241 protein-coding genes, 1 tRNA gene and 1 pseudogene are annotated in these 331,325 nt (G+C 33.5%); 83 read left to right on the plus strand and 160 right to left on the minus strand.

Annotation, left to right across the window (positions count from 1 at the left end; translation table 11 throughout):
• Nucleotides 1–268 precede the first annotated feature (268 nt).
• From CHRY9293_RS00010 to CHRY9293_RS00035, 6 genes are all read right to left on the minus strand, one after another.
• Nucleotides 269–655 (minus strand): hypothetical protein, encoded by a 387-nt coding sequence (locus CHRY9293_RS00010; protein WP_162031031.1) that lies wholly within the window; start codon nt 653–655, stop codon nt 269–271.
• Between the two features lie 213 nt (nt 656–868).
• The gene (gene bglX / locus CHRY9293_RS00015) at nt 869–3,196 is read right to left on the minus strand and encodes a beta-glucosidase BglX (protein ID WP_162031032.1); all 2,328 of its coding nucleotides are present in this window, start codon (nt 3,194–3,196) and stop codon (nt 869–871) included.
• A gap of 48 nt (nt 3,197–3,244) precedes the next feature.
• Nucleotides 3,245–3,952 (minus strand): carboxylesterase family protein, encoded by a 708-nt coding sequence (locus CHRY9293_RS00020; protein ID WP_162031033.1) that lies wholly within the window; start codon nt 3,950–3,952, stop codon nt 3,245–3,247.
• A 62-nt stretch (nt 3,953–4,014) separates the two neighbouring features.
• Entirely contained in the window at nt 4,015–5,403 is a 1,389-nt protein-coding gene (locus tag CHRY9293_RS00025) for a glucoamylase family protein (protein WP_162031034.1), read from the minus strand.
• A gap of 69 nt (nt 5,404–5,472) precedes the next feature.
• Nucleotides 5,473–6,888, minus strand: a complete 1,416-nt coding sequence (locus CHRY9293_RS00030; protein ID WP_162031035.1) for a RagB/SusD family nutrient uptake outer membrane protein — start codon at nt 6,886–6,888, stop codon at nt 5,473–5,475.
• Between the two features lie 9 nt (nt 6,889–6,897).
• Nucleotides 6,898–9,723 (minus strand): SusC/RagA family TonB-linked outer membrane protein, encoded by a 2,826-nt coding sequence (locus CHRY9293_RS00035; RefSeq protein ID WP_162031036.1) that lies wholly within the window; start codon nt 9,721–9,723, stop codon nt 6,898–6,900.
• A gap of 378 nt (nt 9,724–10,101) precedes the next feature.
• Between CHRY9293_RS00035 and CHRY9293_RS00040 the strand changes: the two genes are divergently transcribed.
• Both CHRY9293_RS00040 and CHRY9293_RS00045 read left to right on the plus strand, forming a co-directional pair.
• Entirely contained in the window at nt 10,102–10,779 is a 678-nt protein-coding gene (locus CHRY9293_RS00040) for a DUF4197 family protein (RefSeq protein WP_162031037.1), read from the plus strand.
• A 41-nt stretch (nt 10,780–10,820) separates the two neighbouring features.
• The gene (locus tag CHRY9293_RS00045) at nt 10,821–11,126 is read left to right on the plus strand and encodes a DUF493 family protein (protein ID WP_122547677.1); all 306 of its coding nucleotides are present in this window, start codon (nt 10,821–10,823) and stop codon (nt 11,124–11,126) included.
• Nucleotides 11,127–11,168: 42 nt separating this feature from the next.
• On the opposite strand, the gene CHRY9293_RS00050 is transcribed toward CHRY9293_RS00045, so the two are convergent.
• The 7 genes from CHRY9293_RS00050 to CHRY9293_RS00080 all read right to left on the minus strand — a co-directional run bounded on the left by CHRY9293_RS00050 (nt 11,169) and on the right by CHRY9293_RS00080 (nt 16,872).
• Nucleotides 11,169–11,519 (minus strand): ArsC/Spx/MgsR family protein, encoded by a 351-nt coding sequence (locus tag CHRY9293_RS00050; protein ID WP_122547678.1) that lies wholly within the window; start codon nt 11,517–11,519, stop codon nt 11,169–11,171.
• Nucleotides 11,520–11,601: 82 nt separating this feature from the next.
• Nucleotides 11,602–12,216: a deoxynucleoside kinase gene (locus CHRY9293_RS00055; protein WP_122547679.1), complete on the minus strand. Its 615-nt coding sequence runs from the start codon at nt 12,214–12,216 to the stop codon at nt 11,602–11,604.
• A 66-nt stretch (nt 12,217–12,282) separates the two neighbouring features.
• Nucleotides 12,283–13,185 (minus strand): hypothetical protein, encoded by a 903-nt coding sequence (locus CHRY9293_RS00060; protein ID WP_228455427.1) that lies wholly within the window; start codon nt 13,183–13,185, stop codon nt 12,283–12,285.
• A complete protein-coding gene (locus CHRY9293_RS00065; RefSeq protein WP_162031038.1) occupies nt 13,166–14,191 on the minus strand; it encodes a glutaminyl-peptide cyclotransferase in 1,026 nt (341 codons plus the stop codon). The genes CHRY9293_RS00060 and CHRY9293_RS00065 overlap by 20 nt, the downstream gene beginning before the upstream one ends.
• Nucleotides 14,192–14,329: 138 nt before the next feature.
• Nucleotides 14,330–16,030, minus strand: coding sequence for a lysine--tRNA ligase (gene lysS / locus CHRY9293_RS00070; protein ID WP_162031039.1), 1,701 nt, complete (start codon nt 16,028–16,030; stop codon nt 14,330–14,332).
• A gap of 258 nt (nt 16,031–16,288) precedes the next feature.
• Nucleotides 16,289–16,666: a c-type cytochrome gene (locus CHRY9293_RS00075; protein WP_162031040.1), complete on the minus strand. Its 378-nt coding sequence runs from the start codon at nt 16,664–16,666 to the stop codon at nt 16,289–16,291.
• Entirely contained in the window at nt 16,666–16,872 is a 207-nt protein-coding gene (locus tag CHRY9293_RS00080; protein ID WP_122547683.1) for a hypothetical protein, read from the minus strand. The genes CHRY9293_RS00075 and CHRY9293_RS00080 overlap by 1 nt, the downstream gene beginning before the upstream one ends.
• 626 nt (nt 16,873–17,498) lie before the next feature.
• Here CHRY9293_RS00080 and CHRY9293_RS00085 point away from each other — a divergent pair.
• Genes CHRY9293_RS00085 through lipB form a run of 8 tightly spaced genes read left to right on the plus strand, consistent with a single transcriptional unit; the run spans nt 17,499 to nt 24,859 of the window.
• On the plus strand, nt 17,499–18,923 hold the full coding sequence (locus CHRY9293_RS00085) for an anthranilate synthase component I family protein (RefSeq protein WP_162031041.1): 1,425 nt from the start codon (nt 17,499–17,501) through the stop codon (nt 18,921–18,923).
• A gap of 47 nt (nt 18,924–18,970) precedes the next feature.
• The gene (locus CHRY9293_RS00090; RefSeq protein WP_162031042.1) at nt 18,971–19,585 is read left to right on the plus strand and encodes an anthranilate synthase component II; all 615 of its coding nucleotides are present in this window, start codon (nt 18,971–18,973) and stop codon (nt 19,583–19,585) included.
• A 37-nt stretch (nt 19,586–19,622) separates the two neighbouring features.
• Nucleotides 19,623–20,609, plus strand: a complete 987-nt coding sequence (gene trpD / locus CHRY9293_RS00095) for an anthranilate phosphoribosyltransferase (protein WP_122547685.1) — start codon at nt 19,623–19,625, stop codon at nt 20,607–20,609.
• Between the two features lie 50 nt (nt 20,610–20,659).
• Entirely contained in the window at nt 20,660–21,439 is a 780-nt protein-coding gene (trpC, locus tag CHRY9293_RS00100) for an indole-3-glycerol phosphate synthase TrpC (protein WP_162031043.1), read from the plus strand.
• A 9-nt stretch (nt 21,440–21,448) separates the two neighbouring features.
• Nucleotides 21,449–22,156: a phosphoribosylanthranilate isomerase gene (locus CHRY9293_RS00105; protein ID WP_162031044.1), complete on the plus strand. Its 708-nt coding sequence runs from the start codon at nt 21,449–21,451 to the stop codon at nt 22,154–22,156.
• A 12-nt stretch (nt 22,157–22,168) separates the two neighbouring features.
• Entirely contained in the window at nt 22,169–23,347 is a 1,179-nt protein-coding gene (trpB, locus tag CHRY9293_RS00110; protein WP_162031045.1) for a tryptophan synthase subunit beta, read from the plus strand.
• A 16-nt stretch (nt 23,348–23,363) separates the two neighbouring features.
• The gene (gene trpA / locus CHRY9293_RS00115) at nt 23,364–24,098 is read left to right on the plus strand and encodes a tryptophan synthase subunit alpha (protein WP_162031046.1); all 735 of its coding nucleotides are present in this window, start codon (nt 23,364–23,366) and stop codon (nt 24,096–24,098) included.
• A gap of 32 nt (nt 24,099–24,130) precedes the next feature.
• A complete protein-coding gene (gene lipB / locus CHRY9293_RS00120) occupies nt 24,131–24,859 on the plus strand; it encodes a lipoyl(octanoyl) transferase LipB (RefSeq protein ID WP_162031047.1) in 729 nt (242 codons plus the stop codon).
• Nucleotides 24,860–24,968: 109 nt separating this feature from the next.
• Here lipB and def read toward each other — a convergent pair whose 3' ends face one another.
• The 9 genes from def to CHRY9293_RS00165 all read right to left on the minus strand — a co-directional run bounded on the left by def (nt 24,969) and on the right by CHRY9293_RS00165 (nt 34,318).
• Complete coding sequence (gene def / locus CHRY9293_RS00125; RefSeq protein WP_162031048.1) at nt 24,969–25,598, minus strand: peptide deformylase; 630 nt, start codon at nt 25,596–25,598, stop codon at nt 24,969–24,971.
• Between the two features lie 129 nt (nt 25,599–25,727).
• Nucleotides 25,728–26,600, minus strand: coding sequence for a ChaN family lipoprotein (locus CHRY9293_RS00130; protein WP_162031049.1), 873 nt, complete (start codon nt 26,598–26,600; stop codon nt 25,728–25,730).
• 95 nt (nt 26,601–26,695) lie between these two features.
• Entirely contained in the window at nt 26,696–27,724 is a 1,029-nt protein-coding gene (locus CHRY9293_RS00135; RefSeq protein WP_162031050.1) for a hemin-degrading factor, read from the minus strand.
• A gap of 13 nt (nt 27,725–27,737) precedes the next feature.
• On the minus strand, nt 27,738–28,394 hold the full coding sequence (locus CHRY9293_RS00140; protein ID WP_162031051.1) for a class I SAM-dependent methyltransferase: 657 nt from the start codon (nt 28,392–28,394) through the stop codon (nt 27,738–27,740).
• Between the two features lies 1 nt (nt 28,395).
• Entirely contained in the window at nt 28,396–29,166 is a 771-nt protein-coding gene (locus CHRY9293_RS00145) for a heme ABC transporter ATP-binding protein (RefSeq protein WP_162031052.1), read from the minus strand.
• Complete coding sequence (locus CHRY9293_RS00150; RefSeq protein WP_162031053.1) at nt 29,166–30,206, minus strand: FecCD family ABC transporter permease; 1,041 nt, start codon at nt 30,204–30,206, stop codon at nt 29,166–29,168. The genes CHRY9293_RS00145 and CHRY9293_RS00150 overlap by 1 nt, the downstream gene beginning before the upstream one ends.
• Nucleotides 30,190–31,068 carry a heme/hemin ABC transporter substrate-binding protein gene (locus CHRY9293_RS00155; RefSeq protein ID WP_162031054.1) on the minus strand — a complete coding sequence of 293 codons (879 nt, stop codon included), beginning with the start codon at nt 31,066–31,068 and terminating at the stop codon, nt 30,190–30,192. Before CHRY9293_RS00155 ends, CHRY9293_RS00150 begins: the two co-directional genes overlap by 17 nt.
• A gap of 23 nt (nt 31,069–31,091) precedes the next feature.
• Nucleotides 31,092–32,204 carry an HmuY family protein gene (locus CHRY9293_RS00160; RefSeq protein ID WP_162031055.1) on the minus strand — a complete coding sequence of 371 codons (1,113 nt, stop codon included), beginning with the start codon at nt 32,202–32,204 and terminating at the stop codon, nt 31,092–31,094.
• Nucleotides 32,205–32,215: 11 nt separating this feature from the next.
• Nucleotides 32,216–34,318: a TonB-dependent receptor plug domain-containing protein gene (locus CHRY9293_RS00165; protein ID WP_162031056.1), complete on the minus strand. Its 2,103-nt coding sequence runs from the start codon at nt 34,316–34,318 to the stop codon at nt 32,216–32,218.
• A 95-nt stretch (nt 34,319–34,413) separates the two neighbouring features.
• Here CHRY9293_RS00165 and CHRY9293_RS00170 point away from each other — a divergent pair, with 95 nt between their 5' ends.
• Nucleotides 34,414–35,178 (plus strand): T9SS type A sorting domain-containing protein, encoded by a 765-nt coding sequence (locus CHRY9293_RS00170; protein WP_162031057.1) that lies wholly within the window; start codon nt 34,414–34,416, stop codon nt 35,176–35,178.
• Between the two features lie 339 nt (nt 35,179–35,517).
• Here CHRY9293_RS00170 and CHRY9293_RS00175 read toward each other — a convergent pair whose 3' ends face one another.
• The 6 genes from CHRY9293_RS00175 to CHRY9293_RS00200 form a co-directional block, all read right to left on the minus strand.
• Nucleotides 35,518–35,808, minus strand: coding sequence for a putative quinol monooxygenase (locus tag CHRY9293_RS00175; protein ID WP_162031058.1), 291 nt, complete (start codon nt 35,806–35,808; stop codon nt 35,518–35,520).
• Nucleotides 35,809–35,859: 51 nt separating this feature from the next.
• Complete coding sequence (locus CHRY9293_RS00180) at nt 35,860–36,783, minus strand: sulfite exporter TauE/SafE family protein (protein WP_162031059.1); 924 nt, start codon at nt 36,781–36,783, stop codon at nt 35,860–35,862.
• 1 nt (nt 36,784) lies between these two features.
• On the minus strand, nt 36,785–38,026 hold the full coding sequence (locus CHRY9293_RS00185; RefSeq protein WP_162031060.1) for a sulfate adenylyltransferase subunit 1: 1,242 nt from the start codon (nt 38,024–38,026) through the stop codon (nt 36,785–36,787).
• Nucleotides 38,027–38,037: 11 nt separating this feature from the next.
• Nucleotides 38,038–38,946, minus strand: a complete 909-nt coding sequence (gene cysD / locus CHRY9293_RS00190; protein WP_162031061.1) for a sulfate adenylyltransferase subunit CysD — start codon at nt 38,944–38,946, stop codon at nt 38,038–38,040.
• Nucleotides 38,947–38,969: 23 nt separating this feature from the next.
• Nucleotides 38,970–39,659, minus strand: coding sequence for a phosphoadenylyl-sulfate reductase (locus tag CHRY9293_RS00195; protein ID WP_162031062.1), 690 nt, complete (start codon nt 39,657–39,659; stop codon nt 38,970–38,972).
• Between the two features lie 90 nt (nt 39,660–39,749).
• Nucleotides 39,750–40,157, minus strand: a complete 408-nt coding sequence (locus CHRY9293_RS00200) for an RrF2 family transcriptional regulator (protein WP_122547706.1) — start codon at nt 40,155–40,157, stop codon at nt 39,750–39,752.
• 124 nt (nt 40,158–40,281) lie between these two features.
• Between CHRY9293_RS00200 and CHRY9293_RS00205 the strand changes: the two genes are divergently transcribed.
• Entirely contained in the window at nt 40,282–40,710 is a 429-nt protein-coding gene (locus tag CHRY9293_RS00205) for a DUF4268 domain-containing protein (RefSeq protein WP_162031063.1), read from the plus strand.
• Between the two features lie 189 nt (nt 40,711–40,899).
• Here CHRY9293_RS00205 and CHRY9293_RS00210 read toward each other — a convergent pair whose 3' ends face one another.
• From CHRY9293_RS00210 to CHRY9293_RS00295, 18 genes are all read right to left on the minus strand, one after another.
• Nucleotides 40,900–41,925, minus strand: coding sequence for a hypothetical protein (locus CHRY9293_RS00210; RefSeq protein WP_162031064.1), 1,026 nt, complete (start codon nt 41,923–41,925; stop codon nt 40,900–40,902).
• 204 nt (nt 41,926–42,129) lie between these two features.
• Nucleotides 42,130–43,158: a hypothetical protein gene (locus CHRY9293_RS00215; protein WP_162031065.1), complete on the minus strand. Its 1,029-nt coding sequence runs from the start codon at nt 43,156–43,158 to the stop codon at nt 42,130–42,132.
• Nucleotides 43,159–43,229: 71 nt separating this feature from the next.
• A complete protein-coding gene (locus tag CHRY9293_RS00220) occupies nt 43,230–44,261 on the minus strand; it encodes a hypothetical protein (protein ID WP_162031066.1) in 1,032 nt (343 codons plus the stop codon).
• Between the two features lie 414 nt (nt 44,262–44,675).
• A complete protein-coding gene (gldG, locus tag CHRY9293_RS00225; protein ID WP_162031067.1) occupies nt 44,676–46,343 on the minus strand; it encodes a gliding motility-associated ABC transporter substrate-binding protein GldG in 1,668 nt (555 codons plus the stop codon).
• Nucleotides 46,344–46,347: 4 nt separating this feature from the next.
• A complete protein-coding gene (locus CHRY9293_RS00230; protein WP_162031068.1) occupies nt 46,348–47,076 on the minus strand; it encodes an ABC transporter permease in 729 nt (242 codons plus the stop codon).
• Between the two features lie 84 nt (nt 47,077–47,160).
• Nucleotides 47,161–47,715 (minus strand): CopD family protein, encoded by a 555-nt coding sequence (locus CHRY9293_RS00235; protein ID WP_162031069.1) that lies wholly within the window; start codon nt 47,713–47,715, stop codon nt 47,161–47,163.
• A gap of 85 nt (nt 47,716–47,800) precedes the next feature.
• Entirely contained in the window at nt 47,801–48,997 is a 1,197-nt protein-coding gene (kbl, locus tag CHRY9293_RS00240) for a glycine C-acetyltransferase (protein ID WP_162031070.1), read from the minus strand.
• 146 nt (nt 48,998–49,143) lie between these two features.
• On the minus strand, nt 49,144–51,069 hold the full coding sequence (locus CHRY9293_RS00245; protein ID WP_162031071.1) for a M1 family aminopeptidase: 1,926 nt from the start codon (nt 51,067–51,069) through the stop codon (nt 49,144–49,146).
• A gap of 81 nt (nt 51,070–51,150) precedes the next feature.
• Entirely contained in the window at nt 51,151–52,623 is a 1,473-nt protein-coding gene (gene dacB / locus CHRY9293_RS00250) for a D-alanyl-D-alanine carboxypeptidase/D-alanyl-D-alanine endopeptidase (RefSeq protein ID WP_162031235.1), read from the minus strand.
• A gap of 162 nt (nt 52,624–52,785) precedes the next feature.
• Nucleotides 52,786–55,233, minus strand: a complete 2,448-nt coding sequence (priA, locus tag CHRY9293_RS00255) for a replication restart helicase PriA (protein WP_162031072.1) — start codon at nt 55,231–55,233, stop codon at nt 52,786–52,788.
• Between the two features lie 282 nt (nt 55,234–55,515).
• Nucleotides 55,516–59,709: a GEVED domain-containing protein gene (locus CHRY9293_RS00260; RefSeq protein WP_162031073.1), complete on the minus strand. Its 4,194-nt coding sequence runs from the start codon at nt 59,707–59,709 to the stop codon at nt 55,516–55,518.
• Between the two features lie 766 nt (nt 59,710–60,475).
• The gene (locus tag CHRY9293_RS00265; protein WP_162031074.1) at nt 60,476–87,844 is read right to left on the minus strand and encodes a non-ribosomal peptide synthase/polyketide synthase; all 27,369 of its coding nucleotides are present in this window, start codon (nt 87,842–87,844) and stop codon (nt 60,476–60,478) included.
• Between the two features lie 18 nt (nt 87,845–87,862).
• Nucleotides 87,863–88,570: a 4'-phosphopantetheinyl transferase family protein gene (locus tag CHRY9293_RS00270; protein WP_162031075.1), complete on the minus strand. Its 708-nt coding sequence runs from the start codon at nt 88,568–88,570 to the stop codon at nt 87,863–87,865.
• Nucleotides 88,571–89,001: 431 nt separating this feature from the next.
• Nucleotides 89,002–89,910, minus strand: coding sequence for an AEC family transporter (locus CHRY9293_RS00275; protein WP_162031076.1), 909 nt, complete (start codon nt 89,908–89,910; stop codon nt 89,002–89,004).
• Nucleotides 89,911–90,019: 109 nt separating this feature from the next.
• Nucleotides 90,020–92,509, minus strand: a complete 2,490-nt coding sequence (locus CHRY9293_RS00280; RefSeq protein WP_162031077.1) for a beta-mannosidase — start codon at nt 92,507–92,509, stop codon at nt 90,020–90,022.
• A 15-nt stretch (nt 92,510–92,524) separates the two neighbouring features.
• Nucleotides 92,525–93,187 carry a copper homeostasis protein CutC gene (locus CHRY9293_RS00285; RefSeq protein ID WP_162031078.1) on the minus strand — a complete coding sequence of 221 codons (663 nt, stop codon included), beginning with the start codon at nt 93,185–93,187 and terminating at the stop codon, nt 92,525–92,527.
• Between the two features lie 37 nt (nt 93,188–93,224).
• On the minus strand, nt 93,225–94,217 hold the full coding sequence (locus tag CHRY9293_RS00290) for an isoaspartyl peptidase/L-asparaginase family protein (protein ID WP_162031079.1): 993 nt from the start codon (nt 94,215–94,217) through the stop codon (nt 93,225–93,227).
• Nucleotides 94,218–94,236: 19 nt separating this feature from the next.
• Nucleotides 94,237–96,423 carry a beta-N-acetylhexosaminidase gene (locus CHRY9293_RS00295; RefSeq protein WP_228455428.1) on the minus strand — a complete coding sequence of 729 codons (2,187 nt, stop codon included), beginning with the start codon at nt 96,421–96,423 and terminating at the stop codon, nt 94,237–94,239.
• 174 nt (nt 96,424–96,597) lie between these two features.
• Here CHRY9293_RS00295 and CHRY9293_RS00300 point away from each other — a divergent pair, with 174 nt between their 5' ends.
• Nucleotides 96,598–97,398: a DUF4197 domain-containing protein gene (locus tag CHRY9293_RS00300; protein ID WP_162031081.1), complete on the plus strand. Its 801-nt coding sequence runs from the start codon at nt 96,598–96,600 to the stop codon at nt 97,396–97,398.
• 102 nt (nt 97,399–97,500) lie between these two features.
• Here the strand turns inward: CHRY9293_RS00300 and CHRY9293_RS00305 are convergent, their stop codons facing one another.
• A complete protein-coding gene (locus CHRY9293_RS00305; RefSeq protein ID WP_122547724.1) occupies nt 97,501–98,154 on the minus strand; it encodes a CoA transferase subunit B in 654 nt (217 codons plus the stop codon).
• 5 nt (nt 98,155–98,159) lie between these two features.
• Nucleotides 98,160–98,858: a CoA transferase subunit A gene (locus CHRY9293_RS00310; protein ID WP_162031082.1), complete on the minus strand. Its 699-nt coding sequence runs from the start codon at nt 98,856–98,858 to the stop codon at nt 98,160–98,162.
• Nucleotides 98,859–99,158: 300 nt separating this feature from the next.
• On the opposite strand from CHRY9293_RS00310, the gene rplS reads away from it, so the two are divergent.
• Nucleotides 99,159–99,512, plus strand: a complete 354-nt coding sequence (rplS, locus tag CHRY9293_RS00315; RefSeq protein ID WP_122636817.1) for a 50S ribosomal protein L19 — start codon at nt 99,159–99,161, stop codon at nt 99,510–99,512.
• Between the two features lie 72 nt (nt 99,513–99,584).
• Here the strand turns inward: rplS and CHRY9293_RS00320 are convergent, their stop codons facing one another.
• The 8 genes from CHRY9293_RS00320 to rpsA form a co-directional block, all read right to left on the minus strand.
• Entirely contained in the window at nt 99,585–100,580 is a 996-nt protein-coding gene (locus CHRY9293_RS00320) for an alpha/beta fold hydrolase (RefSeq protein ID WP_162031083.1), read from the minus strand.
• Nucleotides 100,581–100,665: 85 nt separating this feature from the next.
• Nucleotides 100,666–101,646, minus strand: a complete 981-nt coding sequence (locus CHRY9293_RS00325) for an EamA family transporter (protein ID WP_162031236.1) — start codon at nt 101,644–101,646, stop codon at nt 100,666–100,668.
• Nucleotides 101,647–101,774: 128 nt separating this feature from the next.
• Entirely contained in the window at nt 101,775–104,375 is a 2,601-nt protein-coding gene (locus CHRY9293_RS00330) for a T9SS-dependent M36 family metallopeptidase (protein ID WP_162031084.1), read from the minus strand.
• A 414-nt stretch (nt 104,376–104,789) separates the two neighbouring features.
• Nucleotides 104,790–106,025 carry an ATP-grasp domain-containing protein gene (locus CHRY9293_RS00335; RefSeq protein ID WP_162031085.1) on the minus strand — a complete coding sequence of 412 codons (1,236 nt, stop codon included), beginning with the start codon at nt 106,023–106,025 and terminating at the stop codon, nt 104,790–104,792.
• An 83-nt stretch (nt 106,026–106,108) separates the two neighbouring features.
• A complete protein-coding gene (locus CHRY9293_RS00340) occupies nt 106,109–107,566 on the minus strand; it encodes an FAD-binding protein (protein WP_162031086.1) in 1,458 nt (485 codons plus the stop codon).
• A complete protein-coding gene (locus CHRY9293_RS00345) occupies nt 107,563–108,399 on the minus strand; it encodes a TauD/TfdA dioxygenase family protein (protein WP_162031087.1) in 837 nt (278 codons plus the stop codon). Before CHRY9293_RS00345 ends, CHRY9293_RS00340 begins: the two co-directional genes overlap by 4 nt.
• A 33-nt stretch (nt 108,400–108,432) precedes the next feature.
• Nucleotides 108,433–109,377: an L-tyrosine/L-tryptophan isonitrile synthase family protein gene (locus CHRY9293_RS00350; protein WP_162031088.1), complete on the minus strand. Its 945-nt coding sequence runs from the start codon at nt 109,375–109,377 to the stop codon at nt 108,433–108,435.
• 397 nt (nt 109,378–109,774) lie between these two features.
• Complete coding sequence (gene rpsA, locus CHRY9293_RS00355; protein ID WP_122547734.1) at nt 109,775–111,562, minus strand: 30S ribosomal protein S1; 1,788 nt, start codon at nt 111,560–111,562, stop codon at nt 109,775–109,777.
• Nucleotides 111,563–111,835: 273 nt separating this feature from the next.
• On the opposite strand from rpsA, the gene CHRY9293_RS00360 reads away from it, so the two are divergent.
• Nucleotides 111,836–113,143 (plus strand): DEAD/DEAH box helicase, encoded by a 1,308-nt coding sequence (locus CHRY9293_RS00360; RefSeq protein ID WP_162031089.1) that lies wholly within the window; start codon nt 111,836–111,838, stop codon nt 113,141–113,143.
• A 55-nt stretch (nt 113,144–113,198) separates the two neighbouring features.
• Here CHRY9293_RS00360 and CHRY9293_RS00365 read toward each other — a convergent pair whose 3' ends face one another.
• On the minus strand, nt 113,199–114,092 hold the full coding sequence (locus tag CHRY9293_RS00365; protein WP_162031090.1) for an SMP-30/gluconolactonase/LRE family protein: 894 nt from the start codon (nt 114,090–114,092) through the stop codon (nt 113,199–113,201).
• 254 nt (nt 114,093–114,346) lie between these two features.
• Here CHRY9293_RS00365 and CHRY9293_RS00370 point away from each other — a divergent pair, with 254 nt between their 5' ends.
• Entirely contained in the window at nt 114,347–114,691 is a 345-nt protein-coding gene (locus CHRY9293_RS00370) for a MerR family transcriptional regulator (protein ID WP_162031091.1), read from the plus strand.
• Between the two features lie 140 nt (nt 114,692–114,831).
• A complete protein-coding gene (locus CHRY9293_RS00375; RefSeq protein ID WP_228455429.1) occupies nt 114,832–115,866 on the plus strand; it encodes a helix-hairpin-helix domain-containing protein in 1,035 nt (344 codons plus the stop codon).
• A 138-nt stretch (nt 115,867–116,004) separates the two neighbouring features.
• On the opposite strand, the gene rluF is transcribed toward CHRY9293_RS00375, so the two are convergent.
• The 5 genes from rluF to CHRY9293_RS00400 form a co-directional block, all read right to left on the minus strand.
• Nucleotides 116,005–116,730: a 23S rRNA pseudouridine(2604) synthase RluF gene (rluF, locus tag CHRY9293_RS00380; protein ID WP_162031093.1), complete on the minus strand. Its 726-nt coding sequence runs from the start codon at nt 116,728–116,730 to the stop codon at nt 116,005–116,007.
• Nucleotides 116,708–117,439: a tRNA pseudouridine(55) synthase TruB gene (truB, locus tag CHRY9293_RS00385; protein WP_162031094.1), complete on the minus strand. Its 732-nt coding sequence runs from the start codon at nt 117,437–117,439 to the stop codon at nt 116,708–116,710. The genes rluF and truB overlap by 23 nt, the downstream gene beginning before the upstream one ends.
• 17 nt (nt 117,440–117,456) lie before the next feature.
• On the minus strand, nt 117,457–118,275 hold the full coding sequence (locus CHRY9293_RS00390) for an undecaprenyl-diphosphate phosphatase (RefSeq protein ID WP_162031095.1): 819 nt from the start codon (nt 118,273–118,275) through the stop codon (nt 117,457–117,459).
• 86 nt (nt 118,276–118,361) lie between these two features.
• A complete protein-coding gene (locus CHRY9293_RS00395; protein WP_122547741.1) occupies nt 118,362–118,658 on the minus strand; it encodes a DUF3098 domain-containing protein in 297 nt (98 codons plus the stop codon).
• Between the two features lie 2 nt (nt 118,659–118,660).
• Entirely contained in the window at nt 118,661–119,560 is a 900-nt protein-coding gene (locus CHRY9293_RS00400) for a cell division protein FtsX (RefSeq protein WP_122636833.1), read from the minus strand.
• Between the two features lie 91 nt (nt 119,561–119,651).
• Here CHRY9293_RS00400 and rsmA point away from each other — a divergent pair, with 91 nt between their 5' ends.
• The gene (gene rsmA, locus CHRY9293_RS00405; protein ID WP_162031096.1) at nt 119,652–120,422 is read left to right on the plus strand and encodes a 16S rRNA (adenine(1518)-N(6)/adenine(1519)-N(6))-dimethyltransferase RsmA; all 771 of its coding nucleotides are present in this window, start codon (nt 119,652–119,654) and stop codon (nt 120,420–120,422) included.
• Between the two features lie 53 nt (nt 120,423–120,475).
• Here the strand turns inward: rsmA and CHRY9293_RS00410 are convergent, their stop codons facing one another.
• The 8 genes from CHRY9293_RS00410 to CHRY9293_RS00445 all read right to left on the minus strand — a co-directional run bounded on the left by CHRY9293_RS00410 (nt 120,476) and on the right by CHRY9293_RS00445 (nt 133,109).
• The gene (locus CHRY9293_RS00410; protein ID WP_162031097.1) at nt 120,476–122,845 is read right to left on the minus strand and encodes a choice-of-anchor L domain-containing protein; all 2,370 of its coding nucleotides are present in this window, start codon (nt 122,843–122,845) and stop codon (nt 120,476–120,478) included.
• Nucleotides 122,846–122,970: 125 nt separating this feature from the next.
• Nucleotides 122,971–126,570 carry a choice-of-anchor L domain-containing protein gene (locus tag CHRY9293_RS00415; RefSeq protein ID WP_162031098.1) on the minus strand — a complete coding sequence of 1,200 codons (3,600 nt, stop codon included), beginning with the start codon at nt 126,568–126,570 and terminating at the stop codon, nt 122,971–122,973.
• A gap of 144 nt (nt 126,571–126,714) precedes the next feature.
• On the minus strand, nt 126,715–129,102 hold the full coding sequence (locus CHRY9293_RS00420; protein ID WP_162031099.1) for a choice-of-anchor L domain-containing protein: 2,388 nt from the start codon (nt 129,100–129,102) through the stop codon (nt 126,715–126,717).
• A 250-nt stretch (nt 129,103–129,352) separates the two neighbouring features.
• Nucleotides 129,353–129,883: a DUF1003 domain-containing protein gene (locus CHRY9293_RS00425; protein ID WP_162031100.1), complete on the minus strand. Its 531-nt coding sequence runs from the start codon at nt 129,881–129,883 to the stop codon at nt 129,353–129,355.
• 14 nt (nt 129,884–129,897) lie between these two features.
• Nucleotides 129,898–130,668, minus strand: a complete 771-nt coding sequence (locus CHRY9293_RS00430) for a TIGR02757 family protein (RefSeq protein WP_394351010.1) — start codon at nt 130,666–130,668, stop codon at nt 129,898–129,900.
• Nucleotides 130,669–130,672: 4 nt separating this feature from the next.
• Complete coding sequence (locus tag CHRY9293_RS00435; RefSeq protein WP_162031101.1) at nt 130,673–131,587, minus strand: ribonuclease Z; 915 nt, start codon at nt 131,585–131,587, stop codon at nt 130,673–130,675.
• 43 nt (nt 131,588–131,630) lie between these two features.
• Nucleotides 131,631–132,218, minus strand: coding sequence for an RdgB/HAM1 family non-canonical purine NTP pyrophosphatase (gene rdgB / locus CHRY9293_RS00440; RefSeq protein ID WP_162031238.1), 588 nt, complete (start codon nt 132,216–132,218; stop codon nt 131,631–131,633).
• Nucleotides 132,219–132,278: 60 nt separating this feature from the next.
• Nucleotides 132,279–133,109 carry a CPBP family intramembrane glutamic endopeptidase gene (locus tag CHRY9293_RS00445; protein ID WP_162031102.1) on the minus strand — a complete coding sequence of 277 codons (831 nt, stop codon included), beginning with the start codon at nt 133,107–133,109 and terminating at the stop codon, nt 132,279–132,281.
• A 266-nt stretch (nt 133,110–133,375) separates the two neighbouring features.
• On the opposite strand from CHRY9293_RS00445, the gene CHRY9293_RS00450 reads away from it, so the two are divergent.
• Nucleotides 133,376–134,968 (plus strand): peptide chain release factor 3, encoded by a 1,593-nt coding sequence (locus tag CHRY9293_RS00450; RefSeq protein ID WP_162031103.1) that lies wholly within the window; start codon nt 133,376–133,378, stop codon nt 134,966–134,968.
• 138 nt (nt 134,969–135,106) lie between these two features.
• Here CHRY9293_RS00450 and CHRY9293_RS00455 read toward each other — a convergent pair whose 3' ends face one another.
• The 3 genes from CHRY9293_RS00455 to CHRY9293_RS00465 form a co-directional block, all read right to left on the minus strand.
• Entirely contained in the window at nt 135,107–137,614 is a 2,508-nt protein-coding gene (locus tag CHRY9293_RS00455; RefSeq protein ID WP_162031104.1) for a reprolysin-like metallopeptidase, read from the minus strand.
• A 737-nt stretch (nt 137,615–138,351) separates the two neighbouring features.
• A complete protein-coding gene (locus tag CHRY9293_RS00460) occupies nt 138,352–138,714 on the minus strand; it encodes a hypothetical protein (protein ID WP_162031105.1) in 363 nt (120 codons plus the stop codon).
• Nucleotides 138,715–138,742: 28 nt separating this feature from the next.
• A complete protein-coding gene (locus tag CHRY9293_RS00465; protein ID WP_162031106.1) occupies nt 138,743–139,882 on the minus strand; it encodes an acyl-CoA dehydrogenase in 1,140 nt (379 codons plus the stop codon).
• A gap of 149 nt (nt 139,883–140,031) precedes the next feature.
• Here CHRY9293_RS00465 and CHRY9293_RS00470 point away from each other — a divergent pair, with 149 nt between their 5' ends.
• Entirely contained in the window at nt 140,032–141,813 is a 1,782-nt protein-coding gene (locus CHRY9293_RS00470) for an AMP-dependent synthetase/ligase (RefSeq protein WP_162031107.1), read from the plus strand.
• 148 nt (nt 141,814–141,961) lie between these two features.
• Here the strand turns inward: CHRY9293_RS00470 and CHRY9293_RS00475 are convergent, their stop codons facing one another.
• The gene (locus tag CHRY9293_RS00475) at nt 141,962–142,738 is read right to left on the minus strand and encodes a zinc ribbon domain-containing protein (RefSeq protein ID WP_162031108.1); all 777 of its coding nucleotides are present in this window, start codon (nt 142,736–142,738) and stop codon (nt 141,962–141,964) included.
• Between the two features lie 2 nt (nt 142,739–142,740).
• A complete protein-coding gene (locus CHRY9293_RS00480; RefSeq protein WP_162031109.1) occupies nt 142,741–143,838 on the minus strand; it encodes a Nif3-like dinuclear metal center hexameric protein in 1,098 nt (365 codons plus the stop codon).
• Between the two features lie 62 nt (nt 143,839–143,900).
• Here CHRY9293_RS00480 and CHRY9293_RS00485 point away from each other — a divergent pair, with 62 nt between their 5' ends.
• Nucleotides 143,901–144,728, plus strand: coding sequence for an ion transporter (locus CHRY9293_RS00485; RefSeq protein ID WP_162031110.1), 828 nt, complete (start codon nt 143,901–143,903; stop codon nt 144,726–144,728).
• A 43-nt stretch (nt 144,729–144,771) separates the two neighbouring features.
• Nucleotides 144,772–144,930 carry a hypothetical protein gene (locus tag CHRY9293_RS00490; protein WP_162031111.1) on the plus strand — a complete coding sequence of 53 codons (159 nt, stop codon included), beginning with the start codon at nt 144,772–144,774 and terminating at the stop codon, nt 144,928–144,930.
• 143 nt (nt 144,931–145,073) lie between these two features.
• On the opposite strand, the gene CHRY9293_RS00495 is transcribed toward CHRY9293_RS00490, so the two are convergent.
• The 3 genes from CHRY9293_RS00495 to dnaE form a co-directional block, all read right to left on the minus strand.
• A complete protein-coding gene (locus CHRY9293_RS00495) occupies nt 145,074–147,815 on the minus strand; it encodes an Ig-like domain-containing protein (protein WP_162031112.1) in 2,742 nt (913 codons plus the stop codon).
• A gap of 167 nt (nt 147,816–147,982) precedes the next feature.
• The gene (locus tag CHRY9293_RS00500) at nt 147,983–150,616 is read right to left on the minus strand and encodes a fibronectin type III domain-containing protein (RefSeq protein WP_162031113.1); all 2,634 of its coding nucleotides are present in this window, start codon (nt 150,614–150,616) and stop codon (nt 147,983–147,985) included.
• Nucleotides 150,617–150,973: 357 nt separating this feature from the next.
• Nucleotides 150,974–155,638 (minus strand): DNA polymerase III subunit alpha, encoded by a 4,665-nt coding sequence (gene dnaE / locus CHRY9293_RS00505; RefSeq protein WP_162031114.1) that lies wholly within the window; start codon nt 155,636–155,638, stop codon nt 150,974–150,976.
• Nucleotides 155,639–155,926: 288 nt separating this feature from the next.
• On the opposite strand from dnaE, the gene CHRY9293_RS00510 reads away from it, so the two are divergent.
• From CHRY9293_RS00510 to CHRY9293_RS00520, 3 genes are all read left to right on the plus strand, one after another.
• Entirely contained in the window at nt 155,927–158,056 is a 2,130-nt protein-coding gene (locus tag CHRY9293_RS00510) for a S8 family peptidase (protein ID WP_162031115.1), read from the plus strand.
• 76 nt (nt 158,057–158,132) lie between these two features.
• Complete coding sequence (locus CHRY9293_RS00515) at nt 158,133–160,205, plus strand: alpha-ketoacid dehydrogenase subunit alpha/beta (RefSeq protein ID WP_162031116.1); 2,073 nt, start codon at nt 158,133–158,135, stop codon at nt 160,203–160,205.
• Nucleotides 160,206–160,357: 152 nt separating this feature from the next.
• Nucleotides 160,358–161,380 (plus strand): bestrophin family protein, encoded by a 1,023-nt coding sequence (locus CHRY9293_RS00520; protein WP_162031117.1) that lies wholly within the window; start codon nt 160,358–160,360, stop codon nt 161,378–161,380.
• Here CHRY9293_RS00520 and CHRY9293_RS00525 read toward each other — a convergent pair.
• Nucleotides 161,377–161,835 carry an Lrp/AsnC family transcriptional regulator gene (locus CHRY9293_RS00525; RefSeq protein WP_162031118.1) on the minus strand — a complete coding sequence of 153 codons (459 nt, stop codon included), beginning with the start codon at nt 161,833–161,835 and terminating at the stop codon, nt 161,377–161,379. The two genes, CHRY9293_RS00520 and CHRY9293_RS00525, sit on opposite strands and share 4 nt — an antisense overlap.
• A 145-nt stretch (nt 161,836–161,980) precedes the next feature.
• Here CHRY9293_RS00525 and CHRY9293_RS00530 point away from each other — a divergent pair, with 145 nt between their 5' ends.
• On the plus strand, nt 161,981–163,207 hold the full coding sequence (locus tag CHRY9293_RS00530; RefSeq protein ID WP_162031119.1) for an aminotransferase class I/II-fold pyridoxal phosphate-dependent enzyme: 1,227 nt from the start codon (nt 161,981–161,983) through the stop codon (nt 163,205–163,207).
• A gap of 42 nt (nt 163,208–163,249) precedes the next feature.
• On the opposite strand, the gene CHRY9293_RS00535 is transcribed toward CHRY9293_RS00530, so the two are convergent.
• Complete coding sequence (locus CHRY9293_RS00535; RefSeq protein WP_162031120.1) at nt 163,250–164,257, minus strand: glycosyltransferase; 1,008 nt, start codon at nt 164,255–164,257, stop codon at nt 163,250–163,252.
• A 185-nt stretch (nt 164,258–164,442) separates the two neighbouring features.
• On the opposite strand from CHRY9293_RS00535, the gene CHRY9293_RS00540 reads away from it, so the two are divergent.
• Nucleotides 164,443–165,450: an SDR family NAD(P)-dependent oxidoreductase gene (locus CHRY9293_RS00540; RefSeq protein ID WP_162031121.1), complete on the plus strand. Its 1,008-nt coding sequence runs from the start codon at nt 164,443–164,445 to the stop codon at nt 165,448–165,450.
• 39 nt (nt 165,451–165,489) lie between these two features.
• Nucleotides 165,490–166,296 carry a helix-turn-helix domain-containing protein gene (locus CHRY9293_RS00545; RefSeq protein WP_162031122.1) on the plus strand — a complete coding sequence of 269 codons (807 nt, stop codon included), beginning with the start codon at nt 165,490–165,492 and terminating at the stop codon, nt 166,294–166,296.
• A gap of 27 nt (nt 166,297–166,323) precedes the next feature.
• On the opposite strand, the gene CHRY9293_RS00550 is transcribed toward CHRY9293_RS00545, so the two are convergent.
• Together CHRY9293_RS00550 and CHRY9293_RS00555 are read right to left on the minus strand one after the other, a co-directional pair.
• Nucleotides 166,324–166,725, minus strand: coding sequence for a branched-chain amino acid ABC transporter substrate-binding protein (locus tag CHRY9293_RS00550; protein ID WP_162031123.1), 402 nt, complete (start codon nt 166,723–166,725; stop codon nt 166,324–166,326).
• Between the two features lie 88 nt (nt 166,726–166,813).
• Nucleotides 166,814–167,974: a THUMP domain-containing class I SAM-dependent RNA methyltransferase gene (locus CHRY9293_RS00555; protein ID WP_162031124.1), complete on the minus strand. Its 1,161-nt coding sequence runs from the start codon at nt 167,972–167,974 to the stop codon at nt 166,814–166,816.
• A 202-nt stretch (nt 167,975–168,176) separates the two neighbouring features.
• Between CHRY9293_RS00555 and CHRY9293_RS00560 the strand changes: the two genes are divergently transcribed.
• The 3 genes from CHRY9293_RS00560 (at nt 168,177) to CHRY9293_RS00570 (ending at nt 171,123) form a co-directional block, all read left to right on the plus strand.
• Entirely contained in the window at nt 168,177–168,899 is a 723-nt protein-coding gene (locus tag CHRY9293_RS00560; RefSeq protein WP_162031125.1) for a class I SAM-dependent DNA methyltransferase, read from the plus strand.
• Nucleotides 168,900–168,901: 2 nt separating this feature from the next.
• The gene (locus tag CHRY9293_RS00565; RefSeq protein ID WP_162031239.1) at nt 168,902–169,627 is read left to right on the plus strand and encodes a ZIP family metal transporter; all 726 of its coding nucleotides are present in this window, start codon (nt 168,902–168,904) and stop codon (nt 169,625–169,627) included.
• A gap of 380 nt (nt 169,628–170,007) precedes the next feature.
• A complete protein-coding gene (locus tag CHRY9293_RS00570; RefSeq protein WP_162031126.1) occupies nt 170,008–171,123 on the plus strand; it encodes a Fic family protein in 1,116 nt (371 codons plus the stop codon).
• A 214-nt stretch (nt 171,124–171,337) separates the two neighbouring features.
• On the opposite strand, the gene CHRY9293_RS00575 is transcribed toward CHRY9293_RS00570, so the two are convergent.
• Together CHRY9293_RS00575 and CHRY9293_RS00580 are read right to left on the minus strand one after the other, a co-directional pair.
• Nucleotides 171,338–172,792, minus strand: a complete 1,455-nt coding sequence (locus CHRY9293_RS00575; protein ID WP_185153182.1) for an OmpP1/FadL family transporter — start codon at nt 172,790–172,792, stop codon at nt 171,338–171,340.
• A 29-nt stretch (nt 172,793–172,821) separates the two neighbouring features.
• Nucleotides 172,822–173,862, minus strand: coding sequence for a prolyl-tRNA synthetase (locus tag CHRY9293_RS00580; RefSeq protein ID WP_162031127.1), 1,041 nt, complete (start codon nt 173,860–173,862; stop codon nt 172,822–172,824).
• Between the two features lie 144 nt (nt 173,863–174,006).
• Here CHRY9293_RS00580 and proS point away from each other — a divergent pair, with 144 nt between their 5' ends.
• The 5 genes from proS to dnaJ all read left to right on the plus strand — a co-directional run bounded on the left by proS (nt 174,007) and on the right by dnaJ (nt 180,161).
• Nucleotides 174,007–175,482, plus strand: coding sequence for a proline--tRNA ligase (gene proS, locus CHRY9293_RS00585; protein ID WP_162031128.1), 1,476 nt, complete (start codon nt 174,007–174,009; stop codon nt 175,480–175,482).
• A 115-nt stretch (nt 175,483–175,597) separates the two neighbouring features.
• Nucleotides 175,598–176,890, plus strand: a complete 1,293-nt coding sequence (locus tag CHRY9293_RS00590) for an OmpA family protein (protein WP_162031129.1) — start codon at nt 175,598–175,600, stop codon at nt 176,888–176,890.
• A 115-nt stretch (nt 176,891–177,005) separates the two neighbouring features.
• The gene (locus CHRY9293_RS00595) at nt 177,006–178,340 is read left to right on the plus strand and encodes an Nramp family divalent metal transporter (protein WP_162031130.1); all 1,335 of its coding nucleotides are present in this window, start codon (nt 177,006–177,008) and stop codon (nt 178,338–178,340) included.
• 75 nt (nt 178,341–178,415) lie between these two features.
• The gene (locus CHRY9293_RS00600) at nt 178,416–178,952 is read left to right on the plus strand and encodes a nucleotide exchange factor GrpE (RefSeq protein ID WP_122636859.1); all 537 of its coding nucleotides are present in this window, start codon (nt 178,416–178,418) and stop codon (nt 178,950–178,952) included.
• An 81-nt stretch (nt 178,953–179,033) separates the two neighbouring features.
• Nucleotides 179,034–180,161: a molecular chaperone DnaJ gene (gene dnaJ, locus CHRY9293_RS00605; RefSeq protein WP_122547775.1), complete on the plus strand. Its 1,128-nt coding sequence runs from the start codon at nt 179,034–179,036 to the stop codon at nt 180,159–180,161.
• Between the two features lie 71 nt (nt 180,162–180,232).
• On the opposite strand, the gene CHRY9293_RS00610 is transcribed toward dnaJ, so the two are convergent.
• A complete protein-coding gene (locus tag CHRY9293_RS00610; protein WP_162031131.1) occupies nt 180,233–181,162 on the minus strand; it encodes an acyltransferase family protein in 930 nt (309 codons plus the stop codon).
• Nucleotides 181,163–181,227: 65 nt separating this feature from the next.
• A complete protein-coding gene (locus CHRY9293_RS00615) occupies nt 181,228–182,109 on the minus strand; it encodes a DUF808 domain-containing protein (RefSeq protein WP_162031132.1) in 882 nt (293 codons plus the stop codon).
• Between the two features lie 362 nt (nt 182,110–182,471).
• Here CHRY9293_RS00615 and CHRY9293_RS00620 point away from each other — a divergent pair, with 362 nt between their 5' ends.
• The gene (locus CHRY9293_RS00620) at nt 182,472–183,188 is read left to right on the plus strand and encodes an alpha/beta hydrolase (protein ID WP_228455430.1); all 717 of its coding nucleotides are present in this window, start codon (nt 182,472–182,474) and stop codon (nt 183,186–183,188) included.
• A gap of 13 nt (nt 183,189–183,201) precedes the next feature.
• On the opposite strand, the gene CHRY9293_RS18925 is transcribed toward CHRY9293_RS00620, so the two are convergent.
• From CHRY9293_RS18925 to prfB, 3 genes are all read right to left on the minus strand, one after another.
• Entirely contained in the window at nt 183,202–183,333 is a 132-nt protein-coding gene (locus CHRY9293_RS18925; protein WP_394351015.1) for a T9SS type A sorting domain-containing protein, read from the minus strand.
• Nucleotides 183,334–183,511: 178 nt separating this feature from the next.
• Nucleotides 183,512–184,207, minus strand: a complete 696-nt coding sequence (locus CHRY9293_RS00630; protein ID WP_122547780.1) for a DedA family protein — start codon at nt 184,205–184,207, stop codon at nt 183,512–183,514.
• Nucleotides 184,208–184,282: 75 nt separating this feature from the next.
• Complete coding sequence (gene prfB, locus CHRY9293_RS00635; RefSeq protein ID WP_162031135.1) at nt 184,283–185,395, minus strand: peptide chain release factor 2; 1,113 nt, start codon at nt 185,393–185,395, stop codon at nt 184,283–184,285.
• An 88-nt stretch (nt 185,396–185,483) separates the two neighbouring features.
• Here prfB and CHRY9293_RS00640 point away from each other — a divergent pair, with 88 nt between their 5' ends.
• Complete coding sequence (locus tag CHRY9293_RS00640; RefSeq protein ID WP_122547782.1) at nt 185,484–185,768, plus strand: hypothetical protein; 285 nt, start codon at nt 185,484–185,486, stop codon at nt 185,766–185,768.
• Nucleotides 185,769–185,797: 29 nt separating this feature from the next.
• On the opposite strand, the gene CHRY9293_RS00645 is transcribed toward CHRY9293_RS00640, so the two are convergent.
• Nucleotides 185,798–186,916, minus strand: coding sequence for an NAD(P)/FAD-dependent oxidoreductase (locus tag CHRY9293_RS00645; RefSeq protein WP_162031136.1), 1,119 nt, complete (start codon nt 186,914–186,916; stop codon nt 185,798–185,800).
• Between the two features lie 62 nt (nt 186,917–186,978).
• Entirely contained in the window at nt 186,979–188,340 is a 1,362-nt protein-coding gene (locus CHRY9293_RS00650; RefSeq protein WP_162031137.1) for an ATP-binding protein, read from the minus strand.
• Between the two features lie 156 nt (nt 188,341–188,496).
• Here CHRY9293_RS00650 and CHRY9293_RS00655 point away from each other — a divergent pair, with 156 nt between their 5' ends.
• Together CHRY9293_RS00655 and CHRY9293_RS00660 are read left to right on the plus strand one after the other, a co-directional pair.
• Complete coding sequence (locus tag CHRY9293_RS00655) at nt 188,497–189,030, plus strand: Crp/Fnr family transcriptional regulator (RefSeq protein WP_162031138.1); 534 nt, start codon at nt 188,497–188,499, stop codon at nt 189,028–189,030.
• A gap of 68 nt (nt 189,031–189,098) precedes the next feature.
• A complete protein-coding gene (locus CHRY9293_RS00660) occupies nt 189,099–189,482 on the plus strand; it encodes a hypothetical protein (protein ID WP_162031139.1) in 384 nt (127 codons plus the stop codon).
• A 289-nt stretch (nt 189,483–189,771) separates the two neighbouring features.
• On the opposite strand, the gene CHRY9293_RS00665 is transcribed toward CHRY9293_RS00660, so the two are convergent.
• From CHRY9293_RS00665 to CHRY9293_RS00800, 28 genes and pseudogenes are all read right to left on the minus strand, one after another.
• Nucleotides 189,772–191,118 carry a TolC family protein gene (locus CHRY9293_RS00665; protein ID WP_162031140.1) on the minus strand — a complete coding sequence of 449 codons (1,347 nt, stop codon included), beginning with the start codon at nt 191,116–191,118 and terminating at the stop codon, nt 189,772–189,774.
• A 66-nt stretch (nt 191,119–191,184) separates the two neighbouring features.
• The gene (locus CHRY9293_RS00670; RefSeq protein WP_162031141.1) at nt 191,185–193,344 is read right to left on the minus strand and encodes a peptidase domain-containing ABC transporter; all 2,160 of its coding nucleotides are present in this window, start codon (nt 193,342–193,344) and stop codon (nt 191,185–191,187) included.
• Nucleotides 193,345–193,346: 2 nt separating this feature from the next.
• Nucleotides 193,347–194,423 (minus strand): HlyD family secretion protein, encoded by a 1,077-nt coding sequence (locus CHRY9293_RS00675; protein WP_162031142.1) that lies wholly within the window; start codon nt 194,421–194,423, stop codon nt 193,347–193,349.
• A gap of 109 nt (nt 194,424–194,532) precedes the next feature.
• A complete protein-coding gene (locus tag CHRY9293_RS00680) occupies nt 194,533–194,700 on the minus strand; it encodes a class IIb bacteriocin, lactobin A/cerein 7B family (protein ID WP_162031143.1) in 168 nt (55 codons plus the stop codon).
• 78 nt (nt 194,701–194,778) lie between these two features.
• The gene (locus CHRY9293_RS00685) at nt 194,779–194,970 is read right to left on the minus strand and encodes a class IIb bacteriocin, lactobin A/cerein 7B family (protein WP_162031144.1); all 192 of its coding nucleotides are present in this window, start codon (nt 194,968–194,970) and stop codon (nt 194,779–194,781) included.
• 125 nt (nt 194,971–195,095) lie between these two features.
• Entirely contained in the window at nt 195,096–195,269 is a 174-nt protein-coding gene (locus CHRY9293_RS00690; protein WP_162031145.1) for a hypothetical protein, read from the minus strand.
• Nucleotides 195,270–195,304: 35 nt separating this feature from the next.
• Entirely contained in the window at nt 195,305–195,502 is a 198-nt protein-coding gene (locus CHRY9293_RS00695) for a class IIb bacteriocin, lactobin A/cerein 7B family (RefSeq protein WP_162031146.1), read from the minus strand.
• A gap of 565 nt (nt 195,503–196,067) precedes the next feature.
• On the minus strand, nt 196,068–196,916 hold the full coding sequence (locus CHRY9293_RS00700) for an AraC family transcriptional regulator (RefSeq protein WP_162031147.1): 849 nt from the start codon (nt 196,914–196,916) through the stop codon (nt 196,068–196,070).
• An 11-nt stretch (nt 196,917–196,927) separates the two neighbouring features.
• Complete coding sequence (locus CHRY9293_RS00705; protein WP_317173868.1) at nt 196,928–197,740, minus strand: transposase; 813 nt, start codon at nt 197,738–197,740, stop codon at nt 196,928–196,930.
• A gap of 164 nt (nt 197,741–197,904) precedes the next feature.
• Nucleotides 197,905–198,723, minus strand: coding sequence for a T9SS type A sorting domain-containing protein (locus CHRY9293_RS00710; RefSeq protein ID WP_162031148.1), 819 nt, complete (start codon nt 198,721–198,723; stop codon nt 197,905–197,907).
• A gap of 86 nt (nt 198,724–198,809) precedes the next feature.
• A complete protein-coding gene (locus tag CHRY9293_RS00715) occupies nt 198,810–201,713 on the minus strand; it encodes a reprolysin-like metallopeptidase (RefSeq protein ID WP_162031149.1) in 2,904 nt (967 codons plus the stop codon).
• A gap of 83 nt (nt 201,714–201,796) precedes the next feature.
• A complete protein-coding gene (locus CHRY9293_RS00720) occupies nt 201,797–202,501 on the minus strand; it encodes a hypothetical protein (protein ID WP_162031150.1) in 705 nt (234 codons plus the stop codon).
• A gap of 287 nt (nt 202,502–202,788) precedes the next feature.
• Nucleotides 202,789–202,956, minus strand: a pseudogene (locus CHRY9293_RS00725) (aquaporin); the annotation flags it as partial.
• 68 nt (nt 202,957–203,024) lie between these two features.
• Nucleotides 203,025–204,491 carry a hypothetical protein gene (locus tag CHRY9293_RS00730; protein WP_162031151.1) on the minus strand — a complete coding sequence of 489 codons (1,467 nt, stop codon included), beginning with the start codon at nt 204,489–204,491 and terminating at the stop codon, nt 203,025–203,027.
• 113 nt (nt 204,492–204,604) lie between these two features.
• On the minus strand, nt 204,605–204,799 hold the full coding sequence (locus tag CHRY9293_RS00735) for a hypothetical protein (RefSeq protein ID WP_162031152.1): 195 nt from the start codon (nt 204,797–204,799) through the stop codon (nt 204,605–204,607).
• Between the two features lie 67 nt (nt 204,800–204,866).
• On the minus strand, nt 204,867–205,169 hold the full coding sequence (locus CHRY9293_RS00740) for a hypothetical protein (RefSeq protein WP_162031153.1): 303 nt from the start codon (nt 205,167–205,169) through the stop codon (nt 204,867–204,869).
• A gap of 77 nt (nt 205,170–205,246) precedes the next feature.
• Nucleotides 205,247–205,816: a hypothetical protein gene (locus CHRY9293_RS00745; RefSeq protein ID WP_162031154.1), complete on the minus strand. Its 570-nt coding sequence runs from the start codon at nt 205,814–205,816 to the stop codon at nt 205,247–205,249.
• A 474-nt stretch (nt 205,817–206,290) separates the two neighbouring features.
• Nucleotides 206,291–206,809, minus strand: coding sequence for a hypothetical protein (locus tag CHRY9293_RS00750; protein WP_122636883.1), 519 nt, complete (start codon nt 206,807–206,809; stop codon nt 206,291–206,293).
• Between the two features lie 77 nt (nt 206,810–206,886).
• Nucleotides 206,887–211,965, minus strand: a complete 5,079-nt coding sequence (locus CHRY9293_RS00755; RefSeq protein WP_162031155.1) for a GEVED domain-containing protein — start codon at nt 211,963–211,965, stop codon at nt 206,887–206,889.
• A 301-nt stretch (nt 211,966–212,266) separates the two neighbouring features.
• Entirely contained in the window at nt 212,267–212,494 is a 228-nt protein-coding gene (locus CHRY9293_RS00760; RefSeq protein WP_162031156.1) for a hypothetical protein, read from the minus strand.
• A 31-nt stretch (nt 212,495–212,525) separates the two neighbouring features.
• The gene (locus tag CHRY9293_RS00765) at nt 212,526–214,895 is read right to left on the minus strand and encodes a T9SS type A sorting domain-containing protein (protein WP_162031157.1); all 2,370 of its coding nucleotides are present in this window, start codon (nt 214,893–214,895) and stop codon (nt 212,526–212,528) included.
• Between the two features lie 96 nt (nt 214,896–214,991).
• Nucleotides 214,992–215,318 carry a helix-turn-helix domain-containing protein gene (locus tag CHRY9293_RS00770; RefSeq protein ID WP_162031158.1) on the minus strand — a complete coding sequence of 109 codons (327 nt, stop codon included), beginning with the start codon at nt 215,316–215,318 and terminating at the stop codon, nt 214,992–214,994.
• Between the two features lie 102 nt (nt 215,319–215,420).
• On the minus strand, nt 215,421–215,876 hold the full coding sequence (locus CHRY9293_RS00775; protein WP_228455431.1) for a transposase: 456 nt from the start codon (nt 215,874–215,876) through the stop codon (nt 215,421–215,423).
• Nucleotides 215,877–216,173: 297 nt separating this feature from the next.
• A complete protein-coding gene (locus CHRY9293_RS00780; protein WP_162031159.1) occupies nt 216,174–218,045 on the minus strand; it encodes a fibrobacter succinogenes major paralogous domain-containing protein in 1,872 nt (623 codons plus the stop codon).
• Between the two features lie 176 nt (nt 218,046–218,221).
• Nucleotides 218,222–218,872 (minus strand): response regulator transcription factor, encoded by a 651-nt coding sequence (locus CHRY9293_RS00785; protein WP_162031160.1) that lies wholly within the window; start codon nt 218,870–218,872, stop codon nt 218,222–218,224.
• 486 nt (nt 218,873–219,358) lie between these two features.
• Nucleotides 219,359–219,598: a hypothetical protein gene (locus CHRY9293_RS00790; RefSeq protein WP_162031161.1), complete on the minus strand. Its 240-nt coding sequence runs from the start codon at nt 219,596–219,598 to the stop codon at nt 219,359–219,361.
• A 452-nt stretch (nt 219,599–220,050) separates the two neighbouring features.
• Nucleotides 220,051–222,057, minus strand: coding sequence for a hypothetical protein (locus tag CHRY9293_RS00795; RefSeq protein ID WP_162031162.1), 2,007 nt, complete (start codon nt 222,055–222,057; stop codon nt 220,051–220,053).
• Nucleotides 222,058–222,095: 38 nt separating this feature from the next.
• Entirely contained in the window at nt 222,096–222,716 is a 621-nt protein-coding gene (locus CHRY9293_RS00800; protein WP_162031163.1) for a hypothetical protein, read from the minus strand.
• 844 nt (nt 222,717–223,560) lie between these two features.
• Between CHRY9293_RS00800 and CHRY9293_RS00805 the strand changes: the two genes are divergently transcribed.
• The 3 genes from CHRY9293_RS00805 to CHRY9293_RS00815 all read left to right on the plus strand — a co-directional run bounded on the left by CHRY9293_RS00805 (nt 223,561) and on the right by CHRY9293_RS00815 (nt 226,694).
• Nucleotides 223,561–224,799: a site-specific integrase gene (locus CHRY9293_RS00805; RefSeq protein WP_162031164.1), complete on the plus strand. Its 1,239-nt coding sequence runs from the start codon at nt 223,561–223,563 to the stop codon at nt 224,797–224,799.
• A 145-nt stretch (nt 224,800–224,944) separates the two neighbouring features.
• Entirely contained in the window at nt 224,945–225,856 is a 912-nt protein-coding gene (locus tag CHRY9293_RS00810; RefSeq protein ID WP_162031165.1) for an ABC transporter ATP-binding protein, read from the plus strand.
• Nucleotides 225,849–226,694, plus strand: coding sequence for an ABC transporter permease (locus CHRY9293_RS00815; RefSeq protein WP_162031166.1), 846 nt, complete (start codon nt 225,849–225,851; stop codon nt 226,692–226,694). The genes CHRY9293_RS00810 and CHRY9293_RS00815 overlap by 8 nt, the downstream gene beginning before the upstream one ends.
• 96 nt (nt 226,695–226,790) lie before the next feature.
• Here the strand turns inward: CHRY9293_RS00815 and CHRY9293_RS00820 are convergent, their stop codons facing one another.
• Both CHRY9293_RS00820 and msrB read right to left on the minus strand, forming a co-directional pair.
• A complete protein-coding gene (locus CHRY9293_RS00820) occupies nt 226,791–228,008 on the minus strand; it encodes an IS4 family transposase (protein WP_162031167.1) in 1,218 nt (405 codons plus the stop codon).
• Nucleotides 228,009–228,173: 165 nt separating this feature from the next.
• Nucleotides 228,174–229,271, minus strand: coding sequence for a peptide-methionine (R)-S-oxide reductase MsrB (gene msrB / locus CHRY9293_RS00825; RefSeq protein ID WP_162031168.1), 1,098 nt, complete (start codon nt 229,269–229,271; stop codon nt 228,174–228,176).
• A gap of 562 nt (nt 229,272–229,833) precedes the next feature.
• Between msrB and alaS the strand changes: the two genes are divergently transcribed.
• Entirely contained in the window at nt 229,834–232,437 is a 2,604-nt protein-coding gene (gene alaS, locus CHRY9293_RS00830) for an alanine--tRNA ligase (protein ID WP_162031169.1), read from the plus strand.
• A gap of 252 nt (nt 232,438–232,689) precedes the next feature.
• Here the strand turns inward: alaS and CHRY9293_RS00835 are convergent, their stop codons facing one another.
• Complete coding sequence (locus tag CHRY9293_RS00835) at nt 232,690–233,985, minus strand: T9SS type A sorting domain-containing protein (protein WP_162031170.1); 1,296 nt, start codon at nt 233,983–233,985, stop codon at nt 232,690–232,692.
• 393 nt (nt 233,986–234,378) lie between these two features.
• On the opposite strand from CHRY9293_RS00835, the gene CHRY9293_RS00840 reads away from it, so the two are divergent.
• Both CHRY9293_RS00840 and CHRY9293_RS00845 read left to right on the plus strand, forming a co-directional pair.
• Nucleotides 234,379–236,772 (plus strand): hypothetical protein, encoded by a 2,394-nt coding sequence (locus tag CHRY9293_RS00840; RefSeq protein WP_228455432.1) that lies wholly within the window; start codon nt 234,379–234,381, stop codon nt 236,770–236,772.
• 10 nt (nt 236,773–236,782) lie between these two features.
• The gene (locus CHRY9293_RS00845; protein WP_162031172.1) at nt 236,783–237,019 is read left to right on the plus strand and encodes a hypothetical protein; all 237 of its coding nucleotides are present in this window, start codon (nt 236,783–236,785) and stop codon (nt 237,017–237,019) included.
• An 80-nt stretch (nt 237,020–237,099) separates the two neighbouring features.
• On the opposite strand, the gene ilvA is transcribed toward CHRY9293_RS00845, so the two are convergent.
• From ilvA to folP, 7 genes are all read right to left on the minus strand, one after another.
• On the minus strand, nt 237,100–238,359 hold the full coding sequence (gene ilvA / locus CHRY9293_RS00850) for a threonine ammonia-lyase IlvA (RefSeq protein WP_162031173.1): 1,260 nt from the start codon (nt 238,357–238,359) through the stop codon (nt 237,100–237,102).
• A 4-nt stretch (nt 238,360–238,363) separates the two neighbouring features.
• The gene (ilvC, locus tag CHRY9293_RS00855; RefSeq protein WP_122547815.1) at nt 238,364–239,410 is read right to left on the minus strand and encodes a ketol-acid reductoisomerase; all 1,047 of its coding nucleotides are present in this window, start codon (nt 239,408–239,410) and stop codon (nt 238,364–238,366) included.
• 41 nt (nt 239,411–239,451) lie between these two features.
• Nucleotides 239,452–239,730 (minus strand): acetolactate synthase small subunit, encoded by a 279-nt coding sequence (gene ilvN / locus CHRY9293_RS00860; RefSeq protein WP_122547816.1) that lies wholly within the window; start codon nt 239,728–239,730, stop codon nt 239,452–239,454.
• An 11-nt stretch (nt 239,731–239,741) separates the two neighbouring features.
• Entirely contained in the window at nt 239,742–241,466 is a 1,725-nt protein-coding gene (gene ilvB / locus CHRY9293_RS00865) for a biosynthetic-type acetolactate synthase large subunit (RefSeq protein ID WP_228455433.1), read from the minus strand.
• Nucleotides 241,467–241,476: 10 nt separating this feature from the next.
• Nucleotides 241,477–243,159: a dihydroxy-acid dehydratase gene (gene ilvD / locus CHRY9293_RS00870; protein ID WP_162031175.1), complete on the minus strand. Its 1,683-nt coding sequence runs from the start codon at nt 243,157–243,159 to the stop codon at nt 241,477–241,479.
• Complete coding sequence (locus tag CHRY9293_RS00875) at nt 243,152–244,057, minus strand: branched-chain amino acid transaminase (RefSeq protein WP_162031176.1); 906 nt, start codon at nt 244,055–244,057, stop codon at nt 243,152–243,154. The genes ilvD and CHRY9293_RS00875 overlap by 8 nt, the downstream gene beginning before the upstream one ends.
• Nucleotides 244,058–244,494: 437 nt before the next feature.
• The gene (gene folP / locus CHRY9293_RS00880; protein ID WP_162031177.1) at nt 244,495–245,346 is read right to left on the minus strand and encodes a dihydropteroate synthase; all 852 of its coding nucleotides are present in this window, start codon (nt 245,344–245,346) and stop codon (nt 244,495–244,497) included.
• 99 nt (nt 245,347–245,445) lie between these two features.
• On the opposite strand from folP, the gene CHRY9293_RS00885 reads away from it, so the two are divergent.
• From CHRY9293_RS00885 to tpiA, 5 genes are read left to right on the plus strand one after another with little or no spacing between them, the layout of a single operon-like run.
• Entirely contained in the window at nt 245,446–246,012 is a 567-nt protein-coding gene (locus CHRY9293_RS00885) for a DUF1599 domain-containing protein (protein WP_122547821.1), read from the plus strand.
• Nucleotides 246,013–246,014: 2 nt separating this feature from the next.
• On the plus strand, nt 246,015–247,130 hold the full coding sequence (locus CHRY9293_RS00890; RefSeq protein ID WP_162031178.1) for a BT_3928 family protein: 1,116 nt from the start codon (nt 246,015–246,017) through the stop codon (nt 247,128–247,130).
• Between the two features lie 30 nt (nt 247,131–247,160).
• Entirely contained in the window at nt 247,161–247,511 is a 351-nt protein-coding gene (locus tag CHRY9293_RS00895; protein ID WP_162031179.1) for a TerB family tellurite resistance protein, read from the plus strand.
• Between the two features lie 23 nt (nt 247,512–247,534).
• Nucleotides 247,535–249,661 carry a S9 family peptidase gene (locus tag CHRY9293_RS00900; protein ID WP_162031180.1) on the plus strand — a complete coding sequence of 709 codons (2,127 nt, stop codon included), beginning with the start codon at nt 247,535–247,537 and terminating at the stop codon, nt 249,659–249,661.
• 15 nt (nt 249,662–249,676) lie between these two features.
• Nucleotides 249,677–250,435 carry a triose-phosphate isomerase gene (gene tpiA, locus CHRY9293_RS00905; RefSeq protein WP_162031181.1) on the plus strand — a complete coding sequence of 253 codons (759 nt, stop codon included), beginning with the start codon at nt 249,677–249,679 and terminating at the stop codon, nt 250,433–250,435.
• A gap of 285 nt (nt 250,436–250,720) precedes the next feature.
• Here the strand turns inward: tpiA and clpP are convergent, their stop codons facing one another.
• The 6 genes from clpP to dnaG form a co-directional block, all read right to left on the minus strand.
• Nucleotides 250,721–251,407 (minus strand): ATP-dependent Clp endopeptidase proteolytic subunit ClpP, encoded by a 687-nt coding sequence (gene clpP / locus CHRY9293_RS00910; protein WP_122636919.1) that lies wholly within the window; start codon nt 251,405–251,407, stop codon nt 250,721–250,723.
• A gap of 243 nt (nt 251,408–251,650) precedes the next feature.
• Nucleotides 251,651–252,100: a hypothetical protein gene (locus CHRY9293_RS00915; RefSeq protein ID WP_162031182.1), complete on the minus strand. Its 450-nt coding sequence runs from the start codon at nt 252,098–252,100 to the stop codon at nt 251,651–251,653.
• 27 nt (nt 252,101–252,127) lie between these two features.
• On the minus strand, nt 252,128–252,571 hold the full coding sequence (locus CHRY9293_RS00920; protein WP_162031183.1) for a hypothetical protein: 444 nt from the start codon (nt 252,569–252,571) through the stop codon (nt 252,128–252,130).
• A 54-nt stretch (nt 252,572–252,625) separates the two neighbouring features.
• Complete coding sequence (locus CHRY9293_RS00925) at nt 252,626–253,189, minus strand: hypothetical protein (protein ID WP_162031184.1); 564 nt, start codon at nt 253,187–253,189, stop codon at nt 252,626–252,628.
• A gap of 56 nt (nt 253,190–253,245) precedes the next feature.
• On the minus strand, nt 253,246–254,130 hold the full coding sequence (locus CHRY9293_RS00930) for a hypothetical protein (RefSeq protein WP_162031185.1): 885 nt from the start codon (nt 254,128–254,130) through the stop codon (nt 253,246–253,248).
• A gap of 385 nt (nt 254,131–254,515) precedes the next feature.
• On the minus strand, nt 254,516–256,477 hold the full coding sequence (gene dnaG / locus CHRY9293_RS00935; RefSeq protein ID WP_162031243.1) for a DNA primase: 1,962 nt from the start codon (nt 256,475–256,477) through the stop codon (nt 254,516–254,518).
• Between the two features lie 102 nt (nt 256,478–256,579).
• Between dnaG and tsaE the strand changes: the two genes are divergently transcribed.
• From tsaE to CHRY9293_RS00970, 7 genes are all read left to right on the plus strand, one after another.
• Nucleotides 256,580–256,987 (plus strand): tRNA (adenosine(37)-N6)-threonylcarbamoyltransferase complex ATPase subunit type 1 TsaE, encoded by a 408-nt coding sequence (gene tsaE, locus CHRY9293_RS00940; protein ID WP_162031186.1) that lies wholly within the window; start codon nt 256,580–256,582, stop codon nt 256,985–256,987.
• A gap of 61 nt (nt 256,988–257,048) precedes the next feature.
• Nucleotides 257,049–258,242, plus strand: a complete 1,194-nt coding sequence (locus tag CHRY9293_RS00945; RefSeq protein WP_122547833.1) for an alanine dehydrogenase — start codon at nt 257,049–257,051, stop codon at nt 258,240–258,242.
• Nucleotides 258,243–258,614 (plus strand): hypothetical protein, encoded by a 372-nt coding sequence (locus CHRY9293_RS00950; protein ID WP_162031187.1) that lies wholly within the window; start codon nt 258,243–258,245, stop codon nt 258,612–258,614.
• 6 nt (nt 258,615–258,620) lie between these two features.
• A complete protein-coding gene (locus CHRY9293_RS00955) occupies nt 258,621–259,394 on the plus strand; it encodes a histidine kinase (RefSeq protein WP_162031188.1) in 774 nt (257 codons plus the stop codon).
• A complete protein-coding gene (locus tag CHRY9293_RS00960) occupies nt 259,369–260,079 on the plus strand; it encodes a LytR/AlgR family response regulator transcription factor (protein ID WP_185153184.1) in 711 nt (236 codons plus the stop codon). The genes CHRY9293_RS00955 and CHRY9293_RS00960 overlap by 26 nt, the downstream gene beginning before the upstream one ends.
• A 197-nt stretch (nt 260,080–260,276) precedes the next feature.
• Nucleotides 260,277–262,553: a cation:proton antiporter gene (locus tag CHRY9293_RS00965; RefSeq protein ID WP_162031244.1), complete on the plus strand. Its 2,277-nt coding sequence runs from the start codon at nt 260,277–260,279 to the stop codon at nt 262,551–262,553.
• A 206-nt stretch (nt 262,554–262,759) separates the two neighbouring features.
• Nucleotides 262,760–263,605: a prephenate dehydrogenase gene (locus CHRY9293_RS00970; RefSeq protein WP_162031190.1), complete on the plus strand. Its 846-nt coding sequence runs from the start codon at nt 262,760–262,762 to the stop codon at nt 263,603–263,605.
• Nucleotides 263,606–263,685: 80 nt separating this feature from the next.
• Here the strand turns inward: CHRY9293_RS00970 and CHRY9293_RS00975 are convergent, their stop codons facing one another.
• From CHRY9293_RS00975 to CHRY9293_RS01015, 10 genes are all read right to left on the minus strand, one after another.
• Entirely contained in the window at nt 263,686–265,104 is a 1,419-nt protein-coding gene (locus CHRY9293_RS00975; protein WP_162031191.1) for an L-serine ammonia-lyase, read from the minus strand.
• Between the two features lie 238 nt (nt 265,105–265,342).
• Nucleotides 265,343–266,686 carry an ammonium transporter gene (locus tag CHRY9293_RS00980; protein ID WP_122547837.1) on the minus strand — a complete coding sequence of 448 codons (1,344 nt, stop codon included), beginning with the start codon at nt 266,684–266,686 and terminating at the stop codon, nt 265,343–265,345.
• A gap of 102 nt (nt 266,687–266,788) precedes the next feature.
• Complete coding sequence (locus CHRY9293_RS00985) at nt 266,789–267,430, minus strand: alpha/beta hydrolase (protein WP_162031193.1); 642 nt, start codon at nt 267,428–267,430, stop codon at nt 266,789–266,791.
• 70 nt (nt 267,431–267,500) lie between these two features.
• Nucleotides 267,501–268,127, minus strand: a complete 627-nt coding sequence (locus CHRY9293_RS00990) for a YceI family protein (protein ID WP_162031194.1) — start codon at nt 268,125–268,127, stop codon at nt 267,501–267,503.
• A gap of 77 nt (nt 268,128–268,204) precedes the next feature.
• On the minus strand, nt 268,205–268,771 hold the full coding sequence (locus CHRY9293_RS00995) for a YceI family protein (RefSeq protein WP_162031195.1): 567 nt from the start codon (nt 268,769–268,771) through the stop codon (nt 268,205–268,207).
• A 146-nt stretch (nt 268,772–268,917) separates the two neighbouring features.
• The gene (locus CHRY9293_RS01000; protein ID WP_162031196.1) at nt 268,918–269,973 is read right to left on the minus strand and encodes a glucokinase; all 1,056 of its coding nucleotides are present in this window, start codon (nt 269,971–269,973) and stop codon (nt 268,918–268,920) included.
• Nucleotides 269,974–270,086: 113 nt separating this feature from the next.
• A complete protein-coding gene (locus tag CHRY9293_RS01005; RefSeq protein WP_162031197.1) occupies nt 270,087–270,650 on the minus strand; it encodes a hypothetical protein in 564 nt (187 codons plus the stop codon).
• Nucleotides 270,651–270,851: 201 nt separating this feature from the next.
• Complete coding sequence (locus CHRY9293_RS18850) at nt 270,852–270,983, minus strand: hypothetical protein (RefSeq protein ID WP_262686896.1); 132 nt, start codon at nt 270,981–270,983, stop codon at nt 270,852–270,854.
• Nucleotides 270,984–271,088: 105 nt separating this feature from the next.
• Complete coding sequence (locus CHRY9293_RS01010) at nt 271,089–272,108, minus strand: helix-turn-helix transcriptional regulator (protein WP_162031198.1); 1,020 nt, start codon at nt 272,106–272,108, stop codon at nt 271,089–271,091.
• 84 nt (nt 272,109–272,192) lie between these two features.
• Nucleotides 272,193–272,525, minus strand: coding sequence for a HopJ type III effector protein (locus tag CHRY9293_RS01015; protein WP_162031199.1), 333 nt, complete (start codon nt 272,523–272,525; stop codon nt 272,193–272,195).
• Nucleotides 272,526–272,623: 98 nt separating this feature from the next.
• Here CHRY9293_RS01015 and CHRY9293_RS01020 point away from each other — a divergent pair, with 98 nt between their 5' ends.
• From CHRY9293_RS01020 to CHRY9293_RS01035, 4 genes are all read left to right on the plus strand, one after another.
• Nucleotides 272,624–274,006, plus strand: a complete 1,383-nt coding sequence (locus CHRY9293_RS01020; RefSeq protein ID WP_162031200.1) for an RtcB family protein — start codon at nt 272,624–272,626, stop codon at nt 274,004–274,006.
• Nucleotides 274,007–274,238: 232 nt separating this feature from the next.
• Nucleotides 274,239–275,996: a hypothetical protein gene (locus CHRY9293_RS01025; RefSeq protein ID WP_162031201.1), complete on the plus strand. Its 1,758-nt coding sequence runs from the start codon at nt 274,239–274,241 to the stop codon at nt 275,994–275,996.
• Nucleotides 275,997–276,096: 100 nt separating this feature from the next.
• On the plus strand, nt 276,097–276,846 hold the full coding sequence (locus CHRY9293_RS01030) for a nucleotidyltransferase domain-containing protein (RefSeq protein WP_162031202.1): 750 nt from the start codon (nt 276,097–276,099) through the stop codon (nt 276,844–276,846).
• A 75-nt stretch (nt 276,847–276,921) separates the two neighbouring features.
• Entirely contained in the window at nt 276,922–277,986 is a 1,065-nt protein-coding gene (locus CHRY9293_RS01035) for a nucleotidyltransferase domain-containing protein (RefSeq protein ID WP_162031203.1), read from the plus strand.
• A gap of 96 nt (nt 277,987–278,082) precedes the next feature.
• Here the strand turns inward: CHRY9293_RS01035 and CHRY9293_RS01040 are convergent, their stop codons facing one another.
• From CHRY9293_RS01040 to rpsO, 10 genes are all read right to left on the minus strand, one after another.
• Nucleotides 278,083–278,601: a hypothetical protein gene (locus CHRY9293_RS01040; protein ID WP_162031204.1), complete on the minus strand. Its 519-nt coding sequence runs from the start codon at nt 278,599–278,601 to the stop codon at nt 278,083–278,085.
• Between the two features lie 64 nt (nt 278,602–278,665).
• A complete protein-coding gene (locus CHRY9293_RS01045; RefSeq protein WP_162031205.1) occupies nt 278,666–284,551 on the minus strand; it encodes an immunoglobulin domain-containing protein in 5,886 nt (1,961 codons plus the stop codon).
• A gap of 628 nt (nt 284,552–285,179) precedes the next feature.
• A complete protein-coding gene (locus CHRY9293_RS01050) occupies nt 285,180–286,058 on the minus strand; it encodes an IS982 family transposase (protein ID WP_162031206.1) in 879 nt (292 codons plus the stop codon).
• A 330-nt stretch (nt 286,059–286,388) separates the two neighbouring features.
• Nucleotides 286,389–288,275, minus strand: a complete 1,887-nt coding sequence (locus tag CHRY9293_RS01055) for an FISUMP domain-containing protein (protein WP_162031207.1) — start codon at nt 288,273–288,275, stop codon at nt 286,389–286,391.
• Between the two features lie 833 nt (nt 288,276–289,108).
• Nucleotides 289,109–289,627, minus strand: a complete 519-nt coding sequence (locus CHRY9293_RS01060; protein ID WP_162031204.1) for a hypothetical protein — start codon at nt 289,625–289,627, stop codon at nt 289,109–289,111.
• A gap of 64 nt (nt 289,628–289,691) precedes the next feature.
• Nucleotides 289,692–295,577, minus strand: a complete 5,886-nt coding sequence (locus CHRY9293_RS01065) for an immunoglobulin domain-containing protein (RefSeq protein ID WP_162031208.1) — start codon at nt 295,575–295,577, stop codon at nt 289,692–289,694.
• Nucleotides 295,578–296,302: 725 nt separating this feature from the next.
• Entirely contained in the window at nt 296,303–296,737 is a 435-nt protein-coding gene (locus tag CHRY9293_RS01070) for a cold shock domain-containing protein (protein ID WP_122547852.1), read from the minus strand.
• 615 nt (nt 296,738–297,352) lie between these two features.
• Complete coding sequence (locus tag CHRY9293_RS01075) at nt 297,353–299,560, minus strand: polyribonucleotide nucleotidyltransferase (RefSeq protein WP_162031209.1); 2,208 nt, start codon at nt 299,558–299,560, stop codon at nt 297,353–297,355.
• Between the two features lie 222 nt (nt 299,561–299,782).
• Entirely contained in the window at nt 299,783–300,952 is a 1,170-nt protein-coding gene (locus tag CHRY9293_RS01080) for an acyloxyacyl hydrolase (protein WP_162031210.1), read from the minus strand.
• Nucleotides 300,953–301,180: 228 nt separating this feature from the next.
• On the minus strand, nt 301,181–301,450 hold the full coding sequence (rpsO, locus tag CHRY9293_RS01085; RefSeq protein ID WP_122547855.1) for a 30S ribosomal protein S15: 270 nt from the start codon (nt 301,448–301,450) through the stop codon (nt 301,181–301,183).
• 170 nt (nt 301,451–301,620) lie between these two features.
• Between rpsO and CHRY9293_RS01090 the strand changes: the two genes are divergently transcribed.
• The 3 genes from CHRY9293_RS01090 to CHRY9293_RS01100 all read left to right on the plus strand — a co-directional run bounded on the left by CHRY9293_RS01090 (nt 301,621) and on the right by CHRY9293_RS01100 (nt 304,763).
• Nucleotides 301,621–302,169 (plus strand): pyruvate decarboxylase, encoded by a 549-nt coding sequence (locus CHRY9293_RS01090; RefSeq protein WP_228442123.1) that lies wholly within the window; start codon nt 301,621–301,623, stop codon nt 302,167–302,169.
• Nucleotides 302,170–302,676: 507 nt separating this feature from the next.
• The gene (mgtE, locus tag CHRY9293_RS01095; protein ID WP_162031211.1) at nt 302,677–303,999 is read left to right on the plus strand and encodes a magnesium transporter; all 1,323 of its coding nucleotides are present in this window, start codon (nt 302,677–302,679) and stop codon (nt 303,997–303,999) included.
• 26 nt (nt 304,000–304,025) lie between these two features.
• Nucleotides 304,026–304,763 (plus strand): ABC transporter substrate-binding protein, encoded by a 738-nt coding sequence (locus CHRY9293_RS01100; RefSeq protein ID WP_162031212.1) that lies wholly within the window; start codon nt 304,026–304,028, stop codon nt 304,761–304,763.
• Between the two features lie 129 nt (nt 304,764–304,892).
• Here CHRY9293_RS01100 and CHRY9293_RS01105 read toward each other — a convergent pair whose 3' ends face one another.
• Both CHRY9293_RS01105 and CHRY9293_RS01110 read right to left on the minus strand, forming a co-directional pair.
• Nucleotides 304,893–305,342, minus strand: coding sequence for a GAF domain-containing protein (locus tag CHRY9293_RS01105; RefSeq protein ID WP_162031213.1), 450 nt, complete (start codon nt 305,340–305,342; stop codon nt 304,893–304,895).
• A 13-nt stretch (nt 305,343–305,355) separates the two neighbouring features.
• Nucleotides 305,356–306,783 (minus strand): TonB-dependent receptor, encoded by a 1,428-nt coding sequence (locus tag CHRY9293_RS01110; RefSeq protein WP_122636955.1) that lies wholly within the window; start codon nt 306,781–306,783, stop codon nt 305,356–305,358.
• Nucleotides 306,784–306,837: 54 nt separating this feature from the next.
• Between CHRY9293_RS01110 and CHRY9293_RS01115 the strand changes: the two genes are divergently transcribed.
• Together CHRY9293_RS01115 and CHRY9293_RS01120 are read left to right on the plus strand one after the other, a co-directional pair.
• Nucleotides 306,838–307,605: an MBL fold metallo-hydrolase gene (locus tag CHRY9293_RS01115; protein WP_162031214.1), complete on the plus strand. Its 768-nt coding sequence runs from the start codon at nt 306,838–306,840 to the stop codon at nt 307,603–307,605.
• Between the two features lie 66 nt (nt 307,606–307,671).
• Nucleotides 307,672–307,751 (plus strand) — tRNA-Leu (locus CHRY9293_RS01120).
• 78 nt (nt 307,752–307,829) lie between these two features.
• Here CHRY9293_RS01120 and CHRY9293_RS18975 read toward each other — a convergent pair.
• Both CHRY9293_RS18975 and CHRY9293_RS01130 read right to left on the minus strand, forming a co-directional pair.
• Nucleotides 307,830–308,369 (minus strand): transposase, encoded by a 540-nt coding sequence (locus tag CHRY9293_RS18975; protein ID WP_162031215.1) that lies wholly within the window; start codon nt 308,367–308,369, stop codon nt 307,830–307,832.
• Nucleotides 308,353–308,514 carry a hypothetical protein gene (locus CHRY9293_RS01130; RefSeq protein WP_162031216.1) on the minus strand — a complete coding sequence of 54 codons (162 nt, stop codon included), beginning with the start codon at nt 308,512–308,514 and terminating at the stop codon, nt 308,353–308,355. The genes CHRY9293_RS18975 and CHRY9293_RS01130 overlap by 17 nt, the downstream gene beginning before the upstream one ends.
• A 416-nt stretch (nt 308,515–308,930) precedes the next feature.
• Between CHRY9293_RS01130 and CHRY9293_RS01135 the strand changes: the two genes are divergently transcribed.
• The 12 genes from CHRY9293_RS01135 (at nt 308,931) to CHRY9293_RS01190 (ending at nt 321,485) form a co-directional block, all read left to right on the plus strand.
• A complete protein-coding gene (locus CHRY9293_RS01135) occupies nt 308,931–309,398 on the plus strand; it encodes a T9SS type A sorting domain-containing protein (RefSeq protein WP_162031217.1) in 468 nt (155 codons plus the stop codon).
• 47 nt (nt 309,399–309,445) lie between these two features.
• Nucleotides 309,446–316,027: an RHS repeat-associated core domain-containing protein gene (locus CHRY9293_RS01140; protein ID WP_162031218.1), complete on the plus strand. Its 6,582-nt coding sequence runs from the start codon at nt 309,446–309,448 to the stop codon at nt 316,025–316,027.
• Nucleotides 316,028–316,098: 71 nt separating this feature from the next.
• Nucleotides 316,099–316,590 (plus strand): hypothetical protein, encoded by a 492-nt coding sequence (locus tag CHRY9293_RS01145; RefSeq protein ID WP_162031219.1) that lies wholly within the window; start codon nt 316,099–316,101, stop codon nt 316,588–316,590.
• A 70-nt stretch (nt 316,591–316,660) separates the two neighbouring features.
• The gene (locus tag CHRY9293_RS01150) at nt 316,661–316,810 is read left to right on the plus strand and encodes a hypothetical protein (protein ID WP_162031220.1); all 150 of its coding nucleotides are present in this window, start codon (nt 316,661–316,663) and stop codon (nt 316,808–316,810) included.
• Nucleotides 316,811–316,961: 151 nt separating this feature from the next.
• Nucleotides 316,962–317,453 carry a sel1 repeat family protein gene (locus tag CHRY9293_RS01155; protein ID WP_162031221.1) on the plus strand — a complete coding sequence of 164 codons (492 nt, stop codon included), beginning with the start codon at nt 316,962–316,964 and terminating at the stop codon, nt 317,451–317,453.
• A 201-nt stretch (nt 317,454–317,654) separates the two neighbouring features.
• A complete protein-coding gene (locus tag CHRY9293_RS01160) occupies nt 317,655–318,026 on the plus strand; it encodes a hypothetical protein (RefSeq protein WP_162031222.1) in 372 nt (123 codons plus the stop codon).
• A complete protein-coding gene (locus CHRY9293_RS01165) occupies nt 318,013–318,228 on the plus strand; it encodes an EndoU domain-containing protein (RefSeq protein ID WP_228455434.1) in 216 nt (71 codons plus the stop codon). Before CHRY9293_RS01160 ends, CHRY9293_RS01165 begins: the two co-directional genes overlap by 14 nt.
• Before the next feature lie 10 nt (nt 318,229–318,238).
• Entirely contained in the window at nt 318,239–318,559 is a 321-nt protein-coding gene (locus CHRY9293_RS01170; RefSeq protein WP_162031224.1) for a MafI family immunity protein, read from the plus strand.
• A 641-nt stretch (nt 318,560–319,200) separates the two neighbouring features.
• Nucleotides 319,201–319,689, plus strand: coding sequence for a hypothetical protein (locus CHRY9293_RS01175; protein WP_162031225.1), 489 nt, complete (start codon nt 319,201–319,203; stop codon nt 319,687–319,689).
• Between the two features lie 200 nt (nt 319,690–319,889).
• Entirely contained in the window at nt 319,890–320,288 is a 399-nt protein-coding gene (locus CHRY9293_RS01180) for a DUF6896 domain-containing protein (protein WP_162031226.1), read from the plus strand.
• A 170-nt stretch (nt 320,289–320,458) separates the two neighbouring features.
• Nucleotides 320,459–321,121, plus strand: a complete 663-nt coding sequence (locus tag CHRY9293_RS01185) for a hypothetical protein (protein WP_162031227.1) — start codon at nt 320,459–320,461, stop codon at nt 321,119–321,121.
• A gap of 10 nt (nt 321,122–321,131) precedes the next feature.
• Nucleotides 321,132–321,485 (plus strand): hypothetical protein, encoded by a 354-nt coding sequence (locus CHRY9293_RS01190; protein ID WP_162031228.1) that lies wholly within the window; start codon nt 321,132–321,134, stop codon nt 321,483–321,485.
• 158 nt (nt 321,486–321,643) lie between these two features.
• Here CHRY9293_RS01190 and CHRY9293_RS01195 read toward each other — a convergent pair whose 3' ends face one another.
• Nucleotides 321,644–323,518 (minus strand): endonuclease, encoded by a 1,875-nt coding sequence (locus CHRY9293_RS01195; protein ID WP_162031229.1) that lies wholly within the window; start codon nt 323,516–323,518, stop codon nt 321,644–321,646.
• Between the two features lie 301 nt (nt 323,519–323,819).
• Here CHRY9293_RS01195 and CHRY9293_RS01200 point away from each other — a divergent pair, with 301 nt between their 5' ends.
• From CHRY9293_RS01200 to CHRY9293_RS01215, 4 genes are all read left to right on the plus strand, one after another.
• Nucleotides 323,820–324,119, plus strand: coding sequence for a hypothetical protein (locus tag CHRY9293_RS01200; RefSeq protein ID WP_162031230.1), 300 nt, complete (start codon nt 323,820–323,822; stop codon nt 324,117–324,119).
• A gap of 242 nt (nt 324,120–324,361) precedes the next feature.
• Nucleotides 324,362–327,412, plus strand: a complete 3,051-nt coding sequence (locus CHRY9293_RS01205; protein WP_162031231.1) for a hypothetical protein — start codon at nt 324,362–324,364, stop codon at nt 327,410–327,412.
• A 2-nt stretch (nt 327,413–327,414) separates the two neighbouring features.
• Nucleotides 327,415–330,747, plus strand: coding sequence for a DUF6443 domain-containing protein (locus CHRY9293_RS01210; RefSeq protein ID WP_162031232.1), 3,333 nt, complete (start codon nt 327,415–327,417; stop codon nt 330,745–330,747).
• Nucleotides 330,748–330,750: 3 nt separating this feature from the next.
• Nucleotides 330,751–331,035, plus strand: a complete 285-nt coding sequence (locus CHRY9293_RS01215) for a hypothetical protein (protein WP_162031233.1) — start codon at nt 330,751–330,753, stop codon at nt 331,033–331,035.
• Nucleotides 331,036–331,325 lie beyond the last annotated feature (290 nt).

Below are 331,325 nucleotides of genomic sequence, written 5' to 3' on the forward strand. Positions count from 1 at the left end.
TACGCATGGCAGCTCGATTGCCGATCGAACCACTCTCCACTTCTTGTACTACAGAGAGTTTAAAGGATAGGCTATAGTCTTTTTGACTACGTTTTACATACTGATTATTAAGATCTTTCATAACATTGCTGTTTTTGTGTAACGCTATGTTAGGATCAGACATGTGAAAAAGTTAAAAGGGCTATCTCCAATGAGATAGCCTAATTTTTTAATTTTTATTTTATAAAAAAACGGTGTTCTATACTATAGGATTTTATTTCGCTCCTAATTATTGATAAATCACTACATTATCTTTTTTAAGTTGATAACCCATCTTTTTATTAGAAACTAAAGCATAGTTTCCATTTTTCCAAGTTTTTCCTTTTTTTACTCTCGTAAGAATTAAACTTCCAGACTCTTGCTCAGGCAGAAAAACTTCTGCTTTTTTCATATCATCACTGAAAACAACGGCAGTCATCGAAGTATAACTAGCTTTAGGATTTACCTCAGTCAATTTTACTTTTTGCTCAAAAGTCCTTATACAATCTTTTTTAACTTGTGAATAAGTATAACCAGCTGAACCAATGCATCCATGAGCATCTCTATCGCCACCTACTTTTTGTGCAAACATAAAAGAGCCAAGAAACAGCGTATTAATTAGAATTATTTTTTTCATAGTTGTTTGAATTATTTCACAACAATTACTAGTAAAAATCATACCAAAGATGAAAAAACTATTGAAAATAACACTTTTTGTTAAATTTATTTTCCACATTCACCTATAACATCAGTTTGTGACGCTATTATTCCATGTTATTTTAATACCACTTCTTCATCTTTACTACCTAATACAAGAAAAAAGCCATTCTTTTGAATGACTCTTTTTTGCTTATTTGCTCCAATTAATTTTTACATGTTTGACTTCTTCAGAATTTGTCCCTATCATAATATCAAATTCTCCAGGTTCCCAATCATATTTCAAGTCTCCATTATAAAACTTTAAATTTTCCGGAGTAATATCGAAAGTAACTTTCTTAGATTCTCCTTTTTTCAAAAATATTTTCTGAAAACCTTTTAGTTCTTTTACTGGTCTAGTAATACTTCCCACCATATCTCTAATATATAATTGAACAACCTCTGCTCCATCATAACTTCCAGCGTTTGTTATCGTAACAGATGCCTGAACGGTCTGATTCGCTTTTGGGTTTACATTAGAAATCGTGATATCAGAATAATTGAATTTCGTATAGCTAATACCATATCCGAAAGGATAAAGCGGTGTATTACATTCATCCATATAATTTGAGCGAAACCTCTGATATTCACATTTATCAACCAATGCTTGATCTAAAGGGCGACCTGTATTTTTAGCATTATAATAAATCGGAACTTGTCCTAAACTTCTAGGGAAAGTCATAGGAAGCTTCCCTGAAGGATTTACTTTTCCGAAAAGAACATCAGCAATTGCATTTCCAGCTTCTGATCCTGAAAACCAAGCATTCAAAATAGCATCCGGAGCATCTTTAACATTCGTTAAGGCTAATGGACGCCCTGTAAAAAGAACCATTACAATTGGTTTTCCTGTCTTTTTTAATTCATTAAGTAAATCTATCTGAGACTGAGGAATTGTAATTTCAGTTCTTGAAGAAGATTCGCCACTCATTTCCGCAGATTCTCCAATCGCCAGAACAACAACATCTGCTTTATTGGCTATGTCAACTGCTTCTTTTAATAATTCTTCTTTTGAACGCTTGTCTCTATCGGTTTTCTTTCCATGAGCTGCATAAATATCCTCTAATTTTTCATTATAATCAATATTAGCTCCTTTGGCGGAAAGGAATTTAATGTCTTTCCCATAATTTGTTTGCAGCCCTTGCATTAGATTAACCGCTTTATCATGTTGAGCCCCAACACTCCAAGTTCCTGCCATATTCAATGAATTATTCACTAATGGACCTATTACGGCAATCGTTCCTGACTTTTTTAAAGGGAGAACTTGGTTATTATTCTTCATCAAAACCATGGATTGAGCCGCTGCATTTCTTGCAATATTTCGGTTTTCCATACTGAAAACTTCTTTTGCCGCTAATTTGGAGTCTCCATATTTATAAGGATCATCAAATAGCCCTAGATCATATTTTGCTTCAAGAATTCTTTTAGTCGCCATATCAATTTCAGACTGAGTCACTCTCCCTTCCGATAAAGATTTTTTAAGTGTCGTTAAAAAACCTTCACCCACCATATCCATATCAATTCCCGCTTTCAAAGCTAACGCTGAAACTTGTTGAAGATCTCCCATTCCGTGGTCAACCATCTCGTTAATTCCTGTATAATCTGTTACAACAAAACCTTTGAAGTTCCATTTATTTCTTAAAACTTCTGTTTGAAGCCACCTGTTTCCTGTGGCAGGAACCCCATCAACTTCATTAAAAGAAGCCATTACAGATGCTACCCCCGCATCAACAGCTGCTTTATAAGGTGGGAAGTATTCATTAAACATCCTCACATGACTCATATCAACTGTATTATAATCTCTCCCCGATTCACCCGCTCCATACAAGGCAAAGTGTTTCACGCAAGCCAGAATAGTATTACCTACAGATAAATCTTTTCCTTGGTAACCATACACCATATTTTTAGCAATCTCACTTCCTAGATACGGATCTTCTCCAGAACCTTCAGAAACCCTTCCCCATCTTGGCTCACGAGAGATATCAACCATAGGAGAATAGGTCCAATTAATTCCATCCGAAGATGCCTCTTTGGCCGCTACTCTTGCTGATTGTTGCACTAAATTCATATCCCAAGAAGCGGCTAATCCTAATGGAATAGGAAAAGTTGTTTCGTAACCGTGGATCACATCCATTCCAAAAATTAAAGGAATTTTTAAACGACTTTTTTCAACAGCAACTTTTTGAACAGCCCTTATTTTATCAGCTCCTTTTATATTGAATAAACCACCTACAAAACCTTGTTCAATTTTTTTTCCTATATCAGAACTTTGAGCAAGCCCTGTAGTAAAATCGCCTGAACTGGGTAAATTCAACTGTCCAATCTTTTCATCTAACGTCATTTTCGACAAAAGATTTTCAACAAAAGCTTTCTTTTTAGCCTGGTATTGAGCTGTTTGATATGATTGAACCGGCTTTGATACCATTTCCTGTGCTACTACTACTGGCGCAAGCGCTAAAGTGGCTATTACAATTAACTTTTTCATAAGTCTATCTTCTTTTATAATTATAGTTCTATTTTTTTGTCTTAATTTTTATTTACTTTTCTTTTTTGACAACATCCAGGTATATAATTCAGGGTTAGAATAAGTAGAATCCCATGAATTATGATTATCATTTGGAAAAACAGTTAATTCTGCCGTTGGATTTACCGGATGTAAAGCCTGATAAAAATTATAAGCATTTTCAGGTAGAACTACATCATCCATACCTCCATGAAAAATTTTCATATTTAAATCTTTATATTGGTCAATATTTGCATACATCACTCTATCCGTAGGCGCACAAACTGATACTACTGCAGCAAACATCTCAGGATGTTCCATCGCCAGCTTCAACGTTCCCCAACCTCCCATAGAAAGTCCTGTAAGATAAATTCTTGACGCATCAATCTTATATTTTGATTGAATTTCTTTAATGAGATGATAAATAGTTACCGTATCCCACCACATATTTGCAGGACATTGAGGTGCTAAAATCGCTATGGGTTCTTTAATAAGATTTTTATACGTGAACGGGCTATGAGCTTTAACAATATCTAAATTAGTTCCTCTTTCTCCTGAACCATGAAGAAATACAATTAAAGGAACCTCACTTTTTATATTTTGAGGATAGTCTAAAATATAGGATATTTTTTCCTGTCTTTTACATTCTTTATTTAATTCCGCTTTGATTTCCTGAGCCTGTATACCAAAAGAAAACGGTAAAAGCATAAATGGTAAATATTTTAGTGTAATTTTCATTTAATATTTCAATTTTTAGCTAAAATCAATTTCGATTATAGCTTTATTAAACAATATTCTATTTATTTTATTCCATATTTTGGGGATTGAAAACTTAATTTTTCCAATCCTTTTTTAATTTCCGGAGCATTCATAAATAGTTTCCATAAAAATCCTGTTCTGTAGTTTTCAATCATAGGAGCAATAGTCCCTTGATCAATCGCTAAGTATCTTGGAGTGTACCAATTATTATAGTGAATAGATGTTGCATCATAAGGTCCTGCAGAACCTATAAATTCAGGCTTCTGAGTATAAATAAACCTCAAAAAATCCATAGATTCTTTTGGTGAATATGGAAAACTACTCAATGCTGCAGTCGGAGTGATTATCCCATGGTCATTTTGTGGAAAATGAGCATTATATCCTACGCTCCCATCTTTATTTCTAGAATAACTGGCTGTTAAACCCCAATAGTTAGGTCCGTAGCCTTTCCATTGTTTTGGGTTTTCAATACAGTATTGATAATCGATAAGAATATGATTTTTATTTAAATTAAAATAATTTTCAATTAACTTATCTGATAAGTTGGTAGGATCTAAACCAATATATGAATATTGTGCCCAGAATAAAGGTCCTCCATATTCTTCAGCATAATTATGCTTCACATACATAGAAAGCCCATATTGTTTTTTATTTGTAAGATAAGTTCCGTTTCTCGTCCAGCCCTTATAGTAGGTTTCCGCATCGATTGGATAAGTAGGTGATGATGCTGCTAAAATGTAAGTAATTAAGCATTCGTTATATCCTTCTAAAGGAAAATTCATCTCCCATTGATACTCTGGTGACCAATGCCAATACAATACCTTTTGACCCTCTTTGGTGTACCAATTCCATTGAATACCTTTCCATAACTGATCGCATTTTTGCGCAAGAGCTTTTTCTTCTACATTTCCATTTTTAAAATATTCTCGAACCATCAATATCCCTGAAGTCAAAAATGCCGTTTCCACTAAATCTCCCCCATTATCTTTTTTACCAAAAGGAACTGTCTTTCCTGTTTCACCATTAATCCAGTGTGACCAAGCTCCTTTATAACGATCCGATTTTTCTAAAAAATCCATCATATGAGTAAGTCTTTTAACAGCTTCTTTCCGCGAAATAAATCCCCTTTCAACCCCCACTAATATGGTGGCTAATCCGAAACCCGATCCACCTGTCGTTATCACATGTTTATCATCATCCGGATAAATATCATCTTCATGGTATCTTTCCCTTCCCAACATAGAATGAGGTTCTGCATATTCCCAAAAATATTTTAATGCATCTTTCTGAACTCTATCCAAAAGTTCGTCATCCGTAATATTACTTTTTACAACTCCCTGCTGAGCGTTTTCTGCTTTTTTTAATTCATTATTTTTACAAGAAATCGTAAAGAGCGACGCTACAGCAACTGACCATATTATCCTTCTCATTTTTTTATTTTTTCATAGAATACTAAAAGAAGAGGAGAACTTTCATTCTCCTCTGTAATTTATAATAGATTAATATCCTGGATTTTGAACAAATGCTCCATTACTTTGATTCATGGCATCCAAAGGAATAGGAAATACCTCATTTTTACCTGCTTTAAATCCATAAGAAGCTAAAACTGTTGCTGCTTGACCAGTTCTTACTAAATCTACGAATCTATCTCCTTCTAAAGCTAATTCGACTCTTCGTTCATGCCAAATTGCCGTTCTTAAAGCTAATTGAGTAGACGCAGTTGTATCTCCTAACTGAGCTCTATGTCTTACCTTATTAAGGTTAGCAGCTGCCGTAGTAGAGTTTCCTAATTCATTAGCAGCTTCTGCATTAATTAATAAAATTTCTGCAAATCTTATAATTCTAATATTCTGAATAGAACCATACCCACAAGCATTGTTATTTAGGGAGGTAGGAACATATACTTTTTGATTATATGTAGTAACAGAATTTGGGTCTCCCATGGCAATAAGATCTCCCTCTAATGTAGTCTCTCCATTTCTAAGAATAGTTAATTCTTTTCTGATATCTCCAACTTCAAAAGCATTCTCTAATGCTGCTGAAGGAGTAAAGAAGCCCCAGCCAAATTGATTTCTTACCCCTTGTACTTCTGCATACTGGCTACCTCCATATTGGGAAACACACTGGCAATTCACTTCAAAAACTGACTCTGGACCAAACTCTCCAGCAGGCCTAAATAAATGATTAAAATCCGGATCTAATCCATAACCCAATGCTATTACCTGATTAGAAGTATCGTAAGCTTTTTGCCAATCTTTTTTATACAAATACACCTTTGAAAGCAACCCCAATGCTGCTCCTTTAGTTACTCTTCCTAAATCGGCCGCCCCATATGTTTGTGGAAGAACGCTTGCTGCAGAAGTAAGATCTGAAATTATAAAATTATAAACTTCATCCACTGAGTTTCTTGGAATTGTATAATTACTTTGAACCCCATCAAATATAGGTACTCCTCCATAGATCCTTACCAAATTAAAATAGAAATAAGCTCTGAGCATTTTCGCCTCCGCCACAAGTCTATTTTTTAGATCTGAATTCATATCAATATTAGGAACATTAGTAATAACTTGGTTTGCTCGATTCACAGCCTGCCATTGTCCAATCCAATATCCTCTGACTCCTTCATCACTTACAGTATAGGTAAAATTATCATATACATTAATAAAAGATGCATCTCCTGGATTGGAACCTTTTATCACATCATCTGCAGGAACACCAAAAACAAATTGATACGGAAAAGCAGAATTCTCCCAACTTCTAAGAAAACTATATATTGCATTAGTAGCCTGCATTGCATCATTTTCAGTTTGAAAAAAAGATGAAGCTTCCGTTACACCTTCCTGTTTTATATCTAAGTAATCATTACAGCTTATTGTTAAAGAAACTAAAGCTATTGATAAAAATATTTTTTTCATAGTTTTTAATTAAAAGGTTAAGTTCATACCAAAAGTATAAATAGCTGAAATAGGATAAATATTTTGATCAACTCCCATTTGCACCCTATCTGTATTCATAATCTCCGGAGAAAAGCCATGATACTTAAAGCTTGTCCAAGGGTTCTGTGCGCTTACATACAGCCTTAATTTAGTAATAGACATAGCATTAGTAAATGTTTTTGGTAAATTATAGCCAATTTGAATATTTCTAATTCTAATATAGCTTCCATCTTCTACATAAAAACTACTTGGCAAAATAATTGCTTGATCATTGGTAACCATTGAATATGAGTTGGAAGTTCCCGCTCCCGTCCATCTATTATTGTAGAAATCAAGATCCCAATTTTCATTTCCAAAACGCTGCTCTCTATTGAAATTATAAATCTTATTACCAAATACTCCTTGGAAATCAATAGCAAAATCAAAATCGTAAATATTCATATTAACTCCGAAGCCATAAGTTCCTTTTGGTATTGGACTTCCTAAAAATGTTTTATCTCTAGAATCGATAATTCCATTTCCATCCAAATCTGCAAATTTAAAAGCACCTGGTCTCGCTTGGTTTTGGGTAGGTGAAGAACTTACATCAGCCTGATTTTGAAATACTCCAATTACCTGATAACCATAATAAGAACCAACAGCCTGACCTTCTTGTAATCTTACAATTGAATTACCAAATAAACTTGCTCCGGTTTCCAAATAAGATCCACCGTACACTGAAGTAATTTTATTTTTCAAGGCAGTATAATTACCATAAAAAACTATATTTATATTCTCATTAATTTTAGTATTATAGTTTACAGAAGCCTCAAAACCTTTATTATTGAAAGAATATGCGTTAGTAATAAAGTTATTCCAATTGCTTGCACCCGAAACCGTTCCCTGAACAACACCATATACTATATCTTTAGAATCTTTATCAAAATAAGTCGCTTCAATTTTAAGTTTATTATTTAATAATGCCATCTCTAATCCTAAATCTTTTCCAGTAGTTGTCTCCCAACCAATATTTGGATCAATGATTTGATCTATTGTTTGTGCAGGATATCCACTGTTTCCAAAATATGTTCCACTATTAATAATAGTTGTAATAAGTGTAAATCTCCTCTTAACACTTGGATTCCCTAGCTTTCCCCAGCTTGCTCTCAACTTTAAAAAATTAAATACATTTTGTTCACTCATAAAGTTTTCTTTTGAGATCACCCAACCTGCACTTACAGCCGGAAACACTCGAGATCTATCATCCGAAGAATACTGTGAAGCACCATCTCTACGAACAGAAGCATTCACTAAATATTTCCCTTCATAATCATAGTTTACCCTTCCGAAGAAAGATTGAATCCTGTAATGGTCAGGGACTACATTACGAGCCCCTTCATCAAATGTTGTCCCGTAAATATCAGTTCCATTGAAAATATCAAGAGAAGCATTGCTGCCATTATAATATACATTCAAAGCCTCAAGATATGATTCAGAATATGTGTTTCGTGTTCTAGAAAAACCTGCTAATAATTCTAAATTATGCTTACCAAGAGCTTTCTTCCAGCTCAATGTATTATCCCATACATAATTTCTATTTTTAGAGTTTCTTGTTACTAACTTATTAGGTTTTTGATCTCCAGACGGAGTATATGTAGCTGTTGGTGTGTATTCATATTTACTCGTATTAATATTATCAGTAGAGTAACTAATTCTTAATGTAAAGTCTTTTAGGAATGTATATTCTCCCCAAACATTATTTAATAATCTTTCCTGCCTAGTCTGAGAACGATATAAATCCAACTTTGCTCTCGGATTAGGAATGGAATATCCATTAAAAAACTGATAATCTCCTGTAGTCGAATTCATTATTGGAAATATCGGAGGGGCTGTGTATGCATCCAATAAAGGATTCAATGCCGCATCAGTACGCATTTTTGAGAAAGAAAAACTGTTACCAATTGTCAAATTATCTGTAATTTTATAATTAAGATTTAATTTTGTTGCTAACCTATTAAATCCACTTCCAGAATTAATTCCTCCTCCAGCAGCAAGATTTCCCTCATCTTGCAAATATCCAATACTTCCATAATAATTAAGTTTACCTAAATTTCCTGAAGCTGAGATATCATTTGAGTTAATAATACTGGTTCTGAAAATTTCCCTTAACCAGTCTGTATCAGCAGGAAAATTGGATCTGCTTAACAATTTTGTTGGATCTGTATTTCCCTCATTAGCAAGCTTTTCATTATACAACTCTATATATTGATCAGCATTAGCCATTTTAGGAATATTAGTTACTTTCTTAAATCCTAAATATGAATTAAAATTAAATACAGGCTTTTTACTTCTGCCGATCTTTGTTTTAATAATCACCGCTCCATTCGAGGCTCTTGCACCAAAAATTGCTAAACTGGAAGGGTCTTTAAGAACACTCATTGATTCAATATCTTGAGGATTCAAAAACGAAATATCATCGGTAAGCATACCATCTACAATAAATACAGGACTTCCAGTCAATGAACTGATTCCTCTAATATCCACTCTTGGAGATCCTCCAGGTGATCCCGAATTTAAAATTTGTACCCCCGCTAGTTTTCCTTGTATAGAACTAATAGGGTTTGCATTCGGTTTATCAGCAAGGTCTTTTGCAGATACAAGGCCTATACTTCCTGTAATATTCTCTTTTTTTTGGGATCCATATCCAATCATCACAACCTCTTCAATTTTCTGTTCTTTTGTTACAGAATCTTTAGGAGTAGTCTGTGCATTGACGTTCATACTAAAATAGAGAACAGCAATGAGACATGAATACTTTACATTAGTTTTTTTCATATAGTTTAATTTATTTCGTTCAATCTATTTTAAAAGAGGGAATATATTCACCTCATATAAAGTTTTTAAATAAAATTTAATAGTTAGTCTCAAAAAAGGACATTATCCAAAATTATAAAAATATCCTTAATATTATTAACTTTTAATAAAAATTACATAATTAAATACTTAATATTAATTTAATAAATTAAAAATATCAATTTATTGAATTAAAAACAATGTTTATTATTTTTTTTAATAGAAATAGCAATAACATCACAACTGTTTAATACTCAAATACTCACAAATAATACATAATAACTATAATATTCTGTTAAAATAAATAATTGTGTTTAACTTTGGTGCATTATTTGAAAGAGAAAAATTAGAAGAAAATAAATGAAAAAATACATCATTATTGCTTCCTTATTATTAGGTACAGGAGCATTTATTACAACTACAATTCACTCATGCTCATCTTTAGCAACCACTGACTTAGGTATTTCTGTAATCAAAAAGTTTTTATTAGGAGGAATAGATAAAGGAATGGGTATCTATAGTAATAAAGATGCTTTTTTGCAAAACAACCTGATTGATAAAGCACTTCCGAAAGAATTAAAGAATATCAATTCCATATTGGAAAAGATTGCCCCATCCTTAGTAACACAAGAAAAAGAGTATATTGCACAGGCAGCTTCTTATACGGTAAATATATCAAAACCCATTCTCGTGGAGGCAGTTAATAGCCTCAATGCACAAGATGTTTCACGCATTATCCAAGGAGAAAAAGGTACTGCTACATTGATCCTCAAAGAAAAAACGCACCAAAAATTAATTGCTGCAATTGCCCCAAAGATCGATGAAAAATTAAATGAATATGGGATTGCCAAAACCATAAACACTGCTTTATCCGGAAATAATTTATTAGGTAACTTACTGGGAGGCAATACCAATTCCGTAAATGCAGGAGGACTCAGTCAACTAGCCTCCGAACAATTGGTAAATGGGCTATTTAATATTGTAGAAGATTACGAAATACAGAATTCAAAAGCGTTGCTTGGTCCTCTTGGAAAATAGCCAAAAATATAGTATATTTATATATAATTTAAAATTTGTAGATGGATATATTACAAGGAAATCAACACGCAAGTCCGGAAGACTTTTATAATTCCTTAAAGTCTAAGTTAGAAGATCATCATGATTTTCCCGAAGATTATTTATTTAAATTTATTATACCTACTGACCAATCAAAACTGACAGAAATTTACAGGGTTTTTGACGGGATCAAATTTACATTAGGAAACCGTGAAAGCAAAAATGGAAAATATACAGCTTGTAACATCAATGCATTTGTTTTGGATGCAGATCAGGTGATTAATATTTATAAAAAAGTAGCCAAAATAGAAGGCGTAATTCTATTGTAAATTAAAAAGTCAGCAAATAAAAGCTGACTTTTTGATTTATAACTATTTTTCAATAAAATACTTTACATTTTCGATCGGCCTTCCTAGCATGGCTACAGAACCCTTAATTAAAATAGGTCTTTGAATCAAGGACGGGTTCTCTGACAAAATCCTAATCCACTCATCTTCAGAATAATTATTTTTAGCAAATTTTTCTTCATAGAGTTTTTCTGTTTTTCTAATGATATGAAAAACACTTTGGTTAAGCTTCTTAAGAACCGTTTTAATTTCTAAAATACTGAGAGGGTCTTCAATAATATTGATAATCTCAAATGGTACACCATTTTCATCCAAATACTCCAAAACTGCATTAGACTTCGAGCATTTTCCATTATGTAAAACTTTAACTAACATTTTGATGGTATTGAGTTAAACTTATACCACAAATGTAGTCATAAATCAAGTCAATGTGATTTTAATTTATACTAAATAATTGTTAAAACAATCCATAAAGCTCTACTTCAATTTTTTCTAAGATTAAGCCGAAATCTTCAGGTTTCTCAACAAAATCCAAATCATCTACTTCAATAATTAAGAGTTTGCCCTCCGTATAATTTGAAATCCACTTCTCATATTTTTGGTTCAGCTTAGAAAGATACTCTATACTAATTGAAGCTTCATATTCCCTTCCTCTTTTATAAATCTTTTTAACTAAGTTGGGTACATCAGATTTCAGGTAGATTAGTAAATCAGGAGCCGAAATAAATGATTTCATCAAGTTAAATACGGATACATAGTTATTAAAATCTCTACTCGAAAGTAATCCCATATCATTCAGATTTTCTGCAAAAATATGTGCATCTTCATAAATGGTTCTATCTTGAATAATATTTTTTCCACTTTCTCGAATTTCTTTAACTTGTCGGAATCGACTTCCTAAAAAATAAATCTGTAAGGCAAAACTCCATTTACTCATATCTGCATAAAAATCTTCTAGGTAAGGATTATCTTCCACATCTTCAAACTGAGCATCCCATCCATAATGTTTTGACAACATAGTCGTTAATGTCGTTTTCCCTGCTCCTATATTTCCTGTTACTGCAATATGCATATCTTTACTCTTACTATTTTATAAATTAAATATTTAACTTTATATTAGAAAACCTATACAAAATCTCTAATTTGTATTTATTGGTTTATTGTAAGACTCTTCTATAGATTTCACCTCTAATTTCGGTTCTATCTGTTGGTCAAGCTCTCTATTTTTTTCAAGGCTGTAAAGATAAAGCTTGTTAGCTTTGATTTCAAAATATGCTAGGGTATTTTTATCCACAATTTGGGCATCTTGATCGTAAAAAATTTTCTCAAATTTATCATTTAATCTATATCTTATTATAGAATTATTTGTTATAACTAAAATAAATTCATTCTCTCGTCTAAAACGCTTTCCATTATCTATAGATTCTTCAAAAATTTTCTCAAACTTCAGGGTATATACTCTAATATGTTTCCTCGTCAAAATATATACTTTATTTTCATATACTAAAAGATCCATTAAATCATCAAAGCTTGCATCAAAAGGATATGAATTGATGATTGTTTCATTTCTAAAATTATATTGAATCAGTCTTTTCATACTATCATCCAACAACCAGAGCTGTTGAAGATCTTCAGTATATGCCATTCTGATAAATCCGAATTTTTGCTTAAAATCAATTTTTTGAATTTCATTCAAATTTTGATCCACAAATTTCATTTCCTGGGCATTCTCTGAAAACAATGGCACACTTAAAGGATTCTGTACGGATTGAACTTTATAAGGAACCGTAAGCATCATTTTACCAATCTGCTTACCCAAAGAGTCGTATTTTGTAAAGCTAAAATCTTTATTTTTGTATATATATACGTTACCATAATCATCGGCAAACATATCTTGCGCATCTTTTACTTTAATGCTGTCCAAAGGAAGTACTTTCTGAGCAGACAATGACCAGAAAAAGAATAAAAAAATTATACTCTGTAATTTCACTATACTATTTGAGCACCATTTTTTATCAAAATTATTTAATAATAACTTCATAAATTTTAGACCAATTTTTGCCTGTAATAAGCATATTATTTCCTTTAAATGCAATCCCATTTAAGATTTTCTCTCCGTTTTCCTTTGTATTTTCATTGGTAATCTTCGTAAAATCAAATTTACCAATAACTTCTCCATTTAAAGGATTAATTTTTAATACAATAGGTTTATGCCATATATTGGCATATAAATAACCCTCATGATACTCCAATTCATTAATTTTATCATAAACTTCTGAGGCTCCAGCTACGGAAATAGATCTTATTATTTTTGTCGGATTTTTTACTTCTAAAAAATAGATATTTTTTGAACCATCCGAGGCAATAAGATTCTGGCCATCATAAGTAAGTCCCCAACCTTCTTCCATTGTTTCTGGATAATCAAACTCAGAAAGTAGTACCAATGAATTTTTATTGTATATAAAACCTTTTTTATTTTTCCATGTGAGCTGGTATATATGATTCCCCACAACGGTACATCCTTCAGAAAATATTCCATGAGCTTGCTTTGTAACCATCATGGGAGCTGACTCTCCTAAGGTATATTTTATAAGCTGAGAAAAACCTTCAAGGCCATCACTTTCATATATCATATTTCCTTCCATTTGTAGCCCTTGTGTAAAGTTTTTAGGATTGTGAGGATATTCAGCAATGATCTCATATGGTATATTTCGCTCAGAATTCTTAGCAAAAACATTAATTTTTGCATCTTGATTTAGCGTTTCTCCACTTTTGGTTTTGATGATAAAAGTCACCATATTATCTCCTAATGTAAAAAAACGGGGATCAATCAACAAATTTGAAGTTTCTCTATCTCCAAAACTAACGCTGATAGTTTTTACACTATTCATAACTTCTACGGGAAAACTAATTTTTTCACCAAAATGATATCCTGTTTGTTCCATAGAAGCATTATACCTCTCTAAATTATGAATTAATTTTGTGTTCTCATTACAAGAAACCAAAAACATAGTGACTATACAAATTATGAATATTTTTTTCTTCACGAAATTTCTAAATATTCTCAAAAATAGCAAAATTATTTCGCTTTACTCATGTATTCTGAGCGTGAATCCCTATACAAAATAGGCTGTCTCAAAAAGAAACAGCCTAAATTTATTATCTAAGGTGAAGTAGACTTTTGATTATACCAGTTTTACTAAAAGAGTATCCTCGATTTTTTCTACTTTCATTATGTTATTTTTAGTTAAATTCTTAGATGCTTTATCCCATTTTTTACCGGATAGCTGACTTCTTTCCTTTAGTTCTGCTAATGCAAATGGTTCTTCTTGAGAGTTAAGAATTTCAATAATTACTTTCTCATCCTCTCCTAATTCTACCTGCGAAATTGCTTTTTCCGGTCTCATCTGAGGGAAGAACAACACCTCTTGAATGGAAGCATTATTCGTTAAAAACATAATTAATCGATCCATCCCAATTCCTAAACCAGATGTTGGAGGCATTCCATATTCTAATGCTCTAAGGAAATCCTCATCTATAAATTGTCCCGCTTCATCATCTCCTTTTTCCGAAAGTTTTAATTGCTCTTCAAAGCGCTCTCTTTGATCAATTGGATCATTAAGTTCAGAATAAGCATTGGCAATTTCTTTTCCACAAACCATTAATTCAAAACGCTCTGTAAGACCTTCTTTGCTTCTATGTTTTTTAGTTAAAGGAGACATTTCAATGGGATAATCCGTAATAAATGTAGGCTGTATAAAATTACCTTCACATTTTTCACCGAATATTTCATCAATTAATTTTCCTTTCCCCATTGTTTCATTCACCTCAATTCCAATAGATTTAGCAAAATCAAATAGTTCCTGTTCTGTTTTTCCTGTGATATCAAAACCTGTAAACTTTTGAATAGCTTCCGTCATAGACACTCTTGCATAGGGAGCTTTAAAGTCAATTTCGTGTTCTCCAAATTGAGCTTTTGTTGTTCCATTTACTTGAGTAGCACAAAACTCTAACAACTTTTCAGTGAAGTCCATCATCCAATTGTAGTCTTTGTATGCTACATAGATTTCCATGGCGGTAAATTCCGGATTATGTGTTCTATCCATTCCTTCATTTCTGAAGTTTTTAGAAAATTCATATACTCCGTCAAAGCCTCCCACTATTAATCTTTTTAGATATAACTCGTTTGCAATTCTTAAGTAAAGTGGAATATCTAAAGCATTATGATGTGTTATAAATGGTCTTGCCGCTGCCCCTCCAGGAATTGACTGTAGTATAGGTGTTTCCACTTCAAAATAACCTGCATCATTAAAGAATGTTCTCATCGCATTGAACAATTTTGTTCTTTTCACGAAGATTTCTTTAACATGAGGATTGACAGTCAAATCCACATACCGTTGTCTATATCTTAACTCAGGATCATTAAATGCATCATGTACTACTCCATTATCATCTGTTTTAGCCTGAGGAAGAGGACGAAGAGATTTCGTAAGAATGGTGAAATTTTTAACCAATACAGTCATCTCTCCTACTTGAGTTGTAAATAACTCACCTTCTATACCTATAATATCACCAATGTCTAAAAGATATTTATAGACCTCATTATATAAATCTTTATCTTCTCCCGGACAAATTTCATCTCTATTGAAATATACCTGAATTCTACCGGTAGAATCTTGCAATTCAGCAAAAGAAGCCTTCCCTTGAATTCTACGGGACATTAATCGTCCAGCGATCTTCACCTGTTTACTTTCTGCGAACTCTTTTTTTATAGATTCTGTAGTATCTGTAATTTTATATTCATCCGCCGGGAACGCATTAATCCCCATTTCAACAAGCTTATTCAGCTTTTCTCTTCTAATGATTTCTTGTTCTGATAATTGCATTTCTTATATTTCTAAAAGCCCACAAATTTAGTGATAATTTATAAAATTATATCGCAAAATCTATTTTTAAAAATATTAATTTAAAATTTAATGTTTTTTTAACTAAGTATTTTACAAACAAATTACTTATTGACAAGGAATAGATAATCTCTATCTAAAAGCTGAATACAATTAATTTTTATTTTTTTAGATAAAGATTATAAAAAAACCTTGCAAATATTGAATTGCAAGGCTTTCTATTATTTATTTTAAATAGAATTATTTCTTTTTTAATGTCAGAATATATTCTATCATTTTCTTCGCATCTTCTTTTGATACTTGTGGATGAGCAGCCATTGGTACTCCACCCCACACACCACTTCCACCTTCTACAATCTTTGAAGCAAGCATTTCAGTATCTTTTTCAGAATATTTATCCGCAATTTCTTGATATGAAGGTCCTATCATTCTTTCATGGATAGTATGACACCCTGAACAATCCAATGTTTGTATCATCTGATCGCCTGAAATATTTGTATTGACAGGCTCGGAGACGAGACTCGTTTCAGAGGATACTGATTCAAGGGTAGGATTTTCTTTTTTAGAACAGGAGTATAGAAAAAATATAAGTCCCCCCGTTAAAAATAGTTTACTCATTATTTCTTGGCCACTGAATCTTTTTTAGCAGGTGCTGGTGTTGCTACAGCTGGCTTTGGAGTTGATTTTGTAGTCGAATCCACTACTGTTGGTGCATCAGGTTCCGGTAACATCGTGTTACTATCTTGTAATGAATGATCTATCTTTTTAGAACAGTTAACCACTAATAAACCTCCAATAAATGCAATTGCTAATACTTTTTTCATTTTTTCTATAAAATTTAAGCAAAAATATAAAAATAAATTTTTAAACCTATGATAAATTCAAAACTTGATTATATTTTCAGGAAGAATAGTATAAATTTTAATAATAGGAGAGTAAATGGAAAATACAACTGATTTAAAAGTTTGTCAAAAATTTTCCTTCTATCACCATACTTTACCATTAATTTGAGGCAAGATAAAATGTATTTTTAAAGGAGAAAAGCTATTAAGATAATAAAAATAAAGCATAATCTAAATAAACACAATAAAACACTATTAAGGGAATAATTTTTACAAATAAAAGCTATACTAATAACATCTAATAACAAAAATCATATAAAAACAGACTAAATAATCAAAAAAAAACTACACCTATTAAAATAATTAAGTTCGATTTAAGTTTTTTTATTTTTTATTTTTTCATTTTTTGTATTGAAAATTTATTTACTTTTGCAATATGTTTATTATAAGCAACAATATATGGTGGTGGCATTCAAACTCTTCGTCGGGTCTGGAGCTATTATCCTGTTGCAGAATAGTATAATGGCAAAAATAATATAGAAACTATATATTTAAAGACTTTGACGAAATCGTTAAAGTCTTTTTTTTTTAACTTAATAAAAATACAAATGTTTAACAAAAAAATAAAAATAAAAACTGTTTCCAAAAAAACATTAGGAGATCTTCAAACTCCCATGAATATTTATCTGCAAATTCGGGACAAGTTTCGAGATACTATTTTATTGGAAAGCTGTGATGCAAAAAATATTGATAATAATTTCTCTTTCATCGCAATTAATGCAGTTGCGGGTATTGAAATTAAAAATCTAAATGAGTTCGAAATAAAACTTCCAGGAGAAGAGCCCTTCAAACAATTCATTATAGATCACAATATTGCAGATATACTCCAAGATTTCACTCAGATTTTTGAATGTGAAAAAGCAAATGATTCTATAGAAGAAACCGCCCAAAGCCTAATAGGGTACACAAGCTATGAGGCTGTTCAGTTTTTTGAAAATATTACTTTTAAAGCCCAAAGCCCGGAGACCAAAATTCCTATTTTGAGATACCGTCTTTATCAATATATCATTGCCATCAATCATTACAATGATGAAATGTATATTATTGAAAATCAAATTAACAATATAAAATCTGAGCTTCATTTGCTGGAAAGTTTAATTAAGAATCAAGATTCTATTATATATCCATTTGAGAAAACGGGCCCGGAAACCTCCAATATTTCTGATGAAGAATTTATAAAACTTGTCGAAACAGCTCAAGCACATTGCATGAGAGGAGATGTGTTTCAAATGGTTTTAAGCAGAAGGTTTCAACAAGACTTTAGAGGTGATGAATTCAATGTTTATAGGGCTTTAAGAAATATCAATCCTTCTCCTTATTTATTCTTTTTTGATTATGGTAATTACAAATTATTTGGATCCAGCCCCGAAAGTCAATTAATTATAAAAAACAATAAAGCGATTATCCATCCTATAGCTGGAACTTTTAAAAGAACAGGCCATTTTGATACCGATTTAGCATCCATTGAAGAATTGAAAAAGGATCCTAAAGAAAATGCAGAACATACTATGCTTGTTGATTTAGCTCGAAATGATTTAGGAAAATTGGGAAAAAATGTGATTGTTACCAAATTAAAAGAAATTCAGCTTTTTTCCCATGTTATCCATATGGTGAGTGAAGTTACTGCAGATCTACAGGAAAAAGCCAATCCATTTGCTATGATTGCCGCGACTTTTCCACAAGGCACATTAAGTGGGGCTCCTAAACACAAAGCTCTTCAACTCATCAATAAATACGAAAAAGATTCAAGAGGTTATTATGGTGGTTGTATCGGAATTATTGGTTTAAATGGCAATTGTAATCAAGCTATTATGATCAGGACATTTTTAAGTAAAAACAATACTTTATATTATCAAGCAGGCGCAGGTTTAGTAGCCCATTCTATTCCTGAAAATGAGTTACAAGAAGTTAACAATAAACTAAATGCATTAAAACAAGCAGTAGAAAAAGCAGAAAAATTAGTTGATAATTAAGCTTTTCAATGAATCTCACCCTTGATATAAAACCTAAAAAGATAAAAATGAATAACAATATACAAAAAATAGATAACAAAGAACAATCAGAAGCTAAAGTTCTGGTATTTGATAATTATGATAGCTTTACTTACAATCTCGTTCAGATTATCGAGAGAATTTTAGATAGAAAAGTAGATGTCATAAGAAATGATCAAATTACCCTGGAAGAAGTGGAAAAATATGATAAAATTATACTTTCTCCAGGGCCAGGAATTCCGGAAGAAGCAGGAATTTTGTTGAACATTATTAAAAAATATGCTCCGACGAAAAGTATTTTTGGAGTATGCCTTGGTCAACAAGCTATTTGTGAAGCATTTGGGGGGAATTTAATTAACCTTTCTGAAATCTTTCATGGCGTGGCAACTTCAGCTGAAATAGTAAAAACAGATGCAAAGCTCTTCAGAAACCTTTCTCCAACACTAGACGTGGGAAGGTATCATAGCTGGGTAGTAAATCCTAACAATTTTCCTCAAGAATTAGAAGTTACGGCAGTCGATAATAATGGGATGATCATGGCTTTACAGCATAAAAAATATGATGTACATGGAGTACAGTTTCATCCTGAAAGTATCTTGACTCCTGATGGAGAAATCATTATTCGAAATTTCCTAATGTCCTAAAATCACACAATCCCTCACTCATTAAAAATTCACACAAATGAAGGAAATCTTACAATACTTATTCAATCATCATACTTTGTCAAAATCTGAGGCAAAGGCTATTATGATTGAAATTGCCCAAAATAAATTCAACACGATGGAAGTTACGGCTTTTATTAGTGTTTTCTTGATGCGAAATATTACATTAAAAGAACTAGAAGGATTCAGAGAAGCATTACTACTTATGGCTCTTCCCGTGAACCTTGCTTTTGATGACACTATGGATATTACCGGAACAGGAGGTGACGGAAAAGAGACTATTAATATATCCACTTTAGCAAGTTTTGTTGTAGCCGGAGCTGGTCAAAAAATCACCAAACATGGTAACTACGGGGTATCTACTACTACAGGCTCATCTAATGTGTTGGAAGAGCTGGGTTATGAATTCAAAAACAATTCAGAAAGATTGAATGAGGATTTAGAAAAAGCCAATATTTGTTTTTTACACGCGCCCTACTTTCACCCCGCTCTTCAATCTGTTGGATCCCTAAGAAAATCCCTGGGATTAAGAACGTTTTTCAATCTCCTAGGTCCTTTAGTAAACCCTTGTAAACCCAAATTTTCTATGATAGGAGTTTATAATATGGAAATAGCTAGGGTTTATCAATATTTATTACAGAAAGATGACCAAGACTTTATATTAATTCATGGATTAGATGGATATGATGAAATTAGTTTAACCCATGATTCTAAGATCATTACTAAAAATATTGAAGAAATTTATTCTACCGAAGATTTAGGATTTGAATCTATTACCGCTGAAAGTATTAAAGCAGGTAAAACAACTCAGGAATCCGCAAAAATTTTCATGGATATATTAGAGGGAAATGGATCCGAAGAACAAAATTCGGTAGTATTAGCCAATGCTTCAGTTGCCCTTTATTATACTTATAAATTTGGAAGTTATAATGATTGCCTTCTTATGGCTCAGGAAAGTTTAGAAAGTGGAAAAGCATTGAAATCTCTAGAATTATTGTTAGAATAAATATACAATTTACTATATCATACTGATAAATTCATCAAATAAAAATGCAAATGACAATTTTAGATACCATCATACAGAGAAAAAAAGAAGAAGTTATAGCTTCTCAATCCAAAATTTCTATAAAAGAATTAAAAGATTCACCATTTTTTAAGAGAAAAGGAATTTCATTAAAAGATTCTCTAAAAAATAAAAGTGGCATTATTGCAGAATTTAAAAGACAATCTCCATCAAAGGGTATTATTAATAACACTGTTTCACCCCTAGAAGTAGTTTCTTGTTATGAAAACTATGGTGCAAGTGGAATTTCTATTCTTACAGATACTTATTTTTTTGGAGGAAGTACTGAAGATATACTCAGCGTAAGAGATCAGATAAACATTCCCATTCTAAGAAAAGACTTTATGATCGATACGTATCAATTTTATGAAGCAAAAAGTTTAGGTGCTGACGCTGTTTTACTTATCGCTTCTTGTCTTTCTGCAAATCAGGTTTTAGAATTTACAGAGCTTTCCCATGAGTTAGGGCTAGAAGTTTTACTAGAAATCCATACAGAAGATGAGCTTACCCATTATAATTCACAAATCGATTTAGTAGGAATTAATAATAGAAATCTAAAAGATTTTAAAGTAGATCTGCAACATTCTGTACAATTAAAAAACAGCCTTCCCAAAGGAGTTTTGTCTATCGCAGAAAGTGGTATTTATAGTATTGAAGACTTTCATTATTTGAAAGAAAGAGGATTTGACGGATTTCTCATGGGAGAATATTTTATGAAAAATGAAAATCCTGGAAAAGCCTTTGAGGAATTTATTGTAAACATAACCGTCTAAAACTACCCAATGGATCATCTCCCATTATCAATTCCTCAGTCTCCACCACAACTCAAAGTTTGTGGGCTCACAAAACTCGATCAAATTACCGAGTTAGCCTCATTACCAATTGATTTTCTAGGGTTTATATTCTATGAAAAGTCACCAAGATATGTATTGAATCATTTAAGATTGGAAGATATTGCGAAGATCGAGCAAAATAAAAAAGTTGGAGTTTTTGTCAATGAAAGCTTAGATAAAATAATAGAAATTGCAACATGTGCAAAGCTGAATTTCATCCAACTTCATGGAGACGAGAGTACAATATTTATAAAAGAATTAAGGAAAAAACTACATCCAGAAATTGAAATTATTAACGTAATCAGAATCGGAAATTATAAACAAGAAATCAATAGAAATCTTCAAGAAATAGTTAACGCTCAACTATCAGATAGTAACTATTTTCTATTTGACACCGATAGTAAGGCTTTTGGGGGAACGGGATTACAGTTCGACTGGGATATTTTAAATACAATAAAAATACCTCTACCCTATTTTTTAAGTGGCGGAGTTTCAGAAAAAAATATTAAAAACATCAAAAATTTGAATCAAAAACCTATTGCTTTAGATATCAATTCCAAATTTGAAATGAGCCCTGGAAATAAGGATATACTAAAAATAGCATCGTTTAAAAACGAATTAAACCTAGCAATAAATGATTCTTTTTCTCAATTATAAAATAATAACAAAATGAATTATAAAAATCCAGATGAAAATGGATACTATGGAGAATTTGGGGGTGCTTTTATTCCTGAAATGTTGTATCCTAATATAGAAGAATTACAGAAAAACTATCTTAATATCATCGAATCGGAAGACTTTCAAAAAGAGTATCAAGATTTGTTGAAAAACTATGTAGGGCGCTCTACTCCTCTCTATTTAGCCAAAAATTTAAGTGAAAAATATAATACTACAATTTATTTAAAACGGGAAGATCTCAATCATACCGGAGCTCATAAAATTAATAATGCTTTAGGCCAGGTTTTATTAGCAAAACGTCTTGGAAAAACCAGAATTATCGCGGAAACCGGCGCCGGTCAACATGGTGTTGCTACTGCCACCGCTTGTGCGTTACTTGGTTTGGAATGTATTGTATATATGGGTGAAATCGATATTCAGCGACAAGCTCCGAATGTAGCAAGGATGAAAATGTTAGGTGCTAGTGTTGTGGCAGCTACTTCGGGTTCCAAAACATTAAAAGATGCTGTTAATGAAGCATTAAGAGATTGGATTAATAACCCGATTACCACACATTATGTAATTGGAAGTGTGGTTGGACCTCATCCGTTTCCTGATTTGGTAACGAGATTTCAAAGTGTCATTTCAAAAGAAATAAAAGAACAACTTAGCGAGCAGATAGGAAGAGAAAATCCAGATTATGTGATTGCCTGTGTAGGAGGAGGAAGCAATGCAGCGGGTACTTTTTATCATTTTGTCAATGAAAAGGATGTAAACATTATAGCAGCTGAGGCGGGAGGCCTTGGAATTGAATCGGGTCAATCAGCCGCTACTACTTTCTTGGGAACTCTAGGAGTGCTACATGGAAGTAAGAGTTTGGTAATGCAGACAAAAGACGGACAAGTCATAGAGCCTCATTCTATTTCAGCCGGATTGGATTATCCTGGAATAGGACCTTTTCATGCTCATTTATTTAAAGAAAAACGTGCTGAATTTTTCAGTATCAATGATGACGAAGCCTTACAATCTGCATTTGAGTTAACTCGCTTGGAAGGAATTATCCCTGCTTTAGAAAGTTCTCATGCATTGGCTGTGCTAGATAAAAAGAAATTTAATCCTGATCAGATTATTGTCATCTGCCTTAGTGGGCGAGGTGATAAGGATATGGAAACCTATTTAAAGAATTTGTAAATAGCTTATACAAGAAATGAAAAAACTCAACATATACTTCACAGCAGGGATACCCCAATTAGAAGATACTGCAGAAATTATACAACTGATACAGAATTCAGGAGCTGATATGATAGAAATCGGGATGCCTTATTCTGATCCGGTAGCAGATGGTCCGGTTATTCAAAAAGCACATGAATTGGCCCTGAAAAACGGCATGACCATTGAGCATCTTTTTTTACAGCTAAAACAAATTAAAAATGAAATTAAAATTCCTTTGATCTTAATGGGTTATATCAATCCTGTTTTAAGTTTTGGATTTGAAAATTTTTGTAAAGAATGCTCTGAAAGTAGTATTTCAGGATTAATTATTCCAGATTTACCATCCATTGAATTTGAAAAGAATTATCAGCATATTTTAAAAAAATATAATTTGAATTTCACATTTTTGGTAACTCCGGAAACTTCAGAAGAGCGAATTTTATATCTAGATTCTTTAAGTTCAGGATTTTTATATGCTGTAAGTTCTTCATCTACCACTGGAAATGATACTACTATTTTAAGAAATGAAGAGTATCTTTCAAGATTAGCCTCTCTCCCACTGAAAAATCCGGTAATGATCGGTTTCGGAATTAAATCAAAAGAAGATTTTGAAAATGTTACTGAAAAAGCGGATGGTGGAATCATTGGAACTGCTTTTGTCAATATTCTATTGCAAAATAGAGATTGGAAGAAAAATGTAATAGATTTTGTCCATTCCATAAAAGAGTAAAAATCACTAAATTTGTATATCTAAAAAAAGGTATGAACACACATCAAAATAAAGTAGTAGAGTTTGAAGATTTAGGGATCAAAGAATATCAGCCTTCTTGGGATTATCAGGAAAAACTGATGAAAGATATTATTGATACTAAAATTAAGAATCGTGATTTACCCACAGAGCAACATATCTCGACTCTGAATCACTTTCTCTTAGTAGAACATCCTCATGTGTATACCTTAGGCAAAAGTGGTCATGAAGAAAATATGTTGGCTGGAATTGATAAATTAAAAGAAATCGATGCTACTTTTGTAAAAGTGAATCGGGGCGGAGATATTACGTATCATGGATATGGGCAAATTGTTGGCTACCCTATTTTAGATCTTGAAAATTTTTTCACAGATATTCATTTGTATATGCGAAATCTTGAGGAAGTGATTATTCGAACAATTGCAGAGTTTGGATTGAAAGGAGAACGTTCACCAGGTGAAACTGGTGTTTGGTTGGATGTGGGAAAACCTTATGCTCGAAAAATTTGCGCAATGGGAGTAAAGGCCTCTCGCTGGGTTACCTTACATGGTTTTGCATTGAATGTGAACACAGATATGCGATATTTTGAATATATAATCCCTTGTGGAATTAAAGACAAACAAGTAACTTCTTTAAAAAGAGAACTCGAAAGAGAATTAACCGCAGAAGAATTTGAAGAAGTAAAAGCTAAGATCAGAAAACATTTTGTGGATGTTTTTGAGGCGGAGTTCGCTTATAAATAATCAAAATGTAAGCATATCTTTATTAACAACATTCATAATCTCCATAGTTTTATGAGATTATAGAGATTGGATTGTAGATAAAAAGACTTAATATTCTTAAGGAATTGTTTTATCTTGTCGTCGAATCCGATTTTTTATAAGCTTCTACTTGCTTATAAGAGTCATTCTTTTCTTTTTCTTTTTTGTCAGAAATCAAAATTCCGAAAAGATGATCAATTTCGTGCTGGAATATTACGGCTGTAAAACCTTCTACCATTTCTGAATGTTTCTCTCCCTTCAGATCAGTATATTCCAATTGAATAACTTTACTTCTATAAAATTGATCTCTAAAATCAGGAATTGATAAGTCTCCTTCAGGACCTAAATTTTGTAATTCGGATCTCCAGATAATGACCGGATTGATAAAATATTCTAGCGGATTTCCTTCTTTATCAAAACGTTGAACCCAAATTACCTTTCTGTTAATTCCCACTTGCGGAGCAGCAATCCCAACTCCCCCCTTTGTGGAAAGAAGAGCTTCTTTCATTCTTTTCACTAAAGTTGCTGTATTTGGATCAAAGGGATTAATTTCTGTTGACAGGTTTAATAACGTTTGATGTTGATGATCATCAGTAGTTTGATAGATTGGTAATGCAGAATTGATATCTCCCTCATTAATAATAGCCGTTTCCTGGGAATTTAATTCTTGAGCATTCATAAAGCCCATAAAAAGGATACATAAAAAGTATATATTTCTCATATTCATGAAATGTCGTGCAAATATACGTAAAGAGAACATTATTTTAACTCTTATTTTGTTCATTTAAAAAAAACGGACATTAGTCCGTTTATATCAGCCCATTTCCTTTATATCGTTATGTATTGAAAATTAAAAGGTTTTTGTCATATCACTTGGAATAATCAGATTATAATCTGTAGGAATATAATCTTTATCAGGCGTTTTTAAATCAGGATCATTTGATTCGAAAACAGAAATTACGGCCATTTTTAATTTTTGATTTTTCTGTTTGATATACCAATAAATACCTCCAAATTCTTTACTATGATAGTTTCCATTATAATGAATGAAAGTCTTTCCTGCTTGTATATTGCGTAGAATAGATTCCGCCATTGTTGCATCTTTCGTTGCTTGAGCAGCAATAAAATTCATTACTTTTGTTCCTTCTGCATGATCTCCCATCATCGCTTTCATTTCAAGATAGCCAGGTGTATCCAAAGTTACCTTAATAGGTAATTGTGCAATATAAGTCTTTTCTTTATCTGTTAGAGTATCTAAAGATCCTAGCCCTTGTTTAGACGTTTGGGATGCATACCTTCTGGGAATATTAGTCGCAATAAAACTTAATTTCTTATCTTTAGCAAAATCCACTAATGGTTTATAATCGGTGATATAATTATTCCATAAACGTGTAGAATCTTTAAAGGTTTTCGCATCAATTGCCCCATTCAAATATTGATTTAATTGAACTTGATTATCTCTTTCAAACATTTCTGCCCCTAAAATAATGTGACCCTTTTTTTGTTTATACAAAGTCTCTGTAACTTTTAACTGTAACCAATGATTGATAGAATTATTATGATTTTCTCCAAAGAAAACGACATCATAATCAGCTAACTCTTTAACCAATTGATCCGTATCTACTTTTTTTCCTTTTTTATCATAAAATTGATAAGCTTTGAAACTTTGTGCACTTAACGAATAAAAACCAATCAACAATATCGCAATAAAAAAATTTTTCATTTTACTTTTTAATTAAACTTTGGCGATTCAATTTATTATTAAAAAAGCTGCCTTGAAATATCACAAAACAGCCCTTTTACAATCATCTAACTATATTATTTTTCCAAATCTGCAACAAGATCTTTCCATTCTTGTAGCTCAGGAATTCCAGGCTTTCTTTTTCCGAAGAACTGAACGATAAAATCTCCTTCCTTATTAAATATCTCAATCGCAGTTACTTCTCCATCTTCAGTTGGTTTTTTAACAATCCAAGCTTCTTCAATTTTAGTTACATCTAAATGTAGATTGAAATCCGGATCCATAATATTAAACCATTGTTGATGCCAAAGTGTTTTCTTTACGTTTCCTGTATGAATTTGGATAATCCCTCTATTTCCCACAAAAACCATAATAGGAATTTGTTTTTCAGAAGCATCTTCAATAACATTTACAACTTTAGCATTATCAATTTTTTTAGCAAATCCTTCCGGAGCTAATCTTAAAGCCTGAGTTCTACTCACTCCAAATTTTCTTGTCATCATAAAGAAATCGTGAGTATCTTTTAATTCCGTCCAAGCTTTTTTGAATCCTTCTACATCAATTTCAGCATCATCTTTTTCTGGTGCTTTTGGTGCAATTGATTCAAATTCAAAAACTTGATCCTGATTTTCTGCTTTATATTTTTCAACAATAGTTTCAAAAGCGGATTCGTTACTCTCTTTCGTTAAATAAATTTTATGAAGCGCTAATCCATCTTTTCCAAAGAACTGAAAACTTTTCTTATCACCTTCTACTACGGCAAAAGCAAATTTCCAAGAGTTAAGAAAAATTCTTAAGTCAATATCTTCACCCACAAAAAGTTGCGCATGTGGACTACTGAAATCTCCATTTAGGTATGTTCCTTTTCTTTCATGTACACATTCGTCATTACGAGTAAGTGCCATTACTTTTCCCAATGATTCAACCTCTGTTAAAATATTTTGAAATTCAGGTTTTAAAATTATAACCCCTTCCCCTACGCTAGTTAGTAATAATTCCGCTTCACTGACCCCAAGTTGTGTTGCTGCATTTCTTATTCTCATGTGTGGGTTCTCCACTTTTAGAGCTTCCCATTTTTCCTTTAAATTGTTAACTAATGTACTCATTACTCTAATTATTTTATTTTTTTATGGTTAAAATTGAATACCTTCTTTTTATCATTTCTTCTCCTGTTTTGCTTTTTATTTCTTCTTCTTTTTCGGAAACTTTCATTCTTTTAAAATGACTTTTGGAAACCATTTCTTCCATTTCATCCGTATTATATAATATAAAATTATATTTTGTGAATGGAAGTGTTTCCATGAAGTTTCTTTGTCCAAAGGTTAAAACAAAAGTTCCATTATCTTTTAAAACTCTATATATCTCATTTAAAAAAGCCACGGGTTCTTTCCAAAAATACACTGTATTTACCGTAAATATTTTGTTGAATTTTTGATTCTCAAATGGAAATTTTTCCCCTTCATATAAAACAAAATCAGCTTTATTTTCAAATTCTTGGTTTAATCTTTTGGCTTCATTGTGCATGGTGGTGGAAATATCAATTCCTGTATATTTTATACCTTGGCCTTTATTCAAAATATTTTCCACATGTCCTGCGTTGCCATGTCCTATCTCTAGAATATGTTCTTCATCTTCTATCAATAAGGCTTGAATGCTTTCTAATGTCATTCCGATATTAGTCGCATTCATAATCTCACCTATTTCTTTACCTTTTTCTCCTTGCGGATTGGCTAAATTTTGAGCTAATAATTTTAATTCTTCTGTTGTTGTTTCCATATTATCCGAATATGATCATTGGGTTATTGTGTATCGGGTGTTGGCATATCGTACACGGAAAGTTATATGCCTTGCTAATATTTTCAGCGGTAAAAACCTCATCAGGTTTCCCATATGCGGAAACTTTTCCTGATTTCATTAATAAAACTTTATCTGCAAATTGGGCTGCCAGATTTAAGTCGTGTAAAACAACAATTGCACTATTCGCCTTTTTTGTAAAGTTTTTAATAATTTCTAAAGCTTTATATTGGTGTTTAATATCTAAATTGTTAAGAGGTTCGTCTAAAAAGACAAGTTTATGAGCAATTTCATTTTGTAATTGTGCCATTACTCTCGAAAGATGCACACGCTGCTTTTCTCCGCCTGATAAGGTATTGTATTCTCGATCTTTCAAGTGAAAAACATCTGTTTCATCCATCATACTATTCATTGCATCATGGTCTTCCTGTTTTGGTTGAGTATCAAAATAGGGATAACGTCCCATCATGACCACATCTTTTACTTCAAGAGGAATATCATTACTATTATGTTGTGAAAATTTTGCTTTATGCTTGGACAGCTCTTTTACTTCCCAGTCTTTTATATTTTTATTTTTAAATATAATGTGCTGTTTTGATTTGATTTCATTCGCCAACACACTTAAAAGACTAGATTTCCCGGCTCCATTTGGTCCTACAATAGCTAAAAACTCCCCATACTCCAAGGCCACATCGATTCCATTAAGAATATGAAACTCTTTATGCTTATAATTGATTTGATGTGCCTTTATCATTAGAGTGATTTTTTAAATTTAATTAATATGGCAATAAATATCGGACCTCCCATCAATGCTGTTAAAATACCTATTGGTAATTCGGAAGGTTCTACTATACTTCTACTAAAGGTATCGGCAGTTAATAATAAAATACTTCCACAAACAGCCGATAAAGGTAGTATAAAAGTATAATTTGATTTAAATAAAAGTCTTAAAATATAAGGTACTATAAGACCTACAAAACCAATTGTTCCAGAAAACGCGACACAACTTCCTACCATCAATGCCGTAATAATAATAATTTTTTTCTTTAACCTTTCCACATTAATCCCTAAATGCTGTGCATCTTTTTCACCCAACATCATCGCATTCAGTGCTTTTCCTTGAGGAAGTAAGATGATATACGAAATTACTAAAACTATTCCTAAAATACTATTTTTAGTCCACGTTGCGGCTGCTAAACTCCCTAAATTCCAAAACGTTAAATCTCTTAGCTGATCATCTTTTGAAATATAAATTAAAAAACCCGTGATTGAAAATCCTATAGCGGTAATTGCCACACCTGTCAATAGCATCATGACTACGTTGGTTTTCCCTCCATTTGTAGAAATCCTATATACCAACATCATAGACAAAAAGGAACCAATAAATGCGGAAATACCTACCAATGAAAACTGCACTGCTTCAGGGAGATATTCTTTAAAGTATCCTCCTAAAACAATTGCAATGGCTGCCAATAAGGTGGCTCCGGATGTCAATCCGATTAAATCTCCTGTTGCCAAAGGATTTTTAAATAATCCTTGTAAGCTTGTTCCGGAAACCGCCAACATACTTCCAATCAAAATAGCCATCACAATTCTAGCTGCACGCACATCCCAAATTACATAGGTATCACTTAAGGATAAGTTAGGATCCTTATTGATTGTTTTTTGAAAAACTACAAATGCGGATTGACCACCAAAATCATAAACCCCCGTATTAAGTGACCATACTGCTAATATAATGAGCAGTATGGTACTTATTATCAAATAAAAGTATAGCTTACTTTGTGTTTTCAATTAAAAGTTTATTTAATTCCACAGTAGCCTCTCCTAATCTTGGTCCGAAACTTGAAACTAAGCCTCCATCCATGGTAATAATCTTTTTATTTTTGCCTGCATTTGTTTGAGCAACACCAGGCATCTTAAATGCTCCTTCATTTCCTCCCGCACCTTGTAATCCACTTGTAAAAAAGAATAATATATCAGGATTAGCTTTTACTACAGCTTCAGGAGTTAATGGTTTAAAATCTTCAAAATCTTTAACTGCATTTTCACCTCCGGCCAGACCTATCAATACATCCATTGGAGTATTTTTACCCGCAACCATCAACATATTTCCTCTAGCATATATAAATAATACTTTTGGCTTCTTAGAAAGAGGCTGAACTTGTTTTAAATCAGCATCAATTTTATCGTTTAACTTTTGATAATCTGTATTCCCAATCGCTTTTGCTACATCAGCGACTAATTTTTTAGTCCCCTCAACAGAATATTCTTGTTTAAAAATATCCGCTTGGATTCCCGAGGATTTAATTTTTCCCATTAATTCTGGGTTGATATCCTTTTCTGAAGCTAAAATCAAAGTAGGACTTACTGCCATAATAGGCTCAATGGTCATTGATCTTACGTGTCCCAAATCTTTCGCTGTTGTTTTTAACGTTTCAGGGTAAGTACTGGTTACATCTGTTCCTACAATGTCCTTTTCATGTCCTAATGCACTCACAATCTCTGTGATGCCTCCATTAAGTGTAACTATTTTATTACTACTTTTCTGTGTTTCAGAAGTTGATTCTGTTGTATTTTCTTGTTTAGCATCCTGTTCTTTTTTACAAGAATATACTGCTATAAGTACACAAGCTGTAAGAATGAATTTTTTCATGATATCTATTATAGATTATTGTTTTACAAAGGTTCAAATTCAAAACTAGCATGACCTCTATTTCCCTGAGCATCTTTCATTTTATTAAATCTCAGCTTAAAATAAAACCCTTCAGCATCTTTCAATATAAAAAATCGATCGGGATACACAAATGCTCCTGGTGTAGTTGCTGTTCCCGTAGTCGTTCTCCACTTATCACCTATAGCTCGTTGATCATCAAAAACAAATTTACTTTCATCCACATTATTGAGCTTAAAAGACGCATATGCCTGATCCAAATTGGCTCCAGCATCTACCTGGTAAGCTCCCACTCCACTTGTTGTATTTGTTATAATAAAATCAGCAAAGAAATAACTTCCAGCACTATTTCCAGGTCCCATAAACACTTCACTGGTAAAAGCAGTAAATGCAAGATCCCAATTTTTCTTTTTTGGTTGAATCATCACAGGAAGTCCTGTTTTAAGATTAAAAAAATTAAAATTATATTCTGAATCTTTTAGAATAGTATATTCTTGATAAGTTGTAGCATTTAAGTCGGCATATCTAATTTTATATCCATTTGTAGCCCGTAAAATTTGAATTTTCTTCCACCCCCTTGCTTCTACCCCTAAAGAAGTACTCCCAGGTGCTACATTCATATTGGGATCGGACATTTCTCTTCCTAAATTCACCAAATAAATAGGATTTTCTGAATCATTTTCTTTTATAGCCTCAATACCTGAAGTTTGAGATAAAAAGTTCCCTTTAGGACTATCAATATATTGTAAATTTGCAATATTAAATGTTCCCACTTGCACCATACTTTGAAGACTAGCAACATCTGCTTCTTTTACCTCATTAATATTCGTTGCATTTGGAATTTTAGCGACTGCCATTGCAATAGAACTATTAATAATTACTCTGTAATCTTCTCCAGCATAAAAGCCTAAATCCCAATCTGTTCTTTTATTAATTGTAGGTTTTTCAAAATCACTAAGATCAATCCAAACCTGATTAGGTTCTGTAGGTCCTCCTACTTTAGCTTCCACCTCAGAGCCAGTCATGGGTGGTACTGATACTGGATCTTCATCTGCTGAAAAACACGATTGTATTGTAGCAGTCATGAAAATAAATGATAATATTTTTACATACTTCATAATGATTGTATTTAGAATTGGTACATTAATCTTGCAAAATAGCTTCTACCATAATATAAGTTTAGGCGATCTGATCCCGCTGTATGGGCAGTCCCTACATTAGCTGTAGTGTTTATTGAAGTCACATCAAAAATATTTTTAACTCCCACAGAAACTTCAAAACGATTAGCCCAAAATGGTTGACTCACAATGAAGTCCATCATATGGAAACCATCTGCTTTTCCTAGTCGGAAATTTCCTGTTTCAATTACATACATTCTCGCCGGTCCTGTATATTTATAGTAGAGATTGAAAGCTGTATTGCTATTTTTTAGCTTGTATGCTACATTGGCCCCAGCCTGAAAATTATATTGAAAATCTGTTGGAGTAGCAATATCCAAATCCTGTTTTCCTACTGAAATTCCATTTAATGCAGTCCTAATTCCTAATATAAATTGATTCTTCACTATATTGGCATTAGCCGAAAACAAAAGACTTTTGTATTGATCTATATTCATATATTGGTATGTTGACGGTCTTTTAACCATCACCATTTCGATCCTATTATCTAAATCCAAGTATAATGCTTCGAGATTATAATTTAATTTCCATCCGTTACCTAGCATAAATCCTTGATCCCAAAAAGCGCCTATAGAATATCCTTTTTCAGGATCCAAGTTCGGATTTCCTTGTATATCATGGTTGACATTCACAAAATAAGTAAAGAGTTCATCATAAGTAGGATATCGATTAGCTGTTCCGAAAATACCTCTTAGATTAGAATTTTCAGAGGTTTTCCATCTTGCAGAAACTGAATAATTAAATTGGTTTTCAAACTTATCACTTAGTGATAATCTAGCCCCTGGTCTTACCGATATTTTATCCGAGATATTCCATTCTGCTGAAATGAAATTACCATAGGTGAAAATCTTTCTTTTGATATTTTCACTATTAAAATCACCAGCAATCAAAGCAGCATATCCATTAGTATGATCTAATTCATACCCCAATTGGAAATCAAATTTTTTATTATTTAAAAAATTACTAAACATACCTCTTGAATAGATCAAGTCTGTTTTATAATATGACCTTTGGTCATAATTGGAATTCACGCTTCTGTTAGGAATATCATAGGCATAATCAAAATATTTTCTATCCTGATTTTGATATGAAAAATCTCCAATATACCGTACTTGTCCTAAGTTAGTCTGAATATTTAACTGGTGAATCCAACGTTCTGTATTATACTGTCTATCTGTACTTCTATAAGTAACTCCACCTTGTCCATCATTAAGAGGCACTCTGTCTACTAAAGGATTATAAAAATTAAATTTTTCATTTAAATAAGAAACTTTGTAGAAAGCAGAAGTTTTATTTTTTGAATATCCTACCAATCCTGTAGCTTCATACTGATCTTTTGGATTCCATTCATAACCTCTTTTATTATTTTGTCCAAAATACTTATATCCTTGCTGCCCTCCTTCATAACCCATAAACTGGTTATGATTAAAGCTAATATTAGTAAACCAATGGTCATCAAAATTGTACCCAACATTCAAATTTTGAATATGCCTTCCTTTTCCTTTCTTTTTCAAATCATATCCATTTCTTACTGTTTCTTCCTGAATAGAAGCTCTTATGTCGAGTTTTTTACTACTGCTTTTTTTAGTAATAATATTAATAACTCCTGCTAGAGCACCATTTCCATATTGAACTCCCATGCTTCCCTTCACCACTTCAATTCTTTCAATATTACTCAAACTTATTTTAGTAAGATCAATATTACTTCCTAATCCCGTATCCCCTACTACAGGAATATTATCAATTAAGATCTTCACGTAACTTCCACCTAATCCCATGATATTTGCGGTAGAGTTTCCGGAGTTTGTGTTGGGAGTAATTTGTATATTCAGACTTTGATTTAAAACATCGGCAACATTGGTAGCTGCCATATTTTTAATCTGCTCAGCATCAATAACTTCAACTTTGTATATCGACTTATTAATAGATTGCTGGGTATATTGTCCTGTGATGACAACCTCTTCAATTCTTTTCTGACTGAGAGTATCATTTTCCTGTGCATACATCCACAGAGTGGTGGATAATGAAAGAATAGAAAGCACTTTCTTCTTCATAGGTACAAAAAATTTTGACAAATATATACTTTTATTTAGAATAATTAAAAATTAATTATTATTTTTGTTAAATAATTCTAAATAAAAATAACGCTATGAAACTAAAACTACTATCTGCAGCTTTGTTGTTTTCGATCACTGCTCAATCTCAGGTAGCTACAATTAATGAGAATTTTTCTACTTTTTCTGGTCAAACTTTTCCTCAACAAGGATGGACCTCAAGTAAGCCCTATCCGTATGCACTTTTTTCTGTTAATAATTTCCCCCAAGTATATAGTGGAACGGATGTTATTAATCCTACTTATATCATCACTCCTGAGCTTATAGCCATTGATGGTACACAGACATTAAAGTTTGATGCCCAAATTTCTACAGGATCATTTCAGGGTGCAGCAGGAACCATAGAAGTGGGTACTATCGCTAGCCCGAGTGACACATCATCTTTTGTTTCTATTAGCTCCCCAGTAGCTTTACAATCAACATCTTCGGCATTTTCTTATACAATTCCAGCAACCACGGCTAAATTTATTGCATTCAAGATTAAGCCTTCAACAGTACATTCAGCATTTCAAATTGATAATGTAGTATTTTCCGCAGCTTCTAATCTAGGAGTTGGCGATCAAACAAAATCTAAAGAGAATATCCAATTTACTGTAAATCCTGAAAACACAACCCTACAGTTTACCACGAAAAAAGAGCTAAAAAATATCCAAATCTACTCTAGCAATGCTCAAAAAGTAAAAGAGGGAAAAGTAATGGATAAAGCCTTTGATATCAGCAATCTTCAAACTGGTATTTATTACTTTACTATAGAATCAGCAGAAGGCTCCATAATGAAATCAACATTTATTAAAAAATAATATAATAGATTATCTTACATTTCTTAAACAGATTTATGAATTCATAGATCTGTTTTTTATTTTATACAAAAAATTGATTATCAAAGTCTAAAAATCAAATAAATGATAATAAGATAAATATCATTGTTTTATTTAGAATAATTAAAAATTAATTTATAATTTTGTGAAAAGATTTTGGTGAGAATGAGAAAACCAAAAAATACAATAAAATAATTCAAAATTTTAATACTTTCTATTTTTTCTAATAAAAAGGCTGTCAAAAAATATTTTGACAGCCTTTTACATTTTCATTGAACTCGAAATATAAACAATAAAGTTTTATTCTAATTGTCCATGGAATCAATAAATTTTAAATCCTTTATAGACCTGAGTTGAGCTTTCTAACATTTTGGAAGCTTCTCTACGAAAGTATAATAAATGATCCTGCCCTATATGATGATTATGATGCTCTACGCTTTCCCATAATTCGATCAGAAAAAAAACACCTTTATTCTCATTATCCTCAATAAGATCATATTGTAAGCACCCTTCTTCTTTTCGTGTTTCTTTTACAAGATTCCTAAAGAGCTCTACTGCATCCATCAAATAATTTTCATTAAATTTAAAAAGGGCCACTATATGTAAATTCATATTTTATAATTATACTGTAAAAGTAAAATATTTTCAAAATTGAAAACGCCTTTATTTACTGTATTTTTCCACAGTGCACAGAAAAATTAGTTGAAAAACTGATTTATAAATAGTTATAGAACTCATGATAATGACAAGAGTTCCAATAATAAGGAACATACCTTTCACAGGAAGCCTTGCTGTTAACATAGCGGAAAAAGGTGCTGTGACAATCCCTCCAATTAAAAGTCCTAAAATAATATTCCAATGTTGAATACCTAATGTCAATATAAAAGTTATTGCCGCTGTAACTGTTAAAATAAATTTAGCTACAGTAGAACTGCCTATGGCAAATCTGGGAGTAAATGAATTTTTAATCAATGTTCCTGTTACTAGCGGGCCCCATCCTCCTCCTGCAAAAGAATCTATGAAACCTCCCAGAATTCCCAAACGGGTAAGGTTTGTTTTGCGTTTAAGGGCTTTACTTTGTTTTTTCTTCCATGCATTAGTTAAGATTTTGAATCCCAAATATAAAGTATAAAAAGCCATGATAACTTTGGTGATTTTAGCATAATATTCTCCCACATAGGAAAGGCAAACAGCTCCAATAATAGCTCCAATAACTGCAGGAATGACTAGTTTCTTAACCAAACCTTTACTTACATTTTTTAGTTTGATATGACTAATACTTCCCGCTGCCGTTGTAAAACTTTCCGCAGAATGAATACTGGCACTTACAATATGGGGAGGAATATTTAAAAATAAAAGTGTTGTGGTACAGATTACCCCATATCCCATTCCCATTGACCCGGCAACAATTTCAGCTAAAACCCCCACAAGAAGCATCCAATAAAAAATATAATTATCTTTTGCCAACACCGTTAGAAGCTCATCCCAATACCCTAATTCATACATGGAAAAGATGAGAAAACTGCACCCTAAAATAGTAGCAAAAAAAACATGCAGTCTTATCTGAATTTTTCTTGAAATTACCATATCATAAAATCATTACGGCTCCTACTGTAGAATTACTTGTTTCATCAATCAAGATAGCATTTCCTGTATCTTTATTATCCTCAAAACTATCAAAAACCAATGGAGAAGCTGCTTTTAAACGGATTTTAGCTACTTCATTCAGATTGATTCCATTAGTAACTGGTATTTTTTCCAAAGAATTAACATCAATTTTATAGTCAATTTCTTTTATGATGACTTTCGACACTTTACTTTTGTGTTGAATACAATATTTATTTCCTTCTTTTAGCTCTTTTCTATCAAGCCAACAAACAATGACATCAAACTCATTTTCAACTTTTGGCAATTGTTCTTCTTTGACTAAAAAATCTCCTCTACTAATATCAATATCATCTTCCGTATGCAATACTACTGGCTGATTTGCAAAAACATAGTCAATTTCTTTTCCTCCTGTTTCAATTTTTGATATTTTGGTTGGAATATTTTGTGGGAGTATGATCACCCTATCTCCTTTTTTATAACTTCCAGAAATAACTTCTCCTGCATATCCCCTATAATCATGTAACTCATCTGTTTGTGGGCGTATTACATATTGTACTTGAAACCTTGAATTTTTATGATCTTCTTTCTGATCAATTTCAACACTTTCCAAAAAATCAAGTAAGGTAGGGCCTTTATACCATGATGTTTTCTCAGATTTTTCTACGATATTGTCTCCATAGAAAGCTGAAATCGGAAAATAGTACACATCTGTTAATCCAAGTTTGTGAGCAACAAGTTCATATTCAGACTTTATTCTATTAAAAACATCTTCAGAATAATCCATTAAATCTACCTTATTAATAGCTACTACAACTTTTTTCATTTTTAGTAATGCTGCAATAATGGAATGTCTTCTTGTCTGTTCAGTAACACCTTGTCTTGCATCAATTAGAATAACAATTAGTTCTGAGTTAGAAGCACCGGTTATCATATTTCTCGTATATTGAATATGTCCTGGAGCATCTGCTATAATAAATTTTCTTTTCGGCGTTGAGAAATATCGATACGCAACATCTATAGTGATTCCTTGCTCTCTTTCTGCCCTCAAACCATCTGTTAAAATCGCTAAATCTATTCCGTTTATATTTTTGTTCTTGGATTGTTTTTCTAATGCATCAAGCTGATCTATCAATATGTTTTTGCTATCGTATAAAAGTCTTCCAATAAGAGTACTTTTACCATCATCAACACTACCTGCGGTTATAAATCTTATTATATTCATCTTTTATTGTATTAAAAATATCCTCCTTTTTTGCGGTCTTCCATAGCTGCTTCTGTCACTTTATCATCAATCCGGGTTTCTCCACGTTCTGAAATTCTAGATAACGTAATTTCATTGACAACCTCATCCAATGTTGCGGCAGAGCTTTCAATAGCAGCAGTACATGTCATATCTCCAACAGTTCTATAACGTACTTTTTTATGAATAATGTGATCATTTTCATCTAGACGAATAAAATCAGAAACGGCAATTAGCTGCCCATCAAATTCGATTACCTGTCTATCATGAGCAAAATAAATAGAAGGCAATTGAATATTTTCTTTTTTTATATAATTCCAGACATCTAATTCTGTCCAATTTGAGATAGGAAATACCCGTACATTTTCACCTTTATTAATTTTTCCATTATAAATATTCCATAACTCCGGACGTTGCAGCTTGGGATCCCATTGCCCAAACTCATCACGAACAGAGAAAAATCTTTCTTTTGCCCTTGCTTTTTCTTCATCTCTCCTTGCTCCACCAATACATGCATCAAACTGATATTCCTCAATAGTATCTAATAATGTATGAGTTTGCAACCAATTTCTTGAAGCAAATTTCCCTTTTGGTTCAGACAGCTTTTTTGATTTAATGGTATCTTCAACCTTTCGTATAATAAGCTCAGCTCCTATATCTTCTGCTAAATGATCTCTAAAACGTAATGCTTCAGGAAAATTATGTCCCGTATCAATATGGACTAATGGAAAAGGAATTTTCATGGGTGCAAAAGCTTTTTTTGCTAGATGTACCAACGTAATAGAATCCTTTCCGCCACTGAAAAGTAAAGCAGGTTTTTCAAATTGAGCCGCAACTTCACGCATAATATAAATGCTTTCTGCTTCCAGTTGTTCCAGGTAATTTAATTTATATGTACTCATTATTATTTAATAAGAATTTATCATTATCTATGTAAGCCACATTCTTTATGGGAACTTTCCCACCACCAACGACCATTACGTGGGTTCTCTCCTTCTTCCACTGCTCTTGTACAGGGCTGACACCCCACACTAATGAATCCCTTTTTATGTAAGGGTAATTCCTGTACTTTATTTTCTTCTAAATAATGCAATACCTCTTGATAATTCCACTGAATTAATGGATTGTATTTGTAAAGCATTCTCTCTTCATCCCATTCTATAATAGACATATTTTCACGATTCTCAGATTGTTCTGCACGAAGCCCCGTAATCCAAATATTAGCATTTTTCAATGCTTGATTCAACGGTTTAACTTTGCGAATAAAACAGCATTCTTTCCTGGCTTCCACAGAATAATAGAAAGCATTCACCCCTTTCTCATTAACGTATCTTTCTACATCAGCGGTATTAGGAAAATGAACTTCTATCTTTGTTTTATATTTTGAATTGTTGTTGGCAAGCAGCTCATAATGTTCATAAAATAACCTTCCCGTATCTAACGTAAAAATTTTTACCGGCAAATCATTTTTGGAAATTATATCTAAAATAACCTGATCTTCCTGACCAAGTGATGTGGAAAAGACAAGTCCTTCTGAAAATTTTGAGGAAATAAACTTCAATCCCTCCTCTGCTGAAAGCTGCTTGATGATATTCACATCTTCTATTGAAATCATAATGTATTCATTTGAAGTAATGCAAATATCTAATAAAATAATTACCCTACCAAATAAGTAGACTAATTATTCAAAAAAAAAGGATTTATATCAATCGACTAAATCCAATAAAGTTTTTTTCTCCAAAATATGTAATGAGGCATCTCTCACTTCAATTAATACATCATGCAAACTACAATGATCTTCATTACAATCTTCACATTTTTCATAAAAATTTAGGCTTACACAAGGCAAAAGCGCTATGGGTCCATTTACCAAGCGAATAATCTTGGCTAGTTTTACATTTTCAGGATTTTCTTTAAAAAAATATCCTCCTCCTTTTCCTTTTTTACTATCCAAAATTTCTGCCTTTTTCAGTTCGAGCAAAATATTCTCTAAAAACTTTAAAGGAATTTTTTTATGTTCCGCAATTTCGGAAATAAGTATAGGGCCTTCATTCCGTTTTTCAACAAGGTATGAAAGTGCCTTAAAAGCATATTGAGATTTCTTTGACAGCATTACAGCAAAAATAAGAAAATTGTTTTATTATGTAGCAAAATTAGAAGTGAGTTGAAATAGAATTCTTAGTTTTCTATGAGCATCCATAGGGTAATTTTATTTCAAAATTATTAAGTTTGTTTTTATGTTTAGTAAACAAGAAGCGCAACAGATAAAAAAAGAGTTTTGGACCGCATTTGGAAAATCTTTTCCTAGAAAATGGATTTTATATGATACTAAAATCAAGGATATGGCTTTCAAATTTAATGCTGACACTAAAAAAGCAGAGGTGTCTCTAGATATTGAAATGAAAGATGAAATTTTCCGGAATGCTTATTATGAAAAAATTTGGTCTTTAGAAGACATTTTAAAAGATTTCGTGGGTGATTTTCATAAAGATGAATATTTTATGTTAGAAAATGGTAAAATAATTAGCAAAATATGGATTGAAAAGCATGGAGTTTCTATTTTCAACAAAAATACATGGCAAGAAACATTCGAATTTTTTCTCGAAAAAATGGATGGTTTTGAAAGGTTTTATTATGAGTATGAAGACTTTATAAAAGATGTTTAATCTCTGAAAAAAATTCTATTCAGACATTTCAAATGATTTAGATATGAACCTCATTTAATTATGATTTTCAATGCTCTTAACCCTATAATTAAAAAAAATTCCGACTTATTATGAGTCGGAATTTTTACAGTTATTTAGATGTATGATCGTTATAAAACAGGAATACAATTATTTATTCTTGATAATTTTCTAATTTAGATTGAATACTTCTTTTATACTAGGGGCTCTTTCATTCATTTGAAGTTCTTTTACAAAAACCTTTACATCTGTATATAATTCTTGTGAAATTGTTCCTACTTGCTGTTTTTTCTTACCTTGAAGAAGAATATCAGCAGGAACCCCTAGAAAATAGCTCCCTTCAATGGGCTGAGAGTAATTTAAAGCAATATTCCCCGTAATGGATAGAGGAATTTCATATCGTATTTCTCTCTTTTTCATTGTTTGAATCATATAAATGGCTATTTTCTTATTGGCCGGAATACTGTATGAAATTTTCTCCGTCAATTTTTGGGCTTCTCTTGTTTCAACAGAACTTCCATTTTTATTTTCTAATCCAATTTCTGTATTGATATCCTGTCCCCATATTCCTAACTTAGCTCCTACCTTAAGTCCCACATTTACTTCTATTGTATTTTTAACCACAGATTCCTGGGTGTATTCGATAGATTTTTCATAGTTAGGATTTCCTGATGTCCCAGCTGTTACTTCAGTTCCACTCATGAGTACTTTTACATCATTTTTTTTCAGATTTTTTATAGGTGTAATAATAGGATCACCTGTTTCAATATATGCCCACCATCCGTATTGATCTGCAAGATTTGATTTCGAATATGCCCTAGAAGTTTTGTAATCATTAATAGTAACTCCGTCTATAGCACCTCCATTTCTCATCTTTTCACGAACCATAGTTATTATTTTCTGTTCACTGAGGCCTAGCTCTACCAAATGCGATGAAGTAATTTTTTCCTTAACATGCCCAAAATTATAGCTACTTCTTGCAGCATTATCTTTTCCAGGAAATGTGGCAATTAATTTCAGGTCATTATCTTTTATGAATTCCTCAAAATCCTTTTCATTAACTATCAAATTGGAATCAGAAGATTTTGTATTGAGTGAAGTAGCTATATTATTTTCATCTTCCATATTATCCGTCTTACACGCAACAAATAGTAAGATAACTGATATATAACCAGTGATATATTTTATTTTTATCATAAAGAATGTTTTTTTGTGCTGCAAATATAATTGGAAATCAACAAATTAGAATCCTTCTAAATAATGATAGATATCATAACCGTTTTAATAAAATTTAACATTTAATTCATATAAATGTTAAATAATAAATATCAACAATACAAAATATAAAATCTTCATTAAAATAAATGAAGATTTTAAAAAATTTATATCTAAAACCAAATATTATTGCTTTAAATTAAATACACTCTTAATATCCGGTGCCTTTTCATTAAGATCTAACTCTTTAACAAATACCTTCACATCACTATACAATTGTGCGGATATAGTTCCTGTCTGCTTTTTTCTCATTTTTTCAAAAATAGTATCGGCACTATATTCATTAAAATATCCCAAACCTTCTATTGGTTTAGAATAGTTGATTCCAATTCTACCTGTTATGGAAACAGGAACTTCATATTTAATGCTATTCTTTTTAATGGTTTGAACCATGTAGATGGCAATTTTCTTATTAGCCGGAATGCTATATGAAATCTTCTCAATAAACTTATGAGTATCTTTGGTTTCCGAACTTACCCCATTTTTATTTTTGAGTTCCACTTCGGCATTAAAACCCATACCGTAAATTCCAAATGCAGTACTTGTTGTCACTCCAACATTCCTATATATTGATTTTGTAAGAACTGATTCCTGAGTATATTCAATAGATTTTTCATAATTCGGATTTCCTGAAGTCCCAGCCGTCACTTCTGTTCCACTCATAATCACCTTTACTTCATCCGGATCACTACTATTAACAGGAGTAATGATAGGAGCTCCCGTTTCTATATAGGTCCACCACCCATATTTTTCAGCTAAATTAAATTCTGAATATGCTCTAGCTGTTGTATAATCATTAATAGTTACGCCATCGATATTCTCGTTATGAAATGCATTTTGACGTACTAAGCCTAATATTCTTTCATCATTTAGCCCCATCTCTTTTACCTGAACAGCGGTCATTTTCTCTTTAATATGAGTAAATGTAAAAGCCCCGTCATTTTTTTCTGCACTCTTTTTCATAGGAAAAGTAGCAATCAGTTTCAGTCCTTTATCTTTTGTAAATTGATCAAAAGCTTTTGCGTTGACTCTCCCATTTGATTGAGCTTCTGATGGATAGTGAGCTTGATCTTCAAAATTAGTATCTTCTGTTCTACATGATGTCAATAATAAAGCTAAAGATAAATAAGTTAAGAAATAATTTGTTTTTATCATAGATGTAATTTTCAATAAAACCTTACTTTCGGCAAGTAAGGTTAAAAATGATATAGGATATATTTGTTATATTATTTCTTTATACCAAACACTTCTTTAATATCAGGAGCTTTTTCATTCAAATTTAATTCTTTAACAAATACCTTTACATCAGCAAACAGCTCTTGAGAAATAGTCCCAACCTGCTTCATATCCAAATCACGGAAAAATGCTTCTGCCATAAATGACTTAAAATAAGATCCATCAATAAGGGTGTTATAATTTATCCCTATTGCACCACTAAAAAATACAGGAACTTTATATTCTATTTCCCTCTTTTTAATAGTTTGAATCATGTAGATTGCTATTTTCTTATTAGCAGGAATACTATAGGAAATTTTTTCTGTTAATTTGTGTGTATCCTTTGTTTCTGTTGTCCTTGAATTCTTATTATCTAATGAAATTTCTGCCTTAAATCCTTGACCATATATTCCAAATTCGGTTCCGGTTTTTAATCCCGCATTAACATCTATCGTCTTTCTTAGAATCGACTCTTGAACATATTCAATAGATTTTTCATAATTAGGATTTCCCGACGTTCCCGCCACTACCTCAGTTCCGCTCATGATTACTTTCACATCATCCATAGCGCTGCTATTAACCGACGAGATTATAGGATTTCCTGTCTCAATATAGGTCCACCATCCATATTTCTCTGCCAAATTATAGGGTTCATAACCTCTAGATGTTCTATAATTATTAATATTTACTCCGTCGATATATAAAGCATGATCTGCATCTTCTCTAGCAATATCCATTATCCTCTCCTCTGTAAGCCCTAATTCCGTCAAGTGCTCAGGAGTCACTTTTTCTTTAATGGTACTGAAAGTAAAATTACCATCCGTAGCCTTTGCACTTTCTGTGTTCTTCATAGGAAAAGATGCTATTAATTTAAGCCCCTTGTTTTTTGCAAATTGTTCAAAACTCTTTGCTCCTACTATTAAATCGGATTTTACGTCTGCAGAATTTTCAATTCTATTTTCATGGTCAGAATCATCAGTTCTACATGATGTTAGTAATAAAGCTACAGATAGACACCCCACCAAGTAATTTGTTTTTATCATAAAATGTAAATTTTTTGTGATGCAAATGTAGTATTATAATTACAATTTAGAATAAAATCAAATAATGACAGATATCATAATAAAATCACAATGATATTTATCATAAACCAATAAAATAATCAAAATAAAGCAGTAAAATAAAGAAAAACAACAATAATACAAAAGACAAGTTATTTATTAAAATTTAAAAAATAGTTTTTCTTATTAACCAATATATGCAATGCATAATTAATTATCCTTTAATTATTAGTACTAAAAGTATTATATACATGCATTAATAAAAGTAATTTCAGCTTAATTTGAGAAGATACAGAGCTTTTAAATATCTTAACATCCCTAATCTGATTCCGATTTAAAAAAATATCATCTAAATAAAAAAGAGAAACCTCTATGATTTCTCTTTTTTAAACTTTTTTATCCAAATTTTCTTTTCCGCAACCAGAAGAAGCATCCTCCAAAAGCTCCTATAATGAGCAAAGGAAATAATAAATTAAACCATTGCCAGTTATTTTTTTCTTCAGTAATTCTTTGCCGGTCAAGAAGTCGTTCTTCAATATTTCTATTTCTCAGTTCCATTAGATTACTATCATCTAATAGATAATCCAATGCATTTCTTAAAAATTGCTCATTACCAAATTGTTCATTGGTCAATAAATCAGTACCTAAAGGTAACGGCTCTCCCTTTATTACTTTATTTCTTCCTACATCCCCATCAGCAATCACAATCATTTTATTCTCCGAACTCTGCCCTTTAAAACCAGGATACGATTTCCTTTCAATTCTCGATGCATAAGCAGAACTAAATTTTCCCTCCAAAGCAACTGCATAAATTTTCGGAGTACTTGGTTTTTCCATTTTCCCCAAACTATCTACACTTGCAATTTCTTTTAGATCAACATAATTAGGAACTTGTTTTAATAAAGTTCTCTCACTTGATTCAAAAAGAATTCTAGTTTTTATATTTTTTCTTCCTAAAGTATCTATTGATGTAGGAAATTCAAACTTTACAGGATTGATATTTTTTGTAATAGGATTATGATCTTCTGCAATTCCTAGCGGAAAATAAGGCCAAGGAAGACTGGTATATTGAGGATTCCCCCCTACTTCGCCAGTAACAAGCCTTAATAATGCAAATTTTTTCACATCTTTTACCAATGCTGGATTAATTCTAATTCCATAATTGAAAAAGAAATCTGTCATATTAATATCAATAGGAAAAGGCATTAATTTTTTCGCCCTAGTTAATGTATCCATTTCAGCATTCACAGCATCAATCATCCAAAGTGTTTTCCCACCATTCATAATATACTGGTCTAAAATAACTTTCTCCCCATCAGTAAAAGCTTTTCTAGGCTTAGCAATAACTAAAGCATTCATTTGTTTTAAAGCAGGAACATCAGCCAACGTCAATTCAATCTGATTTTTAGGAATAATAGGCCCTGCATCGTAACTTTCTAAAGCTAGATGCATAAACCCTTGGAATTCGTCAGGGCTTAATTCATCTTGATTGACCAAAACTCCAATTTTCTTTCTCTTATCCGCAGTAATATTTTTAATATTGGATACTAGATTATATTCTAAATTTTCGATAGACTTGATAAGTTGTTGATCCGCATCAATCCCTGTTTGCTGAACTACCAATGGAATAGAAACACCTCTTTCTTTATATTTTACGACGGCATACGGGAATAAATAAATTTGTGAAACTTTCCCATCTTTTATATCTGGTAACACAGAAGGTTGCATTCCCATTGCCATTAATGTATCTTGAGACATTTTGGATTTTATGGGATCAATAAATTTAAAATCTATTTTTGGATTGATTTTTCTGAAATTATCCAGCATAAACCTTGTTTCCGATTGAAGTTGCTTAAAACTTGCCGGAAAATCCCCTTCTAGATACACTTCAACTGTCAAAGGTTTTTTAATTGATTCCAATATTTTGATTGTATTATCGGAAAGCGTATATCTTTTTTCTTTTGTCAAATCCCATCTAATTCCCGATAGCAATAAGATGATAACTAGGGGAATGATAACAAAAAGCAAAATTCCTAACGGTGATTTAAATGAAATCTTCTTCATAATTTTACTTTTTTTTATTGATAAAATGATTGGATAATAGTAAGGTAGTACCAATGATAAAAACAAAGTAAGCAAGATCCTTAGCATCTATAAGCCCTCTTGTAAATCCTAGGAAATGTTGATAAAAACCTAAATTCTGTAAAATAAAGTCAGCTCCCCCTAACAGTTTGTAACTAGCCAACTGTTCTACTCCAAAATACATAATAAAACACATAAAGACACCTACCAGATACGCCATAATTTGATTTTGAGAAATAGAAGACGCTAAAATCCCTATTCCTGAAAATGCAGCGATTAAAATAATGAGACCTATATAACTTCCAAAAGTCATCCCAAAATCAATATTTCCTTCAGGAACCCCCAACACATACACTGTATAGAAATAAATTAATGAAGGGATCAAACATAATATTCCCACCAACCATACGGAAAAAAACTTTCCCAGCACTAAACTATGTATATGTAATGGTTGAGAAAAAAGCCAATGTAAAGTACCTGTTTGCTGCTCTTCGGCAAAAGTTTTCATGGAAAGTGCCGGAACAATAAACATAAGAAGCCATGGAACCAATACAAAATAGCTTTGCAGGGAAGCCAAGCCAATCTCAAAAATATTAGAATCGTTTTCGAAAAAAAATAGAAATAAGGTAGTAATGAGACTAAAAGCAGCAATAATTAGCCATGCACTCCAGTTCCCAAAATAGCTCCAAAGCTCTTTTTTTAAAATTGCAAACATGTATTTTTAGTTATGATATAAATTATAAGTTACTGAAAAGCTATTTAAAACATTATACTAGCCTCTATATAATTCATCATTTATTTATAGGTTATTTTTTCTTTTTTTATTAACCAATTTTACGGTTACCATAATCAGGAATACTAATACGAAAAAGCCACTAATTAATTGCCACCAATATTCAATCACTGCTGATTTTAAAATGACAGTAAAAACGACAAGGAATAAAATAAAAGTAGCAATTTCATTACTTTGTCTTAATTTCACATTGGCAATCTCAAGAGATTTTCCATCTAACCCTTTAATTTGAAGTACTTTCTTCCAACACCAATAATGATAGATAGCCAGTCCTATAAGAAAAGTCAGCTTCAGATGAAACCAAGGAGTTTTCATAAGACCTGTATTTAAGAATATCATCGTTAGACCGCATATTGTCATAATAATTCCTGCAGGAACCGTAATAATATTCCACAATCTTCCTGCCATGAAAACATATTGCTCTCTTAAGATCTTTTTCTTTTCTTCTGAAAATTCATCTGTATCCTTATAATAAACGAAAATCCTTACCAGATAAAAAATCCCCGCAAAATAGCTTACCATAAAAATGATATGTAGAGCCTTTATTATTGTATATAGCATTTTAAAATTTATTTATTATAATATCTTCAAAAATATTTTTTGGTATTGTAAATTAGCGAGTCACGAAAATACAATATACTTCTCATTAAACAATTACTCCAAGCTCTTTACCCACTTTTTCAAATGCAGCAATTGCTTTATCAACATGTTCTCTCGTATGTCCCGCAGAAAGCTGAACTCTAATTCTTGCTTTTCCTTTAGGCACTACAGGATAGAAAAAACCGATTACATAAATCCCTTCATCCATTAATTTTTCCGCCATTTTTTGAGAAAGAGGAGCATCATAAAGCATAACAGGCACAATTGCAGCATCTCCATCAGGAATATCAAAACCTTTTGTTTTCATCTGGGTTCTAAAATATTCAGCATTTTCCATTACTTTATCACGAAGTGAAGTATCTTCTGAAATCATATCTATAACCTTCAAGGCAGCTCCTACGATTCCCGGAGCCAAAGAATTAGAAAATAAATAAGGTCTTGAACGTTGTCTCAACATATCAATGATTTCTTTTTTACCTGAAGTGAATCCACCTAAAGCACCACCTAAAGCTTTTCCTAAAGTAGAGGTAATAATATCTACTCTTCCCATTACCTCATTAGCTTCATGGGTTCCACGACCTGTTTTTCCTATAAAACCAGTGGCATGAGAGTCATCCACCATTACTAATGCATCATATTTATCTGCTAAATCACAAACACCTTTAAGGTTTGCCACTATTCCATCCATTGAAAAAACACCGTCAGTAACAATAATCTTGAAGCGATGGTTCTTTTCTGAAGCAGCAATGAGCTGTGCTTCAAGATCTGCCATATCATTATTTTTATAACGATATCTGGCCGACTTACAAAGACGCACACCATCAATAATGGAAGCGTGATTTAATTCATCAGAAATAATCGCATCTTCTTCCGTAAACAAAGGTTCAAAGACACCTCCGTTTGCATCAAAGCAAGCTGCATATAGGATTGTATCTTCCAGGCCTAAAAAATCAGCAATCTTCTTTTCTAGTTCTTTATGAATATCCTGAGTTCCACAAATAAAACGCACCGAAGACATTCCGTATCCATGAGATTCTATCATATCTTGAGAGGCTTTCATCACTTCAGGATTATTTGACAATCCTAAATAATTATTAGCACAAAAATTTAAAAGCTTTTTCCCATTAGCTTCAATTTCCGCACTTTGTTGAGAAGTAATAATTCTTTCTTTTTTATAAAGTCCATCATTCTCAATATTTTGAAGTTCATTTTGTAAGTTTTCAAGATACTTTTTAGAAATCATTTTTCTTAATTTTTTGATGCGCTAATTTAGTAAAAAGGTAGTAAAATATTGTATTTAATGATTTTTATTCTAAAAATTAGTTCAAAATAATAATACAAAAGCGGACTATAATAGCCCGCTTTTGTATTATTTGATTTTCAATATTTTTAATGTTTTAAAAACTTAATATTTTTATCCTTGATCGTTAAAATATAAGTCCCAGGAGTCAATTCAGAAATATCAATTGGTTTATTAGGTTGATATATACTTTTTCTAATTAATTTACCATCCATAAAATAAATCATAAACTCAATCGGTTTTTTTATTCCTTTTACATATAATTCGTTTTTAGCCGGATTTGGATATAAAGAAAAATCATCAACACTAAACTCTTTTGTACTCAATGTATTATCTTGGTTCACTTGAGAATCTTTTTCCAGGATCTGAAGTTCATAATTAAATTCTACACTTGATACTGGAAAAGATACCGATTCTGTAAAAAATTGATCGTTAATGGTATTATTCAGTGCAAAATAAGCGACTTCACCATTCGTTCCATTCACTTTTATAGGAAGAGGCATTTCAAAAAAGCTTACAGAAGAGTGACTTTGTGTTTGAGAAACTTTAAATGTAATTTGATTTCCAGCCTGTTTCCATTTTATATCATACGTAGGATATCCTTGTCCATAGATCCAGTCATTGAAAAATTCTGTAAAATCCTTCCCCGTTGATTGCAATAAAGAATTATTTAAATCGGTTGTTTTTGCATAATTATACGCTAAATTAGGTCTTGCATGATAATCTTTAATTGCCTGATAAAATGTGGTATCCCCTAAAATCCATTTAATCATTCGAACAACATATCCCCCTTTGGAATAAGTTAACCTTCCGCTAAAGATAGTTCCAATATTTCCTAAGTCTGCATCTGATACATAGGTACTCCCTCCCGGAGCGCTCGTAATATAATTCTTTTCAGAAGCAAGATAATTCATGAATTCTGAATTGGTCATCAATAATTTTTCATTAGACAAATGTTCTCCAAACGTGGCAAATCCTTCATTAAGCCAGATATCATTCCATGCACCACAAGTAACTTTATCTCCAAACCATTGATGAGCAAGCTCATGTGCAATGACTCTTTTTCCCCAAGAACTCATAGAAGACATTGTTTGATGCTCCATACAAGTCCCATTATAATGAAACTCCATGTGCCCATATTTTTCATCCCTAAAAGGATAAAGTCCAAAATAGCTTTCGAAAGTTTCCATTACCTGTTTTGTCCAGTTAATATTAGCCATCAATCCTGGATCATTGGCAGTCGAGGGATACAAATAGTTTACAAAAGGAAATGGTGGATTACCTATTGTATCATTTAATTTAACAAAATTAGTAATCGACAGAGCAATTAAATAGGCAGGTGTGGGATACATCGTTCTCCAGAAAGTTAATTTTTGGCCACTTGGAAGTATCGTTTCCGACATAAATTTTCCGTTAGCAGCGACACTATATTGAGATGGAGTCGTAATTTTAAAATCAAATCGATCGATTTTATCATTCATACTTTGTTTTGTAGGAAACCAATCCTGTGCTCCATAGGGTTCATTCAAGGTGGCTAATGTAAGAACTCCACTTTGAGAACCTGTAGAGAATGCACCATTATTTGTAGGAGGCTGCCCTGAGTAATGAATCGTTAAAGAATCTGTAACATTGGCGGGTAGGCTTGAGGGAAAATCTATTTTTAGCTCTTTGGTAGGCAATTGTTCAAAAACAAGGTCAACTCCATGATACTGAACCTGAGAAACCGTTAATGGATTAGCAAGATCAAAATAAATACTCCCCATACTTTGGTTGGGCTTAAAATGTGATGTTACTTTACCGGAAATATTATAATCAGCAGGATCTAGACTTACATCCATTCTTTGATATTGTAAATCATAATTTAATGTATTCGGATTAATATTATAGGCTACCATTCTTGCCGCATATGATTTCTGCTCTTTTAAAATTAAATCCTTCTTTTCTACATTTTCACTTTGGCCGTACAATTGGTAAAAACCACAAATACTCAGTACTACGAAATAGATCTTTTTCATATTGAAACAATTTTTCCAAATATAAAAAAAACCTCTTAATAAGCATTAAAAGGTTTTCTTATATTATTGAAATAAAATATTTTATAGATCTAGCGCTGGTTCTAGAATTTTTTCCATCCTTTTCTTTACCATATCTACAGATCCTGAATAATCATTAACCATCAGAGAAAAAACCAATGTTTTTCCAGAATTAGTTTTCATATACCCCGCAAGAGTTTTCACCTTGTTTAGTGTTCCTGTTTTAGCAAAAACCTGTCCATTACCTGTGTAATTAAACATTCTTTTTAATGTTCCGGATTGTCCTCCCACTGGTAATGATGAAAAATAAGTTTTATAATATTTTTCTCCCATTAAAGACGTTAAAAACTTGACTTGAGAAATTGGCGTCACATTATTACCCCTTGAAAGTCCACTTCCATCCATATAGTTAAGTCCCATCATATCAAATCCTTGGTCCTTTAAATGGTTTGTTACCACTATTCTACCTGATTCGGAAGTTTGATCTCCTAATCTCTGAAAACCTACTGTTTTAAGTAATGCCTCTGCAAGAGAATTGTCACTATGCTGATTTGTATAATAAATAATATCTGCTAATGTGGGAGATTTATAGATAGAAATCATTTTTCTAGCATCAACAGCAGTCTCTATCATTTTTGGAGTTACTTTTCCACTAACAGATATCCCATTCTTTACTAACGATGTTCTGAATGCATTTGCTAAATAAGCAGGTGCATCAGGTAATTTTGTCGTTACTATACCATCCCCTTCATATTTATCTGCATATACTACTTGATTTATATAAGGTGAAACATAAAAATATTTATTCTCTTCAGAAAAATTGTTTTTATGTTTTACAATCAATTTTTCATTTTCAGGATTAATATCACGAGTAGTTCCTACAGGTAAATAGTAATTATTCTTTTCTAACCAAACAATATTTTCTGGAAGTTTTGAAATATTACCTTTAAAAAGTGCGGTTTGAATAATAATATCACCATTTACTTTTTTGATTCCTTCTCTAGAAAGCCCGTTTATATAGTCTGTAATAATCTCTCTATATGACCATGCTCCCGCTTTATTAGTTCCTAAAGATGGGTCTCCACTTCCTACAATATAAAGATTTCCATTTAAAGTTCCATTTTCATCAATACTACCAGAATATTCCAATTGCGTCATCCAACGATAATTCTCACCTAAAAGGTTTAAAGCCGTCTCTGTAGTGAGTAGTTTGGTTGTAGAAGCTGGGATTAGGGCCGTATTTTCATTATATGACGAAATCACCTTTTGTGTTTTCGGATCATAAACAACAAATCCCCAATTTGCATTTTTCAAAACTGGATCAGCCATCATAGTGTTTACATTGATATCTACAAGTTCTTTTGCCGATAAAACAGTTTTCTCCACTGTAGAACTAATGGGAGAAGGTAAGTTTAAATTACTTTTTTGATTATCATAAGATTGGGAAAATAAAACTGTAGAGACGGTAGATTGGGCAAGTATAAAACCTGTAGCCAAAACCGTAATGCCTGAAATATATTTTCTGAATTTTATCATGTATTTTTTCATTTTCTTACAGTTTGGATAATATAAAGGAGAACTGGTTAAAGATCATATATTAAATATCCAACCCTGTAAATAACGTCCAAAAGTAAAAATTATTGTTATAAGGCACTTTACCAAGGGTTTATAAAAGACTATAAAGTTTGTTAAAAATTGTTAAAAGTCGACAAAAACGCTCTTTTTAATGCTTTGATAGGCTGTAATTTCTTTAAACTCTTTTAGACTTATGATTACTTTATCCTTGAATATTTCATAATTTTTTCCTCTCGGCAGCTTTATAAGTATCTGAAACTGATATAAATTATTAAGCTTTGCAATTTGTGCTCTTTCCGGGCCTAAAACACATTCTTCCGGAAGGTATTTACGTAAAACCGAACCTAAAAATTGAGAAGCTCGATTTACTTTATCCTCTCTTCTATGCTTAAGTTCTATCATAATCAGCTTAGTAAAAGGTGGATAGTGAAACTTTTGTCTTTCTGTAAGAATATATTTGTAGATTTTGGTAGGATTATTTATTTTGATTAACTGAAATACAGAATGTTCAGGATTATATGTCTGGATGAGCACTTTTCCATTTCCGGAAACTCTTCCTGCTCTTCCTGAGACCTGGGTAATGAGTTGATAAGCTCTTTCTTCCGCCCTAAAATCTTGAATATATAATAAAGAATCTGCTTTAGGAATGGCTACCAATTCAATATGATCAAAATCTAATCCTTTTGAAATCATTTGGGTTCCTACTACAATATCCGTTTCTTGATTTTCAATTTTTTCGTAAAGTTTTTCATAAGCAAACTTCTTTCGCATCGAATCAATATCCATTCTATCGACCTCATTATCTGGAAATATTTTAGAAACTTCTTCATGTATTTGCTCTACTCCGACCCCTCTTTCATTTAAGTTTTCCGAATAGCACTTTGGACAAGTCTTGGGTTTGGAAGCCCGTTGTCCACAATAATGACATTTCATTTCATTTGCCATTTTATGATAGGTCATTACTACATCACAATTAGAACAATAGTTTACATATCCACAGGTTTCACATTCTACTACATTGGCATAACCACGGCGGTTATGGAGTATAAGAGTCTGCTCTTTATTATCAATCTTTTTTTTGATTTCTTCAATTAATTTAAAAGAAAAATTTCCGGATACATTTTTAGAATCCTGAGCTTCTTTGAAATTGATAATTTCATATTCAGGGACATTCACATTTCTAAATCTTTCATTCAGAAAAACATATTTCATTTTATCTTTCCTGGCTCTGTAATAGCTTTCAACCGATGGCGTTGCAGAGCCAAGTATAATTCTTGCGTCATAAAAATCGCCCAATATTAAGGCTGAATCCTTAGCATTAAAATAAGGGGATACTTCTCTTGGTTTATAAGCAGAATCATGCTCTTCATCTACAATTATCAATCCTAAATTTTGAAAGGGTAAAAACAAAGAATTTCTAGTTCCTATAAGGATTTTAATATGATTTTGTTTAATTCTCCTCCATACTTCTACTCTTTCAAAATCAGTGAGTTTTTGGTGATAAAAGCCCAGCTGACGACCATATTTTTTTTCTAACCGTTGGGTAATCTGCTTAGTAAGAGAAATTTCAGGAAGTAAAAACAATACATTTTTGCCATTATTGATACATTCTTCAATTTTTTCCAAATAAATATGCGTCTTCCCTGAGGAAGTTATTCCATGGAGAAGAACATTTTTTCGTTCTTCAAAGGCTTCATCAATTTCTTTTTTTGCTATCTTCTGCGATTCCGACAATTCTTCAATCTCTTCAATCTCTCCATCATAGCTTTCCAATCTATCTTTTTGAATATAATACTCTTCAACAAAGTTTTTCTCGGCTAACGCTTTAAAGTGTGAACTTGAAAAATATCCATCCTCAAAGAGTTCAGATTTTTTAATTATTCCTTGCGGATTTTCTGTTTGTTTTTCTAAAATATGAAGAAATAATTCTTTTTGTTTACGAGCCTTATTTAATTTTAAAAGAATTTCTGTCAGATTCTGATTGCTTATGACTTCTTCATTTATTTTAACATAGGCCACTTCTTTTACCTTATATTTTTCGGAAACTTTTTCATCAATCTCAATATATTGAAGATCAATCAAAGAATTAATGGTTTTAACGATCTCTCTTTTTGGAATAAACGCTTCAATATCGGTAAGATTAATAAGCTGTCGAACTTCCAATGCCTGAATCAAATACATCTCGTGTACATCTAGATTCTCGAAATCAATTTTTATATTAGGCCTCAGCTTCAAGTAAGTTTCACTTTCAAGTTTGAGTGAAGAAGGAAATGCGAAACGATAAATTTCCCCCAAGCTGCATAAATAATAATTTGAGAGCCAATTCCAGAAATCAATTTGCTCTTTTGGAACAATCGGATTGTCATCCAAAATATTAATAACCTCTTTTGCAATGAAATTTTCCGGTGCCTGATTATGCAAATCAAAAACAATTCCCGTATAAATTTTTTTGCCTCCGAAAGGAACCAAAACACGCATTCCAATCTGAATTTCACGTATCATCTCATCTGGAACTTTATACGTAAAAGATCCTTCTAAATTTAATGGTAAAACAATTTGAGCGTACTGCAAGGCAATTTTTTAAAACGTAAAATTAAAATTTTCTAAACAGAACTGCAATTATTTCTATGAGCTTGTTTGAACTTATCTAAAATGGTCTTATTGATATAAATTTAGCTAAGGAAAATTCCATGCAAATATGCCTCATCATAATACAATATAAAAAATGGTCGGAATTTATTCCGACCATTGCTTGTATCAAAAATCCACCTTTTGGACATTATTAACCATTTTTTGCTATCTAAAAGCCTCTCAAAAGTCACCATATGATTTTTTGAAGCCGTTTTTCACTATTTAATCTGGACAAGTTTGCTTTTCAATACAATACCATCCCAATGTAGTTCCTCCATCATTGGATGTATACATTTTTAAACATTGATTAGTCGTATCATATACCATCATACCTTCCACAAAGTTAGATGGAGAAATACCAATTGGATTACCAGAAATATCAAAAGCCACTCTATTCGGTACAAAACCTTTGGTTTTAGATTCTAAAGCAGTCCATGCCCCTTTTCGAACCATTGGCCAATTATCTCCATTGGCTCCTGCTCTTCCCAAAGCTGTAATCCCTAATTTAGTATCTAAGGTTAATCCAGTGGTAGCAGCAGGCTTATAACAAAAATCATCAGGAGAAATACTACTACAAATATTGTTATACATGTCCAAGATATCCTGATCAGACTGCAAAGTATTTGTCACCCTAATATATGCCACATTTGTAGGAGATTGTTCAAGAGGAGCCTGAATATCATCTTTAATAAAAATAAAGTTTCCTGATGAAGTCAATTGATAGGTTCCTGAAGCATCATTATAGCCCGATGCCAATACTCCGTTGATATACACTTTCACATATCCAGTCGCTCCATTTCTTGTAAGAGTTAACAATACATACTCCGTTCCTGAATTGATCAAAAGGTTATTTCCTACATTTCCATTAGGATAGAAATTTAAATTATCTCCCGTTCTATAAATTCCAGCATCTAATATATTATCCTTTACATCAATAATCCTAACATAATTACGCACGATAGGTTCGTATGGGTTAAATTTAAAATAAATACTAACACTATAATCATTATATAAATTACCTGGACCAAAATTAAATCTTAGTCCCGCATTTCTAGCAACATAGTACACATTTCTATTAACATTACATGGCGTAACATTATCGTGAATGAAGGCATTCGAATTGTATTCCGTATTGTAAGCAACAGGAACTAATGCTGTGGTATTGTCTTTATCTACCAAATCATCCGTTAATAGAAACTCTTTATCAATAATATCCCCTACATTATGAACATCTACTAAAATCTGATAATCTTCAACTTCACCAAAAGGAGTCGTAGAAGCATTTGTGCTATTAGCGCTAGAGGTAGCCCCATTACCAATACTTCTCTCATCAAGAGTAGCTCCTCCAGAAGCAACCGTTGTAAAATCCTGAAGGTTTTGATCCGAGAGTCTTAATCTTAAATAAATATTTGGCGTTCCAGAGGCAATCTGAGATATTTGAGCAGCTGTCCAATTTAGGCTTAATAAATAATGCCCTCCGCTTAACGTAGTAGTAGTTTCCGCTGCTTCTCCTACTTGAAATCGCCCATCGCCATTGAGATCGAGCCATCCATACAAGTGTTTTGTCCCGTTTAAAGAAGTCGGAATATTTACCGGTACAGTAAGACTAAAGGCAAATCCTGTATTGATTGAAATAAATGATGGTTGTAATGCATCTTCATCAACTAATCCTATTGCGTTATCACCCGTCGTATTATTTTGATTAGAAGAAATTACTGAAGCAGGTGTAGTTTCAAAATCTATAAGAGATCCTAAGGTAAATCCTGTAAGTGGGGCATGTACTGCAGGTAATGGATTATTATCTTTATCGTTTTCGAAAGACGCAGGAGCATCTCCATATTCATAGGTATTCACCACCTCAATTTGATAATCTTCTACCTCACCATCTGAAGGAGCCGAGTGATTCGTAGCATTTCCCGTTGAAGTTGCTCCATTACCAATACTCCTTTCATCTAAAATAGCTCCTCCTGTAGCTACCGTAGTAAAGTCATTCAAAGATCTATCAGAGAGTCGTAATCTCATATACAACTTATTTGCACTGGCGACTATTGTGGCTGTTTGAGCAGCCGTCCACGTAAGGGCTTGCATACTGTTTCCTGAGGTTGAAAATGTATTAGTAGCTACTTCTTCTACCTGAAATTTCCCATCATCATTGAAATCAATCCAACCATATAGATACTTGGTACCTGAAGGGTTAGCAACAGGAAAATTTAAAACATAAGAAACTCCCTTTCTGATTTGGTTCAAGGAAACATCTATGGCATCCTCTTCCAAACCATCTCCATTCGCACCATTGTTGTCTGCGCCAGCCGCTACACTATGAGGAGTCGGTTCAACACCAGGAACTATATTTCCTAAGGATAGTCCCGCAAGTGAAATATGACCTGCAGGTACAAAGTTTCCCTCTTTATCATTATCATAAGAAACCGGTACATCGCCATAATCATAAAAATCTACAGGAAGCTGATAGTCTTCCACTTCACCAAAAGGAGGAATAGCAGCATTCGCGCTATTAGAACTGGATGTTGCCCCATTACCAATACTTCTCTCATCCAGCGTTGCTCCTCCTGTTGCCACCGTAGTAAAATCTTGTAAATCCAAATTGGATAATCGTAATCTTAAATAGATGCTAGGAGTACCAAAAGCAATCTGATTGGTTTGAGCAGCAGTCCATGTGAGCTGAACATTACCTGAAGTAGTAGCAATAGTCGTAGCTACCTCTCCAGCCTGAAAACGACCGTCTCCATTGAGATCTAGCCAGCCATATAAATATTTGGTACCTGTTAAAGAACTTGGTATGCTTACCGGCACCGAAAGATGAAATGGTACTCCATGACTCACACTTTCTAAAGAAGTTAAAGCATCTTCATCCGCTAATCCCACTGCATTATCACCAGCAATATTATTTTCATTGGGAGAAGTGACTGATGCCGGATTTGATTCAAAATCTATAAGAGACCCTAAGGTAAATCCTGTCAAAGGAGCATGCATTCCAGGTAATGGATTACTGTCCTTATCATTCTCAAAAGAAACAGGAAGATCCCCATATTCGTAAGTATTCACGACTTCAATTTGATAATCTTCTACTTCACCATTCGCAGGGGTCACATAATCGGTAGGATCATTGGTCGAGGTTGCTCCACTACCAATACTTCTTTCATCAAGAGTTGCTCCTCCTGTTGCCACTGTAGTAAAATCATTCAAAGATCTATCAGAGAGTCTTAATCTCATATACAGCTTATTCGCACCTGAAGCTATTGTCGCAGTTTGAACAGCTGTCCAAGTAAGAGTTTGGGTACTGCTTCCTGAGGTTGAAAATGAAATACTCGCAAATTCTTCGGCCTGAAACTTTCCATCATTATTAAAATCTATCCAACCATATAGGTATTTAGTACCAGAAGGATTAGTAACAGGAACACTTAAAACATAAGATACTCCTTTCCTGATTTGGTTCAAGGAAACATCTATAGCGTCCTCTTCCAAACCATCTCCATTTGTCCCATTATTATCCGCACCATCAGCTACACTGTGAGGAGTGAGCTCGGTACTGGGAAGTAGGCTTCCAAGAGACAATCCGGTAAGCACTGTATGGGCAGCAGGAACATACACACCATCCTTCGTAAAATCATAAAGGGTCGGGGTATCTCCGTAATCAAATATAGCTGAGGTTACACTAGCCCAGCTTCTTCCTACATTGATCCCATCAACCTCAAGAGTAGGAGCATTTGATGCATTTCCCTGGTAAAGAAAAGCATACGTTAACGAACCTACATCACCTATAGCTGGAGCTGTTACAATATCAGCGGTAACAGGCTCTGAAGCAAGGGAAGGATTGACATATAATTTTATCTCATCATTCTGAGCTCCCGTAACAAACTCATATTTAAGAACCAACATAATATTGGTATTAAAAGGTCGTACGGTGGTTTCGTATTCCGCAGAAGCCGCTGTTTTTCCAACTCCGAAGCTGAAACCAATACCATTTGAGCGGATATACACACTGGCATTAGGACCAGAAGCTCCTAATGCAAAAAAGAAATCACCTATAGCCTGAGCTTGGGATACATTAACGATCAGGGAAGAATAGACTCCCGGATTAGAGACATCTAAAGAAGCAGAGGTAAAAGAATGGTATACATCCTGTCCACTACTACTTAAACTTACCTTACTTCCGATATTATTTGAGATCGTATTCGGATAAGTAAGATTGCCATTCGCAACAATCACGGAAGGGCTTCCTCCTGCTTGTTGGGACCAATGGGCATTAGTCAACAAAGTTCCCGAAGGGTAATTGAAGCTTTCTGTGAGAAGAGTCTGAGCCTCAGCTCTTCCCATCAAAACTGTTATCACAAAAGAAACAGTCAGACAGAAGCTCCGGATACCGGGATCTAAAAAATTGTATTGTAATATTTTCATGGAAAATTAGTATTAGTATATATGTTTAGTTATTCTACTCTATACCATTCATAGCCTATAAATCAGAGCATTAACATGAAAGGGTAATATGGGACTGATATTAGGATAATACCTCGAACATATTAATAAACTAGAAGGTAGTATGAATATCTTACTATATGGATGATCAAAAACGGAATACCAGCTTTGTTGGGCTTCTATCAGAAGAAGCTTTCTCAAAAAGGAAAAAACAATTATTTTTTCTTTCATTATATACAAGGTTAGTTTTGGAAGAAATAAAAACGTTTTCAATAAAGTCACGAAAAATCCTGTCGCTTCTTTATTAGAAACAATAATTAATACAGACTATATTTTCTGTATCTATGTAAAATGATTATTTTATCAACAAATACCTACCTATCCTGAAAGTCGATTGTAATATATTTTCATCATTTTATTTCTTTATGTATTTAGAATATTATCATACTCCTTATTTACCATAAGCTCAAAAGAGATATCAATAAAATTGGAATCTTAATATATGTAAATATACGTCATGTATGATATTTTGCCTTCTAAGAGATATAGATTTATAATTAATAAAATTCGAAATACTATTTACTTATACATAATGAAAATATTACATACTAAACATAATTAATAATATAAAATTAAGTTTTTATCATTCTTTTGTTTTTCTAATATATAATTTATTAATATCAAGCCTGCTTATACTCTTATCAAATCATAAACTTGTTAAAGAGTTTAAGCAGGCTTAATATATTAACTAGAATACATCATCATTTTTAATAATATCTATAACCTTTAGATCTTCTTTTAATATATCTTGATGAGATGCATTAATAGGGTATACTTTTAATAGATTTTGATCCTCAAGTATCTTATCCACATTATTATAAGTTAGTTTATGTAAATACTCTGCTAGCAATTGATTTTCTAAATCCTCTTTCAACATCGCTTTTAAGAGTATAGTTTTTGTACATTTTAATTGAGTAGAAATATTCTGCTTATCAATCAGAAGCTCTGTCATCAGTAAATTTTTAGCCTGTATAAAATAATCACTATCCATAGGAACATGGAATCTTTGACTGATCGCTTCATCTGAAAAGGATATCATATTCAATTTCATCAACTCGGAATCTGAATGCTTGAGAATCGTATCCAATAAATAAACTCTAATGTTTTTACAACCTCTATTTTCTAATTCTGAAGCGATTTCCAATGCAATCTGACCTCCCAAAGACCATCCTAATAAAATATACTCTTTCTGTTGGCTCTCCTTTTGTATTTTATCTATATGATCAAGATAATACATAGCCAAATGGTTGAGGTTATCTATCTTTTCTTCATGATACAAATTGTAAGAATCTACGCCATAACAATGATAATCCCCATCTAATTGATCTGCAAGTGATTGATACACTTCACAACCCCCTCCTCCTGGGTGAATCATAAACATATTAGGTTTAGTATTTGCATTATTAAGAGAGACTACCGGTTTGTATTCCGGCTTAGAGATAATAATAATTGAGGATAATACTCCAATGGTTTTTCCTTGAAAAACATCAGACACTTTTATCCGGACTCCTAACTGGTGATTAATCTTACTAATCAATTTGACTGCCATAATACTATTACCTCCCAATCGGAAAAAGTCATCATGTAAACCGATACTTTCAATAGGTAAGCCCAACAATTCGCTATAGATTGCTACCAGATCTCGCTGAAGAGAAGTCTCTGGTGCAATATATTCTTTATCTCCCGTGAAGTTAGGATCCGGTAAAGCCCTGCGGTCTAACTTTCCATTTATCGTAAGAGGAAGTTCTTCTAAATGAACATATACAGAAGGAACCATATACTCCGGAAGTAATCCTGATAAATGTACTGACAACTCTTCATGATTTAATGCTGCATCTGACACATAATAGCCAACCAAATATTTCAAGCCTGAACTATTCTCCTTTGCCAGTACAACACTTTGACGAATCCCTTCATAACTCAATAACCCATTCTCTATCTCTCCCAATTCTATCCTATACCCTCGTATTTTTACCTGGAAGTCATTTCTTCCTATATATTCCAAATCTCCATTAGCAAGATAACGGACTAAATCTCCTGTTTTATACATACGATCATTATAACCAATCTCTTTCTCTTCTTCGCTTTGAAAGGGATTCAATAGAAAACGCTCTTTAGTAAGCTCAGGAAGATTCAAATAACCTCTTGATAAACCGGCTCCTCCTATATACAATTCTCCTACGGCTCCTATAGGAACTGGACGTAAGTATTCATCCAGTACATAAGTTGCAGTATTGGTAATAGGTTGACCTATATTAAGAGCATTACCATCCTCATGATAATGATGATAAGTAGCACATACCGTGGACTCGGTAGGACCATACGCATTGATTACATCAACACCTTCTCTTCTATAATATTCCATTACTTCCGGATGAGTAGTATCTCCTGCTACAATAAGGGTATCCAACGGGAGAATTAATTCTGTAGTAAGTAATATAGGAGGAATCGTAGCTATCTGGATCCTATTTTCAACTATATATCTATGTAATAAACTTAAATCTGTTTGGATTTCTTTACTTATTAGATGTAAGATATGACCAAACGAAAGAACGGAATAAACATCCCATACATGAGCATCAAAAACATAGTTGGCATACCATAATGCTCTTTTTTGTGGATCCGAAGAAGAATGAACTGTATTCAAGCTAAATAGAATAGACTGCTGCTCAATTAAATTAACCACATTTCTATGCGCTATCATCACTCCTTTTGGCTTTCCTGTTGTTCCACTGGTATAAATGACATACGATAAAGCTTCCGGACTTACTTCAGTATTTGGATTATCCGTAGAACAAGTACTCAGTTCAGCTTTCATTTCTGAACCATTCAGACTTATAATACTCAGGTTTGAAGATGCTGTTTCTGTAGCTGTTAGTTCCTTGTACTCATATAATCTGTCTTTTGTATTCTCTTCAACGATTACCAATCTAGCCTTGGTATCTCCCAGAATATGTTCTATTCTATCCATAGGATAACTAGAATCCATAGGAACATACGCTCCGCCTGACTTCAAGACTCCTAAGATTCCAATCAGCATCTGCTCGGATCTTTCTAAACATAATGGAATAAGTTCATCAGGCTGGATTTTGTATGTTTCTAAAAGATAATGAGCTAACTGGTTTGATTTCTCATTAAGCTCTCTATAGCTTAACTTTACATCTTCATACACCAAAGCAAGATGATCCGGAGTCTTCTCTACCTGTCTTTCAAATAATTCATGAAGGGTAGCACTTGTGTCGTATTCTACTCTAGTTGCATTCCAACTATGGATCAGGTCTTGATATTGAAAAGCTGAAACATATGACAATCTATCTGTAGTAATAGTAGGATCTTCCAAAAGCTGATCTAACATCAACTCCATACCTTCTAGTACCTGAGACATCATAGCTTCTTCAAATAACAATCCTTCATAGTTTAACGTGAGACTCACTTCCTCTCCTCTCTCATACGCAATTAAACTTAAGGGATAATCTACCTTCTCTATAGAATCCCGGAATCGAATATCTAAATCCTCAGAAACATCTCCATCGGATATAGGATAATTCTCATACACAAATAAACTGCTGAATAAACGCTCTCCATTATCTTGAAGACTTGATAAACTCTTATCACTGTATGTGTTAAGATCACTTACAGAAGATTGAAGATTTACTATTACATCCATCACCTTACCTTCCTTATGCTCTACAATCAAGGGAAGGGTATTGATATAAAGTCCTACAGAACTCTCAATCCCCTCAACAGGTAAACTTCTTCCAGAAACGGTCGTTCCTACTACTGTCGTTCTTTGATTGCTGTAGATACTTAACTGTTTATGCCATACATACTGTAACACCGCATTAACTGTTAAGCCCTCCTTAGAGATTAAATTCTTTAAAGAAAGATATCTTTCTCTATCAATACTCCAAGTTAAGGATTGAGGATCCTGAATATGACGATAGCTTGAAAGATTTCTATGCTTCTCTGAGACTGTAAGTAAACTACTCAAATCCTCCCTATCTTCTAATAGCAACATATACTCCTTCCAGAATGAATCACTCTCTCCCTTATGACTCTGAAGATACTTCTGGGATTCTCCATACGATATATCCACCATAGAAGCTACTACTTCTCCTTTCAATAATCCAAGGTAGGTGGTATGAATATCATTAAACAGTACAGGCATACTCCACCCATCCAAGATCGCATGATGATTACTGAAGATACATGTATAATGAATCTCGGAATGTTGACACACATAGACTCTAAAGAGTCCTGATTTAGAAAGATCATACTCCTCTTCTCTGTCTTTCTGAACAATGGATTTGATCTTATCTTCTCTTTCCTTTTCATCATACCCACTCAGATCTATACAACGCCACTCCACAGAACCTATCTTATCTATCACCTGAACTATAGACTCTGACCAATCAAATCTCGTTCTTAATACAGGATGCTTCTTCTGAACATATTCCCACGACTCCTTTAACTTATCCAAATCAACCCCTCCATGATAATCCCATAAAAGCTGTACCCGATAAGAATCATCTACATCCCCCTGACTTAAAGCATGGTAGATAAAGCCTTCCTGAAGACTACTGGCCAAATATACAGAGTCAATCTCTATCTCTTCCTGAATAGAAGCTAGTTGACTGGAACTTATAATATGATCCACATCTGACACCGTAAGGTAGTTTCTATCTATTCCTGATAACTCATTCACCAGCTTCTCTAAGTATCCTTTAAACAATACTGATAAACGAATCATCTCTTCTTCACTGAAGTAGCCTCCTAATCCAAAATACAATTCTCCTCCTACCACAGCACCATTGATAGTAAGAAGATGAGAATCCAAATTATCTATTCCTATAGGTTCTCCACTATTCTCCCCTACGATATACCAACTCTCTGATACAGATTCCTGTTGATCCAACTGTCCCAAGTAATTAAAACTAATTCTAGGAAGATTTCCATCTGTATAGCCCATAAGACTTCCATAACCTATCCCATTATTAGGAATACCTCTCAAAGACTCCTTCGTATGAACTAGTGTAGAGAATACATCTTTACCTCTCTTTAACACTATGGGATACATCGTGGTAAACCAGCCTACTGTTTCAGTAATATCCATTCCCCGAAAGATATCCTCTCTTCCATGACCTTCTAATACAATACCATGAGTAGACAACCCAGTGAAATCACAAAGAGCCAAAGAGAAAGCTGATAAAAGAACATCATTGATCTGGGTATGATACACACCATGAATATCTCGAAGTAAACGACTCGTGGAGACTTTATCCAATACCAAATCGGAATGATGATAGAGAGAACTACTAAGACTCTGGATATGAAGACTGCTATTCTTTGTATTCTCTATAATACTATTCCAATACCTTAGCTCTTCTTCTCGGGAGGTAGCACTATCCTCTTTATAAGTCTTAACCACATCAACCCACTGACGGTAACTGCTTCCTTTTACATACAATGGGTTGGTATTTCCTTCCTTAAGAGATCTATACATCAACTCAAGATCTTCTGTTAAGATTCGCCAGCTTACCGCATCGATAATAAGGTGATGGAAACAGAAATGAACACGACAACTTCCATCTTCATAACCATGGATATATCCTACATGAAGTAAAGGACCTTCAATGATATCAAATCCACTCTGCCAAGAAGTAAAGACTTCTACTAATTCTTCTTCACTTACATCTCTACGATCAAGTATACTCAAATCAGGAGATATAGCTTCTTTTCTATACTCTTGAAGATAGCCATGCTCTGTCTTAGGATAATATAGCCGTAAGGCATCATGCTTCTCTACTAATTGTAGGAGACTTTGTTTTAATATATCTATATCCAATTCAGGAACATGAATCATAAAGGACTGATTCCAATGATGGAAAGAGGTAAAATGTTCTCCCAACTCTACTTCATGGAAGAACCATTCCTGAATCGGTAATAATGAAACTTCACCTTCTAATATTCCCTGTTCTGTAATAAGAGACAATCCTTCTTCATGCTTTCTACTTTCTAAGAGCTCAGAAAGATGATACACTGTTCTATAGGTAAAGACTTCTTTGACACTTAAGGATAAGGATAATCTTTTTCGTAAACGACTCACGAGTTGGATACTGATGATACTGTCTCCTCCCAAACGGAAAAAATCATCATGTAAACCGATACTTTCTACAGGTAAACCTAAAACTTCTCCATAGATCTCTGCTAATTGTTTTTCAAGAACTGTTGTTGGTGCTATATATTCTCTATCTCCTGTGAAGTTAGGGTCTGGTAACGCTCTACGATCCAACTTTCCATTAATCGTAAGAGGAAGTGATTCCAAATGAACATACACAGAAGGGATCATATAATCCGGAAGAAGCCCAGATAAATGCATAGATAAGTCTTCATTATTAACTGAAGCATCCGATACATAATATCCTACCAAATATTTCAAGCCTAAACTATTCTCCTTGGCTAAAACTATAGCCTGACGAACTCCTTCATAGCCCAATAATCCATTCTCTATCTCTCCCAATTCTATCCTATACCCTCTTATTTTAACCTGGAAGTCATTTCTGCCTATATACTCTATATCCCCACCAGCAAGATAACGTACTAAATCCCCGGTCTTATACATACGATCATTATAACCTATTGCTTTCTCTTCTTCACTCTGGAAAGGATTCAATAGAAAACGCTCAGCGGTAAGCTCAGGAAGATTTAAATACCCTCTTGATAAACCAGCCCCTCCTATATACAATTCTCCTATAGCCCCTACAGGAACAGGTCGCAGAGATTCATCCAAGACATAGGTTGCCGTATTGGCTATAGGTTGACCTATATTAAGAGCATTACCATCCTCATGATAATGATGATAAGTTGCACATACCGTAGATTCTGATGGACCATACTCATTAAGTAAAATAATATCTGAATATTCCTTTCTATCGATTTCAGGGAAAGATTCGCCTCCTGCAAATATTAGCTTAAGACTTGTATCCGGTAACATTTCTTTTAATAAGACAGGAGGAATAAACGATACCTCTATACCATGATCTGTAATATACTCATTAAGTTCTTTTACCGATTTTCTATGTTCATCACTATACAACCACAACGTATTTCCATTACACAGAACAGGAAAGGTTTCACATGCAAAAGCATCAAAAACATAATTCGAATAACAACCTACATTCATATATTCGTTAAGTTTGTGAGAGGATATCATAAACTCTACAAGATTTACAACTCCTTTATGCTCTATCATGACTCCCTTTGGTTTACCTGTTGTTCCACTCGTGTAAATTACATAAGATAAATCACCTGAACTTACTTCTGTATTGGGATTTGCTGGAGAACAAGTACTCAGTTCAGCTTTCATCTCTGAAGAATCCAGACTTATGACACTCAGGTTTGAGGATTCTGTTTCTATAGCTGTTAGTTCCTTGTACTCATATAATCTGTCTTTTGTATTCTCTTCAACGAGTACAACTCTAGCCTTGGTATCTCCCAGAATATGTTCTATTCGATCCATAGGATAATTAGGATCCATAGGAACATATGCTCCTCCTGATTTTAGGACTCCTAAGATTGCTATGAGCATCTGCTCGGATCTTTCCAAACATAGAGGGATCAATTCATCAGCCTTAATCTCATAATTTTGTAATAAATAATGAGCCAATTGGTTTGATCTCTCATTAAGCTCTTTATAACTTAACTTTACATCCTCATACACCAAAGCAATATGATCCGGAGTCTTCTCTACCTGTCTTTCAAATAATTCATGAAGGGTAACACTTGTGTCGTATTCCACTCCCGCTATATTCCAATTATGGATCAAGTCTTGATATTGAAGCGCTGATACATACGACAGTCTATCTGTAGTAATGGTAGGATCTTGTAACAGCTGATCCAACATTAATTCCATACCTTCTAGTACCTGAGACATCATAGCTCTTTCAAATAATAGTCCCTCATAAGTTAAGGTCATACTTATTTCTTCTCCTCTCTCATACGCAATTAAACTTAAGGGATAATCCACTTTCTCTATCGATTCACGAGGCTTAATATCTAAACCATTTAAAACAACACCATCAGATATAGGATAATTCTCATACACAAATAAACTACTGAATAATCGTTCTCCACTTTGTTGAAGACTCGATAAACTCTTATCACTGTATGTGTTAAGATCACTAACTCCATCTTGAAGTTTTGCGATCCAATCTAGTACCTTACCTTCCTTATGCTCTACAATCAAGGGAAGGGTATTGATATACAAGCCTACTGAACTCTCAATCCCCTCAACAGGTAGACTTCTTCCAGAAACGGTCGTTCCTACTACTGTCGTTCTTTGATTACTGTAGATACTTAACTGTTTATGCCATAAATATTGTAACACCGCATTAACTGTTAAGCCCTCCTTAGAGATTAAATTCTTTAACAAAGTATACCTCTGCTCTTTGAGATGTAAGGTTAAGGAGTGAGGATCCTGAATATGACGATAGCCTGAAAGATTCGTATGCTTCTCTGAGACTGTAAGTAAACTACTCAAATCCTCCCTATCTTCCAATAGCAACATATACTCCTTCCAGAATGAATCACTCTCTCCCTTATGACTCTGAAGATACTTCTGGGATTCTCCATACGATATATCCACCATAGAAGCTACTACTTCTCCTTTCAATAATCTAAGGTAGGTGGTATGAATATCATTAAACAGTACAGGCATACTCCAACCATCCAAGATCGCATGATGATTACTGAAGATACATGTATAATGAATCTCGGAATGTTGACACACATAGACTCTGAAGAGTCCTGATTTGGAAAGATCATACTCCTCTTCTCTGTCTTTCTGAACAATGGATTTAATCTTATCTTCTCTTTCCTTTTCATCATACCCACTCAGATCTATACAACGCCAGTCCACAGAGCCTATTTTATCTATCACCTGAACAATAGACTCTGACCAATCAAATCTCGTTCTTAATACAGGATGCTTCTTCTGAACATATTCCCACGACTCCTTTAACTTATCCAAATCAACCCCTCCATGATAATCCCATAAAAGCTGTACCCGATAAGAGTCATCTACATCTCCCTGACTTAAAGCATGGTAGATAAAACCTTCCTGAAGACTACTGGCTAAATATACAGAATCAATCTCTATCTCTTTCTGAATAGAAGCTAGTTGGCTGGAACTCAGAATATGATCCACATCTGATAACGTAAGGTAGCTTCTATCTATTCCTGATAACTCATTCACAAGCTGCTCTAAGTATCCTTTAAACAATACTGATAAACGAATCATCTCTTCTTCACTGAAGTAGCCCCTTAATCCAAAATACAATTCTCCTCCTACCACAGCGCCATTGATAGTAAGAAGATGAGAATCCAAATTATCTCTTCCCACAGATTCTCCACTATTCTCCCCTACGATATGCCAACTCTCTGATACAGATTCCTGTTGATCCAACTGGCCCAAGTAATTAAAACTAATTCTAGGAAGATTACCATCTGTATAGCCGATAAGACTTCCATAACCTATCCCATTATCAGGAACACCTCTCAAAGACTCTTTCGTATGAACTAGTGTAGAGAATAGATCTTTACCCCTCTCTAACACTATAGGATACATCGTGGTAAACCAGCCTACTGTTTCAGTAATATCTATTCCCGGAAAGATATCCTCTCTTCCATGACCCTCTAATACAATACCATGAGCTGATAGACCCGTGAAATCACAAAGAGCCAAAGAGAAAGCTGATAAAAGAACATCATTGATCTGGGTATGATACACTCCATGAATATCTCGAAGTAAACGACTCGTGGAGTCTTTATCCAATACCAAATCGGAATGATGATAGAGAGAACTACTAAGACTCTGGATATGAAGACTGCTATTCTTTGTATTCTCTATAATACTATTCCAATACCTTAGCTCTTCTTCTCGGGAGGTAGCACTATCCTCTTTATAAGTCTTAACCACATCAACCCACTGGCGGTAACTGCTTCCTTTTACATACAATGGGTTGGTATTTCCTTCCTTAAGAGATCTATACATCATCTGAAGATCTTCTGTTAAGATTCGCCAGCTTACCGCATCGATAATAAGATGATGGAAACAGAAATGAACACGACAACTTCCATCTTCATAACCATGGATATATCCTACATGAAGTAAAGGACCTTCAGTGATATCAAATCCACTCTGCCAAGAAGTAAAGACTTCTACTAATTCTTCTTCACTTACATCTCTACGATCAAGTATACTCAAATCAGGAGATATAGCTTCTTTTCTATACTCTTGAAGATAGCCATGCTCTGTCTTAGGATAATATAGTCGTAAGGCATCATGCTTCTCTACTAATTGTAGGAGACTTTGTTTTAATATATCTATATCCAATTCAGGAACATGAATCATAAAGGACTGATTCCAATGATGGAAAGAGGTAAAATGTTCTCCCAACTCTACCTCATGGAAGAACCATTCCTGAATCGGTAATAATGAAACTTCACCTTCTAATATTCCCTGTTCTGTAATAAGAGACAATCCCTCTTCATGCTTTCTACTTTCTAAGAGCTCAGAAAGATGATACACTGTTCTATAGGTAAAGACTTCTTTGACACTTAAGGATAAGGATAATCTTTTTCGTAAACGACTCACGAGTTGGATACTGATGATACTGTCTCCTCCCAAACGGAAGAAATCATCATGTAAACCGATACTTTCTACAGGTAAGCCCAATACTTCACTATAAATTGCTGCCAGATCTCGCTGAAGAGAAGTCTCGGGTGCAATATATTCTCTATCTCCTGTGAAGTTTGGTTCAGGTAAAGTCTTGCGATCTAATTTTCCATTAATCGTAAGAAGAAGTGATTCCAAATGAACATACACAGAAGGGATCATATACTCAGGAAGTAATCCTGATAAATGTACTGACAGCTCTTCATGATTTAATGCTGCATCTGACACATAATAGCCAACCAAATATTTCAAGCCTGAACTATTCTCCTTTGCCAGTACAACACTTTGACGAATCCCTTCATAACTCAATAATCCATTCTCTATCTCTCCTAATTCTATCCTGTATCCTCGTATCTTTACCTGGAAGTCATTTCTGCCTATATATTCCAAATCTCCTCCCGGAAGATAACGACCTAAATCTCCAGTCTTATATATACGATCATTATAACCTCTTGCTTTCTCTTCTTCACTCTGGAATGGATTCAATAGAAAACGCTCCTCTGTAAGCTCTACAAGATTTAAATAACCTCTTGATAATCCCGAACCTCCAATATATAATTCTCCTACAGCTCCCACGGGTACCGGACGTAAGTATTCATCCAACACATAAATCCGTTGATCCGGAATACTTTTTCCTACCATAGACGAATTCCCTAACTCTCCCGAATCAAGCACTCTATAACTCGCATGAACTGTAGTCTCAGTTGTACCATACATATTGATTAAACTTGGACTCTCAGGATAGCGACCATACCAAGGTTCCAAAGAAGCAAAATTCAATGCCTCTCCTGCAAAGATGACATAACGAAGTTTAGAAAGATTCACATCCTTAGATAAACCAACTTCTATAAACTGGTAAAAGGCTGTAGGGGTTTTACATAATACAGTAAGATTATTTTTATAGCATAAATCAAAAAATAAATATAAATCTTTAGTTTGTTCTACACTAGGTATCAATAATTTTCCTCCATGAAGTAAGGCGCCCCACATCTCCCATACACTCACATCAAAAACATACGAATGGAATAAACTCCATACATCCTTATCCGTAAATCCATACCAATGATTTGTAGCACTGAATAAACGAACCACATTCTTATGTTCTATCATTACTCCCTTAGGCTTTCCTGTTGTTCCACTGGTATAAATAACATACGATAAATCACCTGAACCTACTTCTGTATTTGGATTTACTGTGGAACATATATCCAAGCTATCTTTCATATCTGAAGAATCCAGACTTATAATACTCAGGTTTGAGGATGCTGTTTCTGTAGCTGTTAGTTCCTTGTACTCATATAATCTGTCTTTTGTATTCTCTTCAACGATTACCAATCTAGCCTTGGTATCTCCCAGAATATGTTCTATTCTATCCATAGGATAATTAGGATCCATCGGAACATACGCTCCTCCTGACTTTAAAACTCCTAGAATTCCGATAAGCATCTGTTCGGATCTTTCTAAACATAATGGAATAAGTTCATCAGGCTGAATCTGATAAGTATATAAAAGATAATGAGCCAATTGATTAGATCTCTCATTAAGCTCTCTATAGGTTAACTTCACATCCTCATACACCAAAGCGATATGATCAGGAGTCTTCTCAACCTGTCTCTCAAATAACTCATGAATCGGAACCGTGGTATCATATTCTGAATAGGAACCCAAAAGATTGGAGAAGATTCCATCTGCACTATACTCTTCCTTCCTTGTCCAAGATAAATCTCTAAGTTGTAACTCAGAGTGGTTACCTTTCTGATTAGATACGATTTGCTCTAAGAGATAAACATACGTACGGATCATATGATCAATCGTACTTTCTTTAAAGAGATGGATAGCATAATTAAAACTTCCTGATAAAAAATTTCCATGATCATCTATCATCAAACTCAAATCAAACTTAGCCACATCATAGGAGACATTTCCTTTGAATTCTTGAAATAATGAATCATCTCCATACCTATCCTTTACTTCACTTCCAAAACTCTGTAAACCAAACATCACCTGGAATAGAGGATGACGAGATACATCCTGAACTACTCCCAACTCTTCTACCAATTTCTCAAAAGGTACATCCTGATGCATCTGAGCCTCAGATGCTGAACCTGAAACTTGCAAAATAAAATCTCTTACTGATACTCCATAATCAATCTCTTCTCGAAGGACCAAAGTATTTACAAAGAAACCGATCAGATCATCTAAGCCTGCATGATGACGATTCGCTACTACTGTTCCTAGTACTATATCCTTTTGTCCCGAATAAGAGGATAATAGTAAATAATATCCTCCCAGCATTACACTGTATAAACTCACTCCTAAGTCTCGAGATAAGAATCGAAGGTCTTCTCCTAATGTGTTAGGAATACTAAAACGTATTGTATGTCCTTCATAAGAAATAACCGAAGGACGAGCATAATCTAAAGGAAGATTTAGAGGTTCTACTTCCAAAAGTTTAGCCCTCCAATAATCCAATTGTTTTTCTAATACTTCTCCCTGAAGATACCCCCTTTGCCATAAAGCAAAATCTTTATATTGAATTCGTAACGAGGGTAAAGAAACCGGATTACCCAATAACAAATCCCTATAGATAACATGTAGTTCTTCTAAAAAGATATCACTAGACCAACCATCAAAAGAAATGTGATGAATAACTATACTGATATAAGAAGTAATCTCACTATTATTTGGGGTATCCTGCTTTTTCTTTGTTTTATTATTTTTAGTTTTTTCTTTCTCATTGAATACACAAACTGAAATAGGAAGTTCTTTGGATAAATTAAAAACTCTAGTGATTTCTTGAGATAGAAGATCTTCTAATTCTCTAGAGCTAAATACATCAGTCTCTTTAATACTTAATTCCTGATCACTAACATATTGATACCCTACTCCCTCTGAACTGGTTACAATTAAAGTACGTAGAATTTCATGTCTGGACAGAAGAATTCTAAAGGACTCTTTTAAGATTGTAAGGTCAACCCTGGAAGATAATCCGAAAACCATAGGAATATTATACGCCGAGCTTCCTCCTTCATACTGATCAATAAACCATAAACGCTCCTGAGCAAAAGATAAAAGTTGCTGCTCAGGATGATGAACCACTATAGGACGGATCATCTCTACAATATCAATTGATAAACCTTCAAGTGCACCTGCTAATCCAAAGATGGTTTTATGGCTAAACACCATCGCTACACTGGCCTGTAAGCCTAATCCTTGATGAATCTTGCTAATAAGCTTAATAGCCATAATACTATTTCCTCCCAAGCGAAAGAAATCATCATGAATACCAATACTTTCTACAGGTAAACCTAAAACTTCTCCATAGATCTCTGCTAATTGTTTTTCAAGGATAGTCGTTGGTGCTATATATTCTCTATCTCCTGTGAAGTTAGGTTCAGGTAAAGCCCTGCGATCTAACTTTCCATTAATTGTAAGAGGAAGTTCTTCCAAATGAACATATACAGAAGGAACCATATACTCCGGAAGAAGCCCTGATAAATACACAGATAAGTCTTCAGGATTAAATGAAGTATCAGACACATAATAACCTACCAAATATTTTAACCCTGAACTATTCTCCTTGGCTAAAACTACAGCCTGACGAATACCTTCATAACTCAATAAACCATTCTCTATCTCTCCTAATTCTATTCTATAGCCTCGTATTTTTACCTGGAAGTCATTACGACCTATATATTCCAAATCTCCTCCCGGAAGATAACGTACTATATCTCCAGTCTTATATATACGATCATTATAACTTCTCTCTTTATCTTCTTTGCTCTGGAAAGGGTTTACTAAAAAACGCTCCGCTGTAAGCTCAGGAAGATTCAGATAGCCTCTTGATAAACCGGCTCCTCCTATATATAATTCTCCTACAGCTCCCACGGGTAATAAACGTAAATACTCATCTAAAACATAGGTGGTGGTATTGGAAATAGGTTGACCTATATTAAGAGTATTACCATCCTCATGATAATGATGATAAGTAGCACATACCGTAGATTCTGATGGACCATACTCATTAAGTAAAATAATATCTGAATATTCCTTTCTATCGATTTCAGGGAAAGATTCGCCTCCTGCAAATATTAGCTTAAGACTTGTATCCGGTAACATTTCTTTTAATAAGACAGGAGGAATAAACGATACCTCTATACCATGATCTGTAATATACTCATTAAGATCTTTTACCGATTTTCTATGTTCATTAGTATACAACCACAACGTATTTCCATGACAAAGAACAGGAAAGGCTTCATACACAAAAGCATCAAAGACATAATTCGAATAACAACCTACATTTCTATAGTTCGCAAGCCTGTGAGAGGATATCATAAACTCTACAAGATTTACAACCCCTCTATGCTCTATCATTACCCCTTTTGGCTTACCGGTTGTTCCACTGGTGTAAATCACATAAGATAAGTTACCTGAACTTACTTCTGTATTCGGATTATCCGCGGAACAAGTACTCAAAGAGTCTACTATATTTAAAGCATTTAGACTTATGATACTTAGGTTTGAGGATTCTGCTTCTGTAGCTATTAATTTCTTATAATCATATAATCTGTCTTTTGTATTTTCTTCAACGAGTACCATTCTGGCCTTGGTATCTCCCAGAATATGCTCTATTCTATCCATGGGATAATTAGGATCCATAGGAACAAAGGCTCCTCCTGATTTTAAAACTCCTAAGATTCCAATCAGCATCTGCTCAGATCTTTCTAAACATAGAGGGATCAATTCATCGGGCTTAATCTCATAATTTTGTAGTAAATAATGAGCCAATTGGTTTGATCTTTCATTAAGCTCTTTATACGTTAACTTTACATCTTCATACACCAAGGCTATATGATCAGGTGTCTTCTCTACTTGTCTCTCAAATAACTCATGAAGAGTAGCAGTTGTGTCATATTCTGAATAAGTATCCAAAAGATTGGAGAAGATTCCATCTCCACTATACTCTTCTTCTCTTACCCAAGATAAATCTTCAAGCAGTAACTTTGGTCCATCTGCTTTATGATAAAATGCTATTTGCTCTAAAAGATATATATACGTACTAATCATATGATCAATCGTACTTTCCTTGAATAATCCTCGAGCATAATTAAAACTTCCTGATAAGCTTTTCCCATCGTCATCTATCATAACACTTAAATCAAACTTCGCTACATCATAAGAAACATTTCCTTTAAATTCTTGAAACAAAGAGTCTTCTTCATACATCCTCTTTGCTTCACTTCCAAAACTCTGCAGTCCAAACATCACCTGGAATAAAGGATGACGAGATACATCCTGAACTACTCCTAACTCTTCTACCAATTTCTCAAAGGGTACATCCTGATGCATCTGAGCCTCAGATACTGAATCAGAAACTTGCAAAATAAAATCTCTTACTGATACTCCATAGTCAATCTCTTCTCGAAGAACCAATGTATTTACAAAAAAGCCGATCAGATCCTCTAAGCCTGCATGATGACGATTCGCTACCACAGTACCTAATACTATATCCTTTTGTCCCGAATAAGAAGATAATAACAAATAATATCCTCCCAGCATTACACTGTATAAACTCACTCCTAATTCTCGAGACAGGAGTCTAAGTTCCTCTCCTAAAGTATCTGAAATACTAAAATGTACTGTATTTCCTTCATAAGAAATAGCAGAAGGACGAGCATAATCTAAAGGAAGATTTAAAGGTTCTACTTCCGAAAGCTTGCCTTTCCAATATTCCAACTGCTTCCTTAATACTTCGCCTTGAAGATAATCCCTTTGCCATAAAGCAAAATCTTTATATTGAATTCGTAACGAGGGTAAAGAAACGGAACTATTCGTTAACAAGTCTTGATATATAGATCGTAGCTCTTCTAAAAAGATATCACTAGACCAGCCATCAAAGGCGATATGATGAATTACTATACTTATGTAAGAGATATACTCACTATTATTTTTAGCCTTCTCTTTTTTATAGAATACACAAACTGAAATAGGAAGTTCTTTGGACAAATTAAAAACCCTATTAACTTCTTGATAGACAATACCTTTTAACTCCGTAGAGTTATATACATATGTTTCTTTAATATTGAACTCTTGATCACTCACATACTGATAACCTATTCCCTCTGAATTGGTCAAAATCAAAGTACGTAGAATCTCATGTCTTGATAGAAGAATTTTAAAAGATTCTTTTAAAATGCTAAGATCAACCCTGGAAGATAATCCAAATACCATAGGAATATTATACGCAGAGCTTCCCCCTTCATACTGATCAATAAACCATAGCCTTTCCTGAGCAAAAGATAAAAGTTGCTGCTCAGGATGATGAACCGCTATAGTACGGATCATATCACCTCCTCCTAAGTCTAAATCTTTCAGTACTCCTGCTAATCCAAAGACAGTCTTATGGTTAAACACCATTGCTACACTTGCCTGTAAACCTAATCCTTGATGAATCTTACTAATCAGTTTAATAGCCATAATACTGTTTCCTCCCAAACGGAAGAAATCATCATGTAAACCTATACTTTCTACTGGTAAACCTAAAACCTCACCATAGATCTCCGCTAATTGTTTTTCAAGAGCTGTTGTTGGAGCGATATACTCCTTATCTCCTGTGAAGTTAGGTTCAGGTAATGCACGACGATCTAACTTCCCATTAATCGTAAGAGGAAACTCTTCTAAATGAACATACACAGAAGGAACCATATACTCCGGAAGACGTTCTGATAAATACACAGATAAGTCTTCAGGATTAACTGCATTATCCGATACATAATAACCTACCAAATATTTCAATCCTGAACTATTCTCCTTTGCCAGTACAATACTTTGACGAATACCTTCATAACTCAATAAGGCGTTTTCTATCTCTCCTAATTCTATCCTAAATCCTCTGATTTTAACCTGGAAGTCATTTCTGCCTATATATTCCAAATCTCCTCCTGGAAGATAACGGCCTAAATCTCCTGTCTTATACATACGATCATTATAACCTCTTGCTTTCTCTTCTTCACTCTGGAAAGGATTAACCAGAAAACGTTCCTCTGTAAGCTCTAGAAGATTTAAATAACCTCGCGATAAACCCGAACCTCCTATATACAATTCTCCTACGGCTCCCACGGGTACAGGACGTAAATACTCATCCAACACATAAATCCGTTGATCCGGAATACTTTTTCCTACCATAGACGAACTCCCTAACTCTCCCGAATCAAGCACTCTATAACTCGCATGAACTGTAGTCTCAGTTGTACCATACATATTGATTAAACTTGGACTCTCAGGATAGCGACCATACCAAGGTTCCAAAGAAGCAAAGTTCAATGCCTCTCCTGCAAAGATGACATAACGAAGTTTAGAAAGATTCACATCCTGAGATAAAGCGACTTCTATAAACTGGTAAAAGGCTGTAGGGGTTTTACATAATACCGTAAGATTATTTTTATAGCATACATCAAAAAATAAATATAAATCTTTAGTTTGTTCTAAACTAGGAATCAATAGCTTTCCTCCATGAAGTAAGGCGCCCCACATCTCCCATACACTCACATCAAAAACATACGAATGGAATAAGCTCCATACATCTTTATCTGTAAATCCATACCAGTGATTTGTAGCACTGAATAAACGAACCACATTCTTATGTTCGATCATTACTCCCTTAGGCTTTCCTGTTGTTCCACTGGTGTAAATGACATACGATAAATCACCGGAACTTACTTCTGTATTCGGATTGTCCGTAGAGCAAGTACTTACTTCAGCTTTCATCTCTGAAGAATCCAGACTTATAATACTCAGATTTGAGGATTCTGTTTCTGTATCTACTAATTTCTTGTACTCATATAATCTATCTTTTGTATTCTCTTCAACGATTACCAATCTAGCCTTAGTATCTCCCAGAATATGTTCTATTCTATCCATAGGATAATTAGGATCCATCGGAACATACGCTCCGCCTGACTTCAAGACTCCTAAGATTCCAACCAGCATCTGCTCAGATCTTTCTAAACATAAGGGAATGAGTTCATCAGGCCTAATCTGATAGTTTTGTAATAAATAATGAGCCAATTGGTTAGATCTTTCATTAAGTTCCCTATATGTTAACTTTACATCTTCATACACCAAAGCAATATGATCAGGTGCCTTTTCTACCTGTCTTTCAAATAACTCATGAATTGTAACACTTGTGTCGTATTCTGAATAAGTATCCAAAAGATTGGAGAAGATCCCATCTCCACTATACTCTTCTTCTCTTATCCAAGATAGGTTTTCAAGTTTTAACTCTGAGCTATTATCTTTTGAATGAGACACCATCTGCTCTAAAAGATATACATACGTCTTAATCATATGATCAATTGTACTTTCCTTGAATAATCCTTGAGCATAATTAAAAGTTCCGGATAAACTTTCTCCATCATCATCTATCATAACACTCAAATCAAACTTGGCTACATCATACGAAACATTTCCTTCAAATTCATGAAACAAAGAGCCATCTCCATACATTCTCTTTGCTTCATTTCCAAAACTCTGCAAACCAAACATCACCTGGAATAGAGGATGACGAGATACATCCTGAACTACTCCCAACTCTTCTACCAATTTCTCAAAGGGTACATCCTGATGCACCTGAGTCTGAGATACTGAATCTGAAACTTGCAAAATAAAATCTCTTACTGATACTCCATAGTCAATCTCTTCTCGAAGAACCAATGTATTTACAAAAAAGCCGATCAAATCCTCTAAGCCTGCATGATGACGATTCGCTACCACAGTGCCTAATACTATATCCTTTTGTCCCGAATAAGAGGATAATAACAAGTAGTAACCTCCCAGCATCACATTGTATAAACTCACTCCTAAGTCTTGAGACAAGAATCGAAGGTCTCCAGCTAGAGTATCTGAAATACTAAAATGTATTGTATTTCCTTCATAAGAAATAGCTGAGGGACGAGGATAATCTAAAGGAAGATTTAATGGTTCTACTTCTAAAAGCTTACCCTTCCAGTATTCTAACTGCCTATCTAATACTTCACCTTGAAGATAACCCCTTTGCCATAAAGCAAAATCTTTATATTGAATTCGTAACGAGCGTAAAGAAACCGGGGTTCCTGATAATAAATCCCTATAGATAACATGTAGTTCTTCTAAAAAGATATCACTAGACCAACCATCAAAAGCTATATGGTGAATTACTATACTGATATAAGAGCTGAGCTCATGGTTATTATCCTTTTCTTTCTCATGGAATACTTGAACTGAAATAGGAAGTTCTTGGGACAAATCAAAAACTCTAGTGATTTCTTGAGAGATAAGATTTTCTAATTCTCTAGAGTTAAATACATCAGTCTCTTTAATACTGAACTGCTGATCACTCACATACTGATACCCGATTCCTTCGGAGCTTGTTACAATCAAAGTACGTAGAATCTCATGTCTTGATAGAAGGACTTTAAAAGATTCTTTTAAAATGCTAAGATCAACTTGTGATGATAATCCAAAAACCATAGGAATATTATACGCTGAGCTTCCTCCCTCATACTGATCAATAAACCATAAACGCTCCTGAGCAAAAGATAAAAGTTGCTGCTCAGGATGATGAACCGCTATAGGATGGATCATTTCACTAACTCCTGATTCTAAACCTTCTAGTACTCCTGCTAACCCAAAGACAGTTTTATGACTAAACACCATCGCTACACTGGCCTGTAAGTCTAATCCTTGATGAATCTTACTAATCAGTTTAATAGCCATAATACTGTTTCCTCCCAAACGGAAGAAATCATCGTGTAAACCGATACTTTCTACTGGTAAACCTAAAACTTCTCCATAGATCTCTGCTAATTGTTTTTCAAGAACAGTCATTGGAGCAATATACTCCTTATCTCCTGTGAAGCTAGGTTCTGGTAAGGCTCTTCGGTCCAATTTGCCATTGAGAGTCATGGGGAATAATTCCAAATGAACATAAGCAGAAGGAACCATATACTCCGGAAGTAATCCTGATAAATACACAGATAAGTCTTCAGGATTAAATGAAATATCAGATACATAATAACCTACCAAATATTTTAACCCTGAACTATTCTCCTTTGCCAGTACAACACTTTGACGAATCCCTTCATAACTCAATAACCCATTCTCTATCTCTCCAAGCTCGATTCGGTATCCTCGTATTTTTACCTGGAAGTCATTACGACCTATATATTCCAAATCTCCATTAGCAAGATAGCGAGCCAAATCTCCGGTTTTATACATACGATCATTATAACCTATCTCTTTTTCATCTTCGCTTTGGAAAGGATTCAATAGAAAACGCTCATCTGTAAGCTCAGCAAGATTCAAATACCCTCTTGATAATCCCAAACCTCCTATATACAATTCTCCTATAGCTCCAACTGGTACAGGACGTAAGTATTCATCCAGTACATAAGTTGTGGTATTGGCAATAGATTGACCTATATTAAGAGCATTACCATCCTCATGATAATGATGATAAGTAGCGCATACTGTAGTTTCTGTAGGACCATATTCATTAATTAAAATAATATCATCACGGTTTAAATCACTAATATCAGGGAAAGATTCGCCTCCTGCAAATATTAGCTTAAGACTTGTATCCGATAACATTTCTTTTAATAAGACAGGAGGAATAAACGATACTTCTATACCATGATCTGTAATATACTCATTAAGATCTTTTACAGATTTTCTATGTTCATTAGTATACAACCACAACGTATTTCCATTACACAGAACAGGAAAGGTTTCACATGCAAAAGCATCAAAAACATAATTCGAATAACAACCTACATTCGTATATTCGTTAAGTCTGTGAGAGGATATCATAAACTCTACAAGATTTACAACCCCTTTATGCTCTATCATCACTCCCTTTGGCTTACCTGTTGTTCCACTCGTGTAAATGACATAAGATAAATCTTCTGAACTTATTTCTGTATTGGGATTTGCTGGAGAACAAGTACTCACTTCAGCTTTCATCTCTGAAGAATCCAGACTTATGATACTCAGGTTTGAAGATTCTGCTTCTGTATCTATTAATTTCTTATAATCATATAATCTGCCTTTTGTATTCTCTTCAACGATTACCAATCTAGCCTTGGTATCTCCCAGAATATATTCTATTCTATCCATAGGATAACTTGGGTCCATGGGAACATAGGCTCCGCCTGATTTCAAGACTCCTAAGATTCCAATCAGCATCTGCTCTGATCTTTCTAAACATAAGGAAATGAGTTCATCAGGCTGGATTTTGTATGTTTCTAAAAGATAATGAGCCAATTGGTTAGATCTTTCATTAAGTTCTATATACGTTAGTTTTACATCTTCATACACCAAAGCAATATGATCAGGAGTCTTCTCTACCTGTCTCTCAAATAATTCATGAAGGGTAGCAGCTGTGTCGTATTCTACTCCCGCTATATTCCAATTATGGATCAGGTCTTGATATTGAAAAGCTGAAACATACGACAGCCTATCTGTAGTAATAGTAGGATCTTCCAAAAGCTGATCTAACATCAACTCCATTCCTTCTAGTATCTGAGACATCATAGCTCTTTCAAATAACAATCCTTCATAGTTTAACGTGAGACTCACTTCCTCTCCTCTCTCATACGCAATTAAACTTAAGGGATAATCCACCTTCTCTATAGAATCCCGGAATCGAATATCTAAATCCTCAGAAACATCTCCATCGGATATAGGATAATTCTCATACACAAATAAACTACTGAATAAACGCTCTCCATTATCTTGAAGACTTGATAGACTCTTATCACTGTATGTGTTAAGATCACTTACGGAAGATTGAAGGTTTACTATTACATCCATAACCTTACCTTCCTTATGCTCTACAATCAAGGGAAGGGTATTGATATACAAACCTACTGAACTCTCAATCCCCTCAACAGGTAAACTTCTTCCAGAAAGGGTCGTTCCTACTACTGTCGTTCTTTGATGACTGTAGATACTTAACTGTTTATGCCATAAATATTGTAACACCGCATTAACTGTTAAGCCCTCCTTAGAGATTAAATTCTTTAACAAAGTATACCTCTGCTCTTTGATATGTAAGGTTAAAAATTGAGGATCCTGAATATGGCGATAGCTTGAAAGATTCGTATGCTTCTCTGAGACTGTAAGTAAACTACTCAAATCCTCCCTATCTTCTAATAGCAACATATACTCCTTCCAGAATGAATCACTCTCTCCCTTATGACTCTGAAGATACTTCTGGGATTCTCCATAGGATATATCCACCATAGAAGATACTACTTCTCCTTTCAATAATCTAAGGTAGGTGGTATGAATATCATTAAACAGTACAGGCATACTCCAACCATCCAAGATCGCATGATGATTACTGAAGATACATGTATAATGAATCTCGGAATGTTGACACACATAGACTCTAAAGAGTCCTGATTTAGAAAGATCATACTGCTCTTCTCTGTCTTTCTGAACAATGGATTTGATCTTATCTTCTCTTTCCTTTTCATCATATCCACTCAGATCTATACAACGCCAGTCCACAGAACCTATCTTATCTATCACCTGAACAATAGACTCTGACCAATCAAATCTCGTTCTTAATACAGGATGCTTCTTCTGAACATATTCCCAAGACTCCTTTAACTTCTCCAAATCAACCCCTCCATGATAATCCCATAAAAGCTGTACCCGATAAGAATCATCTACATCTCCCTGACTTAAAGCATGGTAGATAAAACCTTCCTGAAGACTACTGGCTAAATATACAGAATCAATCTCTATCTCTTCCTGAATAGAAGCTAGTTGACTTGAACTCAGAATATGATCCACATCTGACACCGTAAGGTAGCTTCTCTCTATCCCTGATAACTCATTCACAAGCTGCTCTAAGTATCCTTTAAACAATACTGATAAACGAATCATCTCTTCTTCACTGAAGTAGCCTCTTAATCCAAAATACAATTCTCCTCCTACCACAGCACCATTGATAGTAAGAAGATGAGAATCCAAATTATCTCTTCCCACAGATTCTCCACTATTCTCCCCTACGATATGCCAACTCTCTGATACAGATTCCTGTTGATCCAACTGTCCCAAGTAATTAAAACTAATTCTAGGAAGATTACCATCTGTATAGCCGATAAGACTTCCATAACCTATCCCATTATGAGGAACACCTCTCAAAGACTCTTTCGTATGAACTAGTGTAGAGAATACATCTTTACCTCTCTCTAACACTATGGGATACATCGTGGTAAACCAGCCTACTGTTTCAGTAATATCCATTCCCGGAAAAATATCCTCTCTTCCATGACCTTCTAATACAATACCATGAGCTGATAGACCTGTGAAATCACAAAGAGCCAAAGAGAAAGCGGATAAAAGGACATCATTGATCTGAGTATGATAGACACCATGAATATCTCGAAGTAAACGACTCGTGGAGTCTTTATCCAATACCAAATCGGAATGATGATAGAGAGAACTACTAAGACTCTGGATATGAAGACTACTATTCTTTGTATCCTCTATAATACTATTCCAATACGTTAGTTCTTCTTCTCGGGAGGTAGCACTATTATCTTTATAAGTCTTAACCACATCAACCCACTGACGGTAACTGCTTCCTTTTACATACAATGGGTTGGTATTTCCTTCCTTAAGAGATCTATACATCAACTCAAGATCTTCTGTTAAGATTCGCCAGCTTACCGCATCGATAATAAGGTGATGGAAACAGAAATGAACACGACAACTTCCATCTTCATAACCATGGATATACCCTACATGAAGTAAAGGACCTTCAATAATATCAAATCCACTCTGCCAAGAAGTAAAGACTTCTACTAATTCTTCTTCACTTACATCTCTACGATCAAGTATACTCAAATCAGGAGATATAGCTTCTTTTCTATACTCTTGAAGATAGCCATGATCTGTCTTAGAATAATATAGCCGTAAGGCATCATGCTTCTCTACTAATTGTAGGAGACTTTGTTTTAATATATCTATATCCAGTTCAGGAACATGAATCATAAAGGACTGATTCCAATGATGGAAAGAGGTAAAATGTTCTCCCAACTCTACTTCATGGAAGAACCATTCCTGAATCGGTAATAATGAAACTTCACCTTCTAATATTCCCTGTTCAGTAATAAGAGACAATCCTTCTTCATGCTTTCTACTTTCTAAGAGCTCAGAAAGATGATACACTGTTCTATAGGTAAAGACTTCTTTAACACTTAAGGATAAGGATAATCGTTTTCGTAAACGACTCACGAGTTGGATACTGATGATACTGTCTCCTCCCAAGCGAAAGAAATCATCATGTAAACCGATACTTTCTACAGGTAAACCCAATACTTCGCTATAAATTGCTGCCAGATCTCGCTGAAGAGAAGTCTCTGGTGCAATATATTCTTTATCTCCTGTGAAGTTAGGTTCAGGTAACGCTCTACGATCTAACTTACCATTAAGCGTAACAGGAAGTGATTCCAAATGAACATACACAGAAGGAACCATATACTCCGGAAGTAATCCTGATAAATACACAGATAAGTCTTCAGGATTAAATGAAATATCAGATACATAATAACCTACCAAATATTTTAACCCTGAACTATTCTCCTTTGCCAGTACAACACTTTGACGAATCCCTTCATAACTCAATAACCCATTCTCTATCTCTCCAAGCTCGATTCGGTATCCTCGTATTTTTACCTGGAAGTCATTACGACCTATATATTCCAAATCTCCATTAGCAAGATAGCGAGCCAAATCTCCGGTTTTATACATACGATCATTATAACCTATCTCTTTTTCATCTTCGCTTTGGAAAGGATTCAATAGAAAACGCTCATCTGTAAGCTCAGCAAGATTCAAATACCCTCTTGATAAACCAACTCCTCCTATATACAATTCTCCTATAGCTCCTACGGGTACTGGACGTAAATACTCATCTAAGACATAGGTTGTCGTATTTGCTATAGCACGTCCTATGTTATTAAAGCCATTTCCCGTATTAACTATAGAAGTAACTGTTGTTTCTGTTGGGCCATAGGAATTGACCAGTCTAAATTGTTTATTCTGTAATCGATTATATAAATCATCAGCTAAATGTTCTCCTCCTGAATTTAATACACGTAAACTCTTAACTTTTGTGACATCAATCCCTTTTAATACGGAAGGTGTAAAATGCATATAAGAAACATTATGATCGGAGAGAGTCTTCAGAAATAGCTCTTCATTCAAATAGCTTTTATCTTTGATCAAAACTAAAGTATTCCCGTGTAAAAGAGCCAAAAACATTTGTTCAACAGAGGCATCAAAAACATAATTAGCAAACTGGAGAATAACATCTGCGCTATTTAAGTCATAACGAGAATATAAATCAGAAACCAAGTTCACAACCCCACTATGTTCTATCATTACCCCTTTTGGCTTTCCTGTTGTACCACTCGTGTAAATGACATACGATAAATCACCTGAACTTACTTCTGTATTGGGGTTTTCTGTGGAACAGCTATTGAGTGAGTTTTCTATGTCTGGGCTATCTAAACTTATAACACTAAGATTAAATTCACCGAGATTTTGAGTAGTATATTCTTCTCCTATTACCAATCTGGCCTTGGTATCTCCCAGAATATGTTCTATACGATCCATGGGATAATTAGGATCCATCGGAACATACGCTCCGCCTGACTTCAAAACTCCTAAGATTCCTATGAGCATCTGTTCAGATCTTTCTAAACATAAGGGAATGAGTTCATCAGGCCTAACCTTATAATTTTGTAGTAAATAATGAGCTAATTGGTTCGATCTCTCATTAAGCTCTCTATAACTTAACTTTACATCTTCGTACACCAAAGCAATATGATCAGGAGTCTTCTCTACCTGTCTCTGAAATAACTCATGAATCGTGAGACTTGTGTCGTATTCTAATTCCGTGGCATTACAACCATGAAGGATTGTTTGATAACTCTCTTTATCTAATAATTCATAAGAAGATATACGTGTATCTATTTTATGAGACAATATATCATGTAATACTCCAACGAATAACCTTTTGTAGATTTCTATAAATTGACAAACTAATTCTGAATCTAATTCAAAAGTATCATATTTAACCCTGTAGTTTAAATGATTCTCTTTTATTTCCTGTTCAAATATAATTTTCCCTAACAAGTCTATATTCAACTCATTATTAATAACTATATCATACAACCCTTCATAATTAATAGCAATATCTTTAAGATTAGCCTGAACAAAACTAAACTCTAATACATCAGAAGTCGGAGCATACCTAATAAGCTCTGCAATGGGTAGGTACTGTCCTTTGGTTTTCTTTAAAGCTGTAACATAATCTAGATTTTGATCAATAAGCTCGGAAAGAGTTGTTTCAGAGGTAAAATGATAGCCTTTGATTATCGTATTCACATGGGCTCCAAATATAAAACTTTGACCTTCCTTTATACCTACCGGATAATTTATCCCTAGTTGGCCTACTCCCGTAATTCGATGAAGAGCTATTGCCAATATTATTTGACCATAAGTATAAGGAGTAAGTTTATAACTTCTTGTCAATTGTTTTACTTTTAAAAAAAGATCTTCTTCAAATTCAAATCTAAACTCACTGATCTTATTGATAGCAATAGCATTTGAATATTCCTTTAATGACCCAGTCTGTAAAAATTTAAATCCGATATTTTCTAAACCCTCCAAATGCTTTTTCCAAAAATTGGTCATCTCCAATTTGCCTTTATTGAAAAGCTCATCAAATTGATTACTCAATTCTTCATGTAAACGGGCCTGATCAGAAAGACTCACTGAACTTATATAATGGGGATCATTATAATAAATACTGGCCTCATCATATAAGGAATGAGTACTTAATCCATCTACTATAATATGGGAGAATACATACACTATTCTATACCTCCCATCATTTAATTGAATAGCATAAAACCTTACTAGCTGATCTTTTTCAAGATCAAAGGGCTGTAATACCAAATCTAATAATTCCTCTCGACTTAACTCCTGAGGAAAATACTTGAGAACTTGGGTATCTTCAGATAATAAAGGCCTATTTTTCCAGTAAAGTTCATCCGATATATCCACAACATTACTATTCATTAATAAATGACTATTTATTAATTTTATTAAGCTTGTATTGAGTCTTTCAATATCTAAAACTCCCGACATCGATTGATCAAAGGTCATATTGTAATCACTCCTTAAGGGATTAAGCATCCATTCATGATAAAAAGATTCTTGATAAGGAGTGAGCTTTATTAAAAATTGAGGGTTTTTCATTTGTGTTGTATATAATTATTAATTTAAATCAGATAATAAAAAGGGAAAGGTTTTTAGTTTTATAAGAAGTTCTTCTAGAGGAATAAAATGAGAAATATGTTCGGTTGAATTACTAGAAAAATCACTTTCACTCATCACAACCAAATGTCCCATATACTCTGAAGAAAAATCAAGCTCTTCAAATAGAAAATGTTGGGAATTAAAATATAACGTATCTTCTAGCGTACTAAAGCTATTCAAAGGAATTCCTAATCCCTTCCCATCCGCTTTTATGACAGCTTCTTTTCTTGTCCAAAGCTTATAAAAAGTTTGAGTAGGTGACGCAGAATCAACAATATAATCCCACTCGGGAATAGTAAAATAATCCTGAAAGTCAGTATAACAAATAGGCTTTATAATTTCCAGATCCATTCCAATATTATACTTGCTATTAATCGCACAAGCAACATAATTCCCCGAATGGCTGATATTAAAAAAAGGCCCCTCTTTAAAATAAGGCTTTTCATGGTTAGTAAAACAAAGGGTCAACGGGGAGCTGCTTCCCAAAAGATCAATCGTTCCATACCAAAGTAAAAGTCTTCCTAAGAGATAGGATAAAGCCGCTTCTTTATTCTTATACTTCATTTGCTTGTTTACAATTTGGGGCGTAAGGTATGGATGGCAAACGGAAAAAAATAAATCAATGTCAGACCCACTAAAGTCTGTCCAATATATAAAGGTAATCATTAAAATATATTCATTTTGGGTTCAAACTTGATCTACCCCATTATCAATAGTTCTCTTTACTCTTATACTAGACTATCCTTCGATATTTAATCAAACGAACTTTTAAATTAAGATTCTTAATTTTTTCAATATTTATCTATATCAAAAAATGTAAATAGCGTAAGAATTTTTTATTAAATTGTGAATTATTTATAACAATTATTTTCTTCATATTTACCATTATTTATTTTATATTGACTAATTTCTGATATATAAAGCCTCTAGGCCTCTAATCCTATCCGATTATATAATATTTGCCTCATCTTGTCAATAAAAAATTCAGTAAAATTCAAAATAAAGAAATAAAGAAAGCATATCTCATAATTAGCAAAAGAAGTGCTAATTCAAAATTGAAAAACAATAAATTATGAGTGGTAAATTGGAGTATATTTTTAAAATATAAGATCTATAATAGTATACCATACTGCCGAGGTAAAAAATCCCATGATAATACTAACTCCTATAATTAAATTTGTCAATTTAGTATTTAGCCGAAATTGTTCTGCTATGATACTAGAGGTAACTACCGTTGGCATCGCCGCTTCAAAAATGGTAATTTTAGCTACATCCCCTTTTACACCCAATATAATAGCTAATACTAAAACCATTGCCGGAGCTAGGATTAACTTATACACCATCGAGGTCGACATTTGAGGAATCAGTTTTTTCCATCCGTTGAATTTCAATTGTAATCCAACTGAAAATAAAGCTAATGGACTTACTGTTGCTGCTAGTTTATCAAAAAAGGGCTCAGCTAAGGTAAAATCAATAAACTGAGATAATATTAATGCTGCTATACAGCCGACCAATGGCGGAAAGGTAATTAATCTTTTTAAAATAAATTTTGCGCTTACTTTTCCTGATCTGCTTCCCCCTTTCACAGCTGCAATAATCCCTAAAGTGGAAAGCGCAAAAAACATGGACTGATCACATATAATGGCAATGCTTAGCAAACTTTCACCATAAAAAGCACTGATTAAGGGAAAACCTATAAACGAAGTATTACTATAGCCACTCGTTAACTCCAGAGTACTTCTTGACCTCCTGGTATACCCTTTGCTCTTGCTATAGAACATCATAAAAAAGAAACAGAAAATGGAAATCAGGAACGTAGCTACAATAGGAAATAGCATCTCCATTGTCCAATGAACCTTAGGTAAGTATTTGAAAGAGACTGCGGGAAGAGCCACATATAGAATCCAGGTATTGATTCCCTTGTGTGCATCAGGATGGATCGATTTTGTTGATTTGAATACCATTCCTGCGATAATACATACTGCAATCAAAACAAAATTTACCATAATTATAAAGAAATAGGATACAAATTTACGGTTGATTTTTTAGTTGAACATAGAAAATAATATTTTTTATCCCGTTTTCACTATTTTATAAAACCTTTCTATTAAAATTTTATAATATCTCATCATGCATCACGTCCCAGAGACTCATTACTTCAATCTTTTCCAACGGTTTAGACAGTAAAATTCTTTTTGAACTTCCGGGTAATAAATCAAAAAAATTATCACTGAAATGTATATCTCCCATAAGATACACATCTTTTGCTAAAACATCTGTGGAAATTTCAATTTCAGTGGGGGAAAGTTTTTTGATCTGAATATTGGGTTTTGAAAGGTTTAAATCTTTAGGCTTTACAAAGAAATAATTATTTTTAGCAAGGATATTTCCATTACCATATTTTAAGGTTAATTTTAAAAAAGTTTCATTCTTGTTTCCAATTATTTGTTCAAGATTTATGGAATCCATCTTTACAAACTCTTCTAAAATTTTTCCATGCGGAACAGAAGAAATGGTTTTTAAAATTTCTCCATTAAACTTATTCTCCTGAATTTCAAGATAAATATTCTCAAACCTTTTCAATTCATCATTAACTGCATAAAAGTTAAGAATCCCTTCTTTTTCATCGGCTAAAATGACTTGATTTTCAAAACTCCTTTTTATCTGATAATGCAAAGCTTTCCAGTTTCCTAAATAATCAATGGATGACCATGATACAACGGGCCAACAATCATTCAGCTGCCAATACAAAGTTCCCATATTGTAAGGTTTTGCACGACGATGAGCTTCAATAGCAATCTGCATTCCCCGTGCCTGTAACAATTGAGATATGTAATTATATTTGACAAAATCCGTTGGAACTTTATAATCACGTTCCATATATTTATTGATAATTTCCCAACCTCTAGTATGTTTTTCATGGGCCTTAATTGTTTCATCTTGTAAACTAAGATTAGGCATACCGGAAAACATTGCCTTTGTAGTAGCAAGGCTTGGCATTCCTTGAAAACCATATTCTGACATAAATCGTCCTACTTTTTCATTATATATTTCAAATGGTTGTTCACCCCACCAAACTCCCCAATAATGAGAATCTCCTTCTGCTAAACTTTCTTTATGTCCCCAACCAATTGAAGGTGAGCTGGGCCAATAGATTGTTTTATCACTGGTCGCATATCTTTTGATGGCATTGGGAATTACTTCATGAAAAATTTTCTTATAATCCTTCCAAACCTGTAAAGAATCTTCTTTTGAATATTTGAATTGCTTCTGATACCCCCAATTAACTATTGCTTCATCGACTTCATTGTTTCCACACCATAAACCCAATGAAGGGTGATTCTGAAGTCTTTCAATCTGATCTTTCACTTCAAATTCTACATTTTTCTGAAAAGATTCATCTGCCGGATAAAAACTTCCTGCAAACATAAAATCCTGCCAAATAAGAATCCCATTTTCATCACAACCTTTATAAAATTCATCATCTTCATAAATCCCTCCTCCCCAAACGCGAATCATATTCATATGGGCCTCCTTACAATCTTTAATTAATTTTTGATATTTCTCTTTCGTCATTCTTGGCGAAAAACTATCCGCAGGAATCCAATTGGTCCCTTTTATATAGAGCGGATTTTCATTAACTTTAATATAAAAAGACTTTCCATTGGTATCTTTTTCCTGAATTAATTCAATCGTTCTTATCCCTATTTTTTCTGTTTGCTCCGTGATTTTTTTTGAATCGTGTTCAAGAGAAATTTTAACCGTATATAAATGAGCCTCTCCCCATCCATTGGGTTGCCATAATTTTGGATTTTTGATCTGATAAGGGATGGAAATGACATTTACACCGGGTTTTAAAGAAATATTTTGAAAAGTATTATTGATTAGTATTTTATATTTCCCTTCTTTACGAGCAAAAATTTCTGAATGAACCACTAATTCTGCTGTTTTCTTTGTTATTCCTTTTTGTTCAATCTTTATATTTTCAAATGTAGCCTGATTCCAAAAATGTAATTTTACATCTTTCCAGATTCCTGCTGTAACCAATCTTGGACCCCAATCCCATCCAAACTGATATTGAGCTTTTCTCACAAAACTCCTAGGAGATTCAGGCATCGTGAAAGGAACATTCTTCGCCAATTCCTTTCCTTTATTAACTGCAGAGCTAAACCTCACCTTCAGAATATTCTCACCTGATTTTAAATATTGTTTTACAGGAATGAGCCATCGTCTGAACATATTGTCCGTAGTTCGTATAAGCGTTCCGTTTACATAAATTTCCGAAAATGTATCCAATCCATTAAAAACCAAATCTATATTCTGATTTTCCCATTCTTTTTGAGAAAGATTAAAAGATGTTTGATAATCCCAATTTTCATGTTCTATCCACTGAACTTTTTTTTCATTCTCATCTTGATAAGGATCTGGGATTATTTTATTATTCATCAAGTCTAAATGCACTGTTCCTGGTATTTTTGCCGGAAGCCATTTCTGATCTTTAGAGTTTTTGAACTGCCATTTTTCAGAGGACAAATTACGCTCTGAATGTTGTGCATTCATTAAAACTTGAATAAAAAAGAAAACAAAAAAGATTGATTTATCCATTACTGCTTATTAAAATTACATACTCTTCAAAGCAATAATCTCCTCTGCATTAGCAAAAGCACCACCATCCATAATTGCAGAAGAATGGAAATACCCCGCACGGGTAAATTCTCTTAATTCTTTAATATTAGTAGATCGAAGTCCGCCACCCACAAGAATTTCGATTCTTCCATTGGATAGTTCAACTAACTTTTTCAGATTTTCCTTTCCTTCTGAAACATTCGATTTCTGGCCGGAAGTAAGGATAGTTTTAAAACCGCATTCAATTACCTTTTCTAAAGATTTTTCCAAATCTTTGACTCTATCAAATGCGCGGTGAAAAGTACATGGATAAGGTCTTGCCAATTCCACTAGCTCTTTATTTTGTTCCTCATTTACCTCTTCATTTTCATTTAAAATTCCGAAAACAAAACCATCAATATTTAAAGTTTTTAATTGAATTAATTCAGATTTCATCTGTTCAAACTCTATATCAGAATAAGTGAAATTACCACCACGCGGACGAATCATTACGAAAATCGGAATATTGATTTTTTCACGAAGTTCTTTTACTATTTCAAAATCTGGTGTAGTCCCACCTTCACTCAATCCATCACACAACTCTATCCTATCTGCTCCATTTTCGAAGGCTATCATTGCGGACTCCGGATTAAAACATGCTATTTCTATTTTTGACATTTATTATTACATTTAAAATTGGACTGATTCATATAAGCTACTTTACAGCAAATCCAGGCTTTTCTAAACGGTTTCCTTTCTGATCATACACCGCAAAGTTAAATCCGTCCTGAACACAATATGAACCATACTCTCCTTTTTTATTGAGAGCAATAAAGCCCACTTGGATATCATTTAAATTTTTATTCCTTCTTTTAGTAATGGTCACTATTCTTTCCACTGCTTCTTTGCAAGCTTGTTGCGGAGTTTTCCCTTGTCTCATAAGCTCAACAACAAGATAGGTTCCCACTGTTCGGATAACTTCTTCTCCATGCCCAGTAGCCGTTGCTGCACCCACTTCATTATCAACAAATAATCCTGCTCCAATTATAGGAGAATCCCCCACTCGCCCATGCATTTTAAAAGCCATACCACTTGTGGTACAAGCTCCTGAAAGGTTACCTTGTGCATCCAATGCGATCATTCCTATCGTATCATGATTTTCTATGTTGACAATAGGTTTATATTGACTCGTCTTTAGCCATTCTTTCCATTCTCTTTCAGACTCGGCTGTTAACAAATTTTCTTTTTTAAACCCCTGAGAAATAGCAAACTGAAAAGCCCCATCTCCTACCAACATTACGTGAGGCGTTTTTTCCATGACAGCTCTCGCTACAGAAATAGGATTTTTTATATTTTCGAGACACGCTACAGATCCTATATTATAATTTTCATCCATAATGCAAGCATCTAATGTAACTCTGCCATCTCTATCCGGCCTCCCTCCATATCCAACACTTCTTTCATTAGGGTTGAGCTCAATGATACGTACCCCATTTTCTACCGCATCCAATGCTTTTCCTCCTTTTCCTAAAATCTTCCAAGCTTCCTCATTAGCTTTTATCCCAAAGCTCCATGTAGATAATACAATAGGTTGATTAACAATTTTATTAGTTTCAGGCAATTCTTTAGCAATTAAATCCAGAGGATTGAATAATAAAGCTGAAGAGGCCAATGCTGTATTTTTTATAAATTTTCTTCTAGAATTCATAGTTAAGTAGAGTTTAGGATTATAAAGCACCAATTTCATCTATAAAAAGCCAAGCTTTTGAATCAGCACCCGGGTTTCCGGCAGGAATTATTCCTGCATTTTCAATTTTAATTTTTATATATTTTGAATATTGTTCTCCTATATTTATCTTAATTTTTCCTTTTGCTTTCTGAATTTCATCTTTACTAATTTCGCTCACTTTTTTAAAATCTTTACCGTTATCGGAAAGGAAAACTGTTGCTGATTTAGCTAAATGAATCCAACTTCCTTTATTCTCTAATACGTTAAAATAAATTTCCGAAAATTCAGTTTTAGTTCCCAAATCAATAGTTGCTGTAGCATCTTTTCCTTGAAAACCTAACCAAGTCTTTCCTAATTGTTTCTGATTTCCAATAATCCCATCCACCAAAGTAAAAGCCCCGCCAAAAGAATAATTTTCACTGGGCTGCTCTTCTAATATAATGGATTTGCCCATCGTTTTTGAAGTATTAAACTCTTGAGACGAAATAGCACTTTTTAATTCTCCATTTTCAAAATAAGCTGATTTTATTATCAAGGATTTTGAAACAGGAATCGGACTTTGATAGACTTGAGAATTAATAGTAGGCTGAGTTCCATCAATCGTATATCGAATTCTCTTGTTTTTTTGCGAAGTTGAAAGTTCATAAGCTACTCCATGGCCATTGGGAATTACTTTTCCAGAAATATTATAGATACTTTTGGCATAGTTCACTCCCATTTTATCTAATCTTTTAAATTGATTAATTACTCTTCCTTCAAATTCTTTATAATCTTTAGCATCTGAAGTTCCCCATCCTACTTCTGAAAGTGCCATCAACCTTGGAAAAATCATATATTGTACGTGTTTAAAATCCAAAATATATTCCGTCCATAGATTAGCCTGAACCCCTAGAATATATTTTACTTCTTTTTCATTCAATTCTGTCGGAATCGGGTTGTAAGAATATACTTTTTCCAAAGGGGTAAAACCACCAAAAGCATTCGGTTCAGTTTGTGGATCTCCTTGATAGTGATCAAAATAACAATAAGAACCAGGCGTCATTACTGCAAAATGTCCCGATTTTGCTGCTTCGATTCCTCCTTTGATTCCGGTCCAGCTCATTACGGCAGCATTGGGAGCTAATCCTCCCTCAAGAATCTCATCCCAACCTATAATCTTTCTCCCTTTACTGTTTACATATTTTTCAATTTTTTGAATAAAATAACTTTGCAAACCGTGTTCATCTTTTAGATTATTTTTCTTAATTAATTCTTGACAATGCGTACACTCTTTCCATCTCGTTTTGGGACATTCATCACCTCCAATATGAATATAGGGTGATGGAAAAAGTACTATTACCTCATCTAAGACATTTTCTAAAAATTGAAATGTTTCATCCTTCGGACAAAAAACATCATCGAAAACACCCCATTCCGTAGCAGGTTCAAATGAGCCTTTTGTACAGGCCAGTTCAGGATAAGCAGATAATGCGGCTAAAGCATGTCCCGGCATTTCAATTTCGGGAACAATGGTGATATGTCTATCTTTAGCATATTCAACAACCTCTTTTATTTGCTCCTGAGTATAAAAATAAGGTCCATAAGGTTTACCATCAAAAGTATGATCAATATAAGCACCGATCATGGATTCTTTACGTTTTGAACCTACTTGGGTAAGTCTCGGATATTTTTTTATTTCTATTCGCCATCCTTGATCATCCGTCAAATGCCAATGAAAGGTATTAAGTTTATACATAGCCAAATAATCAATATATTGCTTGACTTCATCCACTGTAAAAAAATGCCGACATACATCCAGATGCATTCCACGCCATGAAAACTTTGGATAATCTTCTATCTTTAAAGCAGGAATTTTTTTCTCATTTTTAAATTCTTCAAATAATTGAATGACTGTTTGAATCGCTAAAAAATATCCTTGATTGGTATAAGAACTTATTTGGATTTGATACGGTAAAATAGTAAGCGTATAAAATCCATCATTATTTACGGAAGATTCGGAAGGTTCTAACTTTGAGTATATTATTTGTGCATTTCTATGGTTTGACTCCTGAAATTTAATCTTTAATTTTGTTTTTAGATACTCTGTTTCTTCCTTAGGAAGATGATTACTTAGAACCAATACATTAGGAATTATAAATTCACCTTTGTTAATTTTTATATTCTGTGGATAAGGAATTAAGTTCAATTTTGTTTGGGAAAAAACTATATTTGAACACAACAAAATAAAAATAATAGTCGATAAAAGACGTTGCATTAGTTTTAGTTAAAGGTTTAGCGAATATAATTATTTTCTAAAGAATTTTTTCGATGAATTTTAACTTGTTAGAAAATAAAATATCTAACTCTATAAAAATATATAATGAGAAAAATCATTTTTTTAGTTGCCGGGTTATTTTTTTCAGTGTCAACACAAGCCCAACTTTTAGATGCTTTAAAGTCTACTGTAAAGGATAAAACCGGTATTGATCTCAATACTCCTACTACCAAAAACGCCACTACAACTCCTACAAATTCTACCAAGAACCATTCCTCAGCAAATCTGAGTAACCTTTCTTCTTCTCAGATTTCTTCAGGGTTGAAAGAAGCATTAAATATAGGAGTAACAGAAGGTGTACAGAAGCTTGGTGTAACGGATGGTTTCTACAAAAACGAAATGGTTAAAATTTTAATGCCTGAAAAACTAAGAAACATTGATACCAAACTTCGTGCATTTGGATTAGGAAGCTTGGCTGACCAAGGTGTGAAATTATTAAATAGAGCAGCTGAAGATGCCGTGGTAGAAGCAACTCCTATTTTCACAAGTGCCATTACTTCTATGACTATTACTGATGCTAAAAATATTTTATTAAGCAGTAATAATGCTGCGACAAATTATCTTCAAGATAAAACTCAAAAGCAATTATTTAGTGCCTTTCAGCCTAAGGTAAAAGCCTCATTAGGAAAAGTAGGAGCTGACACTGTTTGGACAAATTTAATTTCGAAATATAATACATTAACTGGACAGTCCATTACTACTGATATTAATGAATATGTTACTACAGAAACAATCAATGGAGTTTTTAAAATGGTAGCGGAAAAAGAGAGCGGAATTCGAAATACTCCCGCTATGAGAACAACAAGTATTCTACAACAAGTTTTTGGGGCACAAGATAAGAAGTAATTTATTTTTACAACAAAAATATAATACTTGGAAATTGAAACTAAAATATTTCCAATAAAAACAACAGGCTATCTCAAAATTGGGATAGCCTGTTTTATTTCATTAGAGCTGCATTTCGGGAATTTCTCCTTCAATGATCAAATCAGCTTCTGTTGCTTTTATAATATCTTCAACTGAAACTCCCGGAGCTCTCTCAATCAGTTTAAAACCTGCCGGTGTAACATCTAAAACGGCTAATTCAGTCACCACTCTCTTCACACAGTTTACTCCTGTCAAAGGAAGTGTACATTTTTTTAGGATTTTGCTTTCTCCAGCTTTATTTACATGCATCATTGCAACAATAATATTTTCTGCAGAAGCAACTAAGTCCATTGCCCCACCCATTCCTTTTACCATTTTACCCGGAATTTTCCAATTGGCAATATCACCATTTTCCGATACTTCCATAGCACCAAGGATAGTAAGATCTACTTTTTGCCCACGAATCATTCCAAAGCTAAATGCAGAATCAAAAAATGATCCCCCAGGTAAGATAGTAATGGTTTGTTTCCCTGCATTGATAATATCAGCATCTTCTTCACCTTCATAAGGAAATGGCCCCATTCCTAATACTCCATTTTCACTTTGAAATTCTACAGAAATATTTTCAGGGACATAATTAGCAACCAGTGTGGGAATTCCTATTCCCAAATTCACGTAATAGCCATTTTTAACTTCTTTGGAAATTCGTTTTGCAATATCTTCTTTTGATAACATTCTGCTTATTTTTTTCTGGTTGTACGTTGCTCTATTCTTTTTTCAAATTTTTCACCTTGGAAAATTCTTTGAATCATAATTCCTGGAATATGAATGTTATTAGGATCTAATTCTCCTGGTTCTACCAATTCTTCAACTTCAGCGATTGTTATTTTCCCGGCACCAGCCATGGGGTGGTTAAAATTTCTTGCAGAGCCTTTAAAAATAAGATTACCGGCATGATCTCCTTTCCACGCCTTAACAATTGAAAAATCAGCTTTGTAAGCATGTTCCAAAATATGCGGTTTGCCTTCAAAATCTTTTATTTCTTTTCCTTCTGCAATCTCAGTTCCATATCCAGCGGGAGTATAGAATGCGGGAATTCCCGCCTGAGCAGCCCTACATTTTTCCGCCAAAGTCCCTTGTGGAGTAAGTTCAACCTCTAATTCTCCTGACAACATTTGTCTTTCGAATTCTGCATTCTCTCCTACATAGGAAGAAATCATTTTTTTAATTTGCTTTTTGTGAAGCAATAGACCTAATCCGAAATCATCAACTCCTGCATTGTTTGAAATACAGGTAAGATCCTTAACATCACTTTCTACTAAAGCATTAATTGAATTTTCAGGAATACCGCAAAGACCAAATCCTCCAAGCATTAAAGTCATCCCATCTTTAATCCCATCAATGGCCTCCTTTGCATTTTTTACTCTTTTATCTATCATGAAATATTAGATTTTCTGTTGGCTTAAATTTAATACTTTTTCCCATACGTATTGTATTTCAGAATTAGATCTCTATTTAAACCCGATTCTAGTGGAGATTTTAAAACTTAAAAGCCATCTTATAAAATCATAATGTATCAAAATCTACTATAATTTTGAAATTACCCATTAAAAACAAGCTTTTTTTAATTCATAATATTTGGTACATCAAAATCTATTTTGTATATTTGCAACCTGTTATTCAACCTCTGACGATATACGTGTAAGTTGCTTAGCCTTAACATTTTATTTTAAATAATAATGGATTTATTAAAGTACGTACAAGATAAGTACATCGCAAAAAAAGAATTTCCAAAATTCAAAGCGGGTGATACCATTACAGTGTATTACGAAATTAAAGAAGGACAAAAAACAAGAACTCAGTTCTTCAAAGGAACAGTAATCCAATTAAGAGGTACTGGTTCTACAAAAACTTTTACTATCAGAAAAATGAGTGGTGATGTGGGTGTTGAGAGAGTATTCCCAATCAATATGCCAGCCCTTCAAAAAATTGAAGTTGATAGAAGAGGTAAAGTTAGAAGATCTAGAATTTATTACTTCAGAGACCTTAGAGGTAAAAAAGCTAGAATCAAAGACGCTGCTTTTAAGAAATAATTCAGACAACAATAATTCAAAAAGAGACCATTTATTCATAATGGTCTCTTTTTATTTATTATGGAAAAAGACTTACATGATAAAATTGAATAGAGCCTTAAAAAATTGATCATAAACTTCAATATGAGGAAGATGTCCTACATTTTCAATCTCTACTAGTTTCGAACCCAATATTTGTTTTTGTGTTTTTTTTCCCAGTTCCTGATACTGACCCATTTTTGCCTGTAATTCTTTAGGTGCCCTATCTTTCCCTATTGCCGTCCTATCCCTTGTTCCAATAATCAATAATGTAGGTACTTTGATATTTTTAAATTCATAACATACTGGTTGATTATAAATCATATCCGATGTTAGAGCAGCATTCCAAGCCACTTTGGGATAATCTGGGTGTAAAGTCCATCCCGCAATCATATCCAACCAAGGCTGATATTCATTTTTCCATTTATTATCATAATAAAACTTTAACTGATAGTTTTTATAACTTTCTGCAGTATTCTTTAGTTCAGATTCGTAAGCCTGATCAATAGTTTGGTAGCTCGCAAAAGTTTTATAATCTTCCAATCCTATAGGATTTTCTAAAATTAATTTTTCAACCCTATTAGGATATTGAAGTGTAAATCTAGTCGCCACCATTCCCCCCATTGAATGTCCCAATACTATTATTTTATCAATTTTCAATTCATCTAAAATAGCTTTCGTATTTTCCGCCAACTGAGAAAAGGAAAATTGATAGCTTTGGGGTTTTGATGATTTTCCAAATCCAATTTGATCCGGGATAATTACCCTGAAACCTCTTGCTGAAAGATCTTTAGCTGTTTTTTTCCAATAGGCTCCGTTAAAGTTTTTCCCATGAAGAAGCAGTACAACTTTACCATTTGATACTTTTGGCCATACATCCATATACGCCATTTTTAACTCATTATTTTGAGATTTTATATTCATGAAATGCACATCGAAAGGATATTGATAATCAGAAAGCATAGGATCCAAGGGTCTCATTTGAGAGAGTAACAGATGAGGAAAAATGGATAACATTACTACAGCCACAATGTTTTTAAAATATTTCATGAAATTTTATTTTTAGATGCTAAAATAAAAAAACCGTCTCAAAAGAAACAGTAATACATGATTATTTTAACTTAATTATAAATTTCTAAGAAACTTCCGCTAATACATATTCTTTTTTTGAAGGTAAGTTCATCAAAACAATTGCAAAAAGAATTAATGCAATTCCTAACCATTGTGTAAGAAAAACATTCTCTCCTAATACCATATATGCGATGGTAACAGAAACAGGAAGCTCCAAGGATGAAACAATACTGCCTAATCCTAGTCCAGCATTTGGAAATCCTATATTAAATAATATCGGAGGTATGATTGTTCCAAACAGAGCAAGTACAAAACCGTACGTCCAAAGAATAGAATAATTAAATGAATGAATATGCGTTGTATTATCTGTAAAATTTAAATAAAAGGATTGTAAATTATCAAAATAAAAAGGTCCTATTTGTGCAAAAAATAAGAATATAAATACAATAATTGCTCCTCCCGACAACATCACCAAACTTTTTCTCAAAACAGGTAAATGATTAGCTATCGTATTGGAAGTAAACATGGTTAAAGTATAAGACCCAGCTGCCATAAGCCCCCAAAAGACACCATGCCAGTCTATCTCAATCTTCTCATTAATAATGTTAGTCGCTAAAATTGTTCCTATTAATACTATAACCACCGAGACTACCTTCCGGCTATTGGGTAATTTCTTAGTGATAAAACTCTCTACTACCACACTGAACCAAACAGATTGCATAAGCAATACAATAGCAATGGAAACATTAATATATTGAACAGCCAAATAATAAAACAAACTTGTTCCTCCTAAAGATGTTCCTGCCAACATAAGCTGCTTTATCTCTTTAGAGCTTGGTGAAGACAAGGCTTTCTTGGAAGTCATCGTTTGGATAAAATTAAGTGTTAAAAGCCCTACTAGTCCCAATAAAAACTGAGAAGTTGTAACTTCCGAAGTGGTATATCCTTCGTTATAAGCCATCTTAACAAACGTCGCTAGCATCCCGTATATACTTGCTCCAACACCTACGAATAAAACGCCTTTCAATATATTCTTCTTCATAATGTATGATTTTTTAAAAAGTCAGCAAAGTTACATATATTAATTTAAATCTTTTAAAAGAATACTATTCATAGATTAATAAAAATAGCCGCAAACAAAGTTTACGGCTATTTTTAATCAATTTTTTAGATCTATTTTTTAATAATGACTTTTGAAGTAGCATCAAAGCCTAGACCTTTTACTCTAATCATATAAGTTCCATTGATTAATTTCTCTGTAGAGATAGCTTTTTTAGTATCAGGAGATATTTTATCCTCTGAAGAAAGCAATTTTCCTGACATATCATAGATTTCAACACTTACTTTTCCCATAGTATTGCTTGGGAAATTAATATAAAATTCATTCTTGGCAGGATTTGGATAGATAGAGATTGTGTTTTTCACTCCTTTCACTTCATCTGTCGCTAATTGCGATAAATTACATTCCGCAGGTACTGCAAAGCTTTCTGTTTGATCATTAATATTTGTTTTTGATCCAGCAGATGCATTTACCCCTAATCCTCTTTTTGCAAAAGCACTCCAAATCATACATTTATCAACTCCTGATGTTGCCGCTAGCTCAGCAGCTAAGATTGCATTTCTTCCATCTACAAATGTAGGATTACACGGTTGCAATTTTAATGCATTTGTAACCAACTGAAGAACCCTTGAACTCCCACTTGTCGTATTTGCCATTACATCTGATGAATATCCATATTTCTCTACATACTTCCAATGAAGATCCCATAACATGGTAGCCCAAATAAATCCAATAGCATGAACATTGGGTACAGTGGAAGATCCACTACTTAATTCTAATCCATTAGTATCTCCATATGTATAATCGTTGACAGAAAAATTAGGAGAATATGCAGCAGGCCTTATACCTTTACCATTAGTTCCTTGTCCTATAGCATAAGTCCCTACTCCTCTAGGAACCAAAGCATTATCTCCAGGTTTATTCGTAAGCATTATAGCAAAGAAATCGGACCACCCCTCTCCCATTTGTTCTTTATCTAAGGATGAATTTAAACAACTATATCCATTTCCTGTTAATCTATTGGATATACCGTGTCCATATTCATGAGTAATAATACCATTATCAAAACTTCCATCTGGCGTAACAGCCGTTGAAGGGTCATTTTTTAAAGTAACATTTACGTTCATATTGGCCGCAATTTGACTTTTAATATAAACACCTTCATCATTCGTAATAAGTATGGAAGGAATAGTAATTGTGGCATCACTTCCACCCATACTTATTAATGCTGAGCCATTAGGTGCATTATTATAAATAATTACGGCTGCTGCTCCTGCATTTTGCGCATTTTTTACCTTTACTGTAAAATTGCAATTTCCTCTTTCTACCAAACCTATTTTACCGGCTAATGAACCTGCAGGCATTGCTGAGCATCCATCAAATATAGCTGGCAAAACAACGTTTGCAGTAACTCCCGTTCCATTAAGAGGGCTTCCAAACTCGGCTTGGCCGATATTAGGATTACGTGGTTGTGCCGAACCTGGTGAATTATAGAAAAACTGTTTATTTATTGTTGACCATAGATACATTTGCATATACGGATTACTTCCATCTGGCGGTGTCCCAAAATTAGCATTATTCAATCCTCCACCATCTTGTCCTTCTGCTTCCACATGATCATTTCCTGTACCTCCACTTCCAAAGTTATTTTTTTGAAAATTTCTTGCTGCTTCCGTAAAGCCAAGTTTATAGAATATATCATGAACTCTATTGTTCATGTAAAATAAATTGGTAATAGCGGCATTTCGATTAGCCAAAGGAGTAGCATTAATACTATAAGAGAAGTTAAAATTCCTAGATGGGCCTCCATCCGGTGAAGATCCTGGTGAATTCTGATTGCCAGAGTCTTCATATGCAAATACATTATTTCCTCTTGTAATGGTATAATGATTTGTCCCATCTGAATGCCATCCTTCAGGAGATGCAGAAAGTATCCATGGGTTACTAAGAATTGATCTGGATCCAAATGTAGGCGCTTCTGTAGGTAAAGCAAACACATTATAGGTAGCGTTATCTGGTGCTAAAAAAGGAATATTTTGTTCACTTACATAAGATTCTGGAATATTATTTTGATGTTCTTCATCCATGTGCTTGTATGCATCACTATGAAAGTTACAAGATAAATTTAAGTTGACTTTATCAATAATAGTTCCATCATTGGCATCTAGTAAGATATTCCATAAGTTTGATGATTTAGGCTCACGAACGATAAATTCGTATGCTAATATTAAATTATTATTATCATTATAATAAACTAACCGTTGCTTGGCTACTTGAGTATTTTCCGGTGATGCGTCATAAAATCCTAGTACCGGATATGAGGAAATACTTTCTTTTTGTAGGTGATCAGCAATCTTTTGAATTGCTGCCACTTTATTCACAGATACATTATTTCCTACGACAGCATTATAATCTTTTAAAAAATTATCAGAATAATATATAATCTCATTATCCTTAATCAGAGCGGATCCGGCAGAATTATAAATAGGAATCCCTTTATACATTTGGTGAAACTTCACCACATTTCCATTTAAGAATTTTGAAGCATCTCTGTTCTCAATTGCAAAATCCATAAGATCATGTTTCTTATATTCATTGATCATATTTTTTGAAATATAATCTTTAATCATAAGATTTTCTGAATTCTGAGATAATAAATAAGATGGGAAAATTGCATGTAATGCTACGCAAATAGGTAAGATTAGTTTTTTCATATATAATATTTTAAGTACTAAAATACAAATTATTCACACTAGTTTGATAAATATCCTATCTTTTTTTTACTAAATCTCTTGAATATTTAAGATTCTATTTTTCAAACAAAAATTCTAAAACAGCCTATATGAAAGCTTATTTTTACTAAACTGCCCCTAAAAATTATAAATATTTTTAGGGGCATTATAAAAAATATGAAGTGTAATTTGGTTTAAAATAAAAATATATTTAATTGAAAATACAGAAAAGATTAAATAAAAACTTCCTATCCGTTATTAATTTCACAATTAATAAATATTTCATAAAAATTTAATCATACAACTAATTTTTATTAATTCAAACATTACATTAATCATTATATACTAAATATCACGCAAACAATATAACATTTATCATTAAAATAATTTTATGATTTAATCTACTTCAGAGATAACCAATTCGGATTCCATATTTCGTATTTTTTCATAATCTGACAAGATAGAATCACGGTCCCCACACAATGCAACCATCCCAATACTTGTTAGAAAATCTTCCGTTTTTGGAACCATATCACCATTTTTAAACCATATATGTTTATTAAATAAGGTCGGTAATTGGGATATTTCAGTTAATACTTCAGAGTTTGAGACAACTCCATTCACTGGTGATTTCAAAAAGACACTCATCATAGGTGTTTTTAGCGTGTACTCTTTTGTCATAACATCTCCATTAACTAATGCCTCTACCAGTTTATCTGCCTGGCTGCTACCCGTCGCTTGTCTAGTATAATTTACAGAAGGTCCTCCACACATTCTTGCTGCTGTTTCTATAAGACGAGGTCCTTTCTCGGTAAGCATAATTTCATTGTGAGCAGCTCCCCAACGAATTCCCATTGCATCTAAACAATTTTTCGTATACTCAAATAATTCTCCATACATTTCTTCATCATAAGGAACAAATTCCACATAATCAATAACCGTTTTACGATCATTAAACCACATTTTATTGTATTTAACTAAATGAGCTAAATAATGTTTCCCGTTCGCAGATACAGTACCCACTGCATATTCAGTCCCTATAGCTTCTTCCTGAACGACAACGGTATCACTAACCACTCCTGTAATTTTAGAAGGTTCTGTTAATATACGGTTGAAAGCTTTTTTCCAATCACCTTTTGCAGGAATGTGAAATACTTTATCACTACCCGCAGAAAGCGGCGGTTTACATATCAATGAAGACTCCTCTAAATCATTTTCTTTAACCCAATCTAATACTTCATTTTCACATGAAGTATTAATCGTTTTAAGGCATGGAACCCCCGATTCATGTAACGTTTTCTGCATAAGAGCTTTATGCTTTCTGTTTAATACTTTCCCTGGATCATTAGCAAATTCAGGAGTTAAGATCGAAGCAAGATGCTCAGCTAACGGAACTGCCTTGTCCGTACCCGGAAGAATGGCAAGCGGATTATATTCTCTAAGAATATCAACAAGATTGGGCTGATCCATAATAATTTCGGTAAAATCCGAAGTTTGGATTTGCGTCCCATAACCAATCCTCTCTATAGATCCAATGGTAACAGCTATTGACGGTATTCCCCACTTTTTAAACGTAGGCGCTAATTCTACCCCCGATGAAAGAGGGTCTATAATAATAACAGGTCTGTTCATATGTTATTTTTTAAATTAAAAAACTCTATTAGTTTAAAGTGACTAAGAAAAAAGAATGTTATTTAGTCTTTTTCTATTATTTATTATATGGCATATATTCTAGCTAAATAATCAAATAAGATCGATTCTACATTTTCCAAAGATGTACAAGATTCAATATATGAATCCGGTCTTACTAAAATTGCTTTATCTTCATAAGGAGTATTATCTGCCCAAAAGTGTGTGGATTGCTTTTGTGAATAAATCTGAATTATTTTTACAAACTCCGGTATATCTAAACTCAACTCTATATCTCCAAAAATCAACAACGTGAAATGTGAATAGTTTAAAATCGAATATAATCGTGTTTCAATACTCCCCTTATACATTTTAAAATCAAATATCCTAGAACCCGATATTCCCTGATCTCCATAGCGAATTCCCATTCCGGTTATACTTCCAGCATATTTCTGTACTGTTTTTACATAGTCCTCCGCATGAGTTCCTTTATTCGAATATTTAGTAGAGCGAACAAGATCACCAGAGGCCTTTATAACACTTTGAGCAATTGGCCTACGTTCATCTTCATAAGTTTGCAAAAGTTCAGTGGGTGCATTAAAGTTAATTACCATATTAAGTTTCCACATAAGATTGAATGCATCCGCAAGGCCTGTATTGAGCCCCTGCCCTCCATTAACCGAGTGAATATGACAAGCGTCACCAGCAAGAAATACCTTCTTATTTACATGGAATTTTTCTGCTACAGATTCTTTAACTGAAAATTGCGAAAACCAAACAACTTCTTTAAATTTTAGTGTATGAGGTTTGATTGCATGATTAATTTTACCAATAACTTCCTCCATACTAAAATCTTTCTTATCCATTCTTACATAAAACCTATCAATTTCTCCTTCACGAGGAATCCAAGCCACGTCTGAAGTATCCGTTTGAAAGGTTATAATTTCTGGTACTTTTGGAAAATCGGTATCTATAATTCCATCAATTACTGCCCATATGAGTTGGGGACGTATAATATCAAATGGTATATTAAAGAGACTTCGAACTTTTGATCGAGATCCATCCGCACCAATAACATAGCTAGACTGAATAATCTCTCCATTTGAAAGACTCGTTACACAACCATCTCTTAAAAACTCAATATTCTCCACTATCGTTAAACGATTAACCCCCGCTTTTCTCTCTTCAAGAATTTCACTCAACAGCTTTTCAACATAAGATTGGCCAAGCATAAGAAAGTGTTTATGTAAACAGCCTTCCAATTCATTCCACCACGTAGATTGCCGGGATGTGAATCTTCCATTACTCCATACGGAGCTTGTATTGCAAGGTTTTCCTAAAGGATAAAGTTCTTTAAATAAATTGACCAATTCAAAGAGTTGCAAAGTACGGGCATTCAAAGCATCAGCCCTACCCACCTCTAAAGGACCTGGAGATTTATCGATAATCATGGTGCGCAAACCACAGATCTGGCCAAGATAAGCACACATTAATCCAACAGGTCCGGCTCCAATAATAATTACATCTACTCGTTGAGTACTCATTTGTATGATTCTAAACCTGGATTTTTAAAAGCAGGTGAGCTATTCACATGCACTCTCTGCAAATGACGAGGAGCATCTTTTGCATATACTTCTCGTCCATGCAAAAGAGTAAAATTGTCGGAGATAACAATATCATTTTTATGCCATGTATGCGCATAATATGCTTGTGGGCTATATAATGATTCTTTTAACTGGAGTTGAATTTCATCTAATTGATTGTCTTCTACTCCTAAAAATTCTATAATAGGTGGATTAATAAAATCAGGAATATCTTTTTCCGGCGGCTCATTGTAACGCATAATCAATTGATCTTTATAGGGATGACGGGTAATGATCGGTGAAGTTGTAGTACTTTCATAAAATTCCATTTTGCGGGTATAACGCACAGTAATCTTTTTCCATAACTCAATCCATTCTACTGGAGATTGATCAATCACTAGAGCTGTATTCGTAAAAGTTGTTCTCCCTCCTTGATCTAAATTCGGAGAGTCTACACAATGAAAAATTTGATATTCCGGAACTTCGGGTCTATACATACCATCCCAATGTAAAGGCACATAATTATTATCAAAAATATGATCTTCAGGATTGTTTTGTCTTACTAGCTCCAGAACTTTTCCAAATGGCCATACACTTATTTCTCCCCAACGTTCACAATAGTTTGCAAAATCATGTGCTGAACAAAATGTCCTAAATCCCCGGATGACTACAAGTTTTTCTTCATCTACGTACTTTTTTAAAAGTTCGGTACTGAGCTTTTCAATATGATAATCTGCATTATCCGCTTCTATTAGGATTCCAAATGGTTTGAGATGGGTAATTTTATATTTCATTCTTATTTAAAATTGATCAGGATAAGCATTGATTTACAGTATATAATAATCCGGTTGGGCATTTTCATTATATACTAATTGGGCTTTTAGTTTTTCAGCTTCAAATCGCTTGACAAACATAATTTTGCCCTTTATATTTAAGGCAACCCCATGCCACGGAGTTATTGAACTTTCATTTGACAATTTTATTCCTATTTTTACATCGCCACATGTTTGAGGATGAATGGAGAGTCGTACATGTTCAGGAAAATTTTGGGCGATAAAATCACTCCAGGCATTACTTAATTGGATTACACTATACGCTCTTTTTTTAGCATCTTTTTGAATTTCGGTTCTAGATTTTGGCTGTCCCGGATACAGTGAATCTTCAAATAAAAATTTTGTAATACTCCTATACATACGGTTAGCTTCTTTATCTTCTCTAGATCCATATTCATTAATACCACGGGAAACCTTTTCTTTTAATAAAGAAATAGGCTTTCCAAAACTTTTCATTAAATCATGCCTCATACTCTCAAAATCATCTCCTCCATACAACTGATCTAAATGAAATGTTGATATATATGTAAGTTCAAGCTTTCTAATTATTGAATCCAACTCCTTTTGATAGGAGGTAATATCCGAATCTTTCATTCCTATCACATTACTGAATACCCTACCATCTGAGCATATCAATATGCGCGCTCCTGGAGAGTATATTTTTTGTATGGATTTACATAAATCATTTAGAAATTGTAATGAATATCGTTCTGCCATATCCGGCAATGGTCCTAAGACTTTTTGAGGATTAGGAGATTTACCCGGAAATGCAGGTAATACAAACAAAATAGGTTCGCTCTTTTCTATCGAATTGATAATCTTGGAAATGTGAGGTTCATAACAACTATTACAGGGTATATTACAGTATATGGACTCATCCTCTTTTGTAATACGAAACTGCATAACATTTGCCAGAATATCATATGCTATATCACGCACTAATTTTTTATTTATAGAGCATGTATTATGTGTTATTTTTTTGTTTAGCATATAAGGGTTTTGATTTTGGGTATTTACAATTCCAAATAGTACATAGAAGTATTGACTATTTACCAACATTCTTCATAGAATGATTTGATAGAAATTAATAGTATATCCATAATTAACTTTCAAAATACTATTATAAACTTTAGCTGATTATTTCTACGTTCCATGGAAACTTCCCCGTTAGTATATCATGATTTTCTTCTAAATTCAACAGCCAAAAATACATATTTTATATCACTATTTAATGAATTAAAATGCAATAAATAGTATGCAACAAGTAACAACTCTTATAAGTGCATAAAAAAAGGCTGTCCTTTTGGGACAGCCTCGGTTCTTATATAGTTGAAGATTATTTACCTTCTTCCATTTTTCTTTTCAATTCTGCTAATGCATCGATATCTCCAAGAGTAGATCTTTCTTCATTATTTGATGAAGACCCTACATTTTTAGAAACTTCTCTTGCATTTTTCTTTTCCTCATCTCTGAAGATTCCAGTGTGAGATACTACTACTCTCTTGAATTCTTTATTGAATTCAATTACTTTAAAGTCAGCTTCTTCACCTTTCTTGATTTTAGATCCATCTTCTTTCTCTAATAATCTTGAAGGACAGAATGCTTCTACTTCAACATCTTCAAATTGAACAGAAGCTCCTTTATCGTGAACTTCTACTGCTTTACCAGCGTGTATTGTTCCTTCAGCATATTTAGTTTCAAATGTATCCCATGGATTTTCAGTCAATTGCTTATGACCTAAAGATAATCTTCTTGCTTGAATATCCAATTCAAGAACGGTAACATCCAGTTTATCACCTACTGCACAGAACTCAGACGGGTGCTTGATTTTCTTAGTCCAAGAAAGATCAGAAATGTAGATTAGACCATCAATTCCCTCTTCTAACTCAACAAATACTCCGAAGTTAGTAAAGTTTCTTACAGTACCTACATGCTTAGATCCTACAGGATATTTAGCTTCAATATTTTCCCATGGATCTTTAGATAATTGCTTAATACCAAGAGATATTTTTCTTTCTTCTCTATCTAAAGTTAATACTTCAGCCTCTACTTCATCTCCTACTTTTACAAAATCACCAGCAGATCTCAAGTGAGTAGACCAAGACATTTCAGAAACGTGGATTAGACCTTCTACACCTGGAGCAATTTCTACAAATGCACCATAATCAGCAAGAACTACTACTTTTCCTTTTACCTTATCTCCTACTTTAAGGTCAGCAGAAAGCGCATCCCATGGATGTGGCTCTAACTGCTTCATACCCAATTGGATTCTTGTTTTCTCATCATCAAAATCAAGGATTACAACTTTTACAGTTTGTCCGTCCTCCAGGATTTCAGATGGGTGATTTACTCTAGACCAAGAAAGATCCGTAATATGGATCAATCCATCTACTCCACCTAAGTCAATGAACACACCGTAAGAAGTAATATTCTTAACAGTACCTTCAAGAACTTGTCCTTTCTCTAATTGAGAAATGATTTCTTTTTTCTGACCTTCGATATCTGCTTCGATCAATGCTTTGTGAGATACTACTACGTTTTTGAATTCAGGGTTGATTTTCACAACTTTGAACTCCATAGTTTTTCCTACGAACTGATCGTAATCTTTGATTGGCTTAACGTCAATTTGAGAACCTGGTAAGAATGCTTCGATTCCATGAACGTCAACAATCATACCTCCTTTAGTTCTAGACTTAACAAAACCGTTAACGATTTCACCTGTTTCGTGAAGTTCGTTTACTTTATCCCAAGCTTTAAGTGTTCTTGCTTTTTTGTGAGATAATTGTAGCTGACCAGTTTTGTCTTCTCTTTTATCAACCATTACTTCTACTTCATCACCTACCTGAAGACCTTGGTTGTAACGGAATTCGTTCAAAGAGATTACACCTTCTGATTTGAAGTTGATATCAACGATAGCTTCTTTATCAGTTAATCTTACAACTTTACCAATTAGAACGTCGTTATCGTCTAAGTTATTTAAAGAACCATTATAGATTTCTTCTAAATCACTTTTCTCTTTTCTAGCATCAGCATCAAGACCCGATTCGAAAGAATCCCAGTCAAATTGTTCAGGTGCTACGTTTTGGTTTAATAATAATTCTGCTGAATTTGTCTCTTTTGACATAATTCTAATAAAATTTGTATTCCTTCTCTTCCAACGGTTTGAATAAATGTGGATTGAAAAATACGGAAGTTATTAATATTTAATATTTTACTATTTCAAACCTTTCCCACAAAAAGTGGGTGCAAAGATACTGAATTTATTTAAGATAAACAACAGATTTAAAGCCATTAAGATTCGCTCCTACTCATTAAAAATCAATAATCCCATAAAAATCTGTAATTATTATAATTTGTGTTTTTAATCCTAAGCCTCTAAATTTATTACCTTTGCAGGATGGAATTACAGTCAATCTACAAAAAATTGCAGATTCAGGATATGAATCAGATGCAAAAAACTACCTATAAAGCCACTGAAAACCAAAATGACGTTGTTCTACTTTCTCCCACAGGTTCAGGTAAAACATTAGCATTTTTATTTCCTATTCTTAGAAACTTGGAAAAAAACAGAACAGGAATTCAGACTTTGATTTTAGTTCCAGCAAGAGAATTAGCATTACAAATTGAACAGGTTTTCAAAACCATGGGAACAGAATATAAAGTTTCTGTTTGCTACGGCGGTCATGATAAAAAAATTGAGATGAATAATCTGATTGAAGCTCCGGCTGTCCTCATTGGAACCCTGGGAAGAATTGTTTATCATTTACGTAATAATAATTTCGATCCTACAACAATTCAAACATTAGTTTTGGATGAATTCGATAAAGCTTTAGAGCTTGGATTTCATGATGATATGGAATATATTATTCGTTCTTTAAAAAATATATCGCAAAGAGTTCTTACTTCCGCAACTGCGATGGATAAAATTCCAACATTTACCGGATTAAAAAATGAAAAGACGATTGATTTTTTAAAATTAGCTGAAGTGAAGCCTGATATTCAGTTAAAAAAAGTCATCACAACCTCCGAAGAAAAACTGGATACACTCTTTCATTTAATTTGCAAAATCGGAAATAAAAGAACTTTAATTTTCTGTAATCACCGTGATGCTGTAGATCGCATTTCTGAATTGCTAAGACAAAAAGGAATTGACAGAGAAACATTTCACGGAGGAATGGAACAGGATGAAAGGGAACGTGCTCTGTTAAAATTTAGAAATGACTCCGCAAGAGTATTAATAACCACCGATTTGGCAGCAAGGGGACTAGATATTCCCGAAGTCGAATCGATTGTTCATTACCAATTACCTCCTAAAGAAGATGCTTTTATCCATAGAAACGGTCGTACTGCAAGGATGAATGCAAAAGGTTTTGTTTATTTAATTATGACCGAAGAAGAAAATTTTCCTTTTATTAAAAATACTATTCCTGAGGAAAACGTTACGGACTTCAATAATGCTCCGGAAAAAACACCTTTCCAAACCTTATATATTAGTGCCGGAAAAAAAGATAAAGTAAACAAAGTAGATATTGTTGGCTATCTTATTAAAAAAGGAGAGCTTCAAAAAGAAGACATTGGCTTAATTGAAGTAAAAGATACCAGTTCTTATGTAGCGGTTTCAAGAAAAAAAATAAATCATATCCTTAAAAAATTAAGTAACGAAAAATTGAAAGGGAAAAAAATAAAAATGGAAGTAGCTTATTAAAATTATAATAAATTGAGGATAAGACCTATTAAAAATCTCATCCTCAATTTCCTATTTATTTAACACCGCTTACCTTAGTGGGTAACGTATATACTGATTTCGAGGCGGTAATAAATAAAATATCATGATGCTTCCCTCCAAACGTTATATTTGAAGTCCATTTTTCAGGAATAGGAATATGATAGATTTTTTTACCCTCTCTGTTAAACACATGTACTCCATCACCTGTAAGATATAAATTTCCATGTTTATCCAGGGCCATTCCATCTGAACCCATTTCACAAAATAGTTTTCTTTCAGATAATTTTCCTTCTCCCAGAATATCATACACATATGTTTTTTTCGCCTCAATATCTGAAACATACAACTTCCTAAATTTCTCACTTCCAACAATTCCATTGGGCTGAATAAAAGTTTCCAATTTTGTAATTTTCCCTGCCTTATTCATATAATAAAGACTTCTATTGGGAATCTCTTGCTTAAAATTAACCCAATACTCTCTTTCATATAAGGGATCTGTAAAATACATTCCTCCCAAAGAATCGTTCCATACATCATTAGGTCCGTTCAACCTCTTACCTTCAAAATTATTCAGTACAACCTGAATCTTTTTGTCTTTGGAAATTTTCCAAATTTCACCGTGATCATCAGAACAAGTTATCAAATTATCATCTTTATCAAAATGAGCCCCATTCGCTCTTCCGGTCTTATCTAAAAACTCAATGATTGTATTGGTTTTCCAATCCCAATAATAAATCTTATCATTTGGTTGATCCGTAAAGTAGACATTTCCATCTTCATCCGAAGCTGGACCTTCTGTAAAACTAAATTTATCAGAGATTCTTTCCGGCTGTACACCATTATAAAACATATCATTATAATTTATTGATTTGCAATTTAATAATACTAAAATCAAACCAAACCAATTTAGGCTGAAAATATTTTTCATACGATGAACTTTTAAGTAAGATATACTCTACAATATATAAAATCAAATATAAAAAGTTGTTCTTACAGAATATGCAATAATACTATCAATAAAACAGTAATATTTACGCATAATGTTATGAATATATGCAAGAAAATCATCTAACATTTTGACTGATTTTCATTCATTTTTATGAGATTGCAAACAAATATTTTACTACCTCTGTTTGTAATAAATTTTAAAAAATCTCTATATTTGGGTTTTTGATTCGAAAAATGAAGATAAATTTACCCGATAAGCTATATTATTCCATTGGAGAAGTCGCGAGAGCATTTGACGTAAACACTTCATTAATACGTTATTGGGAACAAGAATTCCCTATTATTAAGCCTAAAAAAAATAAAAAAGGCAATCGATACTTCACCCCTGAAGACATAAAAAATCTTCAGATAATTTATCATTTAGTTAAAGAAAAGGGATATACTCTTGATGGGGCTCGGATTGCTCTTACGACCAATAATAAAATCTCTGAGACGGTTACTTTGATTGATAGATTAGAGTTTATAAAAGCTGAACTTTTAAAACTTAAAGAATCCTTGGTAGAAAAGGACAGTGAATAATATAAAAAATTATCTGAATCGGTCATTCAAATTTATTTTACCAACTTGATCTCCTTACTTTTTCTGAAGATCATATCAAAATTTAATTTTAGCCATTCATCATTTGAAAAGCATAATTTTATTATTAAGTTTACCGCATGATGAAAAAGAGCTATTACCAAAAGATAGCCGGATTAGGAATATTGCTCATTATTATATTTGCATTTCAAAAATATTCGGGTAGAGAAAAAGAGGACTTTTCCAATATAAAATTCATTTCAAAAGAGATCTCATCCCTCCATGTATCGAAATTTAATCCTAATGATTTAGATGACGAGCAATGGCAAAAATTAGGCTTTTCTGAAAAACAAGCCGTTACAATTCTCAATTATAAAAAAATAGTGGGAGGAAAATTTGTTTCTAAAGAACAACTTAAGAAGTGTTTTGCTATTTCTAATGAAAAATTTTTAGAATTAGAATCTTATATTTTACTTCCTGAAACTCATAAAAAAACAACTCCTGAGACCTCTTCTAAACAAACAAAGCAGCATATTCAATACTATTACTTTGATCCTAATACATTAGATACCAATGGTTGGGAAAATTTAGGTTTTACTCAGAATCAGGCGAAAGTGATTATTAATTACCGCGATAAAAATTTACACGGAAGCTTTAAAAATATAGAAGAAATCCAAAAGTGTTTTGTTATTTCTACTGAGAAATTCAACGAGCTAAAACCCTACATAAAACTAAGCCCATTAAAAATCAATTCTTCTGAGACTCCAAAGGCAGAATTAAAACAAGAAAAAACTGATTTTTCAAAACTTGACCTCAATATTGCTACTTTTAGACAGTTACTAGAATTTGGTTTAGATGAAAAAAGCGCAGGTTCTATTATTGGTTTTAGAAAGAAATTAGGGGGATTTATGAACAAGCAACAAATATTAGATACTTATAACATAGATAAAGAGCTCGTTCAAAAATTAATTTCTATTGCACAGCTCAACAGTTCGAACATTACAAAATATACATTAGTAGATGCTCCGGAAGAATGGCTTAAAAATCATCCGTATTTTAAATACTCGGCTGATAAGATTATTTTTTATCGAATAAGCAATCCAGACGATGATAAAATATGGAAATTACTAAAAATAAAACCCGAATATGAATCAAGGATGAAGCTTTATTTAAAATAGCTTACTTCCTATATATAGCCAAAAGACGAATTATTCACGGCAAACTACATACTCCAAGCAGAAAAAATAGTAATCTTAGACATTGAATATAAAAGCACCAAAATTTTTAAATACCCCTGCTGCTTTTTCATCTAAAAATTAGTCTATTGTTTTGCTAGAATCTTTTAATAATGTATTCAAAGTAGAAATTTCTTCAGTTGTCAAATCCCTCCATTTACCAACAGGCAGATCCAATTTAATATTCATAATACGAATTCTTTTCAATTTTTTCACTTCATATCCCAGATACTCACACATTCTTCGGATTTGTCGATTAAGTCCTTGTGTAAGAACAATTCTGAAATTCATCTCATCAATTTTTTCAACTTCGCACTTCTTCGTTATTGTATCCAAAATAGGAACTCCATTTCGCATTTTTTCTAAAAACCTTGGATTTATAGGTTTATCAACCCTTACCAAATATTCTTTTTCGTGATTGTTTTTTGCTCTTAAAATTTTATTCACAATGTCACCATCGCTCGTTAGGAGGATCAATCCTTCGCTAGGCTTATCCAATCTACCAATGGGAAAAATTCTCTTTGGGTGATTAATATAATCTACGATGTTGTTTTTTTCACGTTTAGTATCCGTTGTACAAACAATACCTACCGGTTTATTAAAAGCAATATATACGTGACTTTCTTGTGGTTCACGAATAGGCTTACCATCTACTTCAACCTTATCTTCATCCGAAACTTTTGTTCCTAATTCCGGAATTTTCCCGTTGATAGTAATTCTACCTTCTTCTAATAATTTATCCGCAGCCCTTCTAGAGCAATAACCTACTTCTGATAAATATTTATTAATACGTGTCTTCTCCTGCATCAATACAACTTGTTAAAGTTTCAAATCTAAAATCATTTTCAAGAAAATCAGAAGTTGCATTTTGAATTGTATACTCTCCGATCTTTGTGCGTCTTAATTGTGTTAAATAAGCTCCTACATTTAGTTCTTGGCCTATGTCATGGGCTAAGCTCCTAATGTAAGTTCCTTTTGAGCATCCTACTGTAAAGCTTACCAATGGGAAGTCAATATGTATGTCTTTAATATAGAAAATAGTTGTTTTTCTAGATTTCATTTCAACTTCTTCTCCGGCTCTGGCTAAATCATAAGCCCTTTTTCCATCAATTTTTATAGCCGAAAATACAGGAGGTTTTTGATCAATTTCTCCGATAAACTTATCTAGGACCTTCAACACTTGTTCTTCCGAAACAGTTGATATATCTTGAGGCAATATTTCCGGTTTTTCAGTATCATAAGATTCTGTTTGCACTCCAATTTTAATTTCTGTCCTATATTCCTTTGGAGCATCCTGTATCTCCGGAATTTTTTTAGTGAATTTACCACAACAGACAATCAAAAGCCCTGTTGCTCTTGGATCTAAAGTTCCAGCATGTCCAATTTTAAATTTCTTAGGAAGATTAAATTCTCTTTTAAGCTTATACTTCATCTTGTTGACTGCCTGAAAAGAAGTCCAGTCCAAAGGTTTATCTAGTAAAAATATATGCCCTGATTGTAATTCTTCAGCAGTCATGAATCAATTATATGTTTTTATTTAAAGAAATAAAAATAAATGAGTAAAGCTACTCCAACGAAAATACGATACCACCCCCAAGGTTTAAAACCATATTTATTTAAGAGTTCAATAAATGCTTTAATAGCTATTAAAGCAACAATAAATGCCACTACATTCCCAATAATAAAAATCATAATATGATCCTGAGAAGCTAAAATCATTTCATATCCTTTCTGAGGATTTCCTGTTTCTTTACCCCATGTTTTTAAGAACACAGAATACACAGTAACGGCTAACATCGTAGGAACGGCTAAAAAGAAAGAAAATTCAGCTGCAGCTTTCCTTGTTAACCCTTGTGCCATCCCTCCAATAATGGAAGCAGCACTTCGGCTTGTTCCCGGCATCATGGCTAAACATTGCCAAAAACCTATTATAAATGCTTTTTTTATGGTAATTCCTTTCTCATCATCAATTTGTGGATTTTTAAACCACTGATCAGCAAAAAGCAAAATAACCCCGCCTACAACCAAAACCGATGAAATAGCGATTTGATTTCCTAAAATAGCCTCTATTTTATCATCAAACAAATATCCTAAAACCAATGCTGGTACAACTGCAAAAGCAAGCTTAAAATAAAATTGAAGGTTATTGAGATCAAAGAATTTTTTCCAATAGGCTACCACAACTGACAAAATCGCTCCAAACTGAATGGAAACCTGAAACATTTTCAAAAATTCATCTTCTGGTAAGCCTAATAAATTAGCTGTAAAACCCATATGAGCAGTAGAAGAAATAGGAAGGTATTCTGTTAGCCCTTCTATAATGGCAATAATAATTGCTTTGATTACATCCATAATATATTAAAATGTAAAGATTAAGAAACTATAAAACTCAGATCCATCTGAATTTCAATTTCTTAATCTTTAAAATAAATTTATTGTTATTTTCTTTTTAAAATTGCATATACTTCAATAACAAAACCAGTAACGACCAATAATGGTGCTATTCTGATTCTTCGAATAGAAAAAATCCCTTCATTCCAAGAGTTTGGATTAAATTTTCCATCTACTGTATTGGCATCAGATCCCATCATTAAAAGAAAACCTAATACGATACATACCAAACCTATCAGCATCCATTTAAAATTTTCACGCCCAAAATAAAAATTATTTACTTCCGGTGTCGCTGTATCTTTACCAAAATCTGATGCAGAAAATTTATTTGTTTTTTTGTTCATATTTAAGAGTAATATAAATCATCAACGTTTGTTTTTAAGAATCTCCATGTAGCAATTACTGTACTTAAAACTGTAATAAAGATTCCCACACATAATACCAGTAAAACAAGCCAGAAATATTGTTGACTATCCTGAACAAATACAGAGCCTATTTGACTAGTGAAATAATACCAAACTCCGAATAAGGTCAAAAGTCCAATAGCAGCTCCAATAGCCCCTAATACTATAGCTTCTATAATAAAAGGTTTTAGGATAAATCTTCTTTTTGCCCCTACCAATTGCATGGTTTTAATAATAAATCTTTTTGAAAATATTTTAAGACGAATTGAGTTATTAATTAAAACTACTGCAAGAATTAAAAATAAAATAGAAAATCCAAGTATCCATTTTAAAATCCGGCTAAGGTTATTATAAACATCAACCATTAAAGTGCTATCATTTTTCACATCAATAATTCCAGGCACTGATTTAATGATTTTAATTGCTTCATCGATTTTGGTTGGATCTACATACTCGGGTTTCAAGGCAATTTCTATAGAGGAAGGAAAAATATTTTCTTCAAAAAGAGCATCACTATCAATTCCCATACTTTTTTTAGCTTCTTTAGCCGCCATCTCTCTAGAAATATAAGTCGCTTTCTTTACAGGCGCCAAAGTCTGGATTTCTTTAAAAGTTTCTGCTTCCATTTTCGCAATTTTCACAGAATCTTTAGCATCATAATTTTCATCAAAGTAAGCATTTACTACCAGCTGTTCTTTGATATAATCAGAATATTTTTGGGCATTAATTAGAATAAGTCCCATTAACCCTAACAAAAATAACACTAAGGCAATACTTATTACTACTGTAATATTGCTAGACCGAAGTCTTTTCTTATTAAATTCATCTACAGATTTAGCCATTAATATTAAAATTTTTGGCTAAAATAGAAAAAAACTTCCGAAATTTGTGACGTAAAAAAGAAAAATCACTGTTAATAAAATCATAAAAACATTGAGTGTAAAAGCAAAAAAACATCTTGGTCAACATTTTTTGACTGATGAAAATATCGCAAGGAAAATTGTAGAAGGCTTAAGCTTTGAAGGATACAACGATATAATGGAAGTCGGCCCCGGTATGGGAGTCCTCACTAAATACCTTCTAGAAAAAGACCACAAAACATATCTTGCAGAAATAGATAACGAGTCGATAGAGTATTTAAAAAATAATTATTCAAAAATTACTCAAGATAATTTTGTTGGAGATTTTTTGAAACAAGACTTTGGCTTTATTCAACGCGAACAAATAGCTATTATTGGTAACTTTCCCTATAATATATCCTCTCAAATACTATTTAAGATCATTGATCACTATGATATAATTCCTGAGATGGTTGGTATGTTTCAAAAAGAAGTTGCCGAGAGAACCGCAGCCGTTCCGAGAACAAAGGACTATGGTATTCTTTCAGTTTTGGTACAAGCCTATTATGATGTATCATATCTGTTTACAGTTCATGAAAATGTATTCAATCCTCCTCCAAAAGTTAAATCTGGAGTAATTAAATTGACCAGAAACCCAAAAGAAGGTTTAGCAGGTAATGAAATACTATTTAAACAAATTGTAAAAACCGGATTTAATCAGAGAAGAAAAAAACTTTCCAACGCATTGAAACCTTTGAATATTCCCGAAAATTTGAAAGATCATATCTTCTTAGATAAAAGAGCCGAAGAACTGAGTGTCTTAGACTTTATAGCCTTCACCCAACTTTGGAAAGAAAGCCTATAACTATCTAAAAAAAGCCTTTCAATTGAAAGGTTTTTTTTAGATTAGAATCCATATTATTTTATATTCTTTAACATAATCCATCCCGTCCAGTTCATTTGAACTTTTGACTTGGGGTATTCAAAATTAAATTTATACCAATAATTACCCGTTGATAATCTTTTACCCCCTAGAGTACCATCCCAAATTGGAGTTTGTTTAGAAAATTTATATATCTCTGCTCCATATCGATCAAAGACTGACCCTGTAAAGTTTTTATAATCCACTAATTTGGTAAGATTCAACACATCATTAATTCCGTCTTGATTAGGAGTAATCACATTGGAAATTTGTAAGGTGAAAAATTCAATAGCTCCTACACAATGAGTTCCTTTTACCCTTACTTGAATACTGTATGACGTATTATTTTGTAATCCTGTAAATACATTAGATTCTTGCCAAGTAATGCCATTATCTATAGAATATTCTAAAATTCCTTTAATATTATTAATTGGTGGATTCTCAGCAATAATAGTTAGACTGTTGCTTGCGTAATCCAAAGCTGTAATAAAAGGAGTAGCTGCTCCCCTTACCTCTGCTGTAAAAGTTTTAGTACAATATCCATTATCAATAGTAACACTATAGATCCCCCAATCACTTACATTAATTGTTTGGGTAGTTTCCCCTGTACTCCATAAATAAGAGTAATTTGGTCCAGTTCCAGCATCTAACGTTACTCTATCTCCAATACACATTTCTACTGTTGCTAGCGAAGAAACAATCTCCGGAACCACTTCTACCGTAACAGTAGCAGGTTGCAATGATTTACAGCCTTTTTCTCCAATAGCATATACTGTAAATAAGGTAGTCGTATGCAATGTAGCGGTCTGAGTATTTCCTGTTCCGGAGAAATTACTCCACAGATAAGTAGCTCCTCCGGTTGCCGTTAAGTTCACAGATTCTCCTGGACAAATTTTTAATTTTGATGCTGCTATGTGAGCTGTTGGAGTGACTTCTTTTAATAGTTTTAATTGAACCATTTTACTACAGAATCCTCCATTAGAAACCACCACATACAAAATCTGATTATTATTTCCATTATAATTTGATATATTCTGAATGTAGTTATTATTTTGTGCCTGAGCGTCTGCTAAGGTTTGATAAAAACGAAATACCGCTCCAGTCGTAGTGCTGATTAAGGGCATCGCATTATTCAGATCAAAAGTTGTAATATCAGGTGTCGTACATAAAAGCAAAGTTGCGTCCTGAACTACAGGAGTAGTGCCTCCGTGGATTTCAATGGATGCTTTTCCTGGACAAGGGTTACCGGGAAAGCTCACCTCGATAGTATAAGTTCCTGGCTGTGCTGCTGTTACTGTATTACTAGTAGCACCTGTAATTGGTACACCATTATAGAACCATTGATAAGTCATATTAGGATCACTTACAGAAGCTGTAATGACTTGTGGGACATTATCACATACATTAATCTCTTCCGGTAATGTAGTTCCCGAAGGGTCTAATAATTCAACTCCAATATTGAAAGATCCCCCTTCAAGAAAAACTGCCGAGTCATAAATTCTATCTCCGGCATCCGCCAATACCATTTTAAAATGATACTGTTGTCCCGGAACAACAGTTGCTGTTGCCGTAAGGGGAACTGTTCTACCGTTAAAGTTTGTTTCTATATTAGCTGTATTATAAGAGTCAAAAAAGTTAGCATTTAAAGCTCCACACTGTAATGAACCTCCATCAAATTCTGTATCGGCGTGAATATTGGTAACACTTACCGGGCCCGCTCCATTAGGAAGTACCGCCATATTTTGATATGGTCCTCCTGAAGAAGGTCTAAGCAATAAAGCAAAGGCGTCCGAATAGCTACATGGGAAAGAGCCTGTATATTCTTCTGAAGCAAATAAATAATTAAACTTTACTTGAGACGAAGTGGGTACAAAATCAAATTCAAGAATAACGGCATCATTAAGTGGTTTTGAGGGATTCGTTGCCGCTACAAGATCAGGATCACTTCCAGTACCAACAGCATAGCCTATGGGACTATTTACATCAATATAATCATTCCCTGCTTCACTAGCCTTCCCTGTTATTAGAACAATCCCATCTTTAAATGGAAAATTAGTTGCTGCTTTATGAAAATACCCCCACGATCTATTAGCATTAGATACGAGCAAATTGGGACTCACTTGTACATTAGATATATTAGGGGTAACGCATGAATTCGAGCCCGTTGATATTAATACATCTTTTACCAATTGGGTAATATCATATCCCGAAGGTGCATATCCTGGAGCATTTACATCAATGAAAGCTCCTGCTCTGCTTGCTAAATTAGTTCGGGGTTTTGGAACCTTTCGGGGATAAACAATTTGTGAATAAAAAAAATTAAATGAGATGAGAAAAAAAGAAAAAAAGAGTAGACACTTCTTCATAATATTTTTGTTTCAACAAATTTAATTTTTTTTAAACATATCACATAAATATTTATTTATTTTACCAATACAATTAAAAAACCTTCCAATATTTGGAAGGCTTAAAAACTTATTTAAAATTATCTCTAGTTTCTATTTTTCAATAAAATCCATCCTGTACGAATTTCTAATTTTTTACTTGCCGGATTTTCCCATTGTACTTGATACCAATAAGTTGCCGTAGAAACACGTTGATTATCTTCTCTTACATCTCCTTTCCAGATAGAATTATTTGAGGTCGCTTTAAATATCTCCTGACCATATCGAGTAAATATAGAAGCCGCAAAGTTTTTATAGTTACTTATTCCCGAAAAATCTATTACATCATTTTTTCCATCTTGGTTTGGAGTGATCACATTACTTATAACTAATGTATAATATTGTAATGATGTACTACATTTAGCATCTTTAACCCTTACCATCACGTCATAATTTGTATTATTGAGTACATTATTAAAAATATTTGATGTTTGCCAAGTTACCCCACCATTTATAGAATACTCTAAAATGCCTCCCGTAGGATTAGATGCCGTTAATGTAAGAACATTTTTTTCATAGACTACATTAGTAAACTGAGGCAATTCAGGATTTAGCAACTGAGCCGTAAAAACCCGAGAACAAACCCCATTACTGATAGTCACACTATATGTACCAGTAACATTCGTCGTAATCGTTTGTGTAGTAGCTCCTGTATTCCAGACATACGTATAATCAGTTCCTGCTCCCGCATCTAGTGTTCCTGAATCTCCTGAACAAACATATACATCTTTTAATGTTGAAGTAATTGCCGCCACAACCTCAATAGTAACTTCAGCTGCTTTTACCGAACTACATCCATTTCCTCCTAATGCATATACGGAATAAATCGTTGTAATCGTTGGGGAAACTATCTGAGTGTTTCCGTTTCCGCTAAGACCAACCCAATTGTATGTAATCCCCCCTGAAGCTGTTAATGTAACAGTTTCTCCTGCGCAAATTTTAGTTTTTGATGCAGCAACCATAGCTATTGGAGGTCCTACAACTACAGTAACAGTTGCCGGAGTAGTGGATACACATCCATTGGCTCCCACAGCATATACCGAATAGGTTGTAGTGGTTGATGGAGAAACCACTTGAGTATTCCCATTTCCTGTAAGGCCGTTCTGCCAATTATATGTTGCCCCACCAGTAGCCGTTAATGTAACGGATTCCCCTACGCAGATTTGTTGATGCGATGAAGTAACTCCTGCAACAGGAAGTGTTTTATCTTCAATTACATTGATACTTTTTGTGTAGGTGCAATTCAGATTTCCAGGTTGATTTACATTCGTCACAGTTAGTGTATAGGTTCCTCCTGCATTTACTACAGGATTTAAAGTATTAGCCCCTGATACAATATTACCTCCGGTAGTAGTCCATGTTATTGTTGAGCCACTTGGTATAATGGATGTCGAGGCATTTAAAGTCACTTGCGAGTTAGTACAGGTAATACTTTGTGGAGCGGCTATATTTAAAGTGGTTTCGGCTGTTTTCAATAATTGCAAGGTTACTACATAGCTACAGCCTCCATTTTTAACCAATACATAAATGGTTTGATTTCCTGCACTTGAATATGCAGTAGGATTCGGAATTGTATTTGTATTTCCAGCATTGGCATCAGCCTGAACCAGATAATAGTCAAAGGTAATCCCTGAAGCTGTTGTTATCTGAGATTCTGCAGATGTAAGATCATATACTATATTACCTGGTTCATAACATTTAAGTAATGTTGCATTTTGAACCGTAATAGGTTGAAAAACCTCAATAGTGATACTCGCAGGATTTTGTGAAACACAACCTCCAGCTGAAACAGCAGTAACAGTATATGTTGTATTCGCTGTGGGAGTTACTACTTGTGTAGCTCCATTTCCTGTAAGACCATTCTGCCAATTATAGGTCGCCCCACCAGATGCAGTCAATGTTACAGATTCACCCGCGCAAATCTTAACTTTAGTAGCGGTAAGCCCAGTCGTAGGAGGTGCTGTATCACCACTTACAGTAACACTTCCAATAGCTGTACAAGTGGCATTTCCTGGCTGATATGTATTTAAGATTGTTAATGTATATGTTCCCGGAGCATTTATTGTTGGCGTTAATGTATTTCCCCCTGACACTATATTCCCTCCTGTTGTGGTCCAACTAAATGTGGCTCCTGGTGGATACACCGAAGATGTAGCATCTAAGGTCGTTTGCGGATTGGTGCAAGTTAAGCTTATAGGTGGTACTATTGTAACCGTCATTTGAGGTGCTTTTACCAACTGTAACTGAGCTATGCTGGAACAAGATCCATTTCTTACCAATACATATATTGTTCCCCCAGCACTTGGATATGCGGTAGGTGTAGGAATTGTATTTGCATTTCCGGCATTAGCATCTGCTTGATTAAGATAATAAGCAAATGTAGCTCCCGGATTGGAAGTAATCGCCGATTCTGCTAATGTAAGGTTAAATGTGATATTACCTGCCACATAACATCCCGTTAATGTTGCATTCTGTACAACCGGAGGAACTCCTCCCACAATAGTAATCGTCGCTTCTTCCGGACATGGATATCCAGGAATAGTAACTTTCACAGTGTAAGTTCCCGACTGTGTCGCGGTATAGCTTGCACCGGTTGCTCCCGGAATGGGATTAGTTCCCAAAAACCATTGGTAATTAGCCCCTGTAAAATTGCTAGATGCCACAAGTGTTTGAGATATATTTCCACAGATGTTAATTGTTGATGGAAGTGTATTTCCTGAACCATCCTGGATCTTAACTCCTAAATTCAAAGAGCCAGCTTCCAAAAAAACTCCGGAATCATAACTCCTATCCTGATAATCTGCCAACACAATTTTAAGATGATATGTTTCTCCAGGAGTTACTGTAGCAGATGCGGTGAGAGGAATTGTACGTCCCGAAAAGTTAGTTTCAATTTGAGGTGTATTTATCCCTGCGAAATATTGTACATTCTGGGCAGCGCAGAGCGAATAAGCAGGACGAACATTCGTCACACTTACAGGTCCCCCTCCATTAGGAAGCACTGCAAGATTCGTATATGAAGATGGCGGATCACTTGCTTTCTTTAAAAGCAGTGCAAAACCATCTGTCTTATCACAAGCAAATTGATAACTTGGATCGTATTCTTTTGAAGCAAAAATATATCTAAATGATATGGTATTAGTAACCGGCACGAGATCAAATTCAATATATGTAGCATCCTTCAACTGTGCATTAGCTACTCCTATTGCATTCGCAAGATCTTGATCTCCTCCTGTATTCAATGCATCACTTAAATCTCCTTCAAAAACGTTTCCTGCCTTCCTAACAAATCCTGTAGAAAGGGCTACCCCAGTAGCAAATGGAAAGTTTGTTCCTCCTTTATTAAAATATCCCCAACTTCTATTGGGAACTGTAGCCGCTAAATTAGGAGACACCACTACATTTGATATGACATTTGCATTACATGAACCTCCAGCCACAAGTACATTTTTTATGAGCTGCTCAATAGTGTAGTTTGTTTCAGGGTATCCAGAAGCATTAACATCAATAAACGCACCAGCTCTCAATGACTGTAGGGAGGGCTTTGCTGCTTTTTCTACTCTTTCACCTCTTTGCGAAAAAGCAAAATTATGAGCAAGCATCAAAAATAAAACAAAAAATATATTTCGCATTCTCCAATTTAACATTTTATATTATTTTAAACAAAATTACTATTTTTTTCGATTGAATTCTAAATGCCCATTATTTGCATTATCAAAAATGTAATTTTTTTGATTTAAATTAAAAGAGACTAACGTTAGGTTAGTCTCTTTTATTATATATATTAAAAATTATTCTACATTTTTCAATAAAATCCACCCTGTTTTTACCGTTAATTGCTTACTAGCCGGATCTTCAAAAGTTATTTGATACCAGTAAGACGATGTAAGTAAACGTTTCCCTTGGAAATAGCCATCCCAAAATGGGCGAACTTTTTCAGCCTTATATACTTCACGTCCATATCTGTCAAATATACTCGCTTTAAAGTCTTTCAACCCAATCAATCCGCTAAAATCAATTTTATCGTTAATATTATCCCCATTCGGTGTAATTACATTTTGCATGACGAATGTAAAGTATTCGAGAAAACCTTCACAACTTGTTTTCTTCACCCTTACCCTAATGGATATCAATTTGTTTTTTGGAATAGAAGAAAAAATAGGAGAATCTTGCCAAGCTATTCCATTATCTACAGAATACTCTAATGGACCATTACTTGGGTTACTAGCTGTAAGGGTCATTGTTCCATTTTCATTATAATCTACTTTAGTAATTGCGGGAATAATAGCTTGGATAACCTGGGTAGTAAAAACTTTTGTACAAACCCCATTATCAATAGTTACTGAATAAGTCCCGGATGTTGCCACTGTAATAGTTTGGCTCGTATCTCCTGTATTCCACAAATACGTATAGTTTGGCCCTTGCCCTGCATCTAGAGTGATCTGGTCTCCAGTACATATCATTCCTCCGGAGAGATGAGAAACAATAGCAGGAACCACTTCTATTGTAATTCTAGCAGGCTGAAGAGATTTACACCCTTTTGCTCCAATAGCATATACTATATATGTAGTTGTTTCATTAGGGCTTAACGTTCTTGTAGCAACTGTTGTTGTTGCGTCATCCCATACATAAGTTACGCCTCCTGATGCTGTTAAAGTAACAGATTCACCTTTACAGATTGACATTTGAGTAGCTGCAAGTTGAGCTACAGGAGTATCCTCTCTACTTAAACTTAAAGTTACTTTCTTACTACAAAAACCTCCATTTGAAACAACAACATATAAAACCTGACCATCGCTTCCATTAAAATTTGACACATCACTAATATAATTAGTGTTTTGCGCATCGGCATCGGCCTGATTTACATAGAAACGTAATACCGCATTAGATGTTGTGGTTATTAAAGGAGTCGCATCATTAAGATTAAAAGTATTCACAGTTGGAGTCGCGCAAAGTTTTAGGGTCGCATTTTGTGCATTCGGAGTTATCCCTCCAATGATCTTAATCACAGCTGAACCGGAACATTGATTGCCTGGTATAGATACCCTCACTTCATAAACTCCAGGTTGATTGGCTGTATAGCTTATACTGGTAGCTCCGTTTATAATAGCCCCATCTTTAAACCATTGAAATGTCATTCCCGGAACGGTAGCAACCTGAGCTGTTAAGATCTGAGGTATGTTATCACATATATTTAATGTATCGGGTAAAGCTGTTCCATTACCATCCACAATTTTAATTCCTATATCAAAAGATCCTCCTTCCAAAAAAACCGCAGAATCAAACCCTTGGTCTCCTGCATCTGCTAAAACCATTTTAAAATGATAAGGTACGCCAGGAGTGACATCTGCAACAGCTGTCAAAGGAATTGTTTTACCATTATAATTAGTAACGATTGGCTCCGTATTATATGCATCAAAATATTGAGCATTAACGGCCCCACACGCTAGTGTGCTAACTCCATTAAACTGAGTATCGGTATGAATATTAGTCACTCTTACAGGCCCCGCATTATTGGGAAGTATTGCCAAATTTACATAAGGGCCACCAGAAACAGGCCGTATTAATAACGCAAATACATCTGAGTATTGACAAGGATATGTACTATAATATTCTTCAGAAGCAAATAAATAATTAAACTTTACTTGATTAGAACCGGGAATAAAATCAAACTCTAAAGCTACTGCATCATGCAATGGTCTTGAAGGATTAGTTGCCGCCACTAGATCGGGATCGCTTTGTCCGTATGCTATTCGTGCCCCCAAATTGGAGGTAAAGTTGGGATCTGTATTTTTCGTAATGTTTCCGGCCTGTTTGGCATATCCTGTCGTCAATACAATTCCTTCTTCAAAAGGAAAATTAGTAGTTCCTTTATTAAAATAACCCCAAAATCGATTCTCATTCGTAACGTCATGATTAGGACTAATAGTAACATTGGTAACGTTTGCTGTTGCACATGTAGTCCCTCCATTAATAAGAATATCTTTTACGAGTTGTTCAGGTGTATAGCTTGATGCTACATATGAGGTTGCATTTACATCTATAAAATCTCCCGCTTTCATTACTGTTGCTTTCGGATTTTTATAGACCAATTTTCTATTTTGTTGAGAAAAAATAATAGTAGGGATAAATAATACAAGTAATAAAAAAATAGGAGGCTTCAATCTAAAATTTAACATTTATTTGTTTTTTGCCCAAAAATACCGATTTTTATAATGAGATAAGCTATTTTTAATATATTATTAGCAACAATAATCAAATTATTTTTATTTATCAATTTAAATAAAAAAATTAAAATTCATAAATAAAAAAAAGGATTAATTTCAATTAATCCCATACTTTGTGAAATATTTTTTCATAATCCTACCGGGTAATGAAGACAAAATTGACTCTATCCCACGCCAAAATCCATTGATCATCCTAATAAAATCATTCTTTATTCATTTCATCAATTTTATTTTGAAGCTCGTGTATCTTATCTTTAAGAGTTTTAATTTCATTTTTATTGCTACTCACGTTACTTTTAAGCATTACATTTTTTGCTCTTTCACTATGATCTTCTTCATCCTCTTCCTCATTGATCTCCTCAAGATCTTCCTGAATATCCTCAATATCTTCATTTATTTCTTCAATATCCTCACTGATCTCCTCTATATCCTCCTGAATATCTTCAATATCTTCACTGATCTCCTCTATATCTTCTTGAATATCTTCAATTTTCTCATGACTTTTATTTACTGACATTTGAATAAAAATAGCCAGATAAATAGCTTCTAATGAGACAACAGTTGTGAGAATCAACAACATTTTATCAAACTCCACAATATGAAGAAGGGGAAGAAGGAACGAAATAATAAAAAATAAAGTATGAACAATCAAAGATGGGATAGAGCCAATCCACCACGTAATACCGTTGGCAATTTTTTCTAAAGTATCCGTTTTTTCACTGTACTTCTTCATTTTTTTATATATTTTTATACCCATTCTTTTGTTACTCCTAAACCAAACAAAGCAAAATCATATTTTGCAGGATCTTCCTTATCAAATTTTCGAATAACTACATCTAGCTCTTCTACTGTTTTCCAATCATTCTGTGTACGGGAAATAAGTCCTAATTTACGAGAAATATTTCCAGTATGCACATCCAAAGGAATAGATAAATATTTTTGATCAATATTTTTCCAAATTCCAAAATCAACTCCCCGTTTATCTTTACGAACCATCCAGCGTAAAAACATAATAATCCTTTTTGCGGAAGAGTTTTTGTAAGGTGAACTTACATGCTTATGACTTCTATGTTTTTCTATATCTAAAAACTGATTCCTAAACCTTTCAATAGCATGGTAGAAATTAATTTCTGAATCGTTAAGGATAAATAACTCTTCTAAACTTGTATTTTTTCTATAAATTTTATTAAACTGTTTTATGAAGTATATAAAATCTTGCCCATTAAAAGTTCTGTGAATGCTTTTTTCTTGAATGCTTTTTAGATCATTTTCAGAATAGTTCATTATAAATTCATAGGGAGAATTTCCCATAATTTCCAATATCTTCTCAGCAGATCTTATAATCGATTTTCTATTCCCCCAGGAAATGGTAGCCACAAGAAAAGCAACAATTTCTATGTCCTGTCGTAAAGAAAAACGGTGCGGCATTTGAATAGGGTCATCCCCAATGAAATCAATATTATTATATTGATCAGCCTTTTCATCAAGAAAACTCTTCAGTTCTTTAGTATTAATCATAACTCTAAATTTTCACGACCTCTAAAGCCTTGGGTAAAAATGTATTGGGAAAAACATTTCTTGCTTCATCAGTAAATACAGTAAGATCTGCATATCTGTTTGAAAAATGTCCTAAAATCAATTTACCAACTTCTGCTTTCTGTGCAATTGTTGCAGCCTCCATAGCAGTAGAATGGCCGGTATAATCTGCCATTTCTTTTAAATCATGAAGAAAAGTAGATTCATGATATAAAACTGTCACATTCTTAATAATTGGAATTACCTTCTCAAGATATCTTGTATCACTACAAAAAGCATAAGAAACCGGTGGCACCGGCTCTGTCGTAAGCACATCGTTTTTGAGAACATATCCATCACTTAAAACGAAATCTTTTCCTGCTTTAAGATTATGATAATCACAAACTTCTATTTCATCATACTTCATAATTTCCGACATATTAAGATGTCTGTCTTTTGGTTTTTCTTTGAAAAGATAACCATTACAATAGATCCTATGATCTAAAGGAATTGTATAGACTTCCACCCTATTATCCTCATATATTTTTTCGGAAGAATTTTGTTCCAATTCATGATAAACCACCTCAAAACCACGATGTGTCTCTGTAATGGTAAAAATTGTATCTAGCATCTGTTTTATACCTTTTGGCCCATACACATGTAGAGGAGTATCTCTTCCCAACAACCTAAAGGATGCAATAAGCCCAGGAAGCCCAAAACAATGATCTCCATGAAGATGAGAAATAAAAATATGATTAATTCTTGAAAATTTAGCTTTTGCCTTCCTTAGCTGAACTTGTGTTCCTTCACCACAATCAATTAGAAAATATCTCTCTTCCATCTCCAAAAGTTGTGCAGTAGGCGAAGAACTAATTGTTGGAATTGCTGAATTAAAACCTAATATCGTTAAATAAGTACTCAAATTATTATTTTATAAAGTAAATGTATGAAAGATCATTAAATTATTATTTTTTTTCAGGCATTTTCAGAAAGTCTAAAAATAAATCCAAAGCCTGTTTTCGGTGGCTAATTTTATTTTTATCTTGAGGATCCATTTCTGCAAATGTCTTATCTTTTCCCTCAGGAACAAATATAGGATCATATCCAAACCCTTTAGCTCCTTTATGATGAGTTAACAAATTTCCCTGAACTCTTCCTTCAAAATAAATAGGTCCATTTTTATCGTAATAACACAAAACTGTTATGAAGTAAGCTTTTCTGTTTTCGATACCCTCCATCTCATCCAGCACTTTTTGAATATTTTTAGCAAAATCATGATCACCAGCATATCGTGCAGAGAAAATCCCTGGTCTTCCATCTAAAGCTTCAACAACCAAACCACTATCATCTCCTAGACTAGTAATATTCGTTTTTTCAAAACAATATTTAGCCTTTATTAAAGCATTGGCATTGAACGAATGACCATCTTCAATAATTTCCTCATTAATATTATAATCAGACAAGCTTTTAACCATAAAATTATGTCCTAAGATTTGCTGAATCTCTTCTTTTTTATGTTCATTATGTGTTGCCACCAATAATTCCATATTCATTTTCATTTATTAAATTTTATTTTATCTACAGCATTTAGTTCACTATAGCCTATCTATTCCTTAATTTTCTACATAATGTACTTTATTTCTTTTCATAAAAAGATAATAAAATAATGAAAAAAGTATAATTCCCATTGCCAGAACAATCCACTCGGATACATTGAGTGCATCTGCGAAGCTTTCATTTTTCGTATATATGATCAACAGAGATGAGCACAAGTTATTAAAACCATGTAATAGCATAGGCAATAATAAAGATTTAGTTTTATAGTATACCAAACCCAAAATACATCCTAATAGCACGGCTCCTACTAATTGCCACGGATTCGCATGTACTAACCCAAAAATAATTGAGGAAAAAATAATGGCTTTCCAAGGTCTAACCCCTTTATTGATCAATCCTTTCTGAATAATTCCCCTAAAAATAATCTCCTCAAAAATAGGTGCCATAATGACTGCTGTAATAATCATTATCACAGGATCATCTGTTAGCTGATCCATCATTTCAGAAAAAAAATCATAATATTTTCCAAAAAAAGGGCCTGTTGTTGGGATTTGTGCCGTAATAAATTCGGCAATAAACATCATTCCCAACATGAGAGGAAATATCTGAAAATAGGTATAAAAATTAGTGGATGAAAAATTAAAATTAAGTTTCTTTTTTGTAGTGCCCCTTACAATAAAAAAATCAAAAAATGCTATAGCTGTTAAAAATCCGACTGCATTAGATAACATAAAAAACCAATCCTTATATTGTAGGTTTATTTTGAAAAAGTACATCCATAACACATTTAATAAAGAGACTAGCATCGTACCCACAAACAACCCGGCCAACAAAACGAGCCCTCCTATCCATGTGAATGTAAACTTCGGATATTTGCTATTTTCCATATTTTCCTTTAATGGTTTATACAAAACAAAGATAATTTATTTTAACGTATGATTGGCAAATAATAAGTCATCCTATTATGAAAACTTATATAGATTCATATCATTGTCTATTATATGACAATACTTATTTATATGATTCCAGCTCTAGTTCCATCTGCTATTTTGAAATATAAAAAACAATCAATTTACCTATATCTTATAAGCCTTTTCAAATTGATTTTTAATTTCCATTAAAATTCCCGATTTTTGCTATTTCAAAATACAATATGTCAGACTTAATCAAAGAAATACAAAAAAGAAAAACTTTTGGGATTATTTCTCACCCCGATGCCGGAAAAACAACTCTTACTGAAAAACTACTGTTATTCGGAGGGGCAATTCAGGAAGCAGGTGCAGTAAAATCCAACAAAATAAAAAAGGGAGCAACCTCCGACTTCATGGAAATCGAGAGACAGAGAGGGATTTCTGTAGCAACTTCCGTATTGGCATTTGAATATAGAGACCATAAAATCAATATTCTTGATACTCCGGGACACAAGGACTTCGCTGAAGACACCTATAGAACGCTCACTGCAGTCGACTCTGTAATTGTGGTTATAGACGTAGCAAAAGGGGTGGAAGAACAAACCGAAAAATTAGTGCAAGTATGCAGAATGAGAAACATTCCGATGCTTGTTTTCATTAATAAACTAGATCGTGAAGGTAAAGATGCTTTTGATCTTTTAGATGAAGTAGAGCAAAAATTAGGCTTACGTGTTGTTCCTCTTTCTATTCCTATTGGTATGGGAAGTGATTTCCAAGGAATTTATAATATTTGGGAAGACAATATCCAGCTATTCTTAGAAGAAAAGAAACAAAAAGTGGGCGAATCTATAAAGTTTGATAACATTAATGATCCTTCGATTGATGAAGTCATTGGACCGAAAGCAGCTCAAAGCCTCAGAGATGAGCTGGAACTCGTCCAATCTGTATATCCAGAGTTTAATCGTGAAGATTATATGAAAGGAGACCTTCAACCCGTTTTCTTTGGTTCTGCTTTAAATAATTTTGGAGTACGAGAACTATTGGATGCTTTCATCGATATTGCTCCAATGCCACAGCCCAAAGAAAGTGACACTCGTCTTGTAAAACCCGATGAGAATCAATTTACGGGGTTTGTTTTTAAAATCCATGCAAATATGGATCCCAAACATAGAGATCGTTTAGCTTTCGTTAAGATCGTTTCAGGAACGTTCAAAAGAAATGAAAATTATCTATTAGTACGAGAGGGTAAAAAAATGAAATTCTCTTCCCCCAATGCTTTCTTTGCTGATAAAAAAGAAGTAGTAGATGAAAGCTTCCCAGGAGATATTGTAGGACTTCACGATACAGGAAGTTTTAGAATTGGAGATACTTTAACCGGGGGTGAAAAACTAAGTTTCAAAGGTGTACCAAGCTTCTCTCCTGAGCACTTCCGTTATATAAATAATAATGATCCTTTAAAAGCTAAACAATTAGCTAAAGGAATTGATCAGCTTATGGATGAAGGAGTTGCTCAATTGTTTACGCTTGAAATGAATGGCAGAAAAATTATCGGAACCGTAGGAGCATTACAATATGAGGTTATTCAATATCGTTTAGAGCATGAATATGGAGCAAAATGTTCTTACGAACCTCTTTCTATGCATAAAGCTTGTTGGGTAGAAGCTGACGAAAAATCAGAAGAATTTAAAGAGTTTGCAAGGTTAAAACAACGATTTTTAGCACGAGATAAATACAACCAACTGGTATTTTTAGCGGACTCTTCATTCACTATCCATATGACACAAGAGAAATTCCCTAATGTAAAGCTCCATTTCATTAGCGAGTTTAATAACTAAAAGATAAATCCTCATGATAGCAAAACCGTTCGAAGTGATTCGAACGGTTTTTATTATTTCTAAAAGAATTGATACAACCTTTAAAAATGATTTAACTATAAGTATATCATTATAAAATCTCTGGCAAGAGAAAAGTTGTTACTTTTTTATAAATTTAGAGGTAAATGATTTTCCATTATCTTTAATAGCAATAATATAAACTCCGTGTATTAATTGAGAAACATTAATTTGATTATTTTGAATTTTCCCACTGCTGATAAGCTGGCCAACAGCATTATAAATATTATAATTGGCTTTATCTGAGATATTCAAAATATTAAGAACATCTGAGACAGGATTAGGATACAAAGTAATGTCTTTAAGAGGATCTTTTAAATCAGTTTGAGTCACAGTTGCTGTCGTAAAATTAACATAATCGGAGAACGCTCCATCATTCCCGCCAGAACATACCGCCGCAACCTGAGCTTCATACTCAACCTCAGGAATTAAATTTCTTAATACCACATAATTCGTATCCGAGTCTATTTCCTGCCATACAGATTCACTTGTTTTTTTATATCTTATTTTATAGGATAATACATCAGCAATTGGCTTCCAAGTAATCTCAGATGAATTTGCAGATAATCCTGTAACAGCAATATGATTAGGGGCAGTTCCATCGCAAGGTGCAAATACAGTAACCAATACCGGTTTTATTGCATAAAATACATTACCAATAGCGGATATCCTTACCTTAATTGTTTGTCCATCTAATGCTGACGGAAAAGTAAAGTTTTCATTCCCATCATTAGGTGTTGAAGCTGAAAGCACTGTCCAGGTTACCCCATTATCCGTGGTATAGTCAATTCGAACATTCGAAACATCATAAGGGGCAAGATTTGTATTTACAACGCTCCAATCAATTCTTGAAACTCCCTTAGACGAAACATATTGACTAATCATTTTAAACGGTCCATCATCCTCCACATTAATTGTTTGTTCCATAAATTGAGTTTGCTGCTGTGTAGGATCCGGATTATTATCCCTTACTGTTACTGCAAATTTTGTAGTTCTTGGAACCATAGATACAGATTCCCAACTAAGATTAGAGTTATCAAGGACTCCTTCTAAAACCGAGGACAACTGAGGAAAGTATCTTGTCGGGCTTGTAGTAGGGGGTAGAGATCTAAAAGTAGCACCCGTTTTAGTCTTTCCTAAATTATCTTTACCAATTATAGTACTTGCATTATCTACTTCCTCCCAAGTATAGGTCAAAGAATCACTCTCCACATCTGTTACAGAAGCGGTTAATACAAATGCTGTTCCTTTCGGAATATGATAAGGGCGCAATGATTCGATGACAGGTGGATTATTAATAATAGATGTTTCAATACCACAAGTTTTACTACTCAAATTACTTTGAATTTGCTTAATACTTACTATATGAAAATAAGCGTCCGAGTGGAACTGAATATTCTGTCCTCGGGTAACGCCGGCATACCCCATAATTGTCGTCCCTGAAGCTGGTTCTACATTGACTCCAGCAGGTTCAAGTTCATGAGAAAAAGTATGATTAGCTCCCAACTGATGGCCCATTTCATGAGCAACAAAATCAATATCAAAACTATCCCCTTGCAGTATATAGTTTGAAGTAAATCCAGCTCCTTTTCCCATAGATAAAGAGGTAGCAGGCGATCCGGTAGGATTAACACATACCAAACCTATACCCCCTGCATTTCCTCCGCTTCCTTTACCCCCAAATAAATGTCCAATATCATAGTTCTCATTTCCTACATTCACACTAAGAGTTCTTTGCAGCTGAACACCCCAACCGTTAACATGACCAACATTATTTACATTAGCCCCTATATCAGAATTAGAATAAGGATCGGAAACAGCATCAGTATAAATTATATTGGGAAAGTTTTGTACGATTAAATGTACTGCTAAATCTTTCTCAAAAACACCATTCACCCTTGTCATAGTGGCATTAATCCCAGAAAGAGCCCCCGCAACAGTCCCTCCATGGAAGTCAGTATACTCTCCAGTAGTGGATAATGCTAATCTAAAAGTTCTAAACTTTCGATCGGAACTTTTAGAAAAATCGGTCACTTGGTTGGCAAAAGACGTTCCATTTTCCAGCAATTCTTGGAGCTGTTTCTTAGCTAAAGGAGATTCATTCGTAGAGCAAGAAAATACATTCTTACTTTTCCCTGATTTAGAATGAACCCTATATATCGTTTTTTCTGTATTTTGAGAATCAATAAATTGATAAACTCCCTCTTTAATAATCATAGATTGAAAATCATTGGGACTTGTTGAAAATCTTACATACTTGGAAGGATCATCAATTCCAACACCTACATAAGACCCTAGTTGGTATTGCTCCGCCAATTCTTTAACCACTACAGGAAAACTATAAACAGAAAATTTTTCAATCTTATTATCTAAAGTAGGTAAAGATATTTCGATAGGCTTAGCGTCAGTTCCCACTTCTGGAGCTTGCAGAAGCTTTTGCCTCATTCCATTAATATCTAATTTATAGAAGCATTTCACATCAAATAAATCTTTGCTTCTTCTTTTTTGGGAAACCTGAACAGAAGTCCATTGCCCAAAAACGGTATTTACCAATAATGTACAAATTAAAGTAATAATTATTTTTTTCATCCTTTTCATTTAAATTATTTAGCTCATTCTTTTCTTAAAAGAAAATGGTCCAGCATACATGATTTATCATCTTTGCGACTTTTCTTTTAATAGCTTAAATGTCACTTTAATTTAAAACATGCTTTTTGTTAATTTTTTTCATTAAAATCAAAATACACATATATATAAATAATAAAAAAAACATTAAAAATGTAATAATTACATCATTTTAAGCATTTGTGTTTTTATCATCAATATTGGATATATTTAAGTATTTCACATTAAAACAACGCAAAAATACAACTATAATTTAAAAAAAATAAACTTTCATACAATATTTAACAAAAGTAGAAACACAAATTAAATAAAGCAACCTCAATAAATCCCATTAAAACAGCAAATCACAAACAATAGAAACATCTACAACATCGTAGTTGAAAATTAACATTTTAAGAATATTTTAATGAGAATCAATACGCTCTAACTATTCTTTCTGTATAACTTTATACTTCTCTAATAATGAGTATCATTTTATCAAAAAGATTATGAAATGAGAAAGGTGAAACTATTAAAAAAAATAAATTGGAAAATTAAAGATAAAGTATCGATTTATTACTATTTAGAAATCCATACTAGACACCATAAGAGACAGTAGAGATAAAAATGACTTCCTATAATCTTGTTAAAAAAGTATATTTAATACGTTAAGTTCGTAAATGAAAAGGCTCTCAATGTGAGAGCCTTTTATTTTATTACAATTATTTCATACTGACGATTTTATCTACGACATACTTTGTGTTACCTCTCCAAGGCAAAGCCCCATTATATTCTTTATAATGAAGATCAAAAGTTTTACCACTGTTCATTTCTAGTTTTTTAAAAACTTCAGGATCTTCAACAGAGAATTCAAATTCATAACTTGTAACACCTCCTGTTTTTCCCCTTCCAAAACCTTCCTGAATTATTTTGCCTTCGTAGGTTTTAAAAATATATCCTTTTTTAATGGCATAGTTTAAATATCCAGATTTTACCCCTTCACCAAATACGAAGAAATATTTATACCAGACAAAAACCCCTAAAAAAAGAAGAACAATGCTAAGAGTAATCCAAAGGTATTTCATAGTATCGTTTTATTATTGTAAAATTAAATTATTTAGCAATACTTCTGGAGATCACAATTTTTTGGATTTCAGAAGTTCCTTCATAGATTTGTGTAATTTTTGCATCTCTCATCAACCTTTCTACATGATATTCTTTTACATATCCATATCCACCATGGATTTGTACCGCCTCAATGGTAGTATCCATTGCTACTTGAGAAGCATATAATTTTGCCATAGCCCCACTTTCTGATATATCTTTCCCTGCATCTTTTTCAGTAGCCGCTTTATAGCAAAGCATCCTTGCTGCAGTAATCTGAGTCGCCATATCCGCTAGTTTAAAGGCAATCGCTTGATGGTTGATAATCTCTGTTTTGAATGCTTTTCTTGTCTTCGCATATTTTAACGCCAATTCATAAGCTCCTGAAGCAATTCCTAAAGCCTGAGAAGCAATTCCGATTCTCCCTCCGTTCAATACAGCCATTGCAAAGTTAAAACCAAAACCATCCTCTCCAATTCTATTTTCTTTTGGAACCTTTACATTATTAAAGATTAAAGAGTGAGTATCACTTCCTCTAATCCCTAATTTATCTTCTTTAGGTCCTATTTCGAAGCCTTCCCAGCCTTTTTCTACAATAAATGCATTAATTCCTTTATGCTTTTTCTCAGGATCTGTTTGAGCAATCACCACATAATAAGAAGCATTTCCTCCATTAGTAATCCAGTTTTTAATACCATTTAAAAGATAGTAATCTCCTTTATCTTCGGCAGTCGTTTTTTGAGAGGTAGCATCAGAACCAGCCTCTGGCTCAGACAAAGCAAACGCCCCAATTACCTGACCACTAGCTAAAGGTGTAAGATATTTTATTTTTTGTTCTTCCGAAGCAAACTTCTCCAAACCAGCGCAAACCAATGAATTATTTACAGACATTACTACCGCTGCAGAAGCATCTATTTTCGCAATTTCTTCTATTGCCAAAACATAAGAAACACTATCCATCCCTGCTCCTCCATATTTAGGGTCAACCATCATTCCCAAAAGTCCCATTTCTCCCATTTTTTTCACTTGTTCTGTAGGAAACTTTTGATCACGGTCTCTTTCAATTACCCCTGGTAATAATTCATTTTGTGCAAAATCCCTTGCTGCCTGCTGAATCATCAGCTGCTCTTCTGATAAATTAAAGTCCATAAAAATTTAATAATTAGATCGTCGTAAATTTACACTTTTTGAGGAAATCTAAAAAAATAAATCATACTTGAAAATTATATCCAGATTTATACTATTTTTACAAAAATGATTATCTTTAAATTTCTTTAAAAAAATACTTAAATAAAATCATGACGATTAAAAGATTATTCGACATACCTCACTTTGCTTTAGAAAAATTTCCAAAAACCGATATGTTCATAACGAAGTATCATGGTGAATGGAAAAAAACCTCTACGCAAGAATTTATTAATGAGGGAAATAAAATATCAAGAGGGCTTTTAAAACTAGGTATAAAGCCGGGGGATAAAATCGCATTGATCACTACAAATTCTCGCACAGAATGGGCAATTATGGACCTTGGACTTTCGCAGATCGGGGTGGTATCTGTACCTGTTTACCCCAGCATCTCTCCGGAAGATTATGAATTTATTTTCAACAATGCTGAAATAAAATACTGTTTTGTTTCAGATAAAGACCTTCTGAATAAGGTACTAAAAGTAAAACATAACATTCCTTCATTACAAGGAATATTTACTTTTGACAATATCAATGGGGCTCCAAACTGGAAAGAAATACTAGATTTGGGTGAAGATGATTCTACACAAATCGAAGTAGAAGATCTTTCTAATGCCATCAATACAGAAGATCTAGCAACTATCATTTACACTTCTGGAACAACAGGAAAGCCAAAAGGAGTAATGCTTACCCATCACAATATTGTTTCCAATGTTTTAGGTTCAATACCAAGAATTCCTAAAAAAAGAGGATTAGATTACAAAGATACAAGAGTATTGAGTTTTCTTCCTATTTGCCACATCTTTGAAAGAATGCTTTTTTACCTATTCCAATATAACGGTTTTTCAGTTTATTTTGCGGAAAGCATTGATAAAATGGGAGAAAATGTAAAAGAAGTTAAACCTCATTATATGAGTGTTGTACCAAGATTAGTTGAAAAAGTTTACGACAAAATATACAACACAGGATCTTCGGCAGGAGGATTAAAATCAAAAATATTCTTTTGGGCATTAAATTTAATTACCAAGAAAAAAAGCGTTTCGAAACCCTCAGGATTAAAAGAAATTATTGCAGATAAATTGGTATTCAAAAAATGGAGAGAGGGATTAGGAGGCGAAATTGTCACTTTAGTTTCCGGATCTGCCGCCTTATCCACAAGATTGAATTTAATGTTTCAAAATGCAGGTATTCCTATTTTAGAAGGCTATGGTTTAACAGAAACATCTCCTGTAATTTCTGTAAATAGTTTCGAGAAAATGAAAATTGGAACCGTTGGACAACCATTAGGAAATCTAGACGTAAAGATTCAAGAAGATGGAGAAATCACTGTAAAAGGTCCTTCAGTCTTTAAAGCCTATTTCAAAAATGAGGAGGGGACCAAAGAAGCCTTTACTGAAGATGGGTATTTCAAAACAGGAGATATCGGGCATATAGATAGCGATGGCTTCTTACAGATTACCGATCGTAAAAAGGAAATGTTTAAAACCTCAGGTGGAAAATATATCGCTCCCCAAACTATAGAAAACCTAGCCAAAGCTTCCAAGTTTATTGAGCAAGTGATGGTAGTAGGTGATGGCGAAAAAATGCCATGTGCATTAGTACAACCTGATTTTGAATTTGCAAAAAACTGGGCTATGAGAAATAATATTAATATTGGCTCTACCCCTCAGGAAATTGCTAAAAATCCTGAATTAAAGCAAAGGATTGAAAAGGAAATTGAAAGCACCAATCAACATTTAGGAAACTGGGAAAAAATCAAGAAAATTGAATTAACCCCAGAAATCTGGAGTATTGAAAGCGGCCTCTTGACTCCTACATTAAAACTTAAGAGAAAAGCTATTAAAGAAAAATTTATAGATCTCTACAATACAATGTATGAGCATAACCACGAATAATAATTACAATTATGAATAAAAAAGTAAGGCTATTTCATTTGGGATAGCCTTACTTTTTTATGATCTACAATATAAATCCGTTAAAAAGGAAAAATAAAAAAATGCTATCTCAAAGAAATAGCATTTATATAATTAATCAATATTATTTTTAAAATTTGATTACAGACTTCATTCTCTCATTTTCTTCCATTACCAATTCGTCATCAACAAGAATCTTTCCTGAATGTTCATCAATAATGATTTTTTTTCTTTGAGCAATTTCCATCTGTTTTTGTGGAGGAATTGTAAAAAACGATCCTTTAGGAGCTCCTCTTTCCAATCCTACTACTGCAAGACCATTTACTGAATTTGTTCTAATTCTGTTATAAGAAGCCAACAATCTATCATCAATTTTAGATCCAAATTCTTTAGACTGTTCTAAAAGATATTCTTCTTCTTTTTGAGTTTCAGAAATAAGACCTTCCAATTCATCTTTCTTAAACTTCAAGTGATTCTTCAACTCATTAATTTTTGAGTCAAGATCATTCAATGTTTCATTTTTATGACTAATCTTAGCTCCAAATTCTTTTATTCTTTTTTCAGCAAGTTGAATTTCAAGTTCCTGATATTCAACCTCTTTACTTAAAGCTTCAAACTCTTTATTGTTTCTTACATTATCTTGTTGAGACTTGTATTTATCAATTAAAGTTTTTGCATGGTTAATTACTTCATGCTTAGTTTTTATCTGATCTTCCTGATCTTTGATATCTGCATGAAACTTTTCAGCACGTTTCTCAAGTCCTTCAATCTCAATTTCAAGATCTTCAACCTCAATTGGCAACTCTCCTCTTGTATTTCGGATTTCATCCAATCTTGAATCAATGATCTGCAAATCATATAAAGCTCTTAATTTTTCTTCAACTGAAATATCGTTGGTTTTTGCCATATCTAAAGGAAATAATTTACTGGGTTTGTTTTTTCGCTAGATTTTGAGATTGCAAATGTACTAAATTTTTGTGACAAAATTTCAAATAATTGTTGAGTTACAAATTGTTCTGATTCATAATGTCCTACATCACATAATAACATTTTTGATTCTGCTAAAAAATAATCATGATATTTCAAATCTCCTGTAAGATAAGCATCACATTTTTTTGATAATGCTGATTGTATTCCACTAGCTCCCGATCCACCTAAGACCCCTACTCTTTTAATTTTTTTATGAATAAATTGAGAATGTTTAATGACCTCAAGATTAAATTTTTCTTTAACGAATTCCAAAAAATATTTTTCATTCATTTCTTCTTCAAACTCTCCATACATTCCCAACCCTGAATATAGATTTTCATTATCAATATTATAAACTTGATAAGCAACTTCTTCATATGGATGCACAGATTTCATTGCCGATATAATTTGATTCTTTTTATAATCTTCAAAAATGAATGTTATCATATCTTCATCTACATTCTCACGTACATTCTTTTGTCCTAAAAAGGGATTTGAACCTTCAATAGGTCTAAAGGTACCATTTCCATTTACTGTAAAACTACATTGATCATAAAAACCTATATTTCCAGCGCCCGCAGAAAAAACAGCTTCTTTTATTTTCTCTGAAAAATCTTTCGGCACAAAAACAGTTAACTGCTTTAAATTATTTTTCTTGGGTTGAAGGATTTTTAAATTCCTCAACCCCAACTGAGTACAAATTCCCGCATTAACTCCCAGAAAATCATTATCAAACGCAGTGTGAATGGCATAAATAGCAATTTTATTTTCTATAGCCTTCAAAATTGCTCTTTCCACATAATTTTTACCGGTTAATGCCTTTAGTCCTGAAAAAATAATAGGATGAAAACATACCACAAGATTACAATTTTTCTGAATAGCTTCGGATATTACATTCTCCAAAGCATCATGACAAACCAATATTCCATTCACCTGACGATCCGGAGCGCCACATAATAACCCCACATTATCAAAACCTTCTGCCTGCTGCAACGGAATACGCTCTTCTATTTTTGAAATCACCTCACTTATTGTCATTTTATTCAGTATGTTTGCTACGAAAGTAAGGATAATTTGTTAATTTTAAAAAAACTGAAATAATGGAAAGAGAACACAATCTTATTCCTGCAGATACCCTATGGAAAAGTTTTCTTTATCGGATTATCTATCGTTCTGATACTAGGCTCGGAAAATTATTTGATATCATATTATTATCTTTAATTTTTCTGAGCACCATCATTATTATGATGGAGAGCGTTCCCAAAATTGACAAAAAGTTCCACTATACTTTTATTGTCCTCGAATGGATTATTTCCTTATTCTTCACAGCTGAATATTGGGCCCGTATAATTGTTGTTAAAAATAAAAAAAATTATATTTTCAGCTTTTTTGGAATCATTGATTTTTTGGCTTTAGTTCCATTTTACTTAAGCTTTATTTTTCCTGTTACTAAGTATTTTTTAATCTTCAGAATGCTTAGGATGCTTAGAATATTCAGGATTTTCAATCTACTAGATTTCATGAATGACGGTTATTTTATTGTAAGAGCCTTAAAAAACAGTTCCAGAAAAATTTATATTTTTCTTTTATTTTTAGTTATATTTTCAGTGATCGTAGGTTCTTTGATGTTTATGGTGGAAGGAGGAAGAACCGGCTTTGAAACCATTCCCCAATCCATTTACTGGGCTGTTGTAACCGTAACTACAGTTGGGTATGGTGATGTATCTCCCATAACCCCTATGGGAAAGTTTTTTGCAATTATTTTAATGCTAGCCGGCTATTCCATTATTGCGGTTCCCACAGGAATTGTAACTGCTGAAATGAGAAACAAAAGACAAAACCTAGAAATAGTTTGTGATAGATGCGGTAATGAAGATATTGACGATGATGCTAGGTATTGTAAACAGTGTGGCAAGAAATTAGCTTGATATTATATATCACAATCTAATTATTAACTAAAATCACAGAATCATGGAACCAAAAAAGAAAAACAAACCCAATAGTTTAGTCATTATACTTTTTTCCCTCATTGTATTAATGATTATTATCTACTTTATACTAGCAACATTCTTCCCTACTATTTTTTCACATATGAATACAGGTGAAATTCAACCCGTTCCCAATAAATAATCTTTCAATACAGCATATAAGATAATAGGTAGTATATCAATGCTACCTATTTTTATTTAATTCAAAAGCATTCATCATCCATAAAAATCAAATAACGACCACCAAAGTGATCGCTATTTATTGATTGCTAATATTGATTAATTTTATTTTTTAATAATTTTTACTGTTTGGGTTGTCTTATCATTCAATTCCAATATGACAAGATACATTCCAGAGTTTAATTCTTCTAAGTTAAGAACTGAAGAAGGACTATTAATTACTTTCACTTGCTTTCCAGATGCATCATTGATAGTTATTGATTTTACTTTAGAAATATCGGTGATATTGACCACATTAACAAAAGGATTAGGATATAAATTAATCACCTCTTTTTTCGTTATATCCGGAGAAGGGCAATCTACAATTGCAGTAATTGCCTGCCTTTTAGAAGCACAGCCTCCATCAAATTTCCAATTATAAAAGCTCATAAAATAGGTCGGATCAAATCCATTACCCGTAATATTTGCCACTTTTGAAGTATACGGATATACAGCTCCAGATGCATTTCTTTTTAAACCAGAAGAGGGAAGCTTAGGATAAATAGTATAGTTTCCGGGAGGAAGTTCTATATTAAGATTAATTGTTTGCGCAGTAGTCCCCCCTCCAACATTGGTAGTAAAGGGAACTTCCAACAATGGTTTTTCTGATATTGAAGTCCCTTTAAATATTTTAATACCACCTGCTTCCCCTGAAGAAATTGGAAATATATCTACTGAAGAAAATTTTGTTTGCGAAAGTACAGTAAAATATACCGCCCAAGGAATCGAAGAAGATTGAGTAGTAATCCTTCCCCCTTGAGTCATTACCGACAGAGGTCCTACAGATATAAATCTCTCATTAGCAGCTTCAGCATAGTAAGTCGTTGTATTCGTAATAAAAGGAGTCACAAAAGTAGATCCTGTTCCTAATAATTGACCTCCAATCTGACTATCATACCATTTAATTATCGTATCAGAATTTGCTATAGCAGAAAGAGTAGCCTGGCTTCCAGGACATATCTTCGCTTCTGTACTAGAAAGGATAGAGGAAGATTCACAATTTGTAGTAAAGGCAAAAGCGGACGACCAAGAACTCAACTCATTTTCTTTGCAATGAGATCTTATCCAAACATAGTAAGTTGTTGCAGAAGAAAGATTTCCTAATGTCACTGATTTTGAAAAACTATTTCCTGACGCAATAGTAGACGACGTAGGAGTATTACGATTCGTTGAGTAATAATATTCATATCCATTAGCAGGAACGCCGCCAAGAGCAGTCCAAGAAATATCCGCTCCATAAGATGTCACATTAGAAAGCTTCACTTTGGTAGGAATAAAACACGATGAAGCTGGTTCCCAGTATACATCGTCCCAATAATATGATTTTGAATCTGCATTATTTTTTATTGCTAATCTAGCATTACCAGGAACTGTTTTTGGAACAGTAACTATATATTCTGCATCAGGATCAGAATAAGATCTATTTTCAATATTTATAGTTGATAAATTAACAAAGGTATTTGAATCTCCAATATTAGTAACATACCCCACATCTAAAGTTCCCATTCCTGAAGATACTTTAGCCTTAAATCTTAGCCAATGCGTTCCTGCATTAATGTTACTAAATATAGGAAGAACAACAATTGTCGGATTTTGTGAAGCAGAAGCACTTTGATACATATTTCGAGTTCCCGAAGCCGGACTTGTTGCTGAGATTTTTTGAGATCCTATTCCCGAAATTCTATCCCAACATAATGGCACTCCACTTCCCGTAGAATATCCATCAAAGTTTTCATACATACTTGTCCTTTCCGCACAAAGTGTTGTAAAGGTTCCTAATGATGACCAAACACTTTTATCAGAATTACCTGAAGAAGACCTTACCCATATATAATATTGTGTTGCAGAATTAAGCTTCTCTAAAAAAGCACTTTTAGTCAAACTTGTCCCCAGAGGTATTGTGGAAGGTGTAGGAGTTTCATTATCAGTGGAATAGTAATATTCATACCCGTTCAAAGGATTAATTACAGGAACTTTCCATGATATTTCAGCTGAATTTATAGTAATATTTGAAATGCTAAGGTCCGTAGGAGCTATACAGCTAGGAGGACTCCATGTATAGGTAAGTCCATTAGTCGGCATTCCAGAAGTCGCATTTGAAATAGTACCAAATGAAGAGGTAATATTAGACTTTTCAGAACTCGAACTTACTGATTCCTTTATGCTATATCCTATTTTATTATGATAATCCAAATTATTGCTACCCCGAAGTCCTATTTGCCTTGAGCCAAAGACAGGTTCAGTCCCCATTAAATAGCCTCCATTTTTATATACTATCGATATTACATTAGAAGTTTCTTTCAATTTAATTTGAAAAGAAAATACATATACATTCGTTTCAGAAACAGAATATGCAGGACGAAAATCTTTCCATTGTATAACCACTTCCCTATTAGGGTATACCCCTATTGTCTTCCAGCTTATATTACCCGTTGTTCCTGAAATATTAAAAACAGTATTTAAATCCCCTCCCCATGCAGAAATCGCCCCCTTATAAGGTGTACGAGACGAAATAGGAGAAGTAGATGTTGTAGAAGGAGCAGTATCTCCAAAAGTGATAAACCCATTAGTAGATATATATAAGCCTCTATAAGGTTCACCATTAAAATAAAAGTCATACGGTAATGTGATATGATATACATTACTATCTAAACTACCTGTTGAAGAATTAGCGGTTGGCGTTGCTATTATATTTCCTGCGGTAATTTCAGTATAGATTCCATTCGACTGTGAAAAACGATAAGCATTCACTTGAGCATTTAATAGTGTGGCCATTAAAAAAAGGCACATCAGTAAAGATTTCTTCATTTTAATAGCGTTTTAATTGTTATGTTAAATATACTAATTTTATTTCACATAATTGTAATTTAAGTTTAAAATATACACTTATTTCAACTACAAAACCACCATACATTATATAAATAAAAAACAGCGGTTAAAATTAACCGCTGCTTATAATCAATATGATTTAAAATTTATTTCTTTAAAACTTTAATTGTTTGTGTTGTTCCATCTTTCATTTCTAATGTCAACAAGTATGCACCCGATTTCAACTCACCCAAACGAAGAGTAGCAGATTCAAGAGTATTGATCGTTTTTATCAATTTTCCTGAAATATCATTTACCAATACTTTATTTACATTAGCTATATCTGAAATGGTCACTTCATTCACAAAAGGATTAGGATATACTTTAATTCCGTTTTCTTTTCTTGAAACTTCTGATGTCGCCAAAATAAGAGAGGCATCATAAGCAGATATCATGAAGCTGCCATCCGTTCCACCTCCAGCATTGGAATATCTCGACACACTAATATAAAGCACAGTACCCGGCGTCTGATTAGTTAAAGAAATTTTAGAAAAACTTCCTGTTCCACTATCATCATCACAAGCAATACTGGTTGTACTTGTACAATCTGCAAAGACAGACACTACGGTATCCGTCAATGTCGTTCCTGTATTCGTATCAGTCTCTATTGTTAAGCTTCCCGAAGCTGGAACAATAACTTTATACCATACATTTCCTCCCACATTGGTTGGAGTATTCAGACAACTAGCAACATGCCCTCCAGTGTTTGTAGCCCCTATAGTAGTTCCAACAATCGCATTTTGTACAAACGTTCCTCCAGGGGTAAGAGTTGACACATTTGAACATTCATCATTACTAGGAGGTGTAGGCAAAGTTGTGAAAGATACGGATGACCAAACACTCTGAGTTCCCGCACACATTGACCTTACCCAGGCATAATAGGTAGTATTCGGCGTAAGTGGTGGCAAGTTCACACTTGTACCCGCAATAGGTGTACCGGACGTAGGAGTCGTATTTGTTGTAGAAAACACATATTCATATCCATTTGCAGGCGCTGCTGAAGGAGCGACCCATGTTATCGTAGCACTTGTAGAAGTTACAGGTGTTGCTACAAATGACAACGGCTCAGAACAAGCTGGTGCAACGTCAACCTTTATATTATCTACATATAATCTGTTCATATTCGCTGCTGAATAAGCATTAAATCCAATATAATACACCCCAGAAGTTGGCGGAGTAAAATCTACTAAAGCTGCATTCGCTGTAGTACCATTGGTAATATTAGAAAAATCTAACAAATCATTATTCATAGACGAACTTGCTGCAGTTGTTCCATACGCAACTTTAAGTTTTTCAGGAAAAGATATTCCACTTGCATTACCATAAATAAAACTTAACCTATATGTAGTTCCGGCTGTAAGATTTAATCCTTGAGTAAAAAACCAAGCATTTGCGGCATTCGTAGAATGATATGTATAATTGAGAGCTTTAGTGTTAAAACTTCCAGTCCCAGGAGAGTAAGTAGTCCAATTATTACCACTTCCTACATTTTCTCTTGAAGTACACATAGGAATACTAGGCGTTGTGGCACTTTCGAAATCTTGAGTATATGGAATATTAGTCCCCCCACAAACTGTGGCAAAACTTCTTTCAGAACAAGAGGCCGAATTACTAGTTGCATTATAAGAGTTTACAGTATAAAAATAAGTGGTCGCCGTATTTAAAGCAGTAGGAAAAGTATAGGATGTTACATTCCCTAGATCTTGATTATTTAATACATCTGTTCCTCCTGCTGTAGTTCCCACTGATAATTTATATCCTGTTGCTGCTGTTACCACATCCCAAGTAATTGTAGGGGTTGTAGAAACCCCGCTTGCTGAAGCTTGAGGTGCAGTAATTGTTGGACAAGGAATCGCACGTGTTGTGAAAGAATTCTCTGTACAACCCGTAGAGGAAACACCCCCATTGTAAGCCGTGATGGTATAATAATATTGGGTAGAATATTGTAAAGAGGTCGTTAAAGCATAAGTTGTAACATTCCCTAAATCCTGATTATTTAAAATATTAGTTCCTCCTGGCGTTGTCCCCATTGATATCCTGTAACCCGTTGCACCATTAACCGCATTCCAAGTAATAGTTGGAGATACCGCTACTCCGGTTGCAGTTGCAGTGGGAGCCGTAACCGTAGGGCATGCAGGAATAGCACTAGGAGTAAGTCCTAAAAAAGTAACAATAGACTTATTGGCAGTTCGAGCTCCATCAGGAAGTGTCCCCGTCGGATCGGGATTGACAGTATCATCTCTAAAATACAATGTATTATTGGATGATCCTGCGTATACATACATGGCTTCAGCTGAACCATTACTATTGTATCCCGGTTTATTTTCTTCAGCTGCTATGACAAGATTATCTGCATTATTGTAAGGAAATGGGGTAGCAAATCCTATCTCTACCAATCCACCATTATTCGTAACTGTCCCTTCAAAAACTTTTGTTAATCCAGACAATGGAATCCAATCCGAAACAGAAGTAAAATTAGATTTAGCAGTATGCCCCAGATATACCACCCATTCGCTGGAATTAGTGATTGTGGCTGTTGAAGAAAGATAAAATTTAAGCCCAGTAATATTACCTGCCGCATCTGCATTAATTTCAGATTTAGGAAAAATCTGCTGCACATACGAATACTCATAATAAGTACTAACAGGGGCTGGACCTTTAGTAGTCCCTGTTCCCAAGGTAATTTGCGCAGTAGCACCTATACTCAGGGCCACCATGCATGATAGTAGAAATTTTCTCATTTAGTATATTTTAAATAGAACCGTAAATGTATAAAATTTATTTAACTAAAATTAAAACAAATTAGATTTTATTAAAACAAATAAATCATATTTAAAATTTATTTACGAATAAAATAAGAAAAAACAAGAAAATACAAAACAATAATAAAAAATCAAAAACAATTGAATTATACACAAACAACTAAAAAACAAATACTTAAATTACAAAAACAAAACAATCATTTAATTATATTTTAATTCAAATAAGCATAAAAACTAAAAAAAATTCAATATTATTGATTTTTATATTTATTTATTTCAAAATTAAAAAAAAAGCAACCCAAGGGTCACTTTCTCTATTAATATATTGGAGTTTTTTTAATTTAAATAAAATTCATACTTATTCAATAATTGAATTTCTTTAATAAGGTCACCATTTAAATTCACAGAATGTTTCATTGACTGCACTTCAAGAAGCGTATTATCTTCTTCATTCTTAATTAAAAACTTTAATTTTTGATTCCCTTGATTCTTTTCTAAAATAGTTCGGAAAAATAACAAGTCCTCCGATCTAAAATCCATAATATCCATAACCAAAGAAATACTCTTCGCAAATCTTTCGAATGCCTCCTGCAATTCAATAACTTCATTTACATTTACAAATACACGACCATCCTTAACTTGAGCAAATTTGATCTTTAGAATAACAAATCTCTGAACCTCCAGCTTTTCTTTTAAACGCATATAATCTCTATCTCCTAATCTAAAAGAATAGGATCCGGAATAATCTTCCAAAGTAACAAAAGCTACTTTTTCACCACTTCTAAACCCGTCTTGCACTCTATATTCAGTGATAAGACCTGCCACAGTGTATTCTTTACCCCCACCTCCATTCTCTCTTTCTTTTTGAAGGGTTTTCCAGTCTTTTTTCTTTTCTTCAAATAACTCTTCTTGCTTACCCGCAAAAGCTTGTTCTTTATAGGTATCCACCTCATCGAGATTTAAAAATCCAAAATGACCTTTCGGTTCTGCTTTTTTTGTTACTTCTTCAATAAGCTCTTCTTCACCCGTTAATAACTCATCCGAAACAATCTCCACAAGATCAACAACCTCATCTTGAGCATCGCGTTCTAAAATAGGCACCTCATCAACCACTTTATCCCCATCTTCTTTTTCTAAAACAGCTTTTTTAGAAAGCTGTCCCTGCATAAATTGATATTGATATTTAAACTCATCCAATGGATGCGCAGAAAGATAGAACCCTATAATCTCTTTTTCTTTATTAAGCTTATGCATATTCGGCCATTCCGGACAAGGCGCCAATTTAGGCTTTTCGATTTGAACTTCTTCTGCAAAGTCCGCGAAAAGAGAATTTTCCATTTCATTTTTCCCTTCTTGGAAACTTTGACCATACCGTAAAAGCCTCTCCAGATTAGTCCTTCCTGCTACATCAATATCAAAATATTGCCCTCTATGATACGAATCCAATTCATCAAAAGCGCCCGCAACAACTAAACTCTCCGCCACTCTTTTATTCACTTGAGATGAAGGAATTCTTTCAAAAAAGTCAAAAATATCTTTAAATCTTCCATTTTCTCTTTCCCTTGTAATACCCTCACTCGGCCCTTCTCCAATCCCTTTAATCGCTCCTAACCCGAAACGAATTTGTCCTTTTTCATTTACCGAAAACTTATACTGAGATTCATTAACGTCCGGGCCTAAAACATCAACACCCATACTCTTACAATCCTCCATGAACATTGTAATCTGAGCGGTATTGTTAATGTTATTACTCATTACACTCGCCATATACTCTGCAGGATAATTAGCTTTTAAAAATGCTGTTTGATAAGCAACTAAAGCATAACACGTAGAGTGCGATTTATTAAAGGCATATTCCGCAAATGCCTTCCAGTCATTCCAAATCTTTTCAAGCCTAGTTTCATCAAGATTATTTTTCCTACCTCCCTCAATGAATTTAGGATACATCTTATTAAGAACATCGATTTGCTTTTTCCCCATCGCTTTTCTCAAAGTATCCGCCTCACCTTTTGTAAAGTTCGCCAGCTTTTGAGATAAAAGCATTACCTGCTCTTGATAAACCGTAATTCCATATGTTTCCTTTAAATATTCCTCTGTTTCCGGTAAATCATAAACAATCTCTTCGATACCATGTTTTCTATTAATAAAGTTAGGAATATACTTAATCGGACCCGGACGATACAAGGCATTCATAGCAATAAGGTCAGCAAAAACAGTAGGTTTGAGTTCCCTCATATATTTTTGCATTCCTGGACTTTCATATTGAAAAATCCCCACCGTACGACCTTCTTTAAACAATTGATATGTTTTTACATCATCCAATTGAATTTCATCGGGATCAATATCAACACCATGTCTTTCTTTCACTAATTTTAAAGCATCTTTAATGATCGTCAACGTACGAAGACCCAGAAAGTCCATTTTTAAAAGCCCTGCACTTTCAGCCACCGAGTTATCAAATTGAGACACCAAAATATCAGCATCTTTTGCCGCTATAGTAACCGGAACTAAATTACTCACATCTTCAGGGGTGATAATCACTCCACAGGCATGAATTCCCGTATTCCGAATACACCCCTCCATTTTTTTCGCACTTGCAAGCACTCCAAAACGAGGATCATGAGGACTATCCAAAACCAACCTCATCTCATCAACAAGCATCTGCTCCTCCGGCTTTAATTTATCATATTTTGCTAAAGCCTTTGCAATGTTCATACCAGGTGTGGAAGGAATTAACTTAGCAATATTATTGGTATCGGGAATCGAAACATCCAATACCCTTCCCGCATCTTTGATGGCCGACTTCCCTCCTAAAACCGAATACGTAATAATTTGCGCTACCTGGCTCTGTCCATATTTTTCAATTACCCATTTAATAATTCTATCCCTCCCTTCATCATCAAAATCAATATCGATATCGGGCATGGAAACTCTTTCCGGATTTAGGAATCTCTCAAAAAGGAGGTCATATTTGATAGGATCGACATTAGTAATACCAATACAGTAGGCTACCGCAGACCCCGCTGCTGATCCCCTACCCGGACCTACCCAAACCCCCATTTTACGTGCTTCATTACAAAAATCTTGTACAATCAAGAAGTACCCGGGATAACCCGTATTTGCAATTACATCTAATTCAAAATCCAGACGTTCTTTTATCTCATCAGTAATTCCGGTTTCTATGTATCTTCTTCTCGCCCCTTCATATGTCAAATGAGTAAGGTAAGCCATTTCACCACGTTTACCTCCATCCACATCATCTTCTGAATGAATAAACTCTTCAGGAATATCAAATTTAGGAAGCAATACATCCCTTTTTAAGGTATAAGGTTTAAATTTTGCAAAAAATTCTTCATAAGCCTCGAAAGCATCCGGATACGCTAAAAAAGCTTCTTTTATTTCATCACTGTTTTTAATATAGTACTCTCCACTTGCAAGCCCCCTTCTCTTTCCAAACCCTTTCCCTATGGGCGTAGATAGCTTTTCTCCATCTTTAATACAACTAACAATATCCTGTATATTAGAATCATCTTTATTGGTATAGAAAGTTTCATTTTGCGCCAGAATTTTAACATTATACTTATCCGCAAAGTATAATAAAACCTCATTTAGATGCTCTTCTTCCGGTAACTTATGATTTTGAATCTGTACATAGAAGTCATCTTCAAAAGTATCTTTCCACCATTTAAAAAGCTCTTCACCCTTCTGTTCCCCGGTATTTAAAATTGCATCAGGAATATCACCATAAATACCTGAAGTTAAAGCAATAATCCCTTCCTTGTATTGGGAAATTAATTCTCGATTAATTCTCGGAACTCCAAAATAAAACCCCTTTAAAAAACCTATACTTGAAAGTTTTGCTAAATTTTTGTATCCATTAAAATCCTTTGCCAAAAGCACCACTTGAGTTCTTCTGTCCGGGTCATCTTTAGTAAATTGTTTTTGTTCATATCGATCAGAAATATAAAACTCACATCCCACAATAGGTATCAATGGTTGCGAAGCAGGCTCCTCTTCATCAAAAATTTCTCCTTTTTCTTCCGCTTCCTGTTTTTTAGTTTCGTATTCCTTATATTTTTTTAGCCTGTCAGCGTTTGCTCCCTCTACAGCAGAAACAAATTTAAAAGCCCCCATCATATTTCCCAGATCTACCATTCCTACTGCAGGATAGTTTTCATCGATAGCTTTTTTTATGAGGTCATTGATTCCCGAAGTAGCTGTTAATGTTGAAAAAACACTATGATTATCAAAATTAAAGTATTTCCCAAGGTCAACCTCATCAATACTTCCAAAATCCGTTTGCTTTTTCTTAGCATTAAAGTCTGCTACTTGTCGCCTGATAACAATACTAAAAGGCTTTATCGGATCAGGATAAAGTGTTTTGAAATAGGCAAGTTGATCCTCTGAAACCTTTAATATTTCTGCGGGAATCACCCCAATTCTCATCATTTCAAAGAAAACCTGTGCTGTTGCATTTACATCCGCTGCTGCATTATGCGCTTCATCAAATTTATTTCCGTACAGTTTTTCATAGAGTTCCTCCAATTTGGGAGGTTTAAATCGTCCCCCTTTTCCTCCTCCTAATTGACAAAAATTAGTTCCCAAAATCATCGTATCAGCTTTGGGCTTTTCCTGAAGATTATCCTTTATTGTTTTTCTATAAAATTCAGCTCCTACAATATTGTAGTCGAACTCTACATTATGTCCAGAAACTACTCTCACCTTATCTATTACCTTGGAAAACTCTTCCAACACTTCTTGCAAATCACGCCCTTCATCATTGGCAATTTTGGTTGTAATACCGTGAATTCTAGCAGCATTAAAGGGTATATCATATCCTTCAGGCTTTATAATAAAATCCTGATTTTCTATTAATGTTCCATTATCATCATGTAGCTGCCAAGCAATTTGCACCATTCGAGGCCAGTTTTCTGAATCTGAAAGGGGAGCATTAAAATTCTTTGGTAGTCCTGTAGTTTCGGTATCAAAAATTAAGTACATGTAATTTTCTCAATGTTTTTTAAGAAGTAATCTGTAAAGTTACTCCAATTTTTTTTAATTATTCATTCTATACAATTGTTTTAACAAATCAATTATTTAGTAAAATTTCAATTATCATTTTAATAATTAAGGATCATTTTTCATAAAACATATAAAAACATATAGCATTTTTTATATTTACAAAAAAACATACTATAATGCATTATTTTTATTAATAAATTAAAAATAATATCATTATTTTATATATATTTGTTTTTCACAATTTTATATAAAAACTTTACAACTGTTATGAAGAAACCTTTACTTTTGGTTAGTGCATTAGCTATTAGTCTAATAAATGCACAAAACAATGATGCATTGAAAAGAGAGTTTGAAAAACAAAATAAAGAGAATAATGAAAAATTTGATCTTTATATTTCAAAACACTATGGAGCCAATAAATCCCCTGAAGCCTTACAAGAAATTGAAAATGACAGAAGCAGACTAGCCGGCTTCTTACCTGGTGGAAGACCCTACTTTCACCAAGCACATGATATGGATCAAATATTAAATTCAAATTCTGATTTTCTTCAGGAAGGGACTTTAAGTGGTCTTACAGGTTCATTTAATGGAGAAGGAATTAAATTTTCAATTTTCGATGGGGGTAACTCATCCGCGAAAGGAAGAGTATATGCAGATCATGTTTTTTTCAATAACGCGCCTAACAGAATTACCAATAAAGAGGCAAGCTCTATGAACTACGGAGCACACTCTACTGCTGTAGCCAGCTTCATTGGTGCGAAACACTATCCTTACACTATAACATTTCAAGATGGTACAACTCGCCAGGTCAACTTCAAAGGAATTGCTCCTAATTCAACTATTGATGCCTATAATTTCGGAACAACAGTATTAGCAGGCAATACAGCAGAAAGTACTATTTTTGAAAAAATCCTTATCGCTCAACCCAATATTTCAAATCATTCTTATGGAACAAATATGGGATGGGATCAAACAACCATTAACGGAGCTACAGCATTGATTTGGAATGGAAACTTTACAAGCCCCAACAATTCTCAAGATGCCCAAGGTAGCTATTATGTTAATGACAGGAATTACGATCAAATTGTATATAATAACCCATCTTACATTATTGTAAAATCTGCCGGAAACTCATATGGAATAGGTCCAACATCAAATTCTCTTCCTAAATATTACATTAATTCTTCAGGAAATCCGGAACTTTTTTCAGCAACAGATACCTTACCACAAAACAACTGTGCACAAGGATATGATTGTATAGGATTTGGGTCATTAGCTAAAAATATTATCATAGTAGGAGCTACTGATAGAATAACAACCAATAATGGAAGATACACTACAAAAAATGATATAATACATTCCGCCTATAGTAGTGCAGGCCCTAGAGATGATGGAGGAATAAAGCCTGATATCACTGCTGTAGGAACCTCTGTCGCTACAGCATCAACTGCCGAAAATACTATAGGAGGTAATTTATTTACTATTGGCGATGGTACGTCCTATTCGGCACCTGTAGTAACAGGCGTTATCGGTCTTTGGACTCAGATTAATAAGCAATTATTTTCTGGCAATATCTTAAATGCCGCTTCTGCTAAAACCCTTATGATACATTCCGCACAAGAAGCCGGCAATATTGGACCAGATCCACATTTTGGATGGGGGTTCATTGATGCAAAAAAGGGAGCTGAACTTTTAGTGGGAAAATCAAATAATACGGTGGTTTTTACTGACGAAGTTTTAAATAACAGTGCTATCAATACCAAATCTGTAACGGCAATAGGATCAGAACCTCTTAAAGTTACCATTTCATGGATTGATCCTGAGTTTACCAACTTTAGCAACCTCTGGTCTGACCTTCACAATAACAGAACTTCCAAATTAATCAATGATCTTGATCTCAAAATTACAGATACTACAACAAATACTGTTTATTATCCTTGGAAGCTTGATGCTCTTAACCCTATGACTCCGGCAACAAAAGGAGATAATACAGTGGATAACGTAGAACAAGTGGTTATTGATGCACCAGTTGCAGGAAGAACCTATAAAATTGAAATTTCTCATAAAGGAGTTTTGAAAAATAATGCGGGAAATAGCGCACCTCAAAACTATTCAATCATCGTAACAGGCTTCGGAAGTGTTTTAGGAACCAATGAAACCATCACCAAAAGTGATGTTATTATCACACCGACCATTACAAAAGACATTGTTAATATCATGAAAGCGCCTAAAAAATCTACATTTACCATGTATGATCTTTCAGGGAAGAAGCTACAAAGCGGAGTTATCAATAGTGATTTACAAACTATTGACGTATCTTCTTACACCAAAGGAATTTACATCATTGAAGTAAAAACCAATAAAGATGTTATTTCAAAAAAGATAATTAAAGAATAATATAAAAATTACACAGAAATGTTACAAAATACTAACACTTGTTAGTATTTTGTTTTTTTACGTATATTTGCTATCTATGGAAAATACTCTTCACCAACAAGTTTCTCAAGATATATTACTTAAAGCCTACAACCATATGATGCTTGCCAAAGCAATGGCTGATATATATGAAGAAAACCGAAATGTTTGTAAATATGTTCATAGCACCTCTAGGGGTCATGAAGCAATTCAATTAGCCACAGCCTATCAATTAAAGAAAGAAGATTGGGTATCTCCATATTACAGGGACGAAAGTCTCCTCTTAGGCATTGGCTTTGAGCCCTATCAACTCATGCTTCAGCTATTAGCAAAAGCTGATGATCCTTTTTCTGGAGGGAGATCCTATTATTCACATCCTTCAAGTAGAAACGAAAACATACCTAAAATAATACACCAAAGCTCAGCAACAGGGATGCAGGCCATTCCAACCACGGGTGTAGCACAGGGAATAAAATATATTCAGGAATTTAAATTACAAGAATTCGAAAATGCTCCTGTCGTTATATGCAGTCTTGGCGACAATTCCGTAACGGAAGGAGAAGTAAGTGAAGCTTTACAATTTGCTGCATTACATCAATTACCTATTATTTTTCTCGTTCAAGATAACGAATGGGGAATTTCCGTAACAAAAGAAGAAGCAAGAACATGTGATGTCTATGATTTTGTTTCTGGGTTTGACGGGCTTAGCAGAATGCGAGTGGATGGTACTGACTTTGCAGAAAGTTTTGAAATCATGAAAAAGGCAGTTGATTTTGTAAGAACAGAAAGAAAACCTCTTGTTGTTTGTGCAAAAACAGTATTAATAGGCCATCATACCTCCGGAGTAAGAAGAGAGTTCTATCGTGATGAAGAAGATCTAGCAAAGCACAGAGCAAAAGATCCGGGAGAGATCCTTAGAAAACAACTCCTTGACACCGGAATAGATGAAGAACTATTAAAACAAATAACAAAAAAGTCTAGATTAGAAGCCGAGGAAGCTTTTGAAAAAGCAAAAAATGCAGAAGATCCTAAGGCCGAAACAGTAATGCAACACATTTTTGCTCCCACTCCAATTACTGAAGAAGTAGGTATGCGTGAGCCGGAAGGTGGGGAAAAAATCGTAATGGTAGATGCCGCAATCCATGCTATACAGGAATTGATGTGGAAACATCCCGAAGCTCTACTTTATGGACAAGATGTGGGTGAGAGAATTGGAGGTGTTTTCCGTGAAACCGTAACCCTAGGAAAAAAATTTGGTAATAAAAGAGTTTTTAATACCGCCATTCAAGAAGCCTATATTATCGGATCTACCGCAGGAATGAGCGCGGTTGGATTAAAACCTATCGTTGAAGTTCAATTTGCAGATTATATCTATCCCGGAATTAATCAATTGATTACAGAAATTTCGAAATCCAATTATTTAAGTAATGGAAAATTTCCAGTAAGCAATATAATTCGTGTACCCATAGGAGCTTATGGTGGTGGTGGTCCTTATCACAGCGGAAGTGTTGAAAGTATTTTAGCCAACATTAAAGGAATAAAAATTGCGTATCCAAGTAATGCAGCAGATTTTAAAGGGTTATTAAAAGCAGCCTATTATGATCCCAACCCTATCATAATGTTAGAGCACAAAGGTCTTTATTGGAGTAAAGTTCCAGGAACTGAAGATGCAAAAACCATTGAACCTGCTGAAGATTATATTTTACCGTTTGGAAAAGGTAATATTATTATTGAAGCTGATAAAAAGGAAGTAGAAAAAGGGAGAACATTACTTGTCGTAACTTATGGGATGGGAGTTTATTGGGCAAAAGAAGCCGTGAAAAACTTCAACGAGAGAGTCGAAGTAATAGATTTAAGAACGTTAATTCCTCTGGACGAAAGGCTTGTTTTTGAAAGAGTAAAAGTCCATGGAAAATGTATTGTTCTTACGGAAGAACAGCTTAATAATTCATTTGCTGAAGCGTTTGCCCATCGTATTTCTAAAAACTGCTTCCAATATTTGGATGGACCAGTGGAAACGATGGGAGCTCTTGATGTTCCTGCTGTTCCTATTAACCTAGTATTAGAAAAAGAAATGCTGCCTAATTCAGAAAAACTCGCTCTAAAAATTGAAGAAATGCTTCAAAATTAAAATATCAACCTCTAAAATTTTAGAGGTTTTTTTATGCCCGATTTCATATTTTTCATAACTTGTATTAGGATAGAGTTAAATCAGATTATTATTTTTTTAAATAATTAAACTAATAATTATTCGTTTACCTCTGTATATAATCGCCACAAGTCATGATCACAACAAAATACTTCAACTACAAACAAGTCTTGAATTTAGCAGGAGGCCATCTGATCTGGCTTTCTATTTGGTGTTCTTTAGTTGCTACTCTTTTCTATTATTTCAACTGGCGATGGATGATAATCCCTTGGGTTCCCGTTGCACTCATTGGTACAGCAGAAGCTTTTTACGTTGGTTTTAAAAATAATCAAGCGTATGACAGACTATGGGAGGCTCGAAAAATATGGGGAGGTATTGTAAATTCTAGCCGATCATTTACTTCTATGCTATATGCTTTTGATACCCAAAATGGAAACGCTATCGATTTAGAAGAAAGAAAAAAGAGAATTATTTATCGTCATATTGCTTGGTTATATACCTTCCGCGAACAACTTTTGGTTCCTACAGAATGGGAACACATTAGCCTTAGAAAACATTTTGGATCCATCAATCAAAAACGAAATAGACTCATTAAAGCCGGTTTCCCCGATTACGGAAGAACTCCTATTTTTTTACATAAATATTTATCTGAAGATGAACTTAAGCTACAATCTGATTACAAAAATTTTGCTACTTATTTAATTTCAAAACAAGCAAAAGAAATCAACGAAATAAAAAATAGCGATTCCATTTCAGATTTTCATCAAATGCAATTACAGTCCTGCCTTAATCAATTTTATGATTATCAAGGTCAAGCGGAAAGAATAAAAAAGTTCCCTTCTCCTAGACAGTTTGCGAGTACGGCATTTATTTTCAATATTATCTTCATTCTACTCTTGCCTTTAGGTCTGGTTAATGAATTTGCCAAAATAGGAAGCTGGGGAGTTTGGCTAAGTATTCCATTTTGTATTATTGTAGGTTGGATCTATATTGTCATGGAACTCGTAGGAGATTATTCTGAAAATCCATTTGCAGGCTTAATGTTCGATGTTCCAATGCTTTCCATTTGTCGAACTATAGAAATAGACTTACTTCAAATGGTTGGAGAAAGCGATCTACCCGATCCTATTTCATCTAAAAATGGTGTTTTAGTCTAGAGAACAATAGCCGTTGTATTTTTTACCTCGGAAATCATAAATGAACTATGCGTACTTGCAATATGTTGTAAAGTAGTCAATTTTGTTAGCATAAAATTTCTATAATCCGCCATATCTTTTACACAGACCTTAAGAATATAATCATAATCTCCACTTACATGAAAACATTCTGTAACTTCATGCAGATTCATAACCTCTTTTTCAAAATGGAGAACATGTTCTTTTTTATGAAGGCTTAATTTTACATGACATAAAACCACAAAACTTTTTCCAATCTTATCCTTATCTAAAAGAGCCACATATTTTGAAATAACTCCGGTATTTTCCAGTTTTCGAATACGTTCATAGACAGCAGTAACTGATAAACCTAACTGAAACGAAAGCTGTTTCGTCGTTTGCTTTGCATCATTTTGGAGAAATAGTAATAGTTTTTTGTCAATTTCATCAAAGGCCATAGATAATTTTTTGTTAAAATTTTATATGCATCAAATATAATAAACTTATTTTCTATAATATACCAAATCAATAGATTTATAATCTAATTATTCATTTTATCATTGTAATAAATAGGAAAATAGCACATTTTTGAAATAAAAAAACATGATAAAATTTAATGCTGCCAACGAGATACAAGATCTGCAATACTTTGGGGAATTTGGAGGAGTAAATCCTTCCATCTCGGATAGTTCAACTTATACATTTCTATCTGCAAAAACAATGTTTGATACCTTTGAAGGTAATGCTGATGGATGTTACCTATATTCAAGACATTCTTCTCCCATGAATTTATATCTGGCACAAGCATTAGCTAAGCTAGAAAATACAGAAACCGCCAATGTAACTTCTTCCGGAATGGGCGCTATTACTTCAGTTTTAATGCAAGTCTGCAAAAGTGGGGATCATATTATTGCAAGCAGAACCATCTACGGAGGAACATATGCATTCTTAAAGAATTTCTTTCCTACCTTCAACGTTGATACTACATTTGTAGATATTAATAACTTCGAAAGCATCGAAAAGTCCATCACTCCCACCACAAAAGCTATTTATTGTGAAAGTGTAAGCAACCCTCTTCTTGAAGTTGCCGATCTTAGAAAGCTTTCAGATATATGCAAAAGAAATAATCTTAAACTTATCGTTGATAACACGTTTTCCCCTCTGTCTATTTCCCCCAAATTAATGGGAGCAGATATTGTAATCCATAGTTTAACAAAATTCATTAATGGTAGTAGTGATACTGTAGGAGGGGTTTATTGTGGAACACAAGAATTTATTAATGACACTAAGAATGTAAATACTGGAGCCTGTATGCTTCTAGGTCCAACAATGGACAGTTTTCGATCTGCTAGCATTTTGAAGAACCTAAGAACCCTTCATATTAGGATGAAACAACATAGTTATAATGCGATGTATCTGGCAGAAAAATTTGAAAAAGATGGTTTGAAAGTTTCTTATCCAGGATTGAAATCTCATAAAAATCATGAACTCATGAAAAGTATGATCCATGAAGAGTACGGATTCGGAGGACTCCTCACTTTAGATGCAGGAACAACAGATAAAGCAAATGAATTAATGGAGCTTATGCAAACAGAAAACCTTGGCTATCTTGCGGTAAGCTTAGGATTTTATAAAACATTATTTTCCTGTTCGGGGAGCTCAACATCATCCGAAATCCCTGAAGAAGAACGAATTGAAATAGGTATTTCGGACGGACTCATAAGATTCTCCATCGGATTGGATCATGATATTGAAAGAACTTATCAGAAAATGAAAGAATGCATACAAAAAGTAGGCGTTTTTGAACAACATACAACTTCCATACTCTAAATTATCATGATAAAAGCTGTTAAAATTTAACAGCTTTTATTCTTAGTCTTTTTTATAAAAATGTTTGGGAAATGCTTCTTCAGGCTTCATTCTTAAAATATTCAATAATATCCAAGATTTCAGAAAACCATATCCATAGGAAAACATTTGAATATAAGTTGAAATAACAGCCATGGCTGCTATACTAATATTGCGAGTAACAAGTAATGCATGAAAGAAAACTAGAAATGAATAAAGTCCATAGAATGCGAGAATAATACCTCGTCCAAAAATAAAGTATTCTAAAAATCCCATTATATATCCTATCAGAAAAAGAGCAGGAAAAGCAAATGAAATTTTCACATAATTCGGATGTCTTTGGTTTAATATAGGCCTAGCACATCCAAATTGATATACCTGTTTTGAAAATTTACCAAAATCAACCCTCCGTTTATGATAAACAGAAATATCATCAAAGTAAGCGGTTGTATATCCCTTTTCCCAAAGCGTCATAGAAAGATCCGGATCTTCCCCTATTCGCATTTCAGAGAACCCTCCTACTTTATTAAAAACATCTTTTTTCACTCCCATGTTAAAGCTTCTCGGTTGAAATTTAGAAATAGCTTTTTTATTTCCTCTAATTCCACCGGTCGTAAAAACTGACGTCATAGAATAGGAGATTGCTTTTTGCATCAGATTAAACCCTTTATGGGCTTTGTCCGCTCCTCCAAAAGCATCACAAGGAACTTCAAGAATATCTTTTTTAATATTTTCGATATAGTCTTTTTCTACAATCACATCACTATCTACAAAAACCAGCCATTCATTCTCAGCTCTTTTAGCTCCATAGTTTCTGGTAAGACCAGGCCCGGAATTATCCTTTTTGAAATATTTAATCTGCAAAATTTCTTCAAAGTTTCGTATCGTAGGTATAAGATCTATTAAAGATCCATCATCTACAATGATAATTTCAAAATCTTTATCGGTTTGTTGGGTTAAAGAATGTAATAGTTCGAAAAGTTCATCTCTTCGATTAAAAATAGCAACGACAATAGAAATAGTAGGTTTCAAATTGAAAATTTTTCAAAATTAAATATTCATAAAACAATCCGCAAACAGTTTATGATAATTTATAAACGAAAATACCATGAAAATCATATATAAATTGGAATTTTAAACAAAACTATTTGACATTTTAAACAAAATTATTTGATTTCATCCACAATACCTTTGTTATACAAACAAATAACAAAAAAATGAAACAGAATCATTTACAAAAACCTATTAACTCAGGTTTTAATTCTCAATCAACAGCTCAAGACGTGATCAAAGGCATTGATCTTTCAGGAAAAACCATCATTGTAACTGGAGGATATGCAGGAATCGGATTGGAAACAACAAAAGTTCTTTCTCAGGCAGGTGCCAAACTGATCATTCCGGCACGAGATCCAAAAAAAGCAAAGAAAAATCTTTCCGGAATTGAAAATGTCCTCATTGAAGAAATGGATTTAATTGATCCTCATTCAATTAATCGTTTTACTGAAAAATTTCTTGCTAGAGGAATGAAATTAGACTTATTAATTAATAATGCAGGAATTATGTGGGTCCCCTTAAAAAGAGACAGTCGAGGAATTGAATCACAATTAGCTACCAATTATTTGGGACAATTCCATCTTACCTCCAATCTGTGGCCGGCTCTTAAAAAAGCTCATGCTGCAAGGGTCATTAACGTTTCATCTTATGGACACCAAATGTCACCGTTTAATTTTGAAGATCCTAATTTTGAACATAGGGAATATCAAACCTTATTAGCCTATGGGCAATCGAAAACAGCCAATAATTTATTCACCGTTGCATTAGACGAAAGAGCAAAAAAATTCAATGTAAGAGCCTATTCATTACATCCAGGCTCTGTCTATGGGACCGATTTGGGAAGGGAAGAGCCAATTGATCTTTATATTCAAATGGGAACTCATGATAAAAACGGTCAGATAAAGCCTGAAGTAAAAGCGAAATTAAAAACTATTCCACAAGGTGCCGCCACAACAATTTGGTGTGCTACGAGCCCTCTTCTTGAAAATATCGGAGGTGTGTATTGTGAAAATAGTGATATTGCAGAAATTGATCATGGACAAATAGAACATACCTATGATGATCCATCCACCATCAGAGGAGTTCAACCCTATTCTATCGATCGAGAAAACGCTAAACGTTTATGGAAACTCAGTGAAGAATTAATTGGGATATCATTTAATGTAGAATAATTAGTTTTAATTAAATTTATATTTGAAAACTTGAACGCAATGGATTTTCATATTAAGTATATCACACCAGATATCAAATTATCTACGTATGAAGATAAGCTCTTTAAAACAGAAAACGTTTTTGAGTTTCATATGCTGGTTTGGTTTATTTCAGGGGAAACAAAAATTATTCAGGCAGATAAATCCTATGTTTTTAAAGCCGGAGATATCTTTCTAATTCCCAGGAATCATTTAGCAACCATTATTAATTATCCTAAAAATGGATCGCCTCATAAAGCAGTAGTAATGCACTTAACAAAAGAGCGCCTGAAAGAATATTATTCAAATATTGAGATTAAACAAAAAAAACTTTCTGGAGAATCAAAAATCTATAGCTTTACTCAACATCCTTTATTGGAAAGTTGTCTTGCTTCTCTCATCCCTTATTTTGATATAAAAGAAACTTTTCCTGATCATATTGCTTCTTTAAAAATCACTGAGGCCATAAGTATACTAAGGGAAATTGATGAAAGTGTAGATAACCTATTAGCCGATTTTGAAGAACCCGGAAAGATTGATCTGGTTCATTTTATGGAAAAAAATTATATGTTTAATATGCCTTTAGAAAGATTCGGATACCTCACAGGTAGAAGCTTATCTACCTTCAATCGTGATTTCAGAAAGGTTTTTGAAACAACACCTCAGCGGTGGCTCACCCAAAAACGATTGCAATTAGCTTATTATCATTTAACTGAAAAACATAAAAAACCTTCTGATGTATTTTTGGAGGTTGGGTTTGAAGATTTATCTCATTTTTCTTATGCCTTTAAAAAACAATATGGCTTTTCACCTTCAATAGCAAGGTAATATAAATCTAGTGCAATTCTTTTTTATTTATAAGAATAATCCTGATCTAAAATAAATGAAAAAAATGATGGAAACTAACAGAAGAATAGTAGAGCAACTAAAAAACAACCACTGAAATACATTCTTAAAATAATACAATTCCAAAACATGCAAAATAAAGAATAATAAGCACGCTAATACGATTCCCATCAATGAAATTACCATAATTGTTTGATTTAAATTTTCTTCAGGTAAAGAGTTTTCAAAAACAATTACGAATATAATCGCGGATATGGAAAGAAAAGCAAAACTGATTTTTTCAACACTATATTTTGCTTTTTTATTAGAGGTCTGAATAGGGTAGCCTAATTCAGTAGAAGATGAATCCTTTGTAAACAAATCTAATGCATCTGTCACCAAGGATAAAATCTCAAGAAAATCCCAGTTCATAATTCGGTTCAGTGGTATATAAACTATTTATTATTCAAATTATAATCCCATCTCACTCACAAAAGAACTAGATGGGATTATAATTTGATTAACCTTCAATCTTATGGACTTTCTTAGTTCCCTCATACATTTCATATTGTAAAAATCTCGTCTCCAATTTGCCATTGAAAAGTTTAATTTTTCGCGAAGGACGAAGACCAATCTTTTTTACAGCCTCCAGATCAGATGAAATAAGCCAAGCTAAAGTATTGGGATAATGAGTTTTGAAAGTATCTCCTATTTTTTTATAAAAATCATCATCATTAATAGAAATTCTCTCATCATAAGGCGGATTGAAAACCATCAATAAAGGAAAAAGTTCTTTTTTAGAATCAAAGAAATTTTGTTTTTTTACTTCGATGACATCTTCCATTTCAGCGGCTTCGATATTTATTCTCGCTGCATTCAGCATTCTTGCATCAATGTCATATCCGACAATTTTCCCATTAAATTCTTTAACCCGATTGATTCTAAATTCCTTAATTTTTGAAAATAACTCCGCATCATAATTGTTCCAGTTCTGGAAAGCAAACCTTCTTCTAAAAATCTGAGCAGGAAGATCCATCGCTATCATGGCTGCTTCTATAAGTAATGTTCCTGAACCACACATAGGATCAAGAAAATTTCCTTTTCCATCCCATCCCGCAAGTTGAAGCATTCCACTTGCCAGCACTTCATTAATAGGAGCCTGTCCTTGTTCCTTTCTATATCCTCTTTTAAATAAAGGATCACCAGATGAATCCATAGAAATTGTAACCAACTCCCTATCAATATGCAAATGAAATTTTATCTCAGGGTTTTTCGTTTCTATATTCGGACGCTTTTTGAATTTATCTTGGAAATAATCTACAATAGCATCTTTCATTTTCAAGGTAACAAACTGAGAATGTTTGAATGTCTCTGAATTGACAGTTGCATCTATAGCAAAAGTCTGATCTACATCTAAAAACTGTTCCCAAGCAAATTGTGAAAGTTTATTATAAAACTGATGCTGGTTAAAAGCTTTGAACTCAAAAACAGGAATTAATATTTTAAGAGCCGTTCTTAATGAGTAATTGATTTTATAAAGAAAGCCAAGATCTCCTTCACAATTAACGGCACGATTTTTAACCTCCACTTTTCTTCCTCCTAATTTTTTGATTTCCTCCGCTAATATTTGCTCAAGTCCAAAAAATGTTTTTATTTGAATTTGTAAATTTTCTGTATCCATATAGTCATGTTAAATAAAAGAACAATTGAAAAACAAACCCTTAATTTCTTCATTTTAGAAAAATAAGATATCAATAGATAGTGTTAAAATTGTTTTTTTCTATTATTGTATTTTAATCAGTAAATCTCTTAAAACTAAACATTTATTACATTTAAAAGAGAATACTTCTTTTTAAGACCACAAATTTAGTTATTTTTGCATTATGGAATGGTTTGAATCTTGGTTTGATACCCCTTATTATCATTTGCTTTATAGTAACAGAGACTATACAGAGGCAGAAAACTTTATCACTAAACTTACTTCTGAGCTACAACTTCCACCCTCATCCAAGATTATCGATTTGGCATGTGGTAAAGGAAGACATTCTGTTTTTCTAAATAAATTGGGATACGATGTATTAGGATTAGATCTCTCAAGACAAAGTATTGAGTATGATAAACAATTTGAAAATCAAACTCTTATTTTTGATGTTCATGATATGAGAAATCCTATCGATACAGATCCTATTGATGCTGTTTTCAATTTGTTTACAAGTTTTGGATATTTTGATGATGAAAATGATGATAAAAAAGTTTTCCAATCCGTATACGATGCTCTAAAACCTGGAGGATACTTTGTACTAGACTATCTTAATGAAGAATATGTGAGAAAAAATATTACTTCTGAAACTATTATTACTCGTGAAGGGATAGATTTTCAAATCACCAAAAAAATTGAAGGAAGACATATCATCAAAGATATCCGTTTCAATGCGGAAGGAAAATCTTTCCACTTCTTTGAAAAAGTAAAACTTCACACCCTAAATGCCATCCAGTCTTACGCAACAGAATGTGGATTTGAAAGACTAAAAATTTGGGGAGACTATCAGTTAAATGATTTTAATGAAACTTCTTCTCGTTGCATCAATTTATTTAAGAAAAAATAATGATTACAGTACTATTACTGATATTTAGCGTCATTGCGGGAGTTCTCCTTGGAAAATATTTCGGAAAAAAAGAAAAATTAGCCAAAAACTTATTGATTTTAAGTGCCGGTTTTTTGATCACCATTTGTTTGAATGAAGTATTCCCTCAAGTTTATACGTCAGAAATAAGTCATAATTTAGGAATTTTTGTTATTGCAGGAGTTCTTTTGCAAATGATTCTTGAAGCGCTTACAAAAGGTTTTGAGCATGGCCATTTTCATCATCATAATGAACATAATATTCTGCCGGTAGCTTTAATGGTAGGTTTATTTATTCATGCATTCATTGAAGGAATTCCTTTAGCCAGTGAAGAACATACGTTTTCTCCTTACCTTTTAGGAATTGTATTTCATAACATTCCTATCTCTTTCATTTTAGGAGCGTTTTTATTCAATCGACAAGAAGGACACAAAACACCTTCCTATCCTTCATTACTAATTATTGCATTATTTGCTTTAGCGTCACCAATGGGTATGTTATTAGGAAATTATTTTGATCCCAATCTGCAGCCCTATTTCTTAGCTATTGTAGGAGGTATCTTTTTGCATATTTCCTCAGTAATTATATTTGAAAGTAATAAAAATCATAATATTGATTGGATTAAAATAGGATTGGTTATTTTGGGAGTTTCTTTAGCATTAATTATGCATTTGTTCCATTATCATCCTACAGGTACTCATCTTCATTAGACTTAATTTCAACTTAATAGAAACTACTCTATATCTTAAAACTAATCGTGTTTACGATTAAGTACAATTTTTAAAGCCATTAAGAAACCAAAGGTTTTGATTTCCGTTTTAGACAAAATTCAGAAAACAAATATTCTTGTATTCAGATCTTGAAAACAAAAAGGCTATATTTTGTTTTTCTCACCTATTGAAAGTAAAAATGTTTATTTACAATTTTCAAAAAAACATTTGAGTTCATTTTTCTACAAAATATTGTAATCAAGATATTTTGATTTCCATTTTCGAAATCAAAATATCTTGATTACAATATCTACTTAATTTCGGAAATCAAATGACGCTGTATACTTTTTTTATATATTTTTGTAAACAAATAAAATGAAATGGAGTTTAATTTAGATAATTCTGTAAATTATCATTACGATCAATTTCCACCCAATAATATTAATTATGATTTTTTTATACAAGAGTTAATCAGTGCAACAGATACTTTAGCTCGATTTGACCAAATGATTAAAAACTTACATAATAGCGAATTATTGTTAGCGCCTCTTCGAAATCAGGAAGCAGTTTTATCTTCTAGAATAGAAGGAACAATAAGTACAATAGATGAAATTTTACAATATGAAGCAGATAATGAAGGGGGACTTTCAGAAAATGCAAGAGCAGATGTAATAGAAACAATTTTATACCAAAGAGCTTTAAAAAATGCCCAATTGGCTTTAGAAGAGGGATATAATTTTTCGCTTAGTTTCATCAAACAGATGCATCAGCAATTATTATTTTCGGGAAGAGGAGCAACAAAGGCACCTGGAGAATTTAAAAAAGAACAAAACTTTCTAGCAGATCGTTCTGCTAAAAAGATCCAATTTATCCCTATAAGTCCCGAAAAACTAAATGATGGTCTATCCGAACTAGTAAATTATATAGAAAACGATTCTTCCCCTTCATTGATAAAAACTGGTATAGCCCACATTGAATTTGAAGCATTACACCCTTTTCAGGACGGTAATGGAAGAATTGGGAGAATGATCATAACACTTTTATTATGGAAATCCGGCGTCCTATCACAGCCCCATTTTTATATCAGCGGCTATTTCGAAGAACATAAAGAGGAATACATAGAAGCCATGAGAAATGTATCCAAAAATAATGATTGGAACACATGGATAAAGTTCTTCCTCACCGCAGTACAAAAACAAGCCACTAAAAATTTGGAAATTGCAGAACGCATTAAAAATTTGTATGAAGAAATGAAAATAACATTCACTGACTTACTTTCTTCTAAATGGAGTGTTGTCATTCTTGACTTTATTTTTACCAACCCTGTTTTTAGGAATAATAAACTCGTTAGTACTACACAAATTCCTGCTGCTACCGCAACGGTAGTGATTAAAAAATTAATAGACAGAGAATATTTAGTGCAAAAAGAGGCCGCCTCAGGAAGGAGACCAGCACTTTATTCGTTTGAACCACTAATGAAGTTAGTAAGAGTATAAATAAAATTACTAATCTAGCTCTAAAAGATAGATTATCATAATTTTATTTTGAATTTCTGAAAGGCAGTATTCCTGCTAAATGAATATATTTGATCAATCAATAATCATAGATATAACAATCCTGTTTTTAATTGAAAACTAAAAAAAAACAAAAACTCCGAATAATCATCCGGAGTTTTATTTATCTCATTACTTAATTACATTTGGATGACCATTAAAATTTCCAACCCAATGTAATAAAGAAATTATTAAAAGTATTTTTCACATCAGATACTGCGTAGCTTTCATTCACTACATCAAAACTACCTGAGCTATATCCAGTAGCGAAGTATTGTGTAGGATTACCATTATCTACAATAACTTTTCCATATAAAAACGGATTATTATATGTTGAACTGATATTCTGGTAAGAGGCATCAATATAAAAACCTCCAAAATCATATCCTAAACCTAATCCAAAAGTATTTCTTTGTCCTAATGTCCAGTTATTATAATTACTAGACCCTACTGTTCCATTATTTGCGTAAGCATTTACAGACCCTGAATCAAATGGACTCGTAGCATAAGAATATCCTCCTCTTAATCTGAAACCTTGGATTCTATACTCTGCTCCTACTCTTACTTCAGAAAGGTTTTTATAATTATCCTTAAAGAAACCATTTAATTCTCTATCAACATCTGCATCCTCACTGTATTTAGGTTTAGTAAGTCCCAATGTATAATCCACATTTAAAGCAAAGTTTTTATTGGGCACAAATGCTCCACTGAATGTTGCTTTCATAGGAGATCTAAAATTGATGCTTTCACCAAAAACATCAGAAACCATAGAGCTCTGACTATTTAATCCATATTCATTATACAGTCTATCAATTCTCCACCAAGTAGGTGTTTCAAGAGTTGCTCCCAATCTAAACTCCTTACTTACTTTTCCAATCACACCAAAGGAAGCCGAAAATCCATTAGATTTTTCAGTATATGGTGTATATTGTTTATCATAAGAACTCACTGAATTATCCAAATCCAATCCAAAAGCGGCCGTATCATGCTGTTCTACATCAGCATAATGAAAGTTTAAACCGGCTCCTAAATAAAGAAAATTTTCATAGTTGGCTCCTACCCCAATATTCATTTTAGATTGAGTTCCATATCTATTATACGCATGTCCCAAATAGGTTAGATTGCCTGTAACCGGGTTATTATTAGTATCTATTAAGCTTTTTGAAATAACTATATTTCCATTTCCGGGAGATTCTACATAGTTTTCAATAGACTGATTAGAAAAGTTTACCCCTACATTCAGAAACTTCCATCCACTATCGGACATCAATTGAAAAGCAGCAACGCCTCCTACATTTCCAAGATCAACCCTATTAATATTATAATTAATAGAAGAACCCGCTAAAGAGCTTCTATTTTTATTATTGGTAATAGATAACGTCCCTGAAACATCACCGGAAATGGCAACTCCTATACCCGCTGGGTTTGTCAATAAAGAACTAGCGTCTCCACCTAAGGCTCCATTAGAACCTGCCATAGCATTAAACTTGGAAGAACCTGTCATTGGTGTATTGGAATATACATCAATGGAGTTCCTTAACACCGATATATCTTGAGCCTGAGCAAAAAATGCTGCAGAAACACTCATTAATACTAAAGATTTTTTTAACATTTTTTAATAGTTATTATATGTTTTCTTGATTATCTTCCTCCTCTAAAACCGCCACCGGATCTAAAACCGCCGCCGGACGATGAACCTCCTGATCTGAAACCTCCACCACTATTAAATCCTCCTGATGATCTGAAACCACCACTGTCATTACTTCTGAATCCTGAATCATTTCTAAAAGATCCATTATATCTTGGTTGGCTATAATTAGGTCTTGGTTGAGAATTCATATTAGGGTTATTATTTCTAAATCCCCTACCTCCATTATATGTATTTCCTTGCATACTTTGTGGATTGTTACTTCTGAACCCACCATTGGTTGGGTTATTTCTGAATCCATTATTATTTGTATTATTTCTGAATCCACCATTGGATGTATTACTAGTTCTAAACGTAGAGTTATTCATATTGTTTCTAAATCCAGAAGATGAATTGGATGATCCGAAACTTCCGTTATAGCTGTTATATCTTCCATCTACACCTCTTCTTTTATAAGGAACAGCATAACCTCCGCCCCAGAACGGACCATAGTATCCGCCCCAATAAGGTGAATATCCACCCCAGCCCCAAGAGCCGCCCCAGCCAAAGTTCCAACCGCCCCAGCCCCAGGAACCACCCCAGCCCCAAGACAATCCAAGTCCCATTCCCCAACCGCTATTCCAACCCCAATATGGGCTATAGCCTCCATACAAACCATACCCCCAAGAATTGTCATAATAGTTGGTTACGTTTCCTGAAAAGTTTCCCCAGTCAGAATTGGTTGCATTGGTATTCAAATTATAATCATTCCAACCGCTATATCTATTACTTTGATCTTTGGAATTTTGTTCTGCATTTTGAATTACATTCGAACCTTGGTAATAATCATAATATTCCCCTACTCTATTTCCATCGTCATTAATGATTACTCCTTGAGGTAAAGTGTCTTTATTAGGATCATAATAAACCCCATCCGTCTCGCTGTATCCTCCTACTTGGGCGGTACAAGACATCAGCAATAATCCGCCCGATATAACTAAAACACCCTTAGATTTTAGTTGATCAAACAAATTTTTATGTATATTTTTTTTCATGATAACGTAAAGAATTTATATTTAAATTATATTTGCAAACTGTACCAAAAATGTACCAAAAAACTGGTACAAAATCTATTAAAAATAGATTTTTTATTTTTAGATTACAATAATAGTCAAAAGTTAAAAAAAATTAAAAAAATAATGGCAAAATTAACCTCAAGAAGTGAAGATTACAGCAAGTGGTATAATGAGTTAGTGGTAAAAGCTGACTTAGCTGAAAACTCAGGAGTAAGAGGATGCATGGTAATTAAACCATACGGCTACGCAATCTGGGAAAAAATGCGTGATGAAATGGACAAAAGATTCAAAGAAACGGGTCACGTTAATGCTTATTTTCCTCTTTTTGTACCCAAAAGCTTATTTGAGGCAGAAGAAAAAAATGCGGAAGGTTTCGCAAAAGAATGTGCCGTAGTAACCCATTACAGACTAAAAACCGATCCAAATAATCCTCATAAACTCATTGTAGATCCTGACGCAAAATTGGAAGAGGAATTAATCGTTCGTCCTACTTCTGAAGCCATTATTTGGAATACTTATAAAAATTGGATCCAATCTTATAGAGATTTACCTATACTAATCAATCAATGGGCCAATGTAGTTCGTTGGGAAATGAGAACACGTTTGTTCCTCAGAACTGCAGAATTTTTATGGCAAGAAGGGCATACCGCTCATGCCACAAAAGACGAAGCTATTGAAGAAGCTGAAAAAATGAATGATGTATATGCTGATTTTGCAGAAAACTTCATGGCTATTCCTGTAATAAAAGGATTGAAAACCCCATCAGAAAGGTTTGCAGGGGCAGATGAAACGTATTGTATTGAAGCTTTAATGCAAGACGGAAAAGCCCTTCAAGCAGGGACTTCTCATTTCTTAGGTCAAAATTTCGCAAAAGCATTTGATGTAAAATTCACCAATAAAGAAGGTAAAATTGAACATGCTTGGGCTACTTCTTGGGGAACTTCTACCCGTTTAATGGGAGCTTTGATTATGACTCACTCAGATGATTTTGGACTCGTATTACCTCCAACTTTAGCTCCGATCCAGGTGGTTATTGTTCCTATATTTAAAGGAGAGGAACAACTGAACCAAATTAGTGAAGTAGCTTTAGACATTCAAGCTAAATTGAAAGCCAAAGGAATTTCTGTAAAATTTGATAATGATACTCAAAACAAACCAGGTTGGAAGTTTGCTGAATATGAATTAAAAGGAGTGCCCGTAAGAATAGCTATTGGACCAAAAGATTTAGAAAACAAATCTGTTGAAATAGCGAGAAGAGATAACCTTACAAAAGAGGCCCGATCTATTGAAGGATTAGATTCTTATATCGAAGAACTATTAAAAACCATTCAGAAGGACATTTATAATAAGGCATTCGATTTCAGAAAAAACAATATTACTAAAGTTGATACCTATGAAGAATTTAAAAAAGTTCTTGAAGAGAAGGGCGGCTTTATTTATGCACACTGGGATGGAACTGCTGAAGAAGAAGAGCAAATAAAGGATGAAACCAAGGCAACAATCAGATGTATTCCTCTTGATGAGGATATGGAAGAAGGAATTTCTTTAATTTCAGGGAAACCATCTAAAAGGAGAGTTTTGTTTGCTAAAGCCTATTAATTTTTTCAAAAATTAATATTTCCATAATGTTTTAATTAAAACTCTTGAAAAAATAAGGTGTTTTGATGAATTTTTGTTTAAATTTATACAACATTAATCTCAAAACATCTTACTTATGTCTTTACACGTCATTGATTTAATTAAAGAGCAATTAGGTCCTGCTTTAGTATCACAAGCCTCCTCTCAATTTGGAGAAAGTGAATCTGGTATTTCTAAAGCTATTGGTGGATTATTACCAATAATAATCGGTGGATTGGCAAACAATCCTAATAATCCTACCGTTTTAGAAGCTATTGTCACTTCTCGATCTAGTGGGATTTTAGGAAATTTATTAGGCGGATCTTCTAATAACTCCATGATATCAAATGTATTGTCTACTATTTTTGGTAACAAAATCAATGGATTGGTAAATACAATAGCCTCCTATGCTGGAGTCAATAATAATTCGGCCAGCTCTCTAATGAACTTAGTAACAGGAGCGACTATAGGTTCTATTGGAAAATATGCTACTGATAATAATTTAGAAGCATCTGGTATTTCCAAACTATTAGATGACCAAAAAGGTATCGTATCTTCATTATTACCTGCGGGACTTACCTTAGGAGATTTAAATATGGGAGATTGGGCCAAAGGATATAAATTCGATCATGATACCATAAAAGCGTCATCCCAGGAACAACCTATAGAAATTACAAGAAGTACTACTCCTACAGGAACTTATCCTGATAGAAATAATGAAAGCGGAGGCTCAATCTGGAAATGGTTGCTTCCGCTTTTACTGTTAATTGCAGCAGGTTATTTCCTTTGGAAACAATGGAAGAAAACAGAAACAACGACAACTATGGCTGCTACTACGGATTCTACAGGAAAGAAAACAGATTCTGCAGTTATTACTCATACAAATCATGATATGGATACATCTACAACTGGAAAAGTAGATGAAAATATTGATTTAAATGGAACCTCTCTTAAAGGATACAAAGGTGGAATGGAAGACCAAATGATCACTTTTTTAAAGTCTAATGGTTACAAAAATGCTAAAGATGATACTATGCTAAAGGATAAATGGTATGATTTTGACCATGTAAACTTTAAAATGGGAAGCTCCTCAGAATTAGAAACAGGTTCTCAGGGACAGCTAGATAATTTAGTAGCCATCTTAAAAGCTTATCCAGATGCCAAAATTAAGATTGGAGGATACACGGATAAAACAGGTGATGAAGCTACCAACGTAAAAATATCTAAAGCTCGAGCTACTTTTATAAAAGATTGGTTGTCTAAGGCAGGTGTTGGCGGACAGGTTTTAGATGCTGAAGGATATGGAAGTCAATTTGCTAAAGTGGATGCTAAAGCATCAGATGCAGAAAGAGCTACTGACCGTAAAATGTCCATAAGATTCTCAAAATAAAAACTTTTACATATTCATATTATTCAAATCCCGAAAATCAGTATCGGGATTTTTTTGTGCAATCACTTTGTTTTTATATTTATTTAATTAAATTTGTTAGTCATTTCTAACATTTATGAGCTTTAATATAAAAAACGCATGGCGAAAAGATAAAACATTGCATTCATTACCTGAAGTGTATTCATCAATAAAAGTACCTCGCAAAGCAACATTTTGGAGGAAGTATCTTGCATTTGCAGGCCCAGGATTGATGATAGCTGTAGGATATATGGATCCTGGAAACTGGGCTACTGATATAGCCGGGGGTGCTCAATTTGGATACACACTACTCTCCGTTATTTTAATTTCAAATATTTTTGCAATGGTATTGCAACATCTTTCAGTAAAATTAGGAGTTGTGGCAGAAAGAGATTTAGCCCAAGCATGTCGAGATCATTTCAACCCTACTACCAATTTCATTCTTTGGGTATTTTGCGAAATTGCTATTGCTGCTTGCGATCTTGCGGAGGTTATAGGTTCTGCCATTGCACTTAATTTATTATTTCATATTCCTTTAACCTGGGGAATTGTGATTACAACGATTGATGTCTTGATTATTCTTCTTCTCCAAGCAAAAGGGTTTCGTTGGATTGAAAGTATTGTAGGAGGATTAATTTTTGTTATTCTTGCTTGCTTCATTTATGAAATTGTAATTTCAAAGCCTGCTTTTAATGAAATTTTAGGAGGGTTAATTCCTCAAAAAGAAATCATTCAAAATCCAACTATGCTCTATATCGCCATTGGAATCCTGGGTGCGACTGTAATGCCTCACAACCTGTATTTACATAGCAGCATTGTACAAACCAGAGATTATGCGCGTGACAAAGAGGGAAAAAAAGAAGCCATTAAGTTTGCTACTCTAGATAGTACAGTATCATTAATGTTAGCATTCTTCATTAATGCAGCCATTTTAATCTTAGCAGCCGCTACATTTCACACTACCGGAAATGAACATGTTGCGGATATTCATGATGCATATAAAATGTTGACTCCTATTTTAGGAGCTTCCATGGCAAGTATTGCATTTGCTATTGCTTTATTAGCTTCCGGACAAAATTCTACCCTTACAGGCACACTTGCCGGACAAATTGTAATGGAGGGATTTCTAAATATTCGATTAAAACCTTGGCTAAGACGATTAATAACCAGATTAATTGCAGTGATTCCGGCATTGATTGTAACCATTATATATGGTGAAAAAGGAACCACAGAATTATTAGTATTAAGTCAAGTTATTTTATCTATGCAATTGAGTTTTGCAGTGGTGCCCTTAGTTATGTTTACCAACGACAAAGCCAAGATGGGTGAATTTGTCAACAAACCTTTTATGAAAATATGCGTGTGGGCAATCTCAATAATTATTATTACCCTCAATCTTTACCTATTATATCAAACCTTTACAGAAAATTAATTTTCTGCCTTAATGTCCTACATTTTCTATTTGGCAGAATCTTTGTCAAAATATAAAGAAAATAAATATTGAATTATGGAAAACCAGGATATTAACGAAGATAGCATCAATAATCAGGAAAAAAACAATATTCAGGAGGAAGCATATTCTGAACCTCATGTGACAACTTCACCTTCTGCTGAGGAACTTTTGGCAGAAGAAAAAGATCGTTATATTAGATTATATGCCGAATTCGAAAACTATAAAAAGAGAACTTCTAAAGAAAAAATGGAATTTTTCCAATATGCAAATCAAGATATGATGGTTTCTATGCTTGGTGTATTGGATGATTTTGAAAGAGCTTTAAAAGAAATTGCGAAAAATGGAAATCCAGCTGATTTACAAGGTGTTGAATTAATTTATCAAAAATTCAAAAACAAGCTTGTTGAAAAAGGATTGAAAACTATGGAGGTAAATGCCGGAGATAACTTTAATGTTGACTTTCATGAAGCGATCACACAAATTCCTTCGCCATCAGAAGACTTGAAAGGTAAAATTGTAGATGTCATTGAAACCGGTTATACTTTAAACGATAAAGTAATCCGTTTTGCAAAAGTAGTAACAGGAAATTAATAATAAATGAGAACTAGATGTATCTACTGTACATTGTAAAAACATTTAGTTTCATTTATCAATCATCAATTAAAGAAAGTCATGTCAAAAAGAGACTATTACGAAGTTCTTGAGGTAAGCAAATCCTCATCTTCCGACGAAATAAAGAAAGCATACCGTAAAATGGCCATTAAGTATCATCCTGATAAAAATCCGGGCGATAAAGCGGCTGAGGAAAAATTCAAAGAAGCAGCTGAAGCTTATGAAATATTAAGTGATGAGCAAAAACGAGCAAGATATGATCAGTTCGGCCATGCAGGAATGAGTGGAAACGGCGGCTTTGGTGGCGGTGGTTTTGGTGGCGGAATGAATATGGAAGATATTTTCAGTCAATTTGGAGATATTTTTGGAGGACATTTCGGAGGAGGTTTCGGTGGCGGCTTCGGAGGAGGTGGACGTCAGCAAATAAAAGGTTCTAATCTGAGAATCAGAATCAAACTGAACCTCGATGAAATGGTGAACGGAACTCAGAAAACCATTAAAGTAAAAAAGATGAAGATGGCAGAAGGAGCCACTTCAAAAACCTGTCCTACATGTAATGGATCTGGTGTTCAATTAAAAGTGATGAATACCATGTTTGGGCAAATGCAAACTCAAACAACCTGTAGTACTTGTCAAGGAATTGGAAAGGTTGCTGATAAAATCCCTGCTGGTGCCAATGCACAAGGCCTCATCAAAGATGAAGAAGAAGTATCTATTAATATTCCTGCGGGTGCAAGAGATGGAATTCAGCTGAATGTAAGAGGAAAAGGAAATGATGCTCCTTTCGGAGGTATTCCAGGTGACCTTTTGGTAATCATTGAAGAAGAAATTGACAAAGTAATTAAAAGAGAAGGTGACAATCTTCACCAAGAGTTGTATATTTCTTTCGCAGAAGCTGCTTTAGGAACTAAAAAAGAAGTTTCTACGGTCGGTGGTAAAGTAAAAATCACCGTTGATCCAGGAACGCAATCCGGAAAAATCTTAAGATTAGCAGGAAAAGGACTTCCTAGTATTGATAGTTATGGAAAAGGTGATATGTTTATTCATATTAATGTATGGACGCCACAAAAACTAACAAAAGAGCAAAAAGACTTTTTTGAAGCACAGATGTCCAGTGGAGAAATGGTAGCGGAACCTTCCGGAAAAGAAAAAACTTTCTTCGATAAAGTAAAGGACTTATTCAATTAAATATATTATAAGAGGCTATTTTAAAAAGCCTCTTTTTATTTGCATAGACCTTACCATAGTGAATTCAAAGTTTACAGCAAATATTTTATTCTTTTATTTATATAGACCAAAATACAACTTACACTTAGTAACGTTATAATAAAAATTTCATTTTCAAATGCTCTGATATAAGCATACGAAGATTTAAAAATGAAATGCATGAGCAACGGATGTATCAAATAAATGGCTGTAGAGATATTGGCTAACATTCTAGAATCTGTTTTTATCGTGATATTTTTACAATATAAAAACAATAATGGACAAGCCCACATTAAAGAAAGTAAGATATCCACACTTTCTTTTTTATTCAAATTAAGAACTTTATAATTTAAAAAAGCTTCAAAAATTACCAAACATATCGAGACTAGCACTAGCCAAAGTGAAGGTTTAACAGCGGCATCCAGATTAAGCTTTTTAATAAGAAAACCAATTCCTAAAAAGGGAAAGCAAACAAACAGAAAGTTTCTATACGTTGGAAATATATTTAATACTATATCAACCTCTCCTACAAAATAATGTGAGTTTGCTAAAAACTGTATACTATATCCACAAATGAATAAACCTACAATACTTATCCCTAGTATTTTGGCATCTATATTTTTTAATAAGTATAATAAAATCCCTGAGAAAAAAATCCCTATTAAATACCATAGATGATGATACCCAAAAAGAATATTCAGTAGATAATGATCATCTTCTTTCCAAAGCGGAATATAGATAATTGACCAAATCAAATACAATAAAAGAATTCTTATGGACCATTTTTTGAATTTATGAAAAGTATCTACATAATAGAAATAATAGCCCGTAATGATTAAAAAAATAGGCACGCCTATTCTAAAAAGCCCATTTACCAAGACATAACTTAGCTCCGGGTGAGAAACTTTTAAAACATGCATATGCAAAAAAACGACAAAAAATGCCATTATAATTTTCAATACATCAATCGATAAGTTTCTCATAGCTCATAAAAAAGCTTATAAATATTATGGGGAATATAATGTATAAGCATCCATACAATAAAAGTTTATCTTCGAGTAGCTAAAGAATAAATTTTCTTGCTTAAAGTAAATAATATCACCGCTAATAATCCACCAATTACCCCAAAAGTAAATTCTTTAAGGATTGATGGCCAAGTAGGAAGCAAATGATGAATATACTCAATATTATGAACAAAAATACCTCCTGAAACAAGAATTAAAGCAACCGTTCCCACTACTCCTAACAACTTAATCACAAAAGGTAATGCCATTACTAATAAATGCCCTAACTTAGAAAAGAATCCTTTATCATTACTTTTTTTAATCAGTTTAAAACCGGCATCATCCATTCTTACGATAAGTGCCACAATACCATATACCCCCACAGTGGCAAGGAATGCTACAAAAGTTACTGTAATAATTTGTGTTAATAATGGGTGCTCTTGCTGGATTACCGTTCCTAATGCAATGATTACAATTTCTATTGAAAGAATAAAATCCGTCATAATAGCTGATTTTATTTTTGCCTTTTCGGAGTCTTCTGCATTTTCCTCTTTCACACTCTCCTCTACTACTTCATGGCCTTTCCTGGAACGATGAAACAAAAACTCAATTACTTTTTCAACCCCTTCAAATGCAAGGTAAAGACCACCTAAAATTAGAATGTATTGTATAGCTAAAGGAAAAAATGCATTGAGCAAAAATGCTATCGGGAGGATAATCAATTTATTAATAAATGAACCTTTTGTAATCGCCCATAAAACCGGCAATTCCCTGGAAGAAAGAAATCCAGTTGCTTTTTCAGCATTTACAGCCAGATCATCTCCTAAAATCCCTGCTGTTTTTTGAGTTGCTAACTTACTCGTTACTGCAACATCATCCATTAAAGCTGCAATATCATCTAGGATTGCAAAAAAGCCTGACGCCATGTTTTTAATATTTTTTTAATGTATGTTAAGCTGGACAAAAATAATTATTTAATTCGACTTTCAAATTGTAGTTACCCTATAATTTTAATTTTATACCGATTAAAGTTATAAAATGATATTACTGAGAATAAAAAGTAAAAGCTTCTGATACTGAGATAAGTCACATTATAAGCTTTTGCCTTTATATTAATTTTATGTACATTTAACCTGTGAAAAAGCTAATCATTAAATACCATTTTTTTATTTTAGGATGTATTGGCTTTATTTTAAATTCTTGCCATTCAAAATTCAGAATTTGGATAGGGCCTAATAAGGAACAAAAAATATACAATTTAAAATATGGTGAAGATAAAAAGCAAAAAATGGATATTTTTCTTCCTTCCAGCTATAATAAAACTTCGCCTACAGTGATTATTGTTCATGGAGGAGCTTGGAAATATGGAAGGAAAGAACAAATGATTCATGTCCAGAAAATGCTATTCAAAAATAATATTCCAAGTATAAATATCAACTATCGATTAGTTTCCGGATCCAAAAAAATCACTTATAGAGAACAGCTAGACGATATTGCTGCAGCTATTAGAAAATTTAATTCTTTAGCAGATAAAGCAGAATTAGAACCGGATAATTATATTCTTCTTGGGGAAAGTGCGGGCGGACATTTAGCATTACTCTATGGATATCAACATCCAGAACAAATTAAAAAAATTATTTCGATGAGTGGGCCCACGGATTTTTATTCCAAAGAATATCTAAATTCATTTTATTCAAAATACACTTCCCCTACCCTTCAAAAAGTGGTAGGTACAAAATTTAACCGACAGCATCTTTCGGATGAATTTAAAAAAGCAAGCCCTATTGCTAACATTTCCCATGTCCCTACTTTGATTTTTCAAGGTAATAAAGACTTCTTGGTGAATAAACGTCAAGGGTTAGCTTTAGATTCGGTTTTAACAGCTCATCATATTCCTCACCAATTGGTATTTATGAAAAATACAGGGCATACTCCTCGCTTTTTTAGCAAAAGAAAAAGGGATAGTATTATCTATCCCAATATACTGAAGTGGATTAAAAATTAGACTCCAATTCAATCTACTTAATAAACTTCTTGCTTACTGTTTCATTTTCTGTTTCTATTGAAATCACATAATTTCCCTTTTCCACGAAAGAAAGATTAATTTCTTGCTGATTTCCTTTCAATGAAACAGATGATGTATTTGAAATTACAGACTACAGGTAACCAGCAAGATTAAAGTAAAATTTTTTCCCATTTTGTAAAGATTGTGCTATACTAAAAAATATGTAATACAATTTAATCTCCTACTAACCTATCATCAAAAAATTAAATAAAAAAACCTTCTGAGAAGAAGGTTTTTTTATTTAATTTTTATTATTTCTTTTTTTATTCAGAATCGTGATTTTCATATTTAGAAAAATCATTTTTTTTCCCGAATAAAAACTTAAAGATCACAGGTAAAGTAGTAACCAATACAATGACGATAATAATTAATTCTAATTTCTTTTTTAGATCAATCCCAAACTGTTGAATGAACAATTTATCAAGATAATGTCCCGCAAAAATAAGTAAGAATGACCAAAGAATAGCTCCAATAATATTATCTCTTAAAAACTCTTTTTTATCCATTTTTACAATTCCTGCCACAATAGGAGTAAAAGTTCTTACAACAGGTAAAAACCTTGCCATAATAACGGCTAAAGCACCATGTTTTTCAAAAAAGTCATGAGCTTGATAGAGATATTTCTTTTTGAATAACATCGTATCTTGCCTTTTGTATAATGTAGGACCTGTTTTTACTCCAAAATAATACCCTACTTCGTTACCAATAATAGCTGCAAGAGAAACACTCGATGCTAAAATAGTAGTATCTAGCAGCTCACTTCCTGTAGAGCCAAACGTTTCTCTCATAATATCAACAGCATAAATTCCTGAAACAAAAAGCAGAGAATCTCCTGGCAAAAAAAAGCCAACAAAAAGTCCTGTCTCAGCAAAAATAATGAATAAAATGAGCCAAAACCCACCTAATTTTATATAAAACTCAGGGTTTAATAAATCCTTCCAACTATTGAAATCTTCCATTACGTTTTAATAAGAAACAAAAATAAGTCTAATATGTCTGAAAATGAAATTAATTATAAGTTTTTAACAAATATTTTACAGTTCCATATCATCATCGGAAGCGGCTGTTCCATCGGCCATTAGGAATGCCTTTAGAAATGGAGTAATATTTCCATTCATCACAGAATCCACATCGGAAGTTTCATAGGCAGAGCGTACATCTTTTACGAGTTTATACGGATGCATCACATAATTTCTAATCTGGCTTCCCCACTCAATTTTCATTTTATTCGCTTCAATTTCATTACGAGCCCGCATGCGTTCCTCAAGTTCCATTTCATATAATCTTGAACGAAGCAACTGCATTGCTTTTTCCTTATTTTGAAGTTGCGAACGTGATTCTGAGTTTTCAATAATAATTCCGGTAGGAGCGTGACGAAGACGAACTGCTGTTTCCACTTTATTTACATTCTGTCCCCCTGCTCCGGATGATCTCATTGTTTCAAAACTAATATCGGCAGGGTTTATATTAATTTCAATTGTATCATCCACCAACGGATACACATACACGGAAACAAAACTTGTATGACGTTTCGCATTACTATCAAAAGGAGAGATCCTTACCAATCTATGAACTCCATTTTCTCCTTTCAAATAGCCAAAAGCATATTCACCGTCAATTTCTAATGTAACGGTTTTCACTCCTGCCACGTCACCTTCTTGGAAATTGAGTTCGCGGATTTTGTACCCTTGTTTTTCTGCCCACATTGTATACATTCTCATTAGCATAGATGCCCAATCACAACTTTCTGTTCCTCCGGCTCCAGCTGTAATCTGAAGCACTGCAGAAAGCTCATCACCTTCATTTGAAAGCATATTTTTAAATTCTAAATCCTCTATCTTTTCAATCAATTGAGGGAATGTCTCATCCAACTCTTTTTCTGAATCCGGATCTTCTTTTGCGAATTCTACTAACACCTGCAAATCTTCAAACTGGCCATTAATTTCTTCATAATCTTCTACCCATTTTTTCTTGGAACGAAGTTGTTTGAGAAAGGTTTCTGCTTCTTTAGGATTATCCCAAAATTCAGGAGCTGCCGTTTTCTCATCATCATTGGCAATTTCTATCTTCTTTTTTTCAATTTGAAGATATTTATATAAGTCTTGAATTCTTAATTGAATTTCTTTGATTTGATCGTTACTAATCACTAATTTCTATTTTTTGCAAAAATAAGCATAAATTAATTTGAATGTTTAGCTATATTTATATTAATCAAAACTAAAACCAAAAATACAAATGGACATATTAATGAATGAATACAATAGTAATTTCAATGACTTAAAAAGGCTGATCATTCTGATGGAGTTAGTTCCGGACTTTTCTAAAAGTCAATTTGAAATTTTGACAGAAAAAATTCTAAAACTTTTGGAATCTGGGGCTTATTCAGAAAAGATAAAGAAAATCATTGAAAACGAATTAATTGTAAACTATGGGCTTTATTCTGATGAATTTGATGCTCCTGCAATTACCAATAACATTATGAAATGGTGGATGGATAATAACCAAAAGCCCCTTGCTTAAGTAAGCTTTGAGGGTTTCAGAGTATTAATTTAATCCTGGCCATACACCATACTTGACATAACCTCCCCTATTTCGGGAGCTAGAGCGACACCCATCCCCGATAATCGGACAGCACAAAACTGTCTGGTTGAAATTTTTTTTACGATTGGAGTTTTTTCTGCCCCCATTGCCATAATCCCTGACCAACGAAGAGCAATTATAAAATCTTGGTCAGGTAATATTATCTCTTTTAAAAATTTTTCCAAATGATTTTGTAAAAATCCTGTGGTCGCCAATAGGGTTGTTTCTTCTGTTTTAAAATCCTTATTTCTTCCTCCTCCCAATAATACGCGATTTCCTACATTTCGAAAATAATAAAATCCTTCTTCATAATGAAAGGTACCTTTTAACCTAAGTCCCTCAATAGGTTCCGTAAGTATAATTTGTCCTCTTGCTGGAATAATCTCTTCTTCTTTCAAAAATTCAGTACTAAAAGCATTGGTACAATAAATTAATTTTTCTCCCTTGATAGAAACTCCTTTTGGGAGATGAACTTCAATATCATTATCATGTTCAACTACAGATTTCACTTCCATTCCAAAAAGGAATTCTATTTTTAATTCTTGAGATTTTTCCAGTAATTTCTGCAATAACTTTCCAGAATGAAGACTTCCCTCACAGGGATTTTCAATTAAAAAGTCACATTTATTTAATCCAAACTCTTTAATTTTATTTTGATTTAAGAAATAAGTTTCGGGGATACCTGTAATAGATTTCAATTTTTCATTGACCTCATCCATCATTCCCAAAGAATGGTCGCTATCAAGAATTTCAAACCCCCCACTCAATTCAAAATCAATATCACTTCGATGAAAATAATTTTGAATTTTTTGAAGCCCCCGAAATCTCATTTCCACTAATTCTAATGTTTTATCCCATCCCATTTTCTGAGAATCGGCTATTACTTCGGTCAAACTTCCAAAGCATGCAAAACCTGCATTTCGGGTTGAAGCTCCTAACGGAATGGAATTTCTTTCAATAATTAAAACTGATTTTTCAGGATATTTTTCTTTGATGGAAATTGCCGTCCAAAGTCCTGTAAATCCACTTCCTATAATAATAACATTTCGATTTCTATAAAATGTTTCAAGCTCCCAAATACTATTCATTGGTAATAGTTTAGTACGTAAAAATGATGGTAAATTTTAATTTCCAAATGGTAAGTTATCCACTACTCATTATTTCCTTTCTCTTCATCTTCATTATGATGAAAACCAATCGCTCTTCGAGGTTCTTCTACTATTTTATATGCATCCAATTCATTTTTAAGAGCTTTCACTCTATATTGAAACTGATCAAAGTTATTAATAACCACATCTTCCAAAAACCGCGATACTTGTTCCAGATATTCTTCGGTGAGCTTTCCCGCAGCATCCCTTAAGGCTCCATGCAAAAGATTTTGATCAATCTTAATATCTTCATTTCTTGTTCTTTGGTATACATTTTTAATACGCTTTTTTAGGCTCTGGGTAAAGTCAATGATCATTGTATTACTAAAAGCTTTCATCTGAGAAGAGACTTCATGCCAAAAAGGTACTTGATCAGCTTTATTATTTTTAAGTATTTTATATAATAATGAATCATTTTCAAGGCCTCTACTCATTCCATATAAAATAATTTCGGCTCTTTCAGCAACATTGGGTGGAAAAATAGGAATTATTACATCAAATCTTCCGGGAGCAAGAATTTCCTCGTCTACTTCAGCCACAGAATTGGCAGATCCTATCATCAAAAGATCTTCCTTTTCAAACTTTCCTATATAATGAAGAATAATTTCCTGTGTTTCTAGATTACAAGAAGCCACATTGGTTTCTGCTGTTCTCTCCATCATAATTTCATCAAAATCATCCAAAAAAAGAAGAACCTTATCTTCGTTCATCATAGTAACTAGAAAATCATTGAAATTGGTTTTATTTCCGTCTACAAAGGAGGTTCCAAGATAATGTTTTTTAACCTCTTTAAATTGATAACCAATTATTTCAGCAATTTTATTAGCCCAAAAAATCTTACCACTTCCTGGTGGACCATATAGAATTATCCCGGCCGGTTTATTGATTCCCCAATCTTTAATTTGTTGTGGATTTAAAAAAGGTTCCAATACTCCGGAAATGTAAAAAAAAAGATCTCTATATCCGATAAAGTCCCTATATTGAAGACTCGTTTTGTGCCCAAAATAATCATATACGAATTGATAATTACCGCCTAATTTATTATCAATTCCATAACTCGAAATCGAAGAACGAAAAAAACCATTATCAAAAATATTAGGATTTATATCTTTAATAGCCTTTTCTACTTTTTCTTTAGGTTGATTAATAGTTTCTGCAATCTGTTCCAGGGTTTTGTTTTTATCAAGATCCTTCTCATATAGCTTTAAAAAATCGACATTTTCGCGTGCAAATTTTTCAAAATCTTTTTTTACTTCAAAATTAGTACTCATACAATCAACCAAATCAAGGTCAAAATCTTGTATAAATTGCTTCATAGTTTCTACTGATACATGTAATTCCTTTGATAAATCAACTAATTTCATAACGAATGATTAATTCTATAAATTTACTATATTTTAAAATAAAGTCAAGATGAATTCATTATTTTAGCACTATTTTTCACTTAAAATTATGCTCTATTTGTACATATATCAATTATTTTTTTTAATTTAAATTATTAATTCACTTTACCTTCATGTATGACAGCAATTAATGAGACTTTATTTACTCTCCTTCAGGATTATTTTTGTTTAGAATCAGTAAAAGCTAAAACAACTATCATTGAAGAAGGTAAACACTCTAAAAAATTTTACTTTTTAAAAAATGGTTTACTTAGAGCCTGGACGCTTCATGAAGGTAAAGAAATAACATTTCAATTTCTTTTTGAAACACAGTTTTTCTGTAGCATAGATAGTTTTTGGTACGATAAGTGTAGCCATTATAGTGTAGAAACAATTGAGGATGTTCAATTACTTTTCATTGATAAGCAAACATTACTACGTTTGATGCAAAATGATAAGTATCTTTTGGGAGTCTTTAATGAGTATTTGATTCAACGATTATTATCTTATCAAAAATTACTGATAGCCAGAATCAAAGAAAATCCTGAAAAGAGATACCTTCAGTTACTGAAAACAAACCCAGAAATTATTCAACGCGTACCTCAACATTACATAGCTTCTTATTTAGGTATAACTTCAGTCTCTTTAAGTAGAATTCGAAACCGCAGATGATTAATTAACAATTGTTATCGCTTCAACTTTCATTATATTCTAATTTTGAATATATAAATATTTAAAATATGGAAAAAATAGTCATTGGAATGTTGAAAGACATTATAGAAAATCCTCATTATGATGAAAAATTAATTCATCAATATTTTGCAAATGAATACAAGCAAACAGTAGATCACATAACCCTAGACCTGGACCAATTCAAAAAACATATTCAAAAGTTAAAAGGGCTGAGCCAAAGTGCACAAATTGACATTCTAAATTGTGTGAGTGGGAATGAGACAGTGTTTACTAAGCATAAGGTATGTTCAACATTGAAAGATGGTTCTATTCATACTCACAAGGTATTAGCAGAATTTAAAATAAGTAATGGGAAAATTATTAATTGTGAGGAACTTACTTTTTTAATGGAAGGATCAGATACAGGGAAACATTTAGGATCAGTTTTTTGATACTTTAGTTATGAAGTACTTTGGTAATGATGTAAAATCTCATTTAAATATATACCCAACCATCTTTACGATAACAGTACCTATGATTGAATATCCTCCTAATTATTGTAATAATTCTTATTCAAAGTTTTGATATAAAAAGTAATATGATCTCATAAATGTTAAGTTGAAAGATTAAGGCTAAAAGTTATATATATCTTAAGCCTTAATTTTTTTCACTTACAATGAAAGATGTATAGAAGGATATAGTATTTCCAAAGGAATTAATTATAGTAACTACATTTATTTTTTATAAATTTAATGGAGTCCCAGAATAGAAATTCAAGACCTTAAGGCTGAAAAGGTAGTTATATTTTGCCTGAACTACAGATCCTTGGGCATTAGCATAGTTATTTCTTGCTACATTGACATCATAGATGGTTGATTTTCCAGCTGCATAACTTTCATCTGCAAAATTTAAAGCAAGTTTAGTACTTTTTTCAGTTTCTATAGCGGCCAAAAATGTTTCATAATTAGCATCTACATCAAATTGCGCTTTCTGAATACTTTGCCTTACCTCTTGTTTTTTTTGCTCTAAAGAATTCTTTGTAATACTTTCATTAATCTTCGATTGCTCCACTTGAAGTTTAGTAATACCTTTATTAAAAATCGGAATATTAACTGACAAACTCACATTTTGTCCGAAGTTATCTTTATACTGTTGGAAAAAATTTAGTTCCGTTACAGGATTTCCCCAATTATCAAATCCGGCGATATTTGTATTTAATAAATTATTGTAAAAACTTGTTAGTCCTGCATTGGCCTTTATTGTAGGCCAAAAAGCCGTTTTATTCACTTTAGTTTGTTCCTCCGCCGCCCTAATTCTACTTTCAGCTGCTTTAATTTGAGGTTGGGTTTCATAAGCTGTTGTGAGTATCTCATCAACCGATTTCAATGGTGGGTCCAACTGATCCGGAACATCCATATTTTCCACATCAAAATCCTTATAGTCAGCAAGCTGTAAAAGTTGGGCCAACGCAAATAGCGCTCTCTCCACGTTAATTTCCGATGTTTTAAGATTTTGTTTTTCTTTTGCTAAGGCTGACTTTGCTTCTGCTAAAACAGTTTGAGCCGTAGTCCCTACACTCGTTGTAATATCAGCTCTATCGTATTGTTTTTGGGCATTTTTTACTGCCGCTTGTGAAATTTTAACTATTTCTTTATTAAGCAATGTAGTAAGATATTGCTGAGCAATTTGAAGAGAAATATCATTCTTAGTAGCTTCAATATCATACCTGCTAGCCTCCACATCAAATTCCGTCTTTCTAATTGTCTTCTTTATTTTTCCATCATTATAAACCATCATCTCTACTCCCAGATTGGCATTATTACTAAATCTATCATTTCTAATACTTCCTGTACCCAATGCTGTCTGGCCAAAACTTACTGTATTTCCTACATTCAGAGAAGCCGAAGGAAGATAATCTCTCTTAGCCATTTTAAGATTAGCATCTTGAACCTGCTTGGAATATTCATTTTGAATCACTTGTAGATTATGCTCAACAGCATAGTCTATGCATGCTTTCAAAGACCATTTTTTCTGTGCATTTAAACTTATAAATGACACCGTAAAAATAATAATCAATTTTTTTTTCATCTTATGTTTTTTTCAAATGAGAAGAATATTTCTATCTTTTCTACAATATCTATACATCCGACTAGCCTATTCCAAACTTAAAGTTTGCTTATCCCACATACTCTTATAAATACTATCTTTTGAAATCAGTTCGTGATGCGTACCACTTTCTATAATTTGCCCTTCCTTCATTACCAAGATTATATCTGATTGAGCCACTGTGCTCAATCGATGCGCAATAATAATCATGGTTTTCCCCTGAGCTCTGAAATCTTGGAGGGTATTTTGAATGATTTGTTCCGATTCCGTATCCAAAGAAGAAGTGGCTTCATCTAAAATCAATATCTCAGGATTCTTATATAAAGCTCTTGCTATAGCAATCCTTTGCTTTTGACCTCCTGATAGAAGAGCTCCATTTTCGCCCAAATACGTATTAAAACCACTAGGTAGCTTCTCCACAAAACCTAATATTCCTAAGTTTTTTGCAATATTTAAAATACGTTGCATATCAGGAAAGTCTTCCCCCAATGCGATATTTTCTATGACATTACCTGAAAAAAGATCTATCTGCTGGGGAACTACAGAGACTAAACTTCTAAGAGAATAATTGGAAATGTAATGAATATCATAATCACCAATAAAGATTTTACCCCCTTTTAAGGTATATAAGTTCTGTAGTAAAGAAGCTAATGTCGTTTTACCACTACCACTCTCCCCTACAATAGCAGTAGTCTTACCTGCTTCTATTACACAATTAAAATTAATAAAAACATCTGTCCTACTTCCATAACTGAAACTCACGTCCTTAAAATGAATATCATTAATATGCTCTCTGGTAAGCTCTATTTTATCGGTTTCTTCTTCTCTCTCTAAATCCATAATTTCAAAAAGACGATCAGCAGCAATTAAAGCATTTTGAACTGTTTTGTTTATTCCTATTAGTTGCCCAATTGGTCCTGTAAAATACCCAATGATAGAATAAAAAGATAAGAGTTCACCCGGAGTAATGGTATGATCAATTACATAGCTAGAACCTACCCAAAGTAATATAATGGTAAATATTCGTGACAAAAACTCTGATGAATTGCCGGAGAATAGAGCATTTAATGCAGAAGTATAAATTGTTTTTAAAAGTTTTGTAAATGCATTGTCTGTCTTATTATTAGCAAAGGTTTCTATTCCAAATTGTTTGATGGTTTTTACTGAAGTAGTCGATTCTACCAAATGAGACTCCAAGTCAGCACTTTCCTCCATAAGCCTACGCTCCACTTTCTTATTGAGTTTATTGGTAACCCAATACACTAAAAAATAAAACGGAATAATTAAAGTAGTAATCAATGCCAATTTCCAGTAATAGGAAAACATTAAAATAAACGAAAAAATAACAATGAAAACGTTTACAAATATGTCGATAGCCGCATCATTAATAAAGCTTCTGATTTTAACTGCATCATTGACCCTGGAAATAATTTCCCCTACCTTCATTGTATCAAAAAAACGTTGGGGTAATTTCAACAGATGCTTGTAATAGCCTAAAATCAGATGCCTATCCATCTTTTGACCTACCTGAACCACTAATATACTTTTGATAGCTCCTATGATTATTTGGAACAATAAAATGATAATCATTCCGACAGAAAGTAGATTCAATAACTTTTTGTTGCCATCTATTAAAACATAATCCGTAATTTTCTCAATATAAATTGAAGTGGATAATCCTAGAATAGTATAAACAGTCGCTCCTATTAATGCTTGTAATAATATCCCTTTGTGAGGTTGTAACAGATTCCAAAATCTTCTATAAAGATTCGTTTTTTCATCCTTTTGTTCAAAATACTCATTAGGTTCTAATAAGATGAGTACTCCAGTCCAAATCTCAGAAAATTCTTTAATAGTGTATTCCTGCATTTTTCCATAACCTGGATCCATCACACTTACTTTATCCTTACTTACGGAATAGATAACAACATAATGGTGGAGATGATTATTTACAATCACATGCGCAATAGCAGGCAAGGGGATTTGGGATAAAGCATCTACTCCTCCTTTTACTCCTTTAGCGTTAAAACCAATTTCTTCCAATCCTTGAACCATTCCCAATACATTAGTTCCTCGTGTATCGGTATGACATATCTGTCGGATTTTTGCAATCGGCATTATCCGCCCATAATAGGCAGCAACAGATGCTAAACAAGCGGCACCACAATCTTTGATATCGTGCTGCTTGATTTGTATATCTTTGTTCATAATTATTTTATTCTGGGATTAAACCAATCATCAACCTTATCAAATAGCAGCTGCCATAATGTTCGATCAGTCAAATGGAAACGAGCTGTGAAAGTCATTCCTTTTCCGATATTCCCTTTATATCCATTTTTTAGTTGAAGATAATTGCTATTCATTTTACAAAGAACCCGGAGAGAGGATTCACCTGTTTGTTGATTTACATTAATATTTTGATCAATATCGATCACCTCCCCCTCTATCAGCCCCCATTGATTATAATTATAGGCATCAATCTGAAATTTTACCTGTTGGCCTATATGGACAAATCCAACATCTTTTGGAGAAACAAGGCACTCTGCTATCAAGGATTGTTCAGGAGAAATTTCCGCAATGGTTTGCCCTTGGATTAAGAAGTTTCCTTTTTGTATTCCTGAGAAGTTAAAAAGACGGCCGGAAATAGGGGCAATGATGATATAATTATTTTCCTCTTGACCAATTTTTTGAATCTCTGAACCCAATGAACGTAGCTGTCTTTCCGCTTCTCGTTTTTGGGTTTGCCATTGAGCGAACTGCTGCTCTCTAATCTCCGATATCTGGCTTGCTAAATTACGATATGCATAGTAGTCTTTATCATAATCTGCACGAGAAATGACTCCTTTTTTATATAAAATCGTAGCCCTATCCAGGTCATTTTTAGCTAAAGAAAGTTGAGCTTGTACTTGACCTATTTTTTCATTCATTGCGGATAATTCCCGCTGGTATTGCCCTGTTTCAAGATTTCCTGATTTTCCATGAAGAAGTTTATCAAGATCCTTTAATTGGGCTGTATAATCCTCCTTATTATTGTTTTGCAATTGTTTTTGGGTATCGAGCTGTTCTGCAGTTACAACTATTAAAGTATCACCCTGCTTAATCAATTGATTATTTTTTAACAAAGAGGTTTTTATCACCCTACCATTCACAATGGCTTGCAACTTAGTATTTTCTTTTAGAGGACGTACTATTCCACGAGATGATGATGAAATAGGAAGTTTAACTAAAGGAACTACTACAAAAACCATAAGTATAAAAACAAGGAGTATTTTATATATTATTTTCATAAGGTTTCTATCAATATTTGAGTATATATAATAGAGTATATAATTAAATTTAATAGAAGAGACTATCTGCAATTTCTTTTAGATAGTCTCTCTTTATTAAACTATGATATTAATAATAATAGTAGTTTTGTTCCTGTGGAAAAATTGCATCAAGGGCATAGCCTACGCCAGCACCTACTGCCATTGAAAAAATTCCACCAAGAATAATTGGCCAAAACCCTCCTTCTACATTTTTCATTTCTTGAACACTAAGTTCTTTTACTTTTAAATTTTTCATTTGTATTTTTTATTTTTTAATTAGTTACTTGTTTAAAATAGCTATCAAATTTTATTTAGATAGAATTTTTATTAATTATTAGTAATAATAATAATTGCTAGGAGCATAATTATTATAAATTTGCGTACTTCCCCAATTGACTATAGCCCCTACAGCTCCTGATATTATCCCGAGACCAATAGCACCAAAAATAACTGGCCAAAATCCTCCTGCCACATTCTTAATCTCTTGAATACTTAGCTCTTCTACTTTTAAATTTTCTATTTGCATATTTTTATTTTTTATTAAGGCTATCTCAAAATCTAAAATAGTACTCTCAAAATCTTTAAACAACGAAATTGTCAGACACGAGAAACATTTTGAGACAGCATCTATATCTTATTAAACTTCAAATATTACCAAGGGAAATAATACCCATAATTATCATAAGTATAATTATAAGTAGCTCTTCCAAAGCCTGAAAGAATACCTTTTCCAACAGCAGAGAATATATCAGTTACCCAATATCCTCCTTCTATACTTTTAATATCTTGAACACTTAGTTCTTCTACTTTTTTTAAATTTTTCATTTGCATTTTTTTAAATTTTTAAATTTTACTAGAATTTAATATCCCCAATAATAATTAATAGCTTGTGTCACACCCCAACCAGTAACTGCTGATGCGAATGCTCCCAGCCCAGCCGCTGCAAGGTCAACACCTAGCCAACCAATAGCAGCACCACCTAATATAAGTGGAAAAAACCCTCCTTCTACATTTTTCATTTCCTGAGAACTTAGTTCTTCTAATTTCAAATTGTTCATTTGCATTTTTTTAAATTTTTAGATTAATAATAAAATTTCATAAAACAATATTGTGCACTAATGTTTTAGACATGTCAAAATTGTATATAAATAAGCATGTTTTTTTTAATAGAAATCACCTCTCGTTACTGTTTATTCACTATTGATGTTAATCATAACAAAAAATTAAATCTATTTATTCATTGAAAATCCTAAACACTGTTAAAAAACACTATATTTCAATGATTTATAAAGGAGAATAATAAATTCTATTCATGGATATTTTATACAATGTAAATTTTCATATTACATGTATTTTTGCTAATGAATGATTTGTTGAGATGCTATTACCACTAGCATTTTTATTATAGCTTAGAAATTTTAGTTATTGAGAAATATTTTATTGATTGAGGCATTACTGATTCTGTCTGGGGAAATACATTAGGTTTTAGCTCAAGACCTCATCTGTAGTGTAATACTAAATTCTTTTTAGTGAAGAAATATTATAGATATTAAGATTGATTACCTTAATTCTAAAGTTGACGAATGTCGCTATTATTAAAAATAAATTTTATTTTATATTCACTTATTCCTTAATGTAAAATTTCTTTTTAAAACCTGTAGGTGTTTCTCCTACTATTTTTTTAAATAAAGTACAGAAATAAGGAATACTTTCAAATCCAATTTGATAACAAACTTCAGCTACAGAGATATTTTGAAGTAAAAAAGTTTTAGCTTTGCTAATCCTGTATTGGTTTACAAAATCGGTAAATGTAAGATTTGTTTGTTTTTTAAAGTACCTACAAAATGCACCCGTAGTAAGATGTACGGAATAAGCAATATCTTTTACATTAGGCTTATTTTGATAATTTTCATGGACATAGTCATAGATAATCCCCATCCTGATTTTATCGTGAAAAAATAATTTTACTCTAGTATCTTCAGTATTAAGTTCTTCAATTTCATCTGACTCTGCAAGAATTTGCAATATTTTTATTAGATCCAATAAAGAATCTACTTTTTTTTCATTACTTAAATTTTTCAATCGTCTCGCTACCTCTCTTTTGGTTTCTTCTCCAAAAGAAAAGCCTAAATAAGATCGATCCAATAATCCCTTTACTTGATTAAGCTCTGGAACATTCTTAATAACACTATCGAAAAATTGAGTTCTCATTTGGATGACAGCCTGATAGTAATTGATTTTAATACCATAATCAAAATTTAAATGAGGAACATTAGATCCAATAAGGAGAAGATCACTCCCGGTAAAATCTGAGATGTGTTTCCCTACATGTCTAATGCCATTAGCTGCCTCTACATATACCAATTCAATTTCAGGATGATAATGCCAATAAAAGCAATTTCGCAAAGATGGAAACGATAATTTAAAAGACAGTTCTTTTTCAAAAATTATTTTTTCTTCTTGAATTTTCATATCAAACCTGTTTAAACTTTTATTTTCTTTAGAAACCAAATAGAGAAAGCCAAATAATGTAGATTTCTCCAAGTTATATTTAAAGTTTCAAACCTTAGTAATAAAGCTTTGAAGCTATCCAGCCATGCATTAGCTTTTTCTATTTTAAATCTTCTCTTATACAGATCGGTATCAAAATATTTTTCATGCTTTGTATCTCCATTACGAGGATTCTCTTTAATATTTCCGATAATTCCTTTTTTTTCTAGAATATCTCTGAATTTTTTACTGTCAAAACCAGAGTCTGCATTGAGGAATAATCCTTTACATTCTATATCTGCCTCGTTCAAAAGACTGATAATCTCTTCTAATGTATCCTTAATATTATACAAATCATGATGTTCTCCGCTTATTGGGTTTCCTAGTGATAACATTTGCCCTTGATTATCACAAAGGAAAATACAATTACTGGTCTTGGATGATTTTCTTCCCTCATATCCTACTGATTCTCCTCCTGTTCTGCTACGGGTATGGCTTCCATCCAATTGAACGCTGGAAAGATCTAACTTTCTTTTATTGTTATACAGAAGAGAAACCCAAATTCGTCTGAAAGACCCATTCTTGCTCCATTTATTAAAATAATAATAAATTAATTGCCAGCTTATTGTTTCTTTTGAAAAGTATTCTTTCAAACTTAATTCTCGCCATTGGCAGCCTGTTTTCAATCGTTTGATAATGAGTCTGAAGATTTTTCCTAAATCAAATCTTGTAGAAAATCCTCGTTTACCTTTGCTTAAATGAGGTAAAATCCATTTTTCCAGTTTATCTTTGCTTATGAGTTCCAGATTTTAGTTCTTTTTTTTAGCAACTCTAAATTGCTAATTTTCTGGAAACTCTTTTTCTAAAAAAGTTTAAACAGGCTCAATAAAAAACACCTTGTAAAGATTTGACTTACAGAAAATCAAAAATAAGGGTCATTTTGAAAAATCCTTATTTTTTTAAACCTATTTTACTGTTTAATAAATTTCTTATTTACGGTTTGCTTTTCTGTTTCTATTGATATAATATAATTCCCAGTTTTAAGTGAAGAAAGATGTATTTCCGTTTCATTTCCGTTAAGAGAAGAAAATAAAGTAAGTGTTCCTGTTTTATCAAAAACTTTATAGGATTTTAAAATCTCTTTAGATGAAATTACCATCTTATTCTTTACAGGATTGGGATAAATACCAACCGTATTACTTTCTAATCTATGAATAGTATCATATGTTCCTAAAACAATACTTGAGGAACAAATACCCAATCCAAACGTTCCTGATTCTGTATCTCCAAACCCATTGATTACTAAAGTTGTGTAAGCACTAGGAGCGCTAATTTTAAAAGTTCCTCCTCCTAATGTATTTGTTCCTCCAGAAGAAGAAATAATTGTATTTCCATTAACATTAGAAAAACAAGAATTATCAGACGTGGCAGATATTGCCCCTCCATTGGAATTGAACATTACAGTTTCTGTAGCTAAAATCCCTCCAGCACCCGCTCCTGCATATTTGAACAAAATATCATTAACGGGCTGCTCAAAGGTCAATGTAAGCGACCATGGAGATGTATTACTTCCAACTAGCCCACCTGGATCGAGTTGAGCCGCAGCACACCCTCCAGAATAATTTAGATTTTCTCCTTGAAGTCCCGAAGATGAAGAAATAACCTGTATCCCATTAATAGTTGTCATTCCATTGGGAGGAATAATGGCTGTATTGGAACATGTTTGAGCATCGGTGAGATATCCTATGAAAGACATCCATACCATCATAAAGGAATTTAATTTTTTCATATTTGTAATTATTTTGTTATTTATTAAAAAGTTGATATAGATCTAGAAGAAAGTTTATTTCTATTAGCACAGACATTTTTCACCAATTATTTTTTAATAAACTTCGATTTAATTATATTTTTACCTTTTTCTTCGATTGTAATCATATATTCTCCCGTGGCTAATTCGGAAACATTAATCTGACTTCCCATAATCCTCCCCTTCATCACTAACTGACCAGCAGTACTATAAACTTTATAAACAACCCTATCAGAAACGTGAGTAAACCCTAAAACATCCGAAACGGGATTAGGATATAACTGAATTCCATCTGAGAATTCTTCTACATTATTTGTTGATAATACATCACCAATAACAACAGTGTAATTTTCCACTTCTCCCACATCTATAGGTCCACAAGGATAAGGAATATCTACAGGCCCTCCTAAGCTCGGATACATCAAAACAACTCTCATTCTTAATGGCTTATTAAGGATAGCATTAGAGGGTACTATAAAGTTCGCTGTAACAGGATTTGGATTAAGCTCATTTGAAGCCAGCATCACGGCTTCTATATCTTCAAATAGCCCATTATTATTAAAATCTATCCAAGCAGAGACCATATTAGCACGTGGCGGCGTATTCAACCAACTTTTAGTGACTGACAAAGGGTAGGTTGAGCCTTTTGTAAGATTTATCTGCTTTGAAGGATCAGTTGTATAATTGGTATAAGAACTCGCGCCTGAAGAGTTATCGATATTCGCCAGGGTAACATTACTTATATAGTCATTAGGATTCCCAAGAGAGGATGCAAAACAATAATCAGATGTGGTAAATTTAACAGTATTTGAGAAAGCACCTGGTGTTGATGAACATACGGTTGCTACCTGTACATCATACTGTGTATTTCCTTCTAGATCATTTAATATTACTGTATTTGTAACTGAAGTAGTTTGAGACCAAAAAATGTCTACAGATTTCTTATATCTAATCTGATAAGTAGCATTAGGTATAGAATCCCAACCTATCATTGCTGAAGATAATGTAATAGTCCCCACTGCGACATTCGCAGGAACTACTGTACTGCAAACTCCATTCGTTATTATTATTTTCTGTACAGCATAAAACACATTATCTATTGCCGAAACTCTAAGTTTAATCACCTGATTATTTAAAGAAACAGGAAAAGACAAACTTTCTGTACCATCATTGGGAGTAGAAGCTGCAAGTATTGTCCAATTAGTGCCATTATCTGTAGTATAATCTATTTTTACATTCGCTACATTATAGGGTGCTCCATTGGTATTCACTACATCCCATTCTATTAACGAAGGAGCACTAGGATCTACTTGTATAGTATTTATTTTAAATGGCCCATCATCTCTTACAAGAACAAATTGCGTTGTTGTTTGAGTTTGCTGTTGGTTAGCAATAGGGTGATTATCTCTTACCGTTAAAGAAAAATTCATTAATCTTGAAACATTGGAAACTGTTTCCCAATCTGAAGGGATCGTCAAGTTACCATCTAATACTGAGGACAACTTGGGAAAATATCTGGTAGGAGAATTCCCTGGAAGTAAGGATCTAAATAGCCCACCTGTAGTATTATTACCCGTAACATCGGTAACAGGCGACTCGGCATTATCCATTTCATCCCAAGTATAAGACATAGGATCTCCTTCAGGATCAGTAACTGAAGCAGAAAGTACAAATGCAGTTCCTTTTGGTATCATATAAGAAATAGGGATAGGAGCAATTACCGGAGGATTATTTGATATGGGAATTTCCACATCACAGGTTGTATTAATTAAATTAGTCATCATTTGTCTCATACTTGCATAATGATAGTATGGTCCAATATTACTTCCTCCATAGCTCATAATAGTAAAACCAAATCCGGGTTCAACATTTGTTCCTGCTCCTTCCAAATGATCAGAAAAAGTATGGGTTGAACCCAGTTGATGACCAAATTCATGAGCAACAATAGTTACATCAAAATAATCACCTTGCGGAACATTCGATGAAGAAAAGGCTGAACCTTTTCCTATGGTAGTAGTCGTGACAGGATCTAGACATATACATCCAATACAGCCTGCATTACCTGCTATACCTGAAGTGGGAGACTGATGCCCGACTAACAAATGACCTATGTCATAATTGGCATTTCCTATAGTTGTGGTTAATACATTCTGCAACTCTAAATTCCAAACATTATTATCTGCACCATCAGTAGAATAAGGATCTGTAGCTGAATCAGTATAAATAAGTGTCGGAAAGTTTTGCACATCCAAATGCAAGGCAAGATCTTTTTCCAATATGCCATTTACTCTGGTCATCGTAGCATTAATCCCCGCAATAGCTCCCGATACTGTTCCTCCATGAAAAGCCACATAATCACCTGTAGTAGATAGGGCTAGCCTCATGGTTCGAAATTTCTGATCGGTACTTTTGGAAAAATCAGTAGGCTGATGGCTAAATGTTTTTCCTTGCTCTCGAAGCTGCTCCAACTGTTTTACTGAAATAGAGTTTTCATCTACTCCACAAGTAAAATCCGTATTCCCTTTAGAACCAGTGTGAACTACATATATAGTTTTATCCTGAGCCTGAGTTTCTATAAATTCTGATTCTCCATTTCTAAACATCATGGATTGAAAGTCATGAGGAGCTACAGAAAACCGCACATACTTAGATGGATCGTCTATTCCTACTCCAACATATGAACCTAATTGATACTGAACTGCCAACTCCTTTACCACCACAGGAAAACTGTAAACAGCAAATCTCTCTATTTTTCCTTCAACAGTAGGCAAAGAGATTTCAATCGCTTTAGCATTTTTACCTGTCTCCTGTGCATTCTTAAGCAGAGAACACATCAAGTCAAAATCTAGTTTGTAATAAGCCTTTTTATCTGAAGGCTTATTAAAAGGTCCTTGAGAATTAATCACGGTCCATTGAGAAAATAGATTTCCTCCCAAAAAACCACACATTAAAAGGGTAATAATTTGTTTCATTGCATTTTTGCTTTTTATAATTAAAAAATATTTTTACCAAAACAATGTATAGGTTAATACTATTTTTATAAAATTCCCTTAGCTTAATTGGATATCTTGTATATGTAGAAAGATGCAACACTATCCCCAAGAAGTCCTATATCTAAAGCGGAAGATCCAGTTAAACCAAATGAAATCCTATCACCTTCTTGGAAAGTATAAATCGAATTAAGGCTACTTTCTGAAATAGTCAAGCTTACAAGTAAAAGATTAGCTCCACTAAAATTACGGCTATCAATAAGTGTAGCAACCCCCCCCCTGTTTCTGGTTATCCCTACTCCAGGAGAATTAGACAAAATAGAAGCCTGCACACCCGTGCCATATCTAAAGGTAAATCCCACTGCATAAGTTCCTGGACTGGGAATAACATATGTATTATCTACATCTGAAAATAAACCCGTAGTAGTACCTGTCATTCTTTCGGCTTCTAAGAAATTAACAGCTCGGAAGCCACTGGGAAAGATTCCTAAAGTCAATAGGGATATTCCCGTTGTTTTTTTCGCTGCATATATAGAGGTGTTCACAAAGGAATTCGTTAAGGTTGTGAGATCTATTTTTTGTATTTCGCTGGTTCCTGTGTCTACACCAATAAGCTTAAGAGAGGCTAAAGATGTTGCAGTAGGAACAGTACGAACTTTTACATTACCATTAACATCCAATGTTGCGGTGGGAGTAATAGTATTGATACCCACCTGAGAGAAAAATAGAGAATATATCCCTAAAATAAATATAGTAATAAGTTTTTTCATAATTAATTTTTAAAATAGTTTTTGGAGTTAAAAATCACCGGTAGCACCTACTATGATTTATGAAATTGAAAAGAGAATTCAATCAAGTTTTACATGAACATGTTTTATGTTTTTTTAGAATCTAATTCTATGAAAAGCTAATTGGGTATCTATAAAAAAGTTTTTAACATAATGATATTTTAATGTGGCTATACTTTTTTAAAATATGATCTTAAATAATAGTTCCATTAGCACATTAACTTTTCAATTCCAAAAAATCATTAGTTTATATAAGTTTCAAATTCATTTTATACAATTCTTGTTTCCTGATTTTTTTGTAGTAAAAATTTATATATCAACGCTCCTGATATCCCTCCTAAGATAGGAGCGACCCAAAACAACCATAGTTGAGATATCGCATTACCTTCTACAAAGAAAGCTTGAGACAAGGATCTTGCAGGATTGATAGAAGTATTGTTTTTTTAATAAACCCAATCACAATTAGCTAAATTTTATTTTAATTGCCCCTATCTATATTAGAAGCTTAGTTTAGCCTTTGCGCTGTCATGTAGAAATAGTAATTATTTATGTCTCTTGTAGCATGCCAAGTACAGTTGTACCATTCTCCATTATCAAATGTTACCATAACATTTACATATTCTGCCGCTTCTTCAGTACATGAAAAGTTATCATCACCATCAATATTATAAGAATAATACCCAGCCTTAATGCTAGTCCCTGCACCGTTAACATAAGCATCATTTGTAGAAAGAGATGATATATTATAAGTGATATCAGATGATGAATTATTGAAAAACTTTGGACTTACACTACTATTGTTATAACTTTCTATGAAATCCATTCTTAAGCCATTAATAATAATGAATTTGGATTGATCTGCTGCTGTTGCCAATTCATACGCCGCTTGTCTATCAGTCGTTGTTATATCAGTAATTGCTTTTCCATTCATCATATTTCGACTACCTCCGTTTGCTATAAAGGGGGTTGCTGGAACTATAATTCTCGATGTTTTTACTTCTCCCACCGCAAATGAGGAATAATTCGCACCAATAATAGCACTGCAATTATATCCTAAAAAACTCAATGGAATTGTCGCAATGTTTGGGGAACTAAAATTTGGAATTCCTGCCACAGAATAAGTAATAACACCATTTCCGATATTAAAAGTTCCAGGATTTAAGGAAAATGTCAAACCATTTTGAGTAAAAGATGGATTAGTTTGATAGCTTCCTCCGTTCCCATTAGAATACGGAATTGTAAGCGTCCCATTGTAAGGAGCACCAGAAATGAATACTGGAGGGAATGCTGAAGCGCCATTACAATTTAATCCTGAAATAGTGGGATTTATAGTTGTTTCATTATTGAGAGAGCGCCATTCTGTACCATTCCAAAAGACAAATCCTTTATAAGCTAAAGTCCCGGCTCCTGTATTATAAACAAGTAAACCAATTGCAGGAGAAAGTATCGTTGTTTGATCAGTTGCACTTATAAGAGCTACTCGTGGAATCAAAATACCTTTGTCTGCAGATTTAATATCAAAAATAGCAGAAGCATCTGGTGAATTATTTCCTATTCCTACGGCACCATTATCTTTTGCCACAAATTCCGTTCCTATACTTCTTACTGTCGTTCCGTTTGAAAGTGTACCCAGCTTTATCATAGCATTTACTGGGTCATTTATCCATGCATCATTTGTCGTATCTCCAACAGTATCTCCAAAGCTAGTCCAAGCGGTTCCATTCCAAAAGTAGAAGCCTTTTGTAACAGCTCCATTGTCAGCAACCAAATAAACTAATTGCCCGTTTACAGTTCCATTCGTTATTAGATCAGTAACCCTTGGTATTAAAATACCATCATTTGCAGTAACTGGACCTAAATGATTTTTTCCTCGAATATCTAAAGTAGACTCAGGAGTTGTTGTATTAATTCCAACTTGAGAAAAGAAAGGAGAATATATTCCTAAAATAAATGTAGTAATAAATTTTTTCATGATTATAGTTTTTAATGTGACAAGTATAGAAGCTTTAGTATTAAAATCGGATAAATGTCCCCAAAAAGTAATATCCTTTTCAGGGACAACCCTTCTTAATAGTAACCAGCATATTAAACTTTATGCAGACGTATTTTTTTTAGGTTTTTTATCAGACAATAAACCGCCAAACCTACTCCTATGGCATATAATGCAGAAATATACATATCTATAGGAGCAGGATCGCCAGGCTCTGCCGGAAATTCGCCATCCTGTGCATACATACATCCCGAAAAAGCAATACTGAGTATTAAAATAATTTTTTTCATAGTTCTTATATTTTATTTTATAATTTTTCTGTTGATGCATTGTTTCCTATAGCTACTTTTGCAGTAGCTATCTCCGTTTTGAATCTTGCAAGCTTGTATCAACAACTCCTGTTGTATCTACACTTAGATCTACCCACGTTCCAGAACTAAGATACTTTACTTTTTTATCCGATATATCGTAAATTAAAGTACCATCTACAGCATTGAGTACTGATGCTGCAGAGGTGACCCACGGAAGAATCACCCCTCTATTTTCATTGCCAAATTCTAAAGAAACAGATGAGTTACTAACAGATGTCTTACCAATAGCCACCTGAGAAAAAAACATACTAAAAAATAGTAACAAGATTAGGACAATTATTTTTTTCATTTTGATAGGATTTAATAGTTGATTAATCTCGGCAGATAGAAACCTATACTGCCGAGATATAAAATATTAATTATTAATCATTCGGGACAAGCTTGTGTGCCTACAGATGACCAACTATATGTAGTTCCATTATCTGTAGTAAAAGGTCTTACTAGGTTTTCATACTCAGCCGTTGTTCCACTCTTTCCTATTCCAAAACTAAATCCGGTTCCATTGGATCTAATATACAGACTTGCAGTAGGAGCAAAAGATCCTAAGGCAAAAAAGAAATCTCCTCCTGCCTGTGCATCAGAAACATTAACTATCATAGAAGAATAAACTCCCGGAGTCGATGCATTTAAAGTTGCAGCAGTGAAAGCATGGTAAAGATCCTCTCCACCACTAGCTAAGCTAACCTTATTTCCTATATTATCTCCTATGGTATTTGGATAAATAAGATTACCGTTACCAACCATAATAGCAGGAGATCCTACAGTTTGTTGTGACCAATGCGTATTGGTCAACAAGGTCCCAGGAGGATAATTAAAACTTTCTGTAAGAAAAGTTTGGGCATGAACCTTTCCTATCAAAGCCATCATCCCCAAGTAAATAATAAGGGATAAGCTATGTACATAAAGGTTTAAAAAGTTGTATTTTAATCTTTCCATAAAAATGAATTTTAGATTAGTACTATAGAAGTTTTATCGCTTATAAAAAACAAATTGCAAAAATTCATACCGTATTCTTTAATTATTCTTCCTGCTTATGATGTTAGTAAACCCATCATAATAACGATTAATACTATTTGCTCCCCGTTGTGCTTAATTATTTTTAGTTTTATGGTTATTTAAACATCTATTTCTATATTTCTATCGATATCTTTTCAAGTTATCTGCTATTCTATTGAATGCATTATACTACAGGAAACTTTATTTTTAATTCATTCATATAAAATAACATACATGTAATAGATCTATAAAAACAAACCACCATTAGTGCTATCATTCTTTCGGGTTCCAAGAAATTAACAGCCCGAAACCCACTGGGAAAGATTCCTAAATTCCCAATGTTTTTTCTGTTAATCTCCTTGTTTAAAACTTTGTCAAAAAAAAGGAAAGAATGTTTATTATTAGTTCCTCTATCTACGGTTTCCAAAAAGACCAAACCGTTCCATTAAATACTGCAAGTTGATGTGCTACTGTATCATAAGCAATCATTCCCGCAGAAGGATTGATAATATTTAAATGAGGACTTGCTATTTTAGGCAAGATCATCGCTTTATTAGTATCCGAAAGAACAAGAATCCCAGACGTAGTATCTGTTGATGCATTGTTTCCTATAGCTACTTTTGCAGTAGCTATCTCCGTTTTTGAATCTTGCAAGCTTGTATCAACAACTCCTGTTGTATCTACACTTAGATCTACCCACGTTCCAGAACTAAGATACTTTACTTTTTTATCCGATATATCGTAAATTAAAGTACCATCTACAGCATTGAGTACTGATGCTGCAGAAGTGACCCACGGAAGAATCACCCCTCTATTTTCATTGCCAAATTCTAAAGAAACAGATGAGTTACTAACAGATGTCTTACCAATAGCCACCTGAGAAAAAAACATACTAAAAAATAGTAACAAGATTAGGACAATTATTTTTTTCATTTTGATAGGATTTAATAGTTGATTAATCTCGGCAGATAGAAACCTATACTGCCGAGATATAAAATATTAATTATTAATCATTCGGGACAAGCTTGTGTGCCTACAGATGACCAACTATATGTAGTTCCATTATCTGTAGTAGTATACACTTTCAAAATACTATTTGTTGTATCATATACCATCATTCCCTCAACAAAGTTAGATTGAGAAATACCAATAGGATTACCAGAGCTATCAAATGGTACACGGTTTAAGACAAAGCCTTTGGTTTTAGCCTCTAAGGCTGTCCAGGCTCCTTTTCGAACCATAGGCCAATTATCTCCACTACTGCCTCCTCTGCCTAAGGCAGTAATACCATTCCGAGTATCTAGTACAGTTCCTGTTGTTATTGCCGGTTTGTAACAGCTAGTACATCCCGAAGGCTGAATTGTATTATCTCGAGAACTTCCAATACCCTGCCCCACATCACTCCCTATATCTGCAGCACCTCCAGGATTCACAAGGTTAGGAACTCCATTAGTATTAATCCCTCCATTTGCTATTATATTAATACTTCCATCAGTATTCAATCGAGATAAAGTAACATTTTCATCTCCCTCTATAGCATCAACACAGCCGTCTCCATCAGAATCTAAGTCTAAATGATCAAGAATGCCATCTCCATCTGTATCAAGTTGACAATCTGCTATAAAGGATATATCATCAATAGCGAAATCATTATAATCAAATGTGGTACTTAAGTTCATTATCCTCGCCTCATACATTTCACTACTTGTCGCAGTAAAATTTATACTTAGTTTTTCCCATTCAGCTCCTCCCTGTACCCCGGTATTTGCATAAGCTACTTGCACACCATCTGACAATCTTACAATGCTCAACTCAAGGTTGTATGTATCAGAAGAAGTAGCTGCTGCATGCCAAAATGAATAAGCATAGGTATTCCCATTGGTAAGGTTTAAACTTTCCTTATAAAAAGTACCTACAGAGGTAGATCCATTGACAGCTAAATACGCATCATCTATCGCCCCCGTAGTATGTCCCGCATAATTCCATAATGCAGGACTGGAATGCCATTGTATATTCTTCGAGATAACAGCATATGTACCTTCCGGATCACCAGAAGTACTAAAGGTATATCCACCACCAGGAGAATGTTGAAGATCTCTAGCAGTAAGTGTTGTTCCAAAAGTTCCATTAAATTCTGCTGCTGTAACATTTCCACATCCTTCTTGGGAATCCAAGATACCATCATTATCATCATCAAGATCACCATTATTAAAAATCCCATCCATATCCGTATCCGTATCATCCGGAGAAATAGTCTGGCAAATATTATTATACGTCTCATTAACCTCTTGGTCAGATAATAAAAAATTTGATACTCTTATATAAGCAATATTGGTAGGAGATTGTTCATGTGTTACTGCAACATCATCTTTTATGAAGATAAAATTTCCTGAGGATGATAATTTATAGGCTCCTGCAATATCATTATAAGAAGATGCGGGAGACCCATTAATATATACTTTAACCAACCCTGTACTTCCATTTCTGGTAAGTGTCAGTAATACATAATCACTAGCCGAATTAGCTAATAAATCAGTTCCCACATCACCATTAGGATAAAAATTTAAATTATCCCCTAACCTATATATTCCTTTATCAACCATATTATCTGTTACATCGAGAATCCTTGCCCATCCTCCTTGATAAGGATTGAATTTTAAATAAATATTAACGCTATAATCATCATATAAGGAACCCGGTCCCACATTAAATTTCAATCCAGCATTATCAGCTACATAATACACATCTCTGTTTGTATTACAATGAGCAATAAAATCATTAATGAATTCATTAGAATTGTATTCTGTATTGTAAGCAACAGGAACTAATTCTGTCGTATTATCCTTGTCTATTAAATCATCCGTTAGCAAAAACTCTTTATCGATAATATCACCTACATTATAAATATCTACTGAAAGTTGATAATCCTCAGCTTCTCCAAAAGGAGTAGTAGGAGCATTCGTACTATCAGTACTAGACGTTGCTCCATTACCAATACTTCTTTCATCAAGAGTTATTCCTCCTGTTGCCACCGTAGTGAAATCATGTAGATCTACATCCGATAATCGTAATCTTAAATAAATTTTAGAAGTTCCGGAGGTAATCTGAGCAGTTTGAGCAGCTGTCCACGTAAGACTTAGTAAATATTTACCTCCGCTTAAGGTTGTGGTTGTGGTTGCAACTTCCTCTACCTGAAAACGACCGTCCCCATTAAAATCAAGCCATCCATATAAGTATTTTGTGCCTGTTAAAGAAACCGGAAGATTTACCGGCAAATTAATACTAAAAGCAAATCCACTATTTATGGAAATAAGTGATGGGTGTAAAGCATCTTCATCAGCTGATCCTATTGAGTTATCACCAACAGTATTATTTCCATTAGGAGAGGTTACTGAAGCCGGACCTACCTCAAAATCGATAAGAGAACCTAATGTAAATCCTGGCAAAGGAGCATGGACTGCGGGTAAAGCATTTCCATCCTTATCATTTTCGAAAGAGACAGGAGCATCCCCGTATTCATAGGTATTAACAACCTCAATTTGATAATCTTCTACCTCTCCATTTGCCGCATTTGCATAATTTGTAGCATCTCCTGCTGAGGTAGCTCCATTACCAATACTTCTCTCATCTAAAAGAGCCCCTCCTGTTGCTACTGTTGTAAAATCATTCAACGATCTATCGGATAACCTTAACCTAATATATAGTTTAGAAACTCCTGTAGCAATAGTAGAAGTCTGTGCGGTTGGCCATGTCAGAATTTGTGTACTACTTCCTGTTGTTCCAAAAGAAGTAGTAGCCACTTCTTCAACTTGGAATTTTCCATCATTATTAAAATCAATCCAACCATATAGATATTTGGTACCAGAAGGATTATTTACAGGAACATTTAGAACATAAGAAATTCCTTTTCTTATCGGGTTCAAAGAGACATCTATTCCATCCTCATCCAAACCATCTCCATTTATTCCATTGTTGTTAGCAATCGCAGATACGCTGTAAGGTGTCTGTTCAACATCAGGAACTATATTTCCTAAGGATAGCCCCGCCAATGCGATATGACCAGCAGGAACAAAATTCCCATCTTTATCATTATCATAAGAAACCGGAACATCTCCAAAATCATAAAAATCTACAGGAAGCTGATAGTCTTCAACTTCTCCAAAAGGGATAATAGGAGGATTAGTACTATCACCACCAGATGTTACTCCATTACCAATACTTCTCTCATCAAGAGTTTCTCCCCCTGTTGCTACTGTAGTAAAATCTTGTAAATCCAAATTGGATAATCGTAATCTTAAATAAATTTTAGAGGTTCCAGAAGCTATCTGATTAGTTTGAGCAGCTGTCCATGTTAACTGTAGATTAGCTGAAGTAGTACTAGAAGTATTACTAGTAGCGATCTCGCCTACTTGAAAACGGCCATCACCATTGAGATCAAGCCATCCGTATAAATATTTCCATCCACTTAAAGAACTTGGGATACTTATAGGAACTGAAATGGTATAGGACACTCCGCGAATAACACTTAATAAGGGAGCAAGTCCATCTTCATCTGCTCCATCTCCATTAGTCCCATTATTATCAGCCCCTAAAACCACACTGTTTGGAGCTGCCTCAAAATCGATAAGAGAACCTAGGGAAAATCCTGTTAAAGGGGCATGGACGGCAGGTAAAGCATTTCCTTCCTTATCATTTTCGAAAGAGGAAGGAACATCTCCGTATTCATAGGTATTAACAACTTCAATTTGATAGTCTTCTACTTCTCCATTAGACTCAGAAAGATACCCAATAAAGTTATCTGATGAAGTAGCACCATTCCCTATACTTCTTTCGTCTAATACAGCTCCACCATTTGCCGGCGTAGTAAAATCATTTAAAACTCTGTCGGATAACCTTAATCTCATATATAGTTTAGCTGCTCCTGGAGCAATAGTAGAGGTTTGCGTAGGTAACCAGGTAAGATTTTGAATGCTGCTTCCTCCCGTGGCAAAATCAGCAGTAGTGGCTTCTTCAACTTGAAATTTTCCATCATTGTTAAAGTCAATCCAACCGTACAGATATTTCGTCCCGGATGTATTATTTAAAGGTATATTAAGGGTATATCCCACTCCTTTTCTGATTTGATTTACAGAAACATCTATAGCATCTTCATCCATACCGTCACCATTTGTTCCATTATTATCAGCACCCAGTCCAACACTATTAGCTTCATATTCTGTATCTGGTAGAATATTTCCCAATGAAACTCCTGTCATTATTTTGTGTTTAGCCGGTACATGGACTCCATCTTTCGTAAAGTCATAATTAGAGGGTACATCTCCATAATCAAATATAGCCGCTGTAACACTTTCCCATGTTCTTCCCACATTGATACAATCCACTTCCAAAGTAGGAGCATTCGTAACATCTCCTTGATAAAGATAAACAGTAGCTAATGAGTTTATATCAGCAACTGAAGGTGCTGTTACAATATCCGAAATTGCAGGCTCAGATCCGGAAGAAGGATTGATATATAATTTTACCTGATCATTTTGAGATCCGGTTACAAATTCATATTTTAAAACCACCTTAATATTTGTATTAAAAGGTCTTACTAGGTTTTCATACTCAGCCGTTGTTCCACTCTTTCCTATTCCAAAACTAAATCCGGTTCCATTGGATCTAATATACAGACTTGCAGTAGGAGCAAAAGATCCTAAGGCAAAAAAGAAATCTCCTCCTGCCTGTGCATCAGAAACATTAACTATCATAGAAGAATAAACTCCCGGAGTCGATGCATTTAAAGTTGCAGCAGTGAAAGCATGGTAAAGATCCTCTCCACTATTAGCTAAGCTAACCTTATTTCCTATATTATCTCCTATGGTATTTGGATAAATAAGATTACCGTTACCAACCATAATAGCAGGAGATCCTACAGTTTGTTGTGACCAATGCGTATTGGTCAACAAGGTCCCGGGAGGATAATTAAAACTTTCTGTAAGAAAAGTTTGGGCATGAACCTTTCCTATCAAAGCCATCATCCCCAAGTAAATAATAAGGGATAAGCTATGGACATAAAGGTTTAAAAAGTTGTATTTTAATCTTTCCATAAAAATGAATTTTAGATTAGTACTATAGAAGTTTTATCGCTTATAAGAAACAAATTGCAAAAATTCATACCGCATTCTTTAATTATTCTTCCTGCTTATGATGTTAGTAAACCCATCATAATAACGATTAATACTATTTGCTCCCCGTTGTGCTTAATTATTTTTAGTTTTATGGTTATTTAAACATCTATTTCTATATTTCTATCGATATCTTTTCAAGTTATCTGCTATTCTATTGAATACATGATATACAGTCAACTTCACTTTATAAGTTGTTGATATCAAAAATCCTTCAGTCGTTTTATACATTTTTATTACTGTATTTCTCATGTTTTATCCATTTCTTGTTTCCAATTTTTTGGTTTTTATTTACTGCATGATATATTGTCAATCCTACTCCTATAATCAATAATGCAGGAATATACATTCCTATAGGCGCTGGATCTCCTGGTTCGGCTGGGACTTCATCTTCCTGAGCATACATACTTATAGATATTATCATACTGAGGATTAATACCATTTTTTTCATGTTTCGTCTAATTTGATTTTACTTTATGATTTTATTTTGTAATTTTTCTAATTATCAGTTGATTTCCTATTTTTATTTTCAAGAGATAATAGCCCGGAGCAACGGAAAATTTTATATTAGCTTGCCCTCCATTTAATTCTTTTACTAATCTTCCAGAACCATCATAGATGGATACTTTTTCTATTTTTTTCAAAGCCGATATCACAAATTCATCTGCTTCTCTATACACTTTCACCTCTTTTGATTCAGAGTTCAAACTTTCCAATACTTCTAAAGAAGGCTGTTTATATACTATCTCAAAGCGATTAGAATTTTCTCCTTCCTGAGCGGAAAATGTATAGGATTCGTTTTGTAAATTTGTATATGTCCCGAACTGTTTATCATGAAGATAAATAGCTTGTTCCCCCGTAAATATTCCTTCTGTTCCATCTAGAGAAATAGTGAAACTACCCGACTCAAGATGTTTATTCCCTAAACGAATAATATCATTATCATTAAAAGGAATTCTTCGTCCTTGAATAATTACTTTTTCTGTGTCTGCTAAGCTATAGAAAGCATCCGAACCTAAGCTTAAAGCTTTCGAATCGTAAGAATCATAAGCTGAAGAAGCTCCTTGCATGTAAGATACCGCCTGAGTAGTAAAAGTTCCATAAGGAGCAGTTAACCTCAACCAATATTTACCTTCCTCATTACTCTCATTCGTCTTATTATATGATACACCAGGAGAGGAATCCCTCATCGAATTATTGAAGACCAAATTTCCTGCACCTGACCCTTTTACAATCCATCCCTGGCCGAGTTTTGCTGTCGTATTAGTAGGGGCTGTGGTAGTAGGAGCTCCTACCCAAATTTGGCTCACTGCATTATAGGTCGAATAACCATTATTTTGTGTAGTATTTCCATTCTGGGTAATAACAGGATTTACGGAACTATCCCAAAACCAAAGAGTAGAGCCTATTAACGATTGATTGGCCAAGTAAAAGTTTCGAAGATTTATATTAGAAGGATAAGGATTCCCTACCAAATTATAATTCAAACTGGCTATCGTAAGAGGTACACTAATATTTCCATTATTAGGTATTCCTGTAAAAGTTACTGGTGCACTAGCATTAGGAATCTTTATTGAATATCCTATTCCTGGTGTGGAATTGGTAGGATTAGTAAGGGTATTGTAGTAATTGGTTGCTGTATTATATGTCATAGCGTATTGGGAAGTATAACCTGTATATAAAGTATATACATTCCTTTGCGTAATAGGAATTCCCCAGAAAACATACTTATCCACCTGAGCTCCATTATTTTTGTTTACAGAGAATGTTCCAGTACCATTGTATGTACTTCCAGTTCCTTGGATAAAGTTTCCTCCATCATTGATGGTTATATTTCCGCTTCCATTATAACTGCTGTTTCCACTTAAAGTATAAGTTCCCCCATTATTTAAAGTAATATTTCCTGAACCTGAATAAGAACTTCCTGAAGACTGAACTACGCTTTGGCTGCTTCCAAGCACAATACTTCCATTGTTAACCATATCTCCCGTGTTAACTGTTCCACTGGGTGAAAAAGTTCTTCCGTTGTTAACCGTGAGGGTTTGAGCAGTAAAACCAGCTCCCGAGTAGTTCCCATCAATAATCGCTATATAATCAATGGTAGGTACTCCGTTGCTCCAAGAACTGCCATTCCAGGTCGTGGTCGGAGGAGGAATCGCTCCTACATTAAAATCATCAAAAAAAGCCGAACCAATAATATTCTGACTGGAAACTATTTTAAAATCATTAAGAGGCATCGTACCTGTTGTCGCAGAACCACCTGTCCCTTTTACCGTATTGGACCAAACATCATATTGGTCTGCAGCCAATGTTTGCAGAACTCCATTAGGACCTATATATTTGATAGAAGAAGAACCATTATTAATATATACTGAAACAGTAATAAATTGGTTAGCAATCAAAAGACCCGTTCCCAATAATAAATCATACAGATTAACTTGGGTATGAATATTAGCTGCTGTAGGGGCCACAGTAGTCGTAGTAAAATTATCTCCTACATAAATAGAAGCCACGGAAGTGAGCCCTACTACAGAAGATAATTTATAATTGAATTTTAATAAGACCGTATTGGAAGAAGAAGCAAAATCGGTCTTTGTGAGATATCCGTTTCTACCTAATCCCAATTTATCAAACTTCAAGGATCCGGTATCGATACTCCAAGTTGATACCGCAATCCCCGAAGATATGTTGATCGCATTAAAACGGTTAGCCGCTCCTGTAGCGTAATCTGAAACCGTATTAGAGGAACTGAAATCCTGTGTAAAATAGGTTTGTCCCAACAAAGGGGTACTCAACCCCAGTATTGCAAATACAGAAGCAATACGCATTTTTTGTCGTAATTTTGTAGTCATGGTTAGTTGTAAAAAATTTAGTTTAGATAGATGAGGATGAAAGATTGGGTACAAAATTGATCCATACACTTATTTTTCTTATTCCCTCTCAAATCGCTACACCAAATAGCGTTTTTTCCATTCTGCTACCGTGTGACGGCTAAGCTTAAAATGCCTTGCAACCTGGGTATTATTTAAATGATTCTTTTTCTGATAATCTAAAATTTGTAAGATACTCGCTTGATTATAGGATCGGTGACTTTGATCAAATCTATCGGTTTCTTGATCTACAGGACCAAATATCCGTTTATTGAGTTCAATAATATCTAATACAGATAAATTTTCTTTATCCAAAAGACCTTGGCATTTACCTTTTTTTTCAGGGTATTTCTTTTCTAGAATATCACGAAAGATTAGTCGATAATTAACATTAGATTTTATCATGTTTTATATTTTTTATAATTAATAATCAAAGGGAAATATCATAAAAAGCTCCATTATCATTATACAGAGTAAACATTCCCTACGTTCTTTACTCAAAAAGATTTAATCCTCAATCTTTTTATATTTATCCATCCATTTATTAAGGGTACTAGAGGGAATACCGTACACCTGAAGAACCTCTTTATATTGTTTTTCTCCAAGCTCCAAACTTTCCAGGATAAACTCAATCATTCCCCGAGTGTAAATATTTTTACGAAACTCACCCTTCTTTTTTTGAATAGTGACCTTCTCCGAATCTTTTGTATTCACTCTTGTCTGAGGAGAATACAAAATAAGATGCTCCGAATAAATCCGGAAAAAATCATACCCCAAAAGCTTACTCCAAATAAGCAAAATCTCTGTATCTAATGTTTCCGCAGTATACATATCGGAGACCTCCTTCTCACTACAATTAAAAGTCTTACAGAGAAAAGAAAGAGAAAGCCCATTCTCTATTACTTTCAGTTGAATTAAATCCCCTATATGGATATATTTGAAATTGATTTTTTTGTTAATCATAATGGTGTCTTTTTTATTTGTTTTAAGTGATATCACTTAAAATATGGAAGATAAAATCCTATTTCAAAATGATATTCAATAGGCTAACAAAGAATAACTGGAGTAAAGAGTTCAAAGGTTATTGGTATAACCCTTGAACAAGGATGCAAAATATAGAATGATCAACATTCTTTTTCTTTATCAGATTATTCCGGGAGCTATTACACTTCTTTATTACTCCAAAGCCACTCCCTATTCTAATCATTTCCTGGGCTTTTATTCGACTGAATTATACATCCCATATATAAACCTTTAATACTATTCTGCTATACAACGAACCGGAAACCCGTAAGTACGGTTAGAGGTAGCTGCTGCAGTAACTGTACCGCTGTCGAAGAACAGGTCATAACCGAAGGTATTGACCTCACTGGAACTCCAATAGTAGCCGTAGTAGCCACGGAAGTCCAAAGCCCCGTTAAAGCCGGAGCGTACCCCAGAAGCTGGAAGAGTAATCTTATTGGTTCCACAACTATACGACAAAGCAGAGCCAAAATTTGTAGGATCCAGCACAAATGTTCCTTGACGACTTACAGAATTGTTGTTCGCTAAGTTTACCCATTCTGTTCTTGTGGGAACACGGAAGCCCGCAGGGCAAGGATCTAAGCCAGTTTTGACAGGAGCTATTTCAGTACCTGAATTCCAAGCGCTATTAGGAGCATTTTGAGTATTCCACCCGCTGATTGCTGCAGGAGGAGTATCAACCGTGGCAACGGGAACTAAAATACCCCATTGGTAATAATTACCGTGAATTTCTTTTACTGCAACATGGGGATCTAAGCTCGTGTCAGCTCCCAAATTATGAGTAGCCCAGGCGTTTGCATTTCCACACATTACCACAGTACCACCACTGCCAGATGTAGATACTACTTTAGAAACATTACAAGATATACTACCAAAATTAATGGGAATACTCATCGTAATAGCACTAGTTGGAGTACCTGTAATATTATAAACTAAATTCCCCGCACCTGTAGCCAAGGCTCCGGCAGGAAGAGTAAAGGTTAGTCCATTTTGATTAAATTGCTGTTGAGGATAAGTATCTCCATTACCTCCTAAATAAGGAACGGTAAGAGTACCGCTATAGGCTTGCCCTTGCGTAATAGCATTAGGCATAAACGTAGCGCTGCTACACGTAAGAGAAGTAACACTCGCCGTAAAATCATCCACAGGTACCGTAAATGTACAAGATTTTCCCGCTATCATAATATCAAAGCTTGCAGTACCCACTGCGGAAGGTGTTCCTGTAATCATGAGATGAAAGTTTCCATTACCGCTAGACAAACTTCCTCCCTGTAAATTAGCTATCAGACCGGTCACCCCTGCTGAATCAAACGCTCCAGCGAAATATGTTCCTCCATTACCTCCTGTATAAGGGATCGTAGTAGTTACTCCACTGGCTGCAATTCCTGAATGCAAAGTTCCCGTGGTGGTACTTCCTGTACACTGAAGAACATCTATATCTCCTGTAGGAACATTCGTAGAACACAAAGATCCCCATTTAGGCACTGATGGATCCATAGAATCATTTACCATAATACATCCCATCCCTCCAAAACAATCCGTACAATAGATCACAAGGGCTCGGGCAGGAAATTGTATCGCATCCATCTGGACCTTTGTCATACGAGGAGGTAAAAATCCATCTGTTGTACTGGTCAAATCCAATATAGCGGAAGGATCAGGGGAAGAAGTTCCCATACCAATTCTTCCACCCGTAAAACCTAAATTATTCCCATCCATTGTAACATGACGTGAGCTGGTCAACGTCCCATCAGTTCTATAAATTGTACCCACACTTCCTAATTTATCCCATCTATTCTCATAACCATCAAAGTAATAAAACCCAAAGTCATTGATATTCTGTGTTTGACCTGTTTGTTTATCCAAATCTGCAGGTTCATATACATATACCATAGATCCATGCTGATCCATACTGTATACATTAGAAGCTATAGCAGCAAACAATTGATTTCCAGTAAGACGGGGGACAATAACCCCTTCTGCTGTGCTTCCATCGGTATTTTTTGCTGTAACGTCAAGGGTAGCCTTCGGAGAGATCGTATTGACTCCTACCTGACCAAAAGCCGTTGCTCCAAAAAGCATGTAAAATAATAAGTTTGTTTTCTTCATTGTTATAGTCTGTTAATTTAATTCTTATCATAAGAGAATTTTACATAGTAATTATCTTTATAATTCATAGTTTTTAAAAAAGAGAACAGAGTTTAAATTGAAATATCATTCTTTGAATTTTTCTTAATTTTTTTAAATCTAATGTGGCTATCACAATGAGGCTTTTTATTTTATCGCTATCCCTTACAATATGGAAGAAAAACCTTTTTCCCATTATTATACTCTATCAAGTCTACCAAAGAATGGACGTTGAGTTTCTTAAAAAGCCGCTTTTTATATATACTTACTGTAGATTGGTGAAGCCCTAAGGCATTAGCAATTTCTAGAGGTCCACTTCCTTTGAGTAAATAACAATACACTTGTTTTTCTCTCTCAGATAAAATCTCTAATCCTACACGAGAAAAGGACTTGAGTTGATTTTTGTGGATCAAATCATACAGCAATTCCTGCTGATAATAATACCCACGTGTAAAAATAGAAGCAAGAGCAGTACGGATTTCGGATTCTTCATCGGACTTATAGACAAAAGCTTCGGCTCCCTCATAAAGATAACGAAGCATTACATCTTCTTTACAAGCGGTAAAAATCATAATTTTAAGATTCGAACTCCTCTCTTTTATCTTTTTTACCGGAGAATCATACACATCACCTAAGAGGGCAATATCCAAAATAAGAAGTATATACTCTTTTTTTTCCACCAGCTTCATAAGCTCCTCCTTATTATATGCTCTATCTATTACAATATCTTGACTCATACTTTTTAAAATAAAAGTCATCCCTTCCATAGACACACAATGCTCATCCGCAATAAGTACCATTTTATTCATTGTTTTATCTTTATTTAATGATATTCATTCATTTTAGAATACAGGTCAGTTATTCATGGGCAAACTCATTGTGTCGGGTTAAATCTTTTCTTTTAAAGTTTATAATACTTAGCCTACACTTTTGTATTACTCTCATTTGCATGGAATAGATATGAAAGAGAATTTTTTCTTCTTATCTTTTGACCGAATACAGAAGAAATATTATAGGTAACCCATCTAATCTTGGTTCAACCAGATCATGTATTCTTATTATTAAAAACCGGGAAGGAACGATGAAAACCTTCCCAGATAAAAAAACTTATGATAAAAACTAACTGAAAGCGATTTTATCCTTTATGAAAGTCAGAATTATTTTTTAAGATGGAAGCCTAAATAAAACCCACCATAACTCCCTAAATGTTAAAAAAATTGTATTATGTTTATTAATTCTATGTGAAATATTAGTAGGAAAAATATTTTGAAGTTTCTAACTCTTTTTTATTTACATCATTTTTTCAAAGAAAAATATTCTAAAGTACCTTGATTAGAAGCTTGGGTTTCAAAAATAATATCCAATTCTTCTTCCACTTCTTTAATATTACTTTCTATATCCTTCAGTTGATTTATTTCTGTCCCATCAAGTTGCTGTGACTCTATGGCTTTCATCGTTTCTTTAAGACAGTACAAATCCAATATCGTTTGGATAAATAAGATCGAACATTGATTTTCATCCTTTATATTTTTCATATTCTTTTTTTGTGATTCTTTAATAATGGGTTTATCTAATTTTATGCTTTGCCAAAAAGTGTAAATTTATTTCTTCATGTATGTTCAAAATAATTAAAGTCCAAGGGCTAACAAATTAACCCTTGGACAAAGGATTAAAGTGGTGACAAATTTTAATTACAAATAATGATTTTAATAAAAAATACTTATTATTATACAACATCTGAGATATGCGTCAGTACAGTGAGAAACATATTCTGATTTTTCCAAAACTCAAATTATATGTGAAATTGGTTGTAGTGTAATGGACAACTTTAATAAAGTCCTTTAATATGTTCCCAAAATGTACTGACAGCACCTTGTAGATCCCATCATTTTCTATTAAATTCGATAAAATCCGTACGCTTTATACCACTGATACATTAATTTTTTTAGAACTCTGTGGAACTAAGAAAATTAATATCTATAATATTTTATTCCGAAATACAACGTATTGTGTTTCCATTAGAACGCTGATATCCACCAGCATAAAGATTTACAGACGATGAATCAAAAGTAAAGGTATAACCAAATGTACTACTGCTACCTGGAGTACTAGCAAAGTAATTACCAGATGCATTAAAGCCATAAATTTGCCCGACGAGCACACCTGATGCCATATTCGTTCTACGAAGTCCACCCGCAGGAAAAGTTAGCTTAGCATTATTTGATGAACAAGTAAGCACTAAAGCTGCACCCAAATAGTCAAAACTATTAACATCAGAAGTAAAAGTCCCTATTAATGTTGCCGTATTATTATTATATAAGGTAGTCCATTCTGTAGCTGAAGGAACACGATAACCAGACGGACATGGATCATTGCCTACGTTTTTAATAGGAGAGGCTTCTGTTCCTAGATTCCATGAATTATCAGGTATAGCATTAGAATCATCCCATCCGCTCACAGGACCTAAATCCATTGCTGTACCTCTTACTGCACTTCTTCCCCATTGATAATAATTACCTATACTATTTACAGTAGGATTATCCGGGTTCTGATTGGTATCTGCTCCGAGATTATATCTGCTCCAAGATTTGGAAGATCCACACATCACCACTGAATCCCCTGCTGTAACCACCCTAGTGAGGGTACAAGTTTGTCCACCAAAAGATATAGTAAAGCTGGCAATCCCGGAAGAAAGAGGTGTACCACTTATATGAATATTCAAGGACCCGCTACCATTCAATAAGGTATCTGCTTGAACTTGAGCGAAAAGCCCTAATACTCCCGTAGAAGGCACCAGTGGGCCTGCAGGAAAAGAAACACCGTTTCCTCCTAAATAAGGTAATAAAGTACCCACTCCTGAGGCTACTATTCCTTGGGTAAGAGTTCCCGTATCTACACCTGCACTACAATCAAGTACTAAAATCGTAGGATTTAAGCTTCCTACAGTAACTGTAAATGTACAACTTTGGCCTCCAAATGAAATAGCAAAACTAGCCGTGCCCGTCCCCGAAGGAGTTCCGGAAATAGCATAAGTAAGGGTTCCGTTACCACTAGCCAATGTTCCTGCTTGAAGGGTAGCTGTAAGACCCGTTACTCCTGTAGAAGATATAGCACCACCCGCAGGATAGGTTTCTCCATTTCCTCCAGTATAAGGAACCTGTACACTTACTCCAGAAGCAGCTGCTCCTTCTGTAAGAGTGCCTGTTGTAGTGGCTCCCGCACAATTAAGTGTGGTAATAGTAGGTGTAGTACCCCCAACAACAGGAAGAGTAAAGGCACAATTTTGGCCTACAAGAGTAAAATCAGCGGAACCCACACCAGAAGGGGTACCAGAAATAATGTAAGTAAGCGTTCCATTTCCATTAGCTAATGTTCCTGCTTGTAATGTAGCAGTAAGCCCTGTTATCCCGGTAGAAGCGATTCCCGCACCAGCAGGATAAGCAGTTCCATCCCCCCCTGTATAAGGAACCTGTACGCTCACTCCTGAAGCTGCTACTCCTGATGTAAGAGTACCCGTCATAGTTCTTCCAATACAATCAATAGTAATATTAGAAGGATTTATTGGCCCGAAGGATGAGCATGTTCGAACAGGTCTCCAAGTACCTCCTGATATAACATTGGAAGGATTATCATAGTACCAAAAACCACGACATAGGGTTCCTTCTGTAGAACCAACTCCCGCTACGCCCGTAACAGCCGTATTAAAAACCATAAAACCATCATAATAATAAGGATAGTTATTAGCCAGTCCAAAAGCCGCTTGAGAAAAAGCAGCAAATGTTGTTAAATCTGTATGTGGATATAATAATCCTTTACCCACATTAGGAGATAGATTATAAGCAGGATTAGAAGAGGCATCAATAAATGCCGAACTATTTGCTGCCGCTTGATTATTTGCACTATTAGCTATTCGTACTTGCCCGTAAAAATAACCTATCATGAGAAAGAATGCCATGGAGAGCACTTTTTCTAGATTAATAAATTTATTTTTCATTTTTTGTATGTTTTATTATAACTACACTTTTCACAAAGTTAAAATCCTGTTACCCAATCCCATGACCCATCGCCTGTACCTCCTAGATAAACCAATATTCCAGATGCTTTTGCCTGAACCTGTTTATAAGCATCATTTCTAGGAGAAGGGGAGATGTCCACATTTTGAAGACCTATATTGGATACATAAATTGTTTTACCCACACTAATCCCCGAAGTGGGAAGAGTTAATGTTTTATCAGTTGTATTGATATTTAACTTAATAAAATTATCAGTAGGCAATACAGTATAATTATCTGTTTTCTCATCTGTAACATTAAAATTTACCGAAGCAGAACCTCCTCCTGCTACCTTCCACTTAGAGGTAGGGCTATCATAATAATAGAAACCCGCTCCTGCAATATCCGAAGTCTTCCCTGCGGATCCGACTCCTGAAGTAACAAATACCAGCACTCCATTTTGTGGAGCTCCGTAAGCGGCATCTTTTGCCGCTAATTCAGTTACCGTAAATCGAGGTATAAGTACTCCATCTGCTTTAGTTGCTGTAGTAGTACCTACTACATCTAAAGTAGATTGAGGCGTGTTTGTATTTACTCCCACTTGTCCGAAAGCAAATACACCTAACACAGTTGCCATTGTCGTAATAAATTGTTTTTTCATTTTTCTATCAATGTTTTTAATTATAATAAAGAATTTTAAAGAGTAGTTTATTCAGTCTGCCACATAGAAAGCAATTGCTATTTTTTTTAAGAGAACCAAGGGTTAGTTATTATATAACCCTTGGAGGGGGTTACAAAATATGATGAAATAATTCTATTTTATAACAAAAGAGATAACACATTTAAATAAAATCCTTTATAGTTTCATCATAAAAAATAATTACTTATTAATCACTTTCTAGAAACTACACACTAATAGGAATAACCCGTAAGCTTTAGGAAATCATGACACGATTAAAAATATTACCTTCTTTTTAGCTGTTTGAAAATCTACTATTTAAAATACTTCTCCTTTTAAGCTATTATTACTAATTATTTAATAATTCGCAAACTTTAATAAAATCTATTAAGCATACTAAAAGAAAAACTTCTCTTTTCAGTATAGTCTGAGATCTCACCAAATACAGTCAATAAATTCATATAAATTTTAAAATCTAATTCTTATTAAGAATATTCGTATCTATAATTCTTCAAGAAGATCATTGCTTCCAAATTCAGCAACAAGCAGAAAACTCTCATGGAAAGAAAAAAATAATTTATTGTTTTCATCATATACTATATGGGTTAGACCTATAATCAAAATTTCTTAAAAAATTACCATCATACAAATAATAGGAAGTAAAAACGCCAATACCGCTAGCATAGTCTTGAGTAGAATATTCCCTATTGTTTTCAATTGTACTTTAGTAATCATAATTCTATTGTGTTTTATTGTTAGTCTGTTATAGACTAATTATTTTTATTATTTTTGCCATTATTTTGAAATTAATTTAAAAAATTACCCCATGATTTTGGCCTATTATCTTTCTCAAAAATCTCCCAATTCTAAAAATCAAATTTGTATATCTTTTAGTCAAAAAAATCAAGCAAATCAGACATCTTATTTTAAAACCTCATTGTATATCGAGCAAAAAGAATGGGACAATGAAAAACAACGACCAAAAAATATCTATTGTAAGAAGTACAAGGAAATCAATGCAAAGCTCAACGCCATCAAAGTAGCATTGGGAGAACTGATACAGAGCAAAAAAAAGGATAAAGCACCTTCTTCAAGAACAATATCAACAGTCATCAAAAAAATCTGCTCAAACAATGAAACAAAATATCCCGAAAATAGCCTCTTAGAAATGATAGCTCAATATTTGGAGATCAAAAAAGAAACAATCTGTTTATCCACTTATAGAAGGTACCTTGTTTTTTTAAAGCTTATTGAAAAATTTGAAGGATCTATTAACCAGCATATCATGTTGGAAGATATCAATATTAATTTTATCCATACATTTTATGCTTTTGGAAAAAATGAACAGTATACAGAAAGCACCCTTAAAAGAACATTGGAATTTGTAAAAACCATTCTGAATTTTGCAGAGCGAAGAGGAATCAGAACCGAGGTAAGGAGCTTGGAAATTCCAAAAATCAAAACTCCCAAAAGAGTAATCACACTTAATGAAAAAGAAATTAAAAAGATAAAACAAACTCAAGTGCCTCTAGACCTGCAGAGAGCAAAAGACTGGTTACTCATAAGTTGCTATACAGGACAACGAATTTCTGATTTTATGCGGTTTGAGAAAAATCAATTAGCAAAAATTGACGAAAAACTCTGCATTTCTTTTACTCAAAAGAAAACAGGAAAAGAAATTACCCTTCCTCTCCATCCCATGGTACTGAAAATCCTCAAAAATAATGGAAATGATTTTCCACAGCCTATGAACAAATCCTTATACAATATACATATCAAAAAAATTGCGGAATTAGCTGGAATTAAAGAACCTGTTAAAGCTCGAAAAAGAGCAGGATTCAGAACGAAAGATGTACAGATTGAAAAATGGCAAAATATCAGCAGCCATATAGGAAGACGAAGTTTTGCTTCTAATTTTTATGGTAAAATTCCTACTCCTTTGCTAATGCAAGCCACAGGGCATACCACCGAAAAAATGTTTCTTAATTACATTAATCCCGTCAATCATGAAAGAGTCATTACACTAGGAAATTACTTCGAAAAAATGTATACCGAAAAAAGTTAAAAAAGCACCCCCTCCAATAAACCCTATATGATTCTTGCGCATTTAAAGTTAACTTAATAAAATTCAATATAGAACCCTTTAATCATATTAAAAACTGTAACATTTTATAATATTAACAGACTACTATTATGTAAAAACAAATTACATGGAGAAAATTTTATCTGTCAAAAATTTGACAAAAAAATTTAAGAGAATTGTAGTCAATAATATTTCTTTTGATGTTGAAAAAGGCAATGTATATGGTCTTTTAGGCCCCAATGGTAGTGGAAAATCTACTACATTTGGGATGCTTCTTTCCACCATTAATCCTACAAGCGGCGATTGGTATTGGTTTGGTAAAAAAGGTACAGATTCTGATACTTTAAAAAAAATCGGAGCGATTATAGAACAACCCAATTTTTATCCTTATTTAAGTGCTGAAACCAATTTAAAAATTGTTGCCGAAATTAAAGGTACGCCTTACCCTAGAATAGATGAAGTCTTAGAAACAGTAGGATTACTAGAGAGAAAAAAAGACCCATTTAAAACCTATTCACTAGGAATGAAACAGCGTTTGGCCATTGCCTCTGCACTGCTCAATAACCCGGAAGTATTGATCCTTGATGAACCTACCAATGGTCTTGATCCTGAAGGAATTATTCAGATAAGAGAAATCATTAACAATATTGCTCAACAAGGTATCACCATTATTATTGCAAGCCACCTTTTGGACGAAATTGAAAAAATATGCAGCCATGTAATTGTATTGAAAGAAGGAAACTCCATTTATAGTGGAAGAGTTGACGAAATGACTGCCAATAATGGATACTTTGAATTAAAAGCAGACAACAATACGCTATTAATAAATGCATTAGAAGAATTACAATGGTTTACTAGTGTGAAACAGGAAGGCGAGGTGATTAAAGCTCAAATACGCGATGACGCCTCTATTTCTGCTTCTACTCTCAATCAAAAACTTAGTGAAAAAGGTATTTATTTATCACACTTGGTGAAGAAAAAATTATCTCTCGAAACTCAATTCCTCGAACTTGTAAAAAACACGAAGAACCATGCTTAAATTATTAAAAATTGAATATTATAAAAATCTGAATTATAAACCTTTCAAGATTTTCACTCTCTTATATTTTGCTATTTTAATTGCTCTTCTTTTTATTGGTCTCGTAGATTTCAATCTTCTCGGTGGAACGTTTAATTTAAAAGAAGAAGGAATTTATAACTTTCCTGAAATATGGAATTTTACGACCTGGATTGTAGCATTATTAAAAATTTTCCTTGGGCTCATCATTGTTTTCTCTATCTCTCAAGAGTTTAGCAATAGGATGTTCAAACAAAATACAATTGATGGACTGAGCAGAAAAGAATTTATTGGTTCAAAATTACTTACTATTACTATTTTCACTATCATCTCGACTTTATTTGTATTAGTAATTACTTTATTTTTAGGATACCAATATTCTAATGTAAAAGACTCAGAAAATGTTGTTAAAGAAATGTTTTTTATAGGAAACTATTTTGTAAAGTTATTTACCTTTTTCTGTTTTTTGATGTTCCTTTCTATTGTATTAAGAAAATCAATGTTTGTATTTCTGGCATTTTTTGTATACTGGATTATTGAAGGAATTTTTGTGGGGATAGAAACTTTTCAAAAGGTGAAAGGACTTCAAGGCCCTCAGAGAAATGAAGTTTTACAAAATGATTTCTTTATCTCCCATCTTTTACCCTTGGAAAGTATGTCTAACCTTATTCCAAACCCCATCATGAGACTGAAATTAGCAAAAATGATGGGCTTAAAATATGAATTTCATTATCCTACAGAAAGTATGATTACTTGCTTAGTTTGGTGTATGATATTTATTTTAGGATCATACTGGATTCTCAAGAAGAGAGATTGGTAGCATTTATCATTACTTCAAGGTTTGTCAATATAATAAATAAAGGTTGCTAAAACGCTAGTCATAGTCGGAAGAAAATTCCGACCATTTTTGTTTGTTTTAAGTTTTGAAGACTTTTGCGGGCTCACCTCCTGCAAAAACTATTAAAACAGGAGTTATCATATCTCTAAGTTCCATTGCAATACGTCTTTTAGCTGTTTTATATCCTAAATTATTTGCTTTTTTGTAAATCAACAATAACATTGAGGCAATCATTGTCATGTAAAGCATTACTTCCATTCCATTCTTGTTGAGCGAAACAAGATGGCTTAAATTCAGCTCTTGTTTCATAAACCTGAAGAATACCTCAATATCCCACCGTTTTTTGTAATAATCTGAAATCTCTTTGGCAGAAAGTTCAAATTCATTTGTTAAAAACCAAAATTCTTTGTTTATTTTTTCATTTTTGATGACCACCAATCGGAAGCAGGTTTCCACCTTCTCTTCCCGATAATGTAGGTTTCCCCGCTTGTTTTGTATAGGCTTTCCTGTGTAAAGTTTTACTCTACTGTCTTTAATAACTTCCCAATCATCCCATTTTATTGGGTTTTCTGTTTTAAGAAAAGATTCAATCTCTTCAAATTTTCTGTTTTCTTTGGAACGAACAATAAATTTTATACACTTTTTTTCAAACTCCTTCATCGTTCTTGTAGATTGCAAACCCCTATCTATGATATAAATATTATCGTGATACTCTTGTTTCTTTACCTGATTCAAAACAGCCTCGGCAAGTGCGTTGTCTTCTGCCGAATATTTCTGTCCCGTAAAAATCTCTACGGCTGCTGGTAAAATTCCATCAAATGAAAAACTGAATTTTACTAATTTCTTACCACTTTTCTGATCAATTCCTTCTCTAAGCTTGTTACAGGTATCCGCAATAATAGTGCTGTCAACCCTGATTAAGTTGTATTTTTCGATTTCGGTCTTTGAATAAAGTCCCGATAATTTTCCGTAAATCTGCTCGTAGATTTCTATGAAATAATTGGAATCAATTTTTGAAAGCCTCTCGGAAATTGAACTCCTTCGAATCTTTTCCTCTTCCTCTAAACCGAATAAGGCTTTGAATCCACTGCTGTTAAAAGTATCTTCCAACGTTCTTTGGCTTAATTTTTCATTATCAAAAATGCAATACAAAAGCAGATAAAATATTTTTCTTCCATGCAAAACTTTGCTATAATAATCCACTTTTGTACTTGCGGAAAGATGACTTAAAAGTGCTTCGGGAATAAATTCTAAAACGTGCTTAAGAGATGTTTTATGATCTTTAAAAACTGACATAAATAATTGATTATCAGAAATAAAGATACGAAAAATCAAACAATAAAACAAATTAAATGATTGATTGTCAATTATTTAAAACAATAATCTTCAATACTTAAAAAGAAAAAGTCGGAAGAAAAATCTTCCGACCATGACTAGCTAAAACGCAACCTTTATTTATTTTTACTTTTTCTCTAATAGAGAAATATATTCTCCATATCCTTTTTCCTTCATTTCAGCTTTTGGAATAAACTTCAATGCGGCACTGTTGATACAATAACGAAGGCCTCCTTTATCCGCAGGTCCATCATTAAAGACGTGTCCTAAATGAGCATCTCCAGTTTTACTTCTTACTTCAACTCTAGTCATCCCATTAGACTTATCCATTTTTTCATCAATTAATTTTTTAGTAATTGGTTTTGAAAAACTAGGCCAACCACAACCCGCTTCAAACTTATCCGTAGAAATAAATAAAGGTTCCCCCGTCGTAATATCCACATAGATACCTTCACGCGTTTCATCCCAATATTCATTTTTAAAAGGCATTTCGGTTTGATTTTCCTGAGTGACTTTATATTGTTCCGCAGTTAGCTTTTCTTTCAGAACTTTTTTATCTTGCTTCTGATATTGAGTTTTTGGAAGCGGATTAGCGTTTTTAGCCATTTCAAAAAGTCCCGGCTCAATATGACAATATCCTCCCGGATTTTTATCTAAATAATCCTGATGATAATCTTCTGCTTTATAGAAATTTTTCAAAGGAATGGTTTCTACCAAAATAGGCTTTTTATAATTTTTAGCCAATTTTTGAACTTCATCTTTTACAATAGCTTCTGTTTCTTTATCCGTGGAATAAATTCCGGTTCTGTATTGATCTCCTCTATCATTTCCTTGTTTGTTCAAACTTGTGGGATCAATGGTTTTAAAGTATAAATCAATTAAAAGCTTCAGATCTACTTGTTCAGGATCATATTTCACCTTTACTGTTTCGGCAAAACCCGTTGTATGGCTTATCACTTGTTCATAGGTAGGATTTTCTTTATTTCCATTCGCATATCCTACCTCAGTTCCTACCACACCACGAATTTGTTGAAAGAAATGCTCTGTTCCCCAAAAACATCCCCCTGCAAAATAAATCTCTCTTACGTTTTTATTGTTCATAGTTATCTCATTTTCTTTTTCTTTAGTGGCTATTTTAGTTGTAGAATTCTCTAAAATACCTGACTTCATAGCAAAAACAGCGATTCCCAGAATAACTCCGAGTACTATTAATATGTTTCTCATTTTTATCTTTTTATTTGTATTCATTTTTATCATTTAAAATCATTAACTCTAATTCTAAAATAGTAGATTCTTCAAGATGAAAAAATTCTACGGTTACTACTTCAATAATCACTTTTCAAACTCTTTAGATTTCAAAAAAATGGTTTAAAATTGTAAAGAAAAGTAGTGATCAATATCATTTACAATATTCCTTAAGAGAATGCAAATTTCACACTAAACTCTAAGAGTTTTACAATGATAATTTCTATTATACTGATAGTATTAGACATTGCTCGAGTGGTTATAATATCATATACGAAAAAGGAAAGAAAATGGTTTTCTTTCATTCATTGTATGGTCTTATTTCTATAAAAAAAACGGAAAGTTCTAATCCATAACTAGGTATACATCCTTAAAAAAAATAATACCCCTATAAAAAAATGCAAAGTTTACATTAAATAGTCCTTACTGTCTTTACATTTATTACAATTCAAAACAAAACATCATATAAATGATCACCAAATCGGCTAAAAATCTTAAATTTGCGTGTTATCAAAATTTATTAAAAAGCAAAACATTATATATGACATCACAAGAGATACGTCAAAAATTTTTAGATTATTTTAAAAGTAAAGATCACCTCATCGTTCCTTCAGCACCTATTGTATTGAAAGACGATCCTACTTTAATGTTTTCTAACTCCGGAATGACTCAATTCAAGGATTTTTTCTTAGGATATAAAACACCAACTGCACCTAAAATTGCTGATACTCAAAAGTGTCTTAGAGTTTCAGGTAAACATAACGACTTAGATGATGTAGGAAGAGACACATATCACCATACTATGTTCGAAATGCTAGGTAACTGGTCTTTTGGTGACTATTTCAAAAAAGAGGCGATTGCTTTCGCCTGGGAGCTTTTGACAGAAGTGTATGGTATTCCGAAAGAAAATCTCTATGTAACCGTTTTTGAAGGAGATTCTTCTGAAAATCTGGAAAGAGATCAAGATGCATATGACTTTTGGAAATCGCATATTTCTGAAGATAGAATTATCAACGGGAATAAAAAAGATAATTTTTGGGAAATGGGTGAAAGCGGTCCATGTGGCCCTTGCTCAGAAATCCATATTGACTTAAGAACTCCGGAAGAAAAAGCCAAAGTTTCCGGATTGGAACTTGTCAACAATGACCACCCTCAAGTAGTAGAAGTTTGGAATCTGGTTTTCATGGAATTTAATAGAAAGGCAGATAAGTCATTGGAAAAACTTCCGGCCCAACATGTGGATACAGGGATGGGATTTGAGCGTCTTTGTATGGCACTTCAAGGAAAATCTTCCAATTATGACACCGATGTTTTTACTCCTTTAATAGCTAAGGTTGAAGAACTTTCTGGTAAAAAATATACGGGAATTTTAGAAGACGAAAAAGATATTGCCATTCGTGTGGTTGTTGATCATATTAGAGCTGTTTCTTTTGCTATTGCGGATGGGCAGTTGCCTTCTAATGGAGGAGCCGGATATGTAATCAGAAGAATTTTAAGAAGAGCTATTTCTTATTCTTATCGATTTTTAGGAATGAAGGAACCTTTCCTTTTCGAATTGGTTACTGTTCTTCAACAACAAATGGGAAAATTCTTTCCAGAACTTCAAAAACAAGGAAAGTTAGTAACAGAGGTGATCAAAAGTGAAGAAGACTCATTCTTAAAAACAATTGAAAATGGTCTCATCAGAGTTGAAAAACTTATTCAACAAACTATGGCAGATCAGTCCAAAGTTTTACCTAGTGAGGAAGTATTTGAGCTATATGACACTTATGGTTTCCCTGGCGACTTAACAAGGATTATAGCTGAAGAAAGAGGCTTAACCATTGATGAAAAGGGATTTGAAGCAGAAATGGAAAAGCAGAAACAACGTTCTAAACAAGATTCTGCACAGAAAGTGTACGATTGGGTAACGTTAGAAGAGAGAGAAGAAAACTTTGTTGGATATGATAAATTTGAATCTGACACCTATATTACCCGATACAGAAAAGTAGAAAATAAAGACGGAGAGTTTTATCAGGTTGTATTGAGCAATTCTCCTTTCTATCCGGAAGGTGGTGGACAAATTGGCGATAAAGGCATCCTTGAAAATGCAACGGAAAGTTTTGAAGTTTTAGATACCAAGAAGGAAAATGGACTGATCATTTCTTTAATCAACGGACTTCCGAAAGATGCTAGTGCAGTTTTCTATGCTAAAGTAAATGCAACTGATAGAAAAAATTCTCAGGCAAATCATTCCGTAACGCACTTGTTGCATGAAGCCTTAAGAGAAGTGTTGGGAACTCATGTTGAACAGAAAGGCTCATTTGTAGGTCCTGATTATCTTCGTTTCGATTTCTCTCATTTCAATAAAATGACGGAGGAAGAATTGACTTTAGTGGAAAATAAGGTTAACCAAAAAATTAAAGAAAGTATTGCTTTACAAGAATTCAGAAACATTCCAATTCAAGAGGCTTTTGATAAAGGAGCGACAGGTCTATTTGGTGAAAAATATGGTGATTATGTAAGAATGATCCAATTTGGAAGTTCAAAAGAACTTTGCGGAGGAACCCATGTGAAGAATACAAGCGAAATCGGACATTTTAAGATCGTTTCCGAAAGTTCAGCAGCAGCAGGAATAAGAAGGATTGAAGCTATTTCCGGGGATAAATCTGAAGAATATTTCAAAAATTTGGAAAAGCAAATCATAGAACTTTCTCAATTATTGAAATCTAAAGATGTTGTAAAATCGATTGAAAAGCTTATTGAAGATAATACCTCCTTAAAATCTGAAGTTGATGCCCTTAAAAAAGAGAAAGCAAAAGGAGAAATCGGAGACTGGAAAAGCTCTTATGAACTAAAAGGAGACAAACAACTTTTGGTAAAGAAAACTTCTCTTGATGCAGGCTCTGTAAAAGATATTGTTTTTCAATTGAAAAAAGAAATTCCTACTTCTGTTACCATTATTCTTTCTAATGCCGATGACAAACCCATGATCACGGTTGGTGTTTCTGATGATTTAGCGACCAACTATCAAGCGGGAAACATTGTAAAGGAATTAGCAAAAGAAATTCAAGGTGGCGGAGGTGGAAACCCAGGTTTTGCAACAGCAGGTGGTAAAAACCTTGCCGGTCTGGAAAACGCTTATGAGAAAGCATTAACCATCTAGATGATAATTTAAAATAGAGGTTTAACTTTCTTATTTTTTGAAAGGAAACTGATAAATTCTTTGATCAGCTGTATTACACAATACAGCTGATTTTGTATTAAATAATTTTTTCCAATCTATACATAATTATTATACAACGTAGAGTATTCCATAGGAAAATCTATTATATAATCTCAACAAAAAAGGAAACCAAAATTCGGTTTCCTTAAATTTAATACTAAATAAGATGTTAAAACACAGGTTTAAATATTTTTATTTTACGATTAACTTTTCTGTCTGTTTTTTATCTCCCTGTATAATATGAACCATATAAACTCCTTTTTCTAATCCTTTTGTCGAAACTGCCGTTTTAGTAGTATCCCTCGTTTCAGATAAAATAAGTCTTCCTGACCTATCAAATAGCTCTATTTTCATTTTACCTTTTGATTTATCTATATTTTCTACAAAGAACTCATCATAAGCCGGATTCGGATAAATTATATGTTTAGGACCTGATATTCCAATCTCATGAGTAGCTAGCACGCTACAGCCTGTTGGATTTTGTGAGCTTCCTATACTTTGTCCTGTTGTATTACTATATCCTGTCGGAGGAGTCGCAAATCGAGGAAGTCCTCTACCGCTACCACTCGTAGATACACAATCATTTCCCGCACAAAGATTTTTATTATGAGCAATAGACCCCGTACCCACACTCACAACACCTCCTGCATTTACGAGCTGAGATAGGTCTATTTCTGCTCCTCCTTCCATAGCATCCAAACAACCATCATTGTCGGAATCTAAATCCAATTGGTTGGATATCCCATCACCATCAGGATCACAGAATCCAGTTCTTTTCGAGCTACCTGCACCTTTAATATAGGTTGGCCCATCTACCTGTTGAACAACCATAACACTATTAACATTTGGGCTCAAAGCTATAGTATTGAATACTGCACCATTAAAAAGCTGTAAAGGATAAAGTGGACCATTAGAAGTTTTACTTCCATACATAGACACAGATCCCTCCTGACTAATATTAATTCTTATCATAGGATTAGAGGGGGTTCCGTGGATAGTCCAAATTTGAGGAGCTCCGATTTCATACATCGTGCCATCCGCAAAACGCACATTTTGTATAAGTCCATTTCCTGTTGAAAACTGAATTTCTTGATTGGATAATGGAATTCCATTTATATTTAACCTAAATGAATTATCTAACTCATAAATATCAATGATAATACCTAAATCACCTGCAGGAATATAAAAGGAGTGAGGTTCACCACCACTGAGATCAAAAGCAGGTAATTGCAAAATAACATCAGGGCATTCAACAGTATCTAGAATCCCATCATTATCATCATCGACATCCAAATAATCAGGAATACCATCCCCATCACTATCCGTAGTTGTATCCACTTTTGCCGCAAGCGTATAGTCATTTGTTTTTCCATCGATGGATTGGGCAGAAATTGTTACGCCAAGAAGTAACAATAAAATCAATATTCCATTAGAGAGAAGGGAATGCGCTCTCTTTGTGGAAGATTTACAGAAAATAAATAATTTCATCATTTTATTTTTTTACTAAAATAAAATATCAATAATACCTATAAAGTATGTTTACAATTACAAGACTATCATATTACGATTACAAAAGTTCACTTTTTTAGAAGAAAAATATATTATATTGGATGGTTCATATTATATTTATTAATCTTAGCTGTCAATAGTAGGTGAGAACAGCGTTGAAGACCTAGAAAATACTTATGAGAAAGCATCCGCTTATCAATTAATTTTTAATGGAGTATAAAAAAACCTCCGAAAATTCAGGTGTTTTTTGTTTTTTCACACGATGTTTTCCATCAAAAAGCACTTAATATCAATTAACAAAAACTTTTTTGAAAGAATAAATATTCCTAATTTTGTTCTTGTTTTCTTTTTATGAAAAGGATTGTATTGTTTATGTTTACATGGCTTTTTATTTTTGGTTATTCACAATCAAAAATAACCGTTGTTGGCGAAACCGATCAAAAGCCAATCAATGAAGCTCAAATTCTTTGTAATGGAAAAATATTGGGGAAAACTAATTCTCAAGGAGTATTTGAATTTAAAACTAAATGTAAAAGCATCCAGGTAGAAGCCAATCATTATCAGAAAGAAACTGTTCTGGTTGAAAATAATATGCAGGTTTCTCTTCTGAAAAAATCTTCAAAGACAACAGCCATCGAAGCCATAATTTTGCAAGATAAAAGTGATCCCAGAGCCTTAGAAATTCTAAAAAAAGTAAATCGTGCATTTAGAAATAATTCTCCAAAAACATTAGATTCTTATTCTTATAAATCTTACGAAAAAGTTTCTTTAGATATTGATGAAGATAGTATTTCTCAGTTTACTCAATTTTTTGATGACAGCAAATTGTTCCGAAAAAAAAGAGTGAAAGATTCATTAAATAATGTTTCCGCCAGACAGATATTTTCAAAAAGCAAATTATTTCTTTGGGAGAGAGCTCAAGAGTTTTTATATTCTAAAAAATATGGTGAAAAAATCAATATTCTAGATAATAGAATTTCCGGATTGAAGCAACCCATTTATGAAATGATTGCTCTCCAACAAAGCAATAGAGATAAGCTTCCTAATCAATTAATGCAAGAAAATAGAGGATTATACCGCTTTTTCTTAACGGACACCATCGAAATGGAAGGACGGAAAAATTTTGTGATCAAATTTCGAGAAGTGAATTACAAAAAACTTGATAAAAAAAGAAAATATAACGGTTCCATTTATATAGATACTGAAACATACGGAATAAAAAAAATCGAAAACTTCAGTAAAAATAAAAACGATGGTATTATTACCAGTACATGGGTATTTTTTAATAACAAGTGGTTTCTTTCTCATGAAACAGTTAAACTTAGAATGAGTAAAATGGCAATGGAAGAAGAAGATAAGGGACAACCGAAAAAAGATACCGAAAAAAAAGAAAGAAAAAGTTTTGGGACCTATGCATTTCTTACGTCAAGATATTTTGACTTCAATTCTCCCATTGAAGAAAATCCTAAAGACTTTAAAGGATATACTTTTTCCGTAAAAAATATAGAAGGTAAAACCTTAGATTTATATAGAACAGACTCTTTAACCCTCCGTGAAAAAAACACTTATAATACAATTGACAGTCTTGGTAAAAAATATAATATCGATAGTAAAGCACAAGCTATAACAGGCTTGCTTAACGGACAAATAAGAATGGGAATTGTAGATTTTGCAGTAGATGAAGTCGTAAATTATAACTCCTATGAAGGTTTTAGACTAGGCTTAAAAGCTAAACTTAATGAACGCTTTAACCCCTACATTTCACCTGATTATTATTTTGCCTATGGTTTAAGGGATCAAAAATGGAAATACGGTATTGGACTTGACATGAAAACTACCGTGGAAAAAAATTCTTTTTTCAGAATTGAATATTATAATGATGTGAATGCATCAGGTGAGTTTTATAGAAGGTTATGGAACTTTAAAATGAGAATGGCCAACTATGGAAACAATTTCAACAATGATAAATACTATCATTTCAGGGGTGCTTCCGTATCTTATTTAAATGATATTACCAACGGCTTTACATTAGTCGTCGCTGCAAAAAGGAATTTCGAGGAAGCTAAATTTGATTATGAGTTTCGAGGAAAAGGCTCATCATTTGAAAATTTTAATACATTAGTTACTTTAAAATATTCGCCCAATTCTACCAATATTATGACTCCTCAGGGAAAGTCATTAATAGATCAAAAATATCCTGAGCTCTATTTTAATTACGAACAAAGCTACAAAATGCTAGGAGGAGATTTTAATTATACTCGTTTTGATGCCCTTTTTGTACATAATTTCAAAACCATGCTAGGGACTACAGGATTCAGATTGTATGGGGGGATTGTATTCGGAGCCGCTCCTATATGGAAAAACTTTACGATGAATGGTCTCGCCTCCCCAAGCAGGGATTTCAATTTCAACCTTACTTCTTTTTTAGGTTTCGCCACACTGGAAGGAGGTAAATATTATAATGATAAATTTATAGCTTATTATTTTACTCATAAACTTCCATGGTATTTTAAAAGTATCGGACAAAATATATCAAGCTTTGATTTGGTATTGAGAGGCACCAAAGGAGATATGAGGCATCCTGAATATCATGATTTTAAATTTCAAAAATTAGATCATCTTTATCAGGAAGTAGGCCTTGAGTGTAACAACTTTCTGTCCACATACTTTAATTTAGGCCTATTTTATAGAGTGGGTTATTATACTACCCCAAACTTCAAACAAAATTTCGCAATACAATTTAAATTAAAACTTTTAGAATTTTAAATATACTATCATGCAGACAATAGAAATAAAAGCAGAACAGTTTTTTGACTTATTAAAATTAAAAGACGCTTCCATGTGGGAGATTTTTGCTCAAATGGTGGACGGAAACGAAAAAGAGATCATATTCTTAGATAATGAAGATAAAATATTATTTAATTATATTCTTCCTTCTACACAAGATAAGCTCGAGAAAGATAGAAAAGAATTTTCAAAGGAGTTTTCTGAAAAATTGTCAACTCTTAATTAAAAAATACAATCCTCCTAAAAAATGTAGAGAGTATTCATTAATAACTCTCTACATCGGATTTTAAAAAGATTAAAAAAATATTATGTCAGAAGCGACATCAACGACGGCTCTTCATTTAAATAGCTCACCAAGAAATTATTTTGTTTCATTTTAGAAAGTAGAATTTCAAAATCTTTTGTTTCTTTTACTACTATTCCTACTACAGCTATTCCTTTTTCTTTTGAATGTTTTTTGGTATATTCAAAAGTAGTAATATCATCAGTAGGTCCTAAAACATCCATAACAAAAGATCTCAAAGCGCCTGGTCTTTGCGGAAATCTAACAAGAAAATAATGCTTTAATCCTGCATATAATAAAGCTTTTTCTTTAATTTCTTCCATACGCGTGATATCATTATTACTCCCACTAATAATTGAAACCACATTTTTACCTTTGATTTGGTCTTTATATTCCTCTAAAGCTGATACCGATAAAGCACCGGCAGGCTCCACCACAATTGCATCTTTATTATACAGAGATAAAATTGTTTGGCAAATTTGTCCTTCTTCTATAAGGACTACATCATGAAGCCTATCTTTACAAGTTTCAAAAGTAATATCTCCCACTTTCTGTACGGCAGCACCATCCACAAAATGACTGATATTGTCTAATAAATAAGGAGCACCAGATTCTATTGCTCTTTTCATACTCGCAGCTCCTGAAGGCTCTGCACCAATAATCTTAGTATGAGGAGAAAGCTCCTGAAAGACTTTACAAACACCCGAAGCAAGTCCCCCTCCTCCTATCGGAACAAAGAGGTAATCAATGGGCACATCCGATTGCTGAAGAATCTCCAATGCAACAGTTGCCTGACCTTCAATAATAGAAGGATCATCAAAAGGATGGATAAATGTTTTATCTTCACTTTCACAAAGTCTCATCGCTGCTTCCTTAGCTTCATCAAATGTATCTCCATATAACACTACCTCCACATAATTTCCTCCAAACATTTTTACTTGCTCCAATTTTTGATTAGGTGTAGGCAAAGGCATAAAAATTGTCCCTTTAGTTTTTAGGTGATTACATGCAGAAGCAACTCCCTGAGCATGATTTCCTGCACTTGCACAAACAACACCTTTTACAAGCTCATCGCTAGATAAGGTCATCATTTTGTTATACGCTCCTCTTATTTTATATGACCTTACCGTTTGTAAATCTTCTCTTTTAAAGCGAATATGGGCTCCATACAATTTTGAGAGATTCGTATTCATTTGCAAAGGCGTTTTCACTACTACATGACGGAGCCTTTCTGCTGCTTGATATATACTCTTAAAATCTGTCGAGTCAACTTCTGTTTTCATACCATTAATTATTTTCCGGTCTCAAGCTTCGAACAGTTTTCCCTGCTTTCCACATTTCACTTTCACGAAGTTCCGAAAGCTCTTCTTCTAGCTTTTCTCTATAGTCTACTTTACTATTACTATCAATGGAAAGTTGTGCTTCATTTCCTGAAGAAACACTATTATATAGCTCCTCAAATACAGGAGAAGTAGCATCTCTAAAGCGCTTCCACCAATCCAATGCTCCTCTTTGCGCAGTGGTACTACAGTTAGCATACATCCAATCCATTCCGTTCTCTGCTACCAGAGGCATCAATGATTGAGTCAATTCCTCTACCGTTTCATTGAAAGCTTCAGAAGGAGAATGTCCATTTTTTCTCAACACTTCATACTGTGCTGCGAAAATTCCTTGGATTGCCCCCATTAAAGTTCCTCTTTCTCCAGCTAAATCACTATATACTTCTTTCTTAAAATCAGTTTCAAATAAATAACCACTTCCAATGGCTATCCCTAAAGCAACAACTCTATCTTTTGCTCTTCCCGTAGCATCTTGATGAATAGCAAAGCTACTGTTCAGCCCTCTACCTTGCAAAAACATTCTTCTTAATGATGTTCCTGAACCTTTTGGAGCTACAAGAAAAACATCCACATCCGCAGGAGGATAAATTCCCGTACGCTCATTAAAAGTTACCCCAAAACCATGGGAAAAATAAAGGGCTTTTCCTGGGGTTAAGTGTTCTTTTACTTTTGGCCAATATTCTATTTGAGCTGCATCACTTAATAAATAACAAATGATGGTTCCTCTTTTTAGTGCTTCTTCTATTTCAAATAAAGTTTCTCCCGGCACAAATCCATCTGCTATAGCCTTATCCCAAGATTTAGAATTTTTACGCTGCCCAACGATTACATTGATCCCGTTTTCTTTTTGGTTAAGCGCCTGTCCTGGCCCTTGTACTCCGTATCCAATTACCGCTACCACTTCATCTTTTAGAACTTCCTGTGCTTTTTCCAATGGAAATTCTTCTCTTGTAACTACATTCTCTTCTACTCCTCCGAAATTTAATTTTGCCATTTTTTTATTTTTAAATTTGATTGTTTTATTTATTTTATATTTTAATTATTACTTGCGATTGCAGATACAGGTGAATTGATATGATGATATACCTGTAAAACATCGATTTGCTTTTCAATTTGACGAATAATCTTCCTCATTGCCTCTTCCGCTTCACTAAGAACGAATACTACTTTTTTTATACCAGGCATTTCTGAAGAAGTCACATTCAAGCTTTCTATATTTACTCTTCTTCTTGAAAAAATAATACTTACCCTATTGAGCACTCCTGTTCGATTCTGCATATATACAGTCACTGTAAATTCTTTTTTACCAGTCATAAGATTCAATTTTATATTTTTTCATTTTTTAACACTATTTCAGAAACACTTTTTCCTTGTGGAATCATTGGGAATACATTCTGTTCTTTTTCAACCATTATTTCCAAAATATAACTTCCATCATGATCCAACATTTCTTTCATCGCTGCTGCTAAATCTTCTCTAGCATGTATTTTTTTTCCTGGAATAGCATACGCTTCAGCGAGTTTTATAAAATCAGGGCTTTCAATATCCACAAATGAATATCTTTCATCATGAAATAGCTCCTGCCACTGTCTTACCATTCCTAAAAATGAATTATTAAGGATCATGATTTTCACATTGGGTTTAAATTGCATAATAGTCCCCAATTCTTGTATATTCATCTGTGCTCCACCATCTCCCATAATCGCTACTACAGGTCTATTCTGATCATCATAAGAAGCCCCAATCGCTGCAGGAAGACTGAATCCCATAGTTCCTAATCCTCCGCTGGTAATATTACTTTTGGAATGGTTAAACTGTATGTATCTACAAGTCACCATCTGGTGCTGCCCTACATCTGTAACCACAATTGCATTTCCCTGGGTTAATTCATTTAAATTACGAATCACTTCTCCCATTGAAATTTCACCTTCCATAGGGTTCAACTCCTTATCTATTACTTCATTATATTCGATCTCAGCACAATGATCAAATCTACCTCTCCATTCCTTATATTCTTTAGGTTCTAATAATGGGGTAACTAAAGGCAGAGTCTGTTTACAATTTCCAAGTATAGCCACATCAGCAATTACATTTTTATTGATTTCCGCATCATCAATCTCAAAATGAATAATTTTTGCTTGGGTAGCATAGGTATCCACTTTTCCAGTCACACGATCATCAAAACGCATTCCTACTGCAATAAGTACATCGCATTCATTAGTGAGTACATTCGGGCCATAATTACCATGCATTCCTACCATTCCTACTGCAGAAGGATGATGAGTCGGGATAGCGCTCATTCCTAAAACCGTCCAAGCAACCGGAATCCCCGATTTTTCAGCAAATTCCAAAAATTCTTGTTCAGCCTTACCTAGTATTACCCCTTGTCCAACAATGATAAAAGGACGTTTTGCAGAGTTGATAAGATTTGCTGCTTTTTTGATATGATCCAATTCAGGTGTAGGATATGGATCATAAGTAGAAATAAAGCTACATGGTTCATATTCTTTAAACTGAATCTTTTGTAGCTGGGCATTTTTAGTAATATCAACCACAACCGGTCCCGGTCTTCCGGATTTAGCAATATAAAAAGCTTTTGCCAACATTTCAGGTAGCTCTTCTGCATCCGTAACTTGGCAATTCCATTTTGTAACGGGAGTAGTAATATTAATAACATCAATCTCTTGGAAAGCATCAGTTCCTAAAAGATGAGCATACACCTGACCTGTAATACATACCACTGGAGTACTATCCAGCAAAGCATCTGCTAAACCTGTAATTAAATTGGTCGCTCCTGGTCCACTGGTTGCTAGCGCCACTCCTACATTTCCTGACACCCGAGCAAGTCCTTGTGCAGCATGCACCGCACCTTGTTCATGACGAACAAGAATATGTTCCAATTTTTCTCTATAATCATACAGTGAATCATAAATAGGAATGATTGCCCCTCCGGGATATCCGAATATTGTTTTGACCCCTTCATGTAGAAGAATTTCCAGGATTACTTGACTCCCACTTAACTCTCTTACAGTTCCATTTTCTACACTCATATTCATTATTTTACAATTTTGGTTCATCTGTTACGCAGCCTTCAGCTGCTGAGGAAACACTTACTGCATATTTGTACAATAAGCCTTTTTTCACTTTCAATTCTGGTTGTACCCAATTCTTCTTTCTTCGATCGATTTCCTCTTGAGTTACTTTCAGCTGTATGGTATTATTCACTGCATCTATCTCAATAAGATCATCATCTTTCACAAAAGCAATTAAACCTCCTTCGTAAGCTTCCGGAGTAATATGTCCCACCACAAAACCATGTGTTCCTCCACTAAAACGTCCATCTGTAATTAAAGCTACCGTATTTCCAAATCCAGCTCCAATCAGTACACTTGTAGGTTTTAACATTTCAGGCATCCCCGGAGCACCTTTTGGACCTTCGTTTCTGATCACAATCACATCTCCATGTTGCACTCTTTGGCTCTCTATTCCTTTTATCAAATCTTTTTCTCCATCAAAAACCCTTGCGGTTCCCAAAAACTTCTCTCCTTCTTTTCCTGTTATTTTCGCCACACTTCCCCCTTCTGCTAGATTCCCATACAGAATTCTCAAATGTCCTGTTTCTTTTATAGGCTGGGAAATCGGCTTTATAATTTTTTGTTTTGAAAAATCAAGTTCAGGAACATTTTCTAGATTTTCGCTAATTGTTTTTCCTGTCACGGTAAGACAATCTCCATGCAGTAAACCTTCTTTAAGCAAATACTTCATCACCGCTGGTATTCCTCCATGCTCATGAAGATCCTGCATAAGATATTTTCCACTTGGTTTTAAGTCTGCTAAAACAGGAGTAACATCACTCATTTTCTGAAAATCATCTTGCGTTACAGAAACTCCAACACTTTTAGCCATCGCAATAAAATGTAATACCGCATTGGTACTTCCTCCTAAAATCACAATGATACGAAGTGCATTTTCAAAAGCCTTGCGTGTCATAATATCAGAAGGTTTTATATCTTTTTCTAATAATAGTTTTATATATTTTCCGGCATCTTGACATTCCTGCTGCTTCTCTTTACTTAATGCAGGATTGGATGATGAATAAGGTAAGCTCATTCCCAACGCTTCTATTGCCGAAGCCATCGTATTAGCGGTGTACATTCCTCCACAAGCCCCTGCTCCGGGACATGCGTTCTTTACAACCCCTTTGAAGTCTTCTTCCGTTACATTCCCTGCTATTTTCTGTCCCAAAACTTCAAAAGCGGAAACAATATTTAGCTGTTCTCCTTTATAACAACCAGGTGCTATGGTTCCTCCATATACCATTATTGATGGCCTGTTAAGCCTTCCCATGGCAATAATACTTCCCGGCATATTTTTATCACATCCCGGCAAAGTAATGAGGCCATCATAATATTGCCCTCCGCATATTGCTTCAATACTATCTGCTATCACATCCCGGCTTACTAAAGAATAACGCATTCCATCCGTCCCATTACTCATCCCATCACTAACGCCTATTGTATTAAATATCAAGCCTGCCAATTCATTTTCCCATACTCCCTTTTTTACCACTTTTGCAAGATCATTAAGGTGCATATTACAAGTATTACCATCATAGCCCATACTAGCAATACCTACTTGCCCTTTATTCATATCTTCATCGGTGAAACCAATTCCGTATAACATTGCTTTAGCCGCGGGCTGCTCATCATTCTGTGTAAAAATTTTTGAATATTTATTAAGCATTTTCTTCTACCTTATTTTTAAATTCGTTAATACTTTTACCGACTACTCTATTTTTATAGGATTTTTGAATTAGAGAGCATAAGCTTTCATCCCATTCTTTTGCAAAACGTACGTTATCCATAGAGTCTAATGCTACAATTTCAGCAGCAGTCCCACAGAAAAAAGCAGCATCCGCTCCTCGCATTTCCTCTGGTGTGAAAAATTTCTCATGTACAGGGATTTCCAACTCTTTGCATATATCGATTACTACAGACCTTGTGATGCCCGGTAAAATACTTCCTTTAGCAGGAGTAAAAAGCTCACCTTCTTTTTCGTAAAAAATATTAGCTCCGGAGCTCTCTGCTACATATCCCTTCTCATCTAATAAAATAGCTTCATCATATCCGTTATCTTTTGCTTCCTGACAAGCTAAAATAGAATTCACATAATGTCCCCCTACTTTTGCCTCTATTAAAAAAGCTTGTGGATTTGGCCTTTGAAAAGAAGAAGTCATTACTTTCATTTTATCACCGAGATAACCATTACTCCACTCCCATGCTAATAAGATTAAATGAGATTCTTTTCCTTTTGATAGAGACATATTGGGTGGACAAACAACTAGTGGCCGAATATATGCGTTGGTAAATTGATTTCTCTCTAGCAATTCATACGTCAAATCTATAAGCTCTTGCGTAGAATATTCAAAAGGAATATGCAATAATTCAGCAGAACGTCTTAAACGATCATAATGTTCTTGCGCCTTAAAAACTTGGGTCCCTTCATTCGTTTCATAAGATTTTATCCCTTCAAAAACAGAATAACCATAATGTAATGATTGTCCATAGAGATCGATATTGGCTTCCGAGGCTTTTAAAAATTTACCATTGTAATACACAATAGTGTTGTCGTTATAATACATTTATTTTAAGTTTTATTTATAAAAAGAGTAAAAAAAAGCCTTCTCAAATTTGTGAGAAGGCTTATAAGTATATATACATAATTATACTTTCCATCTCACAACCGTAAGGGAATAATAATGACAATGACAACGATAATAATTACTATCTGGTTCATGACACAATTAAAAAAGCCGTCTCAATAATGAAACGGCTTATATTTATTTATATTAATTTTTACAATACCGTTTCCTAATTATTGCTAATGACAATAATATTGACTAAGGAAGTGATATTGATATTTTTCTGACTCATAATTACAATACAAATATATGGACTTTTTAATACAATCCAAATTCTTATCAAAAAAAAATATTTTTTTAGCGTTTTTTTTAAAAAACAGATACGTTTTATTGAAAAAATTTACACATTAAACTAATTACATTTATGATTTTCTCATTTATTTCAATTTTATATATTCATCTACTACTTTTTTGGCTTCTTTCACCTCATGTACCCGCAAAATACAGGCTCCTTGCTTCAAAACTTTCATGTGAAGCTTTTGTGTTTCTTCATTAATATCCAAGGGGGACTTTCCAAGAGGTTTATATATAAAAGACTTTCTGGAAATTCCAATCAATAAGGGAAACTTTCTAAAACTTAGATACTTCACTTCTTCAAGCATCTTCATTTGGTCTTCTACTGTTTTTCCAAAACCAAATCCAGGATCTAGAATGATATCATTGACTCCCCTTTCCATTAGTTCTCTTGACTTTTGAGAAAAGTACTGATTGATAGATAATGTAATATCCGTAAATTGAGTTTTATCATGCATGGTTTCATAGGTAGGATTTACATGCATGAGAATATAAGGAAGTTTTGTCTGAGCAACCGTATCAAACATATCAGGATCATACTGTCCTCCCGAAATATCGTTAATCAAATCAATACCTTCATTAAAACCAAACCTTACTGTTTCAGCATGAAATGTATCCAACGAAATTAATACTTCCGGAAATTCTTTTTTGATCTGAGAAATAATGTGATCAAGTCTGGTAATTTCTTGTTCACTTGTTAAAAATGTTGAATTTGGTCTGGTTGATTGTGGTCCTATATCAATAATATCCGCTCCTTCTTTTAGTAATTTCTCCGCATGCATTAAAGCTGCTTTTTCGCTATTGAATTTCCCTCCATCTGAAAATGAATCCGGCGTGAGATTTAAAATTCCCATAATTTTTGGAGTATTTAAATCAACAATTCTCCCATTACAGTTTAGTGAATGATAATTAATAGATGATGGATAATTTTGCATAACACAAAAATACGAACTTCTAATTTCTGGTCAAAAAACTAATTATCAGTCCCTGCTACCTAAAACCTATTTTGTATCTTTGAAAGATTAAGAAAATTTATGTCAAAAACATCAATACAATTCGAGAAAGTCATTCATGATTGCCGGGATCTTTTTAGTAAAAAGTTACAGGATTATGGCGCTGCATGGAGAGTCCTAAGACCTAGTTCAATTACAGATCAAATTTATATTAAAGTAAATAGAATCCGTACGTTACAAATGACTGATAAGAAAATGATTGATGAAAGCGAGGAAGATGAATTTATTGCTATCATAAATTATTCTATTATTGGTCTTATCCAACTTGAAAAGGGCTTTTCAAATGATTTTAATGAAGATAAAGAGGATATATTAACTCTTTATGACAAATACTCCCATGAAGCAAAGGCATTAATGGAAAGAAAAAATCATGATTATGGTGAAGCATGGCGAGATATGAGAGTTTCGTCTATTACAGATCTTATTTATCAAAAAGTCCTAAGAACCAAACAAATTGAAGACAATCAAGGAAAAACGATTGTTTCGGAAGGATTAGAGGCCAATTATTTTGATATGTTGAATTATGCCGTTTTTTGCCTTATAAAATTCTTTGAAAAAGAAAATAAATTTGAACCTAAAACTATTTAACGATGATCAAAAATTTATTACGTTTCATTATCGCTATCATTTTTATTCTATCAGGCTTTGTAAAAGCTGTTGATCTTGTAGGCTTTTCTTTTAAAATGGAAGAGTATTTTTCTCCTTCTGTTTTCAATATGCCATTTTTGGAAAAATTTGCTTTGCTTTTTTCCATTATCGTAGTTGTCTTAGAGCTTCTTCTAGGATGTATGCTCTTATTAAAACTTAAGCTTAGGTTCACTCTTTCCATATTGATTGCCCTTTGTCTATTTTTTGGTTTTCTTACATTCTATTCCGCTTATTATAATGTAGTAACAGATTGTGGATGTTTTGGAGACGCTATTAAATTCACCCCTTGGCAAAGCTTTATAAAAGATGTGATACTCTTAATAGGGCTCATTATCTTATTCTTCCTTTATCGAAAAGAATTTGGAAAACAAGATGCTTATACTTATAGTAGTAAGAAAGAGTCTTCAAACAAGTTTAAATATATCCTGCTTGGAATATTTTCTCTAGCAATGATCTATATAATGGCACAAGGTATTCTTCATGAACCTATAATTGATTTCCGTGATTATAAAATAGGAACCGATTTACAAGCCGAAAAACTGAAGATTGCCAAAAATCCGTCAGAATATAAAACATTTTACTCTCTTAAGAATACAAAAACAGGAGAAGTTGTAAAGGTAAATCAGGATGATTATATCAAAGAAACTAAGTATTGGCAAGAAGGATCTCCTTGGAAAATTGAGGAAGGTAAAAATGAATCTGTTTTAGTAAAAGAGGGTTATAAATCGGAAATTGTAAAATTTAAAATCGAAGATCCAATGGGAATGGAGCTTACGGATGAAATCATCAAGGCCCCAAAAGCAATTCTCGTTTTCTCTTATCATCCAAAAGATATAAACCCTGAAATCCTTAAAGAAGTTGAAGATAAAGTTAAAAATCATAAAGATGCCGTAATCTTTGGTGTTTCAACTGACCCGAATACTTTCAAAACGATAAAAAATACGATGATGGACGGAACTGCTATCAAAACAATTGCTAGAAGTAATCCGTTTGTACTTACTCTACAAAATGGAAAAATTATAGACAAGCAACCCGCAAAAGACTATATCAAAAAATAAATTACTTAATAATAAACCTTATACTTACTCATGCAAAAGTCAAATAAATCAATTGCAGGCTATCACTTATTAATGATTCTTTCATCAGTGGATGGAGAATTTGCTCCGGAAGAAGGTATGCTTGTTCAGCAATACCTTGCTGATGAATTTCCTTTTAGAATGAACCTGGATAATGAACTTGAAGTACTTGCACTCCTTCAACCTGAAGAATGGAAAGATCATTTTGAATTTCATGCCCGTTGCTTTTATGACGATTCTACAGAAGAAGAGCGTATTAATTTTGCAAAATTCGCAAAATCACTAATCAAAGCCGATCATAAAGTAACCAATGAAGAACATATTTTTTATATGCTTTTAAAAAATCTATGGCATATTGCATGATATCCCTTTAAAACCACATACCCATGAAAAAATTCTATTTAACCCTATTCGTAATGAGCAATTCTCTATTTTATTCTCAAACATTTCCTAATATTAAAGCACCTACTGCTGAAAAGAAAGAACATATAAGAGATATACACGGTGATAAAGTGAATGATCCTTATTACTGGATGATCGATTACTTTAAAAAAGGAAAAGATTCTACACAGGTTGTCGAGTATTTAAAATCTGAAAACACCTATTGGAAAGAAATGATGAAAGATACAGACTCTTTCAGAGAAATCTTATTCCAAGAGATGAAAGCAAGAATTAAGGAAAAAGATGAATCTGTTCCTACATTCAAAAATGGGTATTATTACTATACGAGAACTGAAACAGGAAAACAATATTTTAAATATTGCAGAAAGAAAGGAAATCTCAACGCTTCTGAAGAAATTCTTCTGGATGTAGATCAGCTTGCAGAAGGACATTCTTATTATTCCGCAAGTGGGTTTAATATCAGCCCAGATAATACAAAAATGATTTATGGTGTAGATGACGTTTCAAGAAGACAATATACCCTTTATTTAAAAGATCTTACTACAGGAGAAACGACTCCTTTAGGAATTAAAAATACGACTGGTTCCGCTACTTGGGCAAATGATAATAAAACGATTTTCTATACAGCTAAAAACCCTACCACTCTTTTAACAGAAAAGATATTTCGACATACACTAGGAACTGATGTGGCTCAAGATCACTTGGTATATGAAGAAAAAGATAAATCAAATTATATTGGGGTAGGCAAATCTAAAAACGAAAATTTTATTTTCATATATTCCACAGCAACGACGTCTTCTGAAACACGATTTCTGGATGCCAACAATCCCAATGGAACATTCCTTGTTTTTCAACCCAGAATGAAAGACGTTCTGTATGATGTCACTGCTCTTGAAAATAAATTTTTAATCACTACCAATAAAGATGCATTGAATTTCAAGGTAATGGAAACACCTTTAAACGCAACTGAGGTTAAAAATTGGAAAGATTTTATTCCCCACAGAAAAGATGTATTGATGGAGGGAATATCGGCTTTTAAAAACTACCTTGTTTTTAGTGAAAGACAAAATGGACTCTCACAACTGGTCATCTATAACCGAAAAACCGGTAAAAAAGAATTTTTAAAATTTGATGAGCCTACTTATACGGTTTATCCTTCAGGTAACCCTGAATATAATACTGACAATTTCCGATTTGGCTACACCTCCATGATTACTCCAAGTTCACAGTTTGAACAGGATTTAAGTACAGGAAAAAGAACTTTACTAAAGCAACAGGAAGTTTTAGGAGGATATAATAAAGAAGAATATATCACGGAAAGGCTTTTTGCTACTGCAAAAGACGGAACAAAAATTCCGATTTCTATTGTTTATAAAAAGGGATTCCAGAAAAATGGAAATAGCCCACTTCTCTTATATGCTTATGGTTCTTATGGCAGCTCAATGGATGCCACATTCAGTACCACAAGATTAAGTCTTTTAAATAGAGGCTTTGCCTTTGCTATTGCGCATATTCGTGGTGGGCAGGAAATGGGAAGACAATGGTATGAAGATGGCAAAATGATGAAAAAGAAAAATACATTTACCGACTTCATCGATGCCGGAGAATATTTAGTGAAAGAAAAATATACCTCCTCAAAACATTTATATGCGCAAGGTGGTAGCGCAGGAGGTTTATTAATGGGAGCTATTGTAAACATGAACCCTAGTCTATGGCATGGAATTATTTCTCAAGTCCCTTTTGTAGACGTGGTCAATACGATGTTGGATGAAAGTATTCCATTGACTACTAATGAGTATGATGAATGGGGAAATCCTAATAATAAAGAGGCTTATTTTTACATGAAATCGTATTCACCCTATGAAAATATAGAAAAGAAGAATTATCCCAATCTATTGGTAACAACAGGATTACATGACTCTCAAGTACAATATTTTGAACCCGCTAAATGGGTAGCAAAGCTGAGAGATATGAAAACGGATCAGAATATTATATTATTAAAAACAGACATGGATTATGGTCATGGTGGTGCCTCAGGAAGATTTGACTACTTGAAAGATATAGCATTAGTGTATGCATTCATGTTTAAATTAGAAGGAATTAAACAATAATTTTTTAGATAAACTATGAGAAGAAAAATAGTCGCAGGAAATTGGAAAATGAATAAGAGTGTAATTGATGCTCAACAATTAATGTATCAATTGCTTGAATATAAAAAAAATAATCCTACTCAATGTGAGGTATGGATTGCTCCTCCATCTTTATACTTAATGATGGCTAAAGATCTTTTTGAGAAAAATGAAATTGGAGTTTTTGCACAAGATATGAGCGAACATGAAAGCGGAGCATATACTGGAGAGATTTCTGCGGAGATGTTGGAATCAATTGATGTAGATGGCTCATTGATTGGCCATTCTGAAAGAAGACAATACCATGGTGAAACAGATTCTCACTGTAACAGAAAAATCAAATTAGCGCTGGATAAAGGCTTAACTCCTATTTACTGCAATGGTGAAACGCTTGAACAAAGAAAATCCGGACAGCATTTTGAAGTCGTAAAGAATCAAACAGAAGTTGCCCTTTTCACTCTTACTGCGGAAGAAATAAAAAAAGTAGTCATTGCATACGAACCGGTTTGGGCTATCGGAACTGGCGAGACTGCAACTCCTGAACAAGCTCAAGAGATTCACGCACATATCAGAAATATCCTTGCTGAAAAATATGGAAAAGAGGTTGCTGATGAAGTTTCTATTCTTTATGGAGGCTCTGTAAAACCAGATAATGCAAAAGAAATTTTTTCTCAACCCGATATTGATGGTGGACTTATTGGAGGTGCTGCCCTAAAACTAGAAGATTTTTCTAAAATTATAGAAGCTTTTAATTAAAATTTACACGAAATACAATCAAAACCGGCGGAATCAATGATTCCGCCGGTTTCTTATTTAAAATCTAACTGTTACACACTAATTATTTCAATTATTTGTGATTCATTTTATAATGCTAAAATAAATATTGAGTATAAACTTATCATTAATTTAATAATAAATAAATCTTAAATAATTATTCCTGGTATTTAAAATGTATCCCTTCTCCACTATATTCGATTCTTTGAAATAAAAAACGCATCAGTTTTTTGATGCGTTTCTCATACCTCTTGTAAGAAGAATTTATTATTTTTTGTCTAGTGATCTCTGTAAGACCTCATCTACCATTCCGTAGCTTTTTGCCTCTTCAGAAGTCATCCAATAATCTCTATCAGAGGATTTTTCAACCCATTCATAGTCTTGCCCTGAGTGATGAGAAATAATATCATAAAGCTCTTGCTTTAATTTCAACATTTCTCTTAAATTAATCTCCATATCAGAAGCAACACCTTGCGCACCTCCACTTGGTTGGTGGATCATTACTCTCGAGTGCTTAAGGGCAGAACGTTTACCTTTTTCACCTGCCACTAACAATACAGCCCCCATTGAAGCCGCCATTCCTGTACAGATGGTTGCAACATCAGGCTTAATAATTTGCATAGTGTCATAAATTCCTAATCCCGCATACACACTCCCCCCAGGAGAGTTGATATAAATTTGGATGTCTTTAGAAGGATCTGCACTTTCTAAAAATAAAAGCTGTGCAGTTACAATATTAGCTACCTGATCATCGATTCCTGTCCCTAAGAAAATAATTCTGTCCATCATGAGACGAGAAAAAACGTCCATTTGAGCCACATTTAATCTTCTCTCTTCCATAATATAGGGTGTAAGATTCGTTGGGCCATACATTCCCATATATTGATCGGTTACTAAACCATTGTTTCCTAAATGCTTTACAGAGAAATCTCTGAATTCTTTTTTAATGTCCATATGTGATTATCTTTTCTAGTTTATTCCCTAATATCGTTCCAAACAAATGTAAGGACATTATGGCAGAAACAGAAATTTAATCTGCAAATTAATCGATCACTAGGAACCATTAGATCTTTTATATTGGTTTAGATTTTATCTGTCTTTTTTATCATTACTTTCAAAGCATCCAATCTTCGGAAAGTCCAAAAGCAGGCTAAAGCTTATGATTTATCTAACGCACTCTCATTATTTTAGAATCTTTTATTTATTTTTTAGTTTCCGAATAAGTTTTAGAAGTATTTTCCGATTTTTCGCTTCGTGATAAAATTTGGGTAATTTTTCCAACAATGTAAAATGAGTACGGTCTTTATGTTCTCTTAAATTCGCTGTGATATATCTTTCAAGATAACCCAGATGGTCATAATTATATGCAAAAATCTCATCATCTTTGAAAGGTATCTTTAACCACAATTCTGCCTGAAAATAAACATGTGCAGCCCATTGCCAATTTCCGGTGACTCCATACAAGGAAACAATAGTAGAAATTTCTTTATTATATCCGCAATTATCACAAAATAAGCGCACCTTTTTTTCAGTATCATTTACTTTCGCAAAAGCTTTCTCGGAACATTTTGGACAAACCACAATAACGTCACTTTGAAAATCAAGTGCCGTTTTATTTTCGTCTCGAAAACGTATAGAGGATCCCATCAGCATTATTTATATATTAATATTAGGTTAGTTTTTATGAGTTTCTGACTTCTCTTGAAATTTCTTAGTATAAAAATAAATCTGATTGATCAATGGAGGAATATGTCGGTTCATATACATTTTTTCTGAGTTCTTTTCAATTTCAGATACATTTGTGGTAAGATCCGATTTATATAATACTAATGATTGTAAAATCCAATGAAAACTCTGGATCATATCTTCATATTCCGTATGATCATTGACTATTTTTTTTAGAAAAAATTTGAACCTTTCTTCTTTCTCTGAACCAGCTCTTATTAATTTTTGTATTCTCTGAACTTTATTTACATCCTCCTGAATATTTATGGTCTTTTTAATTTCAGAAAGATAATCTTTAGTCGCGAAAAGACTATCTATAGCTTCTCTATTTTGACAGAGAATCATAGGAGAGCAAGAAAGCAAAATAGTAATGTAAAGAAGTTTCTTGATCATAATACCATTTATTTGGTTTCATAAACTGTTTTTGACAATACACAGAAAAAGCCATTAATCATACCAATCTCCTTTTTCTATATCATAACCCGCTTTCTTAAAATAATCTATAATTGTTTCCGCGAGATATTCGTTATGCTTTTCAGAAGAAAGATATAGGAAAAATAAATCTCTCGTTATTATTTTTTTATTCCCATTTTCATCAATAGTTATTACTTTAACTTCATTTGGCTCAGTTTCAAAAATAATATTAATATCTTTTATTATTCTTTTTATTTTGCTTAGAACAACTTCCTGTTTTTCTGTGTAATAAGTATTATCATTTTCATTTTTACGTTTTACAACAACACTTAATAATTGAAGAGGAGTTTGAGCCAAATATTCTGCAGTCTGTTCAAAAGTAATTGAATCTACCTGTATCACATTTACCGTAAGAATACTATCCTTAATAGCAAATCTATGGACGAGTTCAAATTTCTCTCCTGGAAAATATTCCAGATTATTTTTTTGATACCTTACTTCCTTCTGTATTTCATCATTTAGAATTTTTATAATTTCTTGTTCCTGAGAAAAACAAAAATGGGCTAGCAAACAAAACACGAGTAAAATAAATCTCATGGTTAGAATATTTTTTTTTAAACAATCAAACACTTAATCATATGATGTGATGATGTTTACTTCACCTTATTCCAAAGAATCATATAATCCAGATTACCATCGTTTATATATCCTCTTATAAGGGAAGGAGTCAAACCTTTTTCAGTCTTAGATGCTATAAGTTGATCCAACTTTTCTAATCCGGTATGAAAAGTGATTCCCCACTCTCGACCGGATGAATAATACATCCATAATCCGGAATAAAAATTTTCTCCCTTATCATTTATAATAGATAAATCTAAAGGATAGTAATTAATATCCATACAAGTTTTCAAAAGTTCTTTAAACATTTTTTCATCTTGAAAAGCGCTTATTCCATATTCGTTTTTAGCCCCTACATTTTGAGTATTGATTGAATATTTAAATGTTCCATCTTCATCTTCATAGGTAGACAGGCTATATGGCAAATTATTTTGGAGAGATTCTTCTTTTTTTAAGTAATCTTCCAGTGATGTCAGTAAATTCTCATCTTGTCTAATCCAATATTGTACATTAGCCCGATATACATCATCACTCTTCCAAACTCCTGCAAACCTAAGTTTACGATCAGGATTTAAGTATCCTACAATATTTGTAGGAATCATATTATCTTTAACAAATTGAGTTTGAAAAGTGCCCATATCTTCCGGTTTTATATTGTGCCTAGCCTCCCATCTCGTAAATTTTTTAGGCTGTATATACCAAAGACATGCGAAACGATTTTCCCCCTTATGATTAACTACGCTAATACTCTGAGGATAATGAGTTTTTGAAAGTTGATTAAACAGGCTTTGATATTCTCTTTCTGTAAGATTATATTTTAAAATCCATTCTTGACCATTTATCTTAAAATTGCCTAAAAAAGTTCCAATCAAAATGCAGAAAAAGATCAATTTTCTAAATTTTTTCCCATTCGATTCCATTCTAAATGATTTTAAATTGTAGTCTATTACCTGATTTAGTTTTTCTAAAAAAACAAATACAAATGCTTTAAACTCTATAATCTTTAAATCTTTAAATCTTTAAATCTTTATTTAATAGAAAAGATTCCTAAATGAAGAGTTTTCATGGTTTTAGTTTTTGTCCTGTATATTTCAACAAAAATACTATGCATTGCGTTATTTAAATCCAACAATTAAAGTGAATTTTTCTATAATATTTAGTCAAATTACGAAAATAAATTTACAAATAACGAAATAAACAAATAAAATATTTAACCAATCAGAAAGAATCTATCTTTCGAATATTGGAAATTTCAATAAAAAAATTTTTATTACAAAGCAGTAAGAAGATGTAAAAATATACTACTTAAATTTTAGTAATGGGAGACCAGCCCAATTTATCGATAATTTGTACAGAAAGTTGATTGAGTATCATAATTCTTTTTATGGAATCATAGTATTTTTCTTCATCCCCTTCACGATAACTTTCAAGCCCAACAGTCAATTGCTTGATCATAAAATGAATATAATAATATTTATGAATCAGGATATTAGCTTCTACTTCTTCCGCAATGTGATCACCAATCGCTGGAGGAAAAATATTCCTTGTAGACCAATTACTTAAATCATCAGGAATAATCAATGCATCCGCCACTTTCAATGTAATATCTTCATCCATTAGAGTAATAAAGAAGTTTCCCGCTCGAAGTTCGTCATTTTCAATCCCCTCTTTAATATTTTTAATAATCTTTTTATTAGTTTCTATCTGAAAATCATATTGTTCCTCTTCAAAATGATGGAGAATCTCTTCAATAACCGTGACTTCATATTTCTCATGCTTTTCATTCTTTCTTTCAAGAACAATATCTCCAAACATCAACATGGTATCGATCAATTTATTTTCCTGATGAAGAATATTAAATTCGATTGCATCAATATCATGCTCTTGTTTTGGAACAATCTCCAATTTTACAGGCTTATTAGTATCCTTTAGTTGCTGGGTATTTTGATGATGAGTTATTTGTTTTTGAACATCTAATTCATTAAACAAACTTTGCTCGGAAAGTCCGAATTTTGTGGAAACCTCCTTTAAATACACCTCTCTTTTGAGTGCATTTTGTACAAAAGAAATTGATTTTACAATATTGCGGATTGCATCTGCTTTTTTGATCGGATCATTTCCCGCTTCTTTTAAAAGAATTTCTGCTTTAAAATCAATAAAATCAGTTGCTTCATTTTCGATAAACTTATCAACATATTCTTGTGGATGTTTTCTGGCAAAGGAATCAGGATCATCACCTTCCGGAAAAAGTAATACCCGAATATTCATGCCTTCCGTTAACAACATATCGATACTTCGGAAGCTCGCTTTAATTCCAGCATTATCTCCATCAAACAAAATCGTAACGTTTTCCGTAAGTCTTTTAATGAGCTTAATTTGCTCAGTCGTCAAAGAAGTTCCGGAGCTTGCCACTACATTTTCAATTCCGGACATATGGAGAGAAATCACATCCATATATCCTTCCACTAAAAGACATACATTCTTTCTTGAAATAGCTTGTTTACTTTGATTCAGGCCATAGAGAACATTTGATTTATGATAAATTTCAGTTTCAGGTGAATTGAGATATTTTGCTGTCTTTACATTATTTTTTAAAATCCTAGCCCCAAAACCTAAAACCCTTCCTGAAAAGCTATGAATTGGGAAAATAACTCTTTCACGAAAACGGTCAACACCTGCAGGCGTATTTTCCGGAAAAATAGAAAGTCCTGATCTTTCCAAAATATCTTTAGAGTATCCTTTTTCTAAAGCATACATTGTGAAAGCATTTTTCTTTTCCGGGGAATATCCTAACTGAAACTTTTTAATAATATCATCTCGTAGTTCACGCTCCTTAAAATAAGATAAACCAATACTCTTACCTTCCTCAGAATCCCAAAGTATTTCCTGAAAATAGTTATTGGCAACTTCATGAATTTTATATAGTAAATCTCTTTCTGTTTGAGCTTGTTTGGCTTCTTCAGAAAATTCTTGTTGATCTTCCTCTATTTCAATCCCATATTTTTTTGCAGCATGACGAAGAGCCTCAGGATAAGTAAAGTTTTCAATCTCCATAAGAAAGGAAATCGCCGTCCCTCCTTTTCCCGTGGAGAAATCTTTCCAAATCTGTTTACTGGGAGATATGACAAAACTTGGGGTTTTTTCATCATGGAAAGGACTGAGACCTTTAAAGTTAGACCCTGCTCTTTTCAACTGAACGTATTCTCCTACTATCTCTTCTACTCTAATTGTTGAGAAAATCTTGTCTATGGTCTGTTTGGAAATCATGGTGTAAAAATACACAAATTCCAAATTTCCTATCCTATTCTTGAACATAGAATGTATATAATCGAAGTATTTTTATTATTATTTTTGCATCAAATTACTTGTATGCAGTTTAATATAAAAAGTATCGAAGATTGGCAGGAAATAGTGAATCAAATTATACCCTCGTTGCAATATAATATTCTTCTCTTGAAAGGAAATCTCGGGGCCGGAAAAACAACATTCACTCAATTCTTAATGAAAAGTTTAGGAAGCAATGATGAAGTCAACTCTCCGACCTACTCTATTGTTAATGAATACAATACGCCTAAAGGAAAAGTCTATCATTTTGATCTTTATCGCTTAAAAAATATAGAAGAAGTTTTTCAAATTGGCATTGAAGAATATTTGGATAATTCTTTCCTATGTATTATTGAATGGCCGGAAGTATATGAAGACGAGCTTTATGGTCTTAATTATCATACAATGAATATTATTAATTCGATTGAAAGTCGAGAAGTTTTATTCGATTAAATATTACGTATCTTTGTTTAATGAATTCTATTGTAAAATAATTATCTGTAAGAAATAACCCATGAGTACTACAAATATTTTTACTCCTTTTACTGAAGAGGAACTGATACCAAAAGCAGAAAAACTTGATGTTATCAAAAAAGGAAGACAATTCAGTATAGGAATTCCGAAAGAAACTTGTCTTAACGAAAGAAGAACTTGCATTACACCTGATGCGGTACAGGTTTTGGTGGAACATGGTCATGAAATTATTGTAGAATCAGGAGCCGGTAAAGGTTCTTTTTTTTCAGATTTACAATATTCTGAATCAGGAGCAAGAATCACACATGACCCAAAAGAAGCTTTTGGACAAGATTTTGTTCTCAAGGTTAATCCACCTACGGAAGAAGAGATAGAATTCCTGAAACCCAATACTTATTTGCTTTCTGCATTACAAATTAACTTAAGGGATAAAGAATACTTTTTAAAGCTAGCTGAAAAAAAGGTGAATGCTATTGCCTTTGAATTCATTGTTGATGAATATAAACAACTTGCACTGGTAAGACTTATTGGCGAAATTGCAGGTACAGTTTCTATTCTGTATGCGTCTGAATTATTAGCACTATCAAATGGACTTATGTTGGGAGGAATTACAGGAGTAAGACCAACAGAAGTAATCATCCTTGGCGCAGGTATCGTAGGAGAATTTGCAACCAAAGCAGCCATTGGTCTGGGAGCAAGTGTAAAAGTTTTTGATAATTCACTCTCAAAACTAAGAAGACTTCATACGCTTGTGGACAGTAGAGTTCCCACTTCTATTATTGATCCTAAAGAGCTCAGTAAATCATTAAGGCGTGCAGATGTAGTTATTGGAGCTTTACCAAGATTAAACATGACTCCTATTGTAACGGAAGACATGGTCAAAAAAATGAAAAAAGGCAGTGTGATTATTGACATTGCAATCGATAATGGTAAAGTAATTGAAACATCAGAACTTACTACAATGGAAGACCCTTATATTATCAAACACGATGTGATACATTGCGGACTTCCCAATCTAACTTCAAAAATGCCCAGAACAACAACAAAAGCCATTTCAAACTTTTTCCTTTCTTATATCTTAAATTATGATGAAGAAGGAGGTTTTGAAAATATGCTCATCCGAAAAAATGAAATGAAGCAAAGTTTATATATGTACAAAGGTAGACATACTAAAAAAATAATTTGTGATCGTTTCGGACTTACCTATCATGATATCAATCTATTAATTTTCTAAATGAAAAAGCTGAAATTCTACCTGATTGGTCTTATCCCCGGACTTGTCATTGTATTTTTTATTTTAAACAAAAAAGGAGCAAGCTGTAGTGGCTACTTACCTAACAGTAGGGTAATTGCAGAAACACTTTCTAAGGATTTTGAGTATTCGGAAAACTTTAAAACAAAAATGGCTACTTATCATATCAATGAAACTTTTCTTAAAGACAGTATTATTACCAACGGAAAAGTCGATTTTGAAAAAAGTCATGCTCAGAAGCAACCCTGCCCTGATTATGTACTCATATATCCTGAAAAAAATCCAACTTTCGAAATCACTTTTGAAAAATGTGAAGAAAAAGTAGTACTCAATAATCTCCAAAAATTAAAATAGCTATGTATGGAAGGTAATTACTACATGATTCATGATTACCTGATATTTATTGCTGTTTTCTGTATTTTCTTTTTCCTGACAGTATGTATCTATCTTTTCAATCAAAATAAAAAAATTAAGCAAAGAAATACAAAACTCTTAGAAACAAATAAAATTATTGAACAACAATTAAATGAGGTTCAACTAGAACAAATTGGCACAAAACTTAATCCTCACTTATTCAAAAACATTTTAAATTCTGTTCAGTCTCATGCGTATCAGACTTATATGTCTTTGGATAAATTAGCCAATGTATTGGATTATATTTTATACGAAAGCAATAATAAATTTGTAAGTCCTAAAGAAGAAATAAACTTTGCACTAAGCCTTATTGAAATTAATAAAATAAAAATAAACCCTCTTTTTGATTTTAGGATTAAATTTAAAGTCAATAAATCAGATATTCTTTATGAAGAAAAAATTTTTGCTCCATTAATTTCTGTTGATCTTATAGAAAATGCATTTAAACATACTGATTTCTTTGCTCAGGATTCATTTATTTCTATTTTAATAGAACTTGAGAATAGAATTTTCACTATGAAAGTCAGCAATAAAGCCTCTATACAGAATATGTTAGAAAAGGAAAAAAGCGGATTTGGAAGTCAATCTCTAGATCAAAGATTAAAAATGATTTACGATAACTTGTATCAGCTCAAAAAAAATTCCCAAAACGGTATATTTACAGCAGAGTTAAAAATTAATTTAGGTGAGTTTTATGATAAAATGCGTTATTCTAGATGATGAACTTTTAGCCATCAGTTATCTAAAACTCCTATGTGAAGACATTGAGAATGTAGAAGTTGTAAAAGCATTCAATGATCCTACCCAGTTTTTAAAAGAGATTGAAACGATTGATTGTGATATTTGTATTCTGGATATTGAAATGCCGGGAATAAATGGCCTTCAGGTTGCTGCATTAATTCCAAATTCAAAAAAAATAATATTTACGACGGCTTATAAAGAATACGCTGCAGAAGCATTTGATCTGAATGTGGTTGATTACGTAAGAAAGCCCATAAAAAAAGACAGATTAGTCCAAGCTTTTGAAAAAGCCAAAGAACTCATCCAAGCTACCTCTAAAAAAGATTTCATTGAATGGAATACCAATATTGGTAAAACCATAATATTCACGGAACAAATTATCTATATAAAAACATCTGAAATTGATAGTCGAGACAAAGACATTCTATTAAAGGATGGATCCCTTATTGTTCTAAAAAATCTTAATTTTAAAAATCTTCTTGAAATGCTTCCTTCTAAAGATTTTACACAAATCAATAAAAAAGAGATCATTGCCCTATCTACCATTACAATATTTACGAGCAACGAAATCGTAACTAAGATTTCTATCGATGGAGAACATTCTCTTAAGCTTCAAGTCGGAGAAACATATAAGCTTTCACTAATGGAAAAACTGGGAAAATAAACCACCTTAATAGTTTTACATTTCTGATTTATAAAAAATAAATACTAAAATATTAAATATGGCTCTCAATATATCTATTAAAATAAATAGACGAGTTTTTATTACATTTTTTTAAGCATTTATTACATTTTAAAAATAATCCTATTTAACATCAATATATTCTTCCCAACTTTGTATAAAATAATGGAATTATGAATATGGGGAAATATAGAAATATCATTTTTTATACAATAACAATTACTTTTTTCTCTTGTCTGATGTATTTTTTTATTATAGAAGGACAGACATTAGAAATCAAAGAAAATATAGTTACTAAAATCAACAATGGTTCTAGCTGGGAAAACTTTCAGGAATCTTTTAAAACCAACCTACATCATCCTTTAGCTTTATTATTAGCACAGATTGTTACTATTATTCTGACGGCAAGATTTTTTGGATGGATTTGCATCAAGCTTAAACAACCTTCAGTTATTGGGGAAATGATTGCCGGGATTATATTAGGTCCGTCACTTTTAGGGATATATTTTCCTGAGTTTTCAGCATTTCTTTTTCCTAAAGAATCGCTCGGCAACCTACAATTTTTAAGCCAAATAGGTCTTATTTTATTTATGTATATTGTAGGAATGGAGCTGGATTTGAGTGTTTTAAGGAAAAAAGCACATGATGCTGTTGTTATCAGCCATGCCAGTATTATTATTCCTTTTGCACTCGGAATAGGGCTCTCTTATTTTATCTATCAGGAATTTGCACCCGATGGCATTCAATTTACATCTTTTGCCCTATTTATTGCTATATCCATGAGTATTACAGCTTTCCCGGTATTGGCAAGGATTGTTCAGGAAAGGAATTTACAGAAAACAAAACTAGGAACGATTGTCATTACTTGTGCCGCAGCAGACGATATTACTGCATGGTGTATTCTTGCCGCTGTGATCGCTATCGTAAAAGCGGGTTCATTTGCAAGCTCTATTTATGTTATTCTTATGGCTATTGCCTATGTATTTTTGATGATTAAAATCATAAGACCCTTTCTAAAAAGGATTGCTGATCTTCAAGCAGGAAAAAGTACAATCAATAAACCGATGGTGGCCATATTTTTTCTTACCTTGATACTCTCGGCTTATGCTACAGAAGTCATTGGTATTCATGCCTTATTTGGAGCATTTATGGCAGGTGCTATTATGCCTGAGAACACCAAGTTCAGGACCTTGTTTATCGATAAAGTAGAGGATGTTGCCCTTGTCCTTTTACTCCCTTTGTTCTTTGTATTTACAGGACTTCGTACACAAATTGGCTTACTCAATGATGGTCACTTATGGATTACAGCCGGGTTTATCATTTTAACGGCAGTGATCGGAAAGTTTGCAGGGAGTGCACTTACTGCTAAATTCCTTGGCATTAATTGGAAAGATAGTCTCACTATAGGTGCATTAATGAATACCAGAGGTTTAATGGAGCTTATCGTCCTGAATATTGGTTATGATTTAGGTGTATTAAGTCCGGAAATTTTTGCGATGCTAGTGATTATGGCATTGTTTACCACATTCATGACAGGACCTACTTTAGACTTTATCAATTATATTTTCAAATCTAAAAAAGAAACAGATTCGTCAATACACGATGAAAATGATCCTAAATATAGAGTTCTTCTTTCATTTGACAATCCTGAAGCAGGAAGTACTCTATTGAAATTGGCACATGATTTCACTAATAAAATGAACGGGAATAAAAGTATTACCGCTATGAATATTGCTCCTGTGGAAGAAATGCATGCCTATGACATCAATGAATATGAACAGGAACAATTTAAAAATGTTATTGAAACGTCTCATGAACTTAAACTAAAGGTCACTACTCTATTTAAGGCATCTACCGATATAGAAAATGATCTTACTCATATTTCCAATAAAGGGAATTATGATCTTCTGCTTATCATGCTGGGAAAATCTATGTATGAAGGTAGTCTTTTAGGGCGATTATTAGGGTTTACTACAAAAATTATTAATCCTGAAAAGCTTTTAAATACTGTGAAAGGGAAAAGCTATATTTTCAATAACTCTCCTTTTGACGATTTTACGTTACAAATTTTAGATAAAACCCATATTCCTGTAGGAGTTTTAGTCGAAAAAAACTTCAAATCTGCAGATAGAGTATTTCTTCCCATTTTTAATTTAAGTGATTTTTACTTACTCGAATACGCTAAAAGATTAATTAATAACAACAATTCTCAAATAGTTATTTTGGATGTAGCAGGACAGATTCGTAGTAATATAGAAGTCAAGGAATTGATCCGAAGTATTGAACAAGTAGCGCCCAATCACATCACATTGTATAGTGAGAAAAGTATTGAAAAAGAGTTTTTAAATTCGCATGATCTTATGATTATAAGCAGCAAAAGTTGGAAAGGACTTATCGATACCAAAAGTCTTTGGTTATCTGAAACCCCTTCAACATTAATTATTTCCAATCCGTAAATGTATTTTAATCTAAAATTACATTAAAAGATCATAAAAATTAATCTCTATTTTTCTACTTTAAAAAAAATGTATATCTTCGCTATATGATTATCAACAGTATAACATATTACTACAGAATTTTTATCTCAATATAGGATAGGATTCTTGTGTATATATATACAACCTCGTCCTTGGGCGGGGTTTTTTATTTAAAAAACATTAAAATGAAAATTAGCATTATAGGGATAGGATTGATCGGAGGATCTATTGCTTTAAAATTAAAAGAAAAAGGTATTGCCAGTTTTATTTATGGTATCGACAATAATAACACCCATCTTGATGAAGCGTTAAACTTAAAAATCATTGATGCCAAAGTAGATTTGGAATATGGAATTATCAATTCGGATTTAATTATTATGGCAATTCCTGTAGATTCTACCCGAAATTTATTATCCACAGTTTTAGATCTTATATCTGAAAATCAAACGGTAATGGATGCAGGTTCTACCAAATCCGGCATCATACATGCGGTAAAAGATCATCCGAAACGATCAAGATTCGTCGCTTTTCATCCCATGTGGGGTACTGAAAACAGTGGCCCCACATCTGCCATTTCAAATAGTTTTTCCGGAAAAGCGGGCGTAATATGCAATAAAGAAGAATCAGCAGAGGATGCTTTACACTTAGCGGAAAAAATTATTGAAAGTCTAGACATGCACCTCATCTATATGAATGCGGATGATCATGATATTCATACAGCTTATATTTCTCATATCTCACACATTACTTCCTACGCATTAGCCAATACAGTATTGGAAAAAGAGCGCGAGGAAGATACCATCTTTCAATTGGCCAGTTCGGGGTTTTCAAGTACTGTGCGTCTTGCAAAATCACACCCCGAAATGTGGGTTCCTATTTTTAAGCAAAATAAAGAAAATGTTCTTGATGTATTAAATGAGCATATCAGTCAATTGAGAAAGTTTAAGTCTGCTTTAGAAAAAGAAAACTATGAGTATCTTGAAGAATTAATCCTCAATGCAAATAAAATAAGAGGAATTCTCGACAAATAAAATTGCAGATATTCTATAAAAGTAACAAGAGACTGTTTCTTAAATAAAACAGTCTCTTTATATATTTTTTATTTGGGCTTTTAACATTCAGGAACATTGACAGCAATAGCCAATCCGCCTTCTGAAGTCTCCTTAAATCTATCACTCATAGATTGAGCTGTTTCCCACATCGTCTGAATAACCTCATCTAAAGAAACTCTCGCTTTTATAGGATCACTTTCAAGCGCAATATTTGCTGCTGTAATCGCTTTTATAGCTCCCATTGTATTTCTTTCAATACAAGGAATTTGCACTAACCCTTTAATAGGATCACATGTTAAGCCTAAGTGATGTTCCATTGCAATCTCAGCGGCCATAAGTACCTGTCCCACACTACCTCCAAGAATTTCCGTTAAACCCGCGGCAGCCATTGCTGAAGAAACTCCAATTTCAGCCTGACATCCTCCCATCGCGGCAGAAATGGTTGCATTTTTCTTGAATAAAGTTCCTATTTCACCTGCTACCAATATAAATCTTACAATATCATCTTCCGAAATAAAAGGAGTAAATGCCTGAGAGTACATTAAAACTGCCGGAATTACCCCGCTTGCTCCATTGGTAGGTGCTGTTATAATTCTTCCAAAGCTTGCATTTTCTTCATTCACAGCTAATGCAAAACAGGATATCCATTTATTAATATTGGTGAAATTTTCTTCAGCGTCTACCACAAGCTGAAACCATTCTTCTTTATTTTTATAAATTTTTTCTCCTAATAATTTTCTATTGATTCCCGCTGCTCGTCGAGATACATTCAATCCTCCCGGAAGAATTCCCTCTTTATTCACCCCCTTATAAATACATTCTTTTATCTGCTTCCAAATATAAAGCGCTTCTTTTCTGGTCTCTTCTTGGGATCGCCAACTTTCTTCATTGACAAAAATCAAATCGGAAAACCTTGTAAATCCTAGCTTATCACAATATTTAAAAATATCGGCTCCATGATGACAAGGATACAAAGTCCTGACACAATCTTTCTCAATAGAATTCTTTTCTTGTGTTGCAATAAACCCACCCCCTACAGAGTAATAATCCTGAACGAGTTCAGATCCATCATTAAAAATAGCCTTGAAAATCATTCCATTAGGATGAAAATCCAAAGACTTTTGCATATTCAAGATAAGATGATGACCATATATAAAGGGAATTTCCTTTTCTCCTGCCAGCTTTAGAATCTGACTATTTTTAATATTCTCAACTTTCTCATCAATTTTGGTGGTATCAATCGTTTTAAAATCTTCACCATTAAGCCCTAACATTCCAGCAATATCAGTACCATGCCCAATTCCTGTTTTAGCTAAGGAGCCAAAAAATTCTAAAAAAACTTCTTTTACTTCAGTAATTGCTTTCTCTCTTTTAATCAAATTAATGAAAGAAGTAGCCGCATTCCAAGGTCCCATTGTATGAGAGCTTGAAGGACCTATTCCTACTTTTATGATCTCAAAAACTGATATTGACTCCATATATACATCTCTTTTCTGATAGCAAAGATACAGGATAAATCTAATAAGCCCCTATTTCTTGTAAGCTTAGAAAGCAAATTTATACGAAATAAAAATAAACTTTAAACTAATATAGTAGAATTAAATATATAATTGATCAATACTAAATTCTACACCCTCTAAAATTAATTCTAAAAACAAAAATGGCCAGAAAATTCTTTCCCGACCATTTACTATAAACTATATGAACACTTTTAATTTAACAAATACTTTCTTCGTGCTGAGAAATATCGAGACCCATTTCCTCTGATTCCTCCGAAACTCTTAAAGTAATAATACGATCCGTAATTTTATACAATAGTAATGATCCAAAAAAGGCAAAACACGAAACAAAAACCAAGGCAGCCATATGGTGTGCAAATACCTCAATTCCTCCATGAAGTAAACTTGCATTTTCTCCATGAGCAAAAATAGCAGTTAAAATCATTCCCATAATCCCTCCTACGCCATGACAAGCAAATACATCTAAAGTATCATCGATTCTTTTAAGAGCTTTCCAATTAACCATTACATTGGACACAATTGCTGAAATAAAGCCAATAAAAAGACTTTCTGCGACAGAAACAAAACCACATCCCGGAGTAATAGCCACTAAGCCCACTACAGCACCAATACATGCTCCTAAAGCTGAAATTTTTCTTCTATTAATCCTATCAAAAAAGATCCACGTTATCATCGCGGAAGCCGAAGCAATAGTCGTTGTTCCAAAAGCCGAAGCTGCCGTCGCACTAGCACTTAAAGCAGATCCTGCGTTAAATCCAAACCAACCAAACCACAACATTCCTGTTCCTAAAAGAACATAGGGAATATTAGAAGGATCATGATGTGGATTTTTTCTATTTCCTAGCACTAAAGCTCCTGCCAAGGCTGCAAATCCGGCACTCATATGTACTACCGTTCCTCCTGCAAAATCTTTAATTCCAAAATATTTATTTAAAAGTCCATCGTGATGCCAAACCATATGACAAAGAGGAGTATAAATACAAAGACTAAAAAGGACCATAAATAAAAGGTAAGAAATGAATCGTACCCGCTCTGCAAAAGATCCTGTAATAAGAGCAGGAGTAATGACAGCAAATTTCATTTGAAATAATGCAAATAAAATAAAAGGTATCGTAGAAGCCATCATTTTATGAGGCAAAACCCCAACACGGCTAAAAAAAGGGTAACTTAAAGGATTTCCAATAATTCCGTAATGCTCACCATTCATTGTAAATCCTAACGAATCACCAAAGGACAAAGAAAACCCAATGACTACCCATAAAATTGAAATCACTCCTAAGGCTATAAAACTTTGTAACATAGTTGAAATAACATTCTTCTTTCCTACCATTCCTCCATAAAAAAAAGATAATCCGGGGGTCATCAGAAGAACAAGTCCCGCTGCAGCTAATATCCAGGCTACGTCAGCTCCTACAATATGATCTTCGGTTAGAAATTCTCCTGTATTAGGAAAATCAGTAATGGGACTCCAAAATAATCCACCGATTGCAATAAGTGCGATGATAGCAAATGCAGCGATCCATTTTAAACCTACTGTCATATAATTTTATATTTAACCCTTTAAAAACATGAATAAATTTACACAAAAAATATAAATAAACAAATAATACCCCTTAAATTTTAAATAAAAATTAAATATTTCCTATTTTAAGATGTCATTTAAAATAATCGAAAGCTCTTTATGTTTGGTGGCAGGAAAAAGATGTGTTCCTCCTTTTATAATATAATCAGGCTTTGAATTTCTAATAGGAAATACGATATCTCTATCTCCTAATATTTGAATGACTTCAGGATTTTCATCAAATTCCCATTCGGAAATTCGTTCTATAGACCATTTCAGATAATAAGGATCTCTTACCCTAAAATATTGAAGTAATCTGGGGTTTTTAGGATCAAAAATTTTCCTTACGAAAGTATATATATGAGTCGTTCTTTCATTAAAGAAACCCGTAGGAAGTGCTTTAGGAATTTTTGTCACTTTACCTATTTTAATTAAACGAGACTTCTCTTTATCCGACTTTATACTTCCTATTATGATCACTTTTACTGCAGGTTTTATTTTATTAATTTCCTGGACAATAATCCCTCCAAAAGAATATCCCAAAAGAAAAAAAGGCTCAGAAGTATCCACTTTATCTGCCATTCGCTCTATGTATTTTGCGAAACTTTCATTTCTCCTGGGGATAAGCCAATCTATAAAAACGACTTCATGTTGTCCCGGAAACTTAAGTTTTTCCAGCACTTTAAAATCTGCTCCTAATCCGCTTACAATATAAATTTTCATATGGCTAAAATAAAAAAACGGAAGACTACTAAAAAATCTTCCGCTCAATTTACTAATAAAAATATATGCATTATTTTTTCTTTGCAGGTACTCGGTTTTCATTATCCAATTTCGCCGTGGAAATCTTGAACTGAATATCCATTTCATTTTTAATAAAATAATCCTTTAATGAAGATTGATAAAATACTTTAAAATCCCTTCTATTCAAGGAAAATTTCGCAGACTCAATAATAACTGTAAATTGGGTAATATAAACATTAGCCGGGAACGTAATGGTTTTTCGAACTCCTTTAATCGTTACATCACCATATACAGTAGAATTATACTCACTGTTCGCCAAAGGAATGATTTTCGTCAAATGAAACTTAGCAACAGGAAATTTCTTAACTTCAAAAAAGTTTGTACTTTTAAGATCATTGGTTAGCTTTACCTGATCTTCGTCCGATACATCTCCTGCCATAAGGCTTTTCATATCAATCACAAATTCTCCGTCTACTAATACCGTTTTATCAAAATTAAATTTTCCGCTCTTCAATTTTACGGTTCCGGATTGGGAAGATGCTTCCGTTTTCACTACTTTATATCCCCACCATCTAATTTCTGATGAAGTGACTTTTACTATCTTATCTCCTTTCTTTTGAGCAAAAACAAATGATATGCTTAGGCACATCATAACAAACAATAGTGATCTTTTCATTCTTTTTTATTTACAATTTAACAAAAATAAAAAAAAGTGTAGAAACTCTACACTTTTAGCAATTTTTTTTGAATAAATTATTTGGCGGTCACTTTTACAAGCATGTCAATATCATCTTTTACAAAAACATCTTTCATTGTAGATTTATAGGCTACATCAAATTTTTGCCTGTCGAAAGAAAATTTATTTGACACCAAACTTATCACTCCTTTATCATGAGAAACGGTAGCTGGGAAAGAAATGCTATTTGTTTTCCCTTTAACTGTTAAATTCCCAGTGATTAAAGAGTTATAAACTTTATCATTATTTTTCTTTACACTTGTTATTTTGAAAGTCGCTGTCGGAAATTTTTCAACTTCAAAAAAGTCCCCATTTTTAAGATGTCCATTAAGCTTTTGCTGATATTCTCCAGAAAGATCAGTCGCATTAATTGAAGTCATATCTAATACGAAAGTCCCTCCAACTAATTGATTCCCTTTCATTGTCATTTGCCCTGACTTCACTTTTATAGTTCCATCATGAGAGCTCGCTTCAGATTTGGCCACTTTGTATCCCCACCAGTGAACATCCGAAGTGGTTACATTTTTTGTTTGCCCAAAAGCTAAACCGCTTACTACAACTGCCAATAAAAATATTTTTTTCATTTGAATAAAGTTATTTACTGTTTATTTAATATTGCAAATGTAGTTATCTATTTTAATACATTTCATTGATCTATATCAATAAAAATACTTATTTTAACGAATAATTTTATAAAATAAAAGCTCCGAATTTCTTCGGAGCTTTTATTTTAGTTTTGATAATAAGCAGTATAGAGTGCTGCTCCATCCAATCCCGTATAGTGATTTTGTTTCACCAAATAAATAGGAATATTCCTTAGCATCTCTTCCATTTTATCACTTATTTTATATTTTTCGTAGAATTGATCTTTATTGATATAATCTTTTAGTATCAATGAAATATCTCCTGAGATCAATAATCCTCCGGTTGCTTTAAGTTTTAGAGTCAGGTTATTGGCTTCTCTGGCTAAAAATTCAATAAAGGTATCCAACGTAATTTTACAGATCATTACCTCATCTTCCACAGCTGCTCTATAGAGTTCTTGAACGAAATTAGCTCCATTTGAAAAACGTTCACTTAACCATTCCGGTTCAGGATGTCTTTTTACATCTCTTAAAAATCTATAAATATTGTACAACCCATTTTTTGTAAGTACATTTTCCCAACTTACGATTCCATAGATATTATTTAAGTACTGATAAAACTCTACTTCTACGTTTGTCCTTGGAGAAAATTCTGAATGTCCTCCTTCTGTTGCAAACGGTCTCAGATATTGTCCATCAAAAAAATACCCTGCCTCTCCTAATCCATTCCCAGGAGCTAAAATAGCTACATTCCCTTTTTCAAGATGACCACTTGTATAAATCGGTTCTAAATCTTCATCTTTGAGAAGTCCCATACCATATGCAAAAGATTCAAGATCATTAAGCATCTCTACTTTTTCAAATCCGAAGTCTCTCACAAAATCTCTTACGTCTAGAGTCCAACCCAATCTTTGGGAATGACATCTCCCATCAATAACAGGCCCTGGAACGGCTATTCCTAAGCGCTTTACATTTTCTAATTGATTTTCCTGAATATATTTCTTTAGAATCTCAGAAAATGAAGAATGCTCTTTCGTAGCATAATCAACTTTCAGCTTTACTTTGAGCTCTTCATTACCAGAAGTATAATATCCTAGCGTAGTAATATCATCACGCAGATTTGCCGCAATAATAGTAACATTATCATTATTACCGTTATCCACACCCGGTAAGTAAAGTGGAAATTTTGGATTCAAAATCATAATCACAAATTTTATCAAATATAATAATAGTTTTCTTAAATTCTACTGGGAATGAAAAAACCTTTTCGAAAAATTGAAAAGGTTTGGTTAATAATTGTTTATAATAAATCTAACTACTTCCCTAATGGAATGTTGTAGGAAAATCCTACTCCAATATTACCCACATTATAGTTCTGATTTGGTAGATCTCCTTTGTCTCCTACAAAAACTTTTTGGTATTGTACAAAGAAATTCCAATCTCTGTTGTGGTATCCAATTTCTGGTTTAAGATAGAATCCTCCATCTGGTCTATCAACCGTCACATTGGATGCAACCTTATCATTACCTACCAAAAATCCATACCCTATATCGGTACCAAAATAAAAACCTGTTTGTTTTGGATAGATTCTCACTAAAGCGGCTACAGGAATCACTCCTACATCATTATTTCTATATCCGCTATTGTCTTGACCAAAATAATGAGTATATCCTGTGGCAACCCCTAACCCAAATCCTGGAGTAATAAGGTTTTGGTAAGCGACATCTACTCCAGCTGCTGCTGCAAGATTGTCTGCAGGAACTGCTAATCCTAGATTTGCTCCCACCTTAATCATATTATTCATCTTAGAATGCTGTGCACTTAATACACCGGCCATCAACATGGCGCTTAGCAAAACCACTTGTTTTACCATTTTCATAACTCTGTTTTTTAAATTTTACTAAACAGATGGATGTAAAAATCGTGCCAATAAACCTTTATAAATAGGGTTTAACACTTATTCCATGCATAAAAATCTACATATCAGATATTTAAATTTCATAAAAATTAAATACATGTTTGAATAAAAAAAGAAGCTACTTTCGCAGCTTCTTTTCATAATTTTAAATCTTATCTACTTTTATGTGGAAGCGGAAAGTTGCTTTTTCCCTTCTTCTTTTTTATCTATTTTCTGTAATACCTTCTTAAGGATAAATTCAACTACTAAAGGCGCTACAATAGCTATTACTGCTTTTAATATTCGTGATTTCATATTATTTAATTTTATAATACTATCAATACAATTTCCAAGCCAATATCACATGGAATAGAATGAACCTAAGGATATTTCATAGGTTAGAAACCTCCATAAAACGACTTACTCATTCTCTGAAATGATTAAGTTTTTATAATTCAGACTTCCAGCATTAAATTTTTCTTGCATTTTCAATCTTAACCTTTTTGGCGTATGTACTACAAGACTATCTCCAAAACCTAATAAAAGTCTTTCCAATTCATAATTGATTTGAACACAAATTTTAAATATAGTTCCCTCTTTTGCTTCAGATACAATTTCTTGACTTTTATGCAAAGGTTTAGTTTTTACATAGGGTGCATTGGAAGAATCTACAAAAAAAATGATATTTCTGGGTTTTACGTTATTGGACACCGTTACTCCAACAATATCTTTAAAATATTCATCTCCATCAAGATCTTGATCTATGTATTCTATTGTTTCTTCTATCTCTATTGTTTCTATTCTATCTAAAGCAAGATTATACATACTGCCTTTATATAGACATATCAAAAACCACCGGTTATTAAACTCTTTCAACAACTGAGGATGAACTACAAAATTATTGAAATCTCTCGCTGTAAAACTCTTATAAACAATACGTAAAACCTTCTTATTTATAATGCTCCCATATAGAATATCAATATATTCCAACCCTTTTAATCGTTCATTTTTATCCAAATGTATAATAGACTTGTTGCTACTCGAATGAATAGAATCTTCCAATTTCTGAATAACCCCATTCATGTCTCGAAACATCGAAAAGTCTTTAAATTGCTTTAAAATCTGGATAGCATTGTTCATTGCTTTAAGATCATTCTCATTGACGGAAATATTATGAATGCTGTAATCGGGATTACTATATCTGTAATACTTTCTTTCGTACACTTCTATTGGGGCTTCATATCCAAATTTTTCACTACGCATATTCTGAAGATCAAGTTGAACTGTTCGCTTACTTACGTAGGATTCTTTGCCTTCATATTCAAACAAAGCTTCAGAGCACTCATCAATCAGGTCCTCGAGAGTATATTTCCGATATTTACTTTTTAGGCACTTATCCAATGTCTTATAGCGAATAAGTGCATTTTTGTTAGATGACATCGTTGTTATTGTGTTGATATGAACTCAATCGTAAGGTCATTTTTTACTCCCGAAAAATTTTCAATTATTCAGGTTTACCCTATTTTATTTCTTTATTAAAGCCTCCCCTTCAAATACAATTCCATCCCATCCAAATTGCATAAAATTTCTGATATTTTGATGATCCGTACCTTCAGGGTTTTTCAATACATCCTCTCTATAAAATTCTCCAAAAAGAGCAAGAGCATTTTCCTTAGATAAATTGTTCAGTTTTGCGAAACTAAAAACTTTGCATGAACCATTATTTTGATTCTCCTCATTCACGATATTACCATTTTTAAATTGCGTAGGCATAAAATCGTAATTTTCATCAATGTATGCAATAACATATTTGAAATCAATAGTTTCGGGAGACTTCTCCAGTAATTCTAATATCATTGTTTTAAATTTTATCAAAAATAATTAAAATAAATTTATCTACGCAAAAACATTGCACACTTAATATCTTACTTTGCCCTATCAAAATGATAATAAAAATGGAATATAATGGAAATAACTTAATTGAGCTTGGATATAGACCTGCTAAATGGTTTAAGGAAGCTATTCAATATATTAATGAAAATAATTTGGACGAAAACCAGATTAAAGCCTATTTAGAACAATTTAGACAACCGGAACCGATCTCCCTTCATGAAGCTCCAAAGGATTTTATCATCAATATCCGAGCTGAGCATGAAAGTGAAAATGACAATGTGGAAAAAGTGATTAAAACAATGAACGTTTTAATGAAAACGCCTACTTTAGTGGCCGGTGCCATTATGCCGGATGCTTGTCCTACCGGTCCTGAAGGTCATATTCCTGTAGGAGGAGTTGTGGTTGCCAAAAATGCGATTCACCCAGGGTTTCATAGTGCAGATATCTGCTGTTCGGTAATGTTGACTGATTTTGGAAAAATTGAGCCTAAAACAGTTTTAGATACGGCTCATTCTATTACACACTTTGGGTATGGAGGGAGGCCTAGAGGAGAACAAATGCCTATGTCACAAGAATTAATGGACTCTTTCAGAGAAAATATGTTTTTAAATGATGAAAAGTTGATTAGTATTGCTCGTTCTCATATGGGAACTCAAGGAGATGGAAATCACTTTCTTTTTGTCGGAACTTCAAAAAATACAGGAAATACGATGCTAGTGACTCATCACGGATCAAGAGCACCTGGTGCTGCCTTGTATGATAAAGGGATGAAAGTAGCCAACCGTTTCCGAGAAGAAATATCGCCGGAAACATTGAAAGAAAATGCTTGGATCCCTTATGAAACTGAAGAAGGGCAATCCTATTGGGAAGCTCTCCAATTGATTAGAAATTGGACGAAAGAAAATCATACTTCTATCCACGATGCTGTTTTAAACGCTCTTGAAATAGAAAAAGAAGATCGATATTGGAACGAACACAACTTCGTTTTCAAAGACGGTGATTTGTTCTACCATGCTAAAGGCGCAACTCCCTTGGACGATAAATTCATGCCGGATATTACAGGACCAAGATTGATTCCATTGAATATGTCAGAACCTGTTTTGATTGTTCAAGGAGTAACCAATGAAAGAAACTTGGGGTTTGCACCCCATGGAGCAGGGAGAAACTTTAGCAGAACCCAACATAAAAAATCATTAGCCCATAAAACTATTGAAGAAGTTTTCGCGGAAGAAACACAAGGTCTTGATATCCGTTTCTTTTCTAATGAAATTGATATTTCTGAACTTCCAACTGCTTATAAAAGTGCTAATAATGTAAGAGCTCAAATTGAAGAATATGGACTTTGTGAAGTAATGGATGAAGTAATGCCTTATGGATGTATTATGGCTGGAGATATTCAAAAAAATGCGCCGTGGAAGAAAAAGAAAAAATTCAGAAAAGCATAATGTAAAACAAGAGAGGAAAAATAGGTATATTTAACAATACTATTTCCATCGATTAAAAAAATTAAGGCAAAGAAAGTTCCTATATTGTTCACTACGTTACTTTCCGCCTTTTTTACTATAGCAAAGGGAGTTCTATTGAAGCATATGTACTCCCTTATTTTAAAAATTATAGGTAAAAGGAGTTCCTATATCCCGTTTGTCCAACACTTTACTCCTCACTTATTTAAAAACGATGAAAACACTTGCACTATTTAATGCCGTTTTGGCTAAGGAATCTCAGGAAAAACCTTTCATTTCAGAGCAAGGTTTTATCATAGAGCCTCATGCAGTTTGGGCAAAAAAAGAAATTATTGATTATTATTCTCAAGAAAAACTGAATGGAAATGATATTAATACAACCTTTCACAAATCTTGGCAAAAAATCAAAGATAGTACTAGAACTGATTTATTGATTGAGCAAATTGCCCATTACATATCAACTTATGGTCGTAATTTTCAAGATGAAATGTATATTCCCCATGAAGTTTTACAAGTTCCGGATTTAAAGTTAACTTACAAAGTAATTAGAGCCTATACCCAAGAAGAAATGAAAGAGAAGTGTCTTTCTTTGCTTCAATCAGGAATTGCTTTGCAAGAAAAGACTATTGAAGATCTGATCTTTATTTTAACTCAGGAATTAGAATATACTTTTACGGGAATAGAAAATATTAGAAATAAAGAAGCTATTGTAAAAATTGCTGATTTACTTCAGGTATATCCTGAAAACCCTGTTGAATTTTTACGTTATATAATTTATAAGACAACCGGAACCAGCCTTCTCATTAAAAATGATGAGCTTATTAATAGTATTAAGGAAAGTCAGTTTCACGTAAATGATTTATTTGAAAAATTTGGATTAGAAAAACTAGCAGAAATCTTTAATAGGTTTAAGCCTTTATTCTTAGCTTATAAAAATAAATCGCCTAGAATCATTAATAAAATTTCTAAACTGTCTAAAACTTATCATAAGCCATTGCTTTCAAATCCATTAAACAATGTCACCCACACTTTATTGGAAAACAATGACTTACACTGGTTAGAGAATGCAACTCCCTATGCTTTATGTAAAGCTTTATCGGCTTGTTATTCAAGAATGTATGGCCAAGACAGTTTTGTATATAGAATTCGTAATGGGAAATCTTGGGTTACTAAAGGAACGGTTCGGGATGTCAATGAATTCAATTATGAATTTATTTTGAATTATCTAAAAAACAAATATAATCTCTCCGGCAAAACATTTTATTTTCCTAAAGATGTTGAATTCGGATTACCTACTTCCGAAAAAATGTTTGTAGGAAATATTCCGACGAGGACTCGTTTTTATGGAGAAAGATTAGCCATAGGTATATATTGGAAAGATGCTTGGGGAGCTCAGGATCTTGATATTTCAGGGCTGAATATTGCGGGAAAAATTGGTTGGAATGCGGCCTATAATCTTGATCAGGGACAGTTGATGTACTCAGGAGATATGACGTATGCTCCTCATGGTGCAGTAGAATATCTGTATGCCAACACAGATATGAATACCCCTACTCTTATCATGAATAATGTATATTATGGTGATAAGAACTGTGGTTATAAAATTATCATTGGGAATGGAGATGATATTTCCTATCAATATATGATGAATCCTAATAAACTCTTTGCTGCAATACAATGTCATTCTATTCAAAAACAAACCATTTTAGGAATGCTTTTACCAAAAGGAGGAAGACAATGTTTTGTACTTTTAAATTTTGGAGCGGGTCATTCTCATGTTTCCGGAAGCTCTGAAGTGTCGATTATGGCAACCAAAGCCCTTTATCAACAATGGTATGAACCTATTTCCTTTAATCATTTGGTAAAAGAATTGGGTGCTATTCTCATTTCTGAAAAAGAAAAATCTGATTTTGATTTCTCATTGGAAACCTTAGAAAAAGATAGCTTTACGAAAGTTTTCAAGAATAAATAGGAAAACATATAGCTTTTTAAGCTATTGAAAGTGAATAAAACTCCACTACGCAAAAGGATTACGTAGTGGGGTTTTAATTTTGTATTATAAATTGAAAACAATGACATCAAAAATAATAGAAAAGTTGAAAGAAGTGGAGACCACAAAAGGTATAGAAGTACTTCTGGCTGTAGAATCGGGAAGCAGAGCTTGGGGTTTTGCATCTCCTGATAGCGATTATGACATACGATTCATATATCGACATGAAAAAGATTGGTATCTTTCCCCTTGGGATAAGGATGAAACGATAGAATTTATGACGGAAGATGATTTGGATGGTTCAGGATGGGATATAAGAAAGACTTTTCACCTTTTATTAAAATCTAATGCTGCTTTACTAAGTTGGTTTTATTCTCATATAATATATGTCAAAAATGAAAAATTTTATGAGGCTTTTAAACCATTGGCAGATATATGCTTCTCTCCGATCGCCGTCTCTTACCATTATCTGAGTATGAGTAAAAAATATCTCGAAGCCTGCCGACATGAAGAAGTAAAACTGAAAAGTTATTTTTATTGTCTTAGAACTGCTTTAACAGGAAAATGGATATTAGAAAAAGGAACTGTACCTCCGGTTTTATTCAGTGAATTGTTGGTTTTAGTGGATGATTTTACTAAAACTAAAATAGAAAATTTAATCGCTTTAAAAGCCACCAAAGGTGAATCCTATTATCATACTAATGACTGGGAACTTTTTGGATTTTTAGAGAAAATGATATGGGATAATGAGGAAAGAGCTAACGGTTTGAAGGGTGGAAAGGCTGATAAATGTGAGATGGAAAGGGTTTTTAGGGAGATAGTGATGGATTAATCTTAATCTATATTCCTTTTTGGGAAAAAGCAAAGATATTTATTAAATTTCATTATTAAACACTTTTAATTGTTGATGACTATACCAACCTTAAAAAACCGCCTCCTCCTCAAAGCCATCTCGGGAAGTCGCTCCTTCGGGCTTGCAACTGAAAACTCTGATACAGATATTCGGGGAATATATTATTTACCGAAAGAAATTTTTTTTGGACTCAACTATATTCCCCAAATTTCTAATGAAACGAATGATATTACGTATTATGAGATTGGAAGGTTTGTAGAATTATTACAGAAAAACAATCCCAATATTCTGGAAGTTTTAGCCAGTCCGGAAGATTGTATTTTATATAAGAATCCGTTAATGGATTTGTTGAAGCCTGAAGATTTTCTTTCCAAATTATGCAAAGATACGTTTGCTGGGTATGCTATTTCACAAATCAAAAAAGCTAAAGGGCTCAATAAAAAAATCCTGAACCCGATGGATAAAGAAAAGAAGTCTATCCTTGATTTTTGTTATGTTTTACAGGACCAAGGCTCTGTTCCATTAAAAAAGTGGCTTTCGAAAAATGGCAAGGTTCAGGAAAAATGTGGACTGGTAAGCATTGATAACACGAAAGGAATATTTGCTCTTTTTTATAATGATTCAGGCGATTTGCATTATAGAGGAATTATTCAGCATGAAGAAGCGAATCAGGTTTCTGTTTCGTCGGTTCCGAAAGAAGAAACATCTGTGGCCTATCTGTTTTGTAATCTCGATGCTTACTCGACTTACTGTAAAGATTATCGTGAATATTGGAAGTGGGTTTTGGAACGAAATGAAGACCGTTACAACGTGAATCAAAATCACGGTCAAAATTATGACAGCAAGAATATGATGCATACCATTCGTCTTTTACAGTCTTGTGAGCAGATATTTAAAACAAATTCATTGCACATTCGGGTAGAAAATCGAAAGGAATTATTAGATATAAAAGCCGGAAACTGGTCCTACGAAAACGTCATAAAAAAAGCCGAAGATCTTATACAATCCATTGAATATTATCATTCAATTTCTACTCTTCCTGATTATCCTAATTCGGAAAAAACAACAAAAATTTTAGTAGAAATGAGAGAAAGCTTATATGGAATATCAGAAAAATAAAGCTTATCCTCCAACATTGAGTCAAAAAAATCCGGAGACCATAAGGTTCTCCGGATTCGATTTACATCTTAAATTTGATAAAACTATTTCTAGAATTCAGGGTTTCCAAAAAGACCATACTGTCCCATTAAACACAGCTAACTGATGGGAAACTGTATCATAGGCCATCATTCCTGCACTGGGATTGATAATATTCAAGTGAGGACTTGCTACCTTAGGTAATACCATCGCTTTATTATTATCGGAAAGGACTAAAATACCGGGAGTTGTCTCAGTACCCGCTGTAGCACCAATCGCTACTCTGGCTCCACTTTCCTCCGCCTGAGAATCTTGTAAGGAAGTATCTACTACTCCACTGGTATCGATGCTTAAATCAACCCAAGAAGCTGATTTTTTATATTTTACTTTCTTATCAGTAATATCATATACCATCGTTCCACTAACAGCTCCTGTTACGGCTGACGTAGAAGTGACCCAAGGAAGTATTATTCCCTTATCTCCACTACCAAACTCTAATGAAACAGAGGGTGAACTTAATACCGTCCCACCAATAATAACTTGGGATTTAAGCAAAACTCCGACAAGTACAAACATTAAAAAAGATATTCTTTTCATACGTAGTTATAATTAAATGTTTAAAATATCTAGGGCTTATTTAGTTAAACCCTAGATAAGTAGATTAATCAGGACATGCTTGGGTAGAGAAACAGCTCCATCCAAACGTAGTGCCATTATCTGTAGTCGTATATATTTTCAAACAGTCTGCTTCTTCATCAAATACCATCATCCCTTCAACAGGATTGGCAATGGCTTCCACAGAAGCTGTTGTAGCAAATCTATTAATTACAAAACCTTTCGTTTTCGCCTCTAAAGCTGTCCAGGCTCCTTTACGAACTCCAGGCCATTCACCACTATTACTAGAAGCACGATTCAAGGAGGTAATACCATGCATGGTATTTAGGGTAACTCCCGTTGTAGTAGCAGGTTTATAACATACTCCACATGAACCATCTACAGTAACCGTAGCTACTTGAGATTTGGTAACACAACCTACTCCACTTGCTGTTACTTCCACATAATAGTAAAGCGTTCCTACTGTAAGTGGTGGCGTATAGGTAGAAGACGTTTCACTAGGTATAAGAGTTCCTCCTGTATTAGAATTCGTTGTATTGCTATACCATTGGAATGTATCTAATGGATTCGAAGTCGTCACACTGATTGCTGTAGGGGTATCAGTTAAGCATAAACTTTGTGTAACCGGAGTAAACGCAGTAATATTTGCATTGCTGAAACTCAATGTTAACGTAGCTCTTGGTGAAGTACAGAAATTAACCGTATCATAATATTCTGCTTCATAGGTTCCGCTCGCTGTTATATTGGTAGGATCAGTAATCAGATTACCCGTTGACATATCATACCATCTTAATATAACATCCGCAGGCATGGAATTAGTATGTAAGGCTGTCAAATCAAAAGGACTTGTACAGGTAACAATATCATACGAAGTTAACACAGGTGGTGTATTGGGAGCATCACATTTAAATGCAATATCATTATTACTCGAATATGTACCGGGCGTCGTTCCAAAATTGATAGAAATACCAATTCCGTTGTCTATATTCGGGTTATTGTCAATAAATTGACGGAACGTATTATCAATTCCAAGATCATTACTAAGATCACCATATGATCCGGAATACCATCCTGACCAAGCTACTCCTGAACGGTATCGGAATGCTTCATAAGATTCCGGCTTTATAACTCCCATTGTATAATCAGGAGCTGTTCCTCGGATAAATCCAGGACCTGCATCTCCACCGGCTAGATAAGTATCCCATCCTTGGGCTAGTCTTACTATTTCGGTATTTCCTGTAGGAATATCTACCTTATAATCTACATTCATAGACCATTGAGGATAGGTATAGGTATACGTTACCGTAAGGAAATAATCCATCCCATTTTTAGTAGCTTTAAGGACAATCACATTCTTTTGTACTCCTCCGGGTAAACCCACATCATCCGGACAAGTATTGGATACTACCGTTAAACGCCCCCCATCGGCCATTCCGTTAGCTGACAATGATCCCGTATTATAATACGTACCCCCTATGGAAAGACATAATCCATGCTGAGTTCCTGGAATAGCATAAGGTCCCGCTGTACTTGATAATGCACTGTTATAGATTTGATAAGCTCCTCTTCTATAAATCTGAATATTCCCTGCAGCCGTCATTTGTATTCTCAAACCGTCGGTATCATTAGTTCCTCCCGTACTGTTAAATTCTTTCCATGTTTTACAAACCACATTCATTCTATAGTCTTCAATCTCACCATTTTGTGGAACCGTATTATACTCCCCTGTATTAATTCCATCTGCATATGCTCTTTCATCATAGGTAGTAGATGATAGGTCTGTAAGATTCCCATCCGAAAATCTTAACCTTAGATATCGGTTGCCGGAAGAAGTTATAACTCCTACTTGAGCAACCGTCCAAACCAAGTTTACACTTCCATTCAACGTTCCATTAGGAACATTAACCGAAGCTAATTCTGCGGTGTCAAATACACCATTATTATTAAAATCAATCCAGCCATATAGTGTATGAGCAGCTCCTGATGTATTGGTAACATTAACAGGTAGAGTAAAACTTTCACCTACTCCTATTGTATAATTAGCCGGGGTTATTCCATCTTCATCTGCTCCGTCTCCATTGAGTCCATTATTATCAGCACCCGCTGCTACACTTTGTGCATCCGGCTCTAAATCCGGAACTCCTCCTATATATATTGTATTAGATAAGGCCTGACGCGCCGGTAGGAAGATGCCATTAGGTTGTTCATAAGATACAGGAACATCACCATAGTCCATATCAGTAGTTACCACAATAGTATGATCTTCTACTTCCCCAATATTGATTACCGGAGTAGTACCATATTCACCCGTACTTAATCCGTCAGCAAGAGCTCTTTCATCCACTAATGCTCCATTGACTCCACTCGTACCATCAGCCAAAGCAGCACCAGAAATACGAAGTCTTAGTTGAAGTTCACTCGGATTACCCGTAATGACGGTATTGGCAGGAGCCCATACAAGGGTTACTACTCCATTATTTGTATTATTAGGAACACTTGCAGATGCCATTTCTGTACTTTCAAAGCGACCATTATTATTGAAATCGATCCAACCATATAAGGTATGAGACGCTCCTGATGTATTATTTACAGTAACATCCAAATCATATCCTGAACCTGATTCTATAGAAAATGGATTAACAGAATCTTCATCATCTGTAGCATCGTTATCATCTCCTGTTGCATTTGCAGTGGTGAGTTTAGCAGATTCAGCATCCGTATAATTGCTACCCAAATACAACGCCGGGCTTGGAAGATGACGTGCAGGAGCTACAATATTATTAACACTTGTATCATAGCTATCCGGATTATCTCCAAAATCATAGCTATTGGCAAGTACCGGAAGTAGATAGTCCTCTATCTCTCCTCCGAAAGCTGCAGCATAAGCTCCGGTATTCAGGCCATCCGCAATGGCTCTTTCGTCAACGACTGTCGCATTCGCTCCCGAAGTAAGATCAGCAAGAGTCGAATCGGATATACGAAGACGCATATAGATATTGTTTACTCCTATAGGTATCGTATTGGTATTAGCTGCACTCCAAGATAAAGTGATTTGTTGTGTACTCGCTGAACTAGGCACTGAAATGTTAACCATTTCAGAACTCTCAAATCTACCATTATTATTAAAATCTATCCAGCCATATAGTGTCTTAGTATTACCTGTGGCATTAAGGACTGATACTTTTGCATAATAGATGTTATTTCTATATACAGGACTTACACTACTGATTCCATCTTCATCCAATCCATCACCATTAGACCCGTTATTATCAGCTCCCGGTAAAACAGAATGGGCTGTAGTCTCTGTATCTATGGTACTTCCTAATTTTAATACCGGAGAAGGTGCCTGTCTTGCAGGTTTAAAGTTTAAAGGATTATTCGTTCCGTCTTTATCCATATCAAAACTTTCAGGTGCATCTCCATAATCATATTTATCATCTACTAAAAACTGATAGTCTTCAATCTCTCCACTTCCTAAACCTAATCCATAACTTCTGGTATCAATCAGGGCCGTATTTCCACTATTGGTATTATTTATCGATGTATCAGAAAGTCTGAATCTTACATATACTTTCCCCGCGGTGAGAACGGAAGGTGAAAAAGAAGTGGTAGGCCAATTTAAAATAAAATTTCCAGTGGCCGAAATTGCGGTGGAAGCGGTTGCTGCTTCATTACCATTAAAAATACCATCACCGTTAAAGTCGATCCAGCCATATAAATATTTAGTACTAAAAACAGTTGTCTTAATCGGTAGAGAGATACTAAAAGGGGTTCCATTGGTAATGGTTTGAGGAGTCATAACACCATCTTCATCCAATCCGTCTCCATTTGTTCCATTATTATCTGCATCTGCTACCACAGAATTAGGAGCCAGTTCAAAATCTATCGTTTCACCAATACTTAAAACAGGGGCTACCGCATCATTTGTTTGAGATGCAGGATTTCCATTTTCATAACTGGAAGGAACATCTCCATAATCTTTGGTAATAGTCAATTGATAATCTTCAACTTCTCCCAGAGACACTACCGTTCCATATGCTCCGGTACTCAATCCGTCAGCAATAGCCCTTTCATCCACCACTGCAGAATTAGTTCCACTGGTAAAATCTGCGATAGTTACTCCGGGACCTGGTAAAACTAATCTTAATCTCATGTATACTTTGGAAACATTCGCTGGAATTGAATTGATCTGTGCCGCAGAAAAGCCGAGGGTAGCTGTCGTAGCATTATTAGGAATACCAACTTGGCTTTCTTCTCCCGCTTCAAACCTACCATTATTATTGAAATCAATCCAACCATATAAAGCCGCTCCAGAACCAGTAGTATTTCTTAAAGCAATAGAAAAATCATTATTAACTCCGGTCCTTATATGAAGTTGTTCCATTGTAAGCCCATCATCGGTAATCCCATCCCCATTAGTCCCATTGTTATCGTCACCAGGATTGGTTACATGAGGAGCATATTCATAATTATAGTCTTGTCCTAAATGGATGGCAGGGGTAGGAAGATTTCTCGCCGGCTTAAAGTTAACAGGATTATTAATCCCATCTTTATCCATACCATACGTGGCAGGAGCATCTCCATAATCATAATAATTATCTACCAAAAACTGATAATCCTCCACTTCTCCAACTCCTGTACTTAATCCATAACTTCGGGTATCAATCAGAGTACCGTTGCTGTTAGAATTGGTAAGTGATACATCAGAAACTCTAAACCTTGCGTAAGTCTTGCCTGCAGCAAGAACAGCTGGAGAGGCTGTAGTATTATTCGACTCCCAATTCAGAATTAACACATCACTTGCATTAATAATTTTCGAAACGGTTGCTGCTTCATTTCCACTAAAAATACCATCTCCATTCACATCAATCCAGCCATATAAATATTTAGTCCCGGAAACCGTAGTATTTACAGGCATGGAAATACTAAAAGGTGCGCCACTGACAATAGTAGGTATGGTGGCAAGCCCATCTTCATCAGCTCCGTCTCCATTCAAACCATTATTATCCGCATCTGTTGCTACAGAATGCGGAGCCAGTTCAAAATCGACTGTATTTCCCATACTGAGTAAAGGAGCTATCGCATCATTCGTATGAGAAGCAGGATCACCATTTTCGTAACTGGCAGGAACATCTCCATAATCTTTGGTAACCGTTAATTGATAATCTTCAACTTCTCCTGCAAACGCTACTGCTCCATAGTCTCCTGTACTTAATCCATCAGCAATTGCCCTTTCATCTACCACAGCTCCGTTAGCTCCTCCAGTTAAATCTGATATACTAACTCCGGCAGTTGGTAAAATTAGCCTTAATCTCATATATACCTTGGAAACTGTAGCAGGAATTGAATTAATCTTTGCTAAAGAAAAGCTTAAGGTAGCTGTCGTAGCATTATTAGGAACATTCGCTGTGGTTATCTCTCCTGATTCAAATCTTCCATTATTATTGAAATCTATCCAAGCATATAAGGTTACACTAGAACCTGTCGTGTTGCTTACAGCAACAGGAAAACTATTAATAACCCCACTTCTTATATTAAGTTGTGATGGAGTAAGTCCATCATCGGTAACTCCATCCCCATTACTCCCATTATTATCTGCCCCCGGAGATACAGAGTGAGGAGCTAATTCAAGATTGTAACTCGTTCCTAAAAACAATTGGGCATTAGGTAAATTTCTGGCAGGTTTAAAGTTGGTAGGATTGTTAGTACCATCCTTATCCATATCATAGCTTTCAGGAGCATCTCCGAAATCATAGGGATCAGCTATAGGAGGACCTTCTTTTGTGTTCAGGGAACCGGGATAAAGGTATTCTTTTAATATTTCACTAGTATAATTCAGCTTTTCTAATACAATACTCTGAAGCTTTACAGAGGAGAATAATAAAATACTTACAACTATACTAAAAAGAAATCTAAGTTTTAGATTCATCATATTTAAAATGTTTTAGATTCGTTAGTTTTTTTCACTAGGCATCTTCCCTTATATAAAATTAATATAAGGAAGAATAATAAACAGCAAAGGATAAGCTTATTTACAAATAAAGGAGCTTTCCCAACTTGTACTATTTAAACAATCATTAGAAAGCATTTTACAGAAAAAACAATAAGGATTAAGGATTAATTTATTAAACCATTGAGAACATTTCTTACATATATCAATCAATACTAAATAAGAGATCATTTCTTTCCAAGTTAAGAATATTCTTTTTTTAGTTTTGAAAGTAGAACGATCAAAATTATATCTTAATTAAGTATATTAATTTTTAAAGATAGAAAGGGTATGATCTGAATTTCTAATCTTAGTAGTAAATTTAATTCCATTCATGTGTATAATTTATAATTGGGTTAAGGTATTAGTTCAATAAAAAATTAAAAAAAATTATTTACTACAACTACATGTAATTAAATTAATTTTTTAAACAATTATATTTATTTTTCACAAATTTATCCATAAAATAGGATAGGCTAACAGATGACAACGTAGTTTTTTAATTACTTTTAAATCAATATTTAACTAGCAATCCTATTGTAAATTACTTATATATAACCCGTTGTGCATTTTAAATAATACTAACTTTAATATTATTAATATTTCTATCAAAAATGACTTTATTAATGTATTGTATAACCTTTAAAGAAGTGATTTTTGATAGTATTCTGGTTTTAAAACCGGAAAATGTTTTTGCATAATTTCTTCTGATCATAAATTGATCGCATAGTTGAGAGAATAACGTTTCAATCCTTTTTCTTTTCTTTTTGAATACATAAAATTGAGGTTTATAGTATTTTTGATTCTTCCTCTTGGGAGTATCAAGCCTAATATTGGCAGTTTCAAATAAATTAAGTTGTACACTTTCAGACAAATATCCCTTGTCTCCAATCAAAATACAATTAGACATTTGATGTTGTATATCTTTCAAATAATGAATATCATGTACAGAAGCTGCACTAAGCTCTATACTTTGAAAAACTCCTTTTACAGAACATACTGCATGTAATTTATATCCATAAAAAGACATTTTTTGCGAAGCACAAAATCCTCTATCCGGAAAACTAAATTCTGCTTCTTTACAGACTTTAGAGCGAGTACTTCTTGATATTTTAAACACTTCTAAAGGCATGCTATCGACAATGAAATAATTTTCAAACTCATTAAATACTTCGGATAATTGTAATCTTATGGTGTTTGTAAAGTTCATTAATTTTCTTCTTCTACGATTATAGACTGTTCTTTCGATCTTGCCGATAAAGAACTCCGGTAAAATTCTGAATAAATGATTTTCACTATCAATTCCCATATATTCAGCTGTTAGGCTTAAACTGATTAATTCTAAATCACTCAATTTCGGAGTTCGACGTTGATAAGCTACAAGTCTATCATTTGATATTTTTCTTAAAACTTCCAAAATTCTTTCGTAATTTGCTCTCAAGTTGTTCATTGTAAATGTTTTGTGGTAAAAACAATTTACTGATTATCAATCAAATGAACAACTTTATTTGTTTTTATCATAATGCACAACGGGTTTATATATAATAAAAACATATAGTGAAAAATATTACCCTTTTAATACATGGAGATCTATATCTCAAGGGCATTTATTTCACCAAGGGCAACTACATACTCGAAAAGCCTCTCATTTTTTACTCAACAATACATGCTATAATGCAAGAGAAGAATATTCTTTCTTACAATAAAATCCTGACGGAAAGCCGCCAGGATTTATTTAACTAATTTATAGTTAGGAAACGAAATAGTAAAATCAATAGAATTATTCTGCTATACATCGTACAGAACATCCTACGGTACGTCTTTCCACGAGCGCCGGGTTCATATTACTATTATTGAAAAATATACCATAAGCGTAACCAGCGGCATTCTCTGTTGAGCTCCAATAGTATCCGTTGGTATTATGGGCATATGTAGCACCCGCACTGTAGGTACGATACCCCGGAACAGGAAGAGTCAGTTTATTACCATTAGCTGCACAAATGAATTGGCGAGCGGAATCAAAGCTGGTATAAAGGCCGTTAAATGATCCTATTGTATTGCTGGTGGTATTATTTGCAAACGCCACCCATTCTTTTCGTGTAGGTAAACGGAAGCCGGAAGGACATGGATCTATAGCCGTTTTAACAGGTACATCTTCTGTACCAGAATTCCAAGCTCCATCAGAAGCAGATATAGTATTCCATCCACTGATCGCTCCGGCAGGGCTATCTGGAGTGGCAACTACATCAAGCCTTCCCCATTGGTAAAAGTTTCCAGAAATCTCTTTAACAGGTACATGAGGATCCAAGCTCGTATCGGCTCCTAAATTATGACTAGCCCATACCTTAGTACCATTCCCCATACACATTGTAGTTCCAACCCCACTACCAGAAGGAGAAACTAGTTTACTCACATTACACGATTGTGAACCGAAACTAATCGGCAAATTCATTGTAACAGCGTTCGTAGGAGTACCCGTGACATTATATACTAGATTTCCCGCGCCTGTAGCCAATGTACCGGCAGGAAGAGTAAATGTTAATCCATTTTGTGTAAAAGACATTTGAGAATAAGAATCCCCATTACCTCCTGTATAAGGAACTGTAAGAGTTCCTGTATAAACCTCTCCCTGGATCATGGAATTCGGTGCAAATACAGCACTACTACAAGTCAAAGAAGCTACACTTGCTGTAAAGTTATCCACGTCTACCGTAAAACTACAAGATTTGCCAGCGATCGTTATAGCAAAACTCGCTGTTCCTACTGCAGAAGGAGTACCCGTAATAGTAAATAATAAATTACCATTGCCTTGAGATAAGCTACCTCCATCTACATTAGCCGTTAACCCTGTAACCCCGGTAGAATTAAAAGTACCTGAGAAATAAGTTCCTCCGTTTCCTCCTGTATAAGGTATCGTAGTCGTCACTCCACTGGCTGCCATTCCGGAATGAACTCCACCTGAAGTCACTGCACTTGCACACTGAAGATCATCCACATGACCCGTTGGAACATTTGTTGTACACATAGAACCCCAATTAGTAACTAAAGGGTCTTTCGAATCATTGACCATAATGCAACCTAAATCTCCAAAGCAATCAGTACAATAAATCATTAAGCCCGTAGCGGGATGAAAGATTGCCTCCATCTGTGCCTTGGTCATTCTTGGGGGTAAAAAACCATCTCCAGTACTGGTTAAATCCAAAAGTGCAGATGGATCAGGAGAAGCCGTCCCCATACCAATCCTTCCTCCGGTAAAACCTAAATTATTGCCATCCATAGTCATATGACGAGGGCCTGTTAAAGTACCATCTGTTCTATAAATAGTACTTCCACTTCCCAACTTCATCCATTGATTTTGACTCCCATTAAAATAATAGAACCCATAATCATTTACAAGCACTGTTTGCCCCGTCTGATTAGCCACAGCAGCAGCCTCAGTTATATAGACAACAGCGCCATCCTGATCGGCACCATACTTATTAGCAGCTATAGCCGAAAACAAAGCATCCCCAGTCAATTTCGGAACGATAATCCCTTCTGAACTACTCCCATCTGTATTCTTTGCTTTGACATCAAGAGTAGCATGAGGATTGGACGTATTAATCCCTACTTGACCATAAGTAAATGCTCCGAAGAGCAAAAAAGGTAATAAATTTGTTCTTATCATATTTCTAAAATGTTTATTTAAATTTTATCATAAAAGAATTTTACATCATAAAACCTGTTTAAATTTTTATCTCCTTTGAAACGACATAGTGAAATTCAAATAACTTAGTTTTATTCTTATAAATTTATTTTTCTTAATTATTCAAAAAGTTTAGGTGTTATAGCAATATTAATTCTCCATTTTTTCAGAACTTATTTACAGTACAATAAGTTTAAACAGAACAACCACAAGAATATTTAGATATAATTAGCTTTTCCAATGATAATATTAATTTTTCACAAATTTATCTATAATACAGCCTTGACTACTCTTCGATCGTATAGTTTTTTAATTACTTTTCAATCTATATTTAACTATTAAGTCTATTATAAGCTTGATTACATATAAAGCATACAATGAGAAATACTAAAATTGAAATCATGGTATTATTCCTTTCATGAAAAGGTTAAGAAATAGATCTTTATATCAAGTATATTTATTTCACTTATAGTAAAATCTTACTGAAAAAAGCTCTCCGTTTTTGAATTTAAATAAAAAAAGAAAGTTCCTTTATTTACTCAATGAGTCAAAGAATGTAATGAGTAGAAAAACAAAAACGACTAAAACAAGATGAAATCTATAATGATAAGACAAAACCAGAGAAAGGTTTACATCACTAAAAAGTTTGTAAAAGTAACACAAAAAGGACTCCATTCTTAAACCTAAGTAAATATTAGAAAATACAGATTGAAAATATAAACAATAGGGAAGATACAAAAACAAATGAGGTTGGCCAAAATGGTCAACCTCATCCTTTCTAACTCTTAAAATTCAATAATATAATGTTTCTAATTTTAGGGTTTCCAAAAAGACCATACTGTCCCATTAAACACAGCTAACTGATGAGAAACTGTATCATAGGCCATCATTCCTGCACTGGGATTGATAATATTCAAGTGAGGACTTGCTACCTTAGGTAATACCATCGCTTTATTATTATCGGAAAGGACTAAGATACCAGGAGTTGTCTCAGTACCTGCTGTAGCACCAATCGCTACTCTGGCTCCACTTTCCTCCGCCTGAGAATCTTGTAAGGAAGTATCTACTACTCCACTGGTATCAATGCTTAAATCAACCCAAGAAGCTGATTTTTTATATTTTACTTTCTTATCAGTAATATCATATACCATCGTTCCACTAACAGCTCCTGTTACGGCTGACGTAGAAGTGACCCAAGGAAGTATTATTCCCTTATCTCCACTACCAAACTCTAACGAAACAGAGGGTGAACTTAATACCGTCCCACCAATAATAACTTGGGATTTAAGCAAAACTCCGACAAGTACAAACATTAAAAAAGATATTCTTTTCATACGTAGTTATAATTAAATGTTTAAAATATCTAGGGCTTATTTAGTTAAACCCTAGATAAGTAGATTAATCAGGACATGCTTGGGTAGAGAAACAGCTCCATCCAAACGTAGTGCCATTATCTGTAGTCGTATATATTTTCAAACAGTCTGCTTCTTCATCAAATACCATCATCCCTTCAACAGGATTGGCAATGGCTTCCACAGAAGCTGTTGTAGCAAATCTATTAATTACAAAACCTTTCGTTTTCGCCTCTAAAGCTGTCCAGGCTCCTTTACGAACTCCAGGCCATTCACCATTATTATTAGAAGCACGATTCAGGGAGGTAATACCATGCATGGTATTTAAGGTAACTCCCGTTGTAGTAGCAGGTTTATAACATACTCCGCATGAACCATCTACAGTAACCGTAGCTACTTGAGATTTGGTAACACAACCTACTCCCCCTGCTGTTACTTCCACATAGTAGTAAAGCGTTCCTACTGTAAGTGGTGGCGTATAGGTAGAAGATGTTTCACTAGGTATAAGAGTTCCTCCTGTATTAGAATTCGTTGTATTGCTATACCATTGGAATGTATCTAATGGATTCGAAGTCGTCACACTGATTGCTGTAGGGGTATCAGTTAAGCATAAACTTTGTGTAACCGGAGTAAACGCAGTAATATTTGCATTGCTGAAACTCAATGTTAACGTAGCTCTTGGGGAAGTACAGAAATTAACCGTATCATAATATTCTGCTTCATAGGTTCCGCTCGCTGTTATATTGGTAGGATCAGCAATCAGATTGCCCGTTGACATATCATACCATCTTAATATAACATCCGCAGGCATGGAATTAGTATGTAAGGCTGTCAAATCAAAAGGACTTGTACAGGTAACAATATCATACGAAGTTAACACAGGTGGTGTATTGGGAGCATCACATTTAAATGCAATATCATTATTACTCGAATACGTACCGGGCGTCGTTCCAAAATTGATAGAAATACCAATTCCGTTGTCTGTACTTGGATTATTATCTATATATTGTCTGAAGGTATTATCAATTCCAAGATCATTATTAAGATCACCAAATGATCCGGAATACCATCCTGACCAAGCTACTCCTGAACGGTATCGGAATGCTTCATAAGATTCCGACTTTACCACTCCCATCGTATAATCAGGAGCTGTTCCTCGGATAAATCCGGGACCTGCATCTCCACCGGCTAGATAAGTATCCCATCCGTGAGCTAGTCTTACTATTTCGGTATTTCCTGTAGGAATATCTACCTTATAATCTACATTCATAGACCATTGAGGATAGGTATAGGTATACGTTACCGTAAGGAAATAATCCATCCCATTTTTAGTAGCTTTAAGGACAATCGTATTCTTTTGTACTCCTCCAGGTAAGTTGAAATCATCAGGACAAGTGTTGGATACTACCGTTAAGTTTCCTCCATTCACCATTCCCGTTGCCACTAATGTTCCACTGGTATAATAAGTGCCCCCTATGGAAAGACATAATCCATGATATGTTCCAGGAATAGCGTAAGGTCCTGAATTACTCGGTAATGGATTATGAAAGATCTGCACTGCCCCTTTTCTATAAATCTGCATATTTCCTGCAGCCGTCATTTGTATTCTCAAGCCGTCGGTCTCATTATTTCCTCCTGCACTGTTAAATTCTTTCCATGTTTTACAAACCACATTCATTCTATAGTCTTCAATCTCACCATTTTGTGGAACCGTATTATACTCCCCTGTATTAATTCCATCTGCATATGCTCTTTCATCATAGGTAGTAGATGATAGGTCTGTAAGATTCCCATCCGAAAGTCTTAACCTTAGATATCGGTTGCCGGAAGAAGTCACTGTGGATATTTGGGCGATCGTCCACGACAAGTTTACGCTTCCATTCAATGTTCCATTAGGAACATTAACCGAAGCTAATTCTGCAGTGTCAAATACCCCATTATTATTAAAATCAATCCAGCCATATAGTGTATGAGCAGCTCCTGATGTATTGGTAACATTTACAGGTAAGGTGAAGTCTTCTCCTACTCCTATCGTATAATTAGCCGGAGTTATTCCATTTTCATCTATCCCATCTCCATTCAGGCCATTATTATCAGCACCTGCTGCTACACTTTGTGCATCCGGCTCTAAATCCGGAACTCCTCCTATATATATTGTATTAGATAAGGCCTGACGCGCCGGTAGGAAAGTGCCATTAGGTTGTTCATAAGATACAGGAACATCACCATAATCCATATCCGTAGTTACCACAATAGTATGATCTTCTACTTCTCCAATATTGATTACTGGAGAAACATCATATTCACCCGTACTTAATCCGTCAGCAAGAGCTCTTTCATCCACTAATGCTCCATTGACTCCACTCGTACCATCAGCCAAAGCAGCACCAGAAATACGAAGTCTTAGTTGAAGCTCACTCGGATTACCCGTAATGACGGTATTGGCAGGAGCCCATACAAGGGTTACTACTCCATTATTTGTATTATTAGGAACACTTACAGATGCCATTTCTGTACTTTCAAAGCGACCATTATTATTGAAATCGATCCAACCATATAAGGTATGAGATGCTCCTGATGTATTATTTACAGTAACATCTATATCATATCCTGAACCTGATTCTATAGAAAATGGATTAACAGAATCTTCATCATCTGTAGCATCGTTATCATCTCCTGTTGCATTTGCAGTGGTGAGTTTAGCAGATTCAGCATCCGTATAATTGCTACCCAAATACAACGCCGGGCTTGGAAGATGACGTGCAGGAGCTACAATATTATTAACACTTGTATCATAGCTATCCGGATTATCTCCAAAATCATAGCTATTGGCAAGTACCGGAAGTAGATAGTCCTCTATCTCTCCTCCGAAAGCTGCAGCATAAGCTCCGGTATTCAGGCCATCCGCAATGGCTCTTTCGTCAACGACTGTCGCATTCGCTCCCGAAGTAAGATCAGCAAGAGTCGAATCGGATATACGAAGACGCATATAGATATTGTTTACTCCTATAGGTATCGTATTGGTATTAGCTGCACTCCAAGATAAAGTGATTTGTTGTGTACTCGCTGAACTAGGCACTGAAACGTTAACCATTTCAGAACTCTCAAATCTACCATTATTATTAAAATCTATCCAGCCATATAGTGTCTTAGTATTACCTGTGGCATTAAGGACTGATACTTTTGCATAATAGATGTTATTTCTATATACAGGGCTTACACTACCGATTCCATCTTCATCCAATCCATCACCATTGGACCCGTTATTATCAGCTCCCGGTAAAACAGAATGAGCTGTAGTCTCTGTATCTATGGTACTTCCTAATTTTAATACCGGAGAAGGTGCCTGTCTTGCAGGTTTAAAGTTTAAAGGATTATTCGTTCCGTCTTTATCCATATCAAAACTTTCAGGTGCATCTCCATAATCATATTTATCATCTACTAAAAACTGATAGTCTTCAATCTCTCCACTTCCTAAACTTAATCCATAACTTCTGGTATCAATCAGGGCCGTATTTCCACTATTAGCATTCGTTAAAGAAATATCAGAAAGTCTGAACCTTACATATACTTTCCCCGCTGTGAGAACAGAAGGTGAAAAAGAGATGGTGGGCCAATTTAAAATCAAATTACCCGTTGGTGCAAATGCAGATGAAGCAGTTGCCACTTCATTACCATTAAAAATACCATCACCGTTAAAGTCAATCCAGCCATATAAATATTTGGTTCCAAAAACTGTCGTTTTAATCGGTAGAGATATACTAAAAGGAGCTCCACCGGTAATGGCTTGAGGAGTCATAACACCATCTTCATCCAATCCGTCTCCATTTGTTCCATTATTATCTGCATCTGCTACCACAGAATTAGGAGCCAGTTCAAAATCCATCGTTTCACCAATATTCAGCATAGAGGCTATTGCATCATTTGTTTGAGATGCAGGATCTCCATTTTCATAACTGGAAGGAACATCTCCATAATCTTTGGTAATAGTCAATTGATAATCTTCAATTTCTCCCAGAGACACTACCGTTCCATATGCTCCGGTACTCAATCCGTCAGCAATAGCCCTTTCATCCACCACTGCAGAATTAATTCCACTGGTAAAATCTGCAATAGTTACTCCGGGACCTGGTAAAACTAATCTTAATCTCATGTATACTTTGGAAACATTCGCTGGAATGGAATTGATCTGTGCTGCAGAAAAGCTCAAGGTAGCTGTCGTAGCATTATTAGGAATACCAACTTGGCTTTCTTCTCCCGCTTCAAACCTACCATTATTATTGAAATCAATCCAACCATATAATGTGGCAGTAGAGCCTGTTGTATTTCTTAAAACAATAGGGAAATTATTAATCGCTCCCATTCTTATAGTAAGTTGGGAAGTAGTAAGTCCATCATCGGTAATCCCATCCCCATTTGTCCCATTGTTATCGTCACCAGGATTAGCTACATGAGGAGCATATTCATAATTATAGTCTTGTCCTAAATGGATGGCAGAGGTAGGAAGATTTCTCGCCGGCTTAAAGTTGACAGGATTATTAGTTCCATCCTTATCCATCCCATACGTGGCAGGAGCATCTCCATAATCATAATAATTATCTACCAAAAACTGATAGTCCTCCACTTCTCCAACTCCTGTACTTAATCCATAACTTCGGGTGTCAATCAAAGTACCGTTGCTGTTAGAATTGGTAAGTGATACATCAGAAACTCTAAACCTTGCGTAGGTTTTGCCTGCAGCAAGAACAGCTGGAGAGGCTGTAGTATTATTCGACTCCCAATTCAGAATTAACACATCACTTGCATTAACACTTTTCGAAACAGTTGCTGCTTCATTTCCACTAAAAATACCATCTCCATTCACATCAATCCAGCCATATAAATATTTAGTCCCGGAAACCGTAGTATTTACAGGCATGGAAATACTAAAAGGTGCACCACTGACAATAGTAGGTATGGTGGCAAGTCCATCTTCATCAGCTCCGTCTCCATTCAAACCATTATTATCCGCATCGACTGCTACAGAATGCGGAGCCAGTTCAAAATCGACTGTATTTCCCATACTGAGTAAAGGAGCGATCGCATCATTTGTTTGAGAAGCAGGATCACCATTTTCGTAACTGGCAGGAACATCTCCATAATCTTTGGTAATCGTTAATTGATAATCTTCAACTTCCCCAGCTGACACTACTGCTCCATAAGCACCTGTACTTAACCCATCAGCAATTGCCCTTTCATCCACAACAGTAGGATTCGTTCCCCCAGTTAAATCTGATATACTAACGCCAGAACCCGGTAGGATTAGTCGCAATCTCATATATACTTTGGAAACCGTAGCAGGAATTGAATTAATCTGTGCTAAAGAAAAGCTTAAGGTAGCTGTCGTAGCATTATTAGGAACATTAACTGTAGTTATCTCTCCAGACTCAAATCTTCCATTATTATTGAAATCTATCCAAGCATATAATGTAGCATTCGAACCTGTTGTATTTTTTACGGTAACAAGGAACGTATTAATAATTCCACTTCTTATATTAAGTTGTGATGGAGTAAGTCCATCATCGGTAACTCCATCCCCATTACTCCCATTATTATCTGCACCCGGAGATACAGAGTGAGGAATTAATTCAAGATTATAATTAGTACCCAAAAACAATTGAGCATTAGGTAAATTTCTGGCAGGTTTAAAGTTAACAGGATTATTGGTCCCATCTTTATCCATATCATAGCTTTCAGGAGCATCTCCGAAATCATAAGGATCATCTATAGGTAGACCTTCTTTTATGCTCAGGGAACCGGAATAAAGGTATTCTTTTAATATTTCACTAGTATAATTCAGCTTTTCTAATACAATACTCTGAAGCTTTACAGAGGAGAATAATAAAATGCTTACAACTATACTAAAAAGAAATCTAAGTTTTAGATTCATCATATTTAAATGTTTTTAGATTCGTTAGTTTTTTCAAATAGCTATAATCCTATACAATTTATAATATACACCCTAACGTAGAGAGCATATCATAAATCAAAAGTTATCTTATATTTAAATTTAGTGACGGGGATGAAGAAAGGAACAATTAAATTGTTACAAAAGTTGAAATAAGAAAATGGGTTGATCGTTAAAAATTAGTAATAGATCCTATACGTTTAAATCACAACTAAATAAAATACCATTTTCATAAAATCAAAATTCATTTTTTTAGTTTGAGAAACCTAAGAAAGTAAGATCGAAAAATCTCACTTTTTTTAAAATCAAGTAGCTAAAGTAATATGTAGAAAATATTTATTCTAAATATCTAAGTGTTGTAGTAAATTTAATTCCATTCATGTCTATAGTTTTTTTGGTTAATCAAGCTTTATTCGTTTAATAAAATTAAATGATATCATTTATATTAATCATATACAAATCAATTAACATTTAAATAATTTACTAGAATATGTGTACAAATATATTTATAAAATAGATTTAAAAACAGATTCGTTTTGTAGTTTTTAAACTATTCAATGTAATTTTTAAACTAAAAGATACCATATAATAAACTATATGCATTTAATAGATAAAGGAGAGTTAGTATGTCTTTATTTTAAAATCGAAAAACAAAAAAGACTGTCCTTTTGAGACAATCTTTTTTCTTATATTATTATTTTTAGAAACTCTTATTTCACAAGTTTGATATCTATAGCAGAAAATCCTTTTGGTGATTTTTCCTTCTCGTAAGATACTTTATTTCCTTTTTTAACAATTTCTGTACAGTTATTACTATGAAAGAAAATATTTTCTTTTGATTTGTCTTCAGTAATAAACCCATATCCTTTTTCACTGAAAAAAGTAACAATTCCTGTTTTTCTAATTTCTTCAGCCTCAATAGGAGCCGCTCCTAATTGTATGCTATCAGGATCGATTTCGTTTACAATACTATTGTCTGGTGGAGTTGAAGTTAATTGACCATTTGCATCTACATACATCAACATTTCGTCAAGACTTTTTCCTTTGTTATTGCTTGTTTTACGCTCTTCGCGTTTTTGAGCCTTTTCTTTTTGTTTTTGAATTTTTTTCTTAAAATTTTCTTTTTTAGAGAAAGAATCCGCCATATATTTTATATATTAATTGTTATCTAATTTGTTTCAATTATCATCTATTTTTTCTAGGCAAATCAATATACATTTTCAATTTACCATAACCACATCTCCGAAAATCCCGAAGCAATACTTGTTCATGATTAGTTTTGATAAAGTATTATCCAGTTTTCTGATTTCTTATATGCGTATAGATCTCGCTAATATGACAAAATGTACTCTTGAAACTTTATTGAATAAATGAAATTCAAACGATCACAGGAAGTAAAAACAGAGAATTATTTAATACAAATGCAAATATATGAAAAATAGCATCATGAAACAAATCTCATCTCTTTCAAACAATTGAATCTCAATCTATTTAATAAGCCTCTCTCTTTTCACATCAAAATAATTCCAATAATTCATTCAAATTACTTCAAATAGTAGATTGATCTGATTACAGTTATTGTCTATATGTTTTCTTTTAACTTTATCTTGACAGCGTGGTATGGCTCAATTTGCGAGTATGCAAAAGGTACAAGAAAAATAATTAGCTTTCATAGTTTTTGTTTTAAAGATATAATAAAAAATTGAATTAGAGCAAAAAAATCCCTCATATTGAGGGATTCTACTATTATTTAATCTTTATTAAGCTTCTGTTGAAGGATTTTGACTCTCTGCCTGTTTTTCAACTTGAGGTTTTTCTTGGCCCTCTACTCTAGGCTTTCCTTCAGGTTTTGGAGGTCTTGGCAAAAGAACTTTACGAGAAAGTTTCATTTTCTTACGATCATCATATCCCATGAATTTCACTTCCACTTCATCTCCTTCTTTATATGGAACCTTATCAAGTCGCTTCCATTCTATCTCGGAAATATGAAGAAGTCCTTCTGTTCCTTTTGACAACTGAACAAATGCTCCAAAATCCATTACTTTAACTACTTTTCCTTTATAAACTTCGCCTACAACTGGAACAAAAGCAATTTCATTGATTTTTGCTACTGCAAGATTAATCTTTTCACGATCTGTTCCTGCAATTTCAATATATCCAATTTCTCCTCGTTCTTCAATAGCGATAACAGTTTCTGTATCTTTCTGAAGCTGCTGTATAATTTTTCCACCAGGACCAATAACTGCACCAATAAAATCTTTTGGTATTTCCATCAATACCATTTTAGGGGCATGAGGTTTTACATCAGCTCTTGGTTCAGAAATAGTTTCTGTAATCTTATTTAAAATATGAAGTCTTCCATCTTTAGCTTGCATTAAAGCTTTTTCCATGATATCCATGGAAAGCCCTTGGATTTTAATGTCCATTTGACAAGCGGTAATACCATCCGCAGTACCCGTTACTTTAAAATCCATATCTCCCAAATGATCCTCATCTCCTAAAATATCAGAAAGTACAGTCCATTTTCCGGATTTTTTATCCGTAATTAATCCCATAGCAATACCTGACACCGGTTTTGTAATCTTTACACCGGCATCCATTAGCGCTAATGTTCCTGCACAAACTGTTGCCATGGAAGACGAACCATTTGATTCTAAAATATCAGAAACAATTCTGATTGTATATGGATTTTCTTGAGGAATTACAGCAGTTAAAGCTCTTTGAGCTAGATTTCCATGCCCTACTTCTCTTCTGGAAGTACCTCTTAAAGGTCTTGCTTCTCCTGTAGAGAATGGAGGGAAATTATAATGTAAGAAGAACTTTTCGTCGTGTTGTGTAATCACACTGTCGATCATATTGGCGTCTTTAATAGAACCTAGTGTCACAGCTGTTAAAGATTGAGTTTCCCCTCTTGTAAAGACAGCAGAACCATGGGCTCCTGGAAGGTAGTCGATCTCTGACCAAATTGGACGAATTGTTTTCGGGTCACGACCATCAAGACGAATATTATCTTCTAAAATCATCTGACGCATTGCCTCTTTTTCAACGTCATGATAATACACTTTTGCAAAAGGAGTTACTCTTTCCAACTCTTCTTCATTTTCAGCATATTGAGCTAAAAACTCATCCAAAACAGCTTTAAACTTCTCTCCTCTTTCTTCTTTATTAGATGGTGTTTTTGCTATTTCAAATACTTTGCTATAGCATTCATCCCATACTTTTGTACGAATTTCTTCATCATGTTCTTCGTGGCTATATTCTCTTTTAGGAAGTGTTCCACCCACTTTTTCGGCTAACCTTTCCTGAGCTTCAATTTGTTTTTTAATCTCAGCATGGGCAAAAATAATAGCTTCAAGCATTTCTTGCTCAGAAATTTCTTTCATTTCACCTTCTACCATTACGATAGAATCTCTGGTTGCCCCCACCATAATATCTAAATCTGCCTTCTGAAGGTTTTCATAGCTAGGATTAACAGACAGCTGCCCATCAATTCTCACTACTCTTGCTTCAGACATAGGACCATCAAAAGGGATATCAGTAATCGCAATTGCTGCGGAAGCTGCCAAACCGGCTAATGCTTCAGGCATTACTTCTTTATCATAAGAAATTAATGAAATCATTACTTGTACTTCCGCATGAAAATCTTCCGGGAAAAGTGGACGTAAAACTCTATCCACTAATCTCATTGTAAGAACTTCATCGTCAGAAGGTTTTGCTTCTCTACGAAAGAAATTTCCTGGAATTCTTCCGCCAGCATAAAATTTTTCTCTATAGTCAACAGTTAAAGGTAGAAAATCTACACCTGGCTTTGCTTCTTTAGCAGCTACTACTGTTGCTAAAAGCATCGTTCCACCACATTTTACCACTACAGCCCCATCCGCTTGCTTTGCCAACTTTCCTGTTTCAATAGTGATTTCTCTGCCATCTGCAAGAGTAATCGTTTCTATAAATGCTTGAGGTTTACTCATAAAATTGTCTTCTATGTACTCCGTATTGAGTACGATTAATATTTAAACTTTTTAAATTTTCGATGCAAAGGTAATGTATTAAAATGATATTTATTAAATTATATTTAGATACCCTATTTGCTTCTTCTAAAATATTCAATCTGAAATAAAATTTAAAAAAAATAAATACATGAAATTAAATTTAAGATAACCCCCAATCTAATGAAATGATTTTCATTCAATTTATTTTCTCTCTTTTTTATGAAAAGTATATCCTAGCTTCCATTCCAAATAATTGGCAATATGCATATCATAGGCGTTAATCCCAAACGCCGCAAAAAATCTATCTGTAATTTGATATTGAAGACCTATTCTTTGAAAAAAAGCAGGACTGTCATATTTTCGGCCCTTTTTAAAAACATAATATCCTGCTCCTATATTAATATACAGCCGATTCATCATTAAACGATAGGTAGGAATAATACTGACTAAAGGTTGGTTATTCGAAAAACGTTTTTTCTGATATAGGGTACTATCCGACACATACATAGTATGATTATATTGCTCATCCATGGTCACTCCTACGCCTAATCCATATGCCGATTTGGGAGAATATTGACGCATATAAAATGCTTCTGCTCCATAAATTGAATAATCATACCCTTCATAAAGCTTTAAATCATCCCTCTTATCTCCTCGATAAAAAGAATCTTTCTTTCCTCCGAATACTGAAAACTCTACTGTATTATATTTTTTATGAATTATCGGGATAGTATCCGATAATTTCGGGTTTATTCTTTCCGGGTAATATACAATACTTAACTGAGGAGCCACTGTATTAAGTCCTTTATTGGGAATTTTCAAAGAGCCATTAGAAAGATGGTTGAATTTAAGAGTGAATCCGATATCAAAATAACGTCCTAATTCATAATATAATCCTGTTCCCAAACTTATAAACATATTTGTTTTTGATCCTACCGATGTATTGTAATATTGAGTATCATTATTAAAAGGATTGGAATTGAATGAAACACCGAAACCGATGGTATGATACCATTTTAATTTCCCCCATTGTTTGATTTTTGCATTATAGATGCCATACACAGCTAAGGGGCTTCCCATCTGTTTATTTTCAAGAAAATCAAACGCAAAAAAACCAATCCCATACTGCGGAAAATTATACAGTCTTTCACATTCTTTTTTCCCAGTAGCCTGTTTTAAAAACTGAAAAGAATATCCTACATAATTTTTATTTTCTAAAATCTTCAAATGAATATTGGTCGCTAATACTTTTCCATACTCTGCACCTCCAGTCAATACGAAGGAATTATGCTTTAAAGAATCTATTTTTTGAGAATAATATATTGAGGATAAAGAAACAAAGACAAGTAAGTAGAGAGATCTAAAATTCATTAACCGTGTTTTAAAAAAGTTGATAGTAATTCAAAATATTTGGGAAAAATATATAAAAATATTTACATATAAATACATTGTAAACATTTTATTGAATCTATAATACACCATAATATCATTTTTTCAATATTTTGGTACAATACTATACGGGAAATACTCTTAAACTTCAAAAGAAAAAATAAAAGCAACTTCTTTCGAAGTTGCTTTTATATTGAAAATCTTTATAGATTATTTTCTTAGACCTAATTCAGCAATAATTGCTCTATATCTTGCGATATCTTTATTCTTAAGATAATCTAGTAATCTTTTTCTTTTACCTACCAATTTCACCAAAGATCTTTCTGTATTATAATCTTTGTGATTGCTCTTTAAGTGAGCAGAAAGGTGGTTAATTCTGAAAGTGAAAAGTGCAACTTGCCCTTCAGCACTTCCTGTGTCTTGTGCAGATTTTCCATGTTTTGAGAAAATTTCCTGCTTTTTTTCTGTTGTTAAGTACATTCCAATATTATTTAAATGATTATTATGTATCGGCCGCAAAATTACAACTATTTTTTGGATCTACAAACATTATTGATTTCATGTATGGGTTTTGATAGAAAAAAATGTTAACATTTTCTTAATAAAATTATGTCATCCCATTAAAAGACAGTAATTTTACAGACGAATTAATGATGAAAAAAATTATTCCTTTTATCGCACTGGTCTCTTGTTTATTGATAGGTATTACTATCAAAGGGCAAAGAAATGAAGAAAAAATAAAAAAAGTTCTTTTCTTTAATCCTGAAGTTGAACCTGATATCGATGAAATCAAAGATCCCACCAATCTTGCCTTTTTCAATGCCGTGTCCGATAATTTGAGTACGCGAAAAAATAAAATGCTCCGAACAGAAACACAGATTCCTTTTGATAGTATTGACAAACAAAGTATTATTGACTACTGTATTAACAATAATGCAGATTTCACCATTGTTCCTAAGGTGAAATATTTTAAAGTAGGCATAGGAAAATACGTTTTCTCCAACCAGGTAGTGGTGAGCATGAAACTTTTTGATGCGGAAGGAAATCTACTCACAGAAACAGATTATGATACCTATAGAAAGAACATGCGCCTTTTAGGATCTACGGTCAATTCTGTTAAAATAGGCACTAATGGTGCTATAAAAGACATTTTAAAGAAATTAAAAAAAAGAAAACCTTCAGAAGAAACAGGGTTTTAATGTCATTATTATATAAATATACTATTCTTTTTTAAACTGAATTCTCCCATTATTTTTCCAAATCAATCGATATTACCCTTCTTTTTTTCTTTATTTTACCTCTGTAGAAAATTAACAATAACTTCTGTTATTCAATATATTAGGTAATAGTAATTCTCTATTTTTCAGCCTATGATTCTATGAAAATAAAAAACTTATTCATAGAGCAATTTCTATTTTCAATATATAAAAGAGAAAAATAATGTATTTTTTTTCATTAAATAGTGAATAAATTAAAAAAAAAATACTACTTTAGACTAACGATAAAATCAAACTAAAGTTATGATCTTCTCATTTAAGGAATGTATTTCTTTAGATGACCAATAGGGAATTTTATTTTTATTTATTTTTTTACATCCGTATTTTACGGATGTTTTTATTTAATTAAAAATTAATCCTGATTTTTATTACATTATGACTCTGTTTTAAAAATTTGAATTATTTTTGCATATCCAAAAATTTCACGTTTTGAATTCTAGAGACGAACTTATCTTTAATGCTGCCGATATTGCCGAAACTCTCAGTGGACTTCCTGCTGATGAACGGTTATTGGCATTTTTAAAAGTTCCTAAAGAATACAAAGCTGATGTCTTCTCTCATCTAGATCCTGATTTCCAAGAAGATACAATTAGAAGTATTGGCAGTGACGAAGTTTCAGAAATCCTCAATGCGATGACCCCTGATGACAGAACAGCACTATTTGAAGACTTTCCGGATGAACTTATCAAGTACTCTATTAATCATCTTAATCCCCAAGAAAGAAGAATTGCTCTAAAACTATTAGGCTATAACTCTGATTCTATTGCCCGTCTAATGACCCCCTATTACATCCAAATCCGTAAAGAATGGACTGTAAAAAGATGTCTTCAACAGATTAAAAAGGTAGGAAAAAGAGTGGAAACCATGAATCACCTCTATGTAGTGGATGAAAGAAATCGATTAATTGATGACATTGCCCTAGGAAGTTTATTATTAGCCGAAGAAGACACTTTAATCTCCGATATTACTGATAACCATTTTGTAGCAATAGCCACTACCACCTCTAAAGAAGACGCCGTTACTTATTTCGAAAAGTATGATAGAACAGCACTTCCTATCGTTACTGAAGCAGGTGTTTTAGTAGGTATCGTAACAATCGATGACATTCTTGATCAAATTGAACAACAGAATACGGAAGATATCCAAAAGTTTGGAGGTCTTGAAGCATTAGACGTACCCTATACACAGACTTCACTTATCGAAATGGTAAAAAAACGAGGAATGTGGCTCATTATTCTTTTTTTCTCTGAAATGCTTACGGCATCTGCCATGGGCTACTTTGAGGATGAGATCCAAAAAGCAGTAGTGTTGGCATTATTTGTACCGTTGATTATCTCCAGTGGAGGAAACTCAGGCTCACAGGCGGCAACTCTTATCATTAGAGCTATGGCCCTTCAAGAAATTGGCTTAAAGGATTGGTGGTATGTCATGAAAAAAGAAATTTTCACAGGATTAATGCTAGGAAGTATTCTAGGAATTATAGGCTTTCTTAGAATTATGATATGGCATAAAGCCGGCCTATTTGATTACGGGATGTATTGGCCTTTTGTAGGACTAAGTGTCGGTATATCTCTCATTCTCATCGTCCTCTGGGGAACACTTTCAGGTTCTATGGTACCTTTTATTTTGAAGAAATTACATCTAGACCCCGCCACTTCTTCTGCTCCGTTTGTTGCTACTTTAGTAGATGTAACAGGGCTTATCATTTATTTTTCCGTCGCCGGCCTTTTCTTAACCGGCAAACTTTTGTAATTTTAGGCTTTGTCTAAAACATACATATGAAAGTTGTTTCTCTTGTTCCGTCCATTACTGAAGCATTATTTGATTTAGGTCTAACTGAAAAAGAAGTTATAGGAAGAACAAAGTTCTGTATTCATCCCCAAGAAAAAGTGAAAAATGTACCCATCATCGGAGGGACAAAAAATATCAATATTGAAAAAATAACTGCTCTGAAAGCAGACATAATTCTGGCTAATAAAGAGGAAAATAACAAAGAACAAGTTGAAGCCTTAATGCAGCATTCAAAAGTTATTGTGACCCATATTGAAAATATTGAAGATAATTACCATTTACTCAAGACCCTCGGTACCCTTTTTAATAAAGAAGATAAAGCGCAACTATTTAATTTAAAAATTCAAACCATTTTAAATCAAACAAAACTGAGCTCTACCTTAAAAGTAGCTTATTTAATTTGGAAAAATCCCTATATGACGATTGGTTCAGATACTTTTATTCATAAGATATTATCTGAAATAGGTTTTGAAAATATCTTTAAAGATAAAACACGCTATCCTGAAATTACTATCGAAGACCTAGCTGAGACTGATCTGATTATGCTTTCTTCCGAACCATTTCCTTTTAAAGAACAACATATTAAAGAAATACATCAATTCTACCCTGATAAAAAAATCATAATAGTAGATGGAGAAGCCTTTTCTTGGTATGGAACTCATATTGCCAAATGCGAGGATTATTTTAAAGAGCTGATGTCTGAAGTAGAGTCAATTAAAATTTAATTACAAAAAAATCCGATTCAATTATTGAATCGGAGTAAATATATTCTATTCATAAAAGCTAAAAGAGAGTTTTAAATCATACTCTTTAATCATGCCCTTATATATCTTTCTTACAATCTAAAATAATACTTATAAGATTTTCGACACCTCATTACAAAGCCATTCTAACAGCTCTCTGTCCTCATCAGTAAAAGGATCTATAGTATGAGAATCAATATCGATCTGTCCTACGTTTTGCCCATTTTTAAAAATAGGAACTACAATTTCAGCTTTTGTATCGATTGAACAACTTAAATAATTACCCTCCTGATTTACATCAGGAACCACAAACGTTTCATTGGAAACAGCAACTTGTCCACAAATTCCTTTTCCATAAGGGATAATAGTATGATCGGTTTCAGCTCCTACATACGGACCAAGAATCAGCTCATCTTTCTCTCCATTTTTAAAATAAAATCCCGTCCAGTTAAAATAAGTAATTTCCTGATCTAATAAATGGCAAACTTTCTGAAGTTTTTCTTCAGTATTATGTTTTGGACTTTCGAGAATAGAAGAAAGTCTTTTCTTTAATTCTGACATTATATTTGTTGTTTTATGAGAATTGTTTTAAGGAAAATTCCTCTTTATAACCAAACATTCCGCGCTCCTTTATCATTTCTGCCACTCCATCCGGAACTTGTGATTCCCAACCTTTTATATTACACGCAATTTTTTTCAAAATTTCCCTTGAATAAATTTCCAAAAATTCCGGGCTGTAGTTGGTAATATCTACAATACGATTGTTATGCTTAAAATATTTATATAGCTCTTTAAGATTTTCTTCGACTTTAAGATTTGAAGAATCCAATAATTCATGAGTTTCCGGATCTTTGTAAGGATAAAGATAGACTCTCATGCCATTTCGGAAGAATTTACCAAAAGCTTCTAGAATTCCACCAGATAAGTTTTTATAATACTTTTCATCAAATACCATGAGAAGATTATTTACTCCCATAGCTACCCCGATGTTACCTCCTGTATAAGAAGCAAAATAATCAATCAAACGATAATATTCAGAATAATTTGAAATGATTACTGTATATCCTAGTTTTCCTAATATATCTACTCTATCCAGGAAATCTCTTTCGTCAATATCCCCGTCTGCACGAAGGTTGGAAATCGTGATCTCAATCAAAACTTCAGTTTCTTCATGAGTACATAATGCATCTTTCAAAAACATATCCAGACCATTCCGAAGCATATCTATATTTACTTTGGTTACCGGTCTAAAACTCCCTCTTACTGCAAATATATTTTTCTTATATAAGACATCTGCAGGAAGCATATTATTCCCTTCCGAGTTAAAAATCACAGCATCCGTCATTCCGTTTTTAACCAATTGTAATGACATCAATCTGTTATCAACATATTCAAAAGCAGGACCACTGAAATCTATCATATCAATTTCAATATTATCTTTTGCCACATCATCGTAAAGAGATTCTATCAGCGTTCTTGGATTGTCGTAATAGTGAAAAGCTCCAAAAATAAGATTTACCCCTAGATTTCCTAAAGTTTCCTGTTGTAAAGTAGCATCATTTTCTTTAAATTTCACATGAATAACTACTTCATTATAATCTTCATTTTCTTTGACCTGAAAGCGGATTCCAACCCAACCATGACCTCTAATTGTCTTATCAAAATTAATAGTAGTTACCGTATTGGCATAAGAAAAAAACTTTCTATTGGGATTGTTTTCTCTGGAAATTCTTTCTTCAATAAGCGCTACTTCATAGCGAAGCATCTTACGAAGTCTATTTTGGGTAACATATCTATTTTTTACTTCCTTTCCATAGATTGCATCACTAAAATCTTTGTCGTAAGCGGACATTGCTTTAGCAATTGTACCGGAAGCTCCTCCTGCTCTAAAAAAGTGTCGTACAGTTTCCTGTCCTGCCCCAATTTCTGCGAAAGTACCATAAATAGATGGATCTAGATTAATGGTTAATGCTTTTTGTTTAGGAGTTAGTTTCTGATACATTAGGACATTAAATTTTTCGTAAATTTACCAAAATTAAACCAACCTCAAAAGAAAATGAAGTTGAAATTTTTAGGAACGGGAACTTCACAAGGCGTACCCGTAATCGGTTGTAATTGCGAAGTGTGTAGTTCAGATAATCCAAAAGACAATCGTCTACGATCTTCTGTAATGATTACTACGGAAGAAAACAGAAAAATACTTATTGATTGTGGACCTGATTTTAGGCAACAAATGCTCATAAATCATGAAACCCATGTAGATATAACCCTTCTTACTCATGAGCATAATGATCACATGATAGGGCTCGATGATATGCGTCCTCTCATTTTTAAAAGTGGAAAGGATGTACCTCTTTATTGTAGTCATAGAGTAGCCCATGAAGTTAAGAAGCGCTTTGCATATGCGTTTTCAGACGTTAGATATCCTGGTGCTCCCGCATTCGAGCTTCATGAGATAGAAAACCACCCATTTACTGTTTTAGATACTGAAATTATCCCCATAGAAGTGATGCATTATCAAATTATGGTGTTTGGATATAAATTCAAAAATACTGCTTATATTACAGATGCGAGCTTTATATCCAATACTGAAAAGGAAAAACTTCAAAATTTAGATATACTTGTTTTAAACTGTATTCGAAAGTTTGATCCCCATCCAGCACATTTTATTCTTCCTGATATTATCCAATTATTTGAAGAGCTAAAACCAAAAAAATTATTTCTTACTCACATTAGTCATCACCTCGGATTGCATACTATTGAAGATAAACTACTTCCCCCCGGAATCCACCTTGCTTACGATGGTTTGGAACTAGAATTTTAAAAAAATATGTAAAAAAGCTTTTGAACATTCAAAAAAGTTTCTATATTTGCACACCGATTTAAAGCAGCCCAGGTGGCGGAATTGGTAGACGCGCTGGTCTCAAACACCAGTTCTTAGGAGTACCGGTTCGATCCCGGTCCTGGGTACAATGCCGAAAAAGTAATTATATTACTTTTTCGGTTTTTTTATATCTCATTAAAAAAACTACTCTAAAGAATTTTGGATCAAGCGCAAAAGGGGATCAGGCGCAAAAGTTGGGGGCTATGCAAAAAGTTTGGATAATCTGAATAAAAAAAAGTTCTGTCTTTTACTCCTCCCAGTTGCATTCTAAAGTTTTTAATTTTCGCATTAAAAGACTCTGCTGAAGCATTGATACTTCTATTATCAAAATAGTTTAAGATAGAAATAATGTCCGCTTCATCAATTAAAGAGCAGCCCACTTCATAGCCTATGATGGTATCTGGGTTATCCCTGGATCTCAAAATGATTTTTCCATAAGGAGTTAGATATTCATGGTCTGATTTATTTAACATATATTTTATTTTGAATCTGCTCAGAAAATGAGAAAACTGCGAGTAGGCAATATCTTTTATAAGTCCATAAGTAGGTAAATAATATGCTACATCAACTCCGGGATAAGCCATCGTTTTAATAGCTCCTGCATGAGACTTACCACTTCTATATCTCCCAACAATAGCAGTATGAATGAAATCACTTTCAATAAATGCAGCCTGATGTTCCAGTAATTCAATTTCCTGTCCCATCAGTTCTTATAATTTTAAAGGGAGGTTTAGGAGTATCTGCCTGGGCTCCTAAATTTAGATTTTGAGGAACTTTCCCTTCTGTTCTTTCAAGCAAAATCGTAATCGCTTTATGATCCCCTTTCATTGCTTTTTTGATGATCATCATGGTAATCTAATATTCACAAAATAATGTATTACCTAAGAGGGCTAAAAAGTATAGAACAAAAATATTTTCATTAAATATAAAAAGCCATTATAATACGTCAAATTTTGACGCTTGTAAGAAATATCTTTGCATCGATCATAAGAAAAACCAACCTAATAAATCTCATGTGCAGGAATTTTTGTAAACTATTAAAAAATGTTACTTTTGCCCACTTAAAAAATACAAATACAATTACTTATAAATGAAATGAAAATTATTCTCAAAGCCCTTATTCATGGGCATAATTCAAAATTAACACATAAAACTGAAATAGATAATCTCACTAAAAACTCAATATAAAATATGGGGTTTTTCCCATGGTGAAAAATAAAGTGAATATCTAAGTTCGCAAACTATTAAATAAAATTACTTAACAAATGAAATCGAAATTATTTTCGTTGCCATCATTATTGATAGGCATACTAAGCTACGCCCAAACTGAAATATTTTTCAAATATGATGAAGCGGGAAATCAACGATACAGAGGACCTAATTCTGCTGCTAAAAAAGCGGAAGAAGTTGAAAAAGTTTCTGAAATAAGTTCTTTGATATCCACAAAACCTCAAATAGGAATAGATGAAAAAAACTTCTGGGAACAAGTAAGATTATATCCTGTTCCGGTACATAATGTCCTTACCATTGACTGGTCTAAGGAAGTAGACGGGCTTATAGAATCTGTTTCTCTCTTTGAGCATGGTAGCATTCATTGGAAATTCCAAAAACAAAATATTCCTGACCTTAACAGGCGGATAACAATTGATATGTCTAATTATAATAAGGGAGTATATATCATTTCCTTCACCTTGAAAGATGGAAAAATTATCAGCAGGAATATTACAAAATAATACGTTTTTAAATTCATAATCCAATAATTATTATATCATAGAAAAATATGAAAATTTTCTATTCAATTATTATATCCTGTATTTCAATATTAGGGTATTCGCAAACATATCAATCAGAAAGTAAATCTGGAAAAGTTTCTTCTCTTTCCGGATCTCATATAATCTCGGATCCGCCTAAAGAAATTCAGTCGGCAGGAGCGATATCCCCACAAGTACAGAATTTTCATGATACTAAAGGAGATATCGAAGTTACCAAAGCAGGACAGCTTCAATATACTTTAGCTATTGAGCTTCCTCAGGGAATAAAAAAAACAGCTCCCAATATTAGTCTTATTTATACTAGTGGAGGCCAAAATGGACTTGCCGGTTACGGATGGAATCTTTCAGGACTAACCTCAATTTCCAGAGTGGGTAGAAATCTTGAAAAAGATGGAATCACCAAAAGAGTTCAGTTGGATTATTCGGATTATTACAGTTTTAATGGCCAAAGATTAATTCTTAAGTCGGGAGAATATGGTAAAGATGGTGCAGAATATGTAACAGAGCAATATTCTACTATCAAAATTAAATCAATTGGAGCCATTATAGGATCAACATGGCAAGGTCCCGAATATTGGGAAGTGACTTTTGATAATGGTTCCCAGGCATGGTATGGATCCACTATTTCAGGAAATAGCCAGGCAAGAACTCCCGTCGACTATAATATTGTAAAGTCGAAAGATATACATGGGAATTATATTACTTATAATTATATTTTAGATAGGAATGTTTCAGTAATCAGCACTATTCAGTGGGGTGGAAATGAAAACAAAAATACACCACATTGTAATAAAATTGAATTTATTTTTCAAGCAAGGCCCAAACCTGAAACCGCCTATATAAAGGGAGTCGAGTTTTCTCAATCAAAATTACTTGAGTCGATCATCGTATCGACAAATAACAAACAATATAAAAAATATAACGTATCCTATAAAAAAGACTTACAGGAAACCGCTTACCGATATTTGGATAAGATTACTGTTTTTAATAGCAAAAATGAAGAAGCAAATCCTGTTATTTTCACTTATGAAAAGTCAATGGATATTCCTAATCCAAACATTGACACCTGGCATAATACAAATGTTGTAATGCATGATTACAAAACGGATTTATTTGGAGATTTTGATGGAGATGGAAAACTCGATCTGATTAAATATCATTCTTCAACACCCCCTCATTTTCCTCAGGCAGGTTTATATTTTTATAAAAATATTTATAAGGATGTTACATATAATGGTCCTCAGGTATATGTAGGAAATTCAATAAGTGAAATTGAGTTTAAAGATGCCATTGCTGTTAATTTAAAAAATAACAACCTTGTCAGCAACCGCCAAGGATTTGTAACAAGAAAAAATGTTATAAATCCTTCTACTTCTAAATCGGATTTAGAACTATCATTTTATGGTATTACGGACAATAATGAGGTGGTTTTGTATTATAAGAAAACTATTCCCAACGCTTCTTATGACCGTACCGTAGGAACCACACAGCAAGGAACAGAGACTACTGTTATTGGGTTAAAAAATATTGATTTTAATGGAGATGGTTTGAGTGAATTGGTTTTAAGGCTACATGATAGAAGGTGCTGGAGAACAGATATAAATAATGTTGCCAAACTTCCATTTACCTGTAAAAACTCTAAAAGATTTTATGTTATTGATCCTGATGAAAAAATTCCCGATAACCAATGGTTTTATAATTTATCTCTTTATAATGACGATAATGAAGATCCGTTTGCAGATTATAAAGCAGGAGATTTCAATGGAGATGGTGTCTTCGATTTTCTTAAAATGGATCAGAATAAAAAACCCTTCCTGATTACTTTTCAGAAAAATGACCAAGGTAGATATATCTCTTATATAGCACCTTTTAATCCTATAAATAATGAGATAATAAAAGGAATGTGGAAAGATGGTTTAACCGGAGATTATAATGGAGATGGGCTAAGTGATATCCTGATTCCCCATTCAGACAATTCTGAGCTTTGGTATTTATATACTTCAACAGGGAATGGTTTTAAAGAAGAAACCCGAAATTTTGAAAAGCAACATAGATCCCGAACTATAACTAGAAGAGTTGATGATGATATAAGTGTGGCTAATCCACGAACTTTTGTAGCTTTTGACATTAATAATGACGGCAAAACAGAACTGATAAGCCTTCAATCAAGTAGATATTATCAGAAAGAATACAATCAGGATAATCCCGCCCAAGGAGTAAAGTACAGGGTGAGTTCAGGTTCTGCGGTCAATGTTTTATCAACTTTTGGAGGAGGTCATCATCCTCTTTATAGTGATCACACCGGGGGGACCATTATTTATCTTAATTCAGGTAATATCGATTCTATATTAGCACCATGGATATCAGATAAAATTGGTCTACCGGTTGATCATTTAGCAGGAGCCATGTTAAAAAAGATTGCATTAATTTCTGTAGTACCTAGCGGAGGTATGATACCTATGGAATGGCATAAATACTATGACATTTCAATGGAAGGTCGTATCAAAAGTATCTCGCAAGGAAGTATTACTACTGATGTCATCTATAAACAATTAGATAAAAGCGTCAATCCCGGATTGTATGAGGTTGACAAAACAGAAAGCTACCCGTATGTTGAAATCAATCAGTCAACGGGAATGTATGTCGTATCTCAACTAACCCAAAGTACTACATCAGAAAAAAAATTAAAACAAGATTTCAGATACAGAGGGCTCACTTCCAATATTCTGGGAAGAGGTATGATTGGTTTCAGGAAAACAATACGTTCATCCTGGTATGCTGATGGGTTTGAAAATACTAAGGTGTGGTCAGGAATAGAAATTGACCCTTTAAATGAGGGGATTCCCGTAAAAGAATGGTCCATCCGAACGAATGATGAGACAAAAATATTCCCAGCAGATATTTCTGAAAATAATACACAATTATTGAGTTTCAAATCTACAAGCTATCAAATAGATAAGATTTTAAATGGGCAGGTCGTAACCACTATTCCCGAGACTGATAAGAATAAAGTGGTAACAGTAATTCTTCCAAAAACAAGTAAAGAGAAGGATTTCTTAACTGGTTCCATTTCTGAGAATTCTATTAGTTATGGTGAATATTATTTACCATCACAAACTATCTCAAAGATTAATACTACCTATGCAGTAAAGACTTCTAATTACCTATATAGTAACAATCCTTCAGGAGTTGGTGTAAACTATTATATAGGACGTCCGACATCCAAGACAGAAATTGTTCAGGCTTATGGGGATACCAAATCAGGTAAAGAAGAATATACTTATAATAATAACGCGATAAAAACCATAAAAAAATGGAATAGGGATAACACAGGTTATCTAATGGAAACCTACAGTTATGATGGTTTTGGAAACATCACTCAAAAGGTGACGAGTAACAGTGTAGATTCTGGGGTTCAAACTACAGCATTTCAGTATGAAGCCAGTGGTAGATTTGTAAATAAAAAAACAGATAACTTAGGGTTAGAAACCGGTATTACCTACAACGATTGGGGACAGGTAGTAACCCAGACAGATCCATTAGGCAATACACTTGCCAATACTTATGATAATTGGGGTAAATTATTAACTTCAACTACCAATATTGAAGGAACAACAGCTTATGAGTATGAAAAAGATAACAATTCAAATGTTACTATTACTCAATCTGATTCTGATGGTAATATCTCAAAGATTTTCACCAACAAATTAGGACAAACATATAAAACTTTGACCAAAACATTTGGTCAAGGAAGGTTTGTATCTAAAGAGATGGAGTATGATCTTCTAGGAAGAAAAATTAAAGAATCTGAGCCTTATTTTGAAGGACAGAGTCCCGACCAATTTAACAATATTTTATATGATGACTCTGTTGTACCTGCTAAAGTAACGACTACTTCATCTAACGGTAAAAAAACAGAAACTTTTGTTTCCGGTTTAATGACAACCAACAAAGAACTCAACGGATATGGAAGAACAACTTCTAAAACCCAAGACGCCTTAGGAAATATCGTGCATTCTACTGATAAAGGAGGAATGCTTCGGTTTTCTTATAATGCTGCCGGAGAGCAGATAAGAGCTCAGTATACTGAGAATATAGTAACCACAAAATACGATTCTTGGGGAAGGAAATCAGAATTTAACGATCCCTCAAACGGTATTTACAAATACGAATATAATGGATTTGGCCAACCAAAGAAAATTATTAGTCCAAAAGGAACCAAAGAATATACCTACAACAATCTAGGACAGTTAGTTTCCCAAAAAGAACTTTCCACAGCAGATGGAGGACAAACAACCAATAAGACTATTTCTTTCACCTATAATGATAAAGGATTACTAACTTCAAAATCAGGGACCTCAAAAGGACAACCATATAGTTCGGCTGTTTCTTATGACTCGCACGGAAGATTAGCTTCATCTTCTGAAAATAGTAATGGTAAACAATTTATTCAAAAAGGAATTATTTATGATAATAAAGGAAGGATCATGTCTTACGAAAGACAATTACGATCTTCCGGAGTTATTTCCACAGTACAAATAGAAAATGTCTATAATCCATGGAGTGGAGAACTGTATCAGATAAAAGATAAACCAACAGGTAAAATTCTATGGGAACTCAAAGAAACCAACAACAAAGGACAGGTTTTAAAAGCCAAATTGGGAGCTGCTGAGATTAATAATACTTATGATGTCTATGGTTTTTTAACAAATGTAAATCATTCTTCTACGGTAAAACCTAGTATTTTACAACTCTCTTACTCTTTTGACGCAGTTAAAAACGAACTTAAAAGCAGAACAACGGGGGGAGATTTTAATATTATAGAATCTTTTGATTATGATGATAACAATAGACTTATTAATTGGACGACACCTCTAACAGGCATCAAACCACCGGCTAATAGAAATGTGTATGATATTAAAGGAAGAATTACTCAGAATGATCAGGTAGGAAACATTAAATTTGAAAATACAGCCAAAATTTACCAGCCTACAGGAATGACCCTAAATACAGCCGGAACACAAAATTATGATAATAACTTGATACAAAGTGTTGTTTATAATGAAAACAATGATCCTGTATTCCTAGATGGAGAGAAAGGAGATGTAGCCTTTGGGTATGGGTTAACCAATATGAGACAGAGGGTTAGTTATGGTGGTAATTTTAGTGCTAATGGAGAAGGTAAATTCACAAAATTCTATAGTGAAGATGGAAGTTTTGAAGTTGTAAAAAACAATGTTACTGGTAAGGAAAAACATATTCTTTATATTGATGGAACGCCTTATGAAAGCAATATCGTATATTTGAAGAATTTTGAAGAAAATAGCGGTTCGTACAAGTTTTTGCATAAAGACTACTTGGGAAGTATTTTAGCAATTAGTGATGAAGCAGGAAATAAATTGGAACAAAGGCATTTTGATGCATCGGGCGATTTAACTGCCTTGGCCTTGGAGAATGGAGTGCCGATTATGATGAAAAATATAATCACAATCTTTTCAAAAAATTGCCTAATCGATAGAGGATATACGAGTCACGAACATTTTGAAGAAGTAGGAATTATCCATATGAATGGTAGGTTATATGACCCTTTGTTGAGAAGATTTCTAAACGCAGATGAAAATATTCAAGACCCTTATAATACACAAAATTATAATAAATACGGTTACGTATTGAATAATCCAATGATGTATACCGATCCTAATGGAGAGTTTTGGTGGTGGGCTGCAGGAGCTATAGTAGGAGGATATTTGAATGGAGTTAAAGCAAACGGATCATGGAATCCTGGAAAATGGAATTGGGAAAAGACATGGAGCGCTGTATTGGGTGGAGCTATTGGAGGTGCCGCTATTTCAGGAACATTAGGAAATATTACCAATAATCCGGGAGCAATAAAAAGCTTTTTACCGGGGATTGTATCGGGAGGGTTAAATTCTGCCTTTACTGGATCTAATTTCTTAAGTGGAGCTATTGGTGGAATAGCCTATACTAGTAATGTATTTGGGAATAGTATTACATCTATAGATATTGCTGATGTTGGGCTTGATCGTATAAAAAATAGAATTGATACAGAATTAGATTATGCTGATGCAAATAATAGCTCTGGAGGAGCAAGTACCGATGCATATGGGGATGTATTAAATTGGTTTAATGAAAAGGATAGAGGGCTTTATAAAGTTGCGCAAAATGATCCGGGTGTTCCAAAAGGAACTATTAGGATTTATGCTCATGGAAATGTAAAACTGCTCGTTGGTCCAGATGGTATTTCTATTAGAACTCCAGAACAACTTGATACAGTTTTAATGGAAAGAAGTCCTACATGGAAAAATTACAGAAAAAACGGAGGTCCTATAAAAATAGAATTGATGTCTTGTAATACTGGTAGAACTAGTAATGGCATTGCAAGTAGAATTTCGAAAGCTTTTATGTTCTCCACAGTTATTGCCCCTAATAATTATTTTGTTGCTGGGAGAGATGGATCGTGGAGCGGAGTTGCAAGCCAATATAGATTAGTTAATCCAGGAAAATGGAATTACTTTGTTAATGGACAAAATATAAGAGGAATATATGATAAATACTTTTACAGTAAATGAGAAAAACAATAATTTATTCGGTACTTTTAATTTTCATAATTAGTTGCAATGGCAAGAATAAAAAAAGTATTATGAAGAATACAGATACAAATAATACAGATTCTATATTAACGGATAAACTTGATACAGCTAAACTTATAATAGATACAGCTTCAGTTTTCAATAAGACCCAAATAGAAGAGTTTAAAAAAAATGTAATTAATAAAGGAGACCCTGATTCATTTGTTAAGCTTATAATTCATTATGAAGACAAATCTAATTATAAAGAACTAAACAAGTATGCATTGATAATGGCTGATAAATATAATAATGGAGATGGTTATAATCAAGTATTTATAGATATAATTGCAATAAATAACAATAATGAGTATTATGATATTACAGATCTTGCAAAGATAAGTGAAAAAGCAAAGTTTGAAGCTTTAAAATATTTAAAAAAAGGAGCTTCAATAAATAACATTAATTGTATGTCAATGCTAGCAGAAATTTACAGAAATGGAATTGGTGTTGAAAAAGATGTTAAAAAAGCTGATAAACTTAAGAAAAAGATGGAAGGTATGTAGTAGTTTAATCCCGCTGTTTTTGGCGGGATTTTTTATAATTACAAAAAAAGAGTCTATAAAAATAGAATTGATGTTTTGTAATACTGGTAGAACTAGGGATGGTATTTCAAGTAGAATTTCGAAGGCTTTTATGTTCTCTATAATTATTACCCCTAATAATTATTTTGTTGCCGGGAGAGATGGATCGTGGAGCGGAGTTGCAATTCAATATAGGTTATAGTTAATCCAGGAAAATGGAATTACTTTGTTAATGGACAAAATATAAGAGGAATATATGATAAATACTTTTACAAAAAATGAGAAAAACAATAATTTATTCAGTACTTTTAATTTTCATAATTAGTTGCAATGATAAGAATAAAAAAAGTATTATGGAAAATACAGACACAAATAATACAAATTCTATATTACCAGATAAACCTGATACAGCTAAAATTATAATAGATACAGCTTCAGCTTTCAATAAATCACAAATAGAAGAATTTAAAAAAAATGTCATTAGCCAGGGAGATCCTGATTCATTTGTTAAGCTTATAATCCATTATGGAGATCTTTCCGATTATAAAGAGTTATATAAGTATGCTATTATTATGGCAAATGAATATAATAGTGGAGATGGATGTAATATGACTTTTGAATCTATAATTGCAATGAATAACAATAATGAATATTATGATATTACAGATTTAGCAAAAATAAATGAAAAGGCAAAGTTCGAAGCACTAAAATACCTAGAAAAGGGAGCTAAACTGAATGACATTAACTGTATGGCTAAATTACAAGACATTTACAGAAATGGAATTGGTGTTGAAAAAGATGTTAAGAAAGCTGATAAAATTAAGAAAAAGATAGAAGGAATGTAGTAGTTTAATCCCGCTGTTTTTGGCGGGATTTTTTATAGAATGACTAGTCCTGAAAAAGTTGACTAAGTTTGATAATTTAAAATAGAATTAAAGCTGCTATTAAGGCTGACAAAACTTTAGAAGTTATCGAGATCGGAGCCGAAAAGGCTTTTAATTATTTAAAAATAAACTGGAAGAAATTTACAAAGGATTACATTAAATATGAATACATTAAAATATATAGAAAGTTATCGGAATTTTATTCTTGAGTTTGATGCTTCAATAAAATATCATTTCTTTTTTGGTGGAAATAGGTATTTTGTAGAACATCAAGCTTATAGTCCAACTGACGAACATATGATGAATGAATACGTGAATACTGCTGCAGGAACTTTAGTTGAAGGTTTTACAGATAAATTAATAGGTAGAGGAATTCGGACTATTACCACTGAGGGAAAGTATATTAACTTAGCGAGTTCAAGAAGAACTGCTCATATTATTACAGGAGATGCTACTGGAGGAGGACATGCTAGGTTTGGAAGTTTAAAAAGTTTTAGAAACGGATTAACGGGTTCTAAGTATGTTTCCTGCTAACTGGAGTAATTCTAAAATTATGCATGCGGTATCGGATGTAGCTGTAAACAATCAATGGGTACAACAAACAGGCCGAATTGGATCAATGTTTACTAGGAGTGAGCAACCAGTAAGATTTGTTGTAGAAGGGTCATATCAGGGGACAAAAATTAGAGTAATTACTACTCATACGGAAATCATAACTGCTTTTCCAATTCATTAATTAATATAATATGAAGACATTAACAAATACTTTATTAAGACTAATAGAAATTGCTAGCATAATAGGATTAAATGACAACGACGTAAAAAATGCAAAAGACTATTTAATGCACAATGAATTTGGATTATGCTATGACACAATAATAACACAAATATATGAATATGATATAGAAATAGATATTAAATTTTATCAATTTATAACTAAAATTGGAAATTTATTAAATTTAACTCATGAAAATTATTTTTTCATGAAAGAATTAATAAGCGATGAGAATAATATCCCTAAGAGTATAAAAAGTGAACTTGCAAAAATTATTGCAAGTTTGGAATAATTGATAAGTTCTCAATTCCTAATGGAGAGAATTTTAATAGCAAAATTGCAAAATGCATTATTGTGATACTCATATTACTACTAAATATCGAATGATAGTTATCGAGACTTTAGAAGAATGGCAAAATAGAAGATAATCAGTTTACTATTTAAAAAGAAATTAAAGTATAATAAAAACTTATAATGTTTAATGGATATTTCAACAGAAAAAGACACAATTAGATTTGGTAATCAATTATGATGAAAAGTAGATTAAGTTGAAAGAAATATAGAAAATCAAATAATCTTATAAGGCTGTTTTACAAGTAGTAAAACGGCCTTTTATACAAATTTCCTTATACAAAACTATACTATCTATTTTTATATAAGGGTAAATACTGATACAAATGGAGTCGAAAACTTTTATGTTCCCTACAGTTATTATCCTAATAATTATCTCATCGCTGGAAAAGATGGATAATGGAGCGGAATTGCAAGTCAATATAGGTTAGTTAATCCAGGAAAATGGAATTACTTTGTCAATGGACAAAATATAAGAGGAATATATGATAAATACTTTTACAGAAAATGAGAAAAACAATAATTTATTCAGTACTTTTAATTTTCATAATTAGTTGCAATGGTAAGAATAAAAAAAGTATTATGGAAAATACAGATACAAATAATACAAATTCTATATTACCAGATAAACCTGATACAGCTAAAATTATAATAGATACAGCTTCAGCTTTCAATAAGTCCCAAATAGAAGAGTTTAAAAAAAATGTAATTAAAAAAGGTGATCAAGATTCATTTGTTAGACTTGTTATTCATTATGGCAATCTTTCCAATTATGAAGAACAATATAAATACGCTCTTATTATGGCAAACAAGTATAATAATGGAGACGGTTGTAATATAGTATTTATGAGTATAATTGCAATGAATAATAATAACCATTTTAATATTAATGCCTTAGCAATACTTAATAAAAAGGCAAAGTCGGAAGCTTTAAGATATTTAGAAAAAGGAGCTAAATTAAATGATATTAATTGTATGTCAATGCTAGCAGAAATTTACAGAAATGGAATTGGTGTTGAAAAAGATGTTAAAAAAGCTGATAAACTTAAGAAAAAGATGGAAGGTATGTAGTAGTTTAAGACCGCTATTTTTAGCAGTATTTTTTATAGAATGACTAGTCCTGAAAAAGTTGACTAAGTTTGATAGTTTAAAATAGAATTAAAGCTGCTATTAAGGCTGACAAAAATTTAGAAGTTATCGAGAGCGGAGCCGAAAAGGCTTTTAATTATTTAAAAATAAACTGGAAGAAATGTACAAAGGATACATTAAATATGAATACATTAAAATATATAGAAAGTTATCGGAATTTTATTCTTGAGTTTGAAGCTTCAATAAAAAAAGAATATGGCATAAATGATAATATTTACAATTATTTAAATGTTCTTTTTGAAAGAAAGGGAAATTTAGGACGATATGAGTATCTCTTTCATGGAGCAGGATGTAGAATTATGAGTAAAGGTATAATATGTGAATATGATTTTTTAGATTATGATGGAAATACCCAATACCAATTTTCTGTATGGAAATTAAAAACTTTTATCGAAAGTTTTTACGATAAAAATATAGACCAGTCAGCTCTAAAAGAGTCATTAGATACTCTTGTGGTAAACAATAAGTTAAAAAAATTAGTAATTGAAGGTAGAGTTTTTGATATTTATTTAATTGAATAAGTTCATCTAATCCCATGTTTAAGAATAAAACAGATTGGATACCGAGTATTTAAATAAAATGAACACAACCAAATATTTATTATTAAGAGCTTTGAAACTGAGCCGAGAAAGGAATATAATATCCCGATAAATTATAATATAATCGCCCGGATATAAATATACATTACAAGATGGATACTAACATTTATTATATTCCCGAACATGAAGGAATATTAATTACAAGCAATTTCGCGGAAATACAGAAATGGATGAATTTAGGAGTAAACCCCAAAGTCGAATATATACCAATATCCATTTCCGATTTAAATAAATACACTTTTAAAGGCATCGGTTTTGAAAAAGTAAGTAATGAATACTTTCAAAGTATAAAAGAAATATTTTCCGAATACAAATTCGATGACGTTTGTTTTCATGAATCAACTGTCGATTTATCTGATGTAATATTTGATGTGAGACACTTTGTTATAGGCGATAAATCTAATATCAATTTATCAGAGAAGAATTTTAAAAATCTTGAAGAAGTCACTTTTCTCTCATTAAAAACCTTTAAAGGAAAGATTGTAACAAAGCTTAATTCAGTCAAGAAAATAGTGTTATGGTTTGAAAATAAAAAAGGGAACACTCTACTCTCACATTTTCCTAGATTAAAGGAATTGCATATTTTTAATGGAAGTGAAGTTGAATTAGATTTAGTGGAAAATAAAGATATTGAAAATCTAAGATTAGGTAATTTACCCAAGTTAGAGAAAATTATTTTTAATTCTGAGACCGTAATTAAAAAAGCAATAATAGAGAATTGTAAAAAACTAGATACTAGCGAATTACCTAAATAGTATACTTATTATGAAATCAACTGGAAACTCTCATATTGATAATCTAATTTTTGATCTAAAAAGTAACATGGAAGGGTATATGATAGAATTCGAGCCTTCATATACACAAAACGACATTAATGAGTGTATCGCTTTACTATTTGAATATGTAATTGAAATTTTCAAAACAAAATTGAAAAATGAAGCAATGGGACTTGTAAAGTCTACAATTCTTAGTCTTAATAATTTAAATGATAGATGTGATGGCTCTTTAATTGAAACTAATGAAAGAGAGCAAATTGCCGAGATAGTTATTTTGGCAAGTCATGAAATGGGATACAACTCCGTGGATGAAGATATTACAGAAGAATGGAGAGATTTTTAAGAATTATAAGTTTGTCAGATCTAATAAAAAAAATTCCCTAAAGAAAAGATACGTCTAATTGTTTTTTATATCTCATTAAAAAAACTACTCTAAAGAATTTTGAACGTTAGAAGTTCAGGACCCTTTAGAATAGTTGATAAAATATGATGATGAAATAATTATTTCTTAATAAGCTGATATACCTTATGATCAATTTTCAATAAATAAGAACCTGCTTGTAAATGCCCTACTGTAATATATTTCTTATTTTTAAATGGTCTTTGCTCCGTATAAATTACCCTACCTTGGAAATCCAATACTTGAGCCGTTTTGATCTCTCCTACTTCCCCCTCTACAAAAAGATTCTCAACGACCGGATTTGGATATATAATGAATTCTTTATTGGCAGTTACTATATCTGAAGTCAATAATACCCCTCCTAAATCCTTACAATAATTACTTTCATAAGTGTTCCACTCGGTAAAATCAAAAGAGTTCGTAGGCTGGCTAACATTGTCTTTCCTATACAACGACACATTAGACAAATAGTGTGAATTATCTTGATGATCTCTTCCTATGGCATCTATCGTTGATGATTTATATTGTAGCTCCAAATACTGACTTCCCGTAAAGCTCATTTGGGGTGCTGCACTCACCAATTTAGATTGATCAATAGTATAACAGGAAAAATTAGCATAAGGATTCATGATTACAAAGGATTCGTTATTCCGAACCGTTCCTTCCAATTCATAAGGAGCTGGATAATAATAATCATTACCATTCATGAGCTGAATTGATAATTTATAATCGCTAAGATTTACAGCATGTCCTGTTTTATTTGTAATTTCAATAGCTTTATTATTGGACGTTCCCAAAATATATTTAGAAATAAATAAATCTTTAGAATAAATATCATAAGCCAATGTATTTACTGAAACACTATTACTATCATCAGAATATAAGTAGCTGTTATTATAAGCTTTGACGGTAAACCTATAATTGTTAGAAGGCTCAAGATGATCAATACTTATTGAAGTTTCTTTTGTTGAAGCAATAAAAGTTCCATTTTGATAAATTTTATACCCTATAATATCTTCATTTGAACTTTGAGACCAATTCAGTGTTACAAAATGGGCACCTGTTTGAGTTACTTTGACATTAATCGGAGCTCTAGGAATTGTATTATTATCGACTTGCTTCCAAATAGCTTGTACCCATTCCGGACGGTCTATAAAAGGATTTCTGTTTTTCTGTATTGCATATACCGCATTATTTCTATCGATTTCTCTTTGAGAAACGGGATCTTGTGTATGCCACTGAATCAACATTTTGATATATCCAGCATCAAAAGATTGCTCTTCTGTTCCATCCAATGGATTCGTATCTGCCGCAGAGCTTGTATTATTATTGTAATTAAAGGTGCCCAATTTCCCTTCATATCTTACAGCAAAATACAATAAACATCTTGCAATATCTCCTTTAAACTCGTCAATTGGCTCATATACCCTTCCCGTATAAGCATAGTTAGGAATCGAACTTTTACCAATCTTTGATGTATTCGAAAAGGTATAAAAAATTTTTGAGGGTGTAGAAGATGAAATTCCATAAGGATAATTTTTTCTCAGCTGATTAATTCTTGCGTCTGTTGGAACTACATAAAATAAATCGGAATGCATGGGATAATGACTATGAAATGTACTTTGAGGCATCATATGTTCCCTGTTCCACCCCTGCCCTTCCGCTGTAGCACTTCCAATGAGATCATTAGTCGTATATTCATAAGCGTCCGCCCCGTTAGGTTTTTCAGAATATGGATCTAATAATATCGTGGTATTGGTTCCATCATGATCATAATATCTGTCCAAATCTGTTTTAGCATAATGACCAGGAAGATCATCATAATGCCAACTGATATGTTTTTTAGAAATAATATCATGAAGTTTTGACTTTAAAACATAGCCAGTAAGTCCTGTTGTTCCATTATAATACCCAGATGGTGCTTGACCATACATACATTGAGCAAATAGAATAATAGGAAGTAAATGCTTTTTCATATTTAAAAAAATTTGATCGCAAAAGTAACAATTAACTCACTATACTTTGATTTTTATTAAAGAGTTAAAATATGCCTATGATAATATATTTTAATTGAACACTTTATTAATATAAATGATCACTTTTGATATAGCATAAAATAATACGTCTATTTTTGTCGCATGAATATAATACCTCTGCTTCAGCTTTAGTAAAGTATTTTAAACTAAAAAACTATTACATTAAAAATCAACAACATATACATTGTCATCTCATATGATTTTAGTATTTTTGCACAATTTTAAATTAAAACACACTTGAATGAAAAAACTCTACACGGGAGCGCTTACCCTGTGCGCTATTTTTACATTGTACTCACAAAAGGTCATTGGGCAAAAAGACATTAAGTCCTCAAGTCAGGATTTTCTAAGTCAGGCTACAACTACTCTTGACATTTCAAAAAGTTTTATTCCAAACCAACAAACCATAGGCAAGATTCAAAACAATGGCTACGATTTTCATTTGATCAAACTGAATCAACAAGGAGAACAAGGTCCGGGAAAAATATTTCTCAGGAAATCAAAACGATTTTTTATCGGCAACTGTGGCTACTCAAGATGAGGATTTCTTCTTGCCAGTAATATAATTAATCGAAAAAAGAATATTAAATATCTCCAAATACACTATCCGATTATGCCTATGTAGAAATCACCTAATATAATATAGGTGGAAAACAATTGCAAAGTCAAAAGATAATGAATAAGGTGTCCAAAATCAACACACAGTCCTTATTCAGGGAGATTATTTGATTATCAATAAGATACAGATAAAACAGCGAACATAAATTGATTAAGAAATAAAGAATGAAAAACATTATAAAACTTTTTATAGAAAAACTAAATATAGTTTTTTTAATTATTATAGTAAATTACCTATATGGTCAAGCAAACTATTCTAATTATTATTTTCCAGAACCACCAAAAGCACCCTCTAGTAAATTATTTCTAAAACATGGAGGCTTACAAAACAATGAATATTCGGGTAGCAATAGTCTAAGTATAAGCCTATTCAATCTAAAGTCGGGAAACATAACTCTACCCATTAATTTGAATTATATTTCGGGGAATGGAATAAAAGTTACTGAAGAAGCAGGGTATGTAGGACTGGGATGGGATATAGCATTTCCAACCATAGTGCAAAATATATACGGATACGATGATTTTGCTAATAATATCCGATTTAGGCTTGATTTTGCTAAATCAACACTTCCCTATGCCAGTACTTTTCCTCTAAGTACAGGAGCTACAAATTTTAATCAGTCACCGTCCTTTGACACCTATGGATATTTCATCGCAACAAATAATAACGTACCCAGAAATGGATATTTCAGTAATACATTTTCAGAATTCGCATCAGTTGATATGCAGCCGGATATATTTATTATTAATTTATTCGGTGAAAAAATAGAATTCATAATTTCTAATTTTAACAACTACAGTCCAAACACATCTTCTTCTATATATTTTACTGTGTTAAATAAAAAAGGATATAAAGTCGAAAAAACGGATTTAGGATTTACTATAAAAGATCCAAAAGGATTTACATATAAATTTAATAATATAGAGAATATTGGATCATATTCAAATGGTACTTTAAGTCAGGCGACAGGTAGAAATTTTCATATTAGTGAAATTATTGATACAAATAATAATAAAATTCTTTTTGAATATCTAAATACATCCGTAATTTCAAATCCTCCCTCATATTCTTGGTTTTTAAATTACACAATTAATTATAATCAGAACTATTGCAAGGAGGGATCTTCAGGATATATTGACTTTTACTCAATTAATGAGCCTGCTCCTACTCCAAATCCGAATAAATTTTCATCATTGAATCGTTTTATGAGTAATGTTGGAGGGGGAGAATCACAACAGCAAATGTATTTATACCCCTCAAGTATTACCAGCGATACAGGAAAATTAGTTTTCAGCTATTCAGAGAGAACGGATTTTGAGACCAAGAAGTTGGATAAAATTTCTTTAATGATAAGTAATACTTTAGTAGATGAATGTCAATTCAATTACAGCTATTTCTTACCACAGCCTGTTAGTTCATCCAATATTATTTATATTGGTCATGGCACTTATAATTATACTTCAGAAAAAAATAAAAGACTTAAATTAAACTCTATACAAAAAACAAAAGAAGAAAAATATACATTCTTTTATAATGAGACTTTATTTCCTCCCAAAAATTCCTATGCAACAGATTATTGGGGTTATTCTAATGGAGGATTCAATAATAAAAGTGCACACCTTAATCCTAATGATTTTAATTATAACATCAATATCCCTATCACTGAGATAAATAATAACAACAAACTTCCTAACATCAATTATGCAAAAAGTGGAATTTTAGAAAAAATTGAATATCCTACAAAAGGTTATTCTATATTCGATTATGAACTAAATGAAGCTACAAATCTATTTTATACATATGACTATTATAAATACAACAATGGAAATGGATTAAGATTGAAAGAACAAAAAAATTTCGACAATAATAACACCTTATTAGGCACAATTGCTTTTGAATATGAAAATGGATTGACACCTAATCCTATCCATATGTTTCGCGTAGATAATGGTGAACAATTTTTTGAGTTTGGTTATTGTGCAGCTAAAACAGTAATAAAAACAAATCAGGCTGTTTTTGTAGCTATGCACTCTAGTTCAATTTCTAATACTTTCACTTTGTCCTCAGGTAGTGGTATAGGATATTCTAAAGTAATAAGAAAAGAAAAAGATGAGAATGGAAACCCAAAAGGTAGCATAGAAACAACATATGCCAATAAAGAAGATATTCATTTTGGGATTAGTAGCTATAATCGACCTATTTTCCTTCCTTCAGTAAAGGGAAATAAAATCGAGAATGGGAGTATAATTAGTAAATCTATTTATAATTCTAATAATATAAAATTACAAGAAGAAAGCTACTCTTATATTTTACAAAACTCTCCATTTAGCTATGGTGTTACTATGATACATCCGATGTTTCACACATATGTAGTAGATCAATTCTCATATGTGGAACACTTTAAATCTGCTATAGGATATTATCCCATTTATTCTACAGAAACAATATTACAAAGCAAAAAAAATACAAATTATATTAATGGAAAATCTCTAATAACCGATACAAATCTATCTCTTAATAGCTATAATCAAATTATATCAAAATCTACAAGATTTCCAGATGGAAAGTACAATATTGAAAATATAAAATATTCAACTGAAAAAAACAATATAAGACTTATTAATTCTAATATGCTTAATGTTGCTCTAGAAACCGAGGTTATAGGCAATGTGATTGAGGGTTCTTCCAAAAGAACATCTTTAATAGAAACAAAATATGATGATTCTAATCATTTAAATCCCACATCTGTTTTGTCATATGATATAAATAATACTTTATCCAAAGATATTATATATGATAAATATGATGCAAAAGGTAACCTCCAACAATACACAACTAAAGATGGAATTCCAGTATCTCTTATCTGGGGATATAATCAGACTCAGCCTATTGCTAAGATAGAAGGAGCCATGTATAATCAGTTGGCAGGGTTCATTTCTGGAATAATAACCGCTTCAAATACAGATGCTCAAGAGGGAACAGAAGCTTCGGAAAATGCACTGATTGCCGCATTAGATGCCTTTAGAAATTTATCGGCTTTGGTTACTACACAGATCACAACCTATACTTATAACCCTCAAATCGGAGTGACAAGTATTACCCCAACATCAGGAGTCAGAGAAAATTACATCTACGATTCGGCTAATAGACTTGAAAAAATAGTGGACGTGAATGGCAAAGTGTTAAAAGATTATAAATACAATTACAAGAACTAATAATGAACAGAAAATTAAAAACAATTATATCTGTCAGTACTTTTTTGATGGCAGGATTATTCCATGCCCAATTAAGTCCTACTGAAAACTATGTATCTTCAAAAACGTATCTTTCAGATCCTACACAACCCAATCCTAAAACCTCTGAAACAGTTCAGTATTTTGATGGATTAGGAAGACTTAAACAAGTAGTTAATGTTAAAGCCTCTCCATCGGGTAAGGATATGGTCACCTATATTGAATATGATTCATTTGGAAGACAAACCAAAGATTATTTACCGGTTCCTCAGTCATCAACCGGAAACGGAGCGATCGTTTCCAATCCCTTAGGAAATGCTTCTTCTATTTATGGAACTGAAAAGATCTATTCCGAAAGGGTATTGGAAAACTCTCCATTAGATAGATTAGAGCAACAAATACAGGTGGGAAACGATTGGACCAATAAGCCTGTAAAGTTTGATTATAGTACTAATATAGTGGATGAAGTCTTTAAATATACCACCACAACTATTTGGGAAAACAATGCTACAAAATCCTCCATTGAATATAAAGGAACTTATGGAGCTAACCAACTTTACAAGAATACGGTTACTGATGAGGATGGGAATAAAACCATCAAATTTAAAAATGGCAGAGGACAATTACTTTTGGTAAGAAAAGTACTTAATGCTACTGAAAATGCAGATACCTATTATGTTTATAACGAATACAATCAGCTTGCATGGGTAATTCCACCACTTCTTTCAAAAAAGAAGACTTGGGATTTAGCAGACCAACAGGCTTTGGCTTATGAATACCGTTATGATGGAAGAAGCAGATTGGTGGAGAAGAAACTTCCCGGTAAAGGTTGGGAACATATGGTGTATGATAAAGCAGACCGCCTTGTCTTTACTCAGGATGAACTCATGAGAGCACAAAATAAATGGCTTTTCAATAAATATGATTTATTTGGAAGAGTGATTATCACTGGAATCGTAGGAGGAACTTCTCGAACAGATATGCAGAATATGATTGCTAACAATGTGATTGTTGAAAACCGAAATCCTCCAGGATTTACCAAGAATGGAATGTCGATTCAATATACCAATAATCACTTTCCTTATCTTGAAACCGTATTATCAGTGAACTATTATGATACTTATCCTATCTATAGTTTCAATCCTCCTTTTCCTACCAGTATTCAGGGAGAAGTTGTCCTAACAGATAACCCATCCACAAGTGGAGGAAAGAGTACCAAGAGCTTTTCTGTAATGAGTTTGATAAAGAATATTGAGAATGACAACTGGACAAAGAACTACTCTTATTACGATACGAAAGGAAGAGTGATAGGAAATCATTCCATCAATTATTTGGGAGGGTACACGAGAACAGAAGCCAAATTGGACTTTACAGGAGTAGTTCAAAATACAATTACCAAACATAAGAGATTGAATACGGATACTGAAAAAGTCATTACCGAGATATTTACTTATGATTCACAAAATAGATTATTAAAACATACCCATAAAGTAGATGGCAATCCTGAGGAAATCTTAGCTCAGAATACCTATAATGAACTTTCTCAATTACAAACTAAAAAGGTAGGAGGAGTAAATCCAACCAGCCCGATTCAAACCATAGATTACAAATACAATATCAGAGGATGGATGACTAAGATCAATGATCCTTCTAATTTGAATGGAAAATTGTTTGGATATGAGATGAAATATCATAATCCGATTAATACTCTTTTTGCTCATCCTCAATATAATGGAAATATCACAGAGATTGATTGGAAAACTTCGAATGATAATATACTGAAAAGATATTCTTACAGTTATGATTCTTTAAACAGACTTTCATTCGGGCACTATTCTGAACCTAATAGTACAATTCCGCAGGAAGATCATTTTGGAGAAACTGCAGAGTATGATTTAAATGGAAATATTACTCATTTGTATCGAAATGCTAAAAATCCGAATGGTTTAGCGATGCAGATTGATAATCTTACTTATACCTACTTAGGAAATAGATTGACTAAGGTAGCTGACGCCACTCAAAACTCTTATGGATATTCCGGAACAGGAAATCCTATAGGTTATGATAACAATGGAAATATGATCAGCCATCCTGATAAAGGAATTAATAGTATAAGATACAACTTTTTGAATTTGCCCTCTGAGCTAAAAATAAACGAATCAGGAAGGTCTGTTACTATTCGAGGTATGCGATATATCTATAGGGCAGATGGGGTGAAAGTTTCAAAAGAATATACTCAGTTTACAGGGAATGTAGAAACAAATTATCTAGATGGATTTCAGTATGATAATAATGATATCACCAATGCGCTAGATCCATCCCCCACTTTAAAGTTTGTACCTACTTCAGAGGGCTATTTTGATTTTGTAAAAAATAAGTATATTTACAATTATACAGACCATTTGGGAAATGTACGTTTGAGCTACTTTAACAATGGATCAGGAGTAGAAGTTCTTGAAGAAAACAATTATTATCCTTTTGGATTGAAACATCAAGGATATAATATACTAAATGGGAATTCGAGTTATCGATATAAGTACAATAGTAAAGAGCTTCAGGAAACGGGAATGTACGACTACGGAGCAAGGTTCTATATGCCGGACATTGGTAGATGGGGCGTAGTTGACCCTAGAACCCAGTATACACACGAAACTTATAGCTACGTTTGGAATAACCCAATTTCATTTAATGATCCAACAGGTATGGAGGGAAAAGAGGGAGTATGTCCTCCTGATTGTCCAGAAGGTGTTACAGAAATAAAAATCCTTCCTAATAAAGAAAAAGAAGCTGTAATTGAAGAAGTTGTTTTTACTGGAAAAGCTAAAACCAGTGATTCTGGTCCTGGTAGTTTGGCTATGGCAGCTTTGCTGGTTTCGCAGGCTGATTCGCCTGTTCCGGGTCCTGCGGATGTTGTGGCGGCGGCAATGTTAATTGGAGCGGGAGTTTGGTGGACATATAATCAGTTTGCGCCGCCTAGTACAGGATATACAACAATTGCAGATCCTGGTGCAGGTTATAGAAATTTGAAAACTGAGGATACTGCCGAGGAGGATAAAGATGTAAATGAGGTAGATGTCCCTGATTCAAGAAAAGGGGGAGGAAAGAATGGACAGCATGCAAATCTTAAAGCCAAACAAAGTGCGGGAGAAAAATATGAAGAAGCAAAAAGTAAATTGGATTCCATATCTAGAAAGCCCAATAAAACAAAAGAAGATAATAAATTAAAAACACAATTGGAAAAGCAAGTAAAACATTGGAAAGCAAAAGCACAAGAAACAGGAGAAAACCATAGTAGAAACGCAAAAGGAAATAGATAACCAATGAATTTATATACGATTATTTTTGAGTTTATGGGAGGTACATATTGCTCACAAAACTGTTCAATAGATGAAAGAGAAGCTTTAGTATATGCTATTAAAGAAAATATCAAGAATCAAGAACTTATTGATTTTAAAGAAAATCTTTTAAATGATCTTCATTTTTGGATTGAAGAAATAGGAGTATCTTCCTTAGATGGCGTGAATAACGTTTGGTATTTTTCTTTTTCATATGAGGATGAATCATATCATTGTCATATAATTAAAACAGCCAATCTGGAAGAATAATCCTCCGTTTTTGTGCAAAATCTGTGAATTTTAACTGAGCTATCCTAAAATAGGTTGACAAAAATTAAACAATATTTAAATAAATCCGGAGGAATATTTTTCTTCGGATTTTTTAGAGACCATATCTGGAGTTTTCCATATTACAAATATAAATACTTTCCATAAAATAAGTATATTTACAATTATACAGACCATTTGGGAAATGTGCGTTTAAGCTATTTTAACAATGGATCAGGAGTAGAAGCTCTTAAAGAAAACAATTATTATCCTTTTGGATTGAAGCATCAAGG

The sequence above is a fragment of the Chryseobacterium potabilaquae genome, from assembly GCF_902728265.1.
Classification (GTDB): Bacteria; Bacteroidota; Bacteroidia; order Flavobacteriales; family Weeksellaceae; genus Chryseobacterium; species Chryseobacterium potabilaquae.

Excerpts from the sequence above, each read along its gene's own strand:
- CHRY9293_RS00010 (WP_162031031.1), bottom strand. The coding sequence starts at position 655 with ATGAAAAAAATAATTCTAATTAATACGCTGTTTCTTGGCTCTTTTATG.
- bglX (WP_162031032.1), bottom strand. The coding sequence starts at position 3,196 with ATGAAAAAGTTAATTGTAATAGCCACTTTAGCGCTTGCGCCAGTAGTA.
- CHRY9293_RS00020 (WP_162031033.1), bottom strand. The coding sequence starts at position 3,952 with ATGAAAATTACACTAAAATATTTACCATTTATGCTTTTACCGTTTTCT.
- CHRY9293_RS00025 (WP_162031034.1), bottom strand. The coding sequence starts at position 5,403 with ATGAGAAGGATAATATGGTCAGTTGCTGTAGCGTCGCTCTTTACGATT.
- CHRY9293_RS00030 (WP_162031035.1), bottom strand. The coding sequence starts at position 6,888 with ATGAAAAAAATATTTTTATCAATAGCTTTAGTTTCTTTAACAATAAGC.
- CHRY9293_RS00035 (WP_162031036.1), bottom strand. The coding sequence starts at position 9,723 with ATGAAAAAAACTAATGTAAAGTATTCATGTCTCATTGCTGTTCTCTAT.
- CHRY9293_RS00040 (WP_162031037.1), top strand. The coding sequence starts at position 10,102 with ATGAAAAAATACATCATTATTGCTTCCTTATTATTAGGTACAGGAGCA.
- CHRY9293_RS00045 (WP_122547677.1), top strand. The coding sequence starts at position 10,821 with ATGGATATATTACAAGGAAATCAACACGCAAGTCCGGAAGACTTTTAT.
- CHRY9293_RS00050 (WP_122547678.1), bottom strand. The coding sequence starts at position 11,519 with ATGTTAGTTAAAGTTTTACATAATGGAAAATGCTCGAAGTCTAATGCA.
- CHRY9293_RS00055 (WP_122547679.1), bottom strand. The coding sequence starts at position 12,216 with ATGCATATTGCAGTAACAGGAAATATAGGAGCAGGGAAAACGACATTA.
- CHRY9293_RS00060 (WP_228455427.1), bottom strand. The coding sequence starts at position 13,185 with ATGAAGTTATTATTAAATAATTTTGATAAAAAATGGTGCTCAAATAGT.
- lysS (WP_162031039.1), bottom strand. The coding sequence starts at position 16,030 with ATGCAATTATCAGAACAAGAAATCATTAGAAGAGAAAAGCTGAATAAG.
- CHRY9293_RS00075 (WP_162031040.1), bottom strand. The coding sequence starts at position 16,666 with ATGAGTAAACTATTTTTAACGGGGGGACTTATATTTTTTCTATACTCC.
- CHRY9293_RS00080 (WP_122547683.1), bottom strand. The coding sequence starts at position 16,872 with ATGAAAAAAGTATTAGCAATTGCATTTATTGGAGGTTTATTAGTGGTT.
- CHRY9293_RS00085 (WP_162031041.1), top strand. The coding sequence starts at position 17,499 with ATGTTTAACAAAAAAATAAAAATAAAAACTGTTTCCAAAAAAACATTA.
- CHRY9293_RS00090 (WP_162031042.1), top strand. The coding sequence starts at position 18,971 with ATGAATAACAATATACAAAAAATAGATAACAAAGAACAATCAGAAGCT.
- trpD (WP_122547685.1), top strand. The coding sequence starts at position 19,623 with ATGAAGGAAATCTTACAATACTTATTCAATCATCATACTTTGTCAAAA.
- trpC (WP_162031043.1), top strand. The coding sequence starts at position 20,660 with ATGACAATTTTAGATACCATCATACAGAGAAAAAAAGAAGAAGTTATA.
- CHRY9293_RS00105 (WP_162031044.1), top strand. The coding sequence starts at position 21,449 with ATGGATCATCTCCCATTATCAATTCCTCAGTCTCCACCACAACTCAAA.
- trpB (WP_162031045.1), top strand. The coding sequence starts at position 22,169 with ATGAATTATAAAAATCCAGATGAAAATGGATACTATGGAGAATTTGGG.
- trpA (WP_162031046.1), top strand. The coding sequence starts at position 23,364 with ATGAAAAAACTCAACATATACTTCACAGCAGGGATACCCCAATTAGAA.
- lipB (WP_162031047.1), top strand. The coding sequence starts at position 24,131 with ATGAACACACATCAAAATAAAGTAGTAGAGTTTGAAGATTTAGGGATC.
- def (WP_162031048.1), bottom strand. The coding sequence starts at position 25,598 with ATGAGAAATATATACTTTTTATGTATCCTTTTTATGGGCTTTATGAAT.
- CHRY9293_RS00130 (WP_162031049.1), bottom strand. The coding sequence starts at position 26,600 with ATGAAAAATTTTTTTATTGCGATATTGTTGATTGGTTTTTATTCGTTA.
- CHRY9293_RS00135 (WP_162031050.1), bottom strand. The coding sequence starts at position 27,724 with ATGAGTACATTAGTTAACAATTTAAAGGAAAAATGGGAAGCTCTAAAA.
- CHRY9293_RS00140 (WP_162031051.1), bottom strand. The coding sequence starts at position 28,394 with ATGGAAACAACAACAGAAGAATTAAAATTATTAGCTCAAAATTTAGCC.
- CHRY9293_RS00145 (WP_162031052.1), bottom strand. The coding sequence starts at position 29,166 with ATGATAAAGGCACATCAAATCAATTATAAGCATAAAGAGTTTCATATT.
- CHRY9293_RS00155 (WP_162031054.1), bottom strand. The coding sequence starts at position 31,068 with ATGAAAAAATTCATTCTTACAGCTTGTGTACTTATAGCAGTATATTCT.
- CHRY9293_RS00160 (WP_162031055.1), bottom strand. The coding sequence starts at position 32,204 with ATGAAGTATGTAAAAATATTATCATTTATTTTCATGACTGCTACAATA.
- CHRY9293_RS00165 (WP_162031056.1), bottom strand. The coding sequence starts at position 34,318 with ATGAAGAAGAAAGTGCTTTCTATTCTTTCATTATCCACCACTCTGTGG.
- CHRY9293_RS00170 (WP_162031057.1), top strand. The coding sequence starts at position 34,414 with ATGAAACTAAAACTACTATCTGCAGCTTTGTTGTTTTCGATCACTGCT.
- CHRY9293_RS00175 (WP_162031058.1), bottom strand. The coding sequence starts at position 35,808 with ATGAATTTACATATAGTGGCCCTTTTTAAATTTAATGAAAATTATTTG.
- CHRY9293_RS00180 (WP_162031059.1), bottom strand. The coding sequence starts at position 36,783 with ATGGTAATTTCAAGAAAAATTCAGATAAGACTGCATGTTTTTTTTGCT.
- CHRY9293_RS00185 (WP_162031060.1), bottom strand. The coding sequence starts at position 38,026 with ATGAATATAATAAGATTTATAACCGCAGGTAGTGTTGATGATGGTAAA.
- cysD (WP_162031061.1), bottom strand. The coding sequence starts at position 38,946 with ATGAGTACATATAAATTAAATTACCTGGAACAACTGGAAGCAGAAAGC.
- CHRY9293_RS00195 (WP_162031062.1), bottom strand. The coding sequence starts at position 39,659 with ATGATTTCAATAGAAGATGTGAATATCATCAAGCAGCTTTCAGCAGAG.
- CHRY9293_RS00200 (WP_122547706.1), bottom strand. The coding sequence starts at position 40,157 with ATGCTGTCAAAGAAATCTCAATATGCTTTTAAGGCACTTTCATACCTT.
- CHRY9293_RS00205 (WP_162031063.1), top strand. The coding sequence starts at position 40,282 with ATGTTTAGTAAACAAGAAGCGCAACAGATAAAAAAAGAGTTTTGGACC.
- CHRY9293_RS00210 (WP_162031064.1), bottom strand. The coding sequence starts at position 41,925 with ATGATAAAAATAAAATATATCACTGGTTATATATCAGTTATCTTACTA.
- CHRY9293_RS00215 (WP_162031065.1), bottom strand. The coding sequence starts at position 43,158 with ATGATAAAAACAAATTATTTCTTAACTTATTTATCTTTAGCTTTATTA.
- CHRY9293_RS00220 (WP_162031066.1), bottom strand. The coding sequence starts at position 44,261 with ATGATAAAAACAAATTACTTGGTGGGGTGTCTATCTGTAGCTTTATTA.
- gldG (WP_162031067.1), bottom strand. The coding sequence starts at position 46,343 with ATGAAGAAGATTTCATTTAAATCACCGTTAGGAATTTTGCTTTTTGTT.
- CHRY9293_RS00230 (WP_162031068.1), bottom strand. The coding sequence starts at position 47,076 with ATGTTTGCAATTTTAAAAAAAGAGCTTTGGAGCTATTTTGGGAACTGG.
- CHRY9293_RS00235 (WP_162031069.1), bottom strand. The coding sequence starts at position 47,715 with ATGCTATATACAATAATAAAGGCTCTACATATCATTTTTATGGTAAGC.
- kbl (WP_162031070.1), bottom strand. The coding sequence starts at position 48,997 with ATGATTTCTAAAAAGTATCTTGAAAACTTACAAAATGAACTTCAAAAT.
- CHRY9293_RS00245 (WP_162031071.1), bottom strand. The coding sequence starts at position 51,069 with ATGAAAAAGATCTATTTCGTAGTACTGAGTATTTGTGGTTTTTACCAA.
- dacB (WP_162031235.1), bottom strand. The coding sequence starts at position 52,623 with ATGATAAAATTCAGAAAATATATTTCAGGCATTACGGTTTTGGCTACA.
- CHRY9293_RS00260 (WP_162031073.1), bottom strand. The coding sequence starts at position 59,709 with ATGAAAATATTACAATACAATTTTTTAGATCCCGGTATCCGGAGCTTC.
- CHRY9293_RS00265 (WP_162031074.1), bottom strand. The coding sequence starts at position 87,844 with ATGAAAAACCCTCAATTTTTAATAAAGCTCACTCCTTATCAAGAATCT.
- CHRY9293_RS00270 (WP_162031075.1), bottom strand. The coding sequence starts at position 88,570 with ATGATTACCTTTATATATTGGACAGACTTTAGTGGGTCTGACATTGAT.
- CHRY9293_RS00275 (WP_162031076.1), bottom strand. The coding sequence starts at position 89,910 with ATGGTAAATTTTGTTTTGATTGCAGTATGTATTATCGCAGGAATGGTA.
- CHRY9293_RS00280 (WP_162031077.1), bottom strand. The coding sequence starts at position 92,509 with ATGGATAAATCAATCTTTTTTGTTTTCTTTTTTATTCAAGTTTTAATG.
- CHRY9293_RS00285 (WP_162031078.1), bottom strand. The coding sequence starts at position 93,187 with ATGTCAAAAATAGAAATAGCATGTTTTAATCCGGAGTCCGCAATGATA.
- CHRY9293_RS00290 (WP_162031079.1), bottom strand. The coding sequence starts at position 94,217 with ATGAATTCTAGAAGAAAATTTATAAAAAATACAGCATTGGCCTCTTCA.
- CHRY9293_RS00300 (WP_162031081.1), top strand. The coding sequence starts at position 96,598 with ATGAGAAAAATCATTTTTTTAGTTGCCGGGTTATTTTTTTCAGTGTCA.
- CHRY9293_RS00305 (WP_122547724.1), bottom strand. The coding sequence starts at position 98,154 with ATGTTATCAAAAGAAGATATTGCAAAACGAATTTCCAAAGAAGTTAAA.
- CHRY9293_RS00310 (WP_162031082.1), bottom strand. The coding sequence starts at position 98,858 with ATGATAGATAAAAGAGTAAAAAATGCAAAGGAGGCCATTGATGGGATT.
- rplS (WP_122636817.1), top strand. The coding sequence starts at position 99,159 with ATGGATTTATTAAAGTACGTACAAGATAAGTACATCGCAAAAAAAGAA.
- CHRY9293_RS00320 (WP_162031083.1), bottom strand. The coding sequence starts at position 100,580 with ATGAAATATTTTAAAAACATTGTGGCTGTAGTAATGTTATCCATTTTT.
- CHRY9293_RS00330 (WP_162031084.1), bottom strand. The coding sequence starts at position 104,375 with ATGAAAAAACTAATCTTACCTATTTGCGTAGCATTACATGCAATTTTC.
- CHRY9293_RS00335 (WP_162031085.1), bottom strand. The coding sequence starts at position 106,025 with ATGAACAGACCTGTTATTATTATAGACCCTCTTTCATCGGGGGTAGAA.
- CHRY9293_RS00340 (WP_162031086.1), bottom strand. The coding sequence starts at position 107,566 with ATGAGTACTCAACGAGTAGATGTAATTATTATTGGAGCCGGACCTGTT.
- CHRY9293_RS00345 (WP_162031087.1), bottom strand. The coding sequence starts at position 108,399 with ATGAAATATAAAATTACCCATCTCAAACCATTTGGAATCCTAATAGAA.
- rpsA (WP_122547734.1), bottom strand. The coding sequence starts at position 111,562 with ATGTCAAAAGAGACAAATTCAGCAGAATTATTATTAAACCAAAACGTA.
- CHRY9293_RS00360 (WP_162031089.1), top strand. The coding sequence starts at position 111,836 with ATGGAATTACAGTCAATCTACAAAAAATTGCAGATTCAGGATATGAAT.
- CHRY9293_RS00365 (WP_162031090.1), bottom strand. The coding sequence starts at position 114,092 with ATGAAAAATATTTTCAGCCTAAATTGGTTTGGTTTGATTTTAGTATTA.
- CHRY9293_RS00370 (WP_162031091.1), top strand. The coding sequence starts at position 114,347 with ATGAAGATAAATTTACCCGATAAGCTATATTATTCCATTGGAGAAGTC.
- CHRY9293_RS00375 (WP_228455429.1), top strand. The coding sequence starts at position 114,832 with ATGAAAAAGAGCTATTACCAAAAGATAGCCGGATTAGGAATATTGCTC.
- rluF (WP_162031093.1), bottom strand. The coding sequence starts at position 116,730 with ATGCAGGAGAAGACACGTATTAATAAATATTTATCAGAAGTAGGTTAT.
- truB (WP_162031094.1), bottom strand. The coding sequence starts at position 117,439 with ATGACTGCTGAAGAATTACAATCAGGGCATATATTTTTACTAGATAAA.
- CHRY9293_RS00390 (WP_162031095.1), bottom strand. The coding sequence starts at position 118,275 with ATGGATGTAATCAAAGCAATTATTATTGCCATTATAGAAGGGCTAACA.
- CHRY9293_RS00395 (WP_122547741.1), bottom strand. The coding sequence starts at position 118,658 with ATGAACAAAAAAACAAATAAATTTTCTGCATCAGATTTTGGTAAAGAT.
- CHRY9293_RS00400 (WP_122636833.1), bottom strand. The coding sequence starts at position 119,560 with ATGGCTAAATCTGTAGATGAATTTAATAAGAAAAGACTTCGGTCTAGC.
- CHRY9293_RS00410 (WP_162031097.1), bottom strand. The coding sequence starts at position 122,845 with ATGAAGAAGTGTCTACTCTTTTTTTCTTTTTTTCTCATCTCATTTAAT.
- CHRY9293_RS00415 (WP_162031098.1), bottom strand. The coding sequence starts at position 126,570 with ATGTTAAATTGGAGAATGCGAAATATATTTTTTGTTTTATTTTTGATG.
- CHRY9293_RS00420 (WP_162031099.1), bottom strand. The coding sequence starts at position 129,102 with ATGTTAAATTTTAGATTGAAGCCTCCTATTTTTTTATTACTTGTATTA.
- CHRY9293_RS00425 (WP_162031100.1), bottom strand. The coding sequence starts at position 129,883 with ATGAAGAAGTACAGTGAAAAAACGGATACTTTAGAAAAAATTGCCAAC.
- CHRY9293_RS00430 (WP_394351010.1), bottom strand. The coding sequence starts at position 130,668 with ATGATTAATACTAAAGAACTGAAGAGTTTTCTTGATGAAAAGGCTGAT.
- rdgB (WP_162031238.1), bottom strand. The coding sequence starts at position 132,218 with ATGAATATGGAATTATTGGTGGCAACACATAATGAACATAAAAAAGAA.
- CHRY9293_RS00445 (WP_162031102.1), bottom strand. The coding sequence starts at position 133,109 with ATGGAAAATAGCAAATATCCGAAGTTTACATTCACATGGATAGGAGGG.
- CHRY9293_RS00450 (WP_162031103.1), top strand. The coding sequence starts at position 133,376 with ATGTCAGACTTAATCAAAGAAATACAAAAAAGAAAAACTTTTGGGATT.
- CHRY9293_RS00455 (WP_162031104.1), bottom strand. The coding sequence starts at position 137,614 with ATGAAAAAAATAATTATTACTTTAATTTGTACATTATTGGTAAATACC.
- CHRY9293_RS00460 (WP_162031105.1), bottom strand. The coding sequence starts at position 138,714 with ATGAAATACCTTTGGATTACTCTTAGCATTGTTCTTCTTTTTTTAGGG.
- CHRY9293_RS00465 (WP_162031106.1), bottom strand. The coding sequence starts at position 139,882 with ATGGACTTTAATTTATCAGAAGAGCAGCTGATGATTCAGCAGGCAGCA.
- CHRY9293_RS00470 (WP_162031107.1), top strand. The coding sequence starts at position 140,032 with ATGACGATTAAAAGATTATTCGACATACCTCACTTTGCTTTAGAAAAA.
- CHRY9293_RS00475 (WP_162031108.1), bottom strand. The coding sequence starts at position 142,738 with ATGGCAAAAACCAACGATATTTCAGTTGAAGAAAAATTAAGAGCTTTA.
- CHRY9293_RS00480 (WP_162031109.1), bottom strand. The coding sequence starts at position 143,838 with ATGACAATAAGTGAGGTGATTTCAAAAATAGAAGAGCGTATTCCGTTG.
- CHRY9293_RS00485 (WP_162031110.1), top strand. The coding sequence starts at position 143,901 with ATGGAAAGAGAACACAATCTTATTCCTGCAGATACCCTATGGAAAAGT.
- CHRY9293_RS00490 (WP_162031111.1), top strand. The coding sequence starts at position 144,772 with ATGGAACCAAAAAAGAAAAACAAACCCAATAGTTTAGTCATTATACTT.
- CHRY9293_RS00495 (WP_162031112.1), bottom strand. The coding sequence starts at position 147,815 with ATGAAGAAATCTTTACTGATGTGCCTTTTTTTAATGGCCACACTATTA.
- CHRY9293_RS00500 (WP_162031113.1), bottom strand. The coding sequence starts at position 150,616 with ATGAGAAAATTTCTACTATCATGCATGGTGGCCCTGAGTATAGGTGCT.
- dnaE (WP_162031114.1), bottom strand. The coding sequence starts at position 155,638 with ATGTACTTAATTTTTGATACCGAAACTACAGGACTACCAAAGAATTTT.
- CHRY9293_RS00510 (WP_162031115.1), top strand. The coding sequence starts at position 155,927 with ATGAAGAAACCTTTACTTTTGGTTAGTGCATTAGCTATTAGTCTAATA.
- CHRY9293_RS00515 (WP_162031116.1), top strand. The coding sequence starts at position 158,133 with ATGGAAAATACTCTTCACCAACAAGTTTCTCAAGATATATTACTTAAA.
- CHRY9293_RS00520 (WP_162031117.1), top strand. The coding sequence starts at position 160,358 with ATGATCACAACAAAATACTTCAACTACAAACAAGTCTTGAATTTAGCA.
- CHRY9293_RS00525 (WP_162031118.1), bottom strand. The coding sequence starts at position 161,835 with ATGGCCTTTGATGAAATTGACAAAAAACTATTACTATTTCTCCAAAAT.
- CHRY9293_RS00530 (WP_162031119.1), top strand. The coding sequence starts at position 161,981 with ATGATAAAATTTAATGCTGCCAACGAGATACAAGATCTGCAATACTTT.
- CHRY9293_RS00540 (WP_162031121.1), top strand. The coding sequence starts at position 164,443 with ATGAAACAGAATCATTTACAAAAACCTATTAACTCAGGTTTTAATTCT.
- CHRY9293_RS00545 (WP_162031122.1), top strand. The coding sequence starts at position 165,490 with ATGGATTTTCATATTAAGTATATCACACCAGATATCAAATTATCTACG.
- CHRY9293_RS00550 (WP_162031123.1), bottom strand. The coding sequence starts at position 166,725 with ATGAACTGGGATTTTCTTGAGATTTTATCCTTGGTGACAGATGCATTA.
- CHRY9293_RS00555 (WP_162031124.1), bottom strand. The coding sequence starts at position 167,974 with ATGGATACAGAAAATTTACAAATTCAAATAAAAACATTTTTTGGACTT.
- CHRY9293_RS00560 (WP_162031125.1), top strand. The coding sequence starts at position 168,177 with ATGGAATGGTTTGAATCTTGGTTTGATACCCCTTATTATCATTTGCTT.
- CHRY9293_RS00570 (WP_162031126.1), top strand. The coding sequence starts at position 170,008 with ATGGAGTTTAATTTAGATAATTCTGTAAATTATCATTACGATCAATTT.
- CHRY9293_RS00575 (WP_185153182.1), bottom strand. The coding sequence starts at position 172,792 with ATGTTAAAAAAATCTTTAGTATTAATGAGTGTTTCTGCAGCATTTTTT.
- CHRY9293_RS00580 (WP_162031127.1), bottom strand. The coding sequence starts at position 173,862 with ATGAAAAAAAATATACATAAAAATTTGTTTGATCAACTAAAATCTAAG.
- proS (WP_162031128.1), top strand. The coding sequence starts at position 174,007 with ATGGCAAAATTAACCTCAAGAAGTGAAGATTACAGCAAGTGGTATAAT.
- CHRY9293_RS00590 (WP_162031129.1), top strand. The coding sequence starts at position 175,598 with ATGTCTTTACACGTCATTGATTTAATTAAAGAGCAATTAGGTCCTGCT.
- CHRY9293_RS00595 (WP_162031130.1), top strand. The coding sequence starts at position 177,006 with ATGAGCTTTAATATAAAAAACGCATGGCGAAAAGATAAAACATTGCAT.
- CHRY9293_RS00600 (WP_122636859.1), top strand. The coding sequence starts at position 178,416 with ATGGAAAACCAGGATATTAACGAAGATAGCATCAATAATCAGGAAAAA.
- dnaJ (WP_122547775.1), top strand. The coding sequence starts at position 179,034 with ATGTCAAAAAGAGACTATTACGAAGTTCTTGAGGTAAGCAAATCCTCA.
- CHRY9293_RS00610 (WP_162031131.1), bottom strand. The coding sequence starts at position 181,162 with ATGAGAAACTTATCGATTGATGTATTGAAAATTATAATGGCATTTTTT.
- CHRY9293_RS00615 (WP_162031132.1), bottom strand. The coding sequence starts at position 182,109 with ATGGCGTCAGGCTTTTTTGCAATCCTAGATGATATTGCAGCTTTAATG.
- CHRY9293_RS00620 (WP_228455430.1), top strand. The coding sequence starts at position 182,472 with ATGGATATTTTTCTTCCTTCCAGCTATAATAAAACTTCGCCTACAGTG.
- CHRY9293_RS00630 (WP_122547780.1), bottom strand. The coding sequence starts at position 184,207 with ATGGAAGATTTCAATAGTTGGAAGGATTTATTAAACCCTGAGTTTTAT.
- CHRY9293_RS00640 (WP_122547782.1), top strand. The coding sequence starts at position 185,484 with ATGGACATATTAATGAATGAATACAATAGTAATTTCAATGACTTAAAA.
- CHRY9293_RS00645 (WP_162031136.1), bottom strand. The coding sequence starts at position 186,916 with ATGAATAGTATTTGGGAGCTTGAAACATTTTATAGAAATCGAAATGTT.
- CHRY9293_RS00650 (WP_162031137.1), bottom strand. The coding sequence starts at position 188,340 with ATGAAATTAGTTGATTTATCAAAGGAATTACATGTATCAGTAGAAACT.
- CHRY9293_RS00655 (WP_162031138.1), top strand. The coding sequence starts at position 188,497 with ATGACAGCAATTAATGAGACTTTATTTACTCTCCTTCAGGATTATTTT.
- CHRY9293_RS00660 (WP_162031139.1), top strand. The coding sequence starts at position 189,099 with ATGGAAAAAATAGTCATTGGAATGTTGAAAGACATTATAGAAAATCCT.
- CHRY9293_RS00665 (WP_162031140.1), bottom strand. The coding sequence starts at position 191,118 with ATGAAAAAAAAATTGATTATTATTTTTACGGTGTCATTTATAAGTTTA.
- CHRY9293_RS00670 (WP_162031141.1), bottom strand. The coding sequence starts at position 193,344 with ATGAACAAAGATATACAAATCAAGCAGCACGATATCAAAGATTGTGGT.
- CHRY9293_RS00675 (WP_162031142.1), bottom strand. The coding sequence starts at position 194,423 with ATGAAAATAATATATAAAATACTCCTTGTTTTTATACTTATGGTTTTT.
- CHRY9293_RS00680 (WP_162031143.1), bottom strand. The coding sequence starts at position 194,700 with ATGAAAAATTTAAAAGTAAAAGAACTTAGTGTTCAAGAAATGAAAAAT.
- CHRY9293_RS00685 (WP_162031144.1), bottom strand. The coding sequence starts at position 194,970 with ATGCAAATAGAAAATTTAAAAGTAGAAGAGCTAAGTATTCAAGAGATT.
- CHRY9293_RS00690 (WP_162031145.1), bottom strand. The coding sequence starts at position 195,269 with ATGAAAAATTTAAAAAAAGTAGAAGAACTAAGTGTTCAAGATATTAAA.
- CHRY9293_RS00695 (WP_162031146.1), bottom strand. The coding sequence starts at position 195,502 with ATGAACAATTTGAAATTAGAAGAACTAAGTTCTCAGGAAATGAAAAAT.
- CHRY9293_RS00700 (WP_162031147.1), bottom strand. The coding sequence starts at position 196,916 with ATGAAAATTCAAGAAGAAAAAATAATTTTTGAAAAAGAACTGTCTTTT.
- CHRY9293_RS00710 (WP_162031148.1), bottom strand. The coding sequence starts at position 198,723 with ATGAAAAAATTAAATTCCTTTATGATGGTATGGATGTCTTTCATAGGA.
- CHRY9293_RS00715 (WP_162031149.1), bottom strand. The coding sequence starts at position 201,713 with ATGAAACAAATTATTACCCTTTTAATGTGTGGTTTTTTGGGAGGAAAT.
- CHRY9293_RS00720 (WP_162031150.1), bottom strand. The coding sequence starts at position 202,501 with ATGAAAAAACTTATTACTATATTTATTTTAGGGATATATTCTCTATTT.
- CHRY9293_RS00730 (WP_162031151.1), bottom strand. The coding sequence starts at position 204,491 with ATGAAAAAATTTATTACTACATTTATTTTAGGAATATATTCTCCTTTC.
- CHRY9293_RS00735 (WP_162031152.1), bottom strand. The coding sequence starts at position 204,799 with ATGAAAAAAATTATTTTAATACTCAGTATTGCTTTTTCGGGATGTATG.
- CHRY9293_RS00740 (WP_162031153.1), bottom strand. The coding sequence starts at position 205,169 with ATGAAAAAAATAATTGTCCTAATCTTGTTACTATTTTTTAGTATGTTT.
- CHRY9293_RS00745 (WP_162031154.1), bottom strand. The coding sequence starts at position 205,816 with ATGGAAAGATTAAAATACAACTTTTTAAACCTTTATGTACATAGCTTA.
- CHRY9293_RS00750 (WP_122636883.1), bottom strand. The coding sequence starts at position 206,809 with ATGAAAAAAATAATTGTCCTAATCTTGTTACTATTTTTTAGTATGTTT.
- CHRY9293_RS00755 (WP_162031155.1), bottom strand. The coding sequence starts at position 211,965 with ATGGAAAGATTAAAATACAACTTTTTAAACCTTTATGTCCATAGCTTA.
- CHRY9293_RS00760 (WP_162031156.1), bottom strand. The coding sequence starts at position 212,494 with ATGAAAAAAATGGTATTAATCCTCAGTATGATAATATCTATAAGTATG.
- CHRY9293_RS00765 (WP_162031157.1), bottom strand. The coding sequence starts at position 214,895 with ATGACTACAAAATTACGACAAAAAATGCGTATTGCTTCTGTATTTGCA.
- CHRY9293_RS00770 (WP_162031158.1), bottom strand. The coding sequence starts at position 215,318 with ATGATAAAATCTAATGTTAATTATCGACTAATCTTTCGTGATATTCTA.
- CHRY9293_RS00775 (WP_228455431.1), bottom strand. The coding sequence starts at position 215,876 with ATGATTAACAAAAAAATCAATTTCAAATATATCCATATAGGGGATTTA.
- CHRY9293_RS00780 (WP_162031159.1), bottom strand. The coding sequence starts at position 218,045 with ATGAAGAAAACAAACTTATTATTTTACATGCTTTTTGGAGCAACGGCT.
- CHRY9293_RS00785 (WP_162031160.1), bottom strand. The coding sequence starts at position 218,872 with ATGAATAAAATGGTACTTATTGCGGATGAGCATTGTGTGTCTATGGAA.
- CHRY9293_RS00790 (WP_162031161.1), bottom strand. The coding sequence starts at position 219,598 with ATGAAAAATATAAAGGATGAAAATCAATGTTCGATCTTATTTATCCAA.
- CHRY9293_RS00795 (WP_162031162.1), bottom strand. The coding sequence starts at position 222,057 with ATGAAAAATAAATTTATTAATCTAGAAAAAGTGCTCTCCATGGCATTC.
- CHRY9293_RS00800 (WP_162031163.1), bottom strand. The coding sequence starts at position 222,716 with ATGAAAAAACAATTTATTACGACAATGGCAACTGTGTTAGGTGTATTT.
- CHRY9293_RS00805 (WP_162031164.1), top strand. The coding sequence starts at position 223,561 with ATGATTTTGGCCTATTATCTTTCTCAAAAATCTCCCAATTCTAAAAAT.
- CHRY9293_RS00810 (WP_162031165.1), top strand. The coding sequence starts at position 224,945 with ATGGAGAAAATTTTATCTGTCAAAAATTTGACAAAAAAATTTAAGAGA.
- CHRY9293_RS00815 (WP_162031166.1), top strand. The coding sequence starts at position 225,849 with ATGCTTAAATTATTAAAAATTGAATATTATAAAAATCTGAATTATAAA.
- CHRY9293_RS00820 (WP_162031167.1), bottom strand. The coding sequence starts at position 228,008 with ATGTCAGTTTTTAAAGATCATAAAACATCTCTTAAGCACGTTTTAGAA.
- msrB (WP_162031168.1), bottom strand. The coding sequence starts at position 229,271 with ATGAGAAACATATTAATAGTACTCGGAGTTATTCTGGGAATCGCTGTT.
- alaS (WP_162031169.1), top strand. The coding sequence starts at position 229,834 with ATGACATCACAAGAGATACGTCAAAAATTTTTAGATTATTTTAAAAGT.
- CHRY9293_RS00835 (WP_162031170.1), bottom strand. The coding sequence starts at position 233,985 with ATGAAATTATTTATTTTCTGTAAATCTTCCACAAAGAGAGCGCATTCC.
- CHRY9293_RS00840 (WP_228455432.1), top strand. The coding sequence starts at position 234,379 with ATGTTTACATGGCTTTTTATTTTTGGTTATTCACAATCAAAAATAACC.
- CHRY9293_RS00845 (WP_162031172.1), top strand. The coding sequence starts at position 236,783 with ATGCAGACAATAGAAATAAAAGCAGAACAGTTTTTTGACTTATTAAAA.
- ilvA (WP_162031173.1), bottom strand. The coding sequence starts at position 238,359 with ATGAAAACAGAAGTTGACTCGACAGATTTTAAGAGTATATATCAAGCA.
- ilvC (WP_122547815.1), bottom strand. The coding sequence starts at position 239,410 with ATGGCAAAATTAAATTTCGGAGGAGTAGAAGAGAATGTAGTTACAAGA.
- ilvN (WP_122547816.1), bottom strand. The coding sequence starts at position 239,730 with ATGACTGGTAAAAAAGAATTTACAGTGACTGTATATATGCAGAATCGA.
- ilvB (WP_228455433.1), bottom strand. The coding sequence starts at position 241,466 with ATGAGTGTAGAAAATGGAACTGTAAGAGAGTTAAGTGGGAGTCAAGTA.
- ilvD (WP_162031175.1), bottom strand. The coding sequence starts at position 243,159 with ATGCTTAATAAATATTCAAAAATTTTTACACAGAATGATGAGCAGCCC.
- CHRY9293_RS00875 (WP_162031176.1), bottom strand. The coding sequence starts at position 244,057 with ATGTATTATAACGACAACACTATTGTGTATTACAATGGTAAATTTTTA.
- folP (WP_162031177.1), bottom strand. The coding sequence starts at position 245,346 with ATGCAAAATTATCCATCATCTATTAATTATCATTCACTAAACTGTAAT.
- CHRY9293_RS00885 (WP_122547821.1), top strand. The coding sequence starts at position 245,446 with ATGTCAAAAACATCAATACAATTCGAGAAAGTCATTCATGATTGCCGG.
- CHRY9293_RS00890 (WP_162031178.1), top strand. The coding sequence starts at position 246,015 with ATGATCAAAAATTTATTACGTTTCATTATCGCTATCATTTTTATTCTA.
- CHRY9293_RS00895 (WP_162031179.1), top strand. The coding sequence starts at position 247,161 with ATGCAAAAGTCAAATAAATCAATTGCAGGCTATCACTTATTAATGATT.
- CHRY9293_RS00900 (WP_162031180.1), top strand. The coding sequence starts at position 247,535 with ATGAAAAAATTCTATTTAACCCTATTCGTAATGAGCAATTCTCTATTT.
- tpiA (WP_162031181.1), top strand. The coding sequence starts at position 249,677 with ATGAGAAGAAAAATAGTCGCAGGAAATTGGAAAATGAATAAGAGTGTA.
- clpP (WP_122636919.1), bottom strand. The coding sequence starts at position 251,407 with ATGGACATTAAAAAAGAATTCAGAGATTTCTCTGTAAAGCATTTAGGA.
- CHRY9293_RS00915 (WP_162031182.1), bottom strand. The coding sequence starts at position 252,100 with ATGGGATCCTCTATACGTTTTCGAGACGAAAATAAAACGGCACTTGAT.
- CHRY9293_RS00920 (WP_162031183.1), bottom strand. The coding sequence starts at position 252,571 with ATGATCAAGAAACTTCTTTACATTACTATTTTGCTTTCTTGCTCTCCT.
- CHRY9293_RS00925 (WP_162031184.1), bottom strand. The coding sequence starts at position 253,189 with ATGAGATTTATTTTACTCGTGTTTTGTTTGCTAGCCCATTTTTGTTTT.
- CHRY9293_RS00930 (WP_162031185.1), bottom strand. The coding sequence starts at position 254,130 with ATGGAATCGAATGGGAAAAAATTTAGAAAATTGATCTTTTTCTGCATT.
- dnaG (WP_162031243.1), bottom strand. The coding sequence starts at position 256,477 with ATGATTTCCAAACAGACCATAGACAAGATTTTCTCAACAATTAGAGTA.
- tsaE (WP_162031186.1), top strand. The coding sequence starts at position 256,580 with ATGCAGTTTAATATAAAAAGTATCGAAGATTGGCAGGAAATAGTGAAT.
- CHRY9293_RS00945 (WP_122547833.1), top strand. The coding sequence starts at position 257,049 with ATGAGTACTACAAATATTTTTACTCCTTTTACTGAAGAGGAACTGATA.
- CHRY9293_RS00950 (WP_162031187.1), top strand. The coding sequence starts at position 258,243 with ATGAAAAAGCTGAAATTCTACCTGATTGGTCTTATCCCCGGACTTGTC.
- CHRY9293_RS00955 (WP_162031188.1), top strand. The coding sequence starts at position 258,621 with ATGGAAGGTAATTACTACATGATTCATGATTACCTGATATTTATTGCT.
- CHRY9293_RS00960 (WP_185153184.1), top strand. The coding sequence starts at position 259,369 with ATGATAAAATGCGTTATTCTAGATGATGAACTTTTAGCCATCAGTTAT.
- CHRY9293_RS00965 (WP_162031244.1), top strand. The coding sequence starts at position 260,277 with ATGGGGAAATATAGAAATATCATTTTTTATACAATAACAATTACTTTT.
- CHRY9293_RS00970 (WP_162031190.1), top strand. The coding sequence starts at position 262,760 with ATGAAAATTAGCATTATAGGGATAGGATTGATCGGAGGATCTATTGCT.
- CHRY9293_RS00975 (WP_162031191.1), bottom strand. The coding sequence starts at position 265,104 with ATGGAGTCAATATCAGTTTTTGAGATCATAAAAGTAGGAATAGGTCCT.
- CHRY9293_RS00980 (WP_122547837.1), bottom strand. The coding sequence starts at position 266,686 with ATGACAGTAGGTTTAAAATGGATCGCTGCATTTGCTATCATCGCACTT.
- CHRY9293_RS00985 (WP_162031193.1), bottom strand. The coding sequence starts at position 267,430 with ATGAAAATTTATATTGTAAGCGGATTAGGAGCAGATTTTAAAGTGCTG.
- CHRY9293_RS00990 (WP_162031194.1), bottom strand. The coding sequence starts at position 268,127 with ATGAAAAGATCACTATTGTTTGTTATGATGTGCCTAAGCATATCATTT.
- CHRY9293_RS00995 (WP_162031195.1), bottom strand. The coding sequence starts at position 268,771 with ATGAAAAAAATATTTTTATTGGCAGTTGTAGTAAGCGGTTTAGCTTTT.
- CHRY9293_RS01000 (WP_162031196.1), bottom strand. The coding sequence starts at position 269,973 with ATGATTTTGAATCCAAAATTTCCACTTTACTTACCGGGTGTGGATAAC.
- CHRY9293_RS01005 (WP_162031197.1), bottom strand. The coding sequence starts at position 270,650 with ATGAAAATGGTAAAACAAGTGGTTTTGCTAAGCGCCATGTTGATGGCC.
- CHRY9293_RS18850 (WP_262686896.1), bottom strand. The coding sequence starts at position 270,983 with ATGAAATCACGAATATTAAAAGCAGTAATAGCTATTGTAGCGCCTTTA.
- CHRY9293_RS01010 (WP_162031198.1), bottom strand. The coding sequence starts at position 272,108 with ATGTCATCTAACAAAAATGCACTTATTCGCTATAAGACATTGGATAAG.
- CHRY9293_RS01015 (WP_162031199.1), bottom strand. The coding sequence starts at position 272,525 with ATGATATTAGAATTACTGGAGAAGTCTCCCGAAACTATTGATTTCAAA.
- CHRY9293_RS01020 (WP_162031200.1), top strand. The coding sequence starts at position 272,624 with ATGGAATATAATGGAAATAACTTAATTGAGCTTGGATATAGACCTGCT.
- CHRY9293_RS01025 (WP_162031201.1), top strand. The coding sequence starts at position 274,239 with ATGAAAACACTTGCACTATTTAATGCCGTTTTGGCTAAGGAATCTCAG.
- CHRY9293_RS01030 (WP_162031202.1), top strand. The coding sequence starts at position 276,097 with ATGACATCAAAAATAATAGAAAAGTTGAAAGAAGTGGAGACCACAAAA.
- CHRY9293_RS01035 (WP_162031203.1), top strand. The coding sequence starts at position 276,922 with ATGACTATACCAACCTTAAAAAACCGCCTCCTCCTCAAAGCCATCTCG.
- CHRY9293_RS01040 (WP_162031204.1), bottom strand. The coding sequence starts at position 278,601 with ATGAAAAGAATATCTTTTTTAATGTTTGTACTTGTCGGAGTTTTGCTT.
- CHRY9293_RS01045 (WP_162031205.1), bottom strand. The coding sequence starts at position 284,551 with ATGATGAATCTAAAACTTAGATTTCTTTTTAGTATAGTTGTAAGTATT.
- CHRY9293_RS01050 (WP_162031206.1), bottom strand. The coding sequence starts at position 286,058 with ATGAACAACTTGAGAGCAAATTACGAAAGAATTTTGGAAGTTTTAAGA.
- CHRY9293_RS01055 (WP_162031207.1), bottom strand. The coding sequence starts at position 288,275 with ATGATAAGAACAAATTTATTACCTTTTTTGCTCTTCGGAGCATTTACT.
- CHRY9293_RS01060 (WP_162031204.1), bottom strand. The coding sequence starts at position 289,627 with ATGAAAAGAATATCTTTTTTAATGTTTGTACTTGTCGGAGTTTTGCTT.
- CHRY9293_RS01065 (WP_162031208.1), bottom strand. The coding sequence starts at position 295,577 with ATGATGAATCTAAAACTTAGATTTCTTTTTAGTATAGTTGTAAGCATT.
- CHRY9293_RS01070 (WP_122547852.1), bottom strand. The coding sequence starts at position 296,737 with ATGGCGGATTCTTTCTCTAAAAAAGAAAATTTTAAGAAAAAAATTCAA.
- CHRY9293_RS01075 (WP_162031209.1), bottom strand. The coding sequence starts at position 299,560 with ATGAGTAAACCTCAAGCATTTATAGAAACGATTACTCTTGCAGATGGC.
- CHRY9293_RS01080 (WP_162031210.1), bottom strand. The coding sequence starts at position 300,952 with ATGAATTTTAGATCTCTCTACTTACTTGTCTTTGTTTCTTTATCCTCA.
- rpsO (WP_122547855.1), bottom strand. The coding sequence starts at position 301,450 with ATGTACTTAACAACAGAAAAAAAGCAGGAAATTTTCTCAAAACATGGA.
- CHRY9293_RS01090 (WP_228442123.1), top strand. The coding sequence starts at position 301,621 with ATGATGAAAAAAATTATTCCTTTTATCGCACTGGTCTCTTGTTTATTG.
- CHRY9293_RS01100 (WP_162031212.1), top strand. The coding sequence starts at position 304,026 with ATGAAAGTTGTTTCTCTTGTTCCGTCCATTACTGAAGCATTATTTGAT.
- CHRY9293_RS01105 (WP_162031213.1), bottom strand. The coding sequence starts at position 305,342 with ATGTCAGAATTAAAGAAAAGACTTTCTTCTATTCTCGAAAGTCCAAAA.
- CHRY9293_RS01110 (WP_122636955.1), bottom strand. The coding sequence starts at position 306,783 with ATGTATCAGAAACTAACTCCTAAACAAAAAGCATTAACCATTAATCTA.
- CHRY9293_RS01115 (WP_162031214.1), top strand. The coding sequence starts at position 306,838 with ATGAAGTTGAAATTTTTAGGAACGGGAACTTCACAAGGCGTACCCGTA.
- CHRY9293_RS18975 (WP_162031215.1), bottom strand. The coding sequence starts at position 308,369 with ATGGGACAGGAAATTGAATTACTGGAACATCAGGCTGCATTTATTGAA.
- CHRY9293_RS01130 (WP_162031216.1), bottom strand. The coding sequence starts at position 308,514 with ATGATGATCATCAAAAAAGCAATGAAAGGGGATCATAAAGCGATTACG.
- CHRY9293_RS01135 (WP_162031217.1), top strand. The coding sequence starts at position 308,931 with ATGAAATCGAAATTATTTTCGTTGCCATCATTATTGATAGGCATACTA.
- CHRY9293_RS01140 (WP_162031218.1), top strand. The coding sequence starts at position 309,446 with ATGAAAATTTTCTATTCAATTATTATATCCTGTATTTCAATATTAGGG.
- CHRY9293_RS01145 (WP_162031219.1), top strand. The coding sequence starts at position 316,099 with ATGAAGAATACAGATACAAATAATACAGATTCTATATTAACGGATAAA.
- CHRY9293_RS01150 (WP_162031220.1), top strand. The coding sequence starts at position 316,661 with ATGTTTTGTAATACTGGTAGAACTAGGGATGGTATTTCAAGTAGAATT.
- CHRY9293_RS01155 (WP_162031221.1), top strand. The coding sequence starts at position 316,962 with ATGGAAAATACAGACACAAATAATACAAATTCTATATTACCAGATAAA.
- CHRY9293_RS01160 (WP_162031222.1), top strand. The coding sequence starts at position 317,655 with ATGAATACATTAAAATATATAGAAAGTTATCGGAATTTTATTCTTGAG.
- CHRY9293_RS01165 (WP_228455434.1), top strand. The coding sequence starts at position 318,013 with ATGTTTCCTGCTAACTGGAGTAATTCTAAAATTATGCATGCGGTATCG.
- CHRY9293_RS01170 (WP_162031224.1), top strand. The coding sequence starts at position 318,239 with ATGAAGACATTAACAAATACTTTATTAAGACTAATAGAAATTGCTAGC.
- CHRY9293_RS01175 (WP_162031225.1), top strand. The coding sequence starts at position 319,201 with ATGGAAAATACAGATACAAATAATACAAATTCTATATTACCAGATAAA.
- CHRY9293_RS01180 (WP_162031226.1), top strand. The coding sequence starts at position 319,890 with ATGAATACATTAAAATATATAGAAAGTTATCGGAATTTTATTCTTGAG.
- CHRY9293_RS01185 (WP_162031227.1), top strand. The coding sequence starts at position 320,459 with ATGGATACTAACATTTATTATATTCCCGAACATGAAGGAATATTAATT.
- CHRY9293_RS01190 (WP_162031228.1), top strand. The coding sequence starts at position 321,132 with ATGAAATCAACTGGAAACTCTCATATTGATAATCTAATTTTTGATCTA.
- CHRY9293_RS01195 (WP_162031229.1), bottom strand. The coding sequence starts at position 323,518 with ATGAAAAAGCATTTACTTCCTATTATTCTATTTGCTCAATGTATGTAT.
- CHRY9293_RS01200 (WP_162031230.1), top strand. The coding sequence starts at position 323,820 with ATGAAAAAACTCTACACGGGAGCGCTTACCCTGTGCGCTATTTTTACA.
- CHRY9293_RS01205 (WP_162031231.1), top strand. The coding sequence starts at position 324,362 with ATGAAAAACATTATAAAACTTTTTATAGAAAAACTAAATATAGTTTTT.
- CHRY9293_RS01210 (WP_162031232.1), top strand. The coding sequence starts at position 327,415 with ATGAACAGAAAATTAAAAACAATTATATCTGTCAGTACTTTTTTGATG.
- CHRY9293_RS01215 (WP_162031233.1), top strand. The coding sequence starts at position 330,751 with ATGAATTTATATACGATTATTTTTGAGTTTATGGGAGGTACATATTGC.